Raw genomic sequence first — 455190 nt, forward strand, 5'->3', positions numbered from 1 at the left:
GGCGCACAGCACGGCAGCGGCCACCGCAAGGGCTGGGCGCCAGAGGGGGCGTTTGCGTTTGGCCAGCGGCAGCGGTTTGTTCAGTTGTTGCAACTGGGCCAGGTCGGCCCACAGCTGTTCGAATTCGGCATAGGCACGCGCATGGGCCGGCACCGCCTGCCAGGCGGCAAAGGCTTTGCGGTCGGCACGGCTGGCAGCGTTGCGGTTGCGTGCAAACCAACTGGCGGCCTGGGCGTCGATGGAGTCGCTCTCTTGGCTGTCCAGGGCGTCGATGTCGCTCAGGCGGTTCATTCTGGCTGCTCCGTGCCGGGGTCGGATTGAAGGCGTCGCTTGCAATGCAGCAGGGCCAAGGCAATGTGCTTTTCTACCATGCTGGTCGAAATGCCCATGCGTTCGGCGATCTGTGCCTGGCTCAAGCCTTCGAAGCGGTGCAGCATAAGGGCTTCTCGCCGGCGGGGCGAGAGTTCGGCGAGGACTTCTTTCAACTGTTCCAGGCGTTGCAGGCGCAGGGCGGCGGCCATGGGGTCGTGCTGTTCGTCGGTGACCGGCTCGGTATCCATTTCGGCGTGATCGGGATGGGCGGTGTGCCGTACCTTCTGTTTGCGCCAGTGATCGCGCAACAGATTGCGCGCCATCTGAAACAGAAACGCCCGGGGCTGCTCGACCTTGGCTCGGTCGCGGTAGCCCAGCCACTGGGTAAAGACATCCTGAGTCATGTCCGCCGCGTCGCTGGCGTTGTCCGTGCGTTTACGCAGGAAATACAGAATGTCTGCATAAAACCCGCGACAGGCATCGGCCGACGACGGGTCGGGCTTGGGACGAGACATGGATATCCTTCTTGACGAAGCACGAGGTGGAAAGGTCGTGAATGATATCGAGAATTATTGCTATTTGTCTCTATTTAAAGGCTGTACTCAATTCAACTGTGGGAGGGAGCAAGCCCCCTCCCACACAGGCCCTGAGTTTATTTCAGAAGTGTTTTGAGTTGCTCGATCCCCGCCTCACCCAGCGGGAACACCGGCAACCTGGGATCCCCCACCTCCAATCCAGTCAGGCGTAACCCGGCCTTGATCGTTGTCGGCAACCCGCCCTTGAGGATGAATTGCAGCAACGGCAACTGTCGGTAGAACAGCTCTCGCGCTTTATTCAAGTCATTGGCCAGCACTGCCTGATACAGGTCCAGATTGAGTTGGGGGATCAAGTTCGGCGCCGCGGTGCACCAGCCTTTGGCACCGGCCGCGAAGGCTTCCAGGGCCAGCGGGTTGCAGCCGTTGTAGAACGGCACGTCACTCTCCAGTTTTAACTGGTGCATGCGCTGGATGTCGCCCGTGCTCTCCTTGACCATGGTCACGTTGTCGACCTGCTTGAGGATGCGCAGGATCAACTCCACCGACATGTCGGTACCGCTGGTGGCCGGGTTGTTGTAGAGCATGATCGGCACGCCGATGCTGTCGCCGATTGCGGCGTAGTGGGCGAGGATTTGCGCTTCGCTGAGTTTCCAGTATGAGGCGGGCAGCACCATGACCACATCGGCACCGTGCGCCTCGGCATAGCGCGCACGGCGAACGGCCTTGGCGGTGGTCAGGTCGGACACGCTGACAATGGTCGGTACGCGTTTGGCGACTTTCTTGATGCTGTAGGCACTGACTTCGTCCCACTCGGCATCGCTCAGGTAAGCGCCTTCGCCGGTGCTGCCCAGCGGCGCGATAGCGTGGATGCCGCTGTCGATCAAGCGCTCGATAGAACGCCCGAGTGCGTCGAAGTCAACACGCTGGCCATCAGCACTGAACGGGGTGATGGTGTAGCCGATGATGCCGTGAATAGTTGGATTGGACATGGGAAAACTCCGGTCGAAAAAGGGGGCGATCAGTTCAGGCAATCGGCATGTTTACGCAGATTCTGCCGCGCGTAGTAATTGAACGCAGCGCCGTGGCGCTTGGGCTTGGAAATCCAGTCGTGGGCCTCGCGCCCCAGCTCTGGCAGGATCGGCTTGACGGTGCCCGCGGACATCGCCAGCAACTGCAACTTGGCCGCCCGCTCGATCAACTGCGCGATGACACAGGCTTCTTCGATGCTGGCCCCGGTGGACAACTGGCCGTGGTGCGAGAGCAGGATGGCGCGCTTGTCGCCCAGCGCCGTGGTGATGATTTCCCCCTCTTCATTGCCCACCGGCACGCCGGGCCAGGCCTCCAGGAACGCGCAATCTTCATACAGCGGGCAGAGGTCCATATGCGACACCTGCAACGGCACTTCCAGCATCGACAGCGCGGCAATGTGCGTGGGGTGTGTATGGATGATGCAGTTTACATCCGGGCGCCCGCGGTACACCCAGGTGTGAAAGCGGTTGGCCGGGTTGGGGATGCCATGACCTTCGAGCACTTCCAGGTCTTCGTTGACCAGCAGCAGGTTGCTGGCGGTGATTTCGTCAAAACCCAGGCCCAGTTGCTGAGTGTAGTAGGTGCCAGGCGCAGGCCCGCGTGCGGTAATTTGCCCGGCCAGGCCGGAGTCATGGCCGTGTTCGAACAGAATTCGGCAAGTCAGCGCCAGCTTTTGGCGCTCGGTCCACGTATTATCTGCCAGGCTGTTTTGCATCTGGCTCAGGGCTTGCTTGACCAGTTGGTCTTTTGGGAGTGCTAATGTCTTGGCCATATCGGTGTCCTTTGGGTAGTTCAATGGACGTCGGATTTGCTGCTCGCCCGCTGCTCGCAAGGTCGTTGGGTGACTGCAAATGACACTAAAGATGCTATATGACACCTTGTGTCATTAGCAAGCACGGCTCATCGCTTTCTGCATGGATTAACCGCAGCAAATGTCTATCCGTTTGAAATTACTGAGAAAAAAACTTGGCGTAACCCTGGAGGCCCTGGCCGAAAAATCCGGGATGACCAAGAGTTACCTGTCGAAAGTGGAGCGTGGGCTCAACACGCCGTCCATTGCCGCTGCGCTGAAACTGGCCAAGGCGCTGAACGTGAAAGTCGAAGAGCTGTTCAGCGAAGGCAACGTCAGCCTCGACAGCTACAGCCTGGTGCGCAGCCATGAACGGCCCGACACGTCACCGGGTTATGCGGTACTTGCCCATCAGGTGAGCGAGCGCAGCCTGTTGCCGTTCATCATCTACCCGCCGGCGGAGTTTACCGACAAGACCTTCAAGGAGCATTTGGGGGAAGAGTTTTTGTTCGTGCATGAAGGCCAGGTGGAAGTGGATTTCATGAGCGAGCGGGTGCTGTTGGAGCGCGGCGATGCGCTGCATTTCAATGCGCAGAAACCCCACCGGATTCGCTCGGTGGGAGAGGTGCAGGCGCAGTTGCTGGTGGTGGTGCACAGCGCTGAGGAATGACGCTGATCCCGATTTGAAATGCAATCAAATGTGGGAGCGGGCTTGCTCGCGAAAGCGCAGTGTCAGTCACTGAAAATGTTGACTGACCCACCGCATTCGCGAGCAAGCCCGCTCCCACATTTTGCTCAGTGTTCGACCGGGACTGAAAGCGCCGGATTACCCAGCGGATGCGTGCGCGCCGCGAAGAATTCAAGCTGCGCTCCTGTCCCTTCAAACAGCTGCGAATACCGCTGCTTCTGCTGACGAATAAAGCCATCAGTGCGCCCCGACACCGAGATCGCCAGGGTGGTGATACCGGCCTGGCGAATCGCATCCGCCAGGTGTTTATCCTGCGGCCCCAAGTCATGGCCGAAAATGCACAACGCGCCTTCATGGCTCAGCAACTGCTCATAACAGAACGACAGATAATCCGAACTGCGAATGCTCTTGAGCTTTTCTTCCACCTTGCCTTCACTGACGAACAGCGGCACATCGTCCAGCGTCTTGATCGTGTTGTTGATCGCGAAACTGCTGAGCAAGGTGCTGTCGGTGGACGGCAGTTTGCGCGCTGTGCCGTCAAGGTTGCGCACCAGATGCAGGCCGCCGTGCAGGTAGAGAATGCGCGTGGTGTCGGTGTGGGTATTGCGCAGGTCGAAGCTTGAATCGGCGCTGCGGAACAGGTCGTCGATCCCGGGCGTGTGCAGGATTGCCCAGTAGTTGAGCAAATCGTAGTTGCTGGTGAAGACGGTGGCGTAGCGTGCCAACTCATTGTTGATCGTTGCCAGGGTCGATGGCTGCACCAGGCGCCAGGGGATGTGTACGGTGTGAATGGTGTTGATCAACGCTTCCTTGATCGCGTAATAGCGATTACGCGGCGCCGCCGAACTGACCGCCAGGGCCTTGTTGACCCGGCTGGTGGTTTTCAAGGCGCCCAGGGCTTGCTCGAAACTGCGGGTTTGCAGGGCATCGAACACGCTGAGTTCGGATTGGCTCAGGGGTTTTTCTTCAACGGTGCGAGCGTTTTCAAACAGCGAGTCGTAGGCAAAGTCTTCCCAGATCGTGCGGCTGGCGCCGTTGCCGATCAGAATCCCGTTGAAGTCGATGGCGTCGCGCAGGGCGCTCCAGTCTTCAAGGTGGGCGTCAATATCCTGGAAATCCTTCATTGCGGCGGGTCTACTCGAAATCGGCTGGAGGGTGACTTTATCACGAGCTGAAGTTGATCCTGATCAAGATGCGCCATGCGGTACCGGTGGATTCTGTCGGCATAAAGCCTCTGAGGATCGACCATGAGCAGCACATTCTTCATCCCCGCCGTCAACATCATGGGCAGCGACTGCCTCGACGAAGCCATGACCGCCATTCGCGCCTACGGCTTTCGTAAAGCCTTGATCGTTACCGACGCCGGCCTGGCCAAGGCTGGCGTGGCCAGCATGATCGCCGAGAAGCTGGCGATGCAGGATATCGACTCGGTGATCTACGACGGCGCCAAGCCCAACCCCACGGTGGAAAACGTCGAGAAGGGGCTGGCGCTGTTGCAACAGACGGCCTGCGATTTCGTGGTGTCCCTGGGCGGCGGCTCGCCCCATGACTGCGCCAAGGGCATCGCCTTGTGCGCCACCAACGGTGGACGCATCGGCGACTATGAAGGCGTTGACCAGTCGAGCAAGCCGCAACTGCCACTGGTCGCCATCAACACCACCGCCGGCACTGCCAGCGAGATGACGCGGTTTTGCATCATCACCGACGAAACCCGTCACGTGAAAATGGCCATCGTCGATCGCAACGTCACGCCGCTGCTATCGGTCAACGACCCGGCGCTGATGGTCGGTATGCCCAAGGGCCTCACCGCCGCCACGGGGATGGATGCGCTGACCCACGCCATCGAAGCCTACGTGTCCACCGCCGCCACACCGATCACCGACGCCTGTGCGATCAAGGCCATCGAGCTGATCAGTGCCAACCTGCGCCTGGCGGTGCGCGACGGCAACGACATGGCCGCACGGGAAAACATGGCTTACGCGCAGTTCCTCGCCGGCATGGCATTCAACAACGCGTCCCTGGGATTTGTGCATGCCATGGCTCACCAACTGGGCGGTCTGTACGACTTGCCCCATGGCGTCTGCAACGCCGTGCTCCTGCCCCACGTACAAAGCTTCAATGCCAGCGTCAGTGCCAAGCGCCTGAGCGACGTGGCCCGCGCCCTCGGCGCGGACATCAAGGGCATCACCGTGGAGGAGGGCGCCCAGGCCGCCATTGCGGCAATCCGTCGGTTGTCCCAGGACGTGGAAATCCCCACCGGCCTGCGTGAGCTGGGTGCCAAGTTGCAGGACATCCCAGTGCTGGCCGCCAACGCGCTGAAGGACGCGTGCGGGCTGACCAACCCACGTCGGGCGGATCAGCGTCAGATTGAGGAGATATTTCGTAGCGCGTTTTGATAGGGCAGCCTCAGGCGGCAGGCGTTAAGCTACACGCTCAACGCGTTCTACTTGAGCAAGCTTGCGGCGTGCCGCTGAGGTTACCTAATGAGAGTTCTGTTATTCGGCGCCACCGGCATGGTCGGCCAAGGCGTGCTGCGCGAGTGCCTGCTGGCGGCGGATGTGCAGGAAGTGGTGGCCGTCGGCCGTACGCCCCTGACCCAGCAACACAGCAAGCTGCACCAGGTGCTGCACAGCGACATGCTCGACTTCCAGCCCCTGGAGAACCTGCTGCAAGGGTTTGATGCGTGTTTCTTCTGCCTCGGTGTCTCGTCGGCGGGCATGAACGAAGCCCGGTATACCCACCTCACCTATGACCTCACCCTGGTAGCTGCCAGTACCCTGGCGCGGCTTAATCCGCAGATGACCTTTATCTACGTGTCCGGCGCCGGCACGGACAGTTCCGAGACGGGCCAATTGATGTGGGCGCGGGTCAAGGGCAAGACGGAAAACGCCTTGCTGCGCCTGCCGTTCAAGGCGGTGTACCTGTTCCGTCCGGGGATCATTCAGCCGTTGCACGGCGTGCGCTCGAATACCCCCGTGTATCAAGCTTTTTATAGCGTGCTGGGGCCGGTGCTTTCGTTTGTGCGGCGGGTAAAACCGGCTTGGGTGGTGAGCACCGAGACTGTCGGCCGGGCAATGTTACAGGCCGCGAGCCTGGGCGCGCCGCAGCCGGTGGTAGAGCAGGCCCAGATCAATCGCCTGGCGGCTGAGCGCCACTGAACTGGATCAATGCCACGCCGCCGATCAGCAGCAACGCGCCCAACACCCGCGGCGTTGTCAGTTGGCGTTGTACCAGGCCGAACAGGCCGAAATGGTCGAGCAGCAACGAGGCGAGAATCTGCCCGGCCATCGCCAACGCAATAAACCCTGACGCGCCGAGTTTGGGCAGCAGCATCAACGCCAGTGAAATAAAACAGACGCCGAAGGCGCCACCGGCCCACATCCACAACGGAGCCTTGGTGATAAACGTCAGGCTCGGCAAGGGCAGACGCAAAGCGATAATCACTGGCAGCAGCACGATGATACTCACCAGCAACGACGCCAAGGTGGCCCACAATGGATGGCCGAGGCCGCGCCCAAGATTAGCGTTGATTGCACTTTGAAACGGCACCACGGCTCCGGCGATCACCGCCAGCGCTAACAAACCCATCCAATGCAACACGCTCATCTCCATGCTCCCAGAAGTTTCGCTGGACTCTAGGCTATTCGTCGCGCAGATTTAAATTCCAAGTTCTTATACAGACCATGCAGCTGATGAATGATCTGCGCCGTATCGACCTTAACCTGCTGGTGATCCTCGACGTCTTGCTCAGCGAGCAACACGTGACCCGCGCCGCCGAGCGCCTGCACCTGAGCCAGCCGGCGGTGAGCCACGCGTTGGCCCGGCTGCGCGATATGCTTGGCGACCCGCTGTTGGTGCGTCAGGGCGGCGCGCTGGTGCCCACGGCTCGGGCTCTGGAGTTGGCAGCGCCATTGGCCGAAGCGCTGGGCCAGGTGCAGGCATTATTGGCGCCGAATCGTTTTGACCCCACCTCGGCCAAGCGCCGCTTTCGCGTGGCGATGTCAGACTACAGCGCAGCGATCCTCCTACCTGGATTGGTCCGCGTCCTGCGCAGCGAAGCGCCGGGCATCGACCTGCAGATCATCCAGGCCAGCCGCGAAGGTATGGTTGACGGCGTGCTCAATGGCGATCTCGACCTGGCGGCGGGCGTATTCCCCGACATGCCCGCCGAACTGTGTACGACGCCATTGTTCGAAGAGCATTACACCTGCCTGGTCGACCGCCACAGCCTTGCACCCAGCGGTGCGCTGGACCTGCCGACTTACCTGTCACGCCCACATGTACTGTTGGAGATGCGCGGCAGCGGTACGCCGGAAATCGAACGGGCACTGGCTGCGATACGTGAACGGCGGCATGTGGCAATCAGCCTGCCACACTGGGGCGTGGCGCCTCAGTTGATCGAGGGCACGGATCTGATTTTGACGGTGTCGTCCCGGGGTTTACTGAATATCGACCATCAACATTTGCTGACCGTGCCACCGCCGTTTCATATTCCCTCGTTTGCTTTTGAGCTCGCCTGGCATGTGCGGCGGGGTGGTGATTCTGGGTTGCAGTGGTTGATTGGGCGGGTGCGCGGTGTATTGTCCGATGGTCACCGGTAATAAGAGAAAACCTAAATGCTAACCGGCTTCAACCACCTGACCCTGGCCGTCACCGACGTGCCGCGCAGCGTCAGTTTTTATCACGATCTGCTGCGTGTTCAACTCGATGCCACTTGGGACAATGGTGCTTACCTTTCCTTGCCCGGGCTTTGGCTGTGCCTGTCGCTGGATCCGGTGCGCTCGACCACTGCGGCAATGGATTACACCCACTATGCCTTCACCGTCGATGCCGCTGATTTCACCGCATTGGTCGAACGCCTGCGGGCCGCCGGCGTGCAGGAGTGGCGTGACAACCGCAGCGAAGGCGCGTCGTTTTATTTCCTCGATCCCGACGGCCACAAGCTGGAGGTTCATGTCGGCGATCTGGCCTCGCGCCTGCAAGCTTGTCGCGCCAAGCCTTACGCAGGAATGAAGTTTTACCCACCGCAGTGAAACATGCAGAATCAATCACCTTTAAGAGTCCCTCAGAGCGTCTATTCATGACCCCATCCTTGCTGCTCGCCGTCCTTGCTTCGGGTTTTATCTACGGTATTACGCCAGGCCCAGGTGTTTTGGCCGTGTTCGGCATCGGTGCTGCGCGTGGCCGGCGTGCCGGAGCGGGTTTTTTGTGCGGGCATTTGCTCGGCGATGTGGTGTGGTGCAGTACTGCGCTGATTGCCATCGTCGGTGCGCGAGAAGTGGGCAGCAGTGCGTTTGATGTATTGGGCGTACTCAGCGGTGTGTATCTGTTCTGGCTCGGCTGGCGGGCGATCCGTACCCAGCGCCGCAACGGCGATGCTCCCCAGGGCGCCGCGCGGCACCCGTTCTGGCATGGCATTGTGTTCGGCTTGACCAACCCCAAAGCCTATCCGGTTGCCGTGGCGACCTTCACCGCGTTGCTGTCCAGCCGTGCCGAGTTGTTGACGTGGTCGATGCTGCCGTCGCTGATCTTCCTGAGCTTTGTTGGCGGCCTGTTGGCCTATGGGATTTTGATCGGCGTGGTCGGCGCCCAACGAGTGCGCACGGTGTATCAACGCCATGAAATCCTGATCACCAAGCTCTGCGGCGTGATGTTCATCGGCTTTGCCATTAATGCCCTGGCGCATGCATTGCCGGGCTTGTTCGCAAGCAAGCCTGCATGAAATGACGACAACCGTTCGTCGCACTGACAAGTTTTTTCTAAACCTTTGCGGCTCTGAAAATTCGAATCCAGGGCGGGTGTAGATCCCCGTACCTATTTTTGCTCTGGAGGAACCCATCATGAGCCGCATGGCTATCCGGTTACGCACCGCCAGTTTCGCGATGCTGCTGGGCCTCGGCGCCAGCAATGCTTTCGCCCAGTCGCCTGCTGAATTTATCGAGCAGGCTTCGGCCAAAGGTATGGCCGATATCGAAACCAGTCGCATGGCACACGCCAAGACCTCGTCCCAAGAGATCAAGGACTACACCATTGAGGTCATCAACGAGCGCACCCTGGCCAACCAGCACTTGGCAGCCATTGCCAAGAAGCTCGATTTGCCGGTCGCGCCACGGGAAAAGATCGTCGATAAAGCCGAAACCCTGATGCCTGAACTCAAGGATGGCGACTCCTTTGACGCTGCCTATACCGCACAGCAGGTCAAGGAAAACGAAGACGCCATCGCCCTGTTCAAGAAAGAAGGTGCCGCGTCGGATGTGCCGGAGATAAAAGCGCTGGTGGATGAGACGCTGCCCAAGCTCGAAGAGCGTCTGCAAAAAGCCCGTGCTCTGGCGTCGACCTATGGCAAGGGTCATCAAGGCGACGGTTGAGACCGTAGCGTGAAATGAAATCGGCGGTTGGGGCCTACCCAACCGCCGTTTTTTTATGCCTGGTTCAGGTCTGTCTTGGTCGGCGCAGTGTTGTCAGCGCAACCGTTGTTCAAACTCAGGCTGCTGGTGTTGCCAATGTTGCGGTATTCCTGGCGCAGCTTTTCCAGTTCCTTGCGGTCCAGGCCGTCGAGGCTGAGCACGGCATTCTGGGCATCCTTGGATACGCGCAGCAGCTCATCAATCTTGATATGCAGGATATCGTTGTCGCGGTTTTGCGTGTTCTGGATCAGGAACACCATCAGGAACGTGATAATGGTCGTCGAGGTATTGATGATCAGTTGCCAGGTGTCGTTGTAGTGGAAATAGGGTCCGCTCAGGCTCCATATCAGGATCAGTGCGACGGCTGTGTAGAAGGTTCGGGGGCTGCCTGCCCAGCGGGACAGGGTTTGCGAGACCGTGGAGAATTTCATTACCGTTTCCTGTGTGAAGAGGTGATGAACAATTGACCACAGCAGTTCTCTGAAATTTCTTTTAACAAATATCTCGGCAAGCAGTTCAGTCGCCGCCAAAGTCAGAGCGCCAGCTCTGCCTGACCTGCGCCTTCCAGCGCCAGCAAATATTGCTTGGCCTGCAACCCCCCGGCAAATCCGGTCAGCCCGCCTGATGCACCAATCACCCGGTGGCAGGGGGCGACAATCGAGATCGGATTACGCCCATTTGCCGCACCGACTGCGCGTACAGCCTTGGGGTTGCCGATCTGTTGGGCAATTTGGCTGTAGCTGCGCGTTTCGCCGAAGGGAATTGTCAGCAGAGCCCGCCAAACCTGTTTCTGAAAATCGGTACCGGCGAAATCCAGCTCCAGCTCAAACCGATTGCGCGATCCGGCAAAGTATTCCGTTAACTGGCGCTGGGTTTCCCGCAATACCGGGCTGTCATTGGCCTCGACCAATTCACCCAGGCGCACACGGTTCGCGCGTTCCACTTCCCATAAAATGGCGCTCAGTTTGCCGTTGCGCGCTACCAGGGTCAGTTCACCGACAGGGGAAGGCATGAGCTTGAATTGGTAAGTCATGAGCGTGCTCCTCGAACAGGCGTTTAATGGGGATGACGCTACTCTAGTTCCGCCAGCGGGCCTGGAAACTACGTTTCTTGCGGTCAAATTCTTGTCAGTTGAACGTTGCGGTAAACCCTTCGGTGTTGCTTCGCCGCGATTATCGATCCTGTTGCAATACCTTGAGTGCCGCGGACGCCAGAAACCCCGAACGGCTTTTTTCTTCCGGGTGATTCAGTACATAGTCATCGATGCGATTCAACAGATACCCCGGCAGGGTGATGTTGAGTTTTTGCGCCTTGCCCAGGTACTTGGTGACGTCGATGTCTACCACCGCCCAGGTGCAGCCTGCGTACTGTGGGTTGGCGGCGTGCAAGGTGACTTTCTGCGCGCTGGGAATCGGCGCGCCATCTTCTGCAAGGATCTCGAAGTGCCCCTCGATGGCTTCGCGGGCCATGGCCATGGCGTCGTCCAGGTCATCGCCGGCGGAATAGCACCCGGGAATATCCGGGACTTCCACGCCCCAGGCGTGGTCCTCGTCGCCCGTTGAAATTGCGATGGGATAAAGCATGTGTGTTGCCCTCCAGGGACGGTTAACTCAGCAGAGCCTGTTTCAAAATGCTCTTGGCGGTTTTATCCAGCAGGTCCTTTTTTGGATGAGGAATCGTGACCAGACCGGGCTTTGTCCGGTGCTTGAAGTGATGATGACTGCCCCTGATGCGCACCAGATACCAACCGTCTGCAACGATGTTACCTATCAAATAGCGGCTATCCACATCACCTCCTTGTGGTGTGTGTTGGTGGTGACTATAACTACTGAAAAAAAATTATCAACACTCTACCTACCGATGGTCGATGTCCGGTATTTCGGTAGCGGTTGAAGGAAGTGTATGGCGGCGCTGGAATGGCGCCGCCGAGACGTATTGCGGGATTTTTCGCGGTATTACGGGATGTGTAATGCCTGTTCAAGTACACCAATAAATGCGTCCACTAATACGCCTCTTCCTGATGTCGGGGTAAGTACCAATAACTGCGCACATGCGTCCACTTCCTGCAGCGGTCGATACGTCACGCCTTTGTTCATCAAGCTCTGGGTACATTCCGGGACCAGCGCAACGCCTTGCCCGGCCGCCACCAAGGCAATGATCGAAGTGATCTGTCGCCCGGTCGGCCCAGGGCGCAGGGGCTGGCCGTGGTGTCGGTAAAGTTGCTCGATGGACTGGTTCAAGCCAGACCCGTAATCGGCCGGAAACAGAATCAGCGGATAAGTGCTGAGTTGCGCCACGCCGAGCATCGTTTGGCTGGCCAATGGGCTGTCGCTGGAGACGGCGGCCACCAACCGCTCCTCACCCAGCGATAACGCCTGGACATCGGCGCTTTGCGGCATCAGGCGGCTCAAGCCGATATCCAGGCGTCCGTCCGCCACCTGGGCGCCCAGGCTGCCGGAGGCGCATTCCACCAGGGTCAACTGCACATCGGGAAAGCGCTGGGCGAATGCCTGGATCGCCTGGCTGAACAGGTCCGACAGCGCGATTGAACTGGCATATCCCAGTGCCAGTTGGCCCGCAGTGCCGGCGGCCAATTTACGCGCGATCACTTGCGCCAGTTCTACTTGCTCCAACACACCGCGGGCATAGGGCAGGAACGAACGTCCCTGAGCGGTGAGGGTGACCGTGCGGCTGGTGCGGTCAAACAGCTTGAACCCCAACTCTGCCTCCAGCGCAGAAATCTGCCGAGTCAGCGGCGGTTGGGCCAGATGCAGGCGAAGTGCCGCACGGCCGAAGTGCAGTTCTTCAGCGACCGTCAGAAAGTAACGCAGCTTGCGTAGGTCGAGCATCCTGATCCTTGGGTATCAATCGGTCGGAATTCGGTATTGGTTAAAGGCACGCCGGCCATTCTATAAAGGCCGCACAAAATAAAACGAGAGGTTTCATGAAACCGCGCCTGCATTGTGCCCGCCTTGCCCTGTTCCTGTGTGGCTGCGCGGCGTTCCTCAACCTCTACGCCACCCAGAGCATCCTGCAGGTGTTTGCGGCGCAGTTCGACATCAGCGCCAAGGCTGCCGGCTGGAGCATTACCGTGACCACGCTGGCGGTGGCGATCACTGCGCCATTTGTCAGCCACCTGACCCGACGCTTCGAGCAACGCACGGTGATAAGCCTGGCGGCGCTGTTGCTGGCGGGGCCGGCGTTGATGACGGCTTATGCTGACAGCTTCGCCGGAGTGTTGGTCTGGCGCTTTGTCGAGGGCATGCTGATCCCCATAGTGTTTGCCACGAGCGTGGCTTACATCGGCGATCGCTGGAGCGGTGGCACGGTGACTGAAGTCACCAGCCTGTATGTGGCGGGTACCGTGCTGGGTGGGTTCGCCGGGCGGTTCGTCACCGGAGTGGTGACCGAGTACGTGGGCTGGCGCGAAGCGTTTGAGTGGCTGGCCGTGTTGAGCTTGATGGTCGGCGGTTTTATCCAGTTTCTGCTGCCCGCCAATCGCCCGCGGGCGAAGCTGGCCAAGGCGGCTTGGTCAGGTGTTTTACGCACGCCGCTGATGGCTGCGTATGCCGTAGGTTTTTGCGTGTTATTTTCACAGGTCGCCGCCTTCACCTACGCAGGTTTGTACCTTGGCCTACCGCCTTTCAACCTCGGGCCTGCGGCCTTGGGAGCGCTGTACACCGTATTTCTGTTGGCGCTGATCGTGATACCCATCGCCGGCCGCCTCAGCAAAGCCCGCCCACAGGCAGAACTGCTGAGCATCGCCGCGGTGCTGGGCGTTTGTGGTTCGGCCCTGACCCTGGTGCCTTCCCTGGGGTGCATCGTGGTAGGCCTGGCCTTCAGCTCCACCGGCGTGTTCCTCGCCCAAGCCGCTGCCAATGCCTTCATCACCGCCAACGCTGGCGACAGCAAGGCAAGAGCAGTGGGGGTCTACCTGACCTGTTACTACCTGGGCGGTAGCTGCGGAGCTATCGTGCCGGCGCTGATTTGGGAGCGCTGGGGCTGGGCCGGGTGTGTGGGGCTGATCATCGGTTTGCAACTGCTGACCCTGTTGATCGCGTTGGTGGGCTGGAAGCCTGTCAAACCCGAACGGGTCTGTGCACAACGTTCTTGAATCTCAAATCCCAGGCATAAAAAAACCGGTCACCAGGGACCGGTTTCTATGCATCCTTCGCCAGATTTAGCCTGACGCAGGTGCCACTTTCAAGTGGAGCGGGTAGAGGGAATCGAACCCTCAACTAAAGCTTGGGAAGCTTTCGTTTTGCCACTAAACTATACCCGCTCAGAGCGGCTGACTTTGTACCAGATGTTCGCCGCAATTTGAAGTTTTTCTTTGAAAAATGTGTGGGTTGCGTGTGGCGAGGGCGCTTGTTCGCCGTCGCCAGTCTCCATTTCAAAGGGTAGCTGCATGCTGCGTCTGCCCCTGGTGATATCGCAGCCGGCTCACCTGTCGCTCTGGTTTCAAGAAGCCCACCACTGCCTCACGGCTATCCCGGCACGCCGCTTTGTGCTCCATATCCAGAAAGTGCCCCGTGGCCTGGATGGTGCTGAAGCTGCTCTTGGCCACATGCTGGCCAAACAGCCTGGCATCCTCGGCGCTGGTGTATTCGTCCCATTCGCCGTTCAAGAACAACACCGGAATGTCGATCTGTTTGGCCGCCCTGAGGTAGCACAGCCGGTCGCTGTTGAGTACGTGGCTGATGTGAAAGTGCATCTGCCCATATTCGTGCTCGGCCAGGTTGCTGACGTGGCGGTAGTTGAAGCGCTTGAACAGCGACGGCAGATGCTTGCCGATGGTGCTGTTGACCAGGTGGCCGATGCGGTCGCGGTCGAGGTTGCCGAGGTAGTCGACACCGCGCTCAAGGTAATCGCGCATCGGCGCATTGATCACTGGCGAGAATGAGCTGATCACGGCTTTTTCCACACGTCGAGGCCGGTGTGCAAGCGCGACCAGCGTGGCGGCACCGCCCCACGAAAAGGACAGCACATGCTCTGCGGCGAAGTGATCGAGCAGTTCCAGGAGAATCTGACCCTCAACTTCCTTTGTCAGCATCTGCTCATGGCGGTTATGGATTTTGGAACGGCCGGCGTAAGGCTGGTCGTACAAAACCACATTGAATTGCGGGTACAGGCTTTTCACGGTTTGAGCGAAGGACGCCGTGGTCGCCATGGAGCCATTGACCAGGACGATGGTCTTTTCAGCCGCGTCCGCGCGATAGAACTCCGTGTACACCCGATACTGACCCTGTATATCCAGCACAGCGATTTCTGGCCTCATGTCGTAAGACTCCTGGCAAGCGGGTAGTGCGCGCAGATCACTCTGCACGAGCTTTGTGACAGGTAGGCATACGCCTTGAAATGAGGGCCCATGTCGGTCCGATGACGGCTGGCCGGCGGGTGTTGTTATGGCGGGCTGTTTGCCTGGGACGCCCGTAGATCAAGCGCGGGCTGGGCAAGGTGTTCTTGGAGGTTATGGGCGACTCGCCAGTCATGATTTGGCTGACGTCTTGATTCAAGCAGCACAGGCGCCAGCTCGCAAGGCGACGAGCTGGTTTTTTGCCATCACCGGCTGAACGGTCGTCAGACCTGTCGGATCTCGTCGTCAGTCAGCGGCCGATAGTGGCCCGGTGCAAGGGCGTTATCCAGCACCAAAGGCCCCATCCGCTCACGGTGCAGGCCAATCACTTTGTTATCAAAGTGCCCGAACATGCGCTTCACCTGGTGGTAGCGGCCTTCGATGATGCTCAGGCGTGCGGTCCTAGGGCCGATTAGCTCAAGTTCGGCGGGTTGAGTGGTGAGATCTTCAAAGGCGAAATACAGGCCAGCGGCAAAGGTGGCTGCATACTCAGGACCAATGTCCTGCTCGGTTTCAACGAGGTAAACCTTGGGCAGTTTGGTCTGGGGTTGGGTCAGGCGCCGCGACCATTGGCCGTCGTTGGTGATCAGCAGCAGCCCAGTGGTGTTGAAATCCAGACGACCGGCGATGTGCAGCTCGTGCTTGTCCGGTTCACTCAGCCAATCAAGCACGGTGGGATGCACCGGGTCGGCGGTAGTGCTCACGCAACCTTGGGGTTTGTGCAGCATGAAATAACGCGCCGGTTTGCCGGCTTGCAGTACCTCATCATCGACACAGACGCGGCTGAATTCTCGCACTTCATGGTGGGGGTCGCTGACGGCCACGCCATCGACTGTCACCCGTCGCTCAACCAGCAGCACACGCACTTGCTTACGATTGAAACGCGGCAGGTTGCTGAGGAAACGATCAACGCGCATTACGGCTGTTCAGCCCCACGCAATTGCGCATCTACCTGCGCACAGCGTGGGCACAGGCAGGTCTTATTGCGCAGTTCATCGGGCAGCGCTTCGAGCACCGCCGGGTCGATAGTGACGGTGTAGCACCAACAGGCTTGGTCTGCGGTGCGTGGGTCGGCCAGGGTGCAGTCGTTGCGGGCACCGCAGGCAGGGCAAAGGGTGGGTGAGGTCATGTCGGTTCGGGCTGTATCGCGCAATTCCCTGCACGATACAGCCCCGTCCCACTATTGCAAGCTGCGCAGGTAGCCGCGCCAGCCGTTGAAGTGGCTGATGTCCACGGCGCCGGTCAAGCCGTAGGGCTCGCAGATGAAGCCGGTTTCCCAACGCCCGTCGGCCAGTTGCACCTTGCCCAGGCCCAAGGGTGCGGGGATACCGGTGAGAAATGAGCCCAATTCGCGGCTCGGCAGCTCCCACACTTCCACCTCAATGGCCACGCCGCCTTCACTCACCCGCAGCATGCCAGGGCGATAGGGCGGCCCACCGGCCAGCGCGAACAACTGATAGTCGGCCGAGCTGTGGGTGCGCTCCAGCAGGCGCGCGCCACGCCGCACTAATTGGCCGTTAAGCGCCAGCCCCTGCAGGTGCGCGCCGCACACCACCAGCTGGCTGAAGTCATGACCTGCGCTGCCGACAGGCACAGGCAGCGACGTATCGTGCTGGCGCTGCAACGCATCCGCCACGCCCAGCAGGTATTGGTCGGTGAATGCTCGGCCAAACAGCGTCACCCCCCAAGGCAAACCGTTGCGCATAAAGCCGCTGGGCACGGCGACGGCGGCGTAATCCAGCAGGTTCATGAAGTTGGTGTAGTAGCCCAGCTCGGCGTTGCGCAGCACCGGTTCGGCGCGCAGTTCTTCCAGCGTCACCGGGCGGCCGATGGTCGGCGTCAGTACGCAGTCGAGGCCTTCAAGCAAGCCATCGCACTGCGCTTTCAAGGCTTGCAGGCGGTACTGCGCACGGAAGGTCTGCACGCCGTTCACCGCAGGCGCCTTAGCCAGAACCGCACGAATCACTGGCAGCACGGCCTCGGGGTTCTGCTCCATCAGTTCACCGGCCACGCTGTAGCGTTCGGCCACCCACGGCCCTTCGTAGAGCAGGCGCGCGGCTTCAAGGAACGGCGACAGATCCAGCGTCACCGGCTCGCCACCCAACGCCGTCAAGCGGTCGATGGCCTGCGCAAACAGCTGCGGGCCTTGCTCGCAACCGAAGTACTCCAGGTCCTGCTCGCGCGGCACGCCAAAACGAAATGCGCGGGGTGCACCAAACGCAGACGCATCATTCCACGCCGGGTTTGCTCGGCTGTACGCATCCAACGGATCGAGCCTGGCGGTCAGCGCCAGTAACTGGCCGGCCTCGCGCGCGGTGCGGGTAAAGGTGGTGACGCAATCCAGCGTGCGGCACGCCGGCACTACGCCGGCTGTGGAGATCAAGCCTTTGCTCGCCTTGAGCCCCACGAGGTTATTCAGCGCCGCCGGCACCCGTCCGGAACCGGCAGTGTCGGTGCCCAGGGCAAAACTCGCGACACCTAACGCTACGGCCAGCGACGACCCGGCGCTGGAGCCGCCCGACGGATACTCCGGCAACACGCTGTTGGGGCACGCGCCATACGGCGAGCGGCTGCCATTGAGCCCGGTGGCGAACTGGTCGAGGTTGGTCTTGCCCACTGGCACCGCGCCCAAGGCGATCAACTGCTCGACAATGGTCGCGTTGCGCTGCGGCACATAGGCGAACGCCGGGCACGCGGCGGTGGTAGGAATGCCAGCCAAGTCAATGTTGTCTTTGATCGCAAACGGCACGCCGAACAACGGCAACTCAGCCGGTTCGCGCGCGTCCAATGCGGCCAGGTACGGCTCCAGCTCCGCTTCCGTAAGCAAGTGGATAAACAGGTGATAATCGGGGTTCAAGTGCGCGGCTTTCTCGCGCAGGTGCAGCAGCACTTCACGGGGCGTGGTGTCGCCGCTCAGGTAGGCATTGCGCAGGTTGTCCAGTTGCAGGTTCATGGCTTGTCCGCCTGTAGAAATAGAGGAGTCAGTCACGTTCGAGCACCACCACCCGCTGCCCGGCGCCTATGCCGCTGCCGGGTTGTACGGGGATCTCGCGCACGGTGCCGGCGAACGGCGCCACTACCGGGATTTCCATTTTCATCGACTCCAGAATCACCAGCACATCGCCAGCCGAAACCTGCTCACCTGCAGCCACCTGGACTTGCCAAAGGTTGCCGGCGATAGGGCTGTCGACACTGATTTGGTTGGCCTGCAACGGCGTGTCTGCACCTTGTGGTGCTGCGAGTTCTTCACTGTCGAAATGCGCCTGGCCGCTGGCGATCCAGCGTTCACGCTCGGCATTGAAGGCGTGCTGCTGATGCTCACGAAACGCGCCAATGCTTGCGGCTTCGCGCGCGAGGAAATCCTGATACTGCGCGAGATTCAAATGGCTGTGCTCGATGCTCAACTCAAAGCGCCCCAGCGGAAAATCGCGCCGGATCTGCACCAACTCATCAGCCGTCACCGGGTAAAAACGGATCTGGTCAAAGAACCGCAACAGCCACGGCTTGCCATCAAACGCCGCGACCTCCCGGTAACGGTTCCACATCTGCAAGGTGCGCCCCACAAACTGATAACCGCCTGGACCTTCCATGCCGTACACGCACAAGTAAGCGCCGCCAATGCCCACCGAATTCTCGGCGGTCCAGGTGCGGGCCGGGTTGTATTTGGTGGTCACCAGACGGTGTCGCGGGTCCAGTGGCGTTGCCACCGGGGCGCCGAGGTAGACGTCACCCAGGCCCATCACCAGGTAGCTGGCATCGAACACCGTGTGGCGCACTTCGTCGAGGTGGGCGAGGTCGTTGATGCGCCGGATGAACTCAAGGTTGCTCGGGCACCACGGCGCGTCCTTGCGCACGGTGGTCATGTATTTTTCGATCGCCAACTGGCACGCCGGATCGTCCCACGACAGCGGCAAGTGCACGATGCGCGAGGGCACTTGCAGGTTGGGGGTGGCGCATACGGCGGCCCATTGCGTGGTGATCAGTGGCAGAAAATCCGCCAGCGGCAGTTGTTCGGGTTGGTAGTGGATTTGCAGGGAACGGATGCCTGGGGTCAGGTCGATAGCACCTGGCAGGGCGAGAGTTTCCAGGGCTTGCATCAGCGCGTGGGCACGAAAGCGCAGCACCAGGTCCAGCTCGGGGGCGCCGATTTCCAGCAGCAGATGGGTGTCACCGGCGAGGCGGGCGACGAGACGGGTGTCGCCTTCACCGACCTCCAACACCACAGGCGACCCGATCTTAAGTGGGACACGGTCGATGTGGGAGCCGGGCTTGCCCGCGATGGCATCATTGCGGTCTGCCTGAGGTACCGCCTTGTCTGTATCGCAGGCAAGCCAGCTCCCACATTGATCCCATTTCAAGGCGAGGTCGCGGGCGGTTTTGAGGTTCACCGGTTCGAACCGCAGCTTGTCACCCGCCTTGAGTTGCCCCAACTGCCAAAGGTCCGCCTCGATCACCGTCACCGGGCACACAAACCCACCCAGGCTCGGCCCATCCGGCCCCAGGATCACCGGCATGTCTCCGGTGAAATCCACCGCGCCGATGGCATACGGGTTGTCATGGATATTCGACGGATGTAGCCCCGCTTCGCCACCGTCCGTGCGCGCCCACAAAGGTTTCGGCCCGATCAACCGCACGCCGGTGCGGCTGGAGTTGAAGTGCACTTCCCATTGGGTGGCGAAGAAGGTGTCGATGTATTCAGGCAGGAAATATTCCGGCGCGCCGTGCGGGCCATAAATCACTCGTAGCGTGCGCACCGCGGGCAGGGGTTCAGAGATCAATTGCTGGCCGGCGTCGGCGTCTGTCAGTGGCAGCAAATGCAACACATCGCCAGTGCGTAAAGCGCGCCCGGCGTGCCCGCCGAATTGACCAAGGGTGAAGGTGCTTTTGCTGCCCAGGTAATCCGGCACTTGCAGCCCGCCGCGCAGGCACAGATAGCTGCGCGCACCGGCACCTATGATGCTGCCAAGGCTCAACACTGAGCCTGCTTCAACCCACAACGCAGTGTTCATCGGCACTGGCTGGTCATTCAGCAACAGCGTGATGGCTGCGCCGGTAACAGCGACGACCGCCGCGCAATTAAAGCGCAACAGCGGCCCATTCATGGTGATTTCCAGCGCCGCCGCATCGTCGTCATTGCCCAGCAGGCGATTGCCCTGGCGCAGTGCGCGGCTGTCCATCGGCCCTGAGGGCGGCACGCCGACGGCCCAGTAGCCGAGGCGGCCGGGGTAGTCCTGCACACTGGTTTGGGTGCCGGCGCTCAGTACTTCGAAGGTGCTGGCGCTGTAGACCACGCCTTCCAGGCAACGCGTCCACGGGCGGCCGCTGGCAAACGGCGTGGCCAAAAGGATTTGGCGCAGGTAATCGCGGTTGGTTTCCACGCCATAGAGCTGGCTGTCGCTCAATGCCTGGTGTAGATCCAGACGCGCCTGTTCGCGGGTCGGCGCCCACGTGATGAGCTTGGCGATCATTGGGTCGAAGTAGGGCGGGATTTCGCAACCGGCTTGCACCCAGGTGTCGATCCGCAAACCTTCAGCCGTCGGGAAATCCACACGGGTTAACAGGCCTGGGCTCGGCTGGAAACCCTTGCCTGGATCTTCCGCATACAGCCGCGCCTGAATCGCGTGGCCCTGAGGGTGCAGTTTCAATTCGCTCAACGCAGGTAATTCACCCGCCGCCAATTGCACCATCCAGCGCACCAGGTCGACGCCCCAGACTTGTTCTGTGACGCCGTGTTCTACCTGCAGGCGCGTGTTCACTTCGAGGAAGTAGAAGCGGCCGTCGGCGCTGTCAAAGATGAATTCAACGGTGCCGGCGCTGCGGTAGTTGACGGCCTTGGCCAGGGTGATGGCCGCTGTGCACAAGGCTTCGGCCATGCCGTCGGGCAGGTTCGGCGCGGGTGTTTCTTCGAGGACTTTCTGGTTGCGCCTTTGCACGGAACAGTCGCGCACGCCAAGGGCGATGACTTCGCCCAAACCGTCGCCGAACACCTGCACTTCCAGGTGGCGGGCGTGCTCGATGTATTTCTCGATAAACACACCGGCGTCGCTGAAGTTGTTTTGCCCCAGGCGTTTGACCGCTTCAAAGGACTCGCTCAGCTCCGTCGCATTGCGGCACACACGCATGCCGATGCCACCGCCGCCTGCGGTGCTTTTGAGCATGACCGGATAGCCCACGGTTTCGGCTGCCAGCAACGCTGTATCGAGGCTGTCGAGTAGCTCGGTGCCTTCCAATAATGGAATTTGATGGTGTTTGGCCAAGGCCCGCGCGGTGTGCTTGAGGCCGAATACGCGCAGCTGTTCGGGTGTCGGACCGACGAAGGCTATCCCCGCATTTTCGCAGGCTTGGGCAAAGGCGGCGTTCTCTGAGAGAAAACCGTAGCCAGGATGAATCGCCTTGGCGCCACAGGCCTTGGCGGTGGCGAGGATTTTTTCCACAGCCAGGTAGGTGGCCGCCGCTGCGCCTTCGCCGAGGCTGTAGGCTTCGTCGGCTTGCTGGATATGCAGGCTGGCGGCATCGGCTTCGGCGTATACGGCGATGCCTTTGACCTGCAGCTCGCGCAAGGTGCGCAGGATGCGGCAGGCGATGGCGCCACGGTTGGCGATCAAGAGTTTTTCGAACATGGCAAAACCCTGCGGGCCGTCCCGCAAAGTGAGGGAGCACTGCGGTCGTCCGCAGTCCTAATTCTGAAAGCAATGAAGATCCAAGTGTGGGAGCGGGCTTGCTCGCGAAGGCGTCGTGTCAGTTACAGATGCACTGGCTGACCCACCGCATTCGCGAGCAAGCCCGCTCCCACATTTGAACTTCAGTGTTTTCGGATGCATTGCCCGGCTCGGGACTGGCACAGGGCAAATAACCACTTACGCAGGCGTTTTATTTTCAGTTCCATACCAGTAACTCCGCAGGGGTAGGGTTGTATCCATTGCATGGATTATTCAGTTGCGGGCAGTTGGAGATCAGCACGATCACGTCCATCTCTGCACGCAGGTCGACGTACTTGCCGGGCGCGGAAATGCCGTCTTCAAAGGTCAGCCCGCCGTCGGCGGTGACCGGCACATTCATGAAGAAATTGATGTTCGGCCCGATGTCACCTTTACCCAGCCGACCGTCGTGGGCGCAGGCGCGCAGGTAGTTGTCGCGGCAGCTGTGCATGTAGCGTTTTTCCAGGGCGTAGCGCACGGTGTTGCTCTCTTGGGCACAGGCACCGCCGAGGGTGTCGTGGCGCCCGCAGGTGTCATCGACGATGGTCAGCATCGGCTGGCCAAGGTTGGAATACAGCACGCTGCCGCTGCTCAGGTACACGCGGTTTTGCCGCCGCAGGGTGCGCTGCACGTCATAGCGTTCCTTGGGGTTTTTGCGGCTGTAGAACAGCGTGTCGACGGCCTGGTTGCCCTCCAGGTCGAGGATGCGCAGGGTCTGCCCGGCCTTGACCTCCATCAGCCATGGCTCGCCAGCGGGGATGGTGGCGCGGTACACGGCTGCCTCGGGTTGTTTCAGTGCGATAGACATGGCAGTTCCTCAGGCGAACAGGCGGTCGGTGTTGATAAAGCCGCGCTCGTTTTCCGGGCGCGAAGTGCGACAGTGTTCGGCAACGCTGGGGGCGGCATTCATCCAGCTAAGTTTCAGTGGTTGCGGCGCGTAGTTCGGGTTGGGGTCCATCGGGTGTTGCAGCGCGGTGAGCACCACCAGTGTGTTCATCGGCGCGTAGAGTTCGATGTAGTCACCCGCCCTGGAATTGTCCGGCACAAATTGCAGGCCGCCGCCTTCGTCAACGCTGACCCGGCTGAACAGGTTGAGGGTCATCAGCAGGTCGGAAAGCCCCAACCCCCACTTGCCCAATTCCACCAGCAGGTTGTCGGTGCCGTTGCGGAAGAAGCTGTTGCGCAGCTCCTGATAACGGCCCTGGCCGTACTTTTCAGCGACCTCGGCGGCGCACAGCACGCCGCCGATGCTGTCACTCCAGCCACAGGTGTCGGCGGTGATGGCGGCCAGTACGCGGCCCATGTCCGAGTACAGGCAGTGGCCGCTGGTGAGCTTGGCGGTGTGTTGGCATTTGAGGCTGTCGGGCAGGTTTAGACGCTCGGTTTTTTCATTGGCATTGAGCAGGGTCAGGCTGACGTTGGCGCCACCGCGAATATCCGTGAGGCGCAGCAGTTGGCCGCGCTTGAGCACAAAGGAGCGGTGGCCGCCGCCGGGCAGCATTTCTTCGGCGAAGGGGGGGGACAGTTGAATGTAATCGGTCATTTGGAAGTCGCTCCAAGTTCGGCTGCCAGCGCTTTGCGGCGCTCGCTGTTCAAAGGGATGTCGTAGGTGATGCGCGCGCCATAGGCGCCGGGGGCGTGGGGATCGACACGAACCTTGTCGAACACCAGCAAGCGCGTGCCGAGGCTAAAACCTTCGCTGAGGTCGTGGGTGACCATGAACACCGTCAGCCGGGTTTCGCGCCATAGCGCCAGCAACAGCTGATGCATGTCTTTGCGAATGCCCGGGTCGAGGGCGCCGAAGGGTTCGTCCAGCAGCAATACGCGGGGTTTCATGATCAGGGCCTGGGCGATGGCCAGGCGTTGCTGCATACCGCCGGAGAGCTGCGCCGGGTATTTGTCCAGTGCGTGGCCGAGGCCGACTTTTTGCAGCAGGGCGGCTGCCTGTTCTCGTGCTTCTTGTTTGGCTTTGCCCAACAGCCGTCCCAGCAGCGGCGAGCGCGGTAGCTCAAGACCAAGCGCTACGTTGTCCAGCACAGTCAAATGCGGGAACACCGAGTAGCGCTGGAACACCACGCCACGGCTGGCATCCGGCTCGCCAGCAAGCGGTTGGGCGTCCAGCAGGATCTGGCCTTTGCTCGCGGTTTCCTGGCCCAGCAACAGACGCAGGAAGGTCGATTTGCCGCAGCCGGACGTGCCGACCAGGGTGCAAAATTCACCCTCATTGACGTGCAGGTTGAGCCCTTCCAGCACCACCTGTTCGCCATAGCGCTGCCACACATTGTTGACGCTGATAAAACTCATGGCCGCGCTCCTTCGTACCAGGGGAACGCACGCCGTGTGAGGGTTTTGAGGCCCCAATCCATCAGCCAGGCGAGCAGGGTGATCCACACCACGTAGGGCAAGATCACGTCCATCGCCAGGTAGCGGCGCACCAGGAAGATCCGGTAGCCGAGGCCGTCGGTGGAGGCGATGGCTTCGGCGGCGATCAGGAACAACCACGCCGAGCCGAGCATCAGCCGCAGCGAGATCAGCAGACGTGGCAGCAGTTGCGGCAGCACCACACGCAGCATCAAGGTCCAGGTGGACGCGCCGAGAGTCTGCGCTTTCACCAGCAGTTCGACGGGGATTTCCCGCGCGCGCTGTTCCAGATCACGCGCCAGTGCCGGGGTGATGCCGATGACGATCAGCATGACTTTGGACAACTCCCCCAGCCCGAACACGATGAACAGAATCGGTAGGATCGCCAGTGGCGGCACCATCGACAGCACCGTGAGCAGTGGCGACAACGGCGCGCCAAACAACGGCAATGTGCCGGCGGCGATGCCCAGGCAGAGGCCGGCGAGGGCGCTGATGCCTAAGCCGATCGCCAGGCGGCGCAGGCTGGAGGCGCTGTCTTGCCACAGCACATATTCACCGGTACGCGTATCGGCGCTGAACGCCAGACGTTTTATGGCGTCGCCCATTTGCACGGCGCTGGGCAGCAGCTTGTCGTTGGGGTTTTCTGCCAGCCGCTCGGCCGAGCCCACGAAGTAGGCGAACAGCAGCAGGGCGAACGGCAGCAGCACCAACAGCAGGCGGCTGGAGCGTTCCGGGTGACGGTTGATCAGGCGCATGGCCGGGTCCTCTTACAGCGCGCCGTCGGCGGCCATCTGCACGTAGCTGGGGTCGAAATGCAGCTTGAGGTTGGCGGTGTCGCCGCTGGTTACGCCATTGGCGAAGCTCACACCCACGGCGCTGGCGTCCTTGGCCCCTTCGCCGAGCAGGCCGTGTTCAAACGAGAACTCGGCGACCTTGCGCAGGGTGGCGGGCAGTTGCGCGCTGATGACGAACGCCAGGGCTTCCTTGGGCGTCGCGAACAGCTTGGTGGTGTCCAGTTGCGCCTGGAAACCCTTGAGGTCGGTGCCGGAGGCCTTGGCCATATGTTCAAGCGCCGCGGTGCTGGCAGCGTTTTTGGCGTTCATCAGCGCGACCACTTCAAACCACGCGCCGGTCAGCGCTCTGCCCAGGGCCGGGTTGTCTTTGAGGGTTTGGGTGTTGACCACCATCATGTCCATGATTTCGCCGGGCACTTTGCTGGAGTCGAACACTTGGGTGACGCCCGGTTTGGCCTTGATCTCGGAGAGCATCGGGTTCCAGGTGGTCACGGCTTGCACCTGGTCGGTGTTGAAGGCCGCGGCGATGTCGGCGTCGGAGGTGTTGACTACTTTGAGGTCTTTTTCGGTCAGATCAGCGGATTCCAGGGCGCGGGCGAGCAGGTAGTGGGACACCGAGAGTTCCACCAGGTTGACGTTCATGCCCTTGAGGTCGGCCACGGTCTTGCCGGTGCCCTTGATCACCACGCCATCATTGCCGTTGGAAAAGTCGCTGACCACCAGCGCTGTGCTGTCCACACCACCTGCGGCGGGAATGGTCAGGGCGTCCATGTTGGTCATGGTGCAGCCGTCGAACTGGCCGGCGGTGTATTGGTTGATGGACTCGACATAGTCATTGAGCTGCACCATATCGATCTTGATGCCGTACTTATTGGCCCACTTGTCGAGGATGCCTTGGCTGCCGGCGTACTCCCACGGCATCCAGCCGGCATAGATAGTCCAGCACACACTGAAGTGGTCTTTGGCAGCTGCTTGGGTTTGAAAGCTCAGCACGGCGGCGAAGGCGGCGGTGAGCAGGGTGGGTAAACGGATTGTGGGCATGTGGCTTCTCCAGTTGAATATGGGCGAGCAGGAGCAACGCGGCACCGTGAACGGTGGCTTGTCTCCCGGGCTTTTATCCCGCCGTGTAACCTCAACTGGAGGTCGCCAACTCTCGGACCAGCCACTCGCTTTTCAAGCGAGCCGGAACCCTAGTCGGCCATTGCAAATTGTGGTGCCGCGAACCTGTGATGAATCCTGCACAGGCTTGCTAAAGCGAGAGTCGTGCCAAGTGGTGGATGGGCCTCTAGGGCAAGGGGTTGCAGCGAGGTGGTGGTTGGCTGGTGCGCTGACGTGCGTTGTGCTGGTGCGCCGTCGCACTGCAATGAGGCGTTCAGTTCGTCCGAAACAGGTATTTCAAACTGTGTCAAAGGCGCACCAGATTCGGTTTTTGATGTCAGATATTTCGTCATTCAGTGAAGGCTGAATGCCGCTCTCCAGCGTCGCTGGAGGAGCTCTTCCGCGGTCCAGGAGGCCGCCATGTATAGACGACTGCTGCTTATCGCTTTGCTCGGCCTGACCTTGTCAGCTTGTGTGCCCTACTACGATGGAGGCGCCACTTACTATCGCTCCGAAGTCTATACCGCACCGGCGCCCGCCTATTATTACGGCGGCCCGCGTTATTCTCCCTATGGGCGCAGTTATTACACCCCAGCGCCTCGCTACTATGCACCACAACCTCGCTATTACTCGGCGCCGCGTTATTACCAGCCGGCACCGCGTTATTACCCAAGGGCGGGTTACCGACCTTACTCCAATCAAGGGTGGGGTAATCGCTGGGGCAACGGCGGGCATGGGCGTGGTTCCGATCACGGAGGTGGCCGCGGCGGTCATCGTTAAATATCTTGAAAAACAAGCGGCGCATCAAGCGCCGTTTTTTATAGGTACCGTATGTCCGTACTGTCAGATTTAACAGCTATCTTTGAGGCGATAGCTGTATTTCACTAGCGAAAAGCCCTGCGCTTTGCGTGGTGAAACTGAGCAGATGGAATCCCTATGTTCAAACAACTTATTTGCGTGCTCCTGCTGACGAGCTGCATCGTTGCATCGGCCAGAGCGGAGCAAGGCTGTCCTTACCCGGCGCAGGTCTCGTATGTCGACGGGCATTATCGAGCCGAGGACAACGGCCTGCGGTGGCAAAGCCCGAAGGTCAAGTATCGGGGCCTTATCGACGGATTCATCGGCGCGGTCTTCATACCGGGTGAGGACGAGCAGAGGGAAAACGGCTACATGGATAAGTGCATCTACCGCACCGGTTGGGACGGTGTGGTAGCACTGAGGCCCTACAAGGACAGTAAAATTATCAACATGTCATTGACCAGCACCTTGTATTGGGAACTGCGGCCCGGCGCGTTCACACTGCCGGTATATACCTGCACGGACAGCCAGCCGGACAACTGCGCTTTCAACGTCAACGACAAGCGAACGGACCTGTCAGTAGTCAGATAAATCCGCCAGAGGATTCCTACCTTCCCATGCCTTGCTGAAATGCGCGTGCACCACCGCTTCCGGAAGGGTATTGATATCCGGCCAATGCCAATGAGGTGTCTGGTCCTTGTCGATCAGGCGTGCTCGAACACCTTCGGCGAACTCTGGATGACGGCAGCAATTGAGGCTCATGGTGTACTCCATCTGAAACACCTGTGCCAGGGATAGATGACGGGCACGCTGAATCTGCTCCCACACCAGGTGTGCCGTCAGCGGGCAGCCTTCACTGAGGGTTTTACCCGCGCGGGCCAAGAGCGGATCGCTGTGATCACGCAACAGGCTCAATGCACGCCAGGCACACCGTATATCACCCACATCCAGCCATTCGTCGATCAGCCCACGGCGCGGCAACCATTGCGCTTCGGGTTGGTGGCCGACCGCTTCCTGGGCAAGGGCCTTGAGCAAACTGTTGAGCTGCATTGCGGCCTGTTCCTGCCAGTTCAGTTGCAGCAAACCGTCAAGCAGCTCGTCTTGCTGGTCATCACGCAGGAAGCGGTCAGCCAGGCCCAGTTCCAGGGCATCGCGGCCGTTGACATGAGCACCGGTAAGGCCCAGGAACAAACCGAGCTTGCCCGGCAGGCGAGACAGAAACCAGCTGGCACCTACATCCGGGTACAACCCGATGCTGATCTCGGGCATGGCCAGGCGACTGCTCGGCGTAACAATACGTACCGAGGCACTTTGCAACAAACCCATACCACCGCCCAATACATAGCCGTGGCCCCAGCAAATCAGCGGCTTGGGGTAGGTATGCAAGCGGTAGTCGAGGCGATATTCGGCAGCAAAAAACTGCGCGGCCAGGGCGGGTACTTCGCCGGGTTGTTCACGGCACTCCTGAGCCAGGCTGCGCACTTCACCCCCAGCGCAAAAGGCTTTTGGCCCGTTGCCGCGCAACAACACACAGGCGATTTGCGGGTCGTTGGCCCAGGCATCCAGGCGTTCTGCCAACGCCAGAATCATGGGCAGGGAGAGGGCGTTGAGGGATTTTTGAGCGTCCAGGCTGGCGATGCCTATGCGCGCACCGCCGTTGCCGGCCAGTTCTTCGAAGTGCAGGTTCATTGTGACCTCAATCGAGAAGGTGAAGGATGAGTATGATCCCTTCGTGGGAAAGTGCCGGTGGTGTGTCAGATCAATTGACAAGCGGGGTCGGCTTTCCTAGGGTTCGCCTCATTCTTTTTTACAAGACAATTCAACTATGACCGATGGCGACCGTATCAAACTCGAACCCAGCTGGAAACACGCCTTGCGCGATGAGTTCGAGAAGTCCTACATGGCCCAGTTGCGCGAATTCCTGCGCCAGGAACATGCCGCCGGCAAAGAGATCTACCCGCCCGGTCCGTTGATTTTCAACGCTCTCAATTCAACGCCCCTGGACAAGGTCAAGGTCGTGATCCTCGGCCAGGACCCCTACCACGGTCCCGGCCAGGCCCATGGCCTGTGCTTTTCGGTACAACCGGGGGTGCCGGCGCCGCCGTCGCTGGTCAATATCTATAAAGAGCTCAAGCGCGACCTGAACATCGACATCCCCAACCACGGCTACCTGCAAAGCTGGGCCGATCAGGGCGTGCTGATGCTCAACACCACCATGACCGTGGAGCGCGCCAACGCCAACGCCCATGCGGGCAAGGGCTGGCAGTTCTTCACCGATCGGATTATCGAGGTAGTCAGCGAGCATCAGCCGCACCTGGTGTTCCTGCTGTGGGGCGCCCATGCTCAAAGCAAGCAGAAGCTCATCGATGCCACCAAGCATCTGGTGCTGACGTCGGTGCATCCGTCGCCGTTGTCGGCGTATCGCGGGTTTCTGGGCTGCGGGCATTTCAGCCGGGCTAACAAGTTTCTTGAACAGAATGGCGAGGCACCGATCGAGTGGCGGCTGCCGCCACTCTGAACCGGACGACCATGGCTACAGACGGACTTGCGACACTGTGCTATTGCCAATATTGGCCACGTAGGCGGTTCGGCCGTTGGGTGTCACGACGATACCCCGCGGTTTGTTGAAGCCTGTGAGGGTGTCGGTTACGGTTTGTGTGCGGGTGTGGAGGATACTCACGCGATCGCCATCGGTTTCCGTGATGTAGGCGAATTCGAGCATCGTATGAAATGCCACCTGATAGGGGCCTAGCAAACCGTCCAGTATGGTACTGACCTGTGCGGCGGAGGTATTGCCGATATAGACCTCACCACGGTCCTGGTAGGTGATGTAGACACGTGCGTTGAAGCGAGCATGAGCAATGGAGGTAGGTTGACCGGCAACGGTATTGGTTTGGGTCACAACCCTGTTGGTCCCCAGGTGGATGCTGGTCCACCCATCCAAATCCGAGGCAAGGTGTAAACGGGCGTTGCCGGGTGCTATCGCTATCTCTCGAGGGTAACGCACTGGGGTGGTGGCGATTCGCTGATGATTGGCGGTATCGATCACCACCACTTCCGATGCGGCGTGGTCGGCGACGTACAAGCGTGCTCCGGTAGAATTCAAGGCCAACCCATTGATGGCAGTAAACCCCCTGATCTGGTCACTGACGGTATCGGTCAAGGTGTCTATCACTGTGATCGGCGTATTGCTGGCCTGGCTGTTATCGCTGGCGTAAAGGCGCGGGGCCGTGGGGTGCATGGCCAGCCAAATGGGGGATCCCACATTGGTGATGGTCCTGACGACGCTAAAGTTCGCTGTGTCGATGACAGTAATGCCTTGTGGCAATGTGGAGCTTGCGACATACAGACGCGTTCCATCCCCATTGAGTACAAGGCGATTGGGGGAACCATGGACGGTAATCGTATTGACGATTGCGGCGGGCTCTTCATTCTCGTTTTCGAGCGTTGTTTCGGTTGGGGTCACCACGATTGCGCTCCTCAAAGGGAAGTCGCGCCATGGAACACCTGATAAGGTGAGCTTGGCTAGCTGTGAAGAGTGCCAGTTCAGACAAACGGTCGTGGCCCCTGAGGGGCCACTTCCAGAGTTAAGATTGGCGGTTCCAGTGCCTGAACAACGGCTCTGCCAAAAACAGCACAAACAGCAGACGCATCACCTGCATTGCCGTCACCAACGGCACCGACAATTGCAGGGTCTCCGCCGTCAGGCTCATCTCGGCAATGCCGCCAGGCATCATGCCCAACGTCAGTGAGCGCAGGTCCAGGTGGGTCAGCGCACTCAACCCTACCGCTGCCAACGTGGCGAGCGCCATGGTCAAGGCCGTGCCAATCAAGGTGCGGCCCATGAACGCCGGAGCGCTACGGAAGAACTGCCGATTGAAGTGGCAGCCCAAACCGCTGCCGATCAACCATTGGCCGATCTGGCTGCCGCCGTCGGGTAGGCCGATGTGCAAGTCCCACGTCACACTGGCGATGGCGCTCACCAGCAACGGCCCGAACAGCCAGGGATTGGGTTGGCGCAAACGCTGCCAGCCCCAGGCCACCAGCGCACCTACCGGGAACAGCAGGGCCAGCCAGGCCCAGTCCACAGGCGCCGGGTGAAACTGCGGTGCACCGCCGCCCAGCAAATACTTGAAGATCGCCGGCACACACAACACCACCACCAGCACACGCAGGCTTTGCCCTGCCGCCACCCGGCTGAGTACCGCACCATTGCGGGCGCCCAGGTTGACCATCTCCCCGGAGCCGCCCGGCATACTGGAGAAAAACGCCGTGGCGCGGTCTTCACCGCTGCGGCGCATCAGCCACACACCCACCACGCTCGACAAACTGGTGACCAGCGCCCCGAAGAAGATCAGGCCGAAGTGGCTCATCACCTGTTCGATCACCACGGGCGTGAAGTGCAGGCCGATGCCGATGCCCACCACCCATTGGCCGCACTTGCGCCCGCCGGGAATCTCCGCCAATTGCCAGGGCGTGAGGCAGCGAACCAGGATGATCGCCAGCAACGCGCCGACCATATACGGCAAAGGCCAGCCGACGAGGCTGGCCAGGTAACCGCCGGCCAGGCCGACCAGCGGTGTTCCCCACCAATGTTTGAAGGTGACTTCAGACATCGGCTACGGCACGGCGCTGCAAGGAGCGCTTGCGCCAGATACGCAGCAATGGCACGAGCAGCATGATGGCGGTGAGTACCCATACACCGAAGGTGATCGGGCTCGACCACAGGATCTCCAGCGCACCGTTGGAAATCGACAACGCACGGCGCAGGTTCTGCTCCATCAGGCCGCCGAGGATAAAACCGAGCAATACCGGCGACAGCGGGAAATCCAGCTTGCGCAGGATGTAGCCGAAGATGCCGATGCCGACCATCAGGAACAGGTCGAAGGTGGTGGCATGCACCGCATACACACCAATCGCGGTAATGATCGCGATCACCGGCACCAGTGCCCAGTTCGGCACGGCGAGGATACGGGTGAAGATACGGATCATCGGGATGTTGAGGATCACCAGCATGATGTTGGCAATGAACAACGATGCGATCAGGCCCCAGACGATGTCGGGTTGCTGTTGAAACAGCAGCGGGCCTGGGGTGATGTTGTACAGCGACAGGGCGCCGATCATCACCGCAGTGGTGCCCGAACCTGGCACGCCGAGCGTTAGCATCGGCACCAACGCGCCACAGGCGGACGCCCCAATGGCGGTTTCCGGTGCCGCCAGGCCGCGCATATCGCCCTGGCCGAACTTGCCGCTGGCACCGGCCATGCGTTTTTCGGTCATGTAGGCAACGGCCGAAGCCAGTGTTGCACCGGCACCCGGCAACACGCCCATGATGAAACCGAGCAAGCCGCAGCGGATGTTAACCACGAACACCGCACCCGCTTCCTTCAGGTTGAACATCATGCGTCCGGTGGCCTTGACCGCTTCCTGACCACGGTGAGTTTTTTCCAGCAGCAACAGGATCTCGCTGATGGAGAACAGGCCCAGCACCAGCACCACAAACTGGATGCCATCGGTGAGGTGGATGTTATCTCCGGTAAAGCGATACACGCCGCTGTTGGCGTCGATGCCCACTGCCGAGAGGAACAGCCCGATCAGCGCCGCCACGAAGGTCTTCAGCGGCTTGTCACCGGCCATGCCGCCCAGGCACACAATCGCGAACACCATCAGTACGAAATATTCCGCCGGGCCGAAGGCAATCGCCCATTTGGCCAGCAGCGGGGCAAACAGCACCATGCCGCAGGTAGCGATAAACGCACCGATGAACGAACTCCATGCCGACAACGACAGTGCTACGCCAGCCAGGCCTTTGCGGGCCATCGGGTAACCGTCGAGGGTAGTCATCACGGTGGACGCTTCGCCCGGGATGTTGAGCAGGATCGAGCTGATGCGGCCGCCGTATTCGCAACCCAGGTACACCGCTGCGAGCAGGATCAACGCTGACTCCGGCGGCAGGCCCAGGGCGAATGCGATGGGGATCAACAGCGCCACGCCGTTGATCGGGCCCAGGCCCGGCAGCAGGCCCACCACGGTGCCGATCAAAGTGCCGCACAGCGCGGTCACCAGGTTGTACGGGCTCAGCGCGACGCCGAAACCCTGGCCCAAATAGCCAAAAGTATCCATATCAGTTCTCCAGAACGTCGAGCAGGCCGAGGGGCAACGGCACATCCATGGCTTTATCGAACAGCAGGTACAAGCCGATAGCCATCAGGCCGACGATCACCACGCTGGGCATCCAGCGGCCGCCATACAGGCGCGCCATTGGAATGCCGATCAACATGCTGCTGAGAATGAACCCCAGGGATTCGAAGGTGGCGGCGAACACGAGCAACAGCGCGACGCAAAGGCCGATCTTGATCAGGGTTTCGCGGTCCAGCGCCGGTTCTTCTTCGGTGTGCCTGGTCGGTTGCGGGCGAAACAGCATGTAGATCAGCGCCAGGCTCATCAGCCCGAGCATCAGCAGCGGGTAGGCACGTGGGCCGACCGGCTCGTAGGAAAACGCCGCCTGATACGGCCAGGCCATCAGGGCCAGGCCGGCGCAGGCCAGCAACAGCGCTGCAGCGAAAATGCGTTGTAAGAGCATAGAAAACTCCAAGGCCCCTCTTGTAGAAGCGAGCTTGCTCGCGAAAAACTTCAACGATAACGCGTGCTGTCTGGACGCACGTGGATGTCCTTGGGTTCTTCGCGAGCAAGCTCGCTCCTACAGGGGCATTACACAAATGACGGGCGTTTACTGGATCAGGCCGAACTCTTTGGCCAGCACTTTGTAGTCAGCCACCTGTTTCTTCACGTAGGTGTCCAGCTCCGGGCCGGTCATGGCAAACGGGAACAGCTCGCGCTGGTCACGCAGCTTGGCGAACTCGTCGGAGGCCAGCAGCTTGTCGAAGGCGTCTTTCCACCAGGCGTAGTCGGCATCGCTGACTTTTGGCCCAAGGTAGAAACCGCGCACCACCGGCCAGACGATGTCGTAGCCTTGCTCCTTGGCAGTGGGGATGTCTTTCATTTCCGGCTCGTCCAGGCGTTTCTCGGAGAACACCGCCAACAGGCGCATGTCACCGCTGAGGATGTGCGGCATGGAGTCGGAGATGTCGGTACTACCCACCTGGATATGACCGCCGAGCAGGGCGGTAGCGATTTCACCGCCGCCTTCAAGGGCCACATAACGCAGTTCACGCGGGTTGATCCCGGCAGCCTTGGCGATCAGCGCGGTTTGCATCCAGTCCTGGCTGCCGACGGTGCCGCCGGAACCTATCACTACGCTGCCCGGATCTTTCTTCAAGGCTTTTACGAGATCGTCGAGGGTCTTGTAGGGCGAATCGTTTTTCACTGCGATGGCACCGTAGCTGGTGCCTACCGCCGCCAGCCAGCGCACGGCGCTTTCATCAAAGCGACCGAACTTGCCCTGGGCCAGGTTCAGCAGCGAACCACTGGACCAGGCCACCAAAGTGCCTGCGTCCGCAGGGCGCTGGGCAACCACTGCGTTGTAGGCCACCGCGCCAACGCCGCCGGGCATGTAGGTCACACGCATCGGCTTGCTCAGCAGCTTCTGGTTGACTAGCGCGCTTTGCGCCAGCTTGCAGGTCAGGTCGAAACCGCCGCCAGGTGAGGCCGGGGCGATGCATTCCGGGCGCTTGGGTTCGTCAGCGGCCAGCAGTTGGCCGGCGAACAGCAGGCAGCCGGCGGCGAGGGCAAATTTACGCACTGAAGGGTTCATGGTTATCTCCATCGTTGTTGTTATAAGGTTTTAGTACCAACGCACATTTACCAAAGGGCAATGCTATAGCTGACCAGCAAACGCATTTCATCCGCATCACGGGCTGAATAGTTGGAGCGATAGGTCGCGTTACGCAGGCGCACGGCCACATCCTTGAACGTGCCGCTTTGCACCACGTACTTGATCTCGCTGTTGCGCTCCCACTCTTTGCCCGTTTGGCCGTTCTTGAGCTTGATGTTGTCGCCCGACAGGTAACGGCTCATGAAACTCAGGCCTGGAATCCCCAGCTTGGCGAAGTCGTAGTCGTAGCGTGCCTGCCAGGAGCGTTCTTCGGCGCCGGCAAAGTCGTTGATCTGTACGAAGTTGACCAGGTACGGGTCGCTGCCATCCACATACGGAAAGGCGCTGTCGCCGGACATGTGCTGGTAGCCGGCGCTGAGCTTATGGCCATTGAGGGCATAGCTGAACAGGCCGTTGAGGGATGTGTTGTCGATATTGCCGCCGCGGGCGCTACCGGTGTCGTCACTGATGGCCATGCGCAGGTCGGCGGCAAACGTGCCGGGGCCCATCGGGCGCGCGGCGACCAGGCCGAGGAAATGCTGGCGGTACACGTCATCGAGTTGGGCGAAGTGATAGCTGCCGGTGATTTTGTCGGCGAACTTGTAGTCCACGCCGCCGAAGTTGAAGTGCTTGCCGGTGGCGCCACTGAGGAAGCGGCTGTTCTTGTTATTGAGCGCAATATCTTCGTAATTGGTGTCGTCGCGGTCCTTGGCCTTATCCAGGCGGCCACCAGTGAACACAAGGTTCTTGAATTCCTTGGACGTCAGCAGGCCACCGTTGAAGGTCTGCGGCAGGATGCGACCGTCGTTGGGCTTGAGGATTGGCAATTCGGGTATCAGCGCGCCGATCTTCAGCTCGGTGGCGGAAATTTTCACTTTGCCGGTCAGGCCCAGCTTGGAGTACTCATTGGCGGCACGGCCGTCGTCGTGGGTCGGCAGCAGGCCGGTGCCGGTGCGGTCGGGGCTGGAGTCGAGCTTGATGCCGAGCATACCCAGCGCATCCACGCCAAAACCGACAGTGCCGTCGGTGTAGCCCGATTGCAGGTTGAGCATGAAACCCTGGGCCCATTCGTCGCGTTTGGATTGCTGCGCACGGGTACCGTCGCGAAAGTCGCGGTTGAAGTACATGTTGCGGGTTTCCAGGGTCGCGGTACTGTCTTCGAAGAAGGCAGCCTGGCTTAGCGGCGAAAAGCCGGCGAGGGCGCAAGCACTGGCGAGAGCGGTGTGGCTCAGACGGCAAGAACGAACAGGCGTGCAAGCCTGGGGCTGTGTCGACAGCATCGTGATGGACTCCGTTATTGTTCTTATTTTTGGCGAAAACGCTTCGAGGCGTTTTTCGGGCGCTACGGATGAGGCAGCTCGGCGGGCAGAAACCACCGTAGCTGGATGCTAAAGGGCGAAGCTTTCACTAACCTTTCAATTGTCTTTCAATGTTTTCGGGCTTCACAGGGCAGGTTGCGCCTGTAAACTCGCCGGCCAGCGGGCCAATAAAACGCCGCGCCGACCACTCCTCATGAGGTAGAAATCCATGCGTGTCCTCCTGGTTGAAGACCATCTGCAACTTGCCGAAAGTGTTGCGCAAGCGCTCAAGGGCATGGGTCTGACCGTCGACGTGCTGCACGATGGTGTGGCCGCGGACCTGGCCTTGGGCAGCGAGGAATACGCGGCGGCGATCCTCGATGTGGGCCTGCCGCGCATGGATGGTTTCGAGGTGCTGGCGCGCTTGCGGGCCCGAGGGAAAAACCTGCCGGTGCTGATGCTGACGGCACGCAGTGATGTCAAAGACCGCGTGCACGGCCTGAACCTGGGCGCCGATGACTACCTCGCCAAGCCGTTCGAACTGACGGAGCTGGAAGCGCGGGTCAAGGCGCTGCTGCGACGCAGTGTACTGGGTGGGGAGCGCCAGCAGACGTGCGGGGTGCTGGTATACGACCTGGACACACGACGCTTCACGGTTGGCGGTGAATTGATGACGTTTACCTCCCGCGAACAAGCCGTACTCGAAGCCTTGATCGCCCGACCGGGCCGCGTGATGAGCAAAGAGCAATTGGCCTCTCAGGTTTTCGGCCTGGACGAGGAGGCCAGCCCCGATGCCATCGAAATCTACGTGCACCGCCTGCGCAAGAAGCTCGACGGCCAGCCCATCGCCATCGTGACGTTCCGCGGCCTGGGCTACTTGCTGGAAGCCCGCGATGCATAAGCCCAGCAGTCTGCGCTGGCGCTTGCTATGGAACCTGGCGCTGTTGCTGGTGCTGTTGATGCTCGCCAGCGGCATGAGCGCCTACTGGAACGGGCGCGAAGCCGCCGACACGGCCTATGACCGCACGCTGTTGGCTTCGGCGCGCACCATTGCCGCAGGCTTGACCCAGGTGGACGGCACCCTCAGCGCCAATGTGCCGTATGTGGCCCTCGACACTTTCGCCTACGACAGTGCCGGGCGCATCTATTATCAGGTCAACGATATCCACCAGAAGCTGATTTCCGGTTACGAAAACCTCCCAGGCCCGCCGCCCGGCACTCCCCGCACCGATGATTACCCGGCCCTGGCGCGCTTCTACAACGCCATGTACCAGGGCCAGCACGTGCGAGTGGTGAGCCTGCTCAAGGCCGTCTCCGAGCCGAACATGAATGGCATGGCCGAGATTCGTGTCGCGGAGACCGACGAAGCACGCGTTGCCATGGCCCGCAGCTTGATGGCCGACACCTTGCTGCGCCTGGGGATGCTGGCCATCGGCGCGTTGCTGCTGGTGTGGTTTGCGGTGAGCGCTGCACTGCGTCCGCTCGAACGCCTGCGTACAGCGGTGGAAGAACGCCAACCCGATGATTTGCGGCCGCTGCCATTGGTGGAAGTTCAGGATGAGTTCGGCCCGCTGGTGCGCTCCCTCAACCATTTCACCGAACGTCTGCGCGGCCAGTTCGAGCGCCAGGCCCAGTTTATTGCCGATGCAGCCCACGAACTGCGTACGCCCTTGGCGGCGCTCAAGGCTCGCCTGGAACTGGGCTTGCGTGCCCAGGAGCCGTCCACCTGGCACAGCACCCTGGAAAGCGCTGCCCAGGGCACCGACCGCCTGACCCATCTGGCTAATCAATTGTTGTCCCTGGCCCGTATCGAAAACGGTGCCCGAGCCATTGCTGAAGGAGGCGCGCAGTTGCTCGACCTCAGCCAGTTGGCGCGCGAACTGGGCATGGCCATGGCGCCGCTGGCTCACGCACGCGGGGTGGCCCTGGCACTGGAGGCGGACGAGCCGGTCTGGTTGCGCGGTGAACCGACGCTGTTGAATGAGCTGCTGAGCAATCTGGTGGACAACGCTATGGCCCATACGCCACCTGGCGGCAATGTGATTTTGCGCGTGACCGCGCCGGCGGTGCTGGAGGTTGAGGATGATGGCCCGGGCATCCCATTGGATGAGCGGGACCGGGTATTCGAGCGCTTTTATCGCCGTAGCCAGCAGGGCATGGGGTCGGGCTTGGGGCTGGCAATTGTCGGGGAGATCTGCCGTGCGCACCTGGCGCAGATCAGCCTGCATGATGGCGAGTTGGCTGGGTTGAAAGTGCGCGTGAGTTTTATCGCCGGTTGATCAGTAGAACATCGACCGTGCTTCATCCAGTTCGGTGCGCGATTTCTCGCTGTAGAGATCAATTCGCAGCTTTTTCATCGCAGGTACGCTGGTAATGTCGACTTTCGCCAGCGGATGATCGGTGTTGTGATGGCAGTAGAGCACGGCGATCTGCACCAGATCCACATAGTCGAGTGTGGCAGAGTTGCGTTCCAGGTTCAGGTACTGGCCCGGCAGTTTCGCCAGCATTTCGGGGAAGTCCCAGCCACTCAGCAGTTTGTCGCCCAGTAACGGATGAATACTTTCGATGACGTGGTTGAGGCTGACCGGGTCGGAAAGCAGCTCGTAGTGGTCTTCGGCGTAGGTGAGGATCGGCAGCACGCCGATCTGATGCACCAACCCGCCGAGGGCCGCCTGGTCGGCCTTGAGGTGACTATGCCGGCGACACAAGGCATAGCTGACGCCGGCGACTTCCAGGCTACGGCACCACACATCGCGCATTTTCTGTGCGACCACTTCGGAGCGGGCGTGAAAAATCTGCTCCATCACCAGGCCGATGGCCAGGTTGCTGCTGTAGTTGGTGCCCAGCCGCGTGATGGCCGTGTGCAGGTCGGTGACTTCCTGGCTCGCCCGTAACAGCGGGCTGTTGACCACCTTGATCAGGCGCGCCGACAGGGCGGTGTCGCGACTGATCACCTTGCTCAAATGACTGATGCTGATCTCAGGGTCTTCGGCGGCCTGGCGAATTTTCAGGGCCACCTCCGGCAATGTCGGCAGAACCAGGTCATCGTTGTCGATGGCCGTCACCAACGCCTGTTGGACTTTTTCCGCCAGCTTGTTCATTCATGCTCTCTAGGGTGCTGCAAAAAGGTATGGCGATTAACGCTGGATCTCGCGATCACGGTCCAGTTGGTAAGGCAGATCAAGCAGCTGCAGGCCGGGCCCTTCCAGGCTGCCTGTACGCACGTCGCCACTCTCGGCAGCTTCGGCTTGCAGCACAGCGAGAAGTTCAATCGACTGGTCAGCTTTTGCCGCGATCACGACCTCGCCAACCGCGCTGTTATGGTCTGGGGAAAACAACGGCGTGCCGGGCTCGGGTAATTGCGTGGCTTCAAGGCTCAGTCGATACAGGCGTCGCTTGAGTTTGCCCAGGTATTGCATGCGCGCGACGATTTCCTGGCCGGTGTAGCAGCCTTTCTTGAAACTGACGCCGCCCACGGCTTGCAGGTTGAGCATCTGCGGGATGAACAGTTCGCGGGTCTGCGCCATTACCTGGCCGATACCCGCGCGAATCTGGCCAAGTAGCCAGGCATTCAACTCAGCCTGTGGCAATTGTGCGGCCAGTTGGTTGCGCACGGTGTCGGCTTGTTCGGTGGGCACCCAGAGTTCGGCACGGCCAGGGGACACGCGAATAGCGATCAAGGTGTCGGTGCGCACCACGCTGTCGGTTTCGGCGGGTAGCGTCAGGCCAAGGGCGGCCAGGGACGCGTCTGCGTTCGCCAATCCGAAGCGCACCCAAGCGGCGCTTTCGTCGGTAAGTTTGGATTTGGAGAACACCGCGTATTTCTTCAGGTCTGCCAACTGCGGTTCGAGCAGCTCCGTGGCCATGGCCAGGAGTACGCCGTCACCTTGCAGCAGGATGCGGAAGCTGGACTGCATCCGGCCTTTTTGCGTGCAGCGCGCGCCCAGGCTGGCCTGGGTATCACTCAGGTAATTGAGGTTGCAGGTCAGCTGGCCTTGCAGGAATTTGGCAGCATCAGAACCGCGGACGGCGAGAACGCCTTCGTGGGACAGGGGGCAGAAGAAAGCAGAGTCAGCCATGGGTCATCGCAGGTTAAAAAGTCATGGGTGCATCATAGAGGGGCGTCCGGCAAATGCATAGTTTCGTCGCGGGCGACCAAAGCCGACTGTTCCGGTGTCGCCGGGCCTGTATACTTGCGCTCTATTTGAGGAGGGCTCCATGGTCGAAGATGTAGAAATCAATCGCCTCTACTGGCACAGCCGTCGTGGCATGCTGGAGCTGGATGTATTGCTGGTGCCTTTCACCAAAGAGGTGTACGCGACGCTCGATCAGGTGGACCGCGACCTCTACGTCAGGTTGCTGACCTGTGAAGATCAGGACATGTTCGGCTGGTTCATGGAGCGTGCTGAATCTGAAGATCCAGAGCTGCAGCGCATGGTTCGGATGATCCTGGATCGTGTCCAGCCCAAGTAATCGTTTTGAATGCCGCTGGCAGGCCTCAAGGCTGTTGCTGGCGGCGTATCTGCTTGCCCTGCCGAGCGCACTGGGCAGCCTGCTGGTTTTGAACCTGCCTTATTCGAGCCTCGGCATCCTGTTATGCCTGGCACACTGTGCGTGGGTGCTACCGCGCCATGTTCTGCTTAATCACCGTTCGTCGATTCGTGGCCTGCGCCGCGACGAAGATGGCTGGCAGTTATGGAGCTCTGCGCGCGGCTGGCACGCCGTGCAACTTCGCCCCGACAGCCTGGCGTTACCGTTGATCGTGGTGTTGCGTTATCGCGTGCAGGGTGAGCGGCGAGTACGCGCGGCCTGTGTGCCCAAGGACGCGCAGGCCGCCGATGTGCATCGGCGCCTGCGGGTACGCCTGAAGTTCAGCCGCCGTAGGTGGTTGGCACCAGAATAGTGTCGCGGGCTTCGGGCAACATCTGCGGATAATCGAGGGTGTAATGCAGGCCCCGGCTTTCCTTGCGCTCCATGGCTGAGCGGATCATCAACTCGGCCACTTGCGCCAGGTTGCGTAATTCGATCAGGTCGCGGCTGACTTTATAGTTGCTGTAGAACTCGTCGATCTCGTCCAACAGCAAACGTACCCGGTGCTGCGCCCGTTGCAGGCGCTTGTTGGTGCGCACAATGCCCACGTAGTCCCACATGAAACGCCGCAACTCGTCCCAGTTGTGCGCGATGATCACGTCTTCGTCCGAATCGGTGACCTGGCTGGCGTCCCAGCGGGGCAGGGCGGCTGGAACCTTGATGCGCGGCAGTTGTTCAAGGATATCCGCTGCTGCCGAGCGAGCGTACACGAAGCACTCGAGCAGCGAATTGCTGGCCATGCGGTTGGCGCCGTGCAGACCGGTAAAGCTGGTTTCACCGATGGCGTAGAGGCCGGGCACGTCGGTGCGCCCGTGCTGGTCAACCATCACGCCGCCGCAGGTGTAGTGCGCAGCCGGCACTACCGGGATCGGGCCTTTGGTGATATCGATATTGAACGTCAGGCAGCGTTCATAGACGGTCGGGAAGTGGGTCTTGATAAACGCTTCGGGCTTGTGGCTGATGTCCAGATATACGCAATCGATCCCCAGACGCTTCATCTCGTGGTCGATGGCGCGGGCGACAATGTCGCGCGGTGCCAGCTCGGCGCGTGGGTCGAAGCGCTGCATGAAGCGCTCGCCATTGGGCAGCTTCAAGTGCGCACCTTCGCCGCGCAGGGCTTCGGTGATCAGGAAGCTCTTGGCTTGCGGGTGATACAGGCAGGTGGGGTGGAACTGATTGAACTCCAGGTTGGCCACCCGGCAGCCCGAGCGCCAGGCCATGGCAATGCCGTCACCGCAGGCGCCGTCAGGGTTGCTGGTATAGAGGTAAACCTTGGCGGCCCCGCCCGAGGCAAGAATAGTGAAGCGCGCCCCGTAGGTATCGACTTCGCCACTGGTGCGATTGAGTACGTAGGCGCCGAGGCAGCGCTCGCCCGCAAGGCCCAGGCGTTTTTCGGTGATCAGGTCGACAGCGACGCGTTGCTCCAGCAATTGGATGTTGGGCCGTTGGCGAGCCTGATCGAGCAAGGTCTTGAAAATCGCGGCACCCGTGGCGTCGGCGGCGTGAATGATACGGCGATGGCTGTGGCCGCCTTCGCGTGTCAGGTGGAACTCAAAGCCGCCGTCGTCGCTGCCGGCATGTTCATCACGGGTGAAGGGCACACCTTGGTCGATCAGCCATTGGATGGCTTCCCGGCTGTGCTCGACGGTGAAGCGCACGGCCTCCTCATTGCACAGGCCGCCGCCAGCGTTAAGGGTGTCTTCGACATGCGATTGCACCGTATCGGTGTCGTCCAGTACCGCCGCGACACCGCCCTGGGCCCAGAATGTCGAGCCGTTGGCCAGGTCGCCTTTGCTCAAAACCGCAATGCGCAGGTGGCTGGGTAGGGTCAGGGCAAGGCTCAAGCCGGCTGCGCCGCTGCCGATCACCAGCACATCGTGTTGAAACTGTTGGCTCATTGGAAGGATTCCGCAAAAAGCGATCCGAAGGAGCGGCGCAAACAGGACGCCTGGATCGGCGAATCAAAGGGTCACACGGGCCACTAGTATATAGAGGGGTGGAGCGGCACAATAGCCACGCATTCGTGGCATTGTGAGATTATGCTGCGCAGCTTTGGGAAACAGCCGGTTGGCGGGACGGGAACTTTTTGCATGGGCCCCGACTCAATAGCAGGTTGCCCGAAAGCTGGGAAAACGTTGAGTTTATTGGCCCGTCGGGAGCATTGGACGCGTCACGAAACCGGCGACAAGATTATTCGCGCAGCCGGCCCCGCCCGGGCTGCGTTTTTCGTGTGTGCCAAATCAGTGCATGCCGGAAACTTGCTTGAAGGGGGAGAACTTTTGCGAAAAGCCCGAGTCTATGTTTGCAAGCCTGATCGTTTAGTTATGCAAGCCTCCTTCAAGTACAACGAGGAGTGTTCATGCTAACCCAGGAAGAGGATCAGCAGCTGGTCGAGCGCGTACAACGCGGCGACAAGCGAGCATTTGATCTGCTAGTGCTGAAATACCAGCACAAAATTCTCGGGTTGATCGTGCGGTTTGTGCACGACACCCATGAAGCGCAGGACGTTGCACAGGAAGCCTTTATCAAGGCGTACCGTGCACTTGGAAATTTCCGCGGTGATAGTGCGTTTTATACGTGGCTATATCGCATCGCCATTAACACGGCGAAGAACTATCTGGTGTCTCGCGGCCGCCGCCCACCAGACAGTGATGTCAGTTCAGAAGATGCTGAATTTTACGATGGTGATCACGGCCTCAAAGATCTCGAGTCGCCGGAGCGTGCATTGCTGCGCGACGAGATCGAAGGCACCGTCCATCGAACAATTCAGCAACTGCCAGAAGATTTGCGTACGGCATTAACTTTACGTGAATTCGATGGTCTGAGTTACGAAGACATTGCGAGCGTCATGCAATGTCCGGTGGGGACTGTAAGGTCACGGATTTTCCGGGCCCGGGAAGCCATCGACAAAGCCTTGCAACCATTGTTGCAGGAAAACTAAAGACAGCGGCGACAGCCAAGAGAGGAACCGCCATGAGTCGTGATGCCCTGCAGGAATCGCTGTCCGCAGTGATGGATAACGAAGCGGATGAACTGGAACTTCGTCGAGTGCTTAACGCATTTGATGATGCCGAAACCCGTGATACCTGGTCTCGTTACCAAGTCGCTCGGGCGGTGATGCACAAGGATCTTTTAATCCCTCGTCTGGATATTGCTGCGGCCGTTTCTGCCGCGCTGGCTGATGAAGCCGTTCCGGCCAAAGCTGCTCGTGGCCCGTGGCGTAGCCTGGGTCGACTGGCAGTGGCTGCCTCGGTGACCGTCGCCGTACTGGCTGGTGTTCGCCTGTACAACCAGGACGAAATTGCCGGTGCCGAACTGGCCCAGCAAACTCAGCAGCCCGTCATGGCGGGTCCGCAAGTCAAAGGCCCGGCTGTACTGGCAGGCTACAAGGAAAGCTCTGATACCACAGGTCCGATGGCCAATGGTGTGCTTCAAGGGCAATCCGGCTGGCAAGATCAGCGTCTACCAGGCTACCTGCGTCAGCACGCACAGGAATCGGCCGCCAAAGGCACCGAAAGCGCTCTGCCATACGCTCGCGCAGCCAGTCAGGAAAACCGCTGATCCGTCAGGGAGCTCTATGCGCGCCATACCGCTCCTTGCGCTTTTGCTCAGTAGTTGGATTGCACAGTCCGCCCATGCCGATGAAGCCCAAGACTGGCTGACTCGACTTGGGCGTGCAGAGCAGCAGCAAAGCTTTGAAGGTACGTTTGTTTACGAACGTAATGGCAGTTTTTCTACCCACGCTATCTGGCACCGTGTGCAGGACGGTCATGTCCGTGAGCGGTTGCTGCAACTGGACGGCTCGCCTCAGGAAACTGTACGGTTGGATGGCCGGACGCACTGCGTCAGTGGCGCTCTGAGTGCTGGGTTGGTTACGTCTTCTGATGCACCTTCGCGTGCTCTCGATTCAAAAAAACTCACTCAATTCTATGAACTTGCCGTCATTGGCAAATCCCGCGTGGCCGGTCGTCATGCTGTGATTGTGTCAATCAGCCCGCGAGATCACTACCGCTACGGCTTTGAATTGCACCTGGATCGTGAGACGGCTCTGCCGCTCAAATCCCTGCTGCTCAATGATCAGGGGCAGTTGCTGGAGCGCTTTCAGTATGCGCGCCTGGATACCTCGGTCATTCCTGCCGAGCATGACTTACAGCCTGGCAGCGAATGCAAGCCTGTTGCTGCTTCCACCGACAAAGCCTCTGACATGCCTGCCTCCCAGGCGTGGCATCTGGATTGGCTGCCGCCTGGTTTCCAGCAGGTCAGCAGCACCACGCGCAAAGACAGCCAAACGAAATCGACCGTCGATAGCCTGATGTATGATGATGGGCTCGCACGCTTTTCTGTATTTCTTGAGTCCGCCAAGGGCGCCGACATGAATGAAACCCGCGCTCAGCTCGGCCCGACGGTGGCGGTTTCTCGGCGTTTGAATACGGTTGACGGTGAGATGATGGTCACCGTAGTAGGGGAGATCCCCGTCGGCACTGCTGAGCGTATCGCGCTGTCGGTACGCGGTGAAAATACCGCTGCCAGGCCGTGAGATTGTTAATTCTATGTTCATCCTGACCTTTCAATCTGTGCTCAAGTTAGGTTGAGGGCCGATCGTATGAAATTTCTGGATCAGCATTTTCACTTGCAAAAACTTCCCATGTTTTTTATAGGTCAGGGTTTGTTGGCTCTGGCCTTGTTTTGTTCGCGGAACAAAAATGTCGTTTGCCGCATTCGGCGTTTATTGGACCCTGTCGCTTAACCCTGCTCGTCGTAACGGGAGCTGTATGTCGATACCACGTTTGAAGTCTTACCTATCCATAGTCGCCACAGTGCTGGTACTGGGTCAGGCCTTACCTGCGCAAGCAGTTGAGCTGCCTGACTTCACCCAACTGGTAGAGCAAGCCTCACCGGCGGTGGTGAATATCAGTACCACCCAGAAACTGCCGGATCGCAAAGTTTCGAACCAGCAGATGCCCGACCTGGAAGGCTTGCCGCCCATGCTGCGCGAGTTCTTCGAGCGCGGTATGCCGCAACCGCGCACCCCTCGTGGTGGCGGTGGTCAGCGCGAAGCCCAATCCCTGGGTTCGGGCTTCATCATTTCGTCTGACGGCTATATCCTGACCAACAACCACGTGATTGCCGATGCCGACGAAATCCTCGTGCGCCTGGCTGATCGCAGTGAGCTCAAGGCCAAGCTGATCGGTACCGACCCGCGTTCCGACGTAGCCTTGCTTAAAATCGATGGCAAGGACCTGCCGGTTCTCAAGCTGGGCAAATCCCAGGACTTGAAGGCCGGCCAATGGGTCGTCGCGATCGGTTCGCCGTTCGGCTTTGACCATACTGTCACCCAGGGTATCGTCAGTGCTATTGGCCGCAGCCTGCCGAATGAAAACTACGTACCGTTTATCCAGACCGACGTGCCGATCAACCCGGGCAACTCTGGGGGGCCATTGTTCAACCTGGCTGGCGAAGTGGTAGGCATCAACTCACAGATCTACACCCGTTCCGGTGGTTTCATGGGTGTGTCTTTCGCGATCCCGATCGACGTGGCCATGGACGTCTCCAATCAGCTCAAAAGCGGTGGCAAGGTCAGCCGTGGCTGGTTGGGCGTAGTGATCCAGGAAGTGAACAAGGACCTGGCTGAGTCCTTCGGCCTCGACAAGCCGGCCGGTGCCCTGGTTGCGCAAATTCAGGATAATGGTCCAGCGGCCAAAGGCGGCCTGAAAGTCGGCGACGTGATTCTGAGCATGAACGGCCAACCCATCGTCATGTCGGCTGACCTGCCTCATCTGGTCGGCGCGCTTAAGGCCGGCGGCAAGGCCAAGCTGGAAGTCATTCGTGATGGCAAGCGCCAGACCGTTGAACTGACCGTCGGTGCGATCCCGGAAGAGGGCGCAACCCTGGACGCCCTGGGCAACGCCAAGCCCGGTGCCGAGCGCAGTAGTAACCGCCTGGGCATCGCCGTGGTTGAACTGACCGCCGAGCAGAAGAAGACGTTTGACCTGCAAAGCGGTGTGGTGATCAAGGAAGTCCAGGATGGCCCAGCCGCCTTGATCGGCCTCCAGCCGGGCGACGTGATCACTCACCTGAACAATCAGGCGATCAACACCACCAAGGAGTTCACCGACATCGCCAAGGCGTTGCCGAAGAACCGTTCGGTGTCGATGCGCGTACTGCGTCAAGGTCGTGCCAGCTTCATTACCTTCAAGTTGGCCGAGTAATCGTCAAGCCTGCATTGCAATAGAAACAAAAAGCCCCGCTGCCGGTTAACGGCAGCGGGGCTTTTTTGTGGGTGACGGGTTTAGCTCATCATCCCTTTCACCAGGCGTTCCTGTTCGATCAGCTCACGCTGACGTGCGTCGATACGTGAGGACAGTGGGAAATTACTGCCGGCGCGGCGCTTGGCAAAGTCCAGTTGCTGGATGGCCTGCTGGAAGTCCCCCACCAGTGCGAAGTATTCGGCGCGGGCCTGATGCAGGCCGATGATGTTGCCGGACAGGCCGCGTGTTTCGGCCACCTGATACCACACGTCCGGATCGTCGGGGCGTGACTTGAGCAAGCCATCCAGCGCCTTTTCGGCATCGGCGGTGCGGTTCTGCTTAAGCAGCAGGTCTACCCGCACCTGGTTCAGCGGATAGTTGCTGGGGTACTGGGTGAGCATACGGTCAGTCCGTTGCTGGGCATCCGCCATGCGGTTGTTGGTAATGTCCAACTCGATCTGCGCCAGGTTGTAGGTGATGTCGTTGGGCGCCTTGGCCAGCAGCGGTGCCAGGCTTTCCCGTGCTTCCTTGAGTTGGACTCCCTTGATCTGCGCAATGGCGAGGCCATAACGCGCTACATCGTTTTTGGGGTTGTCGTCCAACTGCGCCTGGAAGCGCTTGGCAGCCAGGCCAGGCGTGTCTTCGTATTTCAACTGCACGCGTGCGCGAATCAGTTGATAGCGCAGGCTGTCTTCCTTGCCGCCGAGTTTGGCCTGCTCGGCGCGGTTGCGGGTGTCGGCAATACGCGATTCGGTCACTGGGTGCGTCAACAGGAACTCCGGTGGCTTGGCATCGAAGCGGTACTGACGCATCAGGCGTTCGAACATGGTGGGCATCGACCGCGGGTCGTAGCCGGCTTTCTCCAGGTTGAGGATGCCGATGCGGTCTGCCTCTTGTTCGTTCTGCCGGGAGAACCGGCGCTGCTCCTGGATCGCAGCCGCTTGTGAGCCGGCAATTGCTGCGATACCCGCATCGCCGGCACCCGCGGCGGCGGCAATAATGCCGCCAAGCAGCGCCGCCATCATTGGCAGTTGCATGCGTGACTGGGCTTCCACGCCCCTGGCAAAGTGACGCTGGGACAAGTGCGCCAGTTCGTGGGCCAGTACCGACGCGTATTCACCTTCGGTCTGGGCATTGAGGAACAAGCCGCCGTTCACCCCAATGATCCCGCCGGGTGCCGCAAAGGCGTTGAGCTGCGGGCTGTTGATCAGGATGAATTCCAGGCGCCGATCGTTGACCTGGCTGGTTTCCACCAGCTTGTACACGCTGGTTTCTACGTAGTCCTTGAGTTGCGGGTCGTTAAGCTGCGACACCTGACCGCGCAAATAGGCCAGCCAGGCGCGGCCCAGTTGATATTCCTGTTGGGGCGAGACAATGGCAGAACTGGCGTCACCAAGTGACGGCAGCTCATCAGCGAAGGCCGGGGAGGCCAGCAGGCAGGCCAGCGTCAGCAGGGTAGGGCGCAAAAAAGTCATGCACAAAGCCTTTCGACAAAGAGCTTACTGTAGCCGGACACTGCGCCTGGGACCAGATATTCTAAGCAACCCGAATGTTTGCCTGGAGTAACACCATGACCGACGCTGTAGCCTTTGACGCCGAACTCGATGCCAGCGGCCTCAACTGCCCGTTGCCCTTGCTCAAGGCCAAGCTGGAACTCAATAAAATGGCCCGCGGTGCGGTGCTCAAGGTGACCGCCACCGACGCTGGCTCCCAGCGTGACTTCCGCACCTTTGCCAAACTCGCCGGCCACACCCTGGAGCATGAAGAAGACGCCGAGGGTGTGTACCGGTATTGGTTGCGCAAGGCCTGACGGCCTTATCGACGCACAATCAGGCCTTGTTCAGCGCCTGCGCTGCCGCCAACACGGCATCCACATGCCCCGGCACTTTCACGCCACGCCATTCCTGACGCAGCACGCCTTCGCTGTCGATCAGAAAGGTGCTGCGATCTACGCCCAGGTATTCCTTGCCGTACAGCTTCTTGAGCTTGATCACATCAAACAGCTGGCAGACCGCTTCGTCCTTGTCGCTGATCAGCTCGAAAGGAAACTCCTGCTTGGCCTTGAAGTTCTCGTGGGACTTCACGCTGTCACGCGACACACCAAACACTTCAGTGTTGGCGGCCTGGAAAGCTGCGTACTGGTCACGAAAGCCCTGGCCTTCAGTGGTGCAGCCCGGGGTGCTGTCCTTGGGGTAGAAGTAGATCACCACTTGCTTGCCCTTGAGAGCTGCGAGGCTGAAAGTCTGGCCGCTGGTGGCCTGGGCTTCGAAGTCTGCGACGGGTTTGTCGATGGCTACCGGCATGAGTCTTTCCTTACATTGGGTTCTGTGGGCGCCATGGCTCGATCAGCGCGTCGAGGTTCAGGGCATCGGCAAAATCCAGGAACTGGTCGCGCAACCAGCTGATCTGTACGCCGGCCGGCAGGGTAACGGTGAACGTGGCGTTGAGCATGGTGCCGCCGGTTTGAGGCGCCTGGTAGGTGTCGCAGGTCAGGTTTTCCAGCTCGACGTTGTGGTCGATGAAGAACTGGCACAACTCGTTGACGATGTCAGAGCGGTAGGCCGAGCTGACGTACGCCACGTAAGGCAAGGCCTGTGGGCGATTTTCCAGGGCGGCGCTGCGCACGACATTGACGGTGAAGTCGTGCTTTTTGGCCAGGCCCGGCAGGCCGGTTTCCAGGCGCGCCAATGCGTCCCAAGAGCCGGAAATCTGCAAGACCAGCGCGCTGCACTCGCCGTGGCGAGTCAGGCGCGAGGTCACGACCGCGCAGCGGTTCTCATGGCTGGCGCGGCACAGGACGTTGGTCAGCTCCATGGGGTTGGCGCCGAGGGCACTGATAACAAGGAATTGTTCGCGAACTGTGGGGGTGGACATGCAGCCTTCCTAAAGCGATGAGCGGTCAATACTGTGTGGGCCGTATTGATCAAAGGATCAAGGGTAGCGAAAAGCGTCGCCAAGGGCTAGGAGGTGGCGTTTTCATTGCGTGATCGGCCGGCTTGAAGCGGTACTTTGGCCCAATGATGGCATTGCCCGACGTTTAGTTGCTCCAGAACGCATCCTCACGCGGTACTTCGCTTGTACAAGCATCTTGGCGCCAGTACCATTACGGCTCTCTTTTTCCGGCAGGAGCGGTTGCATGATTGCGGGCAGTATGGTGGCACTGGTCACACCCATGGATGCACAAGGTCGTCTCGACTGGGACAGCCTGGGCAAACTGGTGGACTTCCACCTGCAAGAGGGCACCAACGCCATCGTGGCGGTCGGCACCACAGGTGAATCGGCCACCCTCGATGTGGAAGAACACATCCAGGTGATCGAGTTCGTGGTCAAGCGCGTTGCGGGCCGCATCGCCGTGATCGCCGGAACGGGTGCCAACTCCACGCGCGAAGCGATCGAGCTGACCCGCAACGCCAAGAAAGCCGGCGCCGATGCGTGCCTGCTGGTGACCCCGTACTACAACAAGCCGACCCAGGAAGGCTTGTACCAGCACTTCAAAGCCATCGCCGAAGCCGTCCAGATCCCGCAGATCCTCTATAACGTACCGGGTCGTACCGCGTGCGATATGAAGGCCGAGACCGTGATCCGCCTGTCCACCGTGCCGAACATCATCGGTATCAAGGAAGCCACTGGCGACCTGCAGCGCGCCAAGGACATCCTGGCCGGCGTGAGCAGTGACTTCCTGGTGTATTCCGGTGACGACGCCACCGCTGTCGAATTGATCCTGCTGGGTGGCAAGGGCAACATCTCCGTGACCGCCAACGTGGCTCCGCGTGCCATGAGCCAAATGTGCGCCGCCGCTATCGCCGGCGATGCCGCGACGGCCCGTGCGATCCACGAGAAGCTGATGCCGCTCAACAAGACACTGTTTATCGAATCCAATCCTATTCCCGTGAAATGGGCGCTGACTGAGATGGGCCTGATGCCGGACGGTATCCGTCTGCCGCTCACCCGGCTCAGCGAAGCCTGTCACGAACCGCTGCGACAGGCCCTGCGCCAGTCCGGCGTCCTGGTTTAATTGAGGAAGCACTACGCATGAAGCGATTGGCCGGACTTTCCGCACTTGCCTTGATTATCTCCAGCACCAGTGGCTGCGGTTGGGTATGGGGCCCGGAAGGCTACTTCCGTGACCGCGGCAGCGATTACCTGGAAGCGCAAGCAACCAAACCGATGCAGTTGCCGCCTGATGTCAATGTCGCCAAGCGTCTTGACCCCTTGTTGCCGATCCCACGCAACGTTGCCGACGACACCGTCAAGGGCGAGTACGTAGTACCACGCCCGCAGCCGATCACGGCAGTGGCCGATGCCAGCGACTACAGCCTGCAGAAAAGTGGCGACAACCGCTGGATCGTGGCTCAGCGCCCACCTGCCGAAGTCTGGCCGGTGGCAGTGCAGTTCTTCCAGGACAACGGTTTCCGTCTCGACCAGCAACGCCCGCAAACCGGTGAGTTCACCACGGCGTGGCAGCAAGGCCGCGAGTTGTCCGCCAACATGGCTCAGCGCCTGCTGGCCGGCGGTGTAGCCGCCGACAGCGAGGCCCGTGTGCGTGTGCGCATCGAGCCAGGCGTGCAGCGCAATACCAGTGAAGTCTATGTGGTCAGCGCCGAGCGCCCTGCCGGCAGCACGGCCAACGTCGATTTCACCCCGCGTTCGGTCAACACCGGCGTCGATGCCGCGCTGGTCGACGAGATGCTCGCCAGCATGAGCCGTATCTCCGAGAAGGGCGGTTCCGTTTCCTTGCTCGCCGCCCGTGACTACGACACCCCTAACCGCGTCAGCCTCACCGAAGACGGCAGCGGTAACGTGGTGCTCAACCTCGGTGAAGACCTCGACCGTGCCTGGGCCAGTGTTGGCCGTGCGTTGGAGCAAGGCCCTTGGCGCGTTGAAGACATCAACCGCAGCCTGGGCCTGTACTACATCAACGTGGCTGAAAAGGCCGAGAAGAAAGACGACGAGCCAGGTTTCTTCGGCAAACTGTTCGGCAGCGCGCCGACCAAGGAAGAGATCGAAACCCGTGCCGAGCGTTATCAGGTTCGTTTGAGCAAGGTTGGCGAAAGCGTGCAAGTCACCGTCGAGAAGAACATCAACACCGTCGCGCCAGCTGAAACAGCGCGCAAAGTGTTGGGCGTGATTCAAGACAACCTGGGCTGATTCGGTGCGCTTTGCCGTTCTCGGCAGCGGTAGCCAAGGGAACGGTACGCTGGTCGCCCACGATGACACGTATGTGCTGGTCGATTGTGGTTTCTCGTTAAGAGAAACCGAGCGACGCCTGCTGCGCCTCGGGGTTCACCCCACGCAGTTGAGCGCAATTCTGGTCACCCACGAACATGCCGACCACGTGCATGGCGTGGGTTTACTGTCTCGGCGCTACAATCTGCCGGTGTACTTGAGTCGCGGCACGCTGCGCGGGATGCGTAAACCCATCGAGCCGGCAGGTTTTCTGGCCGGTGGCGAGCAACTGCAAATCGGTGCCTTGAGCATCAATGTCATCGCGGTTGCCCACGATGCCCAGGAGCCTACGCAATACGTATTCAGTGACGGCCAGCGGCGTTTTGGCGTGCTGACCGACCTGGGTTCCTACTGCGCCAGGGTGCTGGACGGTTACCGGGACCTCGATGCCTTGATGATCGAGTCCAACCACTGCAGGGATCTGCTGGCGCGCGGTCACTACCCTTACTTTCTCAAGCAGCGGGTGGGCGGCGAGCTGGGACATTTGAACAATCACCAGGCGGCGTACCTGGTGTATGAGTTGGGCTGGCAAGACCTGCAACACCTGGTCCTGGCTCACCTCAGCAGCAAGAACAACCTGCCGACGCTTGCCCGGCAATGTTTTGTCGACACCCTCGGGTGCGACCCGGACTGGCTGCAACTGGCCAATCAAGATTCAGGGCTCGATTGGCGACACATCGCCTAGCCCACCTTACTCAAAGCGGAGCCCATCATGGAAAAACGTGAAGAACTCTACCGCGGCAAAGCCAAGTCGGTGTACAAGACCGACGACGCCAACCGCCTGATCCTGCTGTTTCGCAACGACACCTCGGCGTTCGACGGCAAGCGCATCGAACAGCTTGATCGCAAGGGCATGGTGAACAACAAGTTCAACGCCTTCATCATGCAGAAGCTCGAAGCGGCCGGTATCCCGACCCAATTCGACAAACTGCTGGGCGACAACGAGTGCCTGGTCAAGAAGCTCGACATGATCCCGGTGGAATGCGTCGTGCGTAACTACGCCGCCGGCAGCCTGGTCAAGCGCCTGGGCGTGGAAGAGGGCCTCAAGCTCAACCCTTACACGTTTGAACTGTTCCTGAAGGACGACGCCAAGGGCGACCCGTTCATCAACGAATCCCACGTTGTGGCGTTCGGCTGGGGCACCGCTGAACAACTGGCGCGCATGAAGGAGTTGTCCCTCAAGGTCAACGACGTGCTGACCAAGCTGTTCGACGACGCAGGCCTGTTGCTGGTGGACTTCAAGCTCGAATTCGGCGTGTTCCACGACGGCTCCATCGTCCTGGGCGACGAATTCAGCCCGGACGGCTGCCGCCTGTGGGACAAGGACACCAAGAAAAAGATGGACAAAGACCGCTTCCGCCAGGGCCTCGGTGACGTGATCGAAGCCTACGAAGAAGTCGCCAATCGTCTCGGCGTACCGCTGTAATCGACGCAAGCATCTGATAGCACGGAAAAAAATCGCTTCGGCGCTTTGCATCCATCAATCATGCTGTTATGATGCGCGCCGTTGGAGAGATGCCAGAGTGGCCGAATGGGACGGATTCGAAATCCGTTGTACCTTCACCGGTACCTAGGGTTCGAATCCCTATCTCTCCGCCATTACATAGAGAAAGCCCCGTAGCTGAATAAGCTGCGGGGCTTTTTCGTTTCCAGCCTTTATCTACGACTGCTTCAGTGATTTTTTCCAGTCCTGCCTAGCGCTGATCAAGGCGCTCAGACGCTTTGCGATAAGCCTGATCTCGTTCACGTTTATCAATAGCGACCACGAACACGGTCACTTCCTGATCTATCACTTGATAGACCAGCCTGTACCGGCTACTACGCAGTTTGATCTTGTAGCAGTCAGGCAGGCCATGTAGGCGGTTAGCCTCAATACGTGGGTTGTTCAGGATTTCCATCAGCTTCTTCTTGAGTTGCTGACGGAGGGTGTCGCCGAGTTTCTGCCATTCCTTCAATGCACGCGCATCAAAATCAAGGCTATAGGTCATCCAAAGAAACCCTCACGCGTTGAGGCGACGCAAGGCGCTCACGTACGGTCGCCATCAAGGCTTCATCCTCTTCAGTCATGAGGACAGGCTTAAATGGCAACTGGCCGCGTTCGGCAACATATTGCAACGCCTGACGTATCAGTTCGGAAGGGGTGACACCGAGTTTCTCCAGCTCAAGGTAGGCGCGAGCTTTCAGGTCGTCATCGATACGGATGTTGATAGATGCCAAGGGATAGCTCCTTGTGTAATGACGTTGGTCATTACATTGGGGCAATCGGGTTTCATTGGCAAGTCTGTCTGGACATACGGCAGTCGCTCTCATCTGTTGATCCTACTTCTTGGCCGTCGGCTTTGCCGGGCGCTTTTTATCGGTTTCCTTCACTGTTTCCCTTGGTCTTTTCTTCGCCTCTTGCTCGGTTACGTATTCACCTGTGACCGCATCGCGATATCTCGTTGGCATATCAGCATCCTTGACAGTATGTCGCCACGGCGGCGACTTTTTGAGACTAGCTCGCAGGCTTATGCACACAAGGTTCCCGGTGGGGATTCTGGTTACCAAGCTTTTCCGAAACAGGTGCTTACGTTGTGCAGGTTTGGCAGTTTTCGAGCAGGGTTGCGTTGACTGGGGTAGGGCGCTAATCTTCCGCCGTCGTCCTCATGGCGACCGGTTTTGACAGGCCGAATAACGTGCGATCTCTGTGCATCCCCAAACTGGTTCCAGGCGTCTGTCTGTGCCCATTTGTTATGGCGGCTGTGCGTGGGGCATCTTCGGGTGCGCCGGGTTTCCACGTTTCCGGTCTGTCAACCCGCGTACAGCTGCCACCCAATCCTGTTTGACAGCAGGGAGTGGTAGCTTCTTTTCATAACGTGGAGTTACATCATGAAGAAGAGCACCGCTGATTCTACCGAAGGGCAAGCACGCAAAATCTTTTGCGTAGCCGATGATGTCCGCACCGAAGAAGCCCTCACAAACGCCACCGAAATCCTCTCATCCGCCCTTCAAACCGCCTACCAATGCGCCGAAGATCCAGACAGCACGCAGTCGCCCGTGATCATGGCCCTGGCTCAATTGATCGAGAACGCGCAAGCCTTGGTGGATGCTGTCCTCGAGCGTGATTTCCCCACGGCCAAATAAATACCTGCTCCCTGAAACGAAAAAAGCCTGCTGAACTCAACGCTCAGCAGGCTTTTTTGCGCATACAACCCGGTCAGGCAGGTTGTGCCACCAGGTTATTACTGACCTTGCGCCCCAACACCAGCACGGTCGCAAACCCGAACCCCACCAACACCGTGGCCAGGCTCAACAACACCGAGCTGCCCATCTGGTCGACGATGCGCCCGCCAAAGAACGAACCCAGGGCGATGATCACCTGAAACAGCGCCACAAACAGTGGCATGCCGCGCTCTACATCCTTGGGCGCCACCACAAACATCCAGATACTGGCGCAGGCTGGGAAGGCGCCGAAGGCGAAACCCCAGAGTGCGATCAGCATCGAGGCGCCGGAAAGGCCGGTGGCGAAGTAGGGGAACAGTGCGGTGCTGGTACCGATCATCAACGCAACCAGCAGCAGGGTGTGACGTACACTGCGGTTAGCGGCGAAACCGGCAAAAACATTGCCCATTACCCCGGCTACGCCATAGAGCAGCAGCAATGAACCAATTGTCGGGCCGTCAAAGCCGGAGCTGTTTTTGAAGAAGGGCGCGACATAGGTATACGCAGCAAAGTGCGCCAGGCCGATCAGCAATACAGCGATCAAGCCGACTCGCGCCTGTGGGTTGATAAACAACGCGGGCAAGTCACGAATCTCAATGGCCTTTTCCGGGGTCAGTCGCGGTAGCAGGAAGATCTGCGCCAGCAGCACCGGAATGCCCACCAACGCAGTAACCAGGAAGGTCATGCGCCAGCCCATCAGTCCACTGAGCCAGGTACCCACAGGCACGCCCAGAACGGTGGCCAGGGTCACGCCCATCATGATGATCGAGGTGGCTTTCGCAACTCCCACGCCTTTGGGCGCCAGCCGCCCGCTGAGGGCAATGGCCGTGGCCCAGAAGCCGCCGATGCTGATGCCGAGCAATACACGGCCGAACAGCAGCAGGCTGAAATCGGTGGCGAAGGCCACCACCGAGTTGGCGATGATCATCACCAGTGTCAGGCCAATCAGCAGATAGCGACGGTCCATGGCGCCAATGCTGACCGACAGAAACGGCGCGGCGAGGGCGGCCATGATGCCGGGCAATGTGACCATCAATCCGGCGTGACCGGCACTGATGCCCAGGTCGCTGGCAACGTCGTTGAGTACGCCCACCGGCAGGAATTCACTGGTCACCAGGGCGAAGGCACCCACGGCGACCGAAAGAATCGCCAGCCACTGCTGTTTGACGCTTTGTTGATTATGTTCGGGAAGCCCGCTAGGGGCCTGGCTCGCGCTTGGCATGGGATTGGGTTCCGGGAGGAATGTCGCCTGAAGCCAGGCGAGGAGGGAATTTGGAGCGATTATAGGAATCAGTGGCGGCAATCGTTCAGGCGCTCGTTTCGATAGTAATCATCAGTGGTATCGATGTGAGATTTTAAAGAGCCTTAAATCTGCCGTACAAACGAAAAAGCCCGTCGCTGAGTCAGCTCCGAGCTTTTCCGGTTATGACGATGTTTAAGGCGCAGCAGTGGAGTCTTATTTTAGCTAGCCAACGCATTCAGTACATGGACTGGGTCATTATGGATAGCTTTCAACAATGCCTTTGCTGGTCCGGTAGGTTCACGACGACCCTGCTCCCAGTTACGTAATGTGCCAAGTTGCACATCAATCAGCGCTGCGAATTTAGCCTGGGTCAGCCCTGTCGCCTTACGGATCTCTTTGACTCGCATTGAATCAACATGGAATTCACGAGAAGGTTCGCGTTCTCCGCGCAGGATCTCGTTCATCTCTTGAACGCTTTCCATCAATTCATCAAAAAATCTGCTCATAGCTATCTCCAGTGCTCAATCGCAGCCTTCAGTGACTTGCGCTCGTCGGCAGTCAAGTCCTGCTGTTCATTTTTGGGATAGATCATCAGTAGAACAATCTGTGATGCCGAGACGAAGTGGTAATAGATCACCCGCGCCCCGCCTCGTTTGCCATGGCCCTTGGCTGCTACTCGTATCTTGCGAACTCCACCCGTACCCTCGATTACATCGCCAGCAGAAGGGTTGACTACCAACACGTTCTGAAGAGCCGTGTAGGCATCCTCGTCGATCAATTCTTTAACGCGACGGGTGAAGACTGACGTCTCTATGAAAATCATCGCTAATGTACGCCATTGGCTTAGTTGACTGCAATCCTAGCCGTGCGTGCTTCGACGTGCATCCAGTGAGTTGTAACTGCTTTTTGACACGCAGGATGTGGCCAATTATACGTCGGCCAACCGCCCCATAAGACACTCAATAAACACCCCCTCCGCCCGACTCATCTTCTGCTCGCGATTCCACAACAGGTGAATATCCACATCCGCAATCCCCTCATCCGGCGGCAACCGCCACAGCAGCCCGTTTTTCACATCGTCCGCCACCACATGAGTCGGTAAGCAACCCAAACCAAACCCGGCAATCACCAAACGCCGCACTTCTTCCAGGCTGGAGGATGACGCCACGATCCGCCCACCGAAGCCTTGCTGATCACGGAAAATCGTCAGCGGCGAGAGCATCCCGCCAATCTGGTCGCTGGTAAAACTCACGAAGTTTTCCGACTGCAAATCCCCCTCGGCCAGGTTTGTGCGCCCGAACAATGGGTGATGTTTTCCGCAAAAGAACGCGTAGCGCTGACGCAGAAACAGGTGCTGTTCCAGGCGCGGCTGAGGCCGACGATTGAGGCTCAACCCCAGGGTCGCGGTTTTTTCCAGCAAGGCGGCGACGATGTCGGAGCTGCGCATCACTTCGACTTCCAGATCGACCCGCGGATGTTCGCGATGAAAGCTGGCGAGAAAGTCATCGAAAGTGTCGGAATTAATCCGGCTGATCATCAGCAAGCGCACTTTGCCGATCACTTCATCGCCGGGCTTTTGCAGGGCGTTGCTCATTTGCGAAACCTGGCCGTACATCTCGCCGGCAATCGCGAAAATCTGTTCACCTGCCTCGGTGAGCACGAAGCGCGGGCCACGACGTACGATGAGCTGGCAATCCAGCTGTTCCTCCAGGCGCTTGAGCGCCTGGCTGATGGCCGGCTGCGTCAGGTGCAGGCGCGCGGCGGCGCGGCTGATGCTCAGTTCCTGGCCGATCACGCGGAAGGTACGCAGCAGGTTCCAGTCCAGGCGGTCGTTGAGCAGGGGGTGAATATCGCGGCGGGATTCGGGCATGGTGACGCTCGATAATAAGCAGTATTTATAATCAAGATAATAAATAGAAAATTGACTAATCATAGCCCCAGGCCGAAAAATCGGGCTCAACAAGCGCCATCAGAGCGCACCGGTTCGACCTTCTCCTGCCAAAAAAATAACCAAAGGAGCCAGCCCCATGAAGCCTTCCGCTTCGCCGCAGCCTCGCCGTGCCGCGGCCGCCGCTTTTATCGGCACCATGATCGAGTGGTACGACTTTTACATCTATGCCACCGCTGCGGCGCTGGTGTTCGGTCAGCTGTTTTTCCCCTCCGACGATAAATTGTTCAGCACCATGGCTGCGTTCGGCACCTTCGCCGTGGGCTTCTTTGCGCGGCCGTTGGGCGGCATCGTGTTTGGCCATATCGGCGACCGCATCGGCCGCAAGAAATCCCTGGTTATTACCCTCGTGATGATGGGCGTGGTCACGGTATGCATCGGCCTGTTGCCGACCTATGCGCAGATCGGCGCCGCGGCACCGGTGCTGCTTGTACTGCTGCGAGTGGTGCAAGGCATTGCGGTCGGCGGTGAGTGGGGCGGGGCGGTGTTGATGGCCGGAGAACATGCGCCAAAGGGGCGCCGTAACTTCTTTGCATCCTTCGCCCAGTTGGGCAGCCCGGCCGGTTTGATTCTTTCCCTGCTGGCGTTCAGCGCGGTGACCCGCTTACCGGAAGAAGACCTGCTCAGTTGGGGCTGGCGCCTGCCGTTCCTGGCCAGTGCCTTGCTGTTGGTCGTCGGCCTGGCGATTCGCCTGGGTGTAAATGAGTCGCCGGAGTTCCTCGAAGACAAGGCCCTGGCGGAAAAAGCTCGGGCGATCAAGAAGGACCAAGCCCCCGTGCTGGAAGTGCTGAAGACCGCTTGGCGTCCACTGTTGTTGTGCATTGGCGCCAACACATTGGGGATTGCCGGCGTGTATTTCACCAACACCTTCATGATTGCCTACAGCACTCAGCAACTGAACCTGCCGCGCTCGCTGATTCTGGAATGCCTGTTCTTCGTCGCCATTATCCAGTTCTGCGTTCAGCCACTGGCCGCCTGGGTGGCAGAGAAGGTCGGCGCTACACGGTTCCTGTGCGCCATGTGCGTACTGGCAATGGCGTCGCCGTACCCCATGTTTGTGCTGGTCAGCAGCGGCCAGGCGCCCTTGATCATCCTCGGCATTGCCCTCGCGGTGGTGTGCATGGCGTCGTTCTATGCCGTCATCGCAGGCTTTGTCAGCGGTCTGTTTGAAACCCGCGTGCGCTACACCGCAATTTCCCTGGCTTACCAGGTCTGCGGTGCGCTGGCGGGTGGCCTGACACCGTTGATCGGCACCTGGCTGGCCCATCAATACCTGGGCCAATGGTGGCCGATGGCAGTGTTTTACAGCGTGATCGCGGCGGTCTCGTTGGTGTGCGTGCTGGCCTTGTCCCGCCGCCACGCCACGGCTCACCGCCTGGAAATGGCACACAGTTGAGGGAGTCAGCAATGTTGAAGATCAATGGCGAGCGCCTGTGGCATAGCTTGATGGCCATGGCCGAGATCGGCGCGACTGCACGCGGTGGCAGCTGCCGCCTGGCGTTGAGCGCAGAGGACAAGGCCGGTCGCGAGCTGTTCAGTCACTGGTGTACAGCGGCTGGCCTGACGTTGAGCGTGGATGCCATCGGCAACCTGTTCGCCCGTCGTGCGGGTACCGACAATGACGCCGCGCCGGTGATGATCGGCAGCCATCTCGATACCCAGCCCGAAGGCGGGCGCTTCGATGGCGTGTACGGCGTATTGGCTGGCCTGGAGGTGACCCGCAGCCTCGACGACCACGGCATCCAGACGCGCAAACCCCTGGAAATTGCGGTGTGGACCAACGAAGAAGGCGCGCGTTTCACCCCGGCGATGCTGGGCTCGGCGGTCTTCACCGGCGCCCTCGCGCTGGACAAGGCGCTGGCGACCACCGACGGTGATGGCGTCAGCGTGGCCGAGGCGTTGCGCACCACCGGTTATAACGGCGAGCGTGCATTGGGTGGGGCAGTGGATGCGTATTTCGAAGCGCATATCGAGCAAGGCCCGATCCTGGAAGACAACGCCAACAGTATCGGCGTGGTGACCGGCGGCCAGGCGATTCGCTGGCTCGATGTGCGGGTCCAAGGCATGGCTGCCCATGCGGGCACCACGCCGATGGCACTGCGCAAAGATGCGTTGTACGGCGCTGCAAAAATGATCCAGGCCCTGGAAAACCTCGCTGCCGATTTTGCCCCATATGGCCTGACCACCGTAGGTGAGTTGAGCATCGCCAAGTCGTCGCGCAACACTATTCCCGGTGTGCTCGACTTCACTGTCGATCTGCGCCATCACCGCGACGCCGATATCGACGCCATGGAGCAGCAAGTGCGCGCACGCCTGCAGGCGATTGCCGACAACCGTGGCCTCAGCGTGACTATCACACCGCACTGGATCAGCCCGGCCACGCCGTTCGATGCTGAGTGCGTGGCCTGCGTACAAGCGTCGGTGGACGCTCTGGGCTACAGCCAGCAGACCATCATCAGCGGTGCCGGCCACGATGCTATCCACCTGGCGCGCTATTGCCCGACTGCGATGATCTTCATCCCCTGCGTCGGTGGCCTGAGCCACAACGAAGCCGAAGATGTCTTGCCTGAAGACGTGCGCCAGGGCACCGATGTATTGCTCAACGCCGTGTTGAAACGCGCCGGCCAGGTTCATTTCTAAAGGCTGACGCCGTGCCCATGTGGGAGCTGGCTTGCCTGCGATAGCGGTGAAGCAGGCAGTACATTGTGCTCTGACCGTGCGCAATCGCAGGCAAGCCAGCTCCCACAGGTTCTGTGTTTATCCAGGAGCATCCTATGAATACGTTTTTCCATCCCGAACAACTGCTGCATCACCCACGCAGCTACTATTCTCGTGGCCAGATGCGCACGCCACAGGAGGTCCCCGAGCGTGCGCGCAACCTGCTGCTGGCTGCGCAAACCCTGGGCTTTGATATCCAGCAACCAAGCGACTACGGTATGGAACCGCTGCTCGCCGTGCACGGCGCGGCATATCTGGATTTTCTTCAAGAAGCTCACCAGCGTTGGAAGGAAATCCCCGAAGACTGGGGCGACGAAGTCATGTCCAACATCTTCGTACGCGAGCCCAATGCCCTGCGCGGCATTCTGGCCCAGGCGGCACGTTACCTGGCTGATGGCAGTTGCCCGATCGGTGAACTGACCTGGCGCTCGGCGTACTGGTCAGCCCAAAGCGCCGTCGCCGCTGCCAAGGCGATCCTCGATGGCGCACCTGCCGCCTACGCCTTGTGCCGACCACCGGGGCATCACGCCCGCTTCGATGCGGCGGGTGGTTTCTGTTACATCAATAATGCGGCGGTGGCTGCGCAAGCGTTACGCCAAGGCTTCCAGCGCGTCGCGGTGCTCGATACCGACATGCACCACGGCCAAGGCATCCAGGAGATTTTCTACCAGCGCGATGACGTGCTCTACGCGTCGATCCATGGCGATCCGACCAACTTCTATCCTGGGGTGGCGGGCTTTGCCGACGAAAAAGGCGATGGCCCAGGCTCAGGGTTCAACCTCAACCTGCCCATGCCCCACGGTGCCAGCGAAGCGCTGTTTTTCGAAAAGCTGGAGCTGGCCCTGGCAGCGGTGAAGGACTTCTCGGCAGATGTGCTGGTGTTGTCACTGGGCTTCGATATTTACGAGCTGGACCCGCAAAGCAAGGTCGCGGTGACACGGGAAGGCTTTGCGCGGCTGGGGCAGTGCATTCGAGGGCTGGGGTTGCCGTGCCTGATCGTGCAGGAAGGGGGTTATCACCTGGAGACGCTGGACAGTAACGCGCAGGCGTTTTTCAGCGCGCCAGCGGCGTGGGAGAAACTATCAGTCGATTAAGTGCTAAAAGCCTGCCGATCAGTTTTCAGCAGGCTTTTCATCTATCAATAAGCAGTCGTTCCCCTCACCCTGGAACAGCGCCGTGTAGTTTTGCCCGCCATAAAATACCCCCACTATCGACACCGTTTCGCAATCAGGCCTCACCCTGAACGCGATGATGGTGCTGCGACGATAGTGCGTGATGCGCAAGCCTGTAAGCAGGTCGTCACGGCGCGTGCTACGCAAGGGGAACAGGGCGAGGCTTTCACAGTGGCTGACGAGATTGTCGATAAAGCGCGTCGCTGCCAAGGGGGAGCCGGCATCGCAGATGTAATCCTCAAGGGCATTGAGTTGCGTCAGGACTTCAGGCGAAAAAACCACCGAGTAGCTCACGCGTTCCCGATGCCTTTGCGCTGACGCCTGGCTGCCATATGCTCGCGAACCTGTTCTGCAGATAACCCGAGCTCAGGCTGTGCCTCAAGAGCGGTCGCTGCCGGGATGACTTCGTCCCTCAGCCAATCTTCCATGGCACGGTCACGTGCCAGCAGCACCCGCAATCCGTCGCGAATCACTTCGCTTTCGCTGGCATATTCGCCGGCAGCCACCTTGGCTTTGACCAGGGCCGCCATTTCAAGGGGCAAGGTGATGCTCATTTGCTGGGTTGAGCGCATTGGGATGTCCGCCAGAAGTGAGTAGGATTCAATCCTACTTGACCATTGGCGCGATGCAAGAAGCAACTGATCGATGCCGATCTCCGGCGTCTCGTCGTCCATCCAGAAGGGGTAGGTTTGCATAAGTTGCTGCGTCTCCAGTTGTGTGGGTCAGGCCGCAAGTATTGACCCGTTTTGGCGATCGCGTGGCCGCAGGTGGCCGATAAGCTGCTGAAATGTATGACTTGATATCTGTAACAGGATTATCTCGATATAGCCGCCCCGGCTCGCATGGCATCGCATCGGCTCCCATACGATAATGCTCGTCACCCCGACCACTTTGGCCTGCCTCCCGTGATCATCAATTTCGACCTCAACGATCTCCAAGCCTTCCGCGCCGTGGTAGACAAGGGCAGTTTCCGTGGCGCCGCCGAGGCCATCCGTATCTCGCAGCCGGCCCTCAGCCGACGCATCGAGAAGCTTGAATCCGCCCTGGATGTAAAGCTGTTCGAACGCACCACACGGCGGGTCAGTCTGACCATGGTCGGTCGTGCCTTCTTGCCCCAGGTGGAGCGAATGCTCGACGATCTCGACATCGCCTTGATGGGCATCAGCAACGTCGCGTCCACACGCATGGGCAACGTCACCATCGCCTGTGTGCCGTCTACCGCGTATTACTTCATGCCCCACGTGATCTCCGAATTCCACAAGCTGTATCCGAAGATTCGCCTGCGGGTGCTCGATGCCAGTGCTGGTGAAGTGAGCAATGCGGTGGCAAGCGGTGAAGCGGATTTCGGCGTGAGCTTCAGCGGTAGCCTGGCCGACGAGGTCGAGTTCGAGCTGTTGCTGCAGGAGCGTTATGTGCTTGCCTGTCGGCGTGACCATCCGTTGGCCACGCGTGAGAGCGTGACCTGGACCGAGGCCTATGAACACGACTACATCAGCGTGGACAAAACCTCGGGCAACCGCTTCCTGCTCGACCAGGCGCTGCGTGGCGTGCGGGTGAAAAAGCCGAGTATCTGCGAGACCCACCACGTGACCACGATGATCGGGCTGGTGGAGGCGGGGCTGGGTGTGGCGATGGTGCCGTCGATTGCGATGCCGGCGTGCGAGCACCCGATTCTGGTGAGTGTGCCGCTGGTAGAGCCGCAGGTGATGCGCAATGTGGGCTTGATCAAGCGCCGCGGGCGGACATTGCCGCCCGCGGCGCTGGAGTTGGAACGATTGGTGCGGGAGATGCCGTTTCGGTCAGCGTGACACCGAGTCCAGGCCGGTGGATTGCACCACCGGTTGAGCTTGCGGCGAGGCCATGAACTGCAGCAGCGCCTTGGCCTCGTCGGGGTGTTCGGCATTGACCGGAATTCCCGCCGCAAAGCGTGTCACCGATTGCACGTCTTCCGGGATTTTGCCGACAAACGTCACACCCTTGACCGGCAACAATTCAGCCACCTGTTGCAAGCCCACTTCGTAGTCACCCTTGGCCACCTGCTCGCCCACCGGCACGCGTTCGATCATGGTGCCTTTGGCCGGCATACCGAGTTTCTTGAACAACTCTTTCTCGACGTACACACCGCTGGCGCTGTCCGAGTACGCCACGGATTTGGCTTTGCTCAGCACGGCCTTGAGTTCGGCGTCGGTATTGATCGCAGGTTTTTGCGCGCCTTCCTTCACCACCAGGCCAATGCGCGAATCGGCCAGTTCCACGCGGGACGCGGGGTCGACCTTGCCTTGCTTGATCAGCTCATCCAGGGCGTAGCCGACCATGATCACCACGTCGGCGTGCTCGCCGCGGGCCAGGCGGTTGGGAATCGCTTCCGGCGCCTTGCCCATGGACGGGCCGAGAATGGTGTCGAGGGTGTCACCGCTTTGCTTGGCGTATTGCGGGCCAAGCAGTTTATAGGCGGCGGTGAAGCCACCAGAGGTCATCACCTTGAGCTCTTCGGCCTGGGCCGTCAGCGCCAGGGCGCCGAGGACGACGGCAGTGAGGGATTTGAACAAAGGCTTCATTGCACCGCCTCCTGCATGACTTGGCCACGGGTATTGGCGTGGCGATACAACGCCAGGGTTGAACACAGCGCACACAGTGCGGCGAACATCATCCAATAGGCGGGAGATGCCTTGTCTTCAGTGATGTGGATGAACCAGGTGGAAATCGCCGGCGTGAAGCCACCGAAGACTGCAGTCGCCAGGCTGTAAGCCAGGGAGAAACCCGCCACGCGCACTTCCACCGGCATGATTTCGGTCAGCGCCGGGATCATTGCGCCGTTGTACAGGCCGTAGAGGAAGGAGAACCACAACAGGGTTTCCAGCATGTGCGCAAAGCTTGGCGCGTTGACCACGTAGGACAGCGCTGGATAAGCAGTGAGAACAGTCAGCACGGTCATGGCGATCAGTACCGGTTTGCGGCCGAAGCGATCACTGAGGATGCCGCCGATCGGCAGCCAGAAAAAGTTCGACACCGCCACCAGCAAGGTCACCAGCAGGGCATCGGAAGTGCTCAGTTGCAGTACGGTCTTGCCGAAGGTCGGTGCGTACACGGTGATCAGGTAGAACGCGGTGGTGGTCATGGCCACCATCAACATGCCGCCGATGACTACGGTCCAGTTCTTCACCAGGGTCGCCATCACTTCACGCATGGTCGGGCGATGCTTGCGGTTGGCAAACTCTTCAGTTTCCTGCAGGTTGCGACGCAGCACAAAGATAAACGGAATGATCACGCAACCTACGGCAAATGGAATACGCCAGCCCCAATCGGCCACCACTGCCGGTTCCATCCACACGTTCAAGCCATAGCCCAGCGCTGCGGCGACCACGATGGAGATCTGCTGGCTGCCCGACTGCCAGCTGGTGTAGAACCCTTTGCGGCCCGGCGTAGCCATTTCAGACAGGTAAACCGAGACACCGCCCAATTCCGCACCGGCCGAGAAGCCTTGCAGCAGGCGGCCCAGCAGCACCAGCAGCGGCGCCCATAGGCCAATGGTGTGATAACTGGGCACCAGCACGATCAACAGCGTGCCGCTGGCCATGATCGACAAGGTCACGATCAAGCCTTTGCGACGGCCCACGTCATCGATATAGGCACCCAGAATGATTGCACCCAGTGGTCGCATCAGGAAGCCCGCGCCGAACACGGCGAAGGTCATCATTAATGACGCAAACTCATTAGCGGCCGGGAAGAACGCGGCGGCGATATAGGTCGCGTAGAACCCGAACAGAAAGAAGTCGAACTGTTCAAGGAAGTTGCCCGAAGTAACGCGCAGTACAGCGCCTACTTTCGAGCTGGCAGAGGCGGGCCGGGAAGGGCTAGTCATGATTTTGTGTCTCCAGCGTTCTTTTTAAAGTGCTTGTTTCGCTTAAGACTGGGGATAGTGGCTGACACATTTAGAAATGATAAGTGACAAATATGGATGCATTGATGTGTTTTGGCTATCAGTCAAAACGGCCATCCGATTTTTCAGACCTGTTCTATGCTTGAGCTTGTGTCCAATTCTTACGGATGGGAGGTGGCTATGGGCAACGAACACCAGCAGCACAATGAGCCAGAACGTGATCATCATCGGCGGCAGCCAGAGGAAGAAAAACCGCAAACCTGGAAGCACCCGGACGATGGCACGGAGCTTTCCGAACGGGACCAGGAGCGCCCGCTGAAACCCTGACTTCAAGGTAAACACAATCTAGCTGTGGGGGTGGGATAGGCCGTTCCCACAGTTGTTCTGTGAGGCTTACATAGCCCTCAAGCGCTGATTTATAGTCCCCAAACCGCCTGATGAGCAGTGCGCACATAGACGCAGCCCCGTGGCCTTTCTAAACTGCGGCTTGTCTTGGGGAGAGGGGTGGGCGCCGATGAATCGCAATGAACTACGCAAGGCCGACATCAACCTGATGGTGGTCTTCGAAGCGCTGATGCTTGAGCGCAATGTGACGCGGGTGGCGGAGAAGCTGTTTCTCGGCCAGCCCACCATCAGTTCGGCCCTCAACCGCCTGCGCACCTTGTTCAACGACCCGTTGTTCATTCGTGTCGGCCATCGCATGGAGCCCACGGCCCGTGCCGAGGAAATCATCCAGCACCTGTCGCCGGCCCTGGATTCCTTGTCATCGGCCCTGAGCCTGACCCATGACTTTGATCCGTCCATCAGTACCATGACCTTTCGCATCGGCCTGTCCGATGACGTCGAGTTCGGCCTGCTGCCACCGTTGCTGCGTGCCTTGCGCCAGGAGGCGCCGCAGGTGGTGTTCGTGGTGCAGCACGTGGATTACTGGCGTATTCCCGACTTGCTGGCGTCGGGCGATATCACCGTCGGCATCACCCAGACCCGCGGCCTGCCGGCAAATGCCAAGCGCAAGCTGTTGCGGCATATCCGCCCCTGCCTGCTGCGCGCCGATGCCTCGGACACGCCGCTGACCCTCGATGAATATTGCGCACGGCCCCATGTGCTGGTGTCCCACACTGCCAACGTGGCCGGGTTTGCCGATGAGTGGCTGGCGGAGGTGGGCCGCAAGCGCCATGTGGTGCTGTCGGTGCCGCAATACAGTTCGCTGCCGGCGTTGCTCGCCGGCACCGATATGATCGCCAGCCTGCCGGATTACACTGCCCAAGCCATGGCCGCCGGCGGCAATTTGTACTGCGAGCCGTTTCCCTTCCAGACCCCGACCCTGGATTTGTCGATGGTCTGGCTCAGCCACGTCGACACCGACCCGGCGGAGCGCTGGATGCGTTCGCGGCTGGAGGCGTTCATGAGTGACAAGCTCCCGGCTCCAAGCTAAAAGCAACTGTAGAGACGGCTTGGCGCCTTCAACTTGCCGCTTGCAGCTGTTCCTCACACACCCTCACCACTTGCTCACGAAACCAGCTATTGGCGCTGTCTTGCCCATTGGTTTCCTTCCAATGCATATCCAGGGTGAACCCCGGCAAACCGTTGGGTGCTTCGCACACACCGAACCCCGGTGCCGGCGCCAGCAACTTTTGCACGCGACGCGGCAGGGTGACGATGAAGTCGGTGCCGGTAATCATCTTCAACGCTGCGCTGTAGCTGTTGGCCCGTGCGATCACCTGGCGCTTGCGCGCCTGACGTGCGAGCCAGCCGTCGATCATGTTGGTGTCGGAGGACCATGGCGTGGGGAATATGTGACGCCGCTCGACGAAAGATTGCAGGCTGAACGCCGGCTCCCTGGGCGCCGAGCGCTGGTCGAACACGCAAACCAGGTCATCCTCCAGCAGCATCTGGGTCTTGAAGTCTTTATGGGTGCGATGAAAGTGCGGGCCGAAGCAGATCACCAGGTCGAGGCGGCCTTCACGCAGGTCATCGACGGGAATGTCGGTTTCCAGCTTCTGCACATTGACGATCACCGGCAGGTCGGCATGGTCGAAGTGCTTCAACAGCCGTGGCAGGATCAGTTGCTCGAAGTATTCCGGGGCGCACACATTGAAGGTCACCGCCTGTTGGGTCGGGTCAAAGGCCTGGCCACCGGCGTGACACAGGTTGATGCTTTCCAGGATCTTCTGCACATGCCCGTACATGGTGGTGGCCTTGTACGTCGGACGCATACCGGCCCGTGTGTTGATAAACAGCTCATCCTCAAAGCTGGTGCGCAACTTCTTCAGGCTGTAGCTCACCGTGGACTGGCTGACGAACAGCGTTTCGGACACATCAGTAACGCTGCTCTGGTCGTAGACGGCGATAAACACCATCAAATCCTGCATATCGAGCTTTCTGAGCGAGTTACTGTTTAGCATCGGTTTCGTCCGTAAACCCTTTGTACCGAACTCAGTACAAGACTGGGCAAAATGTTAACGGAACGCTCGTACCAATAGAAAGCTCTGTAGGACTATTCAATGTTTCGCGTGGGACAAATACTGTTTGTAATACGACGTCAGCGGATATGTCGTACGTAATGCCGGGGGTTGAAGCGCAGGACCATCAGCAGCATCACCACAGTCACCGCGGTCAGCGACCACCAGGCCCCTTCAAAGCTGCCCAATTGATCGCGGATCACTCCGGCAATCAAGGGCGACACGCCGGCAATCAGGTAACCGATGCCCTGTACAAATGCGGTAAGGCTACCGGCGCGCCGTGGGTTGTCGAGGTGGTCGAGGGACACAATCAGGCTCATGGGAAACAACCCGCCGATACCCAGGCCGAGCAGGCAAGGCCATAGCAGGCTCCAGTGTTGCGGGCTGAGGATCAGGCCGCAGAACCCGAGGATGATCAGCACCAGCAGCACCGCGATCACGCCGCGTTTATCCTGGCGTCGGTTGGCGATGGCCGGAGTGACCAGGCCGGAGATCACCTCCATGGCGGTCAGCAAGCCCAGCAGCAAGCCGGCATTCTGCTCGCTCCAGCCCTGTTCGACGTAGTACGGCGCCAGCCACGCCAATACACAGGTATAGGACGCCGTGCCCAGGCCAAAAAAGATCGCCAGCAACCAGGCGCGGCGATTGCTGAAAAATGATTCCCGAATGCTCGATTCTGCTTGAGGCAAGGGTGGCAGAGCCGAACGCTGGGCATACCAGAACACCAGCGCCAACAGCGCCAGTACCGCCCAGATCGCCAGGCCGATGCGCCAGCTGCCGGTGCGCACTTGCACCAAGGGTGAGAGTGATGCCGCCAGCGCAGCGCCGCCCATGATCGCAGTCACATACAGGCCCATGAACAGCGAAACGTCAGCGCTGAATCGCGACTTGATCAGCGTCGGCATCAATGCCTGAATCAGCGCGATGCCGACCCCTGCGGCAATCGCGCTGACGATCAGCTCCAGCGCCGAATCCAGCAACAGCCGCGATAAGGTCGCCAGCCCAATCACCAGCAGCGACAGCATAATGCTGCGATGTTCGCCCAGGCGCTTGGACAGGCCCATGCCAACAAACATCGCCAGGCCCATGGCCATGACCGGCAACATGGTCAGTAACGCGGCGCTGCTGAAACTCAACGGCACATCCACGCGAATCGACGATAACAACGGCCCCACAGCCGCCATCGACGGTCGCAGGTTAAGGGCGACCAGCACCACGCTGATCATCAGCCATACGGCGGTGGTGGGTTTTGCGTGAACGTTTTCCATGGGCCTGCCTTGTTCGAACAAGGGCGAATCAGGCCATGCAGGGGCAAGTGGGGCAAATCAGAAAGTCGCTGGGGCTATCTAAAAATTGCGGATAACTGACAGATTGCCCCTCTCACAGGGGAAAACCAGAGTCACATAGAGCGAGTTCCAGGCTTGGTCGACTCCCACCGCCCTTGGTCGATTTCAATCAGCGTCGGCCCCTGGCGATCAGCTGCGGCGCGCAGTGCCGAGCGCAGATGCTCGATGCCTTCGATGCTCTCTGCCGCGCAGCCCAGGGCCTTGGCCACGCCAATAAAGTCCGGGGTGTAAATGTCTACACCCACAGGCTCGATGGCACGATTGAGCATGTATTTCTTGATCTCCTCATAGCCCTGGTTATTCCACAACAGCACGATCACCGGTGTGCGGGCTTCCACGGCGCTGGCCAGTTCCGGCAGGGTGAATTGCAGGCCACCGTCGCCGATCAGGCACACCACCGGTTGTTCATCGCCGCGCGCCAGCCAGGCGCCGATGGCGGCGGGCAGGGCATAGCCCAGGGTGCCGTAGCCGGTGGATGAATTGAACCAGTGACGTGGTCGGTCGAGGTTCAGGGTCAGGTTGGCGCTGTACACCGGTTGGGTGGAGTCACCCACCAGCACGGCGCCGGGCAGTTCTTCCAATACGGTGTTGAGAAGCCGCGTGTGTGCACGGGTGGCAGCGTCCCAAGTGGGCTCCAGCTCGGCCCACAAACGTGCGACGCGAACTGCGCCCCAATCGGTATTGCGCGGCGCCAGTGACTGGCGGTCCAGTTCGGTGAGCAGCGCCCGGGCGGCGATTTTCGCGTCGGCCACCAGGGCCACCTCGGGTGGGTAGTTGCGTACGGTCTGATCCGGGTCGATATCGATGCGCAGCAACGTACCGGGAATCTTGAAGCCGCCAGCGAAGGTCACGTCGTAATCGGTTTCCGCCAGTTCCGTGCCGATGGCCAGTACCACATCGGCCTCGGCGACCAGTGCGCGGGTGGCCGCCAGGGTCTGGGTCGAGCCGATCAACAGCGAGTGTGCGGCAGGCAGCAGGCCTTTGGCATTGATGGTCAGGGCCACGGGCGCGCCGAGGGTTTCGGCCAGGCGGGTCAACTCGGGCGCCGCATCGATGGCGCCGCCACCGGCCAGAATCAGCGGGCGTTGGGCGGTGGCGAGCAAGCGGCTCATGTGCTCGATCGCCGCCGGTGCCGCTCCGGCGCGGGCCACGCTGACCGGCTGGCTGCCCAGCAGAGCGTCGGCATTCTCCACCAGCACATCCAACGGAATCTCGATATGCACCGGGCGCGGCCGCCCGGCCTGAAACAGTGCAAACGCCCGTGCCAGCACGCCGGGCAACTCGTGGGCCGACATCAAGGTATGGGAAAACGCCGCCACGCCGGCCACCAGTGCGCTCTGATTCGGCAACTCATGCAACTTGCCACGCCCGCCGCCCAACTGGCTGCGCGCCTGCACACTGGAAATCACCAGCATCGGGATCGAATCGGCATAGGCCTGGCCCATGGCCGTGGTGATATTGGTCATGCCCGGGCCGGTAATGATGAAACACACACCAGGCCTGCCGCAGGTGCGCGCGTAGCCGTCGGCCATAAACCCGGCGCCCTGTTCGTGGCGCGGGGTGACGTGACGGATGCCGGAGCGCGCCAAACCACGGTACAGCTCCACGGTATGCACACCGGGGATGCCGAACACATGATCGACACCGTAGCCTTTCAGGAGGTGGATCAATACTTCGCCGCAGGTTGCCATGCCGGTCGCTCTTGTTATGGATTGAAGGCGCTATTGGACCGGCTGGCCGGTAGCGGCAACAATCGATAAAAAGTCATACTCGCCATGTCCTCACGTCATGGCTGCGCCCTAATGAAACGCCTTCCACCGTTGCCCGCATTGCACACCTTCTGGGTCACGGCCCAATGCTGCAACTTCACCCGCGCCGCCGAGCAACTGCACATCACCCAGGGGGCGGTGAGCCGCCAGATCGCGGGGTTGGAACGGCATTTGGGCTATGGGTTGTTTGTGCGCCAGGCGCGGGGCTTGAGCCTGACCGAGGAAGGTCGCGAGTGGGCGCTGAGGGTGCAGCAGGTGTTCGGCGTGATCGGTGAGGCCGTGGAGCAAATCGGCAGTCGCCGCGAGGTTTTGCAGCTCAAGGCGTCCACCTGTGTGATGCGCTGGCTACTGCCACGCGTGCTGCAATGGCAAAGGGAGCGCCCGGATGTACCGGTGGAACTGACCACCACCGTGGCCTACACCGTGGATTTTCGTCGCGAGCCATTTGATGCGGCGGTGATCTATGCGCCCATCGCCGAGCAGTCCGAGCAGGCTCGGCATTTGTTCGATGAACAACTCACACCGGTCTGTGCGCCGGCCTCGCTGGACAACTTGCACACGCCAGCGGATCTGCAACACCAGGTGCTGCTGCACCCCACACGGGATCAGCGGGATTGGGCATTGTGGTTAAAAGCGGCGGGTACGCGCCTGAGCAGTCTGAGCCAGGGGCATCATTTCGAAACGCTGGACCTGGCGATGACGGTGGCGGCACAAGGCTCGGGCGTGGCGATCGGTGATCGTGCGCTGATTGGCGAGGACCTGAAGGCGGGGCGCCTGGTGATGCCGTTTGAACTGCGGGTGCCGACGGGCATGGGCTACTTCCTGGTGTATCCGCCGCAGACAGTGCCTTCTGCCGGGTTGTTGGCCCTGATGGATTGGCTGACCAGCCAGGCGCAAATGTAGGAGGGGCTTGCCCCCTCCCACATTTTTACCGCGTGGTGTCAGTAGCCAACGGTGAAACGCTTACGCGAGTGCTTGGGTGTTTCAACCTCGTCGATCATGGCGATGGCGTAGTCGGCAAAGCTGATCGAGCTGTTACCGTCACTGCTCACCAACAGGTCATCCTGGCCCAGGCGGAATTTGCCGGTGCGCTCGGTCCCGTCGAACAGCGCCGATGGCGAGAGGAACGTCCAATCCAATTCCGTTTCCTGGCGCAGCGTTTCCAGGAAATCAGCCCCGGCACTGGCTTCGGCCTTGTACTCCGCAGGGAAACCCGGGCTATCGATGACGCGACTGCCGTCCGGTAGCAGCAACGAGCCTGCACCACCCACCACCAGCAGGCGTTTGACCCCGGCCTTTTTCACCGGGCCGATCACGGCGCTGGCGGGCAAGGTGGCAAAGTGCGCGGCGCTGATCACCACATCGCTGCCGCTGATAGCGTGTTGCAGGGCATCGGCGTCCAGGGCATCCACCTGCTTGACCGTGACGCCTGGGCGTACGCCCAGCTTGTCGGTGTTGCGAGCGATGGCGGTGACGGTATGCCCGCGGCGCAGGGCTTCTTCCAGCAGTTGGCTACCGGCACGGCCGGTGGCACCAATGATTGCGATTTTGCTCATGACGTTCTCCATCAGGGTTAGGGTTTAAAGCCGATCACCACTTCATTTCGCCCTTGGCGACTTTGGCGCTCAATTCCAGCGAGCTTTCGTCGGCGAGGGTGGGGTAACGCTGTTTCATGGCCGCAATCAGGGCGGCGGAATCCTTGGCCTTGGCGGTTTCGATGTCGAAGGCCTGGATGTAGTCGGCGGTGAATTTCACCGAGGCCAGCGATGGGGTGCCCAGGTAGTGACCAGGGATCACTGTTTTTGGCTTCAAGCCTTCAATACGCTCAAGGGTGCTCAACCAGTCTTTATGAGATTGCGCGCCCTGAGTGTCAGCCATCCACAGGTGAATGTTTTCGGCGACAACCACGCCACCGACTACAGCCTTGATCGACGGGATCCACACAAAGCTGCGATCCGGCTGCGGACCGTCCAGGCCGACCACTTCAAGCTGTTGCCCTTCAAGGGTCAGGCTGTGGCCTTGCAACACTTGCGGCACAATCGTCTTGGTCGGTTTGTCGGCGCCCATTTTCGGGCCCCAATATTCCAGCTTGCCGGCGACGGTGGCGTTGATATGGTCGACCACCGGTTGCGGCGCCAGCACCTTGGCGTCGGGGAAGGCGGCGGTCAGGGTGTCGAGGCCGAAGTAGTAGTCCGGGTCGCCATGGCTGATGTAGATGGTGGTCAGGTGCTTGCCGCTGGCGCGGATCTTCTGCACCAATTGCTCGGCCTGGCCTTTGCCGAATTGGGCGTCCACCAGGATCGCGTCTTTGGCACCGCTGACCAGCACCGAGCTGACGGGAAAGATCGCCGCTTCGCCGGGGTTGTACACGTCCAGTTTCAGCTCAGCGGCTGCGGCGTGGGCGGCGAACGCCAGGGCGGCAGTGGCCAAGGTCAAGCGTTTGAAGGTCGAGAACATCGGGCAGCTCCTGCCATTGGTAAGGGGTGGGTAGAGCTTAGTTGCATAAAACACCACAAAAAATGCGATGCTTGGACATAGTTTGTTTCTGAAATCGGGCAGATCATGGATCGTCTTCAAGCAATGCGCGTGTTTGTCACCGTGGTGGACCTGGGCAGCCAGTCTGCCGCCGCCGATCATCTGGACCTGTCGCGCCCGGTGGTCTCGCGTTACCTGGCTGAGCTGGAGGATTGGGTCGGCGCGCGCCTGCTGCACCGCACCACGCGCAAGCTCAGCCTCACTGCTGCCGGGAGCGAAACCCTGCCGCGCTGCCGGCAATTGCTGGAGCTGTGCGCCGATATGCAGGCCGCCGTCAGCGAGCCCGATGACGCGCCCCGGGGCTTGTTGCGCCTGAGCGTCAGTACCTCGTTCGGCCAGGCGCAGTTGGGCGCGGCCATTGCCGAGTACGTCAAGCGCTACCCGCTGGTGACGGTGGACTTGCAGATGCTCGACCGCACGGTGAACCTGGTGGACGAGCGCATCGACCTGGCGATCCGCACCAGCAATGACCTGGACCCGAACCTGATCGCCCGGCGCTTGACCGTGTGCCGCTCGGTGGTGTGTGCCACACCGGCCTATCTGCGTGAGCATCCGGCGCCGCAGAAAGTCGAAGACCTGGCCCGGCACAACTGCCTGACCCACTCCTATTTCGGCAAGAGCCTGTGGCATTTCGAAGAGCAGGGCGAACACGTGTCGGTGCCGGTGCACGGCAATATCACCGCCAACGAGGCCAGCACGTTATTGCGTATAACCCTGGCCGGGGCAGGGGTGGCGATGCTCCCCAGTTATCAGGCCGGTGACCTGATCCGCAGTGGTGAACTGGTGCGCTTGCTGCCTGCAGCAGAGCCACGGCAGATGAACATCTATGCGGTGTACGCCTCGCGCAAGCACATGCCCTCGGCACTGCGCAGCCTGCTGGATTTTCTGGTGCTGCGGTTTCCGGAGGCGCCTGCGTGGGACGTCGGTCTCTGAGGCGATATAAACGCGCTGAATGGCAGCCAATCATGGCAACTTGCGCTGACTGACCTATGCTTTAAACAGCACCGTGTAGATCCGTTCAGAGGTCTGTGCCATGAGTATCAAAACCAGAAAATACCTGACGATTTTCACCCTCTGCGCATTGGCGACTGCGTTGTACGGGACAGCCGCCTATCGCGTTGAGCAAACGCGCATGCAACCGGCGGCGTTCGCCATCAGTTGCCATCAGGACCAATGCGTGCCGCGCACCGGCAGCTTCAGCGCGCTCAGGTAGGCTGCTCGGCCTTCAATTGCTCGCGAAACGCCTTGGGTGAAAACCCGACCCTGCGGCGAAACAGTCGCGAGAAGTTGGTCGGGTCGGAAAAGCCCAGCACCTCGGACATCTCATTGATGGTCATGCTGGTGTAGGTCAACAAGCGCTTGGCTTCCAGCAATTGGCGGTCATGCATGATCTGCAATGCCGGTTGCCCGCCCAACTCCCGACAAGTCCCGTTCAAGTGTGAGACCGAGATGCCCAGCTTGTGGGCCAAATCTTCAATCTTGGGGTGCTCACGGTAATGCTGTTCGACCAGTTGGGTGAAACGCCGAAAATACTCACGACCACGTGGGGCGCGTGGATGACGGCGCTGGATCGCCTGGCGGCTGACCCACACCAGCAGCACGCTGACCAAGGCGTGCAACATCATGTCCCGTGCCGGTTGATCCTCGGCGTATTCGTCCTGCAAGCGCACGAACAGGTTGTTCAAGTAGTCGCTGTCCTTGCCCGCAGGATAACTGCCGAGGGTTTGCAGGCCATCGACGGTGTCGCCCAATTGCGCCTGCAAATGGCTGACCAGCGGCGCCGAAAGGGTCACCACATAACCCTGCACATCTTCGGAAAAACGAAAGCCATGCACGCACAGTGGCGGCAGCACTTGCAGGCTCGCTTCATTGAGGGTGGTGCGCTGGCCTTCGATTTCCAGTTGTGCCTGGCCTTTGTGCACATACAGCAGTTGGCACAGATCCGCGTGCCGGTGGGGCTGGATTTCCCACTGGTATTCCCGACTGCGCCGGGAAATGGTTTCGCAGTGCAACAAATCGGGCGTCGGCCACTGCTGGCTTTCCCCGTAAAGCTTGAAGACCGGAATCGCGGTTTTGGTCATGGTTTCAATCCGATACTCAGGATAATGGTTCGGTAATCGCCCCGATTGGCGAAAAGCGCAGGCTTTGACGCAGTTTTCACCTTCTTATGCGGTTCGCTCAAGTGAAAAATGTCAGCCACAATTCCACTGACAACTCTTTCACTCGATACGTTCGGGTAAAGCGTGAAGGCCATAAAAATAATGAAAACCCTGAAAACCCAAGTCGCCATTATTGGCGCCGGTCCGTCTGGATTGCTGCTCGGCCAGCTGCTGCACAACGCTGGTATTCAAACCCTTGTTCTAGAGCGCCAGAGCTCCGATTACGTGCAGGGACGCATCCGTGCCGGAGTGTTGGAGCAGGGCATGGTTGACCTGTTGCGCGAAGCCGGGGTGAGCCAACGCATGGATGTTGAAGGGTTGGTGCACACCGGCTTTGACATTGCCCTCAATGACCAACTTATCCCGATCGATCTCAAGGCATTGACCGGTGGCCAATCGGTGATGATCTACGGCCAGACCGAAGTCACCCGCGACCTGATGGCCGCCCGCGCAGCCGCCGGCGCTACCACGCTGTACGAGGCGTGCGACGTACAGCCCCATGATCTGAAAAGTGATCGACCCTGGCTGACGTTCAATCACCAAGGCCAAGCCTATCGCCTGGAGTGCGATTACATCGCCGGTTGCGATGGCTTCCATGGTGTCGCCCGCCAGTCGATTCCGGCGCAGGCGTTGAAGGTATTCGAGCGGGTCTATCCCTTCGGTTGGCTGGGGGTGCTCGCCGATACGCCGCCGGTACACGCCGAGCTGGTATATGCCAAACACCCACGGGGGTTTGCCCTGTGCAGCATGCGCTCACCGACGCGCAGCCGTTATTACCTGCAAGTGCCGCAGGACGAGGCTGTGGAGGATTGGTCGGATGAGCGGTTCTGGGATGAGCTGAAAACCCGCTTGCCCGGTTCATTGGCGCAGCAGTTGGTGACCGGCCCCTCGATTGAAAAAAGTATCGCGCCGCTGCGCAGCTTCGTGGTGGAACCCATGCAGTACGGGCGCCTGTTCCTGCTAGGCGATGCCGCGCATATTGTCCCGCCCACCGGCGCCAAGGGGTTGAACCTGGCGGCCAGTGACGTGAGCACGTTGTTCCGGATCTTGCTCAAGGTGTACCGCGAAGGGCGCCTGGACTTGCTGCAAAAGTACTCGGCGATCTGCCTGCGCCGGGTATGGAAAGCCGAGCGGTTTTCCTGGTGGATGACCTCGATGCTGCATGAGTTTCCCCAGGCGGACGCCTTCAGCCAGCGCATTGCCGAGAGTGAGCTGGATTATTTCATCCACTCGGATGCCGGGCGCAAAACCATTGCAGAAAATTACGTCGGGCTTGCTTACGAGCCTATCGAATAGCCTGCTATCGTATTGAGCATTCCCGCGGGCGATCTTGTCCTGCGGGCCTTGTTCGAAGGTTCTGCCGTGACTCACCTCAATCAGCCCGCCCCAACCGTTCCCGCCGTGCGCAGTATTCTTGCTGCGCTGATGATGGCGATCTTCCTCGGCGCCCTGGACCAGACCATTGTGGCGGTGTCCATGCCGGCCATTTCCGCGCAGTTTCATGACGTCAACCTGCTGGCCTGGGTGATTTCCGGCTATATGGTGGCGATGACCGTGGCGGTGCCGATCTACGGCAAGCTTGGCGATCTGTATGGGCGTCGGCCCATGATGCTGATCGGCATGGGCGTGTTCACCCTGGCGTCGCTGTTTTGTGGCATGGCGCAAAGCATGGAGCAATTGGTGCTGGCGCGGATTCTCCAGGGCATCGGTGCCGGCGGGATGATTTCAGTGAGCCAGGCAATCATTGGCGACATTATTCCTCCCCGCGAACGGGGACGTTATCAGGGGTATTTCAGTAGCATGTACGCGGTGGCCAGCGTGGCGGGGCCGGTGCTGGGCGGCTATATGACCGAGTACCTGTCGTGGCGCTGGGTGTTTTTGATCAACCTGCCGCTGGGTGCCGGCGCCTGGTACGTGGCCCATCGCACTCTGGTGGGGCTGCCGGTGCCGCAGCGCAAGCCGATCATCGATTACCTCGGCACGGTGCTGATGATCGTCGGCCTCACCGCCTTGTTGCTGGGTATCACCGAAATCGGCCAGGGCCATTCGTGGCGTGACGATCAAGTGCTGGGGTCGCTGGTCTGCGCACTGTTGGCGTTGAGCGTGTTTGTGTGGCACGAACGCCGCGCGCGCGAACCGCTGCTGCCCATGCACTTGTTTGCCAACCGCAGTGCGGTGTTGTGTTGGTGCACGATTTTTGTCACCAGCTTCCAGGCGATTTCCCTGACCGTGCTGATGCCCCTGCGTTACCAGACCGTGACCGGCGCCGGTGCTGACAGTGCGGCCCTGCACTTGCTGCCCTTGGCGATGGGCTTGCCGATGGGCGCGTATTTTGCCGGGCGCATGACGTCGGTGACTGGCCGCTATAAACCGATGATCCTCAGTGGCGCAGTGTTGAGCCCGCTGGCGATTCTCGGCATGGCCTACAGCGCGCCCCAGGCGGTGGTGCTCACCAGCGTATTCATGCTGTTGTGCGGCATTGCCGCCGGTATGCAGTTCCCGACCTCGTTGGTGGGTACGCAGAACTCGGTAGAGCAACGGGATATCGGTGTGGCCACCAGCACCACCAACCTGTTCCGCTCCCTGGGCGGGGCAGTGGGGGTGGCTTGCATGTCGGCGTTGCTGCTGGCGCTGTTGCACGACTCCAGTTTCGCCCATTTGACGAGCGCCGCACTGGTGGCCGAAGGCAGTTCTGGCAACGTGCTGCTTGACGGCCTCAACGCCGCACCCGGCCCGGCGCAGGATGCGTTACGCGGGGAGTTGGCGGTGACGTTCCGGCATTTGCTGATGGTGAGTGCGGCAGTGTCGTTGCTGGGGTTGGCGGCTGCGATCGTGATGCCGAACCGGGTGCTGCGTGGTCGGGAAGACAAAGCCCGCTAGGTCCAATTGAATGTAGGAAACCAAATGTGGGAGGGGCGGCGCGACGATTCGACTTGCTCCCACAGTTTGATTGCATTTCAAGTCAGGTCAGGGGCTGTAATATCCCACCGCAACCATGAAATGCCCGCTTTTGCGCACATAAGCGTGCTTGTTCTCGACCTTACCCGTCACCGGGTTTTTCCAGCGGTATTTGTATTCGCCCTGGTCCTGCTCGGCCATCATCTTGAGGATCGGCACACCCACCGGTTTGCCATCCGGGTCCTTGATCTTGGCAAAGTCGGTGTTGATCAGGCGCAGGTTGGTGCCGTGGGCGACGTAGCGTCGCGTGTTCAGGTCTACCACGAACACGTACAGATCATCTTGCAAGAAGCCGCCCTGCAAGGAGTTGATCGCCTTGAGCGTGCCGGTTTCATCCTTGACCAGCGCTTCCACCGCCTTGTTGCGCAGCGCCCGTGCCTGTTCTGGCGTGGCGCGCGGCAAGTAATAACCGACCGCCAGGATGCGTTCGCCCACCCGCTGATAAAACACATGCTTATGTTCGACCTTGCCGTCGTTCCAGTTCTGCCAGCGATAGTCAGCCTGCTGGATACCCTGGCTTTCCGGCACGCTCAAGGCTTGTTTGAACGAGGCTTGCAGGTCGGGCCCGAGTACCTCGGACACGTCGCGACCGATCAGTGCGGAGGAGGGCCCGCCACTGGCCAACAGTACGCCTTGGGTATTGACCACAAACACATAACGGTCCTGGTCGATGAATTCGCCCTGACGGCTGAAGGCGGCGAACGCCTTGTCACCTTGCTTGTGGTAGTACGCCAAGGCCTTTTCCAGCAGGGCCTTGGCGGCTTGGGCATCCGCTTCCTGTGCCGTGGCGGCATGCACCTGGCTGCAACACAACAGCAGCAGCCAGGTGAATCGGAGCAGTCTCTTCATTTACCGTCCCTCGTTCTTGTTGGTGTGCCAAGAGCGTAGACGGTTGGCGGCAAATCAGAAGGGTTTAGTGGGCAGGTATTTGCCGTCCAGGGTGATGACCGCACGGGAGCCGCCGTCCGGGTCTTCGACTTTCTTGATGTCCAGCTTGAAGTTGATGGCGCTGATGATGCCGTCGCCGAATTGCTCATGCACCAGGGCCTTCAAGGTAGAGCCGTAGACCTGCAGCATTTCGTAGAAACGGTACATGGTTGGATCGGTCGGCACACCGCTGGGGAAACTGCCGCGCAGTGGGACGCTTTGCAGCAGGCGGCTGGCGTCCTGGTCGAGGCCGAGTTTGTCGCACACGATGTCGGCCGCCTCCTTGGGCAGTGGGTGCTGGCCGAGCAGGGCGGCGGTGACGAACGCCAGGCTCAGGCCGGTGCCATCGGTGAGGTCCTGCCATGACAGATTCTTGCGTGCCTTGAGGTCGATAACGGTATCGGCCAGGGCCAGGCGTGGGGTTTGGGCGAATTGGGATTGCAACATGGTGATGTCCTCTTGGGTGGTTAAGGTTCAGGCAGCGTGGGCGCGGGTGGTTGGATGGTCGAGCAAAGAGACGAAGCGTCCGGTGCGACCGTCCAGCGCGTCGATGCCACCGGTTTCGATGTCATACACCCAGCCATGCAGGTTCATCCGGCCTTGTTCCAGGGCCAGCGCAACGCTGGGGTGAGTCTTGAGATTAGCCAGTTGGGCGACCACGTTTTCGCGCACCAATGAATCCAGGCGCGCAGCGTCCGAGACATGCGTACGGGATGCATTGATCACCTTGGCTGACTCGGCATGACGCAACCAGTTGGCCACGGCCGGCAGATGGTCCAGGCACTTGCAGGTGGAAATGGCAGTCATGGCGCCGCAGTCCGAATGCCCGCAAATCACAATGTCGCTGACCCCGAGTACCGCCACCGCATATTCAACCGTGGCCGACACACCACCCGGCTCGGGGCCGTAGGACGGCACGATATTGCCGGCATTGCGGATCACGAACAGATCGCCGGGTTCCTGCTGGGTCAGAAGCTCCGGTACGACACGGCTGTCGGAGCAGGACACGAACAAGGTGCCGGGGTTCTGTGTGGTCGCCAGGTGCTTGAACAAGTCGCTGCGTTGGGAAAAGGCTTCACGTTGGAATTTGCGGAAGCCATCGATGAGATGCTGCATGGTGGTTCTCCTTGCGTCGCTGATGGGGCAAGGATGGAAGTTTTCGGCTATAGCGTCCAAGACCGGTTTATGATGCTGTCCATAAGTCATGCCTATAGCTGGAGCGCTGTCGATGCTGCTGCGTCATATCCGTTACTTGCTCGCCGTTGCCGAGCATCGCAACTTCACTCGCGCCGCCGAAGCGCTGCATGTATCGCAGCCGACCCTCTCACAACAGATCAAACAGCTGGAAGAAAGCCTCGGCGCGCCGCTGCTCGACCGCTCCGGGCGCAGTATCAGCCTGACCGATGCGGGGCAAGCCTATGTGCGCTTTGCGCGGCTGGCCTTGCAGGACCTGCAGGCCGGCAGCCGCGCCATACACGATGTGCAAGACCTCAGCCGCGGGCATTTGCGACTGGCCATGACGCCGACCTTCACCGCCTACCTGATCGGCCCGTTGCTGGCGCGATTCAATACGCTGTACCCGGGCATCACCCTCAGCGTCGAGGAGTTGACCCAGGACCGTATCGAAGCTGCACTGGGCGAAGACCTGCTGGATATCGGTATCGGATTTACCGGCGAACATGGGCCGGACATTGAGTGCGAGGGGCTGTTTGTCGAACAACTGAGCGTAGTGGTCAGTGCCAGCCATCCCCAATTGAGCCGACTCGTTTGGCTTGAACAACCCCTGGTGCTGCTGAACACGAGCTTCGCTACCCGCCGCCATATCGATGACTACTGCCGCGGGCAAGGTGTGAAACCATTTATCGCCATGGAAGCCAACTCCATCAGCGCAATCATCGAAATCGTCCGCAACACGTCACTGGCAACCGTCCTGCCCCAAGCACTGGCCGAGGCGCAGACGGGGCTGCACGCCGTGACCATCGACCCACCGCTGCCGCAGCGTACTGCCGCACTATTGAGCCGCAAGGGCGCCTACCGCAGCGCCGCCTGCAGGGCGTTCGTCGAGCTGATGTGGGAGGGGGCTTGCTCCCGATAGCGGAGTGTCAGTTAACAATTTTTTTTGGCTGATCCACCTATATCGGGAGCAAGCCCCCTCCCACATTTGGATCTCGGTGTGCCAGACAGGCCGTCATGGCAGCAAATTCAAGGCGCAGCCAACCACTGGCTGACAATCCCCGCATACCCCCCGGTCGCCACGCTCAAGTGCAACCACTGATCCACATAACTCTTCCAGGCCACATCATCGCGAGGTAGCAGGAAGGCTTTTTCACTGTACTGCATCGGCCGCTCAGGATTGACCGCACACAACCCCGGCTTGAGCTTCTGCTGATACCGCGCCTCGCTGGCATCGGTAATCATCACATCGGCCTTGCCCGCCAGCAGCTCATCAAAAATCGTCACATTGTCATGCAGGCGAATCTGCGTCTGGCCCAGGTGGGCACGGGCAAACACTTCATTGGTGCCACCTGCCGGCTCGATCACCCGCACCTGTGGCTGGTTGATCTGCTCAACCGTTTGGTAGCGCTGCACATCGGCGCAGCGCACCAGTGGGATCTTGCCGTCAACCCCCAGCGATTGGCTGAAGAACGCCTTTTTCTGCCGCTCCAACGACACCGAAATCCCACCCACGGCGATGTCGCACCGTTGGGCGAGGAAGTCCGGCATCAGGGTTTTCCACGTGGTGGGCACCCACTTGATCGTGGTGTTGAGGCTCTTGGCCAGGGACTCGGCCATGGCAATGTCGATACCTTCATAATGGCCATCGGCGCGCAATGAGGTGTAGGGCTTATAGTCGCCCGTTGTGCAAACGGTCAGGGTGCCGCGCTGGATCACCTCGTCAAGACGTGACGGGACAGTGTCGGCCTGGGCGATGTTTACCAGGCTTGCCAGCACACAGAGGGCCAGAGGAGCTTTCATGGGGGCGAGTCCTTGGGGCACGGTCGGGGCGCCCATTATTTCCAGCGCCGGGCAGGGTGGCAAGGCGTGGGGAATGTTTAGCCAAACTGTACCCAAACTCCATCAAGCCTGAATTTAACCGCCTATCCAGGCGTGTGACGCTCGGGGTTCTCTATTTCTGTGATCCGCGCATGGACGGTTGCCCCGACACTCACGCCGCGACACTGCCTTCTGCACTTGCGTTCTGGGCCTTGTTCCATTGTCGACACGCGCGCCCGCCAGACACCTCTTTTCTACGTTGATCCACCCCCACGGATGACGTGCACCTGTGCCCATCTGCATCTGCCCGACCCAAACGTATGAGAATTGCCATGAGTGTCTTTGCCCACCTGCACGAAGCCCGAACCTTCCTTGAGCAGAACCCCGACATTGAGATGTTCGAGCTGTTTATCCTCGACAACAACGGCGTACCCCGCGGCAAGCTGCTGCACCGCGACGAACTGCTGGCGGTGTACGAAACCGGTCGGCCACTGCCCAGCACCATTCTCGGCCTGACCATCAATGGCGATGACGTAGAAAACTCAGGGCTGGTGTGGGAAGTCGGCGATATCGACTGCCGCGCCTACCCGATCAGTGGCAGTTTGCAGCGTATGCCCTGGCGTTTGATCCCCACCGCGGCGGTGCAAGTCAGCATGCACCCCACACAAGGCTTGCCCGCTACCGTGGCCGACCCTCGGCATTTGCTCGCCAAGGTCATCGATGCACTCAAAGCCGATGGCTATTACCCAGTGATGGCGGCAGAGCTGGAGTTCTACCTGCTCGACCAGAAGCCCGACGGCAACGGTCGTCCGCAACCGGCGCGGGATATGGACGGCAATCGCCCGCGTTCGACCCAGGTCTACGGCCTGCGCGAACTGGAGCAGATCGAGCCGTTTCTCGCCGACCTTTATAGCGCCTGCAAGCTGCAAGGTATCCCGGCGCGAACGGCCATCTCCGAGTACGCCCCGGGCCAGGTGGAAATTACCCTTGAACATCGCACTGATGCTTTACAGGCGATGGACGAAGCGGTGCGCTACAAACGCCTGGTCAAGGGCGTGGCCCACAAGCACGGGATGGCCGCATGTTTTATGGCCAAGCCGTTCGACGACCTGGCCGGCACCGGTATGCATATGCACGTCAGCCTGGCCGATGCCCAGGGCAATAACCTGTTCGCCAGCGAGGCGGCTGATGGCACGCCACTGCTGCGCCAGGCGGTGGGCGGGATGCTGAGTACGTTGCTCGATTCGCTGCTGATGTTCTGCCCCAACGCCAACTCCTATCGGCGTTTCCAAACCAACAGCTATGCACCGCTGGCTGCCACCTGGGGCGTGGACAACCGCACCGTCAGCCTGCGCGTGCCCGGTGGCCCGGCCAGTTCCCGGCATATCGAGCACCGCATCTGCGGCGCCGATGCCAACCCTTATCTGGCGGCCGCCGCGATCCTGGCCGGCATCCATCGCGGCATTCGCGAGCAACGCGACCCTGGCGCCCCGGTGGAAGGAAACGGTTATGCCCAGGCCAAGGAGCTGTTGCCCACTGACTGGCTGACCACCCTGCGTGCGCTTGAGGCTTCACGATGGGCAAAGGATGCGTTTGGCAGTGAATTCCTTGGTGTTTACCTGGCAGTCAAACGTGCCGAATATCGCCAGTTCATGGGCGAGGTCGGCGAGCAGGATTGGCGTTGGTACCTGCATCAGGCGTGACGGAGTTTACGGTGGCGGCTTTCGACCTTTTTTTCACGTTGCAGTGGTTAAGCTGGGAATCAAGGTCGTTCACTACCGTTTTACCCACATGAGCCCGTGATGTCGCCACAACCTCCATCCCCCATCGAGACTGAATTCACCGAGCGCTGTGACCGTGAGCATGCCAGGGTGTGCGGTGATCCGCGTCCGCCAAGGCTGTTGCAGCGCTTGGCCGCGTGGCGGGATGCGCGGCTGGTACGCCATGCGCTGAAGGTCGCGGGTGAGCCAGGGCTTATCCTTGACCTGGCCTGTGGTTCGGGGCGCTTCTGGCCGGTGCTGGCCGAGCACGTCAACCGGGTGATCCTCGCCTCTGACAACTCCCAGGCCATGCTCGACCACGCGCGCACCCATCACCCGGGCACGTTGCTAAAACGTGTCAAAACCTTCCAGGGCTCGGCGTTTTCGATTGGCCTTTCGGCGAACGCGGTGGACTGTATTTTCTGCCTGGAGTTGTTTCGCCATGTGCCCAGCAGCGATGTGCGATTAATGTTGTTGCGCGAGTTTCACCGCGTCAGCCGCGACACGGTGATTGTTTCCGTAAGCGCGGGTACACCGGTAGAGGATGAGTTTCGTCAGGCGGGCTTCAAGGTTCTGAATTACCAGGAGTTCCTGCCGGGCTCCAAACTGTGGTGTGTGTACGTCCTGCGTAAGAGAGGATAACTCCCATATGTCGGACTATTCTTCATCTCCTGTCGGAGTTTTCATGATGGTGTGTGCACTACGGATGCTCGCAAGCCCCTTTCGCGATATATACTGCGCGCCATTCTTCAAGGGAGAGCCGTGTGGCCATCGATATTCACTGGATCTGCGACAACGATAGCCTCGGCCAGCATTGCGCCCAATGGCAGCAGTTGCCATTCGTCGCCCTCGACACCGAATTCATGCGGGTCGACACCTTTTACCCTATTGCCGGGCTGATCCAGATCGGTGATGGCGTACGCGCTTACCTGATCGACCCCCTGACCATCGACAACTGGCAACCCTTGGCCGCTTTGCTGGAGAACCCGGCGGTGATCAAGGTGGTGCACGCCTGCAGCGAAGACCTGGAAGTGCTGTTGCGCCTGACCGGCAGCCTGCCGGCACCGTTGTTCGACACCCAGTTGGCCGCGGCTTACCTCAACCTCGGCTTTTCCATGGGCTATTCGCGCCTGGTGCAAGCCGTGCTGGATATCGAGCTGCCCAAGGGCGAAACCCGTTCGGACTGGCTGCAGCGGCCATTGTCCGAGACGCAGGTCAGCTACGCCGCTGAAGACGCGGTGCACCTGGCCGAGGTCTATATTCGCCTGCGCCCGCAGCTATCGGATGACAAGTACGCCTGGGTCCTGGAAGACGGTGCCGAACTGGTGGCCAACCTGCGCCGCGAAATCGACCCTTTCGAGGTGTACCGCGATGCCAAGCTGGCGTGGAAACTGTCCCGTGCCCAACTTGCCGTGCTGCGTGAATTGTGCGCCTGGCGCGAGCAGCAGGCCCGCGCCCGTGACCTGCCGCGCAACCGCATCATCCGCGAGCATTCGCTCTGGCCGTTGGCCAAATCCCAGCCGGATAACCTGGCCGCGCTGGGCAAGATCGAAGACATGCACCCGCGTACCGTGCGTCAGGACGGCCAGTTCCTGCTGGACCTGATCAAACGTGCCGGTAGCGTGCCGATGGACCAATGGCCTCCCGCCGTGGCCGAACCGTTGCCGGTGGACGCCGCCGCGCTGATCAAGCAACTGCGCGCCCTGGGCCAGACGTTCGCCGAGCGCCTGGAGATGGCGCCGGAACTGATGCTGCGCAAGAAAACCCTCGAAGCCCTGGTCAAAAGTGGCTACCCCGATGGGCCTTACCAATTGCCAGACTCGCTGCGTGGCTGGCGCCGCGAGTTGATGGGCCAGGCGCTGCTCGACAGCCTGGCCAATGCCGGAGAACAGCCTTGAAACGTATTTGTTCCATCTACCGCAGCAAGAAAAAAGACGGCATGTACCTCTACGTGCTCAAAAGCGATGCCCTCGAGCGCGTGCCCGAGCCGTTGATGGAGGCCTTCGGCAAGGCGCATCACGCGTTTGACATGGTGCTGACGCCGGAGCGCAAGCTGTCGCGCGAAGACATCACCGTGGTGCTGGAAAACCTCGACAAACAGGGCTACCACCTGCAAATGCCGCCGGCCGAAGACGAGTACATCGAGCACTTGCCCGAAGAGTTGCTGCGCCGCAACGACCCGATTTGATCGATCAGTGCCCGTGTCAGGGCACAGGCTTTAAATGGAATCGTATTAGACGACGGTGGCCGTAAGGATGCGGGCGGCCGTCTGCATTGTTTTTGAAAGGTTTGAACCATGCGTGTTCTGATTGCTGAACAGGATCACCCGCTCTACGCCCAACTGCTCAAGGAGGCCGCCCCGGACCTTGACGTGCTGACCAGCGGTGACTCGGCCGAACTCTCGCGCCTGGCCGCCGATTGCCCGGTGTGGCTGGGCCAGCCCGATCTGCTGGCGACGCTGCTGCGCCAGGGCCATCAACCGCAGTGGTTGCAATCGACCTGGGCCGGTATCACGCCGCTGCTGGCCGATGGCTTGCCCCGCGACTATCGCCTCACCCGTGCAGTCGGCATCTTTGGCCAGGTCATGGCCGAGTTTGTCCTCACCTATATGCTGGGCCATGAGCGCGAAGTGCTGGCGCGCCTTGTCAGCCAGGTCGAGCGCAAGTGGGACAACCGCATGGGCCAGAGCCTGGCGGGGCGCAAGGCGCTGATTGTCGGCACGGGTGATATTGGCAAAAGCGTGGCTGATTTCCTGGTGCCCTTTGGCGTCAAGCTGTACGGCATCGCCAGTACGGCGCGGGAACAGGCACCCTTTATTGAAGTGGCCGGGCTCGATCAGTTGGGCCGCTTGGTGGGCGAGGTCGATTACGTGATCAACCTGCTGCCCAATACCCCGGACACCCATGACGTGTACAACGCGGCGTTGTTCAAGCAATTCAAGTCGACGGCGCTGTTTATCAACGTCGGGCGCGGCGTGGCGGTGGTGGATGCCGACCTGGTCGAGGCCCTGAAAGAAGGGCATCTGGCCGGCGCGGTGATCGACGTGTGCCGTCAGGAGCCGTTGCCGCAACGCCACCCGTTCTGGACCGCGTGGGGTTTGCTGTTGACTGGGCACAGCTCGGCACCGACCTCGCCGTCGATGATGGTGGCGTTGTTTGTGCAAAACGTGCGCGCCTACCAGGCCAAGCAAGCGCTGCGCGGCGAAGTGGACTTCGACCGGGGCTACTGATCCTTGGCCATGCATCAATCTAAAATGTGAGAGGGGGCTTGCTCCCTCCCACATTGGAGTTGCACTAGGCTTACAGGCTGAAGTCGCCCTCGGACACCAGTTCAGTCAACGGCTTGCGCGGGCTCGGCGCTTCACGGCCTTGCAGGTATTGCGGCAGGTTCGACTTGTCACCCAGCTTACCCACCGCTACGGCCGCGTGCAGCGCATAGCCTTGTGGAATCTTCAGCTCTTTGCGGGTCAGCTCCTGATCGAAACCGGCCATGCCGTGGGTGTGCCAGCCGCTGAGGCTGGCTTGCAGCGCCAGGTGGCCCCAGGCCGAGCCGGTGTCGAAGGTGTGCCACAGCGCCGGGGTTTCTTCTGTAGCGCCGGGGGCGATGAAGTCGGTTTTCGACGCGATGATGACCAGGGCCGACGCATGCTGCGCCCAATTGCGGTTGAACTCATTCAGCAGGCCCAGGAAACGCTCCCAGTCCGGCGTGTCCCGGCGGGCGTAGAGAAACCGCCACGGCTGCGAGTTGTACGCCGAGGGTGCCCAGCGTGCGGCTTCGAAGAAACTCAGCAACGTCTCTTGCGGGATGCTTTCGCCAGTAAAGGCGCGGGGCGACCAGCGTTCGGTGAATTGGGTATGGATCGGGTAATCGGCAACGCGTGGGTTATCGCTCATGGACAGATCCTGATGAAAAAAGCCGGGGTTCAAAACTACTGCGCCAACCCAGGCCTGACAAGTCTTGCAACACCGTCAGTCGTAAGCGCTTGGCCGTAACGGGCTTGGGCACTAGACTGGCGGCCTTTTCACCTTCTGATACTGATGTAGAGCCATGGCCGCCAAAGTCGAACCTTTCTGGATACGCAAAACCCTTGAGCACCTCGACCAGGAGGAGTGGGAGTCGTTGTGCGACGGCTGCGGCCTGTGCTGTCTGCAAAAGCTTGAGGATGAAGACGACAACAGCGTCTATTACACGCGTATCGCCTGCAAACTGCTCGACCTGAAAACCTGCCAGTGCACCGATTACCCCAATCGCCGCGCTTCGGTGCCGGACTGTATCCAGCTCACGCCCGGCCAGGCCGACCAGTTCAAATGGCTGCCGCCAACCTGCGGCTATCGTCTGGTCAGCGAGCGCAAGGATTTGCCGCTCTGGCACCACCTGGTCTGCGGCGACCGCGACGCCGTGCACCATGAACGCATTTCCCAGTCCGGGCGCATGCTCAGCGAAGGCAGCGTGCCAGAGGACGACTGGGAGGATTACCTGATCTTCCGTGCAGGCTGAACAAAGGAGTGTGTATGAAGGTGGCAGCCAAGTTGGCAGCGGCCCTGGTATTGCTGGCCCTGAGCGGGCCGGGCTGGTGCGCTAAGAAGGTTGACCTGGATTATCACGTCAAGCTGCTGCCCCAGAGCGAGCAGGCCGAGGTGCGCGTCAGCCTGTCCCAAGGCTCGGCGGTGCGCAGCCTGGACTTTGACCTGGGCCGCAGTGGTGATTACAGCGACTTCAAGGCCGACGGCCATTGGCAAGTCACGGGCAGCCGTGGTGTGTGGCAGCCCAGCGCCGACAAGGCCAGCCTGACCTACCGCGTGCGTCTGACCCACGCGCGCAAGCCGGGCACCTTTGACACACGGGCCACGCCCAATTGGGCATTATTGCGCGGTGAAGACCTGGTGCCGGCTGCGCGCCTGGACCAACAAGATGGCATTGAATTGGTCTCGCGCCTGATGTTCGAACTGCCCGCGGGCTGGAAGAGCGTCGAAACTGCCTGGCCGCGCATTGGCAAAAGCAAATTCCGCATCGACAACGTGTCCCGCCTGTTCGATCGCCCCACCGGCTGGATGCTCGCCGGTAACCTCGGCAGCCGTCGCCTGCGCCTGGGTGAAACCGAGGTCACCGTGGCCTCGCCAAAGGGGCAGGGCATGCGCCGTATGGACGTGCTGACGCTGCTGACGTTCGTCTGGCCGCAGGTGGACGCTGCGTTCCCACGCCATCCCGCCAAATTATTGATCGTCGGCGCGAGTGACCCGATGCGCCGCGGAGCCTGGGCGTCGCACGATTCGATCTACCTTAACAGCCGTACGCCACTGGTCAGCGAAAATGGCAGCAGCCCGTTGCTGCGCGAGGTGGTGCAGGCCATCGGGCGCTTCAACGACCACGACAGCAGTGACTGGATCAGCGAGGGCCTGGGGGAGTATTACGCGATTGAACTGGTGCGACGTGCCGGGGGCCTCACCGATGAGCGTTATGCGGCGATCCAGGCGCGCCTGGCCAAAGAAAGCAAGGCGGTCACCACGCTGAGGGGCGAGCAAATCGGCAGCGCTGGTGTAGCGCGGGCAGTACTGGTGTTGCAGGACCTGGACCGCGAGATCCGCGTGAAAACCCACAACAAGCGCTCCCTGGATGATCTGGCGCAGGCGGTGATGCGGGTGAACAGCATCAACACCAAAGAGTTCGTTCAGTTGGCTGAAAGCGTAATCGGCGAATCGTCGGTGGTACTGGATAGCAAGCTGCTGCGCTGATCCCAAGCCCTGTGCAATTCAAAATGTGGGAGGGGGCAAGCCCCCTCCCACATTTTGAATCTCCAGCATGTCCAAGACTTAGGTCAGGCTTTGGGTTTTACAGCCTTCTCAGCCGCCACTTCCGCCTTGGTCTTCAAATTCTTCAATTCTTCCCCGGCCCGCTCGATCTTCGTGCGCACGCTGTTCATTTCCTGGCGACCCTGCTCCAGCTTGTCTTTGAGCGAACTGTGCCCGGTAAAGCCACGGGCCAGTGCCACGCCGCCAATCGCCACCTGGATCAGCCCGAAAATCCCGCCGCGGCGCAGGCCTTTGCCGACCATCATCACGCCGCCCGCCACTGAGCCGATGCGCTCCCAGCCATGCACATTCTGGGTAGGCTGAGGCTTCAACGGTGTGGCTTCGATGATAGGTTGCAAAATTTTGCTGTCGCTCATGATCTGTCTCCAACAAGGGCTAGTGTTACTAGCTGACTGCACGCAGGTGCCGGATGTTCCCGCAGAATCAGTACTTGGGGCCCGAACGGGTGTTGTTGCCCTTGGCCAGGCGGTCGTAGAGCACCACATTGACGGTGGCCGCCAGGTTCATGCAGCCCGTGGTGGGGATGTACACCACATCTTCGCACCAGTCGCGGATCTCCTTGTCCAGGGAACCGTCCTCGGGGCCGAAGATATACAGCGCGCGGTCGGGGTGGGTGTATTCAGGCAGCGGGCGGGCGCCTTCCACCAGTTCCACGGCAACCGGGATGCAGCCCAGGGGCAGGATCTTCTTCAGGTCGTCGATGCCGATCAGCGGAATGTCGTGGTGGACCTTCTTGGTGTCGGTGATGAAATCCCGGGCGCGCTCGTAGCGCACGCCGGTGTAGAACACCGAGGCCACGCCGTAGCAACCGGCGGCACGCATCACCGAGCCGACGTTTTCGGGGGATTTTGGGTTATACAGACCGATGCAGCTGTAGCGTTTATTGCCCACGGGGAAGGGTGCCTTGGAGAAAAACGGCGATTATACGGCCTGGGGGTATGCAGTGCTTGGGCGATCGTCATCGCGGGCAAGCCCTGCTCCCACAGGGGAATGCATTCCAAATGTGGGAGCTGGCTTGCCTGCGATGAGGCCAGTACAGACAAGGACGATCTTCAGTCGTCTTTCTTCATCAACCCCGCCAGCGCCGCAAACGGATTGTGCGTCGCCTTGGCAATGCTCGGGCTGCTGGTGGAGCCTTCGCCGAAATACTGCTGGTCGGTGTAGCGCGAGTGTTCGTTGTCGTGGCAGTACAGGCACAGCAATTCCCAGTTGGAGCCGTCCTGGGGATTGTCATCATGATTATGGTTGCGGTGGTGTACGGTCAGTTCACTCAAACGCTTGCCGGCGAATTCACGGGCGCAGCGACCGCACACGTGGGGGTACATCTTCAAGGCTTTGTCGCGGTAGCCCATTTCGCGGTCGCGCTGGGCGTCGGCGAGGATGCGGTCCAGCTTGGCGGTGTGGGAGGGCGGGTTGGTCGAGCTCATCATGGCTCCTGGCTATTTGGTGGGTCACGGATAAGGTTGATTCTAGCCGCTTACGCTGAAAATCACCCCTAGGGATTGCTTCACTGACTGATAAGGATTTGAAATTTATGCGTCTGTATTCATGGACTATCGGGCTTGTGCTCTGTGTGGTTACCGCTCAGGCCCAGGCGTTCTCTACGCCGCAGCCCGGGCAGGTGATCGAGGTGGCCCTGGAGCAATTGCACCCCACCCAGGCCGTGGTGGGTTTCGACCAGATCTACTACAGCCTCGGGCTGTTCGCCGACAAGCCGGCCAAGGCTTTCGATGAATACTGCGAAACCAACGGCCAGGGCGAGGCTGACCAGGTGCAGAAAAACGCCGAGCTGCTAAGGCCCGACAGCTTTACCTGCAAGCACCCGGTCGGCACCTACCCGCAGGATATGAAAACCGTGGTGGTGGGCCCCGGCGGCCAGCTTTACCTGACCGATGGTCATCACAGTTTCACTACCTTGTGGGAAACACCCGGCGCTGGCCCGCGCTTGAAAATGTGGGTCAAGGTCACCGACGACTTCAGTTCCAGCCCCAACCTCGCCACGTTCTGGCAGCGGATGGAAGCGGCCCGCAAGGTCTGGCTCAAGGACAATCGGGGCCAGGCGTTGCCAGCGGAGCAACTGCCGGCGCACCTGGGCTTCAAGAACCTGCAGGACGACACGTTCCGCAGCCTGGTGTATTTCACCCGTAAGGCCGCGTACGGCAAGCCAAACGAGGGTGCGATTGCGCCGGAATTTCTGGAGTTCTACTGGGGCAACTGGCTGCGCACGCAGATTGATCTGGGCCAGTACAACCTGAACAAGAAGGGCGGCTACAAGGGTGCCATCGAGGCTGTCGCCAAGCGCATGGTCAGCCTGGCGCCGGGGGCAATGGTCGGCGACAGCGGTTTCACTGCCCGGCAGTTGGGTGGTATGACCCAGCTGGATCAAAAGGAGTTGGAAAAGACCTTCGACAAGAAAGTGCCGTACGTGATCGATTACCGCAAATCCAGAGACTGAAGCAGTACCAAATGTGGGAGGGGGCTTGCTCCCGATAGCAGTGTGTCTGTTAAGGATAGGCAAGCTGACACACCACTATCGGGAGCAAGCCCCCTCCCACATTTGACCGATGGTGATTCAGCCCTTGAGCTTTTCTGCAATCCAGATGGTATGCCGCGTGCCTTTATTGCCATGGGCGAACACCTGAACCTCTTCAGCCTTGAAGCCGGCCTTGCGCAGTTTGTCGCTGAACAGCTTATCGGCACTGGCCGACCACACGGCGAGCACGCCCTTGGGCCGCAGGGCTTTGGCGCAGGCGGCCAGGCCACCGGCGGAATACAGCCAGCTGTTGGCCTTTTGCGTAAGCCCCTCGGGACCGTTGTCGACGTCAAGCATGATCGCGTCGAAGCCCTGGGGCTCGGCCTGTAGCACCTTGGCCACATCTTCCAGACGAATCACCGTGCGCGGGTCCTGCAAGGGGCACCCGGATTTTTCTCCCAGTGGCCCACGGTTCCATTCCACGACGCCCGGCACCAGTTCGGCCACCACCACTTCGGCAGTCTTGCCCAAATGCTTGAGTGCTGCGGCCAAGGTAAAGCCCATGCCCAAGCCGCCGATCAGCACGCGTGAGTTCGGGCGACCGGCGACCTTGCGGCAGGGAATCTCCGCCAGGGCGTCTTCGGAACCGTGCATGCGCGTGTTCATCAACTGGCCGCCGTCACCGCCCTGGATCTTGATGACGAAATCCTCGCCATACTCGAACAGGCACAAGGCGCCGCCGTTGTCGGGGATCGGAGTAGTGTCCAGCAGAACGAAACGTTTCATGGAAATCTCATTGGGAAGGGCATTCTTGCGCAGTTGGGAGTAGCCTTAAGGCATTCCGGTCAGGCCATGGAGCCATCGATGAAGTGCAGCATTCTAACGGTCATTGTATTGAGCGCGCTCATATCCGCTGCGGCGCAGGCTCAGGAGTTGCAAACCGTACCGGTCGCGCCCGCACCAACCCCAGGCGCGCCGGGTACGCCGACCCCGACGTTGTACCCTCAAGTCAGCCCGCCCGCCACGCCCAAGACGAACGGTACGCCACCGTTGGTGCCCATCGTGTTGCCCACGCCGCCCAAGGACCAGACTGTCCCCGGCTTGCAGCAGAACGACAGCAAGCCGAAGACGCCCGGCGGTTAAAACAGTCAAGGCGGTCCTGCGTTCAGACAGGACCGCTCCATCAAGTGCTTAGATCAGCCCGAGCGCCTTGAACACAAACGCATATTCGAGCGCTACGTCACGCAATCCCTGGTAGCGCCCGCTCATGCCGCCATGGCCGGCGCCCAGCTCGGTCTTGAGCAGCAACAGGTTGTCTGAAGTGGCGGTATCGCGCAGCTTGGCCACCCACTTGGCGGCCTCCCAATACTGCACGCGGCTGTCGTTGTAGCCGGCAATCACCAGCATGGCCGGGTACGCCTGGGCGCTGACGTTTTCGTATGGCGCGTAAGCCTTGATGCGCGCATACACTTCGGGTTCCTCGGGGTTGCCCCATTCGTCGTACTCGGTGATGGTCAGCGGTAGCTCCGGATCGAGCATGGTGTTGAGCACATCGACAAACGGCACTTCGGCAATCGCCGCCTGGAACAGTTCCGGGCGCTGGTTGAGCACCGCGCCAATCAACAGGCCGCCGGCACTTCCGCCGCTGATCGCCAGTTGCCTGGAAGTGGTCAGCCCCTCGGTGATCAGGTGTTCGGCGCAGGCGATAAAATCGCTGAAGGTATTCTGTTTGTGTTCCTGCTTGCCGTTGCGGTACCAGGCTTCACCCAGCTCACCGCCGCCGCGCACATGGGCGATGGCAAACGCGACCCCTCGGTCCAGCAAGCTCAGGCGTGCGTGGGAGAACCATGGGTCCAGGCTTGAGCCGTAGGCACCGTAGCCGTACAGATACAGCGGGGTGGGTTTACCCAGTTGATCACGCTTGACCACCAGGCTGATGGGCACTTGGGTGCCGTCGGCAGAGGTGGCCCACAGGCGCTGGCTGACGTAGTCGTCGGCGTTGAATGTGCCGAGTACCGGGGTTTCCTTGAGCACCACCTGCGCGCCGCTTGCCAGCTCTAGCTGACGCACCTGGGCGGGACGGTTCAGGGCCTCATAGCGTAGGCGGATGTTGTCGCTTGGAAATTCCAGGCTGTTTTGTACGTAGAGGCTGTAGGCGGCGTCGGGTAATTCCACGCGATAAGCCGGTACGCCCTCGGGGTGCACCTCGATGACCGGCAGGCCGCCGATGCGCAGGCTCAATGTCATGGCGCTGGCGTTCAGGCTCACGCCGTCGAGCATGACTTCGTCGCTGTGAGGGATCAGGTTCTGCCAGTCGGCCTCGGTAGGCGGCGTACCGGTATCGGCGGCGAGGTAGAGCGCGTAGTTGATGCCGTCGCGGTTGCTGCGAATAAACCAGGTCCACTCGCCGTTACGCTTGCCGTGGTCGACATCGTATTCGTGGTCCTCGACGCGCGGCGCCAGGCAGGTGAAGGCCAGGTGCGGCTGATCGGCATCCAGTGCCCAGATCTCACTGGTGGTCTTGCTGCCCAGAGCCAGCAGCAGTTGGCGCTCGGAGCTGGAACGGTAGCAGTGCAGGAAGAAACGGCCATCGGGCTCGTGGAACACTTCCTGCGCCGCCGTACCGTCCAGACGGTAGCGATACAGCTTGTGCGGGCGATGGGTGTCGTCGAGTTCGCCGAAGAACAGCGTCAAGCTGTCATTGGCCCAGGTCATGCTGCCGTCGCAGTTGTCGAACGCCAGTTCGCTGACCTTGTCGGTGGCCAATTCCTTCACGTACAGGGTGTAGATCTCTTCACCGCTGGTGTCGAGGCTGTAGGCCAGGCGCTGGTGGTCGGGGCTGATGCTGAACGCGCCGAGGGAGAAAAAGCCGCCATTGGCCAAGACGTTCGGGTCCAGCAGCAGTTCTTCGCTGCTCTCGTCCACCTGGTTGCTGTCATCGGCCGGGCGGCGGCAGCGATAGTGGCGTGCGTATTCGTCACCGGCGGTGGTGCGGGTGTAGTACAGGTACGGGCCCCAGGGGGAGGGCAGGGACAGATCGGTTTCGAGGATGCGGCCCTTGATCTCTTCGAACAGCGTTTCGCGCAAAGCCTGCTGGTCGGCGAGTTGGGCTTCCTGCCAGGCGTTTTCCGCCTTGAGGTAATCGAGCACTTCAGGGGTGTCGCGCTCCTGCAGCCAGGCGTAGGGGTCTGCGCCTGGGGCCTTGCGGGCAATCGGAGCGGTGGAAATAGGCATGGATAATTCCCTATCTGGCGGACGGTGGCCGGCATTGCAGCCGCGACACGCAAAAGCCGTTATCATAGCCGCCTCTTTGCCAGCCTTGCCATGGACACCATGACCGAGAACGACTATCTGACCGCTTGGGGCCTCTACGCCTTCGCCGCTTTGGGCTGCCTGTTAGTGTGGTGGCGCATGACCCGCTGGGTCTGGCGCTGGCTGCGCGAGCCGCTGCAATTGCTGATGGCGGTGCTGTTACTGAGCCCGACCATCGTCGACCCGGTCAAGACCCAGTTTGCGCCGGCCGTGGCCATTACCGCCCTGGACCTGGTGCTCAAGGTCGGCAACAACGCTTGGCGGGCGATCTCCGATCTGTTCATGTACACGATGATCGTGTTTGCCCTGTACATCGTGTTTGTGCTGATCCGCTGGCCCATCGAACGCGCGGCCAGCGCTCGCCGTGAGCGCAAGGCTGCTGCAGATGCCGCCTTGGCCGCCGAGCCGGAAGACGACGAACCGTTCCGTCGCCCGGCGCCTGCTGGTGGTATGCGGGTCGAGCCGCGCCTTTAAACGTAGACTGCCCCTGCAGCGAGAGCCCTGGCATGTGTGAATTATTGGGCATGAGTGCCAACGTCCCCACCGATATCGTGTTCAGCTTTACCGGGCTGATGCAGCGCGGTGGGCGTACCGGCCCGCACCGCGACGGTTGGGGCATCGCCTTCTATGAGGGCCGTGGCCTGCGCCTGTTCCAGGACCCGGCCGCGAGCAGTGAGTCTGAAGTGGCGCTGTTGGTGCAGCGCTATCCGATCAAGAGCGAAGTGGTGATCGGCCATATCCGCCAGGCCAATGTGGGCAAGGTCAGCCTGGCCAATACCCATCCGTTCGTGCGTGAGCTGTGGGGCCGCAACTGGTGTTTTGCCCATAACGGCCAGTTGGCCGACTTCCACCCGCGCGCCACGTTTTACCGCCCGGTCGGCGATACCGACAGCGAAGCGGCCTTCTGTGACCTGCTCAACCGCGTGCGCGAAGCCTTCCCTGAGCCTGTGGACATCGAGCAAGTGCTGCCGGACCTGATCGCCGCCTGCGCCGAATACCGCAGCAAGGGCGTGTTCAACTGCTTGCTCAGCGACGGCGACTGGCTGTTTTGCTACTGCTCGACCAAACTGGCGCAGATTACCCGGCGCGCGCCGTTTGGCCCCGCACGCTTGAAAGATGTCGACGTGATCGTCGATTTTCAGGCCGAAACGACGCCCAATGACGTGGTAACCGTCATCGCCACCGAGCCTTTGACCGACAACGAAAACTGGACCCGCTATGAACCGGGCCAATGGAGCCTGTGGCGACGCGGTGAATGCGTCAGCCAGGGCGTTACCGAATAAGGAATCGACCATGTTGCTCAGCTATCTGCGGTTGGTGCTGTTTGCCATTGGCTTGTTGGTCGGCGTGCAAGTGCCGGGGTTTATCAACGATTACGCCAAGCGCGTCGAAGCCCACCTGATCGAGGCGCAGACTGGCTTGCGCGGCTTTGAGTCGACCGCGCAGCAGTTCTTCAACGGGGACATGCAAGCGCTGGTGGCGCATTACCGCGCCAGCGATGACCCGGTTTTCCAGAGCGACGCCAGCAGCCTGGGCGCGATGCTTGATCGCCAGCTTGAGTTGGACAAGCAATTCCAGGCCATGCAAGGCCCGTGGTACATCCGCGCCCTGCAAGTGGCCGTAGCCGCCGACCCGGATATCCGCCTGGAAACCTGGAATGGCTACAGCTACCAGATTCTGCTGACGCCCGAAGCCATGGGCTGGGGCTTGGGCGGGGCGATGCTGTTGTCGTTCGGCATCGAGTGCCTGTATCGCCTGATCGACTGGGTAGTGCTGGGTGGCCGGCGCTTGCGCCAGAGCCGGCCGATCGAAGAGCGGGACTTGAAGGGCCTATAAGTCAGGGCCGACTCGGTCCAATGTGGGAGCTGGCTTGCCTGCGATAGCGGTGGTCCAGTCACAGATGTGCACGATGGCCCACCGCTATCGCAGGCAAGCCAGCTCCCACAGTTTTAATCGGGTTTATGCAGTTGCATGCGTTCTGCACCGACTTCCTCGGCATACCTTGCCACTACCTTCTGGCACAACCCCACAATCTCCTCCACCAACTCCACCCCCACACGCCATGACACCACCACCTGCAAGTTCGGCAGGCGCTGTGCCATCGGCAGCATCACTAATTCCCCCCGCGCCAGCTCTTCACTGACCAGCACCGGCGGCAGGGCACCGATGCCGAAGCCGTCACGCAATAATCGCGTAATCGCCGACACCGAGTTCACACAGTTCATTCTGGGCGCGGCCACGCCGTTGGCCTGCATCAGACTCAGCACGTCCTGATGCGGGTGGGAGTTTTTCGAGTAGGTGATGATGCGCTCCTGAGCCAGTTCGGCGAGGGAGGCGTAGTCACGGTTGTAAATCGAGTGGCTGGCGACGATCCAGGCCATGGGATGGCTGGCCAGTTCCAGGCTGCGCACGGTTTCCAGGCGCAGCAGGTCAGTTTGCAGGATCAGGTCGAGAAAACCTTTTTGCAACTGATCGCTGAGGTTCAGCGCGGTATCGGCGACCAGCTCGATTTCCACCAGCGGGAACAGCTTCATCAGTTCTGCCACCAGCGGGCTGAGCCAGGTGTGGATCACCGTGTCCATCGCGCCGATCCGAATGCGCCCGACCTTGCTGCTGGTGGTCTCCAGGGACTGTTTCAAACCCTGCATGGTCACCATCATTTGCTCGGCATAATCGAGCACCTTCAAGCCTTCCGGGGTCAGGCTCACGCCCCGGGAGTCACGCAGGAACAGCTTCACCCCCAGCTCGCTTTCGAGCACGGCGATGCGGCTGGAAATAGAGGCCTGGGTGGTGAACAGCTTCTCGGCAGTCAGGCGAAAGCTCTTGAGCTTGGCCACCCAGACGAAGGTTTCGAGGAACTTCAAATTCATGGGATCAACTTTTTCTTATGCATGGATCGGTTTTTATTAGTTGGACGTCGCACCGGGCAAGCGCCAAAAATCGAGCCGTTCCACGATAAGCGTCGTTGGGGTGCCAGGACAAGTTGCGAGTTCTGTGTAATAAATCCCACACTACAAAAAAACAAAACCTACAGGAGCGACCACCGTGAGCCGCCTGCTACTGAACTGCGACATTGGCGAAAGCTTTGGCAACTGGACCATGGGTCTGGACGCCGAAGTCATGCCGTTCATTGATTGCGCCAACGTGGCCTGCGGTTTCCATGCTGGCGACCCGAGCATCATGCGCAAGACCGTCAGCCTGGCGTTCAAGCATGGCGTGCAAGTGGGCGCTCACCCGGCCTATCAAGACCTGCAAGGCTTTGGCCGACGGTCAATGAACTACACGCCGCAGGAAATCCAGGATCTGTTGCATTACCAGATCGGTGCGCTGGACGGCATCTGCCGGGTCCAGGGCGGGCGCGTCAGCTACGTGAAACCCCACGGTGCGATGTACAACGACATGATGGCCAACCCCGCGCAGTTGCGTGCGGTGATCCAGGCCGTGGCCGCCTACGGCGACCTGCCGCTGATGCTGCTGGCTACCCGTGACAACAGCGCCGCCCAAGCTGTGGGTGACGAATACGGTGTGACCCTGTGGTTCGAAGCCTTTGCCGATCGCGCCTACGACAGCAAGGGCCATCTGGTTTCCCGCCAGTTGCCCGGCGCGGTGCACCACGACAGCGACACTATCGTGCAGCAGGCCCTGACCATTTCCCGTGGCGCGGCATTGGTCGCCAGCGACGGCAGCCCGTTGGCCTTGCAGGCCGATACCTTGTGCGTGCATGGCGACAACGCCAGCTCGGTGGCCGCGGTGCAGCGTATCCGCCAAGCGTTGCATACAGCATGAAGCCACGCATTGAAGTGGTGGCCATCGACTGCCTGATGGTGCGTCTGTTTGAGGTGATTGCCGAGGCCAACATGCCGTGGATGCTCGCTGCCACGCAGCGTTTGCGCGCAGAGTTCGGCACGGCGCTGGTGGATCTGGTGCCGTCCTACACCACCTTGATGGTGCATTACGACCTCAGGGAGCTGACCCCGACACAGGCTCGGGAGCTGATCGACCTTGCGCTCACGGACCTGCAACCCCAGGCCCAGGGCAGCGGCCAGTGCCACGTGCTGCCGGTGTGGTACGACCTGAGCGTCGGCCCGGAGTTGACCCTGTTGTCCCAGCGCAGCGGGCTGACGGTAGAGGACGTGATCCGCCGCCACAGCGCCCATGAATACCAGGTGTTCGCCCTTGGTTTCGCGCCGGGTTTTGCTTTTATGGGCCTGGTGGATGAAAGCCTCGCCACACCGCGCCTCAACACGCCGCGCAAACGCGTGGCCGCTGGCAGCGTCGGCATTGCCGAACGGCAAACTGCTGCGTACCCGGTGGTGTCCCCGGGCGGCTGGAACCTGATCGGCCGCACCCCGGCCAAACTCTTCGACCGTGAGCGCGACGGCTACAGCCTGATGCAGCCCGGCGACACGGTGCGCTTCGCCCCGGTCAGCCACACCGAATTCGTCAACCTGGGTGGCGATGACACGCCGTTGGAGGCGCTGGCATGAGCCGCTTGATGATCGAGGCCAGCACGCCGCTGTGCCTGTTGCAGGACGCCGGGCGTTTTGGCGTGCGCCACCTGGGTGTAACCCAGGGCGGCGCACTGGACTGGGTGTCGATGTCCTGGGCTAACTGGCTCTTGGGCAATGCCCTGGATGCGCCGGTGGTGGAGATCACCCTGGGTGGTTTCACCGTGCAGGCCGAGGATTATTGCCTGCTGGCACTGGCCGGTGCAGACCTGGGCGCCTATATCGATGAGCGCGCCATTAGCCCCGGTCGCAGTTTTATCCTGCAAAAGGGCCAGCGACTGCGCTTTACCCAGCCGTTCAATGGGGCACGCGCTTATCTGGCGGCGCCCGGTGGGTTCGATGCCCCGGCTGTACTTGGCAGTTGTGCCACGGTCGTGCGCGAAGCGTTGGGCGGGGTGGACGGTTTCGGCAAGGCATTGGCTGAAGGCGGGCGGTTGGCTTATTCCGGTACGGGCGGTGCAATGAAGGTGCTGGCCAAGCCGGAGTTGCAATCCGGTGCCTCACTGGACGTGATTATCGGCGCGCAGATCGGCCAGTTCAGCGGGCAGAGTTTATTCGACGCCTTCAACACCGAATGGGCGCTGGACAGCCGCGCCGACCGCATGGGTATGCGCTTGCTCGGCACGCCGTTGCAGTACCAGGGGCCGTCGTTGATTTCCGAAGGGATTCCGTTGGGCGCGATCCAGGTGCCCCCGGATGGGCAGCCGATTGTGTTGCTCAATGACCGGCAGACGATCGGCGGTTATCCGCGGTTGGGCGCGTTGACGCCTCTATCCTTGGCGCGGCTGGCGCAGTGTTTGCCGGGGGAGAAGGTGCGGTTGGCACCGGTGGTGCAGGAGGCGGCGCATCGGCAGCACACCAAGTTTTTGCAGCGGTTTGCCGATCGCTAAAAGCATCGCAGGCAAGCCAGCTCCCACAGAGGAATGCATTCCAACCTTGAAATGCAGTCAACATGTGGGAGCTGGCTTGCCTGCGATGAGGCCGGTCAAAACACCGCCTATTTCGAGAGAAAACGCATACCTTCTTCCAACCCGCGCAGCGTCAGCGGGTACATCTGATCCTCTACCAACTCCCGCACAATCCCCGTGGAAGCCGTATAGCCCCAGGTATCTTTCGGGTAGGGGTTAATCCAGATCAGCTTCTTGTACTTGGCCATGAAGCGCTGCATCCACACATACCCCGGCTCCTCGTTCCAGTGCTCGACGCTGCCGCCGGCCTGGGTGATTTCATAGGGCGCCATGGCCGCATCGCCAATGAAGATCACTTTGTATTCGGCGCCGTACTTATGCAGCAGGTCCTGGGTGGAGGTGCGCTCCGAGGTGCGGCGCTGGTTGTTCTTCCATACCGACTCGTACACGAAGTTATGGAAGTAGAAGTACTCCAGGTGCTTGAACTCGGTCTTGCACGCCGAGAACAGCTCTTCGCAGGTCTTCACATGGGCGTCCATCGAGCCGCCGATGTCGAATAGCAGCAACAGCTTGATGGTGTTGCGGCGTTCGGGGCGCATCTGGATATTCAGCAAGCCGGCATCGCGTGCGGTGTGGTCGATGGTGCCGTCGATATCCAGCTCTTCGGCCGCACCCTGACGTGCAAACTTGCGCAGGCGGCGCAGGGCGATCTTGATGTTGCGCGTGCCCAGTTCCACCTGATCGTCGAGGTTCTTGTACTCGCGCTGATCCCAGACTTTCACCGCCTTGCCCTGGCGCTTGCCGGCGTCACCGACGCGAATGCCTTCGGGGTTGTAGCCACCTGAACCGAACGGGCTGGTGCCGCCAGTGCCGATCCATTTGTTGCCGCCGGCATGGCGTTCTTTCTGTTCTTCCAGGCGTTTCTTGAATTCCTCGATCAGCTTGTCGAGGCCGCCGAGGGACTGGATCTGCGCGCGTTCTTCATCGCTCAGCGAACGTTCGAATTCCTTGCGCAGCCACTCTTCGGGGATCAGCGCCTGCAAATGGTCATCGAGTTTTTCCAGGCCATTGAAATAGGCACCGAAGGCACGGTCGAACTTGTCGAAATGCCGCTCGTCCTTGACCAGTATCGCTCGGGCCAAGTAGTAGAACTCGTCCATGTCAGCGAAGGTCACGCGCTGTTTCAGCGCGTTGATCAGGTCCAGCAGCTCGCGCACCGACACCGGCACCTTGGCCGCACGCATTTCATTGAACAGGTTGAGCAGCATCAGCGATTACCGCGGCGGCTCATGAACGCCAGCCGTTCCAGCAATTGCACATCCTGCTCGTTTTTCACCAAAGCGCCGGCCAGCGGTGGGATGGCCTTGGTCGGGTCGCGCTCGCGCAGCACCGCTTCGCCAATATTGTCGGCCATCAGCAGCTTGAGCCAGTCGACCAGTTCGGACGTGGAAGGCTTCTTCTTCAGGCCCGGAACCTTGCGCACATCGAAGAACACGTCCAGCGCTTCGCTGACCAGGTCTTTCTTGATGTCCGGGTAGTGCACATCCACGATTTTTTGCAGGGTGGTGCGGTCGGGGAAGGCGATGTAGTGGAAGAAGCAGCGGCGCAGGAATGCATCCGGCAGCTCTTTTTCGTTGTTGGAGGTAATGATGATGATCGGGCGCTTCTTGGCCTTGATGGTCTCGTCGATTTCGTAGACGTAGAACTCCATTTTGTCGAGTTCCTGCAACAGGTCGTTGGGGAACTCGATGTCGGCCTTGTCGATTTCGTCGATCAGCAGGATCACCCGCTCCTCGGACTCGAAGGCTTCCCAGAGCTTGCCCTTTTTCAGGTAATTGCGCACGTCGTGAACCTTGTCCACGCCCAGTTGCGAATCGCGCAGGCGGCTCACTGCGTCGTACTCGTAGAGGCCCTGATGCGCCTTGGTGGTGGACTTGATGTGCCAGGTGATCAACTTGGCACCGAAGGATTCGGCCAGTTGCTCGGCAAGCATGGTCTTGCCAGTGCCCGGTTCGCCCTTGACCAGCAATGGCCGCTCCAGGGTGATGGCGGCGTTGACGGCCAGTTTCAGGTCATCGGTAGCCACATAGGCCTGGGTGCCTTCGAACTTCATCGGTCATTCCTCGGATTCATCAATGCCCCGACTATACCCCGCAGCCCCGGCGACTGTGAACGCAGACGGGGCATTCAGTCTCTGAATGGCGGGTCAGGCTCAATCCGCCGATGGCTTGGGTTGTTCATACCGGGCATTGAACGCCTGGATAAACCCATTGCGCAGAATTGCGATCACCGCAGAAAACGCACTGACATTCTGCTGGTGCACGCTACCGCTGAGCTCCACACGGGTGGCGAACTGGTTTTTGCGCTGGTTTTTCAGCACCGTCTCGCTGGCTCCGACCACGGCCTCCCAGATTGAGCGGAAGATATTCTTGTCCTTGTTTTCAACATCTTGTTGCCAGTCAAACACCTCTACGTCACGCAGCAGCGGCTTGATGTAGCCGGTGAGTCGGCCATTTTCAGCCTGGGCTTCGATCACCACGTCGCCCGTGCCGGCCTTGAAGTCGAACTTGCCATAGGCCGATGCAAAGTCGTTCATGCGCTTGAGTTGCAGGTCGCGGGCGCGGAAGCGGAACTCGAATTCTTCGAAATCGCTCAGCGGATCAAAGGTGGCATTGGCCTCCAGCGGCGCCTGGCCTTGCAGCAGTGCCTTGCCTTCGAAGCGGGCGTCGCGCTTGCCTTTGACATCCACCACATTGGTCAGGTTGTAGAAGCTGGCGTTGACCCCAGTGGCGTTGATATTGACCCGGGGCTTGGAGCTGAAGTTATGGAAGGCAATCTCGCCGTCTTCGATGCGCACTTCATTGAGGGTGATCGGCAGCAACTTGCGCAGTTGTTCCTGCCAGTCGGTGCCTTTACCCGTCTGGGACGCCTGCTTGTTGGCACCGCCATCGACGAAGTTGATCTGCGGACGCACAAAATGCCCCTCGGCCACGACGGCGTGGTCGTACCAGAGTGAATGCCAGCTCACGGCGAACTCGATCAGCGGCGCCTTCACGAACGGCACCGGGACCTTGCCGTCCACCTTGACGATTTGCAAGCCGTTGATCCGGTAGGCGCCGCGCCACAGGGCCAGGTCCACATCGGCGATTTCGCCGCGGTAATCGCCCATGTTGGCGAGTTTCTCGTTCAGGTAATTGCGCACCAGGTAGGGCAGCGCGATATTCAAGGCAATCAGGACCAGCACCAGAGCGGCGATTGTCCCTAACGGCCAACTGTAACGACGTTTCATGGGGCAGTTCTCCTTGCTTGTAGGAGATTGACTGTTCTGATGAACGCAACGTTCCCCCGTCTGGACGCCCTGGAGAACGAGGCATACCCTTGGGGCCTTCTTCAAAGTCGCCAACAGGATCCCTCATGAGCCGTATCTTTGCAGACAACGCGCATTCCATCGGTAACACGCCCCTGGTTCAGATCAACCGCATCGCACCGCGTGGCGTGACGATTCTGGCCAAGATCGAAGGGCGTAACCCGAGTTATTCAGTGAAGTGCCGCATTGGCGCAAGCATGATCTGGGATGCCGAAAGCAGCGGCAAGCTCAAGCCAGGCATGACCATTGTCGAGCCGACTTCCGGCAATACCGGTATCGGCCTGGCGTTTGTCGCGGCGGCCCGTGGCTATAAATTGCTGCTGACCATGCCGGCGTCCATGAGCCTTGAGCGCCGCAAAGTGCTCAAGGCCCTGGGCGCCGAGCTGGTGCTGACCGAGCCGGCCAAGGGCATGAAGGGCGCCATCGAAAAGGCCGGTGAAATCCTCGCCGGCGACCCGACCACCTACTTTATGCCGGCCCAGTTCGAAAACCCGGCCAACCCTGCGATCCACGAGAAAACCACCGGCCCGGAAATCTGGAACGACACCGACGGCGCCGTGGATGTGCTGGTGGCGGGCGTGGGGACCGGCGGCACCATCACCGGGGTGTCACGCTATATCAAGAACACTGCGGGCAAGCCGATCCTGTCGGTGGCCGTGGAACCCATGGTTTCCCCGGTGATCACCCAGGCCTTGGCGGGGGAAGAAATCAAGCCCAGCCCCCACAAGATCCAGGGTATCGGCGCCGGGTTTGTGCCAAAAAACCTCGATCTGTCGATGGTCGACCGCGTGGAGTTGGCGACCGACGAAGAGTCCAAGGCCATGGCCCTGCGGCTGATGCAGGAAGAGGGTATCTTGTGCGGTATCTCCTGCGGGGCCGCCATGGCTGTGGCAGTACGTCTGGCCGAGAAGCCGGAAATGCAAGGCAAGACCATCGTGGTGATTTTGCCGGACTCCGGCGAGCGCTACCTGTCGAGCATGTTGTTCAGCGATGTGTTTACCGACCAGGAAAACCAGGCCTGATCTTCAAAGCGGTCCCACAAGGTTGATGTAAGTCATCCGGTCGGCGTGGGCCTTCTGCATAATGGCTCAAGTGTTTATCATGGCCGGCTGTTACGTCTGGTTTCCCGTTGACGCAAGTTTGCCGGCCAGGCGCTTATTTCCAGGAGTTGCTGCATGACCTTTTCTTTGGCCGCCAAACTGTCGGTGTTGCTGCTGTTTATCGGCAGCACGCTGTATGTGCACCTGCGTGGCAAGGCCCGTTTGCCGATGCTGCGCCAGTTCGTCAACCATTCGGCGCTGTTCGCCCCGTATAACGCCTTGATGTACCTGTTTTCCGCGGTGCCGTCCAAGCCGTACCTGGACCGCAGCAAGTTCCCGGAACTGGACGTGCTCAAGGACAACTGGGAAGTGATCCGCGAAGAGGCCATGCACCTGTTCGACGAGGGCTACATCCGCGCCGCCGAAAAGAACAACGACGCCGGTTTCGGTTCGTTCTTCAAGAAAGGCTGGAAGCGCTTCTACCTCAAGTGGTACGACAAACCCCTGCCATCGGCCGAGGCCCTGTGCCCCAAAACCGTGGCCCTGGTCAGCAGCATCCCCAACGTCAAGGGCGCGATGTTCGCGCTGTTGCCAGGCGGCAGCCACCTGAACCCGCACCGCGACCCCTTCGCCGGTTCGTTGCGTTATCACCTGGGGCTGTCCACGCCGAACTCCGACGACTGCCGCATCTTCGTCGACGGCCAGGTCTACGCCTGGCGCGACGGTGAAGACGTGATGTTCGACGAAACCTACGTGCACTGGGTGAAGAACGAAACCGAGCAGACCCGCGTGATCCTGTTCTGCGACATCGAACGGCCGTTGAGCAACCGTGTGATGACCCGCGTCAACCGCTGGGTCAGCAAGCAGCTGGGCCGTGCTACTGCGCCGCAGAACCTCGACGACGAACGCGTGGGCGGCATCAACCAGGCCTATGCCTGGAGCAAGACCTTCAGCGACAAGTTCAGTGGCCAGGTCAAGCAGTGGAAGCGCAAGCATCCCAAGGCGTACCGCATTGCGCGGCCGGTGCTGGCGGTGGTGGTGTTGGTGCTGTTGTGGAAGTGGTTGTTCGGCTGATTGTGATTTCTTGACTTGAAATGCAGCCAAATGTGGGAGGGGGCTTGCTCCCGATAGCAGTGGATCAGTCAGCAAATGCCTAGCTGATACACCGCCATCGGGAGCAAGCCCCCTCCCACATTGGTTTGCAGTGTTGCTTATGACGCGATCAACTGCCGCAATACGTAGTGCAAGATCCCACCCGCTTTGAAGTACTCCACTTCATTCAAGGTATCAATCCGGCACAGCACCTCAACCTTCTCGCTGCTGCCATCTTCCCGAGTGATCATCAACGTCAGGTTCATGCGCGGTTCGACCTCGGCATCGGTCAGCCCGAGGATGTCGATCTTCTCCTTGCCGGTGAGCTTGAGCGTCTTGCGGTTCTGGTCCAGCTTGAACTGCAACGGCAACACGCCCATGCCCACCAGGTTGGAGCGGTGGATACGCTCGAAACTCTCGGCGATCACCGCCTTGACCCCCAGCAGGTTGGTACCCTTGGCCGCCCAGTCGCGGCTGGAACCGGTGCCGTATTCCTGGCCTGCGATCACTACCAGCGGCGTGCCTGAGGCCTGGTACTTCATGGATGCATCGTAGATCGCCATTTTTTCCCCGGTGGGGATATACAGCGTGTTGCCGCCTTCCTCGCCGCCCAGCATTTCATTGCGGATACGGATGTTGGCAAAGGTGCCGCGCATCATCACTTCATGGTTGCCCCGGCGCGAGCCGTAGGAGTTGAAGTCACGCGGTTCCACCCCTTGCTCGCGCAGGTAGCGTCCAGCCGGGCTGTCGGTCTTGATATTGCCGGCAGGGGAGATGTGGTCGGTGGTCACCGAATCACCGAGCAGGGCCAGGATGTTGGCGCCCTTGACGTCCTTGATCACCGGCAGCGGGCCGGCAATGTCATCGAAGAACGGTGGGTGCTGGATGTAGGTGGAGTCCTTTTGCCACACGTAGGTCGCTGCCTGCGGCACTTCAATCGCCTGCCATTGCTCGTCACCGGCGAACACCTCGGCGTATTCCTTGTGGAACATGCTGGTGCTGACCTGGGCCACCGCGTCGGCGATCTCCTGGCTGCTGGGCCATATGTCCTTCAGGTACACCGGGTTTCCGTTCTGATCGTTACCCAGCGGCTCGCTGCTGATGTCGATGCGCACAGTGCCGGCCAACGCATAGGCGACTACCAGGGGCGGCGAGGCCAGCCAGTTGGTTTTCACCAGCGGGTGCACGCGGCCTTCGAAGTTGCGGTTACCCGACAGCACCGAGGCCACAGCGAGGTCGGCCTTCTGGATGGCTTTTTCGATAGGCTCGGGCAACGGCCCGGAGTTACCGATACAGGTGGTGCAGCCGTAGCCCACCAGGTCAAAACCGAGCTTGTCGAGGTACTGGGTGAGGCCCGCGGCCTTGTAATAGTCGGTGACCACCTTGGAGCCTGGGGCCAGCGAGGTCTTGACCCAAGGTTTGCGGGTCAGGCCCTTTTCCACGGCCTTTTTCGCCACCAACCCGGCCGCCATCATTACGCTGGGGTTGGAGGTGTTGGTGCAGGAGGTGATGGCGGCGATCACCACCGCGCCGTTTTTCAGGCGATAGGTGTTGCCTTCGTATTCATAATCGGCCTCACCGACCAGATCGGCGTTGCCCACGGCCACGCCGCCACCGCCTTCACTTTCCAGGCGGCCTTCTTCCTTGCTGGTGGGTTTGAATTGCAGGTCGAGGAAGTCGCTGAACGCTTGGCCGACATTCGGCAGGGATACCCGGTCTTGGGGGCGCTTGGGCCCGGCGAGGCTGGCTTCGACGCTGCCCATGTCCAGGGCCAGGGTGTCGGTGAACACCGGTTCCTGGCCGGCGTTGCGCCACAGGCCCTGGGCCTTGGTGTAGGCCTCCACCAGTTTGACCGTCTCAGCCGGGCGGCCGGACAGGCGCAGGTAGTCCAGCGTCACCTCATCCACTGGGAAAAAGCCACAGGTAGCGCCGTACTCCGGCGCCATGTTGGCGATGGTGGCGCGGTCGGCCAGGGGCAGGTCGGCCAGGCCGTCGCCGTAGAACTCGACGAACTTGCCCACTACGCCTTTCTTGCGCAGCATTTGTGTAACGGTGAGCACCAGGTCGGTGGCGGTGATGCCTTCCTTGAGCTTGCCGGTGAGCTTGAAGCCGATGACCTCCGGAATCAGCATCGACACCGGCTGGCCGAGCATGGCCGCTTCGGCTTCGATCCCACCCACGCCCCAGCCGAGTACGCCGAGGCCGTTGATCATGGTGGTATGGGAGTCGGTGCCGACCAGGGTGTCGGGGAAGGCGTACGTGCGGCCGTCTTCGTCCTTGGTCCACACGGTGCGGCCCAGGTATTCCAGGTTCACCTGGTGACAGATGCCGGTGCCAGGTGGCACGACGCTGAAGTTGTCAAAGGCGCTCTGGCCCCAGCGCAGGAAGGCGTAGCGTTCGCCGTTGCGCTGCATTTCGATGTCAACGTTCTGCTCAAAGGCGCTGGTGGTACCGAACTTGTCGACCATCACCGAGTGGTCGATCACCAGGTCCACCGGCGACAGCGGGTTGATGCGCTGCGGGTCACCGCCGGCCTTGGCCACGGCGGCGCGCATGGCGGCCAGGTCGACCACCGCGGGCACCCCGGTAAAGTCCTGCATCAGCACGCGGGCGGGGCGATACTGAATCTCGCGGTCCGACTGGCGCTCTTTGAGCCAGGCGGCGATGGCTTTGAGGTCGGTGCCGGTAACGGTCTTGGCATCTTCCCAGCGCAGCAGGTTTTCCAGCAGTACCTTGAGCGACATCGGCAGCTTGTCCAGATCACCCAGGCTCTTGGCGGCTTCGGGCAGGCTGAAGTAGTGGTAGGTCTTGCTGTCTATTTGCAGTGTCTTAAGGGTTCTCAGGCTATCAAGGGATGACATTACATGACTCCTTATGGTCCGCACGGCCACGGACCTGGCGGGACGAACAGAGCTAACACGTTAGCGCTGTTTTCATTAGCAGGCTAATAACTGGACTCTATCGCCGAGCCCAAGGTTCCGAACTCGGCTATCATGCGCGCGTTTTCATGACAGGCATTGCGATAGCGCAAGGTCAGTTGATTCACCAGGAGAGTAGATGAACACCCTTTTTATGCACTGCCGCCCGGGTTTTGAAGGCGAAGTCTGTTCCGAGATCGCGGAACACGCCGCGCGCCTGAACGTTTCCGGCTACGCCAAGGCCAAGACCGGCAGCGCCTGCGCCGAATTTGTCTGCACGGAAGAAGACGGCGCCCAGCGCTTGATGCACGGCCAGCGCTTCGCCGAGCTGATCTTCCCAAGGCAGTGGGCACGCGGGGTGTTTATCGACCTGCCGGAAACCGACCGCATCAGCGTGATCCTTACCCACCTGCGCGACTTCCCGGTGTGCGGCAGCCTGTGGTTGGAAATGGTCGACACCAATGACGGCAAGGAACTCTCCAACTTTTGCAAAAAATTCGAAGTGCACCTGCGCAAAGCCCTGCTGGGCGCCGGCAAGCTGGTGGACGACCCGAGCAAGCCGCGCCTGTTGCTGACCTTCAAGAGCGGCCGCGAAGTGTTCATGGGGCTGGCCGAGTCGAACAACTCGGCAATGTGGCCGATGGGCATCCCGCGCCTCAAGTTCCCGCGTGACGCGCCCAGCCGCTCGACCTTGAAGCTGGAAGAGGCCTGGCATCACTTTATCCCCCGTGACCAATGGGACGAGCGCCTGCACGGTGATATGACCGGCGTCGACCTCGGCGCAGCGCCGGGCGGTTGGACCTGGCAACTGGTCAACCGTGGCATGCTGGTCACCGCCATCGACAACGGCCCCATGGCCGAAAGCCTGATGGACACCGGCCTGGTGCAGCACTTGATGGCTGATGGCTTCACCTTCGTGCCCAAGCAGCCGGTGGACTGGATGGTCTGCGATATCGTCGAGAAGCCTGCGCGCAACGCGGCGCTGCTGGAAACCTGGATCGGCGAGGGGCATTGCCGTGAGGCAGTGGTCAACCTGAAGTTGCCGATGAAGCAGCGTTACGCCGAAGTGAAGCGCCTGCTCGAACGCATCGAAGAGGGCTTCAAGGCGCGTGGCATACGGGTGGAAATCGGTTGCAAGCAGCTGTACCACGACCGAGAGGAAGTGACGTGCCACTTGCGTCGTCTGATAGACGTAAAGAAATCCAAAAGCCGCTGATAATAATTGTGGGAGCTGGCTTGCCTGCGAAAGCGGTATAACAGTCGAAATGTATGTTGAATGTGCCCCCGTCATCGCGGGCAAGCCCGCTCCCACATAAGAGCGGGCCTGTTTCAGGAGTGAAGTATGAGTGTTGATTTACCCGTAGACGGCACCCTCGACGCCACCGGCCTCAACTGCCCGGAGCCGGTGATGATGCTGCACCAGCACATCCGTGACCTGCCGGCGGGCGGCTTGCTCAAGGTGATCGCCACCGACCCGTCGACCCGTCGTGATATTCCCAAATTCTGCGTGTTTCTTGACCACGAACTGGTGGATCAACAGGAAGATGCTGGCACCTACCTGTACTGGATCCGCAAGAAAGCCGATTAAGCCAGCGCCTTTTCGGCACGAATGCGCCGGCGTGCACTGCGCGCCAGGCGCACCAGCAACATCCCTGCCGCACAGCTCAAACCCACGATCAGCCCTTGCCATAAACCGCTTGGGCCGCTGGGTTCGCCGAGCCAGTCGGTCAGCCCTAGGGCATAACCCACCGGCAGCCCCACGCCCCAATAGGCGAACAAGGTCAGCACCATGGTCACCCGGGTGTCCTGGTAGCCGCGCAAAGCACCGGCGGCAGTGACCTGAATCGAGTCGGAGAACTGGAACAGCGCCGAGAACACAATCAGCATCGACGCCAGGTGGATGACCACCGGGTCGGGCGTGTAGATCGCCGCGATCTGCTCACGAAACACCAGCATCAGGCTGCACGACAGGCACGCATAGGCCAGTGCAGTGCCCATGCCGACCCCGGCGGCGAAGCGCGCTTCACGCGGTTCGCCACGCCCCAGGGCCTGGCCGACGCGCACGGTCACGGCCATGCTCAGGGAGTAGGGGATCATGAATACCAAAGAACTGACATTCAACGCGATCTGATGGCCGGAAACCACGGTGGCGCCCAGGCTGCCAAGCAACAGGGCAATCACCGCGAATATGCTCGACTCGGCGAAGATCGCTACGCCAATCGGCAGGCCGATGCCCAGGATGCGCTTGATCACCGCCCATTTCGGCCAGTCAAAGCGCTTGAACAGTTCGCTGCTCTGGTACACCGGGCCCCAGCGCGTCCAGCCAGCCAGGCCGAGCATCATCACCCACATCGCAATGGCCGTGGCCCAGCCGCAACCCACGCCGCCCATGGCCGGTACGCCGAAGTGGCCGTAGATGAAGATGTAGTTCAGCGGAATATTCAGCGCCAGGCCGCACAGGCCCATGACCATGCTCGGCCGCGTACGACCCAGGCCATCACTGAAGCAGCGCAGCACGTAATACAGCGCAATTGCCGGCATCCCCGCGGCGATGCCGTGCAGGTAACCCATGGACGGCTCGATCAGGTCGGGCTCGACCTTCATCGCATGCAGGATCGGCTCGGCACATAGCAACAGCACCGCACCGCAGAGGCCGACCACCACGGCCAACCACAACGATTGGCGCACCAACGGCCCGATCTCGGTGAGTTTGCCCGCGCCATAGCGCTCGGCCACTTTCGGCGTGGTGGCCAGCAAGGTGCCGGTCATCAGCAGGTACACCGGGATCCAGATCGAGTTACCCAGGCCGACCGCCGCAAGGTCCTGGGGGCTGACACGCCCGGCCATCACCGCATCGACAAAACTCATCGCAGTAGTTGCCAATTGGCCGATCATGATCGGCAAGGCCAGCGTCAGCAGGCCGCGCACTTCCCGGCTGATGCGGGCTGGGCGGGAAAGGGTAGCGGTGGCAGTGTTCACGTACAGGTGTCCAATAAAAAAGCAGTCGCAAGGACGGCGGATTCTACGCTTTGACGCAGTGGTCAGGAAAAAACCTGTGTTGCTGATTTGTAATGCAGCCCCACAGGGATCTGTTGTGTTAGTTGAATCCCATGCCTGTACACTGCTGATCCGCCAAAGGAGCCTGCCATGCTGATTGTTGCCGACGAAAATATTCCGCTGCTTGATGACTTTTTCCAGGGATTTGGCGAGATTCGCCGCGTGCCTGGGCGGTCCATCGACCGCGCTACCGTCGAGCAGGCCGACGTGCTGCTGGTGCGCTCGGTGACCAACGTCAACCGTGCCCTGCTCGAAGGCAGCAACGTACGCTTTGTCGGCACCTGCACCATCGGCACCGACCATCTGGACCTGGACTTTTTCAAGCGGGCAGGGATCCAGTGGGCCAGCGCGCCTGGCTGCAATGCGCGGGGGGTTGTGGATTACGTACTCGGCAGCTTGCACACCCTGGCCGAAATCGAAGGCGTCGAGTTGGGCTCGCGCACCTACGGTGTCGTCGGTGCCGGTGAGGTGGGCGGGCGACTGGTCAAGGTCCTCAAGGGCCTGGGTTGGAACGTGCTGGTGTGCGACCCGCCGCGCCAGATCGCCGAGGACGGCGACTACGTCAGCCTGCAACAGATCATCGAGCAGTGCGATGTGATCAGCTTGCACACGCCGCTGATCAAGTCCGGCAATGGCGCCACCTGGCATTTATTCGACCGCCAGCGCCTGGAGCAACTCAAGCCCGGCACCTGGCTGATCAACGCCAGCCGTGGCGCGGTGGTGGACAACGCCGCGCTGCGCGAGGTGCTGCTGGCCCGCGAAGACCTGCAAGCGGTGCTGGATGTGTGGGAAGGCGAGCCGCAAGTGGACGTCGACCTGGCTGACCTGTGCGTGCTGGCCACGCCGCATATCGCCGGCTACAGCCTCGATGGCAAGCAGCGCGGCACCGCGCAGATCTACCAGGCATTTTGCGCGCACCTGGGCCACGAACCGAGCGTTCAGCTCAGTGATTTATTGCCGGCACCGTGGCTGGCCGAAGTCCACCTTAACGCTTCAACCGATCCGGCCTGGGCACTGGCGGCCCTGTGCCGCAGCGTGTACGACCCGCGCCGTGATGATGCAGATTTTCGTCGCAGCCTGGTGGGGACCGTGCAGGAGCAGCGCCAGTCCTTCGATTTGCTGCGCAAGCACTACCCGCAGCGCCGTGAGATAGATGGCCTGAAAGTGCGCATCAAGGGCGAGTCGACGGCGCTGTCGGCTATCGTTTCGGCTTTGGGCGCTGAAACGCTGTAAACACCCATAAAAAACCCGGCCACCTGGGCCGGGTTTGAAAGAGCGTGGGCACTTCAGCCTTGCTGGGCAGGTTTGACCAGTCGCTGTTCCAGCTCGCTGCAGGCTTGCTGGATCATCTCTTCGGTAATCTGCACCTCGCGGCCCTTGGCATCGATATACGAGCAAGGCAACACCTGCTGCTGGCGGATCACTTCAATCTTGGCGTTGCTGCTATCTTGCAAGGTCATGGCCTGTCTCCTCATCAGGTTGTGTACCTATCTTAAATCCCCCGCATGAACGCGCTGTTACAACTCCTTGCACGCTCATCGGTTCGAACACCCAGTCCACCAGAAACCGGTACATATTTCCAGATGAGTCTTAGACCGATAGCCTCTAGCGGCCTGTATCGGCGGGCATAATTAACCTGACTCATTGTTATTTGCGCAAGTTCCCCCAATGTTGAAGTACAGATTCCTCATTGGTGGTGCCTTCCATGCTCTCAACCCGTCAACGCCGTGCGATCCGCCTGGCCAGCCGCTTTATTGCGCCCTACCGCTGGCAGGCCCTGGGCGCCTTGCTGGCGCTGATCGTCACCGCCGGCATCACCTTGTCCATGGGGCAGGGCATTCGCCTTCTGGTCGACCAGGGTTTCATGACCCAGTCACCGCACTTGCTCAACCAGTCCATCGGCTTGTTCATGGTGCTGGTACTGGGCCTGGCTGTGGGTACGTTCACGCGGTTTTACCTGGTGTCGTGGATTGGCGAGCGCGTGGTGGCCGATATTCGCCGGCAAGTGTTCAATCACTTGATCTACCTGCACCCAGGCTTCTATGAGAACAACCGCAGCTCGGAGATCCAGTCGCGGCTGACCACCGATACCACGTTGCTGCAATCGGTGATCGGCTCATCGCTGTCGCTGTTCCTGCGCAACGCCCTGATGGTCATCGGCGGCATCGTGTTGCTGTTCATCACCAACCCCAAGCTCACCAGCATCGTGGTGGTGGCGCTGCCGCTGGTACTGGCGCCGATCCTGATCTTCGGGCGCCGGGTGCGCAGCCTGTCGCGTCTGAGCCAGGATCGTATTGCCGACGTCGGCAGCTATGTCGCCGAGACCTTGGGCCAGATCAAAACGGTGCAGGCCTACAACCACCAGGTGCAGGACGAACAGCGTTTCGCTGTTACCGTGGAGGACGCGTTCACCACCGCACGTAAACGCATCCTGCAACGCTCCTGGCTGATAACCCTGGTGATCATGCTGGTGCTCGGCGCCGTGGGCGTGATGCTATGGGTAGGTGGCATGGACGTGATCAGCGGGCGCATTTCCGGCGGTGAGCTGGCGGCGTTTGTGTTCTATAGCCTGATAGTCGGCAGTGCGGTTGGCACTCTGAGCGAAGTGCTCGGCGAGTTGCAGCGCGCTGCCGGTGCGGCCGAGCGTATCGGTGAGCTGTTGCAGTCGAGCAACGACATCCAGGCGCCGGCCGATGGCAGCGAACGCTTGCCGCAGCGGGTCAGTGGCCGCATGGAGCTGCAAGATCTGCGCTTTTGCTACCCCTCACGGCCGGACAGTTACGCCATTGATGGCTTGAACCTGACCATCAATCCCGGCGAAACCCTGGCGCTGGTAGGCCCATCAGGCGCGGGTAAATCGACAATCTTCGACCTGCTGCTGCGCTTCTACGATCCCCAGCAAGGGCGCATCCTGCTCGAAGGCCGCCCGCTGACCGAGCTGGACCCCCTGGACCTGCGTCGCCACTTTGCACTGGTGTCCCAGAGCCCGGCGCTGTTTTTCGGCAGCGTCGAGGACAACATTCGCTACGGCAACCCGTCCGCCACCATGGCCCAGGTCGAAGCCGCTGCGCGCATCGCCCATGCCCACGATTTCATCCTGCAAATGCCCGAGGGCTACCAGACCCACCTCGGCGACGGTGGCCTGGGCCTCTCTGGCGGCCAGCGCCAACGCCTGGCCATCGCCCGCGCCTTGTTGGTCGACGCGCCGATCCTGCTGCTGGACGAAGCCACCAGCGCCCTCGACGCGCAGAGTGAGCACCTGATCCAGCAAGCACTGCCGCAATTGATGCAAGGAAGAACCACACTGGTGATCGCTCACCGTCTGGCGACCGTCAAGAATGCCGATCGAATAGCGGTGATGGATCAGGGCAAACTGGTGGCGGTGGGCACGCACCAGGAGTTGATTGCGAGCAATCCACTGTATGCGCGGTTGGCGGCGCTGCAGTTCAGCGCAGATCACTAGCGCCACAAGCATTGCAGAAATACCAATGTGAGAGGGGGCTTGCTCCCGATAGCAGAGTGTCAATCAGCAGTTTTGTTGCTGACCCACCGCTATCGGGAGCAAGCCCCCTCCCACATTGGAAGCAGGTTCAGTGCCTTACTGGTCGTCGAAGTATCGCTCATGCCAATCCACCAGCGGCTGCGGCGAATTGAGCTTCTGCCCGTAGATCACCGAATAAGACAGCACGTTCTGCACATACTGGCGGGTTTCGTCGAACGGGATGCTTTCAACCCACACATCGAAGCTCAGGTGGTCTGCACCGCGCAGCCATTGGCGCACGCGGCCGGGGCCGGCGTTGTAGGCGGCGGAAGCGAGCACACGGTTGCCGTTGAACTGGCTGTGCACCTGGCTCAGGTAGGCGGCGCCGAGCTGGATATTTTTATCCGGGTCCAGCACCTGGGCCGGGGAGGCCAGGGGGATGCTGAATTTGCGTGCGGTTTCCTTGGCGGTGCCGGGCATCAGTTGCATCAGGCCGCTGGCGCCAACGCCGGAGCGGGCATCGTCCATAAACGCGCTTTCCTGACGGGTAATGGCAAATATCCAGCTTGAATGCAGGCCGCGCACTTTGGCTTCGCGCACCAATGTGTCGCGGTGCGCCATCGGGAAACGGATGTCCAGGTCGTCCCAGTACTGCGCCTGGCTGATGGTACGGATCGCCGGGAAGTACCACTTCATGTCGTAGGCCAGCTTGGCCTGGGCGACCATCTCGTCACGGTTGAAGTGCCGGCTGACGTGGTACCACTCGCGGCGACCGTCCACGATCTGGCCACGGGCGTAGAACTCCAGGGCGCGGCGCACCCCGGGGGTATTGCGGACCTTGTTGACCAATGCCTGGCTCATCACCAGCGGCTTGTTGTTCAACTGGTAAGGGGATTTGGAACGGTCAGCAGCAAGGAAACCGTAGAAGTCCCGTTCCTTGGCCACGTTTTTGTACAGCACCAGGGCCTGCGGGTTTTTCGGTTCGGCCAGCTCCAGGCTGCGCGCCTGCCAGTAGCGCCAGCGGTTAGTGGTGGCCAGGTCTTGTGGGAGTTTGCGGGTCAACTGGTAGGCATCTTCCCAGCGTGCCAGGCGCAACAGCAGGCGCAGGCGCCATTCGGACACGGTGTTGTCGCGCAGTTCCGGGTCGTACTTGGTCATCACGTCCAGCGCACGTGGGTCGAAGCGCTTGGCCAGGGTCAGGCCAATCTCGCGGGCAATCGACACCTTTTCGTCACGGGAGAAGTGCATGCTGCTGGCGTAGCCGTCGAGCAGGGCCATGGCCTTGTCCGGATCCTGGCGGGCCAGGCGGCGCAGGCCCAGGCCGACGGCGTCAGACATCGCCTCGGTGGCCGGCAGGAAGCGTGACGGATCGCTGAGCATGTCAGGCTTTTGCGCCACATCCACCATCAGGCGGCCTTGGACGCCGAGGGTTGGCAGGGTCTTCACCAGGCTGTTGGCCAGCGCGTAATTGCGGGCTTCGGCGGCGAGCTTGGTGCGGTCCCAAATCTTCTGTTCGGTCAGTTGGCCGGCAGCGGCCCATTGGCCGAAGGTGGCGTCACAGGCGGCGGGCTGGGATTTGCCGGTCATCCACAACTTTTCGGCGGTCTTGTAGCCTTCAGCCTTCAGATTGTGGCTGAGCTGGTACTGGCCATGCAGGCAGTCCAGCTCGACGAAATTGAGCTTGGTGTCGTAGTACTTTTCAAAGGTCTGCCAATCGCCACGCTCGGCCAGCCAGCGCAGCCAACGCAGTTTCATCCAGTTGGCCTGGGGCAGGTCGCCGTGTTTGGCGAGGAACTGTTCGATTTCCTCGTTGCTCGCGGTTTTCAGGCGTGCAGTCAGCTCGTCATACGCCAGGTACGGCGTGAGCGGGTAGTCGGCCAGGGCCTGGCTGTATTGCATGTACGGGCCGCTGTCGCCCTTGGCCAGGGCGCGTTTGGCTTGATCGTAATACTGACGTTGGGTGGTGAGGTCCACCGCCTGGGCGGTTTGAACGGCAGTGGCGGAAAGAAGCAGACAAGATAAAAAGTTGAAAAGGCGACTGCGCATGAGACGTCCGTGCAGAGAAATCACGACTAGCACCGGCACTGCCGACACTGATTGCCTCTAGCTTAGCCTTTTGCCAGCGGCCCGCGAAAGCTTTGCCGTCTGGTTCGTTCAAGTTCGCCGGAAATGTCCTACAGAACGTGTCAATAGAGAAAATGCCGACCGCATCCCACCCTCAAGTCAGGTAGAATGCGCGCCCAGTTTTTGGAGAAGCGTATGACCCTGCTCAAATTCAGCGATGTGTCCCTTGCTTTCGGCGCCATGCCGTTGTTGGACAAGGTGTCCTGGCAGATCGCCCGTGGTGAGCGGGTGTGCATCATCGGCCGCAACGGCACCGGCAAGTCCAGCATGATGAAGCTGGTAAAAGGCGACCAGAAGCCTGATGACGGCTCTGTCTGGCGTGCCCCGGGCCTCAAGATCGGCGAATTGCCGCAGGAATTGCCGGTGGCCGACGGACGGACAGTGTTCGACGTGGTTGCCGAAGGTCTGGACGGCGTCGGCGAGTTGCTCGCGCAATACCATCACCTGGCGCAGAACTGCGTCACCGAGGAAGACCTGGACAAGCTGATGCACGTCCAGCAAGACCTCGAAGCCCGTGATGGCTGGCGCTTGCAGCAACTGGTGGACAGCACCCTGAGCCGCCTGCAACTGCCGGCCGACAAGACCCTCGCCGAATTGTCCGGGGGCTGGCGTCGCCGTGTGCTGCTGGCCCAGGCGCTGGTGTCCGAGCCGGACCTGCTGTTGCTCGACGAACCGACCAACCACCTGGACATCGGCGCCATCGCCTGGCTTGAAGAAGCCATCAAGGACTTCCAGGGCGCCGTGCTGTTTATCACGCACGACCGTGCTTTCCTGCAGAGCCTGGCCACGCGCATCCTCGAGCTGGACCGTGGCGGCCTGATCGACTGGAACGGCGACTACGCCAGCTTCCTGGTGCACAAGGAAGCCGCCTTGGCTGCCGAAGAAACCGCCAACGCGCTGTTTGACAAAAAGCTGGCCCAGGAAGAAGTCTGGATCCGCCAGGGCATCAAGGCCCGTCGCACCCGTAACGAAGGCCGCGTACGTGCCTTGAAAGCCTTGCGCGTGGAGCGCAGTGAGCGCCGCGAGCGTACCGGCAAGGCCAATATCCAGCTGGACACCGCCGACAAGTCGGGCAAGCAGGTAATGGTGCTGGAGAATGTCAGCTTCCATCACCCGGACGGCCCGTTCCTGATCAAGGACTTCTCCATGGTCCTGCAACGCGGCGACCGTATCGGCCTGCTGGGCGCCAACGGCACCGGCAAGACCACCTTGCTCAAGCTGATGCTCAGCGGTCTGCAGCCGACCAGCGGCAAGGTGGAAGAGGGCACACGCATCGACGTGGCCTACTTTGACCAGTTGCGCCACCAGTTGGACCTGGAAAAGACCGTGATCGACAACGTCGCCGAAGGTCGCGACTTTATCGACATCGACGGCCAGAGCCGCCACGTACTCAGCTACCTGGGCGACTTCCTGTTCAGCCCGCAACGTGCGCGTACGCCGGTCAAGGCCCTGTCTGGTGGTGAGCGCGCGCGTTTGCTGCTGGCCAAGCTGTTCAGCAAACCGGCCAACCTGCTGGTGCTCGACGAACCGACCAACGACTTGGATGTGGAAACCCTTGAGTTGCTCGAAGAAGTGCTGCTGACGTTCAACGGCACTGTGCTGATGGTCAGCCACGACCGGGAATTCCTCGACAACGTGGTCACCAGCACCCTGGTCTTTGAAGGTGAAGGCAAGGTGCGCGAATACGTCGGTGGTTACCAGGACTGGTTGCGTCAGGGTGGTTCGCCACGTCTGCTGGGCGTGACCGAGAGCAAGTCCGGCAAGGCCGACCTGACCTCGGCGGTGGTGACTCCTGTGCAAGAGGCTGCACCGGCCCAGGAAGCTGCACCCGCGGCCAAGAAGAAGCTCAGCTACAAGCTGCAGCGTGAGCTGGAAGCCTTGCCGGGTGAGATCGACGCCAAGGAACAGCAGATTGCTGCGGTCGAAGCGCAAATGGCTGACGCCGGTTTCTATCTGCGACCCGCGGCTGAAACCGCCAAGGTCATCGCTTCCCTGGAGACGTTGAACCAGGAGCTGGAAGCGTTGGTTGAGCGTTGGGCCGAGCTGGATGCCTGAGTAATCGCACCGCAATAAAAAAGCCCGGCACTCTTCTATGAGCGCCGGGCTTTTTAATATGAAATGCGATTCAACTGTGGGAGCTGGCTTGCCTGCGATAGCGGTGTAACAGCCACCTGATGCATCAACTGACAGGCTGCTATCGCAGGCAAGCCAGCTCCCACATTAGACCTTCATCGGTCTTACGAGCTCTTTGCCAGTTTGACGGCCAGTACATCGCAAGGCGCGCCGTGCAATACATCATTGGCGGTGGAGCCCAGCAACAGTGCCAGGCCATGACGGCCGTGGCTGCCGACCACGATCAGGTCACAGGCCTTTTCCTTGGCCAAGTGGTGGATTTCCTGACGCGGTTGGCCGTATGTCAGGTGGCAGTCTTCCTTTTTCAGGTGCGGGTATTTGAGAATCAAACGGTCCAGGCGCTCCTTGGCCTGGTCGAATTGTTGTTGCTGCAACTGGGAAAGGTCCATCGGTACGTCACCGCCAAAGGCCATGGCCATGGGCTCGACGATATGCACCAGCGACAGTATGGCGCCATTGGCCAATGCGGATTCCTGCGCGCGCTTGATCACCGGATCGCACTCTTCGGTCAGATCGACAGCGACCAGAATATGTTTGTAGGGCATGAGGCGTTCCTCCAAGGGACTGCAATAAGTTCAGTATGGCTGCTTTCAAGCGGATGGGGTTGCGTCAGGTCAAATCCGCTCATCTAGAAATTCGGGAGTACACATATGACGGTGTGGATAGTGGTGTCAATCCTTGCGGTGGTTTTAAGCCCCCTGGCCTGGCTGCGCCCGTCGCGTGGGCAGAGCGGGCGCATGGCCCTGCGCATGGAGGCACGCCGCATCGGCCTGGCCATGCAGTTGGCGCCCCAGGAATGGCCGCACTGGCTCAAGCAAGAGCCGCCGAGCCCTTGTGCGCAGTACTGTCGACCGCGGCGTGGGAGCACGCCGGCTATCTGGAGTTACTGGCAGTTGGAGCCGGGTGTGTGGGTCAATCAATGGCGCGAAGAGTGTGTGGATGAAAAGTTGTTGCCGTATTTTGCGACGCTGCCGGCGAACGTCTACAAGGTCGAGGCCGACAAGCAGATGATCGCCTTGTACTGGGGCGAGAAGGGCGACATGAGTGTGTTGAAGGATATTGATGCGTTGCTCAGGGCCTTGGCCTGACACTCCTACAGAGGCCGGGCAATAAAAAGCCCGACTTCATCATCGGGCTGGAGGTGGCCAGGCAGGCCGGTAAATCTGCAAGTTCCCGCTAGCCTAGCCGTATATCCCTTTCTGTACAGCCGCTTCCCACATCTTTTCTATTATTGATCTTGTGAATATTTGAATATTGACGGGTTGCCTGCCTGTGGTCCGGGTTCTGAAATGACTGGAAAGTCGCGTTTTTCCTAGCCTTTGGAGCGATTGACAATTGCTCGGAATTGGATGAAGGTGGCGTACCCAAATCAAACGGGCGTATGAATTGAGCGTTTGCCTGTCAGACGACTCCTACAGAATCCCGACTATCGCACTGGCGGGTGTGCCTGGCTGATTGGCGTGAGCATTGATGCAACTGTCAATGTCAAACCAGCGACCAGCGTCCGGTGTGTACTGTTCAGCTTCCATATCGTGGAGATCAGTTGATGATTTACGAAGGTAAAGCCATCACGGTTAAGGCTCTTGAAAGTGGCATCGTCGAATTGAAATTCGACCTCAAGGGTGAGTCCGTCAACAAGTTCAACCGTCTAACCCTGAATGAATTGCGTCAGGCCGTAGACACCATCAAAGCAGATGCTTCGGTCAAGGGCGTGATCGTCTCCAGCGGCAAGGACGTGTTCATCGTCGGCGCTGACATCACCGAATTCGTCGACAACTTCAAGCTGCCCGATGCCGAGCTGGTGGCTGGCAACCTCGAAGCCAACAAGATCTTCAGCGATTTCGAAGACCTCAACGTGCCGACTGTTGCCGCGATCAATGGCATTGCGTTGGGTGGCGGCCTGGAAATGTGCCTGGCAGCGGATTTCCGTGTCATGTCCGCGACCGCCAAGATCGGCCTGCCGGAAGTCAAACTGGGCATCTACCCGGGCTTCGGCGGTACCGTGCGCCTGCCGCGCCTGATCGGTGCCGACAATGCGATCGAATGGATCGCGGCCGGTAAGGAAAACAAGGCCGAGGACGCACTGAAGGTCGGTGCCGTCGACGCAGTGGTGGCTCCGGACAAACTGGCCGAAGCCGCGCTGAACCTGATCAAGGGCGCCATCAGCGGCGAATTTGACTACAAGGCCAAGCGTCAGCCGAAGCTGGAAAAACTCAAGCTCAACGCTATCGAACAGATGATGTCGTTCGAAACCGCCAAAGGTTTCGTGGCAGGCCAGGCCGGTCCGAACTACCCGGCCCCGGTTGAAGCGATCAAGACCATCCAGAAGGCCGCGAACTTCGGTCGTGACAAAGCCCTGGAAGTGGAAGCGGCAGGCTTCGTCAAACTGGCGAAAACCTCGGCGGCCCAGAGCCTGATCGGTCTGTTCCTGAACGATCAGGAACTGAAGAAAAAGGCCAAGGCCTACGACGAAATTGCCAAGGACGTGAAACAGGCTGCCGTACTCGGCGCCGGTATCATGGGCGGCGGTATCGCCTATCAGTCGGCGTCCAAAGGCACGCCGATCCTGATGAAAGATATCAACGAGCACGGTATCGAGCAGGGCCTGGCCGAAGCCGCCAAGCTGCTGGTGGGCCGCGTTGATAAAGGTCGTATGACCGCTGCAAAAATGGCCGAAGTGCTCAATGGCATTCGTCCTACGCTGTCCTACGGCGATTTCGGCCACGTCGACCTGGTGGTCGAAGCGGTTGTCGAGAACCCGAAGGTCAAGCAGGCGGTATTGGCTGAAGTGGAAGCCCAGGTCAAAGATGACACCATCCTGGCCTCCAACACCTCGACAATTTCCATTTCGCTGCTGGCCAAGGCCCTCAAGCGTCCGGAAAACTTCGTCGGCATGCACTTCTTCAACCCGGTGCACATGATGCCGCTGGTGGAAGTGATCCGTGGCGAGAAGTCCAGCGAGCTGGCCGTTGCCACCACCGTTGCCTACGCCAAGAAAATGGGCAAGAACCCGATCGTGGTCAACGACTGCCCGGGCTTTTTGGTCAACCGCGTGCTGTTCCCCTACTTCGGCGGTTTCGCCAAGTTGGTCAGTGCCGGTGTGGACTTCGTGCGCATCGACAAGGTCATGGAGAAATTCGGCTGGCCCATGGGCCCGGCGTACCTGATGGACGTGGTCGGCATCGACACCGGCCACCACGGCCGCGACGTTATGGCTGAGGGCTTCCCGGACCGCATGAAAGACGACCGCCGCTCGGCGATCGACGCGCTGTACGAGGCCAAGCGCCTGGGCCAGAAGAACGGCAAGGGCTTCTACGCCTACGAGGCCGACAAGAAGGGCAAGCAGAAGAAAGTCGCCGACCCGTCGGTGCACGAAGTGCTCGCTCCGGTCATCTACGAACAGCGTGAGGTGTCGGACGAGGACATCATCAACTGGATGATGATCGCCCTGTGCCTGGAAACCGTGCGTTGCCTGGAAGACGGCATCGTCGAAACCGCCGCCGAAGCCGATATGGGCCTGGTGTACGGTATTGGTTTCCCTCCATTCCGTGGTGGTGCACTGCGCTACATCGATTCGATCGGTGTGGCCGAGTTCGTTGCCCTGGCTGACAAATACGCTGATTTGGGCCCGCTGTACCACCCGACCGCGAAGCTGCGTGAAATGGCCAAGAATGGCCAGAGCTTCTTCGGTTAAGCGCCCAATCGACTAGAGCGAGAATATTTATGAGCTTGAATCCAAGAGACGTCGTGATTGTCGACTTCGGTCGTACTCCGATGGGCCGCTCCAAGGGCGGCATGCACCGCAACACCCGCGCTGAAGACATGTCGGCGCACCTGATCAGCAAGCTGCTGGAACGTAACGTCAAGGTTGACCCGAACGAAGTCGAAGACGTGATCTGGGGCTGCGTTAACCAGACCCTGGAGCAGGGCTGGAACATCGCGCGCATGGCGTCGTTGATGACTCAGATCCCGCACACCGCAGCCGGCCAGACCGTCAGCCGCCTGTGCGGCTCGTCGATGAGCGCGCTGCACACCGCTGCACAAGCGATCATGACCGGCAACGGTGATGTATTCGTGGTCGGCGGCGTGGAGCACATGGGCCACGTCAGCATGATGCACGGCGTCGATCCCAACCCGCACATGTCGCTGTACGCGGCAAAAGCCTCGGGCATGATGGGTCTGACCGCAGAAATGCTCGGCAAGATGCACGGCATCACTCGCGAAGCCCAGGACGCGTTCGGCCTGCGTTCCCACCAGCTCGCCCACAAGGCGACCGTGGAAGGCAAGTTCAAGGATGAGATCATCCCGATGAACGGCTACGACGAGAACGGTTTCCTGAAACTGTTCGACTACGACGAAACCATTCGTCCGGACACCACCCTGGAAAGCCTCGCGGCGTTGAAGCCTGCGTTCAATCCAAAGGGCGGCACCGTGACAGCCGGTACGTCGTCGCAGATCACCGACGGTGCTTCGTGCATGATCGTGATGTCGGCGCAGCGTGCCCAGGACCTGGGTATCCAGCCGCTGGCCGTGATCCGTTCGATGGCGGTAGCAGGTGTGGACCCGGCGATCATGGGCTATGGTCCAGTACCGGCCACACAAAAAGCCTTGAAGCGCGCGGGCCTTTCCATCTCCGATATCGACTTCTTCGAGCTCAACGAAGCTTTCGCCGCACAGGCCCTGCCAGTGCTGAAAGATTTGAAAGTACTCGACAAGATGAACGAGAAGGTTAACCTGCACGGCGGTGCGATTGCCCTGGGCCACCCATTCGGTTGCTCCGGTGCACGTATCTCCGGCACTTTGCTTAACGTGATGAAGCAAAATGGCGGCAACCTCGGGGTTGCTACCATGTGCATTGGTCTCGGCCAAGGCATCTCCACCGTCTTCGAACGCGTCTAAACGTTCGGTTGACGGAAGCCGGGGCCAAGTGCCCCGGTTTTTGTTTTTTGGAACTTTTTAATATTTTTTTTCAACAAATTTTGTACGAGGGCCAGAGCATGAAAGTTGAACCAGGGCTCTACCAACATTATAAGGGGCCGCAGTACCGCGTTTTCAGCGTGGCACGGCACTCCGAAACCGAAGAAGAAGTGGTGTTTTACCAAGCACTGTATGGCGAATACGGCTTTTGGGTGCGTCCCTTGAGCATGTTCCTGGAGACCGTTGAAGTTGACGGCGAGCAGGTCCCGCGCTTTGCTTTGGTCCAGGCCGAACCCAGTCTTTTTAAAGGGCAATAACGGCAGGTCGCGCAGAATGCTGCGCTTGACCTCACCTTGTTGCCACTATATATAGCGTTGCCGCGACAGGCGCCAACTGCCTTTCACTTCTCGAATTCAGGAATTTTCCGATCCATGGGCAAATCGCTGGTCATTGTGGAATCCCCGGCTAAGGCCAAGACCATCAACAAGTACTTGGGCAACGAGTACGTGGTGAAGTCGAGTATCGGCCATATCCGAGACCTGCCCACCAGCGGTTCGGCTAGCGCCAGCAAGGAGCCTGCCGCCAAGCGCGGCAAGGCGGCTGCGGGCGAAGGTCCGGTGCTCAGCCCTAAAGAGAAAGCGCGCAAGCAGCTGGTCTCGCGCATGGGTGTGGACCCGGACCATGGCTGGAAGGCCAAGTACGAAATCCTTCCGGGCAAGGAAAAGGTCATCGAAGAGCTGCGCCGGCTCGCCAAGGATGCTGACACCATCTATCTCGCGACGGACTTGGACCGCGAAGGGGAAGCCATTGCCTGGCACCTGCGCGAAGCCATCGGCGGTGATGACAGCCGCTACAAGCGTGTGGTGTTCAACGAAATCACCAAGAAAGCCATCCAGGAAGCCTTCTCCAAGCCGGGCGAGCTGGATATTGACCGCGTCAACGCCCAGCAGGCCCGTCGCTTCCTCGACCGCGTCGTGGGCTACATGGTCTCGCCACTGTTGTGGGCGAAAATTGCCCGTGGTTTGTCCGCCGGCCGTGTGCAATCGGTAGCGGTCAAGCTGGTGGTAGAGCGTGAGCGTGAGATTCGTGCGTTCAACCCCGAAGAATATTGGGAAGTGCACGCCGATCTCGGCACCGCCAAGGGCGCCAACGTGCGCTTTGAAGTGGCCCGCGAGAAAGGCGAGGCCTTCAAGCCGCTGAACGAAGCCCAGGCCATGGCCGCGCTGGAGAAGCTCAAGGCCTCCAGCTACAGCATCGTCAAGCGCGAAGACAAACCGACCAGCAGCAAGCCGTCGGCGCCGTTTATCACTTCTACCCTGCAACAGGCCGCGAGCAACCGCTTGGGCTTCGGGGTGAAGAAGACCATGATGATGGCCCAGCGTCTGTATGAAGCCGGTTACATCACCTACATGCGTACCGACTCCACCAACCTGTCGCAAGACGCGGTGGCGATGGCGCGCACGTATATTGAAAGCGAGTTCGGCAAGACCTATCTGCCGGAGAAGCCGAACGTCTACAGCAGCAAGGAAGGCGCACAAGAGGCTCACGAAGCGATTCGTCCTTCCGACGCCAACACCACGCCCGCCAAGCTGAGCGGCATGGAGCGTGACGCTGAGCGCCTCTACGAGCTGATCTGGCGCCAGTTCCTGGCCTGCCAGATGCTGCCGGCGCAATACCTGTCTACCACTGTCAGTGTGGGCGCTGGCGACTTCGAGCTGCGCGCCAAGGGCCGTATCCTCAAGTTCGACGGCTACACCCGTGTCATGCCGCAAATCGCCAAGCCTGGCGATGACGACGTGCTGCCGGACATGGCCCAGGGCGATACGTTGAAGCTGATCAAGCTCGACCCATCCCAGCACTTCACCAAGCCACCGGCGCGTTATTCCGAAGCCAGCCTGGTGAAAGAGATGGAAAAGCGCGGTATCGGTCGCCCGTCGACCTATGCAGCGATCATTTCTACCATCCAGGACCGTGGCTACGTCGCGCTGCACAACCGTCGTTTCTATTCGGAAAAGATGGGCGATATCGTTACCGAGCGCCTGTCCGAGAGCTTCTCCAACCTGATGGACTACGGCTTCACCGCCGGCATGGAAGAGAATCTCGATGACGTGGCCCAGGGCGAACGCGACTGGAAAAACGTGCTGGATGAGTTCTACGGCGACTTCAAGAAAAAACTCGAAGTAGCCGAGAACCCTGAGAGCGGTATGCGCGCCAACCAGCCGGTGATGACGGATATTCCGTGCACCACCTGCGGTCGACCAATGCAGATTCGTACCGCCTCCACGGGCGTGTTCCTCGGTTGCTCAGGCTACAGCCTGCCGCCCAAAGAGCGCTGCAAGGCGACCGTCAACCTGGTGCCGGGCGATGAAATCGCGGCTGATGACGAGGGTGAATCCGAGTCGCTGGTGCTGCGTGGCAAGCACCGCTGCCCGATCTGCAGCACGGCGATGGACGCCTACCTGCTGGACGAGAAGCACAAGTTGCACATCTGCGGTAACAACCCCGATTGCAATGGCTACGAGATCGAAGAGGGCACCTACCGCATCAAAGGCTATGAAGGTCCGAGCCTGGAATGCGATAAGTGCGGCAGCGAGATGCAGCTCAAGACCGGCCGTTTCGGCAAGTTCTTCGGCTGCACCAATCCGACCTGCAAGAACACGCGCAAACTGCTCAAAAGCGGTGATGCGGCGCCGCCGAAGATGGATCCGGTGAAGATGCCGGAGCTCAAGTGCGAAAAGGTCAACGACACCTACATCCTGCGTGACGGCGCATCGGGGCTGTTCCTGGCTGCCAGCCAGTTCCCGAAAAACCGCGAGACCCGTGCGCCGCTGGTGATGGAGATCGTGCCGCACAAGGACGAGATCGATCCGAAGTACCACTTCCTGTGTGAAGCGCCGAAGAAGGACCCGGATGGTCGCCCAGCCGTAATCCGCTACAGCCGCAAGACCAAGGAGCAGTACGTGCAGACCGAAGTGGACGGCAAGCCTACCGGCTGGAAAGCGTTCTACGACGGCGGCAAGTGGAAGGTCGAGGACAAGCGCCAGGGCGCTTGATCCGTCGGATGCGCTGAAGATCCAAATGTGGGAGGGGGCTTGCCCCCGATGAGGGAGTGTCAGTTGATACATCTGTAACTGACCCACCGCCATCGGGAGCAAGCCCCCTCCCGCATTTGCACTTGCAGTACGTTCGGCTGATCCGTGACACTGTTCAGCCAGCATCACGCCTATTCGTTGTGGAGATTGCCGTCATGGCCAACGAACTCTATACCCGTACCAATCAGAAAATTTACTTCGCGGGTTTATCCCTGGACGCCCTTGGCCGTGCAGAGGAAGGGAAGGAGATGAATGCCATCGCGCTGGTGCAGGCGGGGCGCGAAGCGGCCTTGTTTCATCTCTATGGCGCGTTGCTGGGGCTATGCCATGAAATTGCAGGGTTCTACCGCTTGCCCCAGGCAGGTGCCCCCCGTGCAGAAATGATCATGAATCGTGAAGTGCTCGATTCGATGGCGATCCCTGAGTTGGCCGAGCTGGTGGAAATGGCCCAGAGCCCTGACAGTTGGGTGGCACGGCTGCTCAAGGCCCATGCCGATATGTTCCATCCACCACGTATTCCCCATGTGCCCAAGGGCGATGTCACCCAGCCGCTGATCGTTGCCGTGGCGTTGGAACAGGATGAGCCCAAGCCCTTGGGGCGCGAAGAGTTGGAAGGCTGGCGCCAGGAGCTGAAAAAGATGGCGCTGCGTTTTCGTGAGGGGTTGAACGAGTGCTGAAGGTCGGCGCTCGCCGGGCACCATTCATCAAGCCGTAAAGAAACCTGCCCGGTTCCTCTGCGAGGCTGGGTGGATGACTGATATAATCTCGGCCTTTCGTGGAGAACAGACTTTTATGCCAACGTCCTTTCTGGAAATTGTTGAACTGCCTGATGGCCGAATCGAACTGCGCCGGGCTGAGGACGAAGGTTCTCTGGTTATTCTGGATTTTTCCGAAGATGCCAAAGTGTTCCTGCAGGGCCAGCACGTGGAAGTGGCTAAAGCCATGTTGAGCGTGGGCGTGCAGATGGCAGGTCGCCTGGCTGAAGGCGAACCGGAGAAGGACGACGGCCCGCGCGTACTTCACTGAGTCTTGTGGTGAGGGGGCTTCCAAGCCCGATCACTGCAAGCCAAGCTGTAGTTTTATCCCAAACGAATATTCAAACTCTGAGCGTCGCCCGTACGTGCGGCACTGATGAGTTGCTGCTTGGCGCTCGCATTCAACGGATTCAACCAGCTCACCACCGTATGACTGCGGCCTAGACGCAAGGCCTCACAGGTCAACTGCTGGGCGCTCTGCGCTCCCCGTGGCTGCAACAGCAGGATGCGCTCGCGGTTGAGGCCGGCGTCCCGCAGCCAGGCCTGGGTCAGGCTGGCGGGCGGGGCGATCAGCGTCAGCCAGCGTGCGTCCTGGTCTTCGCTCAATTCGCGCAGAATTGGCGCCAGCAGGTTCAGGCAGCTTTCGGCCGCACCGCGCAACGACAATTCACTGAACGCCTCAGGTTCACCGCCCCAGGGGGCTTCGACCGTTTCCTTGAGGATGGGCGCAAGGGGTTGGGCCATAAAGGCCTCGAACAGCGACAGTTGTGTGTGTTGTGGGGTGTGCACGAGCTGCATGATGCCTCCTTTAGCGGCGAATGACGCCGACACTCAAGCCTTCGATCACCAGGTCCTGATCTTTCAGGTTGACTTCAATCGGGGCGAACTCAGGGTTCTCGGCCAGTAGCCAGACCTTGCTGCCTTCACGCTTGAAGCGTTTGACCGTGACCTCATCACCGATACGGGCGACGACGATCTGGCCATTGCGGGCTTCACGGGTGGTATGCACTGCGAGCAGGTCGCCATCGAAGATGCCTACGTCTTTCATGCTCATGCCGTGCACACGCAACAGATAGTCGGCGCGAGGATGGAAGAAGGTCGGGTTGATGTTGCAGGATTCCTCGACGTGCTGCTGCGCCAGGATCGGCGCACCGGCAGCGACGCGGCCGATGATCGGTAGTGTCGATTCGTCGGCCTTGGCTTCAAAGCCAGGGATGCGGATACCGCGTGAAGCCCCTGGAGTCATCTCGATCGCGCCTTTGCGAGCGAGCGCCTTGAGGTGTTCTTCCGCGGCATTCGGGGACTTGAACCCCAGTTCCAGGGCAATCTCCGCACGGGTAGGCGGGTAACCGTTGTCATCGAGGCAGCGCTTGATGAAGGCCAGAATCTCGGCTTGGCGTGGCGTCAGTTTTAGCATGTTGATCGCTCTGTCTTTTTATACAGTGACTGGGATTATATACAGTGAACTGCGCTTGGCAATCATCCTTTTGCGCGACTCCGCTGGACGGTCATGCGTCACCCTTCCTACAACGTAGATAGGGTGTTGCCTACACGGCGAAAGGGATGTGATTAAATAGCGATGAAAGGGGTGACTGCCCGGCCGGAAAGCGAACCCGCAGGCTTGACAAGACACACTCTGAAACGTATGTTTCAAACAAGTGTTTGTCAGGCGGAGTAGCCATGGCCCAGTCGGAAACCGTTGAACGCATTCTCGATGCTGCCGAGCAATTGTTCGCGGAAAAAGGATTTGCTGAAACCTCATTGCGGCTGATCACCAGCAAGGCTGGGGTCAACCTCGCTGCCGTGAACTATCATTTCGGCTCGAAAAAAGCCCTGATCCAAGCGGTGTTTTCCCGCTTCCTGGGGCCATTCTGTGCCAGCCTCGACCGTGAGTTGGAGCGCCGCCAGGCCAAGGCTGATCACAAGCCAAGCCTGGAAGAGCTGCTGGAAATTCTTGTAGAGCAGGCGTTGGTCGTGCAACCTCGCAGTGGTAATGACCTGTCGATCTTCATGCGCCTGCTGGGCCTGGCGTTCAGCCAGAGCCAAGGCCACCTGCGTCGTTACCTGGAAGACATGTACGGCAAAGTATTCCGCCGCTATATGTTGCTGGTCAACGAGGCGGCCCCACGTATTCCGCCTATCGAACTGTTCTGGCGCGTGCATTTCATGCTCGGCGCTGCGGCGTTCAGCATGTCCGGGATCAAGGCGTTGCGAGCGATAGCCGAGACCGATTTCGGCGTGAACACCTCGATCGAACAGGTGATGCGCCTGATGGTGCCGTTCCTCGCTGCGGGTATGCGCGCCGAGACCGGCGTCACCGACTCGACCATGGCTGCCGCCCAATTGCGCCCACGCAGCAAAACTGCACCGGTCGCCGCCAAGGTTTGATCGCCCCTGGGTGTGCGTGGCCGCTAGCATCCGCTAAGCTAGCCGCCATGCCGATTTCAGCTATTTATCCGCAACCCGTCGTGCTGACCGTGCCTGGTCAGCCCGACGGGTTGTGTGCGTTATTTAAGGAAGGTTTATGACTGCTGCCCTGCAAGGTTCTTTGATGGTCGACGTTGCCGGTACCTGGCTGACGGCCGAGGATCGTCACCTGTTGCGCCAACCGGAAGTGGGCGGCCTGATTATTTTTGCGCGCAATATCGAGCATCCACGCCAGGTTCGCGAGCTGAGTGCGGCGATCCGTGCGGTGCGCCCGGACCTGCTGCTGGCGGTCGACCAGGAAGGCGGGCGCGTACAGCGCCTGCGCCAGGGCTTTGTGCGCCTGCCAGCCATGCGCGCGCTGGCCGATAACCCCAACGCTGAATACCTGGCAGAACAGTGCGGCTGGATCATGGCCACCGAAGTACTGGCCGTGGGTCTCGACCTGAGTTTCGCCCCAGTGCTGGACCTGGATTACCAACGCAGCGCCGTGGTCGGCACTCGCTCCTTCGAAGGCGACCCCGAGCGCGCCGCCGTACTGGCCGGTGCCTTTATTCGCGGCATGAACAGCGCCGGTATGGCCGCCACCGGCAAGCACTTCCCCGGGCACGGTTGGGCCGAGGCCGATTCCCACGTCGCGATTCCCAATGACGAACGCAGCCTGGAACAGATTCGTGCCAATGACCTGGTGCCTTTCGCACGCTTGAGTAAGCAATTGGCCGCCGTGATGCCGGCGCACGTCATTTACCCGCAGGTTGATGCCCAGCCTGCTGGTTTTTCGCGTCGCTGGTTGCAGGACATCCTGCGCGGTGAGTTGCAGTTCGACGGGGTGATCTTCAGTGATGACCTGTCCATGGCGGGCGCCCATGTGGTCGGCGATGCGGCCAGCCGTATCGAAGCGGCGTTGACCGCTGGTTGTGACATGGGCTTGGTGTGCAATGACCGTGCGGCGGCCGAGTTGGCGCTGAGTGCAGCACAGCGGATGAAGGTCACGCCATCGGCGCGGATAGCGCGTATGCGTGGGCAGGCGGTTGCCTCAACGGACTATAAGCAGGACCCGCGTTGGCTGACAGCGCTTACTGCGTTGCGCGATGCGCAGTTGATCGGCTGAAAACCGAAGCGCGACCATCGCAGGCAAGCCAGCTCCCACATTTTGATGTGTGAATACATTCAAGTGTGGGAGCTGGCTTGCCTGCGATAGCGATCTAACAGTCAGCGCTTCTCTTGCTTATTAGGCAGTGGTGCGAAGAGCGCCTCGATATCCTCATTACCCAACTGCCAATCGCCAGTGGTCCGGCCATCCAGAACACCCGCCGCAAGGTCGGACTTCTCCTTCTGCAAGTGCTGAATTTTCTCCTCCACCGTGCCCCGCGCAATCATCTTGTACACAAACACTGGCTTTTCCTGCCCGATGCGATACGCACGGTCGGTGGCCTGGTTTTCCGTGGCCGGGTTCCACCACGGGTCGTAGTGAATCACCGTGTCGGCTTCGGTCAGGTTCAAACCCACGCCACCGGCCTTCAAGCTGATCAAAAAGATCTGCAACTTGCCGCTCTGGAAATCCTTCACCGGTGTACGTCGGTCACGGGTCTGGCCGGTTAGCAATGCGTAGGCAATCCCGCGTTTTTTCAGTTCGATTTCGATCAGGCTCAGCATCGAAGTGAACTGCGAGAACAGCAGAATCCTGCGGCCTTCGGCAAACAGCTCGTCAAGCATGTCCATCAGGCTGTCGAGCTTGCCCGAGCTGCTGCCACGCGCCGGCAGAGTGGCGTCGTTGACCAGGCGCAGGTCGCAGCACACTTGTCGCAGTTTGAGCAGCGCTTCAAGGATGATGATCTGGCTGCGGGCCACGCCCTTGCGGGTGATTTCGTCGCGGACTTTTTTATCCATGGCCAGACGCATGGTTTCGTACACGTCGCGCTGGGCCTCGTTGAGGTCGACCCAGTGGATGATCTCAGTCTTGGGTGGCAGTTCGGTCGCCACCTGTTCCTTGGTGCGGCGCAGCAGGAACGGTTTGATCCGACCGTTGAGGTGCTGCAAGCGCACGTCACTGGCGCGTTTTTCAATCGGCACGCGGTAATCACGGTTGAAGCTCTTCACGTCGCCCAGCCAACCCGGCAACAGGAAGTGGAACAGCGACCACAGTTCACCCAAGTGATTTTCCAATGGCGTGCCGCTCAGGCACAGGCGCTGGCGGGCGTTCAGCTCGCGTGCGGCCTGGGCGGCCTTGCTGGACGGGTTCTTGATGTACTGCGCTTCATCCAGGATCAATACATGCAAGGGCAGGGCGGCGAGCGTGTCGATGTCCTTGGGCAGCAGGGCATAGGTGGTCAGCAGCAGGTCGTAGTCGTGCAGGTTGGCGAAGTGTTTCTTGCGCCCTGCGCCGTACAGCGCCTGCACCCGCAGTTGCGGGGTGAAGTGCGCTGCTTCGTCGAGCCAGTTCGGAATCAGGCTGGTGGGCATCACGACCATGCAGGGCCGATCAAGGCGCCCGGCGATTTTCTCGGTGAGAATATGCGCCAGGGTTTGCAGGGTTTTGCCCAGGCCCATGTCGTCCGCGAGAATCCCGCCCACTTCCAACTGGCGCAGTGACTGCATCCAGCTCAAGCCTTCCAGTTGATAGGGGCGCAAGGTTGCGTTCAGGCCCTCGGGCGCCACGCAGGTGAAGTCCTTGATGTCCCGCAGGCGTTGGGCGAAGTTGCGGATCTTCTCGCCACCCTCCCATTGCAACGGCAGGTCTTCCAGCGGGTTGAGCCTGATCGCGTCGGCCTTGGCCAGGCGCAACGTCGTGGTGCCGGTTTCTTGCAGGTAGAACTCGCCGAGAGTCGCCAGCACCGGCTTCAAACGCCCGTAGGGCAGCGCCACTTGCAGCGGGCCGTGGCCGTTGGGCAGCCCGGGAATATTCACCAGGATCAGTTCATCATCGCGGCGCCTTGCGAGTTTTTCCGGGTTGAGGATCTCGGTGTGGGAGCGCATCAGGTTCAACAGGATCGGCAGCAGGCTCAACCGCTCGCCATTGACGATGATGCCCAACTCCAAGTCGAACCAGTCACGCTCGGGCGCCTCATCGACGCTGGCGTACCAGTCGTCCACCGGGCTCAGGTCGAAACCGAAGTCTTCATCGATTTGCAGCTCCCAGCCCTCGGCCCGCAGCGTTGGCGATGAGTTGAGCGTGAAGTTCAGCCAGGCGCTGTCATTGACCATCTCGAACAGCTCGCCGGCACTTTCCGGCAGGGCTTTGCTCTGTCGCGTGGCGATCTTGAAACCCAGCAGACGCAGCTGTTCGCGACAGGCTTGTTCCAGCTCGGGGTGGCGCTTGATTCGCAGGCTCTGGGTGTCCTGGCGCACGATGATATCGGCGTTCTTTTGCCCACTGACGTAATTGCCCAGGTAGTTGAACGACAGTGCCGCACGGTGCTGGATATAGCGCTGCATCTTGCCGTTGCGCGGTTCGAACGCGCTGAACTCGACGCTCGCCAGCCACAGGCGTGGCACGGGCCGCACATCCTCCATGACCACCTGCGGCAGGACCACGCGGTTATCCAGCACGGCCTGGAGTTTTTCCAGCAGTTGCGCATCCTGGGTCGCCGCCGGGTAGGCCAGGGTTTCCTGGACCTTGAGCAGCACCGCCGCGATGTGTTTGCAGTTGGTGTGCACCGGGCAGGTACAGCGGCTATCCACCAGGATCAGCAGGCCCTTGGCCGACTCACGCAACGAGATGGTTTGCCGATAGACGTTACCGCCGGAGCCTTCGCAACTGGCGGTAATGGTGCTGTCACCGCACTCGACGATACGCACGCGATTTTCCAGTGCGTAACGCCGCCCGCGCTCCAGGCTCTGCTCTTTGAAGCGATTGGCCCACGAAGGGGCCAGGGGTTTGGTCAGAGGCGAAGTGAGGGGCATGGCGCTGGATCAGTCCTGCATGTCGGGCGGCGGTGCGCTGGGCGGCTTGGCGGTCAGCGAGGTGATCTTGATCAGCAACGCCAGGTGGCCGCCGTCCAGGTAATTAAGCTGGTTGTTCTTGGTGCGTACGTCTTTCTGCGCCAGGTGTTCACTGGCGATCACGCTGCCGTTGCCGTCGAACTGGTTGATCCAGAAGTCGGCATCGATGTCGGTGAAACGACCCAGTTGCAGGCTCAGCACGCCTTCGATAGGGAACTGGCCGAATTGCTCCTGGCCGTCGGTGATCGCGATCTTCACCGGCTGCTCGCCCAGGTTCTGTTCCCAGGCCTTGTGCGCGAGCACGGTGTAGTTGGAGTCGGCGCGCAATTTTTCCACGATGTTGCCCAGGCGCGGCGGGTTCAGCCGCTCGCCCAGGCGCTGGGCGCCGCCGTCCCAGTTCTCCGGGGCGGCGCGGCTGTTGATCACCGGCTCGGCATTCTGGCGCACCAGGATCATTTCCACCTGGTACGGGCTGTCGGCAAATGCCGAAGGCGCGAGTACCACCAACAACAGGCTCAGAATGCGGAACAAGCGCATGGCGGCGTCCTTCAAGCGGATTTCGGGATAAGGCGCTCAAACAGCGCCTCCAGGGTATTGAAGCGTTCTTCGGCACGTTCCATCGGCACCATGAACTTGAACAGCGTAGCCCCTTCGAACTTGTAGCGGTTGGGCTGGCCCTGGATCAGCTTGATCAGCACCAACGGGTCGACCGGCGTCTGCGCTTCGAATTCGATACGCCCACCTTGCGGCCCGGCGTCGACCTTCTTGATCCCCAACTGCTCGGCCTGCAACTTGAGCAGGGTCAGGCGCACCAGGTTCTTGGTCGGTTCGGGCAGCAGGCCGAAGCGGTCGATCATCTCTACTTGTAGGTCCTTGAGGCCCTCTTCGTCGGTGGCCGAGGCGATGCGCTTGTAGAGGATCAGCCGCGCATGCACATCCGGCAGGTAGTCTTCGGGAATCAATGCCGGCAAGCGCAGGTTGATCTCCGGGCCGCCGCCCAGGGGTTGATCGAGATTCGGTTGCTCGCCCTTGCGGATGGCTTTCACTGCGCGTTCGAGCATCTCCATATACAGGGTGAAGCCGACCGCCTGGATCTGCCCGCTCTGGCCATCGCCCAGCAGTTCGCCGGCGCCACGGATTTCCAGGTCGTTGGTGGCCAGCACAAAGCCGGCGCCGAGGTCCTGGGTGTTGGCGATCGCTTCCAGGCGTTTTTCCGCATCGGAAGTGATCTGTTGGCGTGGCGGCGTGAGCAGATAGGCGTAGGCCTGGTGGTGACTGCGCCCGACGCGGCCGCGCAGTTGGTGCAGCTGCGCCAGCCCGAACTTGTCGGCGCGCTCGATGATGATGGTGTTGGCGCTGGGCACGTCGATGCCGGTCTCGATGATGGTCGAGGCGATTAGCACGTTGAAGCGCTTGTGGTAGAAGTCGCTCATTACCTGTTCGAGTTCGCGCTCGCGCATCTGCCCGTGGCCAATGGCGATACGGGCTTCCGGCACCAGTTCGGCGAGGTCGGCGGCGCATTTCTCGATGGTCTTCACATCGTTATGCAGGTAATACACCTGGCCGCCGCGCAGCAGTTCACGCAGCAGGGCTTCCTTGACCGTGCTCTTGTTCTGCTCCATCACGAAGGTGCGCACTGACAGGCGGCGTGCGGGTGGTGTAGCGATGATCGACAGGTCGCGCATACCCGATACGGCCATGTTCAGCGTGCGCGGAATCGGCGTAGCGGTGAGGGTAAGGATGTCGACTTCGCTGCGCAGGGCCTTGAGCTGTTCTTTCTGGCGCACGCCAAAGCGGTGCTCTTCGTCGATGATCACCAGGCCCAGGTTCTTGATCTTCACGTCGTCCGACAGCAACTTGTGGGTGCCTATGACGATATCGATCTTGCCCTCGGCCAGGTCGGCAACGGCGGCATTCACTTCCTTGGCGGACTTGAAGCGGCTCATCACCTCCACGGTCACTGGCCAGTCGGCAAAGCGGTCGCGGAAGCTGTTGTAGTGCTGCTGGGCGAGCAGGGTGGTCGGCACCAGGATCGCCACCTGGCGACCGCCGTGTACCGCAATAAAGGCCGCGCGCATGGCCACTTCGGTTTTGCCGAAGCCCACGTCGCCACACACCAGGCGGTCCATCGGCTTGGGCGCGAGCATGTCGGCGCGCACCGCCTCGATGGTGGTTTGCTGGTCCGGAGTTTCTTCGAAGGCGAAGCCGGCACTGAAGGTGGCGTAGTCGGCTTTCGGGTCAGCGAACGCGTAACCTTCGCGGGCGGCACGGCGGGCATAGATGTCGAGCAATTCTGCGGCCACGTCGCGAACCTGTTCGGCGGCCTTGCGCTTGGCTTTCTGCCAGGTCTCGGAGCCCAGGCGATGCAACGGTGCCAAAGCGTCGTCGCTACCGGTGTAACGGGCGATCAGGTGCAGGCTGGCCACCGGCACGTAGAGCTTGGCGCCCTCGGCGTATTCCATGGTGAGGAATTCGGCGGCCTGGTTGTCGATCTCCAGTGTCTGCAAGCCCAGGTAGCGGCCTACACCATGGTCGATATGCACCACCGGCGCGCCTTCGCGCAGCTCGGTGAGGTTCTTGATCACTGCGTCATTGTTGGCGTCTGCGCGTTTTTCCCGGCGACGGCGTTGCATCACGCGCTGGCCGAAAAGCGGGCTCTCGGCGATCAGTGCGAGGGCCGGGTCGTCCAGCAACAAGCCTTCGTCCAAGGGGGCGATGGTGATCGCCAGGCGCTCTTTGCTATTTACAAAATCCGGCCAGCTGTCGACGGTCTTGGGCCGCAGTTTCAAGCGTTCCAACAGCTCCAGCAGCACTTCGCGGCGCCCGGCGGACTCGGCGGTAAACAGCACGCGGCCAGGGAAGTCACCGAGGAAGTTGGACAGCGCTTCCAACGGTTGCGTGGCTTTGGCCTGGATCGCCAGGTCGGGCAGGGTTCCCGCGGGGAAGCGTTCCCGACCACTGCCGGCGTCTACATCTTGTTGGCTGGCGACCACGCGCGGCCAGTTTTTCAAGCGGGCGAAGCAGTCTTCTACGGGAAGGAACAATTCGGCGGGCGGCAATAAAGGCCGGGACGGATCGACGCGGCGCTCTTCATAGCGGTTGCGCACGTCGTTCCAGAAGTTTTCCGCCGCCTGCTCGATGCCTGGCAGCGAGAACACCTGGGTGTCCTGGGGCAGGTAGTCGAAGAGGGTGGAGGTTTCGTCGAAGAACAATGGCAGGTAGTACTCGATACCCGCTGGGGTAATCCCGCTGCTTAAGTCCTGGAAGATTGGGCAGCGACGGAAATCCACGTCAAAGCGCTCACGAAAGCGCGCCTTGAAGCGGGTGACCGCGTCTTTTTGCAGCGGGAACTCCCGCGCCGGCAGCAGCTTGATCGAGTCGACCTTGTCGATGGAGCGCTGGTTTTCCGGATCGAAGGTGCGCAAGGTCTCGATTTCGTCATCGAACAGGTCGATGCGATACGGCAACTTGCTGCCCATCGGGAACAGGTCGATCAGGGCGCCGCGCACTGCGAACTCACCGTGCTCGTACACCGTGTCGACGCAGCGGTAGCCGCTGGCTTCCAGGCGCGTGCGCATCTGTTCTACGTCGAGCTTCTGGCCGATATCCAGCACCAGACTGCTGCCAAGCAGGAACTTGGTCGGCGCCAGGCGGTGCAGCGCCGTGGTGATCGGCACCACCAGCACGCCGTGGGCCAGTTCCGGCAAGCGGTACAGGCTGGCGATGCGCTGGGAGATGATGTCCTGGTGCGGCGAGAACAGGTCGTAAGGCAGGGTTTCCCAGTCGGGAAAATGCAGCACCGGCAAATCCGGGGCGAAGAAGCTCAGCTCCTGCTCCAGCCGTTCGGCACTTTGGCTGTCGGCGGTAAGCAGCAGGGTAAAGCGCTTGGCTGCGCTGGCAGCCTCGGCAATGGCCAGGCTCAGGGCGGCACCGGGCAGGTTGCCCCAGTGCTGTTTACCTGCCGCGGCAGGGAGAAGCGGTAGACGCAGAACGGGCACGGAAGGTTGAGCTCCAAGCGTTGCGACAAAGTCGGTAATTGTAACGGCCCCAGGTGCCGCCTGTCAGTTGCTGACTGTGCCTATTACGGTTTGTAGGAAATGTAGTGGCTAAGACAAACAATGACCGGTTTTGACTCAATATGTAGTGCCAAAATGCGTGAATGTTTAGGAGGGTTACGGACAAGTCGGCGATGGCGCTGGACTAGTGGCCTTCTGGAACCCGCGTATTTACTGGGCTGTAGCGCGGAGGTATTTTTTTGCAAGGGCTTTTTGTTGCCCCTCGCGCATTGCTCAACGGCCAGTCGGGCGACATAATGTAGCCCCTTTTTTCTGCCCCTACATGTGGAAGGTTCCCGTGACTCAGAAGCCCGACCAGTGTCTTGGTGAATGGATCGACCGTGAAGCACTCGCAGAAGCGATGATTCCGCTTATCGGCCAGCTGTACCGCAATAACAATGTGGTGAGCTCGATCTATGGCCGCAGCCTGATCAACCAGTCTGTCATCGCGATTCTCAAAGCCCACCGCTTTGCGCGCCATCGCTCCGCCGACGACAGCGAACTCTCCGTCCACGAAACATTCCCACTGCTTAAAGCCATGAGCGAGCTCAAGCTCGGCGCGGCCTCGGTAGACCTGGGCAAGTTGGCCTACAAATTCCGTAAAGAAGGTGCCGGCCGTAGCGCCGAGCAGTTCGTGCGTGAAGAGATGGCCGACGTGGTTGGCCAGCAAAACGCCGCGGCCCGCAAGGGCACCGACGTGGTGCTGTACGGCTTCGGCCGTATCGGCCGCCTGCTGGCGCGCATCCTGATCGAGAAAACCGGTGGCGGCGACGGCCTGCGCCTGCGTGCCATCGTGGTGCGCAAAGGCGCCGAGAACGACCTGACCAAGCGCGCCAGCCTGCTGCGTCGCGATTCGGTACACGGCTCGTTCAACGGCACCATCACCATTGACGAAGAAAACAACACCATTACCGCCAACGGTAACCTGATCCAGGTGATCTACGCGAAGAACCCGACCGAGGTGGATTACACCCAGTACGGCATCCAGGACGCCCTGCTGGTGGACAACACCGGCGTATGGCGTGATGCCGAGGGCCTGGGCCAGCACCTGGCTTGCCCGGGTATCGACCGTGTCGTGTTGACCGCGCCTGGCAAAGGCAAGCTCAAGAACATCGTGCACGGCATCAACCACGCTGAAATCACCGCTGACGACAAGATCGTGTCCGCCGCTTCCTGCACCACCAACGCCATCGTGCCGGTGCTCAAAGCTGTGAATGACAAGTTCGGTATCGTCAACGGCCACGTTGAAACCGTTCACTCGTACACCAACGACCAGAACCTGATCGACAACTTCCACAAGGGCGATCGCCGTGGTCGTAGCGCCGCGTTAAACATGGTGATCACCGAGACCGGTGCTGCCACCGCCGCCGCCAAGGCCCTGCCTGAGCTGGCCGGCAAGCTGACCGGTAACGCGATCCGTGTACCGACGCCGAACGTGTCGATGGCCATTCTCAACCTCAACCTTGAGAAAGCCGCCACCCGCGAAGAGATGAACGAGTACCTGCGCTACATGGCGCTGCACTCCGACCTGCACAAGCAGATCGACTTCGTCAACTCGCAGGAAGTGGTCTCCACCGACTTCGTTGGCTCGCGCCACGCGGGTGTGGTGGACGCGGAAGCGACCATCACTCAGGACAACCGTGTTGTGCTGTACGTGTGGTACGACAACGAGTTTGGCTACAGCTGCCAGGTGGTTCGCGTGATGGAAGACATGGCTGGGGTCAACCCGCCTGCGTTCCCGCGCTAAGCCTTTGGGCTGAATGAGAAAGCCCCGACTGGTTCGGGGCTTTTTTATGGCTGTGGATTTTGTGTCGCCTGGAGGGCCTCATCGGGGGCTTGCCCCCGATGGCGGTGCTACAGCCGACACATCAATTCAGCAACTTGTCGCGCAACTCATCAGACAGCCCTTTGGGCGCCAGCCAGATGCCCAGGTAGGCCCGCGCCAGTTCCTCATCACGACTGCTGAACACCACCTGCTCATTGATCTCCAGCTTCAACCCACGGCCCGGACGAAAATCCAGGGCATAACGATCACCGCTGCGGACGTTGCGAAAGCTGGCGTGCAACTGATCCAACTGCGGCTTTAATCGAGCATTGGCTTGCTGGCGTTCCAGGGTTACCGTGGCCGCCTTGATTACATCATCGCGGTCAATGTCGCGAAAGTAATACAACGCCAGGCGCACAGCCTTCTGTTGCTCCCAGGCTTGCTTTGCAGCGAGGTCAGCCGGTGCATACAGCGCCGCCGCATACACATCCGCCCAAAGATAGTTGAACACCGCCTGGTTTTTCAGGGCCAGCCCCTCGACCTGTGCGGGGAAGCTTGCCTGCTTGAGCCGCTTCGCATCGTTGGCGTGCGTCGTGAGCGACACTATCAGCATTAAACAAAAAAATAGTTGTCGCATAAGGCTCACCCTCAATTCGGCGCTGATTTGCGTCCTGTAGTATGGCAACACTGGCCTACGACGCGACCAAGGGTTAATGTTCGCGGCGCTCGGCCTTCTATAGACTGTGCCCCGGTTCACACACTTGAGCCAAATTGTCCTTCATGACCGCTGGCCGCGGCATGATTTAGCCCGGCGTCCAACCGTACGCCTGGCCTGTTCTGAGGAGTACGCATGGCTGTCTACAACTACGACGTGGTGGTACTGGGTTCCGGCCCGGCTGGAGAAGGTGCGGCGATGAACGCTGCCAAAGCAGGGCGCAAGGTGGCGATGGTCGATAGCCGTCGTCAGGTCGGCGGTAACTGCACCCACCTGGGTACCATCCCGTCCAAGGCGTTGCGTCACTCCGTGCGCCAGATCATGCAGTTCAACACCAACCCGATGTTCCGGGCCATTGGCGAGCCGCGCTGGTTCTCGTTCCCGGACGTGTTGAAAAGCGCCGAAAAAGTCATCTCCAAGCAAGTCGCTTCGCGTACCGGCTACTACGCCCGTAACCGCGTCGACTTGTTCTTCGGCACCGGCAGCTTCGCCGACGAGCAAACCGTCGAAGTGGTCTGCGCCAATGGCGTGGTCGAGAAGCTGGTGGCCAAGCACATCATCATCGCCACCGGTTCGCGCCCGTATCGCCCGGCGGACATCGATTTCCACCACCCGCGTATCTACGATAGCGACACCATCCTCAGCCTGGGCCACACCCCGCGCAAACTGATCATCTATGGCGCCGGCGTGATCGGCTGCGAATACGCCTCGATCTTCAGCGGCCTGGGTGTACTGGTGGAGCTGGTGGACAACCGTGACCAGTTACTGAGCTTCCTCGACTCGGAAATTTCCCAGGCGTTGAGCTACCACTTCAGCAACAACAACATCACCGTGCGCCACAACGAAGAGTACGAGCGGGTCGAAGGCCTGGACAACGGTGTGATCCTGCACCTCAAGTCCGGCAAGAAGATCAAGGCCGACGCCTTGCTGTGGTGCAATGGCCGTACCGGCAACACCGACAAGCTGGGTATGGAAAATATTGGGGTCAAGGTCAACAGCCGTGGCCAGATCGAGGTGGACGAGAACTACCGCACCTGCGTAACCAATATCTACGGTGCCGGTGACGTGATCGGCTGGCCAAGCCTGGCCAGTGCCGCCCATGACCAGGGCCGTTCGGCCGCCGGCAGCATCGTCGACAATGGCAGCTGGCGCTACGTGAATGATGTGCCGACCGGGATCTACACGATTCCCGAGATCAGCTCCATCGGCAAGAACGAGCACGAACTGACCAAGGCCAAGGTGCCTTACGAAGTGGGCAAGGCGTTCTTCAAGAGCATGGCGCGTGCGCAGATTGCCGGTGAGCCGCAAGGCATGCTGAAGATTCTGTTCCACCGTGAAACCCTGGAGGTCCTCGGCGTGCATTGCTTCGGCTACCAGGCGTCGGAGATCGTGCACATCGGCCAGGCGATCATGAGCCAGCCGGGTGATCTCAACACCCTCAAGTATTTCGTCAACACCACCTTCAACTACCCGACCATGGCCGAAGCCTATCGGGTAGCCGCCTACGACGGCCTCAACCGGCTTTTTTGAGCGGCTCCGGCCGGTGGCCTGAGCCGGCCGGGGAGACCGATTTCAGTAATTCCCGAGAGTGGCAGTGGCCAAACCGGGAAAGTCTGTAATCAGGCTATCTACGCCGAAGTCGGCGAGCCTGCGCATCAGCGCAGGTTCGTTGACCGTCCACACGGATACATGCAAACCCTGGCGCTGGGCTTTCTCCAGCCGCTCAGGGGTGCATAACGTCCAGTTCAATGCCAGGTACTCACAGCCGTAGTTCTGCGCGACCTTCAACGGGTCGAGCCAGGCGTACTCGGCCACCAGCCCGCGTGACAGGTCCGGGGTGAGTTCTACTGCGGCTTTCAACACCTCCCGTGAGCTTGACGTCACGGTGACCTTGTCCATCAGGCCAAAGCGTACGGCCATCTCACGGATCGCCAGCACGGTGGTTGCAGCGCGAGTGCGTGAAGCGCTTTTGACTTCCAGTTGCCAGTGATCGAAGTCGCACTTTTCGAACAGCTCCTCCAGGCGTGGGATCGGGCACGGGCTGACCCAACCCGGGCCGCCTTTGCGCGCGTCCATCTTCACCAGATCAGCCGCCGAGTACTCGACGACCTTGCCGCGCCGGTCGGCGGTGCGCTTGAGGGTCGGGTCATGGATGACCATCAGCTCGCCGTCCATGGACAGGTGCAGGTCCAGTTCGCAACGACGTACGCCGTGCTTGAGGCATTCCTGAAAACTGGTCAGGGTATTTTCCGGTGCTTCGCCTTTGGCACCGCGATGGCCGTAGATCAGGGTCACAGTTGCTCCTTTGCGCCAGGATCGCTGGCGGAATGAATAGGTATTCAGAGGTCGTCGCTTTGCTCTCGCGCCAGACGGCGTTCCTGCGCCTGTTTTTGCAGGATATAGCGCGCCAGCAGTTGGCGTTGGGCATCGGTCATGGATTCGAATTCCGTGCCCACTTCAAAGCCCTCGCCCCGGGGATCGCAATGGGTCACTCGTGCGCGCAGTAACAGGCCGAGCGCTTGGGGCATCAGCACCAGCTTGACTGCCAGATGGGTATCGGGGGCCAGCGGGGTAGGGTGCCGGAAGTCGATGCCGCCTTCGGAAAGAATCACCGGTTGCGGCGCGCCCACTTCAGCCAGCAGGCCGCGGGCCATGACTTGGCTGAGCAGATCCAAACGCTTGTTTTGCACTTTGAGGAAGGCCGCCAGGCTGCGATCTTTCTCGCTGATCTGACGCAGCAGGTGCTGGGCTTCGAATTCGCTCAGGTGCAGTTCGCTGAGCAGATTGAACAGCGGCGAATCATCCAGCAACACTTCCTTGCTCGCCGCGTCGGGGCCAGACAATGTGCTGATTTGAAGTGCGATCATGTCGTCGATACGGTAGTATTCGCGGCGCTCTTCTTCATCTAATGTCGACATGGCGAACCCCAGGTAACGGTAATGGTCTGAGTGTAAAGCTGCTTACCAGACCCCGCCACCGGGACGTCTTCTTTTCCTCCGAACAAGCCCCGACATGTTCAGACCTCTCTTCGTATTTATCGGCACGCGTTATACCCGTGCAAAGCGTCGCAATCATTTTGTGTCGTTCATTTCCTTGACCTCGATGATCGGTCTCGCCCTGGGCGTGGTCGTGATGATCGTGGTGCTGTCGGTGATGAACGGCTTCGATCATGAGATGCGTACCCGCGTGCTGGGCATGGTGCCCCACGCGACCATCGAGGGCGATGCGCCCATCAACGACTGGCAAAGCCTGGCCGCCAAGGTCAAGCAGAACCCCAAGGTGGTGGCGGTCGCGCCGTTTACCCAGATGCAGGGGTTGCTGACCAACGACGGCAAGGTGCAGAAGATCCTGCTCAATGCCATCGACCCGGCCCAGGAACGCAACGTCTCGATCATCGACAAGTTCATGCAGCAAGGTAAGCTCGACGACCTGGCCCCTGGCAGTTTCGGCATCGTTATCGGTGACAAGGCCGCGGCCAAGCTCGGTGTGGGCGTTGGCGACAAGCTGACCTTCGTCGCTCCGGAAGTCACCGTGACCCCGGCGGGCATGTTCCCGCGCATGAAGCGCTTTACCGTGGTCGGCACCTTCCACGTCGGCGCCGGCGAGATCGACGGTTACATCGGCCTGACCAACCTTACCGACCTGGCCCGCCTGCATCGCTGGCAGCCGGACCAGGTGCAGGGCCTGCGGCTGAAGTTCAACGACCTGTTCGACGCCCCGCGCGGCGCTTGGGAAATCGCCCAGCACTTGGGTGAATCCGAGTATTACGCCCGCGACTGGACCCGTACCCACGGCAACCTCTACCAGGCCATCCGCATGGAGAAGGCCATGATTGGCCTGCTGTTGCTGCTGATCGTCGCCGTGGCTGCGTTCAACATCATTTCCACGCTGGTGATGGTAGTGAACGACAAGAAGGGCGATATCGCCATCCTGCGTACCCTGGGCGCCACGCCGGGGCAGATCATGGCGATCTTCATGGTGCAGGGCACCGTGATTGGCGTGGTCGGCACCCTGATCGGTACCGCGGTGGGCATTCTGGCCGCGCTGAACGTCAGCGCCGCCATCGCCTTGCTTGAAAAAGTGATCGGCCACAAGTTTCTCAACGCTGACGTCTACTTCATCGACTACTTGCCGTCCCAGGTGCAAACCCAGGACGTGCTGATGGTGGGCGGCGCCGCGTTGGTCCTGAGCTTCCTTGCCACCCTGTATCCAGCCTGGCGCGCGGCACGTACCCAGCCAGCACAGGCATTACGTTATGAGTGAATCGGGCATGAGTGAAAAAGCAATCCTGAGCTGCCGCAACCTGGGCAAATCCTACGAGGAAGGCCCGGAATCGGTGGTCGTGCTGTCGAACCTGCAACTGGAGCTGCATCCGGGCGAGCGCGTGGCGATCGTCGGCAGTTCCGGCTCCGGCAAAAGCACCTTGCTGAACCTGTTGGGCGGCCTCGATACGCCGTCCCAGGGCAGCGTATGGCTGGCCGGCGAAGAACTGTCGGCGTTGAATGAAAAGGCCCGTGGCCAACTGCGTAATCGCTCGTTGGGCTTTGTGTACCAGTTCCACCACCTGCTGCCGGAATTCACCGCCCTGGAAAACGTGTGCATGCCGCTGTTGATCGGCAAGACCGCGATCCCGGAGGCGCGCCAACGTGCCACCGCCTTGCTGGAACGCGTCGGCCTCGGCCATCGCCTGGAGCACAAGCCGGCCGAACTGTCCGGCGGTGAGCGCCAGCGTGTGGCGATTGCCCGCGCCCTGGTGAACAACCCTGGCCTGGTGATGCTCGACGAGCCGACCGGCAACCTCGACTCCCACACCGCCCAGGGCATCAAGGACTTGATGCTGGAGCTGAGCACCCAGATGCGCACCGCGTTCCTGGTGGTGACCCATGACATGAGCATGGCCCGGCAGATGGACCGCGTGTTGCACCTGCAGGAAGGTCACCTGGTCGCCATCTGACCTGTTTCAAGCCTGGCGCCTGGCGTCGGGCTTTTTCATTTTTTCAGGCGGTGTACGCGAATGTTCAGACCGTTATCCATTTTCATCGGCACGCGCTATACCCGCGCCAAGCGCCGTAACCGTTTTGTCTCGTTTATCTCGATGACCTCGATGATCGGCCTCGCCCTGGGCGTATTGGCCATGATCGTGGTGCTGTCTGTGATGAACGGCTTCCAGCGCGAAATGAGCTCGCGCATCCTCGGCATGGTGCCCCACGCCACCATCGTCGGCGTAAAGCCGATTGATGACTGGCAACCGGTGGCGGCTGCCGCGATGAAGAATCCGCAAGTTACAGCTGCGGTACCGTTCACACAGATGGACGGCATGTTCTCCTACAAGGGCGCCATGCAGCCGATCGAGATCAGCGGCGTCGACCCGGCCCAGGAAGGCAAGGTGTCGATCGTGACCCAGCACATCGTGCGCGGCAAACTGGACGACCTCAAACCCGGTGAGTTCGGCGTGGTGGTCGGTGATATCACCGCGCGGCGCTTTCGCCTGAACGTGGGCGACAAGCTGACCCTGATCGTCCCGGAACTCAGCAGCGCCCCGGGTGGCATCACGCCGCGTATGCAGCGGTTGAACGTGGTGGGCATCTTCAAGGTCGGCGCCGAGCTGGATGGCTCCATGGCCCTGATCCACATGGCCGACGCGGCAGAAATCCAGCATTGGCAGCCCAACCAGGTGCAAAGCGTGCGCCTGGCGGTGAAGGACCTGTACGCAGCGCCCAAAGTCTCGGCGGATATCGCTGCCAGCCTCGGCGCGGCTTACAAGCCGGATGACTGGACCCACACCCAGGGCAGCCTGTTCAGCGCGATGAAGATGGAAAAGACCATGATCGGTCTGTTGTTGCTGATGATCGTCGCAGTCGCTGCGTTCAACATCATCGCCACGTTGATCATGGTGGTGAACGACAAGGGCGCGGACATCGCGATCCTGCGCACCATCGGCGCCACGCCTCGGCAGATCATGGCGATCTTCATGGTGCAGGGCACGGTGATCGGCGTGGTCGGCACCTTGATCGGCGGCGTGCTGGGGGTAATTGCAGCGCTGAACGTGAGCGAACTGGTAGGTTGGCTGGAGCGGGTGAGCGGGCAGCATATCTTTAGTTCGGATGTGTATTTTGTCAGCAACCTGCCTTCGGAGCTGCAAGGTGGGGATGTGTTGCTGATTTGCTCGGCGGGGTTTGTGTTGAGCTTTTTGGCGACGATTTACCCGGCGTATCGGGCGGCGAAGATTGAGCCGGCCCATGCCTTGAGATATTCGTAAGGTCTTAGACCGCTATCGGGGGCAAGCCCCCTCCCACACTGGACCGCGTTTATAAAGGAACAATGAGGTCAAAATGTGGGAGGGGGCTTGCCCCCGATAGGGCCGGCCCAGCTTGCATCAATCTCCCTTGGGCAACTCAATCACAAACCTTGTCCAGCCCGCCTGCGACTCACAATAAATCCTCCCCCCATGCGCCCGCACAATCGACTGGGTAATCGCCAACCCCAGCCCCGCATGTTCACTGCTGCCTGGCCGCCTTGACGGGTCGGCTCGGTAGAACCGGTCAAACAGCCGCGGCAACAGCTGCGCAGGAATACCTTCCCCGGTGTTCTCAACTGTCAGTGTCACGCCACTCTCTATGCGCACCCGCACTTCACCGCCTGGTGGGGTAAACCGCAGCGCGTTATCCAGCAAGTTCGACAAGGCCCGGCGCAACATGCCGCGATCGCCCAGCGTATGGGCGCTGCCTTCGCGTACCAGCGTGACCTGCGCATCCTCTGCCAGCAGGGTAAAAAACTCCAACAGTGCGTCGACCTCATCGCCCAGATTCAGGGCTTCACGGTTGGGCGTCAGCAAGCCGTGGTCGGCCTTGGCGAGGTACAGCATGTCGTTGACCAGTTGTGCCATCCATTGCAACTCCTCGAGGTTGCTGTGCAGTGCCTCGCGGTAATCCTCCAGTGGGCGTGGCTGGGTGAGAATGACCTGGGTTTGGGTCAGCAGGTTCGATAGCGGGGTACGCAGTTCGTGGGCGATATCGGCGGAAAACGCCGAGAGGCGTTGGAACGCGTCGTCCAGGCGCTCCAGCATGGCGTTAAAAGCTTGGGCCAGTTCCGCCAGCTCCACCGGCATTTGCGCCTGGGGCAGGCGTTGGGTCAGCGAGTGGGCTGATACGCTGGCGGCCACCTCGCCCATGCGCCGCAACGGTCGCAACCCACTGCGCGCAGCCCAGGCGCCGAGCAGGGCGGTAGCGAGGGCCGAGAGGCCGACGGTCAGCCAGATCAAGCGTTGCATATGCTCCAGGAAGTGCTGGTGGTGGGTGATGTCGAGTATCAGGCTCAGCTGTGGCGAACCGGGTTGGCCGGGCGTCAACGGCGCGTTGTACACACGGTAGTCGGTGCCTGCGTTTTGCAGGCTGTGCAGGCCCGGGGCGGCGGGCACGCTGAGGTTCGGCGCACCGTCCACCCAGCGCTGGCCGGCCGCCGTGATGCGCACGGTGAAGTCGGGCTGGTGATCCAGCTCGGCGCGCAATTGCGGGCCGCGCAGGGCGAAGGCTTCACGTGAGTCGACACCCTGCAAGGCACTGCGCAGGGCCACCAGCTTGCTGTCGAGCAGTTGCTGGTCCAGCTCGACGAAGTGCGCTTCGCTGGCGCGATTGAACAGTACGCCGGCGATCAACGAGACCACCGCGGTGCAGGCGGCAAACAGCAGCGCCAGGCGGCTGGTCAGGGACAGGCGCTTGATCACGTGAAGCGCTCCTCCAGCACGTAACCCATGCCGCGCACGGTGTGGATCAGTTTGTTGGGGAAGTTATCGTCGACTTTCAGGCGCAGGCGGCGGATCGCCACTTCGATAATGTTGGTGTCGCTGTCGAAATTCATGTCCCACACCTGGGACGCGATCAGCGTCTTGGGCAGCACCTCGCCCTGGCGACGCAGCAGCATTTCCAGCAGGGCAAACTCCTTGGCGGTGAGGTCGATGCGCTGGCCGTCGCGCTCGACGCGGCGACGGATCAGGTCCAGGCGCAGGTCGGCCAGTTGCAGGGTGGTTTCCTGCGGTGTGCTGCTGCCACGGCGTAACAAAGTGCGCACCCGGGCCAGCAGTTCGGAAAAGGCGAAGGGCTTGACCAGGTAGTCGTCGGCGCCCAGTTCCAGGCCATGAACGCGGTCTTCCACGGCATCGCGAGCGGTGAGGAACAGCACCGGCATGTCCAGGCCGGCACTGCGCACCGCCTGCAGGATCTGCCAGCCGTCGCGGCCCGGAAGCATCACATCGAGGATCAACAAGTCATAATCCCCGCTCAGCGCCAGGTGTTGGCCGGTCGTGCCGTCGGCCACCAGTTCGGTGGTAAAGCCAGCCTCGGCCAAGCCTTGACGCAGATAGTGGCCGGTTTTGGGTTGGTCTTCGACGATCAGCAGTTTCATGTTGGGCTCTTGGCAAGGGGTAAGCGCGGGCCTTTATACCGTGGGCGCAAGGGTATGGGCGCAAGCTGACAAAGTTGTAATCTAGCAGTCAGCTGGCTGGCAGCGAGGCTATCTTAAAGTGCGGCCCAAGCTGGTCACCTATTTTTGGAGCGTGAGAAATGGCGTTGCGTACATCCCTGTTAACGGCGGGCTGCTTATTGGCGCTTAGCTTCAATGCGCTGGCGGATGCGGCTCATGGTTACGCGTTCGGCCAGCCGGCTCCGGCAGCCAAGGCCACGCGTACCGTGGAAGTCACCCTGCAGGACATTGCCTTCGAGCCCAAGAGCCTGGACGTAAAAGCCGGTGAAACCGTGCGGTTTGTACTGGTCAACAAAGGCCGGTTGCTCCACGAATTCAACCTGGGCGACGCGGCGATGCATGCCGCTCACCAGAAAGAGATGCTGCAGATGCAAGCCAGCGGCATGCTCACCGCCACCGGTATGGGCAAGATGGACCACAGCGCCATGGGCCACGGCGATATGGGCGGCATGAAGCACGACGATCCCAATAGCGTTTTGGTGGAGCCAGGCCAGACGGCCGAACTGACCTGGACCTTCACCAAGACCACTGGCCTGGAGTTCGCTTGCAACCTTCCCGGCCATTATCAGGCGGGCATGGTCGGCAAACTGACCGTTGAGTGAGGCGTTTGTTAAGGCCGGGGGCAAAGGCTGGTAGACTGGCGCGGTTTATTTAGCCAGGTTTCCGCCATGCATCCCGCAGCCGAACATTCGCCGCTGGGCAAGTCCAGTGAATACATCTCTACCTATACGCCTTCGTTGCTGTTCCCGATTCCGCGTGCCGCCAAGTGGGCCGAACTGGGCCTGAGCGCCGACACCCTGCCGTACAAGGGCGTGGATTTCTGGAACTGCTTTGAATTGTCCTGGTTGCTGCCATCGGGCAAGCCGGTGGTGGCCATCGGTGAGTTCAGCATTCCGGCGGACTCGCCGAACATCATCGAGTCCAAGTCGTTCAAGCTGTACCTCAACTCGCTGAACCAGACTGCGTTTGCCGATACGCAAAGCCTTGAAGCTACCTTGCGCACTGACCTCAGCGCCGCTGCCGGCAAGCCGGTGACCGTGCGCATCCGCAGCCTGGCCGACATCGAGGCCGAAGGTGTGATGGCGTTGCCGGGTGCGTGCATTGACGGCCTGGATATCAATGTCAGCAGCTACGAGCACCCGCGCCCGGAGCTGCTGCGCTGTGATGACTCGCGTGTTGTTGAGGAGAGCGTGCACAGCCACCTGCTCAAATCCAACTGCCCGGTGACCAGCCAGCCCGATTGGGGCAGTGTGGTGGTGGAGTACCGTGGCGCGGCGCTGGATCACGCCAGCCTGCTGGAATATATCGTCAGCTTTCGCCAGCACTCGGACTTTCATGAGCAGTGCGTGGAACGCATCTTTCTCGACCTGCAGCGCTTGCTCAAGCCGGAGAAGTTGACGGTGTATGCGCGCTATGTGCGTCGAGGAGGGTTGGATATCAACCCGTACCGCAGCACTGAGAACACCCAATTCCTGAACGTGCGCCTGGCGCGCCAGTAAGCCTGCACACAAAACTAAATGTGGGAGGGGGCTTGCTCCCGATAGCGGCGTGTCAGTCACAGCATCTGTGTCTGAACTTCTGCTATCGGGAGCAAGCCCCCTCCCACATTTTGGTTTTTTGCTGGGCCTGTGTTCGGGTTAGATGCCGATATTGCCCAGGGTGATCATGATATTGCGCAATGTCCCGGAAATGACCGGGTGTTCAGCGTCGAACTCTATGGCCGCTTGATTCACATCGTCGGAAATACTGGGTGTCTGAGTCGCCGGTTCAAGTTCGAGTTGTAATTCAAACTTGGCAATCAGGGCTTCCAGCGCTTTACGTTTTTCTTCCGACAGCGGCGGGTCCTGTTCCAACTGCCCACGCAGAATCTCGACCTGTTCTTCCAGCTTTTTGCGATCAGGCATGACGTTCTTTCCTTTTATCGATAGTCACTGGCATAGACCGCGGCGCGCCGGGAAAGGTCTACGGGCTGGCCTCTAGATTAATCCACTGCGGCCAACTGTGCATGATCTTGATCAGGGCTTCTCGCCTTTGAGCCGGCGCAGGCTGATGTCCGCCAGGCAACTGCCCAGCTCGCCCAGGTGGTCGATCACCGAGTGCACGCCCAGGCCATAGAGCGCTACCGTCGCCTTGCCGCGCTTGTATTCGCGTTGTTGCGCGGTCAGTGCCTGCCATTGCTCGGGTGACAGGCCGCAGAGCGAGCCACAGGAGGCCAGGCCGATAGTCCACAACCCGGCATTCAAGCCCGATTGCAGCAGGCGCGGCTCGCCGCTGACCAGCACGCAGCCTTCCAGGCGCTCAATGTTCAACTCCATCAAGGCTTGCCAGCAGGCGTGGGGCGCGGGCCAGCGGATGGAGGAGGGCGAGGCGGCCTTGATCCAGCTCGGCAGGCTGGCGGAAAGGGGCGCGGTCACCGATGGGGGCAGTTCATCCAGCCAGGCGCAGGGCACGCCTTGTTCTTTCAGGCTACGCAGGCTTTTCAAGGCGCCGGGTGTAGCCACGCAGCCGGGGCAGGGCGAGTCGGTACGCGCCAGGGAACCGAAATCCACCAGGCAGCCACTCAGGCCAAATAGCACGGCGGTCAACGAGGGGGCTGTGGCGATGGCAATCTCGGCGTGTGGCATCTGAACGTCCCTGAAATAGCAGCAACACTATCGGGGTGGCATGACAAGGCCATGACACTGACAGTGTTTGTAGGAATTTTGTGCATTTTTCGTGAGACAGGACCCTGGTAGCTGCCTAAACACACACTTCCGTCATATACTGACGGCCTTATTCAGGGCATAGCGCCCATGACAGACCATTCAAGGAGCAAAAGCTATGCGCTGGAGCCACTACTTCGCTCAGCTATCGGTGTGTGCCACCATCCTGTTGGCACCGTTCGCCGCTCAAGCCGCGTCGGAAGATGATCCATGGGAAAGCGTCAACCGCCCGATCTTCACCTTTAACGACACCGTTGATACCTACGCCCTCAAGCCGATCGCCCAGGGCTATCAGTTCGTCACCCCGCAGTTTGTGCAGGACGGCGTTCACAACTTCTTCCGTAACATCGGCGATGTCGGCAACCTGGCCAACAACGTGCTGCAACTCAAGCCGCACAATGCAGGCGTCGACACCGCTCGCCTGTTGGTCAACACCACCTTTGGCGTGCTGGGCTTTATCGATGTCGGCACCAAAATGGGGCTGCAGCGCAGCGACGAAGACTTCGGCCAGACCCTCGGCTACTGGGGCGTCGGCAGCGGCCCCTACGTGATGATCCCATTGCTGGGCCCAAGCACCTTGCGTGATGCGCCGTCCAAGTACGTCGACAGCTACACCCAGCCGTACCGCTACATGAACGACATCGGCTGGCGTAACAGTACCTTCGGCCTCAACGTCGTTGACGTGCGCGCCAGCCTGCTCGACAGCGAGAAGCTGATCAGCGGCGACAAGTACACCTTTATCCGTAACGCCTACCTGCAGAACCGTGAGTTCAAGGTCAAGGATGGCAAGGTTGTCGACGACTTTTAAGCCGTGACATCTTGAAATGAAATAAGGCGACCTGTTTATGGTCGCCTTTTTTTATGCGTGCTCCAACCTTACTTTGTGTTGTGGTCCAAGCGGTTCTTATAACTCCCGGTGATTTGCAGGGTAAAGACGCCCGGCGACCATCGCCATGAGCTTGAAACCCCTCACGGATGGGAGTACCGTCTGCGCCTTAGAAGGGCACCTCTGCTTTACCGTTGTGCATGGGCGAAATCCCAATGCTTTGTAGGACAGAGAGGCTAGAAAGCGAATCCAGTACGTGAGCCCGGCCATTGCCGAGCCGCCTACGCCAACCTAATTCTGGCGCCGTTTGCCCACATGCAAAAAACCAGTGCCACGCTGCTGATAATCGATGACGACGAAGTAGTGCGCGCGAGCCTCGCGGCCTACTTGGAAGACAGTGGCTTCAGCGTCCTGCAGGCCAGTAATGGCCAACAGGGTCTCCAGGTATTCGAGCGCGACAAGCCCGACCTTGTGATCTGCGACCTGCGCATGCCCCAGATGGGCGGCCTGGAGCTGATTCGCCAGGTGACCGAGCTTGCCCCGCAAACGCCGGTGATTGTCGTGTCCGGTGCCGGTGTCATGAACGACGCTGTCGAAGCCCTGCGCCTGGGCGCTGCCGATTACCTGATCAAGCCCCTGGAAGACCTGGCCGTGCTGGAGCACTCGGTGCGCCGCGCCCTGGACCGTGCCCGCCTGCTCCTGGAAAACCAGCGCTACCGCGAAAAGCTCGAGACCGCCAACCGCGAGCTCGAAGCCAGCCTGAATCTGCTCCAGGAAGACCAGAACGCCGGTCGCCAGGTGCAGATGAACATGCTGCCGGTGAGCCCCTGGAGCATCGACGAGTTCAAGTTTGCCCACCAGATCATCCCGTCGTTGTACCTGTCGGGTGATTTTGTCGACTACTTCCGCGTCGATGAGCGACGCGTGGCGTTCTACCTGGCCGACGTTTCCGGCCATGGCGCCTCTTCTGCCTTTGTGACCGTGTTGTTGAAGTTCATGACCACACGGCTGTTGTTCGAGTCCAAGCGCAATGGCACCTTGCCGGAGTTCACCCCTTCCGAGGTGCTGGGCCACATCAACCGGGGCCTGATCAGCTGCAAGCTGGGCAAGCACGTGACGATGGTCGGCGGCGTGATCGACGAAGAAACCGGTCTTTTGACCTACAGCATTGGCGGTCACCTGCCGATGCCTGTTTTGTACACTCCTGACAGTGTGCGCTACCTGGAAGGGCGTGGCCTGCCGGTGGGCTTGTTCAATGAAGCCACCTACGAAGACCACATCCTGGAACTGCCGCCGACCTTCAGCCTGACGCTGATGTCCGATGGCATCCTGGACCTTCTTCCAGAGCCTACACTCAAAGAGAAAGAAGCCGCCTTGCCCCAAAAGGTCAAGTCGGCGGGCGGCAGCCTGGATGGTCTGCGGCAGGTTTTTGGATTGGCCACGCTAGGGGAGATGCCGGATGATATCGCCCTATTGGTGTTGAGCAGGAATCTTTGATGAGTACCGGAAGAATCCAATTCGCCGAGCAAGACGGGACCTTCGTCCTGAAGTTTGTCGGTGAAGTGCGCCTGACCTTGTGTTCGGCCCTGGATGCGACGATTGAGCGGATCTTCACAGCGCTGAACTTCTCGGCGATCGTGATCGACCTGACCGAAACCCGCAGCATCGACAGCACCACCCTGGGGCTGTTGGCCAAGCTGTCGATTCTGTCGCGGCAGAAGGTCGGCCTGTTGCCGACTGTGGTCACCACCCACGAAGACATCACCCGTCTATTGCAGTCGATGGGCTTTGACCAGGTGTTCAACATCGTTGACCGCCCAATTCCCTGCCCGGAATGCCTCACCGACCTGCCGTCGCAAGACCAGTCCGAAGAGATCGTACGGGTCAAGGTGCTGGAAGCGCACAAGATCCTCATGGGCCTCAACGAGTCCAACCGCGAAGCCTTCCACGACCTGGTCAACGCCCTAGAGCGCCACTGACGGCTTCCCTGTCGAAACACATACCCATGTGGGAGGGGGCTTGCTCCCGATAGCGGTGTATCAGTCGGCACATATCCAACTGACAGTCCGCAATCGGGAGCAAGCCCCCTCCCACAGTTGATCTGCGACTGGCTTGAGGCTGGCGCACACAAAAAAGGGCGACACCCGCCAAGGTGCCGCCCTTTCTGCTGCTATCTGCCCTTACAGCTTGGCCGACAACAACGCCTCCAGCTTCTCCTGATCCCGAGCAAACTGGCGAATACCCTCTGCCAGCTTCTCAGTCGCCATCGCATCCTCGTTGGACTCCCAACGGAACTGCGCTTCAGTCAAATGTACACGGGCCTCACCGGCATGACCTGGCGCCAGCTTGCGTTCCAGCTTGCCTTCATCCGCCGCCAGCTTCTCCAGCAGGTCCGGGCTGATGGTCAGGCGGTCACACCCGGCCAGCTCTTCGATCTGGCTCAGGTTACGGAAGCTCGCACCCATCACCACAGTCTTGTAGCCATTGGCCTTGTAGTAGTTGTAGATGCGCGTCACCGACTGCACGCCCGGGTCATCGGAACCGGTGTAGTCGTTGCCGTTGGCCTTCTTGTACCAGTCGTAGATACGGCCCACGAACGGCGAAATCAGGAACACACCGGCTTCAGCGCAGGCCACGGCCTGGGCGAAAGAGAACAGCAGCGTCAGGTTGGTCTGGATGCCTTCTTTTTCCAGCTTCTCCGCGGCGCGGATGCCTTCCCAGGTGGAGGCGATCTTGATCAGCACGCGATCGCGGCTAACCCCGGCTTTGTCGTACAGATCGATCAGACGGTGCGCACGCTTGAGAATGGCCGCCTCGTCGAACGACAGACGCGCATCCACCTCAGTGGAAATACGGCCCGGCACTACTTTGAGAATTTCTTGACCCACCGCCACCGCAAAGCGGTCACTGGCCAGGCCCACGTCGCCGTTGCAGTCCTGTACACACTCATCCAGCAACTTGGCATAGCCAGGGATCGACGCAGCCTTGAGCAGCAGGGAAGGGTTGGTGGTAGCGTCTTGTGGCTTGAGCTTGGCGAGGGTGGAAAAATCGCCGGTATCGGCTACGACGGTGGTGAATTGCTTGAGTTGTTCCAGCTTGGAAGTCATGGGCGTGCTCTGTCCTGTGGGTCTGATGACATTACCCGAGCGCTGGCAGGCGCTCAAGGGCGCAAATGCGATAGGTCGTTTGCGAGGGCAATAACCTGGAAACGGCCGTTTGAATTACCGGCAGTGGTGTTCAATAGGAGGGCAAAATCGCTGGCAGGTTCAACCCAACTGCCCGATAACCACCCCAATCAAACTGTGAGAGCCGGCTTGCGTGCATGACGCCAGCCCAGCCACTGATATTCACCTGACCCCCATCAGTCAAACTGTGGGAGCTGGCTTGCCTGCGATGACGCCAGTCCAGCCACTGACATTCACCTGACCCCCATCAGTCAAACTGTGGGAGCTGGCTTGCCTGCGATGACGCCAGTCCAGCCACTGACATTCACCTGACCCCCATCAGTCAAACTGTGGGAGCTGGCTTGCCTGCGATGACGCCAGCCCAGCCACTGACATTCACCTGACACACATCGCTCAAAACTGTGGGAGCGGGCTTGCTCGCGAAAGCAGCCTGTCAGCCCCAAATACCCCCACTGACACCCAACCCGTCACCGCCCCTCCAACAATTCCCCCGCCTGATCCAGCAACGCCAACGGATCCACCGCCTTATGAATATCCACCGACAACAATTGCCGAAACTTACGCGCCCCCGGGAAACCGGTTCCCAGCCCCAGAACGTGGCGCGTGATGTGATGCATCGAGCCACCTGTTGCCAAGTGCTCGGCTATATACGGGCGCAACTGTGCCAGCGCCTCGGCGCGGGTGATGACAGGCGCAGTGCTGCCAAACAGCTGTTGATCCACCTCGGCCAGCAAATACGGATTGTGATAAGCCTCCCGCCCCAACATCACCCCATCAAACGTCTGCAAATGCTCCTGGCACTGCTCCAACGTCTTGATGCCGCCATTGAGATTAATCTCCAACTCCGGAAAATCCCGCTTCAACTGCGCCGCCACGTCATAACGCAACGGCGGAATGTCCCGGTTCTCCTTGGGCGACAACCCCTCCAGAATCGCAATCCGCGCATGCACGGTAAAACTGGTGCAACCTGCATCCTTTACCGTCCCGACGAAATCACACAGCTCGGCATAACTGTCCCGGCCATTGATGCCGATACGGTGCTTCACCGTCACCGGGATCGATACCGCATCGCGCATCGCCTTCACACAATCCGCTACCAGGGCAGGGTGCGCCATGAGGATCGCGCCGATCATGTTGTTCTGCACGCGGTCGCTGGGGCAGCCGACGTTCAGGTTCACTTCGTCGTAACCGGCGGCTTCGGCCATACGGGCGCAGGCGGCCAGATCAGCCGGAACACTGCCGCCCAATTGCAGCGCCAGCGGGTGCTCGGCTTCGTTGTGGCGCAGGAAGCGGTCGTGATCGCCGTGGAGGATAGCGCCGGTGGTGACCATCTCGGTGTAGAGCAGGGCGTGTTTGGAGAGCAGGCGTAGGAAGAACCGGCAGTGGCGGTCGGTCCAGTCCATCATCGGGGCGACGGAGAAGCGGCGGGAGATGGCTTTCGGTGGAGCTATGGCTGAAGGCATTGGAGTCTTGGATGGAGAATGCGAAGGGTGGGCAGTTTATCAGGAATGGGTCGGAGGGGGCTGGGTGTTGATTGGGTGGCGCGAGCCCCAAATATTAAATAAATCTGTCCCCGTTTCCCGGTCCCCTTTTCCCGAACGCACGGCCTCTTTTCGGTCCTGGGGGCCTGGTTTCACTACTTGTGAGTCGGCCCTACACGAATGTGTAGGGCCGATTCTTTATCGTGCTCTTAGCGGGATAAGTTCATGTGTAGTAGCGGGAACGGCCTGCCTTCACCATCCAAAGGAGAGCGGCCTGTTTGAACGAACCCGTAATGGAGATAGAAGCCTACCGCCTGGGGGTTTTGCTCGTTTACGTCAACACTCATCGTAGAGCGCGAACTGCGAACGTGATTTAGTAGTGCACGGCCCATACCTTGGCCGCGAAGATCAGGATCAATAAAGAGCATTTCTACGTGGCTTTGGTTGAGTCCAATAAAGCCAAGCGGGTTGTCTTTCACGTCTACCGCAACCCATACGTCAACAACGGGTAGATAGATGTCGCGGAGCTGCGGAAGCAGCGCATCTATGTCGGACTCTTGAAGAAAGTGGTGAGTGGCGCGAACGGATCGCAGCCAAATGTCGAGCAGTTGCGGATAGTCGGCAGCACTTGCCTGACGAATAATCATGAAATCAACCTTATACACTTGATATCTAAATAGAGGCTCGCCGGTAAATAGCGGCCGTGTAAGTGTCGGCATCTGTATGACCGCTTCGCGAGTTAACGCCTGGGCGGTGCACGGCAGAGGTAGCCGAAAAGGAGGGGAGCTGAAAAATACTTTGTGTTTTTCGATGCGTCAAGAAAACGGGCACTTGATCGATATTCAAAATGTGCGCACTCAATGCCGGTACTCAGTAGGGGCTTCTACAGCATGAAAGGTGCAAAAAATGGTACGCAGAAATCTGGTCTGGAAGCCTTTAACAAATTAATGCCTTTAAAAATATTTTGTCCAAGCCCTCATCGGTGCAACGTATGAAGCGACAGAGTGATCTATGGGAATAGGTCAGGATTTCCAGGAAATATCCTACGCTTTTTCGGCTTGCCCCCTGGATCATCCATAGCTAATCTCGTCAAGCCGCTGAATACCCAGTGGCCGGAGGTGGAAGTCCGTATTGCTAAGGCGTTTTTAACTCCCGAATATTGGAGCTTCGCCCATGCACCACGACACTCGCAGTCCTTCACTTGATCAAAGTAAATCGTCCATCGAATGTCCAAGCAACAACCTATTCCTCGTAAACCCAACTCTCGACCCCGAAACCCTCCTGGCTAACGCCGCCGAAAACCTCGCAGCCGCCAACGAAATGGCCGCCATTTTGGCGTTCGACCTCGACGATTCCCAGCGCGCCATCGCCCTAGGCATTCAGCAGTTAATCGAGTTGAGCTCGCTGCTGGTTGATCGAGCCCAGGAGCAAGTTGCGCCTGTGACTGCCTCAGTCAAAGCCTGACAACCATCCCTGCCGCCTTACGCAAGGCGGCAACTTCAACTCATGCTGTCCCCCAGCAAAGTTTCATAATTCCCTGCGCCTTTGAGGCCTACGATTGCCTGCAAGAGAGGACCCCAGCGCCTCCAGCCCACAGGGAGTTGAAAAATCATGATCTCGAATCTCGTCAAAGTCGTGATGATCACCGGCACGTTGATGTTGAGTGCTTGTTCATCTTCACCAGCTGTGAATAGTGACCCGTGCTTTTCTGGTGGATGCCAGGCGTTTGGGGACCACAGCCCCGGCAAAGCCGCCAAGATGAATTTTGGCGGCAGTGGGCTGGGGAGTAGTTATGGGGAGTATGGTTCGGGGTTGTTGCATGATGATTGAAGGAGGGGGTCAGTCAGTGGTGTGTTGACTGGCCCATTGCTATCGGGGGCAAGCCCCCTCCCACATTGGATCTATGATCGGCGCAAAACTTGTGGCGTCAGTGGCCGCCTTTCATACGCCGGGCAATCAGGTAGAGGCCCAGGCCGACCAGGGCTGTTGCGGCGCCGATGTAGCCGGTGCTGGTCCAGCCTAGACCGGCAGTGATGGCCATGCCGCCGAACCACGGGCCCAGGGCATTTGCCAGGTTGAACGCGGCATGGTTGGACGCTGCTGCCAGGCTCGGGGCTTCGTGGGCAATGTCCATCAGGCGAATCTGCAACGGTGCCGCCAATGCGACCATGGTGCCCACCAATCCCATGCTCAGCAGCACGCCCCACAGCGACGAGGCGGCGAAGGGGAAGAACAGCAGCACGGCCATCGACCACACCAATATCAAGCCCACGGCCCGAAATTGCATGCGATCAAACAGCTTGCCACCGGCAATGTTGCCGATAATCCCGCCGACGCCAAAGGCGGCGAGGCCAAACGGAATCCACTGTGGCGAGACCTTGGTCACTTCCAGCATGGTCGGCGCCAGGTAGCTGAATACGCAGAACATCCCGGCAAAACCAATTGCGCCGATGGACAGGGCCATCCAGACCTGGGGTTTGGTGAAGGCGCGCAGTTCCTTGCGCGGGTCGCTGCGTTGTTCGTCGTGGCGGTGGGGCACGAATTGCCAGACCAGGGCGATGGTGAGCAGGGCGATCACGCTGACCAGTGCGAACGCCGAGCGCCAGCCCAGGTGTTGGCCGAGGAAGGTGGCGATGGGGTTGCCGAGCAGCATGGCCAGGGTCAGGCCCATCATCACGCGGGCTACGGCGCCGGCGCGTTTGTCGGTGGGCACCATGCTGGAGGCGACCACGGCGGCGATGCCGAAGTAGGCGCCGTGGGGCAGGCCGCTGATAAAGCGAAAGGCCACCAGCGAGCCGAAGGTGGGGGTGAAGGCGGTGGCGAAGTTGCCCAGGGCGTACAGGCCCATCAGTAACAGCAGCATGTGTTTGCGCAGCAGCTTGGCGCCGAGGATGGCCAGCAGTGGGGCGCCGACCATCACGCCCAGGGCGTAGGCGCTGATGGCGTGGCCGACTTGCGGTTCGCTCAGGCCCAGGTTCTGGGCGATGTCGGGCATCAGGCCCATGATGGCGAATTCGCCGGTGCCGATCGCGAAGGCGCCTACGGCCATGGCCGCTTCCATTTTCGCGGCGCTGCGCGCGGGCAGTACGTGCCCGGGTGTTTGCTGGGTAGTCATGGGTAACTCTGTGTGGAAGGTGTGCACGAAGGACAGCTGCCGATGCTACGCAGGCAACGGCGAAGGTGTCTAGAACCGCCATTTGCGTGAGAGTTCCAGGCCTGTGACCGCAGGTCGCGGCTGTCAGGCTTGACACCGGCGCATTAAAACCCGCGATTTAGGCCTGTCAATTGGCCAAACGGCGCATAAACGCTGTTTAGCGTGATATTCTGCGCGCCGTCTTGGTCTAGTCTTTCCCTGGTGCGTACACCCGTATACGTCCCAGCGGTTGGCTGTCGCCCAGGTAGCTGAAGCCAATAACGATAAGAAGTCAGCGCAGAAGGGACATAACAGTGAGGTCGATCCATCGGCCTTGTGTGCCCACCCTGCAGCCTTCATGTGAATGTGCAGACCCCGCGGTACGTTGCCTGACGTAGCGTGAACGAGGGTTACTCATGATCGGGGGCGGTAGGGCGGATGGCGTTTTATCATAGGTGCTACTGATGTTTAAAAAAGTAAACACTGCCCTGCTGGGGCTGGCTTTGTCGATGGGGATCACGTCCGTTCACGCGGAAGAGGCAAAGAAAGTCGATGTGCTGCTGATCGGCGGCGGCATCATGAGTGCGACCCTGGGTGTCTGGCTCAATGAGCTGGAACCGGACTGGTCGATGGAGATGGTCGAGCGCCTCGATGGCGTGGCCGAAGAAAGCTCCAACGGCTGGAACAACGCCGGTACCGGTCACTCGGCCCTGGCTGAGCTGAACTACACCCCGGAAGACAAGAACGGCAACGTTGAGATCCCGAAAGCGGTCGAGATCAACGAAGCGTTCCAGATTTCCCGTCAGTTCTGGTCCTGGCAGGTTCAGCAGGGCGTGTTGAAGAACCCGCGTTCGTTCATCAACTCCACACCGCACATGAGCTTTGTGTGGGGCGATGACAACATCAAGTTCCTGAAAAAGCGCTACGAAGCCCTGAAGGCCAGCCCGCTGTTCGCCGGCATGCAGTACTCCGAAGACCCGGCGCAGATCGCCAAGTGGGTTCCGCTGATGATGGAAGGGCGTGACCCGAGCCAGAAAATCGCGGCCACCTGGAGCCCGATCGGTACCGACGTGAACTTCGGCGAGATCACCCGCCAGTTCGTCGCTCACCTGCAAACCACGCCGAAGTTTGACTTGAAGCTGTCGAGCGAAGTGCAGGACATCACCCGCAACGACGACGGTTCGTGGCGTGTGAGCTACAAAAACCTCAAAGACGGCACCAAAACTGAAACCGACGCCAAGTTCGTGTTCATCGGCGCCGGCGGCGGTGCCTTGCACCTGCTGCAGAAGTCGGGCATTCCGGAAGCCAAGGAATACGCTGGCTTCCCGGTCGGTGGTTCGTTCCTGGTGACCGAGAACCCGACAATCGCCGAGCAGCACCTGGCCAAGGCCTACGGTAAAGCCTCGGTCGGTTCGCCGCCGATGTCGGTGCCGCACCTGGACACCCGCGTGCTGGATGGCAAGCGCGTGATCCTGTTTGGCCCATTCGCGACCTTCTCGACCAAGTTCCTGAAAGAAGGCTCGTACCTGGACCTGCTGACCAGCACCACCACCCACAACATCTGGCCCATGACCAAAGTCGGTATTCGTGAATACCCACTGGTCGAGTATCTCGCCGGCCAACTGATGCTGTCGGACGACGACCGCTTCAAGGCGCTGCAAGAGTACTTCCCGAACGCCAAGCAGTCCGACTGGCGCCTGTGGCAAGCCGGCCAGCGCGTGCAGATCATCAAGCGTGACGAAGAGCAGGGCGGCGTGCTGAAACTCGGTACCGAAGTGGTCAGCTCTGCTGACAACTCCATTGCCGGCCTGTTGGGTGCATCGCCAGGCGCGTCCACCGCGGCTCCGATCATGCTGACCGTGCTGCAAAAAGTCTTCAAGGACAAGGTAGCAAGCCCGGCCTGGCAGGAAAAACTGCACCAGATCGTGCCAAGCTACGGCACCAAGCTGAACGACAGCCCTGAAGCTGTTGCCAAGGAATGGGCCTACACGGCCGGTGTGCTGCAACTGACACCACCGCCAGCGATCCCGCAACTGGCTGCTCCACAGGCTACCGAGGCTGCCAAGCCTGCGGCTGAGCCGAGCAAGCCGGCGTCTGACCTGGCGCTGTAAGCAACACCCACGAAAAAGCCCGCTGAACCGGTGACGGTCAGCGGGCTTTTTTGTGCGTGAACGATCAGGCGCGCGGCGGGTGTCGCTCCACCGGGGGCAGCTCAACCGTACGCTCGGCCGCTGCCAGCGCAGCCTTCAAGCCCGCTTGGTTCAGGGGTACGCAATACGCCGGTTTAGCCCGCTCGAATCGCCAGCTTTCATCCAGCCCTCCGGCATCCACGGCATCGAAGCCCAGTTCGTCGAGTAACGTAATCACTTGCGCTTTTGCCGCAGCGTGATCTGCTGCCACTGGCAACGCGCGGCGGTCAGGAGCGCCGCGCGGGCGGGCATCCTGCGTCAGGTCTGGGGCGAAGATCGCATTAAATACTTTTACCACGTGTGATTGCGGCAAATGGTCGGCCAGCAATCGGCTGGTGGTGGTTTCAAACCGGTCCAGTTGCGGGATATGCCCATCGCGATCGGGGTAGTAATTGTTGGCGTCCATCACCGTCTTGCCCTCCAGCCATTGGGCAGGGACGCTGCGGTAGTGCTCCAGCGGAGTCGCCACGAGTACCACATCGCCAAACCTGGCGGCATCATCCGCGCTGCCCACTTGTACGCCGAGTATGCCGCTCACCACGCTGCTCATGGTGTGTGGGCCGCGGGAGTTGCTCAACATCACCTTATGCCCGGCGGCAAGCGCCAGTTGCGCCACGGCACGCCCGATAAAACCTGCTCCAATCACGCCAATCTTCATGTGCTTGCTCCAGTGGAAGTAGGAAGTGGCTATGATGATTGGCAACCATAACGTGATAAATCAGCATTTCGGTGTGGGTGTTGTTACTGGGAGTTGGGAATGATGGACCGCCTATCAAGCATGAACGCCTTCGTGATAGCCGCTGAATTGGGCTCCTATGCGAGGGCCGCCGAACGCTTGGGCATGTCGCCGCAGATGGTGGCCAAGCATGTCACCGCGTTGGAACAACGTTTGGGTGCGCGATTGCTCAACCGCACTACGCGTCGACAAAGCCTGACTGAACTGGGAGTGGAGTATTACGAACGCTGCAAGCATATCCTGACGGAGACCGAGGCCGCCGACTCCCTGGCACAGGTCATGAACGACACGCCGCGCGGCAAGCTGAAGGTCACCGCCCCGGTGACCTTTGGCTCCTACAGCTTGATGCCGTTGATCACCGGGTTTTTACGTGACAACCCACAGGTAGAACTCGATTTGCACCTGACGGATCGTTTCGTCGACTTGGTGGAGGAGGGCTACGACGCCGCGTTTCGCATTGGTCCGTTGGGCACGAGCGGCCTGACAGCGAGACCCCTGGCACCTTATCGGTTGGTGGCCTGCGCTGCACCGGCTTACCTGATGGCGCGAGGCACACCTCAGAAGCCGGCGGATCTTGAGCGTCATGAGTGCCTGGGGTACACCTTTTCATCGCGTCCGGCGGATCGAGAGTGGGTGTTCTTCCAGGGCACGGTTTCCTACAAGGTACGAGTGGCCAGTCGTTTGCTCATCAATGAAAGCCGGGCATTGATGTCGGCGGCATTGGATGGTTTTGGCATTGTGCTCGGCCCGCAAGACTTTCTGCGAACGGCGTTGGCGAGTGGCGAGTTGGTGCGGGTGCTACCGGAGTTTGAGGCTCCAAGCCGGTCGATGCATTTGGTCTACACCGCAAACCGCCAGCGCACTGCCAAGTTGCGGTGCTTTGTCGAGGCTGTGCTGGGACGTTTTGGTCCGGTATGAAGGTTCATCACCGTGGCGGTCGCCGGGAGGCACGTTAAAGGTCTACAGGTTCAGCAATCTGACAGACATCTCCTGTTAAAAATAACCCAGGCCCAAGCAGGGCCCGGCTGCAACAAAGGAAGGAATTCTTTCTGATGCAGGTGTTGGGCGTTCGCGCCCGAGGGTTTTGTATGTTGCTACGTTATGCAGCATTGGCCGCCATGGTGGTCGCCGCTTCCGGGTGTGTGCAAGAGCGTGTTGTGCATGAGCGCAGGCCGGTACAACACGAGTACGTTGATGTGGTGGCGCCGCAACCGCCGCCGGTGCAGGTGATCGAAGTCGAGCCGGCGGTGCGCGAAGGTTATATCTGGTCACGCGGTTACTGGCGTTGGGAGGGCGGGCGTTATGTAGCAGTGCACGGCCATTGGGAACCGGTGCGTCAGGGTTATCGTTACGTACACCCGCACTGGGTGCAGCGCAATGATGGCTACCATTGGCAGATCGGTGGCTGGGTCCGCTGACCCAACGCCATCTCCCATTGGAGCGAGCTTGCTCGCGAAAAAACCACAGGCACCGCGTGCTCCCTGAGTGCTCGCGTAATCGTTGGCGTTTTTCGCGAGCACGCTCGCTCCTACAAAAAAGCCGGCCTAGCCGATCCGTTTCATCCCCGCTGCCTTGGCCGCGTTCAGATCAAAGGTGGCGGTGTACTCGCAACCGGCTGCGTGGCCACAGCGTTCGATCAGGCAGTCGGCAAAGTCCGCTTTGCTTGCGGTGAACTTGCGCAGGGCCTGCCAGATGATATCGGCGTGCTCGACGGTCAGTTCCCGTGTGTGCAGCAAGGTTTCCAGCACCGTCACCACGTCGCTTTTGGTCGACTGGTAGCAGGACTGCAACACCCACACCAGCTCCGTAAGCGTCACCAGGCTGACAAAACCGGGTGAGGCGGCAGTGAGCGATTCGATCAGTTGGGATGCTTTAGCTGATTGAACCGGGTCGTCCTGGGTCACATAACGCACCAGCACGTTGGTATCCAGGCCGATCATCCAGCGGTTGCTCCCTGGGCCGCGATGGCTCGGTTCATGTCTTCGATAGACACGGTGTGAGCGGGTTTGCGGATCAACCCCTTGAGGTCCTTGACGGTTTTGCTGGCGGCGATCATGGAAAACTTGCCGTCTTCCATCTCGACGAATTCCACCCGGTCGCCTGTTTCCAGGCCCAGGGCTGTCCTGACCTGGACAGGGATGGTGATTTGCCCTTTTGAAGTGAGTGTGGCGGTAGCCATAGTGAAGATCTCCATCGTGATATTCCTTACCTTAGGGTAAGGAATGACAGAGGACAATATCCGTTGGTCCATAGGTCGCTCGCAGGTGTGAGTCAGTCGGTAGTAAAACCCTAGTCCGAATGCTCGATCCTCACACCGTTGGCTACGCCCCAAACAGATACAAACTATGACCTACCGCCGCTACCTCACTGCACCACGCGATAGCACGGCACATACGCCGCGCCGCCCGGCAGTTTCATGCGGTGCTGGGCCACGAACGCCTTCAATAATTCATCCAGCGGTTTCATGATCGCCGGGTCGCCGTGGATCTCATACGGGCCGTTCTCTTCGATCAGGCGGATGCCCTTGTCCTTGACGTTACCCGCCACAATCCCCGAGAACGCCCGGCGCAGGTTGGCTGCCAGTTCATGGGGCGGCAGCGCGTGGCTCAGTTGCAGGCTGGCCATGTTTTCGTGGGTAGGATCGAACGGGCGCTGGAAGCCTTCGTCGATCTTCAGCAGCCAGTTGAAGTGGAACGCGTCGTTACGCTCGCGGCGGAACTGCTTCACTGCCTTGAGGCCGGCCGTCATCTGGCGCGCCACTTCGGCGGGGTCGTCGATGATGATCTGGTAATGCTGCTGCGCCGCTTCGCCGAGGGTGGCGCCGACGAACGCGTGCAGCTGTTCCAGGTAAGGCGCGGCGTGTTTGGGCCCGGTCAACACCACCGGGAACGGCACGTCGCGGTTGTCGGGGTGCATCAGGATGCCCAGCAGGTACAAAAACTCTTCTGCCGTGCCGGCGCCGCCGGGGAAGATGATGATGCCGTGGCCGACGCGCACGAAGGCTTCCAGGCGTTTTTCGATGTCCGGCAAAATCACCAGCTCATTGACGATGGGGTTCGGTGCTTCGGCGGCGATGATTCCAGGCTCGGTCAGGCCCAGGTAACGCCCGCCGGTGATGCGTTGCTTGGCGTGGGAAATGGTCGCGCCCTTCATCGGGCCTTTCATTACGCCAGGACCGCAACCGGTGCACACGTCGAGGCTGCGCAGGCCCAGTTCGTGCCCGACTTTCTTGGTGTATTTGTATTCTTCGGTGTTGATCGAATGGCCGCCCCAACACACCACGATCTTGGGCTCCACACCCGGTCGCAGCGTGCGGGCGTTGCGCAGCAGGTGGAACACGTAGTCGGTGATGCCTTGGGAGTTGCTCAGGTCGATGCGCTGGCTGTCCAGCTCGTTCTCGGTGTAGACGATGTCACGCAAGGCGCTGAACAGCATCTCGCGGGTGCTGGCGATCATCTCGCCATCGACAAAGGCATCGGCCGGGGCGTTGAGCAGTTCCAGGCGTACGCCGCGGTCCTGCTGGTGAATACGCACTTCAAAGTCTTTGTAGGCGTCGAGGATGGTCTTGGCGTTGTCGATATGCGCGCCGGTGTTGAGGATGGCCAAGGCGCATTGGCGGAACAGGGTGTAGATGCTGCCGGTGCCGGCTTCACTCAGTTGCTGCACTTCACGTTGGGACAGGGTTTCGAGGCTGCCCTTGGGGCTGACGGAGGCATTGATGACTTGACGTTGGAGCATTCTGATTCCTTGAAAGCACAGCCACCGCGCCCGTTTCGGGGCGATGGCTTGAGAATGGTGAGCGCCAATTAAGGTCGCACGAGACGGTTATTTACCTCAGGCGCGAGGCCCAGCGCAAATACCGTCCAGCACCATCATGCCGCAGAACTTACTGAATCAGCTTCCAGTTTTTGTAGAAAACTCGACGCAGGGTAAAGACCAGCCCGGCAAAGCCTGCGATCACGGCGTTGAGCACTGACGGCAGCAAGGTCGGGCGCACCATGTCGATGAACAGGCAGTAGCGCTTGGCGTCGTTTTTGTTGAAGGACGCATGCATCAGGGTGTCATCGAAGATGAACAGCGGGTCGTCGTGCCAGTAGTGCTTGTGCTTGCCTACCTGGATATACACGCCTTCGTGGTGGGGCGCCGGGGCCATGTTGTAGAGCACGCGGAACATCATGCGCAGGGGGCCGAAGTGAAAGGACGTGGAACGGTTCTCGTTGAATACCGAGACACCGATGGTCTTCACGAATGGCAATTTCATGCGCAGTTGCGGGATATCCAGCGTGGTCTCGATGGGGCGGCCGTACCACTGGAAAAACAACATGCCGCGTTTCTTCTCGGCCATGCGTTCGTCCAGGTAACCGATGATTTCATCCTTGCGGGCCATGGCGTCGTCGATCACCTGTTGCAGGTCTTCGCGCCAGGCCGGTGGCAGGTCTTGCATCGTATAGACATGGCGGTTGCGGCTGCTCAGCAGATCGAGCAGGGTGTTGAACGGTGCCAGCACCCAGGTATTGCGACCGTTGCCGATGAAGTATTTCTTGATGGTGTCGCGGTCGTACAGGCCGTTACGCAGGAAGTCATAAACGCCGCAGCACACCACCAACAGCAGAAACACCAGGCAACTGCGCGGGAAACAATAGATCAACAGCAGAACGCCGAGTGCCCACGCCAGGGACACCAGCTTTTTGCCGACAGCATTTTTGCTCATGAAACGAGGCTCCAAGGCCGAAACATATTGAAACAATGTCGTCATCATAGGGGTTTCTGGCGCCGGCAGGCGTTTTTAAATAGGGTGAAATTGTGAAGCCGCTGCACAATTTGTAACCGTTGCCGTGCAGGCTTCGACGTTTTGTGGATTGAATTTTGAGAACAGAAGATTTGCGACTATCGTGACGCTTCGGTTTTTTGGACGTCATAGACCGGTACGATTGAAGTTGAATGGCCACCATTGGCCTTCGGCACCTTGGAAGAGGCAGAAATTTTTATGATCATCAAACCGCGGGTTCGTGGCTTTATCTGTGTGACCGCCCACCCTGTTGGCTGTGAAGCGAACGTCAAAGAGCAGATCGACTACGTAACCAAGAATGGCGTCATCGAAGGCGGCCCCAAGAAGGTGCTGGTCCTCGGCGCCTCCACCGGTTACGGCCTGGCCGCGCGCATCAGTGCCGCGTTTGGCTGCGGCGCCGACACCCTGGGCGTGTTTTTTGAGAAAGAAGGCGAAGAAGGCAAGCTGAGCTCCGCCGGCTGGTACAACAGCGCGGCATTCGAGAAGTTTGCCGTGGAAAAAGGCCTGTACGCCAAGAGCATCAACGGCGACGCGTTTTCCGACGAGATCAAGCGCCTGACCATCGACACCATCAAGAAAGACCTGGGCAAGATCGACCTGGTGGTCTACAGCCTGGCCGCGCCGCGCCGTACCGACCCGCAAGGCGTGGTGCACAACTCCACCCTCAAGCCCATCGGCAAGGCTGTGACCCTGCGCGGTATCAATACCGACAAGGGCGTAGTGGTAGACACCACTCTTGAGCCTGCAACCCAGGAAGAAATCGACGGCACCGTGAAGGTCATGGGCGGCGAAGACTGGCAGCTGTGGATCGACGCCCTGCGTGACGCCGATGTGTTGGCCGAAGGCGCCAAGACCACCGCCTTCACCTACCTCGGTGAGAAGCTGACCCAGGACATCTACTGGAACGGCTCCATCGGCGAAGCCAAGAAAGACCTGGACAAGAAAGTCCTGACCCTGCGCGAAAACCTCGCGGCGCTCAAGGGCGACGCCCGCGTGTCTGTGCTCAAGGCCGTGGTGACCCAGGCCAGCTCGGCGATCCCGATCATGCCGCTGTACCTGTCGTTGCTGTTCAAGGTGATGAAAGAGCAGGGCACCCACGAAGGCTGCATCGAGCAAGTCTACGGCCTGTTCAAGGACAGCCTGTACGGTAAAGAACCTAAGCTCGACGCCGATGGCCGCCTGCGCGCCGACCTGGCCGAGCTGGAACCGAAGGTCCAGGACGCCGTGGCCGCGCTATGGAACCAGGTTACCGACGACAACGTCAACGAAATCAGCGATTTTGCCGGCTATAAGGCTGAGTTCCTGCGCTTGTTCGGCTTTGAAGTTGACGGCGTGGATTACGACGCGGACGTGAACCCGACCGTCAAAATCAACGGCCTGATTCAAGCTTAAGGTCTGATCCAGACCAAAATGTGGGAGGGGGCTTGCTCCCGATGGCGGTGTATCAGTCACTATCTTCAGTGGCTGACACCCTGCTATCGGGAGCAAGCCCCCTCCCACAGTTGATCCGAGTCTTTTCAGACACTTCTTACGCCCCGGCGCGCGCCTCTCTCTTCCAGATCTGCCAGACTCCAGCTGCTATCAAGCCACGCCAACGGAGGATCTGATGACGATTCGTGCAGTAGTTTTTGATTTCGGCGGTGTCCTGTTCGACTGGAGCCCGCAGCACCTGTACCGCAAGCTGATCGCCGATGAGGCAGAGCGGCAGTGGTTCCTCGATAACATCTGCACCCAGGCCTGGAACACCGAGCAAGATGCCGGTCGTACCCTGGCCGAAGCCACCCGCACCCTGATTGACCTGCATCCCGATCACGAACTCTTGATCCAGGCTTACTACGAGCGCTGGCACGAGATGCTGCGCGGTGAGTTAGCCGACGGCGTGGCGATTCTCAAGGCGTTGCACAAGGCCGATATGCCGTTGTTCGGGCTTACTAACTGGTCGGCGGAGACCTTCCCCTACGCCCGGGCCCACTATCCGTTCCTGCAACTCTTTCGAAACATCGTCGTGTCCGGCGAGTTGGAATTGATCAAGCCTGATCCGGCTATCTACCACGCCAGCCTTGATCAGATCCGCGCTCACCTGCCGGACATAAAACCGAATGAAGTGGTGTTTATTGACGATGTCGCCGGCAACACCGAGGCCGCTATCGCCTTGGGTTGGCAGGGCATTCATCATGTATCGGCCGAGCGTACCGCTGCGCGTTTGCGGGCGTTGGGCGTGGCCTTTAATGTGCCCACTTTTCCATGACGAAATCGACGAATGCCCGCAGCTTGGGCAGGCGGTAACGGTCATGGCGATACAGCAGGTGCATCGGGCGGCTGGGCAATTTATACGTGGTTAACAGGGCCACCAGCTTGCCGCTCTCCAGGTCCGGTTGCACCAAGGCGTCGGCCAGCATCGTGATGCCCATGCCGTTGACGGCCGCCTGGCGCAAGCCTTGCGAGCTGTTGATGGTCAATGACCCCGCCACCGGAACCTCCACCTCGCTGCCATCCTCGCTCATGCGCCACAGTTTGTCGGTGTCACGCCAGTTGTCGTTCGCAGGGTAGGCGAATGCCAGGCAGTCATGTTGTTGCAGGTCCTGCGGGGTCTGCGGCGTGCCGCGTCGCGCCAGGTAGGCAGGCGATGCGCAGAGGGTGAGCGTATAGGGCTGCATAGGCCGGGCGATCAGGCTGGAGGTCCCCAGTTCACCGAGACGGATCGCTACGTCGAAGCCACTGTCGACCAGGTCCATGCGTTCATTGCCCAGCACCACGTACAGGTCGATAAGCGGGTAGCGCTGGGAAAATTCGCTCAAGGCCGGCACCAGGCGTTCGGTGCCGAACACGGGAGGCGCTGTGATGCGCAGGCTGCCCTTAGGAGCTTCGCTGTGGATTTGCTCGGCCAGCAGTTCGGAGTCCGCCACCAGCCCCAGCACTTCCAGGCAGCGCTGATAATATTGGCCGCCAAATTCGGTCAGGTTCTGCTTACGCGTGGTGCGTTTGAGCAAGCTCACGCCCAGCCGTTGCTCCAGCGCCCGCAGATGGTTGCCCACCATGGTGGTCGACATCCCGCATTCTTGCGCGGCGGCAGTCATGCTGCCGGTTTCGACCACTTTCACGTACACCGACATTGCCTGGAACAGATCCATTATCAAGCCCTGGTTTAAAGTCATTGCAGATATTCGCAGTTTATCCAGCGCAGGTGGTTAACGATACTTCCATCACCGCAACGATGCACTGGAGCCGCAACCATGACCGCCGCCTGCCTGATGAGCACCTACCAACCCTTGGCCCTGAGCTTCACCCGTGGCCTGGGCACGCGCCTCTGGGACCAGCAGGGCCGCGAATACCTGGACGCTGTCGCCGGCGTGGCGGTGACCAATGTCGGCCATTCCCACCCCAGGCTGGTGGCAGCTATCAGCGAACAAGCCGGTTTGCTGCTGCACACGTCCAACCTCTACAGCATCGACTGGCAACAACGTCTGGGCCAACGCCTGGCGCAGCTGTCCGGGCTCGATCGCGCGTTCTTCAACAACTCCGGCGCCGAGGCCAACGAGACAGCGCTGAAACTGGCGCGCTTGCATGGCTGGAAAAAAGGCATTGAACAACCGTTGGTGGTGGTGATGGAGAACGCCTTTCACGGCCGCACGCTGGGCACCATGGCCGCCAGCGACGGGCCGTCGGTGCGCCTGGGCTTTCAGCGCCTGCCGGGGGATTTCATCAAGGTAGGCTTTGGCGATATGCAGGCTTTGGAGGTGATCACTGCGCAGTTCGGCACGCGCATCGCAGCCGTGCTGCTTGAGCCGATCCAGGGTGAAAGTGGTGTGGTGGTGGCGCCAGCGGGTTACCTCAAAGCCTTGCGCGATCACTGCACGCGCCACGGCTGGCTGATGATGCTCGACGAAATCCAGACCGGCATCGGGCGCACTGGCGCCTGGTTTGCCTTCCAGCACGAAGGCATCGTGCCAGACGTGATGACGCTGGCCAAAGGCCTGGGCAATGGCGTGCCCATCGGCGCCTGCCTGGCCCGCGCCGCCGTCGCCGAGCTGTTCACCCCAGGCAGTCATGGCAGCACCTTTGGTGGCAACCCGCTGGCGTGCCGTGTCGGTTGCACCGTGCTGGATATCATTCATGAGCAAGGCTTGTTGCAAAACGCCGCACACCAGGGCGAACACTTGCTGGCGCGCTTGCGCATGGAGCTGGATGGGCACCCGCACGTCCGGGCAATTCGTGGCAAAGGCTTGATGATCGGGATTGAGCTGGCCAGCCCTTATCGCGACCTGGCCCAACGTGCCGCCCAGGAGCACGGGCTGCTGATCAACGTCACACGGGGCAAGATCATTCGCCTGTTGCCGCCGCTGACGTTGCACAGCAAGGAAGTCGAAATGATCGTACGTGCCATCACCCGATTGCTGGATTGAAATGCAATCAAAGTGTGGGGTTCAGAGGGAGGGGCCATTCAGCCATTCCTGGTTCATGGTTTCGGTATCTCCCAGGTATTCCAGCAACCACGCCATGGCCGGCGAAAGCTTGCTTTGCGCCCACGCCACGCATGATGGGCTGGCTGGAAAGGGCCGGCTCAATTGCAGCGCCACCAACTCGCCGCGCTCGATCCATGGCAATACCTGATGGGCCGGCGCCATCCCTACACACAGCCCATCGCGTAGGCAATCCAGGGCCGAAGCCCAGTTGGGCACCACCAGGCGGCGCTGGTTATCCAGGGTCCAGGTGTCACGCTTGGGCAGATTGCGCGAGGTGTCAGTCATGCACAGTGAGGCGAAAGGGCGCAATTGGTCATCACTGAGCAAGCCTTCCACCGCCGCCAAGGGGTGCCGAGCACTGACCACACACAGCCAGTTCAACAGGCCCATGTCACGGAAGCTGAAGTGACTGGCCACCGGCACTGCGCTGGTGGCGCCGATCACGATGTCGGTGCGCTCATCGGCCAGCGCATCCCATACACCGTTGTACACCTCGTATTCGAGCAGCAGTTCCACCTCGGGAAACTGCCGATAGAAGTCCAGCACCAATTGGCGGCAGCGCTGGGGTTTGACGATGGAGTCCACCGCCACCTTCAACTGGCCGCTCCAGCCATTGGCCACCTGCTGGCACAAGCGTCGGGTGCCGAGCATTTTCTTCATCACGCTGCGGGCTTCGTCGATAAACAGGCGGCCTGCGGGGGTCAGTTCCACGTCGCGATGCCGGCGCACAAACAAGGGCACGGCCAGCCATTCTTCAAGTTGGCGTACGGTGTAACTGATGGCCGACGGTACGCGGTGCAGTTCCTGGGCGGCGGCGCTGAAGCTGCCGTGACGGGCGACGGCGTCGACCACATCCAGAGAATATTCCGACCACATGTGTGCTGCCTTCAAAATTATTGATGAGAGTGTCCAATTATTATCGCTTCACACAGGTTTTGTCAGCTTCATAATGGGCGCCAGTCAGCAAATAGTTTGATGGCAGTTTTTACAAGGCTTCGATGAAAAATTCTTTTGGTTTTACCTGGTATCTGGCGGGGCTGAGTATGCTCGGCTATCTCGCCATGGACATGTACTTGCCGGCGTTTGGCGCCATGGGCGAGCAGTTGAATATTGGTGCTGGCGCGGTGGGTGCCAGCTTGAGCATTTTTCTCGCCGGCTTTGCGGTGGGGCAGTTGGTGTGGGGGCCGCTCTCGGACCGCCTGGGGCGCAAGCCCATCCTGCTCGCCGGCCTGAGCCTGTTTGTGCTCGGTTGCCTGGGCATGTTCTGGGTCGAGACCACCCCGCAACTGCTGGCGCTGCGCTTTATACAGGCGATTGGTGTGTGTGCCGCGGCCGTGAGCTGGCAGGCATTGGTGATTGATCGCTACCCGGCCGACAAGGCCCATCGCGTCTTCGCCAGCATTATGCCGTTGATGTCGCTGTCGCCGGCCCTTGCACCGTTGTTGGGTGCCATGGTGTTGAATCACTTTGGCTGGCAGGCGATCTTCGGCGTGTTGCTGGTGGTGTCGCTGTTGCTGCTGTTGCCGACCTTGTTCCTGCGTAGCCTGCCCAAGCGTGTGGAGCACAAGGACGGACCCACGCGTCTGGGGTATGGACAGTTGCTCACCTCGCGGGTGTTTACCGGCAACGTGATGATTTTCGCCGCCTGTTCGGCCAGCTTCTTCGCATGGCTCACGGCCTCGCCGTTCATCCTCGGCGGCATGGGTTACAGCCCGAATGACATCGGCCTGAGCTACGTACTGCCGACCCTGGCGTTTCTCGTTGGCGGCTACAGTTGCCGCAGCGCCTTGCAGCACCTGGCGGGCAAAACCCTGTTGCCGTGGTTGCTGGGCGCCTATTGCCTGAGTATGGTGGCGTTGTACCTGGTGGCCACCTTGAGCGTGCCGACCCTGACCACCTTGCTGATTCCGTTCTGCCTGATGGCGCTGTGCAACGGCGCCAGCTACCCGATCGTGGTGGCGAATGCGCTGATGCCATTTGCCGAAAACTCCGGCAAGGCCGCGGCCCTGCAAAACACCCTGCAACTGGGCCTGTGCTTCCTGGCCAGCTTGTTGGTGTCGTCGATGATCGAGCAACCGCTGATGATCACGGTGATTGTGATGTTGGCGACGGCGCCGCTGGCGGTGTTGGGGTATTGGCTGGCGCGGCCGAAGCGCAATACTTCCGAACTGGCCAGCGCCTGAGCTGGCAATACGATCAAACTGTGGGAGCTGGCTTGCCTGCGATAGCGGTCTGTCAGTTAGCCCATCTGGCACTGATACACCGCTATCGCAGGCAAGCCAGCTCCCACATTTTTTTGCGTTTCTTCAGTTAGAACGTGACTTCCATGTTCAGCGTCGGCGTTGAGGTGCGGCTGCCACGGCCACCATCCACGCCGAACTTGTTATGCCAGTACTCATAGCCCACTCCTAAATACAGGTTCGGCTTGACGCTTTTACCCGGCCGCAGCGCCACCATCAGCGCAGTACGCATCAGCCCTTCCGGCGCGGTATCGCGGCCATGATAGTCCTCGCCTTTCTCCCCGACGTAATTGATAAACCCCTGGAATTTCGCCGCGTGGTTGCCGACCTCGAACGGGCGCATCCACGTCAGGTTAAGCATGTAGGTGTCGTCGAAGGTGTGGTTCGACTCTTGCGCGCCGGGAATGCCGGTGTGGTTCTTTTCCTTGTAGTACATCAGGCTCAGGTCCAGCACGCCGACGGTGTTGAACTTCAAGGTCGGGCCGATCACCAGCGCGCGCTTTTTGGCTGAGGCGAAGTTGTTGTTGCGGTTGGCGTCGAAACCCAGGGTCAGGGCGTAATCCTTGATCAACCCGGTGCCCGGCGGCAGATCGAACACGCGCGAGGCATACAGCTGGTGCCGGTACACGGCATACACCTCGCTGCCGCCATGGTCGGTACCCTTGCGTGGGTCACGGCTATCGGACAGAAACACATCGAGGTTGAGGAAGTTGCTGCCATAGCGGTAGCCGCTGGCGTGGGTGAAGCTGTAGATGCGCTTGCTGAAATCGTCGGGGTTGTTCGGATTGGTGAAGTGCTGGCCGTAGCGAAATCCTACGCTGTTGTTCATCCATTCCACCGCGACAGCCTCACCACCGCCCAGAAGGGTCAATGCAACGGTTGCGCCCTGTAGTGCCTTTTTCATTATTTTTGTCCTTTGGCGTTCTGGCTCATGACGGCCGGATTATTTTTGTAACGCCGCGGGAGGGTATCTTGTTCGATTGATTGTATACAACTCTATGGACATACAGTCTGAATATTGCATACAGTGAGCGCACAACAAAAACAGAGAACCCCTCACCATGACTATCCCGAAGGCGTCACCGCAGCGGCCCGAAGATGAAAATCTGGGCGTTGCCGCCAACATGGCTTACGGCCTGCAGCATGTACTCACCATGTACGGCGGCATCGTCGCCGTGCCGTTGATCGTCGGCCAGGCCGCCGGGTTGTCGCCGGCGGATATTGGTCTGTTGATTGCCGCGTCGTTATTTGCCGGTGGCTTGGCCACGTTGCTGCAAACCCTTGGCCTGCCGTTCTTCGGCTGTCAGTTGCCACTGGTGCAGGGCGTGTCGTTCGCGGGTGTGGCGACCATGGTGGCGATTGTCGGCAGCGACGGTGCGGGAGGTATTCCGGCAATTCTCGGTGCGGTGATGGCCGCGTCGTTGATCGGCCTGTTGATCACCCCGGTGTTTTCACGCATTACCAAATTTTTTCCGCCACTGGTGACCGGCATCGTGATCACTACTATCGGTCTGACGCTGATGCCAGTGGCTGCGCGCTGGGCAATGGGCGGCAACAGCCGTGCGGCGGATTTCGGCAGCATGTCGAATGTCGGCCTCGCGGCCCTGACTCTGGTGCTGGTGCTGCTATTGAGCAAAATCGGTAGCGCCACGATCTCGCGTTTGTCGATCCTGCTGGCAATGGTGATCGGCACAGTAATCGCCGTACTGCTTGGCATGGCTGACTTCTCCAGCGTCACGCAAGGGCCGATGTTTGGCTTTCCTACACCTTTCCACTTTGGTATGCCGACCTTTCATGTGGCCGCGATCATTTCCATGTGCATCGTGGTGATGGTGACGCTGGTGGAAACTTCGGCGGACATCCTCGCAGTGGGCGAGATCATCGACACCAAGGTTGACTCCAAGCGCCTGGGCAATGGCCTGCGCGCCGACATGCTGTCGAGTATGTTCGCGCCGATCTTTGGTTCGTTCACCCAAAGCGCGTTCGCCCAGAATGTCGGCCTGGTGGCGGTGACCGGTGTGAAGAGCCGCTTTGTGGTGGCCACCGGCGGGGTGTTCCTGGTGGTGCTGGGCCTGTTGCCCTTTATGGGGCGGGTGATCGCGGCGGTGCCCACCTCGGTGCTGGGTGGCGCGGGGATCGTGTTGTTCGGCACGGTCGCGGCCAGTGGCATTCGTACGCTGTCCAAGGTGGATTACCGCAACAACATGAACCTGATCATCGTTGCCACGTCCATCGGCTTTGGCATGATCCCCATCGCCGCGCCGAGCTTTTACGATCAGTTCCCGAGCTGGTTCGCGACCATCTTCCACTCGGGTATCAGTTCGTCGGCGATCATGGCGATCTTGCTGAACCTGGCGTTCAACCACTTCACCGCGGGTAACTCGGACCAGCAGTCAGTGTTTGTGGCGGGGACTGAGCGCAGCCTGTGCTTTCGCGACGTGGCCGCGCTGCGTGATGGGGATTATTACCGGGGCGGGAAGTTGTTTGATGCAGAGGGTAAGGAGATTCCTCTGGTAGCGGATACCTCGAAGAAAGCCGCAAAACCCGAAACCACAGAGGTCTAAAAATGTGGGAGGGGGCTTGCTCCCGATAGCAGTGTGTCAGCCACTGAAGATATTGACTGATACACCGTCATCGGGAGCAAGCCCCCTCCCACATTGGAATCTAGCCAGCCTTGCGGGCTTTGTGCGGCATTGAACACACCTCATCCAAAAACTTCACCACGGTCCCCATGCACGCCTGGCGTTCTTCCACATGGGGCATGTGGCTGGAGTCTTCAAACAGTGCCCAGCGCACGTCTGCTATCTCATCCAGAAACGGCTTGACCACCAGCGGTGTGGCTTCGTCATGCCTACCGGAAATCACCAGGGTCGGCACTTTGATCGCGTCCAGGCGGCCAATCACGTTCCAGTCCTTCAAGCTGCCGATCACGTGGAATTCAGTCGGGCCGCTCATGGCGTGGTACACCGTCGGGTCTGCGTCGACCTGGGCGAAGGTGCGCGCCACTTCCTCGGGCCATGGGTTGACCCGGCACACGTGCTGGTCATAGAAAATCCGCGAGGCCGCCAGGTATTCCGGGTCTTGAAAAGTGCCGGCCTGTTCATGTTTGAGCAGGGTTTCGTGCACGCCTTCGGGCAGCAGTTTACGCAGGCGATTGGCTTCGCTGACCCAGGTGCGCATACAGGTCGGTGAGTTGGCGGGGATAAACGCGCGCAGGCCCTTGGGCTGCAAGATCGCGTGTTCGCTGCCCAGCATACCGCCCCAGGATTGACCGAGGATCGCGTAGTTCTCGCTGATTTGCAGGTGGTCCAGCAGGTTGTTCAACTCGTCGAGGAACAGGCCGATGGTCCAGAACGAAGGATCTTTGTGGGGCAGGTGCGTGGAGCGACCGTTGCCCAGTTGGTCATAGTGGATCACCGCGTGGCCGCTGGCGGCGACATCCTTGAAGGCATCGACGTAATCGTGGGTGCAGCCCGGGCCGCCATGGATGATCACCAGCGGCGTGCGGCCCGTGCCCAGGTCACCGGTGACGCGATACCAGGTCTGGTAGGCGCCAAAGGGTGCGAAGCCTTCGCGAACTTTTTCGATGAATTCCATTTCGTACCCCTGAAAAAAATGATCAGGGTTACGATAATCTGAACAAAAAGTTTAGGTAACTAGCAAAACAGCTAGGTTTTTGCGAAAACTCAACCTTCCAGCAAGCGGTAATGGGTGGCCCGCACCACCGCTTGGACGCGGTTCTTAGCCCCCAGTTTGTGCATGGCCGAGGCCAGGTGCAGGGTGACGACTGCCAGGGAGCGGCTCAGTTTGGTGGCGATTTCGGCGGCGGTCAGCCCATCGGCGGCCCATTTCAGGCATTCGCGTTCGCGCTTGGTCAGGTGGATGTGCGGGTAGGCGCGCAGTTCCTTGCTGAACAACGGGTAAGCCGCTTCCTGCAGGGCATGGGTGATCAGGCTGAAGTCGGCCAATGTGTGCTGTGCGTCCTTCAATACCGTGCGCGCCTTGCCGGTGCGCAGGCCGGTCAGCGATGCGAAGCCACCACGGGGCAAGTGAATGGGCACGCTGACGCCGCAGGTCAGTTCACGTTCGTGCAGGTACGAGGAAACGGGGGCGTGGCACGGGTCGATGATTTTTTGCAGGGCGGTCTCGGTTTTCGCTTCATAGGACCAGACAAACGGCGATACCGTGCTCAACGCCAGGTGCTGCACCGGGTCGATCTGGTAAAACCCTTCGCTGCACCATAAGGCGTGCCAGTCGGGCGGTGTGTTGCGCAGTTGCAACACCGAGGGGGTAATCAGCGTGCCATTGAGGTCGATGGGCACCGGCGTGTAGTCGTACACCAGCGCATCGAAGCCCAGTTGTTGGGCGAGAATAAACGTATTGTCCATCTGTTCATCCAGGCTCCTGCCCGGCATGAGGCGATTATTGAAGGCGGTCAGCTTGGCCAGCATCCGTTCTGCTCCCGAATTCATTTGAATCTCGACTTGCTGCAAGTAGAATGCCACGCCCCGGCGAAGGACAGCCAGGCCAAACCTATAGGAAATACTAGGTTATGGACGCACGGTATCCTCGGTAGTGTTGACCTGATAAACGGCCGCTACCCGCCAGGCCGATACAACACAAGGAATGTATGCATGTGGCGTGAAATTGCCCCCGACCAGCAGTACAACGTACAAGTCGACGGCCATAACCTCGTGGTCTACAGCTTTGGCGAAGGCGATGAAGTGCTGCTGTGTCTCAACGGCGGCCCAGGCCTGCCGTGTGACTATCTGCGTGACGCTCATGGCTGGCTCAAAACGCATAACCTGCGAGTGGTTGCATTCGACCAGCTTGGCACGGGCGCATCAGCCAGACCGACCGATGTTGCGCTGTGGGAAATCCGCCGTTATGTCGAAGAAGTCGAGACCGTGCGCCAAGCCCTGGGCCTGGGCCGCGTGCATTTGCTCGGGCATTCCTGGGGCGGTTGGCTCGGTATCGAATACGCCATCCATTATCCCGATGCGCTGAAAAGCCTGATCCTGGAAAATACCGTCGGCGACATTCCCCATCTGTCCCAGGAACTCGAACGCCTGCGAGGCGCCTTGGGCAGCGAAACCGTGGCCATGATGCAACGCCACGAAGCCATGGGCACCCTCGACCACCCGCAATACCAGGCCGCCATCACCTTGCTCAACTACCGCCATGTGTGCCGCCTCGACGAGTGGCCGGAGCCGCTCAAACGCTCCCTGGGCGACTGGAACATGGGGCCCTACGCAACCATGCAGGGCCCCAACGAGTTCCTTTATATTGGCAATCTCAAGGACTGGAACCGCCTCAAGGAGATGGCTGAATTCAGGATGCCGATCCTGATCACTACCGGCCAGCACGACGAACTGACCCCCGCCTGCGCCATGCGCATGAAGCTGGCCGCCACACACGCCGAACTGCACGTATTCCCCAATAGCAGCCATATGCCGTTTTATGAGGAACCTCAAGCGTACTTCCCGGTGCTGCTGGACTTTCTCGCTCGCAACCGAGGCTGACGGATGAACCTGGCGCGTTACCGTTTTGTCCTGGCCCGGCCGTTGCAACTGCTGCCGGTGCTGTTTGGCATCAGCCTGATCACTTTTGTGTTGGTGCGCTCGATCCCCGGCGACCCAGCGCGGGCTTTGCTTGGCTCGCGCAGTACGCCGGATGCGCTGCTGAAAATCCGTGCCCAGTTCGGCCTCGACCAGCCCTTGTGGCTGCAATATTTCTACTTCCTGAAAAACCTGCTCAAGGGCGACCTCGGCCAATCGCTGCTGTACAAGGTCGACGCGCTGAAACTGATCGTTACCCGCATCGAGCCGACGCTGGTGCTGGTGCTGGGCAGCGTGGCCCTGGCGTTGCTGATCGCGGTGCCGCTGGCGACAGTAGCGGCGCGCCACAAAGGCGGTTGGGCGGACAACCTGATCCGCGTTTTCACCACGGTCGGCCTGGGGATGCCGGCATTCTGGCTGGGCTTGATGCTGATCCTGCTGCTGAGCGTGCAATGGGGCCTGTTCCCGGTGTCTGGCTATGGGCGGACCTGGCTGGACAAGGCCCACCATATGGTGTTGCCGTGCCTGACCATCGCCCTGGCGCTGTCGGCGGTGCTGGTGCGCAACCTGCGGGCGAGTATGTTGATGGAGCTGCAGGCCGATCATGTCACCGCCGCCCGGGCCCGAGGCTTGTCCGAGGCTGCGGTGTTTCGTCGGCATGTACTGCCCAACTCGCTGGTGCCGGCCGTCAACCTGCTGGCGGTCAACATCGGCTGGCTGATCAGCGGTACGGTGGTCATCGAAAGCCTGTTTGCGATTCCGGGCATCGGCCAATTGCTGGTGCGCGGTATTTTCACCCGTGACTACATGGTGGTGCAGGGCGTGGCGATGGTGCTGGCCTGCGCCACGGTGGTGGTCAACTTCGTCGCCGACGTAGTGACGGTAGCGCTCGACCCTCGGGTGAAGATGCAATGAGCAGCCGCCCACTGATTGCACCCTGGCGCTTGCGCCTGCGCTTTGGCTTTCGCAATGGTCGCCTGACCGCCGCCTGGGGCCTGCTGATCCTGTTGACGTGGCTGGCCCTGGCGCTGTTTGCGCCGTGGATCGCACCGTTTGACCCCATCGCGCAAAACACCGACATGAGTTTGCTGGCGCCCAGCCTTGCCCATCCGCTGGGTACCGACAATTACGGCCGGGATGTGTTATCGCGGGTGATCTGGGGCGCGCGCATCGACCTGCAACTGGCGATTGTCGGGGTGATTTTCCCGTTCATCATCGGCACTTTCGTCGGCGCGGTGTCCGGTTATGTGGGTGGGCGTTTCGACAGTTTCTGTATGCGCGTGATCGATGTGGTGCTGGCGTTCCCGTTCCTGGTGCTGATGCTGGCGATCATGGCCATTCTGGGGCCTGGCTTGCAGAGCTTTTATATCGCCATGGCACTGGTGGGCTGGGTGTCGTATGCGCGGTTGATTCGCTCGCAGATCCTGGTGCTCAAGGAAAGCGAGTTTGCCCTGGCCGCCAAGAGCCTGGGGTTTGGCCATGGGCGCATTCTGTTCCGGCATTTGCTGCCCAATGCCCTGTTTGGCTCCATCGTGTTTTCCATGTCCGACGCGGTGCTGGTGCTGCTCAACGGCGCCGCCGTGAGTTACCTGGGCCTGGGCGTGCAACCGCCTACCGCGGAATGGGGGACGATGGTGGCCGAGGGGCAAGCCTTTATCACCACGGCCTGGTGGATCTGCACCTTCCCGGGGTTGGCCATTGTGACCCTGGCCATGGGCTTCAGCCTGTTGGCCGACGGTGTCGCGCAAGTGTTGGGGGACCGCTCGTGAGCCTGCTGCAAGTGCGCGACCTCAGCGTGATCGCCAACAACAGCGGGCGTGATGTCACCTTGGTGGATCGCGTGTCCTTCGACCTGGCCGAAGGTGAGATTCTCGGCCTGGTGGGTGAGAGCGGGTCGGGCAAGACCATGGCCTGCCGCGGCTTGATGCGCCTGCTGCCATCGCCCAGCCTGCGTGTGCAAGGCGGCGCCGTACGCCTGGCCGGCCAGGACCTGCTGCAACTGGATGACGCCGGTATGCGCGCCGTGCGTGGCGGGCAACTGGGCATGATCTTCCAGAACCCCAGCAGCCACCTGGATCCGCTGATGCGCATCGGCGAGCAGATCGCCGAGGGCATCCGCCTGCATCAAGGTGCGTCGAAAAAGGACGCCCGCTTGCAGGCTATCGAGGTGCTGCGCCAGGTCGGGATTCCTGACCCGCAGGCGCGGGTCGACAACTATCCCCATGAGTTTTCCGGCGGTATGCGCCAGCGCGCGATGATCGCCGTGGCACTGGGCTGCAACCCGAAAGTGCTGATTGCCGACGAGCCGACCACGGCCCTGGATGTGACGGTGCAGGCGCAAATCCTGCGCCTGTTGCTCGACCTGCGCGACCAGCGTGGCCTGTCGATCATCATGATCACCCATGACCTGGGCGTGGTCGCGCAAACCTGCGATTCCATCGCGGTGATGTACGCCGGGCGCCTGTGCGAGCACGGCAGCAAATACGAACTGCTGGCGCGGCCGCAACATCCCTATACCGCTGGGCTGATCGACTGCCAGCCGGCCCACAGCAGCGGTCATGCCTTGTTGCGCACCATCCCTGGCCAGCCGCCGTTGCTCGATGCCTTGCCTGACGGTTGCCGCTTTAATCCGCGTTGCCCGCAGGCCGGGGCCTTATGCACCGAGCTGTTGCCCCAAGGCGCACGCGTGGCCTGTCACTATCCACTGGGAGGTCGCCCATGAGCCTGTTGCAGATCAAGGACCTGGAGGTGCGCTTTGCCGCGTCCGGCAGTGGCCTGCTCGGCCTGAACAAGCAGTGGGTGAGGGCGGTGAACGGGGTGTCGCTGAACCTTGCCGCCGGTGAAACCCTCGGCTTGGTGGGCGAGTCCGGCAGCGGCAAGAGCACCCTGGGCCGGGCGATTTTGCACCTCAACCCGATCAGCGCCGGCCAGGTGCTGTTTGACGGTATCGATATGGCGCACGGCAGCGCCATCGACATCGCCCGCCTGCGCCATGAAACCGCGATGATTTTCCAGGACCCGTACGCCGCGCTGAACCCCCGGCACAGTATTGGCGAAACCCTCGCCGAGGTGTTGCGCGTGCAGCGCAAGGTGGCTGTGGAGCAGATCCCGGCACGCGTCAATGAGCTGCTGGAGTTGGTGGGCCTGCGCCCCGAGTTGGCCGGGCGCAAACCGGGCTCCCTCAGCGGCGGCCAATGCCAGCGCGTGGGTATCGCCCGGGCACTGGCGGTGGAGCCGCGCCTGATCATTGCCGATGAATGCGTGGCCGCGCTGGATGTGTCGATCCAGGGCCAGATCATCAACTTGCTGCTGGAACTGCAACAACGCATGAACCTGGCGATCCTGTTTATCGCCCATGACCTGGCCATCGTGCGGCGCCTGTGCGACCGCGTGGCGGTGATGTACCTGGGCAAGATCGTCGAGGAAGGCCCGGTGGAGGCGGTGTTCACCACGCCGCGTCATCCGTATACGGCGGCGTTGATCGAGGCGATTCCCGAGATTGACCCGCATCGGCCATTGCCCGCGCACCCCTTGCCGGGTGAGCCACCAAGCCCACTGAATCTGCCTACAGGCTGTGCGTTTCACCCGCGTTGCCGGTATGCGCGAGCCGTGTGTTCCGCGGTGTTGCCGCCGACCCATTTCCTGCACGAGCATCGGTACAGTTGCGTGCTTGAAGAACCTTTGCCTTGACCTCTGCCATTCATTAACAAGGAGTTGTGATATGCAATCGCGCCACTTGAAGTTGCTCGCCGCCGCTACGCTGACCGCCTGGTCGCTGACCGCAGGACTGGCCCAGGCCGCTGGTGTCCTCACCATCGGCTGCCGTGAAGACAGCACCACCTTCGACCCGATCAAAAGCGCACAAAACCGCGACACCTGGGTATTTGCCAACGTCTACGACACCCTGGTGCGCGTGGATAACCTGGGCACCAAGATGGAACCGGGCCTGGCCGAGAGCTGGGAGATATCCGAGGATGGCTTGACCTACACCTTCAAACTGCGTGAAGCGAAGTTCTCCGACGGATCAAAGATCACCGCGGCCGACGCGGCGTTCAGCCTGTTGCGCATCCGCGACAACAAGGCGTCGTTGTGGAGCGATCCGTTCAGCCTGATCAACACCGCCAAGGCCAGCGATGCGAAGACCCTGGTGGTCACTCTGAAAACCCCGGCGGTGGCCTTCCTCTCGCAATTGGCGTCGCCGACGGTGTCGATCCTGTCGGAAAAAGCCATGACCACGATGGGCGAAGACGCCTACTCGGAAAACCCGGTGACGTCCGGCGCGTTTACCGTGGAAGAGTGGCGCAAGGGCGACCGGGTGATCCTGAAGAAGAACCCGAATTTCTGGCAGGCCAATAACGTCAGCCTCGACGGCGTGGAGTGGGTGTCGGTGACCGACGACAACACCCGTATGCGCATGGTGCAGAACAACGAACTCGACACGGCGATCTTCGTACCGTTCTCGCGGGTCGAAGAGCTGAAGAAAGACAAGAACGTGGTGATCCACGCCGACCCGTCTACCCGTGAAGATCACTTGTTGATCAACCACGAGCACGGCTTGCTCGCCAAGCCGCAGGTGCGCCAGGCATTGGACATGGCCATCGACAAACAATCGCTGGTGAAAACCGCTACTTACGGTCAAGGCACCGTGGCGTATTCCTACATTCCCAAAGGCTCGCTGTACCACTACGCCAACAACCTGCAACGTCCTTATGACCCGACTGAGGCCAGGAAACTGCTGGAGGAGGCTGGTGCCAAGGACTTGAAGCTCAACTACGTGGTCAACGCCGGCAACGAGGCCGACGAGCAGATTGCGGTGATCATCAAGGACCAGTTGGCCAAGGTCGGTGTGACCGCCAACCTGCAAAAGGTTGACCCGACCCAAAGCTGGCAGATGCTGGTGGACGGTGAGTACGATATTTCGGTGATGTACTGGACCAACGATATCCTCGACCCGGACCAGAAGACCACCTTCGTGCTGGGCCACGACACCAACCAGAACTACATGACCCGCTACAAGAACGACAAGGTCAAGGCGCTGGTAGCTGCGGCGCGAGTCGAGGCAGACCCGACCAAGCGTGAGCAGATGTATGTCGAGTTGCAGAAACTGGCCAAACAGGATGTGAACTGGATTGACCTGTACTACAGCCCGTACATCAATATTTCACGCAAGAATGTGAGCAACTTCCTGCAGAACCCACTGGGCCGTTTCACCCTTGAAGAAGTAGTCAAAAACTGAGTTTTTGACTACACCACAAAGCAGTGTGGGAGCTGGCTTGCCTGCGATGCAGACACCTTGGTGCTTCAGTTACACCGCAGTGATGCTATCGCAGGCAAGCCAGCTCCCACATTTTTTTGCGGGGTGTCAGGGCTTACTGCGCATCAAACGCCTGCCCATTGATGCCAGCACTGTCCGGCCCCATCAGGTACAGGTACACCGGCATGATGTCTTCCGGCGCCGGCCTTTCCATCGGGTTCTCCCCGGGATACGCCTGGGCCCGCATACTCGTGCGTGTACCGCCCGGGTTGATGCTGTTGGCGCGCACTGCCGCTACATCTTCCAGCTCATCGGCCAGGGTTTGCATCAAGCCTTCGGTAGCAAACTTCGATACACCATAAGCCCCCCAGTACGCCCGCCCCTTGCGCCCGACGCTGCTGGAGGTGAACACCACCGATGCATCCTGGGACAACTTGAGCAGCGGCAGCAAGGTGCTGGTCAGCATGAACATCGCGTTGACGTTCACATGCATCACGCGCATGAAATTCTCGCCGGACAACTGCTCGATGGGCGTGCGTGGGCCGATGATCGAGGCGTTGTGCAACAGGCCGTCGAGGCGGCCGAATTCTTTTTCGATCATCGCTGCCAGCTCATCGTATTGATGGGGCAGGGCGGTCTCCAGGTTGAACGGGATCACCACCGGTTGCGGCTGGCCGGCCGCTTCGATCTCGTCATATACCTGGGCCAGGTTTGCTTCGGTCTTGCCCAGCAACAGCACGGTCGCGCCATGGGCGGCATAGGTCTTTGCCGCTGCTGCGCCAATCCCGCGGCCGGCGCCGGTGACCAGGATGACCCGGCCTTTGAGCAGTTCTGGAGGGGCAGAATAATCAAACATAAATAGCCTCGACAAAATTCAGTAGGTAATACCAATTTTGAGTGCATTGAAAATCCAATGTGGGAGGGGGCTTGCTCCCGATAGCAGTGTGTCAGTCACTGCATTTACTGACTGACCCACAGCTATCGGGAGCAAGCCCCCTCCCACATTTTTTAATCTTCATGGGTCATTAGAGTGTGGGAGCCATCAGCAACTGCACAGCGCGTTATCCAGCACCTTGCGCAATTCCAGCGGGTGATCCACCACCACATCCGCGCCCCAGTGACGCGGGTTGTCATCCGGGTGGATATAGCCATAGGTGACCGCCGCCGTGCGCGTACCGGCGTCGCGGCCGGACTCGATATCACGCAGGTCATCGCCCACGAACAGCACACTGGCCGGGTCCAGGTCGAGCAGCTTGCACGCCAGGATCATGGGCTCCGGGTCCGGCTTGCTGTTCTTCACGTGGTCCGGGCAGATCAGCACGGCCGAGCGCTCGGCCAGGCCCAGTTGCTGCATGATCGGTTCGGCAAAGCGCACGGGCTTGTTGGTGACCACACCCCAGATCAGCTTGGCCTTCTCGATGTCTTCCAGCAACTCGGCCATGCCGTCGAACAGTTTGCTGTGCACCGCGCAGCCCTTGAGGTAGCGATCGAGGAATTCCTGGCGCAGCTTTTCAAAGCCTGGCGATTCAGGATCCATCGAAAAGGTCACGGCAACCATCGCCCGCGCACCGCCGGAGATTTCATCGCGGATGTGCTGCGGGTTGATCGGTTCCAGGCCGCGGTCGGCGCGCATGGCCTGGCAGATGGCGATAAAGTCCGGCGCGGTATCCAGCAGGGTACCGTCCATGTCGAAGAGAACCGCTCGCAACTTCACAGGCTTACTCCTCGCGCAGGGTCTGGATCATGTAGTTGACGTCAACATCGCTGGCCAGCTTGTAGTGCTTGGTCAGCGGGTTGTAGGTCAGGCCGATGATGTCCTTGACGGTCAGCCCGGCCTGACGGCTCCACGCACCCAGCTCGGAGGGGCGGATGAATTTCTTGAAGTCATGGGTGCCACGCGGCAGCAGCTTCATGATGTATTCGGCGCCAATGATCGCGAACAGGTAAGCCTTGGGGTTGCGGTTGATGGTGGAGAAGAACACCTGGCCGCCCGGCTTGACCATACGGAAGCACGCACGGATGACCGAGGATGGGTCCGGCACGTGTTCCAGCATCTCAAGGCAGGTCACCACGTCGAACTGCTCGGGCATTTCCTCGGCCAGGGCTTCGGCGGTGATCTGGCGGTATTCCACGCTCACGCCGGATTCGAGCTGGTGCAACTGCGCCACGGCCAATGGCGCTTCGCCCATGTCGATACCCATCACGGTCGCGCCGCGTTGAGCCATGGCTTCGCTGAGGATGCCGCCGCCGCAACCCACGTCCAGCACCTTCTTGCCGGCCAGGTTGACGCGCTCGTCAATCCAGTTGACCCGCAACGGGTTGATGTCGTGCAGGGGTTTGAACTCGCTCTCGCGGTCCCACCAGCGGTGGGCGAGGGCTTCGAATTTGGCGATTTCGGCGTGGTCGACGTTGCTCATGATGAATCCTCTAAATCTGAAAAATCGGTGAGTGGGTGCCGAGCGCATGGGCTCAGCACCTTCGTTATTCGCTGTGCCCGCTGATGCGTTGGCCCCAGGCAATGGCGGTGGCGGTCAACTGTTGTTCATCCATGCGGGTCAATTGCCGGTCGTCGAGCAATGGCTTGCCGGCGACCCAAAGGTGTTTTACGCAATCGCGTCCGGTGGCATATATAAGCTGTGAGACCGGATCGTAGATCGGTTGTTGCGCCAGCCCCGACAGATCGAAGGCGACTATATCTGCGGCCTTGCCGACTTCCAGCGAGCCAATCTCGCTTTCCAGGCCCATGGCCCGTGCACCGTTGAGCGTTGCCATGCGCAGGGCACGGTGGGCGTCCAGGGCGGTGGCCGAGCCGGCGACGGCCTTGGCCAGCATCGCGGCGGTACGGGTTTCGCCCAGCAGGTCCAGGTCATTGTTGCTGGCGGCGCCGTCGGTGCCGATGGCCACATTGACCCCAGCCTGCCACAAGCGCTCAACCGGGCAAAAGCCGCTGGCCAGTTTCAGGTTCGATTCCGGGCAATGGATGACGCTGGTGTTGCTTTCTACCAGCAAAGCCAAGTCTTCTTCGCTGATTTGGGTCATGTGAACGGCCTGGAAGCGCGGCCCGAGCAAGCCGAGGCGACCCAGGCGCGCCAATGGCCGCTCGCCGGTCTGCTCCACGGCTTGTTGTACTTCAAAGGCGGTTTCATGCACATGCATATGGATCGCGGCGTCCAGCTCTTCGGCGATCACCCGGATCTTTTCCAGGTTGGCGTCGCACACGGTGTAGGGCGCGTGAGGGCCGAAGGTGATCTTGATGCGCGGGTGGTGCTTGAGGTCGCCGAACAGCTCGATGCCCTGGCGAAGCGCCTCGTCGGCAGTGCTGGCGCCGGGAATCGGGAAGTCGAGGATCGGCATGGCGATCTGCGCGCGCATACCGCTATTGTGCACGCAATCGCTGGCGACCTTGGGGAAGAAGTACATGTCGGAGAAGCAGGTGATGCCGCCCTTGATCTGTTCGGCGATGGCCAGGTTGGTGCCGTCGCGCACAAAGGCTTCATCGACCCATTTGGCTTCGGCCGGCCAGATGTGTTTTTCCAGCCAGGTCATCAACGGCAGGTCATCGGCCAAGCCACGGAACAGGCTCATTGCCGCATGGCCGTGGGCGTTGATCAAGCCGGGGCTGAGCAACATGCCGGGCAGTTCGCGCACCTCATTGGCCGCCAGCTTCAATGCGGCGGCCCGTGGGCCGATAAAGGCAATGCGCCCATCGCGGATGCCCAGACCATGCTCTTTGAGCACCACGCCGGCAGGTTCGACCGGTACCAGCCAGGTCGGCAAGAGCAACACGTCGAGCGGGGCGGCAGTGGAGGTCATCGCAGGCTTCTTCCCAGGCAGCTATAAAAGAAGGGCGAAGTATACCCGAGCGTCCTGGCTGGCGGATCGCTATAATCCGCGGCTTTTGTTCATGAGTGCGGGGTAAGGGATGCGCGACCGACTGTTGGCTGCAGAGAAAGTGAAGGCCATCGATTGGCGTGACGGCGCGCTGTACCTGCTCGATCAGCGCGTGTTGCCGTCCCGGGAGAGCTGGGTGGCCTGCCATACCGTCGCGGCGGTGGCCGAGGCCATTCGTTCGATGGTGGTGCGGGGCTCAGCAGCCATCGGCATCAGTGCCGCCTATGGCCTGGTGCTGGCTGCCCGTGAGCGCATTGCCGAGGGTGGCGACTGGCAGGCAGCGTGGGAAGAAGACTACGCGCTGCTGGCCGATAGCCGCCCGACCGGGTCGAATCTGTTCTGGGCACTCAAGAATATGCGCGACTGCCTGGACCGCCTCAAGCAGCACGCCGACCCGGTTACCGTGCTGGAAGCCCAGGCCATTGTGATCCATGAAAGCGACCGGGAGGCCAATGTGGTCATGGCCCAGTTGGGTATGGAGCGGATTCGCAAGCACCAGGGCAACGCCCAGGCGATCCTCACCCATGGCAACGCCGGTGCATTGGCCACGGGCGGTGTCGGCACGGCCCACGGCGTGATTCGCGCGGCGTTCCTGGAGGGGCTGGTCGAGCAGGTCTATGTCAACGAAACCCGTCCATGGCTGCAAGGCTCGCGCCTGACGGCGTGGGAGTTGGCGGGCGAGGGCATCCCGGTGACGGTGAATGCCGACTCCGCCGGGGCGCATATCCTCAAGACCAAAGGCGTGACCTGGGTGGTGGTCGGTGCTGACTGTATTGCCGCCAATGGCGACGTGATCAGCAAGATCGGCACTTATCAGCTGGCCGTCTGTGCCATGCACCATGGCGTGCGCTTTATGGTGGTGGCGTCGAGTTCGACGCTCGATTTGATGATGGCTACTGGCGATGATGTTGCACTGGAGGCGCGCGATCCCGCTGAGCTGCTGCACGTCATGGGGCAGCGCCTGGAGGTGGATGCGTTTAATCCGGTATTTGATGTGACCCCGGCCGACCTGATTGATGTGATCGTGACCGAGAAAGGCGTGGTCGAGCGGCCGGATACTGCCAAATTGGCCAGGTTGATGTGCCGTAAGCGGCTGCATTGAGGACAGTGGTGTCTGTGAAATAGCAATCGGGGGCAAGCCCCCCTCCCACATTTTGACTGTGTTCACAATTCAAGTGTGGGAGGGGGCTTGCCCCCGATTGGGCCCGAAAGTCAATAAAACCCTCGGATCCATCCTCAAAAAACAGCATCACCCCACCTCTGAGCCCCTCTCGTCCCCTTCAAGCCTATCATCCGTCAAATTACTAGCCTCCATGCGCATCAGGGGGATAGGTGCGTGGCGGCGATTGTGATAACATCCGGCGGTTTCCAGGGCTGCCCCGAGGGGTTGCTCATAACGCGCAGATCCGTGTCATAACTCGTTGATTTGTCGTAAGTCGTTGTCAGGCACCGTGCCGGCAGCGGCGAGCTTCGTTCGTCCCGAATGGATGTGACGAGGTTTCACCCGAAAAAGGAATCAGGCTTCTCATGGGCGAACTGGCCAAAGAAATCCTCCCGGTCAATATCGAAGACGAGCTGAAACAGTCCTACCTCGACTACGCGATGAGCGTAATTGTCGGTCGGGCACTGCCTGATGCGCGCGATGGCTTGAAGCCCGTGCACCGGCGTGTGCTGTTCGCGATGAGCGAGCTGGGTAACGACTGGAACAAGCCGTACAAGAAATCTGCCCGTGTTGTCGGTGACGTGATCGGTAAGTATCACCCTCACGGCGACACTGCGGTGTACGACACCATCGTTCGGATGGCCCAGCCGTTTTCCCTGCGCTACCTGCTGGTAGACGGCCAGGGCAACTTCGGTTCGGTCGACGGCGACAACGCCGCGGCCATGCGATACACCGAAGTGCGCATGACCAAGCTGGCGCACGAGCTGCTGGCCGACCTGCATAAAGAAACCGTGGACTGGGTGCCGAACTACGACGGCACCGAAATGATCCCGGCCGTCATGCCCACCAAGATCCCCAACCTGCTGGTCAACGGCTCCAGCGGTATCGCCGTGGGCATGGCCACCAACATCCCGCCGCACAACCTCGGTGAAGTCATCGATGGTTGCCTGGCCCTCATCGACAACCCCGAGCTGACTGTCGATGAGCTGATGCAGTACATCCCCGGCCCGGACTTCCCGACCGCCGCGATCATCAACGGTCGCGCCGGCATCATCGAAGCCTACCGCACCGGTCGCGGGCGCATTTACATGCGTGCCCGTTCGATGATCGAAGACATCGACAAGGTCGGTGGCCGCCAGCAGATCGTCATCACCGAACTCCCGTACCAGTTGAACAAGGCACGTCTGATCGAGAAGATCGCCGAGCTGGTTAAAGAGAAGAAGCTCGAAGGCATTACCGAACTGCGCGACGAGTCCGACAAAGACGGTATGCGCGTGGTGATCGAACTGCGTCGTGGCGAAGTGCCTGAGGTGATCCTCAACAACCTCTACGCCCAGACCCAGCTGCAAAGCGTGTTTGGTATCAACGTGGTTGCACTGATCGACGGCCGCCCACGCATCCTGAACCTCAAGGACCTGCTGGAAGCCTTCGTACGTCACCGTCGCGAAGTGGTCACCCGCCGTACCGTGTTCGAACTGCGCAAGGCTCGCGAGCGCGGCCACATCCTGGAAGGCCAGGCCGTTGCGTTGTCGAACATCGACCCGGTGATCGCCCTGATCAAGGCCTCGCCAACCCCGTCGGAAGCCAAGGAAGCGTTGATCAGCACGCCTTGGGAATCCAGTGCCGTGGTGGCCATGGTTGAGCGCGCAGGCGCCGATTCTTGCCGTCCGGAAACCCTGGACCCGCAATACGGCCTGCGCGAAGGCAAGTACTTCCTGTCGCCGGAGCAGGCCCAGGCCATCCTGGAACTGCGCCTGCACCGCCTGACCGGTCTTGAGCACGAGAAGCTGTTGGCCGAGTACCAGGAGATCCTCAACCAGATCGGCGAGTTGATCCGCATCCTCAGCAGCGCCGTGCGCCTGATGGAAGTGATCCGCGAAGAACTGGAAGTGATCCGCGCCGAGTACGGCGACGTGCGCCGCACCGAAATCCTCGATGCGCGCCTGGACCTGACCCTGGGTGACATGATCCCGGAAGAAGAGCGCGTCGTGACCATCTCCCACGGTGGCTATGCCAAGACCCAGCCGTTGGCTGCGTATCAGGCCCAGCGTCGTGGCGGTAAAGGTAAATCGGCTACCGGCGTCAAGGATGAGGACTACATCGCTCACCTGCTGGTCGCCAATAGCCACACCACGCTGCTGCTGTTCTCCAGCAAGGGCAAGGTGTACTGGCTCAAAACCTACGAAATCCCGGAAGCTTCCCGTGCTGCCCGTGGTCGCCCATTGGTCAACCTGCTGCCGCTGGACAGTGATGAATACATCACCACCATGCTGCCGGTCGAGGAATACACCGAAGGTCACTTCATCTTCATGGCTACCGCCAAGGGCACCGTGAAGAAGACCCCGCTGGAATCCTTCAGCCGTCAACGCAGCGTGGGCCTGATCGCCCTGGAGCTGGATGAAGGTGACGTACTGATTTCCGCCGCCATTACCGATGGTGAGCGCGAAGTCATGCTGTTCTCCGATGGCGGCAAGGTTACGCGCTTCAAGGAATCCGACGTGCGCGCGATGGGCCGTACCGCCCGCGGTGTACGTGGTATGCGCCTGCCGGAAGGGCAGAAGCTGATTTCGATGCTGATCCCGGAAGAAGGCAGCCAGATCCTCACCGCTTCCGAGCGTGGCTATGGCAAGCGCACTGCCATCAGCGAGTTCCCGGAGTACAAGCGTGGCGGCCAGGGCGTGATCGCCATGGTCAGCAACGACCGCAACGGCCGCCTGGTTGGCGCGGTACAGGTGCTTGATGGCGAGGAGATCATGCTGATTTCCGACCAGGGCACCCTGGTGCGTACCCGTGTGGCTGAAGTGTCGAGCCTGGGCCGTAATACCCAGGGCGTGACCCTGATCAAGCTGGCCAAGGATGAAAAACTGGTCGGCCTGGAGCGTGTGCAGGAGCCTTCGGAAGTTGAAGGTGAAGAGCTGGAAGGCGAGGAGTTCGACGGCGAGGTGATCGCAGCCGGCGATGACAACGTCGACGAGCCAACCCTCGATGCTGCCGCAGACGAAGAAGAACCGCAGGAATAAGCGGACACACAGGGGGCGGATGAAGATTCGCCCCCTTGTTGTTTGTCCCCTTTGAAAAATACACGTCCTTTGCCTGGACGCGGTCCATGTGGGAGCTGGCTTGCCTGCGATAGCATCACCGCGGTATCACTGGAACTACCGAGGTGCCTGTATCGCAGGCAAGCCAGCTCCCACACGGGTTGGCTTCAGACAAAGGGTGTTGCCGAACATGATTGCAGCCCCACCAGATCAGAGTGAGATTGGATGTGAGCAAGAGAGCCTATAACTTCTGTGCCGGTCCCGCGGCGCTTCCTGAAGCAGTCCTGCAGCGTGCGCAGGGTGAACTCCTCGACTGGCATGGAAAAGGCCTCTCCGTGATGGAAATGAGCCATCGCAGCGATGAGTTCGTGTCCATCGCCACCAAGGCCGAGCAGGACTTGCGCGACTTGCTGGACATCCCCTCCGACTACAAAGTGTTGTTCCTGCAAGGCGGCGCGAGCCAGCAGTTCGCTCAGATCCCACTGAACCTGTTGCCCGAAGAGGGCACTGCCGACTATATCGACACCGGTATCTGGGGTCAGAAAGCCATTGAAGAGGCCTCGCGCTACGGTCACGTCAATGTGGCCGGTACCGCCAAGCCCTACGACTACTTCGCCATTCCAGGTCAGAACGAGTGGAAGCTGACGAAGGACGCGGCCTACGTTCACTACGTCGCGAACGAAACCATCGGTGGCCTGGAATTTGATTGGGTGCCTGAAGTCGGTGACGTTCCGCTGGTGTGCGACATGTCCTCGGACATCCTCTCGCGCCCGATCGACGTGTCCAAATACGGCATGATCTACGCCGGTGCGCAAAAGAACATCGGCCCCAGCGGCATCCTGGTCAATATCATCCGCGAAGACCTGCTCGGTCGCGCCCGTTCGCTGTGCCCGACCATGCTCAACTACAAGGTCGCGGCCGATAACGGCTCGATGTACAACACCCCGCCGGCGTTTGCCTGGTACCTGTCCGGCCTGGTCTTCGAATGGCTCAAGGAGCAGGGTGGTGTGGCTGCTATGGGCAAGCGCAACGAAGAGAAGAAGCGCACCCTGTACGACTTCATCGACGCCAGCGGCCTGTACAGCAACCCGATCAACCTTACCGACCGCTCGTGGATGAACGTGCCGTTCCGCCTGGCCGATGATCGCCTGGACAAGCCGTTCCTGGCCGGCGCCGACGAGCGTGGCTTGCTGAACCTCAAGGGCCACCGCTCGGTCGGTGGTATGCGCGCCTCCATTTATAACGCTGTCGACATCCACGCCATCAACGCGCTGGTTGCCTACATGGCAGAGTTCGAAAAGGAACACGGCTAATGTCTGAGCAAGAACTCAAAGCCCTGCGCGTACGCATTGACAGCCTGGACGAGAAAGTCCTGGAGCTGATCAGTGAGCGCGCGCGCTGCGCCCAGGAAGTGGCTCGGGTGAAAATGGCGTCCCTGGCGGAAGGCGAAGTGCCGGTGTTCTACCGGCCTGAGCGCGAAGCCCAGGTGCTAAAGCGCGTGATGGAGCGCAACAAGGGGCCGCTGGGCAATGAGGAGATGGCGCGGTTGTTCCGTGAAATCATGTCTTCGTGCCTTGCCCTTGAGCAGCCGCTGAAAGTGGCCTACCTGGGCCCCGAAGGCACTTTCACCCAGGCGGCGGCCATGAAGCACTTCGGCCACGCGGTGATCAGCAAGCCGATGGCGGCCATCGACGAAGTGTTCCGCGAAGTGGCGGCCGGCGCGGTGAATTTTGGCGTGGTGCCGGTGGAAAACTCCACTGAAGGCGCGGTCAACCACACGCTGGACAGCTTCCTCGAGCACGACATGGTGATCTGTGGCGAAGTCGAGTTGCGTATTCACCACCACCTGCTGGTGGGCGAGAACACCAAGACCGACAGCATCAGCCGTATCTACTCTCACGCTCAGTCCCTGGCCCAGTGCCGCAAGTGGCTGGACGCCCATTACCCGAATGTCGAGCGCGTGGCGGTGTCCAGCAACGCCGAAGCGGCCAAGCGGGTCAAGGGTGAGTGGAACTCGGCGGCGATTGCTGGCGATATGGCTGCGGGCCTCTACGGGCTGACACGCTTGGCCGAGAAAATCGAGGACCGCCCGGACAACTCCACGCGCTTCTTGATGATCGGCAGCCAGGAAGTGCCGCCAACCGGCGACGACAAGACTTCGATCATCGTTTCCATGAGCAACAAGCCCGGCGCGTTGCATGAGCTGCTGGTGCCATTCCACGACAACGGGATTGACCTGACGCGCATCGAGACTCGTCCTTCGCGCAGCGGTAAATGGACCTACGTGTTCTTTATCGACTTCATCGGCCACCACCGCGACCCGCTGGTCAAGGGCGTGCTGGAGAAGATCAGTCAGGAAGCCGTGGCACTCAAAGTGCTGGGCTCCTACCCGAAAGCGGTTTTGTGAGGCTTTGACATGAGTGGCAACTTCCTCGCCCTGGCTCAGCCGGGCGTGCAACAACTCTCGCCTTACGTTCCAGGCAAGCCTGTGGACGAACTGGCCCGTGAGTTGAGTCTGGACCCGTCCAGGATCGTCAAGCTGGCGAGTAACGAAAACCCGCTGGGTCCGAGCCCCAAAGTATTGGCGGCGATTCGGGAGGAGCTTGCCGAGCTGACCCGTTATCCCGACGGCAATGGCTTTGCCCTCAAGTCCCTGCTGGCAGAAAAATGCCGGGTCGAGCTCAATCAGGTGACCCTGGGCAATGGATCCAACGACATTCTTGAACTGGTCGGGCGTGCCTACCTGGCGCCCGGTTTGAATGCGGTGTTCAGTGAGCATGCATTCGCGGTCTACCCGATCGTGACCCAGGCCGTAGGGGCTGATGCGCGCGTCATTCCTGCCAAGAACTGGGGCCACGACCTGCCGGCGATGCTGGCAGCGATCGATGCGCAAACCCGCGTGGTGTTTATCGCTAACCCGAACAACCCGACCGGCACCTGGTTCGATGCGCAGGCCCTGAACGAGTTCCTGCAGAACGTGCCGGAGCATGTGCTGGTTGTGCTGGACGAAGCCTACATCGAGTACGCCGAAGGCGGCGACCTGCCCGATGGCCTGGATTTCCTCGCGGCCTACCCGAACCTGCTGGTGTCGCGCACCTTCTCCAAGGCTTATGGCCTGGCGTCGTTGCGGGTTGGCTACGGCCTGTCCACAGCGGTAGTGGCCGATGTGCTGAACCGCGTACGCCAACCGTTCAACGTCAACAGCCTGGCCCTGGCGGCTGCGTGTGCGGCGGTGAAGGATGCCCAATACCTGGAAGAAGGGCGCCGCCTTAACGAAAGCGGCATGTTGCAGTTGCAGGACGGCTTTCGCGAGTTGGGCCTGGGCTGGATTCCGTCCAAGGGCAACTTCATCTGCGTCGACCTCGGCCAAGAGGCTGCACCGGTATTTCAGGGCTTGTTGCGCGAAGGCGTGATCGTGCGTCCGGTGGCCAACTACGGTATGCCGAACCACCTGCGTATCACCATTGGTTTGCCGGCCGAGAACAGCCGCTTCCTGGAGGCGTTGGCCAAGGTTCTGGCCCGTGGTTGATGTCACTGCATTGCAACCTGCTGTGCCTATGATCGGTCGCCTGGTGGTGGTCGGCCTGGGGTTGATCGGTGGTTCGTTCGCCAAGGGCCTGCGGGACAGCGGGCTGTGTGGCGAAGTAGTCGGCGTGGACCTTGACCCGCAATCGCGCAAGCTGGCGGTGGAGTTGGGTGTCGTGGATCGCTGTGAAGCGGACCTGGCAATCGCTTGCCAGGGCGCGGACGTGATCCAGCTTGCGGTGCCGATCCTGGCCATGGAGAAATTGCTCGCCGTATTGGCTGGCATGGACTTGGGGCAGGCGATCCTCACGGACGTCGGCAGCGCCAAAGGCAATGTGGTGCGCGCGGCACAATTGGCGTTTGGCGCTATGCCGCCGCGCTTTGTGCCGGGCCATCCGATTGCCGGTTCCGAGCAGAGCGGGGTGGAAGCGTCCAATGCGCAGTTGTTCCGTCGGCATAAGGTGATCCTGACGCCGCTGGCGCAGACTGATCCGGCGGCGTTGGCCGTGGTGGATCGGCTCTGGCGCGAGCTGGGCGCGGATGTGGAGCATATGCAGGTCGAGCGCCACGATGAAGTGTTGGCCGCGACCAGCCATCTTCCCCATCTGCTTGCATTCGGCTTGGTGGATTCGTTGGCCAAGCGCAACGAAAACCTCGAGATTTTCCGTTACGCCGCCGGTGGTTTTCGCGATTTCACGCGGATTGCCGGCAGTGACCCGGTGATGTGGCATGACATCTTTCTCGCCAATCGCGAAGCGGTGTTGCGCACCCTGGACACGTTCCGCAGTGACCTCGACGCCTTGCGCGATGCGGTGGATGCGGGTGATGGCCATCAGTTACTGGGTGTGTTCACCCGGGCGCGGATGGCGCGAGAGCATTTCAGCAAGATCCTGGCGCGCCGGGCCTATATGGAAACTGCAGTGAACGCCGATGAGCTGACTTTTATCGCCAATCCGGGTGGCCGCTTGAGCGGATGCATTCGGGTGCCAGGTGACAAGTCGATCTCCCATCGATCGATCATGCTGGGTTCATTGGCTGACGGCGTAACGGAGGTCGACGGTTTCCTTGAAGGCGAAGATGCCCTGGCGACCTTGCAGGCGTTTCGCGACATGGGCGTGGTGATCGAGGGCCCGCACCATGGGCGAGTGACTATTCATGGGGTTGGCCTGCACGGCTTGAAGGCAGCGCCAGGACCGATCTACCTCGGTAACTCCGGTACATCAATGCGCCTGTTGGCGGGTCTGCTTGCGGCGCAAAGCTTCGATAGCGTCCTGACCGGTGATGCATCGCTGTCCAGGCGCCCGATGAGTCGCGTGGCCAAGCCGCTGCGGGAAATGGGCGCGGTGATCGAGACCGGTCCTGAAGGGCGTCCGCCGCTGACCATTCGTGGTGGGCAGACGCTCAAGGGCCTGACTTACGCGTTGCCGATGGCCAGTGCGCAGGTTAAATCCTGCCTGTTGCTGGCTGGTCTGTATGCACAAGGTAAAACCGCAGTCACCGAGCCTGCGCCGACCCGCGATCATACCGAGCGCATGTTGCGTGGCTTTGGTTATCCGGTGGCGGTGGAGGGCGCGACGGCGTCGGTGGAGTCAGGTCATCGGTTGACGGCTGCCCACATTGAAGTGCCTGGGGATATTTCGTCTGCGGCGTTTTTTCTGGTGGCGGCCTCGATTGCCCAGGGTTCGGAGTTGCTGCTTGAGCATGTCGGCGTCAATCCTACCCGCACCGGCGTGATCGATATCCTGCGGCTGATGGGGGCTGATATCAGCCTTGAAAATCCGCGTGAGGTAGGTGGCGAGCCTGTTGCGGACTTGCGTGTCCGGGCAGCTGTCTTGAAGGGTATCGAGATTCCAGCGGCGTTGGTGCCGTTGGCGATCGATGAGTTTCCCGTATTGTTTGTCGCCGCTGCCTGCGCCGAGGGGCGCACCGTATTACGCGGTGCCGAGGAGCTGCGGCTCAAGGAGTCGGACCGTATCCAGGTTATGGCCGACGGTCTGCTGGCCCTGGGTGTGAAGTGCCAACCCACGCCTGATGGGATTATCATTGACGGTGGCCCGATAGGCGGTGGCGAAGTGCATGCCCATGGCGATCACCGCATTGCCATGGCGTTCAGCGTGGCCTCCCTGCAGGCAGCGGCGCCGATTCGTATTCGTGACTGCGCCAATGTTGCTACGTCTTTTCCGAACTTTCTTACACTGTGTGCCCACGTCGGCATTCGTGTTGCCCAAGAGGCTCAATTGTGAATATCAAAGCACCGGTGATTACCATCGACGGGCCAAGCGGCTCGGGCAAAGGCACCATCGCCGGCATCCTGGCCAAGCGCCTGGGCTGGTGCCTGCTCGATTCCGGCGCGCTGTACCGCCTGTTGGCATTCGCGGCGCGCAACCATGGTGTCGATCTGACCAACGAAGAGTTGCTGACGAAAATTGCCGCCCATCTGGACGTGCAGTTCATCGCGGCGACCGACGGTCAACTGCAGCGCATCATTCTGGAAGGCGACGAAGTCAGTGATGTGATTCGTACCGAGAGCATCGGTGCCGGCGCCTCCCAAGTGGCTGCTTTGCCGGCGGTTCGTGAGGCTTTACTGCAGCGCCAGCGTGCGTTCCAGGAGCCGCCGGGCCTGGTGGCCGACGGCCGTGACATGGGCACGGTGGTGTTTCCCGAGGCGCCGTTGAAGATATTCCTCACTGCAAGCGCCGAGGAGCGAGCGCGCCGCCGCTACTTGCAGTTGAAGGGCAAAGTCGAAGGTGTTAGTCTGTCGAGTCTGCTAGATGAGATCCGTGCACGCGATGAGCGTGATACCCAGCGCGCGGTAGCCCCGCTCAAGCCGGCGGCTGACGCCATACAGCTGGATTCCACGGAGTTGTCCATCGAGCAGGTGCTGGAACGCATCATGAGTGAAATCGCCATTCGCGATATCGCCGGGTGATCAAGAAGGCCGCAGGGGACCAGTCATAGTCCTGCGGTGGCTTCTTTTAACTGAAACTGACCCACACCGTCTGGGGTGTGGAGATGGGCGTATTCTTCGCCCTTATCAACAGGAATTAAAATGAGCGAAAGCTTTGCGGAACTCTTTGAAGAAAGCCTAAAAACCCTGAACCTTCAGGCAGGCTCCATCATCACCGGTGTTATCGTTGATATCGATTACCAAGCTCGCTGGGTAACCGTTCACGCTGGTCTGAAGTCTGAAGCTCTGATCCCGCTGGAACAGTTCTACAACGATGCTGGTGACCTGACTATCAATGTCGGTGACGAAGTTCACGTTGCTCTGGACTCGGTTGAAGACGGTTTCGGTGAAACCAAGCTGTCCCGTGAAAAAGCCAAGCGCGCTGAATGCTGGATTGTTCTCGAAGCAGCCTTCGCAGCTGAAGAAGTGGTCAAGGGCGTTATCAACGGTAAGGTTAAAGGCGGCTTCACTGTCGACGTTAACGGCATCCGTGCGTTCCTGCCAGGTTCTTTGGTCGACGTTCGTCCAGTGCGCGACACCACGCACCTGGAAGGCAAAGAACTCGAATTCAAAGTCATCAAGCTCGACCAGAAGCGCAACAACGTTGTCGTTTCCCGTCGCAGCGTGCTGGAAGCAGAGAACTCCGCCGAGCGTGAAGCTCTGCTGGAATCCCTGCAGGAAGGCCAACAAGTCAAAGGTATCGTCAAGAACCTCACCGATTACGGCGCATTCGTCGATCTGGGTGGCGTCGATGGCCTGCTGCACATTACCGACATGGCTTGGAAGCGTATCAAGCATCCTTCCGAAATCGTCAACGTTGGCGACGAGATCGATGTCAAGGTTCTGAAGTACGATCGTGAGCGTAACCGCGTTTCCCTGGGCTTGAAGCAGCTGGGCGAAGATCCATGGGTTGCTATCAAAGCTCGTTACCCAGAAAGCACCCGCGTGACCGCGCGTGTTACCAACCTGACCGACTACGGCTGCTTCGCAGAGCTGGAAGAAGGCGTGGAAGGCCTGGTACACGTTTCCGAAATGGACTGGACCAACAAGAACATCCACCCTTCGAAAGTCGTACAAGTCGGCGACGAAGTGGAAGTTATGGTTCTGGACATCGACGAAGAGCGTCGTCGTATCTCCCTGGGCATCAAGCAGTGCAAATCTAACCCATGGGAAGATTTCTCTGGCCAGTTCAACAAGGGCGATAAAATCTCCGGCACCATCAAGTCGATCACCGATTTCGGTATCTTCATTGGTCTGGACGGCGGCATCGACGGCCTGGTTCACCTGTCCGACATCTCCTGGAACGAAGTTGGCGAAGAAGCTGTTCGTCGTTTCAAGAAGGGCGACGAGCTGGACACCGTTATCCTGTCGGTTGACCCAGAGCGCGAGCGTATCTCCCTGGGTATCAAGCAACTGGAAAGCGATCCGTTCTCCGAGTACGTTCAAGAGAACGACAAAGGCGCAATCGTTAAGGGCACTGTGAAAGAAGTTGACGCTAAAGGCGCCATCATCACTCTGGCCGACGATATCGAAGCGACTCTGAAAGCCTCCGAAATCAGCCGTGACCGCGTTGAAGACGCGCGCAACGTTCTGAAAGAAGGCCAGGAAGTAGAAGCCAAGATCATCAGCGTTGATCGCAAGAGCCGCGTGATCCAACTCTCCATCAAGTCGAAAGACGAAGTGGAAGAGAAAGAAGCTATCCAGAGCTTGAAAGAGACTTCGGAAACTGCTCCTGCTGACACCACCATGGCGGCACTGCTGCGCCAGGCAATGGCCAAGCAGAACTAAGTTCTGTAAAGCTGTTGAAAAAGGGCGACTTCGGTCGCCCTTTTTTGCGTCTGAAATTTGATGAAGCAACTGCATCGAACGAAGGCGTTCAGCCCAATGTCAGAACTGACTATAGTCTTTGAAACGGCTATTTCGCGTTGCTGACTCAATAAGGGTTTGAATGAACAGGATTATCGTAATACTTGCATTGGCAGTGCTTGCCGGCTGCTCCTCCACCAGCGCCAAGACGCACGCCAAGCGAGGTGTCAGTGGCATCGAGATCGACTGTTCCGGCTTGGGTAATAAATGGGAGAAGTGCGAGAAGCGTGCTGCCCGTGAGTGCAAGATGCAGGGCTACAAAGTCATCACTCGCTCCAGTGATGCAGAGGATGAAGAGGGTGACTACCTGTTCGGCTGGAACCCGGCTGGCGCAGTTACGCGGACGATGTTGGTGATCTGTAAATGAGTAACGGTAGGGTGGCTGAAGGCGTTTATGCGGTCGGCAGATAAGTTTACACATGGGCTGTTCAAATTCATCAAGTCATGCTAAAACCTTCGAAGCGCTTTTCCTAGCTGCTTGAAAAAGAAGGGAAAAATATGACGAAGTCGGAGTTGATCGAACGAATTGTCACCCATCAAGGGCTGCTCTCATCCAAGGATGTGGAGCTGGCTATCAAGACCATGCTTGAGCAAATGTCCCAATGCCTCGCCACCGGAGACCGCATCGAAATCCGTGGCTTCGGCAGTTTCTCACTGCACTACCGCGCACCGCGCGTAGGCCGCAACCCAAAAACTGGCCAATCCGTCAGCCTCGATGGCAAATTCGTACCCCACTTCAAACCGGGCAAGGAATTGCGTGATCGGGTGAACGAAGAAGAGGAAGAAGGCGTCTGAGTGTTTTTGGGGAAGGAGAAGGGTATGCGTGGGGTTAAGCGCGTTGTTGCGGTATTGATTGCAGTGCTTGCGGCGTTGGTGGTCTTGGCATTTGTGCTGGAGAACCAGCAGGGTGTGGCGCTGTCGTTCCTGGGGTGGAGTACTGCGCAGATGCCGGTGGCGGTGTTTGTGGTGGTGGCTTTGATTGTTGGGATGTTGATTGGTCCAGTGTTGGGAGTGTTTCTGCGTAGGCGTCAGAATAAGTCGATTGCTTGATTGTCTTAGGCAGGGATTGGATAAGCGGTGATCGTGACCGCTTGTCAGAAATCTCATGCCCATCAAGGATTATGAATCGCTGCGGGTGCCTATTGGCGCAGCCCCGTAGATTGCGATAGTTCCTTGGAAAACTCAGAATCGCCCTACATACATGTCAAGACTTGTAAAATGTCTGAGAGATGGCAAAATGGAATCTGTTCTCGATAACAGGCATTTTGTGCGCTCGAAATTCGGCAGAGACGCAGGGTTTTGACGATAATCCAATTAAAATAAGAAAATACACAATCTGTTTTGCATAACGAGCCCGCAGTTTCTCTTTGAAGGCAGGTTTTTGTTGTGAGTAGTAGCTTACGCTCCGTTCTCATCCCCCAGCATAAAAAATTTGACTCGTTAGCGCTTGTAACAAGCCTCTGGCGTCAAAAAATCATTATTTTTTCAGTGGGCGCACTGATTTCTTCAGTTTTTGCGATTTATGCATTTTCGGTCACGCCAGAATACAAGGTGAGCAGTGTGCTTAGGCCTGCTGCGATTAATGAATTGGATGCGCTTAACCGCTCGGAAGTTTACGTTTTACCTCCTGGTGAAGCATTGGTAAGGGTAGGTATGGCCTTAGAGTCATACGAGATTCGCATGGGTTTTTTTAGATCCAATCAAAAGCTCTTTGAGGGGTTTGTGCGCCCTGGACGTAATCTTCAGCAGACGTTCGAAGAGTTCAATAAAAAATCTATAAGTTTGATGTTGTCCGATAAAGATAAAGCTGATTCGCTTAGTTCTTATTTGAAACTTGAGTTGACCTACCCAAAGGGAATTGATGGTGTTTCAATACTCAATGGTTTTGTAGAGTATGCAATAGCGAATGAGCGTGATCATATATCGGCCGACTTGACGGTTATTATCAATAACCGTTTAAAGGAGATCGACGGCAGGTTGGCCGCAGCCCGCTCAAACTATGACACGTGGAAAGAAGCACGAATTGCATCCCTTTCCGAGTCAGATAGAATTCGCCGAGCTCAGCTACAAGACGAGCTTCAAGGGCTGCGGACGCAGCTTCATAGCTTAAATTCGAATCGAATTGCCGAGCTTAATGAGGCCATAACAATTGCCAAGAAACTGAATATTATGATGCCTGCTTCACCTACCTCCGTGGGTGATGATGCACATTCCGGTTCTGTCAGCATGAGAACGGAAATTAACAATCAGCAGATTCCATTGTATTTCATGGGTGTCAATGCGCTTGAAGCTGAGCGCGCAGTCTTGCTACAGCGAAAGTCTAATGACTTCACTGAGCGACGGATCTCTCAAATTGCCAAAGAATTAAAGTTGTTGGAGTCCAATAGAGAGATTGAGGTGTTGAAGAGTCGCGTGAAGGATGAATTGTTTCTGACAGATGTGCAGCCATTACGCGCAGAGAAAGCACGATTGCTGAGTGTGAATAAGGATATGAGTAATCTTAAGCTGGTGGCCATTGATAAAGAAGCACTAGAGCCAACTTCCCCGATAAGCCCGAATCGTCCCTTGCTGATAATCGGTGGATTACTGCTTGGTCTTGTTGTTGGGTTTGCAATCGCTTTCTTCCGGATAATAAAGCACGCATTGCGCGAGCCGGATCTTTAGCAAGTTCTTCAATTATACAATATAGGATGGGTTTCGATCGCGGGGGCAAGCGTAAAAATCGCGACCCTTTATCCTAGAGGCAAATTGCCATCTGTTGTAGTGTTGGTTTTCTTAGCCTTGACCCAGCAGAAGATCCTAGATAGAAGCCTCGATTGCAGTGTAAAATTGTTTTTACTCGCTGTCGGGCCTATGGCTTGCTCTAGTGGTCCCCTTCATCTAATCGGTACCTGAGAATGGCTCGATTGGCAACCGGCGCATGCTTCAACTGAGCGTATTCTGAGGTCGATATGAAAACTAATAAGCGTTACGCCTTCCTGGCCGTGCTGGCAGCCAGCGTACTCGTGACCTTGGGTGACACTAGGAATATTATTGGTTCGCTTAACTACTGGTTGCTGTGGGGTGGAGTACTAGTATTTGGGATTTATGGTAGCGGCGGCAGAGTGAAGTTGTCGCCAGAAGTAAGCTCTATTACCCTCGGTTTTACGTTGATGACACTAGCTTTTATGATCTCCGGAGTAATTAATTCGGATATCTATACCGCTTATCAAGGTGTCAAATTCATAGCTATTTATATATTGTTTCTCGTGATATATAGCTGTTCGGGTTTGCTGGAGTTGAACGACTTTTATAAGATTGCTTCGATTTCGATTGTGGTGAGTCTTGTTGTATTTATGCTGTCGAAATTCTTTTTTACCGACCTCTATATTCAATTGGGTGACGGTCGGCAAGGCAGTGAATTTGCCTACCCAGGGGTGATGTGGAAAGTGTGTGCTTTCTTTGCGCCCTACATTATTGCAATGTTACTCACGACGCGTATTAAAAATGCACTTTTTGCTGGCCTTATTTTAATGGCGTCGGTGTATATATTGTTGGCGGACTCCAGTCGCACCGGTTTTCTATGGTTTGCGATCGTTGTATGTTCCTTTTTTCTTTTGCGCTTTTTGATTTTCCCTATCAGGACGCTACTGGTCGCAATACTGTGCTTGATCGCAGGGGTTTGTGTGCTGCTCTCTTCAAATATTGACCTGACGAATCATGATTCATTGTTGGTCTTGAATCGTTTGTTTGAGGGCGATCCAGTCAGGTCGGCGATGATACAGGATGGAATATCAAACGTCCAAAAGTGCTTTCCATTCGGGTGCGGATTCGGCAGTTCATTTAGCGTGGTGGATGGGGAAAATATTGTTATCCATAATGTGTATTTGGGCATGCTGGGTGATGTGGGTGTACTGGGTGAGTTGGCACTTTTATTTTTAATGCTAATGCCGTTTGTGTTTTTCTTGTTGTCGCTGGTGGACGGTTCTGATTTAAATAACAATATATTCTTTAAGTTTGCCGCAGTGTTGGGCGTTCTTTGTTATATTTTTATTATGCTCTTTCACCCGCTAAGTACTGAGATGTCAGAGTGGGGCTATTGGATTCTGATGGTGTCCTGGCTGTCTCGTATTTACAAGTATGACAATGCCGGAGTGGTGAATATTATGTATGACAAGCAGATAGGGCGATAACGTGTTTACCGTATTTAAAAATATGAGCCTGCTTTTTGTTGTACAGCTCTTTGGTTATTTGGTGCCTATTCTGGAGATTCCGGTACTGGCGCGCTCATTGGGTGTACAGGAATACGGCAAGGTCGTACTGGTCCAATCAATTGCTTTACTGTCTTCACTCGTTGTTGAATACGGCTTTTCGTTGAGTGCTGCCAGACAAGTCTCTTTGGCGAAGACTGATGTGACGGTACTGTCTAGGGTCTTTGGTGAGGTGCTGTCCGCGAAGCTGATAATTTCATCGGTTATAAGCATCGCGGCACTGTGTTTTTATATGTTTATCAATTCACAGACCTTCGAGCTTGAAGTAATAGGCTTGGGTTTTCTGTACTTTATAGCTTTTGGGTTTAGCCCGTTTTGGTTTTTTCAAGGGCTTGAGAAAATTGCGCTTGTGGTCTTTTTAGAAGTAGGTCTGCGGGTCGCAAGCCTTATATGCTTATTTGTTTTTGTTCACGACCCAGGTGACGCATTGGTGGCGTTATCGATTTTAGCCACATTTGCATTGGCAAATACATTGCTAGGAAATTATTTGTGCTACCGAAATGGATGCCGCGTTCGGTTCAGCTTGTCAGGTGGATGGCTTCAGATTTGCAAAGGGTTTCACGTTTTCATCTATAAGAGCTCAAACAATATTCTGCTTAGCGCTGGGCCTGCTCTTGTAGGACTGCTCTGCGGAAAAATCGCCGTTTCAGGATATGTCCCAGCTGAAAAAATCATAAGAGGATTTGTGGGTTTTATAAATCCAGTCCTAATTGGGTTTTTTCCGTATTTGAATAGACAGTATCTTTCCTCTGCAAAATCAGCATCAAGGCTCTCCTGGATCATTGTCGGGTTGATGTTCTTGCTGGGGTGCGTAAGTGCATTTTCCATTTCCGTAGCTGGTGGGTTCCTGATAAACAAACTATTGGGGGCTGATTTCGAGCAGGCGACGACGACCTTGCAGATTTTTGTATGGATAATCCCCTTTAGAATGACTAATCAAGCATTGGGTTTGTGCATGCTTATACCTCGCGGTATGGACAAAGTTGCGAGCTCTGCAATGCTTTTGTTCTCGGTAGTGTCGATACTTCTGGCAAGTCTGTTGTCGATTAACTATTACGTCAATGGTATCGTGCTTGGGTTTATTTTGGCGGAAGTCATGTTGTGCGTGACGTTTCTTGTATTGTCTTACCGATATAAGCCGGTCACTTATCTTGAGGGGCGCACTGAGTGATAACAATTTTAACAGCGACATATAATCGTTACAGTACTCTCCCTAGGCTACTCAAGAGCTTGCTTGAACAAAGCTCAAAAGAGTTTGAGTGGGTGCTGATAGACGACGGCAGCTCAGATGAAACTCAGAATTTCATTGAAGAGTTAAAAAAGAAAGACCTAGGCTTCACGCTGACAGCGGTGCGACAAAGTAATGCTGGAAAGCACGCAGCTATCAATAGCGGGGTAGCAGCTGCGAAAACAAACTGGATCTTTATAGTCGACAGCGATGATGCACTGGTGCCTGACGCCGTTGAAACGATAACTACCTCAATCGCCACGGCGACTGATAAGACAGTGGGCTTGTGCTATCGAAAGGCGTATTTCAGCGGTGAGCTGCTTGGTAATGACTTAAGCACGGTCGAGCAGAGCTTTATCTCGACGCCGACGGAAGCAGGCAAGTTATTCAAGGGTGACTTGGCTTACATATTTAGAACTGACGTGATGTCAGCTTTTCCGTTTCCCATATTCAAGAACGAAAAATTTGTTCCGGAATTATATATCTGGAATAAATTGGGGGATGCGGGCGATATCATCTTTTTTACACGAAAAATAATTTACCTCTGCGATTACCTGGAAGATGGATACAGTCGTAACTTTTCACGCCATTTAAGAGCTAATCCCAAAGGGTTCTTTACTTATTACTGGTCGCAATTTTTGCGTGAAAAAACAGTATATTATAAGTTGAAGAATTTAATCAGGTCCGTGCAGTGCATTTTGTATATGCTTCTAGGGCGGCCTCGATGAATATATTATATTTTATCACTGGGTTGGGTATGGGTGGGGCCGAGAAGCAAGTCGTAAATCTGGCTGACCGGATGAGCGCACGAGGACATAACGTCGTGATTGCTTATTTGACGGGCGACGCGGATGTGCTTCCAGAGGAGCCCGATGTAACGGTGGTGGCTCTAAACGGCAATAAAACCATCTTCGCGATGGTGCGTGCAATTAGTAATCTGGTCAAATTAATCAAGCGATTTGAGCCGGATGTATTGCACAGCCACATGGTACATGCGAATTTAATAGCCAGAATGGTTCGTTCAGTTGTAAGAATTCCCAAGCTGATTTGTACGGCACATAGTTCAAATGAAGGAGGTAAGCTGAAAATGCTGGCTTACCGTCTGACTGATTTTTTGGCGGATCTCACAACGAATGTAAGTCAGGAAGCGGTTGATATACTTATTGCGAAAGGCGCTTCGCCTGTCGGGCGTATGGTATTTGTACCCAACGGTATAGATACGGAGCGTTTTGTATTTGATGAGTCGGTGCGAAATCAAGTTCGTGCCAGAGAGTCTGTAGATCCTTCTATTAAAGTTCTCTTGGCAGTCGGCCGTCTGGTTGAAGCCAAAAACTATCCCTGTCTATTAGATGCATTCACGCTGGTTTCACAAGACCACGACAATGTACGTCTGTGGATAGTAGGCGACGGCCCCTTGGCTGCTGATCTTGCGCTATATGCTAACAAAGCCAACCTGAGCGAAAAGATAAGTTTTTTCGGGCGGCGCGACGACGTTCCGTCATTCTACAGTGCTGCGGATATCTATATTTTGTCTTCTGCATGGGAAGGCTTTGGGCTAGTTGTCGCTGAAGCGATGTCGTGCGAAACGTTAGTGGTTGCCACAGACTGCGGAGGGGTGAAGGAGGTGCTGGGGGATAGCGGCTATCTTGTTGAACCATTCAATCCTGAGGCGCTACGTCAAGCTATCAACTCGGCACTTGATCTACTTCCAGAGCAAAAAAAGTCACTCGTCACTTCGGCAAGATCAAGAGTACTTGATAACTTTTCCATGGAGTCTGTGATTTGTAGGTGGGAGGAGTTATATGCCCAGCCCAAGGCCTGAGGATCTTGGTTGTCAGCAATCCTCGAGCGGTTTTTAGTGTGATCATCTCGATGAGAAATAGCCAATCTCTGGACCCGGTAAGTTGGGCTTGGGCAAGTTATTTGAAAAGGTGCGTAGTGTGAAAATTGTTTATGTCATAACTCGTTCGGATGTTATAGGTGGCGCCAGCGTGCATCTCCTTGATTTGGCTTTGGGCTCATCTAAAGCAGGTCATAGCGTTGATATCCTCGTGGGTGGCGAGGGCGTCTTTAACTCTCGAGCGCGGGATCTGGGGCTGTCGTGCTATTCATTGAAATATCTCGTTCGTGAAATCAGTCCTGGAAAGGATATTCGCGCCTTCTTTGAATTGAGAGCGATGCTTTCCAAGCTAAAACCCGATCTCGTCCACTTGCACTCCTCCAAGGCTGGCATCCTCGGCAGGCTGGCCGCTAAGAGTCTTGGTTTACCAGCGATCTTTACGGCACATGGTTGGGCTTTTACGGAGGGCGTGTCTGAGAAGCGTCGTTTCGTGTACCGTAATATTGAGAGGGTAATGGCTCGTTTCTCAGACCAGATCCTTACGGTTTCCGAGTTTGACAGGCAACTTGCCTTGAAGGCCAAAGTGGGCGATGAAGATACTGTTCTGACCATCCACAATGGTATGCCCGAGGTCTGTTCCAATCGCGTCGGCTTTACCGAGTCTGATCAAATACGCTTGATCATGGTTGCAAGGTTCGAAGTACCCAAAAACCAAAAATTCCTATTGGAAGCGCTTGCAAAAGTGGAAGCCAAAAACTGGGAGCTTGAATTGGTGGGCGACGGCCCTTCACTTGCGAACGCCCGGAAATTGGCAGCACAGCTGGGAATTGGCGAGAAGGTGGTGTTTTCCGGGGCTTGTGATGACGTTCCGATCAGGCTTTCACGATCTGACATTTTCGTCTTGATTTCTGACTGGGAAGGACTGCCGCTGACTATATTGGAAGCTATGCGCAGTGGGCTTGCAGTCATCGCCTCTAACGTCGGAGGGGTGTCCGAGCTGGTTGCGAATGGTGATAACGGTTTCGTGGTAGAGCGTGGGGATCAGCAAGGGCTGATCGACGCATTGACGCAATTGATTAAATCCGCTGAGCTTCGAAAAAAACAAGGCATTTCAGGCCAATACAGATATCGCACAAATTTTACTTTCGATATTATGTTGGATAAAATTCTGAAAATTTACCAGAAAGTGTTAGACAGGACTAAATGAAAATCCTTATTACTGGTGCGAATGGCTTTATTGGGCGGGCGTTATCCGGGCACCTCGTCAGTTTAGCCAAATACTCAGTTGTCGGCTCTTCCCGCAGGCCCTCTACTGATGTGCCATCTGATATCCAGATGTTTTCGACCGGTGAGGTAGACGGTAATACTGACTGGGATCGTGCCCTGCAAGGCGTTGATACCGTTATCCATCTGGCCGCGCGCGCGCATGTGTTGAATGCGGGGAGCGAAGATCCAGTTACGGAGTTTGAACGAATAAATGTCGAAGGTGCCGTTAATTTAGCAAAGCAATCGATAAAAGCAGGTGTCCGTCGGTTTATATTCATTAGCTCTATTGGCGTAAATGGTGCGGAGACGGATAAGTGTGGTTTTACTGAGAGCGATGAGCCCCGGCCGCATGCAGAATATGCCCGCTCGAAATTAAAAGCAGAGCAAAAGCTAGCAGAGTTACTTGCTGCAGAGGCGATGGAGTTGACAGTTATCCGGCCTCCTTTAGTGTATGCCGCTGAAGCGCCAGGTAATTTTAATCGTCTCCTGAAGCTGATAGCGTCTGGATTGCCGTTACCCTTCGCCGCCGTGAAAAACAAGCGCAGCATGATAGCGCTGGATAATCTGGTGGATTTCGTTGAGCTGTGTATTGAGCACCCTTTGGCTGCAAACGAACTATTTTTAATTTCTGACGGAGATGATTTTTCCATTGGCGAAATTATCAAACTTCTCGCCTCGGGCATGGAGCGAAAAGAAAAATTGTTCAGCCTTCCTGACACTGTAATACGTTCGGTCGCCAGCGCACTCGGGAAGCGATCGTTATATACGCAGTTGTGTAGGTCATTGGTTGTGGATGCTGCCAAAGCTCAAACATTATTGAATTGGGTTCCTGCGGAAGAAGCCAGTAATGCTTTGGTCGAAACAGGCCGAAAGTTCCGTTTATTAAAGTGATTCACTTCGAAATTATTGCAGGTAGGGATAGGCAGATGGCGTTCTGGATAGCGATTATTTCAATAGCGAGTTCCATTTTTTTCACAGGATTATTGCGTCGGTATGCGCTCCAGCGCAATGTATTGGATATTCCTAACAGCAGAAGTTCACACTCTGTACCGACCCCTCGTGGTGGTGGACTGGCAATTGTGCTGGGATTTCTGATATCCCTGGGGTTGATGCGTTCCTTTGATTTGATCGATAACGCCTTTTTCCTTGCATCGTTCCTGGCGGGTATAACGGTAGCCGCGTTAGGTTTCCTGGATGACCACGGGCATATTCCTGCACGCTGGCGCCTGTTAGGACATTTTCTCTCTGCGATATGGGCGGTGTATTGGATCGGCGGGCTACCGTCTGTCACGATTTTTGGATTACACGTCAACCTAGGCTGGATTGGCGGGGCGTTAGCCGTTTTGTATGCAGTGTGGATGTTGAATCTTTACAACTTCATGGATGGTATTGACGGCTTGGCAAGTGCTGAAGCCATCTGTGCTTGCTCTTCTGCCGCTCTCATCTATTGGATGTTGGGGTATGAGGAGTTGTTATGGCCGCCTATTTATTTAGCGTTGGCAACGGCAGGCTTTTTCTACTGGAATTTTCCAAAAGCACGAATTTTCATGGGCGACGCGGGCAGCGGCTTCCTGGGAATCACGCTGGCCATTATTTCTCTTAAAGCGGCTTCTTTTTCCTCTACGCTGCTATGGGTCTGGCTGATCTTATTAGGAGTATTTATCGTTGACGCGACATTTACCTTGATGCGCAGGCTACTACGCGGCGAAAAAGTGTATGAGGCACATCGCAGTCACGCTTATCAATACGCCTCACGGCGCTTTAATGCCCACGTCCCTGTCACACTGTGCGTAATCTTGATAAACCTGGTTTGGCTCGCACCGATTGCATGGCTTGTTGCATTTGACAGAATTGATGGTGCTGTCGGTATGTTGATCGCCTATGTTCCACTCGTTGTCCTGGCTCTGAAATTCAAGGCCGGGGTTAAAGAGTAATGTTGTTAGGGTTCGGAGTGGCGAGAGCGTAATCGTGATGTGCGTCTATTTAGATTTTAGATTGTTAGAACTGCGAGAGGTTTAGAAATATATGAACTCACTGAGATCGCGCTTATTAAGCCTCCCGCGCAGGTATAAACGTATTTTGCAGGTGATTACTGACGTCTTCTTAGTTTGGTTTGCGCTTTGGTTGGCTTTTGTCGTGCGGATAGGTCTCGATGAAATGATCAATCCGTTTATGCTGCACACTTGGCTTTTTTTGACCGCGCCGATCGTGACTATCCCGCTGTTTATACATTTTGGTATGTATCGGGCGGTTTTGCGCTATTTCGGAAATGATGCGTTAATTGCTATCGTCAAAGCCGTCAGCCTGTCTTCGCTAATTATTGGTGTGGTCGTTTATTGGTATAGTAATCACCAGAATGTAATTCCGCGTTCGATCATCTTCAACTATTGGTGGCTCAGCCTGATCATGATTGGGGGCTTGAGATTAGCGCTGCGCCAATTCTTCCTGGGAGATTGGTTTACCGCTGCTCAACATGTGCCTTTCACCAACCGTGACGATGGTTTGCCGCGTGTAGCTATCTACGGTGCCGGATCTGCTGGAAATCAGCTCGTCGCGGCATTACGCATGGGCCGCTTGATGAGACCCGTTGCGTTCATTGACGATGATTCCACTATTTCGGATCGGGTAATCTCGGGGCTGCAGGTTTATAAGCCCAAACATATCCAGCGTATGATCGATGCCACAGGGGCTCAAGAAATTTTATTGGCGATACCTTCATCGACGCGCGGGCGTCGTCGGGAAATCCTCGGATTTCTGGAAGGTTTTCCTTTACATGTGCGTAGTGTCCCGGGCTTCATGGACTTGGCCAGCGGTCGTGTCAAAGTTGATGATATTCAAGAAGTGGATATTGCCGACCTGTTGGGGCGCGATCCTGTACCCGCCCAAGAAGATCTGTTGGAGCATTGCATACAGGGCCATGTGGTGCTGGTTACCGGTGCTGGTGGGTCGATTGGATCTGAACTGTGTCGCCAGATCCTTGAACTGCAACCTACCACCCTGATTCTCTTTGAGCACAGTGAGTACAATTTATACAGCATTATGTCTGAACTGGAGGCACGCATACTCAGGGATTCATTGGCGGTAAAATTGCTGCCGATCCTGGGCTCAATACGTCACCAGGATAAATTGGTTGATGTGATGAAAACCTGGCATGTAAATACCGTCTATCATGCGGCCGCTTATAAGCATGTGCCGATGGTAGAGCATAATATTGCGGAAGGTTTTCTGAATAATGTTATTGGTACGTTAAATACCGCTCAAGCGGCCATTATTTCGAATGTTGCTAATTTCGTACTTATTTCGACTGATAAGGCGGTTCGCCCTACCAATGTAATGGGAAGCACCAAGCGGCTCGCTGAGATGACGTTGCAGGCGCTCAGCCGTGAGCTACAACCAGCTCTCTTCAACGGTGCTGCTACCCCTCAAAATCGTACACGCTTCACAATGGTTCGGTTTGGAAATGTTCTGGGTTCTTCTGGTTCCGTCATTCCTCTATTTCACAAGCAGATCAAATCAGGTGGGCCGATAACAGTGACCCACCCGAAAATCACTCGATATTTCATGACCATCCCTGAGGCGGCTCAACTTGTTATCCAGGCAGGCTCAATGGGCCAGGGAGGAGATGTTTTTGTATTGGATATGGGGGAGCCGGTTAAAATCACGGAATTGGCAGAGAAAATGATTCATCTGTCTGGCCTGAGTGTTCGCTCAGATAAAAAACCGCTGGGCGATATCGCCATCGAGTTTACAGGGCTTCGGCCCGGAGAAAAACTCTACGAGGAGTTACTCATCGGTGATAATGTCGATGCCACACAACATCCAATGATCATGAGTGCAAACGAAGATTATTTATCGTGGAGCGTATTGAAACCGAGGTTGTCCGAGTTGTTATGTGCTATTGAAAGCCATGATTACAGTAAAGTACGTCAATTGTTGCGCGAAACTGTTAGCGGCTATGCCCCCGATGGTGAAATTGTAGACTGGTCTTATCAACAAAGGCGGCTGGAACCATAATGTAAGGTCTTGGAGGAAGATAACAGTACACCGGTGCTGTTATCTATGCTTTAAAAACATTCGGTCTGTTAAATAATTTAATTAATTACAGCGCACTCACGTCAATCAACATCTATTGATCAGAAGGCTTTTTTTGCCGACACGTTGAAATACTCAGCTATCAGCTTCATTGTCTGTCACGAGGTGCATTTAGAGCGTTTTTTGGCATAACCTCGCCCTTTTTACGGAGCGTTCGCGCTCTACATTTTCTTCCCCTGCACACCGCTTACGGAATACAATCCGCTTGGGGCGCTGCACGATGACATTTTCATTGAGCGCTGCCTCGTGATAAGCGGCCGGGCAGAGCCGGCGGCTTGATCATCCATGGAGCTTTTTCAACATAGCCCAAAGCAGGAAGGCATTGCATGAGTAATTTTTCTAAATGAAAACCGAATATTCACTTGAAGTAATTGCACTTACGCTATTGATAATATTGATGTTCATTACTTTTTCGTCGATATTCAGGTCGAAAATAGAAAGTGCAGAAGTTCAGCATGAATATAAATTCATCAATGGCCTGCGTGGTCTTGCGGCTATATTTGTTTTTATTAATCATGCGCCGTTTGTATTAATAAATTTGGGTGTGAAAAATACAGTTTTTTCTGCGTGGGGACAAATTTACCCGAACCTTGGATCTTTTGGTGTGCAGATTTTTTTCTGCATAACGGGTTTTCTTTTCTTTGACAAAGTCATGAAGAGCAAGCATATAGATTGGGGTGATTTTTTCGTAGCCAGAATCAGGAGAGTGGCTCCGCTTTACTATCTGGCATCGTTCTTGGTATTTATTATTGCGATTTCTTTTGCAGGGTTTGATTTCCTGGATAAAGAGTCTATTACCACTATCGCTGGTCTGGTAACGTTTAATTTCATAGATAACCCAATGAAAATTGGCGGCGTATCGCTTGTGCCTCTGAGTTCCGTGACATGGACGTTGGTTCATGAATGGCGTTTTTATGCAGTGCTGCCAATGGTGGCAATTTTTTACAGGTCGCGCTATAGGTCCATTATCATGACGGTGGCGATACTGATTGCTGCCATTGACCTGGGCACCTCTGCCGTGGTGTGTTGGGCCTACTTTCTGTCAGGCATGGTGGCAGCGGTTGTTCATAAAAAAAATATCACGAATAAACCGGTTAAATTCTTTTCCATGTTAATTGCAGTGGGTATATTTGTTTGGGTGTGCGGGCTGGTTGATGTCCCCGGCTACGGAGCGTTGAGATTCGCTCTGGCAACAATATTCTTCATATGTATTACAATTTCAAATCCGTACTTCTTGCATTACCAGTTCCTGAACAGGCTCAGTGATATCAGCTACAGTGTTTACCTGCTCCACTTGCCGGTACTGTTTTTATCCTTCAAGCTCCTGTCTGTATTTTTTGATCTTGCTGCTCTTGATAAAGTAACTTTTTGGGTGGCAAATTTCGTGACCATTCCAATCATCGTCGCCTTGTCGACCATTACTTTTGTTCATGTAGAGAAAAGGTTTATGCGCAAGAAACGAGTGGAGCAGACCAACGCCCCCACGGTTGCCTACTCGGAAAAAACAAACGCTGTGATATGAAGTGTGCGGTGCTACTGCATCGGCCTCTTTGTTCCGCCTACTGTCCATCGGTAATGCCGGGGCCGCCGAGTTTGCTGCGGACCTTGATATTATCGATGGTCATTAGGAAAGTGGTTGGATATTCCAGGCACCGCTCGCGACTTCAATTTGCGATTCTGTGCGAAGATTTATCGGGCGATCGTCGGCATCCACCGTTGCTTGACGGCAAGCGTTTACTGGCCTGTACACAAAAAGCCGAACTCTTTCATACCTTGCAATACCCCCATTTTTGACACCCTCCATCTATCGCCTAATGTAGAAATGCAGCTTCGGAAAGCTGCTTTTCTCTTACCGATGTCATGGAGCGTCACCAATGCAAAATCTCTACATTTCATCCCTCATCTTCGCCTTCCTCACTAGCCTCTCCGTCGCCACTACTGCTGCGCCCTCCATCAAGCCGGAAGCTTCAAGCCCAATCTCCACCCAAATGACCAAGATCGAGCAATCCACCAAGGTCAACCTCAACGCCGCCGATGCCGAAACCCTGCGCCGCGACCTGTTCGGTATCGGCGCTTCCAAGGCGAAGGCAATCGTTGCGTATCGCGAAAGCAACGGTCCGTTCACGGCGGTGGATGAGTTACTGGAAGTAAAAGGCATCGGTAAAGCACTGCTGGAGAAGAATCGCGACAGATTGGTTATTAATTGAAGATGCGAAGATAGCCCCAGAAGGCCGGTCATTGACCGGCCTTTCCTTTATCAAAGCTGCGTCTATTTACTCTCAGGCCGCGTTGGCATGAAACGTGATTACATTCAACTCAACGATTGTTCAACAATCTTGAGGTGTACATGACGTCCAGCTTGTCTTTAGCCGACCAAATCGCCCTGGAATTACGCGCCGACATTATCGGCGGGCGGCTGCTGCCGGGTGTGTCGCTCGTCGAGGCCGACTTAGTCAAGGGCTACAACGCCTCGCGCAATACTATCCGTGAGGCGCTGCATCGCTTGGGCCAAGAAGGGCTTACCCGCTATGTCCGCAATAAGGGCGTAATGGTTCGGCGCCTGCAGCGGGCAGAAGTACGTGACCTCTTCGTAGTCCGCCGCACCCTGCAATTGCAGGCCATAGCCCAAAGCGGCCCGCTGACGGACACTCAATCAGGCCGCATGCAAAACGCTATCGACGCCACCACCCTGGCCCGGGAGCGCGAAGATTGGCGAGCGGTGGCTACCCACAGTCTTGTTTTCCACCAACAGATCGTCGCGTTGATGGACAGCCCACTGTTCGACGAGTTTTTTGCCCAGGTGATCGCCCAGCTGCGCCTGGTGTTTTGCGCCGCGCCGGATGAGCAGAGTTTCCAGTTACCCTGGCTGGAGCGCGACCATGAGATATACACGCTGTTAACCCGCAACCAAACCCAGGCCGCCAGCGAGGCGATGAGCCTGTACCTGGATGATTCGGAACATCTTTCCCTGGCCTTGTTTGATCACCCTTGATGGAGGATTGCCCCATGTACAAAGACTATCCGGCCGCGTACCAAGTCAGCAAAGGCTCAGCATTGCAGGTGGATACGGCGTTCTATGAGCGCATTCGTGATCAGAAAACCCAGCGCACGTTGATCGAACAGTTCGAGGTACCTATCCGTACGGGCAGGGCATGGAAAGTGCCGGCCGGGCATGTGTTCCGTGTGACCACGCCGGTGGGCCCGCAGGTTGGGGACTTCAACGTATGGAACGCCAATGACCCGCGCGAGCGTTTGTGGGCTGCGCGCACTCGGCAGCTTCAGGGTGCCCATGTCAGCACCCATGATCGCTTGTGGTCGAACCTGCCTTTTCTACGGCCACTGGTGACCATCACCGACGACAGCCTCGCCAGTTACGGCATCGATGAACACGGCGGGCGCCTGCACGATTTGCTTGGTACGCGCTGCGATCCCTATGTGAACCGGATGCTGACTGGGGAGGACTTTCATCACCATTGCCACTCGAACCTGACCCGTGCGGTATTGCCCCATGGGCTGACGGAATTCGACGTGCATGACGTGTTGAATATTTTCCAGTGCACGGGCCTCAATCACGATGACATGTACTTTATGAAAGCCTGTCCGGCGCAGAAGGGTGATTACCTGGAGTTTTTTGCCGAGATTGATTTGCTGTGTGCGTTGTCGACGTGCCCTGGCGGGGATTTATCGCTACCGATGTGGGGGCCGGATGCGCAGGATCCGCTGACGGTGTGTCGTCCGTTGGGGGTGGAGATCTACCGGTTGGAGGATGAGTTGCTCAATGGCTGGAGCCAGCCGGAACGCGCTGCCTACAAGGGGCAGCACGGTTTGCATATCGCCAAGGCGGATTGGGAGTAACTCAAGGTTCAGCGATCCTGCGCATCCTTGGCATCCGCCTGCGCATTGCGCTCGGCCACGCGTTTACGTTGTTCGTCGGTGAGTTCGACTTTGTTGGCGCTGTCGCGCAGCATCATCAGCCCTCCGACGATCGACCCGATTGCGACTACCATAATCAACCACGCATACCACGGCATAAGGCTCTCCTTGAGGCAGATGTCCGTGGGAAAGTTTCCCACGGTAATGACTGCTTTGAGTCACGGGCTTTCTGAGTAGTTCAGTGTAGGCCCGTTCTGCCTCGCGGGCGCTATAGTCCCGTCAACATCGCATCTGTCGGGGCGTCGGCGCGGTCTTGCGCGGTCAGTTGGAAATAGATGAAGCCTGCCAGCATAAAGCCCAGGAAGATCAGCCCGATCAGGGCGTTGAACCAGGCCATCGCCACCAGGCACACCACTGCCAGTACCAGTGCAATACCCGGCACGATGGGGTAGCCCGGTGCGCGAAAGGTGCGTTCCAGCAGGGGCTCGGTCTTACGCAGTTTGAACAGGCTGAGCATGCTCATGATGTACATGACGATGGCACCGAACACCGCCATGGTGATCATGGCGGCGGTCAGGGTCATGCCGCCCAGGTTGATCAGGCCGTCGCTGTAGATGGCCGCGATGCCGACCAGGCCGCCGGCAATAATTGCTCGATGGGGTGTCTGAAAACGCGACAGTTTGGCCAGGAAGGGCGGCAGGTAACCGGCGCGGGCCAGGGCGAAGAACTGGCGCGAGTAGCCGAGGATGATGCCGTGGAAGCTCGCCACCAACCCAAACAGGCCAATCCACACCAGCATGTGCAACCAGCCGGAGCTTTCGCCGACTACGGTTTTCATCGCCTGGGGCAGTGGGTCGTTGATGTTCGACAAGGTGCGCCAGTCGCCTACGCCACCGGCGAAGAACATTACGCCCATGGCCAGGAACACCAGGGTGAGGATGCCGCTGATGTAGGCTTTTGGAATCGTGCGTTTGGGGTCCTTGGCTTCTTCGGCGGCCATGGCGGCACCTTCGATGGCGAGGAAGAACCAGATGGCGAAGGGAATAGCGGCAAACATCCCGGCAATCGCCGGCGCGCCGAAGGTGTCGGAACCGGCCCAGCCGTTGAGGGCGAAGTTGCTGAAGCTGAACGCCGGGGCGACCACGCCCATGAACACCAGCAGTTCGGCGACGGCGAGTACGCACACCACCAGCTCAAAGGTCGCGGCAAGTTTGACCCCGAGGATGTTCAGGCCCATGAACACGATATAAGCGCCGACGGCGGCGTGCTTGGGATCAAGTGCCGGGAATTGCACGTTCAGGTAGGCGCCGATGGCCAGGGCAATTGCGGGCGGGGCGAAGACGAATTCGATCAAGGTAGCCAGCCCGGCAATCAAGCCGCCTTTTTCACCAAAGGCGCGACGGCTGTAGGCAAAGGGGCCTCCGGCATGGGGAATGGCGGTAGTCAGCTCGGTAAAACTGAAGATGAAGCAGGTGTACATCGCGGCGACCATCAACGAAGTGACCAGAAAGCCTAAGGTGCCGGCCACGCCCCAGCCGTAGCTCCAGCCAAAGTACTCGCCGGAAATCACCAGCCCCACGGCGATGCCCCAGAGATGCAGGGTGCCTAAGGTGGGTTTGAGTTGTGTGTTCATTGTGCTGCGCTCCCTGAACCGTTGGAAATGGTTCAGCGTGTTGCAGCAGGCGTGCCATGCCATGGGGATACGTCGTAAAGCGGCGCCAGTGTCGCTTGGAGGATGGTTTTGTGTTTGAAGTTTTCCGGTGCGCACCAGATATGTGCGCCAGCCCGGTCGGTTTATCCGCCATGACCTGACGGTGGTGCATGTCTTGGCCCATGACATGGTTGCAATCAACGGGCTGTTGGAGGCGGTCCATTTACGCTTACTTACTATTACTGATCGACCTTGTCGGAACTGTTCCCTGCTCAGTTTTCACTATGCGGTGCCCATTCAGGAAGAGTGTTACATGAATAATCGTCAGGGACGCATGGGTTAATACATCCGAGAAAGCCGAAATGACTTCAGCTGTGACTGGTCTTCATGCGCGCCGGGATCTGCCCCCCTCGCACAGCGTTCTATTGCCCGAGGCCAATGCCCTATCGCCGGCAAATGAGCCATCAACGATTCCTCATGTGAAGGGCATTGCCCCCATCAGCGTGACCCCGGCAGGCTTGAAAAACGGCCGGCAAATCAGCGAAAAACACCTGCAGTTGCTTCACCAATTTCGGGCGCTGAATCAGCAAATCCACGCACTGACGGGCCAGCAGCCAACCCTTTCGAGCGTCATCGAACAGCAACTCGCTGAGGCGCTCTACAAACAGACGCCGCTGGACGCCACTAAACTCTATTTTCATCGCTATCACACTGATGAGCAGGGGCAGCGCACATTGCTCTCTGTAGAGCCTGCCACTGCGGCACTCTTTAACGCGCTCAAGACCTCCAAGGGGCTCGGTGGCTCGGACGCCTCCACAAGCCCCGCCACCATAGACAGCGGTTTTTATCTGGGGGACGCGCAGGCCGAACGCGATAAACAACTGGACGCTGCCGGTAGCCTGTTGTCGATTGCCCAAACCATCGAAAAAGAGCTGCCCTCGAGCCTTGCCCGATTCTGGACGGAGCCACGCTCTGGCGAAGCGAACCCTGAGGCACGGCAAGGCGAGTTACTGCGTATTCAACGGCAGATGTTGTCTACCCTTGCAGCGCTTCAGGTAGAAGAAGGCACAATGCTCCCGGCCGCCAAAGTGCTGATCGACAAAGCGATTGAATACCCCACTCTGGAGGCGCGGGAAAGCGCCATGCAGGATGGAGAGCGGCCTGGGGTGTATCCGCTCAAGCTCGATACGCCAAAGCCCGACGGTACGTTGATGGCAGGCGCCTTCCTGATCACGAGTAGTGACGGTTCGTCGACACAGCGCCCGTTCAATAACTCGGACACCAACAGGGCACTATCGCCCAGCGAGCAACGCGGCCTCACGGTGCTTTATACCCCCCGCGATGGCTACGAGGTGTTCGACAGCCCGGCCAAAGCCCTGCAAGCCTGGCGCCAGCGCCTCAGCAACAACGCTTATGCCGCGCAACAGGCCAAGCAGAGTTTGCCGATTTCGGTCGAGCAAAGCCTCAAGCCTGGTTGGGAAAACGAGCTGAGCCAAACCCTTATTCCACTCACCACCGACGTCATTGCCGCAGGCGTACCGCAGCTGCTCGAACGCCAGCAGCAGCAGGTAAACACCGAGCTGCAAGCGCTATTCGACGATGATAGGGGTGTAGCGAACACGGACCCTTGGCAACGATCGCAAACGCTCAGGGACTTGGATCAGGCGTCTGCTCTGGCGCCACATTTCAGCGCCGATAACGTTCTGCGGGCACGCAATGAGTGGCTGCTGGAGCGTTTGAGCGAGCAGGACAATCTCCAGGTGATGCGGCAACGGACAGCGAATCGCAGCAACTGGCAGTATTTGGCACAACAGCTTAATCAGGCCGGCCAGGCGCTACCGGAAAATGCCACGGCGCAGGACATATCGGCCCTCTTGAAAAGTACGCCGATGAGAATTGCCCCGGACTCTGCTCATTACCAGTCATCTGTCCGCGAACCCGGTAAATCGATCAGTCTGGAGGCATTCATCAACGAAAATGACTTGCCCCTGCCCAAGACCCTGGACGAGCTGCTTTCCCTGGCACAAACGGCAATTGCAAGGGCCCAGCAGCACCCGTTAGGCAATTTCGGGGGCGGCCTGTCCTGGCCGATTCCTATGACTGCCCGCGAGCAGCAGACGGTGCGGGCCGTCGCCAGTGACTATAAGGTCAGCACGCAGATGGGGCTGCTGGACTACCTGAACACGCGTCAACCGCTCTCTCAGGACGTATTGCAGGATCCAGTGAAGACGCTGGAGGCCCTCGTGGGCTCCCCGCAAGGGCATGCGCTGGGACTAGACATGCAAACCAATTTGGGTGGCGTCTCCACGGACATCAGCGTCAATGACTATACGCTGGCACTCATGAATCTGGCGCTGGACCCGGAGTCTCTCACCAGGGCGCATCGAAATTGGGTAGCCGGTTTCGACCTGACCGATAAAAAATATTGGGGCCAGCCCCTCTCAGCCATCATCGAAGGCCTGAGCCGGCACCTGATTGAAACCGGCCGTGCATCATCGGCGATGGCCAAGGCGGGGGCGTACCTGTTGCTGATGCGGGCAGCGCCGCAATTACTGGTCAAAGATGTCCCCGACAGTGTGGTCTACGGCAGTGTGGCGTGGGCGACTCTGTGCATTGCGGTCGCCGCCATCGAAGCCCAGTCACCCGGCAGCGTCGCCCATATGACCTACGCTGAAGTGATGATCGCCGCCGACGCCCGAGACGCGGCTCCCAAGCCTGCGCAAACGGCGATACTGCTCAATTGGGCTGTGGCCAATAACATTCTCAACGGAAAACAGGATGCGCTTTACACCCAGGACGACATCAACAAAGCGCAAGCGGCTTTCAACCATCAGCAAACAGAACTCGAAAAAGCTTCGGCTTTACTGGATACGCCCCTGCCAAGCCGTCGAGAGATCGCCCTGGCGTTACTCAAGAAGACGTTTGGGGAAAACGTAGCGTTCGAGGAGCCTAAATTCGCCAAAACTTCGCCCTACGCGTCCTACGCTCCTGGCATTTCTTATTCCATGCTGGATATCGTCATGGAAGGGAATGCAATGGATGAACGCTGGAAAATTATTAAAGAGGGCGATGGCATTGATCTTGCGAGGTTTACCGCTTTTACTAAGAGTCCGGAATTTAGTATTCAAAAAGATTTTGATGAGGCATTTTCAACGGTAACAGCCAACCATAAGGCAGTCAAAAAGCTGTCTATTATGAACGCCCTTACCAACTTGCCACCGGAAGATAAAAAAAATCTCAGCTTTGGCGAAATCCAATATTATCAAGAGAAAATCTATAAAATCGGAACGTTGGGTAATACGTTGTTTCATACCAGTTCCGAGGTACTAGTAACCGCTAAACGCAACGGCACCACCAGTAACTATGAGTTCGATACGGAAAAAGGTCTGATCAAAAACCTTGGCAATATTGAGGTGCCGCGTGATCCTGAGTACATTCAGAACGAGGTTACTAAAACCGAGGAGTTTTTCCCCGATCAAGATTTAAGTAAATGGGTCGATGGCAGTAATACGCTAGCGGCTATATTACCGTTTGGCGTGAGACATGCTGATGATATCAAACGACACATTCTTGATCAGCCAAGAGCCTCCGCACCGTCTGCACCGTACCTGTTCACCGACGAACGAGCCAACCATATTGCTGACTCGATTGTTAAGGCACTGGACTTCGATAACCCTGCCATTCGGAAAGCCGCTATGGGGGCGACGCGGTCCGAACAGGGGGCGGAACAGGAGAAAGTGATAGGGAATTTTCTTCTCGACTTTATTCCCTTTCGATCGGCAATTGTCAACTTTATAGACGGTAACTACAGTGAAGGAATCACCGATGTTGCATTTGATATTTTTGGTTTTATCACCGCTGGTGTCGGTGCTGCTGCCAAAGCAGCGAAAGTGCTGGCTAAAGGGGGGAGCGCACTGAAAAAGGTGCTCAAGGTCACCAAAATAATGGGCACAAGCCTTCTATCCGAGCTCAATCCGCTAGCCGGTGTTGGTGACTTGATTGTGGGGGGGGCGAAAGTGGTCACCCAGGGCGCTGGCCACGTCATTAACAACTTCCGGTTCGTCAAGAGCACATTAGGCCGGCCGGAACTCATCAACCTCAGTAAGCGTTATGACGCGGTAGCCAACGGTACATTCAAGGTTGGCGAGCAGACCCTACATGGATCTGCGGTCTTCCAGAATGGTAAGTGGGGTCTCTATGACCCCATCAGCGGTCGCCCATATGGTACCGCGAAGGGTTTCAAGCCCGAACAAGGTGCAATCAAAGGGGAAATCAAAGGATTCTCTGATTACCTGTCGTGGGAAAGAATAACAAACACATTGGCACCTCCTGTGCCGCCCAACAAAAACTTTCGCACTGACTACAATAACGTTATAGCCGATGCAAAGAGTAAAGACCTCGCCACGTACTCAAAGGGGTGGAGAGAGTTAAACCCAGAAGCCGTCTATGGCTACTCTCCAGCGATGACCATCGATCAGTTAAAACGCCTTGCGGTAGCCCAGCGCCGTACGCCGGGCCAACTCGGTAGTCTGGCAAAACGAATTGCAGATCTCCAAGAACTGCCCGACAGGTTCAAGATGGCCCATCTTAAAGCGGCCCTCACTGACAAAGACGGCTATGCGAGAGGGTATCGCGCAGGGCAGCCGGCAGGGCTAGACAAGTTGACGGAAAAATTGACTCTCGATCAGGTGGCAGAGCTGGCTATCGCACCCGAACGCACACCTGAACAAATTGGTTACTTGGTCAGGCATATGGAAAAGATAAGAGAACAGGCGAGCAAGAGAAACTTCAAACGTTTCAGCGAAGACATTGGATTAACAGACGCCCGCCCGCCTATAGTGATCAAGGGTATTCCTCAAGGGTTGTACCTCAGTCGAGTTGACTTGTTGTCGGAGGGGGAGTGCGCGGCGCTGTCTACGCTGATGGCGGAAGCCCTCAAGCAGGGCAAACACGAAATTTTTCTTGAAAATCTAAGTCAGGCGATGCGCCCCGTGCCTCCGGGCGAGGACATTGCAGAGTTGCGAAAACTGGACCCGGCGAAAGCCGATGCCGAACAACTGCGCGCCACTCAAGTCGCTACCTTCCGTAGTAAGCTGAGCCGGCTTCAGGAAAAAATCGAAACTAAATACCTTCAACCCGGTGAACTTAAACAGGTTCCCTCCACCGGTATCATTTCCGATTTGGCCAGTAGCCGCGAAACGAAAACTTTGTTAATCAGCACCCCAGACCATGGCTTGATGGCCCGTGTTGTGGTTGATCTCAATGGGAACAAGACATGGTTCTATTTTGACCCTAACTATGGTCTTGCGATATTCACCGACGAGACGCAAATGAAAGCGGCCCTGGAAATGACCTTGAGAAAAGGCCAGAGCAAGGCAATGCTGTCGCACTTCGACGGTGAATCGGGCTTACCTGAGTATCAAGTGTCAGTGCTTAAAGAGTCGCAGGTAAATCCCAACGTGGCCGCGGTGCCAGGAGGAGTTTCCGACTTGTTCACGCCTCTGTAATCACTCAGTGGGTCAAAAGGTGGCAGTGCAAGGGTCGATTTGCTCGCGATCATTAACCTGGCACCTTTGGATGGTTACCCCATAAGGCCCCCTGTAAACCCCGGATAAACCCACTCTTTACGCCATCTTTACGCCTCACCCAACGCCTTGCTCTCGTTCCTTTACACCCCTCCTAGGGACAATGCCCCCACACGCGGCAATCGCCGCAAGACGGGGAAATTTCCATGAGCGTTCTGGACGGAGTGTCACTGCTATTGGCCGTGGCGCTGTTCATTTATCTGCTGGTTGCGCTGTTACGCGCGGATCGGAACTAGGAGCGGCTATGCACAGTTATGACTATTGGCTGATCATCGCCTTCTTTGCCGTGGTACTGGTGCCGGCGCCGTTTTTGGGGCGGTTCTACTACAAGGTGATGGAAGGCCAGCGCACGTGGTTGACGCCGGTGTTGGGGCCTGTCGAAAAGGTCTGTTATCGCCTTTCGGGCGTGGACGCGCAGCAGGAACAGAGCTGGCAGAAATACATGCTGGCCTTGCTCGCGTTCAACCTAGCGGGCTTCTTGTTGTTGTTCTCGATCCTGTTATTCCAGGGCTCCCTCCCACTGAACCCGCAGAAGTTGCCGGGCCAGGAATGGACCCTGGCGTTCAACACCGCCGTCAGTTTCATGACCAATACCAACTGGCAGAACTACAGCGGTGAGGCGTCCCTAAGTTATCTCAGCCAGATGGCCGGCCTCACTGTGCAGAACTTCGTCAGTGCGGCGACCGGTCTCGCCGTCCTGGTTGCCTTATGCCGTGGGATCGGACGCAAATCTGCCCAGACCTTGGGCAACTTCTGGGTCGACATGACGCGCGCCACCCTCTACGGCCTGCTGCCGTTGTGCCTGGTGCTCGCACTGTTCCTGGTGTGGCAGGGCGTGCCACAAACCTTCGCCCACTATGTTGACGCCGTCACGCTGCAGGGCGTGGACCAAGTGATTCCCTTGGGCCCGGCGGCCAGCCAGATTGCGATCAAGCAACTGGGCACCAATGGCGGCGGCTTCTTCGGGGTGAACTCGGCGCATCCGTTCGAAGACCCGACAGCCTGGGCCAACCTGTTCGAAGTGGCCTCGATCATTCTGATCCCGGTGGCGTTGGTATTTACCTTCGGCCACTACGTCAAAGACCTGCGTCAGAGCCGGGCGATCCTCGCGTGTATGCTGGCGCTGTTCCTGATCGGCGGCGCGACGTCGCTGTGGTCCGAATACCAGCCCAATCCGACCTTGAACAACCCGGCCGTGGAGCAAACCGCACCGCTGGAGGGCAAGGAAACACGCTTCGGTACCACCGGCACCGTGCTGTGGTCGGTGACCACTACCGCGGCATCCAACGGCTCGGTCAACGGTATGCAGGACAGCCTCAGCCCGCTGAGTGGGATGGTGGCATTGGTCAACATGATGGTTGGCGAAGTGATCTTTGGCGGCGTCGGTGCTGGCATGTACGGCATGCTGCTTAACGTACTGATCGCGGTGTTCCTCGCCGGCCTGATGATCGGCCGCACGCCGGAATATCTGGGCAAGAAACTCCAGGCCAAGGAAGTGCAATTGCTGGTGGTGACCCTGCTGGTCATGCCGGTCGGCGTGCTGGTGTTGAGTGCCATCGCCGCCAGCCTGCCGGGCCCGGCGGGCGCGATCAGTAACCCTGGCCCCCACGGCTTCAGTCAGTTGCTTTACGCCTACACCTCGGCCAGTGCCAACAACGGTTCGGCGTTTGCCGGCCTCGGTGCCAACACCGCGTTCCATAACCTGATGCTCGGCCTGGGCATGTTGATCGGCCGCTTTGGCTACATCCTCCCGGTGCTGGCTCTGGCCGGCAGCCTGGCGATGAAGAAGGCCGCACCGATTGGCCAGAACAGCTTCCCCACCCATGGCCCGCTGTTCGTGACCTTGTTGACCGTGACCATTTTGCTGGTGGGCGGCCTGACTTTCCTGCCGACGCTGGCGCTTGGGCCTATCGCTGAACATCTGAGCATGGGCTTCTAAAGGGACATGAAAATGAATATGCCTGCAAAAAACGCGGCCCCGGTCAAAACCCAGGAGCCTGCCAAAACCGCCATCTCGGCGCTCTGGCGCCCGGCGCTGGTCCAGGCTTTCGTCAAGCTCGACCCACGCCAACTGCAACGCTCGCCGGTGATGCTGGTGGTCGAACTGACCGCCATCCTCACCACCGTATTGTGCTTTGTGCCCGATACCACCGTGCCCACCTTTGTTGCGGTGCAAATCGCCGTGTGGCTGTGGTTCACCGTGCTGTTCGCCAACTTCGCCGAAGCCCTGGCCGAAGGCCGCGGCAAGGCCCGCGCCGACAGCCTCAAGGCCGGCAGCGAAGGTTTGAGCGCCCGGCGCCAGGAGGCCGATGGCAGCTTCAAGGTGGTGCCGGCCACCAGCCTGCGCAAGGGCGATGTGGTACGTGTTGCCGCGGGGGAAATGATCCCCGGTGACGGCGAGGTCGTCGAAGGTATTGCGGCGGTCAACGAAGCGGCGATCACTGGCGAATCCGCCCCGGTCATCCGCGAGTCCGGCGGTGACCGCTCAGCCGTTACCGGCAACACACGGCTGGTGTCGGACTGGCTGCTGATTCGCATCACCGCCAACCCGGGTGAGTCCACGCTGGATCGCATGATTGCGTTGGTGGAAGGCGCCAAACGCCAGAAAACCCCCAACGAAGTCGCGCTGGATATCCTGCTGATCGGCCTGACCCTGATCTTCCTGCTGGTAGTGGTGACCTTGCAGCCGTTCGCGCATTTTGCCAATGGCAGCCTGCCTCTGGTGTTCCTGGTCGCACTGCTGGTGACGCTGATTCCCACCACCATTGGCGGCTTGTTGTCCGCCATCGGGATTGCCGGCATGGATCGCCTGGTGCGTCTCAATGTGATCGCCAAGTCCGGTCGCGCCGTGGAAGCGGCGGGGGACGTGCATGTGTTGCTGCTGGACAAGACCGGCACCATTACTTTTGGTAACCGTCGTTGCTCGGCCGTGGTCGCGGCGCCTGGCGTCAGTGGTCGGGAATTGGCTGAAGGCGCGCTGCTGGCATCCCTGGCCGATGACACGGCGGAAGGCAAATCCATCGTTGAATACCTGCGTGCCTTGCACCCGCAGGCCGAGCCAAGCCTGGATGAATTGACCGCCGTACCCTTCAGCGCCGAGACCCGATTGTCGGGTGTCGACTATCAGGGCCGCGTGTTCCGCAAAGGCGCCGTGGATTCGCTGCTGGCGTTTATCGGCCAGCAACGCAGCGAGCTTTTACCTGCGCTGTCGCGGGAAATCGACAAGATCGCCCAAAGCGGCGGCACCCCATTGCTGGTCTGCGCCGATGGCAAATTGCTCGGTGCGATCCATCTCAAGGACGTGGTCAAGCCCGGCATCCGCGAGCGGTTTGCCGAGTTGCGCAAGTTGGGGATTCGCACCGTGATGGTCACTGGCGACAACCCCCTGACCGCCGCCGCGATTGCCGCTGAAGCCGGGGTGGATGACGTGCTGGCCGAAGCCACGCCAGAGAAGAAACTCGCGCGTATTCGCCATGAACAAAACGATGGTCGCCTTGTTGCCATGTGCGGCGACGGCGCCAACGACGCCCCGGCGCTGGCCCAGGCTGACGTCGGCATGGCCATGAACGACGGCACCCAGGCCGCGCGCGAAGCGGCCAACATGGTCGACCTCGACAGCGACCCGACCAAGCTGCTGGACGTGGTGCAGATCGGCAAGGAATTGCTGGTAACCCGTGGCGCGTTGACGACCTTTTCCATCGCCAACGACGTGGCCAAGTACTTCGCAATCCTGCCGGCGCTGTTCGCCTCGATCTACCCGCAACTGGGCGTGCTCAACATCATGCACTTGCAGAGCCCGCAGAGCGCGATCCTCTCGGCCATTGTGTTTAACGCCTTGATTATCGTGGTGCTGATTCCCCTGGCGCTGCGCGGTGTACGGGTGCAAGCGGCGAGTGCGGCGGCCTTGCTGCGGCGCAACCTGCTGATTTACGGCCTGGGCGGGCTCTTGGTGCCGTTCGTGGGTATCAAAGCCATCGACATGCTGCTGACGGCGCTGCACCTGGTTTGACCTGTCTGATTTATTGAGGATTTGACTATGACAAACATCATCCGCCCCGCCCTGAGTCTGCTGGTACTCATGACCCTGATCACCGGCGTCGCCTACCCGCTGGTGGTCACGGGCGTGGCGCAAGTGGCCTTCCCCGATCAGGCCAATGGCAGCCTGGTGCACGACGCCAGCGGCAAGGTGCGCGGCTCCAGCCTGATCGCCCAGGACTTTACCGGCGACAGCTGGTTTCATCCACGCCCGTCAGCAGGAGCCTTTGCGACGGTGTCCAGCAGTGCCAGTAACCTGGGCCCCAGCAATCCGGCCTTGGCGACTCGCATAGTCGAGGATGCCGGCAAACAATCAGTGCCTGGCCAGGGCCCGGTGCCACTGGCCTCGCTGACGACCTCCGGCAGCGGCCTTGATCCCCACTTGCCACCGCAGGCGATTGCCTATCAACTGGCGCGAGTGGCAGCTGCGCGCAATGTGCCGGTGGCGACCTTGCAGCGGTTGCTGGATGAGCACATCGAAAGCCCGTTGGTAGGGCCGCCGGTGGTAAACGTCCTGGCCCTCAACATGGCCCTGGAAAAACTCTGAACCCCTGTGGGAGGGGGCTTGCCCCCTCCCACAGTTGATCTTCATTGACCTGAAAATACCTGCCTGAAGGAACCCGTATGAGCGACTCCGGCCGCGCCGATGCCCTGTTAGCCGATCTGCCCCGGGCTGGCCGTGGCCGGCTCAAAGTCTTCCTCGGCGCCGCGCCCGGCGTGGGCAAGACCTACGCCATGCTCCAGGCGGCCCACACCCAGTTGCGCCAAGGCGTAAGCCTGATTGCCGGTGTGGTCGAAACCCACGGCCGCGCCGAGACCGAAGCCTTGCTCAGCGGCCTGCCGCAACAACCGCTGCTACGCAGCGAGTACCGTGGCGTAATGCTTGAAGAAATGGACCTCGACGGCCTGCTCGCCGCCAAGCCCAAGCTGGTGCTGGTAGATGAACTGGCCCACAGCAACGCCCCCGGCAGCCGTCATGAAAAGCGCTGGCAAGATATTCAGGAATTGCTCGCGGCCGGTATCAATGTGTTCACCACGGTCAACGTCCAGCACCTGGAAAGCCTCAATGATCAGGTGCGTGGCATCACCGGCGTGCAAGTGCGCGAAACCCTGCCGGACTGGGTGCTGCAAGAGGCCGACGAACTGTTGCTGATCGACCTACCATCGCGCGAACTGCTCGAACGCCTGCGTGACGGCAAAGTGTATGTGCCCGAACAGGCGCGTGCGGCTATCGATGCGTTTTTCACCCAGACCAACCTAATGGCCCTGCGCGAACTGGCGATGCAAACCGCCGCCGCCCACGTCGACGATGATCTGGCCCAGGGCTATCGCCAACTCGGACAGGCCGCGCCGGCGGTACGTGGGCGTTTGCTGGTGGGCGTGGATGGCGATGCGCAAGCCGAACGCCTGGTGCGTCATGCCAGTCGCGTGGCCCAGCGTCGGCATTTGCCTTGGAGCCTGGTGCACGTCGACAACGGCCGAGCGCGGGATGAGCAATCGCGCCTGCGTCTGCAGAACGCCCAGCAACTGGCGGAGCGGTTGGGCGGCGAAGTGGTGTTACTGCGGGCCGGGGAGGTCGCCAAGACCCTGATCCAGCACGCCGCCGAACGCCGTGCCAGCTTGTTGCTGGTGGGGCAGTCGCGGATGCGCTGGCGCCGGCGCTTGTTCGGTGGTGGCTTGGCGGCGCGGCTGTTGCGCAATGCCCGTGGCCTGGAAATCAATGTCCTCGACAGCGATGACATACCGGCGCCGCCACGCTTGCCGGATGTACGCGGGTTGGTGTGGTTCGATTACGCTTTGGCGGTGGTTGCCACGGTGGTTGCTGCGGCCGTGGCTTGGGCCGTGTCCAGTGTGTTGCCGCTGCCGAATATCTCGCTGGTGTTTCTCGCTGCCGTATTGCTGGTGGCGGTGCGCAGCAGCCTGGGGCCGTCGCTGGTATGCGCGGCGCTGTCGTTCATGACCTACGATTTTCTGTTTATCCCGCCGAACTTTTCTTTCGCCATTCAGCGCGAAGAGGATGTGCTGACCCTGCTGTTCTTCCTGCTGATGGCAGCCCTGACCGGCAACCTCGCCGCGCGCCAGCGCCGCCAGCTGCAGGCGTTGCGCGATACCCAGGAAGAAACCAGCGAGCTGCTCGACCTGTCGCGCAAGCTCACGGCGGCCACCGATCGCCAAGCCGTGATCAGCGCCGCCGCCCACCATCTGCAAGGCTGGCGCGATCTTGACTTGTGTCTGGTCAATCGCGACGGTCAGGGCGGCTGGACGGTCGAGACCGGTGGCCCGCTGACCCTCACCGAAGCCGAACGCGCTGCCGCCGATTGGGCCTGGCAGCATGATCAGCCTGCCGGTATGGGCACCGGCACCTTGCCGTTCGGACGTTGGTGGTGGTGGCCGTTGTCGGGTGAAGAGGGGCCGCTGGGCTTGCTCGGTGTCAGCGCCAAACCGGGCCTGGAGTTGAGCGGGCAACGCCGACGTTTGCTCACTGCCTTGAGCCAGCCACTGGCCCAGGCGCTGGCGCGGGCGCAGTTGGGGCAAGAGTTGGAGTCGGCGCGTCTGCACGGTGAAACCGAACAACTGCGCAGCGCCTTGCTGGCGTCGGTGTCCCACGATTTGCGCACGCCGTTGACCTCCATGCGCGGCAGTATCGATAGTCTGCTGGCCCTCGGCGAAGCCATTCCCATGGAGGATCGTCGCGAATTGCTTGAAGGCACCCGTGATGAGGCCGAGCGCCTGGACCGCTATATCCAGAACCTGCTGGACATGACGCGGCTGGGCCACGGCGCGCTGAAACTGGCGCGCGACTGGGTGTCGCCCGGTGATATCGTCGGCAGTGCCCTCGGGCGTTTGCGCGCGGTGCTGGCGCCATTGCAAGTGAGCACCGAGGTGCCGTCGGAACTGCCCTTGTTGTATGTGCATGCGGCGTTGATCGAACAGGCATTGGTCAATGTGCTGGAAAACGCCGCCCGGTTTTCGCCGCCCCAGGGTCGCTTGCAGTTGCGCGCTGGCGTGCAGGATGAGCAGTTGTTTTTTGCCGTGGCGGATGAAGGGCCGGGGATTCCCGAGGAGGAGCGTGCGAAGATTTTCGACATGTTCTATACCGCTGCCCGCGGTGATCGGGGCGGGCAGGGCACCGGCCTTGGCCTGGCGATCTGTCAGGGCATGGTCGGTGCGCATGGTGGGCATATCAGCGTGGCCGATGGCATTGATGGGCGGGGTACCTGCATCACGTTGTTTCTGCCGCTACAATCTCAACCTGGCTTGGACACTGACCTTTGAATGGCTCCTGAATGGGGTGATTCTTTAACGGATTTTGACGGACACCATGAGCCAGACCGCGACGATTCTCGTCATAGATGACGAACCGCAGATCCGCAAACTCCTGCGCATCAGCCTGGCCTCCCAGGGCTATAAGGTGATCGAGGCCGGCACCGGCAACGAAGGCCTGGCGCAAGCGGCCCTGAACAAACCGGACCTGCTGGTGCTCGACCTGGGGCTGCCCGACATGGACGGCCAGCAGGTGCTGCGCGAGTTTCGCGAGTGGTCGACGGTACCGGTGCTGGTGCTGTCGGTGCGGGCCAGTGAAGGCCAGAAAGTCGAGGCTCTTGACGGTGGCGCCAATGACTACGTGACCAAGCCCTTCGGCATCCAGGAATTCCTCGCTCGGGTGCGTGCGTTGTTGCGTCAGGCACCGGCGGGAGAGGCCCAGGAAGCCGCCTTGAATTTCGGCCCGCTGACGGTGGACCTGGCTTATCGCCGCGTGCTGCTGGACGGTGCCGAAGTGGCGCTGACCCGCAAGGAGTATGCAGTGCTGGCGCAACTGGCCCGGCATCCGGGGCGGGTGATTACCCAGCAGCAATTGCTCAAGGACATCTGGGGCCCGACTCACACCGAAGACAGCCATTACCTGCGTATCGTGGTGGGGCACCTGCGCCAGAAACTGGCGGATGACCCGACGCAGCCACGGTTTATCGTGACCGAGGCGGGGGTGGGGTATCGGTTGCTGAATGCTTGAGTTTTTGTGGGAGGGAGCAAGCCCCCTCCCACATTTTGAGTGTATTCACAGATTAAAATGTGGGGCTTGCCCGCGATGAGGCCATCAGCAACACCCACGCGCTCAACTCTGCTCACTCTCATACCGATCCAACGTATCACTGGCGATCTCCCGCCCCAAGGCGATCAGCTCCGGCGCCTTGTAGAACTCGAAGAACCGGCACACTCGCTTCGGCACGTTGATCAGCACATCTGGCGGGTAGCCTGCGATCTTGTACTGCGCCAATGACGTCTGCATCACCTCGAAACTCTGGTTGATCAGGTCCAGCAGCGACGCAGGCCCGACGTTATCGATGATGAACGAGCCGGTCGCCGACTTCGGTGCGCCGGCTTTTTCCGGCGCGGCAGCGGGTTGCTGGGATTCGGGTTCAGCCGACTCCAGCCACGGGTTGATCTCTGCTGCCTGGGCCTGCAAGGCTTCCTGTTCGAGCTTCATCAACTGCTCGGCCTGTTTACGGCGAAATGGCAGGTGCGATCCGAGTGATTTGGCCAGGCTGTTGAAGCGGCTCTTGAACGCCGGCGGGCGCTGGATCACCGGCAGCCGATAGTGCTTCTGGTTGGTGGCGTTGAGGTTGACCGCGATGATCAAGTCACAGTGGCTCGACACCACCGGCACGATAGGCAGGGGGTTGAGCAGACCGCCGTCCACCAGCATCCGATTGCCTTGCATCACCGGGGTGAACAGGCTTGGGATCGCCGCCGATGCGCGCATGGCCTGGTGCAGGCAGCCTTCCTGAAACCAGATTTCCTGTTGGTTGGTAAGGTCGGTGGCCACGGCGGTGTAGGGGATGCGCAGCTCTTCGATATTGATCTCGCCGACGATTTTGCGAATCTGCCCGAAAACTTTTTCGCCACGAATCGCACCCAGCCGAAAGCTCACATCTACCAGGCGCAATACGTCGAGGTAGTCCAGGCTTTCGATCCAGTTTCGATATTCGTCCAGCTTGCCTGCGGCATAGATACCGCCGACCACCGCGCCCATCGAACAGCCGGCGATACAGGCGATGTCATAGCCGCGTCGTTCGATTTCTTCGATCACCCCGATATGGGCGTAGCCCCTGGCTCCCCCGGAGCCCAGCACTAAGGCAACACGTTTTTTCATGTCCCAGTCCTTCGCAAAACAGGTGCCCACAATGCACCCATCCGGGGGGCGGCTTCAATCTTCGGTTATTTTTAGAGGATAACCTTTGCGCTCGGGTATGCTCTGGCAATAGGTACGACCGATTTCAGGCTAGGGACAAGGCACTTTTCCCTGTGGGCAACGTCTACAGGCTACGAATGATTTTGCTTATTTTGAGGTGTCATCAATGAAAGCCTGGATGTGTGTGCCTGTGATCGTGCTGGCCTTGGCCGGCTGTGCCGGCAAGACGGCCTACCGCGACAGCTGCGGTTCCCAATTGGATGCCGCCTGGAAAGAACTCGATCTGGCCAAGGCTGAAGGTTTTGCTGGCACCGTGAGCTACTCCAAGGCTCTGTCGCTATTGACTGGCGCCAAGACCCAGCAGCAGTTTGAAGCGTTTGAAGGGTGCTCCAACAAAGCCCAGAAGGCGCGGTTCTATATTCGTGAGTCTCGCGCCGGGCGTTGACCTGTAGCGGCGAGTAGGATTATTCATTGGAAAGTGAGGGCAGGATGTCAGCGTTGGTCAATCAGTTAGTCGCCCAGGTCATAGGCCTGGAAGTAGGGTTACTGAGCTGCCAGGCTCGCCTCGCCGCCGTCACTGACGATGAAGCCCTGCATGATTTGCGCACCACCGTGCGGCGCTTGCGCAGCTTGTTGCGGCCTTTGCGCGGGCTGCCCGGTGTGGAACAGCTTGAATTGGCCGCCAGTACGGTTGGCCAATTGACGACGCCGCTGCGTGACCGCGAGGTCCTGGCGGCGTATCTGCATCAGCACGGTTATCACAAGGCGGCTGATCGGCGCCTGCGCCTGCAACCCGAGGCCTATCGCCATGTGGCGCAAAGCCCGGAACTGGCGCACCTGTTACTGATTCTGGATGCATTCCCACGCTTTATTCGCGCCTCCCAGCACCAGAAGCTGCTCAAAGGCCTGCGCCCGCGCATCGAGAAACGCCTGGCCAAGCAATGGCAGAAACTCGATGAAGCCCTGAAGGATCCCGAGCATGATCGCCACCGCCTGCGGTTGCTGATCAAGCGTGTGCGTTACGCCGCCGAGGCTTACCCCGAACTGGACAAGCTATCCCCCAACGCCATGTCGCGATTGAAGAAAGCCCAAAGCGCCCTGGGCGACTGGCATGACTGCTGGCAGTGGCTGGCCCAGGCCGGGCAGCAGGCGGATCTGCAACCCTGCGTTGCCATCTGGCAGCGCACCATGCTCAAGGCTCAAGGGCAGGCTGACCGTGTGCTGGACAAACTCAGCGCCGATTGTTTTTAACGCGGTCCGGCTTTTGGCCGGAATGGGCGGTGTGCCGGTCCGTCTCGATGGTTAAGATTCCCCATCGATTTTCTTGATGTGAGGTCGCCATGCGCTTTAGTGATTTGCTCGACGCTGCCCGAAGCAACCCGTTGGACGTCACCATTCCTGCCGAATGGGCTCAGGGCCGTGCCACCTTTGGCGGCCTGGTCGCCGCCCTGCAATATGAGGCCCTGCGCGCGCAGGTGCCGGCGGATCGCCCCTTGCGCTCCCTGGCCATCACCTTTGTCGGCCCGGTCGCGCCGGATGTGCCCGCCAGTTATCAAGTCGAAGTGTTGCGCGAAGGCAAGGCCGTCAGCCAGTTGCTCGGCCGCGTGTTGCAGAACGGCGAAGTGGCGACCCTGGTCCAGGCCAGCTTTGGCGCGTCTCGAGCATCGGAAATTGACGTGGCGAGCGAAGCTCCGCCGGTATTCAAACATTGGGATGAATGTCAGGAGTTGCCCTACATCAAGGGCGTCACCCCTGAATTCATGCGCCATCTGGCGATGCGCTGGAGTGTCGGCGGCCTGCCGTTCACCGGTAACAAATCCCGCGACATGGGCGGTTGGGTACGGTTGCGCGGGGATGTGAAAGAAGAGCCACTGACCGAGGCGCATATCCTCGCCCTGGTCGACGCCTGGCCGCCGGCCCTGCTGCCACACCTGAAAAAGCCTGCGCCAGGCAGCACCCTGACCTGGACCATCGAGTTCATCCAGCCGCTGCAAGACCTGACCACCCTCGATTGGTGCCAATACCACGTCAACATCGAACATGCCCGCGACGGCTACGGCCATGCGGCCGCTGCGCTGTGGAGCCCGACCGGCGAGTTGATCGCCCTCAGCCGCCAGACCGTGGTGGTGTTCGCCTAAGCCCCTTCAGTGGTGGTGACGTTGCCGCCAGGCACGCCACCAGCCACCGCTCAACACAAAGCGCGGGAAGGTCACGAACTGCTCGACAACAAGGCGTTGCACCGCATCTTTACGGTCGCTGAACGGCTCACTGGCCTGGGCTTCCAGGCTGTGGCCGTGACGCTGCAACGCCAGGCCCGCCACGATGCCGACCACACCGATAGCCAAGCTGGCCAGGCTCAGGCTGAACACCCCTGAAACGATCAGCAGGAAACCGACGATAAACAGCGGCACGGCAATCAGGTGCAACACCAGGTTGGTCGGGTGCTGATGGTTTTGTGGGTAATGACGCCATTGCCAGGCGGGGAGATTGGGGTGACGTTTGCCCATGGTGGTGAGTCCTCTTTCCGTTGGAACAACTTGGACAGAGTTTAGGTGCGCACGGGCGGGGTAGCGAATCAAGGCTGGCTATTAGGGTTATAGAGAACAGTTTGGCGGAGTGATCCTCATGCCCAAATGACGCAGTTATGATCATCCATATGCACCAAAAACGTTATTTCGCTATCGGTTATCCAAAATGGATAGCCGGTGGTTTCGCCTAAAACAGATGCTAGAACTCGAGAGTTATCAATTTTCCAGGCGGTATATGCTGAGTCAAATACCACCAGAATTAGATCCCTCTCGCTGATGCGATACGGTATTTCCTTCCAAAAGTCAGGGTTGTGCTCCGTGCTTTTTTCGTTCAGCTCGATGGGATCAAGCACATTGCTTTGCGATTTGAAGAATTTTCTCGTCAGGGCGTTTATCAATAAGTTGAGTTCGCTTGAGTCAAGCTTTCCAGCGCCGATGTTCAAGGTATTAAAGGCTGCGTCTATTTCGTCTTCCAAATAGCTCATCAGGGGACACCTATTCTTGACCGGCTGACGGGAACGAGTTGAAGCAGGATATGGCCTCTTTTTGCTCCTCCCTCACCTCTCTTTCCAGGCGTTTGATAGCCAATATGAGGGGATTTCGGGCCTTCCTTACTTGGCACGAGTACTGGATCGTCAATATTCACTTCAGCTCCCCTATTGGGACCCGTTTGTACCCGCCATTCCGTTGGAAATGATTTTCCATATTGGTCTTTGCTCCATTTCGATACGCTGTACTCGGTCTTGGGTATACCCGTTCTGCGAAAAGCCTCATCCAAACCATTATGCATTTGTTGGTAGCTGTCGCCGGCTTGTTTTCTCCAGTCCAGATCGACATCTGGGTTAAGTTTCCAGCTGTTTCCCGTGCTTGGATTAGGACAGTCTGAAGGCGCACAAGCTAAACCTAATGGATCAATCCACCCAGTAGGATTGGGCACATACTGGTAACCATTGATCCCACCCGCCAACTTCACCGGATCCGGCGTCAGGTAACGACCAATATCCGGATTGTAGTAGCGATGGCGGTTGTAGTGCAGGCCGCTTTCCTGGTCAAAATACTGCCCCTGAAAACGCAGCGGATTGTCGATTTTGCCTACGTCGAGCCGTGCGATCTGACCGTAGGCGCGGTAGTGGGCGGACCAGACGATTTCGCCCTCGGGGCTGGTCAGTTCCTGCGGTGTGCCGAGGTGGTCGAGTTGGTAGTGGTAGGGTGTTGTGGCTTGTGGTCCGTAGCCTTCCAGCAGTGCCAGCGGGCGGAAGCTGTTGGGCTCGTAGATATAACTGCGATGACAGTCCGCATGGTGCTCGGCAATCAGCTTGTCGCCTTGCCAAAAAAACTCGGTGGTCTCGCCATCCACGGTTTTGCTGACACGTCGCCCAAACGGGTCGTAGCGGTAACTGGCGGTTTCGCCGTTCGGCTTTGTGATGGTGATTAACCGATGCTGGCAGTCGTAGCGATATTCGGTGACGAGTTGATGGCCTTTGCCGCGCCGTTCGCGGATCAGGTTGCCGAAGGCGTCGTAGTCGTAATGGCGGTCGCCCTGGATCATCAGGCGATTGCCGGCAACGATGTCCGGGCCGGGACGGTCTTGCATCAGCAGGTTGCCCGCCGGGTCGTGGGCGAAGCGTTCCTGGACGTCTTGGGAATGATCGGCGCGGGTCAGACGATTCAGTGGGTCGTAGCGGTAAAGGTGTTCGCCTTTGCGGGTGTCGAGCAGGCGGGTGAGGTTGCCGGATTTGTCGTAGTCGTACTGGCGCTGGTAAAGGTAGTTTTCCTGCTGTGTGACGGCGTGGGCGTGTAGGCGGTTTTGGTCGTCGTAGTGGTAGTGGCTGAGCAGTTGACCTTGTTGGCGTTGGTGTTCGCGGCCGCTCTTGAATAAATGTGCAGTGAGCACCTCACCATTGAGCTCGACCGTAGCGAGATGGCCTCCCTTGTCATGGTTGAAGGTGAGGCGGTTGTTGTCGGGCAGGCGCAGTTTTTGTAGTTGGCCGCAGGCGTCGTAGCCGTAGCGCAAGGTGCCCCAGCCTTGGTGTTCGGCGGTCAGGCGGTTTTGGCGGTCGTATTCGTAGGCCAACGCCCAGTGACCGTCTTCGACGCTGAGGAGGTTGCCTTGGCGGTCGTAGGCATAGTCGACCACGCTGGCATCAGGCAGGGTTTTTCGTACGAGGCGACCGGCGTGGTCGCGCTCGTAGCGGGTGATGAGCTGACTGCCGTCGTCGCCGTGTTCGGCCTTTTCCAGCAGGTTGCCGTTGAGGTCGTAGACGTAGGCGGTGCGTTGGCCGTCGAAGCCGGTTTCCTGTTGGATCAGGCCGTTGGGGTGGTAGTCGAGTTGGTAGGTTTCGCCGACTTGCTCAATTCGCCCGGAAGGATCACGGCAAATGCGCAGCCGGTTGTCATACGCATCGCTGATCGAGACCAGCACACCGTCGCGAAAGTGATAGAACCGCGACGCCTGGGCCAGTACTAACTCATCAGGAGCCGAGCCCAAGTAGATCGCCGCTTCCGCCAGGCTATTGGTGATCGCGGGTCGAGCCGCTGTAGGCAAGGGCAGGGTGGTCGAGCGGTTCTCATGGTCGATCCACACCACCGAATCGCCCGACACACAAAGCCGGTGCGCCAGCGCATGGCTCCAGCCAAACCCCAACCCACAATCCACATCCACCGCACTGGTGCGATACAGCCGTGTCCACTCAAACGGCAAAATCCCGTCCAGCGCGCCGTCGGTGAGGGTAAGCAATTCCTCCCCGGTGACCATCGACACCGGGCAGCCGTTGGTGACCGTCTTGTCCGCTGGCGCCGCCGCATCTCCCTTCGGATTGGAAGCCACGGCAGGCGCATCATCCACATGCTCCTGCCGGACCAATACCGTCTGCCGAGTCTTGTTGCGAACCACCGGCACCGGGTTCGAAACCAGCGTGTCGCCCGCCTTCAACGGAACCACCGGTACCGCCTTGACCGGCGTTGCCGAACTGCTCAGCAACACAGGCTTGGCGGCCTCAACATGCGTGTCCAACCGCGGCCCCGCCACCTGCCTGGCCAGCAACTCCAACAACGCCCGCGCCCCGCCGGACTTGACGCCACTCAGCACCTGCGCACCCAGCCGCAGCTGTACGCCAATACCCCGCGTAGCCCAGATCAGTAGCAAATTGATCAACACTTCGCCGGTGATTTCACCCAGCAGCTCGTACATTTCGGGCGGCGGCAGCATCCGTATCCAGGCCACCACCGCTGCCACGTAGATAAACAGCAGCGGCTCATCACTGAGCACCAGCAATCCCTTGGCCAGCGTGTCTTTACCCAGCGCAAGCAGCGCGTCCAGTTCGGCCCGGGAGAGGTACTTCAGCAACTTTTCGCTGTTGGATTTGAGGTTCGCGAGCAGGTCATACAGCTCGGTGATGCTGTCCCACAGGTTGTAGAGCGCCTTGCCAAGTCCGGTAGCGAAGGCAATGCCCTGCATCGCACTGCGCTTGTAAGCAGGATCTTTGGCAAAGTCTGCCCATTGAGGCGCGAAACGCTCGTCCCACTGTTTACGCAGATCAGCTTCCAACCCGGCAATCACTGACGTGTAGGAGGCATACAGCGCCTTGACGTGATCCCTGGAGACATTAGGGTAAAAGGTGATTTGGTATTGCTGGTCGCGGGTACAGTCGTTGACTTCGAGAATGCCGCTGGGGCCGATGGTCCGATGAAGCGGCGCGCCGACTGGGCTGCCATCTCGAGCCAGGGCTTGCAGTTCCACCTGGGTGTTGCCGATGGGTACGAACCGGGTACTTTCAAACAGATGCACCAGGGTCAACCCACCCTGGGCTTTGCATTGAGCGACGGTACGGCTGGGTTTATCGGAAGAAGCCGGCGCGACCAGTGCGACGTCTTCCCCAACCTTGAACACCTGCTCCACGGCAAGTGCCGAACCACCCAACAGGCTGTCGGCCCACGCGTCGAACGTGTTCAGGCAGGTACGAAAATCCGCTAGAACGCGAGTGACATCCGGCGCCTTGGGATCCATGGGGGCCAGCACAAAGCCAGCGATCACCGGAATCAAGAGCCAGCCCTGTCAACCAGGGTTCTAACGAAAACAACCATCTGCAATCCCTCGCACTGTTCAATCAGGCGAGGGACTTTGCAGAGGTTCTTGGGTAAAAGAAGTCGGCGTTATTCGCGGAGATGGCGAGGAAGTTTCGCCTAAACTTCAGGTAAACCGAGGCTTGGTGGTAGGAATCGGATTACAGGTGGAACAGTCTTACAGCTTCAACTGCCCAATCGCCTTGCTCAACTCACCCGCCAACGTCGCCAGTTCATTGCTGGTGGTCGCCGACGACACGGTCTGCTGTACAGTGTTTTCGGTGACATCGCGAATACTCACCACGGCGCGGTTCATCTCTTCGGCCACATGGCTTTGCTGTTCGGCGGCGACGGCGATCTGAGTATTGCTTTCGCGCATCTGCGCCACGGCACCGGTGATTTGCGCCAGTGCGGCGCCAGCTTCCTGGGCTTGTTGTACGCAGTCGTCGGCCTTGAATGAGCTTTCCTGCATAAAGTCCACCGCATCGCGAGTGCCGGCTTGCAATGCCGAGACCATGCGGGTGATTTCGTCGGTAGAGCTTTGCACGCGCTTGGCCAGGTTGCGAACTTCGTCGGCAACCACCGCGAAACCTCGGCCCATTTCCCCGGCGCGGGCGGCTTCGATGGCGGCGTTGAGGGCGAGCAGGTTGGTCTGTTCGGCGATGCTGTGGATCACCCCGACCACGCCGTTGATCTGTTGGCTGTCCTGGGCCAGTTTCTGGATCATTTCGGCGGTCTGTTGTACGCCGTTGGACAGCCCGGCGATTGAACGCTGTACGCGGATGACCACCTCCTGGCCGCTGCCGGCGAGGGTGTCGGCGGTCTGGGACAGGTCGCGGGTAGCGCCGGCGTGCTGGGCGATATGGTGGACGGTGGCGGTCATCTCATTGATGGCGGTGGCGGCCTGGTCGGTTTCGCTCTGCTGGCCGAGCATACCGTGCTGCACCTCGTTCATGCTGCTGGCCAGGCGTGCGGCGCCGTCATCCAGTTGCCGGGCGGTGCGTGCCACGGTGTTGACCACGCGCTGGTAGCCGGCCTGCATGGCGTTGAATGCACTGGCCATCTGGCCGACTTCGTCCTTGCAGGCCAAGGGCACGCGTGCCGACAGGTCGCCGGTTTTCTCGACGTGCAGCATCACGTCCTTGAGGGTGTTGAGTTGGCTGAGCAGGAAGCGGATCAACAGTTGTGAGGCGCCGAGCATGGCCAGCATCAGGATTGCCACGGCGACGGCATAGTTGGCGAAGCGCTCGCTGAACACTTGGCCGAGGCTGGGTGCGTAGGCGAGGACGGCGACGTGTTGACCGTCAACGCGATCGATCACCTCGGCGCCTATCAGTGGGTTTTTGCCCAACAGCGGCATGTGATTGAGTTCGACCCAGCCGCTGGCAGTACTCAAGGCTGGAAGAGGCTGGTCGCCCAATTGTGGGATTTGCCCCTGGGCATAGGCCAGCCATTGCTCGCCGGTGGGCAGGGCTTTGTCGGCTGGCCAGGCGCTGAGCAACCGCCCCTGAGCCTGGGCCGAAGCCTGGGATGCCTGGCTGCGTGCCTGTTGCTCAAGCTGTACCGCGTACAGCACCAGCAGCAGGGTGGTAATGAAGGCGACCGCATTGACGGCCCAGAATTTGTACTTAAGCGAGATATTGCTAAGCCAGGCACCCATGGAAGGTTTTCTCTGATAGCGGAAACAGTATTGGCAAGGTGCCATTATTGTGCCGCTACTCAGAAAAGCGTTTTTGACATGCGTCAATGCACGGCATCAATCCACATCAGGTAAGCCGAAAAAACGGCGGGCGCAGGCGGTGCTGTGCAATGCCAGGTCTTCGAGGGTTTCATGACGGTGCAAGGCCACTTCGCGCAGGACTTCGGGCAAGTACGCCGGTTCATTGCGACCGTTTTTTGGCTTGGGGCGCAGGGTGCGCGGCAGCAGGTACGGCGCGTCGCTTTCCAGCATCAGGCGGCCCCTGGGAATTTCCCTGACCAGCGGATGCAGGTGCGTCCCACGGCGTTCATCGCAGATCCAGCCGGTGATGCCGATATGCAAGTCCAGGTCCAGGTAGCTGAACAGCGCCGCTTGTTCACCGGTGAAGCAGTGCACCACGGCGGCGGGCAGGTGGTCGCGGTAGTCTTTGAGGATCTCCAGCAGGCGCTGGTTGGCGTCGCGCTCGTGGAGAAACACCGGCAGTTTCAGCTCGACGGCCAGGGCCAGGTGGTGTTCGAGGACTTTTTCCTGCTGGGGGCGAGGGGAGAAGTCGCGGTTGAAATCCAGCCCGCACTCGCCCACGGCACGCACCCGACTTTCTCCCAACAGGCTACGCAGGCGCTGTGCACTGTCGCCGTTCCAGTCGCTGGCAGAGTGAGGGTGGATGCCAGCGGTACTGAACAAGCGCTGGCCGCTTTCATCAAGTTTTGCACACAGCTCCAGGGCCTGTTCACTGCCCTCGATGCTGGTGCCGGTGAGCACCAATTGCTGCACGCCAGCGGCGTAGGCGCGTTCGAGGACAGCCTGGTGCCTCTCGTCGAAACTGGGGTTGGTCAGGTTGACGCCGATATCAATGAGTTGCATGGTGCTATCTCCGCCTGCGGCCGGAAAGCATATCAGAGCTGTAGATTTATAAGAAAAACCAAGAACTACAACGCGTTATCGCTGTCTTTGAACGTCGCAAGCGACATTGTGGTTGGCCAGTTGCCTGTCACTGTGTCGCCGTTGCGCGCCTTGCCAGCGCATAGAGCGCTCTGTTTCTGACCTCCAGCACTTTGTTATTCGTGAAGGCGCTGGCCAGTATTCTTTCCGGAGAGCGGATGATCCGACCCTCGGCGATGCTTGTGTTGTGCCTGACGTTACTGCTGCCCATGGCGGCGGTCGCACGTCTGGACGGGCCGTTGGAAGTCACCAAGCCTGGCAAGGTGCGTGACCTGGCGCAAATTCGTTCCAGTCGCACCCTGCGCGTACTGGTCAACCAGAGCCGCAACAGCTCCGGTGAAGTGCAGGGCCAGGCCATCGGCGTCGAATACCATCGGTTGCGTGCCTTCGAACAGTACCTCAACGGTCACGCCCGCGATGGCCAGGAAATCAACCTCAAGATCATCCCCAAGGCCAAGGACCAGTTACTCGGCGCGTTGGCCCGTGGCGAAGGCGACCTGGTGGCGCCCGGCGAGTTGCTGGATGTGAAGGCCATACACAAAATCAGCGCCAGCGAGCCGATTGTCAGCGATGTGCCGTTGTGGCTGGTCGGCGTCAAGGGAGAGCGACGATTTACCAAGTTGGAGCAATTATCTGGTCGCACGTTGACGCTGACCACCGGCAGTGCGGCGGCGGATGCCATCAGTCAGGTCAATCAGAAGCTGGCGCTGCACAAACGAGCGCCGGTGAAGGTGGAGTGGGTTGACCCTAGCCTGGCGGTAGAGGATGTACTGGAGATGGTGCAGGCCGGGATTTTTCACCTGACGATCGTTGAAAAACCGATTGCCGAGCGCTGGTCGAAAATCCTGCCCAAGCTGCGCTTTGACAAGCAGGTGGTAATCAGCGAACCGGGTGACGAGTTCTGGTTCGTGCGCCAGGACGCTTCGATGCTGCGCGCCAGCATTGACCGATTTCTCAAGACCTATCGAACCCCTGCCGATCAGGATGTGGCGTTCCAGCGTATCTACCGACGCCTCTATCAGGTGCGCAACCCGCTGGCGCGCGCCGACCGTCAGCGTCTGGAAAAACTGCGCCCGGTCCTGCAAAAGCATGCGCGCGAGCAAGGGATGGACTGGCTGAACCTGGCGGCGTTGGCGTTCAAGGAGTCCTCCCTGGACCCAGGCGCACGCAATAGCGGTGGCCCGACCGGCCTGATGCAAATCACGCCTTCGGCGGCGCAACGGGTGGGGGTCAACAACATCGAGAGTCTCGATAGCAATGTGCAAGCTGGCGCACGTTACCTGGCGTTGATCCGGCGTAAATTTTTCTCCAGCCCCAAGCTCAACGAGCGCGAGCGCATGGCTTTTGTGCTGGCGGCCTACAACATGGGCCCGGAGCGGGTCCAGGGGATGCGCACCGAGGCCAAGCGCCGCGGGCTGAACCCCAATCAATGGTTCTTCCAGGTTGAACGCATCGCCATGGAGCAGGTGGGGATGGGCGGCGTCAGCTATGTTAATAGCGTCAATAAGTATTACTTGGCGTTCGACCGGGAGCGAGAGTCCCTGGAGCCGCCTGCAGCAAAAATTGCCTTACACAAATAATCAAATTTATCGATATTAATTAGGCAATATTTGCGCTTTTGTCATTGTTTAAACTGATTAATATAGCGGCCAACCAACCCCTACCTGGAAAAGGATTTATTTAAATGAGCCCAATGATTACACGCGTCTTGTCCACCCGCGCCGGTTACGGCCTGACTATCCTGCGCATCTTCGTCGGCATCATCTTTGCCGCTCACGGTTCGCAAAAACTGTTCGGCTGGTTTGGCGGCGGCGGCCTGGCGGGTACTGCCCAATTCATGGAAAGCCTCGGCCTGACGCCGGGTACCCTGATGGCAGTGTTGTCGGGCGGTACCGAGTTTTTCGCCGGCCTGGCCCTGATCATTGGTTTGCTCGCTCGCCCGGCAGCATTGGGCCTGACCTTCCTCACGCTGGTTGCGATCTTCTCGGTGCATATCCATAACGGCTTGTTCATGGCCAACAACGGGTATGAATTTGCTTTGGCTTTGCTCGGCGGGGCGCTGGCGGTATTGCTCGAAGGTGCGGGCAAACTGTCGGTTGATCGCGCCATCACTGACTGATCTGTTTGCATGTCCCGGAAAAGGCCCGCATCTGCGGGCCTTTTCGTTGCTCGGGATTCTTGACACTGCCCCACCGGCTTCTCTAGGATGCTGTTCATGCGCCGATTTAAACAGCTAATTGCGGGGCGCCACTGGGACTCAATGCAGCCCGACAGAAGTCCGTATCCTCACCCAGGGCGCTCTTCGAAATACCGCTAAAGCGCTGGTTCGGTGTTGCCTCTCACCTGCCCGCAGACTTTTGAGGCAGAGACACGACACGATGAATGCACCACGCCCTCTCATACGCCTGGCCCCGATTACCGCGGACCTGACTCAACGCAATCCAAAAATCCTCCTGGGTGGTAAACACCAGCCGACGCTCCTGCGTTATCTGGACGGCTGGCCACGCCGTAGCGGTCGGCCCTCGGCGTTCCTGATCCAGTTTGTCGAGGACGGCGAATCCCTGGCTCGTTTTGCCAGCAATAGTTTCGACCTTGCAGTGATCCAGGCGCCCAATGCCGGCGACGCCCATGAAGTGATTCACCAACTGACGCGTATTGCCCGCCAGGGGTTGATTGCGCGGCGTTGAGCCGTCAGTCATAGACCGCTGGCGCGGCTGATCGGCGTCGACGTTGGTGGAGGGAAAGTCCCCAGGCAATCAGGCATAACAGTAACGGCATCGTGGGGATCATCAGCCCTTTAAGGTATCGCTCGAAACGCTGCAAGGGCGCGTATGCCTGGGCTTTGAGTGCATGCAACTCGATGGGCAATTGCAGGCGTTCCTTGTTGAGTGCCTGCAACTGGGTGTTGGTATCCACGGCCTGTGTGACCAGGCTTGCGTGCCCTGGATTCAGCCTTTGCCATGCTTGCTCTGTGAGCTCTTGTCGTCGCTCTAGTTCAACCGCACTTTTGCGATAAGCCTGTGCGGCTTCTTCGCGCATGTGTTCGAGCCTGTGCAGTGGCTGGGTGATGACGCGCGGTCGGATGCGCCTGAGTATCTCCGGAACTGCCAGGTTATCCAGGGTATTCAATACAAATTGCGCATTACCGTTGGGCTGAGCGTTGCTGACAGCGTCCGCGAGTACGTCAGTGTCGGCCACGACCACCACCTGGATCTGCTCGGCATGTTGCATCCCCGGTGGCTGGCCCTTGAGGCCGTCGGGAAACACTGAATAAGCGGGGCCCTCAACGCGGGCGGCAATCACGTGGCGCTCTCCTGTCGTGGCGGTTTCATCGATGAGTGAGTCGAACGTGGTCGCAGAAGCAAAGCGCCCTGCATCCAGCAGTGCGGACTGCCGGGAGCTCTGTAGCAAGGGGGTCAGCAGCGTACGATTTTTGTTGGACAGGGAGAGGGCGCCGCTGCTGGACACGGTCACGGCATCCAGGTTCCAGGTGCTCAGGTCTGTCGGGTTCATTGCCTGCCGTGGAAGTTCCAGCCTGGCTGGGTGCAGTACCTTTGGCATTCCGGGGCCGGGCGTAGCCGATGAGGCGTAAATATTATCGACCAACAGCTTGTCCGCAGGCATTTGTATACCCCATGCAGTGAGCAGCGCATCCAGCCTGGCGTTGGTCGTTATGGCTTGCGCAGCTATCTCGCTCACCGGGTCGATAAAGGCCATCAGCGTTGCGCCTCTCATTACCGCTTGCTCAATGGCATACAGAGCCTGCTCGGGCAGGGCACCGGGCTGTACGACCATCAATGTACTTATCGATGACGGCACTTGAGCGATGGTCGATGCCAGTTCCACCACGTTGAATTGTTCGCGCATCTGTTCCAGTAGTTCGCCGGCAGGTTCATGTAGCGCCAGTCCCGACAGCAGGCCGATAGTGGGACGTTCAGGGTGCATGAGTTTGTGGAGCAGGTGGCTGATTTCATATTCAAGCAATGACTCATGCTCAGGACTGAACAGGTCAATGCGTTGCGCGCTATGTCCGGCACGGGTGCCAATAAGGCCTAGGAATCCTTGCGTGTCATCCAGGCCAAACAAACCGGCTTTGTAAGCGTCTTCTGAAAAAGGCGTTGGGTTGATGACATGTAGATTGATCATGCCGTTGGCCGCTTTTTCGACTTCCTTGAGCATGTCTTCAACGCGACGGCCGTAACGACTCACTGCCTGGCTCCGTTGAGGGGCATTGATCGCATTGAAGTAATACAGGTCCAGTGGGGTTTCAAGTGTTGTCAGCAGTTGGCGCGTTGATGACGATAAGGTATGCATTTGTGTGTGTGAAAAGTCCCAGCGGATATTGGGTAGTTTCGGTACCCAGACCAGATTGAAGGCCAGAAACAGTAGCGATATGACAAGTAAGGTCATACCCGCACGAAGAGCGGATCCCATCAGTGGCTTTCCTTCTCAGCTGTTCTTGTAGTTGAGTGTGATGGTCGTCGCAAAGAGAAAAGCCAGGATCATACTTATAAAGTAAAAGCCGTCATGCAGTGTCAGTTTGCCGTTATCCATCGTGCTAAAGCGAGCAATAGGGTCAAGGGACATCAGGCTGTCGATAATCCAAATGGGTGTCTGGCTATCAAGTGCATCCAGCATTGAGGAAAGCGCGCTGGCAATCAGCAATAAGCCCAGAGTGAGCAGGAAAATAATGATGCGTTGCTTGGCAAGTACACAGATGAAGCAGCCCACCGAGAGATAACTTCCGGCCAACAACCAACTGGCCAGGAATTGTGACGCGATAACGGCATTATCCGGTGTGCCCAAATAGTTGACCGCGATCACCAAAGGGAAATTAAACATTAAGGCAATGGCGCAGACGGTCCAGGCTGCCATGAATTTTCCGACCACCTGTTCAGTGGCGGTGACAGGCAAGGATTTCAGCGTGTCGCAAAAGCTGCTGTTGTATTCATCCGACCACAACTGCGTCGATAAAATGGGGACCAACAATAGATAAAGCCAGGGGTGCAGTTCGAAGAAAGCCTGCAAATCGCTGCTGTTTCGCTCCATCCATTGCTGGGTGTCCAATCCCAATGTCGCACACAGCACGAGGAAAACCGCCACACTCAGGTAAGTGCTTGGTGAGCAGGCATAACTGGCGAGTTGACGCTTGAAAATAACAGGTAGCAGTCTCAAGCAGGTATCTCCTGGCTCAGATGGTGAACGACATCGCCCAGGCGACCCGGCTCCAGGCTCAAAGACGTTATGTTCCAGCCGCGATGTGCGATAAGCGCGTTAATCGAGGGGAAGATGGAGTGCCCGGGCATGGCCAGGACAGTCACCTTGCCCTGTGCATGTCGGTCCTCCTCGATGCCCGCGACACCGGGTAATACGGCAAGTGCGAGTAAATCCAAGGGGCTGTCTGATGCCAGGGTCACCGCCTGGAAATGCCGGGAACTGCGCTGCAGATCCGCCAGCGAAGCATCGGCGGCCAGGCGGCCACCGGCGATGACCAGGGCACGGGTGCACATGTCCGTCAGTTCGTGGTAGTGGCGGGAGGCGATAATGACCGTCATGTCCTCGGTCAGGGACTTGATGAGTGCGCTGAACTTGAGCCGTTGATCAGGGCATAGCCCTTGCGTGGGTTCATCGAGCAGGAGCAGGCTTGGGGAATGGACTAAAGCCTGGGCCAATGCAACCCTGCGCTTCAAATCAGGGGGCAGTATGTCGGCGGGGCAGTCGAGCACGGGCATCAGGTCCAGCCGTGCGGCTACCTGCTCTACCTGGCTGCGCTTTTCCAGGCCCCTCAAACCACGAATGGCCGCAATAAAATTAAGCATGTTTTTGACGGACATTCTATGGTGGGTGAGTCCGCCTTGAAGTTGATAGCCAATGGCTTTTTTGGCTTGAAGTGAATGAGTTTGGGTATTGAACCCCAGAATATTGATTTGCCCAGAAGTCGGTTTGATCGTACCGGCGATCAAGTTCAATAAGGTCGTTTTCCCTGCGCCACTTTCTCCCAGCAGGCCCACGCATTCCTGATGCTGCGCACTGAAGGAGATGTTGGTAATTGCGCTTGTTCTGCCCAGCTGTTTTGTTAAGTTGCTTATCTCGATCATGTCGTTACCGAATAAGTGTTCGGGGCGTGTGCGAAGCGGCGCTGTATAGGGAAGGGCCTTAAAAAGAGTACGTTCATTAGTTGTGGTTGGGAACGCACGGCGCGACTTATAAGAAGAATCCTACGTTCGGCTCGATAATTCGCTGAAACAATTGTTTTGTTTGGAGGGCTTATTAATGTTCGGATGTTTATCTGATGTTTATATAAGGTTTTCTCTTTTGTAACGAGGCCTGATCGCCATGATGCTTCTACGTACTCTTGTTCTTGAGCGCAGCGATGCGCAGGCACCTGTAAACGGTGCGTTGCTCTGTGGGTTTGCTGTCGCCCAAACGGCGTCGAACTTTCTTGTGTATAGCCTCGATGAAGAAGCCGAACCTGGTCATTCCAGGGTCTACATCGCGGTTCTGCGTAAAAAGCTTGAACGCTACTTCCTGGGCGGCGTTGATTCGAAGGAGGATTTGCAGGTGGCGATGCAGGTCTTCAAGCAGGTTCTGACGCAGGCGGCTGCACCTGGCTCCAAGGCGATTCCGGCTGCCGAGCCCCAGGTTCCGTTCCATTTCATTGACCTGAAGGGGTGCAGGTTGCCGCCTGCGCGACCCGAGGATCACCACTCGGTGATCATCAAGAAAGCATTGGTGATGAAGGTGATTACCTTGGGCATGTCAGCCCCTGCGTTGCCTGCCATCGAAAGTAGTACGGTGATCGTGCCGTCGATCCGCTTCTCATCGCAAATGGTTGCACCGCCACGCAACCCAACCCCACCCAGGATTGCGCCACAGCCTGTGGTTGAAGATATCGTGGAAGAACCGGTGCCATCGTTTGTGCAGATGCCGCAGGCGCCCGCTGAGGCAGTTAAGGTGCCTTTTCAGGTTGAACAGCCTGAAGTCCCACCGTTTGAGGAGCCTGCGCCGCTGGAGCAAGAGTCTTTGCTTGAGATGGATAGCACCCTGAGCAATCTCGCCAAGGTCGCTCAGGAGCTGACGCAAAAAAAACGCGCTGTCCTCGAAAAGGAAGAGCAACTTGAGCAGTGGCAGATGCGGCTGCAAGAGCAGCAAAGCCTATTGGACGAAAAACACCGAGAGCTGGAGCAGCGTCATACTCAATTGCAGGATCAGCAATCAGAGGTCAACCAAAAGGCGGAAAAGCTGGCGATGATGATGTCGCAGCTGTCAGGAGTGCGCCAGCATCTGCACGGGACGCTCTTTGGCCTGGATCAGGTCCTGGATGGCCAGGGATAAGCCGATGGGCTCGCCGCCCAGGTTCATTTATCATCACCCCCAGCCAGCCAACGCCTGGGCATGATGCCTGGCGTATTTGGCACCATTGGACACTGCCTGGGGATGCAAGCGTTTGAGTACCAAGCTGATTACCAAAGAAGGCCATGAAGCGCTTAAAAAAGAGTTGGATTACCTGTGGCGGGAAAAGCGTCCGGACACCACGCGCAAAGTGACTTGGGCGGCCTCCCTGGGCGATCGCAGTGAAAACGCGGACTACCAGTACAACAAGAAACTGTTGCGGGAGATTGACCGGCGGGTGCGCTACCTGCGTAAACGCCTGGAAGATATGCGCGTGGTGGAATACATGCCCGAGCAGGAGGGCAAGGTGTTTTTCGGCGCATGGGTCGAAATCGAAAACGAACAGGGTGACACCAAGCGTTTTCGTATCGTGGGTTATGACGAGATTTATGACCGAATGGATTACATCTCCATCGACTCGCCCATGGCACGGGCTCTGCTGCGCAAGGAGGTGGACGATGAGGCAATCGTGCACACCCCAGGCGGCGAGGTGTGCTGGTGGATCACCAAGATTGAATATGTGAAGCAGGCATAATGGCCCGTGCTCTGAACCGAGCACGGGCCAGCCAGGTCTCAGCCTTCGCGCAATACGGTCAGCGGGCTGGCATTCAGTGCGCGACGCGTGCCGAATACCCCGGCAGCGCCGATCAGCACGGCCCCGATCACGGGTAGCAGTAGCAGCCACGGGTGGGGGTGCCACGCCAGGTCAAAGGCGTAGCGGTACAGCACCCACGTCACCAGTTCGGTGCCCAATGCCGCCAGCAGGCCACTGACGGCACCCAGCAGGCCGAACTCAATGCGTCGCGCCTTGATCAGCAATTTGCGCTCGGCACCCAGGGCTCGCAGCAAGGCTCCCTGGCGGATGCGTTCGTCCAGAGTGGCCTGCAAGCCGGAGAACAACACCGCCATGCCCGCCGCCAACACAAACAACAGCACGTACTCCACCGCCAGTGTCACTTGGGCAAGGATGCTGCGCAACTGCTCCAGCAACGCTTCGACCTGCAGGATAGTGACAGCCGGGAAGGCCCGTGCAAGATCGACGATCTGTTGGTCGTGACCGGGTGCCAGGTAGAAACTGGTCAGGTAGGTCGCGGGTAAGTCTTTCAAGGTGCCGGGCTGGAAGATCATGAAGAAGTTAGGCTGGAAATTATCCCAGTTGATGGTCCGCAGGCTGGTGACCCGTGCCTCGCGGTTTTCCCCGCCGATGGTGAACAGCAAATGGTCGTTGAGCTTGAGTTTCAGGCTCTCGGCCACCTTGGCTTCCACCGACACGCCAGGAATCTCATCGCTTGGTTGCGCCGACCACCAGGCGCCTGCCGTCAGGGCGTTACCCGGAGGTAAATCGGCAGCCCAGGTCAGGCTCAGATCGCGTTGAATCGCACGGTCGCCACTGGAGTCCTTGCTGACAATCTCTTGCACGGGTTCGCCGTTGATGCTGATCAATCGCCCCGGCACTACCGGATACAACGGTGCCGCTTGCGCCTGTACTTCCAGCAGGCGGGCGCCAAAGGTGTCCTTGTCGGCCGGCAGGATATTCAATGCGAAGTAGTTGGGCGCGTCTTTGGGCAGTTGATTTTGCCAGGTGTCGAGCAATTCGCCCCGCAACAGTGCGATCAATCCCATGGACAGCAGAATCAGGCCAAAGGCCAGGGATTGGCCTGCCGCCGCCAGCGGGTGGCGCAGCAATTGGCCCAGGCCCAGGCGCCAGGGCAAGGAGGCGCGAGCCAATAGGCGTCGCAGGCTTTGCAACATCAGCAGCAACAAGCCGCCAAGGATCAATGCCGCGACCACGCCGCCGCCCAGCAGAGCGAAGGTCAATACCAGGTCCAGGCTCAGGCGCCACATGATCAGGCCCAAGGCAAACAGCGCCGCGCCGTAGACCATCCAGGTGCTTGAGGGGATGGGCAGCAAATCGCGGCGCAATACCCGCAGCGGCGGTACGCGCCCCAGTGCCGCCAGTGGTGGGAGGGCGAAGCCTGCGAGGGCGACCAGCCCGGTGCCGATCCCCGCGACGGCCGGCAGCAATCCGCCCGGCGGCACATCGGCGGGCAGCAGGTCGTGGAGGAAATAGAACAAACCAAATTGCGCCAGCCAGCCGAGCAGGGCGCCGACCAGGCTTGCCAGCAAGCCCAGTACGCTCAGTTGCAGGCTGAACAGCAACATGGCTTCACGTCGTGACAATCCCAGGCAGCGCAACAACGCGCTGGCATCGAAACGACGACTGGCGAATCGGTTGGCCGACAGTGCCACGGCTACGCCGGCCAGCAGCACGGCCACCAGGCTGGCCATGTTCAGGTAGCGCTCGGCCTTGCCCAGGGCGCCGCCGATCTGCTGGTTGCCATCGCGCGAGTCCTGCAGTCGCTGGTTGGCGGCAAGGCCAGGCTTGATCAAGTCGCGATAGGTTTGCAGCGCCGTGCTGCCTTGCGGGGCGCGCCACAGTTCGCGGTAACTCACACGGCTACCTGGCTGGACTACTCCGGTGGCGTCCAAGTCGGTCAGGTTGATCATCACCCTGGGCGTGAGGCTGTAGAAGTTGCCGGCCCGGTCGGGCTCATACGTCAGGATACGCGCCAGGCGCAGGGTCTTCATGCCGACATCGATGCTGTCGCCGACTTTCAGGTCCAGCGCGGTCAGCAGCCTTGCTTCCACCCAGGCTTCACCGGGTTTGGGGCCGCCGCCCTGCGTTTGCGTACCGAAGGGCTCGGCGCTGCTTTTCAACTCGCCGCGCAAGGGGTACTGCTCGTTGACGGCCTTGATACTGGAAAGCTGAATGCCATTGTCCGTGGCGATAACGCTGGAGAACTCCACGATGCGGGCGTGATCCAGGCCCAGTTCGGCCCCGGACCTGATTTGCTCGGGGCGGGCAGGTGAGCTGCCTTCGAGCACCAGGTCGGCGCCGAGGAACTCGGTGGCACGCAACAGCATGGCGCCGTTGAGGCGCGCGCCGAAGTAGCCGATGGCGGTGCTGGCCGCCACGGCCACCAGCAGGGCAAAGAACAGCACGCGCAGTTCACCTGCGCGGGCGTCGCGCAGTAACTGGCGCATGGCAAGGCTGAACAGGCGCAACAGCGGCAAACGTGCCATCAAGGCTCCAGGGGCGCGACCATCAGGCCGGCTTCAAGGCGGATCAGGCGTCGGCAACGGTGGGCCAGGCGCTCGTCATGGGTGACCAGTACCAGGGTCGTGCCGCTCTCTTTATTGAGCTCGAACAGCAGGTCGCTGATGCGCTCGCCGGTATGGCTGTCGAGGTTGCCGGTGGGTTCGTCGGCAAACAGCACGTCCGGTTCGGCGGCAAACGCGCGGGCAATGGCGACCCGTTGCTGCTCGCCACCGGACAGTTGGCGCGGCGAGTGGGTCAGGCGCTGGCCCAGACCCACACGTTCCAACAGATGCCGGGCACGCTCGCGGGCGTCCTTGCGGCCGTCCAGCTCCAGCGGCAGCATCACGTTTTCCAGTGCGTTGAGGCTGTCGAGCAGTTGGAAGGATTGAAAGACGAAACCCACATGTTCGGCACGGATGCGTGCACGCTGGTCTTCGTCAAGCGTGCTCAAGGCTTGCCCCGCCAGAGTGACTTCGCCGCTGCTGGGCAGGTCGAGGCCGGCCAGCAGGCCCAGCAGGGTGGATTTACCGGAACCGGAGCTGCCGACGATAGCCAGGCTATCGCCCTTGTTCAGTTCCAGGCTCAGTTCGTGCAGGATAGTCAGTTCACCTTCCGCGCTGGGAACCACTTTGCTAAGGTTTCGCGCGGTGAGAATGCTTGCGCCCATGGAGAATCCGATGCGAATGTGGTTTTTGAGTGCTGGCCTGGCCTTGATGTGCATGGCCCAGAACGCAGCGGCGGGTACAGTCCTGATCGTTGGCGATAGTATCAGTGCCGGTTTCGGCCTGGATACCCGCAAAGGGTGGGTTGCGCTGCTGGAGCAACGGCTCAAGCAGGAGGGTTTTGACGACAAAGTGGTCAACGCATCCCTCAGTGGCGACACCAGTGCGGGTGGCCTCGCACGCCTGCCTGCGGCGCTTGCAGAGCATAAGCCTGACGTAGTGGTTATCGAACTTGGGGGCAATGATGGCTTGCGCGGGCAGCCGCCGGCGCAATTGAAACAAAATCTTGCGTCGATGATTGACCAGTCCAAGGCTGGCGGTGCCAAGGTGCTGCTGCTGGGTATGCAGTTGCCACCCAATTACGGGCCTCGATACACCACCGCATTTGCACAAGTCTATGGTGAGTTGGCCAAGGAAAATGACATTCCCCTGGTGCCGTTTTTCCTTGAGGGGGTGGGCGGTCATCCAGAGCTGATGCAGGCTGATCAATTGCACCCGGCGGTCGCGGCCCAAGGCAAGTTGCTGGAAAATGTCTGGCCGGCGCTAAAACCGCTGTTATGACGCTTTTCTACCGGCAGGCTTTCGGCTAAGGTGGCGCCCCCCTGATTTGGAGCCCTCGATGTCGCGCCCTGCCTGGTCCCTGTTTAACTACCAACTGATCGAGCCGGACGAGCAGCTGGATCTGTTCGCCTGTCAGGAAGTTCGGGTGCATCTGGTGGCGCGTCAATTGGAGTTGGGCGGCTCGATCGACCGCACGCTCTGTGGCACTTTATTGCCGGCGCAGCCACGCTGGTCGTCGGTGAATCGCTCGATCTTCCAGGATCAGCGCCTGTGCCCGTTGTGCCGGGCGATTCTGGAATCGCAAAAGCGCGGCACGCCGCCGATCTGGCCGGAGCTGCGGTTCGAGCTATAAAACAGCTTGAAGCCTGGCGCTGCGAAGCCGTATACAATCAATTTTTCCCTACCCGTCGTCTTGCGAAGGATTTTCCGGATGTTGTCGCGCCTTTCCGTCGTCACCTGCTGCCTGTCTCTCGCTGCGCTTTGTGCGGCCGGTCCGGCGGCAGCCTTGCAGTTGCCCCTGCCGCCGCCAGGCGAGGACATTGTCGGTCAGGTCCAGGTCATCAAGGCCAAGTACGAAGATACCTTTGCCGACCTGGGCACCACCTACGACTTGGGTTACTCGGAAATGGTCGCGGCCAACCCCGGCGTCGATGCCTGGCTGCCGGGCGCGGGCACCGATATTGTGCTGCCGACACGTTTTATCCTGCCGCCGGGGCCACGGGAAGGCATTGTGATCAATTTGGCCGAGTACCGACTCTACTACTATCCAAAGGGTCAGGACGTCGTCTACACCTTCCCGCTGGGCATTGGCCGTGAAGGCTGGGGCTCGCCGATCGCCCACACCAGTATCATCGCCAAAACGCCGAACCCGACCTGGACGCCACCGGCCTCGATCAAGGCCGAGCACGCCGCCAACGGTGACCCGCTGCCCAACGTGGTGCCTGCCGGTCCGGATAACCCGCTGGGGCCGTTCAAGTTCACGCTGGGCACGCCGGGTTACCTGATCCATGGCTCCAACATGAAATTTGGTATCGGCACGCGTACCAGCCACGGCTGTTTCCGCATGTTCAATAACAACGTACTGGAAATGGCCGGCATGGTGCCGGTGGGCACCTCGGTGCGCATTATCAACGACGCCTACAAGTTCGGCAGCAGTGGTGGCAAGGTCTACCTTGAAGCTCATACCCCGTTGAACGATGACGGCACGCCTTCGGTGGTCGACAAGCACACGGCGGTCATCAACGCGTTGCTCAAGCGTGAAGACCTGTCCAACAACCTGCGCGTGAACTGGGACCAGGTGCGTGATGTGGTCGCGGCCGAGGATGGTTTGCCGACCGAGATTGGCGTGCCGGGCGCGGCGCCGGTGGCCTCCAGCACGCCGGCCGACCTGTAGGCGCGTCAAGCGCGAGGCAAAAAAAAGCCGACCCATAAATGGATCGGCTTGATAACAACCCCGAAGGATTATTACTTGCGGCTTGCTTTCTCAAGCATGCGCAGAGCGCGCTCGTTAGCTTCGTCAGCAGTCTGTTGTGCTTTTTGAGCAGCAGCCAGAGCTTCATCAGCTTTACGGTAGGCTTCGTCTGCACGAGCCTGGGAGCGAGCTGCTGCGTCTTCAGTTGCAGTCAGACGAGCTTCGGTTTCTTTGGAGACGCTGCTGCAACCGGTAGCCAGAACTGCGGCCAGAGCCAGAGCAGAGAATTTCAGAACGTTGTTCATCGTGTTCCCCTTCAAGGACTTTCAATTAGATGGCTACTTGCTCAGAGTGAGCTAATAGCCGGCGTACATACTACCCATTACTTGTAGTAAGTAAACTGACGTTGCGCAAGAAGCAAAAAAAATTCCTGTGCCGAATCTATTTTGGCTAACCTTTTGAAGGTTTGTATGAAAACTGTCCAATTTTTTTCATCTCGATCGACATTGGATCCAGGCTGAAAGGGCCGGCCCGCATGTGTTAAGCCTTGTAAACAGATGAAAATTTATATATCGAAGCGGGCACTTTCGTTGCCATCGGCTTTACTCCGGCTGGCATCTTTTGCGCATCTAGAGGTGACTTTAAGAGCGGCAGTTCGTCTCAAGCTTCAACTGCCGGCAATGTTCAGGCTATCGGTCAACGGTTGATCGAGGCCCTTTCTATATATCCAGCCGGGGCAGGGAATGATGAGTGCGCCTTGAGCAATTGCAGGATTGGTGCCTACTATTCCCTACGTGCTGGCTGTGAGCGCTCAGGGTTTTCTCGTTGTCGAAACCGGCACGGGGTGGCGTAGATGTTCCTTCGCCGGAAAAACATCGGTAAGGTAGGGTCAATATTCAAGACCCGCGAGGAGTAGTGATGAGCGAGGCGTTGTCCATCCACCATGACCAGGCTGGTCATCAGTTCGAGACCAATGTGGACGGTCATCGTGCCTATCTGACCTATATGGACCTCGGGAAGCAGACGCTGGATATCTATCGCACGTTCGTGCCCAACGCGCTGCGCGGACGAGGCATTGCCGCCGCGTTGACAGAAGAAGCCTTGAAGTTTGCCGAAGAGGCCGGCTACACGGTGATCCCGTCGTGCTCGTATGTCGAACGCTACATGGAGCGCCACCAGCGCCATGCCGCAAAGCTGTAACTGACCAGTTGCCAATAAAAACGCCGGGCTTAGCCCGGCGTTTTTGTGTGCGTCTGATCCAGAAAAATGCGTGGTTCAGCTGCGTTTGCGCTTGGGCAACACGTCCTTGAGCTTGGCGTGCATGCTGCGCAGGGTGTTTTCGGTAGCCGCCCAGTCGATGCAGGCATCGGTAATCGACACGCCGTACTGCAAATCGGCCAGATCCTTTGGAATTGCCTGGCAACCCCAGTTCAAATGGCTTTCGACCATCAAGCCGATGATCGACTGGTTGCCTTCCAGGATCTGGTTGGCGACGTTTTCCATCACCAGTGGCTGCAAGGCCGGGTCCTTGTTGGAGTTGGCGTGGCTGCAGTCAACCATGATGTTTGGCTTGATCCTGGCTTTGTTCAGCGCCTGTTCGCACAGTGCGACACTGACCGAATCGTAGTTGGGCTTGCCGTTGCCACCGCGCAGCACTACGTGACCGTAGGCGTTGCCCTTGGTGGTGACGATGGAGACGCCACCTTCCTGGTTGATACCCAGGAAACGGTGAGGGCTGGAGACCGATTGCAAGGCATTGATCGCCACGGTCAGACCGCCGTCGGTACCATTCTTGAAGCCTACGGCCGAAGACAGGCCGGACGCCATTTCGCGGTGGGTCTGGGATTCGGTGGTGCGTGCGCCAATGGCCGACCAGCTGATCAGGTCCTGCAGATACTGCGGGGAGATCGGGTCCAGCGCTTCGGTGGCAGTGGGCAGGCCCATTTCAGCCAGGTCCAGCAACAGTTTGCGCCCGATGTGCAAGCCGTCCTGGATCTTGAACGAGTCGTCCAGGTACGGGTCGTTGATCAAGCCTTTCCAGCCGACGGTGGTACGCGGTTTCTCGAAATAGACGCGCATCACCAGATACAGGGTGTCGGACACTTCCGCGGCCAGCACCTTGAGACGCTCGGCGTATTCGTGGGCAGCCTTGAGGTCGTGGATCGAGCAAGGCCCGATCACCACGAAAAGACGGTGGTCGGTGCCATCGAGAATGTCACGGATGACTTCGCGACCCTTGGTGACGGTCTGCAGGGCAGCGTCGCTCAGGGGGATTTCGCGCTTGAGCTGATCGGGTGTGATCAGGGTCTCGTTGGATTCGACGTTAAGGTCATTGATCGGTAAATCAGCCATCGTGTTACTCGCCAGGGTCACGGGTGCCGGCCGCCAGCCATCCCCGTGCGGCGGGCACAGCATGATTTGAATACAGGGGGGAGGAACCTTAGCGCGTAACACGGGCCCGCGACAATGGGCAAAGCCCGGTTTAATCCAGCGCCGATTGCACAACGGCCTCATGGGAGAACTCGGCGGCGTGGCGCGACACCCAGTCACGGGCCATGGCTTCCAGTTGCGCAGGTGTTGGCTCGGTGTTTTCGTGCAGGCGACAGTAACGTTCGATCTGGCACACTTGCTCGCCCATTCGCGCACCGAACAAGGCGTGCTCATCGGTAAAGCAAATACCGACGCGATAAGCGTTTTCGCCTTTGCGGCACCAGGCTACATAGCCCGGATAACGGGCGCTGGGCCCCAGGGAGGGGATATGCAGGTCGACCGCCGTGCCTGGGCGCCAGGCTCGCGGCCAATTGCAGGCGACGCCGCCGCGGCCGATAGTGTGCAGGCGTTGACGGGGCAGGGCAGGAGAGGGACGTTGGATCAACTCGACAGCGACATCATCAGGGTGAGGTAAAAAACGACCCATGTACACGGACTCCGAGCGCCGTCCGGTTGACGGCAGTGGCAGCAGTATAGTGAAGGAACTGGAATTGACCGACCTGGATATTGACCAGCAATTGCTGGGATTGCCAGGTATTTCGCTGGTAGTGTTTACCAGTGTCGGCTGCTCCAGTTGCCGTTGGGCACGCCAGCAACTGCCGAGCTGGCCGCTGCCGGTGGACCGCGTGTGCTGGGTTGATGCCGGGCACAATGGCGGTGCAGTCGAACGCTACCAGATCTTTCATTTGCCGGCGTTGTTCCTGGTGTGCGAGGGTCAGTTCCTCGGGCAATTACAGACACGGCTTACGGCATCCGACCTCGCCAAATGTGTAAACCAGGCGCTCACACGCACACCAGAGGATTTGCCATGACAGCCCTTTCATCCCCGTCGCCACGCATTGGCATTATTGGCACGGGTGCCATTGGTGGTTACTACGGCTTGATGCTGGCGCGTGCTGGCTTCGATGTGCATTTCCTGTTGCGCAGCGAATATGCAGCGGTCAGTCAACAGGGCCTGCACGTCAACAGCACGGTGCATGGCCCGTTGCACCTGCATCCGGTTCAGGCCTATGCCTGCGCCGCCGACATGCCTTCATGCGACTGGCTGTTGGTGGGCACCAAATCCACCGGCAACGTGGACCTGGCGCCTACTATCGCCCAGGTCGCGGCGCCGGATGCCAAGGTGGTGCTGCTGCAAAACGGCCTCGATGTGGAGGACAGTCTGCGTGAACATTTGCCAGCGTCGCTGCACCTGCTCGGCGGGCTGTGCTACATCGGCGTGTACCGGTCCGCTCCGGGTGTGGTCGAGCATCAGGCACTGGGCCGGGTCAACCTGGGGTATCACAGCGGTACGGCTGCCAACGATGAGGCGCAGCAAAAGGCAATTGTCGAAGAAGGCGCGGGGCTGTTTCACCGGGCCGGCATCGAGTCCCAGGCCATGGCCAACGTGCATCAGGCGCGCTGGCATAAACTGGTGTGGAACGTGCCGTATAACGGCCTGTCTGTGTTGCTGGGCACGGGAACCAAGGCCATGATGGCGGATGAGTCCAGCCGCGAATTGATCCAGGCCTTGATGGCCGAAGTGGTGCAAGGCGCCCGTGCCTGCGGCCATGAAATTCCCGCCAGCTACGCCGGGCAGATGTTTGCCATGACCGAAACCATGGACGATTACTTGCCCAGCATGTATCACGATCACGTGCATAAGCGCCCATTGGAATTGGCGGCGATCTACGCCCGGCCCCTGGCCGCTGCGAGGGCGGCCGGTTGCGAGCTGCCGCGTATGCAGGCGCTGTTCCAGGCCTTGAGTTTTATTGATCGGCACAATCGCTGATTGGGGGGAGACACCATGGCAAAGGGGTTAGGTGACAAGCTGGTGCTGGCGATTTCCTCGCGGGCGCTGTTCGACCTCAGTGACAGTCACAAGGTCTACCTGGCTGAAGGTGTTGAGGCTTACCGCAAATACCAGATCGAACACGAGGAAGAAACCCTCGAGCCCGGCGATGCCTTCCCGCTGGTCAAAAAACTGCTGAGCCTGAATGCCAGCTTGGGCCGTGCGCGGGTTGAGGTGGTACTGGTGTCGCGCAACAGTGCCGATACCGGGTTGCGGGTGTTCAACTCGATCCAGCATTACGGCCTGGACATTTCGCGCGCCGCTTTCGTCGGCGGGCGTAGTCCTTATCCTTATTTGGCGGCCTTCGGTTGTCATCTGTTTCTCTCCACCCATGCTGAAGATGTGCGCAGCGCCCTGGATGCCGGTTTTGCCGCGGCGACGATTCTGTCGGGCGGTGCGCGTCGGGCTTCGAGCGAAGAACTGCGCATCGCATTCGACGGCGACGCAGTGTTGTTCTCCGACGAGTCCGAGCGTGTCTACCAGGCTGGCGGGCTGGAAGCCTTTCAGGCCAGTGAGCGGGAGTCGGCGCGCCAGCCGTTGCACGGCGGCCCGTTCAAAGGCTTCCTGGCGGCGCTCAACCTGTTGCAGCGCGAGTTTGCCGATGACGCCTGCCCGATCCGCACGGCGCTGGTCACTGCACGTTCGGCGCCGTCCCATGAGCGTGTAATTCGTACGCTGCGTGAGTGGGATATCCGCCTGGACGAGTCGCTGTTTCTCGGGGGGCTGGAAAAATCCGCCTTCCTGGAGGCCTTTGCGGCCGATGTATTTTTTGATGACCAGGCCGGGCATTGCGAGAAAGCCAGGGAGGTGGTGGCCACCGGGCATGTGCCCCATGGCATCAGTAACGAGTTGAGAATCCAGACCGAGAGCTAGCTGCTAAGCTCATTCAATCTCCGCCATCCTGGCAGTCCAGGAGGTTCTATGATTCGTTCGATGTTGTATGCCACGGACCTGGGTTTGTATGCGCCGTACGTGATGCAACATGCGCTGGCGCTGGCGCGAACGTTCAAGGCTGACCTGTATGTGATCCATGTGGTCGAGCCCATCGGGTTGTTCGCCGAATCAGTATTACAGAGCTACCTTGATGAGAAGGCGCTGAGCGAGTGGCAGAGCCAGGGGGTGAGCACGGTCATGGCGACCATCGAACAGCGCGTATTGGACGGCTTTCGCGATGAGTTGGGAGAAGGGGAGCAGGACCTGCAATTGATTCGTTCGGTCAGGGTGATCCAAGGGGATACCTGCGAGGTGATTCTCGACCAACTGCGAAAACTTTCCGTCGACTTGCTGATCGTAGGGAGTCATAGCCAGGCAACCGGCGTGGCCGTGCCCTTGGGGCGCACCGCTGCTCGCGTGTTGCAGCTGTCTCCGGTGCCGGTTTATCTGGTGCCGTCGCTGCACCGTAGACGCAGCGAAGATAGCTGATCGGTAAAAACGATAAAAAGTTCTAGATTTATCTGTCTAACCTTTAATATAGTTATATATCGTCGCTGATACCCGTGGCGTCTATCTGCTTTGAGGGATTGATATGAAGCTTCAACAACTGCGCTACATCTGGGAAGTGGCGCACCACGACCTCAACGTTTCCGCTACCGCTCAAAGCCTTTACACCTCGCAACCCGGTATCAGCAAGCAGATCCGCCTGCTCGAAGACGAGTTGGGCGTCGAAGTGTTCGCTCGCAGTGGCAAGCACCTGACCCGCGTCACCCCGGCTGGCGAGCGGATCATCACCACCGCTGGCGAGATCTTGCGTAAAGTCGAGAGCATCAAGCAGATCGCCCAGGAATTCTCCAACGAAAAGAAGGGCACCCTGTCGATCGCCACCACCCACACCCAGGCGCGTTATGCATTGCCGCCGGTGATTCGCGATTTCATCAAGCAATACCCAGACGTAGCCCTGCACATGCACCAGGGCTCACCGATGCAGATCGCCGAGATGGCCGCTGATGGCACCGTCGATTTTGCCATCGCCACCGAGGCCCTGGAGCTGTTCGGCGACCTGGTGATGATGCCGTGCTACCGCTGGAACCGCTGCGTGGTCGTGCCCCAGGGGCACCCCTTGGCCAAGCTGCCGAAGCTGACGCTGGAAGCCCTGGCCGAATACCCGATTGTGACTTATGTATTTGGGTTTACCGGTCGTTCGAAGCTCGACGAAGCGTTCAGTCATCGTGGTCTGACGCCAAAAGTGGTGTTCACCGCGGCGGATGCCGACGTGATCAAAACTTATGTTCGCCTGGGCCTGGGCGTCGGGATCGTCGCCAAGATGGCGGTCGACACCAACCTCGACAAAGACCTGGTGGTGCTGGATGCCAGCGAACTGTTCGAGTCGAGCGTGACCAAGATCGGCTTCCGTCGCGGCACCTTCCTGCGGGGGTTCATGTGCGATTTCATCGAGAAATTCGCACCGCACCTGACCCGCGAAGTCATGGCCAAGGCGATCCAGTGCCACAACAAGCAAGAGCTGGAAGATTTGTTCGACGGCGTTGAATTGCCCGTCCACTGAGTGATTTATCGGGCCTCGGTAACCGTAAAGTGTTGCCGAGCGCCTGCCACCAGAATCTCTACCTCATCGCCTTCAAACTTGCCGAGCAGGCTTTTGCCCAGGGGCGAGCGCGGGGTGATGACGGTCACCGGTTGCCCGACCACATCGACTTTCAACCCTGCCGCATCCGGCGCCAAAAATAGCCATTGCTGGCGACCGTTCTCGTCTTCCAGGCCCAGCAGCGCACCGACTTCTATCCCGCGTTGTTCATCGTACCCTCGCAACTGAAGGTTCTGGCACAGCGTCAGCGATTGCTTGATCTCCTCGACTCGCTTGGCCTGCCCGGCCGCCAGGTATGACGCCTCCAACCCCAGGGTGTCGTATTTGTTCTCGGCGATGTTTTCTTCGTGGGTCGCGGTTTCGTAGGCAGTCTGCGCGGCGCGTTGGGCAATATCGAGGTCGGCGGTGAGTTTTTCCAGGATCAACTGGAGGACGGCGTGTTTATTCATGGTCTTCAATCGCAAAATTGCAGGACATTGGCCCGAGTCTTTTCACTGGGGGCGTTCTGGTCCTGTTGCAGCCAGAACTGGCATTTGGGGTTGGACAGGTTGCGCGCATTGCTGCGGGCCTGGTCCAGGGCCTGTTGTTGTTCCTGCTTTTGCAGGTTTTGTTGATACTGTTCGAACATGCGGTTCGGTGGCTGCGGCACAACTGCGGCCGGCTCGCCCAACTGCTGAACCGCCTGGGCCACGGGTGCCAGGCTTTGGGGAAACAGATAGCGAGTTGCCAGCCAGGCGGTCAGCGCAATGGCGATAAACCCCAGCCACACGCCTGCGGCAATGGCGATGCACAGCTTGAACAGTGACAGCTGACGGTCGGACATGATGGCCTCCTTGCAGACATTGACGGCGTGGTGCCGATTGTCGCACAGCCGCCGTGCAGAATAATCGCGATCAAGCCTTCTGCATCAGCGCATTTATGCGGACAATCGAGCCTTTGGACGATGGAGCCCGGAATGAAAGCCCGCTGGGATATTTTTTGCAGCGTCGTCGACAACTACGGCGACATCGGCGTGACCTGGCGCCTGGCCCGACAGTTGGTGGCGGAGCATGGTTGTGAGGTGCGCTTGTGGGTCGATGACCTGCGGGCGTTCGAGCGCATGTGCCCGCACATTGATGTGCAGATGGACCAGCAATGGCAAGAGGGCGTAGAGGTGCGGCACTGGCCGGCCGAGTGGCCGGGCGCGCAGTCGGCCGATGTGGTGATTGCTGCATTCGCCTGCCAGCTGCCGCCGCACTACATGGAGCGCATGGCCGAGCGTGAGCGCCCGCCGTTGTGGATGAACCTGGATTACCTCAGCGCAGAAGACTGGGTGGTGGGTTGTCATCGCCTGCCTTCGGTGAAGTTCAAGGGGGTGCAGAAGTACTTTTTCTTCCCCGGCTTTCGTCCTGGTACCGGTGGTTTGCTGCGTGAAGCCGGGTTGGTGGAGCGACGCCAGGCTTTTCAGCAGGATGACGTTGCGCAACGACAATTCCTGCAGAGCCTGGGCGTGTCTCCTGTGGGCGGGGCACGATTGATCTCATTGTTTGCCTATGAGAATCCTGGGCTGGCCGGTTGGCTGGACGTGCTCGCCAAGGATGGGCGTGCCACTCACTTGCTGGTGCCGGAAGGGCGAATTCTGGGGGATGTGCAACGCTGGTTGGGCGTGACCAGCCTGTCGGCGGGAGACATCCAGGTACGCGGGGCGCTGACGGTGCAGGTCATTGCATTCATGCGCCAGGAGCAATATGACCATTTGCTGTGGTGTTGCGAGTTCAACGCCGTGCGCGGTGAGGATTCCTTCGTGCGCGCCCAATGGGCGGGGAGGCCGTTGCTGTGGCATATCTACCGCCAGGATGAAGACATCCACCTGGACAAACTGGATGCCTTCCTTGAGTTGTACACCGCTGCACTCTCGCCTGCCGCCAAAGCGGCTGTCTTTGCGCTTTGGCAAGCCTGGAACGCTGATGGCGACATGGCACAGTCCTGGAAAATGCTGCTGGAACACTGGCCCGAGGTGAATGAGCACGCGCAGAACTGGTGTCTGGAACAAGGCTTGCAGGCCGATCTTGCGACGGCGCTGGTACAGTTTTATGAAAGTTGGATATGATACGCCACCTTGATTTTTGTAAATCCCATCCAAATTTCGGATATATGCAATGAAAACTGGTAAAGAACTGAAACCCGGTACAGTGATCCGTCTCGAAAACGACCCTTGGCTGGTTCAGAAAGCTGAGTTCACCAAGTCTGGTCGTAACAGCGCAATCATGAAGACCAAGCTGAAGAACCTGCTGACCGGTTACAAGACCGAGATCGTCTACAGCGCTGACGACAAACTGGACGACGTGATCCTCGACCGCAAGGAAGCGACCCTGTCCTTCATCAGCGGCGACACCTACACGTTCATGGACACCACCGACTACACCATGTACGAGCTGAACGCTGAAGATATCGAAGCCGTTCTGCCGTTCATCGAAGAAGGCATGGAAGACGTCTGCGAAGCGATTTTCTTCGAAGAGCGCCTGGTGTCCGTAGAGCTGCCGACTACCATCGTGCGTAAGGTTGCCTACACCGAAGGTTCCGCTCGCGGCGACACTTCGGGCAAGGTGATGAAGCCTGCCAAGCTGAGCAACGGTACCGAACTGCAAGTGGCCGATTTCATCGAAATCGACGACCTGATCGAGATCGACACCCGCGAAGGTGGTTCGTACAAAGGTCGCGCCAAGAAGTAATTCTGGCCCCGCCGGTACGCAAAAAGCCCGACCTGGTGTCGGGCTTTTTTGTGGGCGTCTGTTTATCAGACTGTTACATGCAAGCGCACATCCACGTTGCCACGGGTGGCGTTGGAATAAGGGCATACCTGGTGGGCGGCGTCGACCAGGCTTTGCGCATCCTCCTGGGCCAGGCCCGGCAGGCTGACGTGCAGGTCGATGTCCAGGCCGAAACCGCCGGGGATCTGACCGATGCCAACGTGGGCGGTGATAGAGGCGTCATCCGGGATTTTGCGTTTGGTCTGGCTGGCGACAAATTTCAGCGCCCCGATAAAGCAAGCGGAGTAGCCCGCGGCGAACAGTTGCTCCGGGTTGGTAGCCTGGCCACCAGCACCGCCCAGTTCCTTGGGGGTGGAGAGTTTGACGTCGAGGATGTTATCGCTGGAAACAGCGCGACCATCACGGCCGCCAGTGGCGGTGGCTACAGCGGTATAGAGCGTTTGCATGGGGCGTTCCTCTTTGATTGTTAGCGCTAAATATTTGCGCGCCAAGTAGTTGGTGGAGCCAATGTATAGCGCTAATGTTTTGCGCGCAAGATAAATGTTTTTGACTTGCTGAAATTTAATGTGGGAGGGCGCACGGCCCCTCCCACATTCAAGTGATTTGCTGTTTTCTAAATAGCGCTTTGCAGATTGCCGCGCAACGCGATCAGGTCGGCTTGCAGCTTGCGCAATTGCGCAAGCTGCATCCCGCTGGCGCCCAGGATGCATTGGGGCACATCCTTGGCCTTGCCCTGCAAGGCACGCCCGGCGTCGGTCAGCTCTACCACCACCACCCGCTCATCTTCGCGGCTACGGGTGCGGCTAAGCAGGCCCTCGGCTTCCAGGCGTTTGAGTAATGGCGTGAGTGAACCGGGGTCCGTCAGCAGGCGGCTGCTGATTTCGCTGACGGTCAAACCATCCTCTTCCCACAGCACCATCATGGCCAGGTACTGCGGGTAGGTCAGGCCGAGCGCCTGGAGCAAGGGTTTGTACACCTTTGTCATCAGCAACGAGGTGGAATGCAAGGCGAAGCACAGCTGATTGTCCAGCAGCAGCGATTGGCAGGGATCAGGGTTTTTACTCATTGGGGTGCCTCGTAAAAGCGTGTCTGCGCTGGAATCTAGCGGGCAAATCTTTAATGCGCCAGGTAATTTTGCCTGGCGGGTCAGATCAGGCCGCTTTGCAAGGCCAAATCCCAAGGCGGCACTGGGCTGAAGCGCGACTTGAGGTATTCAAGGAGTAATCGGCTACGGGCGTTGGGTTGTTGTTCCAGGCGCAGCGCATAAATGCCGGCGGTCTCCGGGCTGGGCAGGCCGTTTTCACAAAACAGCGGCAGCAGCTCACCCCGTACCAGGTATTCACTGGCAAGCCAGGTAGGCAAATGCGCGATGCCCAGCCCCGCCAGCGCACCGCTGAGCAGGGCCTCGGCGTTGTTGGCGCTCAGGCGGATACGCCGCGGACGATAAGTGGTGCGGCGCCCGTCGTGCTCAAAGCGCCAGGCAAACATCGGCGCCAGGCCATCCCAGTCAAGGCCGTCATGCTCGCTCAGTTCTCGAGGGTGGGTCGGTGTGCCGCGGCTCTTCAAGTAGGCCGGGCTGGCACACGCGATACGCACGATGCTCGCCAGCGGGGTAGCGATCAACCGCGTGTCTACGATATGCCCGGCGCGCAGCACCAGGTCGACCTTGCCCAGGTGTGCGCCCTGCATATCGACAAAGCTGTCGATCAGGTGCAGGTGCACGTCCAGGCCCGGGTACACGTTCAAAAAGTCCGCAATCACCGGTGCCAGGTGCCGTCGACCGAATGCCGCAGGTGCATCCACCCGGATCAAGCCTTCCGGCGCGTGGCTCAGGGACACTGCTTCCGCCCGCGCCAGTTGCAACTCACTGACGATCCGCCGGGCCCGTTCGGCAAAGGCCAAACCCGCCGGTGTCGGCAGCACCGCATGGGTGCTGCGCTGGAACAGCTGGCTGCCCACTGAGCTTTCCAGGCTGTCGATACGCCTAGCCACCGCGGAGGGCGTCAGCGGATGGCGCCGTGCGGCGGCGGAAAAGCTGCCGGTTTCCAATACGTCCAGAAACAGGCCCAGTTGTTCGGTGAGGGTATTGGGGTTCATTGGCTAGTGCTTGTGCGAGATTGGCATAGCCATTGTGCGTTGCTGTGCGTTTCCGCGCTAGAGCCGACTGCGTAGCATGCAAGGCTTGGGATGACGGAGTAGCGCGGTGTTGGATTTAGTGATGTACCTGATATTGGGCGCGGCCCTGGGCACGGTGGGTGGGCTGTTTGGCATTGGCGGCGGGCTGATTGCTATCCCGGTGCTGGGCGTGCTGTTCGGCCTGGATCAGCAGATCGCCCAGGGCACCGCCTTGGTCATGGTGGTGCCCAATGTGATGCTTGCCCTGTGGCGCTATCACCAGCGTAATCGCATCGAATTGCGTCACGCCTTGCCATTGGGCGTGATGGGATTCTGCTTTGCCTGGCTGGGATCTATCTGGGCGGTGGGGCTGGATGCGGGCGCAATGCGTATCGGCTTTATTGCGTTCCTGGTGGCGCTGTCGGCCTACAACCTGCTGCGCATGTTCACCCGCAACGCGCCGCCCACGGCGCAGATGCGCTATTCATGGCCGTGGCTTGGGGTATTGGGCGCGGCGTCCGGCTCCATGGGCGGATTGTTCGGCGTGGGTGGCGCGGTGGTCGCCACGCCGGTACTCACCAGTGTGTTCGGCACCACCCAAGTGGTTGCCCAAGGCTTATCGTTGGCCTTGGCGCTGCCCAGCACCAGCGTGACCCTGGTCACTTATGCCTGGCACCACGAGGTGGACTGGATGATCGGCCTGCCACTGGCGGTAGGTGGCCTGCTCAGTATCAGTTGGGGTGTGAAAGTCGCGCACGCCATGCCGGAGCGCCTGTTGCGCGGCCTGTTCTGTGGTTTTTTAGTGGTGTGCGCGGTGATGCTGACCTTTAAAGTTTGAAGCCTTCAACGATGTACTCCGCCAGGCATTCCGTGATCGGCGACGTCATCTGCGGGTTGCGCAGCAAGCGCAGATTCATCGACGGCAGCGGGGGAAAGCCTTCTTCGCTGCCAAGCACTCGCAGGTCGTCGGTGATCAGGCTTTCCATGCTGACCATCGCCGCCAGGCCAGCACTGACCACCGCCTGGATCGCCGCGCCGTTGGAGCTGTGATAGGCCAGGCGATAATCCCGTCCGGCCGCATCCAGTGCGGCGCGTGCCCAATGGGTGTACAGGCAGTCATCGCCGGAAATCGCCAGTGGCAGGGCATCGTGCTCATCGACACAGAAGCACGGTGACGCAGCCCACACCATGCGTTCAGTGCGTAACAGCTCACCGATATCATTACCCGGCTCGCGGCTGATGACGGTCAGCGCCAGGTCCCGCCGTTGCATCAATACAGACGACGCCTCGCAGTGCATCTCAAGCTGAATCAGTGGGTAAGCTTTGGAAAACTGCTTCAGGATTCCCGGCAAAAAACGCATGACGTAGTCATCCGGCGTGCCGATGCGTACCAGCCCCACCATATGTGGCTCGCGCAGGGTATTGAACACCTCGCTGTGCAGTTTCAGGATGCGCCGCGCATACCCCAGCAGCACCTGGCCTTCGGGCGTGAGCCGCACTTGTCGGCCGTCACGCTCGAACAGCTTGCGCTGCAACACATCCTCCTCCAGGCGTTTCATCTGCATGCTCACCGCCGATTGAGTGCGGTTGACCAGCTCACCGGCGCGGGTAAAGCCGCCTTGGTCAGCAATGGCCACGAAGGTGCGTAGCACGTCAGTGTCGATACTCGGGTAGCCGGACAATGGATCAATCTCCGAGATGTATTGCATAAGAAACATTCGTTGGATTGATCATAGCGGCAGGCACACACTTTCGTCATCCCTACTGGAGGGCGAGAAGATGAAAGGTCAAAAAGGTTTTGTATTACTGAATAAGTGGTGGTTTGCCGGTCTGTTTAATAGGGTTGCGCGTTGGCAGTTGTTGCATCAAGAGCGCAATATGCTGGCGACGTTGAGCGATGACGCACTCAAGGATATCGGGCTCAACCGCGCCGACGTCGAGCAGGAACGCCATCGGCATTTCTGGGAAGACCCGCTGCGAAAGTAAGCCAGGATGCAGTAGGGTAGGGAGCGAGCTTTTATGGAGATTGCCATGCCCGCCGACCTGTCCTTTTCACTCAAGCAAGCTCGACGCATGGCGCTGGCCGCCCAGGGTTTCTCGGGGCGCCAGGCGCCTGCCCAGATAAAAGCTGCGCACCTCAACCGGCTGATCGAACGCCTGGGCGTTATACAAATCGACTCGGTCAACGCATTGGTGCGTTCCCACTACCTGCCGTTGTTCTCCCGCCTTGGCCAGTACACTCCGTTGCTCCTTGAGCAAGCAGCCTGGAGCCAGGGGCGGCGGCGTTCATTGTTCGAGTATTGGGGGCATGAGGCGTCGCTGTTGCCGATGGCGATGTACCCGCTGATGCGCTGGCGCATGGAGCGGGCCAGGCAAGGGCAGGGCATCTATGCGCAGATGGCGCGTTTTGGCCGTGAGCAGCAGGCGACTATTGGGCGTGTGTTGCACAGCGTCGAGCAACAGGGCGCCTTGGGTGCGGGCAGTTTGTCGACCCGAGAGGAGCGTGCTGGGCCCTGGTGGGATTGGAGTGATGAGAAGCACGCACTGGAATGGCTGTTCGCCGCCGGTTTGGTCACCGTCGCGGGGCGCCGAGGTTTTGAGCGACTGTATGATTTGCCGGAGCGTGTGATCCCGGGCGAGATTCTTCAAACGTCCATGAGCGAGGCTCAAGCCCAGCGCGGCTTGCTGATGCATAGCGCAACGGCGCTGGGTATCGCCACCGAAAAAGACCTGCGCGATTATTTCCGTCTCGACCCCGCGGACAGCCGCCCGCGCTTGGCCGAACTGGTCGAGGACGGGCAGTTGCTGACGTGCCAGGTGCAAGGCTTCAAGCAACCAGCGTACTGTCTGCCGGAGCCCAAAGTGCCACGCAAAGTGCCGGCGAGTGCCTTGCTGTCACCGTTCGATTCATTGATATGGGAGCGCAGCCGCACCGAGCGCCTGTTCGATTTCCGCTATCGACTGGAGATCTACACCCCGCAAGACAAGCGGGTGTATGGCTACTACGTGCTGCCGTTTTTGCACAATGAGCGGATCGCTGCGCGCGTCGACCTGCGGGCCGAGCGTGCCCACGGGCGGCTGGCGGTGCATGCAGTGCACGAAGAAGAATCGGGGCTGGATGACGAAGGCATGTTGGCGCTGGCCGTCAACCTGCGGCGAATGGCCGCCTGGCTGGGGCTGGAGCAGGTCCAGCTCAATTGCCAGCGACCCGATGCCGCCCGATTAAGGGCGGCGATGTTGATCAGCGTTTGACCTGTTTCAAGGTCTCGGCAATCAGAAACGCCAGCTCCAGCGACTGATCGGCATTCATCCGTGGGTCGCAATGGGTGTGATAGCGGTCCGACAGCCCGTCTTCGGTAATCGGCCGTGCGCCGCCGATGCATTCGGTGACGTTCTGCCCGGTCATCTCGATATGAATACCGCCGGCGTAGCTGCCTTCGGCGTGGTGCACCTGAAAGAACTCCTTCACTTCGCCGAGGATTTGCGCAAAGTCGCGGGTCTTGTAGCCGCTGCTGGCCTTGATGGTGTTGCCGTGCATCGGATCGGAGCTCCACAGCACCTGCTTGCCCTCGCGCTGTACGGCGCGGATCAGGTTGGGCAAGTGGTCGCCGACTTTGCCTGCGCCCATGCGCGCAATCAGGTTGAGGCGACCAGGGTCATTGTTCGGGTTAAGGATATCAATCAGGCGGATCAGATCGTCCGGGTTCATGCTCGGCCCGACTTTCACGCCGATCGGGTTGTTCACCCCGCGCAGGAATTCGACGTGGGCGCCGTCCAACTGGCGTGTACGGTCGCCGATCCACAGCATATGGGCCGAGCAGTCGTAGTAGTCGTTGGTCAGGCTGTCGCGGCGCACGAAGGCTTGTTCATAGTTGAGCAGCAACGCTTCGTGGGCGGTGAAGAAGCTGGTTTCGCGCAATTGCGGCGAGCTGTCCATGCCGCAGGCGCGCATGAAGGCCAGGGTCTCGTCGATGCGGTCTGCCAGTTGGCTGTACTTCTCGGCCAGGGCTGAGTTGGCGATAAAGTCCAGGTTCCACTTGTGCACCTGGTGCAGGTCGGCGAACCCCCCTTGGGCAAACGCGCGTAGCAGGTTGAGGGTGGCGGTGGACTGGTGGTAGGACTGCAACAGGCGGTCGGGGTCCGGCACACGGCTTTTTTCATCGAAGCCGATGCCGTTGACGATGTCGCCACGGTAGGCAGGCAGGGTGATACCGTCGATGGTCTCATCGTTGGACGAGCGCGGTTTGGCAAACTGGCCGGCCATGCGTCCGACTTTCACCACCGGGCAACCGGCAGCGAAGGTCATGACAATCGCCATCTGCAGCAGCACCTTGAAGGTGTCGCGGATTTTTGCCGCGGAGAACTCGGCAAAACTCTCGGCACAATCGCCACCTTGCAGGAGGAAGGCGCGGCCTTGGGTCACTTCGGCAAACTGGCGACGCAACTCACGGGCTTCCCCGGCAAACACCAGCGGCGGGTAGCTGGCCAGGTTCTGCTCCACCTGCAACAGGTGTGCAGCGTCCGGATACTGGGGTTGTTGCTGGATTGGCAGGGCGCGCCAGCTGTCGGGGCTCCAAGGTTGGCTCATCATGAACTCGATTGGGTGATTGACGGATAACGCTGATGTTATCAGCAATTAGTGCGTGACCTGTTGCTGCCGGTTGGCCGACAATCGCGCCTTTGCCAAGCGGTAACCCCTTAGGAGTAGTGATGACCGAGGAGCGTGTCGAGCGCCTGCTGGCCGAAGTCCATGATGATTTCGGCATGATCCGTGTGCTCGAAGTAGCCGATTACCGCTTTCTCGAATTCGGCGACGCCATCGAGCAAAGCTGCGTGTTCACCGCCGACCCGAGCTGGTTGGAGTATGACTACACCCGGGCCATGTTGATCGGTGCGCTGTGCCATGAGCAGCCGGAGAGCGCGTTGTTCCTCGGTTTAGGGGCGGGCACGTTGACCCAGGCATGCCTCAGGTTTCTGCCTTTGGAAGACGTCGAGGCCATTGAACTGCGCCCTGATGTACCGCGCCTGGCCATCGAATACCTGGGGCTCGATGACGACCCGCGCTTGTACATTCGAGTGGGGGACGCCCTGCAATTGCTCGATACCGCTGAATCGGCCGACCTGATCTTCGTCGACCTCTACACCGATGTCGGCCCCGGTGTAGGGCATCTGGCCTGGACCTTTCTGGAAAGCTGCCAGAAGAAACTCAACCCCGGCGGCTGGCTGGTGATCAACCAGTGGGCCACCGATGATGGTAAACCGCTGGGCGCGGCATTGCTGCGTGGGTTGTATCACCGACACTACTGGGAGCTGCCGGTGAAGGAGGGCAATGTGATTCTGCTGGTGCCTTCCGAGCTGGATCAGGAACTGGACCTCGATGCCCTGTCAGCCCGCGCCGAAGCCTTGGCGCCGCGATTGGGGTACTCGTTGCAGCCGTTGATCAAGGCTATTCGGCCGGCGACCTAGTTGTCTGTTCCGGCGCGATCGGGAGCAAGCCCCCTCCCACATTCGACCGCATTTCAGATCCGTTTACACGTACACATGTGGGAGGGGGCTTGCCCCCGATCGCGTCGGTATTGCCAACTCAAATCCCCTTGAACACCCCCGGCCGCTTCTCGATCATCGCCCGGACGCCTTCCTTGGCATCCTCGCTGTTGAGCAATTTATCCACCATGGGCGGCAGGGCGGCGGCTGCGACAGCTTCGCCTTCCATACGCGCCAGACGCGCCGACATCAACGTCGCCTGCACGCCAAGCGGCGCCTGACGAGCAATGCGGTTGGCCAGTTCGATGGCGCGGGGCAACAGGTCTTCACTGGCCATTACTTCCTGTACCAGGCCCAGGCGCAGGGCTTCATGGGCGTCGAACTCGTCTCCGGTAAGCAGCCAGCGCATCGCATTGCCCCAGCCCGCGATCTGGTGCAAGCGCATTGTCGCGCCGCCAAACGGAAAGATCCCACGTTGCACTTCCATCTGTGCAAAGCGTGTATTGCTGGCGCAGAGGTTGATATCCGCCGCCAGCATCAACTCGATACCAATGGTCAGGCAGTAGCCCTGGGCCGCGACGATCACCGGTTTGCTGACCCTGGGCCCTGCGAATACGCCCCAGGGATCGCACCCGCCCAGCGGCGGTTGCCAGCCGCCCGCCATCACGCCGCTGACATTGGCCAAGTCCAGCCCCGCCGTGAAGTGATCGCCGTGGGCAAATACCACGGCCACCCGGGCGTCATCGTTTCGATCAAATTCGCCATAGGCCAGGCTCAGCTCATTGAGTAAATCCAGATCGAAGGCATTGCGTTTGGCCACGCGGTCCAGGCCCAGCAACAGAACATGGCCCTCAAGTGCACGGCTGACGCGGCTACTGCTGGCTTGTTTCATCGGGTGTGCCCTCGGGCGCGGGTAGGGTTTCAGACCGAAGGGCCTGAGTGGGTGGGTGAACCGTTTAAGCTTGATGACCAGCAGGGCCGGGCCTTTGAAAAATAGACCCTGGCGCACAGATCTGCAAAGCCCGCGACGCAGCGCGGTTTATCAGTGCGCTGCGATAAAAAAAGCTCCCTTTTTCAGCTATTTCCGGTATAGTGCGCGCCGGCCTTTAACCGGGCCGCGTTTAGGTAGCGCAATTCCCCGAAGTCAGCTTCGGCTGCACGTCCGCACAGCGGACTCTCCCTTGACGAATCTTTTTCATTCATTCGTTTTCGCAAATCCCCGCCGACAAAGCAGCCAGGGCGACTCTTGAGTCTCAACACGGCATGCGCAGCTTTGGAGCATGGGTCTTTGCGGATGCACTTAGAGGCAGACCCATGACCCAGGAAACCGGCGGCTTCGCCGCTTTTAATCTTAACCCGAACATTCTCGCCGCTGTCATCGCGACTGGCTACGAAGAACCTTCGGCTATTCAGCAGCAATCGATCCCGATCATCATGGCCGGCCAGGACATGATTGGCCAGGCGCAAACCGGTACCGGTAAAACCGCCGCGTTCGCCCTGCCTATTTTGCATTGCATCGATCCTGCCAAGCGCGAGCCGCAAGCCCTGATCCTGGCGCCAACCCGAGAGTTGGCGCTGCAAGTAGCAACCGCTTTTGAAACCTACGCCAAGCAAATGCCAGGCGTAACCGTTGTGGCCGTTTACGGCGGCGCGCCGATGGGCCCACAACTCAAGGCTATCCGTAACGGCGCACAGATCGTTGTCGCCACCCCGGGCCGTCTGTGCGACCACCTGCGTCGTGACGAGAAAGTCCTGTCGACCGTGAACCACCTGGTTCTGGACGAAGCTGACGAAATGTTGAAGCTGGGCTTTATGGATGACCTGGAAGTCATCTTCAAGGCACTGCCACCGACCCGTCAGACCGTATTGTTCTCGGCTACCCTGCCGCAGTCGATCCGTGCCATTGCCGAACGCCACCTGCGCGATCCGCAACACGTGAAGATCCAGACCAAGACCCAGACCGTTACCGCGATCGAACAGGCTCACCTGTTGGTTCACGCTGACCAGAAGACCTCGGCTGTATTGAGCCTGCTGGAAGTCGAAGACTTCGACGCCCTGATCATGTTCGTGCGCACCAAGCAAGCGACCCTGGACCTGGCCAGTGCCCTGGAAGCCAAAGGCTACAAAGCCGCTGCGCTGAACGGTGACATCGCCCAGAACCAACGTGAGCGCGTGATCGACTCCCTCAAGGATGGCCGTCTGGACATCGTTGTGGCGACCGACGTTGCTGCCCGTGGCCTCGACGTTCCACGTATCACCCACGTGTTCAACGTTGACATGCCGTACGATCCAGAGTCCTACGTTCACCGTATCGGCCGTACCGGCCGTGCGGGTCGCGAAGGTCGTGCACTGCTGCTGGTGACTCCGCGCGAGCGCCGCATGCTGCAAGTGATCGAGCGTGTCACCGGTCAGAAAGTTGCCGAAGTACGCCTGCCGGATGCCCAGGCCGTTCTTGATGCTCGCATCAAGAAATTGACCAACAGCCTGGCGCCATTGGTGGCTGACGCTGAATCGACCCACGGCGACCTGCTGGACCGCCTGACCGCCGATATCGGTTGCACCCCGCGTGCCCTGGCTGCAGCCCTGCTGCGCAAAGCGACCAATGGTCAAGCCCTGACCCTGGCTGCCATCGAGAAAGAGCGCCCACTGGTACCGAACAACGCCCCGCGCGGTGATCGTCCAGAGCGTTCCGGCGACCGTCCAGAACGTGGCGATCGTGAGCGTCGTGCTCCGGTTCCATTGGCTGAAGGTCGTGCTCGTTGCCGTACCGCGCTGGGTGCGCGTGACGGTATCGCTGCCAAGAACCTGCTGGGCGCTATCCTCAACGAGGGTGGCCTGGCGCGTGAAGCCATCGGTCGCATCCAGGTACGTGACAGCTTCTCCCTGGTGGAGCTGCCGGAGGATGGCCTGGAAAAACTGCTGGCCAAGCTCAAAGACACTCGCGTTGCCGGTAAGCAGCTCAAACTGCGTCGCTACCGCGAAGATTGATCCGCCTCTGGGCTGATTGATCGCACATAAAAAATCCCCGACTGGTTCGGGGATTTTTTTTGCCTGGGATTTCAGGCTGTGCATCTGCGTTAGCCAAAGCGGTAGATGTCCATGCCCAAGGCGCCGAGGGTGAAGCCCTGATGTGCCACGCTGAAATCACCGCCGGCACCCCGCGCAAAGTACAGCGGCAACAAATGCTCGTCGCTGGGGTGGCTGCGCACTGCATGGGGCGCCAGGAGGCGATAGTCATGCAAGGCTGTTTCGTCACCGGCAGCGAGTTTTTCGACCACCCAGTCGCGAAAGGCTAGCGCCCATGGCGTGATGGTTTCCGGCCCGGCGCGCCAGTCCAGCTCACCGAGATTATGGGTGATGCTGCCGGAGCCGATCAGTAGCACACCTTGATCGCGCAGGCTGCAGAGGGCGTGTCCAACCCGGGTTTGAAAAGCCGGGCCCATGCGGCTTGGCAGGGAGACTTGCACCACCGGAATATCCGCCGCCGGGTACATCAGCGACAGGGGCACCCATGTACCATGGTCGAAGGGCCGTTGGTTGTCGAGGCGTGCAGTCAGGCCGTCAGCCTGCAATAACTCGACAATTTCATTTGCCAGCTGTGGATCACCCGGCGCAGGGTATTGCACCGCAAACAGTTCGCGAGGGAAGCCGCCGAAGTCGTGCCAGGTTTCGGGCGCGGCGCTGCCACTCACCAGTAACTCGTGGCTTTCCCAATGCGCCGATACCACCACAATCGCCTTGGGCCGTGGCAACGCGGCTGCCAGGGCCTGCAGCGCCGGGCCGCTGGCACCGGGTTGCAGGGCCAGCATCGGGGAGCCATGGGAGATAAACAGGCTGGGGAGCATAAGAGGGGTCCTGAAGAATAATATGGCGCTATCTTCATTCAGATCATTAATCGAGATCTAATATAAGATTTAGTGTCTTTTGATCGATTTTTTCAAGGTGATGCATGGACGCAAAAATTTGGCAGGAACGCTGGGCAACCAATCAGATCGGTTTTCATCAGTCCGACGTTAATCCTTACTTGCAGCGGCATTGGTCAACGTTGGGCCTGGCTGATGGTGCCAGGGTTTTCGTGCCTTTGTGTGGCAAGAGCCTGGACATGAAGTGGTTGGCGGATCGCGGGCATCGCGTGATGGGTGTGGAGGTGTCTGATCAAGCCGTTGAGGCGTTCTTCAGCGAGCAGGGGCTTACGCCGCAGATCGATCAGAGAGGCGTGTTCAAGGTGTATCAGGCGGGTCTGGTCGAAGTGTGGTGCGGTGACTTCTTCGCCCTTGACTCAAGTGCAGTGGCTGATTGCACAGCGCTGTATGACCGTGCGGCACTGATCGCCTTGCCGCAGCCAATGCGCTCGCGATACACCGAGCATCTCGATACCCTGCTGACCCCCGTCTGTGAGGGGTTGTTGATCACTGTCGACTACGACCAGGCACAAAGGGCTGGCCCGCCTTTCGCCGTCCCGGATGAGGAAGTGCAGTCGTTGCTGGGCCCGCACTGGAATGTGGTCACGCTGCAAGAGCGGGACATTTTGAGTGAAAGCAGCAAATTCAAGGCGGACGGCGTTACTCGGCTTGATGAGCGTGTTTATCGGCTGACCAGGCGGTAAATCACGTCCACGAAAAAGGGGCGATTCAATCGCCCCTTTTTTGTCTTGCCTGGGTTATCAGCCCCGACGACGCAGTGCGTCGATCCGCTCTTCCAGCGGCGGGTGGCTCATGAACAGGCGAGCCATGCCCTGTTTGATGCCACCGTTGATGCCAAAGGCCGTCAGGCTGTCCGGCATATGCACCGGCAGGCCCTGTTCGGAGCGCAAGCGTTGCAGCGCGCCGATCATTGCGCTGGTGCCCGCCAGGCGTGCGCCGGCTTCATCTGCGCGGAACTCGCGTTTGCGCGAGAACCACATGGTGATCGCGCTGGCCAGGAAGCCCAGCACCAACTCGGCGAAGATGGTCGCCACGAAGTAGGCAATGCCGCGACCTTCTTCGTTCTTGAAGATGACCTTGTCGACAAAGTTGCCGATGATCCGCGCAAAGAACATCACGAAGGTGTTCACTACGCCCTGTACCAGCGCGAGGGTGACCATGTCGCCGTTGGCCACGTGACCGATCTCGTGGGCCAGCACCGCCTTGACTTCATCGGGCGAAAAACGCTCCAGCAAGCCCTGGCTTACGGCCACCAGCGCGTCGTTCTTGTTCCAGCCGGTGGCGAAGGCGTTGGCCTCATAGGCAGGGAAAATCCCCACTTCGGGCATTTTGATGCCTGCTTCTTGAGATAGCTGCTCCACGGTTTGCATCAGCCATTGTTCATGGCGAGTGCGAGGTTGAGTGATGACCTGGGTGCTGGTACTCATCTTCGCCATCCACTTGGAGATGAACAGCGAAAACAGCGAGCCGGCAAAACCAAAGACCGCACAGAAAACCAACAGCTGATTGAGGTTCAGGTCAACCCCGTTGGCCGCCATGAACCCGTTGAAGCCGAACAGGCTCAGGGTGATGCTGGCAATCAGCACGACCGCCAGGTTAGTGGCCAAGAACAGCAGGATGCGCATCATGGTTGTAGGGTTCTCCTCATGCTTAATATGTCGCGTACTGCGGGGTATATAAGGTGCCGCATGGGGTGATTCAACCGAGCGACTATTTCAAACTGTGTCCTACAGCGTGAACGTAAGGCCCTGAAGGGATTTTCCGACCTGTATTGTCGGCCATGACCGGCGTGAGTTTGCCTTGCCGCCCCGTGATTATAGGGGGCACGCCTCAGGCAGGGGCTGAGTGAACTACCACCGCGCGTAAGCGAGAAAGAAGTGTTGCCAGATAATCGCTGTACGACCCAATGTGAGTCGTACAGCGTCAATTTCCTTACTGGCGATAGGACTTCAGGAAGTTGCCGATGCGACCGATGGCCATTTCCAGGTCATCCACACGTGGCAAAGTCACCACGCGGAAGTGATCCGGCCATGGCCAGTTGAACGCAGTGCCCTGGACCACCAGCAGCTTTTCCGACAGTAGCAGGTCGAGCACGAACTTCTCGTCGTTGAGAATCGGGCAGACTTTCGGGTCAATCCGCGGGAACGCATACAACGCGCCCATAGGCTTCACACAGCTCACACCGGGGATCGCGTTGAGCAACTCCCAGGTGCGGTTGCGCTGCTCCAGCAGGCGACCCTGGGGCAAGATCAGGTCATTGATGCTCTGGTAGCCGCCGAGGGCGGTCTGGATGGCGTGCTGGCTCGGCACGTTGGCACACAGGCGCATGTTGGCCAGCATGTCGATGCCTTCGATGTAGCTCTGGGCATTATGCTTGGGGCCGGAAATGGCGATCCATCCGGAGCGGAAGCCCGCCACGCGATACGACTTGGACAGGCCGTTGAAGGTCAGGCATAGCAGGTCCGGAGCCAGGGAGGCGGTGCATATGTGAACGGCGTCATCGTAGAGGATCTTGTCGTAGATCTCGTCGGAGAACACTACCAGGTTGTGCTGGCGTGCCAGTTCAAGCATGCCCAGCAGCACTTCCTTGGAGTACACGGCGCCGGTAGGGTTGTTCGGATTGATGATCACCAGCGCCTTGGTGTTGGGGGTGATCTTGGCCTTGATGTCGGCCAGGTCCGGAAACCAGTCGGCGCCTTCATCACACAGGTAATGCACCGGATGGCCGCCAGCCAGGGTCACGGCAGCGGTCCAGAGCGGATAGTCCGGTGCCGGCACCAGCACTTCATCGCCATTGTTGAGCAGCGCCTGCATCGACATCACGATCAGCTCGGACACGCCGTTGCCCAGGTAGATGTCCTCGATGCCGACACCTTCGACCTGCTTCTGCTGGTAGTACTGCATTACCGCCTTGCGTGCACTGAACAGGCCCTTGGAGTCGCTGTAGCCTTGGGCGGTCGGCAGGTTGCGGATCACGTCCTGGAGGATTTCGTCCGGCGCTTCGAAACCAAACGGCGCCGGGTTGCCAATGTTCAACTTGAGGATGCGATGGCCTTCCTCTTCCAGGCGCTTGGCGTGCTTGAGCACTGGGCCGCGAATGTCGTAGCAGACGTTGGCGAGCTTGTTCGATTTGCTGACCTGCATGGCGATGTGATCCTGAAAATGAACGATTCAGACGGCGTAGGCACTACCGTAGGGTGAATCCTGCGCGGTTCGCCCCCATAAATACGTTTGAATGCCGATGGCGCGGGTGCCAGACTGGCGTTTTGAAGAGGCGCAATCATACGTGCCGCCTGATCCATGGAAAAGACACAGATCAGGGTTTTTCAGTTGCCGAGGTGTACCGATGGAAAAGTTGCAGAAAACCGTTGATGAGTGGAAGGCCATGCTCGACCCTGAGCAGTACAACGTGTGCCGCCTCAAGGGCACCGAGCGGCCTTTCAGCGGCAAGTACAACGGCACCAGGACCGACGGCGTGTATCACTGCATCTGCTGTAATGAGCCGCTGTTCGATTCGACCACCAAGTTTGATTCCGGCTGCGGCTGGCCGAGCTTCTACGCGCCGATTGCCGACAGCGCGATGATCGAAATTCGTGACGTCAGCCACGGCATGATTCGTACCGAAGTCACCTGCGCCAAGTGCGACGCACACCTGGGGCATGTGTTCCCGGACGGGCCGCCGCCGACGGGCCTGCGCTACTGCATCAACTCGGTGTGCCTGGACCTGGTGCCGCGCTCGGCTTGAAGCGATAAACAGGCCCGAATGCCAGTCGGTCAAGCGTACGCGTATCACTTCTTCCCCTGAATTGAGGCATTGCCATGAGCGACTCCCTGCTGAGCATCCCTTGCACCACCATCAAGGGTGAGCAAAAGACCCTGGCCGATTTCGCCGGCAAGGCCATTTTGGTGGTCAACACCGCCAGCAAATGTGGCTTCACCCCCCAGTACAAGGGCCTGGAGCAACTTTGGCAGCGCTACAAGGACCAGGGGCTGGTGGTGCTGGGGTTTCCCTGCAACCAGTTCGGCAAGCAGGAACCGGGTAACGAAGGCGCGATAGCCGAGTTCTGCGAGCTGAACTTCGGTGTCAGTTTTCCGCTGTTCAAGAAGGTCGACGTCAATGGCAGCGATGCCCACCCATTGTTCGTACAGTTGAAAAAGCAGGCCCCGGGGCTGCTGGGCTCCAAGAATATCAAGTGGAACTTCACCAAGTTCCTCATCGGCCCCGACGGCAAGCAGGTCAAGCGATTTGCGCCAACGACCAAGCCACAGGACCTGAGCCAGGAGATCGAAGCCTTGCTCAAATGACCACGATAGTGCGGGCGCAGCCTCAGAGGCTTGTCGTCGTCGGTACCCACAACTCCAGCAGCGCATGGAGCTCTTCGCGGCGAAACGGCTTGGCCAGGTAATCGTTCATGCCCGCCGCCCGGCAACGCTCGCGCTCTTCGGACAGGGCATTGGCGGTCAAGGCGACAATGGGCAGGTCTGGCCAGCGCCCGCTACGGCGAATTTGCCGGCTGGCCTCGTAGCCATCCATCACCGGCATGTTGCAGTCCATCAGCACCATATCGAAGCGCTGGTCCTCAAGCAGCTTGAGCGCTTCCCCACCATGGGCAGCCACAATCACCTCACACCCCAGCTTGCTGAGCATCCCCTTGGCCACCAGTTGATTGACCGCGTTGTCCTCCACCAACAAGATGCGCGCGCGGTGAGCCAGCGGCGCGGCTTCCATCTGGATCGGGTCGAGGATCGGTTGCGTGCTGCTGCGCAGGTTGCGTTGCAGGATCTGGTACAGCGCGTTACGGCTCAATGGGCGTGCTTGTTGCTGCAGCGGTGCCAGCGCCGCGACTTCTTCACTGGGCATGAAGTTGCCATAGGCGGTGACCAGCAGAATCGGCGCGCTGATTGCCGGGCGCAAGCGGAACAAGCATTCAGGGCAGTCGGTAATCAACAGGTCAGGGGCCAGTGCGCTCAAATCATCGTCTTGGGAATAGCACCTTGGTGTCAGCCCCCAAGAGGGCAGCAGGGTGGTGAGCAGCTCTGTCAACCCGCCACCGGCATGGGTGATGGCGATTACATCACCTGTGAGCGGTGTATAGCGCGTGGCAGGTAAATGGGTGGGTAGCGGGAGGTCGGCGCAGAACTGGCTGCCAAAGCCCACCTCCGAGCTGATACTCAAGCGGCCTTGCATGGCTTCACACAGATTGTGCGTCAAGGCCAGTCCCAAACCCGTACCGCCAAATTGACGGGTGATGCCCGCACCGGCCTGGGTGAAGGGTTGGAAGATTTTCACCTGGGCTTCCTGGGCGATACCGATGCCGGTATCACAGACTTCAATATTGACCCTGCCTTCCAGGGCACGCAGGCGCACATCGACCCGGCCGAAGCGCGTGAACTTCAAGGCATTGGAAAGCAGATTACTGACGATTTGCCGCACCCGGGTCGGGTCGCCGATGACCTGGGCGGGAAACTGTGGATCAATCAGGCACGTCAGCTCGACACTCGGCGCCGCATTCTGCGACAGCAGGTTGGCAGTGTCTTCCACCAGTGAGCCCAGGTCGAAGGGGATATGTTCCAGTTCCAGTTGGCCGGCATCGAACTTGGACAGATCGAGAATATCGTTGAGCAATTCGACCAGCACTTTGCCCGAGTCATGGGCGATCGACAGTTGCTGGCGCTGCTCGGCATTCAGTGGGCTGTCGAGCGACAGTGCAATCATCCCCAGCAAACCATTGAGCGGCGTACGGATTTCATGGCTCATATTGGCCAGGAACGCGGCCCGTGCCTGTGCCATCCCCAGCGCGGTCATCCTGGCTGCTTCCAGTTCATCATTGGATTGGCTCAAGCGTTGGTTGCTGGCCTTGAGTTCAAGGGTGCGCGCCGAAACGATATTTTCCAATTGGCCCAGGTATTCGGTGAGGCGGTCCTCGGCGTGACGCCGCTGATGGATCTCGGTTTCCATGTTTTCAAATTGCTGGTTGGCGACGTCGACCAATACGCCGATTTCGTCGTGCTCATGCCCCGGCGGGCAATCCAGGCGTGCCTGTTTGCGGGTACTCAACTCTCGGATAATACGTACCAGCGGTTGCGTGAGCATTACGTAGAATAAGCCCAGCAAGATCCCGGTCAGCAGCAGGCTGCGGGTAAATCCGTTGAGCAGGGTGATCTCAGCGCGATGCAGGAAACGGCTGCCAAAGGCATAGGTATCAACGTCGAGGCGCAATACGCCGAGGGATTCGTTGGGCATATGGTTGAGAAACAGTCGGTCCTCGAACTGACGATTGGCGCCAAACAGAAAATCGCTGACCGGACGATAGTTGCTTTCTTTGCGCGGGCGGTTGACGTCGGCCAGCACCGCGCCATTGTTGTCGATCAGCTGCGCACGGGTGATGGCAGGGGAGTGCAGCAGGCCCAGGGTCAGCTCCTGGGCGAGTTCGGCATCGATGTTGTAGGCGATACGCGACGCGGGGTTATGGCTGATTTCAATCAGTGAGCGTATTTCACGGTTGATGGATGCGTCTTCACTGGCATAATCAATGCCGATTTGGATCAGACTGAGCAAGGTTCCCAACACGAAACCGACCAGCACAGTCAATCTGGCTTGTTTATAAGACAAGCGGTGGGCGAACTTGATATCCATCGAGTGTTGAACCACTTCACGTTTCCTTTCGCCCGGCAAGCATAGCTGAACATCCCCAAGCTTCTGCTTGCCGGGCACGAATCGTTTTTTGACGCAGCCTCATGCGGTCTGCCGCAGGGTTGCCAATACGCCATCTTTTACAAGAACTTGCCAGAGGAATAATCATGGATTCTCGATTGAATGCCTTCCTTGAGCGGGCCGACGCCGTACTTGCTCGCCTGGAACCCTTATTGCCGGCCCCGCGCCAAGCCATCGACTGGCGCCAATGCCTGGCCGCTCGTTGGCAGCGTGAAGGTCGCAGTGGCTTCCTGTTGCCGCTGGAAGTGAGCCTGGATATGCGCTTGTCGGACCTGATTGGCGTCGACAAGCAACGTGAACAACTGGCGCGTAATACCCAGCAGTTCCTCGATGGCCTGCCCGCCAACCATGCGCTGCTGTGGGGTTCTCGCGGCACCGGCAAGTCTTCCATGGTGCGCGCCTTGCTGGCTCAGCACGCCACGGCGGGTCTGCGCTTGATCGAAATCGAACGCGACCACCTGGCCGACCTGCCGCGCGTGGTCGAACAGTTGATAAAACTGCCGCAGCGCTTCATTTTGTTTTGCGATGACCTCTCGTTCGAAGCCGGCGAAGGCGATTATCGCGTGCTCAAAAGCGTGCTGGACGGCTCCCTGGAGCAGGCGCCGGAAAACGTGCTGCTGTATGCCACGTCCAACCGCCGTCATCTGGTGCCGGAGAACCAGAGCGACAACGACAACTGGAAACGTGTGGATGGCGAGTTGCACCCGAGCGAGGCGGTAGAGGACAAGATTGCCTTGTCGGACCGTTTTGGCTTGTGGCTGTCGTTCTATCCGTTTTCCCAGGAGCATTTCCTGGATGTGGTGGAACACTGGATCGGCGAGTTGGCCGGCAAGGCCGGCTTGCAGTGGCAGCGCGATGAGCAGCTTGATGTACTCGCGGTGCGCTGGGCCACAGGGCGCGGTAACCGCAATGGCCGTTGTGCCTATCAGTTTGCCCGTTACTGGGTAGGTCTTAAATTGCTGGAACGTCAACCATGATCGATTTGCAACAGGCCGGCAGCGGTCTTGATGGCTACGCCATGCTGTGTGCACAACTGGAGTCATTGCTGGCGGATGAGCGTGACTTTATTGCCAACAGTGCACAGTTTTCTGCGTTTCTGTTCAACCAGCTCGATGACCTGAACTGGGCAGGCTTTTACCTTAATCGCAATGAAGAACTGGTGCTTGGGCCGTTCCAGGGTCAGATAGCCTGCGTACGTATCCCGTTCGGCCGTGGCGTATGTGGCGCTGCTGCGGCTTCACGACAAACCCAGCGAGTAGAGGATGTGCATGCGTTCCCAGGCCATATCGCCTGTGACAGCGCCTCGAACAGTGAGTTGGTGGTGCCATTGGTCAAAGACGGTCAGCTGATTGGCGTGCTTGACCTCGACAGTCCCTCGCTGGCCCGTTTTACACCTCAGGACCAGGCAGGGATTGAACGGCTGGCGGCGATTTTCCTGCGGCTGACCGACTGCTGAACCTGGGAGCCACGGCAGAGGAGTGCAGGAGCGAGTGACTCGCTCCTGCCGTTGCGGGCCCGGGCGTTTATTGGCCTTGCAGCTCGGCCAGTTGAATCTGCAGCATCCTCTCCAGTTCCAGCATGAGATGCTCCAGCGCCTTGATGCCGGTTTCAATGGTTGCCCACTCTTCATTGCGAGCGCAGGTTTGCTCCAGCGCTTCGCATTGCCCAGCCAATGAATGGGCCTGAACGATACGGGCAGCGCCCTTGATTTTGTGGGCTTGTTCAATGATCTCGGGGGGGTGGGCCTGCCGGTTCAACAGCGTGACAAGCGCCTGACGGTCGTCACGGCTGCTGCTCAGCAGCTCCTCCAGCAGGCGTCGACTCAATTGCGGGTCGCCGCCGGTCAACGCTTGCAGGCACTCGAGGTTCAGGCGCTGGTTCGCAGGTTTGGGAGCGATTTGCGCCAGTTGCCGTTCCAGTACGGTCAGGCTGATGGGCTTGAACAGGCAGTCATCCATGCCGGCCTGCACGCAACGTTGTCTTTCCTCTGGCTGGGCGTTGGCAGTAAAGCCCAGCACCACACAAGGTACCAATTGCTCGCGTTGCTCATATTCACGGATTGAACGGCTCAGCTCATAGCCATTCATGATGGGCATGTTGCAATCGGCGATCACCAGGTCGAAATGCTCCTTGCGCCAGGCCTGGAACCCTGCAGCACCGTGCTCGGCGGCAGTGAATTGATGACCCAGGTAGCCCAGTTGCTGGCACATCAGCAGGCGGTTCGCCGGGTGGTCGTCTACCACCAGTACATTCAGCACCCGAGTGGCGGCCGGTGCTTCAGGCTGTTGCTCACCCACCACCGTGATCGTTTGCAGGCGGGGTACGCTCAGGTTGACGTGCACCTGGGTACCTACCATGGGCACGCTGCTCAGGCTCAACTGGCCGCCCATCATGGCGCACAGGCTGCGGCAGATCACCAGCCCCAGCCCCGCGCCGCTCCTGGCCAGTTGACCGGAATTGTCCGCTTGGGCAAAGGGTTCGAACAGACGCAGTTGATCCTCCCTGCTGATGCCGATGCCGGTGTCTTCCACCACCAGCTTCAGCTCGATCTGCTCCGGTGCCTGGGTCGGCTGTACTTCCACTTTGATCTTCACCTGGCCTTGCTCGGTGAACTTGATCGCGTTGCTCACCAGGTTCGACAGTACTTGCTTGAAGCGCAGAGGGTCTATCAGCACTTCGATATCGTTCAGGTCGGGCTTGAATTCCAGCAGCAGGCTGAGGGTTTTCTGGCGTGCCAGACCGTCGAAGACACGCACCACCGACTCAATCACCTCGCGCAGGTTGACGCGCTCCGGCGCCAGGCTGAGACGGCCGGACTCGATACGCGCGATGTCCAGGATGTCACCGATCAACTCCAGCAGATCCTTGGCCGAGTTGTACGCCACTTCGATGGCCGGGCGGTCGAGATGCCCTTGATCGGCGCGCTTGAGCGTCAGTTCGAGCATTCCGATCACGGCGTTCATGGGCGTACGGATCTCGTGGCTCATGGTGGCAAGGAACGTGCTCTTGGCGCGATTGGCCTCATCGGCCCGCTCTTTGGCGGCGCGTAGCTCATCAAACAACTCGCGTCGGTCGCTGATGTCGATCCAGCCGCCGATGATGCCCTGGACTTCGCCTGTGGAGTCGCGGTACGGCAGGATCCAGTGATAGATCGTCAGTTTGCGCTCGTGGATATGCAATGTGCGATCCAGGATCAGCGGAATGCCCTCGGCCACTACGCGCAGATAGTCGGCATGGTATTGCGCCGCCTCCGACTCCAGGGCCATGCTCATCTGGGTGACGCTTTTGCCGATCACGTCTTCGCGTTTGACGTCGAATACCTGCAGGTAGCTGTCGTTGCAGGTTTGCAGCAGGCCGTTGCGGTCACGCACGTAGATCGGATGGGGGGTTTCATTGACCAGCGCACGCATGAATTCGAATTGGTCGTTCAGGGCCCGTTCGGCCATTTTGCGGTGTTTTATCTGGCGCCGCATGTAGGCGTTCCAGGTCAGGGAAATCAGTAGCAACAGCCCGGTACCGATGATGATTCGAGATATCAATTGATGGTAGTTGCGCCAGTAGCTGTCGGACGCGGCGGTGTAACCCCGCCAACGACTGTTGATCACGCCCATTTCATCCGGGGCGATGCTGAGCAGCGCCTTGTCGAGGATCGAGCTCAGTTCCGTGGCGTGGCGCGATGTCGCCAGGGTATAAGTTGCCGGCGTAGTGCCAATGCTGGCGCTGATCTGCAGCTTGTCCTGAAAAGCCTTGGAAGACAGCAGGTAGTTGGCGATCACCAGTGTGCTCACTGCGCCATCCACTTGGCCCTGTGCGAGTAACTCCGATGCCCTGAAAGTATCACTGGTTTCGACCAGGTGAACCTGGGGGAAATCGTTGGTCAAGGTCTCGATCAAGGGGTTGCCCTGGGTTATCGCCAGGCGCTTTCCTGCCATTTGTGCGATGTTCGCGGGTGGCCCTGGCTCCTTGCGTGTCAACAATACGTAGGAGTTTTCCAGGTAGGGTCGGCTGAAATTGAGCTGCGAGTCCCTTGTGTTGCTCGGCACAATGGCCCCGATCATATCGACCTTCTGGCTGGTGACCTGATCGATCATCGCGTTGACATCACGCCCGCGTACAATCGAAAAGCGTAGGCCGGTGCGCAGGCGAATCAGCTCCAGGAGATCGGCGGTAATGCCGCGAAAGTTGCCGTCCGCATCGAAGAACGTGAGAGGCGCGAAGGTTTCATTGACGATCACCTTGACCACCGGATGCTCTTTAAGCCAGCGCTCTTCGCGTTGGGTCAGTTGCAATTTCTTGTCGGTGAGCAGGATATCGCTGCCGGCGCTCCAGCGTTTGGCGATGCTGTCTCGTTCGGTGATGGGGACCGCAGCCAGGACCGCGTCGACAATGCTCAGCAGCACGCGGTTATCTTCACGCATGGCGAAGCTGAAACCATAAGCCTCATGCTTGCCGAAATTGGCCATGCGGATGTTTTTGAGATAACCCTTGTTGATCATGTAGTGGGTGGAAATGGTGTCACCCAGAAACACATCCGCCTGGTCGAAGGCCACCGCATTCAAGGCGTTCTGATAAGACGGATAGGCGCGGATGATGGCCTTGGGGTACAGCTTTTCTACCTCATTGAGCGGCAGGTAATGGTAGACAAGGCTCAAGCGCAGCCCGTCCAGGCCCTCGTTGAGGCTACGGGTTTCTCCCTCGCGGGTGACCAGTACCGGTTGGTCCACGGCGTAGGGTTCAGAGAGGATAAGGTTCGGTGTCGCAGCCTCAAAACCGTTGGATGAGCCCAACAAGTCGATTTCCCCGGTTTCCAAGGCTCGAATGGCTGCATCCCGGGACGGGTAGCGCATTACGTTGACCGGCAAGGAGAGTGCTTTGGCCAACAACCCCGCGTAATCGGCGGTCAGCCCTTCATAATCATAGCCGCTGGACGTCAGGTCGAATGGCGGGTAATCGGGCGCGGAGGTGCCCAGCACCAGTTCGCGTTTGTTCTGTAGCCACTGGTGCTGAGCCTTGTCAAAATGAGTGCCGAGTTGAACGGCTCCCGCACGACTCAATAAGGTGAAGCGTTCCGGGTTTGTTTGGTGCTCTGCGAGCACGGCAGTGCTGAAGTACAGACCGGCACTCAATATAATCAGATAGTCCTTTATACGCCTGGGCATCCGCTTTCTCACACTAGCGCGTTTCGTTTTGCCATCTCGATGAGTTCTACCAAGGATTTGGCTTTGAGTTTTTGCATTAACCTCTTTTTATAAGTACTGACAGTCTTGTTGCTCAAAAACATGCCTTTGGCTATTTCCTTGTTAGTGCGGCCTTGTGCAAAAAGTTGCAAGACCATCAGCTCCCGGTCATTGACTGTCTTGAACAGTTCCAGTTCTTGTACATCCAGGCCTTCCGTTCCGGGGCCGTTCAACGCCTGGCTGGGGAAGTAGTTGTAACCGGACAGGACCGCACGGATGGCGCTCAGCAACTCGCTCAAGTCCCCTTCCTTGCACACATAGCCCTCGGCACCCGAGCGCATGCATCGCGTTGCAAACAGCGTAGGGCATTGCGCCGTGAGCACGAGGGTTTTCATCGAGGTGTTCATGGCGTTGAATCGGCAGAGCACCTCAAGGCCGTCGAGTTTCGGGATGCTGATGTCGAGAATCACCAGGTCTGGAAGGCATTCGCGGACCATCTGTATCGCATCGCACCCATTGTCTGTTTCGCCGACGACCTTGTAACCCTCATGCTCCAGTAACATTCGAATGGCAAGCCGGATTACCGGGTGGTCATCGATAATAAAAACTGAGTTCATAATCACATTCCATGCTGGTGCAAATAAAGCGGGCACATTAGCTCAGAAGATGAGGGCTCAGCATGAAGCTCACAGGGAGTAAATGCAAAACAGGAAAGTTCCTACGTTTAATAAGGCAAAAGCCTACAAGTTGTTAGGGGGGCGTTACAGGGTATATCAACAATTTGAAGGTGGTTGCGCCAATAAACGGGGCCTTGGATTTTACGACGGGCCTTATAGTGTTTTTCATTGAAAATGATGTTTAAGTTCCTACATGAGAGAGTTAAAAATTAACCTATTAGCCTTTCCAGCTCATCTTTGTTCAAGGGCTTGGACAAATAGCCAAGCAGTGGAAGACGTCGTTGCAAGGCTTGCCTGCTCAGGTTGATCAATTCCTGTGTGGGTAAGCCGCTTAACAGAATGGCGCCAGTGATGAAGCGCTGGCGGTTGGCGATTTCGATCAGTTCAAGCCCCGGCAGGTCAGGCAGGCATTGGTCACACAGCATCAGGTCGAAGGGGTGTTCGGACCGACTCATCGTGTGTATGGCCTGCTCGGCATTTTCCACAGGTGTCAGTTGCTCGAAGCCGAAGCTTTTGAGCAGGCACTGGGTGGCCAGAAGTTGAAAAGGGTGATCCTCCACCAAAAGAATACGAAGAGAGTGTCTGGGCATAAAAGTGCACACAGTGATGCAAGCGTCGATGGGGGCGGTAGGAATTGCGCGGCTGGCCCGTTAGGAGCGTGCGTGATTATTCTTCGGGTGCCTGTACGAATTCGATCAGGCCGCTCTGTTCCCATCGTAGGGCGATTCGTTTCAGGGAACGGGCGGCTTGATCGGATCGTTATTGAGGGCTGGAGCGCCCGGTCATCTCCCGTGCCATTTCAGTGGCGTAGCTGTCGGTCATACCGGCGATGAAGTCGATCATCCGCAGGAATGAGGCGTGCAGCGGCCAGGCCGGATCCGGCGCGCTATTGCCGAGCAAGTCCAGAATGCGCCGATTCTTGAATGACGGCGTGCGCCCGCCATGTTGTTCAAGGGCCGCGCCGCAGAAGGCGTTCAGCAGGATTTCCAGGGTGGTGTAGGCGCCGATTTCGTGCAGTGTCTTGCGCTTGTCCTGGAAGATCTTCTTGCGCGCCATGTCCTTGGCATCCAGCACACAGCGCTTCGCCGGCCCGTGCATATGCTCGACCAGATCGCCCGGCAGCGTGCCGGCGAGCAGGGCGTCCTGCTGTTCGACAAAGGCCTGCGCCGCTGCATTGGTCAGGTGCTCAATCGCTTTGCCGCGCAAGATCGCCAGCTTGCGGCGCCGAGAGTCAAGCGGGCCCAATTGGCGGTACGTCTGCGGCAAGTCATCGCCCACCAGATCAAGCAACAGCGACTCGACTTCGGCGTACTGCAGCAGCTCCATTTCCAGGCCGTCTTCCAGGTCGATCAGCGCATAGCAGATGTCGTCGGCCGCTTCCATCAGGTATACGAGCGGGTGACGGGCCCAGCGTTGCTCTTCAAGCTGGGGAAGGCCGAGCTTATGGGCGATTTGCTCCAGAATCGGCAGCTCGCTCTGGTAACAGCCGAACTTGTGCTTCTTGTAGCCCAGCGAGTCGGCGTGGCGGGCGGTCCAGGGGTACTTGAGGTACGTCCCCAAGGTGGCGTAGGTCAGCCGCGTGCCGCCGTCGAACTGATGGTATTCAAGTTGGGTCAGTACCCGAAAGCCCTGGGCATTGCCTTCGAAGTTGAGAAAGTCATTGCGTTCGGCGCTGCTCATGTCGTCCAACCAGCCGCGCCCGGCGGCCTGTTGGAACCAGTGGCGAATGGCATCCTCGCCGGAGTGCCCGAACGGCGGGTTACCGATATCGTGGGCAAGGCAAGCCGATTGCACCACCATGCCCAGGTCGCTCGGGTCGCACCAGTCGGGCAGGGCGCCGCGCAACGTTTCACCCACGCGCATACCCAGGGAGCGGCCGACGCAACTGACTTCCAGCGAATGGGTCAGGCGCGTGTGGATATGGTCGTTGCTCGATACCGGATGCACCTGGGTCTTGCGGCCCAGGCGCCGGAACGCGCCGGAGAAAATAATGCGGTCGTGGTCTTTGTGAAAGGGGCTGCGGCCCAGTTCTTCAGGGCTGTGCAGAGGTTTTCCCAGGCGTTCGCGGTTCAGCAGGGTGGGCCAATCCAAGGCAACTACTCTCCGTTCGGTGAATGACATCCGCCAGCTTCCCGTTTCCGGCGTGGCGGAGCAAGCAAAAATCTACAGGTCGGCGGTGCGGGCGAAAAAAGGCCCGGCACCCGTTGGCGAGGGCCGGGCCACTGGTATCGGCACGCTAAACGCCGGCAAAGGTTTAACTTTTGCGCGAGCCTTGCATGGCCAATTTGATCAATGGGATCAACCCTGCACCCAGCCGCACCAGACGTGTCACGCTGCTGATACTGCCGCCCTTGGCGCCCTTGCCGGTGAAAAAGCCCATCAGCGTCACCGCCGCCACGCCCCACAGTGGCGCGTGCTTGATGCCCAGGCTGTCCTGCCAGTTGTGGCGCATGTTGCGCATTTTCTGCAGAGGGGCCATCAGTTGCTGGGACTCATGACGGATTTCCTGGCGGTGCATTTCCATGCGCAGGCGGATCAGCGTCTTGCGCATTTCCCGGCGGGAGGTATTTTTCGGGATCTCGGTCATGCTCATGGCAGCAGGCGCTCCCGGTCGTTGGCCAGCTCTTCGAGCGTGGCGTGGAAGGGCGTGGATTCATCGAACACCGCCGCTTTCAGGCGCACACCGCAGAAGGCCGCGGCCAGGCTATAGAACACGCAAAGGCAGATGATCCCCGTCAGGCGGTAGCCGGTATCCCACACCAGGATCATCACCAGCGTCGACAACCCTACCAGCAACAGCAGGGCGAACACCAACGCCAGACCGGCAAACAACAACAGGCTGACAGTGCGGGCCTTTTGCTCCTGCAATTCGATGCCAAACAACTCGACATGGCTGTGCAGCAAGCCCAGCACAGCGGCGCCCAGGCGTCGGGAGGTGGAACCGCTTGCCGAAGAATGTGCGCTCGTTGATGAGCTGGATTCGCCGATAGACATGATTAGCGCCTTGTAGCCAGCAGACCGATCAAAAAGCCCACGCCGGCAGCGATGCCGACTGACTGCCATGGGTTGGCTTGCACGTAGTCTTCGGTGGCGGTGATGGCCGCCTGACCGCGCTCGCGCAGGGAGTCTTCGGTCAGTTGCAAGGTCTCGCGGGCCTTGAGCAGGCTCTCGTGGATCTTGGTGCGCAGTTCGTCGGCCTGATCGCCGGCCAGCACTGCGGTGTCGTCCAGCAACCTTTCGGTATCACTGACCAGGGTTTGAAAATCCGCCATCAGTATCTCTTGAGCAGTCTTTGCTGTTTTACCGGCCATGGTTGTCTCCGTGTGTGGCTGATCTGTACGTGTGGTTTCGAGTCGCGGCGTTCGCTGAAGGTTCACTGCAATTGTGTGGTACAGCTTTTGCTTTGCATTGGTGCGCAGGCTCAGAGGCCCGCGCCGAATATGGGCGGTCGGGGCGCAAGCCTTGAAAAACCTTACCCTAAATAACTAAAACCCGCGGAAAAACCCTGTCGGCAACGGTCAGTTGTGTTGATCGCTGCGCTAAAGCGGTTCGTGCCCTCCCAAGAGGGACGAAGCCGGTGGTACCCATTTAGTGCGCCAACCCTCAGCTTGAACCGATTTGGTGCTTTTTGCCTTGATGCAGGCCTGCCAACCTCCATGGAAAATCTGCAAAGTGCGGTGGATACACTCGTCCACAGTTCCAACACCCTGTTTATCCTGATTGGCGCGGTCATGGTCCTGGCCATGCACGCCGGCTTTGCCTTCCTTGAAGTCGGCACGGTGCGCCAGAAGAATCAGGTCAACGCCCTGTCGAAAATCCTCAGCGATTTCGCCATCTCCACCCTGGCCTATTTCTTTATAGGCTATTGGATCTCATACGGTGTGAGCTTCATGCAACCGGCAGCCGTCATCAGCGCCGATCATGGCTATGGCCTGGTGAAGTTTTTCTTCCTGCTGACCTTCGCCGCGGCGATCCCTGCGATCATTTCCGGTGGCATAGCCGAACGTGCGAAGTTTGCGCCGCAGTTGTGCGCCACTGCACTGATCGTGGCGTTTATCTACCCGTTCTTCGAGGGCATGGTGTGGAACGGCAATTTCGGTCTGCAAGCCTGGCTGCTTGCAAGCTTTGGCGCCAGTTTTCACGATTTTGCCGGTTCCGTGGTGGTGCACGCCATGGGCGGCTGGCTGGCGCTGGCGGCGGTGTTGCTGCTGGGGCCGCGCAATGGACGTTATCGCGAAGGGCGCCTGGTGGCGTTTGCACCGTCGAGCATCCCGTTCCTGGCGCTGGGGTCGTGGATCCTGATCGTGGGATGGTTCGGCTTTAACGTGATGAGTGCGCAGACCCTCAACGGGGTCAGCGGCCTGGTGGCCGTCAATTCGTTGATGGCCATGGTTGGCGGTACCGTGGCCGCGCTGGTGATCGGCCGTAACGACCCAGGATTCCTGCACAACGGCCCCTTGGCCGGGCTGGTGGCGATCTGCGCAGGTTCCGACCTGATGCATCCGGTGGGCGCGCTGGTCACCGGAGTAGTCGCAGGCGGCTTGTTTGTGTGGTGCTTTATCGCCGCCCAGGCACGCTGGAAGATCGACGATGTGCTGGGCGTATGGCCGTTGCACGGCTTGTGTGGCGTGTGGGGCGGCATCGCCTGCGGCATCTTCGGGCAGGCCACCCTGGGTGGGCTTGGCGGCGTCAGCTTGATCAGCCAGTTGATCGGCACCGGCCTGGGCGTGTCGGTGGCGTTTGGTGGCGGCTTGCTGGTGTACGGCGTGATCAAGCGCGTGCAAGGGCTGCGCTTGAGTCAGGAAGAGGAGTATTACGGCGCGGACCTGTCGATCCACAAGATCGGTGCGGTCAGTCAGGATTGATCGGCGCTTGTTCATCAGTGTGTGGCGGCGGATAAAACCCGTGCAGCAAGCGATAGTGGTTCTGCCGCACTTCATCCACCCGAGCCTGTACCTGTTGGTCCGGCAGGCCCAGCAGGATCAGGGCGTGGGACGCGAGCATCAGGCTTGACTCAAGCAACTCGGGCACCACTTCGCTGGCCCCCGCGGCCTTGAGTTCAGCCAACTGGCTGTCATCACGGGTGCGCACCAGGATCGGCACCTGTGGGTTGATCCGTCGCGCTTCCTTGAGCACCACCAGGGCGACATCGCTGTTGTCGACGGCGATCACCACCAACCGCGCGCGCTCCAGGCCCACGGCACTGAGCAAGGCACCCCGGCGGCAGTCGCCATAATGCACGCTGCTTTCCTCGGTAGCGGCCTCCTGCACCCGTTCGGGGTCGTCATCCAGGGCGATAAACGCCTGGTGCTCGCGGCGCAAAAACCGCCCGATCGATTGTCCCACCCGACCATAACCGCAAATCACCGCGTGCCCGTGCAACTGAGCGTTGAGCGCGGTGATGTGCTCCAGTTGCACTTGCTGGTTGGGCTTGCGATGCAGGCGCAGGGCAATGGCCGGCGCTGCGCGCAACAGCAGCGGCGTCAACAGCATCGAGCAGAACGTGGCGGCCAGTAGCAGGCCGTTGAACTCATCCGGAATCAACCGGCTCTGCTGCATCTGCGCCATCAGCGCGAAACAGAACTCGCCACCCTGGGCCAGGGCCAGGCCGCTGCGCCAGGCGGTTTCAGTGTCGCTGCCACGCAGCTTGACCAGTACGGCCACCACAGAGCCTTTGACCAACATCAGCGTAAGGGTCAGGCCGAGGATCAACAGGCTGTGGCTGACGAATAACTGCAGGTCGATCAACATGCCGATGCTGACGAAAAACAGCCCCAGCAGAATGTCGCGAAACGGCCGGATATCCGCTTCTATCTGGTGACGATAATGACTCTCGCCCAGCAACATACCGGCCAGAAACGCACCAAGGGCAGGGGACAGGCCGAGCAGGTGGGTGAGCCAGGCGGTGAGCAAGACAATTACCAGCGCCAGCAGCACGAACAACTCTGCGGAATGGGACGCGGCGACCTCATGGAACAACCGCGGCAGCAACCAGCGGCTGGCGAATAACAGGCCGACGAACAACACCACGGTTTTGCCCAGGGTCAGCGGCAATGCCCAGTACCAGGCTTGGTCACTGCTGCCGGCAAACACCGGCACCAGTGTCAGCAGCAATACCGCCACCACATCCTGGAACAGCAGCACGCCTATCGCATTCTGGCCGTGGCTGCTGAAGATCTCCCCAAGACTGGTCAGTTCCTTGCTGACGATGGCCGTGGACGACAACGCCAACCCTGCACCCAGTAACAGCGCGATGCCCGGCGCCAGGCCCAAGCCCATCAGCGCAGCGCCGAGCAGGGCGCCGCATCCCAACACCTGCAAACTGCCCAGGCCGAACACCACGCGGCGCAGGGCGAACATTTTCGACAGGGAAAACTCCAGGCCCAGGGAGAACAGCAGAAACACCACGCCCATCTCGGCCAAGTCCGGCAGGTCCTCGTTGTCGTTCACCCAGTCCAAAGCAGTCGGCCCCACCGCCAGGCCCACGCACAGGTAGCCCAGCACGGGCGGCAGTTGCAGCCGGCGAAACAGCGCAATCACCACCAGGGATGAGGCCAGGATGATCAGCAGGTTGGCAAACACAGGCATCTCCATTGCAGGTGGACGGGCAAAAAGCCGCGAGAATCGCTGAATCAGTTATAGGCCATGGTGACCTGGATCAGGTGTTTTGTCGGCAATGGGATTTCACGGCGCGAGCGGGTTTAGAATGGTCACTTGTTTTTCTGACCGGGTTCTTTCGTCATGCCTCCTGAATGCCAGCTGTTCGGCACCCTGGGTTGCCATCTGTGTGAAATTGCCGAAGCCGAAATCATGCCGCTCGTCGAACACGGGCTGCTGGTGGAGTTGGTGGATATCACTGAGCCAGATGACCTGACAGAAGACTACGGCCTGCGGATTCCGGTGCTTCGCCGCAAGGACACCGGGGCGGAACTGGACTGGCCGTTCGACACCGACCAGGTCGTTGCCTTTCTGCGCTGACGTTTATCCGATGGCGGGCTTGCGAATATTACGTTACTGTATATTCGTACAGCGATTGAATAGAGGGAACGCCCGTGGTGAATGTTGAACAATTGAAAAGCAGCGTCAATCGCATGTCCGCCGATGTGGTGCGCGACGCGGTCAACGAGCTGCGCCTCGATGGGCTGGTCACGGAAGGCAAGACGCCCTTCAACAAAGTGCATTTCAACACCTGCTTTGCGGAAATCGAGGCGCTGTTCCAGCGTGCCGGTTATCACAAACAGTTGGATGTGGTGGGTTATCAAGGCTTGCTCTACGCGCTCTATGATCCGGGCCGTTGGGAAGCAGTGGACGTACTGCGCTGGCTCAAGGAGTTCACCGAGGCGGCGAGCGCTTCGCCGGTGCTGCGGGCCCAACTGGCCAAGGCATGAGAACGGCCCTAGGCTCAATCGCGCTCCATGCGGGATAATGCCCGCCTGTTTCCAGGTTCGAGCATTTGCATGTCCACTTCCGGTTTTTCCGCCGCCCAGCACCAAGCCAGCACGTTGTATCTGCCACCGGGGCCTTGGGCAACGGTGATCGACTGCCTGTGCGATCACTTCCCGGCCATTGCCCGTGAGCAGTGGCTGGACCGCATTGCCCGGGAACGAGTGCTGGATATCAATGGCAGCCCGATCAGCCTGGGCCTGGCCTACAAGGAAGGCCTGTGCATCTATTACTTTCGCGAAGTACCCAACGAAAAAGTGATTCCGGTACAGGAAACTATCCTGTACGCCGATGAACATCTGGTGGTGGCGGACAAGCCGCATTTCCTGCCGGTGACTCCCGCCGGCGAGTACGTTGAGCAAACCCTGTTGCGTCGCCTGATCCGTCGCCTGGACAACCCCGCCCTGGTGCCGTTGCACCGCATTGACCGGCACACGGCGGGGCTGGTGCTGTTCTCGGCCAACCCGCAAAGCCGCTCGGCGTACCAGCAACTGTTTCCCACGCGGCGTATCGACAAATTCTACGAAGCCATCGCCCCGGCCCTGCCGAATCTGAGCTTTCCCCTGGTGCATAAAAGCCGCCTGGTGGATGGCGAACCCTTCTTTCGGATGCAGGAAGGGCCGGGCGCCAGCAACACCGAGACGGCCGTTGAAGTGCGCGAGAAAAAGGGTGGTTTGTGGCGTTACGGTCTGTTCCCGGTGACCGGCAAGAAACACCAGCTGCGCGTACACATGACTGCCCTCGGGGCGAGTATCTGCAATGACCCGTTCTATCCCGTTGTGGTCAAGGACGCCGAGGACGACTACGCCCACCCCCTGAAGCTGCTGGCCCAGGGCGTGCGTTTCATCGACCCGCTAAATGGTGAAGAACGCAGTTTTCACAGCCGTATCACCCTCGACTGGTAAACGCCGCAAACGACAAGGCCCGCGCGAGGCGGGCCTTGTTGGCAAGCGTTAAGGCTTACAGATCTTTAACGGTGCGAACCTGGTCTTTATTGATGCGGGTGCGCTTGCCGTCAAGCTGTTGGAATTCGTAGAAACCCGAATCTTCGTCAAATTTCGGGGTGTCGACGGCCTGGATTTCGCGACCGTCATTCAGGGTGATCACTGTTGGCGAGGCGCAACCGGCGAGGGTGGCGAGGCCCAGTGCAAGCATGAGAGCGGCGATGGTCCGTTGAGTCATGAGTTTGTCTCCGAGAAAATACTTTTAAATTGCTGACCTTGTGACGTATGGGACGTCGGCAAAGTTCCTTGTGAAAGGCTCATTCTGACACGCCAGCCCGTGGGTGCAACAGCTCGGGCGTATTAAGATTGGCCAGGCGCGGGTCATCGGCCGGGCATTCCAGGCCGACGCCACCCAGTTGCAGCAGGACCTTGCGCGGGCTGCGTTCACCCGCTTGCCAGGCCCGTTCCACCTGATCTTTCAGGTCTGTTGGGATAATGCACAGCAAGGGTTCCCAGAACTCGCCATGACGCACCATGATGGGAACCTGCGGATTGCGTTGGGCAATCTGACGCAAGTCGGCCAGCAGTCGCTCATCAATCTGCGGCACATCGCACGGCAAGATCAGCAGATGTTCATGGCGTGCAGCGAAGAGTCCTGCTCGGATACCCGCCAACGGGCCGGGAAAGTCCGGGCTGTCATCACTGACCAGTTGGTCGGCATAGGGCGCGTAGTGTTCAAGGTTGCGATTGCACGAGATGATCAGGTCATCCGTGAGCGGCCTGGCCAGCCGTTGCAGGTGGGCAATCAAGGGCTCGCCCCGCCATTGAAGCAGCCCCTTGTCCTGGCCGCCCATGCGTTGGCCACGACCACCGGCCAACAACAGAATCGAACAAGGCAGGGGTGAAGATTCAAGAGACATGGCGGTTCCACTGCGGCAGGTAAAGAGGGGCCTGTGATATAACATCGGGCTGTTTTTTCGACAACTGGACCGAGCCATGAAAGCCAAGGCCGATGCGCCCTTTGTACCCCTGAATATTGCTGTATTGACCGTCAGCGACACCCGCACCCTGGACACCGACACCTCCGGCCAGGTCTTCGTCGATCGCCTGACCGCCGCCGGCCACCACCTGGCCGAGCGCGTGCTGCTCAAGGACGACCTCTACAAGATTCGCGCCCAGGTTGCCCACTGGATCGCCGAAGACGTGGTGCAAGTGGTGCTGATCACCGGGGGCACCGGCTTCACCGGCCGTGACAGCACCCCTGAAGCCGTGAGCTGCCTGCTCGACAAGCAGGTCGATGGCTTCGGCGAACTGTTCCGCCAGATCTCCGTGGCCGATATCGGCACCTCCACCGTGCAATCGCGCGCCCTGGCCGGCCTGGCCAATGGCACCCTGGTGTGCTGCCTGCCGGGCTCCACCAATGCCGTGCGCACCGGTTGGGATGGCATCCTCGCCGAGCAACTGGATAATCGTCACCGCCCATGCAATTTCGTCCCGCACCTGAAGCAGGCCCAACCCTGTGAATCCCGTGGATAAGCCGGGCAAGACCGGCGCACTGATGCCGGTGGAAGCTGCCTTGCAGCGGCTGCTCGCCATGGCGGAATCGGCGCCGATCCGTGACCAGCATGTGCTGCCCCTGGCGCAGTGCGATGGCCGCGTACTGGCTCAGGACCTGATCTCGACGCTCGACCTGCCGCCGTGGCCCAACAGTGCCATGGACGGCTACGCCGTTCGCCTGGCGGACTGGACCGGGGAACCGCTGGTGGTGAGCCAACGCATTTTCGCCGGCACTGCGCCCGAGGCGCTGGCGGCCGGCACCTGCGCACGGATCTTTACCGGCGCGCCGGTACCCGAAGGCGCAGACTGCGTGCAAATGCAGGAAAACGCGGTGGTTCATGCCGATCAGCGCGTGAGTTTCACCGAGCCGTTACGGGTGGGCGACAACATCCGACCACAGGGCCAGGAGACTACGGTGGGTGAGTGCGTACTCAGCGCCGGAACGCGCCTGGGGCCCATCGAGTTGGGCCTGGCTGCGTCTCTGGGGCGGGATCGGCTCGATGTGGTGCGCCGCCCGCGCGTGGCCGTGCTGTCGACCGGCGACGAATTGATCGAGCCAGGCTTGCCGTTGGGCCCGGGGCAGATCTACAACAGCAACCGTCGCGTGCTGTGCAGCTGGCTAGCGCGCATGGGCTGCGAAGTGATCGATGCGGGGATTCTGCCGGATGATCTGGAACAGACCCGTACGTGTTTGGCCGGCCTGGGTAGCGTCGACCTGATTCTGTCTACCGGCGGTGTGTCGGTGGGCGAAGCGGACTTCCTCGGCATTGCCTTGCGTGAAGAGGGCGAGTTGGCGTTGTGGAAGCTGGCGATCAAGCCAGGCAAACCGCTGACCTTCGGGCATTTTCGTGGCGTGCCGGTGATCGGCCTGCCAGGTAACCCGGCCTCGACCCTGGTGACCTTTGCGCTATTGGCGCGCCCGTACCTGCTGCGCCGCCAAGGCGTGGCGCAGGTGCAGCCGCTGCGTTTCGAGGTGCCGGCAGGATTCGACTGGCCCAAGCCTGGCAACCGCCGCGAATACCTGCGCGGGCGTATCGAGCAGGGCAAGGCGATTATCTATCGCAACCAGAGCTCCGGGGTGCTGCGCAGTGCGGCGTGGGCGGAGGGGTTTGTGGAGGTGATGGAGGGGACCACATTGGCCATTGGCGACCGGGTCAATTTCATCCCCCTGAGCGAAGTCCTGAACTGAACACAGATCAAAAAATGTGGGAGGAGGCTTGCTCCCGATAGCGGTGTATCAGCCCCAGATAGGTTGGCTGTAATGACGCTATCGGGAGCAAGCCCCCTCCCACAGTGGATCTTGGTATGCCTGTGGCTACTCAGTAATCGTCGCCACGCTCAGTGACATCCCGCTCCATTGGCCCCGAATCCGGGTCGTAGCCCACCGGGAACTTGCCCTTCAACGTCCATGCAAACGCAATGATCTCGGCAATCGTGCGATAGAGCTCTTCTGGAATACTGTCCCCCAGTTCCATACGCGCCAGCAGCTTCACCAGCTCGGCATTTTCATAGATCGGTACTTCATTCTCCCGTGCCAGCTTGAGAATCGCTTCGGCCAGGGCGTCATCGCCCTTGGCGGTCAGGGTGGGGGCTTGTTGGCCGTCGTACTTGAGGGCGATGGACTGGCGGGGTGGGGCGGCGTTCTTCATGCGGTTTCATCCACCCAGCGTTGTTCCAATCCGGTTTTTGCACCGCGTGGCGGGGTGCCCAGGTGGCAATCCAGGTCGCCGACGTTAAGTCCGGATGACACCAGGCGCTCGCGCAGGCTGCCCAGGTGACTTTCGATCAGGCTGGCGGTGAAAGGGCGACTGGCCCACAACTGGCTGGACAGTTTGCCTTGGGACAACTGCGCCTGAACTTGCAGCGGCCCCAGCGGCTCCATGTCGAAGGCCAGTTCGACGCGCCAAAGCATCTGCTTCGGATCTTTTTTATCCTTGCGCTCGGGCTGATCCTTGTCAGGCGCAGGCTCCTCGCGCTGAAACTTGACCTGCAACGGCACGATGTCTTGCAGGGTGCGCATGGGGATTTCCAACTGCCACGTGGTTTGCAGGCGGCCATCGGCGGTGGTGCCGGTCTGTTCCAGGCTCGACAGTTGGTGGCTCTGCAAGCGCGAGATCGCCCCGGCGGCCAGGCGCAGCAGGTTTTCCAGGTCGCCTTCACCTTCCAGTTTCGCGATCAGCCGCTCCGGCAACGGGAAACCGGCAGGTATCTGCCGAGCGCCGACCTGGCCGAGAGTGTTCAACGGGCTGCGCACAAAGTGCGGCAGCACCTGGGCCAGGGTATTGGCAGCGAGGATCGCATTCAGGTTGGTGTTGGCGGGCAGGGCGGGCAGCAGGTCCGCGACCAGGCGCAACAGCGCGCCTTTCATATCCAGCGGTGGGATTTGTGGGTTCTGCCCAGCGAGCAATTTGGCTTCCAGGAAGGCGCCGCTGTTTTGCACCACTTGTGCCAGTACCTTGGGATTGCTGACTTGCGCCAGATCGGGCAAGGCTGCCAGTAAACGCTCGGCAGCGGCCCGCAGCTCGGCCGAGGTGTTGTCGCCACGGGGCAGGTTCTGCAGGGCAGTGAACACCGCATCCAGCGAGCCTTGGCGACTTTGCTGGGTCGCCAGTTGCTGCGTCACGGCCAGTTGGTCTTTCAGCCCGCTCAGCGGCACAAAATTCAGGGTTTGCGCGTTCTGCACCACGGCACTGAGCAAGCTGCCGACCCGCAAGGGTTGAGGGCTTTCCAGCGTCAGCGTGGTACCGGCCAGGGCATTATTGAGCACACTCACCAGCGAGCGATAGATCGCCGCTTGCGCTGAGCCTTGAGGCAGCACCTGAGTGGTCAGCACCTTGGCTTGCAGCAGTGTGCCCACCGGCATTTGTGTGGTGTCGAGGCGGGTGAGGGCGGTCACGTTGGCGCTCATGGCTTGCTGCAAGGTAATGGCCAGGTTGCCCGCAGGCGTTTGGCTCACTGCCACATTGCTGCCCAGGGGCAAGGGCTGGGCGCTGCTGGCTTGAACCAGGGTCTGGCGACCACCTTCAAGGGTCAGCTTGAGCAACAGCTGAAAGGCTTCACTGCCTTGTTTCAGCGCGATGACTTCAGCGTTTACGGTTTTTCCGGCGCCAATCAACCCGGCCTGTGGCTCCAGGAGCTTGAGCAACTCGCCAGCCGCAGGCAGCGGGGCAGCCTTGGGTGCTGAGGCTGGAGGCAGTGGAGGAAGATTGATCTCACCGGTCATCGTGCGCATCGTCTCTGGGGAAATTGCCCTCTTTAGAGTAGGGCATCGCATGTATAATGCCGCCCGTCTGCAAAGAGAGCGGTAAAAACCTCACAACTATTTGATCCAGCTCTCTAAAATCGGTCGCCAAAGTCGTTATTGTGCATCTCTCTATAACGGCCGCTGCACCGCCGACTTGAACCGTAAAGGCCCGCGATCTCTTGACCAGCCCTCTTCTTGAAGCCGTAGCGCTTGCCTGTGAACGCGACCTGCGCCTGTTGTTCGAGCAACTCGACCTGCGTCTGGCGGCTGGCGACATGGTGCAAATCAGCGGCCCCAATGGCAGCGGCAAGACCAGTCTGCTGCGTCTGCTGGCCGGTTTGATGCAGCCCACGGCGGGTGTTGTTCGGCTCAACGGTAAGCCCCTGCACGAACAACGTACCGAGCTGGCGCGCAACCTGGTCTGGATCGGCCACGCCGCCGGTATCAAGGACGTGCTCAGCGCCGAAGAAAACCTCAGCTGGCTCAGCGCCCTGCATCACCCTGCTACCCGCGATGGCATCTGGCAGGCCCTGGCCGCCGTTGGCCTCAAGGGCTTTGAAGATGTGCCCTGTCACACGCTGTCAGCCGGCCAGCAGCGCCGCGTGGCCCTGGCGCGTTTGTACCTGTCCGGCCCGCCGCTGTGGATTCTCGACGAACCCTTCACCGCTCTCGACAAACAGGGCGTAGCCCAGCTCGAAGAGCACCTGGCCCGGCATTGCGAGCAGGGCGGCCTGGTGGTGCTCACCACCCACCATAGCCTGGCGCGCAAGCCGGGTGGTTACCGGGAGCTGGATCTTGGACGGTGGTCGGCATGAGTGTGTTTGCCCTGTTGGTGGCCCGTGAAGCGCGGCTGTTGTGCCGTCGCCCGGCTGAACTGGCCAACCCGCTGGTGTTCTTTGCGATTGTGATCGCGCTGTTCCCGCTGGCGGTCGGCCCGGAGACTAAACTGTTGCAAACCTTGTCCCCGGGACTGGTGTGGGTCGCGGCGCTTTTATCGGTCCTGCTCTCGTTGGACGGGCTGTTTCGCAGTGATTTCGAAGACGGATCCCTGGAGCAGTGGGTCCTTTCGTCGCACCCCCTGCCACTTCTGGTACTGGCCAAGGTACTGGCACACTGGGCTTTTTCCGGCCTGGCGCTAGTCTTGCTCTCGCCGCTGCTGGCGATGATGCTGGGCTTGCCCGTCGAATGCCTGCCCGTGTTGCTGGTGTCCTTGTTGCTCGGTACGCCGGTGCTCAGCCTGTTGGGGGCGGTGGGCTCCGCCTTGACTGTGGGCCTGAAAAGGGGTGGCCTGCTGCTGGCCCTGTTGATTCTGCCTTTGTATATCCCGGTGTTGATCCTGGGCAGCGGCGCTTTGCAAGCCGCGCTCATGGGGATGCCGGCGACCGGTTACCTCTTGTGGCTTGGTAGCCTGACCGCCCTGGCGGTAACCCTGACACCCTTTGCTATAGCCGCCGGCCTGAAAATCAGCGTCGGTGAATAATGAGGTCTGACTCGGCGTTAATGACGTTGAGTCAGTAAAGACCCTAAGCTTTTCGCCACGACGAAAAGCACCCGTGATGGAAAATGCAATGAACTGGACCTGGTTTCACAAGCTCGGCTCGCCCAAATGGTTTTATGGCATCAGTGGCAAGCTGCTGCCGTGGTTGAGCGTCGCCGCCGTATTGCTGATCGGCACCGGCCTGGTCTGGGGCCTGGCCTTCGCGCCGCCGGACTACCAGCAAGGCAACAGCTTTCGCATCATCTATATCCACGTCCCTGCTGCGATGCTGGCCCAGTCCTGCTACGTGATGCTGGCGGTTTGCGGCATCGTCGGCCTGGTGTGGAAGATGAAACTGGCCGATGTGGCCCTGCAATGCGCTGCACCTATAGGTGCGTGGATGACCGCCGTGGCGCTGGTCACCGGCGCGATCTGGGGCAAGCCGACCTGGGGTTCCTGGTGGGTGTGGGATGCACGCCTGACCTCGATGCTGATCCTGCTGTTCCTGTACTTCGGCCTGATTGCCCTGGGCAACGCCATCAGCAATCGCGATAGTGCCGCCAAGGCCTGCGCGGTGCTGGCGATTGTCGGTGTGATCAACATCCCGATCATCAAATACTCTGTAGAGTGGTGGAACACCCTGCACCAGGGCGCCACCTTCACCCTCACCGAAAAACCGGCGATGCCCGTGCAAATGTGGGCGCCACTGCTGCTGATGGTGCTGGGGTTCTACTGCTTCTTCGGCGCCGTGCTGTTGCTGCGCATGCGCCTTGAAGTGCTCAAGCGTGAAGCCCGCACCAGTTGGGTCAAAGCCCAAGTGCAAACCAGCCTGGGAGCGCGGGGATGAACTTTGCTTCTTTCAGTGATTTTCTCGCCATGGGCCACCACGGCCTGTATGTCTGGAGCGCCTACGGCATCTGCCTGGCAGTGCTGGCCCTCAACGTTGCCGCGCCGATCCTGGCCCGCAAGCGTTACCTGCAACAAGAGGCGCGACGTCTGCGCCGGGAGACCGAAAAGTGAATCCGCTGCGTAGAAAGCGTCTGTTGATCATCCTTGCCATCCTGGTCGGCGTCGGCATTGCCGTGGGCCTGGCCTTGAGCGCCCTGCAGCAGAACATCAACCTGTTCTACACCCCCACCCAGATCGCCAACGGCGAAGCCCCGCTGGACACGCGCATCCGCGCCGGCGGCATGGTGGAGCAGGGCTCGTTGAAGCGTTCCGGCGATTCTCTGGACGTGACCTTCGTGGTCACCGATTTCAACAAGGCCGTGACCATCACTTACCGCGGCATCCTCCCGGACCTGTTCCGCGAAGGCCAGGGCATCGTCGCTCTGGGCAAACTCAACGCCGATGGTGTGGTAGTGGCGGACGAAGTGCTGGCCAAGCACGATGAAAAGTACATGCCGCCCGAGGTCACAAAGGCCCTGAAAGACAGTGGCCAGTCCGCGCCCGCGACCCCAGCCAAGGAGGGCTAAGTGATGACGTCCGCATTGTTTATTCCTGAACTGGGCCAACTGGCGATGATCCTCGCCCTGTGCTTTGCCGTGGTCCAGGCCGTGGTGCCGTTGCTCGGTGCCTGGCGCGGCGATCGTTTGTGGATGAGCCTGGCGCAGCCGGCCGCCTGGGGTCAGTTTGCTTTCCTGCTGTTCGCCTTCGGTTGCCTGACCTATGCCTTCATGACCGACGACTTTTCCGTCGCCTATGTCGCGAACAACTCCAACAGCGCCTTGCCCTGGTACTACAAGTTCAGCGCCGTGTGGGGCGCCCACGAAGGTTCGTTGCTGCTGTGGGCGCTGATCCTCGGCGGCTGGACCTTTGCCGTGTCGGTATTCTCGCGCCAACTGCCGCAAGTGATGCTGGCGCGAGTCCTGGCGGTGATGGGCATGATCAGCATCGGCTTCCTGCTGTTTCTGATCATGACCTCCAATCCATTCAGCCGCATCCTGCCGCAGATCCCCGCAGACGGGCATGACCTCAACCCGCTGTTGCAGGACATCGGCCTGATCGTGCACCCGCCGATGCTCTACATGGGTTACGTGGGCTTCTCCGTAGCTTTTGCGTTTGCCATCGCGGCCTTGCTTGGCGGGCGGTTGGATGCGGCGTGGGCGCGCTGGTCGCGTCCCTGGACCATCGTCGCTTGGGCCTTCCTCGGTATCGGTATCACCTTGGGCTCCTGGTGGGCCTACTACGAACTCGGCTGGGGCGGCTGGTGGTTCTGGGACCCGGTGGAAAACGCGTCCTTCATGCCCTGGTTGGTGGGCACGGCGCTGATTCACTCCCTGGCAGTGACCGAAAAGCGTGGCGTATTCAAAAGCTGGACGGTATTGCTCGCCATCGCCGCGTTTTCCCTCAGCCTGCTCGGCACTTTCCTTGTGCGTTCGGGGGTGCTGACGTCAGTGCATGCGTTTGCCTCCGACCCCGAACGCGGCGTGTTCATCCTGATCTTCCTGCTGTTTGTGGTGGGCGGTTCCCTGACCCTGTTCGCCCTGCGCGCGCCGGTGGTCAAGAGCCAGGTCGGTTTCAACCTGTGGTCGCGCGAAACCCTGTTGCTGGGCAATAACCTGGTACTGGTGGTAGCCGCGTCAATGATCCTGCTCGGCACCCTCTACCCGCTGGTGCTGGATGCCTTGAGCGGCGCCAAGCTGTCCGTGGGCCCGCCGTACTTCAATGCGTTGTTCATCCCGTTGATGGGCCTGTTGATGGTAGTGATGGCGGTCGGTGTGCTGGTGCGCTGGAAAGACACCCCGGTGAAATGGCTGGCAGGCATGTTGATGCCGGTGCTGTTGGGCAGCGTGGCCCTGGCAGTGATCGCCGGGTTCGCCTACGGCGACTTCAATTGGGCGGTACTCGCCACGTTCCTGCTGGCAGCCTGGGTGTTGCTGGCCGGCGTGCGGGACATCTTCGACAAGACGCGCCACAAAGGCCTGATCAAAGGCTTGCCCACCCTGACCCGCAGTTACTGGGGCATGCAGATCGCTCACATTGGCATCGCCGTGTGCGCTTTGGGCGTAGTGCTCTCCAGCCAGAACAGCGCCGAGCGCGACCTGCGCCTGGCGCCGGGTGAGTCCATGGACCTGGCCGGTTACCAGTTCATCTTCGAAGGTGCCAGGCACTTCGAAGGGCCGAACTTCACCTCGGATAAAGGCACAGTGCGCGTAGTGCGCAATGGCAAGGAAATCGCCGTATTGCACCCTGAAAAGCGCCTGTACACAGTGCAAAGTTCAATGATGACCGAAGCCGGTATCGACGCCGGTTTCACCCGTGACCTGTATGTGGCGCTGGGTGAACCCTTGGGCGACGGCGCCTGGGCTGTGCGGGTGCATGTCAAACCCTTCGTGCGCTGGATCTGGTTCGGCGGGTTGCTCACAGGCTTTGGGGGTTTGCTCGCCGCGCTGGATCGGCGTTATCGGGTCAAGGTCAGCAGCCGTGTGCGTGAAGCATTGGGCCTTTCAGGAGCGGCAGTATGAAACGTTGGTTGATGGTGGTGCCGCTGGCGTTGTTTCTGCTGATGGCAGTGTTCCTGTATCGCGGGCTGTACCTGGACCCGGCCGAGTTACCCTCGGCGATGATCGGCAAGCCGTTTCCGGCGTTCAGCCTGCCGACGGTGCAGGGTGACAAGACCCTGACCCAGGCAGACTTGCAGGGCAAGCCGGCGCTGGTCAACGTGTGGGCCACCTGGTGCATCTCCTGCCGCGTCGAACACCCGGTGCTGAACAAACTGGCCGAGAAGGGCGTGGTGATCTACGGCATCAACTACAAGGACGACAATGCGGCGGCCTTGAAATGGCTGGCCGAGTTTCATAACCCTTACCAGCTCGATATCCGTGATGAAGACGGCAACCTGGGTTTGAACCTGGGCGTCTATGGCGCGCCGGAAACCTTCTTCATCGACGCCAAGGGCGTGATCCGTGACAAGTTCGTCGGCGTGATCGACGAGGTAGTCTGGCGTGAGCAACTGGCCGCCAAGTACCAGGTCTTGGTCGATGAGGCCAAGCCATGAAGCGTTGGTTGACCGCTGCTGTTTTAGCCCTGGGCCTGGCCGGTGTGGCCCATGCCGCCATCGACACCTATGAATTTGCCAATGACGCCGAGCGTGAGCGTTTCCGCGACCTGACCAAGGAACTGCGCTGCCCCAAGTGCCAGAACCAGGACATCGCCGACTCCAACGCGCCCATCGCCGCTGACCTGCGCAAAGAAATCTTCCGCATGTTGGGGGAGGGCAAGGATAACCAGCAGATCATCGACTTTATGGTCGACCGCTACGGTGATTTCGTGCGCTACAAACCGGCCCTTACCGGCAAAACCGCGCTGCTCTGGTTCGGCCCCGCCGGGCTGCTGCTGGCCGGCGTTGTGGTCATGGCCGTGATCGTACGCCGTCGCCGCGCCGCGCCGACTGATGGCTCCGATGCGCTGTCCCCTGAAGAGCGTAAACGCCTCGACCAATTGCTGGACACCAAGACTGATGATTGATTTCTGGCTCGCAGCCGGCTTGCTGCTTCTGATTGCCCTGAGTTTCCTGTTGATTCCTGTACTGCGTGACCGTCGCGCCCAGCGTGAAGAGGATCGTACCGCGCTGAACGTGGCGCTGTATCAGGAACGCGTCGCCGAGCTGCAAGTGCAGCAGGACGAAGGTGTATTGAACGCCGTGCAACTGGATACGGGCCGCGCCGAGGCGGCTCGCGAGTTGCTGGCCGATACCGAGGGCGTGGAAAAGCCCCGTGAATCGCGCCTGGGCAAACCGCTGCCGTTTTTGGCGGCGTTTCTGGTGCCGGTGCTTGGCGTTGCGCTGTACCTGCATTATGGGGCGAGCGACAAGGTCGAACTGACCCGTGAATTCTCACAGCCTCCGGTGTCCATGGCCGACATGACTCAGCGCCTGGAGCGTGCCGCGGCAGCCCAGCCGGATTCGGCCGAGGGCCTGTATTTCCTGGGGCGCGCCTACATGGCTCAGGACCGTTCCGCCGATGCCGCCAAAGTCTTTGAACGCACCGTAGCCTTGGCCGGGCGCCAGCCGGAATTGCTTGGCCAGTGGGCCCAGGCACAATATTTTGCCGACAATAAACAGTGGTCGCCCAAGGTGCAGGCGCTGACCGACGAGGCGTTAAAGCTCGATCCCAAGGAAGTCACCAGCCTTGGCCTGTTGGGGATCGCGGCTTTTGAAGGCCAGCGTTATCAGGAAGCGATCGATTACTGGAACCGTCTGCTGGCGCAACTGCCACCGCAGGACAACTCCCGTGTAGCACTGCAAGGCGGTATTGACCGGGCTGGCGAGAAGCTTAAAGAGAGCGGCGGTACGGTCGCGCGCAATGCGGTAATGACCGTGCGTGTAGACCTGTCCGCCGAAGCGAAAGCCAAAGCCTTGCCGACCGACACTGTGTTCATCTTCGCCCGTGCAGTCAGCGGCCCACCGGCACCCTTGGCGGCCAAGCGCGTCACCGTTGCCGAACTGCCCATCACCGTCGAACTGGGCGATGCCGACGCGATGATGCCGCAGTTGAAACTGTCCAACTTCCCCGAAGTCCAACTGGTTGCGCGCATATCCCGGGCCGGCCAACCGACCACTGGCGAATGGATCGGCCGCAGCCAACCGCTGGCCAGCAGCACCACTGCGCTGCAGCAATTGACTATCGACACTCCGGACAAGTCATTCTGAGGAAACGCCCATGACCGCATTTGCACGCATCACCCTGCTCAGCCTGGTACTCGGCCTGAGCGCCTGTGCGGTCCACCGCCCACCTGCGGCACCCACCGGCCCGACCATCCCGCCATCGGGCCCGTCGACTCAGCCGAGTACCAAGCCTTCCGGCCCGGTGACCCCGCCGCCAAAGCCACTGCCAAGCAAGTCACCCACCTTTGCTCCACCACCGGGGGCTGCCAGCCACTGGGACGGCAAGATGCAGGTGTACGTGCTCGACGACCAGCCCGACACCTTCTACCGCCAGCGTACCTACTACCGCTGGAGCAACGGCTGGAGCCGTTCCATCAGCCCCAACGGGCCCTGGGAAGAAACCAATGTGCAAGGCGTGCCGCCGGGGTTGAGCAAGCAGTACGCGCAATGACCTGTGGCGAGGGAGCAAGCTCCCTCGCCACAGTTGCCAGTTCTGTCTTAACTGACTTGCAGCAGGGCTTGCCCCCTCCCACAGGTGCGCGGCAGCGCGCACTCGGGTAATGTGGCCGCCGCCGGCCTGGCTGGCGAAAAATTGCTGGATATACTTTCCAGTGGCCGCTACCTGGCGCAGGTCGGTTGCTGCGAAGCGTTGCCGGGGGCGCAACAAGCCTGGAGACAAGCCAAGAGGGTGTTTTGATGACGGGCAGGTTGATCTATCTCATCGGGCCATCGGGTTCGGGCAAGGACAGCCTGCTGGATGCCGCACGCCTGCGCTTGCAGGCGCGTGGTTGTCGCATGGTGCGCCGGGTGATCACACGCTCGGCGGAGGCAGTCGGCGAAGCGGCGCAAGGGGTGAGCCCGCAGGAGTTTGCGCGGATGGACGCCGAGGGCGCGTTTGCCTTGAGCTGGCAGGCCAATGGCTTGTCGTATGGCATCCCCAGGGAAATCGACGAGTGGCTGGCCGCAGGGGACGATGTGCTGGTCAATGGCTCTCGCGCCCACCTGGCGCAGACCCGTGAGCGTTACCCGACATTGTTGGTGTTGCTGCTGACGGTCGATCAAGCCGTATTGCGCCAACGTTTGATCGCACGCGGGCGTGAGTCATTGGCGGACATCGAAGAGCGATTGGCGCGCAACGCGCGATTTACCGCTGAGCTGATTGCCGGAAACGGCGCGGGTTTGTTTGTGTTGGATAATTCCGGGCCCTTGGTGCATACCGTCGAACGCTTGCTGTGCTGCCTGGATCAGGCGCACTCGGTAGCTGCGGGCAATCAAGGTGTGTAGGCATTGATCATGTTTCAGATCAGATAAAAGCCTTCACCTCAAGCGTGTTTTCTTCGGTATGTTTGAGTGGGTTTCTTGATGTTGTTAAGTAAAACTCTTGATTGAATTAAGTTGATTTGTTGAAAACTGTTTCTTCTGTGGCTTAACGCCTTTGTGGCGATTGGTATGTAGGGGTGTGTCGATCCGATTAATACTTGTACGGACTTTTTGCTGTTGTGTTTAATAAATGCTTTCGCAAAAAAATAACGGTAGTTAAGGTGTTTTTGATATGGGATTTTTATCGGGCTGGCCACGGATAAGTCAGTGTCGGTAATTCATATATGGACGGTTAATTCTTCACTGTTCAGAGTATCAATACACCATGCAAATCCCTGTTAGGCATTCTGCCCGTACGCGCGCTCCGGCGATGTCGCAGTCCCGGTTATCAGCCGCTGAGAACGCAGTTGTTCTCTGGGCAAACAATAAAAAAACCTTCACCACGGATCAGGCAGCGAAACATATTACGCGCAGTGGATCCAAGTTTCATGATCTCAATAAAGATGGCAAGGTTGTCGTCGGCTTTAATTTTGCTGGCGGTTTCAATGCCGCGCAGAAAGAGCGAGCCAGACAAGCCCTGCAATACTGGGCGGATGTCGCCAATATCGAATTTGTCGAAAACGGCTCGAACACCGATGGCACCATCAGTATCAAGGGCACGTCGGGTTCGTCGGGCTGGGCAAGGCTGCCTAACAGGCATTACTCCAGAGTCCAGGCCAACATCGGCACCAGCGGTGCGCATAACCCGACCATGGGCAGCCACTTCCTGGGTTTGTTGATCCATGAACTGGGGCACACCCTCGGGTTGAGTCATCCGGGTGGATACGATGGTGGTGGCTTCAATTACGAGCGCTCTGCCGAATATGCCCAGGACACCAAGGCACGCAGTGTCATGAGTTATTGGGCGGAGACTTATCAGCCTGGGCATAATTTTGCCAGGCACAGCCCGGTAGCGCCGATGATGGATGATATCGCCGCGGCCCAGCGGCTTTACGGGGCGAATAGCAAAACCCGCAATACCGATACCACCTACGGCTTCAACTCCAACTCCGCTCGGGAGTTCTATAGCCTCAAGCGCGGGAGTGACAAACCGATTTTCACCGTTTGGGACGGCGGTGGTAACGACACGCTCGACTTCTCCGGGTTCACCCAGAACCAAACCATCAGCCTCAAGGCCGAAACGTTCTCGGATGTAGGTGGCTTGCGGGGGAATGTGTCGATTGCCAAGGGCGTGAGCGTGGAGAATGCCATTGGTGGTTCCGGCGACGATACATTGATAGGCAACGAAGCTGGCAATCGTCTTACGGGTGGCCGGGGTGCGGATAAGCTTCACGGTGGTGCTGGGGCGGACACGTTCGTTTATCACCGTGTCGTCGATTCAACGCCGCAGAACCCGGACATCATCCAGGACTTCCAAAGCGGGATCGACAAGATTGACCTGACCGGAGTGCTTCAGACTGCGCAGCTCAAGTCGCTGAATTTCTCCGACCGATTCAAAGGCCGGGCGGGGGATGCGGTGCTCGGGCATGACTCGGCGACGGGGCGTTTCACCCTGGCGGTGGATACGACTGGCACTGGCACAGCGGATCTGTTGGTGACCAGCCAAGGCCAGATCAAACAGACGGATGTGGTGTGGAGCGGGCAGGCCCCAACGGTGATTCCTTTCCCCACCCCTGAAACCATTGTCGCGCCTGTTCCAGAACCTCTCCCGATGCCCATTCCAGAACCGACTCCGACTCCAGACACAGACCATCCGCACGAACCGGGTCCCAGGCCAGGGGGGAGCTTTATCCAGAACGTTTTTTCATCGTTCACGGGTTTTATAAGCAGGCTGTTTTCGATTTTTTCGTGAGTTTTCAACATTCGGTAAAACAGCCGCCAGTCCGGGCGATGCTTTTTGCGCTTGAATAATGGTAACTCTAGGGTTGCTTTTATTCAGGCCAAGCCACGGAGGCAGCGGTGCAGAGCAGGCTATTGATCAAGGAGTTGCAGGAAGCGCGCCGGGTTGTTTCAGTTTTAAGGAGAGCATTCATGCAATACCCAATCTGTATCGAATGGGGCGATGATTTCACCGCCACCGGTATCCAGATCCCTGATATCCCAGGCGCGGTCACTGCCGGGGACAGTTTCGAAGAAGCCTACAATGCCGCCGTGGAAGTGGCGCATATCCTTTTGCAGGAAATCGCCGCAGAGGGTGGGGTGATTCCGATGCCAACCTCGGTCGCCACTCATCACGCTCATGAAGACTATCTGGGCATGGGCTGGGGCATGTTGGAACTGGACATCTCGCCTTATCTTGGCAAGACCGAGAAGGTCAATGTGACCTTGCCCGGCTATGTCATTCAGCGCATTGACCGTTATGTGCGCGAGCACAAGGTCAAAAGCCGGTCCTCCTTTCTGGCGGACGCGGCGCTGGAGAAGTTGGTGCGCTCTTAGGCGGTTGCCACCTTCACCTGGCGCGATGCAGAAAGGAAACGCAACAACGCCACCAGTGGGAAAGCGCTGCCCACCAGCATCACGCTCAGCCAGCCGCCGTGTTCATACACGCTGCTGGCAATTGCCGAACCGAACGCACCGCCGATGAAGATGCTGGTCATGTACAGCGCGTTCAGGCGGCTGCGGCTGTGGGCATCGAGGGCGTATACAGCGCGCTGGCCGAGGACCATGTTCATCTGCACGCAGAAGTCCAGAACCACGCCGGTCACTGCCAGGCCGATCACGCTGTACACCGGATGCACGAACGCGGGCAGGAAACTCAACGCGCCAAACAGCATTGCCAGCAGCGAGGCGCGGTGGGTGTGGCCGGCATCGGCCAGGCGACCGGCGATGGGCGCGGCGATGGCGCCCAGGGCACCCACCAGGGCGAACAGCGCGATTTCACTTTGGCTCAGGCCATGGTTGCGCGCCAGCTCCAGTGGAGCAGCGGTCCAGAACAGGCTGAAGGTGGCAAACATGCACGCCTGGTAAAACGCACGCTGGCGCAATACCGGCTGCTTACGCAGCAAGGTGCCCAGGGAGCGCAGCAATTGGGCGTAGCTGGCGCTGTGATCGGGTTGACGCTTTGGAATGGTCAGCATCAGCACCACGCTGATAAACGCCATCAAGGCGGCGGCGGCCATAAACATCGCACGCCAGCCGAAGTGGTCGGCCACCACGCTGGACACCGGCCGCGCCAGCAGAATGCCCAGCAGCAAGCCGCCCATGATGCTGCCGACCACACGACCACGGGACTCGGCAGGGGCCAGGTGCGCGGCGAGCGGGATGAGGATCTGCACCGATACCGAACTGAAACCGATCAGTAGCGACACCAGCAAGAACAGGTTGGGCTGTTCGGTGAACGCTGCGCCCAACAGGCTCGCGATAGCCACCACGGTGGTGAAGATCATCAGCCTGCGGTTTTCCAGCAAATCACCCAACGGCACCAGGAAGAACAGGCCCAAGGCATAACCGATTTGCGTCAGCGACACGATCAGGCTGGCCATCGCCGGCGTCAGGCCGATGTCCGGGGCAATCAGTTCGATGATTGGCTGCGCGTAGTAGATGTTGGCGACGATGGCGCCGCAGCAAAACGCGAACAGCATGACCATGCTCCGGGTCATGGTGCCTGTGGCGTGAGAGGTAGCGTTCATGGCGTGCTCGTAAGGCGAAGGACGATGGGGTGAGAGAGTAAAGGCAAGGGCCGGCAGTGAGTAGGCCGCTTGGCGTGATAACTGTCATGCCGCGAAATAATGACTCAATGCAAAACCCAATGTGGGAGGGGGCTTGCTCCCGATAGCAGTGTGTCAGTCAGCACAGGCATTGGCTGACACACCGCTATCGGGAGCAAGCCCCCTCCCACAATTTTGATCGAGTCTATTCAGCCAAGATCATTCACTGGCCGGAGTAGATCTGGTCAAACACCCCACCATCGTTGAAGTGGGTCTTCTGCACCGTGCGCCAGTCACCAAAGGTTTTCTCCACCGACAGGAAGTCCACCTTCGGGAAGCGGTCGGTGTATTTGGCCAACACCTTCGGATCCCGTGGGCGCAGGTAGTTGTTGGCCGCAATTTCCTGACCCTCTGGCGACCACAGGTACTTCAGGTAGTCTTCAGCGGCAGCACGGGTGCCTTTCTTTTCGACCACTTTGTCGACCACCGAAACGGGCGGCTCGGCTTCGGCGGAAACGCTTGGATAGATCACTTCGAACTGATCGCGGCCAAACTCACGGGCGATCATTTCTGCTTCGTTCTCAAAGGTCACCAGCACGTCGCCGATCTGGTTGGTCATGAACGTGGTGGTCGCGGCACGCCCACCGGTGTCCAGCACTGGCGCTTGTTTGAACAGTTTGCCGACGAAGGCCTTGGCCTTCTCTTCGTCGCCGCCGTTCTTGAGCACATAACCCCAGGCCGACAGGTAGGTGTAGCGGCCGTTACCCGAGGTTTTCGGGTTGGGCACGATCACCTGCACGCCGTCCTTGAGCAGGTCCGGCCAATCTTTCAGGGCTTTGGGGTTGCCTTTGCGCACGATGAATACGGTCGCAGAGGTAAAGGGTGCACTGTTGTTCGGCAGGCGCGTGACCCAGTTGTCCGGCACCAGCTTGCCATTGTCGGCCAGGGCATTGATGTCGGTGGCCATATTCATGGTGATCACATCAGCCGGCAGGCCGTCGATTACCGAGCGCGCCTGTTTGCTGGAGCCGCCGAAGGACATCTGCAGGGTCAACTTGTCGTTCGGGTGCTCGGCTTCCCAATGCTTCTGAAAAGCGGCGTTGTAGTCCTTATAGAAGTCGCGCATCACGTCGTAGGAGACGTTGAGCAGGGTGGTCGCTGCCTGGGCAGAGCCCGCCAGGGCCAGGCCGGCGGCCAGAAGAGAGGCACTGAGGATTTTTTTCACTGCTCATTCCTTGTTGTTCGAGAAGAGGGGAGGCAATTTGCCAGCGACTATAGCCGGGCCTGCATAGACCTTTAAAGATTAAAACGAACTTTGCTTATTCCAGTTTATGGAAAAGATTGCTGCCACAGCGCGAGCAAAACGCGGCGTTGGGTTCGTGGCTGTCTTTCTTGCACGCCGGGCACTCGGTACGCAGCTGTTCACCACGCATGGCACTGGCCAGCTCGGCGGTAAAAATGCCCGTGGGTACGGCAATGATCGAATAACCGGTGATCATGACCAGCGATGAAATCACCTGGCCCAGCGGTGTCTTGGGCACGATATCGCCGAAGCCCACGGTGGTCAGGGTCACGATGGCCCAGTAGATGCCCTTGGGAATGCTGGTAAACCCGTGTTCCGGGCCTTCGATCACGTACATCAAGGTACCGAACACCGTCACCAGCGTGCACACGCTGACCAGGAACACCACGATCTTCTGCTTGCTGCCGCGCAGCGCCGCCATCAAATAATTGGCTTGCTTGAGGTACGGGCTGAGCTTGAGCACGCGGAAGATTCGCAGCATCCGGATGATGCGGATGATCAGCAGGTACTGCGCATCGCTGTAGTACAGGGCGAGGATGCCGGGGACGATGGCCAGCAGGTCCACCAGGCCATAAAAACTGAAGGCATAGCGCAGCGGCTTGGGCGAACAATACAGGCGCAGGCCGTACTCGATGGCGAAGATCAGCGTGAAGCCCCATTCGATATAGGCCAGCACGTCCGCGTAGTTCTGGTGGATCTGGTCGATGCTGTCGAGCATCACGATCACCAGGCTGGCGAGGATGATCAGCAGCAGGATGCCGTCAAAGCGCCGCCCGGCGACGGTATCGCTTTGAAACACCATGATGTAGAGCCGCTGGCGCCAGTCGTTGTTGCTGTCCATAAATCCTGCCTGAAGCGAATATCGAGCAAGCCTAGGGGGATTCGAACGGGCTGTCCATGCGGGGTTTGTGAAGCAACCGGTGACCGGCGCGCACCAGCCAGCAGGCGAGGATAAACGGTGCAGTCAGTGCGGGCAGGTGCAGGGCGGTGAAGCCCGGCGTGAGCAGGATGGCCAGGCCGATGCCCAGCAGCGGTAACCAGGGCTGGCGACGTAACGGGCTCAGGGCCAGGGCCGCCAATGCCGGGTTATAGCTGTGCAGACCGAGCAGGGCACCGGAAGGCTCATTCAACCACAGGCCGGCCAGCACACCGAGGCTGGCGCCGATCATGGCCCATGCGGCGGCACGGTGGTCAGCCAGCAGCAAACCCAGGGCGATTAAAAGACCCGCCAGGGGCTGCTCCAGCAGCATGATTTGCCCAAGACCGGAAAAGGGCGCCGTGAGTACCGCGAACATGTCGGCCTGGGCCGGCGCAAGCGTAGTTTGAGGTACATGGCCGAGCAGCAGCCAGCCGAGGCCAACAAAGGGGGCAGTGTAGGCGGGCAAATTGTGGGGCCGGCTGGCGTGTTTCAACCATTGCCGGGTGAGGATAGCGCTCAAGCCGCCGCCCGCCAGGATCAACGGCGGCACCAGCGCCGACCAGGCAAAGTGCTGGCTGATCAACAAGCCCAGCAGTACGCCGTTGTAGCTATACAGCCCGGCCTGACGCTCAGCTTTGGGATACCCACGGCGCTGGGCGGTGAGCAACCCCGCGACACCGCCCAGCAACGCACCGCCCAGCAAGTCCGGGGCGCCGATCAGGATCGCCAGCAGGCACAGCAGGCCGCACAGCGGGTGGCGCTGCAGGAAAATCTGGCTGAAGCCGTTGAGCAGGGCTTCGGCCCAGTCGGGGCAGGTGTGGTTGTGCATGATAGGTATTCAATGAGACCGAGTTGTCCCCATCGCAGGCAAGCCAGCTCCCACATTTGACGGTGTTCACACATCCAAATGTGGGAGCTGGCTTGCCTGCGATGAGGCCCCTACAGGCGCTAGAGCAATGTCTCGATACGCAGCGAGTTGGTCGACCCCGGCTGCCCGAACGGCACCCCTGCGGTAATCACCAAGGTATCCCCACGCTGCGCCATACCCTGGGCCTGGGCAATTTCCAGCGCGGTGGAACACACCTCGTCGACCTGACGCAAACGATCATTGACCACCGAATGCACGCCCCACGCCACGCTCAAGCGTCGCGCCGTGGACAGGTTCGGCGTGAGGTTGAGGATCGGCGCCACCGGGCGCTCCCTTGCGGCGCGCAAGCTGGAACTGCCCGACTCGCTGTAGTTCACCAGCACCGCCACCGGCAGGATGCTGCTGATGCGCCGGATCGCGCAGCTGATGGCGTCCGACACCGTGGCATCCGCCTTGGGCCGGCTGACGTCCAGTTGCGCCTGGTAATCCGGGCCATTTTCCACCTGACGGATGATCTTGCTCATCATCTGTACCGCTTCCAGCGGGTACTCGCCCGACGCGGTTTCGGCCGACAGCATCACCGCGTCCGCGCCTTCGGCCACGGCGTTGGCGACATCGGTGACTTCGGCACGCGTCGGCGCCGGGGAGAAGCGCATGGATTCGAGCATCTGCGTGGCGACCACTACCGGCTTGCCCAGTTGGCGGCAGGTGCTGATGATGTCTTTCTGGATCTGCGGCACGCTTTCGGCCGGCACTTCCACGCCCAGGTCGCCTCTGGCCACCATGATCGCATCGCTCAACTCGGCGATTTCCTGCAGGCGCTGCACGGCTGAGGGCTTCTCGATCTTGGCCATCAGGAAGGCCTTGTCGCCAATCAGCTCGCGGGCCTCGCGGATATCTTCCGGGCGCTGCACAAAGGACAGCGCCACCCAGTCCACGCCCAGCTCCAGGCCAAAGCTCAGGTCGCGGCGGTCCTTGGCGGTGAGCGGGCTGAGTTCCAATAGCGCTTGTGGGACGTTTACGCCTTTACGGTCGGACAGCTCGCCGCCGTTGAGCACGGTGGTGTCGATGGCATCGGCGTGTTTGGTGATCACCCGCAGGCGCAGCTTGCCGTCGTCGAGCAGTAGGTCCATGCCCGGTTCAAGGGCTGCGATGATCTCTGGGTGGGGCAGGTTGATGCGGCGTTGGTCGCCGGGTGTCGGGTCGAGGTCCAGGCGCAGAGCCTGGCCGCGAATCAACTGTACCTTGCCTTCGGCAAAACGTCCGACCCGCAGCTTCGGCCCTTGCAGGTCCATGAGGATGCCCAGCGGGTAATTCAGCTGGCGCTCCACTTGGCGAATCCACTGGTAACGCTGCGCATGGTCGGCGTGCTCACCGTGGCTGAAGTTGAGGCGGAAGATATTCACCCCGGCTTGCACCAGCTCGCGAATGTCATCGATACCGTCGGTGGCCGGGCCCAGGGTGGCGAGGATTTTGACCTTCTTGTCAGGCGTCATGGTTGGCAGTCTCAAGGATCAGGATGGCGCGGAAATCGTTGACGTTGGTGCGGGTCGGCTCGGTGACGATCAAGTCGCCCAGGGCGGCGAAATAGCCGTAGCCATTATTGTTATCCAACTCGTCGCTGGCGCTCAGGCCGAGGGCTTCGGCACGGCGGTAGCTGCAGGGGGTCATGATCGCGCCGGCATTGTCTTCCGAGCCGTCGATACCGTCGGTGTCGCCGGCCAGGGCGTAAACGCCGGGCATGCCCTTAAGGCTATCGGTGAGGCTGAGCAGGAATTCGGCATTGCGTCCGCCACGGCCGTTGCCGCGCACGGTGACGGTAGTTTCGCCGCCCGAAAGGATCACGCACGGCGCTGCCAGGGGCTGGCCGTGCTGCACAATCTGCCGGGCGATGCCGGCATGCACCTTGGCCACCTCCCGCGCTTCACCTTCCAGGTCACCGAGGATCAGTGGGCTGAACCCTGCCCGGCGGACCTTCACGGCCACGGCTTCCAGGGATTGCTGGGGGCGGGCGATCAATTGGAAGTGGCTGCGGGCGAGCACCGGGTCGCCAGGCTTGACGGTTTCCGAGGCGGGGTTTTGCAACCAACTGCGCACCGAGGCGGGAGCGTCGATGCCATAGCGCTTGAGGATTGCCAGGGCTTGTTGCGAAGTGCTCGGGTCACCGACGGTTGGGCCCGAGGCGATCACCGTGGCCTGGTCGCCCGGCACATCGGAAATTGCGTAGGTGTACACGGTAGCCGGCCATGCGGCCTTGGCCAGTCGCCCGCCCTTGATCGCCGAAAGGTGCTTGCGCACGCAATTCATCTCGCCAATGGTGGCACCGGATTTGAGCAGGGCTTTATTGATGCTTTGCTTGTCGGCCAGGCTGATGCCTTCGGCGGGCAAGGCCAGCAGCGCCGAACCGCCGCCGGACAGCAGGAAAATCACACGGTCTTCTTCGCCCAGGTTGCTGATCAGCGCCAGTACGCGCTGGGCCACAGCCAGGCCGGCAGCATCCGGCACCGGGTGGGCCGCTTCGACCACCTCGATTTTTTTGCACGGCGCACCGTGCCCGTAGCGGGTGACCACCAGGCCCGATACCTCTCCCTGCCAGCAGTCTTCGACGACCAGCGCCATGGCGGCCGCGGCCTTGCCGGCGCCGATCACGATCACTCGGCCACTGCGGTCAACAGGCAGGTAGGGTTCAAGGACTTGCCGGGGGTGGGCGGCGTCGATGGCTGTGGCAAACAGCTCGCGAAGCAGGTGTTGCGGATCGACCGACATAAGCGGGCTCCCGGGGGATTCTTGTTGTTAGGAGTGCAGCCATTTCAGATTTGAAATGCGGTCAAAATGTGGGAGGGAGCTTGCTCCCGATAGCGGTGTATCAGTCGACATAGTGGTTGAATGACCGATTGCTATCGGGAGCAAGCCCCCTCCCACACTGGATTGCATTCCAAGGTGGGTTACTTGTCGCGGATGGAGAAATTGGCCATGTGCTCCAGGCCCTTGATCAGTGCCGAGTGGTCCCAGTTACCGCCGCCAATCGCCGTGCAGGTGCTGAACACTTGCTGGGTGCCGGCGGTGTTCGGCAGGTTGATCCCAAGTTCCTTGGCGCCGGCCAATGCCAGGTTCAGGTCTTTCTGATGCAGGTTGATGCGGAAGCCCGGATCGAAGGTGCCCTTGATCATGCGTTCGCCATGTACTTCCAGAATCTTCGACGACGCAAAGCCACCCATCAACGCTTCACGCACCTTGGCCGGGTCGGCACCGTTTTTCGAGGCAAACAGCAAGGCTTCGGCCACCGCCTGGATGTTCAGCGCGACGATGATCTGGTTGGCGACCTTGGCGGTCTGGCCATCGCCGTTACCGCCCACCAGGGTGATGTTCTTGCCCATGGCCTGGAACAGCGGCAATGCGCGTTCGAACGTCTGCGGTTCACCACCGACCATGATGCTCAAGGTACCGGCCTTGGCGCCGACTTCACCGCCAGACACCGGTGCATCCAGGTACTGCGCGCCGGTTTCGTTGATCTTCGCCGCGAACGCCTTGGTGGCGGTGGGGGAGATCGAGCTCATGTCGATCACTACTTTATTGGGTGACAGACCGGCGGCCACGCCATCGGCGCGCAACAGCACGTCTTCGACCTGTGGGGTGTCGGGCACCATGACGATGATGAATTCCGCTTCCTGGGCGACCTGCTGCGGGTTGGCCAAGGCGATGGCGCCGGCAGCAAGCAGCTCGGGGGGCGCTTTGCCGTGGTGCTCGGAGAGAAACAGTTGGTGACCGGCTTTCTGCAAGTTGGCGGCCATGGGTTGGCCCATGATGCCGGTGCCGATAAATCCGATTTTAGCCATGATCAAAATCCTCTTTTAATGTGGGAGCTGGCTTGCCTGCGATGGCATCAACCGGACCTGACTGATACACCGAGGTGTTTGCATCGCAGGCAAGCCAGCTCCCACATTGTTTTATGTTGTGTCAGTTGTCAGATGGCGTTATGGGTCTTGAGCCAACCCAAACCCGCCTCGGTCGTGGTCAACGGCTTGTACTCACAGCCGACCCAACCTGCGTAACCAATGCGGTCCAGATGCTCGAACAGGAAGCGGTAGTTGATCTCACCGGTACCTGGCTCGTTGCGCCCCGGGTTGTCTGCCAGCTGGATATGGTTGATCTCACCCAGGTGCGTTTGCATGGTCCGCGCCAGGTCGCCTTCCATGATTTGCATGTGGTAGATGTCGTATTGCAGGAACAGGTTGGCGCTGCCCACTTGCTCGCGAATCGACAGAGCCTGCGCCGTGTTGTTGAGGTAGAAGCCCGGAATGTCGCGGGTGTTGATCATCTCCATCACCAGCTTGATACCCGCCGCCTGCAGCTTCTCGGCGGCGTACTTGAGGTTGGCGACGAAGGTTTTTTCCACGGTCTCGTCATCGACGCCTTGTGGCCGGATACCCGCCAGGCAGTTGACCTGGGTGTTGCCCAATACCTGGGCATAGGCGATGGCCAGCTTGACCCCGGCGCGGAACTCCTCGACCCGGTCCGGGTGGCAGGCCAGGCCGCGCTCGCCCTTGGCCCAATCACCTGCCGGCAGGTTGAACAGCACCTGGGTCAGGCCGTTGGCATCGAGCTGTGCCTTGATATCGGCAGAGCTGAATTCGTACGGGAACAGGTATTCCACACCTTCGAAGCCGGCATCGGCGGCTGCCTTGAAGCGAGCAAGGAAGTCCTGTTCGGTAAACAGCATGGACAGGTTGGCGGCAAAGCGCGGCATAGGGTTCTCCTTAATCGAGCAGGGAAATGGCAGTCGGCGCATCGTTGCCGACCAGGGCCAGGTCTTCGAATTCGTTGACGGCGTTGATCTCGGTGCCCATGGAAATATTGGTCACTCGCTCCAGAATAATCTCAACGATCACCGGCACTTTGAATTCTTCGATCATTTCCTGAGCCTTGCGCAGGGCCGGTTGGATCTGGCCCGGCTCGAACACACGCAGCGCCTTGCAGCCCAGGCCCTCGGCGACGGCCACATGGTCGACGCCATAACCGTTGAGTTCCGGGGCGTTGAGGTTGTCGAAAGACAGCTGCACGCAGTAGTCCATTTCAAAGCCGCGCTGGGCCTGGCGGATCAGCCCCAGGTAAGAGTTGTTCACCACCACGTGGATGTACGGCAGCTTGAACTGCGCGCCCACCGCCAGTTCTTCGATCATGAACTGGAAGTCGTAGTCGCCTGACAGCGCCACCACCTTGCGGCTCGGGTCGGCCTTGACCACGCCGAGTGCCGCCGGAATGGTCCAGCCCAGCGGGCCCGCCTGGCCGCAGTTGATCCAGTGGCGTGGCTTGTACACATGTAAAAATTGCGCGCCGGCAATCTGCGACAGGCCGATGGTGCTGACGTAGCAGGTGTCTTTGCCGAACACCTGGTTCATCTCTTCGTACACGCGTTGCGGCTTGACCGGCACGTTGTCGAAGTGCGTCTTGCGGTGCAGCGTGGCTTTGCGTTGCTGGCAGTCATGCAACCAGGCGCTGCGATCCTTGAGCTTGCCGGCGGCTTTCCATTCGCGGGCGACTTCAATGAACATCGTCAGCGCGGAACCGGCGTCGGAGACGATACCCAGGTCCGGGGTGAACACGCGGCCAATCTGCGTCGGCTCGATGTCAACGTGAATGAATCTGCGCCCTTCGGTGTACACCTCCACCGAGCCGGTGTGACGGTTGGCCCAGCGGTTGCCGATACCCAGCACCACGTCCGACTTGAGCATCGTCGCGTTGCCATAACGGTGGGACGTCTGCAGGCCGACCATGCCTACCATCAGCGGGTGGTCATCGGGAATGGTGCCCCAGCCCATCAGGGTCGGAATCACCGGGATGCCGGTCAACTCAGCGAACTCCACCAGCAACTCGCTGGCGTCGGCGTTGATCACGCCACCACCGCTCACCAGCAATGGGCGTTCAGCCTGGTCCAGCATCGCCAGGGCTTTCTCGACCTGGATACGGGTGGCCAAGGGCTTGGCCAGGGGCAGTGGCTGGTAGGCGTCGATGTCGAATTCGATCTCGGCCATTTGTACGTCGAACGGCAAGTCGATCAGTACCGGGCCTGGGCGCCCGGAACGCATTTCATAGAAAGCCTTCTGGAACGCGTAGGGCACCTGGCCGGGTTCGAGCACGGTGGTGGCCCACTTGGTCACGGGCTTGACGATGCTGGTGATATCGACGGCCTGGAAGTCTTCCTTGTGCATCCGTGCACGTGGCGCTTGCCCGGTGATGCACAGGATCGGAATCGAGTCGGCCGAGGCGCTGTACAGGCCGGTGACCATGTCAGTGCCCGCCGGGCCCGAAGTGCCGATGCACACGCCGATATTGCCGGCCTTGGTGCGGGTATAGCCCTCGGCCATGTGCGAGGCGCCTTCAACGTGGCGAGCAAGGACGTGATCGATGCCACCCACCTTCTGCAAGGCTGAATACAGCGGGTTGATCGCGGCGCCCGGGATACCGAAGGCGGTATCCACACCTTCACGGCGCATCACCAGGACAGCGGCTTCGATTGCTCTCATTTTGCTCATGGTTTTGGTGCCTCTTGCGTTTTGTAATTGTATACAAGTGGTGTCTGTCCAAAGTGTATTCACGGCGGACGGCGCAGGTCAATGCATTTTATGAAACGGCCTTTGCGTTCGTCGGAACGGCTTTTTTCGACGTATGGAGCCTTTGTTTGAAAATATTGTATACAAAAACAAATGTCATTGTGTTCTATTTATTCGATCGAGCATCTGATCAAACAGAACTCCACCGCTTTCCAATAACAAAAGAAGGACGGCACCATGAGCGCTTTAACCTTGAAACTCGCCACCCAGTTGGCCGGCCATGCTATCGCCGCAGGCCGCACGATTTCTGCAGCGCCGCTGACCATCGCGGTACTCGATAGCGGGGGGCACTTGATTACCTTGCAGCGCGAAGACGGCGCCAGCCTGCTGCGCCCGCAAATCGCCATCGGCAAGGCCTGGGGGGCGATTGCCTTGGGCAAGGGCTCACGTTTACTGGCACTGGATGCGCAGCAGCGGCCGGCGTTTATCGCAGCGTTGAACAGCCTGGGGCAGGGCAGTGTGGTGCCGGCGCCGGGCGGGGTGTTGATACGGGATCAGTCGGGGGTGGTGTTGGGGGCGATTGGAATCACCGGGGATACGTCGGACATTGACGAGCAGTGTGCGATCACGGCGATTGAGGGGGTGGGGTTGATGGCGGATGCGGGGGTGTCGGCTTGAGTCGTTCTGACTGTGAGTAAGCTATCGCAGGCAAGCCAGCTCCCACATTGACGGTGTTCACAGATCTAACTGTGTGAGCCCACTCAGTGTGGGAGTTGGCTTGCCTGCGATGCAGTCGACTCGGTCTACAGTCAAACCCAAATGGCATCCCATAGCGGATAGTCGCCAAATTTCTTTACCAACCCGGCCCTGAGTGGATTGGCTACGATGTAACGTGCAATCCCCTCAAGGCTTTCCTCTCGACGCACGGCATGATCATGAAAGCCCGGCTGCCAGAGGCGACCTTGGCGGCCCGCCACCGCATTCACCACTCGGGTGCTCTTGGATTTAACTTGGCGCATCAAGTCGGCAAGCGAACCTTTCTCCAGAGAAACAAGCCAATGGAAATGATCAGGCATCACTACCCAGGCCAATGATGTTGCGAGCCCTTTATATTGAGCGATCCTGAATTGTTGTACGACCAGGCGGCCGAGTTTGAAGTCGCTGAAGATGGGCTCGCGTTCAAGGGTGTTGGTGGTGAGCAGGTAAATGCGGTTGGATTCGTTATAGCGTCCGATGCGCAGGCGATTTGAAGCAGGGAGATCGGGCATTCCTTGGCCTCTCTTCAGATGGTGTTCTGAGAGGCTAGACTGAGGGGCGAAGGCTGATCGGCAGGCTTTTAGCAGGATGTGTCTGGATGGGCGCTATCGCGGGCAAGCCCGCTCCCACAGGGGATTGTGACCACTTTACATTTTGTGTTCGGCGCAAATCCGTGTGGGAGCTGGCTTGCCTGCGATAGCCTCGCCGCGGTCTATCAATCCGGCTCACACCCCTTGAGCACCAGCCGGATAATCGTCTGCGCCGCCGCCTCATAATCGGCTTCATCCAACTTGGCCTTGCCGGTAACGGCTGAGATCTGCCAGTCAAAGTCCGCATAGGTCTGGGTCGCCGCCCAGATGCTGAACATCAGGTGATTAGGGTCGATAGTCGCGATCAACCCACGATCCACCCAGTTCTGGATGCAATCGATATTGTGCTTGGCCTGGGCATTGAGCTGTTCAACCTGCTCGGCGCTCAGGTGTGGGGCGCCGTGCATGATTTCGCTGGCGAACACCTTGGAGGCGAACGGCAGGTCGCGGGAGATGCGAATTTTGGAGCGGATGTAGTTGCTCAATACTTCCTTGGGCTCCCCTTCGGGGTTGAACGGCGTGGAAGCGGCCAGGATCGGCTCGATAATGCTTTCGAGCACCTCGCGGTAGAGGTTGTCCTTGGACTTGAAGTAGTAATAGACGTTGGGCTTGGGCAGCCCGGCCTTGGCGGCGATGTCGCTGGTTTTGGTCGCGGCGAAGCCCTTGTCGGCAAACTCCTCGCTCGCCGCCCGCAGGATTTTTTCTTTGTTGCGCTCGCGAATGCTGCTCATAAACCAGACGTTTCCTTGCCATGACAGGCGGTTGCGCATGGTAGCACCGGCCATCAGCAGGCCTCAACAATCTGGCCGCAAGGCCGTGCGCCGGGCTATGCTCGCGTCATCTCTCTCTAACGGAAGTCCGGTTCATGGCAGGAAGCAGCTTATTGGTGTTGATCGACGATATCGCGGCGGTACTCGATGACGTCGCGCTGATGACAAAAATGGCCGCCAAGAAGACATCGGGCGTGCTGGGCGATGACCTTGCACTGAACGCCCAGCAGGTCTCCGGCGTGCGCGCCGAGCGGGAAATCCCGGTGGTGTGGGCGGTGGCCAAGGGCTCGTTTATCAACAAGTTGATCCTGGTGCCTACCGCGTTACTGATCAGCGCCTTCGCTCCCTGGGCCGTGACCCCCTTATTGATGCTGGGCGGCGCTTACCTGTGTTTCGAGGGCTTCGAAAAACTCGCCCACAAATTCCTGCACAGCAAGGCTGAAGATCAAGCCGAACACGCGCAGTTGGCTGAAGCGGTGGCCGACCCGGCAACCGATCTGGTGGCGTTCGAGAAAGACAAGATAAAGGGCGCGATCCGTACCGACTTCATTCTGTCGGCCGAGATCATTGCCATCACCCTCGGCATCGTCGCCGATGCGCAACTGACGCAGCAAGTGATCGTGCTGTCGGGTATCGCCATTGTCATGACCATCGGCGTATATGGATTGGTGGCCGGTATCGTCAAGCTCGACGACCTGGGGCTGTGGCTGACGCAGAAGCCGGGTCAGGTGGCGCGCAGTATTGGCGGCGCGATCCTGAGTGCGGCCCCCTACATGATGAAGAGCCTGTCAGTGATCGGCACGGCGGCGATGTTCATGGTCGGTGGCGGCATCCTCACCCATGGCGTGCCTGTGGTGCATCATTGGATCGAAACGGTAAGCCAAAGCACGGGGGCGCTGGCATGGTTGATGCCGACGTTGCTGAATGCGGTGGCGGGGATTATTGCCGGGGCTGTGGTGCTGGCGGCGGTCAGCATCGTGGGCAAGGGCTGGAAAGCACTCAGGGCATGACGTAGCACGTACAAAAAAGGCCATTCAATCGAATGGCCTTTTTCATGGGGGCGAATTACTCGGCAATCTGCAACTTGCGCGATTCCGTGTAGATATACCGCACCTTTTCATACTCGAACGGCGAGTTCATCTGACCATAGCGAAAGCTGGTCTGGTAGCGCTTGTCCACTGCGCGCAGGGCCCAGACTTCCGGGTGGTTGGAGCTGACTTCGGACACGTTGAGGAAGTTGATCTGCGATTCTGCCGTGTAGTCCACCAGCAAGCCGGTGGTATCACGCAGGTTCGACGGGCCAAAGATCGGCAACATCACATAGGCACCGCCCGGTACGCCGTAGAAGCCCAGGGTCTGGCCGAAGTCTTCACTCTGGCGTGGCAGGCCCATGGCCGTTGCCGGGTCCCACAGGCCGGCGACGCCGATGGTGGTGTTGACCAGCAGGCGCCCGGTGGTTTCCAGGGAGCGATGGCCCTTGAGTTGCAACAGGCTGTTCAACAGATTGGGCACATCGCCCAGGTTGTTGAAGAAGTTGCTCACACCGGTGCGCAGGAAGCTCGGCGTGACGTAGCGGTAGCCATTGACCACCGGCAGGAACACCCATTGGTCGAAGCGGTAGTTGAAGTGGTAAACGCGGCGGTTCCACGACTCCAGCGGGTCGTAGACGTTGAGCGCGGTAAGCGTGGAACGCTCGAATTCACGCTGGTCCAGGCCCGGGTTGAACTTGAGCTTGGTCAGCGGCTCCTTGAAGCCGTCGGCATCGACCTTGATGGGCTCTTGAGCCTTGCTGTTGTCGGCATTGGCCACGCCTGCGCACATCAGTGCGGCGAGCAGCAGAAGATATTTAGCCACGGAAGAACTCCAGCATGGCGTCGGCGTTGACGCGGTAATTGAGGTTGCCGCAGTGGCCGCCCAGCGGGTAGACGGTCAAGCGATCGCCGAAGGTTTTACGCAGGAAACCCAGATCGCCAGGGCCGAGGATCACGTCATCGGCGTTATGCATTACGGCGATTTTCGGGCTGTCGCGCAGGTAGTCCTTGAGGGCGTACAGGCTGACCTGATCGATCAGTTGCAGCAGGCTGCCGCCGTCGGAGCGGGCGCGCCACATCGGGATCACTTGCTCGGTGAGGTAGCAGTCGAAGTCGCATTGCAGGGCACGCTTGAGGAACGGCGTGAGGCTGGTGCCTTCGGTGATCGGGTATTTAGGCGGAATGATCAGGCCACGGCGGTTGATCAGGTCCGAGGTAAAGGCAATGTCGGCAGCCGAGAAGCGGAACGAGGTGCCGATCAACATGGCCATCTGTTCGTTGCTCAGGTGCTGCTTGGACTGCTGGAAGTCATAGAGCAGCGCATCGTTGAGGTCGATGTAGCCTTTTTGCTGGAAGTAGCGGGTCAGTTTGCTCAACACCAGTTCATAGAAAGTGGTGGTGTTGTTGATGCCCTTGACCTCGGTCTGTACCAGCTTGTCGAGGTTGGTGATCGAGGTGTAGAGGTTGACCGGCGGGTTGAGCAGCAGCACTTTCTTGAAGTTGAAGCTGCGGCGCGTCTCATCCAGCTTGCTGACAAACGCCGCATCCAGCGCCCCCAGGCTATAGCCGGTGAGGTAGAAGTCGGTGACCGGCAGCGAGGCGTTCTGCGCGCGCACGGCTTGCATCACGCGGTACATGTCTTCGGCGTCTTCCTGCGTGATACCCGGGGTGGCGAAGCGCGAGGCAGCGCTGATGAAGTCGAAGCTGGTGGGCGATGACAACTGCACCACGTGGTAGCCGGCCTGGTAATACAGCTTCTTCAGGTATTCGTTGATGCTGCTGTCGAACCGCGCACCGGTGCCGGCGATCAGGAAGATCAACGGCGCAGCGCGATCTTGCTTGGCAATGCGGTAGGTGAGTTTCTTCACCGGCCAGAAATTGTCCGGCAAGCTGAACTCACGCTCGGGGCGCATATTCAGGGTGTAATCGGATTGGTTGATCTCATCATCGGTCGGCAAGGTTGGCCGAAGGTCGGGAGGCGTGGTGGCGATGGTCGCTTCGAACGGGTTGGTCAAAGGGTAGCCATAGCTGGCCTGGTCGATATCGACGGCCAGTGCTGACGCACTCAAAAATAGGCTGCCCAGCAAGGCAGCACAGCGCAAGGAACGGAGCATGACTTAATCCCTAAGAGGAAACGTGCTGAATGAAATTCGCAGGCTATGACCACCGCGTTGCCACCGAAGTGCCAGGCAGCGGCACGAAAAGTCGGAAAAAACGTCGGAATCGGGGTAATAGTAGCCAGACGATACACTTTGCCATGCATTGTTGAACAGATATCTGCGCGAACACCTTGCTAACGGCCGCGGTGGGATTAAGCTGAGCGCCGTTTTTGCCTATCGGAGTGCCCCATGTCCCGCCGCTTGCCGTTGATTTTGCTGCTTGTTGCTCTGCCGTTATGGCTGGCTGCCAGTTATGCCGCACGTTATGGCTTTATGGAGGATGGGCAGTGGGTTGGCCTCTGCGCAGAGGAGGCCAGCCGCTGGGAGTGCCAGGTGCGTGCGAACCTTGGGTTGATGATTCACTTCAAGGTGCTGGGCTGGGCGGCGTTGATCACCTCGGTGTTGGGCTTTTTTGTACCGGGGCGTGCGGGATGGGCGTTGGCAGTAGTGGGGTTGGTGTTCGGGTTGCCGGCACTGGCGTTGTACAACACGACGTTTGCGGTGTTTGCGGTGGTGATTGCGGGATTGCGGTTGGTCAGGAAGCCTGGCTGCGCCTGATGTGGCCTCATCGCAGGCAAGCCAGCTCCCACAGTTGATTGGGTTCACACATTTCTATCTGTGAGCACGGTCAAATGTGGGAGCTGGCTTGCCTGCGATAGCGATCTTAAGCCTTGCGCACTCGCAAGCAACGCCACAAAGCCGCAACCATCAGCACGCTGACCACAGCCCAACCCCAGGCCTGCTGATTCAACAGCCCTTCGCGGTACAACTGCGGCGCAATGCCGGCACCGATAATGAAGGCCAGCAGCGCAATCTCCCGACGCGGCCCGGTCACCGGGCGCACCAGGTACACCAGGGCTGGCAGCACCAGCGCCGCGCTTGGAAAGCTGCGATAACGCGGGTCAAACACCAGCGCCAGCATCATCACCGCCCCCGCAAACCCGGCAATCGCCACCAGCCAGCCAGCGCGCTGCTCCAGCCAGTTGAATGCACGCTCGCGCCAGCCGTCACGGGCGCTGAGGGCCAGGGCGGCGTGGGCCAGCACCAACAGGTTCAAGGCCACCAGCAAGCCTGCCCATACCCATTCATCGTTGAAACGCGCAGTGACGCGGGTCAGTTCGGCCCAGGTGCCGATGGAGCAGGCAGCAACCGCACCGAGCAGTGGCAGGAGCACCGCGGAGCGCTTGCTGCGAATGCGGCCACCGAGCGCCAGGGTACCGAGCAGAATCACGGCGCCTACGCCCAGCCACAACGACCAGTACGGCACATTGGTCACCGGCCCTGCGAGGATGCCCTTGTCCTGGCGGTCTGCATCGAACAGCCCCCAATACCCGCCCACTGCGCCTTCACTTGCACGTTTCCATGGCTGGTCAAACGCTTCGATCAGGTTGTAGCGCCAGCCATTGGCTTCGGCCATGGCGACAAAGCCGCGCATGAACCTGGCTTCATTCACCCGGCTCGGCACGGCAGTCTCGCGCTGACGGCCTTCGCTGGGCCAACCGGTCTCGCCGATCACGATGTCCTTGGGCGCGAACTTGTGGCCGAAGGTCTGGCGTACGTCGCCTACATGCTTGAGCGCCTGGTCGATGCCGGACGGCTCATCTTCCCAGTACGGCAGCAGGTGAATGGTCAGGAAGTCCACCGCCGGCTCGATTTCCGGGTGTTGCAGCCAGAATTCCCACACATCGGCATAGGTGACCGGTTGCTTGATCTGGCTTTTGACCTGATGGATCAGCGCCACCAGTTGCTTGGCCGTGACTTCCTTGCGCAGCAGCGCCTCGTTGCCGACGATCACCGAAGTGACGACATCGGGATTGGTGTTGGCCGCCGCGATCAGTTCGTTGATTTCTTTCTGGGTCGCCACCGGATCACTGCTGACCCAGGCGCCGGCCATGACCTTTAAACCATGCTTGCGCGCCATGTCCGGCAAGGCTTCCAGGCCGGTCATGGAGTAGGTGCGGATGCATTCAAAGCGTGTGGCCAGCAAGGCCAGGTCGGCATCCATGCGTTCGGGACGCAGCTTGAATGGCTGGTCAAACGGCGACTGGTCCTTGTCGAAGGGCGTGTAGGACGCACACTGCAACTTATGACTGGCGCTCGCCACATCCGGCAGCACTACCGGCCGGCCGAGGCCATACCAGTAGCCGGCGAGGGCAAGCACACCAAGGATCAAGGCAAGAAAATAGGGCAGGGCAGGAAAGCGGGCAGTCGCGGGCATGGTCGGCTTATCTGGGGGAGCAAAGGCGCGCATCTTACCCGGATTTGGCGCGTGCCAGTGCGGCTGCATAATTTTGATATGCAAACTTCGGGCGGGATTCTGAAAATAACTCCTACAAAACGTCCTGCTGGCGATGTGATGTCGTTTCTTGCTCAACCAAGGTCGCCCACAGAGCAGGGCAAAGGCCTACGCAGGTTGATGATAAAACTGTCAGTACTCCACTGATGCCTCAGCAACCGGATCGATGCGCGTGAAGGGGGCGCGGTGCACCGCATAACAACAGGTTGATGTCGCTCGGCATCCGTCGGGCGCAGCACTTTCGGGGAAGTACATATGAAGATGCGACGACTCTTGGGCGCAGCTGCCACGCTGGTAGTTGCGATGGGCTCCACACTGGTCAGTGCCGACAGCAAAACCCTGAGCATCGGTTACGTGGACGGTTGGTCCGACAGCGTTGCCACGACCCATGTGGCGGCGGAAGTGATCAAGCAAAAGCTCGGTTATGACGTGAAACTGCAAGCGGTCGCCACGGGGATCATGTGGCAGGGCGTCGCCACCGGCAAGCTCGATGCCATGCTGTCTGCCTGGCTGCCGGTGACCCATGGTGAATACTGGACCAAGAACAAGGACAAGGTGGTCGACTACGGCCCCAACTTCAAGGATGCAAAAATTGGCTTGATCGTACCGGAGTACGTCAAGGCCAAATCCATCGAAGACCTCAAGACCGACACCACCTTCAAAAACAAGATCGTCGGCATCGACGCCGGTTCAGGCGTGATGCTCAAGACCGACGACGCCATCAAGCAATACGGCCTGGACTACAAACTGCAAGCCAGCTCGGGCGCGGCGATGATCGCCGAACTGACACGTGCCGAAGACAAGCAGGAATCCATTGCGGTAACCGGTTGGGTGCCCCATTGGATGTTCGCCAAGTGGAAACTGCGTTTCCTGGACGACCCAAAAGGGATTTATGGTGCTGCTGAAACCGTCAACAGCATCGGCAGCAAGGGCCTGGAAAAGAAAGCGCCGGAAGTGGCAGCTTTCCTGAAAAAATTCCAGTGGGCCTCCAAGGATGAAATCGGTGAAGTCATGCTCGCTATCCAGGAAGGCGCCAAGCCAGACGCCGCGGCCAAGGATTGGGTGGCCAAGCACCCTGAGCGCGTCGCCGAGTGGACCGCTAAATAAAAGCCACTGATGCACCCCTGTGGGAGGGGGCTTGCTCCCGATAGCGGTAGGTCGGTCACAGATTTTTTGACTGGCACACCGCTATCGGGAGCAAGCCCCTCCCACATTGGTTTCGCACCGCCTCAAATCTTCCTGCGCTTTGGCCATCCCTCGCTACACTCGATCTACTACTAAGGTCGTCTGGAACCTCTTCCGCAGCCGCATACAGTGGATATGTTCCAAAATAATAAAAAAGCTGTGCTGCGAGGATAAAAACAATGAACGACAGCATTTACCTCTCGATTCAAAACAGCCCGCGTTTCAAGGAGCTGGTCAGGAAAAGGGAAAGATTCGCCTGGATTCTCTCGGCGATCATGCTAGGGCTTTACTCCGCTTTCATCCTGTTGATTGCCTACGGGCCACAAATACTGGGGGCCAAGATCAGCCCCGGTTCCTCGATTACCTGGGGCATTCCCCTGGGCGTCGGGCTGATTGTGTCTGCCTTCATTCTCACTGGCATCTACGTACGCCGGGCCAACGGCGAATTTGACGACCTGAACAATGCGATTCTCAAGGAGGCTGCGCAATGATCCGGCGTCTATTGGCTATATTCGGCGCTTCGCTGTTTGCTCCGGCCGTCTGGGCGGCGGATGCATTGACCGGTGAAGTGCACAAGCAACCGCTGAACGTCTCGGCCATCGTGATGTTCGTCGCGTTTGTCGGCGCCACCCTGTGCATCACGTATTGGGCGTCCAAGCGCAACAAGTCGGCGGCTGACTACTATGCGGCAGGCGGCAAGATCACCGGTTTCCAGAATGGCTTGGCGATTGCCGGTGACTACATGTCGGCCGCGTCCTTCCTGGGGATTTCCGCGCTGGTGTTCACCTCCGGCTACGATGGCCTGATCTACTCGATCGGCTTTCTGGTGGGCTGGCCGATCATTCTGTTCCTGATCGCCGAGCGCCTGCGTAATCTGGGCAAGTACACCTTTGCCGACGTGGCGTCCTATCGCCTGGGGCAAACCCAGATCCGCAGCCTGTCGGCCTGTGGCTCGCTGGTGGTGGTGGCGTTCTACCTGATCGCGCAGATGGTTGGCGCGGGCAAGTTGATCCAGTTGCTGTTTGGCCTGGATTACCATGTGGCGGTGATTCTGGTCGGCATCCTGATGTGCCTGTACGTGTTGTTCGGCGGCATGTTGGCGACCACCTGGGTGCAGATCATCAAGGCAGTGCTGCTGCTCTCCGGTGCTTCGTTCATGGCGCTGATGGTGATGAAGCACGTCAACTTCGACTTCAACACGCTGTTTGCCGAGGCGATCAAGGTTCACCCTAAAGGTGAAGCGATCATGAGCCCGGGTGGGCTGGTGAAAGACCCGATCTCGGCATTCTCCCTTGGCCTGGCCCTGATGTTCGGTACCGCCGGCCTGCCGCACATCCTGATGCGCTTCTTCACGGTGAGCGATGCCAAGGAAGCACGTAAAAGCGTGCTGTATGCGACCGGCTTCATTGGTTACTTCTACATCCTGACGTTCATTATCGGCTTTGGCGCGATTCTGCTGGTCAGCACCAACCCGGCGTTCAAGGATGCAGCAGGCGCCTTGCTTGGCGGTAACAACATGGCGGCGGTGCACCTGGCCAACGCGGTGGGCGGCAGTATCTTCCTGGGCTTCATCTCGGCCGTGGCCTTCGCCACCATTCTTGCAGTGGTTGCCGGCTTGACGCTGGCCGGCGCTTCGGCGGTGTCCCATGACCTGTATGCCAGCGTGATCAAGAAAGGCAAGGCCAACGAGAAGGATGAAATTCGCGTATCGAAGATCACCACTATCGCCCTGGCGGTGCTGGCGATTGGCTTGGGCATCCTGTTCGAAAGCCAGAACATTGCGTTCATGGTCGGCCTGGCGTTCTCGATTGCCGCCAGCTGTAACTTCCCGGTGTTGCTGCTTTCCATGTACTGGAAAAATCTCACCACCCGTGGCGCCATGATCGGCGGCTGGCTGGGCTTGATCAGTGCCGTGGGCCTGATGATCCTCGGCCCGACCATCTGGGTGTCGATCCTGCACCATGAAAAAGCCATCTTCCCGTACGAGTATCCGGCGCTGTTCTCGATGATCATTGCGTTCATCGGCATCTGGTTCTTCTCCATCACCGACAAGTCGGCGGCGGCAGAGAAAGAGCGTGCGCTGTACTTCCCGCAGTTTGTGCGTTCGCAGACTGGCCTGGGGGCGAGTGGGGCGGTTAATCACTAAGTCGTCAGATGCATAAGAGATACCTCGGTCGCAAGGCCGGGGTATTTTTTTGCCTGGGTCTTTTGTGTTGCCTGGGCTGGCCTCATCGCGGGCAAGCCCGGCTCCCACAGGTTGACTGTGTGAACCCGATCGACTGTGGGAGCTGGCTTGCCTGCGATGGCGGTAGATCAGGCCACACAAACAAAAACGGCCTCCGCTAAGGGAGGCCGTTCTCATGACAAACAAGCAGTTAAGTGCTTATTTGCGATCTTCCAGCTTGGTAATGTCACGCGACTCGTAGCCGGTGTACAGCTGGCGTGGACGGCCAATCTTGTACGGGCTGGAGAGCATTTCCTTCCAGTGGGAAATCCAGCCCACGGTCCGCGCCAGGGCGAAGATCACGGTGAACATGCTGGTTGGAATGCCGATCGCCTTGAGGATGATCCCCGAGTAGAAGTCGACGTTCGGGTACAGCGAGCGCTCGATGAAGTACGGGTCGGTCAGGGCGATCTCTTCCAGGCGCATGGCCAGTTCGAGTTGCGGATCGTTCTTGATGCCCAGTTCCTTCAGCACTTCGTCGCAGGTCTGCTTCATGACGGTCGCGCGAGGGTCGCGGTTCTTGTAGACCCGGTGACCGAAGCCCATCAGCTTGAATGGATCGTTCTTGTCCTTGGCCTTGGCGATGAACGTATCGATGTTGGATACATCGCCGATTTCATCGAGCATGGTCAATACGGCTTCATTCGCACCGCCGTGGGCAGGGCCCCACAGTGCGGCGATACCGGCGGCGATACAGGCAAACGGGTTGGCACCCGAAGAGCCGGCCAGGCGGACGGTAGAAGTGGAGGCGTTTTGTTCATGGTCGGCGTGGAGGATGAAGATCCGGTCCATTGCCTTGGCCAGCACCGGGCTGATCGGTTTGATCTCGCACGGGGTGTTGAACATCATGTGCAGGAAGTTTTCCGCGTACGTCAGATCGTTGCGCGGGTACATCATGGGCTGGCCCATGGAGTACTTGTAAACCATTGCGGCCAGGGTCGGCATCTTGGCAACCAGGCGGATCGCGGAAATTTCGCGATGCTCGGCGTTATTGATGTCCAGGGAGTCATGATAGAAGGCCGACAGGGCACCGACCACGCCGCACATGACGGCCATCGGGTGGGCGTCGCGACGAAAGCCGTTGAAGAAGGTCTTCAACTGCTCGTGAACCATGGTGTGGTTCTTCACGGTGCTGACGAACTGGGCCTTTTGCTCGGCTGTTGGCAATTCGCCATTTAGCAGCAGGTAGCAGGTTTCCAGGTAGTCCGACTTTTCAGCCAGTTGTTCGATCGGGTAGCCGCGATGAAGCAGAATGCCATTGTCACCATCGATATAGGTGATCTTCGACTCGCAGGAAGCGGTCGACATGAAGCCTGGGTCGAAAGTAAAACGGCCCGTGGCCGTCAGGCCCCGTACGTCGATAACATCGGGACCAACGGTGCCGGTTAAAATGGGCAGCTCGACGGGGGCTGCGCCCTCGATGATCAACTGCGCTTTTTTGTCAGCCATGTGGCCTCCTATTTATGCTTCAAATCATCAGACAGACCCCCCACGCAGGGCCCGCACCACTATATTGATATAAATCCAGATGTCAATTTGCCTAAAGTCTTGCGCCAGAAGGCTTTAACCGTACTTTTTCGTCGAAATTGCCTGCCATTTACGCCTTTTATCCCGCCAGCGCAATCAGCTATTAGGGTGAGGTGTGCGCGTTGTCATTAGTAACCTAACTGTCTATACTCGGCCACCGACCGCCAAGGGCTTTTGGGCTTGCTTTCATTGGGGGTCGCACTCCCTGGGTGGTGCTTACCTGACCAGTCGCACTCCCCAACAACTTTGCCCTGATTGTTAGGGGCTCTTCAGTGTGAAAAAAAGCCGTGAATAGCCAACGACCTGTAAACCTAGACCTAAGGACCATCAAACTCCCCATCACCGGCGTTACGTCGTTCCTGCACCGTGTTTCCGGCATCATCCTGTTCCTGGGCTTGGGCATCATGCTTTATGCATTGAGCAAATCCCTGGGTTCCGAGGAAGGTTACGCCGAGGTGAAGGCATGCTTGACCAGCCCGCTGGCCAAGTTCGTAGCATGGGGCCTCCTGTCCTCTCTTCTGTATCACCTGGTAGCCGGTGTGCGCCACTTGATCATGGACATGGGCATCGGTGAGACGCTGGAAGGCGGCCGCCTGGGCTCGAAAATCATCATCGCCATTTCCGTGGTGCTGATCGTTCTGGCAGGAGTTTGGATATGGTAACCAGCGTAACGAATCTGTCGCGTTCGGGCCTCTATGACTGGATGGCACAGCGTGTGTCTGCGGTCGTTCTCGCGGCTTATTTCATTTTTCTGATCGGATACCTCGTCGCAAACCCGGGCATCGGCTATGAGCAGTGGCACGGCCTGTTTTCCCACAATGCGATGCGAATCTTCAGTCTGCTGGCCCTTGTAGCCCTGGGCGCACACGCCTGGGTTGGCATGTGGACCATCGCGACCGACTACCTGACGCCTATGGCGCTTGGCAAGTCCGCGACTGCAGTACGTTTCCTCTTCCAGGCAGTATGCGGCGTCGCGATGTTCGCTTACTTCGTCTGGGGTGTGCAGATTCTTTGGGGTATCTGATTCATGGCTAACATTCCAACTATTTCATTCGACGCCATCATTATTGGTGGCGGCGGTGCGGGCATGCGTGCTGCGCTGCAGCTGGCTCAGGGTGGTCACAAGACTGCCGTGATCACCAAGGTGTTCCCGACGCGCTCCCACACCGTATCGGCCCAGGGTGGCATCACCTGCGCCATCGCCTCCGCCGACCCGAACGATGACTGGCGCTGGCACATGTACGATACCGTCAAGGGTTCCGACTACATCGGTGACCAGGACGCTATCGAGTACATGTGTCAGGAAGGCCCGGCCGCAGTGTTCGAGCTGGACCACATGGGTCTGCCGTTCTCGCGTACCGAGCAAGGTCGTATCTACCAGCGTCCATTCGGCGGGCAGTCGAAGGATTACGGTAAAGGCGGGCAGGCTGCCCGTACTTGCGCTGCGTCCGACCGTACCGGTCACGCGCTGTTGCACACCCTTTATCAGGGCAACCTGAAAGCCGGTACCACGTTCCTGAACGAGTACTACGCTGTTGATCTGGTGAAGAACGGCAAGGGCGAGTTCGTCGGCGTGATCGCCATCTGCATCGAAACCGGTGAAACCACCTACATCCGCGCCAAGGCTACCGTGCTGGCGACTGGCGGTGCAGGCCGTATCTACGCCTCGACCACCAATGCCCTGATCAACACCGGTGACGGCGTCGGCATGGCACTGCGTGCTGGCGTACCGGTGCAAGACATCGAAATGTGGCAGTTCCACCCCACCGGCATCGCCGGCGCCGGTGTACTGGTAACCGAAGGTTGCCGTGGTGAAGGTGGTTACCTGATCAACAAGCACGGCGAGCGTTTCATGGAGCGTTATGCTCCGAACGCCAAAGACCTGGCTGGTCGTGACGTCGTGGCCCGTTCGATGGTTAAAGAGATCATCGCCGGTAACGGTTGTGGCCCGAATGGTGACCACGTACTGCTCAAACTCGATCACCTCGGTGAAGAAGTGCTGCACAGCCGCCTGCCAGGTATCTGCGAACTGTCCAAGACCTTTGCTCACGTTGATCCAGTGGTTGCTCCGGTTCCGGTTGTTCCGACCTGCCACTATATGATGGGCGGCGTACCGACCAACATTCACGGCCAGGCGATCACCCAGAATGCCGAAGGCGTGGACGAGATCATCCATGGTCTGTTCGCGGTAGGTGAAGTGGCTTGTGTATCGGTTCACGGTGCCAACCGCCTGGGCGGCAACTCGTTGCTCGACCTGGTAGTGTTCGGTCGCGCGGCCGGCCTGCATCTGGAAAAGGCGCTGACCGACGGCATCGAATACGATGACGCCACCGACGCCAACATCGAAGCGGCCCTGGCGCGCCTGAACGCTCTGAACGAGCGCACAGATGGCGAAGACGTGGCAACCCTGCGTCGCGAGCTGCAAAACTGCATGCAGAACTACTTCGGTGTGTTCCGTACCGGCGAATACATGCAGAAAGGTATCGCCCAGTTGGCTGACCTGCGCAAGCGTATCGCCAACGTCAAGATCAACGATAAGAGCCAGGCGTTCAACACCGCTCGTATCGAAGCCCTTGAGCTGCAAAACCTGCTGGAAGTGGCTGAAGCGACGGCGATCGCCGCCGAGGTTCGTAAAGAATCCCGTGGTGCTCACGCTCGTGAAGACTTTGAAGATCGCGATGACGAAAACTGGTTGTGCCACACCCTGTACTTCCCGGGTGACAAGCGCGTAACCAAGCGTGCCGTGAACTTCTCGCCGAAGACGGTGCCGACGTTTGAACCGAAGATTCGGACTTACTAAGGGTGGCTGCCATGTTGAAAGTCAGTGTTTATCGCTACAACCCTGATCAGGACGCTGCGCCGTTCATGCAGGAGTTCCAGGTCGATACCGGTGGTAAAGACCTGATGGTGCTGGATGTACTGGCACTGATCAAAGAGCAGGACGAAGGTTTCTCCTATCGTCGCTCTTGCCGTGAGGGTGTTTGCGGCTCCGACGGCATGAACATCAACGGCAAGAATGGCCTGGCGTGCATCACGCCGCTGTCTGCTGTTGTCAAAGGCAACAAGCTGATCGTTCGTCCTCTGCCAGGTTTGCCGGTTATCCGTGACCTGGTCGTCGATATGAGCATCTTCTACAAGCAATACGAGAAAGTTAAGCCGTTCTTGCAGAATGACACGCCGGCTCCGGCCATCGAGCGTCTGCAATCCCCGGAAGAGCGCGAGAAGCTCGACGGTCTGTACGAGTGCATCCTGTGTGCTTGCTGCTCGACGTCGTGCCCGTCTTTCTGGTGGAACCCGGACAAATTTCTGGGTCCAGCTGCACTGCTGCAAGCGTACCGCTTCCTGGCAGACAGCCGTGACACCAAGACGTCCGAGCGTCTGGCTTCGCTGGATGACCCGTTCAGCGTATTCCGCTGCCGCGGGATCATGAACTGCGTCAACGTATGCCCCAAAGGCCTGAACCCGACTAAGGCCATTGGTCACATCCGTAACATGCTGCTGCACAGCGGCGTGTAACTGACGTTGTAGTAAAGCAGGACCGTTGTGCCCGTAAATGCTGCGGCGCAGGCTTCAACCGGCGCCGTAGTTTTAACTTGAGCAGCGACTTACAAAGCCGCGGCTCTTATTTTGAAGAAATGAGACAAGCAGGGGCATTCGGGTTGGTACCCGAACTATCAGCGTGATCCTAAGTGGCTTGTTTTGGTCGCTGCACTTGGCCTTTTGCAAGCAAACTCGGTGTTTTCGCCGGTGGTGTCCCCAAATCGAGGGTGACCAAGCATGCAAGAAAGCGTGATGCAGCGCATGTGGAACAGCGGCTATCTTTCAGGTGGTAACGCTGCCTATGTGGAAGAGCTTTATGAGCTCTACCTGCACGACCCTAACGCTGTGCCAGAAGAATGGCGCACCAAATTTCAGACGTTGTCTTCAGACGGCAACGCTGCCACCGATGTATCGCACGCAACAATTCGCGATCAGTTCGTGCTGCTGGCAAAGAACCAGCGCCGCGCCCAACCGGTTTCCGCCGGCAGCGTGAGCAGTGAGCACGAGAAGAAGCAAGTTGAAGTACTGCGACTGATCCAGGCCTACCGTATGCGTGGCCACCAGGCAGCCCAGCTTGACCCGCTGGGGCTGTGGCAGCGTCCTGCACCTGCAGACCTGTCGATCAATCATTACGGCTTGACCAATGCCGATCTTGATACGACCTTCCGTGCCGGCGACCTGTTCATCGGCAAAGAGGAAGCGAGCCTACGCGAAATTCACGAAGCGTTGCAGCAGACATATTGCCGCACCATCGGCGCTGAATTCACGCACATCACCGATTCCGAGCAGCGCCAGTGGTTCCAGCACCGCCTGGAAGGCGTGCGTGGCCGTCCGGTCTTGTCCGCCGATGTCCGCAGCCACTTGCTGGAGCGCGTGACCGCGGCCGAGGGCCTCGAGAAATACCTGGGTACCAAATACCCGGGCACCAAGCGTTTCGGCCTGGAAGGCGGCGAAAGCCTGATTCCGATGCTCGACGAGCTGATCCAGCGTTCCGGTTCCTACGGCACCAAGGAAATCGTGATCGGCATGGCTCACCGTGGTCGCCTGAACGTGTTGGTCAACACCTTCGGCAAGAACCCGCGCGAGCTGTTCGACGAGTTCGAAGGCAAGAAGAAGGTCGAGCTGGGTTCCGGTGACGTTAAATACCACCAGGGCTTCTCGTCCAACGTGATGACCACCGGCGGTGAAGTTCACCTGGCCATGGCGTTCAACCCATCCCACCTGGAAATCGTTTCGCCAGTGGTCGAGGGTTCGGTACGTGCGCGCCAGGATCGTCGTAACGATGCCACCGGTGAGAAGGTTCTGCCGATTTCCATCCACGGTGACGCGGCATTCGCCGGTCAAGGCGTGGTCCTGGAAACGTTCCAGATGTCGCAGACTCGCGGCTTCAAGACCGGCGGTACCGTTCACATCGTCATCAACAACCAGGTCGGCTTCACCATCAGCAACCCGTTGGACGCGCGCTCCACCGAGTACGCCACCGATGTTGCCAAGATGATCCAGGCGCCGATCCTCCATGTGAATGGCGATGATCCGGAAGCCGTGCTGTTCGTGACCCAACTGGCAGTCGACTACCGCATGCAGTTCAAGCGTGACGTGGTGATCGACCTGGTTTGCTACCGCCGTCGCGGTCACAACGAAGCGGACGAGCCAAGCGGCACCCAGCCGTTGATGTACCAGCAGATCACCAAGCAGCGCACCACCCGTGAGCTGTACGCCGAAAGCCTGACCAAGGCCGGCGTGGTTGACGATGCGCGTGTTCAGGCGAAAGTCGATGAATACCGCAACGCGCTGGACAATGGCCTGCATGTAGTGAAAAGCCTGGTCAAGGAGCCGAACAAAGAGTTGTTCGTTGACTGGCGTCCGTACCTGGGCCACACCTGGACTGCACGTCACGATACATCCTTCGATTTGAAGACGTTGCAGGAACTGTCCGCCAAGCTGCTGGAAATTCCCGAAGGCTTCGTCGTACAGCGCCAGGTGGCGAAGATCTACGAAGATCGTCAGAAGATGCAAGCCGGCGGCCTGCCGATCAACTGGGGTTACGCCGAAACCATGGCGTACGCGACCCTGGCGTTCGAAGGTCACCCAATCCGCATGACCGGCCAGGACATCGGCCGCGGTACGTTCTCGCACCGTCATGCTGTATTGCACAACCAGAAAGACGCGGGCACCTACATCCCGTTGCAGAACCTGTACGAAGGCCAGCCACGTTTCGACCTGTACGATTCGTTCCTGTCCGAAGAAGCCGTACTGGCGTTCGAATACGGCTACTCCACCACCACGCCTAATGCGCTGGTGATCTGGGAAGCCCAGTTCGGCGACTTCGCCAACGGTGCCCAGGTGGTTATCGACCAGTTCATCACCAGCGGCGAGCACAAGTGGGGCCGCCTGTGCGGTCTGACCATGCTGCTGCCACACGGTTATGAAGGCCAGGGTCCGGAGCACTCTTCGGCCCGTCTGGAGCGTTACCTGCAATTGTGCGCCGAGCACAACATCCAGGTGTGCGTGCCGACCACCCCGGCGCAGATCTACCACTTGCTGCGTCGCCAGGTGATCCGCCCGCTGCGCAAGCCGCTGGTCGTGCTGACCCCGAAATCGCTGTTGCGTCACAAACTGGCCGTTTCGACCCTGGAAGATCTGGCCCAAGGTTCGTTCCAGACCGTGATTCCAGAGATCGATACACTGGACGCCGCCAAGGTCACTCGCCTGATCCTGTGCAGCGGCAAGGTCTACTACGATCTGTTGGAAAAACGCCGTGCCGAAGGCCGCGAAGACATCGCCATCGTGCGTATCGAGCAGCTTTACCCGTTCCCGGAAGATGACCTCATGGAGATCATCGCGCCTTACACCAACCTCACGAACGTGGTGTGGTGTCAGGAAGAACCGATGAACCAGGGCGCCTGGTACAGCAGCCAGCATCATCTGCGTCGCAGCATCGGCAACCACAACAAGGCCCTGGTCCTTGAGTACGCCGGTCGTGATGCTTCTGCTGCACCTGCGTGTGGCTATGCGTCGATGCACGCCGAGCAGCAGGAAAAACTGCTGCAAGATGCTTTCACTGTTTAACGCCTTCGCGCTGACTGAAACCGAATTTTAAGGACCTACAGATAATGGCTATCGAAATCAAAGCCCCGTCATTCCCGGAATCGGTTGCCGATGGCACCGTTGCCACCTGGCACAAGAAACCAGGCGAGGCCGTCAAGCGTGACGACCTGATCGTCGACATCGAGACTGACAAAGTCGTACTGGAAGTGTTGGCCGAAGCTGACGGCGTGCTGGGCGCGATCGTGGCTGAAGAGGGCGCTACCGTTCTGTCGAACCAGGTACTGGGTTCGATCGAAGAGGGCAGCGCTGCTGCAGCTCCTGCTCCTGCCGCCGCTGCTGCTGCACCGGCTGCTTCGGCGCCTGCCGCTGCACCGGCAGCCGGTGGCGAAGATCCAATCGCTGCACCAGCTGCGCGTCAACTGGCTGAAGAGAACGGCATCAACCTGGCTTCCATCAAGGGCACCGGCAAAGACGGCCGCGTGACCAAGGAAGACGTGGTTGCTGCGGTTGAAGCCAAGAAGAACGCTCCGGCTGCCGCGCCTGCCAAGGCTGCTGCTCCAGCGGCTGCTGCCCCGGTGTTCGCTGCCGGCGACCGTACCGAGAAGCGCGTACCGATGACTCGCGTGCGTGCCACCGTGGCCAAGCGCCTGGTTGAAGCGCAGTCGAACATGGCGATGCTGACCACGTTCAACGAAGTCGACATGACTGAAGTCATGGCCCTGCGCTCCAAGTACAAGGACCTGTTCGAGAAGTCCCACAACGGCGTGCGCCTGGGCTTCATGTCGTTCTTCGTGAAAGCGGCCACCGAAGCACTCAAGCGCTTCCCGGCAGTCAACGCTTCCATCGACGGCGGCGACATCGTTTACCACGGCTATGCAGATATCGGCGTTGCCGTGTCCAGCGACCGTGGCCTGGTGGTTCCAGTGCTGCGTAACGCCGAGCTGATGAGCCTGGCCGAAATCGAAGGCGGCATCGCCGGCTTCGGCAAGAAAGCCCGTGACGGCAAGCTGACCATCGACGAGATGACCGGCGGTACCTTCACCATCACTAACGGTGGTACCTTCGGTTCGATGATGTCGACGCCGATCGTCAACCCACCGCAAGCCGCGATCCTGGGCATGCACAATATCATCCAGCGTCCGATGGCCATCAACGGCCAGGTCGTGATCCGCCCAATGATGTACCTGGCATTGTCTTACGATCACCGCCTGATCGATGGTAAAGAAGCCGTGACGTTCCTGGTGACCATCAAGAACCTGCTGGAAGACCCGGCTCGCCTGCTCCTGGACATCTGATAGAAGCAGCTGCAAGTTGCGAGCTACAAGCTGTAGGAAAAAGCAGCTTGGCTTGCAGCTTGTGGCTAGAAGCTTGTCGCAAATAGAGGATCTATTTTCATGACACAGAAATTTGACGTTGTAGTGATTGGTGCAGGCCCTGGCGGCTATGTTGCCGCCATCAAGGCTGCGCAACTGGGCCTCTCGACTGCTTGCATCGAAAAGTACACCGACAAGGAAGGCAAACTGGCGCTGGGCGGTACCTGCCTGAACGTTGGTTGCATTCCTTCCAAGGCGCTGCTGGACAGCTCCTGGAAATTCCACGAAGCCCAAGACGGCTTCGCGATCCACGGCATCAACCATGCTGGCGTGACCATGGACGTGCCAGCAATGGTCGGCCGTAAAGCCAACATCGTCAAAGGCCTGACTTCCGGCGTTGCCACCTTGTTCAAGGCCAACGGTGTGACTTCCATTCAGGGTCACGGCAAGCTGCTGGCCGGCAAGAAAGTCGAAGTCACCAAGCCAGACGGTTCGGTTGAAGTCATCGAAGCCGAAAACGTGATCCTGGCTCCTGGCTCGCGTCCAATCGACATTCCGCCTGCTCCAGTTGACAACAACGTGATCGTTGATTCGACTGGCGCCCTGGAATTCCAGGCTGTGCCTAAGCGCCTGGGCGTGATCGGCGCTGGCGTAATCGGTCTGGAACTGGGTTCGGTATGGTCCCGTCTGGGCGCTGAAGTCACCGTGCTGGAAGCCCTGGACACGTTCCTGCTGGCGGCCGACACTGCAGTCTCCAAAGAGGCGCTGAAAACCCTGACCAAACAAGGTCTGGACATCAAGCTCGGCGCCCGTGTCACCGGCTCCAAGGTCAACGGCGAAGAAGTCGTGGTGACCTACACCGATAAAGACGGCGAGCAGACCATCACCTTCGACAAGCTGATCGTTGCCGTTGGTCGCCGTCCAGTGACCAACGACCTGCTGGCTTCCGACAGCGGCGTGAACATCGACGAGCGTGGCTTCATCCACGTTGATGATCACTGCGCAACCACCGTACCGGGCGTATATGCGATCGGCGACGTGGTTCGTGGCATGATGCTGGCCCACAAGGCTTCCGAGGAAGGCATCATGGTCGTCGAGCGCATCAAGGGTCACAAGACCCAGATGAACTACGACCTGATCCCGTCGGTTATCTACACCCACCCGGAAATCGCATGGGTCGGCAAGAACGAACAGCAGTTGAAAGCTGAAGGCGTTGAAGTTAACGTCGGCACCTTCCCGTTCGCCGCTTCCGGCCGTGCCATGGCAGCCAACGACACCGGTGGTTTTGTCAAAGTCATCGCTGATGCCAAGACTGACCGCGTATTGGGCGTCCACGTGATTGGCCCAAGCGCTGCAGAACTGGTTCAGCAAGGCGCGATCGGTATGGAATTCGGCACCAGTGCCGAGGACCTGGGTATGATGGTCTTCTCCCATCCGACCCTGTCCGAAGCGTTGCACGAAGCAGCGTTGGCAGTGAATGGCGGTGCCATCCACATCGCCAACAAGAAGAAGCGCTAAGCGAGATAATAAGAAACCACGGCGGAGTTGCCCGTCGTGAGCCTTGCGCGCAAGACTCACCGCGGAATATCCGCTGGACGCAGCCTTGCGCAGCTTTACGGGCCATAAGCCCCGCAAGTTGCGCAAGCAGCAGTCACAGGTGGTGCGGCACTCATAATGAGCGCAGCGCCGAATGCGCAGTACCTAACGAAGACGGTAAAAAGCATGAATCTTCACGAGTATCAGGGTAAGCAGCTGTTCGCTGAATACGGCCTGCCAGTTTCCAAGGGCTACGCAGTAGACACCCCGGAAGCAGCAGCAGAAGCTTGCGACAAAATCGGTGGCAGCGAGTGGGTTGTCAAAGCCCAGGTCCACGCCGGTGGTCGCGGTAAAGCGGGCGGCGTTAAGCTGGTTCGCAGCAAAGAAGACGCCAAGGCCTTCGCACAGCAGTGGCTGGGCAAGCGTCTGGTGACTTACCAGACTGATGCCAATGGCCAGCCAGTCACCAAGATCCTGGTTGAATCGTGCACTGATATCGCTAAAGAGCTGTACCTGGGCGCTGTCGTTGACCGTTCGAGCCGTCGCATCGTGTTCATGGCTTCCACCGAAGGTGGCGTGGACATCGAGAAAATCGCTCACGAAACCCCAGAAAAAATTCTGAAGGCCACTATCGATCCACTGGTTGGCGCACAGCCGTTCCAGGGTCGTGAACTGGCGTTCCAGCTGGGTCTGGAAGGCAAGCAAGTTGCCCAGTTCGCCAAGATCTTCGTAGGTCTGGCCAAACTGTTCCAGGATCACGATCTGGCCCTGCTGGAAGTGAACCCGCTGGTGATCAAGGCTGACGGCGACCTGCATTGCCTTGATGCCAAGATCAACATCGACGCCAACGCCATGTACCGTCAGCCCAAGCTGAAGACTTTCCACGATCCGTCGCAAGACGATCCGCGCGAAGCGCACGCTGCCAAGTTCGAACTGAACTACGTGGCCCTGGAAGGCAACATCGGCTGCATGGTCAACGGTGCCGGCCTGGCCATGGGTACCATGGACATCGTCAACCTGCATGGCGGCAAGCCAGCCAACTTCCTCGACGTAGGTGGTGGCGCTACCAAGGAACGCGTTACCGAAGCGTTCAAGATCATCCTGTCCGACTCCAACGTCGCAGCAGTACTGGTCAACATCTTCGGCGGCATCGTTCGTTGCGACATGATTGCCGAAGGCATCATCGGTGCAGTGAAAGAAGTCGGCGTTAAAATCCCGGTTGTTGTTCGCCTTGAAGGTAACAACGCTGAACTGGGCGCTAAAGTACTGGCAGAAAGCGGTTTGAACATCATCGCGGCTACCAGCCTGACCGACGCTGCTCAACAAGTTGTCAAAGCTGCGGAGGGCAAGTAATGAGCGTCCTGATCAATAAAGACACCAAAGTTATCTGCCAGGGTATTACCGGTTCGCAAGGTAGTTTCCACACCCAGCAAGCCATTGAATACGGCACCCAGATGGTTGGTGGCGTAACTCCGGGCAAAGGCGGCACCGAGCACCTGGGCCTGCCAGTGTTCAACACCGTGAAAGAAGCGGTAGAAGCCACTGGCGCCACTGCCAGCGTGATCTACGTTCCAGCTCCTTTCTGCAAGGACTCGATCCTGGAAGCGGCATTCGGCGGCATCAAGCTGATCGTGTGCATCACCGAAGGCATTCCTACCCTGGACATGCTGGACGCTAAAGTTAAGTGCGACGAACTGGGTGTAGTCCTGATCGGCCCTAACTGCCCAGGCGTGATCACTCCAGGCGAATGCAAGATCGGCATCATGCCAGGTCACATTCACTTGCCAGGCAAGGTCGGTATCGTTTCCCGTTCCGGCACCCTGACCTACGAAGCTGTGAAGCAGACCACTGACGCCGGTTTCGGTCAGTCGACTTGCGTCGGCATCGGCGGTGACCCGATCCCAGGCTCCAACTTCATCGACATCCTGAAGCTGTTCCAGGAAGACCCGAAGACCGAAGCGATCGTGATGATCGGTGAGATCGGCGGTTCGGCTGAAGAAGAAGCGGCTGCCTACATCAAGGCACACGTGACCAAGCCGGTTGTTTCCTACATCGCTGGTGTGACTGCCCCTGCGGGCAAGCGCATGGGCCATGCTGGCGCAATCATCTCTGGCGGCAAAGGCACTGCAGACGAGAAGTTCGCTGCACTGCAAGACGCAGGTGTGAAAACCGTGCGTTCGCTGGCAGACATCGGCAAGGCCCTGGCCGAGCTGACCGGTTGGGCTGTCAAGTAAGCCTCGCGCTTAGCTGACGCTTCACCACACAAAGGCCACCTTCGGGTGGCCTTTGTGCATTCTGAAATAGAGTGAGGATGTACTTGGTCCCGTGTGGGAGCTGGCTTGCCTGCGATGCAGGCACCTCGGTGCATCAGACACATCGAGTCGATGCCATCGCAGGCAAGCCAGCTCCCACAGGGGCCAGCATTGCCCAATTAAGTATGAAAACGCGACATTCAAATGTCGCTTATCGGACAGTTCGCCCCGCAACAGTGCGTTTGTCAGCCTGATTCTGTACTCTAGCCGCCTCTTTATGCGTCCGCATCCCAAAAGGAAGCTGCGCGCTAGACCGGTCGGTCCCCATAAGGGCCGGCAGCATTTCCCTCATCCATAGGGAAGCCCTCTCTAAATTCCGATTCAGTAGTGTGGTATTTCCTCAAATGAAAGTGTTGAAAAGCCAGGATATCCTGGCGCTGGGCTTTATGACCTTTGCCCTGTTCGTGGGCGCTGGCAACATCATCTTCCCGCCTATCGTGGGTTTGCAGTCCGGGCCCCATGTCTGGATGGCGGCGCTTGGCTTTTTGATCACCGCGGTCGGTTTGCCGGTGGTCACCGTGATTGCCCTGGCCAAGGTCGGTGGTGGCATGGATGCGCTGAGCAGCCCGATCGGCAAGATCGCCGGTGGCCTGCTGGCGGCGGCGGCGTACCTGGCGGTGGGGCCGCTGTTCGCTACCCCGCGTACTGCGACCGTGTCATTCGAAGTGGGCCTGGCGCCACTGACCGGTGAAAGCCCGTTGGCGCTGTTCCTCTACAGCTCGGTGTATTTCCTGGTGGTGTTCTTTGTGTCCCTGTACCCAGGTCGACTGCTGGACACCGTGGGCCGCTTCCTCGCGCCGCTGAAGATCATCGCCCTGGCCATCCTCGGCATTGCCGCGTTTGCGTTGCCGGCCGGTGAAGTGGGCGTCGCTACGCCGGAATACGTGGCCGCACCGTTCTCCCAGGGCTTTATCAATGGTTACCTGACCATGGATACGCTGGGTGCGCTGGTGTTCGGCATCGTGATCGTCAACGCGATCCGTTCACGGGGTGTCGAGTCGCCCCAATTGATCACCCGTTACGCCATTATCGCCGGCCTGATTGCCGGCGTGGGCCTGGCGCTGGTGTACATCAGCCTGTTCCGCCTGGGTTCGGGCAGCCATGCCGTGGCTGCCGGTGCCAGCAACGGCGCAGCCGTACTGCACGCTTATGTGCAACACACCTTCGGCTCCCTGGGCAGCGGCTTCCTCGCCGTGCTGATCTCCCTGGCGTGCCTGGTCACTGCCGTCGGCCTGACCTGCGCCTGCGCCGAGTACTTCAGCAAAATCCTGCCGCTGTCCTACAAGACACTGGTGGTGATTCTGGCGTTGTTCTCGCTGTTCGTGTCCAACCTGGGCCTGACCAAACTGATCGCGTTCTCGATTCCGGTGCTTACAGCGATCTACCCGCCGTGCATCGTGCTGGTAGCCCTGAGTTTCTGCAAAGGCTTCTGGCAGGAACAGGGCCGTATCGTCGGCCCGGTGATGTTGGTGTCATTCATCTTTGGTTGTATCGACGCACTCAAGGGCGCGGGCCTGGCGGGTTGGATGCCTACACAATTGGCAAACTTGCCGCTGAGCGAGCAAGGCTTGGCGTGGTTGGTGCCATCAGTGATGACGCTGGTGGTGGCCGTGGTGATCGACCGTATGCTGGGCAAGCGTAGCGAAGCCGTCGCATAACCCGCGGTTTGTGCTGCACTGAAATGCCCCGTATCAAACGATACGGGGCATTTTTTTGAGTCGATGGCAGTGTCTTTTTTTTGGGGAAGGCGTCAAAAATCTCAAGTTGAAAACACCGGTCGGTGTGGAAGCTGGCTTGCCTGCGATGGCGGTACATCGGTTGGCGCGGTGGTGACTGCAAAGACGCTATCGCAGGCAAGCCAGCTCCCACATTTGGACCGTGTCGGCCCTATCATCCTGTGTACAAGGACCCGCATGTCGTTCGTCGAAACCAATCAAGTCCATCTGCTTGCCGCCCTCTGGTTCATCCTGTGCTGGGGTGGCTATACCCGTTATGCCACCTGGAAAGCCCGGGATACGGCCTGCCTGGCCAGCGTATTGCACCTGTACCGCGAAGACTGGATGCGTCGCATGTTGTTGCGCGATAACCGTATCGCCGATGCCAGCGTGATCGGCAACCTGGAACGTAATGCCTCGTTCTTTGCCTCCAGCACCTTGATCATCCTTGCGGGTATTCTGACCGTGCTCGGTGCTTCCGAGCGGGCGGTGTCGTTGCTGGCAGACATTCCTATGGTGCAGCAGGCCTCCCAAGGCATGTCGGAGATCAAGTTGCTGTGCCTGGCCCTGGTATTTGTCTATGCGTTTTTTACTTTCAGCTGGTGCATGCGTCAGTACAACTTCGCTGCGGTGCTGGTGGGCTCGGCGCCGATGATTGGTGAGCGGCACGTGTCGGAGCAGGAGCGCAATGCATTTGCCTTGCGGGCGGCGCGGGTGATTTCGATGGCGGCCAACCAGTTCAACTTTGGGCTGCGCGCTTATTACTTCGGCATGACCATGCTGGCCTGGTTTGTCAGCCCTTGGTTGTTCATGTTGATGAGCAGCGGGGTGGTATTGGTGCTTTATCGCCGCGAGTTTCACTCCGACGTCTTGCAGGTGATGGTGTATACCCCGACTAATATGCAAGCTTCGGATGCTGCAAAAGAGAGTGTTTCTTAAAGGCCGGATAAAACAGCAGGCAAAGAAAAGCCCGCTTTATAAGCGGGCTTTCTTTTGCAGCACTACAGGTTCACAACCGGCAATTACTGCTTGGCAGGTTCTGCAGGTGCGGCAGGTGCAGCTTCTTTTGCAGCTTCGGCGTTCGATTCAGCCTGAGCTTTGGCAGCTTCGGCGTTTTCTTTCGCAGCGTCGTTCACTTTATCCTGTGCTTTAGCCATGTCTTGCTGTGCTTGCTCAGAATGTGCAGCGGCATCTTGGGCTTTGTCTTCGGATTTCTTGTCGCAGGCAGCCAGACCGAGTGCAGCGGCCAGCATCATGGAAATAGCTAATGTCTTGCGCATGGGGTGTTTCTCCTTATTGAAGATATCTACTGGCCTTTCGAACCCAAGGGGCCAGCATTAGTTCCTTTTGTCCCACAGATATATAACGCTTTTCGCACAAAAACTTTTTCCGGCGATTTAGTCCGCTGCTTTCACACTAATAAGAGTCTAAAAACAATGACCGAAAACCCCTTGTTAGAGCGTGCTGCGCGCTTTGTCTCGGCGCTGCGCCATTGTCAGGTGCTGGGTGTGGCTGTCCACGCTGCAAGCGAGGAGGGCATGACCCTGGTGTTGCCGTATGGGCCACATCTTGTTGCTGATCCCGCAACCTGCGTGATTCATGGTGGCGCCCTGACCTCGTTGATGGACACAGCCTGCGGCATGGCCACCTTGTGCGTATTATCCGAATTCGAGGTGTGCCCGACCCTGGACCTGCGTATCGACTACATGCGTGCAGCCGAGCCGCACAAGCCGGTGTATGGCTTCGCGCAATGTTACCGGGTGACCACCGATGTGATCTTCACGCGCGGGTTCGCCTATCAGGATGACCCGCAACAACCCATCGCCCATGTGGTGGGCACGTTCATGCGTATGGGCAAGCGCCTAAAAGGTACGCAAGGGCTGGGCAGCACGATCAAGGGAGAGCAGGCATGACGCATCGATTCAAGACCCGTCTGGAGCAGGCTCTCGAGCGTGGCAACTACGACGCCCTGCTGGGCTTGGTGCCCTACGCCAAGCTGATCGGCATCGAATGCACCCGTCTGGGAGATGAGCTGCTGTTTCGCCTGCCGGCCAACAAGGACAATATTGGTAACCCCATATTGCCAGCGTTGCACGGCGGGGTGATCGCCGGCTTCATGGAGCTGTCGGCGGCCCTGCATCTAAGGGTATTTACCGGGGCTCCGGGCCTGCCAAAAATCATCGATTTTTCCCTGGATTACCTGCGCGCCGGCCAGTTTCGCGACACTTACGCCAAATGCCAGGTGTGCCGCCAGGGCCGGCGCGTCGCCAATGTGGCGATCACCGCCTGGCAAACCACCGAGGCCGAGCCGATTGCCACCGCCCGCGCACATTTCAAGATTGAGGAATTGGCCCGCCCTTGAAATCCCGGTCTTAGCCCCCAACTTTGATGACAACCCGCCGCCAACCCTTTCGGGCGCGGCCACTGCCATCCAATTGGAGTTTGATGACCATGAGTGTGGAAACTCAAAAGGAAACCCTGGGCTTCCAGACCGAGGTGAAGCAACTGCTGCACCTCATGATCCATTCGCTGTATTCCAACAAGGAAATCTTCCTTCGCGAATTGATCTCGAACGCCTCTGACGCTGTCGACAAATTACGTTTCGAAGCCCTGTCCAAGCCTGAGTTGCTGGAAGGTGGCGCGGAACTGAAAATCCGTGTGAGCTACGACAAGGACGCCAAGACCGTCACGATCGAAGACAACGGTATCGGCATGAGCCGTGAAGACGCGATTACCCACTTGGGTACCATCGCCAAATCCGGCACCGCAGATTTCATGAAGAACCTGTCGGGCGACCAGAAAAAAGACTCTCATCTGATCGGCCAATTCGGCGTGGGCTTCTATTCGGCCTTCATCGTTGCCGACAAGGTTGAAGTATTCAGCCGTCGTGCCGGCCTCGACGCCAGCGAAGGCGTGCATTGGGCGTCCAAAGGCGAGGGCGAGTTTGAAATTGCCACTGTCGACAAGGCAGATCGCGGTACCCGCATCGTGCTGCACCTGAAATCCGGTGAAGACGAATTCGCTGATGGCTGGCGCCTGCGCAACATCATCAAGAAATACTCCGACCACATCGCTTTGCCGATCGAGCTGCCGAAAGAACAGACGGCTGCCGAAGGCGAAGAGAAGCCTGCCGAGGAATGGGAAACCGTCAACCGCGCCAGCGCCCTGTGGACCCGTCCGCGTACCGAGATCAAGGACGAGGAATACCAGGAGTTCTACAAGCACATCGGCCACGACTACGAAAACCCGCTGAGCTGGAGCCACAACAAGGTTGAAGGCAAGCTGGAATACAGCTCGCTGCTCTACGTACCGGCCCGTGCTCCGTTCGACCTGTACCAGCGCGAAGCGCCGAAGGGCTTGAAGCTCTACGTGCAGCGCGTGTTCGTGATGGACCAGGCGGAATCCTTCCTGCCGCTGTACCTGCGCTTTATCAAGGGCGTGGTCGACTCCAACGACCTGTCGCTGAACGTGTCGCGGGAAATCCTGCAAAAAGACCCGATCATCGACTCCATGAAGTCGGCGCTGACCAAGCGTGTGCTCGACATGTTGGAAAAACTGGCGAAGAACGAGCCTGAGCAATACAAGAGCTTCTGGAAAAACTTCGGTCAGGTGATGAAGGAAGGCCCGGCGGAAGACTTTGCCAACAAGGAAAAAATCGCCGGCCTGCTGCGTTTTGCTTCGACTCAGGGCGAAGACGGCGAGCAGGTTGTGTCCCTGGCTGACTACCTGGCACGCGCCAAGGAAGGTCAGGACAAGATCTACTACCTGACTGGCGAAACCTACGCGCAGGTTAAAAACAGCCCGCACCTGGAAGTCTTCCGCAAGAAAGGCATCGAAGTGCTGCTGCTGACCGACCGTATCGATGAGTGGCTGATGAGCTACCTCACCGAGTTCGACGGCAAGTCGTTCGTTGACGTTGCCCGTGGCGACCTGGACCTGGGCAACCTGGATTCCGAGGAAGACAAGAAAGCCGCCGAAGAAGTCGCCAAGTCCAAAGAGGGCCTGGTTGAACGGATCAAGGCGTCCCTGGGCGAAGCAGTCAGTGAAGTGCGTGTTTCCCACCGCCTGACCGACTCCCCGGCGATCCTGGCCATTGGCGAGCAGGACCTGGGCATGCAGATGCGTCAGATCCTTGAAGCCAGCGGCCAGAAGGTCCCGGACTCCAAGCCGATCTTCGAATTCAACCCGGCTCACCCGCTGATCGAGAAACTCGATGGCGAGCAGAGCGAAGAGCGGTTTGGCGACCTGTCGCACATCCTCTTCGACCAAGCGGCTCTGGCCGCTGGCGACAGCCTCAAAGACCCGGCCGCCTATGTGCGCCGACTGAACAAGCTGTTGGTTGAATTGTCGGTTTAACACCGTTGTAGAAAAAACCCGCTTCGGCGGGTTTTTTCGTTAATCCTCCTCAACTGGAGAAAATGATGAGCCAAGTCACAGTACGTTCCGTGGTCTATCAGATTGATGGCCAGTCTTATGAAAGCCGCCTGGCGTTCGATGCCAGCCACAAGGGCCCGCTGCCGGGGCTGCTGATGGCACCGAACTGGATGGGCGTGAGTGCGGGTGCCGAAGAAATCGCCAAGAGTGTTGCCGGCAAAGGCTACGTGGTGCTGATTGCCGACTTGTATGGGCAAACTGTACGCCCGACCAATGGCGATGAAGCCGGCGCAGCGATGATGCCGTTGAAAAATGATCGTCCATTGTTGAACAAGCGTATGCAGGCGGCCTTCGAGCAACTGCAAGGCCAGACCGAGGCAGCCGTTGATAAGTCGAAGCTGGCAACCTTCGGTTTCTGCTTCGGCGGTTGCTGCGCTCTGGAATTGGCACGTACCGGTGCGCCGGTGAAGGCGGCTGTCTCTTTCCACGGTACCCTCGACACGCCGAACCCGGCGGATGCGAAAAACATCAAGGGTTCAGTGTTGGTATTGCATGGTGCGTCCGATCCATTGGTGCCCAAAGAGCAACTGCCAGCGTTCGAAGGGGAAATGAACGCAGCGGGTGTGGATTGGCAGTTGCTGAGCTACGGCGGCGCAGTGCATTCCTTCACCGATCCCCATGCCAATGTGCCAGGCAAGATGATGTACGACGCGAAGACCGCTGCGCGGGCTTTCCAGTCGATGCATAACCTGTTGGATGAAGTGTTCAAGGGCTGACTCTGCGGCGCCTGACCTGACGCCATCGCGGGCATGCCCAGCTCCCACATTTTAAGGTGTACACCCATCCAGTGTGGGAGCTGGCTTGCCTGCGATAGCTATTTCACAGGCAACTCAATTCGTTCTGACTCCCCCGGCACCCTCGGCCAGTCCCCAGCAGCCCAGCGCTGTCTGGCGTGCTCGATCACTGCCGGATCGCTCGCCACGAAATTCCAGTTGATCCGCCGCGGCCCGTCCAGCGGCGCCCCGCCAAACACCACCACGTGGCAGTCGGTTTCGGCAAACAATGTCATCTCTTGCCCTGGCGGCAATACCACCAGGCTATGCACTGCCAGCGGCTCACCGTCGAGCTGCGCCTCACCTTCCAGCACATACACCGCGCGCTCCTCATGCTCATCGGGGATCAGCAAGGTGGTGGCTGTTTGCATCTGCACCTCGGCATACAACGTCGGCGAGAGCACCGGCACTGGTGACTTGAGACAGAAACCATCACCGGCAATCAGGCGCACCTGCACGCCCAGGTTATCGCTCACCGGCAAGCTCGCCGCCGGGTGATGGCTGTAATGGCCGGGGCCGGTCTCGTGGTCCTTGGGGGAGGCCAGCCACACCTGCAGGCCGTGCAGGTTGAAACCACTGGCCTTGAGCGCTTCGGGGGTACGCTCGACATGGGCAATCGCGCTGCCAGCGGTCATCCAGCTGACATCGCCGGCCTGCACCACCTGATCCGAGCCGAGGCTGTCCTTGTGCTGCAAGGCGCCTTCAAACAGGTAGGTGAGGGTAGACAGGCCGATATGCGGATGTTGGCGGATATTCATGCCGGTACCCGGTGCATAGGCGGTGGGCAGCATATGGTCGAAAAACACAAAGGGCCCGACGCTACGGCATTCACGGGAAGGCAGCGGGCGCAGGATCGGCTGCCCTTCGACATCTTCGGCGCGGGGGCGGATCACGGTAAGGGTGGTCATGGTGCATCCCTGTCTGAGCGGGTTGGATGCGTCTGAGCATAACCCGCCCGATGGGACGTTGGCGCTATGCGCTGAAGGCACCTTCCGATAATTTCGTCTCGATGCTGATTTCGGCGGTGGTCATCAGCTTGTGTACCGGGCACTTGTCCGCAACGCGATGCAACTCCTCGCGCTGCTCATCGCTCAGCACACCCTTGAGGGTCAATTTGACGCTGAGTTTGTATTTGCCTTTCTGCTCTTCGGCGGCGTCGTGGGTCACTTCAACGGTCACGCCGGTGAGCGGGATATCTTTCTTCTGCGCATAGAGCTTGACCGTCAGGGCTTTGCATGACGCCAGCGCAGCATCGAAATAGTCGTGGGGAGAGGGCGCCGAGTCGTCGCCACCCAGGCTCTTTGGCAGGTCGGTAAACAGTTCGTGGTGATTGATATTGACGCTGTGACGGAAGTTTTCAGCGTTCAATGTATTAACGGTAACAGGCATGGCGAACCTCTCAAGGGGCAGGATGAAGGTCATGCAGTTATAGAGCATGCTGGCGCCCAAGTGTTCCAGTTTTTCCGCGCTGAACCTCGAAGGTAGGCGCAAGGTCTACCCGTATCAGCCCTGATTGAGGTTTCACCGTGCTTCGGACCCGCCTGAGTCTTGCCTTGTTGCTCGCTGCCAGCAGCCTTGCCGCGCATGCCCGCGACTATGCCTACAGTGACGCGCACATGCATTACGTGGATTTTTTCCAGGAAACGGCAGGCATGGACAAACTGCTCAAGGCGATGTCCGAGAACCGCATCGAACATGTAATGATTTCCGGCATCCCCGTGGCCAAGAAATGGCACGAAGACGAGCCCAAGCGCCCCCGCTACTACGCTGGTGATGACGCCGATGCCTATTGGTACAGCGCCACCGATGTGATTGTCGCGGCAGCGGTCAATAAGCTGACCCCCGAGCAGCGCCAGCACTTTCACCCGTTCCTGGCCGGCTTCAACCCCAACGACAAGAACTCCGCTGCCCATATCCAGCGCATGATCGACCTCAACCCCGGCCTGTGGCAGGGTATCGGTGAAGTGTTTACCCGCCATGACGACCTTACCGCCCTGACCTCAGGCGACACGCCCCGCGCCAACAACGAAGCCATGACGCGTATCTACCACCTGGCCGCCGAAAACGACCTGCCCGTGATGCTGCACTCCAACATCACTTCCAAGCGAGAGCGTAACCCACTGTACCTGGCGGAAGTCGAAGAGCCGTTGCGTAACCACCCGCATACGCGCTTTATCTGGGCCCATGCTGGCACCAGCAAGGAAATTCACCGGCATCAGGTGCAGATGGACTTTTTGCTGCCCACCTTGAACCGCATGCTCGAGGCGTACCCCAACCTGTATATCGACCTGTCCTGGAGCATGCTCACGCCCTATCTGCTGGATGAGGCGGGTCAGCCTCGGCAGGAGTGGGTGAAGCTGGTGGAGCGCTTCCCTGAGCGCTTTATGCTGGGATCTGACGTGGTAGGGCGTTTCAATAAGTTAGGTAAGGAGATGCGTCGCTTCGAGCCCTTCCTCGATGCATTGCCCGAGGAGGTGGCGCACAAGGTGGCGCGGGATAATTTCCTTGCCATCCTGCCCAAGCCGCCTGGCAATGGTCAGGTGCATTGATATCGCGTTTTCGTCTTACATAAATGGCGGAGGGTGCCGATAACTTCCAAGACCACACTGCAGGTGGATGCAGTACTTTTTTGGAAGGAATCCAGGCATGAATATCCGTAGTTTGAATATCGCGCCTCGCGCCGGCTTGGGCTTTGGCGTGCTGGCCTTGATGGTATTCGCGTTGGGCGGCTTTGCCCTGTTGCAGATGGCCAATATGCGCCAGCAGTCGGACCAGGTAGAGAACAACTGGTTGCCCAGCGTCATGGCGGTGGGGGAGATGAATCAGGACCTGCTGCGCGTGCGTGCGCTGACCCTGCGCTTGTTGGTTAACCGCGATCCGCAGGCGCTGGCACAAAACGAGCAGAAACTGACCGACCTCAAGAATGGCATGCCCCATGCGCAAGCCCTCTACGAAGGGCTGATCGTGCTCCCTGAAGAGCGCACGCTGTTCGATCGTTTCAAGGCCCAGGAACAGCAATACCTGCAACGTCAGGATCAGGTAATGGCGTTTTCCAAGGCCAACCGGCTCGATGAAGCGATCAAAGTGGCCAACGGTGAGATGAATCAGCTCGCCGATCAAATCGCCGTCACGTTGCGCGATCTGGTCACCCTCAATAAAACCAGTGCCAACCAGGCGGCCAGCCTCGCGCAAAGCGTTTTCAGTCAGTCGCGTACCGGGGTGATTGGCATGATCATCCTCACGGCATTGATCACCATTGGCCTGGCGGTCTGGCTGACCCGCAGCATCGTGCTACCGCTGGCCCAATCGCTGAAAGTAGCTCAGGGCGTGGCCAGCGGCGACCTGACCGGTGAGATCCGCGTGAGCGGCAGCGATGAGCCGGCGCGTTTGCAGCAGGCTCTCAAGGGCATGCAAGAGAATCTGCGCGATACTATCCGGCGCATTGCTGAATCGTCCAACCAATTGGCTTCTGCTTCCGAAGAACTCAGTTGCGTGACGGAGGATGCCACGCGCGGCCTGCATCAGCAGAACCAGGAGATCGAACAGGCGGCCACGGCGGTCAACCAGATGACGGCGGCGGTGGAAGAGGTGGCGAGCAACGCGGTGGCCACGTCCCATGCTTCACGCGATTCTGACCGCATTGCCCAGCAGGGCCGTGAGCAGGTGCAGCAGACGGTGGTGTCGATTGAAGCCCTGGCTACCGATGTGACCGCCAATGTGACCCAGGTCGAGGCGCTGGCGCAAAAGGTCTATGGCATCAGTAAAGTCCTGGACGTGATTCGCTCGATTGCCGAGCAAACCAACCTGCTGGCACTGAACGCGGCCATTGAAGCGGCGCGAGCCGGGGATGCCGGGCGCGGTTTTGCGGTAGTGGCCGATGAAGTGCGTGCCTTGGCCCATCGCACGCAACAGTCGACCCAGGAAATCGAGCAGATGATCAGTGGGATTCAGCAGGGCACCGACCAGGCCGTCAGTTCCATGCAACAGAGCAACACGCGGGCGCGTTCCACGCTGGATATCGCCAAGTCTGCCGGCACGGCGCTGGAAGAGATCGCCTCGGCATTCACCCTGATCAACGAGCGCAACCTGTTGATTGCCAGTGCTTCGGAGCAGCAGGCAGCAGTGGCGCGGGAGGTGGATCGTAACTTGACGAATATCCGCGACCTGGCGCACCAGACGTCTGCCGGGGCGAACCAGACCAGCGCGGCGAGCCAGGAGTTGTCGCGGTTGGCGGTGGACCTGAATTCGATGGTGGCGCGGTTTTCGGTGTAGGGCGGGGAACCGGGTTGACCCGTTCGCAGGCAAGCCAGCTCCCACACTGGACTGCATTCCTTCAGGATGAACGCGATCGAAGGTGGGAGCTGGCTTGCCTGCGATGAAGGCGACGCGGTTTCAAATCAAAGCGCAAAAAAAAGCCCCGAACCAGTCGGGGCTTTTTCATGTGATCAACCTGCGAGGCTTACTTGCCCTGCCAGCGTTTCAGCACGAGGGTGGCATTGGTGCCACCGAAGCCGAAGCTGTTGCTCATCACGGTGTCGATTTTTGCATCTTCACGGGTCTTGGTCAGGATCGGCATATCAGCAACGGCTGGGTCCAGCTCGTCGATGTTGGCCGAGCCGGCCATGAAGTTGCCTTCCATCATCAGCAGGCAGTAGATCGCTTCGTGAACGCCGGCGGCGCCCAGGGAGTGACCCGACAGGCTCTTGGTAGAGCTGATGGCCGGAGCCTTGTCGCCGAATACCGCGCGCACGCCTTCCATTTCCTTGGCGTCGCCGACCGGAGTCGAGGTGCCGTGGGTGTTCAGGTAGTCGATTGGGGTATCAACGGTGGACATGGCCATCTGCATGCAGCGGATCGCGCCTTCGCCGCTTGGGGCAACCATGTCGTAGCCGTCGGACGTCGCGCCGTAGCCGACGATTTCCGCGTAGATCTTGGCGCCGCGGGCCAGAGCGTGTTCCAGCTCTTCAACCACGACCATGCCGCCACCGCCGGCGATGACGAAACCGTCACGCTTGGCGTCGTAGGCGCGAGAGGCTTTCTCTGGGGTTTCGTTGTACTGGGTGGACAGTGCGCCCATGGCGTCGAACAGGAACGACTGGCTCCAATGCTCTTCTTCACCGCCGCCGGCGAATACGATGTCCTGCTTGCCCAGCTGGATCTGCTCAACGGCAGTCCCGATGCAGTGGGCGCTGGTGGCGCACGCGGAGGAGATCGAGTAGTTCACACCCTTGATGGCGAACGGCGTCGCGAGGCAGGCGGAAACGGTGCTGCCCATGGTCCGCGTTACACGGTACGGGCCAACGCGCTTCACGCCTTTTTCGCGCAGGATATCCAGCGCTTCCATCTGGTTGAGGGTCGATGCGCCGCCGGAGCCGGCAATCAGGCCGGTGCGTACGTTCGAAACCTGGTCTTCGCTCAGGCCCGAATCGGCGATCGCGTCTTTCATGGCCAGGTAGGCGTAGGCGGCAGCGTGGCCGACGAAGCGATAGATCTTGCGATCGATCAGTTCTTCGAGGGGCAGGTCGATGGAGCCGGAAACCTGGCTACGCAGACCCATTTCGGCATATTCCGGGTTGAAGCGGATGCCAGGGCGACTTGCACGCAGGTTAGCGGTGACGGTCTCTTTGTCATTGCCCAGGCAAGAAACGATGCCCAGACCAGTGATAACGACGCGGCGCATGCGGATAACCCTTAAAAGTTGTCAGTGGAAGTGAATACGCCGACCCGAAGGCCTTCGGCAGTATAGATCTCGCGACCGTCGACAGTCACCGAACCGTCGGCGATGGCCAGGTTCAGCTTGCCCTTGAGGACGCGCTTGATTTGAATGTTGTAGGTGACTTTCTTGGCGGTCGGCAGGACTTGGCCAAAGAACTTCACTTCGCCCGAACCCAGGGCGCGACCGCGGCCCGGCAGGCCTTGCCAGCCCAGGTAGAAGCCGACCAGTTGCCACATGGCGTCGAGGCCCAGGCAGCCTGGCATCACAGGGTCGCCTTCGAAATGGCAGGCGAAGAACCAGAGGTCCGGGGTGATATCCAGCTCGGCGACCAATTCACCTTTGCCGTACTTGCCACCTTCTTCGCTGATATGGGTGATGCGATCCACCATCAGCATGTTCGGGGCGGGCAGTTGCGCGTTACCTGGGCCGAACAGCTCACCGCGACTGCAGCGCAGCAGGTCTTCCCGAGTAAAGGCGTTTTGTTTGGTCATGCGAGCTCCTCAATAATCCCATGCGGCTGGGTTGGGCAAATCTTCCCGAACCGAATGAAGCGTTCATGCCTCATAGCGGCAGCCTACACATAGACTATTGCGTTGTAGTGAAAGTCACAGCGGCAAGGCACTCAATGTACACTTGTTCACTGAAATTTTAAACCGGGCCTGTTTATCGGCCCGTTCGGGTGCCTAAGACTGCCGCACTTTCGTCTTTCACGCCAGTCGCAGTTGGTTGATGGCGCGGCGCTATTGCACCCAGCGTTGCAGGATTTGCTGCAAATCCGTGCGTTTGAACGGCTTGGCCAGGTAATCGTTCATTCCGGCTGCCAGACAGGCTTCGCGGTCGCCCTGCAAGGCATTGGCCGTCAGGGCGATGATCGGCAGATCGGCGCAGCCAGGCAGTTGGCGAATCTGGCGAGTAGCTTCGTAGCCGTCGATCAATGGCAGCCGGCAATCCATCAGGATAGCAGTGAAGATCAGGCTCTCGGCGCTGCGGATCGCCTCGGCGCCGTCGGTGGCCAGGCTGACTTCAAAGCCCAGGCTGCGCAGCATTGCTTCGACCACGGTACGGTTGACCGGGTTGTCTTCCACCAGCAATACGTGGCGTCCGTCGCCGGCACTGGCCTTGCCGAGGGCGTCGGGCGTAATGGCCTGTACTTGTTGCTGATCGATGGCCAGCGGGATTTCCAGGGTAAACACCGAGCCCCGGCCTTCTTCGCTTTGGGCCCGCAAGGTGCCACCCATGCGTTCGGCCAGGGTGCGGGCGATGGGCAAGCCCAGGCCAGTCCCGCCGTAGCGTCTGGAAATGGAGCTGTCGGCCTGCTGGAACGCATCGAACATCAGCTCCAGGCGTTCGGCGCAAATACCGATACCGCTGTCGCGCACGGTGCAGGTGAACCACACCAGTTCGTGGTCCAGGGTTTGCCAATGGGGCTCGACGGTCACGCTGCCGCGTTCGGTAAATTTCAACGCATTACCGATCAGGTTTACCAGGATCTGCCGGATCCGCGTCGGATCGCCTCGCACCCGTAGGGCCTCCATGCCCGCAGGAATCGGCAGCTCCAGGCTCAGCCCGCGTTGCTGGGCACTGTGCTGGAAGGCTTGGGCGCAACTGTTGATCAGGTCGGCAAGGTTGAACGCGATATGTTCCAGTTCCAGGGCGGCGCGCTCAATGCGTGAGAAGTCGAGGATGTCGTTGATCACCTTGAGCAGGTGCTCGGTGGACTCGGAGGCCAGCGCCGCGTACTCGGTCTGTTCGGCAGTCATGTCGGTGGTTTCCAGCAGTTGCAACATGCCCAGCACGCCGTTCATGGGCGTGCGCAGTTCATGGCTCATCATCGCCAGGAAATCTGATTTGGCATTGTTCGCGCGCTCGGCCTCCTCGCGGGTCTGGATCAACTGGGCCATGGCTTGTTGCTGCTCGCGACTGGCCTGGTTCAGGCCTTCGGCCAGGTTGTTGATATGCCGCGAAAGGTCACCCAGCTCCGAGTCATCGACAATCGGTAGCGGGGTTTTGTAATCGCCTTGCTGGATAGCCTTGACCGCATGGCCCATCGCGCTTATTGGTTGCGACAGGCTTGCCGCCAGGCGTCGTGCCAGCAGGAAGGTAAACAGCAAGGCGAACAGCGCCAGGATCCCGGCCTTGAACAGGATTTCCTGCTGGCGCTGGCTGAACGCGTCATTGGACATGCCGACAATCACCCGCCCCAGGTAGTCGGCTCGGGGTGCCTTGGGTTCGTTGAGGTTGTCCTGGAAAAAGTCATTGTTGAGCTGGATGTGTTGCAGGCGGATTGGCGCCTGGAACACCTTCACGGACAGCGAGCGGTCATGTCTTTCCGACGGCTGCTCGACATACACCAGAATGTTTTCGGCGCTGTTCTGAATCTCCAGGAAGCGCACGTGAGGCGTGGCCAAGGTCGCACGCAGCAGCGCTTCAAGCACATCGTTGTTGCCGGAAATCACTCCATACTCAGTCGCGGGCGCCAGTTGGTTGGCGATCAATTGGCCGGTGTGGTCCAGCTCCTGGCGCAAATCCTGGATCCGTACGAAGGTAAAGAAGCTGATCAACAGCAGGGTCAACAATAACGCGGGGCCCAGGGTAATGAGCTGGGTGCGGGTGTTGATATCCCAACGGCGACGCAAGGTCATGGGCGTTTCTCTCCTTCGGCCAAGCGGGCGGCGACGGCGGTTTCATCAACCTGTTCGATGCCCAGTGAGCGCGCGACTTGCGGGTTGCCCACGACTTTGAAGTGTTGCGGGTACAACGTGTGCGGCCAATTGGCCGGCGGGTGATCCAGCAGGCGGTCGAGCACGGCAAGCCAGTCGGGCTGATCGCTGTAGGTGCTGGCCAGGCTGCCGGCCCGGACAAACCCGGCATTGGGCCCTATCAGGGGCAGTTGCTGGGCGTAGCTGCTCAGCAACAGGTTCTTTACCGTTTTGGGGTTGTACAGTTGCGGGTCGTCAAGGCCGAGCAGCACATCGCTGTTCTTGAACAGGGTTTGCAGCGGGCGGCTGTCACTGGTGTTGTCCCAGAGCTGAGGCACGATTTCCAGGCCCAGGGGGGTGGCAAACCGGATCAGCTCGCGCAGCAGGAATTCACTGTCGGCACCGTAAAGCACACCGATGCGTCGTGCCTGCGGCAGGGTGTCGGCGATCAGGCGCAACTGGCGCTCCAGCGGCGGGTCGCTCCATAGCAGGCTGATTTTGGCCGGGTGCGTATTACCCAGGCGTTGCCGCGCCTGCAGGCGGCTGATGCGCAGCACCAGGGTCGGCGGTCCCTGGGTATCCAGCAGGCGCCAATCGAGGCTGGGCAGGTCCAGGAGGATCAAGCGAGTGCCGGCGGGCAACTGGCTCGGTGTCGGCAAGTCCTTGAGCGGGGTGAAGCTGACCCGGTCGTCGGGGCGCTGCTGGGCAAGGGCCTGGGTGAAGGCTTGCACCCCGGCGCCGTCTTCGGCAGCCGTCAGCAGGATATCGGCACTCCACGCCGGCACCGCCAGCAGCAGGCACGCGAGCAGCACGCCACGGCGCCACAATCGTGAAAGCAGCAAGAGGGTCATCCGTGACTGATCGGCCATGTCAGAAGTCCAGCTCGGCGCTGAAGTAGAGAACGTGACGATGGTCGTAATTATTGTCGGCCCAGGTGGTGGGCTGGTCATCAAGGCGTTGCTGCAACATGCCGGCCAGCTCCACATTGGTTTTGCCCACGGCAATGCGTTTGGCTACCCGCAGGTCGACCCGTTGGAAGCGATACTGGTTAAGAGCGTCGTCGCCATAGTAGAACAGGGCGCTGGACCACCCTTGGCCCCACTCGCGCAGCCAACCGGCCGAGCCGCTGTTGCGCGCGGTTTGCGCCTTGTCCCGTGGGTTGCTGGAAGTAGCGTCGACATAAGCGTAGGTCAGGCGCAGGCGGTCGGTGTTGCTCATGCGCCAGTCGAACTGTGATTCGGCACCGGTAAAGCGCGAGCTGTTGGCGTTGCTGGCGATGTATTGGTTGTTGCGCAGCGGCGAGCTGATCATGTCGGTGATTTCGTCATAGAACAGCTTCACGTCGACATTCAGCCCCAGGTCGGCAAAGAACCCGTTGTAGCCCAGTTCTCGGGAGCGCATCAACTCTTTGTCGAGGTCGCCAGGGCCGCGCGTCACGACAAAATATTGCCCGGAGTTTTGTCCGTAGGCCGGGGAGCTGAGGTTGTTGACGCGGTAGCTCCAATTGACGTTGTTCTCGAACATGTCCGGCGAGCGGATCGCCTCGGAGTAAACCGCCCGCAACCCGTGACGCGGGTTGATCAGGTAATTGACCGCCACACGCGGCGTCAGTGAGTCGCCGCTCAGGTGACTGTCTTCGTACATGGCGCCACCCTGCAGCAGCCAGTGTTCGCTGGCCCGCCATTCCAGGTGCCCGAACAGGCGCCAGGTGGTGTCGTCCAGGGTTCCATTGAAGTAGGTATCCGAGTCGGCGCGGTCATAGCGATAGTTGATGCCGCTGACCAGGCGCAAGCTGTCGGATAGGCTCAAGGTGTCCTGGATCTCCACGTCGTAGCGGCTTTCGCGGGTGCTTTGGTCGATATCGCCGCAGACGGTGTCCTTGCCGCCGTGGTTCTTCCATTGATCCAGCACCTGGTTGGCCAATGCCTGCTCGGCGGCGCTTCCCGGGGGTGGAGAGCCTTGGCTGTAGGTGTCCATGTGCCGCGCCAACAGTTCGGCATAGTTGGGGTTCAGTTGCCACAACTGGGTCAGCTGCGGGCTGAACGAGACCTTGGCATCACAGGCTTTCCAGACCTGTCGGCGGTCCCATTGCTGGGCTGAACCCTGGATATACAGACTGTGATCGGGATTGAAGTCGAAATTCCAGCGCAAAGAGCCAGCGTAGTCCTTGGCGACAACATCGGAATTGCTGCCGCCTTCGCTGATCCCGTCAAACACCGGGGTGTAGGTATAAGGGCGCTGATTGGTGCCTTCCTTGGCATTGAGTTGCCAGTCGATACTTTGTTGCGCGTTCAGCGTCTGGCTCACCGCCAGGCTGAAACGGTTGAGACGGCGACCGTCACGGCGGTCGGCGCCGACCGCGTCGCTGTCAAAACCGTCGTCCTGTTGCCCGGACAGGGATAAGCGCAAATCGCCGGTTTCCCAACCCACGCCCTGGCTGGCATAGAAGTCGTTGATCCCCCGTTCGCCGCGGGTGACCTTCACCCGCGAGCCCTGGCTGTTGGCGGGGGAACGGGTGAGGATATTGACCACCGCCATCAGTGCATTGGCGCCATAGCTGACGGTATTGGGGCCGCGAAATACCTCAATGCGTTCGATATCTTCCATGGCCACCGGGATATCGCTCCAGTCCACCGTGGCCAGGCCGGCGCGGTACACCGAACGCCCGTCGATCAGCACCTGCATCCGCCGCGCATCACTGGCGCTGGTGCCGTGGTAGTTGACCGACGCCTGGTTGCCGGTGGTATAGCCGACCATCATCCCGGGAACCAGGCGCAGCAGTTCGGCGATGTCCCGGGCGCCGCTGGCCTTGATCAGCTCACTGTCGATCACCGTCATGCTGCCGGGCACGGCGGCGGCCGATTGCTTGAGGCGCGTGGCGGTCAACACCTGCGGCAGCGGCTGGCTGTCGAGAAACAGATCGTCAGCCAGGGCAGGTACGCTGCACAACAGCATCAACCATAGAGATGAGCGAGGAGGAGGGCCCAGGTACACGGCACGGCCTTGTTAATGACGGATAGCCGCCCATGTTAACTGAGGTGGGGCTATTTGCCAGTCGTCGGACTTGCAATTACTTCGTACAAACGTGGCATTTTCCGACAAGTGCGCGAATTGATACGGGGGCTGGCCGCAAGCCGGGCGGCCCGTATAATGCCGCCATCGCCATTGGTATGGATTAACGGATTGCATATGACTCAACAGCGCCCTATTGCGGTCCTGGGAGGCGGAAGTTTTGGCACCGCCGTGGCTAACCTGCTGGCCGAGAACGGCCACGCCGTGCGTCAGTGGATGCGCGACCCCGAGCAGGCTGAAGCCATTCGCGTGCACCGGGAAAACCCCCGTTACCTTAAAGGCATCAAGATTCATCCAGCTGTCGAACCGGTTACCGACCTGCTGGAAACGCTCACTGCGTGCGACCTGTGCTTCGTCGCGCTGCCCTCCAGTGCGTTGCGCTCAGTGCTGGCGCCGCACGCCGAGCGCCTGGCAGGCAAGTTGCTGGTCAGCCTGACCAAAGGCATTGAGGCCCAGACCTTCAAACTGATGAGTGAAATCCTCACCGAGATTGCCCCACTGGCGCGCATTGGCGTGCTGTCCGGCCCGAACCTGGCGCGGGAGGTGGCCGAACACGCCTTGACCGCCACGGTGGTCGCCAGTGAAGACGACGCCTTGTGTGAGCAGGTACAGGCCGTGCTGCATGGCCGCACCTTCCGGGTCTACGCCAGCGCCGATCGCTTTGGTGTCGAGTTGGGCGGGGCGCTGAAAAACGTCTACGCGATCATTGCCGGCATGGCCGTCGCCTTGGGCATGGGTGAAAACACCAAGAGTATGCTGATCACCCGTGCGCTGGCCGAGATGACCCGCTTTGCGGTGAACCAGGGTGCCAACCCGATGACGTTCCTGGGCCTTGCGGGCGTGGGTGACTTGATCGTCACCTGCTCATCGCCCAAAAGCCGCAACTATCAGGTAGGTTTTGCCCTGGGCCAAGGGCTGAGCCTGGAAGACGCTGTGACGCGTCTGGGTGAAGTGGCCGAAGGGGTCAACACCCTCAAGGTATTGAAGGCCAAGGCCCAGGAAGTGGGGGTGTATATGCCGCTGGTCGCCGGTTTGCACGCGATCCTGTTCGAAGGGCGCACCTTGGAGCAGGTCATCGAGTTGCTGATGCGGGCCGAGCCCAAGACCGATGTCGACTTTATTTCTACCAGTGGTTTCAACTGAGGAACGCGCCATGAACGATCCGAAAGCAGCCCCCAAATATGAGTCGATTGCCTTGCGCATTCTGTGGATGCTGGCGTTTGCGCTGGTGTGGCAGGTGGCGCAATTGCTGCTCGGCGCGTTGGTGGTGGTGCAATTGATTTACCGGCTTGTCTACGGTGCGCCGAACCTGGGCCTGATGAATTTTGGCGATAGCCTCAGCCAGTTCCTGGCGCAGATCGGCCGCTTCGGTAGCTTCCACACCGACCAAAAGCCTTGGCCGTTTGCCGATTGGCCAGCCCCGCGTGCACCCGAAGGCGAAGCCGCCCACAGCGTGCCGCCAGCACCGCACCCGGTGCGTGATGAAGAGCCAAAGCTATGAAGTTGTGGGTTTTGCGCCACGGGGAGGCCCAGGTGCACGCCCGCACGGACGCTGAACGCAATCTTACCGAGCATGGCCGTGCCGAAGTATTGCTCAGCGCTGCGCACCTGATCGGGCAGCCTCTCAGTGCCATCATCGCCAGCCCTTATGTGCGGGCGCAGCAGACGGCTCAATTGGTGCGCGGAGTTTTGGGGTTCGAGCCGGATGTGCGCACGGTGCCGTGGCTGACGCCTGATGGTGATGTTCAGCAGGTGCTGAGGGAGCTTGATACTGATGACAACGTGTTGCTGGTCAGCCATCAGCCTTTGGTGGGCAGTTTGATCAGCTTTTTGCAGCATGGGCATCAGCGCCAGCCACAGCCGATGTATACGGCCAGCCTGGCGGAGCTTGAGGGGGATTTTCCGCTGGCGGGTTTGATGAGTCTGGTGGGGGTGAAGAATCCCGAGGCATAAGGGGCGAGGCTGGGCCTGTGGCGAGGGAGCTTGCTCCCGTGACGACCTGTAAGTCGCCGAATCGATATCTGATGTGCTGGGGTCCAAATGTGGGAGGGGGCTTGCCCCCGATGGCGGCCTGAGGGCCGGCCAGGATGTTGGATCAAATCGAGTACATATCCATTGCTGCGGTAACGGCTGATATTGGTTCCGCTCTTACAGCGGGTCACTTTCGAAAAGCGCGAAAGTAACCAAAGCGCTCTTGCCCCACCACTCGGCACCTCGCTTAGGCTCGGTGTGCCCGTAATCCGCCATGGATTTGGGGGGCCGCCGCCACGCGCCATCCATGGCGCGGGGCGGCTAAACCGGCATCCCTGCCGGTTTACCCCCCAAATCCCTGTCGAATTCCGGCCAGCGTGGTTTGACGGGGCGCCTGAGATCAAGAGCAGATCAAGATCAAGATCAAGAGCGGCTCGCTTCGCATCGTGGTTACGGTTGGCTGTTCTGTGTTCCCTGAGAAATGGTTGGCTTTGTGTGTGCTATACAGTCAGCCAAGCAAGTGCTTGGTTGGCTGTATCTCGGATCACAAAGGAGCGCGTCCCATGCCTGTCGCTTTTCGTTTGCCGTTGCAGGTCTTCTTCGAGCGTGAAGCGCGGCACCCGCGTAAGGTTTTTCTGGTGCAGCCCATTGACGGTGGCGAGGTGCAGACCCTCACCTGGGGCGATGTCGGCCACCAGGCCCGGTGCGCTGCCCACTGGTTGCGTGCACGTGACTTGCCCCAAGGTTCGCACATCGCCCTGATCTCGAAAAACTGCGCACACTGGATCATCGCCGATCTGGCGATCTGGATGGCCGGGCACGTTTCGGTGCCGCTTTATCCCAACCTCACCGCTGACTCTGTCGCCCATGTGCTGACCCATTCCGAGGCGGCGTTGGCGTTGATCGGCAAGCTCGATGACTGGCCGGCAATGGCGCCGGGTGTGCCAGCGGGTGTGCCAACCATTAGCCTGCCGCTGTGCCCGGCGGGGACGTTCGATTTCAGCTGGGCGGACCTGCAAGCCTGCTCACCGATCCAGGACCACCCCGAACCCCTTGGCTCGACACTGGCCACCATCGTCTATACCTCCGGGACGACCGGTTTGCCGAAGGGTGTGATGCAAACGTTCGGGGCACTGGGCTTCGCTGCCACCCGCGGCACCGAGTTGTTCGGCCTGGGGGAGGGCGATCGGTTGCTGTCCTACCTGCCGCTGTGCCACGTCGCCGAACGCATGTTTGTGGAAATGGCGGCGATCTACACCGGGCAAACCGTATTTTTTGCGCAAAACCTGGATACCTTCCTGCAAGATTTGCGCAGGGCACGGCCGACGGCCTTGTTTGGCGTGCCACGTATCTGGACCAGGTTCCAGTTGGGTGTCTATGCCAAGATCCCGGAAAAACGCCTCGACACCCTGTTACGCCTGCCTTTTATCGGCAAGCGCGTCGGTCATAAAGTGCTCGCGGGACTGGGGCTGGATGCACTGCGTATTGCCCTGTCCGGTGCGGCACCCGTGCCCGAGGCCTTGCTGGGTTGGTATCAGCGCCTGGGCCTGGACGTGCAGGAGGTGTACGGCATGAGCGAAAACTGCGGCTATTCCCATGTGTGCCGCCCCGGTGCACAGACGCTGGGTTGGATCGGCCTGCCCTGCCCAGGCGTAGAAGTGCGCATCGACCCATCAGGCGAAGTGCAGGTACGCAGCGACGCGACCATGCTGGGCTACTTCAAGGACCCGCAAAAAACCGCTGAGACCCTTACCGAAGATGGCTTCCTGCGTACCGGCGACAAGGGTGAGCAGGACGCAGACGGCCGTCTGCGCTTGACCGGGCGCCTCAAGGAGATTTTCAAGACCAGCAAAGGCAAATACGTGGCCCCGGCGCCGATTGAAAATCGCCTGGCCGAACATGCACGCATCGAACAGGTGTGTGTAGTCGGCGAGGGGCTTGGCGCACCGATCGGGCTATGCGTGTTGTCGGCACAGGGCCAAGCCCGCCAAACGCTTGAAACCCACCTTGACCACTGGCTGGCACAGGTCAACGCCGGGCTGGATAAACATGAGCGCTTGCGCCAATTGGTGGTGGTGAAAGACAACTGGGCGGTGGAAAACGGCTTTCTCACGCCGACCTTGAAGATCAAGCGCAACGTGATCGAGTCGACGTACGGGCCACATTTGCATACTTGGAGCGAGCGCGCTGAAACCGTTCTGTGGCAGGATTAGGATCGTAATAAAACCAACAAGGACAACCCTATGAGCCTGTGGCGCACCCAACCGAATATCGAACAACTCAACGCGATCCAGAAAAACACCATCGGTGAGTTGCTCGATATTCGTTTCGAAAGCTTCGACGAGCACTCCCTCACTGCCAGCATGGCGGTCGATCACCGCACCCATCAGCCCTACGGCCTGCTGCATGGTGGCGCCTCGGTGGTGTTGGCCGAGAGCGTCGGCTCCATGGCTGCTTACCTGTGCATCGACGCCAGCAAGTTTTATTGCGTGGGCCTTGAGGTCAATGCCAACCACCTGCGTGGCGTGCGCAGCGGGCGGGTGACGGCGGTGGCCAAGGCCATTCATATCGGGCGCACTACACAGGTATGGGATATCCGCCTGAGCAGCGATGATGGCAAGGCCAGTTGCGTCTCGCGCCTGACCATGGCCGTGGTGCCGCTGGGCGAAAACCCGCCGGCACGATAGGCGTGGCGTGAGTGTCATCATTCCTGGCAGTTACAGTCATTGCTGTAGGCGGCCGGTATGGTGACAATCAACCTCTGTTTTTATCGATGGAACCTGTATGTCGCAGCACGTGTTTTTTACCCACGCCAATGGCTTCCCTTCGGCCACCTACGGCAAGCTGTTTGCCGCGCTGGCCCCGGAATATACGGTGGCGCATCTGCCCCAGCACGGTCACGACCCCAGGTTCCCGGTGGATGATAACTGGCAGAACCTGGTGGACGAGTTGATCCACCACCTTGAGCAACAGCCGGAACCCGTGTGGGGCGTCGGCCATTCCCTCGGTGGCGTGCTGCATTTGCACGCGGCCATGCGTTGCCCGCAGTTGTACCGTGGCGTGGTGATGCTGGATTCGCCGGTGCTCACTCGTGCCGACCGCTGGGTGATCCGCGCCGCCAAGCGCTTTGGTTTTATCGACCGCCTGACCCCGGCCGGACGTACCCTTGGCCGGCGTGAAGAATTCACCGACCTGGACACCGCGCGCAGCTACTTCGCCGGCAAAACCCTGTTTCGTGGCTTCGACCCCGAATGCTTTGACGCGTATTTGCAGCATGGCTTGCAGCAAGTCGGCGACCGCCTGCGCCTGCGCTTCGACCCGGCCACCGAAATCAGCATCTACCGGGGCGTGCCGCACACCAGCCCGGGCCAGGTACGCCAGCTGAAAGTGCCACTGGCCGTGGTGCGTGGTCGCCAGAGCCGAGTGGTCATGCGTCACCATGCCAGCGGCGTCGGCCGCTTGCCCATGGGCGAAATGCTCACTATGCCAGGCGGTCATATGTTCCCCCTCGAACGCCCCCAGGACACGGCTGCCTTGATCAAGAACCTGTTCGCCCGCTGGCAAGCCCGCGAGCGCAGTTGCGCATGAGTACACCGGTCGAAGAGGTTCGCCTGAGCCTGGGGCATATCGAATTGGCCGCGCACCTGTTCGGGCCCGAGGATGGCCTGCCAGTGATTGCCCTGCATGGCTGGCTGGACAACGCCAACAGTTTTGCGCGCCTGGCGCCGAAGCTGCACGGGTTGCGCATCATCGCTCTGGATATGGCTGGGCACGGGCATTCGGCCCATCGCCCGGCAGGCGCCGGTTACGCCTTGTGGGATTACGTCTACGACGTGCTGCAGGTGGCCGAACAACTGGGGTTGAAACGTTTTGCATTACTTGGCCACTCCCTGGGCGCCATCGTCTCGCTGGTGTTGGCCGGGGCGCTGCCGGAGCGAGTGACGCACCTGGGTTTGATCGACGGTGTGATCCCGCCGACCGCCAGCGGCGAGAATGCAGCCGAGCGTCTGGGCATGGCCTTGCAGGCGCAACTGAACCTGCAAGAAAAGCGCAAGCCAGTCTACAACACCCTCGAAAAAGCGGTTGAAGCGCGAATGAAGGGCGTGGTGGCGGTCAGTCGTGAAGCGGCGCAACTGCTGGCCCAGCGCGGTTTGATGCCGGTACCGGACGGTTACACCTGGCGCAGCGACAGTCGCCTGACCCTGGCATCGCCGATGCGTCTGACCGATGAACAGGCCATGGCTTTTGTGCGTCGCGTCAGTTGCCCGGCGCAGTTGGTGGTGGCGGCTGACGGCATGTTGGCGAAACATGCTGAATTGCTTTCTCAGCTACCCTTCAGCGTTACTACGCTGCCAGGTGGCCATCATTTGCACCTGAATGATGAGTCCGGCGCCGCTCTTGTTGCAGACTGTTTCAATCGGTTCTTCTCCACGCCTTGACTTGGCGGGGTCAACTGCCGAGGCTGGGCGGATTGAAAGGGAGTCAACCATGAACACACTCAACATCGCTATGACCTCCATTGGCCAGGGCCTATCGATCCGATGAGCCTGGGTAAAGGATGTATCCGTGCCCTTGGCCTTTGCTGTTTCAGCCCCCTGGTGTTTGCCGCCGATGTGCCAGGCAGCCAGGATTTACCTGCCGTGTCCCGCCAGGTTGACGCGCAAATTGTCGACTATCGCCCCGCTGAAGAGAAGGAACGCATCTACCCCATGGGCGCGATTCGCAAGATCAGCGGCCAGTTGCGTTATGAAGGCCAGGCCACTGCGCGCGGCCAAGCCACTGCAATCACCTATGAACTGCCTGCGGAGCACAGCTCCAGCGCCGCCTTTACTGCAACGCGTGAAGCTTTGCAGGCCAAGGGCGCGCAGCTGTTGTTCTGGTGCCAGGCCCGCGATTGCGGCGAGAGCAGCCTGTGGGCCAATGAAGTGTTCGGCAACGCCAAGCTGGTGGGGGCCGACGGCCAGCAGGAATACCTGCTACTGCGCCTGGCCGCCCCGCAGAACAACTCGCTGGTCGCGCTGTACGGCATTACTCGCGGCAACCGACGCGCTTACCTGCATGTGGAGCAACTCGATGCCAGCGCGCCCTTGGGCGATCTGCTACCCACCTCGGCCACCCTGCTGCGAGAGCTCAAAAGCACGGGCGAGCTGGATCTCCCTGCATTGGCCGCCGAGCCTGATGACACCTGGCTGACCTTGATTTCCCGTGGGTTGAACCTTGATACCACCTTGCGCGTGAGCCTGACCGGCCCGAAAGCCGAGGCCTGGCGCCAGGCACTGGTCGACAAGGGCGTACGCGCCGCACGCCTGGAAACCGGCAGCGGTGACGCTAAGGGTTTGCACCTGCATCTGATACGCTGACCGTTACAAGGCGAACGGACCCGTGCCGTTCGCCTAAGCTCTCTTCCTACAGCCTTATTCTCGAGATACCCGATGCTCAATAACGATCGCCTGCTGGTGCAAATCCTGCTGCTGGTGCTGTTTGGCGCCAGCTTCTGGGTCATGGCGCCGTTCTGGTCGGCGCTGTTCTGGGGCGCGGTGCTGGCGTTTGCCAGTTGGCCGCTGATGCGTTTGCTCACTCGCTGGCTGGGCGGGCGGGAGTCTCTGGCTGCCGGCATCCTGACCCTGGGCTGGATGCTGCTGGTGGCGGTGCCGCTGGTATGGCTGGGGTTCAACCTGGCCGACCATGTGCGCGATGCGGTGGCGCTGATTAAAGACATTCAGGTCGACGGCTTGCCCGAGGCGCCGACCTGGTTGGGCTCGATCCCGTTCGTCGGCGAGCGCCTGGTGGCGATGTGGGACAGCATTGACCAACAAGGCGCGGCGCTGATGGTCAGCATCAAGCCGTACCTCGGCCAGGTCGGCAACTGGTTGCTGGCACGCAGTGCGCAAATTGGCGGCGGTATTCTTGAGCTGACCCTGAGCCTGGTCTTCGTGTTCTTTTTCTACCGTGATGGGCCGCGCCTGGCGATGTTTGTGCACCGTCTGCTGGAGCGGCTGATCGGTGAACGTGCCGGCTATTACATCGAGCTGGTGGCCGGTACGGTGCAGCGGGTGGTCAATGGTGTGATCGGCACTGCGGCGGCCCAGGCCTTGCTGGCGCTGATCGGCTTCCTGATCGCCGGCGTGCCGGGTGCGCTGGTGCTGGGTGTTGTTACCTTCCTGCTCAGCCTGATCCCCATGGGCCCACCGCTGGTGTGGATTCCGGCCACGGCCTGGCTGGCGTGGAAGGGTGACTACACCTATGCGGTGTTCCTGGGGGTATGGGGTACGTTTGTGATCAGCGGTGTGGACAACGTGCTCAAGCCGTATCTGATCAGTCGTGGCGGTAACCTGCCGTTGGTGATTGTGCTGCTGGGGGTGTTTGGGGGGTTGATCGCCTTTGGCTTTATCGGGCTGTTTATCGGGCCGACGCTGCTGGCGGTGGCGTACAGCCTGTTGACGGACTGGAGCGCTACCCAGGCGCAAGTGCGTCGTGACGACAAGCCGTGTAATTGAGGGGGCTAGGCATCAGGATGTGATGCGACGCTGCACCTGTGGGAGGGGGCTTGCTCCCGATGTCGGCCTCAGGGCCGGCCAGGATGCTGGATCCGACTGAGTACATATCCGTTATTTGGGTAACGGCTGATATTGGTTCCGCTTTTACAGCGGGTCACTTTTGAAAAGCGTGTACGGACCGGACACATGGTTGACGGGTGTGCGGGGACATGGTGGACACTTTTCGGCGAGCCAACTTCGCCGGAAAGCCATCATGCCTTGGAACACGAGAGATACCATGAGCCTGAAAGAAGAGTTCGTTGCCTTAGCACGGCAGCCCGGCAGTAATAAAAGAGAACTGTGTCGACGCTTCGGCATCAGCCCGCAAACGGCCTATAAATGGCTCAAACGATACGAGATGCAAGGGCAGTCGGGGCTGCAAGAAAAGTCCCGAAAACCAGCTACCAGTCCCAAACTGACCAATGCGGCCCTGGAGGCGGAGGTCGTAGCGCTCAGGCAGGAACATCCGGCCTGGGGCGGACGCACAATCAGCAGCATCTTGAAAAAGCAAATTGCTCCCAGCACAGTAACTAACGTGCTGCACCGACACGACCTGATTCAGCCCGTTCAGAAGGAACAGGAAGCAAAGCTGAGATTTGAACACGATGCGCCTAACGACCTTTGGCAGATGGACTTCAAAGGGCATTTTGCAACTCAAGAAGGTCGATGCCATCCCCTGACCTTGTTGGATGATCACTCGCGATTCAATTTAGCTATTCAGGCGTGTGATAACGAACGCGGGGGCACAGTGAAGGAGAAGATGATTGAGGTATTCCAACGCTTCGGATTGCCCGCTCGTATCAATGTTGATAACGGTCCTCCATGGGGATCGCCGCGCAACCCCGGTGAAATCACAGAGTTAAGTATCTGGTTGATTAGCTTGGGAATCCGGATCAGTTTCAGTCGCCCCCATCACCCTCAAACCAACGGAAAGATCGAGCGCTTTCATCGATCACTCAAGGCAGAGGTGCTTAATGGGCGGCAATTTTCCACGATCAAGGAGGCTCAAACCGCATTTGATCAGTGGCGTGAGGTTTATAACCTGCAGCGTCCTCATCAAGCACTGGACTACAAGGTGCCCATGGACCGGTATCGGTCCAGCCCTTGGGCTTACCCGCAGCAGTTATCACCCTTCGAGTACGGGCCGGATGATGTGTCGATCAAGGCGTATCACAGCCGATTTCGTTTTCAGAAACGCTATTTCAGCATCGCCAAGGGCCTGAATGGTCATCACATCGGAATACGACCTAACCCTGAAAAAGACGGTCTCTTTGATGTTTACTTCTGCCATCACTTTCTAAGAACGATCGACCTGAGCAAACCTGACTATGGCCCATAATGTGTCAACCATGTCCCCGCACATGTGTCCACCATGTGTCCGGTCTATACAAAAAGCGCAAAAGTAACCCAAACGCTCTTGCCCCACCACTCGGCACCTCGCCTAGGCTCGGTGTGCCCGTAATCCGCCATGGATTTGGGGCGGCTAAACCGGCATCCCTGCCGGTTTAGCCGCCCCAAATCCATGTCGGATTCCGGCCAGCGTGGTTTAACGGGGCGCCTAAGATCAAAAGCAGATCAAGATCAAGAGCGGCTCGCTTCGCATCGTGGTTACCGTGGGTGCGGCAAGCTACGCAGTTGTATAGAAGGGAGAAGCCTCAGCCCCTCGGCAACCACATCACCGCAGTCAACCCACCCCCCGGCGTGTCCTCCAGGCTCAAGTGCCCGCCAAGCCGCTCGACGGCCTCTCTGGCAATGGTCATCCCCAAACCGACCCCTCCGGAATTGCGGTTGCGCGATCCCTCCAGCCGAAAGAACGGTTCGAACACCGCCTCGCGTTTATCGGCGGCGATTCCCGGGCCGTTATCGATCACTCTGATCACCAGTGCGCCACGGCTGTCGGCCAGTTCTACCCGGGCCATGCCGGCATAGCGCAGCGCGTTGTCGATCAGGTTGTTGAGGCATGAGCGCAGGGCCATGGGCTGCACTTGCAAGGGCGCGCAGGTGCCTGAAAATTGCACGTCGCAGCCCTGGTCCTGGGCGTTCTCGCTGAGGGACTCCACCAGTGCCTGAACGTCAAGCCAATGCCGCGTTTCGCTGGTGCGTTGTTCGTGCAGGTAGCTCAGGGTGGCGTCGAGCATATCGATCATGTCGTTCAGGTCCTGACGCATCTGGCCTTGCAGTTTGGTGTCTTCGATCTGTTCCAGGCGCAGTTTGAGGCGTGATAACGGGGTGCGCAGGTCGTGAGAGACCGCACCGAGCATACGTGCCCGCTGGCTGACTTGTTCGCGGATGCGCTTTTGCATCAGGTTGAAGGTCGAGGCCGCTTGCCTTGCCTCGCGCGGGCCGGATTCCACCAGCGGCGGGCTGTCGAGGTCGACGCTCAAGCGCTCGGCTGCGGCACTCAGGCGCTGGATCGGCCGGCTAAGCAGCTTGGCGCCGTACCAGGCTGCAATGATCAACGAGATGAATTGAAACGTCAGCGGTACCAGCGGGCCACCAAACCAAGGGCGAGGTTCCTTGCGCAGCGGTTTGAGGGTGCCGTCCGGTTGTTCGACGAACGCCTGGGGAGGCGGAGGCGGTGGCCGGCCGTAGTGGTGAAACCAGAAGAGCGCCAGCACGTGGGCCAGCACAATGGCCACCAGCAATAGGCCGAACAGTCGCCCGAACAGCGTATTGAAGGTGGCGCGCATCAACCGATATCCCGGGCGTCGAACAGGTAGCCTTCGCCGCGTACGGTCTTGATCAACTGCGGGGCCTTGGGGTCATCCCCCAGTTTCTGGCGCAGGCGTGATACCAGCAAGTCGATGCTGCGATCAAAGGCTTCGATGGAGCGACCACGGGCCGCATCCAGCAGTTGCTCGCGGCTCAATACGCGGCGCGGGCGTTCGATGAACACCCACAGCAAGCGAAACTCGGCATTGGACAGCGGCACCACCAGGCCGTCATCGGCCACCAACTGGCGCAGTACGCTGTTGAGGCGCCAGGTGTCGAAGCGGATGTTGGCCCGTTGCTCGGTGCGGTCATCGCGCACCCGGCGCAGGATGGTCTGGATACGGGCCACCAGCTCCCGGGGTTCGAATGGTTTGGACATATAGTCATCAGCGCCCAGTTCCAGGCCGATGATGCGGTCGGTGGGTTCGCAGCGGGCCGTGAGCATCAGGATCGGAATGTCCGACTCGGCACGCAGCCAGCGGCACAGCGACAACCCGTCCTCGCCCGGCAGCATCAGGTCCAGTACTACCACATCGAAGGTTTCGGCTTGCATGGCTTGGCGCATGGCGGTGCCGTCGGTGACGCCCGAGGCCAGGATATTGAAGCGCGCCAGGTAGTCGATCAGCAGTTCGCGGATCGGCACGTCGTCGTCGACGATCAGCGCTCGGGTGGTCCAGCGCTTGTCTTCGGCGATCGTCGTGCCTTTAGGCTCTTCGTTTACGGGGACGGAAGGGGTCTGCATAGTGCGATCATCTGCCTGAGTAGTGCTGTCAGCATAGGCGCCCAGCGCCGTGGCTGGAAATGCTGGGCGTGCGATAGTGTGCGAGGCTAGCCGGGCGGCGTGTTGAGGGCGTGTCGTGAATGTATCGACTTTGAAACAAGTGCTCGAAATCGCGTGTATCGGGCACTTGATCAGTATTTACCGATCATCGGATCCCGCAACGGCGCTGCTTGCGCTACAATCCGCGCCGATTTCGACTTGCCTGAGAGCCCATTCCAATGTCCGTCTGCCAGACTCCTATCATCGTCGCCCTGGATTACCCCACTCGTGACGCCGCACTGAAGCTGGCTGACCAGTTGGACCCCACGCTATGCCGGGTCAAGGTCGGCAAGGAACTGTTCACCAGTTGCGCGGCGGAAATCGTCGGCACCCTGCGGGACAAAGGCTTCGAAGTGTTCCTGGACCTGAAATTCCATGACATCCCCAACACCACGGCAATGGCCGTGAAGGCTGCCGCCGAAATGGGCGTGTGGATGGTCAATGTGCACTGTTCCGGCGGCTTGCGCATGATGAGCGCGTGCCGCGAAGTGCTGGAACAGCGCAGCGGCCCCAAACCGCTGCTGATCGGCGTGACCGTGCTGACCAGCATGGAGCGCGAAGACCTGGCCGGTATTGGCCTGGATATCGAGCCTCAGACGCAGGTATTGCGCCTGGCGGCTCTGGCGCAGAAAGCCGGCCTCGATGGCTTGGTATGCTCGGCCCTGGAAGCCCAGGCCCTGAAGAACGCCCACCCGTCGTTGCAACTGGTGACGCCGGGTATTCGCCCGGCGGGCAGCGCGCAGGATGACCAGCGCCGTATCCTGACCCCGCGCCAGGCCCTGGATGCCGGTTCGGACTATCTGGTGATCGGCCGTCCGATCAGCCAGGCGGCGGATCCGGCCAAAGCACTGGCGGCGGTGGTTGCCGAAATCGCCTGAATGTCCCCGATATTAATGTGGTAGCGGGCTTGCTCGCTCCCACATTTAGATCAGCAGTGCGTCAGACTACTTTTAAAACCAACTTCCCGAAGTTCTCGCCGCTGAACAGCTTCATCAGCGTTTCCGGGAAGGTCTCCAGCCCCTCGACAATATCCTCCTTGCTCTTGAGCTTGTCCTGGGCCATCCAGCCGGCCATTTCCTGCCCGGCCGCCGCGAAGTTCGCCGCGTGGTCCATCACCACAAACCCTTCCATGCGCGCACGGTTGACCAGCAACGACAAGTAGTTGGCCGGACCTTTGACGGCTTCCTTGTTGTTGTATTGGCTGATCGCGCCGCAAATCACCACGCGGGCTTTGAGTGCCAGGCGGCTGAGCACGGCGTCGAGAATATCGCCGCCGACGTTATCGAAATACACGTCCACGCCTTTGGGGCACTCGCGTTTGAGGGCGGCAGGTACGTCTTCGCTTTTGTAGTCGATGGCGGCGTCAAAGCCCAGCTCATCGAGCAGGAACTTGCACTTGTCGGTACCGCCGGCAATCCCCACCACGCGGCAGCCTTTGATCTTGGCGATCTGCCCGGCGATGCTGCCCACGGCACCCGCGGCGCCGGAAATGACCACGGTGTCACCGGCTTTCGGCGCACCGGTCTCCAGCAGGGCGAAGTAAGCCGTCATGCCGGTCATGCCCAGGGCAGACAGGTAACGGGGCAGGGGCGCAAGCTTGGGGTCGACCTTGTAGAAACCACGGGGCTCGCCGAGGAAGTAATCCTGCACGCCCAGGGCGCCATTCACGTAGTCCCCCACCGCGAAGTTCGGATGGTTCGAGGCAATCACCTTGCCGACGCCCAGCGCCCGCATCACTTCGCCGATGCCGACCGGCGGGATGTAGGACTTGCCCTCATTCATCCAGCCACGCATGGCCGGGTCGAGGGACAGGTATTCATTGCGTACCAGGACCTGGCCGTCGGCAGGCGTGCCCACCGGGACTTCCTGGTAGGTGAAGGTCTCTCGCGTGGCCGCACCGACCGGGCGTTTGGCGAGCAGGAATTGGCGGTTGGTCTGGGCGGTCATGGCAAGGACTCTTTGGAAATGAATCATGAGTGATAGCCCTTCAGTGACGCCAGGGCAAGGTTGTCTGCGGGAGGCGAATGCCCGTCGATAGGCATCGCTGATAACCATCCCGGTAGACTTATCACTGCGATTCATGCAGCGCTAACCCGCCGTCTGATAGTGCTGACGCGCTGATCCCTGTGTTGGCTAGACTCGCGCCACCGTTACCACTCCCATAGGACAGTTCCCATGAGCATGACATTTTCTGGCCAGGTCGCCCTGGTAACCGGCGCCGCCGCGGGTATTGGTCGCGCCACTGCGCTGGCGTTCGCGGCCGAAGGCTTGAAGGTGGTCGTTGCCGACCTCGACGTGGCGGGGGGCGAGGGGACTGTTGCGCTGATCCGCCAGGCCGGCGGCGAAGGGGTGTTTGTGCGTTGCAACGTCACGCTCGAAACGGACGTACAGCAATTGATGGCGCAGACGGTCGCCATCTATGGACGACTGGACTATGCCTTCAACAACGCCGGGATTGAGATCGAGAAAGGCAAGCTGGCCGACGGCAGCCTGGATGAGTTCGATGCCATCATGGGGGTTAACGTCAAAGGCGTCTGGTTGTGCATGAAGTATCAGTTGCCGCTGTTGTTGGCCCAGGGCGGCGGAGCAATCGTCAACACGGCATCGGTGGCCGGGCTGGGGGCGGCGCCGAAGATGAGCATCTATGCGGCGTCCAAACACGCAGTGATCGGCCTGACCAAGTCGGCAGCCATTGAGTATGCGAAAAAGAAGATCCGCGTGAACGCGGTCTGCCCTGCCGTGATCGATACCGACATGTTTCGCCGCGCCTACGAGGCCGACCCGCGCAAAGCCGAATTCGCGGCGGCCATGCATCCGGTCGGGCGCATCGGCAAGGTTGAGGAAGTCGCCAGCGCCGTATTGTACCTGTGCAGTGATGGTGCCGCCTTTACCACCGGCCAGTCACTGGCGGTGGATGGCGGCGCGACGGCGATCTAGGACGGCAAGTCGCACGGCATTCGAAAATAGGGCGAGGTGCTGTGGGGCGTTTCCATAGGGGGCAGTGGGCCGTGTTCGAATATATATCAGTAGGTAAATAATCCAATAAAATCAATACTTTAATAAAACTTGGCAGCAAGTTTTGGCGGGCTTCTGTGCTTAACTGTTTTGGGTTAACAAACAGTTGAAGTGAGTGGCTCATGGATTTAGGGATCGATCGACAAGCCCTGGTACCGGTTGTTCAGCAAATCGTCAGCGCGGTGGCCCATTGGATTCGCAAGGAAGGAGTGAGCCCTGGAACGCGCTTGCCGTCCATTCGGCAACTGGCCCTCGACAACCTGCTGAGCCAGTCCAGCGTGATCGAGGCGTTCGAGCGGTTGGTGGCCCAGGGCCTGTTGGCTCCGAAGCACGGCTCGGGTTTTGTGGTGGCGCAACCCGCCACTGACCAGGAACGCCACTGGTACGAAGGCGCGGAGCAACTGTGGGGCGCTTTTACCGATAGCCCGCTGGGCGAGCTGAAGCTGGGATGCGGCTGGCTGCCGGACGCCTGGCGCGAAAGCGATGACATCAGCTATGCGATCCGCGAACTCAGTCGTACCGATACCGGGGCCTTGTTCAATTACAGTACGCCCTTGGGGCTGCCGGTGCTGCGCGAACAACTGCTCAAGCGCCTGACCCAGATTCACATAGCCACCCGCCTGGACTGTATTCTCACCACCCATGGCGTCAGCCATGCCCAGGACTTGCTGATACGTACCTTGCTCAAGGCTGGTGATGAGGTTGTGGTGGAAACACCCGGGTATGGCAACCTCTATCGCCAGTTGGCGTTGCAGGGTGTCACGCTGCTGGAGGTTCCGCGCGCCCGTGGCGGCCCGGATATCCCAGCCTTGGAGATATTGCTGCAAACCCATCGGCCCAAGTGCCTGTTCATCAATAGCCTTTATCACAATCCCACCGGCACCAGCCTGTGCCGTTCGGTGGCGCAGCGGTTGTTGGAACTGGCGCGAGAGCGGGATTTCCTGATCATCGAAGAGGATGTCTACGGCGACCTGCAACATGCCAGTTGCACGCGCTTGTCGGCGCTGGACCACAATGACCGGGTGATCTATGTGTCGAGTTTTTCCAAGACCCTGAGCAGCGCCCTGCGCGTGGGCTACCTCTGTGCCAGTGCCACGCTCATTGCGCAATTGGCTCACCTCAAGACCCTGACGGGGCTCGGCACCTCGCGCTTTGCCGAAGCCATGGTGGCAACCTTGTTGAGCAAAGGCACTTACCGTAAGTGGGTGCAGCGCCTGCGCAAGCACCTGAATGCGCAGATGGCTGCGACTTTACAGGTGCTGGAGGATGAAGAGTGGCAGGTCTTTGCCGTTCCCGCAGGGGGCATGTTCCTGTGGGCGCGACCGGGCATCCCGGACCCATCGCGGCTGCAGGCCTGTGCACGGCGGCTCGGCGTGCTGCTGTCGCCCGGCGCGCTGTTCAGCCCCACCGGGGAGCGTAGCGACTGGCTACGCATCAATGTGGCCTATGCAGGGGATCAGCGCGCACTGGCGTTGTTCCGTGCCATGGGGCCGACCAGATCGACCTCGACCATTCTGAAAACGACGGGCATGTAGCTTTTTGCCGTTATTGCGACGCCAGCGGCTTGTGCTCGGGGCCTCGGGGTTGCCACTCTGACTGCTTGTAAACCTGGTTTATGGCATCTGCCATTGCAAGAGGATCAAGTGCAATGATTTGGGGCGTGCAACGACGATTCGCCAACCTTGGCATGGCAAAAAAACTGGGCTTGGGTTTTACCTTGGTACTCCTTCTGACGGCCCTGGTAGCGGCGATCGGTGTAGGGGCCCTGCACACCGTCGGTCAGCGCTTTGATGGCCTCAAGCAGATGTCTTCGCTCAATAGCGAGCTGCTCAAGGTGCGCCTGATCGAGCAGAACTACGCGCTGCACGCCGACCCCAAGGCTGTTGACGCCCTGCATGGCAGTGTTGACGCGTTGCTGGCCCAGGCCATCAGCCTCAAGGCCCGGTCCGTCATCAACGAGCAGGTGATGAGCGATGTCGAGCAAGCTTTGATCGCCTATCGCAAGGCGTTCGATGAGTTCGTCGACTTGACCCAGGCCAAGGATCTGGCGCTGGAAATGGCCAGTTGGTCGGTGTCCAGCGTGGCGAATAACCTGGACGTGTTGCAAGCGGGCCTTGCTGACGATGGTGCCTATGGCCTCAAGGAGAGCCAGGGCAAGGAGGGCGCCGAGTTTATCACGCAGGCGGGGCAGGTCAGCCAGGTGTCGCGCTTGATGCTGCAAGCCATGAACGAAGCGCGAGTGCGCCTGGATCAGAGCCGCAAGGCTGAAACAGACGACGGCGCACAGGGCAAGATCGAGCAGGCCGACCAGGCCCTGGCCGAGGTCGAAAAGCTGAAAACCAGCGTCAAGGACGCGGGCTACCAGACCGTACTCAACGAAGTCAGCGGGCATATCGCGTCATTCAGTGAAAAGCTCGGCGAGTACACCGGGCTGCTGGCCCAGGAAAAGCTGGTCTATACGCAACTGCATGATCGCGCCGAGCAAGTGGTCAGCCAGGTCAATCAGGCATACGCCGCTGAAGATCAGTCCATGCAGGTGCAGTTGCAGCACAGCACGCTGCTGATCATCGCTTCCTCCGCCTTGGCGTTGCTGGTGGGCTTGATTGCTGCTTGGCTGATTACCCGTTTGATCGTTGCGCCGTTGCGCAGCGTGATCGCCGTGGCCCAGCAGATTGCCTCGGGTGACCTGAGCGGGCGCATGGAGGTCAGCCGCCGCGATGAAATTGGCCAATTGATGCAAGCCATGCAGCAGATGAGCAGCGGTTTGAGCCAGATGGTCAGCGGGTTGCAGGCCGGCATTGAACAACTGGCCAGTTCCGCGCATTCGCTGTCCAGCGTTACCGAACAGACCAACCACGAGGTCAACAGTCAGAAGGAAGAAACCGAACAGGTTGCCACGGCGATGAACCAGATGACCGCCACGGTGCACGATGTGGCGCGCAATGCCGAGCAAGCGGCGCAAGCTGCACAGACGGCGGATGCCAAGGTCGACAGCGGCCAGCAGGTGGTGCGCATGAGCTTGCAGCGTATCGAATTGCTGGCCACGTCAAGCAACAGTGCCAGCGCGAGTATCGAAAGCCTCAGCGCAGAGATCCAGAACATTGGCGCCGTGCTGAGCGTGATCAATAGCGTGGCCGAGCAGACTAATCTGCTGGCCTTGAACGCCGCCATCGAAGCGGCGCGTGCCGGTGAGCAGGGGCGTGGCTTTGCCGTGGTGGCCGACGAGGTACGGGCCCTGGCCAAGCGCACCCAGCAATCGACCGAGGAGATCGAACGGCTGGTCAGCACCTTGCGCAGTGCGGCGCAGTCGTCGGTGCAGCAGATCCAGCAAAGTGGCGAACTGGTGAAACTGGCGGTCGGTGATGCCCTGCAAACCGAAAGTGCCTTGGGCAGCATTGCGGCCGCCGTGTCACTGATCCAGCAAATGAACCAACAGATCGCCGCCGCCGCCGAGGAGCAAAGCTCGGTGGCCGAAGAGATCAACCGCAGCGTCACCAGTATTCGGGCAAGTGCCGATCATTCGGCGCTGAGTATGCAAGGCAATGCAGCATCAAGCGTCCAGCTGGCGCAGTTGGGCGTGGAACTCCAGGGGATGGTGGGGCATTTCCGCCTGTGATCGCCGCTGGGGTGCGGCGAGCAAGGCGAAGGGGGTCAGGCGTTGTTGGCGAGGAAGGTCAGCAGTGCTTCGTTGACGAAGTCCGGGTTTTCGCGGCTTGAGATATGCCCGGCCTCGGGGATCAGGATCAGGTCGCAACCAATCAGTCCGGCCATTTCCTCGGATTCGGCAGGTGGGCGGGGGGTGTCTTGCTCGCCGCACAATATCAGGGTGGTGTCGGCGTCCAGACGCGGCAATTGCTCCAGGATATCTTCACGGCTGAAGATCAGGCGGCCCAGCGGTACGATGCTATCGAGCAGGCGTTCGCGGGGGAATCCCTGCAGGGATTTGCGAAAGTCCTGATACAGCGCCGATTCACGGTCGATGTTCGGGCGAAAGAAGATCGGTGCGATCACATCCAGTAGCGGCTCGGGGATGGCGCCGGCGTCTTCGATCATCTTGAACAGCGAGAAATAATACTGGCGAGTCGCTTCAGGTTCGGCGCCGAGGTAGGTGTCCATCAGCACCACGCTGTTGATGCGCTCGGGCGCCAGTAGTGCCAGGCGCGCGCCCCACATGCCACCGACCGACAGGCCCACCAGGTTGATCTGCTCGACGTCCAGGTGATCCAGCAGCGCCAGGGCCTGGCGAGCCAGATCATCCAGGGACCGGGTTTGCGTGGGCATCGGGCCCGACTCGCCATGGCCCCACAGCTCGGGGACTATTACACGGTATTGCTGGGACAGCGCTTCAATCTGCGGCGTCCACATGTCGCGAGCCCACAGGTAACTTGAACCAAGCAATACGACCGGGCCGCTGCCCTGGTCGAGGTAATGCAGCGGTTGTCCATCAATCACGGCAACAGGCATAGCAGGCCTCTAACTTCACGGAGTGAGGGGCACTTTTTTACGCTAGTCGGGGGCGGGGGGATAGATGCAAAGTGATGGCATATGGTGTGAGGGTGCCATCCAACTGACACCCCTCCCACGTTATTGACTGGGCTGTCAGTCGTAGATAGCTTTCTTTTTCCACTCGGCGTCGGCATCGACGACCTTCAAACCTTCGGTCAGCTCGTTGACTTCGTCTTCTGCCGGTTGGCTGTTGGTCAGCACCGTGGAGTTGGCGCGGGCCAGTTGTGACTCCAGCAGTTGCAACTGTGCGCTGTAGAGCACCGGTTCCGGTTGTTTGCGCAAGTACTGCACGCCGCGTTCGAACGCCAGGCGCGCCTGGCCGGGCTGGCCTTGCAGCAGGGCATGTTGGCCGAGGTTGTTGAAGAACTCGATATGCAGCAGTACCAGGATATGACGGATTTCCTTGATCCAGTGCTTGGCTTCATTGGTTGGCAGGAAACCGTCCTGGGCTGCGCGGGTGACTTGGCCGTGCAGGGCTTCGAGCAAAAAGCGCACGTCCTTGGCCTTGGCTTCGGTCTGGATCGGCGCAGGTGGGTTGGCCACCGGAATCGATTCGCCCTGGGCGATCAACGCATTCAGCTCGCTGATACGTGCCTTGATTGGTGCGCTGGACTTATTGAGGTTCAACAGGCGCTGGTTGACGTTCAGTTCCAGGCGAGCCAGCAACAGTTTGAGCGCCGGGGTCATCAGTTGGCCGGGGAAAGTCTCGGTGATTTCACCGCAGCGACGCAGGCGATCATTAAGCTCGATCTCGGTACGCTTCTTTTCCAGCTTGTTGTTTTCCACCACGTGGTTCATGTAGCCAATGGCGATCAGTATTACGATCCCGGCTATTACCAGCAGGGTGATCATGAGTGGTGTCACCGGTGTGACCTCTTTATAGGGTTTGCTGTGGAGTGTAGTGACTGGGGCACCCGGCGGATAGGACCGATCGACCAGTTGCCCGGGTAGTTTCTTCTATATAAGTAAGCGCTTCCGAATGGGTGCACATTGCCATCATTTGCCCAGGCAGACTATAACGCCTTGTTGAACGCCAGAATATAGGCGCCAAGGCTCCAGCGGCGACAATGCCCGCACGGGCCGGCAAACCATGGCGAAGTCATTGATTTAAATAAATTTATCCTTGGGGGTTGACGACCTTTCAATCCATCCATAGAATGCGCGCCACTTACAGCGTAAAGCACACAGCGAAACGCGGTAGGGAGTGAATGTTGTACGTGTGTCCCCTTCGTCTAGTGGCCTAGGACACCGCCCTTTCACGGCGGTAACAGGGGTTCGAGTCCCCTAGGGGACGCCATATGCGGGAATAGCTCAGTTGGTAGAGCACGACCTTGCCAAGGTCGGGGTCGCGAGTTCGAGTCTCGTTTCCCGCTCCAATTTACAAGCAGTGTGGCCCTCGGGCGGCATTGAGTGAAACCAGGACCAAGTCTTCGGACGAGGCCTCTGGGCACTGAAATACACACCATGTGTTTCAGTAGCGTGTCCCCTTCGTCTAGTGGCCTAGGACACCGCCCTTTCACGGCGGTAACAGGGGTTCGAGTCCCCTAGGGGACGCCATTTGCGGGAATAGCTCAGTTGGTAGAGCACGACCTTGCCAAGGTCGGGGTCGCGAGTTCGAGTCTCGTTTCCCGCTCCATATTTAAACGAAAACGCCGATCAGCAATGATCGGCGTTTTTGTTTGTGCTGAATTTGGCCCGATACGGTTTTGCCGCGTTCAAATGGCCGCATGGGCTTGCGGCCTTGGCATAAAAACGAGCTGCATGATCAGTTTGCCAACCGATCGGTGCCAAGCCAGGTTGTGAAGGTCAAGCGACATGTTCTACCCCTTTAGGGTTAGGGATTTGCAGGCCGGAGCTAAGTACTTGTAGGTATTTACTATTCGACAACGCCCGGTATATTCACCCCGAGCTTACGATAGCCATGAAGGCGCTTCGGGTAACAGGGATAGTCATATGAGTCGATCACACTTGCGAGCTATTTTTTTAGCCTCGCTGCTTGGCGCCGCCATCAGCACGCCGGCCAGCGCCGCGCAATCTTCGGTGTATCTGTATAACTGGTTCGGGTTTCTCGAGCCGCAAACCCCGAAGGAGTTCCAGCAGGAAAGCGGCATCAAGCTGCATATGGATGCCTTCGACAGCGCCGAAACCATGCAGAGCAAAGTCATGGCCGGGCGCACCGGTTATGACCTGGTCGTGGCTACTTCCAATGTGCTGCCCGGCCTGATCAAGGCGGGGGTGTTGCAAGAGCTGGACCGCTCGCAACTGAGTAATCTGTCGCATATCGATCCCGATATCCTGTCTCTGCTGGCGGTCAATGACCCTGGTAATCGCTACGCCGTACCCTACGTCTGGGGCACCACCGGCATTGGCTACGATGTGGACAAGGTCAAGGCCGCCCTGGGTGATGACGCCCCGGTGGACAGCTGGGATCTGATCTTCAAAGAAGAAAATATCAGCAAGCTCAAGGCCTGTGGCGTGGCCATGCTCGACTCGCCCAGCGAAATCATTTCGATCGCCTTGCACTACCTGGGGCTGCCCAGCAACAGTACCAACCCTGAGGATTACCAGAAGGCCCAGGCCCTGCTGCTGAAAATCCGTCCCTACGTGCTCTATTTCGATTCCTCGCGAATCGACACCGATTTGGCTGACGGCAATATTTGCGCAGTTGTAGGCTGGGCCAATGGTGCGCTGGCTGCGCAGGCGATCAATGAAAAATCCAACAGCGGACGCAAGATTGCCTACAGCCTGCCTCGAGAAGGCGCATTGGTCTGGTCTGAAAACTGGGTACTGCTCAAAGACGCTCGGCACCCCAAGGCCGCGCTGGAGTTCATTAATTACATGCTGCGCCCCCAGGTGATTGCCAAGACTTCCAACTACATGCTCTATCCCAACGCCAATAAAGATGCCACGCAGTTCGTCGAGCAGAAGTTGCGCGATAACCCGTGGATTTATCCCGATAAAAAGACCATGGCCACGCTGGTTCCGCTTGAGCCGTTGCCGTTGAAGGCGGAGCGTATTCGTACCCGGGTCTGGACCAAGGTCAAGAGCGGTACGTGAGTGTAGGCCTATTGGGCGTTTGACCCAGGGGCCGGGGAGGGCAACAGCATGCGCCAAGGCGGTGATCAGTGCTATTTGGAGTCAGACGACTACAAAGCGTACAAAGAGATTGAAGAGCAGATCGGCCTCTGCACGCCGGAACAAGCCTGGGCCATGTATTACGTCTCGACGGGCATGGTGCGAGAAAACATCACCCTGGCGGTGATGGAGCACATCGGCAGGGGGAATCGCGCATTGTTGCTTGAATTCCCCGACCTGGTACGGGTCAGGGGGCGAGACTATGAGCCCGGAGCACTCGCGTCCAACTGGCCTTTGTTGCGCAGGCATCGTGGATAACGCCCTGCGCAGCGCCTATGCAAAGCAAAGCTTGATCGCAGGATATCCATGTAAGGCATATTGCACTGGCTACGGCGCTGGGGCTCGTTGAGGTCGTCTCATAGCCAGCCAGGTGGATAAGGGTGGGCTCGATAGAAGCGACGTAGGGCGAGCACGTCTCGCTCGACGGTTTTTTTTACCCAAGCCTGATAAGCCGCTTGCACTGTCATTTCGCCAGCCGGCCAGGACCGACAATCGATAATCGCCGAGGCCGCCTGCATGCCGGATATCAATGCCTTGATCACGCCGTGAGAGGCGCACGGGTCCAGCGTCGCAGCGGCGTCACCGACTAGAAAATAACCGCTCCCGGCTGTCGTGCGGCACAGTCGCCACGAGACATCTGCTCCGCGAATCCGGCCGATCATCCTCAGTGGCTCCAATCCCTTGGGTATCAGGCGGTGCGGCACGTCTTGTGCAAACGCCAGTTGGGTCCAGTGCAGGCAGGTTGGGCTGATACGGGCAATCCAGTGCCAGCCGTCTGAGTGGGCAAACAGCCCGAGTTTTTCATCCGGCAGGTTGCTGTCTTCGCAGTAGCCGTAACGTGCGACCAACCGCGGTGAAAAACGGCGCAAGGGTATTTTCAATTGGCGTTGCAGCCAGGCGTGATGCCCAGTGGCATCTACTACAAATTGCCCGGTCCATTGTGCTGCTTGCGCCTGGACGCCTTGAACACGACCTTGCTCCAGCAATACCCGGCTCGGATGTCTGAGATGAACGATCTGCACGCCCAGATTGCGTGCCTGTTCAAGTAATTGCTGGTCGAGTAACGCTCGCGGAATCTGGAAGCCCCTCCATTGCTCGTCGCCACTTGCGCTGAATGCCTGGAAACGAGGCGGGCCATCCCAGTGAACCCAATGGCCCGTGTGGCGGTGGTAATTCTGGAGGGTGATCCCCAGTTGGCGCAGCAGCGGCTCAACGCCAGGGTGCAGTGTTTCTCCTGGCCGGTGTCTGGGAAAACTGGTCTTCTCCAGCAGGACTACCCGTAGCCCTCGCTGTGCGCAGTGGATTGCTGCAGCGCAGCCAGCCGGGCCGCCGCCGACAACAACGACGTCAAAGTGACTCATCGAGGTGTCGCCAGGGCTCCCCGTCCCGGCGGATAAGCAGCGCGTCCTGGCTCATATACAGTTCGATCTCTTGCTCTATTTCCACATGACGAAGTTTGAAGTCGTGCGCTGGGGTGCTGATCGCGCCGTGTTTGTAAAGCCTGTAGTACGCCACCTCGCCTTCCAGTCGCAAACCGGCCTCTTGCTGTGCGACGTCGAAAGCTTCGTCCGGTAATTGCACCTGAAAAAACGACAGCAGCGGCCAGCGTTTTCGTTGCTCGCTGTCTGAGCCCGCACCGACTGCTTGATAGGCGCGGCGCATGCCCAGGACACGCTGATGGTACTGCCTGGTGCTGGTCTGCCCGGTCGCGGCCAGTGAGATCCGGCCATCCAGCGCGGCCTGGGTGTAGTCGCCGTATTCATAAGCCTGGTATTGAACCAGCGTGCGCCCCTCCAGTTCGATCAGTGAGGGGCCGCTACGCCCATCCCAGGCAGGCTGGTCTAGCAGGCCGATTTCGTTGTCAGTCAGCGGGATGACCGTAGCAGAGACATTGCGTGGTTCGAACGTACGGGTTGAATCAGGCGCCACCCCTGGCCAGTACGAACCCAGCGCAGCACAGATGCGTGCATCTTCCGTGAACGGGCTGGCTAACTGATAGCCACACAGCATATTGGTGAATGGGGCATCTACCAAACCACGGCCGACTTCCCAGCCAGGCCCGAAGACGCCGCTGGCGAAATCCGGTAGCCAGGATTGTCGCTGGGCATAGGCCGCCGGATGTCCGGGGCTTGGAGTCGTGGACGTTTGGGGGTGCGAGACGATCGCAGTGGCGCCGCGGTCTTCAGCGGAAAAATAACCGCCCCTGAGCGATTGATTGATGAAAAACCGCACATCGGACAGTGGGTTGACTCGCGTGTGCCATACCTGCGGACAGGGTGGGGTAGGACAAGGAAAAACCTGCGGGTCGCTGGACCATTGCTTGAGTTCCCGTTGTCCACACAACGGGTAAAAATCCGGTGCTCCGATAATCGAATAGGCGGCGATGCTCTGCAGTTCCAGTGCTGGACAGAGTGCGCGCACCCAGCCATCGGCCATTGCGTCCTGATAGTGTAAGGCTCGGTAGCCTCCGGCCTTGACGATGGCATCGACATCCTCACGTTGATTCAGGTCTTCAATCGAGCCGTCGTCACGCACATGATGGCGCCCATGCACCAGGCCGCCGGTGCCCGGGGGCATCATGAAGGACAACGGTCGACCTTGGTAGTGAGCCAGCTGCACCAGCCGCTCCTTGGCGTTGGGCACCAGCAAGCCTGGTGCAAAGCCATCGATATCCGCCCAATGACATAACCCCTCGGTAATGACGAACGGTGCGTTGAGAATGTCAGGCTCTTGCCAACCGGTATTGCGAAAGCGTCTGTGGATTTGACCGATCTTTTCATTGACCTGGTGATTGACCAACTGAACGCTCAGGTCCATACCCGCCACGCACTCGTCGCCATCGAATACCTTATGCAAGGGCACCCAGAACTCAAGATCATGGTCGATGGATTGAGCATTCATCGGGCCGAACCGCTCGGGCTGACCCACATGCCGTGCCGCTATGAACGCGCCGTAGCGCGCCGGGATAACGCGCATTTGATTGGGCTGGTCCTCGACAAAGGGCAAAAAGCCCCTGCGTTGCGGGTCATACAGCGCTGGCGCCGTACCGACCCGGGCGATTCCGGTGCGGGAAAAGCACAGGTCGGCCTGGCGCCCATGCACGGTCTCGGGGCGGGGGCGGTATTCATAGGCAAACACGGCAATCGCCAGCTCTGCATCACCGGCGGCCAGCCGCAAAACCTCCATGCTGGGAGGATTGGCACCGTAGACATAATTAAGGATGTGTTCGGTTTCAGCTGGGGTAGGGAAGGCTGTGAGTGCACTGCCGTTGATTCCGAGGTTCACATTCGGCGAGGCGAATGCATGAAACAGCAGGCTGGCGGCCGGGTGCCCAGGCTCGACGCCACGTACGCCATCGGCCGAAAAGTCCTCAAAGCCGGGCTGGGTACGATCGATGAGCAGGGGTTTGGCGAGTTCATCGCGCAGGGTTGTCGAGGTTATGTCCAAGCCATGGTGCAGCAACAGATCACGCCAGCCGGTGGGAGCCAGGCGTGTGCAGGCGCGTTCGACAGCGTTGATCAGCGACATCCCGAGTGCTCCGACAGGTTCAGAGGCCAAGGTACGTTAAAGGGGGCGGCGTGGTAACTGACCGAACGGCTAGGTAGGCGGGAAAGGAACCGTCGCACCGGGCCATCACGCGTTCAGCGCCTATCCATCGCTTTCATAGCCTGCGCCAGCCGTTGTGTTGCGTGATGGATCTCATCCCGGTCCAGGGAGGCAAAGCCCAGGCGCAGTGCGTTTTCTGCTTGGTCGCTGGGTGAAAACTGACGACCGCTGCGTACCACCAGCCCATGCTCCAAGGCGGTGTGCACCAAGCGATCCACGTCCAGGCTATCCTCGAAACGCACCCAGAGCGCCAAGCCACCTTCGGGCTCGCGTATCTGTATGCGCTCACCGAATGCCTGGTCCAGGCAGTCGCGCAGCACGGTGCGGCGCGCCCTGTATTCCTTCGAAACGCGGCGCAGGTGTTTTTTCAACTCACCGTGATTGATCAAGTCCGCCAGCATGGTCTGTGCGACCGCATCGGCGTCGCCCAGCATCAGTGCGGCATTGCGCTGCAGGGCTTCAATCACTTGCGTGGGGGCCACGATGTAACTGCAACGAAACGTCGAGCCCAGCACCTTGGATAACGAGCCGATATAGATCACATGGCGCTGGGCGCGGTCACTGGCCAGCGGCAGGTAAGGGCGGCCGCTGAAGTGATATTCGTGGTCGTAGTCTTCTTCGATCACGCAAAAGTCATGTTGCGCGGCCAATGCCAGTAAGTGTTGTCGACGTGCGGCATGCAGGCTCACGGTGGTGGGAAATTGGTGGTGGGGCGTGAGGTAGATCAGGCGCACCGTGTGCTCGCGGCATAAGCGCTCGACCTGGTCGGTGCGGCAACCTTCATCGTCGATGTCGACCGTGACCAACTGCGCGCCGAGCTTGCGGAAAATTTCCCACGCCGGCGGGTAGCTCAAACGCTCCACCAGTACCACGTCGCCAGGCTTGATCAGCAGGCTGGCGCTCAGGTACAGGGACATCTGCGTGCCTTGGGTCAGGCAAATATTTTCGGCAGTCACTGTCAGCCCGCGGTTATTGCGCAGCATCTCGGCCAGGGCGCAGCGCAACTGATAGCCGGTGCCCTCACTGCCGTAACGCACTGTGTTGGAGGCGAAGCTGTTACGCAGCGCATGGCGATAGTAGCGATGCAACACGGCCTGGGGCAGCAAGCGGTGGTCGCTGGTGCCATTGTCGAAGAACAGCGCACTGTGCCGATGCTGAAGCGCGACCACCTGGGCGTTATGGGTGAAATACGGTACCACCGGCTGGTCCAGCAGCAGTGGGGCGAAAGACGGTTGCACCGCACAGGGCAAGGGCTTTGGCGCCAGTTGCGCATTGACGAATGTGCCGCGGCGCGGCTCGCTGATCAGCCAGCCTTTGGTCATCGCTTCTTCATAGGCCAGGATCACCGTCTTGCGGTTGACGTCGAGCATTTGTGCCATTTCCCGTGTGCCCGGCAGCAACGTCCCAGGCGGCAGGCGCCCTTCGACAATCGCGGTGACCAAGCCTTCGGCAATCTTGCGATAGGACGCCTGGCGGGTGTTGTCGTCAAGCTTGAGCAGGGGGCGCCATTTACGCAACTGGACCATCTGAAGTATCCAAATCTGGAGGTTTTAATGGTCCTAGTCTAGCGTAACAATCCAGACCTCACTTACCCCGAGGTCTTTATGAACACACGCCATGTCATCGAACTGTCTCCCTCGGGAAAAACTTTTGAGACCGGCGACGAACTGTTGCTCGACGCCATGCTTGCCAGCGGCCTGGCCGTGCCGTTCTCGTGCCGCCGCGGCGCGTGCGGCTCCTGCAAGGTGGTGGTCGCCGCAGGTGAGTACCGGGCCAAGCGCCTGGCGCCGGATGCGCCGGCGCCGTGTTACCCCCTGGCCGCCAATGAAATGTTGCTTTGCCAGAGCCATGCCTGCACCGACATGCGCCTGGAGATTCCCGGCTGGTCCCTGGATACACCTGCGTTGGTCGTTGGCGCTCAGGTTATTGGCAAGCGCGCGCTCGGGCCTGATGTCATTGAGTTGATGCTCAAGCCCGATACACCGTTGAAGGTGCGAGCTGGCCAATACCTCAAGTTCCACCTGGCAGACGGCGACACGCGTTGCTTCTCGGTTGCCAACCTGCCAACAGAGGACGAGGGGCGTTTGGTCTTCCAGATTCGTCGGGTGCGCGGCGGGTACTTTTCCGAGGGCGTACTGGATGGCTTGGCCGTGGGCGCGCGGATGCAATTGGAAGGACCGTTTGGCGCCTGCACCTGGCAGGACGATGACGCAGCGCCCGTCGTGCTGTTTGCCACGGGTACCGGTTACGCGGGCATCAAGCCGATCCTGTTGACCGCGCTCAAACGCAATGTCGAGGTGACGTTGTATTGGGGCGGCGCGCAGTCAACCGACTTTTATGACGGCGCCTTTCTGGATGAATCGATGCTTGAGCACCCCCGTTTTCGCTGGCATTCGGTGCGATCATCCGAGGGGCGGGTGCAGGAGGTTGCATTGAGCCACGGGCATCATTGGGAGGCGACCCAGGTCTATGCGTGTGGTAACGGCCCCATGCTTAGCCAGGTGCGTGCCCATTGCGTTGAGGCGGGGTTGCCGAGCCATCGGTTTGTCGCGGAGGCGTTTGTCGCCAGTGGCCGGTCAAGCGCGCAGGCGGTGTCGCTGTCGTTCGACCCGATCTGGGAGAAAGTCGGCCCGCGCTATTCCCTGGACGGGATGTTGGCGGCGCGAGAAAAATCCATACGCGCCCTGGCGGCCATCGCCAGCCGGTTGACGGTCGGCATGACCACCGGCGAAGCCCTGGAGATGGCCGCCCAGCAACTCACGGCCATGGGCGCCTCGCACACGTGGCACCCGACTTACATTCGCTTTGGCCCCGACACCATCCGGCCCTCCCGCGAAGGTGTTGATCGTCAGCGCAAACTGCGCGCCAGCGATATCGTCGTGGTCGACCTGGGGCCGGTATGGGACGGCTATGAAGGCGACTACGGCGACACGTTCATCTTCGGTGAGTTGCCGCTGCATCTGGCGTGCAGGACTGGGTTGCATGAGGTGTTCGATGAGACCCGCCAAGCGTGGCTGCGTGGGCTGACCGGGCGCGAGCTCTACGACTTCGCCGAACAGAGCGCCGTGTCGAAAGGCTGGAGGCTGGCACGCAATCTGGCGGGGCATCGCCTTGCGGATTTCCCCCATGCCTTGTTCGAAAGCAAGGAGTTGGCTGACCTGGAGATCCCACCGAGCGAAATGGCCTGGGTGCTGGAGATCCAGTTGTGCCATCCCACTGAGCCAGTGGGTGGGTTCTTTGAAGACATGCTGATGTTGCAAGCCTGAAGAGCCTGCCATTGCTGCCGAGAATTGTGCTTGGCGCGATGGCCATGCCAACCGAGATCAACCCAACACCACCAATCCCCTGTGGGAGCTGTCGAGCTTCAGCGAGGCTGCGAAAGCGGTGGTTCAGGCGATGAAAATGTTGCCTGTGCCGCCGCCATCGCAGCCTCGCCGGGGCTCGACAGCTCCCACATTTGGGCGGTGTTGTTGTCGGAAGTTGTGCTTGGCGCGATGGTGCTGCCAACCGAGATCAACCCAGCACTGCCGATCCCCTGTGGGAGCTGTCGAGCTTCAGCGAGGCCGCGAAAGCGGTGATTCAGGCGATGAAAAAGTTGCCTGTGCCGCCGCCATCGCAGCCTCGCCGGGGCTCGACAGCTCCCACATTTGTGCGGTGTTGTTGTCGGGAGTTGTGCTTGGCGCGATGGTGCTGCCAAACGAGATCAACCCAGCACTGCCGATCCCCTGTGGGAGTTGTCGAGCTTCAGCGAGGCTGCGAAAGCGGTGGTTCAGGCGATGAAAATGTTGCCTGTGCCGCCGCCATCGCAGCCTCGCCGTGGCTCGACAGCTCCCACATTTGTGCGGTGTTGTTGTCGGGAGTTGTGCTTGGCGCGATGGCCCTGCCAACCGAGATCAACCCAACACCACCAATCCCCTGTGGGAGTTGTCGAGCTTCAGCGAGGCTGCGAAAGCGGTGATTCAGGCGATGAAAATGTTGCCTGTGCCGCCGCCATCGCAGCCTCGCCGGGGCTCGACAGCTCCCACATTTGTGCGGTGTTGTTGTCGGGAGTTGTGCTTGGCGCGATGGTGCTGCCAAACGAGATCAACCCAGCACTGCCGATCCCCTGTGGGAGCTGTCGAGCTTCAGCGAGGCTGCGAAAGCGGTGGTTCAGGCGATGAAAATGTTGCCTGTGCCGCCGCCATCGCAGCCTCGCCGGGGCTCGACAGCTCCCACATTTGGGCGGTGTTGTTGTCGGGAGTTGTGCTTGGCGCGATGGTGCTGCCAACCGAGATCAACCCAGAGCTGCCGATCCCCTGTGGGAGCTGTCGAGCTTCAGCGAGGCTGCGAAAGCGGTGGTTCAGGCGATGAAAATGTTGCCTGTGCCGCCGCCATCGCAGCCTCGCCGGGGCTCGACAGCTCCCACATTTGGGCGGTGTTGTTGTCGGGAGTTGTGCTTGGCGCGATGGCCCTGCCAACCGAGATCAACCCAGCACTGCCGATCCCCTGTGGGAGCTGTCGAGCTTCAGCGAGGCCGCGAAAGCGGTGGTTCAGGCGATGAGGATGGGTCAGAGCTTCGGCAACTGCCCGACGCGGCCCATCATTTCAGTGACGATCTGCAGGTCCAGCAGGAACTGCTCAACCGTTTTGAACTCACTGTCGGTGTGCCCGGTGTACTTCTCTTCCGGACGGGCCAGGCCAAATTGCACCCCGTTGGGCAAGTCGTGCACCGAGGTTGCACCGGCCGAGGTGCCGAACTTGTGCGGCATGCCCAGGTTTTCCGTGGCGACCGCCAGCAAGGCTTTGACCCACTCACCTTCAGGGTTGCGGTACATCGGTGTATCCAGCGAATAGGCGAAGCTCACGTTGACCTTGGCTTGCTGGTTCCAGGCATTCAGTTTCTGTTCGATCTGTGCCTTGAGTGCCTCCGGGGTTTTACCCTTCGGCGCCCGCAGGTTCACCGCCAGCTTGAAGGCTTTGTCATCCAGGCCGACAAAGGTCGGCGAGGTGGTCAACGGCCCCATGAAGTCATCGGCGAAGCCCACGCCCAATTTGCCGCCAAGGTAATCCAGGCCCCAGTTGTCCGCTGCATAACGCGCTGCATCAGTGATGTGGTTGTGCTTGAGGGCAATCTTGCCGTCGACGCCGTGGATCAGTTCCAGCATACGAGCCACCGGGTTGACCCCGGTTTCGGGTTCGGAGGAGTGGGCGGATACGCCGGTGACAGTGAGTTTGACGTCCTTGCTATCGACCTTGGCGCTGACCTGGAAATTGCCGCCGTTGCGCTTGGCATAATCATTACCGGCCTGCTGCAGGCTGGCCGCTAACTCAGCAGGCTTATCGCTGACCAGCGTGGCGACCGAAACCGATGGAATCTGGTTGGTGGCCTTGCCGCCGGTCATTGCGATGATTTCTGCGCCTGTGCCTTCACCTTTGCGTACCGGGAAGGTCGCCATGATGGTGCCCGAGCCTTTCTCGGCGATCACCACCGGGTAGCCGCCATCCAGCGCCAGGTTGTATTGCGGCACGGGGTTGCGTTCGAAGTAGTAGGGAATCGCGTCACCGGCGGTTTCTTCGGTGGTGTCCACCAGCAGCTTGAGCGTGCGCGCCAGCGGCAGTTTTTCTTCCTTGATCACCTTCATGGCATACATCGCCACGACGATGCCGTTCTTGTCATCTTCGGTCCCACGGCCATACATGCGGTCGCCGATCAGCGTGACCTTGAACGGGTCGAGCTTGGTGCCATCTTGCAGCACCCAGTTTTCCGGCGTGACCGGCACCACATCGGCATGGGCATGTACGCCGACGACTTCATCACCGCTGCCTTCCAGGGAGATTTCGTACACACGGTTATCGACGTTACGGAAGTTCAGGTTGAAGGATTTGGCCAGGGCCTGGATCTTGTCGGCGATCTTGAGGAATTCCGGGTTTTTGTACTGTGGCAGCCCGTCTACGTTGAAGGTCGGAATCTCCACCAGTTCGCGCAAGGTTTCCAGGGCAGCCTTGCCGTACTTCACACGGGTGTAGATACCGAGCAGGCGATTGATCTCGTTCTGTTGCTCGGCGTTCAGGGTTTTGTTGTCGAGAAAGGCGCTGATAGCCGGGCCGACGTCAGCCGATTTACCCAGCTCGCCCTTGGCCAGGTTGCCGAGGAAGCTGCGGAAATCGGTGACCGATGTCTCGCCGAAGCTCTTCACAATCGCCGCGCTTTGGTCTGCGCTGATGTTGGCGAAAGCGGGGGTTGAGAGTGCCGAAAGGCTAGCCGCGAACAGGGTGGCAACGGCCAATTGCTTGAGTGGAAAGTGCATTGTTTAAGGCATTCCTTTGCAGGTAGTGAGTAGGGTGTTTCTGACAGGCAAGTCGGAAACATTTCCACACACTACCACTACTCAGGTGCCCAAGGTCAATGCTGGCCAGGATGGGGCTCAGGGTATTCATCCGTCACGCTCAAGGCTCTGGCGTAGGGCCCGTCCCACAGTTGCTCATGCAATTGCCCTACACGCCTGGCCATCGCTTCACTGCGCATCACCACCTCCAGATTGCGCGAGTTATCCAGGTAACCGCCCAACCAGTTGCTGGTGCCGATCCACGCCACTTGCCCGTCGATCTCCATGGTCTTGCTGTGGATCACTCGGGCATAAGGGATAAAACCTTGCTTGGCTTCGGGCAGGGTGACGATCTTGATTTCGACGTTGGGCAATACCGCCAGGCTCTTGAGGTAGGGCAGTTCCAGCTTGTCGGTGTTCCAGTTGGACACCATCAGTTTGATCGACACCCCACGGGCAGCAGCGGCACGCACGGCGTTGTCGATCACCGCGTAGTACGGGCGGGTTCGATCAGGCCCGTAGGACAGTGGCGCGTAATCGAGCAATTGCACACGCACTTCTTTTTTGGCTTCGCTTAGCAGGCGTGGCAGTTCCAGCTGTGAGTCGCCTACGCCTGGCGGGTTGTAGCGTTGCGGGCTGGCCACCAGGTAGTTGCCGGTACGCAAGGGAACCTGGCCGGGGGCGGGCAGCGGTACCGGTTGTTTATCGGCGAGCGCGGCCTGGGCTTGCCAGTCTTGATCGAAGATCGCCTGCACCTGGCCCACGACGGCTGCGTCACTGATACGCAGCCCGGTTTCGTGGATATGTTCCAGGGAGCGCCAGTCGAAATTCTGGCTGCCGATAAACGCCTGCGTGCCATCCACCAGCAGGTATTTGGCGTGGATGATGCCGCCGCTCAGTTGCCCGTAGGGCAGCACCCGCAAGGTCAGGTTGGGGATCGCACGCAGGCGTTCCAGGGTGGCAGCTTCCGACAGCCTGAGGCCTTTTTCTTCCAGCAAAAAACGAATTTTCACGCCGCGCTTGCCGGCAGCCTCAAGGCGTTCGATGACCGTGTTCATCACCGAGCCGGGATGGTCGACGGCGTAGAACTGGCCGATATCAATGCGGCTCTTCGCACTGTCGAACAGCTCGATCCATACCGGGCCAGTCTGGCGCAAATCGGCGGTGACCAGGGCGGTATCCACCGGCACGGTGTGCACCAGCTCAAACCCCGGAATGGAAAAGTCCGCCTGGGCCAGCGGACTGAGCAACACGCCGGCGAGGCTGGCGATACGCAACTTCATCGAAAGGGACATAGGCGTCTCATCGGACAAAACAAAGGGGCGGGCGTATTACGCGCCCGCCCGACGGGTCACGCTGTGCGGCTGTGCAAGGAGGTTGGTACAAGGTGCGGTACTTCGCCTTGTACGCGGGCTCCGCTGGCCGCGCGGATCAACAGGATCTTCAACTGGTCGTTGATGCGTTCCAGGCTGTCCTGGAAAAAGTTGTGGAACACCACGCAGAACAGCGCGATGGCAATACCCAGGCCGGTGGCGAACAAGGCCGTGCCGATACCACCGGAAATCTGCCCTGGGTCGGAAACACCCGCCGTGGCCAGCGCCTTGAAGGTGTCGATAATGCCGAGGATGGTACCCAGCAAGCCCAGCAGCGGGGCGGCGGTGGTAATGGTCTCGATGATCCACAGGCTGCGGGCCAGCGGGGCACGGGTCTTGAGGTATTGGGTGTCGATTTCGTCGTCCAGGTCCTTGCGTGAACCGTTGGAGGCTTTCTGCGCCAGCACCGGCAGGATCATGTTCAGCGGCAGGCTGTCGCGACGGCTCAGGTTTTCCGGCAGGTCACGCTCGCTGTGCACGGGGGCGCCGAGGGCGTCGATCAACGCCCGAGCCTGGCGGCGCACGTAGGCAAAGTAGATGCCGCGTTCGATGGCGATGAAGATCGCAATGGCCATCGCCGCGTACATCACATAGAAGGTGACGTCGTGGAGCAGGTTCATATCCATGCTGGTGTTCCTCTTGGGTCAGTCTTAGAAATTCGCTTCCAGCGAAACCGTTACGGTGCGGTCCAGGCCAACGATGTAGGCCGGGTCGCCATCGCGAAAACCGCTGTAGCTGGCCGCGTTGGTCTTGGTGGTGTACACGCCGTCCAGGTACTTCTTGTCGAACAGGTTGTCGACGTTCAGGCGCAGGGTCGCGTCCTTGACGACTTTCTTGTCCACCGGCAGGTAGATACCGGCGCCAAGGTTGAACACGGTGCGTCCGGAAATGGCTTCGTCGTTGGTCAGGTCGCCATAGAGCTTGCTGGTGTACTTGCCGCCGAAGGTGCCGTAGAAGCGCCCGTCGTCGTAACCAACGTTGGCCGCCAGCATGTTCTTGGGCACGTTGGCGAACTGCTTGCCGCTGGTGGGCAGCACGATGGGCTTGCCGGCGTTGTAGACGGTCAGGTCATCCTGCTGCTCGGCCTTGGTGTAGGTGTAGGAGGTGTAGTAGTTGAAGTGGTGGGGCAACTGGCCACTCCATTCCAGCTCCAGGCCTTTGTTGACCACGGAGCCCGCGTTGATGTCGGCAAAGTCGCCGTTGATGTCCCGGGACGAAACCTGGCGGTTCTTGAAGTCCATGTAGAACAGGGTGGCGGCCAGGGTCATGTCGTCGCCGCTGTAGCGCCAGCCCAGTTCATGGTTCCAGCTGGTTTCCGGTTCGGCGTCGATCGAGCCGGCGCCTTTGTCGTAGAGCACGTAGTTCTGCGGTACCCGCATGTTGCGCGACAGGCTGTAGAACAACTGGTCACGCTCGTCCAGCTGGTATTTCAGGCCGGCGTTGGGCAGCAGTTTGTTGTAGGTCTGGTTACGTTTTTCCGGGCGTTCGTTAAGGCTGCCATGGTTGGTGCCTTCACGCTCGACGTTCATGTAGGCCAGGCCGGCGATAAAGGTCCAATCCGGGTTGATGTACCAGGTGTCCTGGGCCCAGACCTTTTGCGCCGGGGTCACCGTGAAGCGGTCGCGCCCCTGGACCTGGTTGCCGTTGGCATCGACGATGGCGCTGTTGGAATCCGGCCAGGTGTCCACTGGCTTGCCGTTGCTCTTTAGGGGAATGAACGGCTGGGTCTGGCTCTGGCGTGCGCGCTCGTACCAGTAGCCGAATTGCAGGCTGTGGTCGCCCAGGTCCCAGGTCAGTTTGGTGGTGATGCCCGGCCGCCAGGTTTGCGTGCGTGAAGGGCGGTAGTACACGCCGCTGTTCGGTGTGCCATCGGCGTTGTACTGGGCGGCGGTGGGCAGGTTGCCGAGGTCGAACACGCCACCCTGGTTGGAGCCACGGTTGAGCGCATAGGCGGACGAGCCGACGCCGCTGCCGTTGCCCCAGTAGTAATACGGGATCACCGACAGCGCCAGGTTGTCGGCCAGTTTGAACTGGGTGTTGAGCACGGCGGTGAAGGTCTGGAACGGGTTCTGCGCCAGGGCGTAGTAGCTGTTGTACTTGCCGTTGCTGCCCACGCTCGGCGTGGCCGGGTAGGGATCGTACTTGCGGCCGTTCTGCTGGAACTGCGCCTTGGTCAACTGGCTGTAACTGTTGTTGTCCTGCTCGTGGTACTTGAGGATCAGGTTGGCGGTGTTGCCGTTGCCGGCGTCGAAGAAGCTGTTCCACTCCACCTTGTCCGCACGCACCGCGCCTGAGCCACGCCACATTTCCCCTTCGGTATGGGACACCGACAACCAGTTGCTCAGGCCGTTGATTTCACCGGTATTGAGGCGGGCGAAGGTCTTGCGCGTGGCGTTGCTGCCGACCACCTGTTTGACGAACGCGCCGGTTTCTTTGGTGGGGCGAATGGTCACGATGCCGATGTTGCCGCCGCTGGAACCAATGTGCGGGCCGTCGGATTCCGAAGCTCCCTGGGTGACGAAGATCTGGTCGATGTTTTCCGGGTCGCCCAGCAGGTTGGAGTACAGCGCGTAGTTGCCGGAGTCGTTGATCGGCATGCCGTCCACCGACATGCCCACCTGGTCGGAGTTCATGCCGCGCATGGTGAAGCGAAAACCCGAGAGGCCGGTGTTGTCTTCACTGGAGATGTTCAAGCCTGGGGTGTACTTGAGCTTATCGATGGCATTGCCTGTTGCTGCCTGCTTGTCCAGTGCTTCCTTGGTCACCGTGGAGCGGCCCTTGATGCTTTCTTCCGGGACCATGTAACCGCCCCCTGCGCTCGCCTTGCCTTGTACCCCAATGGTGCCGACATCACTGTCGCTGGTCTCTGCCATGACCAGTCCCTGGCTCATGCTGGTCGCGGCAACGAGTGCCAGATGAATGCGGGTGAACTTCATCACTGTCGTCCTGATGTCGGGTGCTTATTGCACGCTGTAGTTGAAGGTGGCGGTGAAGCGCTGCTCATTGCGGCCCCCGAAGGCTTGTTCGGGGAACGGTTTGACTTGCTTGATGCGACGCAAGCTGTTGGTGGCGGCCCGGTTGAGCAACATGCTTGAGGCCTGAGTCTGTAAGCCGGAATCGAGCACACGGCCCTGGCGGTCCACCAGCAACCACACCACCACCTCGCCGCTGGGGCGTTCGAGCGACGCCTGGCGCCCGGTGGGGTACTGCTTGTAGGTGTCCAACTCGTTGCGCAAGCCTTTGAGGTAACCGCCTTCCAGGGCCTGGCCATCGACCTTCGGTGGCGCCGGTGGGGCGGGCGTCGGTGCCGTTTGGGCGACGGCGGCCGGGGCTGGCTTGGCGGCCACCGGTGGCGGCGTTGGCGCGGGCTTGGCGACCACGGGCGCCGGCTTGGGCACAGGTTTTGGCTTGGGTTTGGGTTCGGGTTTAGGCAGCGGCTTGGGCGGTGGCGGTGGCGCCGGCGCGGCCTCTTCCTCTTCTATTACCGGCGGTGGCGGTTCTTGTTCCACCACCGGTTCCGGTATGACTTCCGGTTCCGGCTCGACCAAGGCCAATTCGACCGCCGACTCGTCATACACCGGCTCGACCTTCAAGGTCTCGGACTGGATACCCAGTGCAATCAGCACCAGGGCGATCAGGGCCGGGACACTGCCCAGCAGCTGACGCGCACGAAACAGAACGTACATGATCAAGACTTACGCGTAGCAATGGACACGGAGGTGAAGCCACCCAGGCGCAGGGTGTCCATCACTTCCACCAGGCGCGAAACCTCTACGCCTTTGTCGCTGTTGACGATGATCGTCGACTTGGTGTCGGGCTTCTCGGCCGCCTTCAAGGCCGGCACCAGGGCATCCACCGTCAGGTCCTTGCCGTCCAGTTGCAACTGGCCTTCCAGGCCCAGGGTAAGGATGAATTTGTTTTGCGGTTTGAGCTGCTGCGAGCTGCTGGCGCTGGGCAATTGGGTCTTCATGCCGAGCGCGGGAATCACGTTCAGGCTCACCAGTACGAAAAACACCAGCAGGAACATCATCACGTCGATCATCGGGATCAGTTCGATGTGCGCCTTGCGTTTCTTGGGTTCGTCCCAGGTTCTCATTCCGTTACCCCGTTATTGAATTAGGGGCAACACGCTAGCAAGCAAAAATGACCGAATGGTTAACTTTAATTGACGGTTTAAAGGCTCTAGGACGGGTCTTTCAGAAAACTTACCGGTCAGTTTTGGCACGTAATGAAACTGACACTCGGGGCGTACATGCTTGAGAAATTTATCTTGAGAGCCAGCTTCCATGGACACAGCATTGCCTCAATTGACTACCGCACGCCTGCTGTTACGAGCGCTTGAAATGCGTCAGACCGAGGTGCTTTTTACCCTTGCCGCCGTGCGTGACGACTGGGAGCGCTGTCTGTGAGCGGCGGGGTAGACCACGACCGGCGCCGGATACTTGGCGGGCTGGCGGTCGCTACCGCGTTTTCGATCCTCAGCCCGTTTGCGCGCAGTGCCGGGGTGGATTATCCGTTCACCCTCGGCGTGGCTTCCGGCGACCCGTTGCCGGATGGCTTTGTGATCTGGACGCGCCTGGCGCCGTTGTTCAACGCCGCGGATGGCCGTGGCGGCCTGAGTCGCTCGGTGCCGGTGCGTTGGCGGGTGGCCAGCGATGCGGCGATGACGCGTATTGTTAGGCAGGGGGAGGTGCTGGCGACGCAGCGTTTCGCTCACGCAGTGCATGTCGAAGTGGCGGGGCTGGCGGCGGATCGGCCGTATTGGTACCAGTTTGAAGGGCTCGGTGCGCAGAGCCAGGTGGGCCAGTCCCGCACGATGCCGCCGCTGCAGGCCATGGCATCGGCCCGGCTGGGGTTTGTGTCGTGCTCGCACTGGGAGCGCGGTTACTTCAGTGCCTACCGACACCTTGCCGCGGAGCGGCCCGACCTGGTGTTTTTCCTCGGCGACTATATTTACGACAGCTCCTACGCGGCGGATTCTGGCAAGGTTTTTCGTTCTCACGGCAGTGGCAATGCGCAAAGCCTGAGCGACTATCGCAACCGCTACGCGTTGTACAAGACCGATCCGGACCTGCAAGCCCTGCACGCCGCCGCACCCAGCGTGGCGACCTGGGACGATCATGAAGTGCAGAATGACTATGCCAACCGCTGGTCCCAGGATCCCAAGGTTGCGGTGGCGCAGTTTCTCCAGCAACGGGCGGCGGCTTACCAGGCGTTTTACGAACACATGCCCTTGCGCGCCAGTAGCGTGCCCAAGGGCGCGGACATGCGTATTTATCGACGTCTGGACTACGGCCGGCTTGTACGTTTCCATGTGCTCGACGGGCGTCAGTATCGTTCCGAGCAACCGTGCATCGCAGCCAATGGCAGCCACCAGGGGCATGTTGTCACCACCCCTTGCAGCAACTTGCGCGACCCCGCCCGCACGTTGCTCGGCTGGCAACAAGAAGCCTGGCTGGACCAGGGTTTTGCCCAGTCGAAGGCGCATTGGAATGTGATCGCCCAGGATTTGCTGGTGGCGCCGCTGATCCAGCGCGATCTCACCAACCACAAGCCGGGGCGCTGGACCGATGGGTGGGATGGCTACATGGCTAACCGCTCACGGATGCTGGCGTCGATTGTGCGCAATCGCGTGAAGAACCCGGTGTTCTGGGGCGGGGACATTCATTCGTTCTGGGCCACTGACCTGCATGAGAACGCCGACAACCCGGACTCGGCGGTGGTTGCCACCGAGTTCGTTGGCTCGTCGGTGACCTCCGACGGCCCGCCCTATGACGCTTTCATGAAGATCATGCCGCTCAACCCCCATGTGAAGTTCTTCGACAGCCGCCAGCGCGGGTATGTGTCGGTGGAGTTGGCGGCCGACAGCATGTTGACGAATTTTCGGGCGATCAGTGACCCGCGTGACCCGGCGGCGACGGTGTCGACGTTGAAGTCGTTCGTGGTCGAGCCGGGCAGGGCAGGGGCGATTGCCGTCTAGCCTATTTCTCTGTGGCGCATCGGTCCACTGTGGGAGGGGGCTTGCTCCCGATAGCGGTGGATCAGTTACAGGTAAGCTGACTGACACACCGCTATCGGGAGCAAGCCCCCTCCCACATTAGTTTCAATTTCATAGCGCACCGACAATGCGCCCTTTTTCTCCGATAGCGCCAGGATCGTCACCTGGCCCAGCTCGCTCAACGCTTGCACATGAGTGCCGCCACAGGCGTAAGCCGGCAATTCACCGAAGCCGACTTCGCGGGTGCCTTCATCCAGCGTCATATGCCGTGGATAGTCAGCGGCGATCCATTGGTTGACCCATTGCTGGAGCGTTTGCGCATCCATGTCTTGCGCGCTTTGGCCACGGATAAAGGTGATCTTGCCTTCGCCCGGCCAGTGGTGGGCCTTGATCGGCATCCAGCCCAGACGTTCGCCGGCGTTGCCGATCAAATGGCCCGCCGAATGCAGGCGGCTGTGCAAGGCTCGACGCTGTGCGTCGACTCGTGCAATGACCGGTCCAGGTTCCAGAGGCCGGTCGACGTAATGCACCACCTGTTCGGTTTCCTGCACGACCCGCAGTACCTGGCTATCGCCGAGCCAGCCGGTGTCGAACGGCTGGCCGCCGCCTTGGGGATGAAAAATCGTCGACTGCGCAATCACGGCGAATTGCTCTTCGTGCGGGGTGCAACTGAGCACTTCCAGCTCGGCTGTCAGGTGGTCATGGGTAAAAAACAGGCGCTCGGTCATGGTCTACATCCGCATCAGGGTTCTGTGGGCAGTATAAATAGTGCGCAGATGAGTGATAATCCGCTCAATTATCAATGGACCTGTGCGTCATGAGCATCAATCTTCCTTTGCCGTTGTTGGGTGAAATGGCGATTTTCGTCAAGGTCGTGGAAACCGGCAGCTTCTCCGAAGCGGCGCGGCAACTGAGCGTCTCCCCCTCGGCGGTGAGCCGCAGCATTTCACGCCTGGAGCAAGCCCTGGCCACGCGCTTGCTGCAACGCACAACGCGCAAACTGCGCCTGAGCGAGGGCGGTGAAGAGGTGTTCAAGCGTTGCCAGGAGATGGTCAGCGCGGCCCGCTCGGTGATGGAAATCAGCGGCCAGTTCACCGATGAAGCCGAGGGCCTGGTACGGGTCAGCGTGCCCAAGGCGGTGGGGCGGTTCGTGGTGCATCCGCATATGCCGGAATTTCTGCGGCGCTATCCCAAGGTGGATGTGCAATTGATTCTCGAGGATCGACACGTGGACCTGATCGACGATAACGTCGACTTGAGCATTCGCATCACTGACAGCCCGCCGCCGGGCTTGGTCGGGCGCCAGCTATTGCCCATCGAACACCTGCTGTGCGCGACGCCGCAGTACCTGGCCGAGCATGGCACCCCAAGCCATCCCCACGATTTGCTTGAACACAGTTGCATCTACCTGGGGGAAACGCCCGGCGATTCACGTTGGAAATTTCGCCAGGCCGGCAAGGCGGTGACGGTTGGCGTACGCGGGCGTTATGCAGCGAACCACACTGGGGTGCGGTTAGATGCGGTATTGCAGCATGTGGGGATTGGCAGCTTGCCGTATTTCACGGCGCGGCATGCGTTGGCTGCGGGCCAGTTGGTGCAAGTGTTGCCAGCGTGGGACTTTATTGCGTCTTACCATGGCGAGGCGTGGTTGCTGCATTCGCCAACGCGGTACCTGCCGCCGAAGTTGCGGGTGTTTATCGATTATCTGGTGGAGTGCATGGCCAAGGAGCCAAAGCTAAATGTGGGAGGGGGCTTGCCCCCGATAGCGGTCTGTCAGTCACCTTTACATTGACTGACCCACTGCTATCGGGGGCAAGCCCCCTCCCACATTTGAATCTCAGTGCTTGAAAAGTCAGTGCTTGCTCTGGTCCTGGGGCATGGCCAGCAGTTGCTTTTCCTGGTTCCAGTCGAACGGTTCGTCGTTCTGTTCGGCCTCATAGCGACGTTCTTCCAGGGCCTGGTACAGGTCCAGTTCTTCGTCGGGCATGAAGTGCAGGCAGTCGCCGCCAAAGAACCACAGCAGGTCGCGTGGCACCAAGTGGGCGATTTGCGGGTAGCGCAGGATGACCTGGCTCATCAGGTCCTGGCCCAGGTACTGGCTTTCGATCGGATCGATCGGCAACAGGGCGCGCAGTTCGTCGAAACGCTCCAGGAACAGCGAGTGGCTTTCCTCGGGTACCTGTTCGGCTTCGCCGACGGCAACCAGGATGCTGCGCAAGTGGTCGAGCAAGACGAGATGATCGGCAACGACGTTGGACACGAGATAAGGCCTCTAAAGCAAAAACGGGCGCGAGAGTATATGCCTCTCGCGCCCGTTTTTATATGACCGCCGGTATCAGCGGACTTTACCCTCAACCTGCATCAGCTCTTCCTTGCTGAAATCATCCACGTCAATCACCTTGCGCCGTGCCGCTTCGGCATCGCGCAGGGTTTGCGCTTCACCTGGTTGCAGCACGCCGGCATGCAAGGCGGCATCGATGGCAGACTCACCGGCAGTCGGTTTGACCTGCCCGCTTTTAAGCGCGGTATGCAGTTTTTTCTGCAACGGATGGCTGGCGCCGAGCAAATCGTAGGCATGTTGCAGAGCGCCTACTGGATCTTCCGCCGCTTGCGGTCGATAGCACCCGGCTAGCAGTTCTTCCAGGGTCGGGTCGCCCTTGGCACGACCGATTACCGCCGCCACTTCGGCATCCAGTGCATCGGAGGGCCCGGTATGCCGACGCCCGAACGGGAATACGATCACCCGCAGCAGGCAGCCGAGTACCTTGTTCGGGAAGTTGCTCAGCAGTTCATCCAGTGCGCGTTCCGATTCACCCAGGCTCTCTTCCATGGCCCAGGCAAACAGCGGCTCCAGATGGTCTGGCGAATCCAGGTCGTGATAACGCTTGAGCGCTGCGGACGCCAGGTACATATGGCTCAGTACATCACCCAGGCGGGCGGACAGGCGTTCGCGGCGCTTGAGCTCACCACCCAGCAGCATCATGCTCAGGTCGGCCAGCAGGGCAAATGCAGCCGCCTGGCGGTTCAGGGCGCGGAAGTAGCCCTGGCTCAAACGGTTGCCGGGGGCTTTTTCGAAATGGCCGAAGCCCAGGTTCAGCACCAGGGTGCTGGCGGCGTTGCTCACGGCAAAACCGATGTGTTGCATCAGCAGGCCGTCGAACTCTTTCAACGCCTGGTCATGGTCTTCGCGACCGGCCAGGGCCATCTCCTTGAGCACGAAAGGATGGCAGCGAATTGCACCCTGGCCGAAGATCATCAGGTTGCGCGAGAGAATATTCGCGCCTTCCACGGTGATGAAGATCGGCGCACCTTGCCAGCTGCGGCCCAGGTAGTTGTTAGGGCCCATGATGATGCCCTTGCCACCGTGCACATCCATGGCGTGGCTGATGCACTCGCGGCCGCGCTCGGTGAGGTGATATTTGAGGATCGCCGACAACACCGAGGGCTTCTCCCCCAGGTCAACGGCATTGGCGGTGAGCATACGCGCGCTGTCCATCAGCCAGGCATTGCCGCCGATGCGCGCCAGGGCTTCCTGGATACCTTCGAAGGCTGACAGTGGCACATTGAACTGCTCGCGCACCTGCGCGTATTGCCCGGTCACCAGGCTGGTGAACTTGGCGGCGCCGGTGCCGACGGCAGGCAGGGAGATCGAGCGGCCTACCGACAGGCAGTTCATCAGCATCATCCAGCCTTTGCCGAGCATTTCCTGGCCACCGATCAGGTATTCCAGGGGAATGAACACGTCCTTGCCGGAGTTGGGGCCGTTCATGAAGGCAGCGCCGAGGGGCAGGTGACGACGGCCTATTTCTACGCCGGGCGTATCGGTTGGAATCAGCGCGAGGCTGATGCCCAGGTCTTCTTCTTCGCCCAGCAGGTGGTCTGGGTCATGAGCCTTGAACGCCAGGCCGAGCAAGGTCGCGACCGGGCCAAGGGTGATGTAGCGTTTTTCCCAGTTCAGACGCAGGCCGAGGGTTTCCTTGCCTTGCCATTCGCCTTTGCAGATCACCCCGGTGTCGGGCATGGCGCCTGCATCGGAACCGGCCAGCGGGCCGGTGAGGGCGAAGCACGGGATGTCGTCGCCACGCGCCAGGCGCGGAAGGTAGTGGTTGCGTTGTTCTTCGGTGCCGTAGTGCAGCAGCAACTCGGCCGGGCCCAGGGAATTGGGGACCATCACGGTGGACGCAAGGTCACCGCTGCGGGTCGCAAGCTTCATCGCAACCTGAGAGTGCGCATAGGCAGAGAAGCCCTTGCCGCCATACTCCTTGGGAATGATCAGGGCGAAGAATCCGTGGGTCTTGATGTGCTCCCAGGCCGCTGGCGGCAGGTCCATGGCTTGACCGATCTCCCAGTCGCTGACCATGGCGCAGAGTTCTTCGGTGGGGCCGTCGATGAACGCCTGTTCTTCTTCGGTCAATTGAACCTTGGGGTAGGCCAGCAATTTATCCCAGTCGGGGCGCCCGCTGAACAGTTCGCCGTCCCACCAGACGGTGCCGGCATCGATCGCATCGCGTTCGGTCTCGGACATCGGTGGCAGTACTTTCTGAAACCAGCTGAACAGCGGCTTGGTGAAGTATTGGCGGCGCAGGTCAGGCAGCAGCAACGGCGCGGCCACCACGGCGATGAGCACCCAGAAGATCAGCAGCAGCCAGCCCGGCGCGTGGCTCCAGGCGCCCATCGCCAGCAGGTAGACGGCGACCACGCCCAAGGCGGGCAGGGGGGCAGTTCGGCGGTGTGCCAGGTAGGCAATGCCGACCACCAGCACCAGTATCCACAACAACAGCATATGCAATCCTCCGTGAAACCAGGGGCGAAACCACCAGGGAGCTTAGTCCGCATCCGAACAAGCCGGGTGATCAGGGTGTTACAAGTTGTACTGGGGATACCCATCAGCAGGCGCCGACATTTGGCGTAATCGTCGTTATCTCTGTGGCAGGCCTGTCGTTAAACTCCAGGCTCACTTCGGAGATCAAGCTTATGAATGCGTACTTGAGTCCCAGCCGCTTCATCGATAGTGACCACCCTGCGGTGGTGGAGTTCGCCGAAAAACATCGCGGAACCCGCACGGATTTAAGTGACCAGGCAGTCAGTCTTTATTACGCCGTACGTGAGGCGATTCGCTACAACCCCTACACCTTCAGCCGCGACCCCAACACATTGAATGCCAGCTTCGCACTGGCTGCCGGCGAAAGCTATTGCGTGCCCAAGGCCACCTTGCTGGCCGCCTGCGCCCGTCACTGTGGCATCCCCGCGCGCATTGGCCTGGCAGACGTGCGCAACCACCTGTCCACACCGCGCCTGCTTGCCCTGCTCAAAAGTGACGTGTTCGCCATGCACGGTTATACCGAGCTGTACCTGAACGGCCGCTGGGTCAAAGCGACTCCGGCGTTCAATCAGCAACTGTGCGACGTGTTTGATGTGCCGCCACTGGAATTCGATGGCTTGCATGACAGTGTCTTCCACGCGTTCAATCGCCAGGGCCGTCGCTCAATGGAATATGTGGTGGATCACGGGCAATTTGTTGACGTCCCCGAGGCATTCTTTTTCGCGCATATCCGCCAGTGTTACCCGCACTTGTTTGCCGACAATGCACCGACCCTGCTGGGCGATCTGCAGGACGATTTAAGCCGTGGCTGATCCGGCGTATGCTGCTGCCTTCATCCAGCCAAGTTCATCCACAATAAGGCGCGGTCATGCTGAAAATCTGGGGTCGTAAAAATTCATCAAACGTCAGGAAAGCACTGTGGTGCGCCGAGGAACTCGGCCTGGACTATGAGGCAATTGATGCGGGCGGGGCTTTTGGTGTGGTCGACACCCCGCAATATCGGGCCCTGAACCCCAATGGCCGGGTGCCGATGATCGAAGATGGCGATTTTGTGCTGTGGGAATCCAACACCATCGTGCGCTACCTGTGCGCCAAACAGGCATCGGACTTCTACCCCAGCGACCTGCAAGCCCGGGCCAATGCCGAAAAGTGGATGGACTGGACCACCTCCACGCTCGCCGACCCGTTCAAGGCGGTGTTCTGGGGGATCGTGCGCACCCCGGCTGACAGGCAAAACTGGGACAGTATCAATGCCGGGCGCCAAGCCTGTATCGACGCGCTCAAAACCGTCGAACAGGCCCTTGCCGAGCAACCCTACCTGTCCGGTCAGGCGTTCGGCATGGGTGATATCCCTCTGGGGTGCTTCATCTATGCCTGGTTCGAGATGCCCATCGAGCGGCCGGCAATGCCCCATCTGGAGGCCTGGTACCAGCGGCTGCAACAGCGCCCGGCGTATCGCCAAGCGGTGATGACCGCGTTGACTTAATACACACTATTAATACGGGTGACTGTACTTGTGCGGCATGGGCAAGCACCATGCCCGCATTGCATCGTCGGTTGAACTACCTGCGCTGTGCCCTCATCTATTCTTTCTATTCCCTTCTTTGGTGCGTATTCCGATATGAGTTCCGCTCTGTCCATCCGGCAGCTAACCAAAACCTACGGCAACGGTTTCCAGGCCCTGAGTGGTATTGATCTGGACGTCGCCGAAGGTGATTTCTTCGCCTTGCTCGGCCCCAACGGCGCCGGCAAATCCACCACCATCGGCATTCTCTCCACCCTGGTCAACAAGACCAGCGGCACGGTGAACATCTTCGGCCACGACCTGGACAAGTCCCCGGCGGCGCTCAAGCGCTCCATCGGTGTGGTGCCCCAGGAATTCAATTTCAACCAGTTCGAAAAGACCTTCGACATTGTTGTGACCCAGGCTGGCTATTACGGCATCCCGGCGAAAATCGCCAAGGAACGCGCCGAGCAGTACCTGACCCAACTGGGCCTGTGGGACAAGCGCGATGTGCCTTCGCGCTCGTTGTCCGGCGGCATGAAGCGGCGCCTGATGATCGCCCGTGCGCTGGTGCATGAGCCGCGCCTGCTGATCCTCGACGAACCCACTGCAGGCGTGGACATCGAACTGCGTCGCTCGATGTGGACCTTCCTCACCGAGCTGAACGAGAAAGGCATCACCATCATCCTCACCACCCATTACCTGGAAGAGGCTGAGCAGTTGTGCCGCAACATCGGCATCATCGACCACGGCACCATTGTCGAGAACACCAGCATGCGCAACCTGCTGGGCCAGTTGCATGTGGAAACCTTCCTGCTCGACCTGAAGAACAATCTGTCGGTGGCGCCGCACCTGCTGGGTTACCCAAGCCGCCTGGTAGATAGCCACACCCTGGAGGTGCAGGTGGACAAAGCCATGGGCATCACCGCGCTGTTCACCCAGCTGGCGACTCAGAACATCGAAGTGTTGAGCCTGCGTAACAAAACCAATCGCCTTGAGGAGTTGTTTGTGTCCCTGGTGGAGAAAAATCTGGCGAAGGTGGCGGTATGAGTTCCGAACTGCAACCCAACCTTGTCGCGCTGCAAACCATCGTTTATCGCGAAGTGAAACGCTTTACCCGGATCTGGCCGCAGACCCTGCTGCCGCCGGCGATCACCATGGTTCTGTACTTTGTGATCTTCGGTAACCTGATTGGCCGGCAGATTGGCGACATGGGTGGTTTCACCTACATGGAGTACATCGTGCCGGGCCTGATCATGATGTCGGTGATCACCAACTCCTACGGCAACGTGGTCTCCAGTTTCTTCGGCAGCAAGTTCCAGCGCTCCATCGAAGAACTCATGGTCTCGCCGGTGTCACCGCACACCATCCTGATCGGCTATACGCTGGGCGGTGTGCTGCGTGGCCTGATGGTCGGGGTGATCGTGACGCTGCTGTCACTGTTCTTTACCCACCTGCAAGTGCATCACCTTGGGGTCACCATTCTGGTGGTGGTGCTCACGGCGACGATTTTCTCGCTGCTGGGCTTTATCAACGCCGTGTTCGCGCGCAACTTCGATGATATTTCGATCATCCCGACGTTCGTGCTGACGCCGTTGACCTACCTGGGCGGGGTGTTTTATTCCATTACCTTGCTGCCGCCGTTCTGGCAGACCGTGTCGCTGGCCAACCCGGTGCTGCATATGGTCAACGCCTTCCGCTACGGCATTCTGGGCGTGTCGGATATCAAGATCAGCGTAGCGATCACCTTTATGATCGTGGCGACCGTGGTGCTGTATATCGGTTGTGCGCGGCTGCTGGTGAGTGGGCGCGGGATGCGTACATAAGTACTGAGCTTAATGCAGTAAAAATGTGGGAGGGAGCTTGCTCCCGATAGCGATCTTTCAGTCACTGCATGTGTGACTGAACCACTGCTATCGGGAGCAAGCCCCCTCCCACATTTGGTTTGTGTAGGTTTTTAGTTTTTCAGGGCCAGCTCTATCAGGGCATGCAGTTCTTCAACCGCCAAAGGCTGGGCCGAAAACAGAATACGAAACACCGTCGGCGCCGCGAGCAGGTTGATCAGCCGGTCCACGCTCGGTGGCGCTGATAGCGGATAGCGATCAACCATCACCTGCAACTGCCCGCTCAGGATGCTCACGCAATACCCCGGCGTCGGGCTGCTTTGCACGTCGCGCATCATATTGCGCCCAACGTCCGAACTCATCTCATCCAGATATTGCTCAGCCCAGGCTTGCAGGTCGCCGCGCAGGCTACCGGTGTTGGCCGGTTCGGTATCGGGGCGCATACGTGCCAGGGCGACGTCGGCGAGCAGTACTGACAGGTCGCCCCAGCGCCGGTAAATGGTCGACGGCGTGACGCCTGCGCACGCCGCAATCATTGGCACGGTGACACCGGAACGCTCATGGGTTTCCAGCAATTGGCGCACCGCCCTGTGGACGGATTCTTGTACCCGGGCACTACGGCCCCCCGGGCGGAGGCCTTCTTTGATTGCCATGGCTAAAACCTTAACACAAAGAATTTGCTTTAAGCGTCAGCGAGTAGCACACTCCACAAAAGCAAAATATTAGCTTTAGCGGAGTGTGCCATGATCAGCGTCAATTCCCAGCGGTCCAGCCTGACGTTCCTCGTGATCACAGTGTTGACCTTTCTCGCCGCCTCCAGCGCGCCGACGCCGTTGTACCAGGTGTATCAGGACAACCTGCATTTTTCGGCCGCGATGCTGACGGCTATCTTTGGCGTCTATGCCCTAAGCCTGTTGGCGGCGCTGCTGACGGTGGGTTCGCTTTCCGATTACCTGGGGCGCAAGCCGGTGATCTTTGCCGCGTTGCTGCTGAATATCGTAGCGATGCTGCTGTTTATCAACGCGGACAGTACGGCCTATCTGCTCGCTGCACGTGCATTACAGGGTTTTGCGACCGGTACTGCCACAGCGGTGCTGAGTGCGACGCTGCTCGATACTGACCGGGTGCGCGGCCCGATGCTCAACAGCCTTGCGCCGATGCTGGGCATGGCCAGTGGCGGGCTGGGTAGCGGTTTGCTGGTGGAGTACGCGCCACGGCCGACGCAATTGATCTATCTCACTCTGCTGGGTTTGATGGTGCTGCAGGCCGTGTATGTCTGGCGGTTGTCCGAGACGGTCAGTCGTATACCGGGGGCCTTGAAGTCCCTGGCGCCCACCCTGCATGTGCCACCGCAAGCGCGCCGGGCCTTGTGGTTGGCGATGCCGTTGAATGTGGCGGTATGGGCGCTGGGTGGGTTCTTTTCTTCTTTGGCGCCTTCGCTGGTGCGGGTCGCCACCGGGTCGACCTCGCATTTGATCGGCGGGGGGCTGGTCGCGGTGGTCACGTTAAGTGGCGCGGTCATGATCTACAGCCTGCGCAACCGTGCGGCTGACAAGGTCATGCGCCTGTCGGCGGCGTTGCTGGCCGTCGGCATGGGGCTGTTGCTGGTTGCCGTACAGACGGCCAGCCTGTGGTTGTTCTTTGTCGCCAGTGTGATCGCCGGCTTTGGTTTCGGCGGCGGCTTTATGGGCAGCGTGCGCAGTATCGTCGGGTTGGCGTTGCCCCATGAGCGCGCGGGGTTGATGTCGGCATTCTATGTACTGAGCTACCTGGCATTCTGCGTACCGGCGTTGGTGGCGGGCAATCTGAGCCGGGAGTTTGGCCTCGTCGTCACCACCGATGGCTACGCTGCGGTCCTTATTCTGTTGGCGTTGGGGGCTCTTGGCGGGCAGTTGTGGCAGGGCTCTGCCCGGGGCCGGGCAGCTGCGTAGATATGGCAAATATCTATAAAGTAGATAACAGTTAGAGATATTACCCGTTATATAGATATTCATTCAGGTTCTACCATGACCTCAACCTCATGCGAGGAAGAGGATCAAATCATGACCTGCTCGACCACCCACCGTTACAAACCTTTCAGCCACCTGACCCGTCCCCGGGAAGTGATTCGCCAGTTCACCCCGAACTGGTTTGCCGCCACCATGGGCACCGGGGTGCTGGCGCTGGCCCTGGCTCAGTTGCCGGTCACTTTGCCAGGCTTGCACGCTGTCGCTGAAGGCCTGTGGATGTTCACCATCGGCCTGTTCGTGTTGTTCAGCGTGTTGTATGCCGCCCGTTGGGTGATGTTTTTCCACGAGGCGCGGCGCATTTTCGGGCACTCCACGGTTTCGATGTTCTTCGGCACCATCCCCATGGGGCTGGCGACCATTCTCAACGGATTGCTGTTGTTCGGCCTGCCACGTTGGGGCAGTGATGTCATCCCGTTGGCCGAAGCCCTGTGGTGGCTGGACGTGGCCATGTCCCTGGCCTGCGGCGTACTCATCCCGTTCATGATGTTCACCCGCCAGGAGCACAGCATCGACCAGATGACCGCCGTCTGGCTGTTGCCCGTGGTGGCGGCCGAAGTGGCGGCGGCCAGCGGCGGCTTGCTCGCGCCGCACCTGGCCGATGCCCATGCGCAACTGGTGATGCTGGTGACCAGCTACGTACTATGGGCGTTTTCCCTGCCGGTGGCGTTCAGCATCCTGACCATCCTGATGCTGCGCATGGCCTTGCATAAATTGCCCCACGCCAATATGGCGGCGTCGAGCTGGTTGGCGCTGGGGCCGATTGGTACCGGTGCCTTGGGCATGTTGCTGTTGGGGGGCGATGCGCCAGCGATCTTCGCCGCCAATGGCCTGGAGAATGTCGGTGAAATGGCCCATGGCCTGGGCCTGATTGCAGGTATCACCCTATGGGGTTTTGGCCTGTGGTGGATGTTGATCGCCGTGCTGATCACCCTGCGTTACCTGCGCGCCGGGATCCCGTTCAACCTGGGCTGGTGGGGCTTCACCTTCCCGCTGGGGGTTTACGCCTTGGCCACGCTGAAACTGGCGAACGTGTTGCATTTGGGGTTCTTCAGCATCTTCGGCAGTGCGCTGGTGGTGGCGTTGGCGTTGATGTGGCTGATCGTGGCCAAGCGCACCGTGCAGGGGGCTTATAAAGGCGAGCTTTTTGTTTCGCCCTGCATTGCAGGACTAGCGAATAAGTAAGCAGGATTAGGTAAAGTCGTGGCCTGATAAATAAAGGCCACGCAGGAACACGGACGACGATGAGCCATCCTTCCCAATTCACCTTGCTGCGCACACGGCGTTTCTTGCCGTTTTTCATCACCCAGTTGCTGGGCGCGTTCAACGATAACATCTTCAAGCAATCGCTGATCCTGGCCATCCTTTACAAGCTCAGCATCGAGGGCGACCGCTCTATCTGGGTCAACCTGTGCGCCTTGTTGTTTATCCTGCCGTTCTTTTTGTTCTCGGCACTGGCCGGACAGTTTGGCGAGAAATTCAACAAGGACGCGTTGATCCGTGCGATCAAGATCGGCGAGATCGTGATCATGGCCGTCGGCGCGGCGGGCTTCCTGACCAATCATCTTGAATTGATGCTGTTGGCGCTGTTTGCCATGGGCACCCACTCGGCGCTCTTCGGCCCGGTGAAGTACTCGATCATGCCTCAGGCATTGCACGACGACGAGCTGGTCGGCGGTAACGGCCTGGTGGAAATGGGCACGTTCCTGGCGATCCTGGCCGGCACCATTGGTGCCGGGATCATGATGTCTTCCACCCATTACGCGCCGGTGGTGGCGGTGGCGATTGTCGGCGTGGCGGTGCTGGGTTACCTCGCCAGCCGCAGCATCCCGCGCGCGGCGGCTTCGACGCCGCAACTGCGCCTGGACTGGAATATCTTCACCCAGTCCTGGGCGACGTTGCGCATGGGCCTGGGGCAGACGCCGGCGGTGTCGCGTTCCATTGTCGGCAACTCGTGGTTCTGGTTTGTCGGTGCGATCTATCTCACGCAAATCCCGGCGTACGCCAAGGAGTGGTTGTACGGCGACGAAACCGTGGTGACCCTGATCCTCACAGTTTTCTCCGTGGGCATCGCCCTGGGCTCGATGCTGTGCGAAAAGCTTTCCGGGCGTAAGGTGGAAATCGGCCTGGTGCCTTTCGGCTCGTTTGGCCTGACGGTGTTCGGCCTGCTCCTGTGGTGGCACTCCGGCGGCTTCCCGCAGAACGTCCAGGCCAACGATTGGCTCGCGGTGCTCAGCTACGGCCAGGCCTGGTGGGTGTTGTTCGATATCCTCGGCCTGGGCGTATTCGGTGGCTTCTATATTGTGCCGCTGTATGCGCTGATCCAATCGCGCACTGCCGAGAACGAACGGGCACGGGTTATCGCGGCCAACAACATTCTCAACGCATTGTTCATGGTGGTCTCGGCCATCGTTTCGATCCTGCTGTTGAGCGTGGCCAAGCTGTCGATCCCCGAGTTGTTCCTGGTGGTGTCGCTGCTCAATATTGCGGTCAACACCTACATCTTCAGGATCGTCCCCGAATTCACCATGCGCTTCATGATCTGGCTGCTCAGCCATTCCATGTACCGCGTGGAGCATCGCAACCTGGAGGCTATTCCGGATGAAGGCGCGGCGTTGCTGGTGTGCAACCATGTGTCGTTTGTCGATGCGCTGTTGATCGGCGGCGCGGTGCGTCGGCCGATTCGCTTTGTCATGTACTACAAGATCTACCGTTTGCCGGTACTCAACTTTATCTTCCGCACCGCCGGGGCGATTCCGATTGCCGGGCGCCATGAGGATATGGAGATCTACGAACAGGCGTTCGCGCGGATTGCCCAGTATCTGAAGGAAGGTGAGTTGGTGTGCATCTTCCCGGAAGGCAAGCTGACAGCCGATGGCGAGATCAATGAATTTCGTGGTGGGGTGACGCGCATTCTGGAGGAGACACCGGTGCCGGTGATTCCGATGGCGTTGCAGGGGCTGTGGGGGAGTTTCTTCAGTCGCGATCCGCACAAGGGCTTCTTTCATCGGATCTGGTCGCGGGTGGTGTTGGTGGCGGGTGAGCCGATTGTTGTGGAGGCGGCAACGCCAGTGCAGTTGCAGGCAGTAGTGGGTGGTTTGCGGGGGAGTGTCAGGTAGTTTTCGTTGTTTGTCAGTGCCTCATCGCAGGCAAGCCAGCTCCCACCTTTTGAATTGTGAATACAGTCAAATGTGGGAGCTGGCTTGCCTGCGATAGCGTAGTGGCTTAAGTGGAAATTTTGAGCCCAATCAGCCCGCAAATAATCAACGCCACACTCGCCAACCGAAACAACGCCATGGACTCCCCAAACAGGATAATCCCGGCAATCACGGTGCCCACGGCACCGACGCCGGTCCAGATCGCATAGGCGGTGCCCAGCGGCAACTCTTTCATGGCCAGCCCCAGCAACCCAAGGCTGACGGCCATGGCGGCAATCGTCAGGGCGGTGGGCAGTGGCTTGCTGAAACCGTCGGTGTATTTCAGGCCGACGGCCCAGCCAACTTCAAACAACCCGGCAAAAAACAGAATGATCCAGGACATGATGACCTCGCTTCTACAAAGTGGGGTCGTCCCCTGGTAAGCGCCTGATAGCGTCGCGAGGTCGTCCTCGCGAAGCTTGGTAGAGTGCCGAAAACGGATCAGGCGATCAAGCTTACGGGGCGGTTTCCAGGGCGCGACGGTCTTCCTTTTCGCTCATGCGGCGGAAATACGTCGACAGCAATGCGCCGGAAATATTGTGCCAGACACTGAACAACGCACTGGGAACCGCCGCCAGCGGCGAAAAGTGCGCACTGGCCAGCGCGGCACCCAGCCCGGAGTTCTGCATACCGACTTCCAACGCCAACGACTTGCGTTGCGCCAGCGGCAACTTGAACAAGCGCCCGGTGAAGTAGCCCAGCAGGTAACCGAAGCTGTTGTGCAGCATCACCACCGCCATGATCAGCAGGCCCGATTCGGCGATCTTCGCCTGGCTTGCGGCAACCACGGCCGCGACGATGATCACAATACTGACCACCGACACCAGCGGCAGCACGTCCACCGCATGACGAACCCGCTCGCCCAGCACCCGTTGCGCCACCACGCCGAGCACAATCGGCAGCAGCACCACTTGCAGGATCGACCAGAACAGCTCCATGAACGATACCGGCAGCCAGGCCGAGGCCAGTAGCCAGATCAACGCAGGTGTGAGCAGTGGGGCGAGGAGGGTGGTGACGGCGGCAATCGCCACCGACAACGCCAGGTCGCCGCGGGCCAGCCAGGTCATCACGTTGGACGAGGTGCCGCTTGGGCAGCAGCCGACCAGGATCACGCCGACGGCAATTTCCGGCGGCAGGTGAAAGACCTGGCACAACAACCATGCCACGCCCGGCATGATCACAAAATGCGCGACCACGCCCAAGGCCACGCGCCATGGATGGCGAGCGACTTCGGCGAAGTCTTCAAGTTTCAAGGTCAGCCCCATGCCGAACATCACCAGGCCCAGCAGCGGGACGATGGCGCTTTTCAGGCCGATGAACCAGCTGGGTTCGAGGAAGGCGAGCACGGCAAATATCAACACCCAGTAGGCGAAGGTATTGCCGACGAAGCGGCTCAAGGCAGCGAGTGCACGCATGGGGATGTCCTTGTTATTAGAGTGTTGAATAGGGCGACGCGATCAAATGTGGGAGCTGGCTTGCCTGCGATAGCGGTGTATCAGTCGGCACTACTCTGGCTGACACTCCGTTATCGCAGGCAAGCCAGCTCCCACACTGACCGTGCCCACATTGGATCGGTGTTGTTTAGATGCCCTGTGGGGTTTCTTCCCCGCCCAGCGCTTCCACCAACGCCGGCAGGAACTCACCGAAGGTCAGCATCATCAAGGTAAAGCTGGCATCCAGTTGGCCCAGGGCTTCGTCGCCGCCGTCCTGTTCCGCCTGGTCTTGCAGCAGGTCTTCGAATTTCAGGCGTTTGACGGTCATCTTGTCATCGAGCATGAAGGACAGCTTGTCCTGCCACGCCAAGGACAGTTGGGTCACGACCTTGCCGGTGGTAAGGTGCAGTTGGATCTCTTCGCCGGTCAGGTCCTGGCGCTTGCAGCGCACGATGCCGCCGTCTTCATGGGTGTCGCGCAGTTCGCATTCGTCGAGGACGAAGAAGTCATCGGCCGGTTTCTGGGTAGTGACCCAGTCGGTCATGATTGCGGTCGGTGCGGTTTTTACCGTCAGCGGACGGACGGGCAGGGTGCCGATCACTTCACGCAAGGTCGACAGCAGATCTTCAGCACGCTTGGGACTGGCCGAGTTGACCAGGATCAGGCCCTGTTTCGGCGCGATCGCAGCAAAGGTCGACGAGCGACGAATAAAGGCACGCGGCAGGAAGGCCTGGATGATTTCATCCTTGATCTGGTCGCGCTCCTTCTTATAGACCTTGCGCATTTGCTCGGCTTCGATCTCTTCGACTTTCTCTTTCAGTGCGTCACGCACCACGCTACCTGGCAGGATGCGTTCTTCCTTGCGCGCGGCGATCAGCAAAAAATCTCCGCTGACGTGAACCAGGGGAGCGTCTTCACCTTTACCGAAGGGTGCAACGAAACCGTAAGTGGTCAACTCCTGGCTTGCACACGGGCGCGCCAGCTTGGTGGCCATGGCCGCTTCCAACGCCTCGGCATCAACAGGCAGATCTTGGGTCAGGCGATAGATAAGCAGGTTCTTGAACCACATGGGGTGAGTCTCTCCTCTATACAAAGGGGGGCATTATTCTCTTGATCACGCCGTAGGCCAACCCTGCCTAAGCCATTGGAAGGGCTGAAAAAAAAGATTTAAGAAAGTGCTTGCCAGACATGGGGTCGCTACGTAGAATGCGCGCCACACCGAAACGAAGGGTGATTAGCTCAGCTGGGAGAGCATCTGCCTTACAAGCAGAGGGTCGGCGGTTCGATCCCGTCATCACCCACCATTCGCTTCATGTGTTACGCGCAGCGGTAGTTCAGTCGGTTAGAATACCGGCCTGTCACGCCGGGGGTCGCGGGTTCGAGTCCCGTCCGCTGCGCCATATTCGGTCACCTGGAACGCTGAACGCCAGGTCACCACAGAAAGCCCGCTTAATCGCGGGCTTTTCTTTGTCCGGAATATGGCAAAAAATCGTACGCGGAACTTTTTTTAAATAAATTGCATTTAAATCAAGACATTACGATTTTTTGGTGTATGATGCGCCCACACCGAAACGAAGGGTGATTAGCTCAGCTGGGAGAGCATCTGCCTTACAAGCAGAGGGTCGGCGGTTCGATCCCGTCATCACCCACCATTCGCTTCAAGTGTTACGCGCAGCGGTAGTTCAGTCGGTTAGAATACCGGCCTGTCACGCCGGGGGTCGCGGGTTCGAGTCCCGTCCGCTGCGCCATATTTTGCTTCCAGGCCCACTGAACACCTGGAAACTACGAACAAAGCGGCCATTGGCCGCTTTTTTTGTGCCCGGATTTTTTCTCGCCGTTCCTCTCCAACCATAGCGTTCGCTCGCCCATCCTAGCGTCCTCATCGTCTTATTTGGGTCGCCAATCCTGCGCTGTCAATCGTCACGCCTTCAGGGTTCGTGCGCAGCCTCTATCCCTATTGAAGAACCTTGTCAATCCTAAGTGCTGATAGGAGTGCCAGTTCGTCTTGCTGCGGTAAGGTCTCGTGGACATTGGTTCTAACGGAACGGCCGAAGATGAATCGCACCTGCATGGCCATGCCTTATTTCGAAATCCCCGAACGTCACCTTGAAGCGTTCAAGGCGTATTGCGCCGTGTTTATCGAAAAGACCTCTAAAGAGCCCGGATGCCTGTACTACGGTTTCAGCTTCAATGGCACCCAAGGCCATTGCCGGGAGGTCTACAGCGATGCCCAAGGGCTTTTGAACCACTTGGTCAATATCGCTGAGCTGAATTCCGAGGCGTTTCACCTGGCTTCAATTGTTCGCTATGAAGTGCATGGGCCCCGAGAGGAGCTGGACAAGTTACGTGGCCCCCTGGCGTTTATGAAGCCGCAGTTCTTCGAACTGGAACAGTGTTTCAGCCGACCGTCTGTGGTGGCGTGAACCCGATGTATCTACAAGAGGCCTCAAGACATGTCAGTTGAACAATTACTCGGCCTGGGTGTGACGAACGCTGCGCGTGCGCCGCGTCAGCCTGCCTTCAGCCTGTTGTTTTTTTCCGATGTGCGCGAAGACATCAGCGCCAGCGAGAAATATGAGTTCGCTCGGTCGTTGACGTTGTTTGGCGATGCGCAGGGTTTTGAGGCCGTGTATTTTCCTGAGCGTCATTTCCACGAGTTTGGCGCGATTTACCCCGATTCCGCAGTAATGGCGGCGTCACTCATCCCCCAAACCCGACACATTCGTTTTCGCACCGCAGGCATCAGTTTGCCCCTGCATCACCCGGCGCGCGTGGTCGAAAGTTGGTCGATGAACGATGTACTCTCTGGCGGAAGGGTAGACCTTGGGTTCGGCTCAGGTTGGAGCCGGCCTGATTTTCTCTTGGCGCCGCACGCCTACGAGGACCGGCGCGAGGTGATGTGGCAACGCATCGAGCAGGTACGTCGCTTATGGGCGGGTGAGCGCCTTTCATTCCCGGGGCCTGGTGGCGATCCAGTGTCGGTCGTCACCTTTCCCCGTCCCCTACAGACCAGCCTGAATGTCTGGATCCTGGTAGCGCAGAATACAGAGTCGTTCATTGCCGCTGGCAAGGCGGGTTTCAACGTCTTCACGATGTTGTACGGCATTGACCTGCCGGACCTGGCCGAAAAAATTGGGCTTTATCGCCAAGCGCGCCGCGATGCGGGATTCGACCCGGCTTCCGGGCGCGTCACCCTTATGCTGCATACCCTGGTCGGGCCCGATAGCGCCTGGGTTCGCCGAGCCGTCGAAGCACCGTTCAAAGACTATATCCGCAGCTCACTGGTAGCCCACATGAAAGCACGGGCGACGCCTGACGGTCGTCCCCTGGATGCCACAGAGCAGGAAAACGTCCTGCAATACGCATTTGAGCGGTATTACGAAACCGGCGCGTTGTTCGGTACGGTCGATGAGGTTCGGTATCGAGTCGGCCAAGTGCTTGAGACCGGCGTCGATGAGATTGCCTGCCTGATGGATTTCGGCGTGGACTACGCCGTGGTGCATCAGTCCTTGCCCTACCTTGAACAACTCGTAGCCTCGTTCCAGGAGCGGTCAGCACAGTGAATATCGAACGCAAGAAAGCTCGCCTCGCCGCCGCCATCAATGCCTCGCTCAAGGCCCAGCCTGCCCCGTCCTTTCCTGAACCGGTGGCGATCATCGGGTTGTCCGCCAACGTCGCGCAGTCGGCTAGCGTACGTCAGTTCTGGCAGGCGCTGGATGATGATCGTTCGTTGATCGAGGAGATCCCGGCGACGCGCTTTGACTTCACGTCCTGGTACGCCGGATCGAATATTGAAGAAGGGAAAATGCGCACCCGTTGGGGCGGGTTTATACCCGCCATCGATCAATTCGATCCGGTCTTTTTTGGCATGTTGCCGGCGGAGGCGCGCAAGATGGATCCGCAACAACGCTTGTTGCTGATGTCGGTGCGCCAGACGTTTGAAGACGCCGGTTATCGCCACACTGACTGGAAAGGCTCGGCCACCGGTGTATTTATCGCCGCCGAGCGTAACGAATACCACCTCAACCTACTCCAGGCCCAGATTGATCCCGGCGAAGGGCTGGACCAGGCGGCCAGTATGCTCGCCAACCGGGTGTCACATTTCTATGACCTGCGTGGGCCAAGCGAACGAATCGATGCGATGTGTGCCGGCGGTGCCGTCGCGCTTCATCACGCGGTCACCGCGCTGCGCAGTGGCCAGATCAATGCTGCGATCGTCGGTGCCTGCAACTTGCTGCTGCGCCCGGACGTGTTCGTGACGTTGTCGCAAAGCGGGCAAATGAGCCCCGAACCGACCGTGAGATCCTTCGGCGCCGGCGCTGACGGCTACCTGCGCGGCGAAGGCGTGTGCAGCCTGTTGCTCAAGCCGTTGTCGAAGGCTGAGGCCGACGGCGATCATATTTATGGGCTGATCCGCAATACGGCGGTCAATTACAACGGCGGCGACGCGGCGTCAATCGCTGCGCCCAGTGTGTCCGCACATTCAAGCCTGGTACAGGATTGCTACCGACGGGCGGGGATCGATCCACGCCACGTCAGCTACATCGAAGCCCAGGGCATGGGCAACCCCGTGGCAGATATCGCTGAGTGGGATGCCCTTAATCATGGCTTGCTGGCCTTGGGACGGGAGCAAGGCGTGCAGTTGCAGGAAGGCCAGTGCGCTATCAGCACGCTCAAGCCGATGAGCGGACATATGCATGCCGCTTCAGCTATTGGCGCGCTATTCAAGATCATCCGCAGCTTGCAGACCGAAAAGATTCATAAAATCCTCGACTTTGAGCAGCCCAATCTCCACCTGCATACCGCCGGACAGCCTTGCAGGCTCGCTACCCATACCGTTGATTGGCCACGCCAGGCTACCCCGCGCCTGGCGGGTTTGCATTCCTATGGCGCAGGCGGAAACAACGCACACATTTTAGTCGAAGAATACGTGCACCAAGCGCCCGGTCGTGTGGTGCCGAGTCAGGCCCCATTGCTGTTCCCCCTTAGCGCGCCGACCCCGGCGCTGCTGGCGCTGCTCGCGGCACAAATGCACCAGGCCTTGATCGATGAGCCGACGCTGTGCCTGGAAAGTGTCAGCGACACGCTCAAATTCGGGCGCGAGAAATTTGCCGCCGCCGTGGTCATCGTGGCCATGGAGCGCCCAGGCTTGCTCGATGTGCTAGCCCAGTTACACACGGGCGATCTTACGGGCGCAGTTGTCTTCGCCAAGGACGTCGCAGCGCCTACGGACGCGGCGCTTGACCCTTGGGCCGAGCTCTGGCTGGCGGGTGAGCGCCCGATGGCGAAGGCCACCCGCGCACCACGGGTGCCCCTGCCGACGACCCCCTTTGATACCCAGTCGTTCTGGTATGACGCGCCTGCACCCATGGCGGCGTATCCGGCTCCTGGTACATCGCGTACAGGGCGCCGAGCCTGGAGCCCGGACGCCGCCGAGCAAGCGGTACGTGAAGCATTGGCCCAAGCGCTGGAACAGCCTGCGGCATCACTGGATCTGGACGCGCAGTTCAGTGAGTTGGGTTTTGATTCGATGATGGTGCGTCAACTCTGCCGGCATATGCGCGACCAGGACATCGTGGTCGAGCCAGCGGTACTGTTCGAGCACGCTACGCCGGCGCGACTGGTGGCCTGGCTGGCTTGCGCGCCTGCGCAGCGCATTGCCGCCCCTTACCACCTGCCCAGTCCGGGCGCGCGTGGGCAGATCGCGATAATCGGCATGGCCGGGGTATATCCCAAGTCAGCGGATTTGTCGGCGTTCTGGGATTGCCTGGCAAACGCAGGGGACTGCATCGAAACCGTGCCCGAGCAACGCTGGAGCCTTGACGAGCATTTTAACGCGGACCGCCAGCGTGCGATCCAAGAGGGTAAAAGCTACGGTAAATGGGGTGGTTTCATCGAAGGCCTGGATGACTTCGACCCAATGTTCTTTAACTTTTCCCTGGCCGAAGCTACCTACATGCACCCCAAGGAACGTCAATTCATCCAGTGCGCATGGCATGCCCTGGAAGATGCCGGGTATACGCCTGCGTCTCTGGAGCAGGAGAAGGTCGGCGTATTCGTGGGAGTGTCCAAGGCCGGGCACGATAACTATAAAGATTCGTTTTTTTCGATCGCCAACCGCGTGTCTTATCGCTTCGGGTTTACCGGGCCTAGCCTGCCCGTGGATACCGCCTGTTCTTCTTCGCTGACCGCGGTGCATGAGGCCTGCCTGCACTTGCAGGCAGGCGAGTGCACCGTGGCGGTTGTCGGTGGCGTCAATGCCTACACCCACCCTTCCACCTTTGCCGAGTTCGCACGACTGGGCGTGTTATCCGCCGATGGCAAGTCGCGAGCGTTCGGTGCGGGGGCCAATGGGTTTGTTCCCGGCGAAGGAGTGGGGGCGCTGTTGCTAAAGCCGCTGGAACGCGCGCTGGCGGACGGTGATATGGTTCACGGCGTCATCGCCGCCAGTGCGGTCAACCATGGCGGCAAAGCCAATGGCTACACGGTGCCCAACCCCGAAGCCCAGCGCGCCATGATTCGCCTGGCATTGGACCGGGCCGGCGTCAGTGCTGACCAGGTTACCTATGTGGAGGCCCACGGCACCGGTACGGCGCTGGGCGATCCCATCGAATTTCGCGGCCTGGTCGAGGCGTTTCGCCAGGACACCGAGCGCACCGGCTTCTGTCGCCTGGGGTCGGTCAAGAGCAACATCGGCCATCTTGAAGCTGCGGCTGGTATTGCCGGCCTGAGCAAGGTCCTCCTGCAGATGCGCCACGGGCAAATCGCGCCGTCGCTGCATTCGCAGCAGATGAACCCGGATATCGACGCCAGCCTCTCGCCTTTTCGCGTGCCTCAGGCGCTGGAACCGTGGGACGTCGACGGCGAGGGCGCGCAAGAGCGCATTGCATGCCTGTCATCCTTCGGTGCCGGCGGTGCCAATGCCCACGTGATCCTGCGCCAGGCCCCTGTGCGTGCCGAACCCGCCGAAGATGTGCGGGCCGACTACCTGATTGTCCTTTCGGCACGCCATGAGGCTGCACTTGTACGACAAGTGGACACCTTGTTAGTGTTTCTGGAACGCAATCCGTCGCTGCCCTTGCGTGACATTGCCTACACGCTGCAGGTGGGCCGCCAGGCCATGAATGCGCGATTGAGTTGCATCGCCACCTCGACTGCCGACCTCATGGATGCATTGCGTCGCTATTGTGCCGGTGAGGCCCACCCGGGCGTGCAGTCCACGACGCTCAAGGACGCCGACCGCCTGAGTTTGTTCGGTCAAGATGAATCAGCGCTGACGTTGCTTGATCAGTGGTATGCCGAGAGCAAATGGGCGCAATTAGCCCAGTTATGGAGAGCGGGGGAGGTGATCGACTGGGCGCGCCTGGTGGCGCCGGGTACTGCCCGTCGTATCAGTTTGCCGGGCTATTCGTTCGACCGTGAACCCATCCCCAGGGCACCGCAACTGGTGCCGCTTGGCAGCGTGGCCCGGCCCCCGGCGCAGCCTGGCAGGGCGCCCGTACCACCTACCACCGCCGCGACATTATTGGTGCGCCCGCGCTGGCAGCCGGTGCAGGCCTCACCTGCGGCGGCGGCGCCTCGGCGGCGCCACGTCATCCTGTGTGAGTGGCCTGGAGAACGGTCGGATCATCCAGGGTGGCAGGTGCTGACGCCAAAGGGCTTGCCGACAGAACGCTACGTGCACTGTGTCGGGCAAATTGCTGAGCATTTGCGCCAGATCATTGTCGATGCGGCGCACGAAGTTATCTCGGTACAAGTGGTAATACCCGTCAATCGGTCTGCGTGGCTGAGTGGCATTCATGGGCTGCTGAGGTCGGCGCAACTTGAAAGCAGCAAGCTGCGAACGCAGTTGGTTGAAATCGACCAGAGCTTCACTTTTACGCAGGTTCGGCACGCCGTGGAGCAGGCTGCGGCCCTGGAGGTTCATCCGTGGTTGCGGTTCGACGCTCAAGGTGGCCATGCCCGTCAGTGGACGCAGGCGACAGTACTGGATGATACGCACCGCTGTAGGTGGAAGAACGCGGGTGTCTATCTGCTCACAGGGGGAATGGGCGGGTTGGCGCAGTGTTTCGCCGCCGATATTCTCAGCCGTGTCGAAGGCGCAACCGTGGTACTGGTGGGGCGCTCCCCCTTGGGCCAGGCCGGCCAGGATCGGCTGGATGCCCTGCGGCGCATGGGCGGCCAGGTCAGCTATGAGCAAGTCGATATCAGTGACGAGGCGGCTACCGAACGGCTCGTGGCTGATGTGCAAGCCCAGTACGGTGCGCTCAATGGTGTGCTGCATTGTGCAGGAACGCTGCACGATGAGTTCTTGCGTAATTTCAAACACCAACACGGCGATGGGGTGCTGGCGGCCAAGGTGGGCGGTACCTGGTCGATCGATCAGGCGACGCGTCACTGCGACCTGGACTGTTTCGTGCTGTTTTCATCCGCCGCGGCAGCCGTCGGGCACCCGGGCCAGGCGTTCTACGCGGCGGCCAACGGCTTCATGGATGGGTTCGCCGAACAGCGCACCCAGCAGGTCCAGATGGGCGAGCGTCGAGGCCGAACCGTTTCGATTGCCTGGGGGCTGTGGCGCGACGGCGGGATGCAATTGGATGCACAGGCCAGTGCGTTGCTGGAGCGTGAGTCGGGCATGATCCCGTTGAGTCGCGAACACGGCGTTGCGGCGTTTCATCAAGTGATGGACAGTGATGCGTGCCGAATCGTGGTGATAGAAGGGGATGAACAGCGCCTGCGCCGGCGTCTGCATCCGCTGTCGAACGAGGCGACGCTGCCCGCTGATACACGCATGCTTGACGTGGTGAAAAGGTTGGCGGGGCAAGTGCTCGGCATCGCGACCAGCGAGCTTGAGGGTGACCACGACTTTGATAGCTATGGGTTGGATCAGGCGCGCTTTAATCAATTGATCCAGGCACTTGAGCGCGAATGCGGGCTTGAGGTGTCGCCATTGGTTTATCGGCAAGTGCGTTGCCTCGACGATTTGGTGGCCCACCTGCCTGCCCAGCCACGCGCCGGCACTGCGCCGCGTGCCGTGGCCGGCACCGCCTCAGCGCAAGTGCTGCTCGAGCATGCGTTGCAAGTGCTCAAACGGGTGCTATCCCCTGTGGTGCAATGGCCGGAGGATCGTCTGGACAGTGATGAGCCGCTGGAGCGCTACGGGCTGGACTCGATGATGGTCATGACGATCACCGCCGCGCTGGAGGCGCAATTCGGCGCGCTGCCCAAAACCTTGTTCTTTGAGTATTCGACGCTGCGCGCCTTGGCCGCATACCTGTGTCGCGAGCATGCATCGACGTTGGTGGCGCTGGTCGCCGACGTAGCGGGCACGCTGGCGTCAGGCCCCGATGAGGCGCGGGTGGCCGGTATTGCCAGCCACGACCCCGTGCCTGCCGACGCCGCGCAATCGCCTGCATCCGCCAAGGAGACGTCGCAACGCTTTGACGTCGCCATCATCGGCCTTGCCGGGCGCTATCCCCAGGCCCGCACCCTGGAAGAGTTTTGGCAGGTACTCAGCCAAGGGCGCGACTGTATCAGTGAGATTCCCACCGAGCGCTGGGACCACTCCCGTTATTACAGCGCTGATGAAGACGCGCCGGGCAAGACCTACGCGCGCTGGGGCGGGTTCATTGATGGAGTGGCTGAATTTGATCCGGCGTTTTTCGGTATCTCGCCGCGTGAAGCGATGGCCATGGAGCCCCAGGAGCGCTTGTTCCTGCAGACCGCTCACGAGGCCATTGAAGACGCCGGTTATACCCGCCAGGGCCTGGCAGCCAGCGCCCGTCACGAAGATGCCGAGGGCATGGTCGGTGTATTCGTCGGCGTAACGTACGAAGAGTACCAACTGTATGGGGCGCAACAGACTGCCGAGGGGCGGCCGCTGGTGCTGTCCATGAGCCCATCGTCGATTGCCAATCGCGTTTCGTTCGTCAACGGTTTCCATGGGCCAAGCATGGCCATCGATGCGATGTGTGCGTCCTCACTGACGACTATTCACCTGGCCTGCCAGAGCCTGCACAGTGGCGAATGCCAAGTAGCGCTGGCCGGAGGCGTGAATGTATCGATTCACCCCGCCAAGTTCCTCATGCTGGGGGCAGGCAAATTTGCCTCCCGACGTGGCCGCTGTGAAAGCTTCGGTGCCAGTGGCAGCGGTTACGTGCCCAGTGAGGGTGTGGGGGCTGTACTGCTTAAACCGCTGCATCAGGCCCAGGCCGATGGCGACCGTATTTATGGAGTGATTCGCGGGAGTGCCATCAACCATGGCGGGCGAACCAACGGTTATGCAGTGCCTAATCCGGCAGCCCAGGCCGCGGTGATCAGCCGTGCCTTGCGCCAGGCGAACGTGCAGCCGCGGCAGATCGGTTATGTAGAAGCTCACGGCACGGGTACGGTGTTGGGCGACCCGATCGAGGTGGCCGGCCTGTCCCGTGCGTGGCGGGCTTACACGCCGGACCGGCAGTTCTGCGCCTTGGGGTCGGTCAAGTCCAATATCGGTCATTGCGAAAGCGCTGCGGGCATCGCCGGGTTGACCAAGGTATTGCTGCAAATGAAGCACGGACTGCTGGTGAGCTCACTGCACGCTGAAACGCTCAATCCCAATATCGACTTCAGCGAAACCCCCTTTCGTGTGCAGCGTACGCTGGCACCCTGGGAGCGCCCGCTCGGCTCCGATGGCGTCCCGGGCCTGCGCATGGCTGCCATTTCCTCCTTTGGCGCCGGCGGGGCCAATGCTCACCTGATCGTCAGCGAGGCGCCGCTGGCCCAAGCTGCTCACGCGGCGATGACAGTGACTGCGCCGTTACCCATCGTTCTCTCTGCACGCTCTCGCGAAGCCTTGCTGGAGGTGGCGCAGCGGCTCGTGGACTGGTGGTTGGACGCTGCGGCCAATCGCGAGCCAGACCTGCAAGCCCTGGCCTACACGCTGCAAGTGGGGCGCGAGGCCTGGGAGTGGCGGGTGGCGCTGTTGGTCACTTCGGGCGACGAACTGGTGCGTGAGCTGCGCGCCTTTATCGATGGCGCGCTAGAGGGGCCGTCCTGGTGGTCCGGCTGCCTTCCCGAGGCGCACAGCCTGGCGACGCGTCCCAGTGAGCAAGCCTGCGCCGCCATTCGGCAGATGTTCGACCAGGCTGACTTGGGGGGCATCCTGCGTCGCTGGGTGCAAGGCGAAGCGGTTGACTGGTCACCGCTGTATCACTCGCACCGTCCAGCGCGCCTTGGCCTGCCGACGTACCCGTTTGCCCGGCAACGTTATTGGGCGCCGAGTGAGGTGGCGGTCTCGGTTGAGTCTGTGGCGTCCGTGGCGCAGGGCGGCAAGATTCGCCTGCGTGCACTGGATACTTTGCCTGTGGCTGATAGCGCACCCATCGTGCCGCCCGCGCCGCGGATACTCAGCCAACCCGCGCCTTTAGCGGCCAAGGCGGCGCCGGTTGTCCCAGTGGCCGACGACGAATGTGCACAGTTCCTGCGCCAGAGCCTGGCGGCCATGCTGTATTGCGAGCCAGGCCAAATACGCGACGGCAGCCGCTTCCTGGAGTTGGGTCTGGACTCGGTGATCGCCGCGCAATGGATCCGTGAAATCAACAAGCACTACCAGTTGAAGATTCCCGCCGACGGCATTTATACCTATCCGGTATTCAAGGCCTTTACGCAATGGGTGGGCACCCAGCTTCAGCCAACTCAAGCAACGGCTGCGCCGGTCCAGCGCGAGCCAGTGGCATCGGCACCGCAGCCTGGCGCGCAGGCAAGTGCGCAACGCGAGTCGATCCAGGACTACCTCAAGCAAAGCCTGGGTGAACTGTTGTTTCTCGACCCTGGGCAGTTGCGCAGTGGCGCGCAGTTCCTGGACCTGGGAATGGACTCGGTCACAGGCACACAATGGATGCGCGGGGTCAGCCGGCACTTTTCCATTCAACTAGCGGCCGACGCGATCTACACCTGGCCCACGCTCAAGTCCCTGGCGGATGAGGTCGATCGCCGGGTGCAGGTTGTACACAGCTCCGATGACTTGCTCGATACGATCCTGAACCAGGTGCAGAGTGGCGCCTTGGCGGCTGACAGCGCTTGCGCAGTGGTCGAAGACGTGTTGGCGCAGCGGTAGCAACATGACTTTGAATGTCGCAGGTAAGTAACGATGAGAACTGCCTATTTGGCCTCCACCGCCTATGTCTTGGGTGAACAGGCCCATGATTATCGCGACGCGGCTTCTTTCGAGGCGGTGTGCAAGCAACACAGCATGCCCGATTTCGCCAGTGTGTTTGGCTGGGGCACCTACTGGCGTACGACACGCTCGGTCGGCGAACTGCTGGTTGAGTCAGTCGCCAGCACATTGGCCAGCAGCGGCTTACGGGGCTGTGACATTGATGCGCTGGTGGTGTGCAGCAGCAATTTCGAGTCGGGCCAGGTGGTGGACTATCTGCCGCTGCTGCGCGAGCTGCAACTGGATCGCGCCTTCCCGCTGGGCGTGACATGGGGCGATTGCACCATGCTGTTGGCAGGCCTTGAGGTCGCCCGCGCCCAGGTATTGGCCGGGCTGGACAATGTGCTGGTGGTCTCGGCCAATCGTATCGAAGACGAAGCTTTCCGGTTCCAGCATTACGCGTTGTTCAGTGACGGTGCTGCCAGTTGCCTGGTGACTTCAGGGCGCCGCCGCGGCTTCGAGATGCTCGGCAGCCTGGCCAGGTCAAATGCCGGGCTGGCACACGACCCCAAGGAGGATGACACCCGGCTGTTCCGTGAGGTGCATGAGCAGTTTATGTACCGCCAGCAGATTAATACGGCGGACCTGGAACAGGTGGTGTGCAGCAACGTGTTCCTGCCAGTGCTCAAGATCAAGGAAGGCCGGCAGGGGGTGAGCGGTACACAGTTGTATGTGGATAACGTGACGCGGGTGGGGCATTGTTTTTCCGCTGATTCGCTGATCAACCTGTGCGATTACCAGGCGCGTGCGCAGCAGGTGCATGGCGGCCTGGTGATGTTGACTGCCAATGCCGATGGGCTGCGCTGCCAGACATTGTTGCAACGGGTGAGTGATGCCTGAAACCGGCGGGCTACCTTGGCTGTATGGGCAAACCTATAACCGCTCATAGGTTTGGTCAGGATCGAATTCTTGTAAGTTGAGAATGATGTGGGGTCGCCTGGCGGCCATTCCTCAAGAATTCTCCAAGGGTCGATACTGAACATGGTCAAAGACTTCGACAGCAATGAGAATGCCGGCAATGCGTCCGGGTCGGATACCCACCCGCATGCTTTCGACATTGCGATTATCGGGCTGGCGGGCCGCTATCCCCAGGCCGAAAATATCGAGGAGCTTTGGGAAAACCTCAAGCTGGGTCGCGATTGCATTACCACGGTCCCTTCGCAACGTTGGGACCACGACGCGATCTATGACCCATCCAAGGGTGTCTCCGGCAAGACCTACAGCAAGTGGGGCGGCTTCCTGCGTGGAGTCGATGAATTCGATCCGCGCTTTTTCAACATTTCACCGCGTGAAGCCGAGATCATGGACCCGCAGGAGCGCCTGTTTCTGCAGTGCGCCTACCACGTGCTCGAGGACGCCGGCTACACACGCCAGAGCTTGAGCGCCAAAGGCCGGGTTGGCGTCTATGTTGGCGTTCAGTACACCGAATACACCGCCTTCAGCACCGCACAGACGCTGGTCGCCGCACTGCCTGCCTCCATCGCCAACCGCGTGTCATTCTTCTGTGATTTTCGCGGCCCCAGCCTCACGCTCGACAGCATGTGCTCATCCTCGCTGACCACTATTCACCTGGCGTGTCAGAGCCTGCGCAGTGGCGAGTCGGAGTACGCCATTGCCGGTGGCGTTAATGTGTCGATCCATCCCAACAAGTACCTGCTGCATGCCCAGGGCCGTTTCGCGTCCAGTGTGGGTTGCTGCAAGACCTTTGGCCAAGGGGGCGACGGCTATGTGCCGGCCGAAGGCGTGGGCGCCGTGTTGCTCAAACCGTTGCCCCAGGCCATCGCCGACGGCGACCGTATCCATGCAGTGATAAAGGGCAGTTCAATCAACCATGGCGGACGGGCGACCGGGTTTACCGTGCCCAAATCGTCGGCCCAGGCCGTGGCCGTGCGTTCGGCGTTGCACCAAGCCGGCCTGGCGTCCAGCGACCTGAGCTACATAGAAGCGCATGGCACCGGCACGGCCCTAGGCGACCTGATCGAAATCGAAGGTTTGCGCACCGTGTTCGAAGCTGACGGCTTTGAACCGCAAACCTGCGCCATCGGCTCGATCAAATCGAATATCGGCCATTGTGAAAGCGCCGCGGGGATAGCCGGCCTGACCAAGGTCTTGTTGCAGCTCAAGCACCGCCAGTTGGTGCCGTCGCTGCACTCCACGCAGCTCAATCGCAATATTGATTTTGCCGGCAGCCCGTTTCACGTCCAACAAACCCTGGAGCCCTGGCTACCCAAGGGCGCCGCCGATGCTGTGCAACCGCGCCGTGCAGGTATTTCGTCATTTGGTGCCGGCGGTTCGAACGCGCACCTGGTGGTCGAGGAGTATTCCCCCCAGGCGCAGGCCCACACCCACGTACCGACGTTGCCGAGCGACGTCCTCATCGTGCTGTCGGCACGCACGCATGAGCGCCTGCAGGCGGTAGCGGCGCTGTTGCTGGGGCGCCTGGAGCAAACGCCACTGGCCTGCGACCTGGCGGGTTTGCATGATCTTGCCTACACCTTGCAGGTGGGCCGCGAAGCCCTGGACGCGCGGGCCGCGTTCACGGCCCAATCAGTGCAGGTGCTCAAGGAACGCTTGGTTGCGTTGGCAGACGGGGCCCAGCATCCCGACGTGCTCATTGGCCAGGCGCTCAAGCCGGTACGCCTGCGTGCGGGCGAAACGGCGGTGCCAGTGCAATCGCCGGCCATGGACGATAACCAGGCGGTGATGCGTCACTGGGTCAGCGGCGGTCAGGTCGAGTGGGCGCAGTTGTATCAAGGGTTCCAGCCGGCCCGAATCAGCCTGCCGCTGTACCCGTTCGTTCGGGAACGCTGCTGGGTGCCACCTGCGCCGCAGACTGCAGTGCTCGGGCGCTTCGCTGCACCCGGCGACGGCCCGCATCCGCTGCTGTCACGACAGATCACGGCAGGTGACAGCCAGCAATTTGAAGCGCAGTTTTGCGGCGACGAATTTTTTCTCGACCACCACCGTGTCAACGGGCGCAAGGTGCTGCCGGGCGTGGTCTACCTCGAAATGGCGCTGGCGGCGCTTTCGCGGGTTTCTGGGCAAGCCGACCTGGCCCTGAACAGCATCCTGTGGGTGCGCCCCTTCGAGTGCTTTAACGATCCAGTCACCCTTACCCTGGCTGTGGAACAGGCTCGTAAGGGCAGCGGTTGGGAGTTCGAGTTCTTTGCCTGGCTTACCCGTGAGCCGGGGGGCGAACCGGTGCGCCAGGTCTATTGCCGCGGCCAGGCGTCGGTGCCTGCAGAGCCCGCCCCCCTGGCCCACCTGGACGTGAACGCACTCGCGGCGCTGGCGCAAGGCGCGGCGTCGACCACCGAGTTCTATCGCCATTTTGCCGCCGTGGGTATCGAATATGGCCCTGGCCATCAGGGCCTGCATGCCTTGCGTGGCGGCGCCGAGCAAGTGCTGGGGCATGTGCGCTTGCCAGACTTCCTCAAGCCGGGTGATGAGTTCCGCTTGCATCCTTGTCTGCTCGACAGTGCACTGCAGGCAGCCATGGGTTTCACCACAGGCAGTGAGTCATCGCAAGGGCCCCAGGTGCCTTTCTCCCTGGAGCAATTGACCCTGGGCCGTTCCAGGCGCACACCCGCCTGGGTGAGGCTTACTGCACACACATCGGGTGGCGGTCGTGGCAGCTTTGCCTTCGATGTGGAGGTGTTCGACGCTCAAGGCGAGCCCTGTGTGCATCTGCATGGCCTGCGCTCACGGGTCATGGCACGAGCGCCTGCGCCGCCCAGCCTGGCCTTGATGACACCCGGCCTTGAGGCATTTGTCGAACCTGCTTGGGCCGGCCTTTCACACGCTCACCGGATTTACCTGTGCCCGGGCAGCGAAGCTCACGCCGCCCAGGTTACCGAGCACTTTCCCCAAGCCCAATGCGTACTGCTCGAATCCGGCGATGATCAGGGGCTGACATTGCCTGAGCGCTACTGCCGGGCCGCGCAAGCATTGAGCGAGCACCTGCGCCAATTACCGCACGACGGGCAAGGTTGCCTGGCGCAACTGGTCGTCGCCGACGACGATAGCTCAGGCCTGTTCGCCGGGTTGTTCGGGCTGCTGCGATCATTTGCCCGCGAGCAAACTTCATTGCGGGTGCAACTGCTCCACCTGCAGCCGGGCGATGCGTTGCCGCCACTGCTGCAGAGCGCCTGCACCGCAGATGCGGAACTCGCCCTGCACCGTCGTGATGGTCAACTGTTCAGCGCCAGCTGGCAGCGCCGGCCTGACGAACAACTGCCGGCCGAGCCGGGTGCCGCGCCGTGGAAACCTACGGGGGTTTACCTGCTCACGGGAGCTTCTGGCGCCTTGGCACGCAGCATCGCGCTGGATATCGCCCGCGCAGCAGAGGGCGTGAGCCTGGTACTGGTGGGGCGTGGAGTGCCGGATGACGACATGGCGGCCCATATCGAGCAACTCGAGAGCTTGGGCGCGCAGGTGTTGCATCGCACGGCCGACCTCGCGGACGCGACAGCTTTACGCGCACTTGTGCAGGAAGTATCAGCTCGCGTGGGATCGCTCACGGGTGTGCTGCACATCGCCGGCTGTCGTCAGGATGGGTTGCTCAGGAACAAATCGGCCGAGCACCTGCGCCAGGTGTTGCTGCCCAAGGTTGACGGCCTGTGGAACCTGGACTGCGCGACGCAAGACCAGCCCCTGGAGTTCTTCCTGGCCTTTGCCTCCATCGCGGGTGCCTTGGGTAATGCGGGTCAAAGCGACTATGCCTGCGCCAACGCGTTCATGGATCAATTCGCTGAATATCGTAATCGACAGGTGGCTGACGGCACTCGACAGGGCCATACCATCGCGATCGACTGGCCGCTGTGGGAGGACGGAGGCATGCAGTTGAGCCCTGAGCACATGGGCGCGATGACCAAGGCAACCGGCCTGCGGCCTTTGGCGACGACGCAGGGACTACAGGTGCTGCGCCATATCATCCACCAAGGCGGCGCACGCTGGTTGGTACTGCCAGGGCAGGGCGCCACCTTCGAGGCACTGGTAGCCGGGCTTGGCGTGGGGGTTGCCGCTGCCGTGGCACCGCGCAGTCAGGTGGACCCAAGCGATACTTTGCGTGGGCTGGTCGGGCAGATCCTCAAAGTCGACGCGCAAGAGATCGACGACACCACGGCATTTGCGGACATGGGCTTTGACTCGGTGATGCTGACCGAGCTGGCAACCGCCATCAATCGCACCTACACACTCGAACTGGGTACCGCGGCGCTGTTTGAGCATCCGACGCTGCAAACACTGGCGGCGCACCTGCAAGGGGCGCGGACGGCCGAATCGCAGCCGCCGGCACCGGGCTTGACCCGGGCGCAGGTTGCCCAGGGCGTGCGGGAAGTGGTCGCCGAGGCCCTCAAAGTGCGTTTGGAGGACATCGGCGATGATGATCCCTGGAGTGACTACGGGATGGACTCGGTGAGCAGTGTCCAAATGACCGGGCTGCTCAACGAACGCTTCGATATCCAATTGGCCGCCGATACGTTCCAGGCTTTTGGCAACGTGGTTGAATTGACCACCGCGATTGCCGACATCCAGGTGGTGATGGCGTGTGCCGATATCGAGCGCCAGCCCAGCGCTGGCGGTGGGGTAATTGCTGATACAGCGCTGCTCGATGAGTTGGTGGCATTGGTGTGTCAATTGTTGAAAACCGTCGCGGGCGATATCGACCCGCACACCGATCTGCATGACTTCGGTTTCGACTCGGTACTGCTGACTCAACTGTTGGCACAGATCAGCAGTACCTACGGCGTCGAACTCGACCCCGGGAGTGTTCTGGAAGATGCGACCGTGGCCGGTTTGGTGGCTCAGGTACAGGCGCAGCGCCATGGCGCAGAGCCGGCTTCGCTGCGGGTGCCGCAGGTGCAGGAGCGCCCGGCTCCTCAACGCGTGGTTACCCTGGCGGAGCCTGAGCAACGGGCCGACCGGCAAAGCCCGGTCGTGGTGCTGTTATCGGCCGGCAGTGCGGCGCAGTTACGGCAGGTGGCGGACAACTTGTTGCACCTGATCGACGGCCAGGCCGACCATGACGTGGACCTGCACACCCTCGCCAGGGTGACCCAGGCCGGCAGTGGCTTGATGCCCGTACGGTTGGGGCTCAGTGTGGTCAGCCTGGAGGCATTGGCCGAGCAGTTGCGCGCCTATCTGCAAACCGATGAGCACAGCGCTTACGCTCAAGTGGGTAACGCCGAGGTCGATGCCAGTGTGCTCAATCGCGTCATGGCATTGCCAGGCCTGGCCGATCAAGTGCAGGGCTGGCTGGATCAAGGCGGCACCTTGCCGTTATTGCAGCTGTGGTCCCAGGGCCTGGACGTGGATTGGCGTTCGCTGGCGGGCGCGGACTCGCCAGCGTCCGCGCTCAGCCGCATGCCTGCGTCGCCGTTGCGTGAGCCCGCCCCGGTCGTGACGCTGCTCAATCACGCTGGCGAGCAAGGGCTCTTCTGTTTCCCCGCCGCGGGTGCGGGCGCGCAGTCTTTTCATGCATTGGCCGCGGCCCTTGGCGATGTCGCGCAGTTGCAGGTGCTGGAGTACCCACCGCTGGATACGCAGGCACCGCCAGATCTGTCGATGCAGCGCATGGTCGCTGCGCATGTTCATACCGTCACCCGTCGCTGCCCCGCTGGTGTCGTCCGTTTGCTCGGACACTCTTTTGGGGCCAGCGTGGCTTTCGAGGTGGCGGTTGAACTCCAGGCACGCGGACGCCAGGTGCAGTTGTTCATGCTCGACAGCTTTTTCTATGTGCCTCAAGAGCTTCAAGGTGAGGTGTTGACCAGCGCGCAGTTGCGCTACTTCCTGGGTGATACACCGCTCTGCGCACGCCTGCTGGACGCCCAGGACAAAGGCGCCGTGGTGTCCCTCAAGCAGGTACGCGAGCTGATGCGTGATGCCAGCCTCAACCAGGGCCCCGCACAGGGTCCGGGTGCATGGCTGGCGGCGCAGATCGCCATGAGTGTCGACTATCGCCCCACCCACACCTTCACCGGCGACACCTGCGTGATCATCGCGGCGCAAAGCATTCTCGGCGCAAGCAGTCTTCCCCACACCCTGGCGCGCTATTGCGCCTACCTGACCGCGAGCCCCCATGTGGCCACGGTGGACGGTGGCCATATGTCGATGCTCAACCCGGGCAACGTCCATACCTTGGCGCGTGCGCTACGCCTGCACCTTGATACACCGGGTGGTAAGTCCCAAGGGCGACGCGCAGGCGAATTCTGAAGGTGGAGCGGCAAGGCTCCGCCTCAAGGGCGCGGCCGTGCCCGGGTTTGAGCAGTTCATAGGAGAAACCAGCGTGTCCATTGTTTTTATGTTTTCAGGACAGGGGTCGCAATACCGTCACATGGGGCGGGCGCTGTATGAGCGGCACGCCGGGTTTGGCCGGCACATGCGCGCGCTGGATGAGGTCGTGCGACAAACCGGCGGGTATTCGGTGCTGGATGGGTTGTATGGCGACCAGCCCCAGGCAGCGGCGCTGGACGACATTCTGGTGACGCACCCGGCCATCTTCATGGTCGAGTATGCGTTGGCGCAGTCGCTGATCGAGCACGGTGTATACCCCGACCATGTACTCGGCTCCAGCCTGGGAGAAGTGGCTGCGGCGGCTGTGAGTGGTGCGCTTGACGCCGAGCAGGCGTTGGGCTTTGTGGTTCGTCAGGCTCGATTATTCCATGAGCATTGCCCGGCGGGAGGGATGACCGCCGTACTGGCCGATATCGCCGTGTTCGAGCAATTGCAGGCCGACGGCATCGAGGTTGAGCTGGCGGCGATCAACTATCCGCAACATCTGGTCATCAGCGGGACAGTCTCTGCATTGGCTGCGGCGCAAATGCAGTTGGCGCGGCGCAACGTGGTGTTTCAGAGGCTTGATGTGAACCGCCCATTTCATTCTTCGCACATGGATCCATTGCGCGACGCATTCATTCAAACCAGCCAGGCATTGCAACTGCGCACACCGCGGATGGGCTATGTCTCGTCAACCCTTGGCGGCCCCGTCAGCCAGTTCGCCCCCGAGCACCTGTGGCATGTGGTGCGCTCGACACTGCAGTTGGCCCCCGCCATTGAATACCTTGAAGGCCTGGGCCCCCATGAATACCTCGACGCCGGCCCGTCCGGGTCGATGGCCAATTTCGCCAAACGCTGTCGCAGTGCCCACTCGGCATCCACCGACAGCCTCATTCTGAGTCCCTTCGATACCTCGGCACGCTCCTTCGAGCGGCGCATCACTTCTTCGGCACAGCGCGTTGTCAGCGCGGAGATCATGGCTATGAAACAAAGCAAAACGGTGTACATGTTTCCCGGGCAAGGCTCGCAGTTTCGCGGAATGGGTGAGGGCTTGTTCGAACGCTTTGCCGAACTGACGGCCTGTGCCGATCGCGTGCTGGGCTACTCGATCCGTGAGCTGTGCGAAAACGATCCGCGCAACGAACTTGGACAGACCCGCTTCACCCAACCTGCCCTGTATGTGGTCAATGTACTGTCGTACCTTGCTCAGGCTGGCGATGCCGCGCCCCCTGACTATGTGCTCGGGCACAGCCTCGGCGAGTTCTGCGCTTTGTTTGCCGCCGGCGCCTATGACTTCGAAACCGGATTGCGCCTGGTCAAGCGGCGCGGCGAACTCATGTCCGAGGCCACCGGGGGCGGCATGTCGGCTGTGCTGAATCTGGATCTTGCGACGATCAAACAGGTGTTGCGCCAGGCTGGGAGTACACAGCTGGATTTCGCCAACTTCAATGCCCCGCAACAGACCGTATTGGCCGGACCGCTCGACGCACTGGAAAGCGTGCGTACGCAGATTGAAGACGCCTCGGGTATTTGTGTCGCGTTGAATGTCAGCGCGCCTTTCCACTCCCGCTACATGCGTGGCGCCCAAGAAGCGTTTGCGGCTGAGCTGGCCCGTGTGACCTTCAAGCCCCTGACGCTGCCGGTGATCGCCAATGTCGACGCACGCCCTTATGAGCAGGAAGCTATCGCCAGCCAGTTGGCGCGGCAAATGACGTCATCGGTGCAGTGGGTCGAAAGCATCGAGTATTTACTGCAGGCCGGCATCACCCAGTTCAAGGAGATCGGCCCCGGCAATGTATTGACCAATCTGCAAGCGAAAATCGAAAAAAACCGTTCGCCAGCCCAGCCAGTCGTGGCATCTGCCGTGGTTGCACCGCTGCCTTTGGCTGCGCGGCATGACGACGGCGTGCCGGGCCTGGCGCTGACAGCCGAGGGGTTGGGGAGCGCCGCATTCCGCCAGGCCTACAACCTGCGGTATGCCTATATGGCCGGTGGCATGTACAAGGGCATCGCGTCGGTGGAACTGGTGGTCAAGCTTGTCAACTCAGGGTATCTGGCGTTCTTCGGCGCGGGCGGCTTGAGTACCGCAGCGGTCGAACAGGCCATTGTCGAAATCGCTCAACGCACCCAACCGCGCGCTTTCGGCATGAACCTGGTCTGCAACCTGTCCAACCCCCACAAGGAAATCGAGCTGGTCGAGTTGTTCATGCGTAAAGGCGTTACGGTGATAGAAGCCGCGGCCTTCATGCAAATCACCCCGGCGCTGGCGCTGTACCGGTTGCGCGGCCTGATCAAGGTGGGTGACCGGATCGAGGCGCGCCACCGGATCGTCGCCAAAGTCTCGCGGCCGGAGGTGGCCCAGCAGTTTCTTGATCCGGCACCTGCGCGGGTGGTGGAAAAGCTGCTTGCGCAAGGGCTGGTGACGCCCGAGCAGGCGCAGTGGGCGCAGTCGGTGCCGATGGCGGACGATCTGGTCGTAGAGGCCGATTCCGGTGGGCATACCGACATGGGCGTCACCGTGGTCTTGCTGCCGACGATCATCCGTTTGCGTGACAGCCTATGCCAGGCTGCCGGGTATACCGAACGGGTACGGGTGGGGGCCGCAGGCGGCATCGGCTCACCCGAGTCTGTGGCGGCGGCCTTCATGCTGGGGGCCGACTTTGTGGTGACCGGTTCGATCAACCAATGCACGCCCGAGGCCGGTACCAGCGATGTGGTGAAGACTCTGCTGCAGGACATCAACGTGCAGGACACCGATTACGCGCCTGCCGGTGACATGTTCGAACTGGGTGCCAGGGTACAGGTACTCAAGCGCGGGGTGTTTTTCCCGGCACGGGCCAACAAACTCTACGACCTGTGGCGTCGTTACGACTCATTGGACGAGCTGGATGAAAAGACCGCCCGGCAGATTCAGGACAGTTTCTTCAAGCGTAGCTTTGATGAAGTCTTCGAAGAAACGCGTGCCTACTACAGCAAGGTTGCGCCGCAGGAAATCGACAAGGCTCTTAGCAACCCCAAGCACAAAATGGCGCTGGTGTTCCGCTGGTATTTCATTCACAGCACACGCTTGGCCATGACTGGCAGCGAGGCGCAGCGCGTTGATTACCAGGTGCATTGCGGGCCCTCGATGGGCGCGTTTAACCAATGGGTCAAGGGTACCGACCTGGAGGACTGGCGCAACCGGCACGTCGACCTCGTGGCCGAGCGGCTGATGAACGCCGCCGCCGCTTATTTGAACACCCGCTTGCGCGCCATGCTGACGCCCGCAGCGCCGGCGCAGACGGAGGGGCGGCCCGCCTACGAGGGCGCCCCCTTACGCATGGCCGGGAGTGTGCGGACATGAAGAATCGACTGTCATCCTTGATTCGTCGTCTGGCCGGGCACACGCACACTGAGGGAGGCGTCGGCGATGCCGCGGAGGCCGCCAAGCATCGTCACCCCGGTGATATCGCGATCATCGGGATGGCCTGCCGGGTACCGGGCGCGGGCGACTACCAGCAGTTTTGGGAGAACCTGGCGAACGCGCGGGACAGCGTCACGGAGATTCCGGCGAGCCGTTGGGATTGGCGAGCATTCTGGGGCGACCCCACGAGTGAAGACGATAGAAGTCACGCACGTCACGCCGGGTGCATCGATGCGGTCGATGCGTTCGACGCACGCTTCTTCGGCATCGCGCCTGCCAGTGCGCGGATCATGGACCCCCAGCAACGCATCATGCTGGAGCTGAGCTGGGCCTGCCTTGAAGACGCAGGCGTGGTGCCGTCCGCGCTGGCCGGCTCGCGCACCGGGGTGTTCGTTGCCGCGTTCAATTATGACTACAAGCAACTGCTGGAAAGCGCCGGGTTGCCCATCGATGCCCATCACTCCACGGGCAACGCAGCGGCCGTGATTGCCAACCGTATTTCGCACTTCTACGACCTTCACGGCCCCAGCGTGCTGGTGGACACCGCCTGTTCCGGTTCGCTGAGTGCCATCCATCATGCCGTGCAGTCACTGCGCCTGGGTGAAACCGAGCTGGCCCTGGCTGGCGGGGTCAACCTGCTGCTGACACCAACCCGGCATATCGCGTTTGCGAAAACCGGCATGTTGTCCCCCACGGGGGCCTGCAAGAGTTTTGATGAAGCGGCGGACGGATATGTGCGCAGCGAGGGCGCCGGTTTGCTGCTGCTCAAGCCCCTGGCCAAGGCGCTGGCGGACGGTGATCCGATCCACGGCGTGATCAAGGGCAGCGCAGTCAATCACTGTGGCAAGACCCATACGCTGACCTACCCCAGCTCTGCGGCACAGGCGCAGGTGATAGAGCAGGCGCTTGGGGATGCGCACATTCCGGCGTCGAGTGTCAGTTATATCGAAGCCCATGGCACCGGCACCCCCAAGGGTGACCCTATCGAGATCCAAGGCCTGCGCCAGGCATTTTGCCCGCAGGCAAGCGAACCGCAGACCTGTGGGGTGGGCTCGGCCAAATCCAATATCGGCCATTTGGAGGCGGCGGCGGGCGTCGCGGGGGTGATCAAGGTCTTGCTCTCGTTCAAGGCCGGGCAACTGGCTCCCCTTTGCCATTTTTCTGCACTCAGTTCGCGGATCGACCTGCAAGGCAGTCCCTTCTACCCGGTGACCCGCCTGCAGCCTTGGGAACCAGCGTCAGGGGTACGCAGGGCAGGGGTCAGTTCCTTCGGATTCGGGGGGACCAACGGTCACCTTATCCTGGAACAACCGCCCGCGTGTGCCGAGGTCGACGTGGCGGCCCGTCCCGGCTGGCTCATCGCATTATCGGCCAAGACACCGGCCAGCTTGCGCCGCCAATGCAGCGCGTTGCATGACTGGCTGCAGGGTGCCGGCGCATCTGCCAGCCTGGCGCAACTCAGCCAGGCATTGCTCACCGGCCGCGAACACCTGGCCTGCCGGCAGGCCTGGGTGGTCAGTGATCGCGACACGCTGACTGCTCAACTACTGGCTGCCTCGCAGGCCGAGGTCCAGGCACCTGAGATGGACGAGGAGGGCGCAGCGGTGCGCCAACTTGATGCCGCACGCCTGATCAAGGCACTGCCGACGCTGGCACACGAGCCGTCGGCCTACCTGGCCCACCTGCAAACGCTGGCCGAGCATTATTGCTGCGCGGTGCCGGTGAAGTTCAGCGTGCTGTTCAGTGACCAGACGCGCCACCACCTGGGCCTGCCGAGTTACCCGTTCGCCCGTGACCGCTTCTGGTTGCCGACCGCGCCGACCGATCTGCTGGAGTACCGCCTGCAACGGCATGACCCGTCGATTGGTGACCATGTGATTGCCGACCAGCATCGGGTCGCCGGGGCTGTGACGCTGGCGGTCGCGGCTCGCGCCTGGGGGGCGCTGCCGGCGGGGGGCTGGTGCGCCAGCCAGGTGGCGTGGCTGCAGGCCCTGGACGTGCCGCTACAGGGTGCGCTGCTGCGTGTGAGCCTGCGACCAGCAAGCGCCGGGGCAACCGATTTCGAGGTGCGCGTCGAGGGCCTGGTGCATCCGTTGTGCAGCGGCACACTGGCGCCCGGCCAGACTGATGAGGTGCGGCGTGACGTGCATGCGTTGAGGCGGGCTCACCCTGACGCCTGGCTGACGCGGGAGGTGCTGTATGAGCAATTACGCAACGTCGGCATGGCATATGGGCCAACATACCGGGTGTTGCAGGACAGCCACCTGCAAGGTGATCAATCGTTGCTGGCGTTGGTCGTGGTGCCTGCGGGTGCGGCCGATGACCTGCCGTTTTCTCCCGCCGCTGTCGATGCGGCTTTTCAAGCAGCGGTGCTTTTGGCCATACGTCAATCCGGTGAGCAAGCCAGGCTGGGATTTTCGGTCGGCCAGTTGCAGCTGTCGGCTCCGTTGCCTGAGCGCTACTGGGTGCATGTCAGCGCTGCCACGACGGGCGCACAGCAGTGCCGATTCAATATTGAATGGATCGCCGAGGACGGACGCGTTTGCGCCACGGCCAAAGATTTTGTACTCAAGGCCGCCCCAGTCCAACAAGAGCAATCGCCCAAGGCCAAGGTCCACAGCGTCGAATGGCGTGTGCTGCACCCTGTTGAAGAAGGGCATGCAGAGGCACAGCGCCGCACGTTGATTATCAGCGCCGACCCGGCACAGGCACAGGCCTGGTCAGCTGGCAGCACCCAGGCCAGCGTGCTGGCAGGCCAATCGGATTGGTCGGCAGAGCAATGGCGGGACGCGCTCGGCAATGCCGGCGCTTTCGAACGCCTGATCTGGCTGGCCCCGATCCCGAGCGGCGAAGCCTGGTCTGCGCAGGCTGCCACTGCTGCGCAGGAACACGGGGTAATGGCGCTGTTCGCGCTGTGCCAGGGGCTGTTGATGCTGAAGGTGCGCGAGCACCCGCTGGAGTTGCTGGTGGTGACTCGCCAGGCACTGCAGGTGCTGCCGGGCGAGCGCCATGACCCCACGCATGCGCCCGTGCACGGTCTGGCGGGCACGCTGGCGAACGAGTGCCCAACGTGGAAGGTCCGCGTGGTGGACCTGCCCCTGGCGCCGATGGCGGCTTCACCGTCGCTTGCGCCACTGGCTGCCCTGCCGGTAGGCGCGAGCGGGGCGTGGCGCGAAGGTCAGTGGTATTGCCAGGTGCTGCGGGAGGTCAATTATTGCGCGGCGCCTCCGGTCTACCGAAAGGGTGGGTGCTACATCATCATCGGTGGTGCCGGCGGGATCGGTGTGGCCTGGACGCGACGCCTGATCGTCGATTACCAGGCTCAGGTGTACTGGATAGGCCGGCGACCTCTGGACGAAAACATCCGCGCCGACATCGAGCGTCTGGCGAGTGAAGGGCCGGCCCCGATTTACCTGCCTGCCGATGCGGGCGATCCGCAAGCGTTGCGCGAGGCTCTGGACTGGGTGCACGGCCAGCACGCCCAGGTGCATGGCGTGATCCATGCAGCCATGGTCATGCGGGGCAAGAGTGTTCAACGTATGAGCCGCGACGAGTTCAGCCAGGTGCTGGCGGCAAAGGTCGCTACCGGCGCGGCGCTGGAGCAGGCGCTGCAACGACCGCCCTTGGATTTCCTGGTGTTTTTCTCCTCGATCAATGCCTTCGAGCGATCGCCCAATCAGAGCAACTATGCAGCCGGGTGCTGTTTCATCGATGAACTGGGCGGCTATTTGGCGCAGCACTTGCCTTGTGCGGTCGCCGTTATCGACTGGGGTTACTGGGCGGACGCAGGCGCATTGGCCGGTTCGCCTGCGCTGCAAGTGCTACGTGAGAAAACAGGCGCCGGCTTGATCGGTTTGTCGGCGGCAATGGAGGTGGTTGACCTGGCGTTGTCCCGGCCATGGCTGCGCGTTGCAGGGACGGGGCGGGAGGCACGCACGCCGCTGGCATTGGAATGCCCGCGGCAACTGATCAGCGTGATGCCTTGCGAAACACAACGGATGGCAAACATGCTCGCGCTGTTTGCCATGGCCGTCGAAGGTCGTGGCTCGCTGCAATTGCGTGGCGGGCTGATGCTGGAGCCTTTGCAGACACTATTGTGCCAGGTGCTGTTGGTGCAATTGCAGGCAGCCGGGCTGTTCGACCAACCCACACCGCAGACCACCCAAGCCCTGTATCAACGCTTACAGGAACGCTCCAGCGGGACGGTAGGTGTCGATCCTCGTTGGCTGGCCCACAGCCTGCGCTGGCTGGCCGATGAGGGCTGGCTGGCCACTGATGGCGACACTTGGCGCGTGCAGCGCGTGGTGGCCGCCGAGAGTGCCTGGGCCGCCTGGGACAGTGCGTTGCGCGAGGCCGAGGGCGACGCCGACCGGCGTGCCCAGGCGCAGTTGGTTGACGCCTGCCTACGCGCCTTGCCTGCGGTGCTGAGTGGGCGCCTGCGTGCGACCGAGGTGATGTTCCCCGAGGGTTCCATGGCGCGGGTCGAGGGCATCTACAAGCACAATGCGGTGTCCGACTATTTCAACGAGGTGATCACCCAGGCGGTGCTGGCGCGGGTCCGCGCCGGTCACCAGGCCGGGGCGGCACCGGTGCGCATCCTTGAGATCGGCGCCGGCACCGGCGGCACTAGTGCAAGGGTGCTGCAGGGCCTGGATAGCTTGGGTGTCGAGGTGGGGCAGTACGCCTACACCGACCTGTCGCGGGCGTTTTTGATGCACGCCCAGACGGCTTATGGCGAGGGGCGGTCTTACCTGGATTACCGCATCCTGGATGTGGAGAAAGACCTGGTGCAGCAGGGCCTGGAACTGGGCAGCTATGATGTGGTGATCGCGACCAATGTCCTGCACGCCACCGCCGATATTCGCCAAGTGGTCGAGCACGCCAAGGCAGCGCTGAAGACGGATGGCTGGTTGTTGTTGAATGAGCTGAGCCAGGCGTCACTGTTCAGTCACCTGACCTTCGGCCTGCTGGAGGGCTGGTGGCGTTATCGCGACGAGGCGTTGCGGCTGCCGGGTACGCCGGGCTTGTCCAGTGAGCGCTGGCAGCAGGTGCTGGAAGAGGCGGGTTATCGCGGGGTGATGTTCCCGTGCCAGGCGTTTCATGGGCTGGGACAGCAAGTGGTGATGGCGCGCAGTGATGGAGTGGTGCGCCATGCCCGGGAACCGCAGGCAACGCCTGCACCTGCACCTTCGGCCGAGAGTCACGCGCCAGTGTCAGCGCCTGCCAGGCGCGCCGAGGATGGGCGGCCCCTGCTGCTGGCATCGGTACGCGAATTGGTCGCCAGCAGCCTGCAATTTGAACTGGGCGACATTCGCGACGATGAACCGTTCGCCGATTACGGCGTGGACTCAATCACTGGCGTGGCGCTGGTTCGCCAGCTGAATGCACGCCTGGCAATTGACCTGCACACGACGTGCCTCTTCGATTACCCGAGTATCAACCGGCTCGTCGACTACATGCTGGGCCAATACCCGCAGTTCGCAACGCCTGCAACCGAGCCTACGGACGCCTTGCCGGTAACCCCGCCGACTGGCGAGCCGGCACAGCCAGCGGTTGATGACCAAGCCATTGCCATTGTCGGTATCAGTGGGCGGTTCCCGCAGTCCCGAGATCTGGATGCCTTCTGGGAGCACCTGGCGGCTGGTGCCGACCTGGTCAGTACCGTGCAACGTTGGGACCCTCGGCATTGCTATGCCGGCGCAGACCAGGGCTGCGACCGCGGTGGCTTCATTGAGAGGATCGATGAGTTTGATCCACTGTTTTTCAATATTTCGCCTCTTGAGGCGACCTATATGGACCCTCAGCAACGTCTGTTCCTGCAGGAAGCCTGGAACGCGCTGGCCGATGCCGGGTGCCTGGGCGAACAGCGCCGCGCCGAGGTGAGTGTCTACGTCGGGTGCGAACAGGGCGACTATGACCAGCTGTTCGATGACATGCCGCCACCCCAGTCGTTCTGGGGCAATGCCCCCTCGATCGTGCCGGCACGCATAGCCTACTACCTGGACTTGCAAGGGCCGGCCATCACCGTCGATACCGCTTGCTCCAGCGCGCTGGTGGCCATCCACATGGCCTGCCAGAGCCTGCTTGCCGGCGATACAAAGGTGGCCTTGGCGGGTGGGGTTTTCATTCAGTCCACACCTGCGTTTTACCAAAAGGCCAACCGGGCAAGCATGTTGTCGCTCACTGGCGCCTGCCATACCTTCGACAGCCGGGCGGACGGCTTCGTCCCTGGCGAAGGGGCAGGCGCGGTGGTGCTCAAACGCCTCGCCGATGCCCTGGCTGATCGCGATCACATCCATGGGTTGATCCGCGGTTCAGGTATCAATCAGGACGGCGCCAGCAATGGCATTACTGCACCGAGCGCGTTGTCCCAGCAGCGTCTGCATGAGTCGGTCTATGCA

The 455190-nt window shown here is 59.8% G+C and carries 412 protein-coding genes, 10 tRNA genes, 3 pseudogenes and 1 riboswitch (2 of these 426 cut by a window edge); of the genes and pseudogenes, 241 read left to right on the forward strand and 184 right to left on the reverse strand.

The genetic code is table 11. The features are described 5' to 3' along the window. The 4 genes from LJX92_RS07165 to LJX92_RS07180 form a co-directional block, all read right to left on the reverse strand. Nucleotides 1-291, reverse strand: the 5' end (the start) of a protein-coding gene (locus LJX92_RS07165; RefSeq protein WP_228309502.1) for a FecR family protein. 678 nt of this gene lie to the left of the window's left edge; the window shows 291 of its 969 coding nt (coding positions 1-291); it begins with the start codon at nt 289-291; the stop codon falls past the left edge of the window. Continuing rightward, nucleotides 288-827 carry an RNA polymerase sigma factor gene (locus tag LJX92_RS07170; RefSeq protein ID WP_032877298.1) on the reverse strand — a complete coding sequence of 180 codons (540 nt, stop codon included), beginning with the start codon at nt 825-827 and terminating at the stop codon, nt 288-290. Before LJX92_RS07170 ends, LJX92_RS07165 begins: the two co-directional genes overlap by 4 nt. Nucleotides 828-964: 137 nt before the next feature. After that, nucleotides 965-1837 carry a dihydrodipicolinate synthase family protein gene (locus LJX92_RS07175; protein WP_228309503.1) on the reverse strand — a complete coding sequence of 291 codons (873 nt, stop codon included), beginning with the start codon at nt 1835-1837 and terminating at the stop codon, nt 965-967. A 29-nt stretch (nt 1838-1866) separates the two neighbouring features. Then, on the reverse strand, nt 1867-2649 hold the full coding sequence (locus LJX92_RS07180) for an aldolase (RefSeq protein ID WP_005785944.1): 783 nt from the start codon (nt 2647-2649) through the stop codon (nt 1867-1869). A gap of 160 nt (nt 2650-2809) precedes the next feature. On the opposite strand from LJX92_RS07180, the gene LJX92_RS07185 reads away from it, so the two are divergent. Beyond that, nucleotides 2810-3337, forward strand: a complete 528-nt coding sequence (locus LJX92_RS07185) for a helix-turn-helix domain-containing protein (RefSeq protein WP_005785945.1) — start codon at nt 2810-2812, stop codon at nt 3335-3337. Nucleotides 3338-3462: 125 nt separating this feature from the next. Here LJX92_RS07185 and LJX92_RS07190 read toward each other — a convergent pair whose 3' ends face one another. Next, nucleotides 3463-4479, reverse strand: coding sequence for a DUF4917 family protein (locus LJX92_RS07190; protein WP_078820522.1), 1017 nt, complete (start codon nt 4477-4479; stop codon nt 3463-3465). Nucleotides 4480-4602: 123 nt separating this feature from the next. On the opposite strand from LJX92_RS07190, the gene yiaY reads away from it, so the two are divergent. Together yiaY and LJX92_RS07200 are read left to right on the forward strand one after the other, a co-directional pair. Further along, nucleotides 4603-5751, forward strand: a complete 1149-nt coding sequence (gene yiaY, locus LJX92_RS07195) for an L-threonine dehydrogenase (RefSeq protein WP_078820523.1) — start codon at nt 4603-4605, stop codon at nt 5749-5751. Nucleotides 5752-5838: 87 nt separating this feature from the next. Beyond that, nucleotides 5839-6513 (forward strand): NAD(P)H-binding protein, encoded by a 675-nt coding sequence (locus tag LJX92_RS07200; protein WP_228309504.1) that lies wholly within the window; start codon nt 5839-5841, stop codon nt 6511-6513. Here LJX92_RS07200 and LJX92_RS07205 read toward each other — a convergent pair. Beyond that, entirely contained in the window at nt 6485-6961 is a 477-nt protein-coding gene (locus tag LJX92_RS07205; protein WP_032877293.1) for a DMT family transporter, read from the reverse strand. The genes LJX92_RS07200 and LJX92_RS07205 overlap by 29 nt on opposite strands. 77 nt (nt 6962-7038) lie before the next feature. On the opposite strand from LJX92_RS07205, the gene LJX92_RS07210 reads away from it, so the two are divergent. The 4 genes from LJX92_RS07210 to LJX92_RS07225 all read left to right on the forward strand — a co-directional run bounded on the left by LJX92_RS07210 (nt 7039) and on the right by LJX92_RS07225 (nt 9723). Beyond that, on the forward strand, nt 7039-7956 hold the full coding sequence (locus LJX92_RS07210) for a LysR substrate-binding domain-containing protein (protein ID WP_228309505.1): 918 nt from the start codon (nt 7039-7041) through the stop codon (nt 7954-7956). Between the two features lie 15 nt (nt 7957-7971). Next, nucleotides 7972-8388, forward strand: coding sequence for a fosfomycin resistance glutathione transferase (gene fos / locus LJX92_RS07215; RefSeq protein ID WP_005785954.1), 417 nt, complete (start codon nt 7972-7974; stop codon nt 8386-8388). A gap of 47 nt (nt 8389-8435) precedes the next feature. Beyond that, on the forward strand, nt 8436-9077 hold the full coding sequence (locus LJX92_RS07220) for a LysE family translocator (RefSeq protein WP_032877291.1): 642 nt from the start codon (nt 8436-8438) through the stop codon (nt 9075-9077). 118 nt (nt 9078-9195) lie between these two features. After that, entirely contained in the window at nt 9196-9723 is a 528-nt protein-coding gene (locus tag LJX92_RS07225) for a DUF4142 domain-containing protein (RefSeq protein WP_005785958.1), read from the forward strand. 53 nt (nt 9724-9776) lie between these two features. Here LJX92_RS07225 and LJX92_RS07230 read toward each other — a convergent pair whose 3' ends face one another. The 5 genes from LJX92_RS07230 to LJX92_RS07250 form a co-directional block, all read right to left on the reverse strand. Further along, nucleotides 9777-10193: a low affinity iron permease family protein gene (locus LJX92_RS07230; protein WP_032877290.1), complete on the reverse strand. Its 417-nt coding sequence runs from the start codon at nt 10191-10193 to the stop codon at nt 9777-9779. Between the two features lie 101 nt (nt 10194-10294). Then, nucleotides 10295-10795 (reverse strand): methylated-DNA--[protein]-cysteine S-methyltransferase, encoded by a 501-nt coding sequence (locus LJX92_RS07235; protein ID WP_223018525.1) that lies wholly within the window; start codon nt 10793-10795, stop codon nt 10295-10297. A gap of 139 nt (nt 10796-10934) precedes the next feature. Continuing rightward, the gene (locus tag LJX92_RS07240) at nt 10935-11345 is read right to left on the reverse strand and encodes a type II toxin-antitoxin system HicB family antitoxin (protein ID WP_032877288.1); all 411 of its coding nucleotides are present in this window, start codon (nt 11343-11345) and stop codon (nt 10935-10937) included. Between the two features lie 22 nt (nt 11346-11367). Beyond that, entirely contained in the window at nt 11368-11550 is a 183-nt protein-coding gene (locus tag LJX92_RS07245) for a type II toxin-antitoxin system HicA family toxin (RefSeq protein WP_078820528.1), read from the reverse strand. A 167-nt stretch (nt 11551-11717) separates the two neighbouring features. Beyond that, on the reverse strand, nt 11718-12611 hold the full coding sequence (locus LJX92_RS07250; protein ID WP_103733495.1) for a LysR family transcriptional regulator: 894 nt from the start codon (nt 12609-12611) through the stop codon (nt 11718-11720). A gap of 95 nt (nt 12612-12706) precedes the next feature. Here LJX92_RS07250 and LJX92_RS07255 point away from each other — a divergent pair, with 95 nt between their 5' ends. Then, a complete protein-coding gene (locus LJX92_RS07255) occupies nt 12707-13876 on the forward strand; it encodes an MFS transporter (protein ID WP_223018526.1) in 1170 nt (389 codons plus the stop codon). Nucleotides 13877-13970: 94 nt separating this feature from the next. On the opposite strand, the gene LJX92_RS07260 is transcribed toward LJX92_RS07255, so the two are convergent. The 11 genes from LJX92_RS07260 to LJX92_RS07310 all read right to left on the reverse strand — a co-directional run bounded on the left by LJX92_RS07260 (nt 13971) and on the right by LJX92_RS07310 (nt 26012). Next, nucleotides 13971-14044 (reverse strand) — tRNA-Gly (locus LJX92_RS07260). 111 nt (nt 14045-14155) lie between these two features. Then, complete coding sequence (locus LJX92_RS07265; RefSeq protein ID WP_078820531.1) at nt 14156-15040, reverse strand: alpha/beta fold hydrolase; 885 nt, start codon at nt 15038-15040, stop codon at nt 14156-14158. A 302-nt stretch (nt 15041-15342) separates the two neighbouring features. After that, nucleotides 15343-16035, reverse strand: coding sequence for a pseudouridine synthase (locus LJX92_RS07270; RefSeq protein ID WP_228309506.1), 693 nt, complete (start codon nt 16033-16035; stop codon nt 15343-15345). Then, the gene (locus tag LJX92_RS07275; protein WP_103733497.1) at nt 16035-16247 is read right to left on the reverse strand and encodes a cysteine-rich CWC family protein; all 213 of its coding nucleotides are present in this window, start codon (nt 16245-16247) and stop codon (nt 16035-16037) included. Before LJX92_RS07275 ends, LJX92_RS07270 begins: the two co-directional genes overlap by 1 nt. Nucleotides 16248-16298: 51 nt before the next feature. After that, nucleotides 16299-18071: an allophanate hydrolase gene (gene atzF / locus LJX92_RS07280; RefSeq protein ID WP_103733498.1), complete on the reverse strand. Its 1773-nt coding sequence runs from the start codon at nt 18069-18071 to the stop codon at nt 16299-16301. A 28-nt stretch (nt 18072-18099) separates the two neighbouring features. Continuing rightward, nucleotides 18100-21738, reverse strand: coding sequence for an urea carboxylase (gene uca / locus LJX92_RS07285; protein WP_228309507.1), 3639 nt, complete (start codon nt 21736-21738; stop codon nt 18100-18102). 256 nt (nt 21739-21994) lie between these two features. After that, nucleotides 21995-22624 (reverse strand): urea amidolyase associated protein UAAP2, encoded by a 630-nt coding sequence (locus tag LJX92_RS07290; protein WP_103733500.1) that lies wholly within the window; start codon nt 22622-22624, stop codon nt 21995-21997. A gap of 9 nt (nt 22625-22633) precedes the next feature. Continuing rightward, nucleotides 22634-23359: an urea amidolyase associated protein UAAP1 gene (locus tag LJX92_RS07295; protein ID WP_148852380.1), complete on the reverse strand. Its 726-nt coding sequence runs from the start codon at nt 23357-23359 to the stop codon at nt 22634-22636. Continuing rightward, on the reverse strand, nt 23356-24120 hold the full coding sequence (locus LJX92_RS07300) for an ABC transporter ATP-binding protein (protein WP_103733502.1): 765 nt from the start codon (nt 24118-24120) through the stop codon (nt 23356-23358). The genes LJX92_RS07295 and LJX92_RS07300 overlap by 4 nt, the downstream gene beginning before the upstream one ends. Next, on the reverse strand, nt 24117-24932 hold the full coding sequence (locus tag LJX92_RS07305; protein WP_103733503.1) for an ABC transporter permease: 816 nt from the start codon (nt 24930-24932) through the stop codon (nt 24117-24119). The genes LJX92_RS07300 and LJX92_RS07305 overlap by 4 nt, the downstream gene beginning before the upstream one ends. A gap of 12 nt (nt 24933-24944) precedes the next feature. Further along, the gene (locus LJX92_RS07310; RefSeq protein ID WP_228309508.1) at nt 24945-26012 is read right to left on the reverse strand and encodes a putative urea ABC transporter substrate-binding protein; all 1068 of its coding nucleotides are present in this window, start codon (nt 26010-26012) and stop codon (nt 24945-24947) included. A 60-nt stretch (nt 26013-26072) separates the two neighbouring features. Further along, a riboswitch (guanidine-I (ykkC/yxkD leader) is annotated at nt 26073-26176 on the reverse strand. Nucleotides 26177-26489: 313 nt separating this feature from the next. Here LJX92_RS07310 and LJX92_RS07315 point away from each other — a divergent pair. Further along, nucleotides 26490-26849 carry a hypothetical protein gene (locus LJX92_RS07315; RefSeq protein ID WP_081883289.1) on the forward strand — a complete coding sequence of 120 codons (360 nt, stop codon included), beginning with the start codon at nt 26490-26492 and terminating at the stop codon, nt 26847-26849. 156 nt (nt 26850-27005) lie between these two features. Continuing rightward, complete coding sequence (locus tag LJX92_RS07320) at nt 27006-27458, forward strand: DUF3757 domain-containing protein (protein ID WP_032877281.1); 453 nt, start codon at nt 27006-27008, stop codon at nt 27456-27458. On the opposite strand, the gene LJX92_RS07325 is transcribed toward LJX92_RS07320, so the two are convergent. Beyond that, nucleotides 27444-28556, reverse strand: coding sequence for an enoyl-CoA hydratase/isomerase family protein (locus LJX92_RS07325; RefSeq protein ID WP_078820535.1), 1113 nt, complete (start codon nt 28554-28556; stop codon nt 27444-27446). The genes LJX92_RS07320 and LJX92_RS07325 overlap by 15 nt on opposite strands. 136 nt (nt 28557-28692) lie before the next feature. On the opposite strand from LJX92_RS07325, the gene ung reads away from it, so the two are divergent. After that, a complete protein-coding gene (ung, locus tag LJX92_RS07330) occupies nt 28693-29385 on the forward strand; it encodes a uracil-DNA glycosylase (RefSeq protein WP_032877279.1) in 693 nt (230 codons plus the stop codon). A gap of 15 nt (nt 29386-29400) precedes the next feature. Here the strand turns inward: ung and LJX92_RS07335 are convergent, their stop codons facing one another. The 6 genes from LJX92_RS07335 to LJX92_RS07360 all read right to left on the reverse strand — a co-directional run bounded on the left by LJX92_RS07335 (nt 29401) and on the right by LJX92_RS07360 (nt 35921). After that, the gene (locus LJX92_RS07335) at nt 29401-30336 is read right to left on the reverse strand and encodes a YncE family protein (RefSeq protein ID WP_164699505.1); all 936 of its coding nucleotides are present in this window, start codon (nt 30334-30336) and stop codon (nt 29401-29403) included. A 118-nt stretch (nt 30337-30454) separates the two neighbouring features. Beyond that, complete coding sequence (locus tag LJX92_RS07340; RefSeq protein WP_078820536.1) at nt 30455-31483, reverse strand: AbrB family transcriptional regulator; 1029 nt, start codon at nt 31481-31483, stop codon at nt 30455-30457. Beyond that, the gene (locus LJX92_RS07345; protein ID WP_032877276.1) at nt 31476-32990 is read right to left on the reverse strand and encodes a tripartite tricarboxylate transporter permease; all 1515 of its coding nucleotides are present in this window, start codon (nt 32988-32990) and stop codon (nt 31476-31478) included. Before LJX92_RS07345 ends, LJX92_RS07340 begins: the two co-directional genes overlap by 8 nt. A gap of 1 nt (nt 32991) precedes the next feature. After that, a complete protein-coding gene (locus LJX92_RS07350) occupies nt 32992-33450 on the reverse strand; it encodes a tripartite tricarboxylate transporter TctB family protein (protein WP_005785979.1) in 459 nt (152 codons plus the stop codon). A 147-nt stretch (nt 33451-33597) separates the two neighbouring features. After that, nucleotides 33598-34581: a Bug family tripartite tricarboxylate transporter substrate binding protein gene (locus LJX92_RS07355; protein WP_148852377.1), complete on the reverse strand. Its 984-nt coding sequence runs from the start codon at nt 34579-34581 to the stop codon at nt 33598-33600. Nucleotides 34582-34628: 47 nt separating this feature from the next. Further along, the gene (locus LJX92_RS07360; protein ID WP_032877274.1) at nt 34629-35921 is read right to left on the reverse strand and encodes an OprD family porin; all 1293 of its coding nucleotides are present in this window, start codon (nt 35919-35921) and stop codon (nt 34629-34631) included. Between the two features lie 247 nt (nt 35922-36168). Here LJX92_RS07360 and LJX92_RS07365 point away from each other — a divergent pair, with 247 nt between their 5' ends. Both LJX92_RS07365 and LJX92_RS07370 read left to right on the forward strand, forming a co-directional pair. Then, the gene (locus tag LJX92_RS07365) at nt 36169-36840 is read left to right on the forward strand and encodes a response regulator (RefSeq protein ID WP_228309509.1); all 672 of its coding nucleotides are present in this window, start codon (nt 36169-36171) and stop codon (nt 36838-36840) included. After that, entirely contained in the window at nt 36833-38218 is a 1386-nt protein-coding gene (locus LJX92_RS07370) for a sensor histidine kinase (RefSeq protein ID WP_078820540.1), read from the forward strand. Before LJX92_RS07365 ends, LJX92_RS07370 begins: the two co-directional genes overlap by 8 nt. On the opposite strand, the gene LJX92_RS07375 is transcribed toward LJX92_RS07370, so the two are convergent. Both LJX92_RS07375 and LJX92_RS07380 read right to left on the reverse strand, forming a co-directional pair. After that, a complete protein-coding gene (locus tag LJX92_RS07375; RefSeq protein WP_032877272.1) occupies nt 38219-39040 on the reverse strand; it encodes an HDOD domain-containing protein in 822 nt (273 codons plus the stop codon). It lies immediately after the preceding gene. A gap of 36 nt (nt 39041-39076) precedes the next feature. Beyond that, nucleotides 39077-40018, reverse strand: a complete 942-nt coding sequence (locus tag LJX92_RS07380) for a YgfZ/GcvT domain-containing protein (RefSeq protein WP_032877271.1) — start codon at nt 40016-40018, stop codon at nt 39077-39079. Nucleotides 40019-40157: 139 nt separating this feature from the next. Here LJX92_RS07380 and LJX92_RS07385 point away from each other — a divergent pair, with 139 nt between their 5' ends. Together LJX92_RS07385 and LJX92_RS07390 are read left to right on the forward strand one after the other, a co-directional pair. Further along, on the forward strand, nt 40158-40412 hold the full coding sequence (locus LJX92_RS07385; protein ID WP_032877270.1) for a succinate dehydrogenase assembly factor 2: 255 nt from the start codon (nt 40158-40160) through the stop codon (nt 40410-40412). Next, nucleotides 40396-40842, forward strand: a complete 447-nt coding sequence (locus LJX92_RS07390; RefSeq protein WP_228309510.1) for a protein YgfX — start codon at nt 40396-40398, stop codon at nt 40840-40842. The genes LJX92_RS07385 and LJX92_RS07390 overlap by 17 nt, the downstream gene beginning before the upstream one ends. Here the strand turns inward: LJX92_RS07390 and nadB are convergent. Next, entirely contained in the window at nt 40811-42427 is a 1617-nt protein-coding gene (nadB, locus tag LJX92_RS07395) for an L-aspartate oxidase (protein WP_078820542.1), read from the reverse strand. The genes LJX92_RS07390 and nadB overlap by 32 nt on opposite strands. A gap of 461 nt (nt 42428-42888) precedes the next feature. Here nadB and rpoE point away from each other — a divergent pair, with 461 nt between their 5' ends. From rpoE to LJX92_RS07415, 4 genes are all read left to right on the forward strand, one after another. Beyond that, a complete protein-coding gene (gene rpoE / locus LJX92_RS07400) occupies nt 42889-43470 on the forward strand; it encodes an RNA polymerase sigma factor RpoE (RefSeq protein ID WP_003172477.1) in 582 nt (193 codons plus the stop codon). Nucleotides 43471-43502: 32 nt separating this feature from the next. Next, nucleotides 43503-44090 carry a sigma-E factor negative regulatory protein gene (locus LJX92_RS07405; RefSeq protein WP_005786011.1) on the forward strand — a complete coding sequence of 196 codons (588 nt, stop codon included), beginning with the start codon at nt 43503-43505 and terminating at the stop codon, nt 44088-44090. A 16-nt stretch (nt 44091-44106) separates the two neighbouring features. Continuing rightward, nucleotides 44107-45066 (forward strand): MucB/RseB C-terminal domain-containing protein, encoded by a 960-nt coding sequence (locus LJX92_RS07410; RefSeq protein WP_078820543.1) that lies wholly within the window; start codon nt 44107-44109, stop codon nt 45064-45066. A gap of 235 nt (nt 45067-45301) precedes the next feature. Next, a complete protein-coding gene (locus tag LJX92_RS07415) occupies nt 45302-46738 on the forward strand; it encodes a DegQ family serine endoprotease (protein ID WP_228309511.1) in 1437 nt (478 codons plus the stop codon). A gap of 80 nt (nt 46739-46818) precedes the next feature. Here LJX92_RS07415 and LJX92_RS07420 read toward each other — a convergent pair whose 3' ends face one another. Beyond that, nucleotides 46819-48252 carry a M48 family metalloprotease gene (locus LJX92_RS07420; protein ID WP_032877266.1) on the reverse strand — a complete coding sequence of 478 codons (1434 nt, stop codon included), beginning with the start codon at nt 48250-48252 and terminating at the stop codon, nt 46819-46821. A 95-nt stretch (nt 48253-48347) separates the two neighbouring features. Here LJX92_RS07420 and LJX92_RS07425 point away from each other — a divergent pair, with 95 nt between their 5' ends. After that, a complete protein-coding gene (locus tag LJX92_RS07425; protein WP_223018528.1) occupies nt 48348-48587 on the forward strand; it encodes a sulfurtransferase TusA family protein in 240 nt (79 codons plus the stop codon). 19 nt (nt 48588-48606) lie between these two features. On the opposite strand, the gene LJX92_RS07430 is transcribed toward LJX92_RS07425, so the two are convergent. Together LJX92_RS07430 and LJX92_RS07435 are read right to left on the reverse strand one after the other, a co-directional pair. Continuing rightward, the gene (locus tag LJX92_RS07430) at nt 48607-49080 is read right to left on the reverse strand and encodes a peroxiredoxin (RefSeq protein WP_005786022.1); all 474 of its coding nucleotides are present in this window, start codon (nt 49078-49080) and stop codon (nt 48607-48609) included. A 10-nt stretch (nt 49081-49090) separates the two neighbouring features. After that, nucleotides 49091-49651, reverse strand: a complete 561-nt coding sequence (locus LJX92_RS07435; protein ID WP_003189463.1) for a glycine cleavage system protein R — start codon at nt 49649-49651, stop codon at nt 49091-49093. 262 nt (nt 49652-49913) lie between these two features. On the opposite strand from LJX92_RS07435, the gene dapA reads away from it, so the two are divergent. The 5 genes from dapA (at nt 49914) to LJX92_RS07460 (ending at nt 53602) form a co-directional block, all read left to right on the forward strand. Further along, a complete protein-coding gene (dapA, locus tag LJX92_RS07440; RefSeq protein ID WP_032877264.1) occupies nt 49914-50792 on the forward strand; it encodes a 4-hydroxy-tetrahydrodipicolinate synthase in 879 nt (292 codons plus the stop codon). 17 nt (nt 50793-50809) lie between these two features. Then, nucleotides 50810-51925, forward strand: coding sequence for an outer membrane protein assembly factor BamC (gene bamC / locus LJX92_RS07445; protein ID WP_005786026.1), 1116 nt, complete (start codon nt 50810-50812; stop codon nt 51923-51925). A gap of 4 nt (nt 51926-51929) precedes the next feature. After that, nucleotides 51930-52688: an MBL fold metallo-hydrolase gene (locus LJX92_RS07450; RefSeq protein ID WP_228309512.1), complete on the forward strand. Its 759-nt coding sequence runs from the start codon at nt 51930-51932 to the stop codon at nt 52686-52688. Between the two features lie 27 nt (nt 52689-52715). After that, complete coding sequence (gene purC / locus LJX92_RS07455; RefSeq protein WP_005786030.1) at nt 52716-53429, forward strand: phosphoribosylaminoimidazolesuccinocarboxamide synthase; 714 nt, start codon at nt 52716-52718, stop codon at nt 53427-53429. Nucleotides 53430-53512: 83 nt separating this feature from the next. Further along, nucleotides 53513-53602 (forward strand) — tRNA-Ser (locus tag LJX92_RS07460). Nucleotides 53603-53697: 95 nt separating this feature from the next. Here LJX92_RS07460 and LJX92_RS07465 read toward each other — a convergent pair. Next, entirely contained in the window at nt 53698-53991 is a 294-nt protein-coding gene (locus tag LJX92_RS07465) for a type II toxin-antitoxin system RelE family toxin (protein WP_103733512.1), read from the reverse strand. Continuing rightward, complete coding sequence (locus LJX92_RS07470) at nt 53981-54220, reverse strand: type II toxin-antitoxin system RelB/DinJ family antitoxin (RefSeq protein WP_014717442.1); 240 nt, start codon at nt 54218-54220, stop codon at nt 53981-53983. The genes LJX92_RS07465 and LJX92_RS07470 overlap by 11 nt, the downstream gene beginning before the upstream one ends. A gap of 651 nt (nt 54221-54871) precedes the next feature. On the opposite strand from LJX92_RS07470, the gene LJX92_RS07475 reads away from it, so the two are divergent. Then, nucleotides 54872-55126 (forward strand): DUF6124 family protein, encoded by a 255-nt coding sequence (locus tag LJX92_RS07475; protein ID WP_032877263.1) that lies wholly within the window; start codon nt 54872-54874, stop codon nt 55124-55126. Between the two features lie 73 nt (nt 55127-55199). Here the strand turns inward: LJX92_RS07475 and LJX92_RS07480 are convergent, their stop codons facing one another. The 4 genes from LJX92_RS07480 to LJX92_RS07495 form a co-directional block, all read right to left on the reverse strand. Continuing rightward, nucleotides 55200-56426, reverse strand: coding sequence for an MFS transporter (locus LJX92_RS07480; protein WP_032877262.1), 1227 nt, complete (start codon nt 56424-56426; stop codon nt 55200-55202). A 239-nt stretch (nt 56427-56665) separates the two neighbouring features. Further along, nucleotides 56666-56953: a NadS family protein gene (gene nadS / locus LJX92_RS07485; RefSeq protein WP_003189536.1), complete on the reverse strand. Its 288-nt coding sequence runs from the start codon at nt 56951-56953 to the stop codon at nt 56666-56668. A 2-nt stretch (nt 56954-56955) separates the two neighbouring features. Next, on the reverse strand, nt 56956-57270 hold the full coding sequence (locus tag LJX92_RS07490) for a type II toxin-antitoxin system RelE/ParE family toxin (protein ID WP_057022036.1): 315 nt from the start codon (nt 57268-57270) through the stop codon (nt 56956-56958). A 105-nt stretch (nt 57271-57375) separates the two neighbouring features. Beyond that, nucleotides 57376-58317: a LysR family transcriptional regulator gene (locus tag LJX92_RS07495; RefSeq protein ID WP_216090883.1), complete on the reverse strand. Its 942-nt coding sequence runs from the start codon at nt 58315-58317 to the stop codon at nt 57376-57378. 157 nt (nt 58318-58474) lie between these two features. Here LJX92_RS07495 and LJX92_RS07500 point away from each other — a divergent pair, with 157 nt between their 5' ends. The 3 genes from LJX92_RS07500 (at nt 58475) to LJX92_RS07510 (ending at nt 62207) form a co-directional block, all read left to right on the forward strand. Next, complete coding sequence (locus LJX92_RS07500) at nt 58475-59791, forward strand: MFS transporter (RefSeq protein ID WP_228309513.1); 1317 nt, start codon at nt 58475-58477, stop codon at nt 59789-59791. Nucleotides 59792-59802: 11 nt separating this feature from the next. Beyond that, nucleotides 59803-61035: a Zn-dependent hydrolase gene (locus LJX92_RS07505; protein WP_228309514.1), complete on the forward strand. Its 1233-nt coding sequence runs from the start codon at nt 59803-59805 to the stop codon at nt 61033-61035. Between the two features lie 134 nt (nt 61036-61169). Next, nucleotides 61170-62207, forward strand: coding sequence for a histone deacetylase family protein (locus LJX92_RS07510; protein ID WP_228309515.1), 1038 nt, complete (start codon nt 61170-61172; stop codon nt 62205-62207). Between the two features lie 18 nt (nt 62208-62225). Here LJX92_RS07510 and LJX92_RS07515 read toward each other — a convergent pair whose 3' ends face one another. Together LJX92_RS07515 and LJX92_RS07520 are read right to left on the reverse strand one after the other, a co-directional pair. After that, the gene (locus LJX92_RS07515; protein ID WP_228309516.1) at nt 62226-62579 is read right to left on the reverse strand and encodes a type II toxin-antitoxin system RelE/ParE family toxin; all 354 of its coding nucleotides are present in this window, start codon (nt 62577-62579) and stop codon (nt 62226-62228) included. Next, entirely contained in the window at nt 62576-62980 is a 405-nt protein-coding gene (locus LJX92_RS07520) for a ribbon-helix-helix domain-containing protein (protein ID WP_078820595.1), read from the reverse strand. The genes LJX92_RS07515 and LJX92_RS07520 overlap by 4 nt, the downstream gene beginning before the upstream one ends. Before the next feature lie 210 nt (nt 62981-63190). On the opposite strand from LJX92_RS07520, the gene LJX92_RS07525 reads away from it, so the two are divergent. Next, nucleotides 63191-64093, forward strand: a complete 903-nt coding sequence (locus LJX92_RS07525; protein ID WP_057701145.1) for a LysR family transcriptional regulator — start codon at nt 63191-63193, stop codon at nt 64091-64093. On the opposite strand, the gene LJX92_RS07530 is transcribed toward LJX92_RS07525, so the two are convergent. Continuing rightward, nucleotides 64085-64843, reverse strand: coding sequence for a substrate-binding domain-containing protein (locus tag LJX92_RS07530; protein ID WP_005786057.1), 759 nt, complete (start codon nt 64841-64843; stop codon nt 64085-64087). The genes LJX92_RS07525 and LJX92_RS07530 overlap by 9 nt on opposite strands. Continuing rightward, complete coding sequence (locus LJX92_RS07535; RefSeq protein WP_148852369.1) at nt 64840-66147, reverse strand: MFS transporter; 1308 nt, start codon at nt 66145-66147, stop codon at nt 64840-64842. Before LJX92_RS07535 ends, LJX92_RS07530 begins: the two co-directional genes overlap by 4 nt. Before the next feature lie 198 nt (nt 66148-66345). Here LJX92_RS07535 and LJX92_RS07540 point away from each other — a divergent pair, with 198 nt between their 5' ends. Together LJX92_RS07540 and LJX92_RS07545 are read left to right on the forward strand one after the other, a co-directional pair. Beyond that, nucleotides 66346-66492: a hypothetical protein gene (locus tag LJX92_RS07540; RefSeq protein WP_164699504.1), complete on the forward strand. Its 147-nt coding sequence runs from the start codon at nt 66346-66348 to the stop codon at nt 66490-66492. Between the two features lie 187 nt (nt 66493-66679). Further along, complete coding sequence (locus LJX92_RS07545) at nt 66680-67600, forward strand: LysR substrate-binding domain-containing protein (RefSeq protein ID WP_032877255.1); 921 nt, start codon at nt 66680-66682, stop codon at nt 67598-67600. Nucleotides 67601-67628: 28 nt separating this feature from the next. Here LJX92_RS07545 and LJX92_RS07550 read toward each other — a convergent pair whose 3' ends face one another. The 3 genes from LJX92_RS07550 to LJX92_RS07560 form a co-directional block, all read right to left on the reverse strand. After that, on the reverse strand, nt 67629-68570 hold the full coding sequence (locus LJX92_RS07550) for a LysR family transcriptional regulator (RefSeq protein ID WP_032877254.1): 942 nt from the start codon (nt 68568-68570) through the stop codon (nt 67629-67631). Between the two features lie 137 nt (nt 68571-68707). After that, nucleotides 68708-69895: a cyanate transporter gene (locus LJX92_RS07555; protein WP_228309517.1), complete on the reverse strand. Its 1188-nt coding sequence runs from the start codon at nt 69893-69895 to the stop codon at nt 68708-68710. 131 nt (nt 69896-70026) lie between these two features. Then, nucleotides 70027-71664, reverse strand: a complete 1638-nt coding sequence (locus LJX92_RS07560; RefSeq protein ID WP_228309518.1) for a 5-guanidino-2-oxopentanoate decarboxylase — start codon at nt 71662-71664, stop codon at nt 70027-70029. Between the two features lie 111 nt (nt 71665-71775). On the opposite strand from LJX92_RS07560, the gene LJX92_RS07565 reads away from it, so the two are divergent. Further along, nucleotides 71776-72645, forward strand: coding sequence for a LysR substrate-binding domain-containing protein (locus tag LJX92_RS07565; RefSeq protein ID WP_228309519.1), 870 nt, complete (start codon nt 71776-71778; stop codon nt 72643-72645). A 38-nt stretch (nt 72646-72683) separates the two neighbouring features. Here the strand turns inward: LJX92_RS07565 and LJX92_RS07570 are convergent, their stop codons facing one another. Further along, the gene (locus LJX92_RS07570; protein ID WP_078820600.1) at nt 72684-73298 is read right to left on the reverse strand and encodes an NAD(P)-dependent oxidoreductase; all 615 of its coding nucleotides are present in this window, start codon (nt 73296-73298) and stop codon (nt 72684-72686) included. Between the two features lie 34 nt (nt 73299-73332). Next, complete coding sequence (locus LJX92_RS07575; RefSeq protein ID WP_032877249.1) at nt 73333-74199, reverse strand: MBL fold metallo-hydrolase; 867 nt, start codon at nt 74197-74199, stop codon at nt 73333-73335. Nucleotides 74200-74304: 105 nt separating this feature from the next. Here LJX92_RS07575 and LJX92_RS07580 point away from each other — a divergent pair, with 105 nt between their 5' ends. Continuing rightward, nucleotides 74305-75210 carry a LysR family transcriptional regulator gene (locus LJX92_RS07580; RefSeq protein WP_005786071.1) on the forward strand — a complete coding sequence of 302 codons (906 nt, stop codon included), beginning with the start codon at nt 74305-74307 and terminating at the stop codon, nt 75208-75210. A gap of 100 nt (nt 75211-75310) precedes the next feature. Then, nucleotides 75311-75490, forward strand: a complete 180-nt coding sequence (locus tag LJX92_RS07585; protein ID WP_003189580.1) for a hypothetical protein — start codon at nt 75311-75313, stop codon at nt 75488-75490. Here LJX92_RS07585 and LJX92_RS07590 read toward each other — a convergent pair. Beyond that, nucleotides 75483-76358, reverse strand: coding sequence for a helix-turn-helix domain-containing protein (locus tag LJX92_RS07590; protein WP_228309520.1), 876 nt, complete (start codon nt 76356-76358; stop codon nt 75483-75485). The genes LJX92_RS07585 and LJX92_RS07590 overlap by 8 nt on opposite strands. 189 nt (nt 76359-76547) lie before the next feature. Here LJX92_RS07590 and pobA point away from each other — a divergent pair, with 189 nt between their 5' ends. Further along, nucleotides 76548-77732 (forward strand): 4-hydroxybenzoate 3-monooxygenase, encoded by a 1185-nt coding sequence (gene pobA, locus LJX92_RS07595; protein WP_410457902.1) that lies wholly within the window; start codon nt 76548-76550, stop codon nt 77730-77732. Nucleotides 77733-77798: 66 nt separating this feature from the next. Then, a complete protein-coding gene (locus LJX92_RS07600) occupies nt 77799-79316 on the forward strand; it encodes an MDR family MFS transporter (RefSeq protein ID WP_228309521.1) in 1518 nt (505 codons plus the stop codon). Nucleotides 79317-79403: 87 nt separating this feature from the next. Here the strand turns inward: LJX92_RS07600 and LJX92_RS07605 are convergent, their stop codons facing one another. From LJX92_RS07605 to LJX92_RS07615, 3 genes are read right to left on the reverse strand one after another with little or no spacing between them, the layout of a single operon-like run. Next, entirely contained in the window at nt 79404-80243 is an 840-nt protein-coding gene (locus LJX92_RS07605) for a cache domain-containing protein (protein WP_148852364.1), read from the reverse strand. A 54-nt stretch (nt 80244-80297) separates the two neighbouring features. Then, nucleotides 80298-80768: a cyanase gene (gene cynS, locus LJX92_RS07610; RefSeq protein ID WP_005786081.1), complete on the reverse strand. Its 471-nt coding sequence runs from the start codon at nt 80766-80768 to the stop codon at nt 80298-80300. A 27-nt stretch (nt 80769-80795) separates the two neighbouring features. Beyond that, entirely contained in the window at nt 80796-81437 is a 642-nt protein-coding gene (locus LJX92_RS07615; RefSeq protein WP_005786082.1) for a carbonic anhydrase, read from the reverse strand. 112 nt (nt 81438-81549) lie between these two features. Between LJX92_RS07615 and cynR the strand changes: the two genes are divergently transcribed. Beyond that, a complete protein-coding gene (gene cynR / locus LJX92_RS07620) occupies nt 81550-82416 on the forward strand; it encodes a transcriptional regulator CynR (RefSeq protein WP_148852362.1) in 867 nt (288 codons plus the stop codon). A gap of 107 nt (nt 82417-82523) precedes the next feature. On the opposite strand, the gene LJX92_RS07625 is transcribed toward cynR, so the two are convergent. After that, nucleotides 82524-83297 carry a transporter substrate-binding domain-containing protein gene (locus LJX92_RS07625; protein WP_223018537.1) on the reverse strand — a complete coding sequence of 258 codons (774 nt, stop codon included), beginning with the start codon at nt 83295-83297 and terminating at the stop codon, nt 82524-82526. 350 nt (nt 83298-83647) lie between these two features. On the opposite strand from LJX92_RS07625, the gene LJX92_RS07630 reads away from it, so the two are divergent. The 5 genes from LJX92_RS07630 to LJX92_RS07650 all read left to right on the forward strand — a co-directional run bounded on the left by LJX92_RS07630 (nt 83648) and on the right by LJX92_RS07650 (nt 88304). After that, nucleotides 83648-85018, forward strand: a complete 1371-nt coding sequence (locus tag LJX92_RS07630) for a glutamine synthetase family protein (protein WP_228309522.1) — start codon at nt 83648-83650, stop codon at nt 85016-85018. A 99-nt stretch (nt 85019-85117) separates the two neighbouring features. After that, nucleotides 85118-85717, forward strand: coding sequence for a class I SAM-dependent methyltransferase (locus LJX92_RS07635; protein WP_005786086.1), 600 nt, complete (start codon nt 85118-85120; stop codon nt 85715-85717). A 122-nt stretch (nt 85718-85839) separates the two neighbouring features. After that, entirely contained in the window at nt 85840-86973 is a 1134-nt protein-coding gene (gene rnd, locus LJX92_RS07640; protein WP_032877242.1) for a ribonuclease D, read from the forward strand. Beyond that, on the forward strand, nt 86970-87263 hold the full coding sequence (locus tag LJX92_RS07645; RefSeq protein WP_228309523.1) for a YcgL domain-containing protein: 294 nt from the start codon (nt 86970-86972) through the stop codon (nt 87261-87263). Before rnd ends, LJX92_RS07645 begins: the two co-directional genes overlap by 4 nt. A 108-nt stretch (nt 87264-87371) precedes the next feature. Continuing rightward, nucleotides 87372-88304: a D-2-hydroxyacid dehydrogenase gene (locus tag LJX92_RS07650; protein ID WP_078820607.1), complete on the forward strand. Its 933-nt coding sequence runs from the start codon at nt 87372-87374 to the stop codon at nt 88302-88304. Nucleotides 88305-88374: 70 nt separating this feature from the next. On the opposite strand, the gene LJX92_RS07655 is transcribed toward LJX92_RS07650, so the two are convergent. Continuing rightward, nucleotides 88375-88968, reverse strand: coding sequence for a nitroreductase family protein (locus LJX92_RS07655; protein ID WP_078820608.1), 594 nt, complete (start codon nt 88966-88968; stop codon nt 88375-88377). Nucleotides 88969-89122: 154 nt separating this feature from the next. Here LJX92_RS07655 and LJX92_RS07660 point away from each other — a divergent pair, with 154 nt between their 5' ends. Both LJX92_RS07660 and LJX92_RS07665 read left to right on the forward strand, forming a co-directional pair. Beyond that, nucleotides 89123-89572, forward strand: coding sequence for a YcgN family cysteine cluster protein (locus LJX92_RS07660; protein ID WP_003172524.1), 450 nt, complete (start codon nt 89123-89125; stop codon nt 89570-89572). 14 nt (nt 89573-89586) lie between these two features. Beyond that, complete coding sequence (locus LJX92_RS07665) at nt 89587-90807, forward strand: hypothetical protein (protein ID WP_032877239.1); 1221 nt, start codon at nt 89587-89589, stop codon at nt 90805-90807. A gap of 83 nt (nt 90808-90890) precedes the next feature. Here LJX92_RS07665 and LJX92_RS07670 read toward each other — a convergent pair whose 3' ends face one another. The 3 genes from LJX92_RS07670 to LJX92_RS07680 all read right to left on the reverse strand — a co-directional run bounded on the left by LJX92_RS07670 (nt 90891) and on the right by LJX92_RS07680 (nt 92312). Next, nucleotides 90891-91241 (reverse strand): DUF2892 domain-containing protein, encoded by a 351-nt coding sequence (locus LJX92_RS07670; RefSeq protein WP_032877238.1) that lies wholly within the window; start codon nt 91239-91241, stop codon nt 90891-90893. A 67-nt stretch (nt 91242-91308) separates the two neighbouring features. Further along, nucleotides 91309-91776 carry an RNA methyltransferase gene (locus LJX92_RS07675; protein ID WP_003189607.1) on the reverse strand — a complete coding sequence of 156 codons (468 nt, stop codon included), beginning with the start codon at nt 91774-91776 and terminating at the stop codon, nt 91309-91311. Between the two features lie 161 nt (nt 91777-91937). After that, nucleotides 91938-92312 (reverse strand): YajD family HNH nuclease, encoded by a 375-nt coding sequence (locus tag LJX92_RS07680; protein WP_005786102.1) that lies wholly within the window; start codon nt 92310-92312, stop codon nt 91938-91940. Nucleotides 92313-92419: 107 nt separating this feature from the next. On the opposite strand from LJX92_RS07680, the gene LJX92_RS07685 reads away from it, so the two are divergent. Next, nucleotides 92420-93340, forward strand: coding sequence for a ParB/Srx family N-terminal domain-containing protein (locus tag LJX92_RS07685; RefSeq protein WP_228309525.1), 921 nt, complete (start codon nt 92420-92422; stop codon nt 93338-93340). 117 nt (nt 93341-93457) lie between these two features. On the opposite strand, the gene LJX92_RS07690 is transcribed toward LJX92_RS07685, so the two are convergent. Then, nucleotides 93458-94144 (reverse strand): spermidine synthase, encoded by a 687-nt coding sequence (locus LJX92_RS07690; protein WP_032877236.1) that lies wholly within the window; start codon nt 94142-94144, stop codon nt 93458-93460. A 78-nt stretch (nt 94145-94222) separates the two neighbouring features. Between LJX92_RS07690 and LJX92_RS07695 the strand changes: the two genes are divergently transcribed. Further along, entirely contained in the window at nt 94223-94501 is a 279-nt protein-coding gene (locus LJX92_RS07695) for a hypothetical protein (protein WP_005786107.1), read from the forward strand. A 48-nt stretch (nt 94502-94549) separates the two neighbouring features. On the opposite strand, the gene LJX92_RS07700 is transcribed toward LJX92_RS07695, so the two are convergent. After that, nucleotides 94550-96592 (reverse strand): S9 family peptidase, encoded by a 2043-nt coding sequence (locus tag LJX92_RS07700; protein ID WP_078820612.1) that lies wholly within the window; start codon nt 96590-96592, stop codon nt 94550-94552. Nucleotides 96593-96616: 24 nt separating this feature from the next. On the opposite strand from LJX92_RS07700, the gene LJX92_RS07705 reads away from it, so the two are divergent. The 3 genes from LJX92_RS07705 to LJX92_RS07715 are packed head-to-tail and all read left to right on the forward strand — an operon-like array spanning nt 96617 to nt 98506. Further along, a complete protein-coding gene (locus LJX92_RS07705; RefSeq protein ID WP_032877234.1) occupies nt 96617-97144 on the forward strand; it encodes an MFS transporter in 528 nt (175 codons plus the stop codon). Between the two features lie 32 nt (nt 97145-97176). Next, nucleotides 97177-97953, forward strand: coding sequence for a class II glutamine amidotransferase (locus tag LJX92_RS07710; protein ID WP_032877233.1), 777 nt, complete (start codon nt 97177-97179; stop codon nt 97951-97953). A gap of 10 nt (nt 97954-97963) precedes the next feature. Continuing rightward, nucleotides 97964-98506 carry a DUF2937 family protein gene (locus LJX92_RS07715; protein ID WP_005786113.1) on the forward strand — a complete coding sequence of 181 codons (543 nt, stop codon included), beginning with the start codon at nt 97964-97966 and terminating at the stop codon, nt 98504-98506. 113 nt (nt 98507-98619) lie between these two features. Here the strand turns inward: LJX92_RS07715 and LJX92_RS07720 are convergent, their stop codons facing one another. Next, nucleotides 98620-99540 (reverse strand): LysR family transcriptional regulator, encoded by a 921-nt coding sequence (locus LJX92_RS07720; RefSeq protein WP_005786115.1) that lies wholly within the window; start codon nt 99538-99540, stop codon nt 98620-98622. Nucleotides 99541-99715: 175 nt separating this feature from the next. Between LJX92_RS07720 and LJX92_RS07725 the strand changes: the two genes are divergently transcribed. The 3 genes from LJX92_RS07725 to LJX92_RS07735 are packed head-to-tail and all read left to right on the forward strand — an operon-like array spanning nt 99716 to nt 102068. Beyond that, nucleotides 99716-100456 carry a 5-oxoprolinase subunit PxpA gene (locus tag LJX92_RS07725; RefSeq protein ID WP_032877232.1) on the forward strand — a complete coding sequence of 247 codons (741 nt, stop codon included), beginning with the start codon at nt 99716-99718 and terminating at the stop codon, nt 100454-100456. After that, nucleotides 100453-101157, forward strand: a complete 705-nt coding sequence (gene pxpB, locus LJX92_RS07730; protein WP_103733530.1) for a 5-oxoprolinase subunit PxpB — start codon at nt 100453-100455, stop codon at nt 101155-101157. The genes LJX92_RS07725 and pxpB overlap by 4 nt, the downstream gene beginning before the upstream one ends. Beyond that, nucleotides 101154-102068, forward strand: a complete 915-nt coding sequence (locus LJX92_RS07735) for a biotin-dependent carboxyltransferase family protein (protein ID WP_148852356.1) — start codon at nt 101154-101156, stop codon at nt 102066-102068. The genes pxpB and LJX92_RS07735 overlap by 4 nt, the downstream gene beginning before the upstream one ends. 107 nt (nt 102069-102175) lie before the next feature. Here the strand turns inward: LJX92_RS07735 and LJX92_RS07740 are convergent, their stop codons facing one another. The 3 genes from LJX92_RS07740 to LJX92_RS07750 all read right to left on the reverse strand — a co-directional run bounded on the left by LJX92_RS07740 (nt 102176) and on the right by LJX92_RS07750 (nt 105375). Then, nucleotides 102176-103354 (reverse strand): vWA domain-containing protein, encoded by a 1179-nt coding sequence (locus LJX92_RS07740; RefSeq protein WP_228309527.1) that lies wholly within the window; start codon nt 103352-103354, stop codon nt 102176-102178. Next, nucleotides 103354-104199: an AAA family ATPase gene (locus tag LJX92_RS07745; protein ID WP_003210690.1), complete on the reverse strand. Its 846-nt coding sequence runs from the start codon at nt 104197-104199 to the stop codon at nt 103354-103356. The genes LJX92_RS07740 and LJX92_RS07745 overlap by 1 nt, the downstream gene beginning before the upstream one ends. 99 nt (nt 104200-104298) lie before the next feature. Continuing rightward, the gene (locus LJX92_RS07750; RefSeq protein WP_043046513.1) at nt 104299-105375 is read right to left on the reverse strand and encodes a DUF748 domain-containing protein; all 1077 of its coding nucleotides are present in this window, start codon (nt 105373-105375) and stop codon (nt 104299-104301) included. A 125-nt stretch (nt 105376-105500) separates the two neighbouring features. On the opposite strand from LJX92_RS07750, the gene cysK reads away from it, so the two are divergent. Together cysK and LJX92_RS07760 are read left to right on the forward strand one after the other, a co-directional pair. Beyond that, a complete protein-coding gene (cysK, locus tag LJX92_RS07755; protein WP_032877228.1) occupies nt 105501-106475 on the forward strand; it encodes a cysteine synthase A in 975 nt (324 codons plus the stop codon). Nucleotides 106476-106628: 153 nt separating this feature from the next. Then, nucleotides 106629-107567: an aspartyl/asparaginyl beta-hydroxylase domain-containing protein gene (locus LJX92_RS07760; RefSeq protein WP_032877227.1), complete on the forward strand. Its 939-nt coding sequence runs from the start codon at nt 106629-106631 to the stop codon at nt 107565-107567. A 137-nt stretch (nt 107568-107704) separates the two neighbouring features. Here the strand turns inward: LJX92_RS07760 and acnA are convergent, their stop codons facing one another. After that, nucleotides 107705-110446: an aconitate hydratase AcnA gene (gene acnA / locus LJX92_RS07765; protein WP_223018543.1), complete on the reverse strand. Its 2742-nt coding sequence runs from the start codon at nt 110444-110446 to the stop codon at nt 107705-107707. 196 nt (nt 110447-110642) lie between these two features. On the opposite strand from acnA, the gene rlmM reads away from it, so the two are divergent. Continuing rightward, nucleotides 110643-111719 (forward strand): 23S rRNA (cytidine(2498)-2'-O)-methyltransferase RlmM, encoded by a 1077-nt coding sequence (rlmM, locus tag LJX92_RS07770; protein ID WP_032877225.1) that lies wholly within the window; start codon nt 110643-110645, stop codon nt 111717-111719. 126 nt (nt 111720-111845) lie between these two features. Beyond that, on the forward strand, nt 111846-112091 hold the full coding sequence (tusA, locus tag LJX92_RS07775) for a sulfurtransferase TusA (protein ID WP_032877224.1): 246 nt from the start codon (nt 111846-111848) through the stop codon (nt 112089-112091). Here tusA and LJX92_RS07780 read toward each other — a convergent pair. Then, complete coding sequence (locus LJX92_RS07780; RefSeq protein ID WP_032877223.1) at nt 112088-113482, reverse strand: MATE family efflux transporter; 1395 nt, start codon at nt 113480-113482, stop codon at nt 112088-112090. The genes tusA and LJX92_RS07780 overlap by 4 nt on opposite strands. Nucleotides 113483-113650: 168 nt before the next feature. Between LJX92_RS07780 and pdxB the strand changes: the two genes are divergently transcribed. Then, complete coding sequence (pdxB, locus tag LJX92_RS07785; protein ID WP_228309531.1) at nt 113651-114793, forward strand: 4-phosphoerythronate dehydrogenase PdxB; 1143 nt, start codon at nt 113651-113653, stop codon at nt 114791-114793. A gap of 53 nt (nt 114794-114846) precedes the next feature. On the opposite strand, the gene LJX92_RS07790 is transcribed toward pdxB, so the two are convergent. After that, nucleotides 114847-115020, reverse strand: a complete 174-nt coding sequence (locus tag LJX92_RS07790; RefSeq protein ID WP_057013325.1) for a PA1571 family protein — start codon at nt 115018-115020, stop codon at nt 114847-114849. Between the two features lie 236 nt (nt 115021-115256). On the opposite strand from LJX92_RS07790, the gene LJX92_RS07795 reads away from it, so the two are divergent. Continuing rightward, nucleotides 115257-117023 carry an ABC transporter transmembrane domain-containing protein gene (locus LJX92_RS07795; RefSeq protein ID WP_179119801.1) on the forward strand — a complete coding sequence of 589 codons (1767 nt, stop codon included), beginning with the start codon at nt 115257-115259 and terminating at the stop codon, nt 117021-117023. A gap of 135 nt (nt 117024-117158) precedes the next feature. Here LJX92_RS07795 and LJX92_RS07800 read toward each other — a convergent pair whose 3' ends face one another. Beyond that, complete coding sequence (locus LJX92_RS07800; RefSeq protein ID WP_005786144.1) at nt 117159-119087, reverse strand: transglycosylase SLT domain-containing protein; 1929 nt, start codon at nt 119085-119087, stop codon at nt 117159-117161. A gap of 213 nt (nt 119088-119300) precedes the next feature. Here LJX92_RS07800 and LJX92_RS07805 point away from each other — a divergent pair, with 213 nt between their 5' ends. Next, nucleotides 119301-121220, forward strand: a complete 1920-nt coding sequence (locus tag LJX92_RS07805; RefSeq protein ID WP_228309532.1) for an ATP-binding cassette domain-containing protein — start codon at nt 119301-119303, stop codon at nt 121218-121220. A 182-nt stretch (nt 121221-121402) separates the two neighbouring features. Here the strand turns inward: LJX92_RS07805 and LJX92_RS07810 are convergent, their stop codons facing one another. After that, a complete protein-coding gene (locus tag LJX92_RS07810) occupies nt 121403-121843 on the reverse strand; it encodes a universal stress protein (RefSeq protein ID WP_005786147.1) in 441 nt (146 codons plus the stop codon). A 105-nt stretch (nt 121844-121948) separates the two neighbouring features. Here LJX92_RS07810 and LJX92_RS07815 point away from each other — a divergent pair, with 105 nt between their 5' ends. The 7 genes from LJX92_RS07815 to LJX92_RS07845 all read left to right on the forward strand — a co-directional run bounded on the left by LJX92_RS07815 (nt 121949) and on the right by LJX92_RS07845 (nt 130333). Continuing rightward, the gene (locus LJX92_RS07815; RefSeq protein WP_032877219.1) at nt 121949-122386 is read left to right on the forward strand and encodes a hypothetical protein; all 438 of its coding nucleotides are present in this window, start codon (nt 121949-121951) and stop codon (nt 122384-122386) included. A gap of 458 nt (nt 122387-122844) precedes the next feature. After that, entirely contained in the window at nt 122845-124992 is a 2148-nt protein-coding gene (fadB, locus tag LJX92_RS07820; RefSeq protein WP_005786151.1) for a fatty acid oxidation complex subunit alpha FadB, read from the forward strand. Between the two features lie 29 nt (nt 124993-125021). After that, nucleotides 125022-126197, forward strand: coding sequence for an acetyl-CoA C-acyltransferase FadA (gene fadA, locus LJX92_RS07825; RefSeq protein ID WP_005786153.1), 1176 nt, complete (start codon nt 125022-125024; stop codon nt 126195-126197). 98 nt (nt 126198-126295) lie between these two features. Further along, complete coding sequence (locus LJX92_RS07830) at nt 126296-126532, forward strand: DUF1653 domain-containing protein (RefSeq protein WP_032803813.1); 237 nt, start codon at nt 126296-126298, stop codon at nt 126530-126532. A gap of 114 nt (nt 126533-126646) precedes the next feature. After that, complete coding sequence (topA, locus tag LJX92_RS07835; protein WP_005786156.1) at nt 126647-129268, forward strand: type I DNA topoisomerase; 2622 nt, start codon at nt 126647-126649, stop codon at nt 129266-129268. Between the two features lie 194 nt (nt 129269-129462). Continuing rightward, entirely contained in the window at nt 129463-129984 is a 522-nt protein-coding gene (locus LJX92_RS07840; protein ID WP_032877217.1) for a DUF6586 family protein, read from the forward strand. Between the two features lie 115 nt (nt 129985-130099). Continuing rightward, the gene (locus LJX92_RS07845) at nt 130100-130333 is read left to right on the forward strand and encodes a hypothetical protein (RefSeq protein ID WP_005786160.1); all 234 of its coding nucleotides are present in this window, start codon (nt 130100-130102) and stop codon (nt 130331-130333) included. 53 nt (nt 130334-130386) lie between these two features. Here LJX92_RS07845 and sulA read toward each other — a convergent pair whose 3' ends face one another. Both sulA and lexA read right to left on the reverse strand, forming a co-directional pair. Further along, nucleotides 130387-130860 (reverse strand): SOS-induced cell division inhibitor SulA, encoded by a 474-nt coding sequence (sulA, locus tag LJX92_RS07850; RefSeq protein ID WP_005786162.1) that lies wholly within the window; start codon nt 130858-130860, stop codon nt 130387-130389. A gap of 10 nt (nt 130861-130870) precedes the next feature. After that, nucleotides 130871-131479, reverse strand: a complete 609-nt coding sequence (gene lexA, locus LJX92_RS07855; protein ID WP_003172575.1) for a transcriptional repressor LexA — start codon at nt 131477-131479, stop codon at nt 130871-130873. Nucleotides 131480-131742: 263 nt separating this feature from the next. Between lexA and LJX92_RS07860 the strand changes: the two genes are divergently transcribed. Together LJX92_RS07860 and nagZ are read left to right on the forward strand one after the other, a co-directional pair. Further along, complete coding sequence (locus LJX92_RS07860; RefSeq protein WP_005786171.1) at nt 131743-132450, forward strand: TetR/AcrR family transcriptional regulator; 708 nt, start codon at nt 131743-131745, stop codon at nt 132448-132450. Nucleotides 132451-132586: 136 nt separating this feature from the next. Beyond that, nucleotides 132587-133597, forward strand: a complete 1011-nt coding sequence (gene nagZ / locus LJX92_RS07865) for a beta-N-acetylhexosaminidase (RefSeq protein WP_032877216.1) — start codon at nt 132587-132589, stop codon at nt 133595-133597. Between the two features lie 101 nt (nt 133598-133698). Here the strand turns inward: nagZ and LJX92_RS07870 are convergent, their stop codons facing one another. From LJX92_RS07870 to mfd, 3 genes are read right to left on the reverse strand one after another with little or no spacing between them, the layout of a single operon-like run. Beyond that, nucleotides 133699-136389 (reverse strand): DEAD/DEAH box helicase, encoded by a 2691-nt coding sequence (locus LJX92_RS07870; RefSeq protein ID WP_228309533.1) that lies wholly within the window; start codon nt 136387-136389, stop codon nt 133699-133701. 9 nt (nt 136390-136398) lie between these two features. Further along, a complete protein-coding gene (locus LJX92_RS07875; protein WP_228309534.1) occupies nt 136399-136965 on the reverse strand; it encodes a CsiV family protein in 567 nt (188 codons plus the stop codon). Between the two features lie 11 nt (nt 136966-136976). After that, the gene (mfd, locus tag LJX92_RS07880; RefSeq protein WP_148852349.1) at nt 136977-140426 is read right to left on the reverse strand and encodes a transcription-repair coupling factor; all 3450 of its coding nucleotides are present in this window, start codon (nt 140424-140426) and stop codon (nt 136977-136979) included. Nucleotides 140427-140766: 340 nt separating this feature from the next. Here mfd and LJX92_RS07885 point away from each other — a divergent pair, with 340 nt between their 5' ends. Continuing rightward, nucleotides 140767-142230 (forward strand): glyceraldehyde-3-phosphate dehydrogenase, encoded by a 1464-nt coding sequence (locus tag LJX92_RS07885; RefSeq protein WP_032803369.1) that lies wholly within the window; start codon nt 140767-140769, stop codon nt 142228-142230. A gap of 121 nt (nt 142231-142351) precedes the next feature. Here the strand turns inward: LJX92_RS07885 and LJX92_RS07890 are convergent, their stop codons facing one another. Then, nucleotides 142352-142885 (reverse strand): chalcone isomerase family protein, encoded by a 534-nt coding sequence (locus LJX92_RS07890; RefSeq protein ID WP_078820627.1) that lies wholly within the window; start codon nt 142883-142885, stop codon nt 142352-142354. A gap of 213 nt (nt 142886-143098) precedes the next feature. Between LJX92_RS07890 and sthA the strand changes: the two genes are divergently transcribed. Further along, nucleotides 143099-144493 carry a Si-specific NAD(P)(+) transhydrogenase gene (gene sthA / locus LJX92_RS07895; RefSeq protein WP_056847305.1) on the forward strand — a complete coding sequence of 465 codons (1395 nt, stop codon included), beginning with the start codon at nt 143099-143101 and terminating at the stop codon, nt 144491-144493. A gap of 42 nt (nt 144494-144535) precedes the next feature. Here sthA and LJX92_RS07900 read toward each other — a convergent pair whose 3' ends face one another. Both LJX92_RS07900 and LJX92_RS07905 read right to left on the reverse strand, forming a co-directional pair. Next, complete coding sequence (locus tag LJX92_RS07900) at nt 144536-145258, reverse strand: glycerophosphodiester phosphodiesterase (protein WP_003172585.1); 723 nt, start codon at nt 145256-145258, stop codon at nt 144536-144538. A 44-nt stretch (nt 145259-145302) separates the two neighbouring features. After that, nucleotides 145303-145881, reverse strand: coding sequence for a PilZ domain-containing protein (locus LJX92_RS07905; RefSeq protein WP_148852348.1), 579 nt, complete (start codon nt 145879-145881; stop codon nt 145303-145305). Nucleotides 145882-145975: 94 nt separating this feature from the next. Here LJX92_RS07905 and LJX92_RS07910 point away from each other — a divergent pair, with 94 nt between their 5' ends. The 3 genes from LJX92_RS07910 to LJX92_RS07920 are packed head-to-tail and all read left to right on the forward strand — an operon-like array spanning nt 145976 to nt 149222. Then, on the forward strand, nt 145976-147226 hold the full coding sequence (locus LJX92_RS07910) for a lipoprotein-releasing ABC transporter permease subunit (protein ID WP_032877209.1): 1251 nt from the start codon (nt 145976-145978) through the stop codon (nt 147224-147226). A gap of 7 nt (nt 147227-147233) precedes the next feature. Continuing rightward, a complete protein-coding gene (gene lolD / locus LJX92_RS07915; RefSeq protein ID WP_019818240.1) occupies nt 147234-147917 on the forward strand; it encodes a lipoprotein-releasing ABC transporter ATP-binding protein LolD in 684 nt (227 codons plus the stop codon). 60 nt (nt 147918-147977) lie between these two features. Next, a complete protein-coding gene (locus LJX92_RS07920; RefSeq protein ID WP_005786190.1) occupies nt 147978-149222 on the forward strand; it encodes a lipoprotein-releasing ABC transporter permease subunit in 1245 nt (414 codons plus the stop codon). Nucleotides 149223-149339: 117 nt separating this feature from the next. Here LJX92_RS07920 and LJX92_RS07925 read toward each other — a convergent pair whose 3' ends face one another. After that, nucleotides 149340-150686 (reverse strand): heavy metal sensor histidine kinase, encoded by a 1347-nt coding sequence (locus tag LJX92_RS07925; RefSeq protein WP_228309535.1) that lies wholly within the window; start codon nt 150684-150686, stop codon nt 149340-149342. Then, on the reverse strand, nt 150683-151363 hold the full coding sequence (locus LJX92_RS07930) for a heavy metal response regulator transcription factor (protein ID WP_005786195.1): 681 nt from the start codon (nt 151361-151363) through the stop codon (nt 150683-150685). The genes LJX92_RS07925 and LJX92_RS07930 overlap by 4 nt, the downstream gene beginning before the upstream one ends. A gap of 158 nt (nt 151364-151521) precedes the next feature. Here LJX92_RS07930 and LJX92_RS07935 point away from each other — a divergent pair, with 158 nt between their 5' ends. Beyond that, entirely contained in the window at nt 151522-152043 is a 522-nt protein-coding gene (locus LJX92_RS07935; RefSeq protein WP_228309536.1) for a cupredoxin domain-containing protein, read from the forward strand. Nucleotides 152044-152109: 66 nt separating this feature from the next. Then, nucleotides 152110-152940 (forward strand): NADPH-dependent 7-cyano-7-deazaguanine reductase QueF, encoded by an 831-nt coding sequence (queF, locus tag LJX92_RS07940; protein ID WP_032877206.1) that lies wholly within the window; start codon nt 152110-152112, stop codon nt 152938-152940. Nucleotides 152941-153078: 138 nt separating this feature from the next. On the opposite strand, the gene LJX92_RS07945 is transcribed toward queF, so the two are convergent. Continuing rightward, nucleotides 153079-153345: a DUF4404 family protein gene (locus tag LJX92_RS07945; protein ID WP_228309537.1), complete on the reverse strand. Its 267-nt coding sequence runs from the start codon at nt 153343-153345 to the stop codon at nt 153079-153081. A gap of 111 nt (nt 153346-153456) precedes the next feature. Further along, the gene (locus tag LJX92_RS07950; RefSeq protein ID WP_032877205.1) at nt 153457-154065 is read right to left on the reverse strand and encodes a hypothetical protein; all 609 of its coding nucleotides are present in this window, start codon (nt 154063-154065) and stop codon (nt 153457-153459) included. A 196-nt stretch (nt 154066-154261) separates the two neighbouring features. Between LJX92_RS07950 and LJX92_RS07955 the strand changes: the two genes are divergently transcribed. The 3 genes from LJX92_RS07955 (at nt 154262) to rssC (ending at nt 156948) form a co-directional block, all read left to right on the forward strand. After that, nucleotides 154262-154951: a VacJ family lipoprotein gene (locus LJX92_RS07955; RefSeq protein ID WP_005786208.1), complete on the forward strand. Its 690-nt coding sequence runs from the start codon at nt 154262-154264 to the stop codon at nt 154949-154951. A gap of 333 nt (nt 154952-155284) precedes the next feature. Next, nucleotides 155285-156466 carry a two-component system response regulator RssB gene (rssB, locus tag LJX92_RS07960; RefSeq protein ID WP_005786210.1) on the forward strand — a complete coding sequence of 394 codons (1182 nt, stop codon included), beginning with the start codon at nt 155285-155287 and terminating at the stop codon, nt 156464-156466. Further along, a complete protein-coding gene (gene rssC, locus LJX92_RS07965; protein WP_010212025.1) occupies nt 156466-156948 on the forward strand; it encodes an anti-sigma factor antagonist RssC in 483 nt (160 codons plus the stop codon). The genes rssB and rssC overlap by 1 nt, the downstream gene beginning before the upstream one ends. A gap of 201 nt (nt 156949-157149) precedes the next feature. On the opposite strand, the gene tal is transcribed toward rssC, so the two are convergent. From tal to LJX92_RS07980, 3 genes are all read right to left on the reverse strand, one after another. Continuing rightward, nucleotides 157150-158076, reverse strand: a complete 927-nt coding sequence (gene tal / locus LJX92_RS07970; RefSeq protein WP_228309539.1) for a transaldolase — start codon at nt 158074-158076, stop codon at nt 157150-157152. Between the two features lie 545 nt (nt 158077-158621). After that, on the reverse strand, nt 158622-159617 hold the full coding sequence (gene dusA / locus LJX92_RS07975; RefSeq protein WP_148852344.1) for a tRNA dihydrouridine(20/20a) synthase DusA: 996 nt from the start codon (nt 159615-159617) through the stop codon (nt 158622-158624). 227 nt (nt 159618-159844) lie between these two features. Continuing rightward, nucleotides 159845-160282 (reverse strand): acetyltransferase, encoded by a 438-nt coding sequence (locus tag LJX92_RS07980; RefSeq protein ID WP_032877202.1) that lies wholly within the window; start codon nt 160280-160282, stop codon nt 159845-159847. Nucleotides 160283-160808: 526 nt separating this feature from the next. Between LJX92_RS07980 and LJX92_RS07985 the strand changes: the two genes are divergently transcribed. Beyond that, the gene (locus LJX92_RS07985) at nt 160809-161099 is read left to right on the forward strand and encodes a DUF6124 family protein (protein ID WP_216090917.1); all 291 of its coding nucleotides are present in this window, start codon (nt 160809-160811) and stop codon (nt 161097-161099) included. Nucleotides 161100-161246: 147 nt separating this feature from the next. Continuing rightward, nucleotides 161247-161465: a hypothetical protein gene (locus tag LJX92_RS07990; RefSeq protein WP_080889019.1), complete on the forward strand. Its 219-nt coding sequence runs from the start codon at nt 161247-161249 to the stop codon at nt 161463-161465. Nucleotides 161466-161562: 97 nt separating this feature from the next. Here the strand turns inward: LJX92_RS07990 and LJX92_RS07995 are convergent, their stop codons facing one another. Continuing rightward, nucleotides 161563-162750: an MFS transporter gene (locus LJX92_RS07995; RefSeq protein ID WP_043047472.1), complete on the reverse strand. Its 1188-nt coding sequence runs from the start codon at nt 162748-162750 to the stop codon at nt 161563-161565. 482 nt (nt 162751-163232) lie between these two features. Between LJX92_RS07995 and mqo the strand changes: the two genes are divergently transcribed. Then, nucleotides 163233-164879 (forward strand): malate dehydrogenase (quinone), encoded by a 1647-nt coding sequence (mqo, locus tag LJX92_RS08000; RefSeq protein WP_072434393.1) that lies wholly within the window; start codon nt 163233-163235, stop codon nt 164877-164879. Nucleotides 164880-164943: 64 nt separating this feature from the next. Here mqo and LJX92_RS08005 read toward each other — a convergent pair whose 3' ends face one another. Further along, a complete protein-coding gene (locus LJX92_RS08005) occupies nt 164944-165615 on the reverse strand; it encodes an NADPH-dependent F420 reductase (RefSeq protein WP_032877198.1) in 672 nt (223 codons plus the stop codon). A 99-nt stretch (nt 165616-165714) separates the two neighbouring features. Here LJX92_RS08005 and LJX92_RS08010 point away from each other — a divergent pair, with 99 nt between their 5' ends. Together LJX92_RS08010 and LJX92_RS08015 are read left to right on the forward strand one after the other, a co-directional pair. Then, the gene (locus tag LJX92_RS08010) at nt 165715-166611 is read left to right on the forward strand and encodes a LysR family transcriptional regulator (RefSeq protein ID WP_228309540.1); all 897 of its coding nucleotides are present in this window, start codon (nt 165715-165717) and stop codon (nt 166609-166611) included. Nucleotides 166612-166781: 170 nt separating this feature from the next. Then, nucleotides 166782-167111 carry a YXWGXW repeat-containing protein gene (locus LJX92_RS08015; RefSeq protein WP_005786252.1) on the forward strand — a complete coding sequence of 110 codons (330 nt, stop codon included), beginning with the start codon at nt 166782-166784 and terminating at the stop codon, nt 167109-167111. Between the two features lie 126 nt (nt 167112-167237). Here the strand turns inward: LJX92_RS08015 and LJX92_RS08020 are convergent, their stop codons facing one another. The 4 genes from LJX92_RS08020 to LJX92_RS08035 all read right to left on the reverse strand — a co-directional run bounded on the left by LJX92_RS08020 (nt 167238) and on the right by LJX92_RS08035 (nt 170404). After that, nucleotides 167238-167633: a PIN domain-containing protein gene (locus LJX92_RS08020; RefSeq protein WP_228309541.1), complete on the reverse strand. Its 396-nt coding sequence runs from the start codon at nt 167631-167633 to the stop codon at nt 167238-167240. Next, nucleotides 167630-167887: an AbrB/MazE/SpoVT family DNA-binding domain-containing protein gene (locus LJX92_RS08025; protein WP_005786256.1), complete on the reverse strand. Its 258-nt coding sequence runs from the start codon at nt 167885-167887 to the stop codon at nt 167630-167632. Before LJX92_RS08025 ends, LJX92_RS08020 begins: the two co-directional genes overlap by 4 nt. A gap of 170 nt (nt 167888-168057) precedes the next feature. Beyond that, a complete protein-coding gene (gene ppnN / locus LJX92_RS08030; RefSeq protein ID WP_032877195.1) occupies nt 168058-169431 on the reverse strand; it encodes a nucleotide 5'-monophosphate nucleosidase PpnN in 1374 nt (457 codons plus the stop codon). A 148-nt stretch (nt 169432-169579) separates the two neighbouring features. Beyond that, entirely contained in the window at nt 169580-170404 is an 825-nt protein-coding gene (locus LJX92_RS08035) for an aspartyl/asparaginyl beta-hydroxylase domain-containing protein (protein WP_228309542.1), read from the reverse strand. A gap of 276 nt (nt 170405-170680) precedes the next feature. Here LJX92_RS08035 and fabV point away from each other — a divergent pair, with 276 nt between their 5' ends. Both fabV and LJX92_RS08045 read left to right on the forward strand, forming a co-directional pair. Then, on the forward strand, nt 170681-171874 hold the full coding sequence (gene fabV / locus LJX92_RS08040; RefSeq protein WP_032881058.1) for an enoyl-ACP reductase FabV: 1194 nt from the start codon (nt 170681-170683) through the stop codon (nt 171872-171874). Between the two features lie 214 nt (nt 171875-172088). Further along, nucleotides 172089-172730 carry an HAD family hydrolase gene (locus tag LJX92_RS08045; protein ID WP_228309543.1) on the forward strand — a complete coding sequence of 214 codons (642 nt, stop codon included), beginning with the start codon at nt 172089-172091 and terminating at the stop codon, nt 172728-172730. On the opposite strand, the gene LJX92_RS08050 is transcribed toward LJX92_RS08045, so the two are convergent. Further along, nucleotides 172708-173613, reverse strand: coding sequence for a LysR family transcriptional regulator (locus LJX92_RS08050; protein ID WP_032877192.1), 906 nt, complete (start codon nt 173611-173613; stop codon nt 172708-172710). The genes LJX92_RS08045 and LJX92_RS08050 overlap by 23 nt on opposite strands. 102 nt (nt 173614-173715) lie before the next feature. On the opposite strand from LJX92_RS08050, the gene LJX92_RS08055 reads away from it, so the two are divergent. Further along, nucleotides 173716-174885, forward strand: a complete 1170-nt coding sequence (locus tag LJX92_RS08055; RefSeq protein WP_228309544.1) for an aspartate aminotransferase family protein — start codon at nt 173716-173718, stop codon at nt 174883-174885. A gap of 21 nt (nt 174886-174906) precedes the next feature. On the opposite strand, the gene punR is transcribed toward LJX92_RS08055, so the two are convergent. Beyond that, nucleotides 174907-175821: a DNA-binding transcriptional activator PunR gene (gene punR / locus LJX92_RS08060; RefSeq protein WP_032877190.1), complete on the reverse strand. Its 915-nt coding sequence runs from the start codon at nt 175819-175821 to the stop codon at nt 174907-174909. Between the two features lie 122 nt (nt 175822-175943). Here punR and punC point away from each other — a divergent pair, with 122 nt between their 5' ends. After that, nucleotides 175944-177128: a purine nucleoside transporter PunC gene (gene punC / locus LJX92_RS08065; protein ID WP_228309546.1), complete on the forward strand. Its 1185-nt coding sequence runs from the start codon at nt 175944-175946 to the stop codon at nt 177126-177128. A 127-nt stretch (nt 177129-177255) separates the two neighbouring features. Here the strand turns inward: punC and LJX92_RS08070 are convergent, their stop codons facing one another. Beyond that, nucleotides 177256-178089 (reverse strand): nucleoside-binding outer membrane protein, encoded by an 834-nt coding sequence (locus tag LJX92_RS08070; RefSeq protein WP_032877189.1) that lies wholly within the window; start codon nt 178087-178089, stop codon nt 177256-177258. 157 nt (nt 178090-178246) lie between these two features. On the opposite strand from LJX92_RS08070, the gene LJX92_RS08075 reads away from it, so the two are divergent. Then, nucleotides 178247-179749 (forward strand): nucleobase:cation symporter-2 family protein, encoded by a 1503-nt coding sequence (locus LJX92_RS08075; protein ID WP_032877188.1) that lies wholly within the window; start codon nt 178247-178249, stop codon nt 179747-179749. Between the two features lie 100 nt (nt 179750-179849). Here the strand turns inward: LJX92_RS08075 and LJX92_RS08080 are convergent, their stop codons facing one another. Together LJX92_RS08080 and LJX92_RS08085 are read right to left on the reverse strand one after the other, a co-directional pair. After that, nucleotides 179850-180782 carry a proline iminopeptidase-family hydrolase gene (locus tag LJX92_RS08080; RefSeq protein WP_228309548.1) on the reverse strand — a complete coding sequence of 311 codons (933 nt, stop codon included), beginning with the start codon at nt 180780-180782 and terminating at the stop codon, nt 179850-179852. A gap of 89 nt (nt 180783-180871) precedes the next feature. Beyond that, complete coding sequence (locus LJX92_RS08085) at nt 180872-181636, reverse strand: LuxR family transcriptional regulator (RefSeq protein WP_005786276.1); 765 nt, start codon at nt 181634-181636, stop codon at nt 180872-180874. Between the two features lie 183 nt (nt 181637-181819). Here LJX92_RS08085 and LJX92_RS08090 point away from each other — a divergent pair, with 183 nt between their 5' ends. The 6 genes from LJX92_RS08090 to LJX92_RS08115 are packed head-to-tail and all read left to right on the forward strand — an operon-like array spanning nt 181820 to nt 187979. Further along, a complete protein-coding gene (locus LJX92_RS08090) occupies nt 181820-182707 on the forward strand; it encodes a proline iminopeptidase-family hydrolase (RefSeq protein WP_228309550.1) in 888 nt (295 codons plus the stop codon). Nucleotides 182708-182710: 3 nt separating this feature from the next. After that, on the forward strand, nt 182711-183658 hold the full coding sequence (locus LJX92_RS08095) for an ABC transporter permease (protein ID WP_228309552.1): 948 nt from the start codon (nt 182711-182713) through the stop codon (nt 183656-183658). Then, nucleotides 183655-184512 carry an ABC transporter permease gene (locus LJX92_RS08100; RefSeq protein WP_005786281.1) on the forward strand — a complete coding sequence of 286 codons (858 nt, stop codon included), beginning with the start codon at nt 183655-183657 and terminating at the stop codon, nt 184510-184512. Before LJX92_RS08095 ends, LJX92_RS08100 begins: the two co-directional genes overlap by 4 nt. Then, a complete protein-coding gene (locus LJX92_RS08105; RefSeq protein WP_032877184.1) occupies nt 184509-185465 on the forward strand; it encodes an ABC transporter ATP-binding protein in 957 nt (318 codons plus the stop codon). The genes LJX92_RS08100 and LJX92_RS08105 overlap by 4 nt, the downstream gene beginning before the upstream one ends. Further along, on the forward strand, nt 185462-186433 hold the full coding sequence (locus LJX92_RS08110; RefSeq protein ID WP_032877183.1) for an ABC transporter ATP-binding protein: 972 nt from the start codon (nt 185462-185464) through the stop codon (nt 186431-186433). The genes LJX92_RS08105 and LJX92_RS08110 overlap by 4 nt, the downstream gene beginning before the upstream one ends. 31 nt (nt 186434-186464) lie before the next feature. Beyond that, a complete protein-coding gene (locus LJX92_RS08115; RefSeq protein ID WP_103733565.1) occupies nt 186465-187979 on the forward strand; it encodes an ABC transporter substrate-binding protein in 1515 nt (504 codons plus the stop codon). 133 nt (nt 187980-188112) lie between these two features. Here the strand turns inward: LJX92_RS08115 and LJX92_RS08120 are convergent, their stop codons facing one another. From LJX92_RS08120 to LJX92_RS08135, 4 genes are all read right to left on the reverse strand, one after another. Then, nucleotides 188113-188853 carry a YciK family oxidoreductase gene (locus tag LJX92_RS08120; RefSeq protein WP_103733566.1) on the reverse strand — a complete coding sequence of 247 codons (741 nt, stop codon included), beginning with the start codon at nt 188851-188853 and terminating at the stop codon, nt 188113-188115. A 186-nt stretch (nt 188854-189039) separates the two neighbouring features. Beyond that, a complete protein-coding gene (mupP, locus tag LJX92_RS08125; protein ID WP_148852329.1) occupies nt 189040-189711 on the reverse strand; it encodes an N-acetylmuramic acid 6-phosphate phosphatase MupP in 672 nt (223 codons plus the stop codon). A gap of 4 nt (nt 189712-189715) precedes the next feature. Then, nucleotides 189716-190414 (reverse strand): bifunctional 2-polyprenyl-6-hydroxyphenol methylase/3-demethylubiquinol 3-O-methyltransferase UbiG, encoded by a 699-nt coding sequence (ubiG, locus tag LJX92_RS08130; RefSeq protein WP_003172645.1) that lies wholly within the window; start codon nt 190412-190414, stop codon nt 189716-189718. Between the two features lie 64 nt (nt 190415-190478). Then, the gene (locus LJX92_RS08135; protein ID WP_078820660.1) at nt 190479-191810 is read right to left on the reverse strand and encodes a TRZ/ATZ family hydrolase; all 1332 of its coding nucleotides are present in this window, start codon (nt 191808-191810) and stop codon (nt 190479-190481) included. Between the two features lie 109 nt (nt 191811-191919). Here LJX92_RS08135 and mtnA point away from each other — a divergent pair, with 109 nt between their 5' ends. The 24 genes from mtnA (at nt 191920) to LJX92_RS08255 (ending at nt 220957) form a co-directional block, all read left to right on the forward strand. Further along, nucleotides 191920-192990 (forward strand): S-methyl-5-thioribose-1-phosphate isomerase, encoded by a 1071-nt coding sequence (gene mtnA, locus LJX92_RS08140; RefSeq protein WP_228309554.1) that lies wholly within the window; start codon nt 191920-191922, stop codon nt 192988-192990. A 425-nt stretch (nt 192991-193415) separates the two neighbouring features. Then, nucleotides 193416-196070, forward strand: coding sequence for a DNA gyrase subunit A (gene gyrA / locus LJX92_RS08145; protein WP_005786294.1), 2655 nt, complete (start codon nt 193416-193418; stop codon nt 196068-196070). A gap of 245 nt (nt 196071-196315) precedes the next feature. Beyond that, nucleotides 196316-197401: a 3-phosphoserine/phosphohydroxythreonine transaminase gene (serC, locus tag LJX92_RS08150; RefSeq protein WP_228309555.1), complete on the forward strand. Its 1086-nt coding sequence runs from the start codon at nt 196316-196318 to the stop codon at nt 197399-197401. Further along, a complete protein-coding gene (gene pheA / locus LJX92_RS08155) occupies nt 197401-198495 on the forward strand; it encodes a prephenate dehydratase (RefSeq protein ID WP_003172650.1) in 1095 nt (364 codons plus the stop codon). The genes serC and pheA overlap by 1 nt, the downstream gene beginning before the upstream one ends. Nucleotides 198496-198504: 9 nt before the next feature. Continuing rightward, on the forward strand, nt 198505-199617 hold the full coding sequence (gene hisC, locus LJX92_RS08160) for a histidinol-phosphate transaminase (RefSeq protein ID WP_228309556.1): 1113 nt from the start codon (nt 198505-198507) through the stop codon (nt 199615-199617). Between the two features lie 28 nt (nt 199618-199645). After that, entirely contained in the window at nt 199646-201856 is a 2211-nt protein-coding gene (locus tag LJX92_RS08165) for a bifunctional prephenate dehydrogenase/3-phosphoshikimate 1-carboxyvinyltransferase (RefSeq protein WP_248134484.1), read from the forward strand. Then, nucleotides 201853-202542: a (d)CMP kinase gene (gene cmk, locus LJX92_RS08170; protein WP_103733571.1), complete on the forward strand. Its 690-nt coding sequence runs from the start codon at nt 201853-201855 to the stop codon at nt 202540-202542. Before LJX92_RS08165 ends, cmk begins: the two co-directional genes overlap by 4 nt. A 120-nt stretch (nt 202543-202662) precedes the next feature. Continuing rightward, a complete protein-coding gene (gene rpsA / locus LJX92_RS08175; protein WP_228309557.1) occupies nt 202663-204348 on the forward strand; it encodes a 30S ribosomal protein S1 in 1686 nt (561 codons plus the stop codon). A gap of 160 nt (nt 204349-204508) precedes the next feature. Next, nucleotides 204509-204793 carry a lipoprotein gene (locus tag LJX92_RS08180; protein WP_032877175.1) on the forward strand — a complete coding sequence of 95 codons (285 nt, stop codon included), beginning with the start codon at nt 204509-204511 and terminating at the stop codon, nt 204791-204793. 131 nt (nt 204794-204924) lie between these two features. Beyond that, nucleotides 204925-205221, forward strand: coding sequence for an integration host factor subunit beta (ihfB, locus tag LJX92_RS08185; RefSeq protein WP_003189779.1), 297 nt, complete (start codon nt 204925-204927; stop codon nt 205219-205221). 24 nt (nt 205222-205245) lie between these two features. Beyond that, nucleotides 205246-205476 (forward strand): LapA family protein, encoded by a 231-nt coding sequence (locus LJX92_RS08190; RefSeq protein ID WP_078820664.1) that lies wholly within the window; start codon nt 205246-205248, stop codon nt 205474-205476. A 336-nt stretch (nt 205477-205812) separates the two neighbouring features. Beyond that, nucleotides 205813-207090: a chain-length determining protein gene (locus LJX92_RS08195; protein WP_103733573.1), complete on the forward strand. Its 1278-nt coding sequence runs from the start codon at nt 205813-205815 to the stop codon at nt 207088-207090. 287 nt (nt 207091-207377) lie between these two features. Then, nucleotides 207378-208598 carry a hypothetical protein gene (locus LJX92_RS08200; RefSeq protein WP_228309559.1) on the forward strand — a complete coding sequence of 407 codons (1221 nt, stop codon included), beginning with the start codon at nt 207378-207380 and terminating at the stop codon, nt 208596-208598. 1 nt (nt 208599) lies between these two features. Next, nucleotides 208600-209847: an oligosaccharide flippase family protein gene (locus LJX92_RS08205; protein WP_223018559.1), complete on the forward strand. Its 1248-nt coding sequence runs from the start codon at nt 208600-208602 to the stop codon at nt 209845-209847. Nucleotides 209848-209906: 59 nt separating this feature from the next. Next, nucleotides 209907-210632, forward strand: coding sequence for a glycosyltransferase family 2 protein (locus LJX92_RS08210; protein ID WP_248134150.1), 726 nt, complete (start codon nt 209907-209909; stop codon nt 210630-210632). Beyond that, a complete protein-coding gene (locus LJX92_RS08215) occupies nt 210629-211726 on the forward strand; it encodes a glycosyltransferase (RefSeq protein WP_228309560.1) in 1098 nt (365 codons plus the stop codon). The genes LJX92_RS08210 and LJX92_RS08215 overlap by 4 nt, the downstream gene beginning before the upstream one ends. Nucleotides 211727-211814: 88 nt before the next feature. After that, nucleotides 211815-212951 carry a glycosyltransferase family 4 protein gene (locus tag LJX92_RS08220; RefSeq protein WP_228309562.1) on the forward strand — a complete coding sequence of 379 codons (1137 nt, stop codon included), beginning with the start codon at nt 211815-211817 and terminating at the stop codon, nt 212949-212951. Further along, complete coding sequence (locus LJX92_RS08225; RefSeq protein WP_228309564.1) at nt 212948-213901, forward strand: NAD-dependent epimerase/dehydratase family protein; 954 nt, start codon at nt 212948-212950, stop codon at nt 213899-213901. Before LJX92_RS08220 ends, LJX92_RS08225 begins: the two co-directional genes overlap by 4 nt. 35 nt (nt 213902-213936) lie before the next feature. Then, complete coding sequence (locus LJX92_RS08230) at nt 213937-214944, forward strand: MraY family glycosyltransferase (RefSeq protein WP_223018561.1); 1008 nt, start codon at nt 213937-213939, stop codon at nt 214942-214944. A 91-nt stretch (nt 214945-215035) separates the two neighbouring features. Continuing rightward, entirely contained in the window at nt 215036-217024 is a 1989-nt protein-coding gene (locus LJX92_RS08235; RefSeq protein ID WP_103733580.1) for a polysaccharide biosynthesis protein, read from the forward strand. 421 nt (nt 217025-217445) lie between these two features. After that, on the forward strand, nt 217446-218624 hold the full coding sequence (locus LJX92_RS08240) for an acyltransferase family protein (protein WP_228309566.1): 1179 nt from the start codon (nt 217446-217448) through the stop codon (nt 218622-218624). A 352-nt stretch (nt 218625-218976) separates the two neighbouring features. Further along, nucleotides 218977-219309 carry a ComEA family DNA-binding protein gene (locus tag LJX92_RS08245; protein ID WP_103733582.1) on the forward strand — a complete coding sequence of 111 codons (333 nt, stop codon included), beginning with the start codon at nt 218977-218979 and terminating at the stop codon, nt 219307-219309. A 140-nt stretch (nt 219310-219449) separates the two neighbouring features. After that, entirely contained in the window at nt 219450-220094 is a 645-nt protein-coding gene (locus LJX92_RS08250; RefSeq protein WP_103733583.1) for a GntR family transcriptional regulator, read from the forward strand. 14 nt (nt 220095-220108) lie between these two features. After that, nucleotides 220109-220957 (forward strand): urea carboxylase-associated family protein, encoded by an 849-nt coding sequence (locus LJX92_RS08255; RefSeq protein ID WP_078820677.1) that lies wholly within the window; start codon nt 220109-220111, stop codon nt 220955-220957. 8 nt (nt 220958-220965) lie between these two features. On the opposite strand, the gene LJX92_RS08260 is transcribed toward LJX92_RS08255, so the two are convergent. Both LJX92_RS08260 and eat read right to left on the reverse strand, forming a co-directional pair. Next, the gene (locus LJX92_RS08260) at nt 220966-221133 is read right to left on the reverse strand and encodes a DUF2897 family protein (RefSeq protein WP_003172675.1); all 168 of its coding nucleotides are present in this window, start codon (nt 221131-221133) and stop codon (nt 220966-220968) included. Nucleotides 221134-221243: 110 nt separating this feature from the next. Beyond that, on the reverse strand, nt 221244-222608 hold the full coding sequence (gene eat, locus LJX92_RS08265; protein WP_032877161.1) for an ethanolamine permease: 1365 nt from the start codon (nt 222606-222608) through the stop codon (nt 221244-221246). Nucleotides 222609-222988: 380 nt separating this feature from the next. Between eat and LJX92_RS08270 the strand changes: the two genes are divergently transcribed. The 7 genes from LJX92_RS08270 (at nt 222989) to LJX92_RS08300 (ending at nt 236258) form a co-directional block, all read left to right on the forward strand. Continuing rightward, complete coding sequence (locus tag LJX92_RS08270; protein WP_228309568.1) at nt 222989-228133, forward strand: hypothetical protein; 5145 nt, start codon at nt 222989-222991, stop codon at nt 228131-228133. Nucleotides 228134-228357: 224 nt separating this feature from the next. Next, a complete protein-coding gene (gene kdpF / locus LJX92_RS08275) occupies nt 228358-228447 on the forward strand; it encodes a K(+)-transporting ATPase subunit F (protein ID WP_003218754.1) in 90 nt (29 codons plus the stop codon). 8 nt (nt 228448-228455) lie between these two features. Next, nucleotides 228456-230150: a potassium-transporting ATPase subunit KdpA gene (gene kdpA / locus LJX92_RS08280; protein WP_032877160.1), complete on the forward strand. Its 1695-nt coding sequence runs from the start codon at nt 228456-228458 to the stop codon at nt 230148-230150. 12 nt (nt 230151-230162) lie between these two features. Further along, nucleotides 230163-232220 (forward strand): potassium-transporting ATPase subunit KdpB, encoded by a 2058-nt coding sequence (kdpB, locus tag LJX92_RS08285; RefSeq protein ID WP_177464404.1) that lies wholly within the window; start codon nt 230163-230165, stop codon nt 232218-232220. 27 nt (nt 232221-232247) lie between these two features. After that, on the forward strand, nt 232248-232793 hold the full coding sequence (gene kdpC / locus LJX92_RS08290) for a potassium-transporting ATPase subunit KdpC (RefSeq protein ID WP_228309570.1): 546 nt from the start codon (nt 232248-232250) through the stop codon (nt 232791-232793). Between the two features lie 77 nt (nt 232794-232870). Continuing rightward, the gene (locus LJX92_RS08295; RefSeq protein ID WP_228309571.1) at nt 232871-235522 is read left to right on the forward strand and encodes a sensor histidine kinase; all 2652 of its coding nucleotides are present in this window, start codon (nt 232871-232873) and stop codon (nt 235520-235522) included. A 46-nt stretch (nt 235523-235568) separates the two neighbouring features. Further along, nucleotides 235569-236258, forward strand: coding sequence for a response regulator (locus LJX92_RS08300; RefSeq protein WP_032877156.1), 690 nt, complete (start codon nt 235569-235571; stop codon nt 236256-236258). 102 nt (nt 236259-236360) lie between these two features. Here LJX92_RS08300 and LJX92_RS08305 read toward each other — a convergent pair whose 3' ends face one another. Beyond that, a complete protein-coding gene (locus tag LJX92_RS08305; protein WP_005786353.1) occupies nt 236361-237398 on the reverse strand; it encodes a patatin-like phospholipase family protein in 1038 nt (345 codons plus the stop codon). 205 nt (nt 237399-237603) lie between these two features. Here LJX92_RS08305 and LJX92_RS08310 point away from each other — a divergent pair, with 205 nt between their 5' ends. The 3 genes from LJX92_RS08310 to LJX92_RS08320 all read left to right on the forward strand — a co-directional run bounded on the left by LJX92_RS08310 (nt 237604) and on the right by LJX92_RS08320 (nt 239575). Next, a complete protein-coding gene (locus LJX92_RS08310) occupies nt 237604-237882 on the forward strand; it encodes a hypothetical protein (protein WP_005786355.1) in 279 nt (92 codons plus the stop codon). Between the two features lie 44 nt (nt 237883-237926). Continuing rightward, nucleotides 237927-238688, forward strand: coding sequence for a CHAD domain-containing protein (locus LJX92_RS08315; protein ID WP_228309572.1), 762 nt, complete (start codon nt 237927-237929; stop codon nt 238686-238688). 89 nt (nt 238689-238777) lie between these two features. Then, nucleotides 238778-239575 carry an acyl-CoA thioesterase gene (locus tag LJX92_RS08320; RefSeq protein ID WP_032877154.1) on the forward strand — a complete coding sequence of 266 codons (798 nt, stop codon included), beginning with the start codon at nt 238778-238780 and terminating at the stop codon, nt 239573-239575. Between the two features lie 6 nt (nt 239576-239581). Here the strand turns inward: LJX92_RS08320 and LJX92_RS08325 are convergent, their stop codons facing one another. From LJX92_RS08325 to LJX92_RS08345, 5 genes are all read right to left on the reverse strand, one after another. Beyond that, complete coding sequence (locus LJX92_RS08325; RefSeq protein WP_228309573.1) at nt 239582-239944, reverse strand: Mpo1-like protein; 363 nt, start codon at nt 239942-239944, stop codon at nt 239582-239584. Between the two features lie 116 nt (nt 239945-240060). Beyond that, a complete protein-coding gene (locus LJX92_RS08330; protein ID WP_032877153.1) occupies nt 240061-240450 on the reverse strand; it encodes a hypothetical protein in 390 nt (129 codons plus the stop codon). Continuing rightward, the gene (locus tag LJX92_RS08335) at nt 240450-244007 is read right to left on the reverse strand and encodes an RHS repeat-associated core domain-containing protein (protein ID WP_228309574.1); all 3558 of its coding nucleotides are present in this window, start codon (nt 244005-244007) and stop codon (nt 240450-240452) included. Before LJX92_RS08335 ends, LJX92_RS08330 begins: the two co-directional genes overlap by 1 nt. Before the next feature lie 198 nt (nt 244008-244205). After that, nucleotides 244206-245687 (reverse strand): methyl-accepting chemotaxis protein, encoded by a 1482-nt coding sequence (locus LJX92_RS08340; RefSeq protein ID WP_032877149.1) that lies wholly within the window; start codon nt 245685-245687, stop codon nt 244206-244208. Between the two features lie 96 nt (nt 245688-245783). Then, a complete protein-coding gene (locus LJX92_RS08345; protein WP_032877148.1) occupies nt 245784-246590 on the reverse strand; it encodes a TatD family hydrolase in 807 nt (268 codons plus the stop codon). Between the two features lie 236 nt (nt 246591-246826). Between LJX92_RS08345 and LJX92_RS08350 the strand changes: the two genes are divergently transcribed. From LJX92_RS08350 to LJX92_RS08360, 3 genes are all read left to right on the forward strand, one after another. Next, nucleotides 246827-248248, forward strand: a complete 1422-nt coding sequence (locus LJX92_RS08350) for a transglycosylase SLT domain-containing protein (RefSeq protein WP_228309575.1) — start codon at nt 246827-246829, stop codon at nt 248246-248248. 104 nt (nt 248249-248352) lie between these two features. Beyond that, nucleotides 248353-248787, forward strand: coding sequence for a DoxX family protein (locus LJX92_RS08355; protein WP_032877146.1), 435 nt, complete (start codon nt 248353-248355; stop codon nt 248785-248787). A gap of 259 nt (nt 248788-249046) precedes the next feature. Beyond that, nucleotides 249047-249355, forward strand: coding sequence for a hypothetical protein (locus LJX92_RS08360; RefSeq protein WP_032877145.1), 309 nt, complete (start codon nt 249047-249049; stop codon nt 249353-249355). Between the two features lie 4 nt (nt 249356-249359). On the opposite strand, the gene LJX92_RS08365 is transcribed toward LJX92_RS08360, so the two are convergent. The 3 genes from LJX92_RS08365 to LJX92_RS08375 are packed head-to-tail and all read right to left on the reverse strand — an operon-like array spanning nt 249360 to nt 252766. Beyond that, nucleotides 249360-251102, reverse strand: coding sequence for a Gldg family protein (locus LJX92_RS08365; RefSeq protein ID WP_228309577.1), 1743 nt, complete (start codon nt 251100-251102; stop codon nt 249360-249362). Between the two features lie 15 nt (nt 251103-251117). Next, entirely contained in the window at nt 251118-251843 is a 726-nt protein-coding gene (locus LJX92_RS08370) for an ABC transporter permease (RefSeq protein ID WP_103735052.1), read from the reverse strand. Further along, nucleotides 251840-252766 carry an ABC transporter ATP-binding protein gene (locus LJX92_RS08375; RefSeq protein WP_032877142.1) on the reverse strand — a complete coding sequence of 309 codons (927 nt, stop codon included), beginning with the start codon at nt 252764-252766 and terminating at the stop codon, nt 251840-251842. The genes LJX92_RS08370 and LJX92_RS08375 overlap by 4 nt, the downstream gene beginning before the upstream one ends. 238 nt (nt 252767-253004) lie before the next feature. Here LJX92_RS08375 and LJX92_RS08380 point away from each other — a divergent pair, with 238 nt between their 5' ends. Together LJX92_RS08380 and greB are read left to right on the forward strand one after the other, a co-directional pair. Next, the gene (locus LJX92_RS08380; protein ID WP_032877141.1) at nt 253005-254003 is read left to right on the forward strand and encodes a hypothetical protein; all 999 of its coding nucleotides are present in this window, start codon (nt 253005-253007) and stop codon (nt 254001-254003) included. A gap of 112 nt (nt 254004-254115) precedes the next feature. Then, a complete protein-coding gene (gene greB / locus LJX92_RS08385; RefSeq protein ID WP_005786387.1) occupies nt 254116-254595 on the forward strand; it encodes a transcription elongation factor GreB in 480 nt (159 codons plus the stop codon). Between the two features lie 38 nt (nt 254596-254633). Here greB and LJX92_RS08390 read toward each other — a convergent pair whose 3' ends face one another. Together LJX92_RS08390 and LJX92_RS08395 are read right to left on the reverse strand one after the other, a co-directional pair. After that, the gene (locus LJX92_RS08390; RefSeq protein ID WP_032877140.1) at nt 254634-257144 is read right to left on the reverse strand and encodes an ABC transporter permease; all 2511 of its coding nucleotides are present in this window, start codon (nt 257142-257144) and stop codon (nt 254634-254636) included. Then, a complete protein-coding gene (locus LJX92_RS08395; protein ID WP_005786391.1) occupies nt 257144-257827 on the reverse strand; it encodes an ABC transporter ATP-binding protein in 684 nt (227 codons plus the stop codon). The genes LJX92_RS08390 and LJX92_RS08395 overlap by 1 nt, the downstream gene beginning before the upstream one ends. Before the next feature lie 10 nt (nt 257828-257837). Here LJX92_RS08395 and LJX92_RS08400 point away from each other — a divergent pair, with 10 nt between their 5' ends. The 3 genes from LJX92_RS08400 to LJX92_RS08410 all read left to right on the forward strand — a co-directional run bounded on the left by LJX92_RS08400 (nt 257838) and on the right by LJX92_RS08410 (nt 259836). Further along, nucleotides 257838-258443, forward strand: a complete 606-nt coding sequence (locus tag LJX92_RS08400; RefSeq protein ID WP_032877139.1) for an arylesterase — start codon at nt 257838-257840, stop codon at nt 258441-258443. Between the two features lie 58 nt (nt 258444-258501). Next, entirely contained in the window at nt 258502-258795 is a 294-nt protein-coding gene (locus LJX92_RS08405; protein WP_003189866.1) for a hypothetical protein, read from the forward strand. Between the two features lie 78 nt (nt 258796-258873). Next, the gene (locus LJX92_RS08410; RefSeq protein WP_032877138.1) at nt 258874-259836 is read left to right on the forward strand and encodes a L,D-transpeptidase family protein; all 963 of its coding nucleotides are present in this window, start codon (nt 258874-258876) and stop codon (nt 259834-259836) included. A 71-nt stretch (nt 259837-259907) separates the two neighbouring features. Here the strand turns inward: LJX92_RS08410 and oprI are convergent, their stop codons facing one another. Next, nucleotides 259908-260159 carry an outer membrane lipoprotei OprI gene (gene oprI / locus LJX92_RS08415; RefSeq protein WP_003172710.1) on the reverse strand — a complete coding sequence of 84 codons (252 nt, stop codon included), beginning with the start codon at nt 260157-260159 and terminating at the stop codon, nt 259908-259910. Between the two features lie 613 nt (nt 260160-260772). On the opposite strand from oprI, the gene LJX92_RS08420 reads away from it, so the two are divergent. Further along, nucleotides 260773-261054: a GNAT family N-acetyltransferase gene (locus LJX92_RS08420; RefSeq protein WP_003189869.1), complete on the forward strand. Its 282-nt coding sequence runs from the start codon at nt 260773-260775 to the stop codon at nt 261052-261054. Between the two features lie 75 nt (nt 261055-261129). On the opposite strand, the gene LJX92_RS08425 is transcribed toward LJX92_RS08420, so the two are convergent. Next, the gene (locus LJX92_RS08425; protein WP_228309578.1) at nt 261130-262206 is read right to left on the reverse strand and encodes a 3-deoxy-7-phosphoheptulonate synthase; all 1077 of its coding nucleotides are present in this window, start codon (nt 262204-262206) and stop codon (nt 261130-261132) included. A gap of 130 nt (nt 262207-262336) precedes the next feature. Continuing rightward, nucleotides 262337-262771 (reverse strand): PilZ domain-containing protein, encoded by a 435-nt coding sequence (locus tag LJX92_RS08430; RefSeq protein WP_005786415.1) that lies wholly within the window; start codon nt 262769-262771, stop codon nt 262337-262339. On the opposite strand from LJX92_RS08430, the gene LJX92_RS08435 reads away from it, so the two are divergent. The 5 genes from LJX92_RS08435 (at nt 262770) to cysB (ending at nt 266675) form a co-directional block, all read left to right on the forward strand. Further along, nucleotides 262770-263156: a hypothetical protein gene (locus tag LJX92_RS08435; protein ID WP_005786417.1), complete on the forward strand. Its 387-nt coding sequence runs from the start codon at nt 262770-262772 to the stop codon at nt 263154-263156. The genes LJX92_RS08430 and LJX92_RS08435 overlap by 2 nt on opposite strands. Beyond that, complete coding sequence (locus tag LJX92_RS08440) at nt 263153-264115, forward strand: putative 2-dehydropantoate 2-reductase (RefSeq protein ID WP_032877136.1); 963 nt, start codon at nt 263153-263155, stop codon at nt 264113-264115. Before LJX92_RS08435 ends, LJX92_RS08440 begins: the two co-directional genes overlap by 4 nt. Nucleotides 264116-264130: 15 nt before the next feature. Continuing rightward, nucleotides 264131-265048 carry a 5'-nucleotidase gene (locus LJX92_RS08445; protein ID WP_005786420.1) on the forward strand — a complete coding sequence of 306 codons (918 nt, stop codon included), beginning with the start codon at nt 264131-264133 and terminating at the stop codon, nt 265046-265048. Between the two features lie 48 nt (nt 265049-265096). Further along, entirely contained in the window at nt 265097-265597 is a 501-nt protein-coding gene (locus LJX92_RS08450) for a universal stress protein (protein ID WP_228309579.1), read from the forward strand. Nucleotides 265598-265700: 103 nt separating this feature from the next. Next, nucleotides 265701-266675 (forward strand): HTH-type transcriptional regulator CysB, encoded by a 975-nt coding sequence (gene cysB, locus LJX92_RS08455; protein WP_005786423.1) that lies wholly within the window; start codon nt 265701-265703, stop codon nt 266673-266675. A gap of 5 nt (nt 266676-266680) precedes the next feature. Here cysB and LJX92_RS08460 read toward each other — a convergent pair whose 3' ends face one another. After that, nucleotides 266681-267163 carry a GreA/GreB family elongation factor gene (locus LJX92_RS08460; RefSeq protein WP_078820699.1) on the reverse strand — a complete coding sequence of 161 codons (483 nt, stop codon included), beginning with the start codon at nt 267161-267163 and terminating at the stop codon, nt 266681-266683. A 5-nt stretch (nt 267164-267168) separates the two neighbouring features. Then, nucleotides 267169-267537: a hypothetical protein gene (locus LJX92_RS08465; protein ID WP_005786426.1), complete on the reverse strand. Its 369-nt coding sequence runs from the start codon at nt 267535-267537 to the stop codon at nt 267169-267171. Nucleotides 267538-267669: 132 nt separating this feature from the next. Between LJX92_RS08465 and earP the strand changes: the two genes are divergently transcribed. Continuing rightward, a complete protein-coding gene (earP, locus tag LJX92_RS08470; RefSeq protein ID WP_103735056.1) occupies nt 267670-268803 on the forward strand; it encodes an elongation factor P maturation arginine rhamnosyltransferase EarP in 1134 nt (377 codons plus the stop codon). Nucleotides 268804-268852: 49 nt separating this feature from the next. Beyond that, entirely contained in the window at nt 268853-269425 is a 573-nt protein-coding gene (locus tag LJX92_RS08475; protein WP_003172723.1) for an elongation factor P, read from the forward strand. Nucleotides 269426-269490: 65 nt separating this feature from the next. On the opposite strand, the gene LJX92_RS08480 is transcribed toward LJX92_RS08475, so the two are convergent. The 3 genes from LJX92_RS08480 to LJX92_RS08490 all read right to left on the reverse strand — a co-directional run bounded on the left by LJX92_RS08480 (nt 269491) and on the right by LJX92_RS08490 (nt 271561). Further along, a complete protein-coding gene (locus LJX92_RS08480) occupies nt 269491-269910 on the reverse strand; it encodes an organic hydroperoxide resistance protein (RefSeq protein ID WP_005786430.1) in 420 nt (139 codons plus the stop codon). Nucleotides 269911-270077: 167 nt separating this feature from the next. Further along, a complete protein-coding gene (locus LJX92_RS08485) occupies nt 270078-270530 on the reverse strand; it encodes a MarR family winged helix-turn-helix transcriptional regulator (RefSeq protein WP_005786431.1) in 453 nt (150 codons plus the stop codon). A gap of 80 nt (nt 270531-270610) precedes the next feature. Beyond that, the gene (locus LJX92_RS08490; protein WP_005786433.1) at nt 270611-271561 is read right to left on the reverse strand and encodes a LysR family transcriptional regulator; all 951 of its coding nucleotides are present in this window, start codon (nt 271559-271561) and stop codon (nt 270611-270613) included. A gap of 106 nt (nt 271562-271667) precedes the next feature. Between LJX92_RS08490 and LJX92_RS08495 the strand changes: the two genes are divergently transcribed. Next, nucleotides 271668-272417, forward strand: a complete 750-nt coding sequence (locus tag LJX92_RS08495) for a sulfite exporter TauE/SafE family protein (RefSeq protein WP_032877131.1) — start codon at nt 271668-271670, stop codon at nt 272415-272417. On the opposite strand, the gene LJX92_RS08500 is transcribed toward LJX92_RS08495, so the two are convergent. After that, nucleotides 272407-273288 carry a LysR family transcriptional regulator gene (locus LJX92_RS08500; RefSeq protein WP_005786436.1) on the reverse strand — a complete coding sequence of 294 codons (882 nt, stop codon included), beginning with the start codon at nt 273286-273288 and terminating at the stop codon, nt 272407-272409. The two genes, LJX92_RS08495 and LJX92_RS08500, sit on opposite strands and share 11 nt — an antisense overlap. A gap of 70 nt (nt 273289-273358) precedes the next feature. Here LJX92_RS08500 and LJX92_RS08505 point away from each other — a divergent pair, with 70 nt between their 5' ends. Both LJX92_RS08505 and LJX92_RS08510 read left to right on the forward strand, forming a co-directional pair. After that, nucleotides 273359-273565, forward strand: a complete 207-nt coding sequence (locus tag LJX92_RS08505; RefSeq protein WP_228309581.1) for a DUF1127 domain-containing protein — start codon at nt 273359-273361, stop codon at nt 273563-273565. Between the two features lie 45 nt (nt 273566-273610). After that, entirely contained in the window at nt 273611-274831 is a 1221-nt protein-coding gene (locus LJX92_RS08510; RefSeq protein ID WP_078820730.1) for a winged helix-turn-helix domain-containing protein, read from the forward strand. Here the strand turns inward: LJX92_RS08510 and LJX92_RS08515 are convergent. Continuing rightward, the gene (locus LJX92_RS08515; protein WP_032877128.1) at nt 274821-276167 is read right to left on the reverse strand and encodes a class II 3-deoxy-7-phosphoheptulonate synthase; all 1347 of its coding nucleotides are present in this window, start codon (nt 276165-276167) and stop codon (nt 274821-274823) included. The genes LJX92_RS08510 and LJX92_RS08515 overlap by 11 nt on opposite strands. A gap of 122 nt (nt 276168-276289) precedes the next feature. Here LJX92_RS08515 and LJX92_RS08520 point away from each other — a divergent pair, with 122 nt between their 5' ends. After that, nucleotides 276290-277045 carry a spermidine synthase gene (locus tag LJX92_RS08520; RefSeq protein WP_005786442.1) on the forward strand — a complete coding sequence of 252 codons (756 nt, stop codon included), beginning with the start codon at nt 276290-276292 and terminating at the stop codon, nt 277043-277045. 118 nt (nt 277046-277163) lie between these two features. Here the strand turns inward: LJX92_RS08520 and LJX92_RS08525 are convergent, their stop codons facing one another. Continuing rightward, nucleotides 277164-277955, reverse strand: coding sequence for a crotonase/enoyl-CoA hydratase family protein (locus LJX92_RS08525; protein ID WP_005786443.1), 792 nt, complete (start codon nt 277953-277955; stop codon nt 277164-277166). A gap of 422 nt (nt 277956-278377) precedes the next feature. Between LJX92_RS08525 and LJX92_RS08530 the strand changes: the two genes are divergently transcribed. After that, nucleotides 278378-280051, forward strand: a complete 1674-nt coding sequence (locus tag LJX92_RS08530; protein WP_005786445.1) for a DEAD/DEAH box helicase — start codon at nt 278378-278380, stop codon at nt 280049-280051. An 89-nt stretch (nt 280052-280140) separates the two neighbouring features. Here the strand turns inward: LJX92_RS08530 and LJX92_RS08535 are convergent, their stop codons facing one another. Then, a complete protein-coding gene (locus LJX92_RS08535) occupies nt 280141-280908 on the reverse strand; it encodes a DODA-type extradiol aromatic ring-opening family dioxygenase (RefSeq protein ID WP_223018401.1) in 768 nt (255 codons plus the stop codon). 104 nt (nt 280909-281012) lie between these two features. Between LJX92_RS08535 and LJX92_RS08540 the strand changes: the two genes are divergently transcribed. Continuing rightward, a complete protein-coding gene (locus LJX92_RS08540; protein ID WP_032877126.1) occupies nt 281013-281669 on the forward strand; it encodes a thiopurine S-methyltransferase in 657 nt (218 codons plus the stop codon). Between the two features lie 57 nt (nt 281670-281726). Here the strand turns inward: LJX92_RS08540 and htpX are convergent, their stop codons facing one another. Continuing rightward, complete coding sequence (gene htpX, locus LJX92_RS08545; RefSeq protein ID WP_005786451.1) at nt 281727-282614, reverse strand: protease HtpX; 888 nt, start codon at nt 282612-282614, stop codon at nt 281727-281729. Between the two features lie 304 nt (nt 282615-282918). Continuing rightward, nucleotides 282919-284130: a pyridoxal phosphate-dependent aminotransferase gene (locus LJX92_RS08550; RefSeq protein ID WP_003189906.1), complete on the reverse strand. Its 1212-nt coding sequence runs from the start codon at nt 284128-284130 to the stop codon at nt 282919-282921. A gap of 202 nt (nt 284131-284332) precedes the next feature. Between LJX92_RS08550 and msrB the strand changes: the two genes are divergently transcribed. After that, on the forward strand, nt 284333-284731 hold the full coding sequence (gene msrB, locus LJX92_RS08555; RefSeq protein ID WP_005786454.1) for a peptide-methionine (R)-S-oxide reductase MsrB: 399 nt from the start codon (nt 284333-284335) through the stop codon (nt 284729-284731). A gap of 74 nt (nt 284732-284805) precedes the next feature. Next, nucleotides 284806-285291 (forward strand): glutathione peroxidase, encoded by a 486-nt coding sequence (locus LJX92_RS08560; RefSeq protein ID WP_005786456.1) that lies wholly within the window; start codon nt 284806-284808, stop codon nt 285289-285291. Between the two features lie 22 nt (nt 285292-285313). Here the strand turns inward: LJX92_RS08560 and LJX92_RS08565 are convergent, their stop codons facing one another. Further along, the gene (locus tag LJX92_RS08565; RefSeq protein ID WP_032877124.1) at nt 285314-287623 is read right to left on the reverse strand and encodes a hybrid sensor histidine kinase/response regulator; all 2310 of its coding nucleotides are present in this window, start codon (nt 287621-287623) and stop codon (nt 285314-285316) included. 164 nt (nt 287624-287787) lie between these two features. On the opposite strand from LJX92_RS08565, the gene LJX92_RS08570 reads away from it, so the two are divergent. Beyond that, nucleotides 287788-288678 carry an ATP-binding protein gene (locus LJX92_RS08570; protein WP_032877123.1) on the forward strand — a complete coding sequence of 297 codons (891 nt, stop codon included), beginning with the start codon at nt 287788-287790 and terminating at the stop codon, nt 288676-288678. After that, nucleotides 288675-289157 carry a GAF domain-containing protein gene (locus LJX92_RS08575; RefSeq protein ID WP_032877122.1) on the forward strand — a complete coding sequence of 161 codons (483 nt, stop codon included), beginning with the start codon at nt 288675-288677 and terminating at the stop codon, nt 289155-289157. The genes LJX92_RS08570 and LJX92_RS08575 overlap by 4 nt, the downstream gene beginning before the upstream one ends. Nucleotides 289158-289224: 67 nt before the next feature. On the opposite strand, the gene LJX92_RS08580 is transcribed toward LJX92_RS08575, so the two are convergent. The 7 genes from LJX92_RS08580 to LJX92_RS08610 form a co-directional block, all read right to left on the reverse strand. After that, the gene (locus tag LJX92_RS08580; RefSeq protein WP_078820706.1) at nt 289225-292860 is read right to left on the reverse strand and encodes a transporter substrate-binding domain-containing protein; all 3636 of its coding nucleotides are present in this window, start codon (nt 292858-292860) and stop codon (nt 289225-289227) included. 8 nt (nt 292861-292868) lie between these two features. Next, nucleotides 292869-293495, reverse strand: a complete 627-nt coding sequence (locus LJX92_RS08585; RefSeq protein WP_005786466.1) for a response regulator transcription factor — start codon at nt 293493-293495, stop codon at nt 292869-292871. 269 nt (nt 293496-293764) lie between these two features. Continuing rightward, nucleotides 293765-294145, reverse strand: a complete 381-nt coding sequence (locus LJX92_RS08590) for a response regulator (protein WP_032877121.1) — start codon at nt 294143-294145, stop codon at nt 293765-293767. Nucleotides 294146-294314: 169 nt separating this feature from the next. After that, complete coding sequence (locus tag LJX92_RS08595; protein ID WP_005786469.1) at nt 294315-295646, reverse strand: deoxyguanosinetriphosphate triphosphohydrolase; 1332 nt, start codon at nt 295644-295646, stop codon at nt 294315-294317. A gap of 163 nt (nt 295647-295809) precedes the next feature. Next, entirely contained in the window at nt 295810-296148 is a 339-nt protein-coding gene (locus LJX92_RS08600) for a hypothetical protein (RefSeq protein WP_032877120.1), read from the reverse strand. Then, nucleotides 296145-296549, reverse strand: coding sequence for a phage holin family protein (locus LJX92_RS08605; RefSeq protein WP_005786473.1), 405 nt, complete (start codon nt 296547-296549; stop codon nt 296145-296147). The genes LJX92_RS08600 and LJX92_RS08605 overlap by 4 nt, the downstream gene beginning before the upstream one ends. Nucleotides 296550-296551: 2 nt before the next feature. Beyond that, nucleotides 296552-296866, reverse strand: a complete 315-nt coding sequence (locus LJX92_RS08610) for a DUF883 family protein (protein WP_005786475.1) — start codon at nt 296864-296866, stop codon at nt 296552-296554. A gap of 345 nt (nt 296867-297211) precedes the next feature. On the opposite strand from LJX92_RS08610, the gene LJX92_RS08615 reads away from it, so the two are divergent. Beyond that, nucleotides 297212-298420 (forward strand): ammonium transporter, encoded by a 1209-nt coding sequence (locus LJX92_RS08615; protein WP_032877119.1) that lies wholly within the window; start codon nt 297212-297214, stop codon nt 298418-298420. On the opposite strand, the gene LJX92_RS08620 is transcribed toward LJX92_RS08615, so the two are convergent. Beyond that, nucleotides 298407-300143, reverse strand: coding sequence for a cation:proton antiporter (locus tag LJX92_RS08620; protein WP_143508419.1), 1737 nt, complete (start codon nt 300141-300143; stop codon nt 298407-298409). The genes LJX92_RS08615 and LJX92_RS08620 overlap by 14 nt on opposite strands. Before the next feature lie 153 nt (nt 300144-300296). On the opposite strand from LJX92_RS08620, the gene LJX92_RS08625 reads away from it, so the two are divergent. The 3 genes from LJX92_RS08625 to LJX92_RS08635 all read left to right on the forward strand — a co-directional run bounded on the left by LJX92_RS08625 (nt 300297) and on the right by LJX92_RS08635 (nt 301903). Further along, nucleotides 300297-300533: a glutaredoxin family protein gene (locus LJX92_RS08625; protein WP_005786480.1), complete on the forward strand. Its 237-nt coding sequence runs from the start codon at nt 300297-300299 to the stop codon at nt 300531-300533. 74 nt (nt 300534-300607) lie between these two features. Further along, the gene (locus LJX92_RS08630; RefSeq protein ID WP_003189932.1) at nt 300608-300943 is read left to right on the forward strand and encodes a hypothetical protein; all 336 of its coding nucleotides are present in this window, start codon (nt 300608-300610) and stop codon (nt 300941-300943) included. 69 nt (nt 300944-301012) lie between these two features. Further along, complete coding sequence (locus LJX92_RS08635) at nt 301013-301903, forward strand: pseudouridine synthase (RefSeq protein WP_223018403.1); 891 nt, start codon at nt 301013-301015, stop codon at nt 301901-301903. Nucleotides 301904-301958: 55 nt separating this feature from the next. On the opposite strand, the gene LJX92_RS08640 is transcribed toward LJX92_RS08635, so the two are convergent. Together LJX92_RS08640 and mobA are read right to left on the reverse strand one after the other, a co-directional pair. Next, complete coding sequence (locus tag LJX92_RS08640; RefSeq protein ID WP_005786486.1) at nt 301959-302180, reverse strand: YgdI/YgdR family lipoprotein; 222 nt, start codon at nt 302178-302180, stop codon at nt 301959-301961. A gap of 79 nt (nt 302181-302259) precedes the next feature. Beyond that, nucleotides 302260-302862, reverse strand: a complete 603-nt coding sequence (mobA, locus tag LJX92_RS08645; protein WP_032877118.1) for a molybdenum cofactor guanylyltransferase MobA — start codon at nt 302860-302862, stop codon at nt 302260-302262. 76 nt (nt 302863-302938) lie between these two features. Here mobA and moaB point away from each other — a divergent pair, with 76 nt between their 5' ends. Together moaB and glp are read left to right on the forward strand one after the other, a co-directional pair. After that, nucleotides 302939-303478 carry a molybdenum cofactor biosynthesis protein B gene (moaB, locus tag LJX92_RS08650; protein WP_032877117.1) on the forward strand — a complete coding sequence of 180 codons (540 nt, stop codon included), beginning with the start codon at nt 302939-302941 and terminating at the stop codon, nt 303476-303478. Further along, complete coding sequence (gene glp, locus LJX92_RS08655; RefSeq protein WP_228309583.1) at nt 303462-304688, forward strand: gephyrin-like molybdotransferase Glp; 1227 nt, start codon at nt 303462-303464, stop codon at nt 304686-304688. Before moaB ends, glp begins: the two co-directional genes overlap by 17 nt. Nucleotides 304689-304818: 130 nt before the next feature. On the opposite strand, the gene LJX92_RS08660 is transcribed toward glp, so the two are convergent. Both LJX92_RS08660 and LJX92_RS08665 read right to left on the reverse strand, forming a co-directional pair. Beyond that, on the reverse strand, nt 304819-305148 hold the full coding sequence (locus LJX92_RS08660) for an EscU/YscU/HrcU family type III secretion system export apparatus switch protein (RefSeq protein WP_228309584.1): 330 nt from the start codon (nt 305146-305148) through the stop codon (nt 304819-304821). Continuing rightward, nucleotides 305145-306722, reverse strand: coding sequence for a flagellar hook-length control protein FliK (locus tag LJX92_RS08665; RefSeq protein ID WP_228309585.1), 1578 nt, complete (start codon nt 306720-306722; stop codon nt 305145-305147). The genes LJX92_RS08660 and LJX92_RS08665 overlap by 4 nt, the downstream gene beginning before the upstream one ends. Nucleotides 306723-306922: 200 nt before the next feature. On the opposite strand from LJX92_RS08665, the gene ccmA reads away from it, so the two are divergent. The 13 genes from ccmA (at nt 306923) to LJX92_RS08735 (ending at nt 317584) form a co-directional block, all read left to right on the forward strand. After that, on the forward strand, nt 306923-307558 hold the full coding sequence (gene ccmA / locus LJX92_RS08670) for a cytochrome c biogenesis heme-transporting ATPase CcmA (RefSeq protein ID WP_228309586.1): 636 nt from the start codon (nt 306923-306925) through the stop codon (nt 307556-307558). Next, nucleotides 307555-308223 carry a heme exporter protein CcmB gene (ccmB, locus tag LJX92_RS08675; protein ID WP_005786500.1) on the forward strand — a complete coding sequence of 223 codons (669 nt, stop codon included), beginning with the start codon at nt 307555-307557 and terminating at the stop codon, nt 308221-308223. Before ccmA ends, ccmB begins: the two co-directional genes overlap by 4 nt. Before the next feature lie 88 nt (nt 308224-308311). After that, nucleotides 308312-309067 carry a heme ABC transporter permease gene (locus LJX92_RS08680; protein WP_228309587.1) on the forward strand — a complete coding sequence of 252 codons (756 nt, stop codon included), beginning with the start codon at nt 308312-308314 and terminating at the stop codon, nt 309065-309067. Continuing rightward, nucleotides 309064-309240, forward strand: a complete 177-nt coding sequence (gene ccmD / locus LJX92_RS08685; RefSeq protein ID WP_078820712.1) for a heme exporter protein CcmD — start codon at nt 309064-309066, stop codon at nt 309238-309240. The genes LJX92_RS08680 and ccmD overlap by 4 nt, the downstream gene beginning before the upstream one ends. Continuing rightward, nucleotides 309237-309695, forward strand: coding sequence for a cytochrome c maturation protein CcmE (ccmE, locus tag LJX92_RS08690; RefSeq protein ID WP_005786506.1), 459 nt, complete (start codon nt 309237-309239; stop codon nt 309693-309695). The genes ccmD and ccmE overlap by 4 nt, the downstream gene beginning before the upstream one ends. 3 nt (nt 309696-309698) lie before the next feature. Further along, a complete protein-coding gene (locus LJX92_RS08695) occupies nt 309699-311687 on the forward strand; it encodes a heme lyase CcmF/NrfE family subunit (RefSeq protein WP_032877111.1) in 1989 nt (662 codons plus the stop codon). Then, complete coding sequence (locus LJX92_RS08700) at nt 311684-312220, forward strand: DsbE family thiol:disulfide interchange protein (protein ID WP_228309588.1); 537 nt, start codon at nt 311684-311686, stop codon at nt 312218-312220. The genes LJX92_RS08695 and LJX92_RS08700 overlap by 4 nt, the downstream gene beginning before the upstream one ends. Next, complete coding sequence (locus tag LJX92_RS08705; protein WP_005786512.1) at nt 312217-312690, forward strand: cytochrome c-type biogenesis protein; 474 nt, start codon at nt 312217-312219, stop codon at nt 312688-312690. Before LJX92_RS08700 ends, LJX92_RS08705 begins: the two co-directional genes overlap by 4 nt. After that, complete coding sequence (gene ccmI / locus LJX92_RS08710; protein ID WP_228309589.1) at nt 312683-313873, forward strand: c-type cytochrome biogenesis protein CcmI; 1191 nt, start codon at nt 312683-312685, stop codon at nt 313871-313873. Before LJX92_RS08705 ends, ccmI begins: the two co-directional genes overlap by 8 nt. Before the next feature lie 10 nt (nt 313874-313883). Then, complete coding sequence (locus LJX92_RS08715) at nt 313884-314279, forward strand: hypothetical protein (protein WP_005786516.1); 396 nt, start codon at nt 313884-313886, stop codon at nt 314277-314279. 245 nt (nt 314280-314524) lie between these two features. Then, on the forward strand, nt 314525-315112 hold the full coding sequence (gene phnN / locus LJX92_RS08725) for a phosphonate metabolism protein/1,5-bisphosphokinase (PRPP-forming) PhnN (protein ID WP_032877108.1): 588 nt from the start codon (nt 314525-314527) through the stop codon (nt 315110-315112). A gap of 361 nt (nt 315113-315473) precedes the next feature. Then, nucleotides 315474-317000, forward strand: a complete 1527-nt coding sequence (locus tag LJX92_RS08730) for a M10 family metallopeptidase C-terminal domain-containing protein (protein WP_228309590.1) — start codon at nt 315474-315476, stop codon at nt 316998-317000. Nucleotides 317001-317179: 179 nt separating this feature from the next. Beyond that, on the forward strand, nt 317180-317584 hold the full coding sequence (locus tag LJX92_RS08735) for a type II toxin-antitoxin system HicB family antitoxin (protein ID WP_032877106.1): 405 nt from the start codon (nt 317180-317182) through the stop codon (nt 317582-317584). Here LJX92_RS08735 and LJX92_RS08740 read toward each other — a convergent pair. From LJX92_RS08740 to gcl, 9 genes are all read right to left on the reverse strand, one after another. Beyond that, nucleotides 317581-318777, reverse strand: a complete 1197-nt coding sequence (locus tag LJX92_RS08740; RefSeq protein WP_081883284.1) for an MFS transporter — start codon at nt 318775-318777, stop codon at nt 317581-317583. The genes LJX92_RS08735 and LJX92_RS08740 overlap by 4 nt on opposite strands. 241 nt (nt 318778-319018) lie before the next feature. Then, nucleotides 319019-320020 carry a sulfate ABC transporter substrate-binding protein gene (locus tag LJX92_RS08745; RefSeq protein ID WP_005786529.1) on the reverse strand — a complete coding sequence of 334 codons (1002 nt, stop codon included), beginning with the start codon at nt 320018-320020 and terminating at the stop codon, nt 319019-319021. Between the two features lie 94 nt (nt 320021-320114). Continuing rightward, nucleotides 320115-320939, reverse strand: a complete 825-nt coding sequence (locus tag LJX92_RS08750; RefSeq protein ID WP_005786531.1) for an ion transporter — start codon at nt 320937-320939, stop codon at nt 320115-320117. A gap of 31 nt (nt 320940-320970) precedes the next feature. Then, nucleotides 320971-321846, reverse strand: a complete 876-nt coding sequence (locus LJX92_RS08755) for an urea transporter (RefSeq protein ID WP_228309596.1) — start codon at nt 321844-321846, stop codon at nt 320971-320973. 119 nt (nt 321847-321965) lie between these two features. After that, nucleotides 321966-323381, reverse strand: a complete 1416-nt coding sequence (gene pyk, locus LJX92_RS08760) for a pyruvate kinase (protein WP_032877103.1) — start codon at nt 323379-323381, stop codon at nt 321966-321968. Next, nucleotides 323371-324651, reverse strand: a complete 1281-nt coding sequence (locus tag LJX92_RS08765) for a glycerate kinase type-2 family protein (RefSeq protein ID WP_005786538.1) — start codon at nt 324649-324651, stop codon at nt 323371-323373. The genes pyk and LJX92_RS08765 overlap by 11 nt, the downstream gene beginning before the upstream one ends. Nucleotides 324652-324830: 179 nt before the next feature. Then, complete coding sequence (locus LJX92_RS08770; protein WP_032877101.1) at nt 324831-325721, reverse strand: 2-hydroxy-3-oxopropionate reductase; 891 nt, start codon at nt 325719-325721, stop codon at nt 324831-324833. A 128-nt stretch (nt 325722-325849) separates the two neighbouring features. After that, entirely contained in the window at nt 325850-326632 is a 783-nt protein-coding gene (hyi, locus tag LJX92_RS08775; protein WP_032877100.1) for a hydroxypyruvate isomerase, read from the reverse strand. A gap of 10 nt (nt 326633-326642) precedes the next feature. Further along, nucleotides 326643-328418, reverse strand: a complete 1776-nt coding sequence (gcl, locus tag LJX92_RS08780) for a glyoxylate carboligase (RefSeq protein ID WP_032877099.1) — start codon at nt 328416-328418, stop codon at nt 326643-326645. A 255-nt stretch (nt 328419-328673) separates the two neighbouring features. Between gcl and LJX92_RS08785 the strand changes: the two genes are divergently transcribed. Then, nucleotides 328674-329114, forward strand: coding sequence for a GlcG/HbpS family heme-binding protein (locus LJX92_RS08785; RefSeq protein ID WP_032877098.1), 441 nt, complete (start codon nt 328674-328676; stop codon nt 329112-329114). Nucleotides 329115-329245: 131 nt separating this feature from the next. Here the strand turns inward: LJX92_RS08785 and LJX92_RS08790 are convergent, their stop codons facing one another. Next, a complete protein-coding gene (locus LJX92_RS08790) occupies nt 329246-329704 on the reverse strand; it encodes an REP-associated tyrosine transposase (RefSeq protein WP_032877097.1) in 459 nt (152 codons plus the stop codon). 203 nt (nt 329705-329907) lie between these two features. Beyond that, the gene (locus LJX92_RS08795) at nt 329908-330513 is read right to left on the reverse strand and encodes a TetR/AcrR family transcriptional regulator (RefSeq protein WP_148852281.1); all 606 of its coding nucleotides are present in this window, start codon (nt 330511-330513) and stop codon (nt 329908-329910) included. A 134-nt stretch (nt 330514-330647) separates the two neighbouring features. Between LJX92_RS08795 and LJX92_RS08800 the strand changes: the two genes are divergently transcribed. Further along, complete coding sequence (locus LJX92_RS08800; protein ID WP_228309597.1) at nt 330648-331562, forward strand: DUF808 domain-containing protein; 915 nt, start codon at nt 330648-330650, stop codon at nt 331560-331562. Between the two features lie 55 nt (nt 331563-331617). Here the strand turns inward: LJX92_RS08800 and LJX92_RS08805 are convergent, their stop codons facing one another. Together LJX92_RS08805 and LJX92_RS08810 are read right to left on the reverse strand one after the other, a co-directional pair. Next, nucleotides 331618-332406: a VacJ family lipoprotein gene (locus LJX92_RS08805; RefSeq protein WP_005786555.1), complete on the reverse strand. Its 789-nt coding sequence runs from the start codon at nt 332404-332406 to the stop codon at nt 331618-331620. After that, entirely contained in the window at nt 332399-333697 is a 1299-nt protein-coding gene (locus LJX92_RS08810; protein ID WP_223018411.1) for a serine/threonine protein kinase, read from the reverse strand. The genes LJX92_RS08805 and LJX92_RS08810 overlap by 8 nt, the downstream gene beginning before the upstream one ends. 234 nt (nt 333698-333931) lie before the next feature. Between LJX92_RS08810 and LJX92_RS08815 the strand changes: the two genes are divergently transcribed. Then, the gene (locus LJX92_RS08815; protein ID WP_148852278.1) at nt 333932-334300 is read left to right on the forward strand and encodes a hypothetical protein; all 369 of its coding nucleotides are present in this window, start codon (nt 333932-333934) and stop codon (nt 334298-334300) included. A 106-nt stretch (nt 334301-334406) separates the two neighbouring features. Here the strand turns inward: LJX92_RS08815 and LJX92_RS08820 are convergent, their stop codons facing one another. Then, nucleotides 334407-335960, reverse strand: a complete 1554-nt coding sequence (locus LJX92_RS08820; RefSeq protein ID WP_228309599.1) for a glycosyl hydrolase family 17 protein — start codon at nt 335958-335960, stop codon at nt 334407-334409. Nucleotides 335961-336293: 333 nt separating this feature from the next. Between LJX92_RS08820 and LJX92_RS08825 the strand changes: the two genes are divergently transcribed. From LJX92_RS08825 to LJX92_RS08835, 3 genes are all read left to right on the forward strand, one after another. After that, nucleotides 336294-337145 carry a glycine betaine ABC transporter substrate-binding protein gene (locus LJX92_RS08825; protein ID WP_032877092.1) on the forward strand — a complete coding sequence of 284 codons (852 nt, stop codon included), beginning with the start codon at nt 336294-336296 and terminating at the stop codon, nt 337143-337145. A 257-nt stretch (nt 337146-337402) separates the two neighbouring features. Next, on the forward strand, nt 337403-337714 hold the full coding sequence (locus tag LJX92_RS08830) for a DUF485 domain-containing protein (RefSeq protein WP_005786564.1): 312 nt from the start codon (nt 337403-337405) through the stop codon (nt 337712-337714). Continuing rightward, entirely contained in the window at nt 337711-339369 is a 1659-nt protein-coding gene (locus tag LJX92_RS08835) for a cation acetate symporter (protein ID WP_005786566.1), read from the forward strand. Before LJX92_RS08830 ends, LJX92_RS08835 begins: the two co-directional genes overlap by 4 nt. A gap of 237 nt (nt 339370-339606) precedes the next feature. Here LJX92_RS08835 and gltA read toward each other — a convergent pair whose 3' ends face one another. Next, the gene (gene gltA / locus LJX92_RS08840) at nt 339607-340896 is read right to left on the reverse strand and encodes a citrate synthase (RefSeq protein ID WP_005786568.1); all 1290 of its coding nucleotides are present in this window, start codon (nt 340894-340896) and stop codon (nt 339607-339609) included. A 365-nt stretch (nt 340897-341261) separates the two neighbouring features. On the opposite strand from gltA, the gene sdhC reads away from it, so the two are divergent. From sdhC to LJX92_RS08895, 11 genes are all read left to right on the forward strand, one after another. Continuing rightward, nucleotides 341262-341636 (forward strand): succinate dehydrogenase, cytochrome b556 subunit, encoded by a 375-nt coding sequence (gene sdhC, locus LJX92_RS08845; protein WP_003190005.1) that lies wholly within the window; start codon nt 341262-341264, stop codon nt 341634-341636. Then, nucleotides 341630-341998 (forward strand): succinate dehydrogenase, hydrophobic membrane anchor protein, encoded by a 369-nt coding sequence (sdhD, locus tag LJX92_RS08850; RefSeq protein WP_003172805.1) that lies wholly within the window; start codon nt 341630-341632, stop codon nt 341996-341998. The genes sdhC and sdhD overlap by 7 nt, the downstream gene beginning before the upstream one ends. 3 nt (nt 341999-342001) lie before the next feature. Next, nucleotides 342002-343774 (forward strand): succinate dehydrogenase flavoprotein subunit, encoded by a 1773-nt coding sequence (gene sdhA, locus LJX92_RS08855; protein WP_005786572.1) that lies wholly within the window; start codon nt 342002-342004, stop codon nt 343772-343774. An 11-nt stretch (nt 343775-343785) separates the two neighbouring features. Then, entirely contained in the window at nt 343786-344490 is a 705-nt protein-coding gene (locus tag LJX92_RS08860; RefSeq protein WP_005786573.1) for a succinate dehydrogenase iron-sulfur subunit, read from the forward strand. A 261-nt stretch (nt 344491-344751) separates the two neighbouring features. Next, nucleotides 344752-347583: a 2-oxoglutarate dehydrogenase E1 component gene (locus tag LJX92_RS08865; RefSeq protein ID WP_005786575.1), complete on the forward strand. Its 2832-nt coding sequence runs from the start codon at nt 344752-344754 to the stop codon at nt 347581-347583. 44 nt (nt 347584-347627) lie between these two features. After that, nucleotides 347628-348857 (forward strand): 2-oxoglutarate dehydrogenase complex dihydrolipoyllysine-residue succinyltransferase, encoded by a 1230-nt coding sequence (gene odhB, locus LJX92_RS08870; RefSeq protein WP_032877091.1) that lies wholly within the window; start codon nt 347628-347630, stop codon nt 348855-348857. Nucleotides 348858-348956: 99 nt separating this feature from the next. After that, entirely contained in the window at nt 348957-350393 is a 1437-nt protein-coding gene (gene lpdA, locus LJX92_RS08875) for a dihydrolipoyl dehydrogenase (RefSeq protein ID WP_005786578.1), read from the forward strand. A 204-nt stretch (nt 350394-350597) separates the two neighbouring features. Further along, complete coding sequence (gene sucC, locus LJX92_RS08880; RefSeq protein WP_003190011.1) at nt 350598-351764, forward strand: ADP-forming succinate--CoA ligase subunit beta; 1167 nt, start codon at nt 350598-350600, stop codon at nt 351762-351764. After that, nucleotides 351764-352645, forward strand: a complete 882-nt coding sequence (sucD, locus tag LJX92_RS08885; protein WP_003190013.1) for a succinate--CoA ligase subunit alpha — start codon at nt 351764-351766, stop codon at nt 352643-352645. Before sucC ends, sucD begins: the two co-directional genes overlap by 1 nt. Before the next feature lie 422 nt (nt 352646-353067). Next, a complete protein-coding gene (gene brnQ / locus LJX92_RS08890) occupies nt 353068-354381 on the forward strand; it encodes a branched-chain amino acid transport system II carrier protein (RefSeq protein ID WP_005786584.1) in 1314 nt (437 codons plus the stop codon). A gap of 255 nt (nt 354382-354636) precedes the next feature. Beyond that, on the forward strand, nt 354637-355377 hold the full coding sequence (locus LJX92_RS08895; RefSeq protein WP_005786585.1) for a DUF599 domain-containing protein: 741 nt from the start codon (nt 354637-354639) through the stop codon (nt 355375-355377). Nucleotides 355378-355460: 83 nt separating this feature from the next. Here LJX92_RS08895 and LJX92_RS08900 read toward each other — a convergent pair whose 3' ends face one another. Further along, on the reverse strand, nt 355461-355718 hold the full coding sequence (locus LJX92_RS08900; protein ID WP_005786587.1) for a hypothetical protein: 258 nt from the start codon (nt 355716-355718) through the stop codon (nt 355461-355463). Between the two features lie 156 nt (nt 355719-355874). Between LJX92_RS08900 and LJX92_RS08905 the strand changes: the two genes are divergently transcribed. From LJX92_RS08905 to LJX92_RS08920, 4 genes are all read left to right on the forward strand, one after another. After that, nucleotides 355875-356351, forward strand: coding sequence for a PaaI family thioesterase (locus tag LJX92_RS08905; RefSeq protein ID WP_032877090.1), 477 nt, complete (start codon nt 355875-355877; stop codon nt 356349-356351). Further along, nucleotides 356348-356800, forward strand: coding sequence for a PaaI family thioesterase (locus LJX92_RS08910; RefSeq protein WP_005786590.1), 453 nt, complete (start codon nt 356348-356350; stop codon nt 356798-356800). Before LJX92_RS08905 ends, LJX92_RS08910 begins: the two co-directional genes overlap by 4 nt. Nucleotides 356801-356889: 89 nt before the next feature. Further along, complete coding sequence (htpG, locus tag LJX92_RS08915; protein WP_005786592.1) at nt 356890-358794, forward strand: molecular chaperone HtpG; 1905 nt, start codon at nt 356890-356892, stop codon at nt 358792-358794. A 65-nt stretch (nt 358795-358859) separates the two neighbouring features. Beyond that, nucleotides 358860-359588, forward strand: a complete 729-nt coding sequence (locus LJX92_RS08920; RefSeq protein WP_032877089.1) for a dienelactone hydrolase family protein — start codon at nt 358860-358862, stop codon at nt 359586-359588. Between the two features lie 98 nt (nt 359589-359686). Here LJX92_RS08920 and LJX92_RS08925 read toward each other — a convergent pair whose 3' ends face one another. Then, nucleotides 359687-360553: a pirin family protein gene (locus LJX92_RS08925; protein WP_032877088.1), complete on the reverse strand. Its 867-nt coding sequence runs from the start codon at nt 360551-360553 to the stop codon at nt 359687-359689. A 64-nt stretch (nt 360554-360617) separates the two neighbouring features. After that, nucleotides 360618-361034: an OsmC family protein gene (locus LJX92_RS08930; protein WP_005786596.1), complete on the reverse strand. Its 417-nt coding sequence runs from the start codon at nt 361032-361034 to the stop codon at nt 360618-360620. Nucleotides 361035-361171: 137 nt separating this feature from the next. Here LJX92_RS08930 and LJX92_RS08935 point away from each other — a divergent pair, with 137 nt between their 5' ends. The 3 genes and pseudogenes from LJX92_RS08935 to LJX92_RS27070 all read left to right on the forward strand — a co-directional run. After that, nucleotides 361172-362194: an amidohydrolase family protein gene (locus LJX92_RS08935; RefSeq protein ID WP_164699499.1), complete on the forward strand. Its 1023-nt coding sequence runs from the start codon at nt 361172-361174 to the stop codon at nt 362192-362194. Nucleotides 362195-362354: 160 nt separating this feature from the next. Beyond that, a pseudogene (locus tag LJX92_RS27065) lies at nt 362355-363014 on the forward strand (MCP four helix bundle domain-containing protein); the annotation flags it as partial. Nucleotides 363015-363320: 306 nt separating this feature from the next. Then, nucleotides 363321-363917, forward strand: a pseudogene (locus LJX92_RS27070) (methyl-accepting chemotaxis protein); the annotation flags it as partial. A 187-nt stretch (nt 363918-364104) separates the two neighbouring features. Here the strand turns inward: LJX92_RS27070 and fabB are convergent. The 5 genes from fabB to LJX92_RS08965 form a co-directional block, all read right to left on the reverse strand. Beyond that, nucleotides 364105-365325: a beta-ketoacyl-ACP synthase I gene (gene fabB, locus LJX92_RS08945; RefSeq protein WP_005786601.1), complete on the reverse strand. Its 1221-nt coding sequence runs from the start codon at nt 365323-365325 to the stop codon at nt 364105-364107. 11 nt (nt 365326-365336) lie between these two features. Further along, on the reverse strand, nt 365337-365852 hold the full coding sequence (fabA, locus tag LJX92_RS08950; protein WP_003210552.1) for a 3-hydroxyacyl-[acyl-carrier-protein] dehydratase FabA: 516 nt from the start codon (nt 365850-365852) through the stop codon (nt 365337-365339). Nucleotides 365853-366101: 249 nt separating this feature from the next. Further along, nucleotides 366102-368003 (reverse strand): ATP-binding protein, encoded by a 1902-nt coding sequence (locus LJX92_RS08955; RefSeq protein ID WP_032877085.1) that lies wholly within the window; start codon nt 368001-368003, stop codon nt 366102-366104. Continuing rightward, the gene (locus LJX92_RS08960; protein WP_078820727.1) at nt 368000-368929 is read right to left on the reverse strand and encodes an ABC transporter substrate-binding protein; all 930 of its coding nucleotides are present in this window, start codon (nt 368927-368929) and stop codon (nt 368000-368002) included. The genes LJX92_RS08955 and LJX92_RS08960 overlap by 4 nt, the downstream gene beginning before the upstream one ends. Nucleotide 368930: 1 nt before the next feature. Then, on the reverse strand, nt 368931-371054 hold the full coding sequence (locus LJX92_RS08965; protein ID WP_316247298.1) for a TonB-dependent receptor plug domain-containing protein: 2124 nt from the start codon (nt 371052-371054) through the stop codon (nt 368931-368933). Nucleotides 371055-371249: 195 nt separating this feature from the next. Here LJX92_RS08965 and LJX92_RS08970 point away from each other — a divergent pair, with 195 nt between their 5' ends. From LJX92_RS08970 to LJX92_RS09015, 10 genes are all read left to right on the forward strand, one after another. Continuing rightward, entirely contained in the window at nt 371250-372275 is a 1026-nt protein-coding gene (locus LJX92_RS08970; protein ID WP_005786614.1) for an NAD(P)H-dependent glycerol-3-phosphate dehydrogenase, read from the forward strand. A gap of 10 nt (nt 372276-372285) precedes the next feature. Beyond that, nucleotides 372286-372633 (forward strand): DUF4389 domain-containing protein, encoded by a 348-nt coding sequence (locus tag LJX92_RS08975; protein ID WP_032877083.1) that lies wholly within the window; start codon nt 372286-372288, stop codon nt 372631-372633. Further along, on the forward strand, nt 372630-373085 hold the full coding sequence (gene sixA, locus LJX92_RS08980) for a phosphohistidine phosphatase SixA (protein WP_032877082.1): 456 nt from the start codon (nt 372630-372632) through the stop codon (nt 373083-373085). Before LJX92_RS08975 ends, sixA begins: the two co-directional genes overlap by 4 nt. Nucleotides 373086-373666: 581 nt before the next feature. Then, nucleotides 373667-375316: an AMP-binding protein gene (locus LJX92_RS08985; RefSeq protein WP_228309601.1), complete on the forward strand. Its 1650-nt coding sequence runs from the start codon at nt 373667-373669 to the stop codon at nt 375314-375316. A gap of 30 nt (nt 375317-375346) precedes the next feature. Continuing rightward, nucleotides 375347-375790 carry a hotdog fold thioesterase gene (locus LJX92_RS08990; protein ID WP_032877080.1) on the forward strand — a complete coding sequence of 148 codons (444 nt, stop codon included), beginning with the start codon at nt 375347-375349 and terminating at the stop codon, nt 375788-375790. Nucleotides 375791-375887: 97 nt separating this feature from the next. Next, nucleotides 375888-376691: an alpha/beta fold hydrolase gene (locus LJX92_RS08995; RefSeq protein WP_122733907.1), complete on the forward strand. Its 804-nt coding sequence runs from the start codon at nt 375888-375890 to the stop codon at nt 376689-376691. Continuing rightward, nucleotides 376688-377542, forward strand: a complete 855-nt coding sequence (locus LJX92_RS09000) for an alpha/beta hydrolase (RefSeq protein WP_032877078.1) — start codon at nt 376688-376690, stop codon at nt 377540-377542. Before LJX92_RS08995 ends, LJX92_RS09000 begins: the two co-directional genes overlap by 4 nt. Before the next feature lie 102 nt (nt 377543-377644). Next, entirely contained in the window at nt 377645-378463 is an 819-nt protein-coding gene (locus LJX92_RS09005; RefSeq protein ID WP_148852271.1) for a DUF4892 domain-containing protein, read from the forward strand. Nucleotides 378464-378535: 72 nt separating this feature from the next. Continuing rightward, nucleotides 378536-379600 carry an AI-2E family transporter gene (locus LJX92_RS09010; protein ID WP_228309603.1) on the forward strand — a complete coding sequence of 355 codons (1065 nt, stop codon included), beginning with the start codon at nt 378536-378538 and terminating at the stop codon, nt 379598-379600. Between the two features lie 253 nt (nt 379601-379853). Next, nucleotides 379854-380978 carry an IS481 family transposase gene (locus LJX92_RS09015; RefSeq protein ID WP_228309606.1) on the forward strand — a complete coding sequence of 375 codons (1125 nt, stop codon included), beginning with the start codon at nt 379854-379856 and terminating at the stop codon, nt 380976-380978. 316 nt (nt 380979-381294) lie between these two features. Here LJX92_RS09015 and LJX92_RS09020 read toward each other — a convergent pair whose 3' ends face one another. Both LJX92_RS09020 and LJX92_RS09025 read right to left on the reverse strand, forming a co-directional pair. Continuing rightward, nucleotides 381295-382329, reverse strand: coding sequence for a sensor histidine kinase (locus tag LJX92_RS09020; RefSeq protein ID WP_005786632.1), 1035 nt, complete (start codon nt 382327-382329; stop codon nt 381295-381297). Continuing rightward, a complete protein-coding gene (locus tag LJX92_RS09025; RefSeq protein ID WP_032877075.1) occupies nt 382329-383093 on the reverse strand; it encodes a response regulator in 765 nt (254 codons plus the stop codon). The genes LJX92_RS09020 and LJX92_RS09025 overlap by 1 nt, the downstream gene beginning before the upstream one ends. Before the next feature lie 257 nt (nt 383094-383350). On the opposite strand from LJX92_RS09025, the gene pyrF reads away from it, so the two are divergent. Further along, nucleotides 383351-384049 carry an orotidine-5'-phosphate decarboxylase gene (gene pyrF, locus LJX92_RS09030; protein WP_005786636.1) on the forward strand — a complete coding sequence of 233 codons (699 nt, stop codon included), beginning with the start codon at nt 383351-383353 and terminating at the stop codon, nt 384047-384049. Between the two features lie 61 nt (nt 384050-384110). On the opposite strand, the gene LJX92_RS09035 is transcribed toward pyrF, so the two are convergent. Then, the gene (locus tag LJX92_RS09035) at nt 384111-385118 is read right to left on the reverse strand and encodes an NADP-dependent oxidoreductase (protein WP_228309608.1); all 1008 of its coding nucleotides are present in this window, start codon (nt 385116-385118) and stop codon (nt 384111-384113) included. A 228-nt stretch (nt 385119-385346) separates the two neighbouring features. On the opposite strand from LJX92_RS09035, the gene LJX92_RS09040 reads away from it, so the two are divergent. The 4 genes and pseudogenes from LJX92_RS09040 to LJX92_RS27080 all read left to right on the forward strand — a co-directional run bounded on the left by LJX92_RS09040 (nt 385347) and on the right by LJX92_RS27080 (nt 389802). Beyond that, entirely contained in the window at nt 385347-386108 is a 762-nt protein-coding gene (locus LJX92_RS09040; RefSeq protein WP_032877073.1) for an SDR family oxidoreductase, read from the forward strand. 200 nt (nt 386109-386308) lie between these two features. After that, a complete protein-coding gene (locus LJX92_RS09045; protein WP_228309609.1) occupies nt 386309-387721 on the forward strand; it encodes a PLP-dependent aminotransferase family protein in 1413 nt (470 codons plus the stop codon). A gap of 995 nt (nt 387722-388716) precedes the next feature. Further along, nucleotides 388717-388896: pseudogene (locus LJX92_RS27075) on the forward strand (HAMP domain-containing protein); the annotation flags it as partial. Nucleotides 388897-389097: 201 nt separating this feature from the next. Beyond that, a complete protein-coding gene (locus LJX92_RS27080) occupies nt 389098-389802 on the forward strand; it encodes a methyl-accepting chemotaxis protein (RefSeq protein ID WP_372804130.1) in 705 nt (234 codons plus the stop codon). Nucleotides 389803-389837: 35 nt separating this feature from the next. On the opposite strand, the gene LJX92_RS09055 is transcribed toward LJX92_RS27080, so the two are convergent. Continuing rightward, nucleotides 389838-390650: an alpha/beta fold hydrolase gene (locus LJX92_RS09055; RefSeq protein WP_032877070.1), complete on the reverse strand. Its 813-nt coding sequence runs from the start codon at nt 390648-390650 to the stop codon at nt 389838-389840. A gap of 135 nt (nt 390651-390785) precedes the next feature. After that, complete coding sequence (locus tag LJX92_RS09060; protein ID WP_005786648.1) at nt 390786-391544, reverse strand: hypothetical protein; 759 nt, start codon at nt 391542-391544, stop codon at nt 390786-390788. Nucleotides 391545-391913: 369 nt separating this feature from the next. Here LJX92_RS09060 and LJX92_RS09065 point away from each other — a divergent pair. The 6 genes from LJX92_RS09065 to LJX92_RS09090 all read left to right on the forward strand — a co-directional run bounded on the left by LJX92_RS09065 (nt 391914) and on the right by LJX92_RS09090 (nt 394085). Next, nucleotides 391914-391989, forward strand: a tRNA-Glu gene (locus tag LJX92_RS09065). 3 nt (nt 391990-391992) lie between these two features. After that, nucleotides 391993-392068 (forward strand) — tRNA-Gly (locus tag LJX92_RS09070). A gap of 105 nt (nt 392069-392173) precedes the next feature. Continuing rightward, nucleotides 392174-392249 (forward strand) — tRNA-Glu (locus LJX92_RS09075). A 3-nt stretch (nt 392250-392252) separates the two neighbouring features. Further along, nucleotides 392253-392328: transfer RNA gene (locus LJX92_RS09080), tRNA-Gly, on the forward strand. Nucleotides 392329-392645: 317 nt separating this feature from the next. Beyond that, complete coding sequence (locus tag LJX92_RS09085) at nt 392646-393749, forward strand: polyamine ABC transporter substrate-binding protein (RefSeq protein WP_228309612.1); 1104 nt, start codon at nt 392646-392648, stop codon at nt 393747-393749. Nucleotides 393750-393797: 48 nt separating this feature from the next. Continuing rightward, on the forward strand, nt 393798-394085 hold the full coding sequence (locus LJX92_RS09090) for a hypothetical protein (protein ID WP_005786654.1): 288 nt from the start codon (nt 393798-393800) through the stop codon (nt 394083-394085). A 98-nt stretch (nt 394086-394183) separates the two neighbouring features. On the opposite strand, the gene LJX92_RS09095 is transcribed toward LJX92_RS09090, so the two are convergent. From LJX92_RS09095 to LJX92_RS09105, 3 genes are all read right to left on the reverse strand, one after another. Then, a complete protein-coding gene (locus LJX92_RS09095; protein WP_148852263.1) occupies nt 394184-395188 on the reverse strand; it encodes an NAD(P)/FAD-dependent oxidoreductase in 1005 nt (334 codons plus the stop codon). Then, on the reverse strand, nt 395175-397355 hold the full coding sequence (locus tag LJX92_RS09100; protein ID WP_148852262.1) for a hypothetical protein: 2181 nt from the start codon (nt 397353-397355) through the stop codon (nt 395175-395177). Before LJX92_RS09100 ends, LJX92_RS09095 begins: the two co-directional genes overlap by 14 nt. A 113-nt stretch (nt 397356-397468) precedes the next feature. Beyond that, a complete protein-coding gene (locus LJX92_RS09105) occupies nt 397469-398959 on the reverse strand; it encodes a PLP-dependent aminotransferase family protein (RefSeq protein WP_228309614.1) in 1491 nt (496 codons plus the stop codon). Nucleotides 398960-399037: 78 nt separating this feature from the next. Between LJX92_RS09105 and LJX92_RS09110 the strand changes: the two genes are divergently transcribed. Next, nucleotides 399038-400699 (forward strand): M24 family metallopeptidase, encoded by a 1662-nt coding sequence (locus LJX92_RS09110; RefSeq protein WP_228309615.1) that lies wholly within the window; start codon nt 399038-399040, stop codon nt 400697-400699. Between the two features lie 1281 nt (nt 400700-401980). Here LJX92_RS09110 and LJX92_RS09115 read toward each other — a convergent pair. The 6 genes from LJX92_RS09115 to LJX92_RS09140 form a co-directional block, all read right to left on the reverse strand. Beyond that, complete coding sequence (locus tag LJX92_RS09115; protein WP_228309616.1) at nt 401981-403720, reverse strand: dipeptidase; 1740 nt, start codon at nt 403718-403720, stop codon at nt 401981-401983. Between the two features lie 95 nt (nt 403721-403815). After that, nucleotides 403816-405033, reverse strand: coding sequence for a phospholipase D-like domain-containing protein (locus tag LJX92_RS09120; protein ID WP_228309618.1), 1218 nt, complete (start codon nt 405031-405033; stop codon nt 403816-403818). A 56-nt stretch (nt 405034-405089) separates the two neighbouring features. Further along, nucleotides 405090-405737, reverse strand: a complete 648-nt coding sequence (locus LJX92_RS09125) for a MotA/TolQ/ExbB proton channel family protein (RefSeq protein ID WP_005786664.1) — start codon at nt 405735-405737, stop codon at nt 405090-405092. Between the two features lie 24 nt (nt 405738-405761). Beyond that, nucleotides 405762-408047 (reverse strand): TonB-dependent receptor, encoded by a 2286-nt coding sequence (locus LJX92_RS09130; protein ID WP_148852258.1) that lies wholly within the window; start codon nt 408045-408047, stop codon nt 405762-405764. A 24-nt stretch (nt 408048-408071) separates the two neighbouring features. Further along, nucleotides 408072-408797, reverse strand: a complete 726-nt coding sequence (locus LJX92_RS09135; RefSeq protein WP_228309619.1) for an energy transducer TonB family protein — start codon at nt 408795-408797, stop codon at nt 408072-408074. A gap of 2 nt (nt 408798-408799) precedes the next feature. Beyond that, nucleotides 408800-409207, reverse strand: coding sequence for an ExbD/TolR family protein (locus tag LJX92_RS09140; protein ID WP_005786670.1), 408 nt, complete (start codon nt 409205-409207; stop codon nt 408800-408802). A 190-nt stretch (nt 409208-409397) separates the two neighbouring features. On the opposite strand from LJX92_RS09140, the gene LJX92_RS26980 reads away from it, so the two are divergent. Then, a complete protein-coding gene (locus LJX92_RS26980) occupies nt 409398-409520 on the forward strand; it encodes a hypothetical protein (protein ID WP_256584633.1) in 123 nt (40 codons plus the stop codon). After that, nucleotides 409517-411091 (forward strand): alkaline phosphatase D family protein, encoded by a 1575-nt coding sequence (locus LJX92_RS09145; RefSeq protein ID WP_228309623.1) that lies wholly within the window; start codon nt 409517-409519, stop codon nt 411089-411091. Before LJX92_RS26980 ends, LJX92_RS09145 begins: the two co-directional genes overlap by 4 nt. Nucleotides 411092-411156: 65 nt before the next feature. Here LJX92_RS09145 and LJX92_RS09150 read toward each other — a convergent pair whose 3' ends face one another. After that, a complete protein-coding gene (locus tag LJX92_RS09150; RefSeq protein ID WP_032877045.1) occupies nt 411157-411837 on the reverse strand; it encodes a serine-tRNA(Ala) deacylase AlaX in 681 nt (226 codons plus the stop codon). An 89-nt stretch (nt 411838-411926) separates the two neighbouring features. On the opposite strand from LJX92_RS09150, the gene LJX92_RS09155 reads away from it, so the two are divergent. After that, nucleotides 411927-412901: a LysR family transcriptional regulator gene (locus LJX92_RS09155; protein WP_050549327.1), complete on the forward strand. Its 975-nt coding sequence runs from the start codon at nt 411927-411929 to the stop codon at nt 412899-412901. A gap of 60 nt (nt 412902-412961) precedes the next feature. Here LJX92_RS09155 and LJX92_RS09160 read toward each other — a convergent pair whose 3' ends face one another. Together LJX92_RS09160 and LJX92_RS09165 are read right to left on the reverse strand one after the other, a co-directional pair. Beyond that, entirely contained in the window at nt 412962-413369 is a 408-nt protein-coding gene (locus LJX92_RS09160) for a PA2817 family protein (protein WP_003190109.1), read from the reverse strand. 75 nt (nt 413370-413444) lie between these two features. After that, entirely contained in the window at nt 413445-415892 is a 2448-nt protein-coding gene (locus LJX92_RS09165) for an acyl-CoA dehydrogenase (RefSeq protein ID WP_032877043.1), read from the reverse strand. 191 nt (nt 415893-416083) lie between these two features. On the opposite strand from LJX92_RS09165, the gene LJX92_RS09170 reads away from it, so the two are divergent. The 4 genes from LJX92_RS09170 to LJX92_RS09185 all read left to right on the forward strand — a co-directional run bounded on the left by LJX92_RS09170 (nt 416084) and on the right by LJX92_RS09185 (nt 419261). Beyond that, entirely contained in the window at nt 416084-416743 is a 660-nt protein-coding gene (locus LJX92_RS09170; protein ID WP_228309626.1) for a transglutaminase-like domain-containing protein, read from the forward strand. Between the two features lie 56 nt (nt 416744-416799). Further along, complete coding sequence (locus tag LJX92_RS09175; protein WP_228309628.1) at nt 416800-417417, forward strand: glutathione S-transferase family protein; 618 nt, start codon at nt 416800-416802, stop codon at nt 417415-417417. 135 nt (nt 417418-417552) lie between these two features. Then, nucleotides 417553-418485 carry an ABC transporter ATP-binding protein gene (locus tag LJX92_RS09180; RefSeq protein WP_032877040.1) on the forward strand — a complete coding sequence of 311 codons (933 nt, stop codon included), beginning with the start codon at nt 417553-417555 and terminating at the stop codon, nt 418483-418485. Continuing rightward, on the forward strand, nt 418482-419261 hold the full coding sequence (locus tag LJX92_RS09185; protein WP_005786689.1) for an ABC transporter permease: 780 nt from the start codon (nt 418482-418484) through the stop codon (nt 419259-419261). The genes LJX92_RS09180 and LJX92_RS09185 overlap by 4 nt, the downstream gene beginning before the upstream one ends. 131 nt (nt 419262-419392) lie before the next feature. On the opposite strand, the gene LJX92_RS09190 is transcribed toward LJX92_RS09185, so the two are convergent. Further along, the gene (locus LJX92_RS09190; RefSeq protein ID WP_032877039.1) at nt 419393-419932 is read right to left on the reverse strand and encodes a TetR/AcrR family transcriptional regulator; all 540 of its coding nucleotides are present in this window, start codon (nt 419930-419932) and stop codon (nt 419393-419395) included. A gap of 90 nt (nt 419933-420022) precedes the next feature. Between LJX92_RS09190 and LJX92_RS09195 the strand changes: the two genes are divergently transcribed. From LJX92_RS09195 to LJX92_RS09205, 3 genes are all read left to right on the forward strand, one after another. Beyond that, nucleotides 420023-421210: an MFS transporter gene (locus tag LJX92_RS09195; protein ID WP_032877038.1), complete on the forward strand. Its 1188-nt coding sequence runs from the start codon at nt 420023-420025 to the stop codon at nt 421208-421210. Between the two features lie 111 nt (nt 421211-421321). Further along, nucleotides 421322-422470, forward strand: coding sequence for a TDT family transporter (locus LJX92_RS09200; RefSeq protein ID WP_032877036.1), 1149 nt, complete (start codon nt 421322-421324; stop codon nt 422468-422470). Between the two features lie 59 nt (nt 422471-422529). Next, a complete protein-coding gene (locus LJX92_RS09205; RefSeq protein WP_228309629.1) occupies nt 422530-424404 on the forward strand; it encodes an MFS transporter in 1875 nt (624 codons plus the stop codon). A 106-nt stretch (nt 424405-424510) separates the two neighbouring features. Here the strand turns inward: LJX92_RS09205 and sugE are convergent, their stop codons facing one another. From sugE to rdgC, 3 genes are all read right to left on the reverse strand, one after another. Further along, nucleotides 424511-424825, reverse strand: a complete 315-nt coding sequence (sugE, locus tag LJX92_RS09210) for a quaternary ammonium compound efflux SMR transporter SugE (RefSeq protein ID WP_010211634.1) — start codon at nt 424823-424825, stop codon at nt 424511-424513. Between the two features lie 112 nt (nt 424826-424937). Next, nucleotides 424938-425897 carry a bile acid:sodium symporter family protein gene (locus LJX92_RS09215; RefSeq protein ID WP_032877033.1) on the reverse strand — a complete coding sequence of 320 codons (960 nt, stop codon included), beginning with the start codon at nt 425895-425897 and terminating at the stop codon, nt 424938-424940. 166 nt (nt 425898-426063) lie between these two features. Next, complete coding sequence (gene rdgC / locus LJX92_RS09220; RefSeq protein WP_003172886.1) at nt 426064-426984, reverse strand: recombination-associated protein RdgC; 921 nt, start codon at nt 426982-426984, stop codon at nt 426064-426066. A 159-nt stretch (nt 426985-427143) separates the two neighbouring features. On the opposite strand from rdgC, the gene LJX92_RS09225 reads away from it, so the two are divergent. From LJX92_RS09225 to LJX92_RS09275, 11 genes are all read left to right on the forward strand, one after another. Continuing rightward, nucleotides 427144-427219: transfer RNA gene (locus LJX92_RS09225), tRNA-Val, on the forward strand. A gap of 19 nt (nt 427220-427238) precedes the next feature. Continuing rightward, nucleotides 427239-427315: transfer RNA gene (locus LJX92_RS09230), tRNA-Asp, on the forward strand. Between the two features lie 176 nt (nt 427316-427491). Beyond that, a tRNA-Val gene (locus LJX92_RS09235) sits at nt 427492-427567 on the forward strand. Nucleotides 427568-427586: 19 nt separating this feature from the next. Then, nucleotides 427587-427663 (forward strand) — tRNA-Asp (locus LJX92_RS09240). A gap of 306 nt (nt 427664-427969) precedes the next feature. Next, nucleotides 427970-428338: a putative quinol monooxygenase gene (locus LJX92_RS09245; protein WP_032877032.1), complete on the forward strand. Its 369-nt coding sequence runs from the start codon at nt 427970-427972 to the stop codon at nt 428336-428338. A 30-nt stretch (nt 428339-428368) separates the two neighbouring features. Further along, nucleotides 428369-429478, forward strand: coding sequence for a MupA/Atu3671 family FMN-dependent luciferase-like monooxygenase (locus LJX92_RS09250; RefSeq protein ID WP_032877031.1), 1110 nt, complete (start codon nt 428369-428371; stop codon nt 429476-429478). Continuing rightward, nucleotides 429475-438012, forward strand: a complete 8538-nt coding sequence (locus LJX92_RS09255) for an SDR family NAD(P)-dependent oxidoreductase (RefSeq protein ID WP_228309631.1) — start codon at nt 429475-429477, stop codon at nt 438010-438012. Before LJX92_RS09250 ends, LJX92_RS09255 begins: the two co-directional genes overlap by 4 nt. A 33-nt stretch (nt 438013-438045) precedes the next feature. After that, on the forward strand, nt 438046-438951 hold the full coding sequence (locus LJX92_RS09260) for a hypothetical protein (protein ID WP_228309632.1): 906 nt from the start codon (nt 438046-438048) through the stop codon (nt 438949-438951). Nucleotides 438952-439092: 141 nt separating this feature from the next. After that, the gene (locus LJX92_RS09265) at nt 439093-445323 is read left to right on the forward strand and encodes an SDR family NAD(P)-dependent oxidoreductase (protein ID WP_228309634.1); all 6231 of its coding nucleotides are present in this window, start codon (nt 439093-439095) and stop codon (nt 445321-445323) included. 73 nt (nt 445324-445396) lie between these two features. Beyond that, entirely contained in the window at nt 445397-448729 is a 3333-nt protein-coding gene (fabD, locus tag LJX92_RS09270; RefSeq protein ID WP_187432748.1) for an ACP S-malonyltransferase, read from the forward strand. Beyond that, nucleotides 448726-455190, forward strand: partial view of an SDR family NAD(P)-dependent oxidoreductase gene (locus LJX92_RS09275; protein ID WP_228309635.1) — the start only. Its footprint extends 13098 nt past the window's final position; the window shows 6465 of its 19563 coding nt (coding positions 1-6465); it begins with the start codon at nt 448726-448728; its stop codon lies off the right edge, out of view. The genes fabD and LJX92_RS09275 overlap by 4 nt, the downstream gene beginning before the upstream one ends.

This window comes from Pseudomonas sp. HN8-3 (assembly GCF_020790195.1).
GTDB classification, from domain to species: domain Bacteria; phylum Pseudomonadota; class Gammaproteobacteria; order Pseudomonadales; family Pseudomonadaceae; genus Aquipseudomonas; species Aquipseudomonas synxantha_A.

What these genes read in the sequence shown, in the direction of transcription:
- LJX92_RS07435 (WP_003189463.1), bottom strand. Translation starts at nt 49,651, where the DNA reads ATGTCCACCCCCACAGTTCGCGAACAATTCCTTGTTATCAGTGCCCTC.
- LJX92_RS07585 (WP_003189580.1), top strand. Translation starts at nt 75,311, where the DNA reads ATGAGTATCAAAACCAGAAAATACCTGACGATTTTCACCCTCTGCGCA.
- LJX92_RS07465 (WP_103733512.1), bottom strand. Translation starts at nt 53,991, where the DNA reads ATGACCTATAGCCTTGATTTTGATGCGCGTGCATTGAAGGAATGGCAG.
- LJX92_RS07945 (WP_228309537.1), bottom strand. Translation starts at nt 153,345, where the DNA reads ATGCCTGATCGCAAAAAGCTGGAAGAACAGGTCGAGATTCTGCGTGGG.
- LJX92_RS09090 (WP_005786654.1), top strand. Translation starts at nt 393,798, where the DNA reads ATGCGCCAAGGCGGTGATCAGTGCTATTTGGAGTCAGACGACTACAAA.
- nadB (WP_078820542.1), bottom strand. Translation starts at nt 42,427, where the DNA reads ATGAGCCAACAGTTTCAACACGATGTGCTGGTGATCGGCAGCGGCGCA.
- LJX92_RS07840 (WP_032877217.1), top strand. Translation starts at nt 129,463, where the DNA reads ATGGCCAACGAACTCTATACCCGTACCAATCAGAAAATTTACTTCGCG.
- LJX92_RS07990 (WP_080889019.1), top strand. Translation starts at nt 161,247, where the DNA reads ATGATCTCGAATCTCGTCAAAGTCGTGATGATCACCGGCACGTTGATG.
- LJX92_RS08500 (WP_005786436.1), bottom strand. Translation starts at nt 273,288, where the DNA reads ATGCAATACATCTCGGAGATTGATCCATTGTCCGGCTACCCGAGTATC.
- LJX92_RS07185 (WP_005785945.1), top strand. Translation starts at nt 2,810, where the DNA reads ATGTCTATCCGTTTGAAATTACTGAGAAAAAAACTTGGCGTAACCCTG.
- LJX92_RS08830 (WP_005786564.1), top strand. Translation starts at nt 337,403, where the DNA reads ATGAACGACAGCATTTACCTCTCGATTCAAAACAGCCCGCGTTTCAAG.
- dusA (WP_148852344.1), bottom strand. Translation starts at nt 159,617, where the DNA reads ATGCCTTCAGCCATAGCTCCACCGAAAGCCATCTCCCGCCGCTTCTCC.
- LJX92_RS09185 (WP_005786689.1), top strand. Translation starts at nt 418,482, where the DNA reads ATGAGTTCCGAACTGCAACCCAACCTTGTCGCGCTGCAAACCATCGTT.
- LJX92_RS08365 (WP_228309577.1), bottom strand. Translation starts at nt 251,102, where the DNA reads ATGGGATCCGCTCTTCGTGCGGGTATGACCTTACTTGTCATATCGCTA.
- LJX92_RS08355 (WP_032877146.1), top strand. Translation starts at nt 248,353, where the DNA reads ATGAGCCCAATGATTACACGCGTCTTGTCCACCCGCGCCGGTTACGGC.
- LJX92_RS07300 (WP_103733502.1), bottom strand. Translation starts at nt 24,120, where the DNA reads ATGAGTTTTATCAGCGTCAACAATGTGTGGCAGCGCTATGGCGAACAG.
- LJX92_RS07510 (WP_228309515.1), top strand. Translation starts at nt 61,170, where the DNA reads ATGAATACGTTTTTCCATCCCGAACAACTGCTGCATCACCCACGCAGC.
- yiaY (WP_078820523.1), top strand. Translation starts at nt 4,603, where the DNA reads ATGAGCAGCACATTCTTCATCCCCGCCGTCAACATCATGGGCAGCGAC.
- LJX92_RS09110 (WP_228309615.1), top strand. Translation starts at nt 399,038, where the DNA reads ATGAACACACGCCATGTCATCGAACTGTCTCCCTCGGGAAAAACTTTT.
- LJX92_RS08295 (WP_228309571.1), top strand. Translation starts at nt 232,871, where the DNA reads ATGAGCGACTCCGGCCGCGCCGATGCCCTGTTAGCCGATCTGCCCCGG.
- LJX92_RS08400 (WP_032877139.1), top strand. Translation starts at nt 257,838, where the DNA reads ATGCGAATGTGGTTTTTGAGTGCTGGCCTGGCCTTGATGTGCATGGCC.
- LJX92_RS08575 (WP_032877122.1), top strand. Translation starts at nt 288,675, where the DNA reads ATGATCGATTTGCAACAGGCCGGCAGCGGTCTTGATGGCTACGCCATG.
- LJX92_RS07995 (WP_043047472.1), bottom strand. Translation starts at nt 162,750, where the DNA reads ATGACTACCCAGCAAACACCCGGGCACGTACTGCCCGCGCGCAGCGCC.
- LJX92_RS08240 (WP_228309566.1), top strand. Translation starts at nt 217,446, where the DNA reads ATGAAAACCGAATATTCACTTGAAGTAATTGCACTTACGCTATTGATA.
- LJX92_RS07745 (WP_003210690.1), bottom strand. Translation starts at nt 104,199, where the DNA reads ATGAAGTTCGAAGGCACCCAGGCCTATGTGGCTACCGATGACCTGAAA.
- LJX92_RS08800 (WP_228309597.1), top strand. Translation starts at nt 330,648, where the DNA reads ATGGCAGGAAGCAGCTTATTGGTGTTGATCGACGATATCGCGGCGGTA.
- LJX92_RS07665 (WP_032877239.1), top strand. Translation starts at nt 89,587, where the DNA reads ATGAAGGTGGCAGCCAAGTTGGCAGCGGCCCTGGTATTGCTGGCCCTG.
- LJX92_RS07565 (WP_228309519.1), top strand. Translation starts at nt 71,776, where the DNA reads ATGAAACGCCTTCCACCGTTGCCCGCATTGCACACCTTCTGGGTCACG.
- LJX92_RS07235 (WP_223018525.1), bottom strand. Translation starts at nt 10,795, where the DNA reads ATGACTTACCAATTCAAGCTCATGCCTTCCCCTGTCGGTGAACTGACC.
- LJX92_RS07655 (WP_078820608.1), bottom strand. Translation starts at nt 88,968, where the DNA reads ATGAGCGATAACCCACGCGTTGCCGATTACCCGATCCATACCCAATTC.
- brnQ (WP_005786584.1), top strand. Translation starts at nt 353,068, where the DNA reads ATGAAAGTGTTGAAAAGCCAGGATATCCTGGCGCTGGGCTTTATGACC.
- LJX92_RS08025 (WP_005786256.1), bottom strand. Translation starts at nt 167,887, where the DNA reads ATGGAGATCTTCACTATGGCTACCGCCACACTCACTTCAAAAGGGCAA.
- LJX92_RS08565 (WP_032877124.1), bottom strand. Translation starts at nt 287,623, where the DNA reads ATGGATATCAAGTTCGCCCACCGCTTGTCTTATAAACAAGCCAGATTG.
- LJX92_RS07325 (WP_078820535.1), bottom strand. Translation starts at nt 28,556, where the DNA reads ATGAACCTGCACTTCGAAGAACTGGCCGGCAACGGCGGTGCGCGCATA.
- LJX92_RS08785 (WP_032877098.1), top strand. Translation starts at nt 328,674, where the DNA reads ATGAGCGCTTTAACCTTGAAACTCGCCACCCAGTTGGCCGGCCATGCT.
- LJX92_RS07350 (WP_005785979.1), bottom strand. Translation starts at nt 33,450, where the DNA reads ATGCTCTTACAACGCATTTTCGCTGCAGCGCTGTTGCTGGCCTGCGCC.
- punR (WP_032877190.1), bottom strand. Translation starts at nt 175,821, where the DNA reads ATGTGGTCGGAATATTCTCTGGATGTGGTCGACGCCGTCGCCCGTCAC.
- LJX92_RS08570 (WP_032877123.1), top strand. Translation starts at nt 287,788, where the DNA reads ATGGATTCTCGATTGAATGCCTTCCTTGAGCGGGCCGACGCCGTACTT.
- LJX92_RS08755 (WP_228309596.1), bottom strand. Translation starts at nt 321,846, where the DNA reads ATGCACAACCACACCTGCCCCGACTGGGCCGAAGCCCTGCTCAACGGC.
- LJX92_RS08835 (WP_005786566.1), top strand. Translation starts at nt 337,711, where the DNA reads ATGATCCGGCGTCTATTGGCTATATTCGGCGCTTCGCTGTTTGCTCCG.
- LJX92_RS07345 (WP_032877276.1), bottom strand. Translation starts at nt 32,990, where the DNA reads ATGGATACTTTTGGCTATTTGGGCCAGGGTTTCGGCGTCGCGCTGAGC.
- pyk (WP_032877103.1), bottom strand. Translation starts at nt 323,381, where the DNA reads ATGACGCCTGACAAGAAGGTCAAAATCCTCGCCACCCTGGGCCCGGCC.
- LJX92_RS08660 (WP_228309584.1), bottom strand. Translation starts at nt 305,148, where the DNA reads ATGAAGAACGCCGCCCCACCCCGCCAGTCCATCGCCCTCAAGTACGAC.
- gyrA (WP_005786294.1), top strand. Translation starts at nt 193,416, where the DNA reads ATGGGCGAACTGGCCAAAGAAATCCTCCCGGTCAATATCGAAGACGAG.
- LJX92_RS08625 (WP_005786480.1), top strand. Translation starts at nt 300,297, where the DNA reads ATGCCTCCTGAATGCCAGCTGTTCGGCACCCTGGGTTGCCATCTGTGT.
- LJX92_RS08080 (WP_228309548.1), bottom strand. Translation starts at nt 180,782, where the DNA reads ATGGAATTCATCGAAAAAGTTCGCGAAGGCTTCGCACCCTTTGGCGCC.
- LJX92_RS08960 (WP_078820727.1), bottom strand. Translation starts at nt 368,929, where the DNA reads ATGGCCGATCAGTCACGGATGACCCTCTTGCTGCTTTCACGATTGTGG.
- LJX92_RS08055 (WP_228309544.1), top strand. Translation starts at nt 173,716, where the DNA reads ATGACCGCCGCCTGCCTGATGAGCACCTACCAACCCTTGGCCCTGAGC.
- LJX92_RS08580 (WP_078820706.1), bottom strand. Translation starts at nt 292,860, where the DNA reads ATGCCCAGGCGTATAAAGGACTATCTGATTATATTGAGTGCCGGTCTG.
- LJX92_RS07225 (WP_005785958.1), top strand. Translation starts at nt 9,196, where the DNA reads ATGAGCCGCATGGCTATCCGGTTACGCACCGCCAGTTTCGCGATGCTG.
- LJX92_RS08640 (WP_005786486.1), bottom strand. Translation starts at nt 302,180, where the DNA reads ATGACTCAACGGACCATCGCCGCTCTCATGCTTGCACTGGGCCTCGCC.
- LJX92_RS07760 (WP_032877227.1), top strand. Translation starts at nt 106,629, where the DNA reads ATGACCTTTTCTTTGGCCGCCAAACTGTCGGTGTTGCTGCTGTTTATC.
- eat (WP_032877161.1), bottom strand. Translation starts at nt 222,608, where the DNA reads ATGAACACACAACTCAAACCCACCTTAGGCACCCTGCATCTCTGGGGC.
- LJX92_RS09020 (WP_005786632.1), bottom strand. Translation starts at nt 382,329, where the DNA reads ATGCGCGCCACCTTCAATACGCTGTTCGGGCGACTGTTCGGCCTATTG.
- LJX92_RS08225 (WP_228309564.1), top strand. Translation starts at nt 212,948, where the DNA reads ATGAAAATCCTTATTACTGGTGCGAATGGCTTTATTGGGCGGGCGTTA.
- LJX92_RS08050 (WP_032877192.1), bottom strand. Translation starts at nt 173,613, where the DNA reads ATGGATCTGTTCCAGGCAATGTCGGTGTACGTGAAAGTGGTCGAAACC.
- ccmI (WP_228309589.1), top strand. Translation starts at nt 312,683, where the DNA reads ATGATTGATTTCTGGCTCGCAGCCGGCTTGCTGCTTCTGATTGCCCTG.
- kdpF (WP_003218754.1), top strand. Translation starts at nt 228,358, where the DNA reads ATGAGCGTTCTGGACGGAGTGTCACTGCTATTGGCCGTGGCGCTGTTC.
- pyrF (WP_005786636.1), top strand. Translation starts at nt 383,351, where the DNA reads ATGTCCGTCTGCCAGACTCCTATCATCGTCGCCCTGGATTACCCCACT.
- ccmB (WP_005786500.1), top strand. Translation starts at nt 307,555, where the DNA reads ATGAGTGTGTTTGCCCTGTTGGTGGCCCGTGAAGCGCGGCTGTTGTGC.
- sdhA (WP_005786572.1), top strand. Translation starts at nt 342,002, where the DNA reads ATGGCTAACATTCCAACTATTTCATTCGACGCCATCATTATTGGTGGC.
- LJX92_RS07560 (WP_228309518.1), bottom strand. Translation starts at nt 71,664, where the DNA reads ATGGCAACCTGCGGCGAAGTATTGATCCACCTCCTGAAAGGCTACGGT.
- odhB (WP_032877091.1), top strand. Translation starts at nt 347,628, where the DNA reads ATGGCTATCGAAATCAAAGCCCCGTCATTCCCGGAATCGGTTGCCGAT.
- LJX92_RS07930 (WP_005786195.1), bottom strand. Translation starts at nt 151,363, where the DNA reads ATGAAACTGCTGATCGTCGAAGACCAACCCAAAACCGGCCACTATCTG.
- LJX92_RS08770 (WP_032877101.1), bottom strand. Translation starts at nt 325,721, where the DNA reads ATGGCTAAAATCGGATTTATCGGCACCGGCATCATGGGCCAACCCATG.
- LJX92_RS09215 (WP_032877033.1), bottom strand. Translation starts at nt 425,897, where the DNA reads ATGCGTGCACTCGCTGCCTTGAGCCGCTTCGTCGGCAATACCTTCGCC.
- LJX92_RS09085 (WP_228309612.1), top strand. Translation starts at nt 392,646, where the DNA reads ATGAGTCGATCACACTTGCGAGCTATTTTTTTAGCCTCGCTGCTTGGC.
- LJX92_RS08070 (WP_032877189.1), bottom strand. Translation starts at nt 178,089, where the DNA reads ATGAAAAAGGCACTACAGGGCGCAACCGTTGCATTGACCCTTCTGGGC.
- LJX92_RS08015 (WP_005786252.1), top strand. Translation starts at nt 166,782, where the DNA reads ATGTTGCTACGTTATGCAGCATTGGCCGCCATGGTGGTCGCCGCTTCC.
- LJX92_RS08900 (WP_005786587.1), bottom strand. Translation starts at nt 355,718, where the DNA reads ATGCGCAAGACATTAGCTATTTCCATGATGCTGGCCGCTGCACTCGGT.
- LJX92_RS07830 (WP_032803813.1), top strand. Translation starts at nt 126,296, where the DNA reads ATGAAAGTTGAACCAGGGCTCTACCAACATTATAAGGGGCCGCAGTAC.
- LJX92_RS08020 (WP_228309541.1), bottom strand. Translation starts at nt 167,633, where the DNA reads ATGATCGGCCTGGATACCAACGTGCTGGTGCGTTATGTGACCCAGGAC.
- LJX92_RS08520 (WP_005786442.1), top strand. Translation starts at nt 276,290, where the DNA reads ATGACCGAGGAGCGTGTCGAGCGCCTGCTGGCCGAAGTCCATGATGAT.
- LJX92_RS08515 (WP_032877128.1), bottom strand. Translation starts at nt 276,167, where the DNA reads ATGAGCCAACCTTGGAGCCCCGACAGCTGGCGCGCCCTGCCAATCCAG.
- LJX92_RS08350 (WP_228309575.1), top strand. Translation starts at nt 246,827, where the DNA reads ATGATCCGACCCTCGGCGATGCTTGTGTTGTGCCTGACGTTACTGCTG.
- LJX92_RS08330 (WP_032877153.1), bottom strand. Translation starts at nt 240,450, where the DNA reads ATGAGCTATTTGGAAGACGAAATAGACGCAGCCTTTAATACCTTGAAC.
- LJX92_RS07625 (WP_223018537.1), bottom strand. Translation starts at nt 83,297, where the DNA reads ATGAAAGCTCCTCTGGCCCTCTGTGTGCTGGCAAGCCTGGTAAACATC.
- LJX92_RS08180 (WP_032877175.1), top strand. Translation starts at nt 204,509, where the DNA reads ATGAACAGGATTATCGTAATACTTGCATTGGCAGTGCTTGCCGGCTGC.
- LJX92_RS08635 (WP_223018403.1), top strand. Translation starts at nt 301,013, where the DNA reads ATGTCCACTTCCGGTTTTTCCGCCGCCCAGCACCAAGCCAGCACGTTG.
- LJX92_RS08990 (WP_032877080.1), top strand. Translation starts at nt 375,347, where the DNA reads ATGAGCCTGTGGCGCACCCAACCGAATATCGAACAACTCAACGCGATC.
- pdxB (WP_228309531.1), top strand. Translation starts at nt 113,651, where the DNA reads ATGCTGATTGTTGCCGACGAAAATATTCCGCTGCTTGATGACTTTTTC.
- LJX92_RS07250 (WP_103733495.1), bottom strand. Translation starts at nt 12,611, where the DNA reads ATGCTCGACCTACGCAAGCTGCGTTACTTTCTGACGGTCGCTGAAGAA.
- LJX92_RS07420 (WP_032877266.1), bottom strand. Translation starts at nt 48,252, where the DNA reads ATGACTTTTTTGCGCCCTACCCTGCTGACGCTGGCCTGCCTGCTGGCC.
- LJX92_RS08865 (WP_005786575.1), top strand. Translation starts at nt 344,752, where the DNA reads ATGCAAGAAAGCGTGATGCAGCGCATGTGGAACAGCGGCTATCTTTCA.
- LJX92_RS07500 (WP_228309513.1), top strand. Translation starts at nt 58,475, where the DNA reads ATGAAGCCTTCCGCTTCGCCGCAGCCTCGCCGTGCCGCGGCCGCCGCT.
- LJX92_RS07735 (WP_148852356.1), top strand. Translation starts at nt 101,154, where the DNA reads ATGAGCCGCTTGATGATCGAGGCCAGCACGCCGCTGTGCCTGTTGCAG.
- LJX92_RS08465 (WP_005786426.1), bottom strand. Translation starts at nt 267,537, where the DNA reads ATGTCCGACCGTCAGCTGTCACTGTTCAAGCTGTGCATCGCCATTGCC.
- LJX92_RS09175 (WP_228309628.1), top strand. Translation starts at nt 416,800, where the DNA reads ATGCTGAAAATCTGGGGTCGTAAAAATTCATCAAACGTCAGGAAAGCA.
- LJX92_RS08430 (WP_005786415.1), bottom strand. Translation starts at nt 262,771, where the DNA reads ATGGGTCGTTTTTTACCTCACCCTGATGATGTCGCTGTCGAGTTGATC.
- LJX92_RS08510 (WP_078820730.1), top strand. Translation starts at nt 273,611, where the DNA reads ATGCCCGCCGACCTGTCCTTTTCACTCAAGCAAGCTCGACGCATGGCG.
- LJX92_RS08505 (WP_228309581.1), top strand. Translation starts at nt 273,359, where the DNA reads ATGAAAGGTCAAAAAGGTTTTGTATTACTGAATAAGTGGTGGTTTGCC.
- sucD (WP_003190013.1), top strand. Translation starts at nt 351,764, where the DNA reads ATGAGCGTCCTGATCAATAAAGACACCAAAGTTATCTGCCAGGGTATT.
- LJX92_RS09010 (WP_228309603.1), top strand. Translation starts at nt 378,536, where the DNA reads ATGCTCAATAACGATCGCCTGCTGGTGCAAATCCTGCTGCTGGTGCTG.
- LJX92_RS08435 (WP_005786417.1), top strand. Translation starts at nt 262,770, where the DNA reads ATGTACACGGACTCCGAGCGCCGTCCGGTTGACGGCAGTGGCAGCAGT.
- LJX92_RS08005 (WP_032877198.1), bottom strand. Translation starts at nt 165,615, where the DNA reads ATGAAGATTGGCGTGATTGGAGCAGGTTTTATCGGGCGTGCCGTGGCG.
- LJX92_RS08190 (WP_078820664.1), top strand. Translation starts at nt 205,246, where the DNA reads ATGCGTGGGGTTAAGCGCGTTGTTGCGGTATTGATTGCAGTGCTTGCG.
- LJX92_RS07695 (WP_005786107.1), top strand. Translation starts at nt 94,223, where the DNA reads ATGAAGTGCAGCATTCTAACGGTCATTGTATTGAGCGCGCTCATATCC.
- LJX92_RS08535 (WP_223018401.1), bottom strand. Translation starts at nt 280,908, where the DNA reads ATGCTCCCCAGCCTGTTTATCTCCCATGGCTCCCCGATGCTGGCCCTG.
- LJX92_RS08165 (WP_248134484.1), top strand. Translation starts at nt 199,646, where the DNA reads ATGATCGGTCGCCTGGTGGTGGTCGGCCTGGGGTTGATCGGTGGTTCG.
- LJX92_RS07370 (WP_078820540.1), top strand. Translation starts at nt 36,833, where the DNA reads ATGCATAAGCCCAGCAGTCTGCGCTGGCGCTTGCTATGGAACCTGGCG.
- LJX92_RS07905 (WP_148852348.1), bottom strand. Translation starts at nt 145,881, where the DNA reads ATGTCGACATTAGATGAAGAAGAGCGCCGCGAATACTACCGTATCGAC.
- LJX92_RS07700 (WP_078820612.1), bottom strand. Translation starts at nt 96,592, where the DNA reads ATGCCTATTTCCACCGCTCCGATTGCCCGCAAGGCCCCAGGCGCAGAC.
- LJX92_RS08860 (WP_005786573.1), top strand. Translation starts at nt 343,786, where the DNA reads ATGTTGAAAGTCAGTGTTTATCGCTACAACCCTGATCAGGACGCTGCG.
- LJX92_RS07955 (WP_005786208.1), top strand. Translation starts at nt 154,262, where the DNA reads ATGCGCTGGAGCCACTACTTCGCTCAGCTATCGGTGTGTGCCACCATC.
- LJX92_RS09180 (WP_032877040.1), top strand. Translation starts at nt 417,553, where the DNA reads ATGAGTTCCGCTCTGTCCATCCGGCAGCTAACCAAAACCTACGGCAAC.
- mtnA (WP_228309554.1), top strand. Translation starts at nt 191,920, where the DNA reads ATGCGCGACCGACTGTTGGCTGCAGAGAAAGTGAAGGCCATCGATTGG.
- LJX92_RS08615 (WP_032877119.1), top strand. Translation starts at nt 297,212, where the DNA reads ATGGAAAATCTGCAAAGTGCGGTGGATACACTCGTCCACAGTTCCAAC.
- LJX92_RS08740 (WP_081883284.1), bottom strand. Translation starts at nt 318,777, where the DNA reads ATGAACGCTACCTCTCACGCCACAGGCACCATGACCCGGAGCATGGTC.
- LJX92_RS09130 (WP_148852258.1), bottom strand. Translation starts at nt 408,047, where the DNA reads ATGAAGTTCACCCGCATTCATCTGGCACTCGTTGCCGCGACCAGCATG.
- LJX92_RS08270 (WP_228309568.1), top strand. Translation starts at nt 222,989, where the DNA reads ATGACTTCAGCTGTGACTGGTCTTCATGCGCGCCGGGATCTGCCCCCC.
- LJX92_RS07310 (WP_228309508.1), bottom strand. Translation starts at nt 26,012, where the DNA reads ATGCCCACAATCCGTTTACCCACCCTGCTCACCGCCGCCTTCGCCGCC.
- acnA (WP_223018543.1), bottom strand. Translation starts at nt 110,446, where the DNA reads ATGTCATCCCTTGATAGCCTGAGAACCCTTAAGACACTGCAAATAGAC.
- LJX92_RS08560 (WP_005786456.1), top strand. Translation starts at nt 284,806, where the DNA reads ATGAGCGACTCCCTGCTGAGCATCCCTTGCACCACCATCAAGGGTGAG.
- LJX92_RS08390 (WP_032877140.1), bottom strand. Translation starts at nt 257,144, where the DNA reads ATGGCACGTTTGCCGCTGTTGCGCCTGTTCAGCCTTGCCATGCGCCAG.
- LJX92_RS08380 (WP_032877141.1), top strand. Translation starts at nt 253,005, where the DNA reads ATGATGCTTCTACGTACTCTTGTTCTTGAGCGCAGCGATGCGCAGGCA.
- LJX92_RS08200 (WP_228309559.1), top strand. Translation starts at nt 207,378, where the DNA reads ATGAAAACTAATAAGCGTTACGCCTTCCTGGCCGTGCTGGCAGCCAGC.
- LJX92_RS07210 (WP_228309505.1), top strand. Translation starts at nt 7,039, where the DNA reads ATGCAGCTGATGAATGATCTGCGCCGTATCGACCTTAACCTGCTGGTG.
- ccmD (WP_078820712.1), top strand. Translation starts at nt 309,064, where the DNA reads ATGAACTTTGCTTCTTTCAGTGATTTTCTCGCCATGGGCCACCACGGC.
- LJX92_RS09015 (WP_228309606.1), top strand. Translation starts at nt 379,854, where the DNA reads ATGCCTTGGAACACGAGAGATACCATGAGCCTGAAAGAAGAGTTCGTT.
- LJX92_RS08100 (WP_005786281.1), top strand. Translation starts at nt 183,655, where the DNA reads ATGAGCAGCCGCCCACTGATTGCACCCTGGCGCTTGCGCCTGCGCTTT.
- ubiG (WP_003172645.1), bottom strand. Translation starts at nt 190,414, where the DNA reads ATGAGCAACGTCGACCACGCCGAAATCGCCAAATTCGAAGCCCTCGCC.
- LJX92_RS07415 (WP_228309511.1), top strand. Translation starts at nt 45,302, where the DNA reads ATGTCGATACCACGTTTGAAGTCTTACCTATCCATAGTCGCCACAGTG.
- ihfB (WP_003189779.1), top strand. Translation starts at nt 204,925, where the DNA reads ATGACGAAGTCGGAGTTGATCGAACGAATTGTCACCCATCAAGGGCTG.
- LJX92_RS09025 (WP_032877075.1), bottom strand. Translation starts at nt 383,093, where the DNA reads ATGCAGACCCCTTCCGTCCCCGTAAACGAAGAGCCTAAAGGCACGACG.
- LJX92_RS07605 (WP_148852364.1), bottom strand. Translation starts at nt 80,243, where the DNA reads ATGAAGAGACTGCTCCGATTCACCTGGCTGCTGCTGTTGTGTTGCAGC.
- LJX92_RS08995 (WP_122733907.1), top strand. Translation starts at nt 375,888, where the DNA reads ATGTCGCAGCACGTGTTTTTTACCCACGCCAATGGCTTCCCTTCGGCC.
- LJX92_RS08260 (WP_003172675.1), bottom strand. Translation starts at nt 221,133, where the DNA reads ATGCCGTGGTATGCGTGGTTGATTATGGTAGTCGCAATCGGGTCGATC.
- rssB (WP_005786210.1), top strand. Translation starts at nt 155,285, where the DNA reads ATGCAAAAAACCAGTGCCACGCTGCTGATAATCGATGACGACGAAGTA.
- LJX92_RS07265 (WP_078820531.1), bottom strand. Translation starts at nt 15,040, where the DNA reads ATGAGGCCAGAAATCGCTGTGCTGGATATACAGGGTCAGTATCGGGTG.
- LJX92_RS08895 (WP_005786585.1), top strand. Translation starts at nt 354,637, where the DNA reads ATGTCGTTCGTCGAAACCAATCAAGTCCATCTGCTTGCCGCCCTCTGG.
- LJX92_RS08975 (WP_032877083.1), top strand. Translation starts at nt 372,286, where the DNA reads ATGAACGATCCGAAAGCAGCCCCCAAATATGAGTCGATTGCCTTGCGC.
- LJX92_RS08600 (WP_032877120.1), bottom strand. Translation starts at nt 296,148, where the DNA reads ATGAGCATGACCGAGATCCCGAAAAATACCTCCCGCCGGGAAATGCGC.
- LJX92_RS07885 (WP_032803369.1), top strand. Translation starts at nt 140,767, where the DNA reads ATGTGGAAGGTTCCCGTGACTCAGAAGCCCGACCAGTGTCTTGGTGAA.
- nadS (WP_003189536.1), bottom strand. Translation starts at nt 56,953, where the DNA reads ATGAGCAGATTTTTTGATGAATTGATGGAAAGCGTTCAAGAGATGAAC.
- LJX92_RS07800 (WP_005786144.1), bottom strand. Translation starts at nt 119,087, where the DNA reads ATGCGCAGTCGCCTTTTCAACTTTTTATCTTGTCTGCTTCTTTCCGCC.
- LJX92_RS07890 (WP_078820627.1), bottom strand. Translation starts at nt 142,885, where the DNA reads ATGCGACAACTATTTTTTTGTTTAATGCTGATAGTGTCGCTCACGACG.
- tusA (WP_032877224.1), top strand. Translation starts at nt 111,846, where the DNA reads ATGAGTGTTGATTTACCCGTAGACGGCACCCTCGACGCCACCGGCCTC.
- topA (WP_005786156.1), top strand. Translation starts at nt 126,647, where the DNA reads ATGGGCAAATCGCTGGTCATTGTGGAATCCCCGGCTAAGGCCAAGACC.
- LJX92_RS07670 (WP_032877238.1), bottom strand. Translation starts at nt 91,241, where the DNA reads ATGAGCGACAGCAAAATTTTGCAACCTATCATCGAAGCCACACCGTTG.
- fabA (WP_003210552.1), bottom strand. Translation starts at nt 365,852, where the DNA reads ATGACCAAACAAAACGCCTTTACTCGGGAAGACCTGCTGCGCTGCAGT.
- LJX92_RS07750 (WP_043046513.1), bottom strand. Translation starts at nt 105,375, where the DNA reads ATGAAACGTCGTTACAGTTGGCCGTTAGGGACAATCGCCGCTCTGGTG.
- LJX92_RS27080 (WP_372804130.1), top strand. Translation starts at nt 389,098, where the DNA reads ATGACCGCCACGGTGCACGATGTGGCGCGCAATGCCGAGCAAGCGGCG.
- LJX92_RS09040 (WP_032877073.1), top strand. Translation starts at nt 385,347, where the DNA reads ATGAGCATGACATTTTCTGGCCAGGTCGCCCTGGTAACCGGCGCCGCC.
- LJX92_RS07570 (WP_078820600.1), bottom strand. Translation starts at nt 73,298, where the DNA reads ATGAGCAAAATCGCAATCATTGGTGCCACCGGCCGTGCCGGTAGCCAA.
- LJX92_RS08750 (WP_005786531.1), bottom strand. Translation starts at nt 320,939, where the DNA reads ATGGACAGCAACAACGACTGGCGCCAGCGGCTCTACATCATGGTGTTT.
- LJX92_RS26980 (WP_256584633.1), top strand. Translation starts at nt 409,398, where the DNA reads ATGGACACAGCATTGCCTCAATTGACTACCGCACGCCTGCTGTTACGA.
- LJX92_RS08255 (WP_078820677.1), top strand. Translation starts at nt 220,109, where the DNA reads ATGTACAAAGACTATCCGGCCGCGTACCAAGTCAGCAAAGGCTCAGCA.
- LJX92_RS09265 (WP_228309634.1), top strand. Translation starts at nt 439,093, where the DNA reads ATGGTCAAAGACTTCGACAGCAATGAGAATGCCGGCAATGCGTCCGGG.
- LJX92_RS08525 (WP_005786443.1), bottom strand. Translation starts at nt 277,955, where the DNA reads ATGAAACAAGCCAGCAGTAGCCGCGTCAGCCGTGCACTTGAGGGCCAT.
- LJX92_RS08305 (WP_005786353.1), bottom strand. Translation starts at nt 237,398, where the DNA reads ATGAAAAAACGTGTTGCCTTAGTGCTGGGCTCCGGGGGAGCCAGGGGC.
- sixA (WP_032877082.1), top strand. Translation starts at nt 372,630, where the DNA reads ATGAAGTTGTGGGTTTTGCGCCACGGGGAGGCCCAGGTGCACGCCCGC.
- fadB (WP_005786151.1), top strand. Translation starts at nt 122,845, where the DNA reads ATGATTTACGAAGGTAAAGCCATCACGGTTAAGGCTCTTGAAAGTGGC.
- LJX92_RS07555 (WP_228309517.1), bottom strand. Translation starts at nt 69,895, where the DNA reads ATGGAAAACGTTCACGCAAAACCCACCACCGCCGTATGGCTGATGATC.
- LJX92_RS08550 (WP_003189906.1), bottom strand. Translation starts at nt 284,130, where the DNA reads ATGCAGGTCAGCAAATCGAACAAGCTCGCCAACGTCTGCTACGACATT.
- LJX92_RS08215 (WP_228309560.1), top strand. Translation starts at nt 210,629, where the DNA reads ATGAATATATTATATTTTATCACTGGGTTGGGTATGGGTGGGGCCGAG.
- LJX92_RS08440 (WP_032877136.1), top strand. Translation starts at nt 263,153, where the DNA reads ATGACAGCCCTTTCATCCCCGTCGCCACGCATTGGCATTATTGGCACG.
- LJX92_RS07860 (WP_005786171.1), top strand. Translation starts at nt 131,743, where the DNA reads ATGGCCCAGTCGGAAACCGTTGAACGCATTCTCGATGCTGCCGAGCAA.
- LJX92_RS09260 (WP_228309632.1), top strand. Translation starts at nt 438,046, where the DNA reads ATGAGAACTGCCTATTTGGCCTCCACCGCCTATGTCTTGGGTGAACAG.
- LJX92_RS07175 (WP_228309503.1), bottom strand. Translation starts at nt 1,837, where the DNA reads ATGTCCAATCCAACTATTCACGGCATCATCGGCTACACCATCACCCCG.
- LJX92_RS07710 (WP_032877233.1), top strand. Translation starts at nt 97,177, where the DNA reads ATGTGTGAATTATTGGGCATGAGTGCCAACGTCCCCACCGATATCGTG.
- LJX92_RS07650 (WP_078820607.1), top strand. Translation starts at nt 87,372, where the DNA reads ATGCGTGTTCTGATTGCTGAACAGGATCACCCGCTCTACGCCCAACTG.
- LJX92_RS09005 (WP_148852271.1), top strand. Translation starts at nt 377,645, where the DNA reads ATGAGCCTGGGTAAAGGATGTATCCGTGCCCTTGGCCTTTGCTGTTTC.
- LJX92_RS08325 (WP_228309573.1), bottom strand. Translation starts at nt 239,944, where the DNA reads ATGGGCAAACGTCACCCCAATCTCCCCGCCTGGCAATGGCGTCATTAC.
- LJX92_RS09155 (WP_050549327.1), top strand. Translation starts at nt 411,927, where the DNA reads ATGAGCATCAATCTTCCTTTGCCGTTGTTGGGTGAAATGGCGATTTTC.
- hyi (WP_032877100.1), bottom strand. Translation starts at nt 326,632, where the DNA reads ATGCCGCGCTTTGCCGCCAACCTGTCCATGCTGTTTACCGAACAGGAC.
- LJX92_RS08825 (WP_032877092.1), top strand. Translation starts at nt 336,294, where the DNA reads ATGAAGATGCGACGACTCTTGGGCGCAGCTGCCACGCTGGTAGTTGCG.
- ppnN (WP_032877195.1), bottom strand. Translation starts at nt 169,431, where the DNA reads ATGCTCCAACGTCAAGTCATCAATGCCTCCGTCAGCCCCAAGGGCAGC.
- LJX92_RS08955 (WP_032877085.1), bottom strand. Translation starts at nt 368,003, where the DNA reads ATGACCTTGCGTCGCCGTTGGGATATCAACACCCGCACCCAGCTCATT.
- LJX92_RS07480 (WP_032877262.1), bottom strand. Translation starts at nt 56,426, where the DNA reads ATGCCAAGCGCGAGCCAGGCCCCTAGCGGGCTTCCCGAACATAATCAA.
- queF (WP_032877206.1), top strand. Translation starts at nt 152,110, where the DNA reads ATGCATCCCGCAGCCGAACATTCGCCGCTGGGCAAGTCCAGTGAATAC.
- LJX92_RS09195 (WP_032877038.1), top strand. Translation starts at nt 420,023, where the DNA reads ATGATCAGCGTCAATTCCCAGCGGTCCAGCCTGACGTTCCTCGTGATC.
- LJX92_RS08375 (WP_032877142.1), bottom strand. Translation starts at nt 252,766, where the DNA reads ATGATCGAGATAAGCAACTTAACAAAACAGCTGGGCAGAACAAGCGCA.
- LJX92_RS08310 (WP_005786355.1), top strand. Translation starts at nt 237,604, where the DNA reads ATGAAAGCCTGGATGTGTGTGCCTGTGATCGTGCTGGCCTTGGCCGGC.
- LJX92_RS07690 (WP_032877236.1), bottom strand. Translation starts at nt 94,144, where the DNA reads ATGAAACGTTTCGTTCTGCTGGACACTACTCCGATCCCCGACAACGGC.
- LJX92_RS08485 (WP_005786431.1), bottom strand. Translation starts at nt 270,530, where the DNA reads ATGAGTAAAAACCCTGATCCCTGCCAATCGCTGCTGCTGGACAATCAG.
- LJX92_RS08360 (WP_032877145.1), top strand. Translation starts at nt 249,047, where the DNA reads ATGAATGCACCACGCCCTCTCATACGCCTGGCCCCGATTACCGCGGAC.
- LJX92_RS07980 (WP_032877202.1), bottom strand. Translation starts at nt 160,282, where the DNA reads ATGATTATTCGTCAGGCAAGTGCTGCCGACTATCCGCAACTGCTCGAC.
- LJX92_RS07535 (WP_148852369.1), bottom strand. Translation starts at nt 66,147, where the DNA reads ATGACTAGCCCTTCCCGGCCCGCCTCTGCCAGCTCGAAAGTAGGCGCT.
- LJX92_RS07590 (WP_228309520.1), bottom strand. Translation starts at nt 76,358, where the DNA reads ATGACCAAAACCGCGATTCCGGTCTTCAAGCTTTACGGGGAAAGCCAG.
- LJX92_RS08300 (WP_032877156.1), top strand. Translation starts at nt 235,569, where the DNA reads ATGAGCCAGACCGCGACGATTCTCGTCATAGATGACGAACCGCAGATC.
- LJX92_RS08820 (WP_228309599.1), bottom strand. Translation starts at nt 335,960, where the DNA reads ATGCCCGCGACTGCCCGCTTTCCTGCCCTGCCCTATTTTCTTGCCTTG.
- LJX92_RS08605 (WP_005786473.1), bottom strand. Translation starts at nt 296,549, where the DNA reads ATGTCTATCGGCGAATCCAGCTCATCAACGAGCGCACATTCTTCGGCA.
- LJX92_RS08110 (WP_032877183.1), top strand. Translation starts at nt 185,462, where the DNA reads ATGAGCCTGTTGCAGATCAAGGACCTGGAGGTGCGCTTTGCCGCGTCC.
- LJX92_RS08250 (WP_103733583.1), top strand. Translation starts at nt 219,450, where the DNA reads ATGACGTCCAGCTTGTCTTTAGCCGACCAAATCGCCCTGGAATTACGC.
- mqo (WP_072434393.1), top strand. Translation starts at nt 163,233, where the DNA reads ATGTTTAAAAAAGTAAACACTGCCCTGCTGGGGCTGGCTTTGTCGATG.
- uca (WP_228309507.1), bottom strand. Translation starts at nt 21,738, where the DNA reads ATGTTCGAAAAACTCTTGATCGCCAACCGTGGCGCCATCGCCTGCCGC.
- LJX92_RS08045 (WP_228309543.1), top strand. Translation starts at nt 172,089, where the DNA reads ATGACGATTCGTGCAGTAGTTTTTGATTTCGGCGGTGTCCTGTTCGAC.
- LJX92_RS09245 (WP_032877032.1), top strand. Translation starts at nt 427,970, where the DNA reads ATGAATCGCACCTGCATGGCCATGCCTTATTTCGAAATCCCCGAACGT.
- LJX92_RS07380 (WP_032877271.1), bottom strand. Translation starts at nt 40,018, where the DNA reads ATGGCTGACTCTGCTTTCTTCTGCCCCCTGTCCCACGAAGGCGTTCTC.
- rpsA (WP_228309557.1), top strand. Translation starts at nt 202,663, where the DNA reads ATGAGCGAAAGCTTTGCGGAACTCTTTGAAGAAAGCCTAAAAACCCTG.
- LJX92_RS07660 (WP_003172524.1), top strand. Translation starts at nt 89,123, where the DNA reads ATGGCCGCCAAAGTCGAACCTTTCTGGATACGCAAAACCCTTGAGCAC.
- htpG (WP_005786592.1), top strand. Translation starts at nt 356,890, where the DNA reads ATGAGTGTGGAAACTCAAAAGGAAACCCTGGGCTTCCAGACCGAGGTG.
- LJX92_RS08460 (WP_078820699.1), bottom strand. Translation starts at nt 267,163, where the DNA reads ATGAATAAACACGCCGTCCTCCAGTTGATCCTGGAAAAACTCACCGCC.
- kdpC (WP_228309570.1), top strand. Translation starts at nt 232,248, where the DNA reads ATGACAAACATCATCCGCCCCGCCCTGAGTCTGCTGGTACTCATGACC.
- LJX92_RS07530 (WP_005786057.1), bottom strand. Translation starts at nt 64,843, where the DNA reads ATGAAGCCTTTGTTCAAATCCCTCACTGCCGTCGTCCTCGGCGCCCTG.
- kdpA (WP_032877160.1), top strand. Translation starts at nt 228,456, where the DNA reads ATGCACAGTTATGACTATTGGCTGATCATCGCCTTCTTTGCCGTGGTA.
- LJX92_RS08540 (WP_032877126.1), top strand. Translation starts at nt 281,013, where the DNA reads ATGGACGCAAAAATTTGGCAGGAACGCTGGGCAACCAATCAGATCGGT.
- sthA (WP_056847305.1), top strand. Translation starts at nt 143,099, where the DNA reads ATGGCTGTCTACAACTACGACGTGGTGGTACTGGGTTCCGGCCCGGCT.
- LJX92_RS07815 (WP_032877219.1), top strand. Translation starts at nt 121,949, where the DNA reads ATGACGGTGTGGATAGTGGTGTCAATCCTTGCGGTGGTTTTAAGCCCC.
- LJX92_RS08735 (WP_032877106.1), top strand. Translation starts at nt 317,180, where the DNA reads ATGCAATACCCAATCTGTATCGAATGGGGCGATGATTTCACCGCCACC.
- gltA (WP_005786568.1), bottom strand. Translation starts at nt 340,896, where the DNA reads ATGGCTGACAAAAAAGCGCAGTTGATCATCGAGGGCGCAGCCCCCGTC.
- lpdA (WP_005786578.1), top strand. Translation starts at nt 348,957, where the DNA reads ATGACACAGAAATTTGACGTTGTAGTGATTGGTGCAGGCCCTGGCGGC.
- LJX92_RS07320 (WP_032877281.1), top strand. Translation starts at nt 27,006, where the DNA reads ATGTTCAAACAACTTATTTGCGTGCTCCTGCTGACGAGCTGCATCGTT.
- LJX92_RS08425 (WP_228309578.1), bottom strand. Translation starts at nt 262,206, where the DNA reads ATGGCTGATTTACCGATCAATGACCTTAACGTCGAATCCAACGAGACC.
- LJX92_RS07545 (WP_032877255.1), top strand. Translation starts at nt 66,680, where the DNA reads ATGAATCGCAATGAACTACGCAAGGCCGACATCAACCTGATGGTGGTC.
- LJX92_RS07295 (WP_148852380.1), bottom strand. Translation starts at nt 23,359, where the DNA reads ATGACCGATTACATTCAACTGTCCCCCCCCTTCGCCGAAGAAATGCTG.
- LJX92_RS09000 (WP_032877078.1), top strand. Translation starts at nt 376,688, where the DNA reads ATGAGTACACCGGTCGAAGAGGTTCGCCTGAGCCTGGGGCATATCGAA.
- LJX92_RS09250 (WP_032877031.1), top strand. Translation starts at nt 428,369, where the DNA reads ATGTCAGTTGAACAATTACTCGGCCTGGGTGTGACGAACGCTGCGCGT.
- LJX92_RS07360 (WP_032877274.1), bottom strand. Translation starts at nt 35,921, where the DNA reads ATGCTGTCGACACAGCCCCAGGCTTGCACGCCTGTTCGTTCTTGCCGT.
- LJX92_RS08610 (WP_005786475.1), bottom strand. Translation starts at nt 296,866, where the DNA reads ATGGCCGGTAAAACAGCAAAGACTGCTCAAGAGATACTGATGGCGGAT.
- LJX92_RS08235 (WP_103733580.1), top strand. Translation starts at nt 215,036, where the DNA reads ATGAACTCACTGAGATCGCGCTTATTAAGCCTCCCGCGCAGGTATAAA.
- LJX92_RS07615 (WP_005786082.1), bottom strand. Translation starts at nt 81,437, where the DNA reads ATGCAGCATCTCATCGATGGCTTCCGCAAATTCCAACGTGAAGCCTTT.
- fabV (WP_032881058.1), top strand. Translation starts at nt 170,681, where the DNA reads ATGATCATCAAACCGCGGGTTCGTGGCTTTATCTGTGTGACCGCCCAC.
- LJX92_RS09035 (WP_228309608.1), bottom strand. Translation starts at nt 385,118, where the DNA reads ATGACCGCCCAGACCAACCGCCAATTCCTGCTCGCCAAACGCCCGGTC.
- moaB (WP_032877117.1), top strand. Translation starts at nt 302,939, where the DNA reads ATGAAAGCCAAGGCCGATGCGCCCTTTGTACCCCTGAATATTGCTGTA.
- LJX92_RS07935 (WP_228309536.1), top strand. Translation starts at nt 151,522, where the DNA reads ATGGCGTTGCGTACATCCCTGTTAACGGCGGGCTGCTTATTGGCGCTT.
- LJX92_RS07715 (WP_005786113.1), top strand. Translation starts at nt 97,964, where the DNA reads ATGTTGCTCAGCTATCTGCGGTTGGTGCTGTTTGCCATTGGCTTGTTG.
- LJX92_RS08245 (WP_103733582.1), top strand. Translation starts at nt 218,977, where the DNA reads ATGCAAAATCTCTACATTTCATCCCTCATCTTCGCCTTCCTCACTAGC.
- LJX92_RS09120 (WP_228309618.1), bottom strand. Translation starts at nt 405,033, where the DNA reads ATGTCCCTTTCGATGAAGTTGCGTATCGCCAGCCTCGCCGGCGTGTTG.
- LJX92_RS08795 (WP_148852281.1), bottom strand. Translation starts at nt 330,513, where the DNA reads ATGAGCAGCATTCGCGAGCGCAACAAAGAAAAAATCCTGCGGGCGGCG.
- rssC (WP_010212025.1), top strand. Translation starts at nt 156,466, where the DNA reads ATGAGTACCGGAAGAATCCAATTCGCCGAGCAAGACGGGACCTTCGTC.
- LJX92_RS09095 (WP_148852263.1), bottom strand. Translation starts at nt 395,188, where the DNA reads ATGAGTCACTTTGACGTCGTTGTTGTCGGCGGCGGCCCGGCTGGCTGC.
- LJX92_RS07575 (WP_032877249.1), bottom strand. Translation starts at nt 74,199, where the DNA reads ATGTTCTCGACCTTCAAACGCTTGACCTTGGCCACTGCCGCCCTGGCG.
- LJX92_RS07405 (WP_005786011.1), top strand. Translation starts at nt 43,503, where the DNA reads ATGAGTCGTGATGCCCTGCAGGAATCGCTGTCCGCAGTGATGGATAAC.
- LJX92_RS08445 (WP_005786420.1), top strand. Translation starts at nt 264,131, where the DNA reads ATGGCAAAGGGGTTAGGTGACAAGCTGGTGCTGGCGATTTCCTCGCGG.
- cysK (WP_032877228.1), top strand. Translation starts at nt 105,501, where the DNA reads ATGAGCCGTATCTTTGCAGACAACGCGCATTCCATCGGTAACACGCCC.
- LJX92_RS07275 (WP_103733497.1), bottom strand. Translation starts at nt 16,247, where the DNA reads ATGACCTCACCCACCCTTTGCCCTGCCTGCGGTGCCCGCAACGACTGC.
- sucC (WP_003190011.1), top strand. Translation starts at nt 350,598, where the DNA reads ATGAATCTTCACGAGTATCAGGGTAAGCAGCTGTTCGCTGAATACGGC.
- sugE (WP_010211634.1), bottom strand. Translation starts at nt 424,825, where the DNA reads ATGTCCTGGATCATTCTGTTTTTTGCCGGGTTGTTTGAAGTTGGCTGG.
- LJX92_RS07255 (WP_223018526.1), top strand. Translation starts at nt 12,707, where the DNA reads ATGAAACCGCGCCTGCATTGTGCCCGCCTTGCCCTGTTCCTGTGTGGC.
- earP (WP_103735056.1), top strand. Translation starts at nt 267,670, where the DNA reads ATGAAAGCCCGCTGGGATATTTTTTGCAGCGTCGTCGACAACTACGGC.
- sdhD (WP_003172805.1), top strand. Translation starts at nt 341,630, where the DNA reads ATGGTAACCAGCGTAACGAATCTGTCGCGTTCGGGCCTCTATGACTGG.
- LJX92_RS09115 (WP_228309616.1), bottom strand. Translation starts at nt 403,720, where the DNA reads ATGCACTTTCCACTCAAGCAATTGGCCGTTGCCACCCTGTTCGCGGCT.
- mobA (WP_032877118.1), bottom strand. Translation starts at nt 302,862, where the DNA reads ATGTCTCTTGAATCTTCACCCCTGCCTTGTTCGATTCTGTTGTTGGCC.
- LJX92_RS08695 (WP_032877111.1), top strand. Translation starts at nt 309,699, where the DNA reads ATGACGTCCGCATTGTTTATTCCTGAACTGGGCCAACTGGCGATGATC.
- lolD (WP_019818240.1), top strand. Translation starts at nt 147,234, where the DNA reads ATGAGTGAAAAAGCAATCCTGAGCTGCCGCAACCTGGGCAAATCCTAC.
- LJX92_RS09135 (WP_228309619.1), bottom strand. Translation starts at nt 408,797, where the DNA reads ATGTACGTTCTGTTTCGTGCGCGTCAGCTGCTGGGCAGTGTCCCGGCC.
- LJX92_RS08405 (WP_003189866.1), top strand. Translation starts at nt 258,502, where the DNA reads ATGTCGCGCCCTGCCTGGTCCCTGTTTAACTACCAACTGATCGAGCCG.
- cynR (WP_148852362.1), top strand. Translation starts at nt 81,550, where the DNA reads ATGCTGCTGCGTCATATCCGTTACTTGCTCGCCGTTGCCGAGCATCGC.
- LJX92_RS09200 (WP_032877036.1), top strand. Translation starts at nt 421,322, where the DNA reads ATGACCTGCTCGACCACCCACCGTTACAAACCTTTCAGCCACCTGACC.
- LJX92_RS07805 (WP_228309532.1), top strand. Translation starts at nt 119,301, where the DNA reads ATGACCCTGCTCAAATTCAGCGATGTGTCCCTTGCTTTCGGCGCCATG.
- LJX92_RS08135 (WP_078820660.1), bottom strand. Translation starts at nt 191,810, where the DNA reads ATGACCTCCACTGCCGCCCCGCTCGACGTGTTGCTCTTGCCGACCTGG.
- lexA (WP_003172575.1), bottom strand. Translation starts at nt 131,479, where the DNA reads ATGCTAAAACTGACGCCACGCCAAGCCGAGATTCTGGCCTTCATCAAG.
- LJX92_RS08395 (WP_005786391.1), bottom strand. Translation starts at nt 257,827, where the DNA reads ATGGGCGCAAGCATTCTCACCGCGCGAAACCTTAGCAAAGTGGTTCCC.
- LJX92_RS09100 (WP_148852262.1), bottom strand. Translation starts at nt 397,355, where the DNA reads ATGTCGCTGATCAACGCTGTCGAACGCGCCTGCACACGCCTGGCTCCC.
- rdgC (WP_003172886.1), bottom strand. Translation starts at nt 426,984, where the DNA reads ATGTGGTTCAAGAACCTGCTTATCTATCGCCTGACCCAAGATCTGCCT.
- LJX92_RS07240 (WP_032877288.1), bottom strand. Translation starts at nt 11,345, where the DNA reads ATGCTTTATCCCATCGCAATTTCAACGGGCGACGAGGACCACGCCTGG.
- LJX92_RS07740 (WP_228309527.1), bottom strand. Translation starts at nt 103,354, where the DNA reads ATGCTGCTCAACCTGTTCAATGAAATGCGTGCGGCCAAGGTGCCGGTG.
- LJX92_RS09140 (WP_005786670.1), bottom strand. Translation starts at nt 409,207, where the DNA reads ATGAGAACCTGGGACGAACCCAAGAAACGCAAGGCGCACATCGAACTG.
- LJX92_RS07875 (WP_228309534.1), bottom strand. Translation starts at nt 136,965, where the DNA reads ATGCGCTTGTTCCGCATTCTGAGCCTGTTGTTGGTGGTACTCGCGCCT.
- LJX92_RS07520 (WP_078820595.1), bottom strand. Translation starts at nt 62,980, where the DNA reads ATGCAAACCTACCCCTTCTGGATGGACGACGAGACGCCGGAGATCGGC.
- LJX92_RS07270 (WP_228309506.1), bottom strand. Translation starts at nt 16,035, where the DNA reads ATGCGCGTTGATCGTTTCCTCAGCAACCTGCCGCGTTTCAATCGTAAG.
- LJX92_RS07305 (WP_103733503.1), bottom strand. Translation starts at nt 24,932, where the DNA reads ATGCGCCTGATCAACCGTCACCCGGAACGCTCCAGCCGCCTGCTGTTG.
- LJX92_RS08340 (WP_032877149.1), bottom strand. Translation starts at nt 245,687, where the DNA reads ATGGGTGCCTGGCTTAGCAATATCTCGCTTAAGTACAAATTCTGGGCC.
- cysB (WP_005786423.1), top strand. Translation starts at nt 265,701, where the DNA reads ATGAAGCTTCAACAACTGCGCTACATCTGGGAAGTGGCGCACCACGAC.
- LJX92_RS07630 (WP_228309522.1), top strand. Translation starts at nt 83,648, where the DNA reads ATGAGTGTCTTTGCCCACCTGCACGAAGCCCGAACCTTCCTTGAGCAG.
- LJX92_RS08420 (WP_003189869.1), top strand. Translation starts at nt 260,773, where the DNA reads ATGAGCGAGGCGTTGTCCATCCACCATGACCAGGCTGGTCATCAGTTC.
- LJX92_RS08790 (WP_032877097.1), bottom strand. Translation starts at nt 329,704, where the DNA reads ATGCCCGATCTCCCTGCTTCAAATCGCCTGCGCATCGGACGCTATAAC.
- LJX92_RS08985 (WP_228309601.1), top strand. Translation starts at nt 373,667, where the DNA reads ATGCCTGTCGCTTTTCGTTTGCCGTTGCAGGTCTTCTTCGAGCGTGAA.
- rpoE (WP_003172477.1), top strand. Translation starts at nt 42,889, where the DNA reads ATGCTAACCCAGGAAGAGGATCAGCAGCTGGTCGAGCGCGTACAACGC.
- nagZ (WP_032877216.1), top strand. Translation starts at nt 132,587, where the DNA reads ATGACTGCTGCCCTGCAAGGTTCTTTGATGGTCGACGTTGCCGGTACC.
- rlmM (WP_032877225.1), top strand. Translation starts at nt 110,643, where the DNA reads ATGAACACCCTTTTTATGCACTGCCGCCCGGGTTTTGAAGGCGAAGTC.
- LJX92_RS07425 (WP_223018528.1), top strand. Translation starts at nt 48,348, where the DNA reads ATGACCGACGCTGTAGCCTTTGACGCCGAACTCGATGCCAGCGGCCTC.
- LJX92_RS07680 (WP_005786102.1), bottom strand. Translation starts at nt 92,312, where the DNA reads ATGAGCTCGACCAACCCGCCCTCCCACACCGCCAAGCTGGACCGCATC.
- LJX92_RS09165 (WP_032877043.1), bottom strand. Translation starts at nt 415,892, where the DNA reads ATGCTGTTGTTGTGGATACTGGTGCTGGTGGTCGGCATTGCCTACCTG.
- LJX92_RS07290 (WP_103733500.1), bottom strand. Translation starts at nt 22,624, where the DNA reads ATGTCTATCGCACTGAAACAACCCGAGGCAGCCGTGTACCGCGCCACC.
- punC (WP_228309546.1), top strand. Translation starts at nt 175,944, where the DNA reads ATGAAAAATTCTTTTGGTTTTACCTGGTATCTGGCGGGGCTGAGTATG.
- LJX92_RS08715 (WP_005786516.1), top strand. Translation starts at nt 313,884, where the DNA reads ATGACCGCATTTGCACGCATCACCCTGCTCAGCCTGGTACTCGGCCTG.
- bamC (WP_005786026.1), top strand. Translation starts at nt 50,810, where the DNA reads ATGAAGCGATTGGCCGGACTTTCCGCACTTGCCTTGATTATCTCCAGC.
- LJX92_RS08730 (WP_228309590.1), top strand. Translation starts at nt 315,474, where the DNA reads ATGCAAATCCCTGTTAGGCATTCTGCCCGTACGCGCGCTCCGGCGATG.
- LJX92_RS08035 (WP_228309542.1), bottom strand. Translation starts at nt 170,404, where the DNA reads ATGAGCAAAAATGCTGTCGGCAAAAAGCTGGTGTCCCTGGCGTGGGCA.
- LJX92_RS07230 (WP_032877290.1), bottom strand. Translation starts at nt 10,193, where the DNA reads ATGAAATTCTCCACGGTCTCGCAAACCCTGTCCCGCTGGGCAGGCAGC.
- LJX92_RS08700 (WP_228309588.1), top strand. Translation starts at nt 311,684, where the DNA reads ATGAAACGTTGGTTGATGGTGGTGCCGCTGGCGTTGTTTCTGCTGATG.
- LJX92_RS08705 (WP_005786512.1), top strand. Translation starts at nt 312,217, where the DNA reads ATGAAGCGTTGGTTGACCGCTGCTGTTTTAGCCCTGGGCCTGGCCGGT.
- LJX92_RS08090 (WP_228309550.1), top strand. Translation starts at nt 181,820, where the DNA reads ATGTGGCGTGAAATTGCCCCCGACCAGCAGTACAACGTACAAGTCGAC.
- LJX92_RS07385 (WP_032877270.1), top strand. Translation starts at nt 40,158, where the DNA reads ATGGTCGAAGATGTAGAAATCAATCGCCTCTACTGGCACAGCCGTCGT.
- LJX92_RS07205 (WP_032877293.1), bottom strand. Translation starts at nt 6,961, where the DNA reads ATGAGCGTGTTGCATTGGATGGGTTTGTTAGCGCTGGCGGTGATCGCC.
- LJX92_RS07870 (WP_228309533.1), bottom strand. Translation starts at nt 136,389, where the DNA reads ATGCCCCTCACTTCGCCTCTGACCAAACCCCTGGCCCCTTCGTGGGCC.
- fadA (WP_005786153.1), top strand. Translation starts at nt 125,022, where the DNA reads ATGAGCTTGAATCCAAGAGACGTCGTGATTGTCGACTTCGGTCGTACT.
- LJX92_RS07200 (WP_228309504.1), top strand. Translation starts at nt 5,839, where the DNA reads ATGAGAGTTCTGTTATTCGGCGCCACCGGCATGGTCGGCCAAGGCGTG.
- gcl (WP_032877099.1), bottom strand. Translation starts at nt 328,418, where the DNA reads ATGAGCAAAATGAGAGCAATCGAAGCCGCTGTCCTGGTGATGCGCCGT.
- LJX92_RS08590 (WP_032877121.1), bottom strand. Translation starts at nt 294,145, where the DNA reads ATGCCCAGACACTCTCTTCGTATTCTTTTGGTGGAGGATCACCCTTTT.
- LJX92_RS08095 (WP_228309552.1), top strand. Translation starts at nt 182,711, where the DNA reads ATGAACCTGGCGCGTTACCGTTTTGTCCTGGCCCGGCCGTTGCAACTG.
- sulA (WP_005786162.1), bottom strand. Translation starts at nt 130,860, where the DNA reads ATGCAGCTCGTGCACACCCCACAACACACACAACTGTCGCTGTTCGAG.
- LJX92_RS07490 (WP_057022036.1), bottom strand. Translation starts at nt 57,270, where the DNA reads ATGATTTTCATAGAGACGTCAGTCTTCACCCGTCGCGTTAAAGAATTG.
- LJX92_RS08925 (WP_032877088.1), bottom strand. Translation starts at nt 360,553, where the DNA reads ATGACCACCCTTACCGTGATCCGCCCCCGCGCCGAAGATGTCGAAGGG.
- LJX92_RS07635 (WP_005786086.1), top strand. Translation starts at nt 85,118, where the DNA reads ATGTCGCCACAACCTCCATCCCCCATCGAGACTGAATTCACCGAGCGC.
- LJX92_RS07355 (WP_148852377.1), bottom strand. Translation starts at nt 34,581, where the DNA reads ATGAACCCTTCAGTGCGTAAATTTGCCCTCGCCGCCGGCTGCCTGCTG.
- ung (WP_032877279.1), top strand. Translation starts at nt 28,693, where the DNA reads ATGACCGATGGCGACCGTATCAAACTCGAACCCAGCTGGAAACACGCC.
- LJX92_RS08620 (WP_143508419.1), bottom strand. Translation starts at nt 300,143, where the DNA reads ATGCCTGTGTTTGCCAACCTGCTGATCATCCTGGCCTCATCCCTGGTG.
- LJX92_RS07495 (WP_216090883.1), bottom strand. Translation starts at nt 58,317, where the DNA reads ATGCCCGAATCCCGCCGCGATATTCACCCCCTGCTCAACGACCGCCTG.
- fabB (WP_005786601.1), bottom strand. Translation starts at nt 365,325, where the DNA reads ATGCGCCGCGTCGTTATCACTGGTCTGGGCATCGTTTCTTGCCTGGGC.
- LJX92_RS07430 (WP_005786022.1), bottom strand. Translation starts at nt 49,080, where the DNA reads ATGCCGGTAGCCATCGACAAACCCGTCGCAGACTTCGAAGCCCAGGCC.
- LJX92_RS08910 (WP_005786590.1), top strand. Translation starts at nt 356,348, where the DNA reads ATGACGCATCGATTCAAGACCCGTCTGGAGCAGGCTCTCGAGCGTGGC.
- hisC (WP_228309556.1), top strand. Translation starts at nt 198,505, where the DNA reads ATGAGTGGCAACTTCCTCGCCCTGGCTCAGCCGGGCGTGCAACAACTC.
- LJX92_RS08930 (WP_005786596.1), bottom strand. Translation starts at nt 361,034, where the DNA reads ATGCCTGTTACCGTTAATACATTGAACGCTGAAAACTTCCGTCACAGC.
- pxpB (WP_103733530.1), top strand. Translation starts at nt 100,453, where the DNA reads ATGAAGCCACGCATTGAAGTGGTGGCCATCGACTGCCTGATGGTGCGT.
- LJX92_RS07220 (WP_032877291.1), top strand. Translation starts at nt 8,436, where the DNA reads ATGACCCCATCCTTGCTGCTCGCCGTCCTTGCTTCGGGTTTTATCTAC.
- LJX92_RS08320 (WP_032877154.1), top strand. Translation starts at nt 238,778, where the DNA reads ATGCGCTTTAGTGATTTGCTCGACGCTGCCCGAAGCAACCCGTTGGAC.
- LJX92_RS08920 (WP_032877089.1), top strand. Translation starts at nt 358,860, where the DNA reads ATGAGCCAAGTCACAGTACGTTCCGTGGTCTATCAGATTGATGGCCAG.
- LJX92_RS08530 (WP_005786445.1), top strand. Translation starts at nt 278,378, where the DNA reads ATGACCCAGGAAACCGGCGGCTTCGCCGCTTTTAATCTTAACCCGAAC.
- LJX92_RS08345 (WP_032877148.1), bottom strand. Translation starts at nt 246,590, where the DNA reads ATGCAACTCATTGATATCGGCGTCAACCTGACCAACCCCAGTTTCGAC.
- LJX92_RS07910 (WP_032877209.1), top strand. Translation starts at nt 145,976, where the DNA reads ATGTTCAGACCTCTCTTCGTATTTATCGGCACGCGTTATACCCGTGCA.
- LJX92_RS07340 (WP_078820536.1), bottom strand. Translation starts at nt 31,483, where the DNA reads ATGTCTGAAGTCACCTTCAAACATTGGTGGGGAACACCGCTGGTCGGC.
- LJX92_RS07720 (WP_005786115.1), bottom strand. Translation starts at nt 99,540, where the DNA reads ATGAATTTGAAGTTCCTCGAAACCTTCGTCTGGGTGGCCAAGCTCAAG.
- LJX92_RS08075 (WP_032877188.1), top strand. Translation starts at nt 178,247, where the DNA reads ATGACTATCCCGAAGGCGTCACCGCAGCGGCCCGAAGATGAAAATCTG.
- dapA (WP_032877264.1), top strand. Translation starts at nt 49,914, where the DNA reads ATGATTGCGGGCAGTATGGTGGCACTGGTCACACCCATGGATGCACAA.
- LJX92_RS09150 (WP_032877045.1), bottom strand. Translation starts at nt 411,837, where the DNA reads ATGACCGAGCGCCTGTTTTTTACCCATGACCACCTGACAGCCGAGCTG.
- LJX92_RS08970 (WP_005786614.1), top strand. Translation starts at nt 371,250, where the DNA reads ATGACTCAACAGCGCCCTATTGCGGTCCTGGGAGGCGGAAGTTTTGGC.
- LJX92_RS08490 (WP_005786433.1), bottom strand. Translation starts at nt 271,561, where the DNA reads ATGAACCCCAATACCCTCACCGAACAACTGGGCCTGTTTCTGGACGTA.
- LJX92_RS09125 (WP_005786664.1), bottom strand. Translation starts at nt 405,737, where the DNA reads ATGGATATGAACCTGCTCCACGACGTCACCTTCTATGTGATGTACGCG.
- oprI (WP_003172710.1), bottom strand. Translation starts at nt 260,159, where the DNA reads ATGAACAACGTTCTGAAATTCTCTGCTCTGGCTCTGGCCGCAGTTCTG.
- LJX92_RS08010 (WP_228309540.1), top strand. Translation starts at nt 165,715, where the DNA reads ATGATGGACCGCCTATCAAGCATGAACGCCTTCGTGATAGCCGCTGAA.
- LJX92_RS08585 (WP_005786466.1), bottom strand. Translation starts at nt 293,495, where the DNA reads ATGAACTCAGTTTTTATTATCGATGACCACCCGGTAATCCGGCTTGCC.
- LJX92_RS07505 (WP_228309514.1), top strand. Translation starts at nt 59,803, where the DNA reads ATGTTGAAGATCAATGGCGAGCGCCTGTGGCATAGCTTGATGGCCATG.
- LJX92_RS07410 (WP_078820543.1), top strand. Translation starts at nt 44,107, where the DNA reads ATGCGCGCCATACCGCTCCTTGCGCTTTTGCTCAGTAGTTGGATTGCA.
- LJX92_RS08315 (WP_228309572.1), top strand. Translation starts at nt 237,927, where the DNA reads ATGTCAGCGTTGGTCAATCAGTTAGTCGCCCAGGTCATAGGCCTGGAA.
- LJX92_RS08475 (WP_003172723.1), top strand. Translation starts at nt 268,853, where the DNA reads ATGAAAACTGGTAAAGAACTGAAACCCGGTACAGTGATCCGTCTCGAA.
- LJX92_RS08450 (WP_228309579.1), top strand. Translation starts at nt 265,097, where the DNA reads ATGATTCGTTCGATGTTGTATGCCACGGACCTGGGTTTGTATGCGCCG.
- LJX92_RS07580 (WP_005786071.1), top strand. Translation starts at nt 74,305, where the DNA reads ATGGATCGTCTTCAAGCAATGCGCGTGTTTGTCACCGTGGTGGACCTG.
- LJX92_RS08085 (WP_005786276.1), bottom strand. Translation starts at nt 181,636, where the DNA reads ATGCTGGCCAAGCTGACCGCCTTCAATAATCGCCTCATGCCGGGCAGG.
- fos (WP_005785954.1), top strand. Translation starts at nt 7,972, where the DNA reads ATGCTAACCGGCTTCAACCACCTGACCCTGGCCGTCACCGACGTGCCG.
- LJX92_RS07950 (WP_032877205.1), bottom strand. Translation starts at nt 154,065, where the DNA reads ATGCCACACGCCGAGATTGCCATCGCCACAGCCCCCTCGTTGACCGCC.
- LJX92_RS07170 (WP_032877298.1), bottom strand. Translation starts at nt 827, where the DNA reads ATGTCTCGTCCCAAGCCCGACCCGTCGTCGGCCGATGCCTGTCGCGGG.
- LJX92_RS09170 (WP_228309626.1), top strand. Translation starts at nt 416,084, where the DNA reads ATGAATGCGTACTTGAGTCCCAGCCGCTTCATCGATAGTGACCACCCT.
- LJX92_RS08120 (WP_103733566.1), bottom strand. Translation starts at nt 188,853, where the DNA reads ATGTTTGATTATTCTGCCCCTCCAGAACTGCTCAAAGGCCGGGTCATC.
- LJX92_RS07190 (WP_078820522.1), bottom strand. Translation starts at nt 4,479, where the DNA reads ATGAAGGATTTCCAGGATATTGACGCCCACCTTGAAGACTGGAGCGCC.
- LJX92_RS07315 (WP_081883289.1), top strand. Translation starts at nt 26,490, where the DNA reads ATGTATAGACGACTGCTGCTTATCGCTTTGCTCGGCCTGACCTTGTCA.
- LJX92_RS07365 (WP_228309509.1), top strand. Translation starts at nt 36,169, where the DNA reads ATGCGTGTCCTCCTGGTTGAAGACCATCTGCAACTTGCCGAAAGTGTT.
- pheA (WP_003172650.1), top strand. Translation starts at nt 197,401, where the DNA reads ATGTCTGAGCAAGAACTCAAAGCCCTGCGCGTACGCATTGACAGCCTG.
- LJX92_RS08230 (WP_223018561.1), top strand. Translation starts at nt 213,937, where the DNA reads ATGGCGTTCTGGATAGCGATTATTTCAATAGCGAGTTCCATTTTTTTC.
- LJX92_RS08480 (WP_005786430.1), bottom strand. Translation starts at nt 269,910, where the DNA reads ATGCAAACGCTCTATACCGCTGTAGCCACCGCCACTGGCGGCCGTGAT.
- LJX92_RS08115 (WP_103733565.1), top strand. Translation starts at nt 186,465, where the DNA reads ATGCAATCGCGCCACTTGAAGTTGCTCGCCGCCGCTACGCTGACCGCC.
- LJX92_RS07550 (WP_032877254.1), bottom strand. Translation starts at nt 68,570, where the DNA reads ATGCTAAACAGTAACTCGCTCAGAAAGCTCGATATGCAGGATTTGATG.
- LJX92_RS09055 (WP_032877070.1), bottom strand. Translation starts at nt 390,650, where the DNA reads ATGCCTGTTGCCGTGATTGATGGACAACCGCTGCATTACCTCGACCAG.
- LJX92_RS09205 (WP_228309629.1), top strand. Translation starts at nt 422,530, where the DNA reads ATGAGCCATCCTTCCCAATTCACCTTGCTGCGCACACGGCGTTTCTTG.
- phnN (WP_032877108.1), top strand. Translation starts at nt 314,525, where the DNA reads ATGACGGGCAGGTTGATCTATCTCATCGGGCCATCGGGTTCGGGCAAG.
- LJX92_RS07810 (WP_005786147.1), bottom strand. Translation starts at nt 121,843, where the DNA reads ATGCCCTACAAACATATTCTGGTCGCTGTCGATCTGACCGAAGAGTGC.
- kdpB (WP_177464404.1), top strand. Translation starts at nt 230,163, where the DNA reads ATGAATATGCCTGCAAAAAACGCGGCCCCGGTCAAAACCCAGGAGCCT.
- LJX92_RS09190 (WP_032877039.1), bottom strand. Translation starts at nt 419,932, where the DNA reads ATGGCAATCAAAGAAGGCCTCCGCCCGGGGGGCCGTAGTGCCCGGGTA.
- LJX92_RS07845 (WP_005786160.1), top strand. Translation starts at nt 130,100, where the DNA reads ATGCCAACGTCCTTTCTGGAAATTGTTGAACTGCCTGATGGCCGAATC.
- cynS (WP_005786081.1), bottom strand. Translation starts at nt 80,768, where the DNA reads ATGTTGCAATCCCAATTCGCCCAAACCCCACGCCTGGCCCTGGCCGAT.
- LJX92_RS09105 (WP_228309614.1), bottom strand. Translation starts at nt 398,959, where the DNA reads ATGGTCCAGTTGCGTAAATGGCGCCCCCTGCTCAAGCTTGACGACAAC.
- htpX (WP_005786451.1), bottom strand. Translation starts at nt 282,614, where the DNA reads ATGATGCGCATCCTGCTGTTCTTGGCCACTAACCTGGCGGTCGTGCTG.
- LJX92_RS08410 (WP_032877138.1), top strand. Translation starts at nt 258,874, where the DNA reads ATGTTGTCGCGCCTTTCCGTCGTCACCTGCTGCCTGTCTCTCGCTGCG.
- purC (WP_005786030.1), top strand. Translation starts at nt 52,716, where the DNA reads ATGGAAAAACGTGAAGAACTCTACCGCGGCAAAGCCAAGTCGGTGTAC.
- LJX92_RS07985 (WP_216090917.1), top strand. Translation starts at nt 160,809, where the DNA reads ATGCACCACGACACTCGCAGTCCTTCACTTGATCAAAGTAAATCGTCC.
- LJX92_RS08905 (WP_032877090.1), top strand. Translation starts at nt 355,875, where the DNA reads ATGACCGAAAACCCCTTGTTAGAGCGTGCTGCGCGCTTTGTCTCGGCG.
- LJX92_RS07475 (WP_032877263.1), top strand. Translation starts at nt 54,872, where the DNA reads ATGAAGAAGAGCACCGCTGATTCTACCGAAGGGCAAGCACGCAAAATC.
- LJX92_RS07375 (WP_032877272.1), bottom strand. Translation starts at nt 39,040, where the DNA reads ATGAACAAGCTGGCGGAAAAAGTCCAACAGGCGTTGGTGACGGCCATC.
- msrB (WP_005786454.1), top strand. Translation starts at nt 284,333, where the DNA reads ATGGAAAAGTTGCAGAAAACCGTTGATGAGTGGAAGGCCATGCTCGAC.
- LJX92_RS07540 (WP_164699504.1), top strand. Translation starts at nt 66,346, where the DNA reads ATGGGCAACGAACACCAGCAGCACAATGAGCCAGAACGTGATCATCAT.
- LJX92_RS07920 (WP_005786190.1), top strand. Translation starts at nt 147,978, where the DNA reads ATGTTCAGACCGTTATCCATTTTCATCGGCACGCGCTATACCCGCGCC.
- LJX92_RS08680 (WP_228309587.1), top strand. Translation starts at nt 308,312, where the DNA reads ATGAACTGGACCTGGTTTCACAAGCTCGGCTCGCCCAAATGGTTTTAT.
- LJX92_RS07685 (WP_228309525.1), top strand. Translation starts at nt 92,420, where the DNA reads ATGCGTCTGTATTCATGGACTATCGGGCTTGTGCTCTGTGTGGTTACC.
- tal (WP_228309539.1), bottom strand. Translation starts at nt 158,076, where the DNA reads ATGACTTCCAAGCTGGAACAACTCAAGCAATTCACCACCGTCGTAGCC.
- atzF (WP_103733498.1), bottom strand. Translation starts at nt 18,071, where the DNA reads ATGAACCTGCAACTGGACAACCTGCGCAATGCCTACCTGAGCGGCGAC.
- LJX92_RS09045 (WP_228309609.1), top strand. Translation starts at nt 386,309, where the DNA reads ATGGATTTAGGGATCGATCGACAAGCCCTGGTACCGGTTGTTCAGCAA.
- LJX92_RS08815 (WP_148852278.1), top strand. Translation starts at nt 333,932, where the DNA reads ATGTCCCGCCGCTTGCCGTTGATTTTGCTGCTTGTTGCTCTGCCGTTA.
- LJX92_RS07790 (WP_057013325.1), bottom strand. Translation starts at nt 115,020, where the DNA reads ATGACCTTGCAAGATAGCAGCAACGCCAAGATTGAAGTGATCCGCCAG.
- LJX92_RS09060 (WP_005786648.1), bottom strand. Translation starts at nt 391,544, where the DNA reads ATGATCACCCTGCTGGTAATAGCCGGGATCGTAATACTGATCGCCATT.
- LJX92_RS08665 (WP_228309585.1), bottom strand. Translation starts at nt 306,722, where the DNA reads ATGACCGGTGAGATCAATCTTCCTCCACTGCCTCCAGCCTCAGCACCC.
- LJX92_RS07180 (WP_005785944.1), bottom strand. Translation starts at nt 2,649, where the DNA reads ATGGCCAAGACATTAGCACTCCCAAAAGACCAACTGGTCAAGCAAGCC.
- LJX92_RS08765 (WP_005786538.1), bottom strand. Translation starts at nt 324,651, where the DNA reads ATGTCGGTCGATCCGCAACACCTGCTTCGCGAGCTGTTTGCCACAGCC.
- LJX92_RS08810 (WP_223018411.1), bottom strand. Translation starts at nt 333,697, where the DNA reads ATGCTCCGTTCCTTGCGCTGTGCTGCCTTGCTGGGCAGCCTATTTTTG.